The organism is Paenibacillus sp. FSL K6-1230 (genome assembly GCF_038002385.1).
Lineage (GTDB): Bacteria > Bacillota > Bacilli > Paenibacillales > Paenibacillaceae > Paenibacillus > Paenibacillus massiliensis.
In genome coordinates this window covers 1514460-1975832 of record NZ_JBBOCK010000001.1, presented here as the reverse complement: position 1 = coordinate 1975832, position 461373 = coordinate 1514460, and the positions used below count along the sequence as shown (strand labels likewise).

The following is a 461373-nucleotide window of genomic DNA, read 5'->3' as shown; positions in this document are numbered from 1 at the left end:
AATTGGCTTAGAAGCTTCTTCGCTTTAATCCGAGCATAGCTTGCAGGTTGGATACTGAGCACAACCTGCTTTGTACTTAAACCATATCAGTTAACGACAATTTCTACCAGCAGCGGTGTGGCTGGATCAAGGGCATCACCACCAGGTATAGTGATCGTTGTCGTAGTGATGGTGGAAGTATCAGCTAATTGAGGGACACCATTGATAAAGAGAACGTAGTAAGAAAAGGTGGCTGGGAAAGCCGTTGCTGCTGTCCCGGCATCATTTGTGAAGCTAGTAGCAGCAATAGCGAACGTTGCACCTGTTCCAGTTCCATCACCAAAAGTTGCTGCGAACTTTCTGGACGCCTGGAAGGGAGGAGTGATTGGCATTGTGGCTCACCTCCTTTCTCTCTACCAAATTATGCTTGGTAAATGAGAAAGGGACGGCGGAAGGATGAGATTAAAAGACTATTTTTATAGATTGATAGATGATTGACTTCTTTCTTTATGGAACAATAATGGCTGTGAAGCTAACGATCTCCAGAATAATCGGGGTGCCTGCAAAAAGAACCCCACCACCATTATTTAAAGATAATGTGGAGGAAATAACATTATAGAAGCTTCCCTCCTGTACAATGCCATTGATATATAGATTGTTGAAGCTGTTTGCTCCAAGTCCACTGAATGCTGCTGCAGGGGTCCCTGAATCATCCGTAAAGTCTGTTGCTGGAAAATCTACGATAGTCGATAAATCAACGTCACTCGTGAGAATAAGGAAGTATCTGAATGCTGTCGGAATAATGCTAACGCTAGTTACAGAGGGGCCTGTAGGTCCCGTAATGCCTGTATCGCCCGTCGGCCCGGTTGCTCCTGTGGGTCCCGTAGATCCCGAACTGCCTGTTTCGCCCGTCGATCCTGTTGCTCCAGTAGGGCCCGTAGTGCCTGTTACACCCGTTGGACCTGTTGCTCCTGTAGATCCCGTGTCACCTGTGGCACCAGTTTCTCCGGTTGCTCCAGTAGGGCCCGTGTTGCCTGGTTCGCCCGTCGGTCCGGTTGCTCCTGTTGCTCCCGTATTGCCTGTGGCGCCTGTTGGTCCGGTAGCCCCGCTGGGTCCCGTGTTACCTGTGACGCCCGTGGCTCCGGTGGCTCCCGTTGTCCCCGTACTACCTGTGGCACCCGTTACTCCGGTGGCTCCCGTAGATCCCGTGCTGCCTGTGGCACCTGTCGCTCCGCTTGCTCCAGTAGGTCCCGTGTTGCCCGTAGCTCCAGTTGTACCTGTTGGTCCCGTAGCGCCTGTTACACCCGTCGATCCTGTTGCTCCAGTAGATCCTGTTGCTCCAGTAGATCCTGTTGCTCCAGTAGATCCCGTGCTACCTGTAGCACCCGTCGCTCCGGTTGCACCTGTAGTTCCCGTACTACCTGTGGCTCCCGTCGCTCCGGTTGCACCTGTAGTTCCCGTACTACCTGTGGCACCTGTCGGTCCAGTGACTCCTGTAGGGCCCGTAGTGCCTGTTACACCCGTTGGACCTGTTGCTCCTGTAGATCCCGTGTCACCTGTGGCACCAGTTTCTCCGGTTGCTCCAGTAGGGCCCGTGTTGCCTGGTTCGCCCGTCGGTCCGGTTGCTCCTGTTGCTCCCGTATTGCCTGTGGCGCCTGTTGGTCCGGTAGCCCCGCTGGGTCCCGTGTTACCTATGACGCCCGTGGCTCCGGTGGCTCCCGTTGTCCCCGTACTACCTGTGGCTCCCGTTACTCCTGTGGCACCTGTCGCTCCGCTTGCTCCAGTAGGTCCCGTGTTGCCCGTAGCTCCAGTTGTACCTGTTGGTCCCGTAGCGCCTGTTACACCCGTCGATCCTGTTGCTCCAGTAGATCCTGTTGCTCCAGTAGATCCCGTGCTACCTGTAGCACCCGTCGCTCCGGTTGCACCTGTAGTTCCCGTACTACCTGTGGCTCCCGTCGCTCCGGTTGCACCTGTAGTTCCCGTACTACCTGTGGCACCTGTCGGTCCAGTGACTCCTGTGGGGCCCGTGATGCCTGTGACACCCGTTGGACCTGTAGCTCCTGTAGTTCCCGTACTGCCTGTTACACCCGTCGGTCCGGTAGCCCCGCTGGGTCCCGTGTTACCTGTGACGCCCGTGGCTCCCGTGGCTCCCGTGGTCCCCGTACTACCTGTGGCACCCGTTACTCCGGTGGCTCCTGTAGATCCCGTACTGCCTGTTTCGCCCGTGGATCCTGTAGCCCCAGAAGGTCCCGTGTTGCCTATTGCGCCCGTGGCTCCGGTGGCTCCTGTGGGTCCCGTACTACCTGTGACACCCGTTACTCCGGTGGCTCCTGTAGATCCCGTACTACCTGTTGCGCCTGTCAGCCCGGTGGCTCCGGTTGCTCCTGTTGCTCCCGTATTGCCTGTGGCGCCTGTCGGTCCGGTTGCTCCTGTGGATCCCGTACTACCTGCATCGCCCGTTGGACCTGTAGCTCCGATGGATCCCGTACTACCTGTGACGCCTGTCGGTCCGGTTGCTCCTGTGGATCCCGTACTACCTGCATCGCCCGTTGGACCTGTAGCTCCGGTGGATCCCGTACTACCTGTGACGCCTGTCGGTCCGGTTGCTCCTGTGGATCCCGTACTACCTGCATCGCCCGTTGGACCTGTAGCTCCGGTGGATCCCGTACTACCTGTGACGCCTGTCGGTCCGGTTGCTCCTGTGGATCCCGTACTACCTGTGACACCTGTCGGTCCGGTTGCTCCTGTGGATCCCGTTTCGCCCGTGGCACCCGTTACTCCGGTGGCTCCTGTAGATCCCGTACTGCCTGTTACACCCGTCGGTCCGGTAGCCCCGCTGGGTCCCGTGTTGCCTATTGCGCCCGTGGCTCCGGTGGCTCCTGTGGGTCCCGTACTACCTGTGACACCCGTTACTCCGGTGGCTCCTGTAGATCCCGTACTGCCTGTTGCACCCGTCGATCCTGTAGCCCCGCTGGGTCCTGTGTTGCCTGTTGCGCCCGTCGGACCGGTTGCTCCAGTTGAACCCGTGTTGCCCGCATCGCCCGTGGCTCCGGTTGTACCGGTTGGGCCCGTAGTACCTGCGGCGCCTGTCGGTCCGGTAGCCCCGCTGGGTCCCGTGCTACCTGTGACACCTGTTACTCCGGTAGCTCCTGTGGGTCCCGTACTACCTGTGACACCCGTTACTCCGGTGGCTCCCGTGCTACCTGTGACACCCGTTACTCCGGTGGCTCCCGTGCTACCTGTGACACCCGTTACCCCGGTGGCTCCTGTAGATCCCGTACTGCCTGTTTCGCCCGTTACTCCGGTGGCTCCCGTAGATCCCGTACTACCTGTTGCGCCCGTTACTCCGGTTGCCCCTGTAGATCCCGTGTTTCCCGTATCGCCCGTGGCTCCGGTTGTACCAGTTGGTCCCGTAGTACCTGCGGCGCCTGTCGGTCCGGTGGCTCCAGCGGGCCCTGTGCTACCTGTGACGCCTGTCGGTCCCATAGCCCCAGTAGATCCCGTTCTGCCTGTTTCGCCCGTTACTCCGGTGGCTCCCGTAGATCCCGTACTACCTGTTGCGCCCGTTACTCCGGTTGCCCCTGTAGATCCCGTGTTTCCCGTATCGCCCGTGGCTCCGGTTGTACCAGTTGGTCCCGTAGTACCTGCGGCGCCTGTCGGTCCGGTGGCTCCAGCGGGCCCTGTGCTACCTGTGACGCCTGTCGGTCCCATAGCCCCAGTAGATCCCGTTCTCCCAGTTACGCCCCTTGGACCTGTAGGTCCGGTAGGCCCCGTCGGCCCTCTTCTACCATGACATCCATGTCGCCCGCGATGGCCATGTGGTCCCGGGGGACAAGCAATAGCATTTCCGTGAGACTCTTCTATTGTGGCTTCTACCTTTATAGGGGCGGTAATGAGATTTTTTCGGGGAATAAGCTTGCGTGGTTTTCGAAGAGTAGATTTTCTAATCCTATGCTTGAGCTCTTTCCCTCGTCTGCGGCGGCATCCACATAATGTGCTGCTTTTTTTCCTTTTTCTGAGACTGCACTTTTTTTTGAGTCTTGGACTTTTCTTGCATGTATGTTTCTTTCGCATATGTCTAGCTTTCCCCCCTCCAGCTGTGGAATCAATACTGTATACTATGTCATTCACCCACCTCCCGCTCCTATGTGACTGGACAGGAAAAATGTATTTTCTACGGCAAGCTACGTGCTTAGGGGAACTCGCTGATCATAAAAAAACACTCCCCTTACGACAACAGGATTTAGTATTTCACCTGTTTGCCGAAAGGGGAGCATATTACGTATGGATGAAGCCATCTTCTTGCTATGTGCAATATGAACTGTTCAATATGAACTGTGGATGACGCACCATCCTCATTGAACGATTCCTCTGCTTATCTGCCTTATCCCTTCACAGCTCCATCCATCAGCCCATGGATCAATTGCTTCTGGAACAGCAGGATGATGAGCAGCAGTGGCAGTACACTGATGACCGACCCGGACATGATCAGCTCATAGGGCGTCCGCGCACCCGATTCCAGGGCCCGAACAGCGAGAGATACCGTCTGCTCGCCTGGTGAACGCAGGACAATCAACGGCCACAGGAAATTATTCCACTGATTGACGAAGGTAATAATACCGAGGCTCGCAAGCGCAGGCCGTAGATTCGGTAATACGACATGTGTAAAAATTTTGAACTCTGAGCAGCCGTCAATTCGTGATGCCTCCAGTAGCTCCGTATGAATACTGTCACAGTATTGGCGCATGAAAAAGATACCGAACGCATTAGCCACATTCGTAATAATGACGCCCCATGGATTATCGATCAGCCCCAGCGAACGGTAGATCTCGAACATTGGAATGATCGTCGTCTCGGACGGGACCATCATGGAGGCCAGTACAATCGCGAAGAGCAGGCTTTTGAAGCGGAACTGGTATTTGGCAAAAGCATACCCTGCCAGCGTACAGAAGAACAGTGCCAGTGCCGTATGAATTACGGTAATAAATAGACTATTGTAGATGACCGTGCCGAACATGCGCTCCTTGAACAGGATGACATAGTTGTCCCATTGCGGGTTGACAGGAATCCACATCGGCGGATTCAGGAAGATATCCCTTCGCTCCTTCAGTGAGGAGCTGACCATCCAGAATAGCGGGAACAACGAGGCGATCGTGATCAGCACGAGGATGGTATAGGCGCTTGCTTTTTTTAGCGTATTTCTGGCTCGATATGGAATTCGTGATTCCTTATTATGCATATTCGCTGTTGCTGCTGGCATGGTGTTCTCACCTCCGCTCACTTAGTCTTTGTCTCGGGATACACGCAGTTGGATGAAGGTCAAGGTCATCATCAGGAAAAAGAACATGACAGCTATTGCCGAGGCATATCCAAAATTCAGATTGCGGAAGCTCTCCTGATACACCAGCAGCACAGGTGTCATGGTCGAATTGACCGGACCACCCTTCGTCAGAATGAACGGCTCCACGAACAGGCCGTATGAACCCAAGGTCGAGAGCACGAGACAGAAGACCAGAATTTTCTTAAGCAAGGGCAACGTAATCCGTGTAAAGGACTGGAAGGGCGATGCCCCGTCCATATAGGCCGATTCATAGACCTCCTTGGGAATATTCTGAAGCCCGGCGAGGATCAGAATCATGTTGTAGCCCATCCAGCGGTACATGACCATAGCAGCGACTGAGACGCGGGCCCACCAAGCGGAATCCAGCCATTGAATCGGCTGCGCAATGATGCCAAGCTTGGTCAGGATGACATTCACCAGACCATTTTCACTGTTGAGCAAAATGGTAAAAACAAACGAGACCGCGACGACCGCCATAATATTCGGGGTGAAGAAGGCCATTCGAAAAAAGCCCTTCCCCTTCACCCACGCCTGATTCAGCAAGACTGCGACCAATGTTGCAATCAGCAGCATCAGCGGCACATAGAGCAGCATGATAATTCCACCATTAACAATCGAGAGCCAGAATACATTGTCTTGGAATAGACGGACATAATTGTCCAGACCGACGAAGGTCTTGGTCTTGCCTCCATTCCATTCCACCAGGCTCAGATAGAATGAATACAGAAACGGATACAGCAGAAACACCATGAACAGGATGAAGAACGGAGAAATAAACACATATGGAGCGGACCTCTGCTGCCATCTCCACCACTTGGAAGCCATCGACTCATCCCTCCATAAGATTAAAGTATCGGTAGATTATTTACGGCTTGTACGACTTCGCAGCTCGTCAGCAGTCTTCTTGAACGTATCGGCGACTGAGGCGTTGTTCAGGAAGACCTCAGCGAACGCATCCCGCATCAACTGATTGGCTACCGGGAAATCCACGGTATACGCCTGCGGATAGATCTGTCCCAGTGCCTCGGTGAATACTTCCCGTACAGGCTGATTACCAAAGTACTCGACAGGCTCTGCGTAGGCTTCATCCTCAAAGGTCGTCTGCAGCGATGGCAGGAATCCGCCCTCCTCCATCATTTTCAGCTGCGAATCCTCGCGTCCCAGCATGAATTCGATGAAGGTCCACGCCTCCTCCGGGTGCTCGGAATTCGCATTAATCGCCAGATTGGAGCCGCCGTCGTTGGCGCTGGCATAAGGGTCCGATTCAGACCATTTCGGCATCGGCACGACGCCCCATTTACCTGAGCTGTCCGGATCAATCAGATTGGAGAGCAGGTTATCGTACCAGGCTGCACCTACAATCGTCGCAATGTTCCCATCGGCAAAGGCATTCAGCCAATTCTCGGAGAAGGCTTCTGCATCCACGATCAATCCATCCTTCACCATGCTGGCGTAGAATTCCCCGGTCTCAATGACTTCCGGAGCATCCAGCGACACATTGCCATCCTTATTAAAATACCATTGCCCCCGCTGCCACATCATCGTCTCGAAGAAACGGTTGTTGGAGCGTGTGCGGGAATCCGCGAACATGGCCTTGCCTGTCTTTTCCTTAATTAAGTTGCCTGCTTCCTTATAATCCTCAAAGGTCTTGATCTGCTCCGCTACCTGGTCCGGCTCAGTCGGCAGCCCAGCAGCCTCGAAGATATCCTTCCGATAGAACATCACGACAGGACCGCTATCCCATGGCATGGCGTAGACCTTGTCGTCCTTCATGGCATCCTCCCATTTGAAGGGCACCATTTTATCGCGATACGGGGCTGTCTTCTCGGTCAGATCATACAGCGCGTCAATGCTGACCATCTGCGCCAGATTGCTGGATTCCACCGCCACGATATCCGGCATCTTATCGCCTGTATTCGCCGCAATCAGGAATTTCTGATAGAGGTCCGTCTGACCCATGAGCTGATACTCAATCTCGATATTCGGGTGGGCCTGCTTAAACGCTTCCATATTCGTGTCCAGACCAATCTGGGCTGAGTCCCATATCCATACGACAAGCTTGACCTGCTCGCCCGAACCATTCTCACTCGAGCTACTACTGGAGCAGCCTGTAAGCAGAATGATTAAGGATACGACGAGCAGCGCAGATTGCTTCAATTTCTTTACCATGCCTGCATCCCCCTTGTGATGTGTGATATGCAGTGTGCCCTACCATGCTTCGTAGTGCACGCTTCCGCTTTATCGTACCGAATGGACATCTGCCTTGAAATGGATATTCATCTGTAAAATATTGTTCATTTGTTCGACTGCGGCTCATAGTTGGGTCGCTTCCTGAACTTGTTGTCATTTTGTTTTTCAGGGCATGTATGCAAAAATCTTGAGCTTGAGCGACTATCGTGTGGAAAGTTCCTTCCGGGCAGAAGAGGACTTGCGATCACGGTTATGCCTGATTTTCCTTAGTTCTCTTGCTTCTCCCTATATTCAGACGGCGTCATGCCGGTGTAGCGCTTGAACCATTTGCTAAAATGGCGGTTATCCTCAATCCCTACCTTCTCGCAAATGACGTGGATCTTCCAATCCGTCGAAGTCAGCAATTCCTTGGCCTTGTTCATTCTCCGGCGGTGGAGAAAATCAAGAAAGCTAATACCCATTTCCTTTTTAAACAGGGTACTGAAATGACTGCGGCTTAGCCCCACATGGCCTGCCAGCTGCGAGGATACAATCGGCTCCTGCACATGGTGATCGATATACCGAACAGCCTGCATGATCGGCTCAGAGATAGATGGGCTATGCATCTCGTACTGCTGCTCCAGCTCTGCATTTCGCAGCATTCGCGCAGCCTCTTCCATATAATCGTAGGTATCGGCTGGCAGCTGACTTCGCTTCCAGGTAAGTCGAGGCTGGCTATGATGCAGCTCCACCAGTCTCAGCATGATCTCATCCGCATGTACCTCTGGCAGCATCAACAGCAATGGTCCCATTCCCTGTGTCGATCCCAGCGTAAGGATTGGCCCACGTCGGCCCATTCCTGCTAACTGCAAGGCTTGCAGCTCATGTACCCACGAGCGCTGTGCCTCCTCCAGTCCAAATGCGACAATTAATACGGTCTCGCCCGTTGGTTCCTCAGACGGCCTTGATATGGATTGGGTCTTGTCAGACTGTGCATATATATCCCGCTGTGCTTCGCCCGATGATAGTTCAGCATTTTGTTGCTCGCTACTATTCAGTAGCCTGTCACCGTGCCGATGCTCCTCACTGCGGAAATCTCTGTCATTGCATAGCTGCCGGTCATTGCATAGATATCCGTCACGGTCCAGATATGTCCGAATTAGCTGATTCAGCCTGTCAGCATCTCCTCTCTCCTGAAGCCATTTCTGGTACAGCTGCTCCAGCTCCGTATAGATGGATGCAGTTTCTGAACTCTCCCCACTCAGAGGAACCTTGACCTCTCCTTCCGCTTCGCTACGCCCCCACTCCTTGGTGATCTTGTCCAAATAGCGATCAACCTCCTGCACATCCATCGCTGTCTTCAATAGATAGCCGGATGCACCAAGAGCCATACCCTGCTGAGCATAGGCGAAATCGGAATGGCAGCTCAGGAACAAAATTTTGACCGCAGGATTATCCTCCTTAATGCGCTGTGCCAGCTCAAGCCCGTCCAAGCCTGGCATAACAATATCCGTGAAGACGAGATCCGGTCGATGCTCCTGATACATGTCCCATGCAGCCTGCCCATTGGGCGCGTTAGCCACCACCTTCATGCTCCAGCGCTCCCAGTCCACCATATGCATTAGCCCGATTCGTACCAGACGTTCATCATCCGCGATCAGGACCGTTCTCATTTTCGTCATCGGTTGTCTCCTTTTCCAGGAAAGGTAGGCGAATCTCGATCATAGCCCCGTCTGTTACATCAGGCATAATCCGGATGCCGTAGTCCTCTCCAAAATGTAATTTGATCTTGTGATCCACATTGTACAAGCCTAGACCACCTCTACCCTTGAGTGGAGGTGCGGCGCGAATCGTCTCAGCATCTGGCGCAACTCCCTTTCCGTTATCCGATAGCAGCAGCACAATATGATCGCGTCCGCGGAAGATTTCCAGCGTAATGATTCCGGCTCCGTCATCGAAGGCATGATAGAAAATATTCTCGAACAACGGCTGCAGGGTCATCCGTGGAATGAGGGCCTGCTCCAGCCCCGGCTCCACATCCTCAACGTACGTGAAGGCCTCGCCATAACGGTAGTATTGGATCTTGAGATAATGTCCGATCGTGGCAAGCTCCTCTTCCAGTGGAACCAGCTCCTGCCTTATATCCAGATTCTCGGACAGCAGCGCACCCAGATGGTAGATCATCCGATCAATGTCCGTGCGCCCTGCAATACGTGCCCGCCACTGGATCGCATTGAACGTGTTCAGGATAAGATGAGGGTTAATCTGATAATGGAGCGCTCTTAGCTCTGCTTCCTTTTTCAGCTGTTCTGTCCTCGTAATATTGGCCACCAGCTCCCGAATCTCACGAGTCATGGAGTTGAAGCGGTGACCCAGCCGTGACAGCTCATCATCACCGCGCACTTCCACTTGCGTATCCAGCTTGCCATTGCTGAACTCCAGCATGGACTGATTCAAGGTAACGATGCGTCTCGTCAGATTCGCCGACAGCCATCTTGCCAGCAGAAAAGCCGCGATTAACGACAGGATGCTGATCAGGATCGCATCATTGCGAATGACAAGCGTCGATTTATTGAACTCTTCATACGGTACACGCGCAGTGATCTGCCAGCCATTCAACTCCAGTGTTCGCTGGAACTCGATATCCCGCTCCGATTCGGGGTGCTCTCCCTCTGTCCGATATATGAGCGCTCCTTCCCCATCCCGGATTTCCAGGTACGAGTTGGTGTCCATTTCATAGGATCGGAACAGGGCCAGCATCTCGCGTGCATTCACATCGACGACAATTTTGCTGCCGATCGGCACGCCCGCCTTAAGCTGAATCGGTACAATCAGACTAATGAGCGGATTGCCGGGCCTTGGGGAGCTATAGTAAGAGCCGTCATGAAATCCGGTCCATTGCCAGCCGCTATCGCTTGAGTATTCCCTCCACCAGGGCATTTCGATGAGCTCACGGGTATTCATATTTCGACTGGTCAGCATCTGGCCATCCGGTGTATACACATAAAGCCCTTCAACGATTTGTGAGACGTGAAAGGAGAGGAAGTCCAGGAAATGATTCATTTCCTGATACTCTGCATAGGTTGCAGGCTCACTGGTGATTTTTCGGCCCGGGGCCAGTAGATAGCTCTGAATATCACGGGAGATCGCATCCATCTCCTTCAAATGCATGTTGGTAATGGTCTCAAGCTGGTGCATCGCATAACGGTTATAGTCCTGAAGCTGTTCCCTGACAGTCAACGTGGACTTATGGTACGACAACAGGCTCAGAGCCAAAAGAGGAATGAATGCGCATACAAAAATAAACAAGGTCATCTTGCGCTGGATATGATGTGCGAAGAACAAGACATGCTTCACCGCTTTCTATCTGTATAGTTAATGTGAATAGTTAATGTGCATGAGCTAATGCATCTGTGCATCGTTCATGCTGGAAGCAATCTCTGATGCGTTAATCCCATGCTTCTCCCATTATATCGAAAGTCCTTTCAGCGGATGGGTTCTTTTGTTCGGAAGCATGTGCATATTTGTTTGTTCCTCTTCCCGTGGACAGATTTTCTATTATAGTAAGAAATGGCTGGACAGTAAGGAGTGCCTGTAAGTACGGGGCGCCTGGTATCGTTTGTTGTAACTGCACTTAAAGGAGGATTAGGAGCTCTTCCAACAGCCTCTTTTTGCACGCACAGGTGTGGGATTTTAAGGAAAGCAGTTAAAGTTTTTTATGACCTGCCTGAACGGGCAGGAATTCGGACTCGGTAGCTAGAATGATATCCGATAACAGGCCGTCATAGCGTGGAATGCCCTTGCATACACATGACATGGGATCGGAGATCAGCTTTTGGATCAGCTCTGCTATGGAGGATACGATTTACGAATTACGAATCACGAATTAGGAATTACAATTCATGAATTACGAATTACAAATTTTGAAAAGCTTCACAAATATCCGAAAACGTTTTCCGAAATAAGGCCTGTCCATCTATTTCGCGAATCAGGAGAGGAGTTACGATCAAATGAAGTACGGTCATTTTGATGATGCGCACAAGGAATATGTTATTCACACTCCACAGACCCCCTATCCATGGATTAACTACCTGGGCAACGAGAAGTTCTTCGGCTTGATCTCGAATACAGGCGGCGGCTACGCCTTCTACCGGGACGCGCGGCTACGCAGACTGACCCGCTATCGGTACAACAATATTCCTGTCGATAACGGCGGGCGTTATTTCTACGTCTATGACGAAGGTGATTACTGGACGCCAGGCTGGATGCCTGTCAAGAAGGAGCTCGATCACTACGAGTGCAGACATGGGCTCGGCTATACCTCCATTACGGGTGAGCGTCATGGGGTAAAGGTGAATCAGTTGGCCTTTGTGCCACTCGGCTATAATGGCGAGGTGCATCAGGTGAATGTGACCAATACATCTGATCAGGTAAAACGCATCAAGCTCTTCTCCTTCGTGGAATTTTGCCTGTGGAATGCCTATGACGATATGACCAACTTCCAGCGCAATCTGAACACGGGCGAGGTTGAGATTCAGGATTCAGTCATCTATCACAAGACGGAGTACCGGGAGCGTCGCAACCATTATGCCTTCTTCTCGGTGAACCGTGCAATTGATGGCTTCGATACCGACCGCGAATCCTTCCTCGGCCTGTATAATGGATTGGATACGCCGCAGGTCGTTACCTCCGGTGAACCATCCAATTCCGTGGCCAGTGGATGGTCCCCCATTGCCTCCCACTGTCTAGAACTGACGCTGCAGCCAGGCGAGCAGACCAGCCTGAACTTTGTACTGGGATATGTAGAGAACGAAGAGGCTGACAAATGGGAGGCTCCAGGCATTATTAATAAGACACCTGCGCTGGCCATGATCGAGCAGTTCGCTACCGAAGAGGACGTCGAGCGCTCACTCGCGGAGCTTAAGGCGTATTGGGAGCGCTTGCTATCGACCTATGCCGTAGCCAGCCATGATGAGAAGCTGAACCGGATGGTGAACATCTGGAATCCATATCAATGCATGGTTACGTTTAACATGTCGCGCTCCGCCTCCTATTTCGAGTCGGGCATCGGGCGCGGGATGGGCTTCCGTGATTCCAATCAGGATTTGCTTGGGTTCGTGCACCAAGTACCTGAGCGGGCCAGAGAACGCATTCTCGATATTGCCTCCACACAGTTCGAGAGCGGCGGTGCCTATCATCAGTACCAGCCTCTGACCAAGAAAGGCAATCATGAGGTTGGCGGCGGCTTCAATGATGATCCGCTCTGGCTGATCGTTGGCACGGCAGCCTACATCAAGGAGACGGGTGACTTCGCCATTCTGGATGAGCAGGTGCCGTTCGACTGCAACCCGGACAACACAGCCACCCTGTTCGAGCATCTGAAGCGCTCCTTCTATCATGTCATCGAGAATCTGGGGCCACATGGGCTGCCACTGATCGGACGTGCCGACTGGAACGACTGCCTTAATCTGAACTGCTTCTCCAACATTCCAGATGAGCCGTACCAGACGACGCAGAATATCGAGGGCCGGACGGCCGAATCCGTCTTCATCGCAGGACTGTTTGTGTACACCGGACCAGACTTCATCGAGCTGTGCAGCCGCAAAGGCTTGGCCGAGGAAGCAGCCGAGGCACGGGCCCATGTGGACACAATGCGGGCTGTTACGCTAGAGCACGGCTTCGATGGGGAATGGTTCCTACGGGCGTATGATCATTACGGGCAGAAGATCGGCAGTCAGGAGAATGAGGAGGGCCAGATCTTCATCGAACCGCAGGGCTTCTGTGTCATGGCTGGCATCGGCGTGGAGGAAGGACTGGCGGAGAAGGCGCTGAATGCGGTGCAGGATCGGCTGGAGACACCATACGGGATTGTCCTGCAGAATCCGCCGTATTCCAAATACTATCTGAATCTCGGCGAGATCTCCTCCTATCCGCCAGGCTATAAGGAGAATGCGGGTATCTTCTGCCACAACAATCCGTGGATCATGATGGCTGAGACCGTACTTGGACGCGGAGATCGGGCCTTTGAGCTGTATAGCAAAATTGCACCAGCCTATCTGGAGGATATTAGCGACGTACACCGTACGGAACCGTACGTCTACGCCCAGATGATTGCCGGCAAGGATGCCGTGCGTCAAGGCGAAGCCAAGAATAGCTGGCTGACCGGGACCGCTGCTTGGAACTTCGTAGCGATTACGCAGTCCATCCTGGGAATTCAGCCGGACTACGACGGACTCAAGGTCGATCCATGTATTCCAGCCGACTGGACCGAATTCACCGTTACCCGCGTCTTCCGTGGCGATACCTACGTCATTCGCGTGTCCAATCCACAGCAGATCAGCAAAGGCATCGCGTCCATTCAGCTTGATGGCACAGCCATTGACGGTAATGTGCTGCCTGTGATCGGAGACGGCGGAACGCATCAGGTGGAGGTTGTACTTGGCGTGAAGGTTGTACAGGTGTAAGGTTAGATGTAGGGATTAAAAAATGTAGGGATTAAGGGATTAAGAGATGTAGAGGCTGCACAGGATTAAAGCGTGAACTAGAAAAGCTATAACTGTTGGGTGCGTAAAGATTGGTATGTAATGATTGCACAAGTATAGAGCTTTAAAGTTGTTGATGTGCAAATAAATTACTGTAGCCGTTAGTATGGACGACGGCCATTCATAGAAGAAGCTGCAGCACTCATTCGTTGGGATGCTGTAGCTTCTTTGTGTTATTTAATTTATTAGCGTTACTTGGTTTTGGCGTTGATTATTAGCATTGCTTGTTTTGTAGTGCTGCGTTGTTTTTCATATTCCCTTGTCTCTTTATAAGTTTCTTAGGAGTTATTGTTGATTGCACCTTCTGGTATTTGCTCTTCTTTCTTCTGCCCTCTTGTCTTCTTTTCTTCTCTTTGTCACTATATCTTTCTCTTCATTATCTTTTTTCTACTTCTGCATGTTCTTTTTTCAGGCTGAATCCTTTATCATGGATAGATAATAAAGATGCATGGCGGACATTCGACGGCAATTCCGACCATATTCCAACACACGCAGAATCCCAACACATGCAGATTCATCAGAAAGAAGGCCTAGTAGATATGATCATAGATGTACAGAACGTAAGCTGGACAAGAGGTGTGCTCACATTACTGAACAATGTTAGCTGGCGCGTGAACGAAGGAGAGCACTGGGCGTTGCTTGGTCTGAATGGCTCGGGCAAGACGACTCTACTAAATATGATTACTGGGTATCAATGGCCCACGAAAGGCTCCATTTCCGTATTAGGCGAGCAGTACGGCAATGTAGATCTGCGTGAGCTGCGCAAATCCATTGGCTGGGTGAGCTCCTCCCTGCAGGAGAAGCTGCATCGCACCGATCGGACACAATACGTCATCATTAGCGGCAAGCATGCCACCATTGGGCTATATGATGAGCTGGACGATCAGGATCTGGAGCGGGCCAAGGAGCTAATGGAGACGCTTGGTTGCGCACATTTATGGGATCGGGAGTATCAGACTTGTTCTCAGGGAGAGAAGCAGAAGCTGCTAATTGCTCGTGCCCTCATGGCGAACCCGCGTGTCCTGATTCTGGACGAGCCATGCAATGGCCTTGATCTATTTTCTCGTGAGCGGCTACTGGACAGCATTCGGGATTTGTCCGAGCGCAAGGATACGCCTACCCTGATCTATGTCACCCACCATACGGAGGAAATTCTCCCTGTCTTCAGTCACACACTGTTGCTACGACGCGGAGAGGTTGTGAATAGCGGCCTGACCTCGGACCTGATGACGACGGAGGTGCTGAGCAGCTTCTTCGAGGCTCCGGTGGATGTTGAAAGGCATGGAGAGCGGGTCTATGTCCGGGCAGCTTTGGGTTGAGGATGTATATGGTAGGGCTCCAGTTTATTTGAAAGAACCCTTTGACATGTATCCGTTCTATTTGTCAGAGCCTTGTAACAGTGCTGGCCAGCATAAAAGAGCTCATTCCTACTTATATTCAAGTTGGAATGAGCTTTTGCAATTTAACAAGTGCTTGATTAGTTTAGTGTTTGGTTCATTGGTTGTAATGTACCTTCTTGTTGTCGAGTTATAAACCCGACGTAGTTTGATAAATATCAATTTGAAATCTTCTTTATAAAATCCTCAAACATTTTTCGTGTAGCAATGCCGCACTTTGGAAGAATCTCATTGATTCTTTGCATGATTTCCTCAGTTGACACTAATCCAATATTAGTTGAATTCAGAATCACTCTTAATGAATCAACAGACGTTGTAAATAATTCCTCATCATCTACACTAGTGAGTAAAAGTAAACTTTTAACTACTGCATCATCATTAACATCACTATCAACACAGTAGGCATATCTGACTTGCCAATCAATAGATTTTGAAAGAATCTGACTCAATAATTCTTCCCAATCGTTATTATTGAACTCTTCTAGCATCTCTCTAGCAATGGAGAATCCTTCATCGTACCAATAATCCGTTGTAAACTCCCCTGATAAATACTCATCTAATTCTTCATACATTTTCAAGTCCTCCTACTCACGTGTAGTTCATTTTCAACTAATGATTTAGTGACCATTAAATCGGTTCTAATGTGTTTATTGAAAACCCGATAGCAAGGATGCAGCCCCTCCACCTGTCGGATAGCCACTTACTACATCGTCCCCAATTTTAATAACCTCGACCTGTACCCCATCAACAATACCTCTATGCAATGTTGCTCCATCTCTTGTACGCTCACCAATCTTTGGAGTATCTCCTATTCTGGCGATACTATCAAGTATTTTTCCATCTGACCAAGTTTCAGGAAAAATGGTGCTCGTCTTGATTTTTGCAAGATTACCATCTGGAAATTGAGTTGTAAATTTAACTTTCTTTGTTCCATCAGCATTAATTGACACATCTTCGACAGCATAATTAGGATGATAATTTGTAATTTCTGGTGAGTGTCCCCCAACTAATTCGTTTTTAGCAGGGTCTTTACGTTGACCCAAAAGTATTTTCTCTTTCATCGTATCGCTAATTACTGTTTTATAGGTTGTTCCCGATCCCACAGATCCAAGCCCCGACTGCATACTCTTCTCTGCCCTGGCAGCTTCCATATTCTTCTGAATCTTCTGTACCACAGGATGATTGGACGGTAAACGGTACGGCCCTTTACGACCTGGCAGACTACCGCGAATGGCCTGAATCCCCATGAAGACTTGGCTCAGCTTGAGAGTCGTGACCATCATCGCCGCATAGTTATCGGACACACGTTCACCTGTGAAGGGATGAATTCCTTCCTGAAATGCTTTGATCTGCAAGGCCATGATATCTTCACCGAGGGGTTCGGAATGTACATCTGCTTGCATCACATTCACATCCAGATGGCCTTTATCCCGCTCATAGGCCTGCAACACGGCCTGATCTGTTACCCCCTGTTCATTCACCGGAAGCCATTTTCCAAGAAACGAGTTATATGCCATTCGGTAACCTGGCTGAGCATCTGTGGACGCTGTTCCGTGTACACCCAATCCTACAGCTCCTCCAATTGCCGCTTGATACCCTCCCTGCTCGGCATCGGCTTCTGAGAAGCGAGTAGCAATTGTCCGTAGCTCCAGAGCCATTTTCACCATATGCTCTAACGCCCGCTCCAGTACGGGACGAGAATGCTCGTAATCCTGAAAGAATCTTTCCTGTGTCATCCCCATCCACAGTGACTGCATGGACACCAGATGCCCATACAGCTGGCGGTTCATTTGCTCCAATTGCTGCCTACCCTGATCTACTTGTTGGGCTATTTGATAGAGCTGCTCTGGATTAATTTTAATCATCGTCATAGGCTTTCTGCTCACTTATTATATGATAATAATAGGTTAGCAGAAGGCTCGACATTCAGGCACGCACCTACGTTCCTATTTTTACCACATTATTGAATATGAACAATATACCTATTATGGATATTAACTTCAGACTCAAGGACCATTGGACCCGGGACGCCTCAATCTTGTTCTTATGCACCTTTTGTACCATTCAATGGTAATTTAATCAAGAAGATGACCTGACAACTCATCTATAGTTTCTTTTGTCCTTTGAATTAACCTCTGCACAGATTCTCTTTGTCCCCCATTTATATTCACTTCAAAACGAACCCCTACCTCAGATAGATGTTGAACTGTTCCTATGAAAATTGCTATATCTAATCCCCTACTTGAATCGGAGTATACATGAACAAGACGAAGAATCTCTTCCATAGTGAAGAGATAAGGAACATCAAGACTTCGATTCTCTTGAACATATATAGCACCAAGAACCGAATGGAGCGCTCTGTGACAAAGAATAAGACTTGTATCTAGCTGATGATGATTGTTCATGATTACAGCAAGTCTTACGTGATAGTCCGCGAGCTTCAGATAGTCTAAAATGTGCTCCTGAAACAGATTAGGGTCCTGAGTAGCGGCAATATAACTATTATCGCTTTCTTCTCTTATTTGGAACAAATATTGTGTCTGACTAGGATCGTAAAAACAATGATCTTCAAATATAACAGCTTGTTCATTCATTGTTCCGCCTCCAGCTCTCACATGTATATTTTTCTAGCGTATAGAGAAAACTATATCATAAATATAACTATATAGTAGTTTTATTTCAAATAAACTTACTATCTATTAGTTAAAGACTTTGTCTCGATTCACTACACTTCTAAATAAGAGGGGTGTACATAATGTCTGAGCTTTTAGAGTTAGTCGGTTCTCGAATCAGAGATTTACGAAAAACCAAAGATCTCTCACAAGAAGCTTTGGCTGAGAAGGCTGGATTTAATCCGAGCTATATTGGATTCATTGAACGAGCCGAACGTAATATTTCATTGAAAAATTTAGAAAAAATCGCACACGCCTTAGATGTCGGCGTAAATGAGCTATTTACATATGTACAAGAAAATGCATCATTGTCTAGTGAGGACGCGAATATGAAGCATCTGGTCACACTACTAAGAACACGCGAGCCCGAGGAGATTGCCATGGCTCTTAGTGTTCTTAAGGAAATATTTAAAACCTATGATCTGAAATAAAGAAGACACAATGCTTGAATATAAAGTGAGCAATTAATTGGAACTGATCGGATAATATTAGACTAATTAAAACATGAGATATGCAACATATGCAGACAAAGCTCCTCCGCTATACATTGCTACGTAGATCGCACGTCGCTCCATGTCATTCTCTCCCCAATTTTCGTCCCTAGCCGAAGGCAATATTGCTTCATGCAGCGTAATGATCTGCATATGCTTGTATGGATCAATTTCTGCACCGTGAATAGTGACACGTACATGTTGAGCAGCCTCTGATACACGGGTAGTAGTTTGGCATACTTTGTCGGCTTCCGCAGCCACTGCAACAGTCCTTCAGCAACTTAACAGCCGCATCGAAAAGAACTGCCTCGGCGAATCATCACCACTATTAGGCAGTTCTTCCTAAACGTTATTCTCTAATCCCACGCTCAAAATGAACGTGAAGTCGATACAAGCAAATTTCTTTCGTCCAGCGGTGCAATAATGCGCCTTCGCTATCGCTATTAATCTGCACATTAAGTGAGAAGACATCGTTCTCGAATTGCGTCATACTTCCCTTGGCCCCGCTCCATTTAGACATGGGCATATCTGCAATCAGCTTACGAATGTCTGCCGCGGTCTTCTCATTCCATTCTTCCAGAGCAAGCTTGTCCTTGTCAGAGAAGTCTTTGCGCTTGCGGTACTCCTTTTCCGTCAGATACGTATGGAAGTATTCAGCTACCTCACTTGGTGTCACAGAGTCCAGCCAGCGTTCCACACCTCTCTCTAGCATGTATAGCAATACGACCATTTTGTAGCTCTTGTTCATGACCGTCTTCTCTACATCCTGCAGCCAGTCCTGCTGACGAACATAGATTGCGCCCTCGTCGGACGATAGTAGCTCCGCCCAGTAGAGAAAGCCGACATATGAGCCGAACTCACTCCGATAGCCAATACTCTTCGAACGTCCCAGTAAGTGCAGCTCCAGATACGTCGGAATGCGGCCAAGCTCCTGTTTAACCTCCATAAAATCACTAAGCAGCTTCTCACGACGTGGAAGTCGCTTACGACTGAGTTCTTGAAGCAGATTCACCACCTGAACGTCCAAATGAATCTCACAGCCTGCGGGAGCCTCCGGCAGCACAAATTCTTGCCTTTTCTCACTTGCACGCTCTTCTCCTCGCATATCCAGTAGGCTCAGCTTCACATCTGCATTCCGGTAATTCCCGATTAGATCGATAATGACACAATGAGACTTACCTTCAGCAAGGCGCAGACCACGCCCAACCTGTTGAGTGAAGATGGTAAGAGACTCTGTCGGGCGAACGAACAGCAGCGTATCCACACGGGGAATATCAGTCCCTTCATTGAACAGGTCTACGGTCATGACCACGTCCAGCTCCCCATCACTCAACTGCCGTATGGCTTCCTCACGCGACATTTCTGTTGTCCGAGAATGTAGGCTCAGCACATTTACTCCCCGAACTCGAAAATATCCAGCCAAGTAATCCGCTTGACGGATGGATGAGCAAAAGCCAATCGTACGTGTCTGTTTGTGCTGTAGCCAAGCCGCATAGATTTTCTCCGCATACTCCTCATCCAACTGTGCTGCCAGGAGCTGATCCTCATCATAACGAGTGCCCATCCAACGAATCTGCGAATAATCAATATCATCGAATATACCGTAATATTGAAATGGCGATAGCCAGCCTTTACGAATGGCCTCGATAAAATGGATCTGATAAGCCACATTCCCATCACACAGAGCGTACACATCCTTGCCATCGAGCCGATCCGGGGTCGCAGTAATTCCTAATAGAAATTGTGGGCTGAAATGTTGAATAACAGACGTGTAAGTCTTGGCAGCGGCATGATGGAATTCATCCACCACGACCAGATCGAACGCATTCGTTGCAAACGCATCACGATGCTTCTGCATACTTAGTGTGAAGATGGACGCATATACACAATCCGCATCGCCTTCCTTGTACTGCCCATTGTATATTCCGTGACTTCGCTCAGGCATGATCTGTAGAAAGGACCGCTTGGCTTGATATAAAATCTCTTCACGGTGCGCAATGAACAATACGCGTCTGAATCTCTGAGCAAAGAATCCCGCGAGATAGGTCTTGCCAAGCCCCGTAGCCATGATGACCATGGCTTTATCGTACTGCTCCTCCATCGTTCCTGTTAGTGCTTCGAGTGCGGGCACCTGTGCAAAGCGAGGTTCAATGGGTGTAAATGGTATGTTTACCGCTACCTCCGCCAGTTCTCCCGTAGCTCCTACACTAATTTCGGCTTCTTCCATTTCTGTGATGCGTCTAATCATTTCAGGGTTCTTCTGATGATATTTCCGATACTCTGCTTCATACATTGCAATCGAATCCAGATTCACGGGCAATGTCTGCTCATGGTAAAAGCTCTGCATGAACTTCTCCTGTGCCATCTGGAATGTATACGGCTCCGCTTCGGCATTCATGGCAAGATTCCATTCATAGCCTGTCTTGAGTGCTGAAAATGAGAAATTGGACGAGCCTACGATTAGTAGCCCTTCTCCATTCTGGTAATCGAAGAGATACGCCTTGGGATGAAATGAGGTGCCCATGCTTTGCCACAGCCTTACTTCGATTCGAGAGTCTACCTCACATAATGCCCTCATTCCCTCTGGTTGCGTTATATACAGATAATCTCCAGCCAGCATGCATACCTCGGCTCCGCGTTCCGCAGCCTTCTTCAGATGTGGGGCCAGCAGCTTCACACCCGATTGCATAATAAATGAGGTCATAATATAAATGCCGGACGCACTCTGCAACCTGGGAATCAATGCATCTGCCAGATTATCCGTGATCAGCGTGACATTAAGCTTCGTCGACATCGATTAGATACACCCGCTCCTGAAAGCCTCCGCGCGCCTCTGCCTTGTCTGCCCGCAGCTTGTCCAGTTCTGCCGCATTAGCACCATGAACCTCCGCCAGCGCTCGGATGACCTCCAGCATGTCTGCCAACTCTTCCAGTGCTTCCTTATCATTGGCCGCACTCATGTATTCATCTGCTTCCTCACGCAGCTTCGTGCGAAGCTCCTGCTTGTACTCGTCCAGATCAAGTATACGTGTACGGGACTCCTTTCCCGAGGATGCTATAATGTGCGGAATTTTATCACGCACCAATTTGTTGTATGTAGGCATAAGGCATATCATCCTTTCTAAAGATGGAGCGCCTGTCTTTGGGCAAATCTCCCTTTTGGACATTATATCATTGGAAGCGGGGATAGAGGGTCTGGTTTTGTTAAGATGTTCGGTAAGGGTGAGATTATGAGAAAAAGAAAAAGCCTATCTCCTCTCGCTTAAGGGGAAATAAGCCTTCAATTATTCATCTTGAGAGTGGTTGTGAATCTAAAGGCCAATCTAATATACTGCGAGTTTCGTTCAGCTTTTGCGCTAACTGATTTAGTATCTCTTTGCTTCTTGCAAGGAGCTGCTTGGTATGGATTCGATTCATTGAACTGAAATTCATGCTATCTTCCAATGATGAGAGATATTTCACGGTACCTATAAATATTGCGTTATCCAGCCCTAATATTGAATCTTTATGTACCAATGGTAAAATTTCATTCATCGTAATGTCCGAGGGTGTACGTAATGTATGGTTCTTCTGGATATACAAAGCCTTAATCATAGATGTTAATGCCCAGTCACAGAGGATAATGCAGCAATAGAATTGCCTGTGATCGAGCATCATGGAAGCAAGCTTGATGTGATATTGAGATAGTTGGTAATGATATGCGATTGCAGATTGTAGCTCCTTAATCGTACTTGGTCTATTCTCTGATTCTACATGACAATTTAACATGTCCACCCCTCCATTAAGAATATACCAGTATTATACAGTAAAATGATACATATAGATATTATAATTATAAATTGTATTCCTCGTTTGATGTTTACCTTGAAGAAACTTGTCTACACTTTTGAACATAGAGGGGTGAATTTTTTGAGCGAGGATAAAGAAGTGCTTAAGCTTGTAGGAGCTAGAATTCGTGCATTACGCAAAGAAAGAGGATATTCGCAGGAAGCCCTTGGAGAAAAAGGTGGATTTCATTTTTCATACATAGGTCAGATCGAGCGTGGAGAGAAGAATGTCTCACTGTTGAATTTGGCAAAGATTGCTGAAGCTCTAGATGTTAATTTAGTTCAGTTTTTTGCTTATGTGAGTGAGGAGTTTGAAGTAACAGATTCTGAAGCTGAAATACAAAAGATTGTTCATTTACTAAGAGAGTCCACCGCGGATAAATTGCAATTAGCTAAAAAAGTTATACGAGAAATTGTAACGTAAAACACCCCATCCACTTTACGGGGACTGACCCCTGTTTGTGAGACAGGGATCAAAACACCTTTCAAGTTCTAAGCAGCCGGTTGCCGGTAATCAATCGGTGACTGGTGATTATTTAGTTTTGTTTGAATGCGAATGGGTTAAAGATTCGAGATAGAACGCTAAACTTTAGTGTTGAGCGAAACGATACGATGGGGCACGATCAGTGGGTATACCCTTACCTTTACTGCCTCTCGATATGCGTGTGACGTATAGACTCTGCCTTGATTATTTCCTTCATCTCCTTATTATGGTGGCGACCAGCATAAAAGAGCTCATTCCTACTTATCAAGTTGGAATGAGCTTTATCATCTCTAGTACAATTTATTAAGAAACTCCCTAGATACTCTACCTGACATATTATCAAGCGACGCCATTTTTAGCAGTTTCTCCATAAGTTCATTGTTATTTATTATATAATTTTTATTTTCTTCATTAATCAAAAATCTTAAAGAATCAATACACATATCAAATAATTCTTTGTCTGGTGTTTCAATAAGTGATAACACTATACTAATTTCTCTTACATCATTTTCTTCTTCAAAACAATATACTACTCTTTTTTGCCACTCTAACGACTTATCCAATATATTTTCCCTAAGCAATTTCCAATCTATCTCAGAAAATTGCTCCAATAACGCCATGGCATCATTTACTCCAACATCATACCAATAATCATCTGAAGCATTCTCCCCAGACATTCCAGTTATTAACATATCGAATTTTTCATATATCACAAAATCCCCCCACTAATTTAGTGGTTCAAATCCTGACGTTGGTTACCTCCAACTGGATCTCCAACAGTAATATTATTACCTTTAAAAATAGAGAAGCGTAGCAACTATATAGCGTTGTTGCCTGCTCCTCTATTATTTTAGTCACATCGCCTTTGTTTTACGACAGTTCGGAAAATTACTGCATCCCCAGAAGGCTACTCCTGCTTTATTCTTCCTCTTCACCATTTGAGCGCCACAGCTACATTTAATACCATTCTGTGCTTTCGGAGTGGGCTGTTCTTTGACTACAGGAATCGCTTTAATCTTCTTATTGGAAGGCTTCCATTTTCCCCAGCTACGCAGCTTGCTATCTACTACCCCACCATGCCAGCAATCCACCTTGAATTGCTCTGCTTCTTTTCTGGCGTCAGTCGTAAAATCGGATGTTGTTATGAGAAGGGATAGGATGCAATCATGATTCCGTTTGGCACCGACAAGCTCACGCACCGTCATCACATTTACCTTATTATGGTCAGCATAGCATTTTGCCTGTACGGCTGTTTTTTCCCCACGCTTATCTGTAATGACTAGATCAACCCCGCCATCCCTGCCACCAACCCCAACTTCTTTGACCGTGTACCCTTGATCTCTGAAGTATAGCGCCAGAAGTCGTTCGAATTCAGCACCTGTTATTTTGTCTAAAGGCAATGTCAAAATCACTTCGTCAGGCCTACATGTAGGCGAGGAACGATTGAACCCGTTGTTCTTGTTTTTATTGCTATTGGACTTACGAGTATTAGAGCTTCTGCGCCGCCGCCTTTTTGAAGGACGAAGCAACGGAGCAAGAAATGACAGAGCAACAAGAATGATTAGGTACCACATTGTATCTTGCATACTATTCTCCTTGATATCTCATTTTTGCAAATCAAGCGATGGGGCCTCAACTCGTCGTCACAATCTTTACGATTGAATTTGTTCCAGGCCCTAATCTAGGTCTTACAGATTAACTCATTCCATATTAATAGTCTGATAGACTCATTATCCAACATGCAGTCACATTTTTCCACCACAAAATACAAAATAAAACAAAAAAACCTGCTTTCTGAGCAGGTTACAATCATTTCAAATCCGTATGTATCCCTTTATTACAATAATTCTTCTTCCGCCCCTTACGCAGTACAGCACCTCGTCGTTGTTAAATTATGCAATCCGTGTTTCAACAAATGCAACATATGGTAATACCAAGATGTTAACCCACGTATTTCACGTGTGAATACAGTCAGGGTTAGTTTCAAATAGGAGGCTATACATATGCGAAAATTATTCCTTGGATGCACCTCGATCCTATCGGCTGTCATGATTATGTGTACTGGATTCCTGATCTCCGCCTTGAAGTCCGTAGAGTGGTCTGCTGATATCAACAGTGGGGCTTTTCGTACCTCTAAGGCTTTTTGTGTTGTTCAGAAATTGACTCTGGCCCCTGAGGGTTAGCTACCTTTTGATTTTTCCATACGCTGCCCTATACTAACTTGTATACAAGAAAGAAAAATCAGCCTATTATTTGAACACTGGCTATTATTCAATCACAAAGTTACTCCAACTCCACTGTGTTAGGTTAGAACTGTTCTCCCCTACCCAACTCTCCCTCTCGAAGTGAGCCTTCGCACTGTAGCCCCCAAGCTTCATTTCATTCAAATACACATACACTTATACTTACACATACGCCGCACACCCAAGTTCTATTTCTTAATATAATCCGCGAACTGGCGCAGAAAATCTAACGAACGGATATCCTCGCGAAGATGATGGTGAACGAGATCATCTATGCGGGAGGTATCCTTATTCACCATGCACTCCAGCATAGTCTGGTGCTCATGCCAGATGTCCATCAGCTTGCCCGACTCCAGCATATGCAGCTTACGATATCGGATATAGTGAACGTTCGCCTGCTGAATCAGCTGCCACAGATATTCCCGGCCCGCGATCTGGAACATGGACTGATGGAACTCATCATCCAGCTGCAGGAATGCATCCGTCGCATCTGCCTCCTCAATCACTGCCCGCTGCCGATCCAAAATGCGACTCAACCTCTGAGTATCGCTTAATGAGAGCTGTGTGGACAGCTCCTTCATGATTTCTTTTTCCAATGCGCTTCTTAAATAAATCATGTGCTCCACGGACTCGAGATCAATATAGGAGACAATATTCCCCTTCTTCGGATAAATGTCAATATAGGACTCGAGCGCAAGCTGCTTCAGCACGTCGCGTAGTGGTGTTCTCGACAGCTGGAAGCGCTCTGACAAGGTCGTCTCGCTGATCAGCGTCCCCGGCTTCAGGGCCAGAGCTAGGATATCATTCTTGAGCATCTGCTTGATTTCTTCCTTCGTGAACATATCATTCCTGCCTTCACTGTATGAATTCTTTTTATTATAGAGTATTTTGCAGAGATGGCTCTCTCGAAATATCATTGACAAGAACAATTCCTATCATATATGATCGACTCGATCTTGTATACAAGATGAATGATGATATGTAATCCACTACAATCAGGGAGGGTATTGTTATGAATATGACCTGGAGATGGTACGGGGAAGGCAATGACAACATTACACTGGATCATGTCCGGCAGATTCCGGGCGTGATGGGCATTGTCTGGTCTTTGCATGATAAGGTAGCCGGTGAAGTATGGGAAATGGAGCGCATCCAAGAGGTAGCGGATCAGATCACGAGCAAGGGCTTCAGCACGGCGGTCGTTGAGAGTGTGAACGTCCATGATGATATCAAGATCGGCCTACCCTCCCGCGACCAGTACATTGATATTTATATAGATACCATCCGCAAGCTTGCCACAGTCGGCGTCAAAGTCATCTGCTATAACTTCATGCCTGTCTTCGACTGGACTAGAACAGAGCTGTATAAGGAGCTTCCTGACGGTTCGAACGCCCTCTTTTATGAAAAGGCTGCCATTACGGATAATCCTCGCCAAATGGTCGACCGCATCCTCAAGGGAGCCGGGAAGTTCACCATGCCAGGCTGGGAGCCAGAGCGGCTTGCCAAGCTCGATGAGCTGTTTGCAGCTTATGCAGATGTCGATGAAGACAAGCTGTTTGAGAATCTGAAGTATTTTCTGGAGCGAATCATCCCGGTATGCGAGGAAGTGGACATTAAGATGGCCATTCATCCTGACGACCCGGCATGGCCTATCTTCGGCTTGCCGCGAATCGTCCGTAGTCGGGAGACCATACAGCGGATTCTGGATGCCGTAGACAGTCCGTATAACGGTCTGACCTTCTGCACAGGCTCACTCGGTACCAATCCTGAGAATGACCTGCCAGCGATGATTCGGGAATTCCACGAGCGTATTCATTTTGCACATATCCGTAATGTAAAGGTATTCGAAAATGGCGACTTCATCGAAGTATCACATCGCGGTCAAGACGGCAGCGTCGATGTGCCGGAAGTGGTCAGAGCCTATCATGAGAGCGGATATCAGGGATATGTGCGCCCGGATCACGGCAGACATCTATGGGGAGAAGAGCAGAATTGCCGACCAGGCTACGGCTTGTACGATCGGGCACTTGGCATCATGTACCTGCTGGGCGTCTGGGATAGTCTCTCGCAAGGCAAAGGAGTGAGCTGAATGCTTCAGCTTAACCGTAAGGGCTTGTTAGACCCAACAGCATGGGAAGCAGCAGATATCGAACTACCAACCTTCGATCTGGAGCTTGTCGCCCACAATACGAGAGTCCAGCCGCAATGGGTGCATTTTGGTGCAGGTAATATTTTTCGGGGACTGGTCGCTAATGCACACCAACAGCTGCTGAATAACTTGCAAGCGGATACAGGGATTATTGCCGTGGAGACCTTTGACTTTGAAGTTATTGATAAGGGCTATAAGCCGTATGACCATCTTACGCTGCTCGTGCTGATGCGGGCGGATGGAAGATTTCAGAAGCGTGTGGTGGCAAGCATCGTTGAGGGTCTCACAACAGAAGAGAGTCGCCCTGACGACTACCATCGCCTGATTGAAGTATTCGAGAATCCGAGTCTGCAGATGGCCAGCTTCACCATTACAGAGAAAGGCTACGGCCTAACAGGACCTGACGGCCAGTATCTGCCTGTCGTGGAGCAGGATGTGGCGAAGGGGCCTCAGCAGCCGCTGCATGTGATGAGCATTGCCACCTCCCTGGCGTATCGGCGCTACCTGAAGGGCCAGTACCCTATGACCTTTGTCAGCATGGATAATTGCTCACATAACGGTGATCTGTTAAAGGCCAGCATGACCACTATTGCCAAGGAATGGGCTGCCCGAGGTCTGGTGGAGGAAGGCTTCATAGACTATCTGGAGGATGAGGGGAACATCACGTTCCCCCTCACCATGATTGATAAAATTACTCCAAGGCCCTCCTTGGAGGTGCAGACTGCTCTGCAGAAGGTGGGCATAGCCGACATGGAGCTGATCGTCACCTCCAAGCATACGTATACTGCCCCCTTCGTTAATGCGGAGGTTAGTGAGTATCTGGTCATTGAAGACAAGTTCACGAACGGACGACCCGCTCTGGAGAAGGCGGGCATCATCTTCACGGATCGGAATACGGTGGATCAGGTAGAGACGATGAAGGTCACAACCTGTCTCAATCCGCTGCATACCGCTCTCGCTCTCTCCGGGTGTCTGCTCGGATATCAGCTTATTGCCGATACTATGAAGGACCCCATCTTGCGTCGTCTGGTCGAGACCATTGGCTACAAGGAAGGGCTGCCTGTTGTCGTTGACCCTGGCATTATTCAGCCTACGACATTCATTGACGAGGTGTTGCAGGAACGCTTCGCTAATCCTTATATCCCGGATACACCGCAGCGGATTGCCACCGATACGTCACAGAAGATGAGCATTCGCTTTGGCAAAACGTTAAAATCCTATGTGGACACCGCAGGACTCGATCCCGCTGATCTGACTGCGATCCCCCTGACCATTGCGCTCTGGTGCCGCTATTTGCTTGGAGTGGATGATCAAGGAGTCCCCTTCACGCTCAGTCCTGACCCGCTAATGGATACGTTACAGGGATACTTGCAGCATACGAAGCTGGGCGATCAGACCTCCGAGGTTCGCCGCCTGCTTGCGGATGAAAGGCTATTCGGTGTCCAACTATATGAGATTGGGCTGGGTGACAAGATTGAGACGATGTTCCATGAAATGCTCGCCGGCCCTGGTGCAGTGCGCAGTACGATCGAGAAGTATGTGTGCGGCAATGTGTAGCTGTTTTATTGTGGTATTTGTTTATTATGGTAATTCAAGTGAAATAAATCACAAATTTTAATTATTCACCTTGTTATTAGCCCCTTCATGCCAAAAGAACCTTCATCCCACTACAAAGTGGTTCGAAGGTTCTTTTACTCATCCGCTATTCTCCACAGCTTCTATGCTTCTATTACATCTACTGTCTATGGCATTCTACTTGAACTTATTACACTTATTGCGTCCATTACGTATGCTGCGTGTATTGCAATTATTACGCCTATTGCGCCCATTCTATCTCTCTATATCTCCATATCTCCATATCTCCATATCTCCATATTTCTATATATCTATGGTATCTATTGCCTATACTCATCGCTTGCTTCTGTTGGCCTTCTTTTCTAATGCTTCCATGCTCCATGCCCGGTACTCTCTTAGTTCACCTGCTCCAGCACATTCCTGCGCGCGACGCCGCTATCTATAGCCGCCTTGGCTACAGCAAGCCGGATTCGCTCTACCACCCTTAGATCGAAGGCATCCGGGATAATGTAGTCCTCCCGCAGCTCAGAAGGCTCGATGACCGAAGAGATCGCCTCGGCTACAGCCAACTTCATCTCGTCGTTAATATCACTAGCCTCACAATCGAGCGCCCCACGGAAAATGCCAGGGAAGCACAGCACGTTATTAATCTGGTTCGGGTAATCCGAACGGCCAGTCGCCATGACTTTCACATAGGGAGCTGCCAACGCTGGATCAATCTCGGGCATCGGATTCGCCATTGCAAATACAATCGGATCAGCAGCCATGTTCTTGAGATCCTCGACAGTAAGTACATTCGGTGCGGATACGCCCACGAATACATCGGCTCCCTTGATGACCTCGGACAGCGCACCCTGCTCATTGTTCGGATTGGTCAGCTTAGCGAATTCACTCCAATGTGACTTATCGTAATTCGTCGCACGGTTAATCGCGCCTTCCCGGTCCACGCCAATCAGATTCACCGCCCCTGCTCGCAGGAGCATTTTGGAGACGGAGATGCCTGCTGCACCGATACCGTTCACGACGATCTTCGCTTCATTAATTGGCTTGTTGCACACCTTGAGTGCGTTCAGCAGACCTGCGAGCACGACGATTGCCGTACCATGCTGGTCATCATGGAAGACAGGAATGTCCAGCTCTGCTCTTAGACGAGCTTCAATCTCGAAGCAACGGGGCGAGGAGATATCCTCCAGGTTGATGCCACCGAACGTAGGGGCGATTGCCTTTACAATGGCAATAATCTCCTCTGTATTCTTCGTGTCGAGACAGATCGGCACAGCGTCCACACCAGCGAACTGCTTGAACAGGGCCGCTTTCCCTTCCATGACAGGCATGGCTGCGCGAGGCCCGATATCACCGAGTCCCAGCACCGCTGTACCATCCGTAACTACAGCTACCGTATTTCGCTTCGTCGTTAATTGATATGCCTTGCCCTGGTCCTTCGCAATCGCCTGACATACCTTCGCCACACCAGGCGTGTATACCTTGGACAGGTCCTCTTTGTTACGAATTGGATGCTTCAGTGTGGTCTCCAGCTTCCCGCCGTCATGCAGCTGCATAATCTCCAGCAATTGCTCAACTACATCCCCCCCACGCAGTTGGGAGACGGCTTTCTCAATCAGCACACGATCCTCGATATGCTCTACTTCAATTCGGACCTCCGCTTGCGCGAGATCTTCTTCCTTCGGGTCCTCCATGTGTGCGACGACTACGGTTCCATGATAACTCTCTACGATATGAATCAAGTCCGCCATATAGTTGCTTCCGCTTCCGTACTGTACTCGCAATGAGAACTGATGGGTATTATCCAATACCTGACTCATCTTAATCGCCTCCAAAATAATAACTACCTAATGAAAGGAATAACATTTGCAATGTCGATACTTTGGTCGGTCATTTTTAATATTAAAAGCATTCAATCTCATCTCATCCATCATTCTGTATTAATAATTCGTTGTTATACGAAATAATTAAACTCTTTCGCCAACCATTCCTCTCAGATGAGCCCCTAGGTCCTTAACAGAATACAGAATGCTCTCTGTCGTACAAGCCTTAGCCTCCCCAGACCGAAATCAGCAGGGTAGCTGCCACAATCGTGAGCGCTCCACCAATCCGTGTGGAGATCTGTGCGAACGGCATCAGCTCCATCCGACCCGAGGCCGAGAGAATCGCTACATCGCCCGTGCCGCCTAATCCGCCGCGACATCCTGTGACGATCGCTGCTTCCACCGGGTACATGCGGACCCATTTGCCGACAAAATAGCCTGTGATAATCATGGCCGCAATAACGGAAGCACAAGTAATGACGTAAGGTACGGAGAGGAGCGCTGCCACATCCTCCAGCGGAATGTACAGGATGCCCAGACCGACCATAAGCGGCCAGGTCAGCGTACCCGATACGAATTTATACAGCTGATAGGCACCTTGCTCGATTTTGTATGGCAGCAGCTTGCAGATTTTGAGCAGAGCCGCACCAAAGATCATCAAGATCGGACCTGGAATACCGACGAACGGGGACAACAGACTGCCCGTAATGAACAAGCTGCAAGCGAACAGCAGACCTGCTCCCATGAGCGGGAAATCAATTTTTTCCGAATCGTAGCTGCTACCGCCGAGCTTCTGACCGTTCTTCTCCTTCACCAGCACACCGTTGCCGGTAATGGCAGGATTTTTGTCCGCCATTTTCTTAAGCAGACCTGCACCGATAATAGCAAAGACATTGCCGATGACAGCCGCCGGAATCATCTGGGCCACGTAGCTGCCGGACTCCCCGCCAAGGATCTGTGAGAATGCGATGGATAACGGCAGGATACCTTCCCCTACACCGCCACCGATGATCGGTACGATGATATAGAAGAGCGTACGGTGCGCCGTATAGCCGAACATCATGCCCACACCAAGACCCACAAGGACCGCTGCGGCCGTACCTGCCATCATGGGGATGAAAATACGGATGAACCCGCTAATCAGCGTCTGACGATTCATCCCTGTAATGCTGCCCGCCACCAGGCAGGCGATGTAGAGGTATAGAAAGTTCGACGTCTTCATCAGAGTATGCACCGAATCCACGATGGGCGGATTCAAGATGTTCCAGAAGACAAGGAAGGACGGCACCATGAGGGACAGAATGGCGGGACCGCCGATATTTTTCAGCAGAGGCAGGTTGAAGCCCAGATAGCTCAGCAGTACGCCCATAATCATAATCACTGCCAGACCACCGATCATATCATTGGGAAGCTGACCGAGAGCGGCGGCCGCGAAAATAATAATACCAAGCAGAATATAAATAGGTAGTGGAATGACGCCAATCTTGAAGCCAAGCACTTTGGATAACGGACGGACATAAGACTCCGACGATACGCTTGCCTGCTTCGGTACTTCCGTGGAGCCTACCGAAGTCTCCATTGCTTTTTGCATGACGGGTGAACCTCCTTTAATGTTCTACAGCCCCATCATAGCGGTTTTGTAAGCGCTTTTGTTGTTATGTAAATAATCAATGAATTATTAAAGTTATTAAAGTAAACGTTATCAAAATGACTATTCCCTCTATTGTGTGACTATGGGATCATTGAATAACTTCTTTGTATAGCTGCTGTACCTTTAGTGTTCCGAGCAACTGCGAGATGTACAAGGGCTTTTACAAGTATTTGCTGATCCTCGTAGGCCCCTCTGCGGTCATGCGGTATTTCTGCACGGGCCTTCCTACCGTTCCATAACTGAAGTCCATCTCCAGTACCCCCATGTCCTGTAGCTCCGCAAGATACTTGCCGGACGATACACGCGAGATTCCAGCGCTACAGGCGATCTCCTCGCTAGTGAACCATTCGGAAGTCGTCGCCTCAATGGCTCTCCATACCGCCTGCAGAGTCTGCCGCGTGAAGCCCTTGGATAACGGGGCACTTCGGGTCGTGTCCTTGGCGACCTTCGTTAGAGAATCCAGTTCAGCTTGGGCGAGCGTATCTGAACCGGTGAACAGCATCGAACGCTCGCGATACTGCTCCAAAGCCGAACGCAGGCGGTTGAACTGGAACGGCTTGATCAGATAATCGACGGCACCGCCACGTAGCGCCTGGCGAATACTCTCCTTGTCACTGGCTGCCGAGATGACGATCACGTCGGCTGCCAGTGCCTGACCACGAATATCCGACAATAGCTCAAGCCCACTGCTTCCTTTCATGTAAATATCGAGTAGGATAAGATCATAAGACCTTGATTCCAGTAGCTCAAGTGCACGCTCGGCGGATTCCGCCCAATCCTCGGCCTGGAAGCCCTCAACCTGCTCCACATAGAATTTATTCATCTCGGCGACCATCGGGTCATCCTCTACAATTAGCACTTTGATCATGGTTCCCCCTGTACCCTCGCTTTGTATGGAATCCTTACGTGAAATTCCGTTCCTGTTAATCTTGAGCTCTGACAGCTCAATCGACCTCCGAGCTTCTTGACGCTGCGCATCACCAGATACAAGCCAATGCCTCTGTCCTGTCCCTTCGTCGAGAAGCCTTGCTCATACATCCGCTTGATGATATCCTCCGGAATGCCTGCCCCGTTATCACGGACGGTAACGACGAGTTCCTGATCTCGATGCACGAAGCCGACAGCAATCTCCTTGTCTTCTGGGCCACCTTCAGCCTCAAGCGCATTTTCCAATAGATTACCTACAATAGTCACCAGTTCACGTGAGGTCTCTTCATCAGCACATTCCGGCAGTATTCCATCGTCCATAATGGTCATCTGAGCTCCCGTCTCACGTGCTCGGCTTAGCTTCCCTAGCAGGAACCCTGCCATAACTGGGTCCTTGACCTGTCTGACCAGCATTCCCGCCTCAGACTGAAAATGCTTGACGGTACCGTTAAGGTACTCCTCCAGTCGATCATAACGGCGCATATGTGTGAGCCCGACCATGACATGAAGCTTGTTCATGAATTCATGAGTCTGTGCACGCAAGGCCTCCGCATATAAGGATACACCCGACAGTCGTTCCATGAGTATATCGATCTCGGTCTTGTCCCGGAAGGTTGCAAGAGCGCCCTCAATCCGGCCATGCACGGTGACAGGAACGACATTGACCAGCAAGGTCAGGCCTTCCTGTTCGATCTCCATATCATTCAAAGCCTGCCCGCTATCCAGTACCTGATCCATTCGTAAGAGTGGGCTGAGCTCACGAGAATTCTGTCCTTCTTCTATTCTGGCATCACCTACCAGTCGCTTGGCCTCCGCATTAATCAGCGTAACGGTCCCTGCAGAATCAACAGCAATGATCCCTTCCTTGGCGGACTGCAGCATTGCGCTTCGCTCCTCCAGCAGCTTCGCAATCTCATCAGGCTCCATTCCGAGCATCAGTCGCTTGAGTCTACGAGCCAGCAGTACAGCACCTGAGATCCCAAGAACAGCAGCAATCAGAAGTCCCAGATACATAATCCAGCGATTATGTGCAACCGCCGAATTGACAGCATCCATCGACAGCCCTACAGCCACAGCTCCAAGCAGCTCTCCATCTACAATGACGGGGGCAAAGGCCCTAACCGAAGGCCCCATGCTTCCTTTTGCGATAGATATATGCTCCCTACCCTTCAACGCTTCAACCTCGTCCCCACCCATAAAGTGCTTGCCGATTCGCTCAGGCTCTGGGTGAGACAGTCTGATTCCTTCCCTATTCATGACCACAACAAATTGCACGCCGTTCAGTACACGAATCTCCTCGGCGAAGGGCTGGATCGCTGCAGCATCCCCTTGCCCCGACATTACCTGCTGGACTGTTGGGGTCCTCGATACCGTACGAGCAATTGAAATGGCCTTCTCCTCCAGATCCTCCCGGGTTAGCTCGGTAATCTTCATGTTGAACATCACATAGACTGTCAGCAGCACCAGTGCCAATACAGAACAGACCATCAGCGTAATCGTTGTCTGCAGACGCAAACGTTGCCTACCATTTCTCACCAGCACTCATCCTTTGGTCATTACGATCTCTTTCATCTTCCATCCTTAGCTTATAATGTAAGCATTGACTGTGCAATATTTATCATATTGCTCACATGGTGAGGACACCTGTTCGCTCACATCCATCCAGAAAAAAACCTTGCAGGAGCAACCCATGCAAGGTTAGTACATTGCCTATGCTCTATCTAATCCAGCGTGTACAGCTCTTGTTCCAGTGGCAGCGGTGCTGGCCGTGTACAGCTGCTCTCCATCTCGTAAAAGGCCTGGCGATCCGAGGAATAATGGCATGCCCACATCGCCTCCAGCACATGGTATGCCAGCTCGCCGCTGGCCCGATGCGGACGTTTATTCAGCCAGGCAGCAGCCAGATCAGCCGGACCGATACCACGCGTATTCTCTGTGTACCCCTCTACCAGCGGTACTTCGCTCCATTCTCGTTCACCCCGTCTGCGATAACGGACAGGCCCGCCGAATGTATTCGGGTCCGGCACCTCCAGTGATCCTTCTGTACCATAGATCTCCATACGCGGCAGTGAGCTGCCTCCGAAGATGTCGAAGCTCGTTATCATGGTGCCGATGGCGCCGGACTCGAATTGCAGCAGCCCCGTTACATGTGTCGGGATCTCCACCGGAATCTTCTGCCCACGCTTCTTCTCGCTAGTAATGGTACGTTCCTCCAAGGCTGCGCCAGTCATCCCGGCAATACTCCGAATCGGGCCTAGCAGCTGTACCAGTGCTGTCAGGTAATACGGACCCATGTCGAACATCGGCCCGCCGCCTGCCGCATAATAGAATTCCGGGTCTGGATGCCAGCCCTCGTGGCCACCTGACATCATGAAGGCCGTGGCACCCACAGGACGCCCGATTGCACCGCTCTCAATCAGACGCAGCGCCGTCTGAATGCCTGCTCCCATGAACGTCTCTGGAGCACAGCCGACGAGAAGACCACGCGAACGGGCCAGGTCCAGTACTTGACGTCCTTCCTCCAACGACACGGCTAGCGGCTTCTCCACATAGACATGCTTCCCGGCCTCCAATGCCTTGAGATTAATCTCGGCATGCACGGCAGGAATGGTCAGATTAATGATCAGGTCGATCTCGGGGTCGGCCAGTAACTCGTCTGGGGAGTAGACCTTAGCAATGCCGTAACGCTCCGCTTGCTCCTTGGCTCGCTGCAGATCAAGGTCTGCACAAGCAGTCAGCTCCATAGAGCTGAACTTATTACCATTTTCCATGTATATGCCACTGATCTTGCCGCAGCCGATAATGCCTGCTCTCAGCTTGCTTCTGTTACTATCATTACTTCTGCTACTTGCTTCGCTTCCCATAGCCCAGCACTCCTCCGCCTCGTTATTGGCTATCTCCCATGCCTGTATATGCGCCTGAAGCAGAGGCTCCGGACGACTTACCTGCCTGTTGAGTCAGCTCCTTGCCCTCGGCTGCCCATAAGAAGCCGCGCCGCATCAGTTCCTTGACCTGTGCAATCTCCACGATATCCGCATGATGCCCCAGGGAATTGTAATAGACACGCCCGACGCCCCAGCGCTTCGTCCAGGCGACAGGCATATCAACAGCCTTGTTCAGCCGGTGTGGTCCGTCCACCACGGGGAATCGTGTCGTAGCCAGCACCTCGACCGCAGGGTCCACATGCAGGTAATAGTGCTCTGACTGTACAGTGAAATCCTGTAATCCCGTCACCAGAGGACTTGAGCTCTGCTTGATCTCCACCGTGTAGAGCACGCCGTCATTCCCCGGATGAGCAACCCATTGCCCACCTGTCATGAACTGCCAATCTACATTTTTGCGAAATGCATCGCACATCCCACCATGACAGCCTGCAAGTCCCGTACCGTGCTGTACGGCTGCAGACACGTTGTTCACCAGCTCCTGCTCAATCTCCCCCATCGTCCAGACCGGTACGATTAGATCCAATCCCAGCAGCTTCTCTGCATCTGCAAAAGCCTCAAGCGTATTAGACACCTCAACCTCGAATTGCTCCTTACGCAGCATGCGGGCAAATATATTGGCCACCTTCTCCGGTTCGTGTCCGTCCCAGCCTCCCCACACAATGAGCGCTTTCTTCATGAAGACCGCCTCCCTTGATCAATTCAGTTCCTCGCCTCATGGGTAGCAGCAGCTTCTGCCGCTTGCCATGGGCATCCAAGATTACAACGACAGTAGACTCCTTGCGCACCCCACCCTGCATTCAGCATCGGGGCTGCTTCATTATCTAATACGTGTGATGATATGGAATGATGAGTAGGTGTGAATGATCAAGCTTCAATTACATATCAGCAATGCGTACCCAGCGCTTCTCCGCAACCGACTTCTCGACCGCCTCCAGCACAGCCTGACACTTCACACCGTCCCGGAAGTTCGGCTCAGGCTGGCGCCCTTCGCGAATCGCTGAAGTCAGCTCCAGCATTTCATGAATGAAGGTATGCTCGAACCCGATCGTATGGCCTGGAGGCCACCAGCTACTGGCATACTCATGCGCAGGGTCCGTCGCCAGTACCCGCCGGAAGCCTTGTACATCCTCGTCATCCGAGGTAAAGTATACCTCCAGCTCATTCATCCGTTCAAAGTCAAATCGCACACTGCCGAGGCTCCCATTAATCTCGAACGCATTCGTTGATCGGTGTCCTGCGGCAAAGCGAGTCGCTTCGAAGCTACCGATGACACCGTTTTCAAATCGAGCCATGAACAATGTCGCATCATCGACTGTGACGGGCCCCCGAGGTGCGTCCTTGCTCTGTCCAGCCTTGGCACTCAAGCCTGTCATCTCGCTGGCAAGTGGTCTTTCCTTGACGAAGGTCTCACTCATGCCTACGACCTCCTCAATATCCCCGACAAGATCATGGGCCAGGTCAATCAGGTGTGCTCCGAGATCACCGAGCGAGCCTGAGCCAGCTACATCCTTCTGTAACCGCCACACCAGCGGGAACTCAGGGTCCAGGATCCAGTCCTGCAGAAACCAGGCCCGAAAATGATACAGCTTGCCGAGCCTTCCACTCTGTACCAGCTTCTTGGCCAGCTTGACGGCAGGTGAGAACCGATAGTTGAACCCCACCATGTGCTTGACGCCTGCTTGCTCAGCTGCCTCCAGCATTTCCCGCGAATCCGCCAGATTCAGCGCAAGTGGCTTCTCACAGAAGATATGCTTGCCAGCCTTTGCCGCAGCCAGTGCAATCTCCTTGTGTGCGTCACTGGGCGCGTTGATATCAATGACATCAATGTCATCCCGAGCAACCAATTCTCTCCAATCGGTCACACTCTCGTCCCAGCCTAACTGACCTGCTGCCTGCTGCACAGCCATTGCATCCCGTCCGCAAATAACGGACATCCGTGGATACACGGCCTCCGGGAAAAACATTGGCAGACTGCGATAAGCGTTGCTGTGCGCCTTTCCCATGAATTTGTACCCGATCATGCCGATTCTTAGTTGTTGCATAAGCAACCTCCTTGTCATCTGTGTATGATCTGCATAGCCTGAGATGTTAGTTCGAACTTGATGCCGTCTCTGCTCCCCTCGATGCATTCGGTCTTCGAGAACCTTATTACGCAGGAAGCATTATTATGGAAAATAAGACCTAATACAAACAATGTAAGTATATTCAAAAATCTCCTGATATACAAACGTTCTATAGCACGAAAAAACGGAGCGGGCCTCCTAGCCTACTCCTCATACGGGGAATGTCTCCCGAATGCTTCAGTTATCACCAACGCTGTATCCCACAGATAAATGATCTGATTGTCGAGAACGCCTTCAAAAAAAGAAAGGCCTAGCACTCATGATCCGTGCCCCTCGTTCCTTCCGTCCACTTACGCTTCAGTAACCATAGGCCATGAAGGATGGCATAGATAATCATGACATTCAGGAAATAACTGAGCAAATTAATACTCAAATTATGAATAAACCATTCGCTATCACTGGGGCGCAGGCGGTATTCCGTCAAAAAGGTGAAGGGAAATCCGAATTCCGCACGAGCGGCCCCCTCTCTAGGAATTTTACCTGGGAACACAAATACAGTCAGCAGCGCGATCCACACCGACAGGTGAAATATTCTGGTATTCAACACCCCTGCTGGCATTCGGCAGCCTCCTCTCTGCAATCTCTTGGCCTCATTCCAGTGTCAGGTCCAGCAATCTTTCCCATCGTAGCATGATTTGGTATAGTCTAGAACCTTCCTTTTTTGTCATAGCTCGCCCCAGATTGGCTTGTGTAAACAAGCTACTGCTGTATCATTTACTTCTATTAACAGCTACTCCGAGGCACGCTCTCCCCCGTGCTCCACCACCATGCTCGTTATGTTCGAGAGCAGCTCTCCCGGGAGCGCATAGCTTACAGCTACCTCACGCCCGTAGGCATAGTTGAATCTGACATAGCCCCCTATAGCGCGGTAGAAGAGCTTGCAGGTGTACTCATTTTCCACACACAGCTCTGGTGCAAAGGTAGCTCTCAGTGTCTCAGCAAAGCTCTTCAAGGCCCCCTTCTCTGCATCCATCAGATAGAATTCGTGCTGGCCCTGCTCCTGCCAAGGCTCATAGTACCGCTCCGGGTCAGCCTGTGGATAGAACGCTCCGAGCCAGTGATCCATGGATTGGGTGAAATCTCCCTTCATTACAGACAGCACACGGATCTCATCCGCATGACGAGGGAACCACAGCAGCCCTTCCACATGGCGACTCACAGCAATGAAGTCACCATCAATCGTACTGGCCAGCACACAGCAGTCCCGAATCTGCTCACGAGTGATCGGCCCCTCCTCAGGATGCTCCCACAGCTCATAATCCGCGAATTCTCGCAGTCTGTCCTCATCCGGTAGCTCCACCTGAAGCAGCCCGCGATAGGTGCCTGGACCGAAGGTCTGTATAAATTGGCTATACGAGTCAGGCAGTCTCAGTCCCTGCTCCGCTTCCCATGCTTGCAGCCACTCTTGGGACACGGCTTGTGTGATGTCTGATGCGATGTACATATGAATCTCTCCCTTTCGCTAACATTCAATTCTGGTCACTCTTACCCGATATTAAATAGAGATCTTTACTATATAAAAGGGGACTTTTGGAATGATGCAGCACTTTTTGAAGCAACGCAAGCGACTAGAACGACTAAAACACCTGGGAATATTCCAGCACTCGAAGCCTTCCCTATACCTGAACAAATCAGCGGAGCCTGCCCAAGTGGAGGGATCATGGCTACAGCGAAATGCCGCAACAACACAGAATGGGCCAATACGCAAAACAAGCCGCCTAGCCCTCTTACTACCCTTACGCATACTGACCGCTACCGTACTTGTACTAAGCTTGGCAGCCACTCCACTTTACGCAGCCGCCCCACCCAAAATGGTCGTCATTATGGATGATATGAACCGCTCCTACCTTCCGATTCGGCTCCTGAATGGGTTCGATGGAATGAGTATGAGCTATGATGCTTCCAGTAAGCAGATCCATATCACCAAGGGAGACAAAGAAATAATCCTTACGATAGGAAGTAAGACAGCCCTAGTAAATCAGGAGCGTGTTGCGCTGCCAAGTGCCCCATACACCGAGCAAGGGAATACATACGTACCTATACAGCTCATGAAGGAGCAGCTAGGACTTGCTATTACGTGGAATCAGGATACTTCCTCTGTCCGTATTCAATCCGGTGAGCACAAGACTACGCTGCCGTTCATCAAAGGTACGAGTGCGCTGTCTTCCTCCAAGCCTGTCGAGAGCTCCGCACGAACCTTCAAGGTTGGCTCACGCAGCTTCTCGACTCAGATCGTCACGGTATCACTGCTCCATCCGAAGGTTCAGCTCGATGTAGCTCTGGCAGGGAATACGGTCGGCAAGGTACAGGACCTCAAGCAGATTGCCAAAGCTAATCAAGCTGTGGTAGCAATTAACGGTACCTTTTTCGATGCCTACACCACTAGCTCCTTCAAGACCCCGTACGGCTATATTGTTAGCGGTGGCGAGGTGCTGAAGGCAAGCTCCGGAGACCGAAGAACGATCTTCATGTACGATAAAAATCACTTGGCTGAGCTGATTCCTGGTCTGGAATTCAACGAGCGCTTTAAGCAAGGAACCATGGAAGGCGCCCTGCAGGCGGGCCCCCGTCTTGTAACCAATGGTAAAGTATCCATCGACGTCACGAGAGAGGGCTTCAAGGACCCGAAAATACTGACAGGCGGTGGAGCCAGAAGCGCGCTGGGTATTACCAAGGATCACAAGCTTATTCTGTTGACAACCGGGGGAGCCACTATTCCGCAGCTCGCAGAGATTATGAAGCAAGCGGGTGCTTACCAAGCCATGAACCTGGATGGCGGAGCATCCAGCGGCCTGTATTACAACGGTAAGTACCTCACGACACCAGGTCGTCAGATTAGCAACGCGATCATTGTAACTACCAACTAGTTGTGACTATAAACTAATTGCCGGTAAGAGTATTAGCAGGACGGGTAACAGGAAAGAATGCACCAGGACAGTATACGCGACTAATTTAGCGTAGATCGTAACAGAGCCGCTCATGTTGACCACGAGCGGCTCTGTTACTTATGTTCAGATTTTACCCAAGGCTATAGCTTGTCTACGTCTGCTATGCTGACTTTCATCCTAGTTCCAGTCTACCTTCTTCATTTCCTGCCTTTTCAAATTCGAGCCGTCTAGCTCCAGCCTACACTCTCGAACCACAATTGCTCATGATTCTTGAGCAGAGCATTACGAATGTACGGAACCGTGTTCTCCGGCAGCTCGCTCAGTCGGAACCAGCGCAGCTCCCCGCACTTATGCGGCTCGCAGTTCACAATCTCTCCACTCCAGCTGTGGGCAATCAAGTAAAAGTCGATCCACTCACTGCGTGTGTTTTTACGATGGTAAACGCCCACAAGCTCTAGCTCCTCTGGTTCTATATGTACGCCTGCTTCTTCTCTCGCCTCCCGAATGGCAGCAGTCTTGACCTCTTCACCACCGTCAATCCGGCCTGCTACCACACTCCAGCTTCCATCTGCGAAGCCAGTATTTTGTCTTAACAATAACAATACTTCATCAGGCGCACGGTAGAACAAGATATGAACTGCGCCGTAAAATACAGGTTCTCTCATACTTCCTCCAATTCCAGCCACGCCGTCTCCGACATGACCTCTATTCCTTCCTTAATAAGCAAGGCTGCTGTTACGCCGCTGCCTGCAATCCGCTCGCTACTGAACAGTCCGTTATAGATCTGCTTCGTTCCACAAGAGGGACTATACTCCTTAAGCACCACCAGCTTAGCTTCAAGCTCCTTGGCTATCTCCAGCGTCCTCATCGCCCCTTGAATGTACAGCTCGCTTACATCCGCTCCGGTCTTGTCCATTACCTTCGCTGTGCCGTTCAGCACATCCAGACCGCTGCCCCCAACGATCTCAGCCGGAGGCCTTGGTGTCGTAAAGCCGCCCAGTAACTCAGGACAGACCGTAACGGCCTGTCCAGTCTGCACCAATCGTTCCAGCTGATCCTCCAGACAATCTGAACCGTTATACCGTACCTTGTGCCCCGCCAGACAAGCACTTACCAATATCACTTCCTCATCTCCCAACCAGGCAGGACAAATCCAAGTACACACTGCACCTGCACCTATACCTATACCTATACCTATACCTACTCCTTGTACTTGTACTTGTACTTGTACCTGTATCCAATTCCTGCTTCCATTCTTGCTCCATCCTTTACTATACTCTTGCTGTATTGTCATGCCAATACGTATCAGGCGGATATCGTTATACTTCACTCACAATATCGTAGCCTGCTCTTACAGGATGTCCTTCAAGGTCTGCTTCAGCGTGGGATATGTGAATGCAAACCCTGCTCGCTCCAATCGCTCAGGAATAACCCAACGGCTCTTGAGAATCAGCTCTGTCTCAGTACCAATCAGACCAGCCCCCATTTCCAGAAGCCAGGCAGGAGCCGGCAATCCGATGGGTGCCCCCAGTGCAGAGCGTAATTCTCTCATCAATTGTGTGTTGGAGACAGGCTGCGGAGAAGCACAATTGAATACTCCATCCAATTGCTCATGATCTTGCAGGAACCGGACAATCCGATACAGATCCTCCACATGAATCCAGCTGAACATCTGCTTACCCGAGCCTTGTGGACCTCCCAGGCCCCATTTCACCAAATTCCGATAAGGTCCCAGCACACCACCGTCTGGGCCCAGCACAATCGAGATTCGTAGTGCAATCTGTCGTGTATCAGGACAATCGCATGAGAAGAAGGCATGCTCCCATGCCTTGGCTACTTCCACAGAGAAGCCGCTGCCCAACTCCCCATGCTCCTCCGTCATGGGCCGATCCTCTGCATGTCGATAGATTGTAGCCGTGCTCGAATTGATCCATACAGGTGGCGGCTTCTCACAGCCTGCGATCGCAGCGCCAAGCTTCTCTGTCGTCGTTGTCCGAGAATTGAGGATTTCTGCCTTGTTACGCTCATTATAGCGGCAGTTCACCGATCTGCCCGCCAGATTCACCAGTAGCTCTGCTCCCTCTAGCGCAGCAACTATTCCATTTGTGTCATCCCAGGAAATATGTCCTTCCTGCCGGGAGATGATCTTCACGGTATATCCCTGCTCTTGCCATCGCTGTGCAAAATACTGTCCAATGAAGCCTGTACCGCCGGCCAAGACAACCTTTCCATTCATGAGTAGCAGCCCCTTTTTCAAAAAAAATATCAAGCCTACTATATCAAGCCTACTTATACTTCAGCTTCCAGTCCTTCGTCCATTCAGCAAATGTCATATCCGTCATCTCTTCCAACGTCTCGCCCTGAAGACTATATACAGAGCCGACATGTGGTTCATCATAATCTGGCTAGCTGTACCCGCCGATTACCTTACCCTCCGACAGCATAATAGAGACGAATGTCTGATGTCTGCTATTGCCCTTCATCTCATCCAGTGGATGATTGGTTACCGTGAAGGCGACTGTGCGAATCTTTTGACCGATATAATCTAGGGGCTCCACCTTCAGTATGCTCCAATACTGCACGTAGGGAAGCTCGGTAAGCATAGGGCGTTCCAGCGTATACTCATAACCCATGTCTTCATAATCAACAACTGTATAGCCTTGCTGCTGCACATAATGCTCTGCCTCCTGCAGCTCGGCCTTGGTCATCGTGGCGTTCCCACGATGTCGCTCAGCTTGCGGCTCATCAGCAGTGCAGCCCGCCAGCAGGCTCAAGACCAGCAAGCCCCATACGATGCACGCGGTATATTTGAACGACTTTATAGGTATCATGGGCTTCGTAGGTTGGGCCATCATGGTCATAATGGGCTTCATCGACTGTTTTATGGACTTGATGATCCTCATGGGCAGTATGGACCGCATGATGTACATTAAACGCGGAAAGCTTGTGATTCGATGCTTCATCAGCTCCACTCCTTTTCCTGTCATGCTCCAAGTGTACCATCTGCTGATTGCCTATAGACGATAAAATATGGGAATACGCCCAGAAAATCAAAACAGCGACCGTCAAGAACGAGATAGCTACGTCCTGGACTGCCGCTGTATTATTGAATTTACGTGCCTCGACAGCATGGACTCATTCGGATGCCCTATACTGCGGTCACAATCATTGGCTGATTCTTTGTAATGATAATCGTGTGCTCATGCTGTGCCACAAAGCTATTGTCGGGTACACATAATGTCCATCCGTCCGGTTGCTCATCCACATACCCTGCACCAGTGGATAAGAAGGGCTCAATGGTAATGACCATCCCCTCTTTCAAAGTCCTTTTATCGTGCTTGTTATATACAGGTAAAATCTCTGTTGGGGCTTCATGCAGAGATTTTCCTACACCGTGGCTACATAGATTCTTAATGACGTTATAGCCGCCTTTTTTAGCTTCACTTTCAATAATTCTGCCGATCTCGTTCAACTTGACTCCATGCTTGAGCGATGAGATGACCTTCATCATCGTATCGTGTGTGTATTGACACAAACGCATTAATGTCGGGTTGTATGGAGCGATCGGAAAAGAATGGCCCGCATCCGCATAATAGCCTCCCAGTTCCGCCGAGACATCAATATTGACCAAGTCCCCCGGTTGAATGATTCGATTTCCTGGTATTCCGTGGGCAACCTCACGGTTAACACTAATACAAGTGTTGCCAGGGAAATTATAGGTTGACTTGGGTGCTGGTACGGCCCCATGCTTCTCCAAGAACTGCCCCCCAATATCATCTAATTCCTTTGTCGTAATTCCGGGACGTGTGTGATTTTTCATTTCATGAATCGTCAGTGCAACGATTCTGCCTATTTCCTTCAGACCATCAATATCTTTTTGTGATCCTATTGTCATAATAGCTCCTCCGCTTTTCAGATGGATTTATTATAACATATCACAGAACGGTCCATTATTCGGTCTACGAAAAGAATCGCTCACCACCGACTTATCCAAGCAGCTAGCCCGTAGAACTTCCACATAGAATGTGCAAAAAAAGACCGCTCTACGTAAGAACGGTCTTGTCTTTGAACAGCCTGTATCAACTAAATAATGGTCATATCGTTATGCTTCCCACAAAAGCAGAGTTACTTAACTCAGCGTATCTATTTGCGCTCCAGCAGGCGATCCAGTATGAATTCAAGCTGGGCTTCTAGCGACACTGGATCGTTGAACAGATCTCCCTTGCGGTTCGTTGTGAACACCATACCCTTCTGCACGGCAGGGAGACCCTTCCACACACTGCTCTCATACACTGCTGATGGATCTGCATCATCACCGCTCCAAGCGTTGGTGAAAATATAATCACCTGCATAATCCGGCAGCTTCTCCATGGATAAATCCGCCCAGCCCTGACCACTATCAATGGCTTCCTTCTGAATCAGCGGGGGTGCTTTCAGGTGAAATTCACCATACAGTATATCTCCGCCGCGGGCAAAGTTATGGCCGAAGGCATAGATTCCCTTGGCATAAGGCTGGAGAATCGATACCGTCTTATCACCGACAGCTGCCTCCACTTCTGGCTTCACCTCAGCGATCTTCTTGTCCCAGGACGTGATCCAAGCTTCAGCCTCGGCTTCCTTGCCCGTGATTTTACCGAATTCACGTAGTTGCTCACGCAATGGCAGCTCGCCATACTTGATCGCCACAGTTGGGGCAATCTTCGAATAGTTCTCAATCACTGCTGCGTCAAGCCAGCCCGGCGCAATGATCAGATCCGGCTGTAGCTCCAGAATCTTCTCGAAGGACTGTCCGTCCCCCAGGTCGGCAACGCCGTCCAGCTTTCCTTCAAAATATGGATTCTCCAGCGCCTGCTGCTTCACGCCGATGGGCTTGATGCCCAGCACCAGTAGATGTCCAACATAGCTATCCGCTACCTCTACCACTCGCTGGGGATTGCGGGGAAGCTGAACCTCTCCGTTCGAGGTCTGATAAGTAATCGTCTCGGATTGGCCACCCTCGCTGCCGCTTGCTGTTTCGCTTGTATCGCTTGAGCCTGTTGATGAAGATGTAGCTGCATTGCTGCATGCGGCCAACACACCAACGAGCATAAATGTTAACATGAGCATGGCCCATTTTCGAATTGAATGCACGTGCACAGTCTTCTCTCCTGCCTTATTAAATTGGTAATGAGTATCATTATCAACAGGATTATAGCAAGGATATCACCGTCTGTCCACAAGCCTTTCCAATCATCAACCACTCTACTACAATATAAAAATGAGCTAATGAGCCGTATTCCAAGTTACGGATGCAGATACAGTTAAGGATGCTGAGCCTGAACATACGGCTTTAAACAGGCTCATTTTGTAAGGAGGAAAACCTATGGGCTGGGAATATGGAATCAAGCTTCCACAAGTCGATGCCGACACAACTATAGACAGCAATCAACATGAGCAGCTAATTGAACGGATCTATGAAGAGCTAAGAGCAGAATTTCATGCTGCCTATCGAATAACCTACGAGCATGGGGAGATTATCTTATGGAATGATGACTATCCTGAGTGGCCTCATGTCTTGAATATACAGATTGATCACCCTAGCACACCGCTGGACATCGTTCCTGCTGGAGAAGCATACATTCTGTTACTCTTCCATACTGGAGGCAAGCAAGCACGCGAGCTCAAGCTACAGCTGGAGCATATTGTGGCCCGCTACGCCCCAGCAGCCATCTGGTGGGAGCTGTAATGCACTGAATTGCTACCTCTTGTTCTGCAACTAGGGCTATGGAGTGGCATAGATGTGGTGCATATCCTCGTAAGCGAATCCCTCCGTGTCGCCAAGATCATACGACATAGTACGAGGATACCTTAACGTAACGCTCTGGCAATGATCAGCTCCAGCCACTTCCAGGGTAAAATAGCTTTTGCCCAGCGCATCAATCCGGCCCCTTGGCCCACCGCATAACGAAGACGAGGGGATCGTTTGGAGACAATCCGTGCAATCAGGTCCGCCACCTGCTGTGGATCAGGCGCTGTCTTCGCAGCTTGTCTGGAGTAGCTCAGCACGGCATTTAACCTGTCCCGGTAAGGTGAGTCTTGGGCCATGCGGATTCGTCCCAGCCCCTTGTTCCAGATCGCCGTGCGGAATGCCCCAGGCTCCACGATGACGACCTTCACCCCGTAAGGTGCCATCTCATGACGGAGACTTTCGCTATAGCCCTCGACGGCGAACTTGGAGGCTGCATAGGGCCCGTAACCTGGGAATCCCACCAGTCCGCTCACACTGCTGACATTGATGATGGAGCCGCTGCCACGCCGTCTCATATGAGGCAGTACCTCTCTTGTCATCGCTACAAGTCCGAAAAAATTCGTCTCCATCTGCTCCCGCCAATCGGTGAGCGTCAGTTCCTCCACATAGCCGCCCAAGGCGAAGCCTGCATTATTTATTAGCACATCAATCTGTCCAAAGCGTCCAAGCACCTCGGCTACTGCCTGCTGAATGGTCTCGCTATCGGTCACATCCAATGGAAGAAGATGTATTCGATCGGCAACTCCTTTTTCCCGTGCCAGAGTAATCAGTTCCCCCGCTCTAGCCGTATTTCGCATCGTCGCAGCTACCTGATAGCCAATACTGGCCAACCTGACGGCAGTCAGCAGCCCAAAGCCACTGGACGTACCTGTAATCAAGGCGACTGGCCTATGCTTAGGTGCACCCGAGCTCATTTGTGAATCCAATTACCTCATCCTCCTTGATGAACGCTGCCACTCTAGTGGCAGTAATACAGCACCACGATGATGCCTCCAGCGTCACGCTCCCACAGCTCGACAAAGTAACAGTAGCCGCTCGGGAACTCCGTCAGATCAGCCTCATCGGACAAGCAGATATGGTGCTTATAGGCTGTATCCCACTTCAAAGTAACCTCTTGAAAAGGCGTATGCTCCAGCTGTGCGACATCATTCGTCTGATAACTGCAGATGAATATGTCCTGAGCCTCTTCCTGTTGCAACATGCGCTCAAGCTCTTCCATGCTCGCAAGCGGCCTTCCGGTTCGTGAGATAATTGCGTCGCCATCATAGATCGCCTGCTGCTGCTTGTCTATGATATACCTTGTTCTCGCCAAACCCTCTTCACCCTCCAATAGTCTTAGTATTCAATCGCATTATGGTTTAGATGATGTGCAGGCACTCAGCGTACACTCGCTCAAGGTCATAGCTTCAGGCGCTGAATGATCGGCACTCCAATCCGATAAAGCAGCTTCTCCAGCATGGACCAGCACATCCGAGTACCAAGAGACAGATGCTTGTCATAGACGGCCATGACCTCCAGCTCAGCTACAGCTCCGCGATTACGCTTGAACTGTCCGACACCCGAGCTCTCATGTAGCAGCAATCCCCTCTCGTCCGCAATCCCGATCAGCACCGCAGACAGCATCCGATACAGTCCCGTCTGCTGCGATAGCTTCGTATCATAGCCAAAGAGCGGCGCAGTCATGATCCCATCTCTGACAAAAAAGCCAAGTATGGCGTCTAGACAGCCATCCTTGCGCAGCCCATGCAGCTCCAGTGTCCCTGATTGGATAGCCGTCTGGATGAACAGCTCCGTGAACTGCGGGTTACATGGCGAATATTTATGAATATACAGCATGTCGTATAATTCCTTAATACGGGGCGCATCCACAAGGCGCATGTCCTGCGGCCCTGCGACAGTGTAGCCATGCTTGTCGATAAGTCCACGATCCCGCTTCACAAGCCATCTGGCCTTCGCATTTATGGATGGACCTGCTGACTTCGAGGCTGCTTGCAGCAGATAAATCTGACGGCTGGGGATCAGCTTGCACCCATACTTGCGTACCGTCTCCAAATAAGTGCCACTAGTAACGTCATTCAACGATCGGCACACGATAGCATGTTCTGGATAACGTTTCTGCAGTTCAGTCATGAGTGCTTCCAGCCCTGCGGGGCTGATGGCGGGAAGCACGTTCGTAGATAGCAGCCAGTTATTCACCTGTACCACCTGATTAAAGTGAGCCTTCCGCAGCAGCAGACCGATGCCACTAAGCAAGCAGCCCAATATAGCCTCAGCAGGCCGATTATGGAGCAAAGCAAGCTCTTCTCGCGCATAGGTCACAAAATGAGTGTATGGCGAGCAGACATAGGAATTGTCATACTCCGTCTCGTTGATGGTCACCGGGATGGGAATACCGTCTACCGTAGCCATAAGCAGACGAGTGCGCACATTGTGAACATACAGCTGGATTGACGGGGCGAGCAGTAGCGGCAGGAGATAGGTTTTGGCATCGTGCCCATACGCTGTCTCTGGCCAGCTCAGGTCCTGAATATTCGATTCATCGTAGAAGACGATTGATGCGCTGTTGCTCATGGCCTCCATCTCCTCTCTACTCGTCTTAGCTTCAGCGCTCCAGAATTGTGCTCATAGGTTACGAAACGAAGCTCAGGCACCAGACAACCAATTTTCCCGCACAGGGCTGTAATTTGTTCAGTAATCTGATTCTGCACCATGGCTCGCTCTTGTGAAAGAATACTGCTCTGTAGTTCCACATTGCTCTTTAGCACTACATCATGCTGTAACTGAACACCACTCTGTAGTTCCACAGCGTCCTGTAACTGCCCATCTTTTTGTACCTGCCCATCCTTCTGAGGGTCCGTATCATCCTGAAGCTCCATACCCTTCTGTGACTTCACATCCTTCTGATGACCCACATTTTGTAGCTCCTCATTATTTTGTAGTTCCTCATTTTCTTGAAGCACTTGCCCCATAGTGGCAGAGGAATCTGCGTATAAAAAGGAAATCTCCAGCTGAAGCGGTCCCGTCTGCACAACCCGGTAGTGCTCAATGTTCGAGGATGACGTGATCATGGCACGACTCACAAAATCAGGGAACACGGCAACTGGCTCACGGTGCTCCACATGCGGCAGATAGATAATATCATCACAGCGGCCTTCAATCCGCTCAATGGCAGTGAATACCGAGCCGCAAGAACAGGGAGCTGTCGCCTCTGTCAGAATATCGTTCAGACGATAGCGAACAATGGGCTGGGATGTACGCGAGAAATCCGTAATAATCGGCACAAAGCGGCGCGTATCCGGGTCAAGGTATTCTTTTTCGATATGAACAATATCTTCATTCAAATGAATCGTGCCATGCTCACAGGTTGTCCCAAGGAATCCCTCCGTACATTGGTATGCTTGGTGCACCGTCTGTCCGAAGGCTTCCTCAATGTAGCGGCGATCCAGCGGGTCGAGCACTTCTGCTACAGAGATCAGCTTGCGAGGACGTGCTGTAAGACTGCCTGCCACGCAGGCCTCAGCCAGAAGGCGCAGCATGGATGCAGGAGCAATCCAGATCCCTGGTCGATAGTCCTCCATCCGCTGCACCAGCTTCTCCAGAGGCTCCAGCAGATCGAAATATTCGAACCGCAGCCGTCCCCGCTTCACCGACTCATATAGGTTGCTGTTGGCCCGGAGGAAGAAAGCAATCTTCTCTTCCTGCAGCAGGCTTCCCGGAAGTAGCTTTGCCAGCACCGTTCCACTCCAGGCTGCCTGCTCGCGATCGCTCACGATGAACAGACCACGGTTGCCTGAGGTACCAGACGACAGACCTACCGTTACGCCATTCAGCAGCGGCTTGAAATCACGTGTCTGCTCCGCCTGTGAGGCCATCTTGAAGGCTTGATCACGGCTGAGCCCAACGGTGTTCAGCTCGTCAAAGTGCTCCATCATCCTTTGCTTGTCGATTATGGGGAAGCTGCGCCAATCTTCAGAAGCTGTCCCTTCCCATAGCTTGCGATAAAAAGACGAGGCCTGCCGCACACGATGCACATGACGGATAATCTGTCTCTCCTGCCACGCTTCAAGCCTACGGCGAGCACTTTGTCTACGTATATCCACTGATTGTGATGCAGCATGGCGTTGCTGGGACGGAGACTGCCAGAAGCGCCATTGATAATACAAAGTACGAATATAATAATACAAGACCAGATGCAGCTTCACTCCAGCACCCCTCTCCCCCATGCTGCAAGTACTTCACGACAGTGACTTGGCACAATACGCAGTGTCGGAACCTCCTTATGCAGCTGCCGTAGCAGGTCATAGCTCTGCTTGTATTGTTGTCGATCAGACATGATGAGGCCAGCAGCCGGATGTGGGAGGCGATCCTCAAGATAAGCCCGGCTTGACCAGACAGCATCCGCGCACAGCAGATAATCGTCTGTTGCCGTGGATACGAGCAGGCCGATCATCCCAGCAGCGTGACCAGATAGCTCAATGGCCAGCAGACTGCCATCACCGAATAGATCATAGCCTTCCATACAAGGAAAGGCAGAATCCTTCCCTGCATTGAACGGCTGTACGATGTCCTTCTCCCTGATCGGCAGTGAGCGCTCTGCGAAATCCTCAGGCAGCAGCCCCGGCAGAAAGCCTGCCCGCACACTCGCTAGCGGCCCTAGATGCTTGACCGCATGATATGCTTTATCCAGATAAATGTAGCGTGCATTGGGAAAATCCAGAAGTCCCCCGATATGGTCCCCATGAAAATGAGACAGAACAATATATCTCACATCATCTGGCGCAATACCCGCTGCCCTTAGCTGGCTGGCGGCACTATCCTTATCCTGATAAATTACTGGCGTAATGTACCGATACAGTGCGCTCGGCAGGTGAGCCGTCTCCTCGAAAAAGCGCTGACTATAGCCCGTATCGAATAGTACAGGGCCGTGCTCAGGATGAAGAATGCAGGCGAAGCCAGCCGGAAAAGCCACCGAACGAAGTGACCCGCCGCGCAGCGTCAGCCACTCAGGATGTGTACAGTAGCCTGCCGCCCGGATCATAAGCTTGATCGGTTTTGATGTCATCATGATTGGTTCACCCACCAATCAGCAAATCGTCTCAGCCCTTCTTCGATCCCCACGCTAGGCACGTAGCCCAGCCGCTTCCGAGCGAGTGATATATCCAGCGTCTGCGTCATCCCTACCGAGCCGACCGTATACCGGGTTAGCGGAGGCTCCCCCTGTAGTGGCAGCACTCGATAGGCCAGCTCCAATGCTCCTGCCAGTCCGTGTGCTACCGGATAGGGAATCGAGCGGGTCCGCAAGGGAATCTCCAGCATGACGAACAGCTTGTGCAGCAGCTCACGGAAGCCGAACGGCTCTCCATTCGAGATGTTATAGGCCTGGCCCATAGCTTCCGGTGCAGCGCTGCATCCAAGCAGCATGGCATCCACTACATTGTCCACATAAGTAAGATCAATCATTGCTTGTCCACCATTCAGCATCGGTACGCCGCTCTTCCGATTCGCTTCCAGTAATCTCGGGAACAAAGTCTGATCCTCTGGTCCGAAGATGGCACGTGGACGCAGAATCAACGCAGGTAAGCCCTCCTGGCAGGCCCGGAGCACCTCTTGCTCTGCCAGCAGCTTCGTAGCTGCGTAGGTATTGGCAGGACGCAGGGGAAGGGGCTCGGATTCCCGAATCATACGCCGTGGCTTATAATCGAAATAAATGCTTGGGGTTGAAATATGTATGAGACGCTTAGTGCCGTGTCTCTGACAACCAGCAATGATATGACGAGTACCTTCTACATTGCTGCCATAGAACTCATCGTAAGCCCCCCATGGAGCTGATAATGCACCGCAATGAAATACATAATCCTGACCTGCACACGCCTCTGCAACGCCAACAGCATCACGCAGATCTGTCTGTACGAAGCGGACGCCTTCCTGCTCCAGTAGCTTGCCAGCAGTGCTCGACCGCCCCATGCCACTGACCTCCCAGCCTAGCTGAACCAGGCGACGGGCGGCATGGCGACCGAGAAATCCGGTGGCTCCTGTTACTAATGCTCTTGTCATCATGTCTCTCCGTTCCATTCGATATCCTGAGTCAACGACTCGGTCACCGTGATGCCCAGCCGTCTGCTCAGGCGCCAGGCTTGATATACCATATATAGCTGCTCGACAGCAGGCCCCCTGTCTTCTCGGTGCCAGATGACGTCGCGTGCTCCGCGCAGCGCTGTTATCCATGTGCGCCAATCCTGTCTGCTCCGATTCTCCTTGAGCCCACACCCCAGCATGGCCAGACTGATCATCGCTGCAGCCCCCGGAGTTGGTGTCACGGAGCGCCCGGCCTCCAGCAGCCAATCCGGGTCTGTCAATGCAACAGCTAATCCGTCCTTCGCTGTGAACAGATGAGTGCCGCTTGTGGCACGTGGATTGCACTCCAGCGGGTATAGTGTCCCATCCTCTGCTTGTATGAAATCAAAGCTGATCTGACCCGAATAACCAACAGCCGCGACGAACTGCTGTACCCATGCATACGCCTCTGGCTGCTCTGCCTGCTGGAAATGCACGCTGGCACCTGCATCGCCTGTGCGATAGCGGCATTCATAATTGGCGTGGGCCACGATGCTCCCCTCATAAGCTACACTGTATGTACACCAGGCTGTTCCCTGTATGTACTCCTGAGCAATCCATGGATTGGATGGACTTATCTGCGCCCAGGCGGCCTCGCGCAGCACTCGATCGGCAGATTGTCTCTTCCGCGGCGCTCCAGCAGAAGACGGCAAAATAACCCGTGACGCGAACCTGGAATAAGCCGGCTTGAACACAAGTCCTGATCCTATGCCGAGTGCTTCTGCACTTCGCCACGCTTCCACGCTTGCAATAATCTCCGTATCTGGCACCTGAAGCCCGAGCTGCTCTGCTAAGCGGATGAATTCTCCCTTATGATGTAGCTGATGCAGTAGGTCCAACTCTGGTGCCAGCACTCGGCAATGACGCTGCAGTCGCTCCCGTTCGCGAGCAATATGGAATATCTCCTCACAGGTCGGAATCAGCAGATCAATCTGCCACCTTACAAGCAGGCTTTCCAGCGCTTCCACAAAAGCCTGTGGCTGCTGTCGTGGTGGCGGCAGGACTGCAGCTTCCTTCACTGCACTGGAGGCCCGGCACAAATAACGTGATATGCTGTCCGCCGCATACACCTGATGACCTGCACAATGAAGCTGTCTAACAAGCTCCAGCGCGACAGGTGCTCTGCCACCAGTGATGAGTATGTTCAGCCGTCCCGCAAGCGGTGGTAGACCAGCAGCCTCCTTAATAATCAAGGACCATGCCTCCCAGCGACAGCCCTGCTGCCGTACCGATAAGCAGCATGCGCTCCCCGCGCTGAATACGTCCTTGTTGAATAGCTTCATGCAGTCCCATGGGAATGGAGGAAGCTATCGTATTCCCGTGATTCGGCGTAATGTTCATCAGTTGCTCCTGCGTGATCCCCAGCTTCCTGCACAGTAAACGCATCGCCATCGCACTACCCTGATGGGGAATGACCACCTTGAAGTCCTTCATCTTCGTTCCTGAACGGGTGAACAGCTCTTCCATGAATTCAGGCAGCAGTCTGGAAGCCATACGGAATATTCCTTGCCCGTCCATATGGAATCTGAACGGCTCTTCGACAGGTATATGCGGCAGATCAGGATGATACTTCGTTCCTCCACCTGGTATTTCCGAATAATGAGCCCCTTGACTATAGGTGCGCAGAGAAGTGTAGATAATCTGCGACGCATCATTCGTATGGGACGGTCCGATCACAACGGCTGCAGCTCCATCGCCAAACAAAGCAGCGCTCTCCTTGTCTTTCCAGTTCAATCCTACCGAGGCAACCTCTGTCGCTACGAGCAATACATGCCGATAACGTCCCGCATCGACCATGTAAGACAGCACATCCAATCCTGTCAGAAAACTCAGACAGGTGGCATCTATATCAAAAGCAGGAACCCCTGACATCTCCTGCCCCATCGCTTTCTGAATCCATACCGCAGTGGAGGGTAACGGCTGCTCCTTCGTACCGCTCGTACACACCAGACAGTCGATATCTGAGAACTGGAGCCCTGCATTCACAAGGGCAGCCTCCGCCGCTCTGGCTCCCATATAAGAAGCGGTCTCTCCTTCGCCCACATAATGCCGAACACCGACGCCTGTTATTTTATGCACCCAGCCAGCAGGCACGCCAAGGCGCTCATCAAGCTCTTCATCGGTTACCTTACGACTAGGGAGGTACTTCCCTGTACCTAATATTTTCACTCTACGTAATTGCATCTCTATCCTCTCCCGGTTATCTAGCTGACTTACCGCGTCTGTACTTGATACTCTATCTATTATAACAGCACTGTACACCACCTTGAATCAAGGGACGGATTGTAATATGAAGTGCGACACCTACTGGAAATAAATATACCAAAGAGCCCATGGCCGGATTCGTGTAGAATGAAGGTTCCTACACCACATTCACACAAGGAGAATCCACCATGAGCTACACACATCTTAGCATAATCGAGCGAAGCAAGCTAGAAATCCTCCACCAGCAGGGGAAAAGTACCAGAGCGATTGCCAAGGAACTTGGCAGACATCATGCCACCATTGGCCGTGAACTCCGCCGAAATGCAGCAGAACACCCGTACTGCGCGGAGAACTCGCAAGAGGGCTATGTCCAGCGCCGTAAGGCGTCAGTTTCCGGAGGTAAGTGGAATCTAGAACTGGCGAGTCGCATCGAAGAAAAGCTTCAGGCGACCTGGTCTCCGGAGCAAACCGTAGAGCGATTGCGTCAGGAGGGTCAAGCGATGGTATGTTTTAAAACGATCTATCGCTGGCTGTATACAGGCCGTTTGGTAAAAGGCGTGCTTACGGTTTTACGGCACAAAGGTAAACGGCAGAGACCTGCAGAGACACGCGGCAAGTTCGCTGTGGGTAAGGCCATCTCTCAGCGTCCGAAAGTGGTTCGTTCCCGGGAGACCTTCGGCCATTGGGAGCTCGATACAGTCGTCTCAGGCCGTGGGAAAAGCAAGGGCTGCTTGGCCACGTTTATCGAACGCAAAACCCGCTTGTACACCGCCATTCGGATGCCAGACCGTACCGCGTTGTCCATGGAGATTGCCTTTGGTGTAGCGGCCTCACAGTATCCTACCCATGCATTTCAAACCGCTACCGCAGACCGTGGCAAGGAGTTTGCCTGTTACGCCAGCTTGGAAGCTACTCATGGCGTACAGGTGTATTTCGCAGATCCGTATTCCTCCTGGCAACGCGGCTCGAATGAGAATGCCAACGGCCTCTTGCGAGAGTTTTTCCCCAAGGGGACCGATTTCGCGCAAATCACGGATGAAGCTCTGGAAAACGCTCTGCACTTGATCAACCAAAGACCACGTAAATGTCTGGACTGGAGGACCGCTCACGAATCCTTTTCAGAGGAACTGTCGCACTTGGCTTGACAATCCGTCAAGGCAAAAAACACCGCTCCTTCTCCACGGGGAGAAAGGCGGCGTTCGGTCATGCGCTCATGCTAACGTTATCTTGTATTACGACACTCTGGCTACAGTGTTATAGCTGAGGTGCTTAATCTATCATTTTATGCATTTTAATATTTGCTATTTCATTCTATTCTATATCGTCATATTTCTATAATGTTATCCTTCTGTGATTCTTGTATTCTTGTGATTCTTGTGATTCTTGTCATTCTTGTCATTCCAGTTATTCCTGTCGTTCTTTCGTCCTGTCGTTCCAGTCTAGGTAAAATCAAGCCACATCGCAGTCTTGTCATCACTCATCTTGAACCGCGGATAACGTACACATTCCGGATCACGCTGCTCCTCTGCCACCAGCCAGTGCGTATACGCCTCCAACCCCTTCTCGATCATCTGCCTCAGTAAGGTCTCTTCTCCTACATCCGGCTTCTCAGCTCCAGCCTCGACAGTGGTCTGTGAATCATCTCCTGAATTGAAGCTGGATGGCACATACAGCCCATCGGTGTGCAGCAGCAGACCCTTGAGGCGGATACGGTTGATGATGCCATATTCCATGAAGTGCTCAGCCTCAGGCCGCCCATTAAGTACCGCATATCCATCACGGGTATTCATGATCGCTCTGTTACCTGTCATGCGATGTCTGACGCGCTCCCACAGCTCCTCCCGTGTGCGAACTCCTTCACGTATAGCCTCCCTCCAGAGCTGCTTAGCTCCTTCATCCATATGGGCCACATGATCTCGGGTCAAGACTCGTACACGATCATCCTCATAGAGTGCGAGGATCATGCAATCACCAGACTGGACGTACTCCACCGTATGCTCAGTGACCCTTACAGCCGCTACACCAGTGGTCCATAGCTGCTCCTTGGTCTCCAATGGGACATCAGCAGCCTGCATCTCCGCTCCGAGCAGCCGATTCGCTTCACAGGTCATTTGAAGCAGATTGCGTTCATCCCCAGCAGTCAGTTGACCAAAATACCGCTTCAGCAGCTGTGAAGCCATTCGCCCTCCAGTCTCACCCTGCGGCCCGTGATAAGGAACCAAAGACGTTGCTCCGTCTGCTACACCATAGATATGAAGTGCTTCATTATGAATGAGGGCATCCTCATTCCATGTGCTGCTTCCCTGTACGGATACACTTTGCACCAACATGTCATCCCAGTCCTTTCTTGGCTGTGGCTCTCCACCTAATTCACTGTTCATAGCATCATAACTAGATTGACACTCGACCATGTAATAACACATTCCATTAGAGCTTATAGCTATCGAAATTGGTTAATCTCGTCCTGTTCTCATCATGCTCCTCCTCAGGGAAACGAGTGGCATCCAGCGCATGAAGTGTTCTGGCGATATTAATGCATTCCTGGTATGCCTTGTCCACTTCATATTTATGGCTCAGGACCCTGTACAATTGAGTTATGACCATCTCATCCGCTTCGCCAATATCAATGAGGATACTAAGACATGTCCAGCTATCCCCCTGCAAGATCGAGCCGTCTTCTGTCGGCGTGTACCCGCAAAGTTTCTGGTAGAGATTAACGATCTCACCAGCTGCTGGAGCGCCAAGCTGAATCAGTTCGCGCTCAACATCGAACTCATCCCGGTACATGGCTTGAAATATCGTCGCTTCCTCGCTTGATTGCTTCAGCAGGATATCCTTCAACAGACTGCACCAATGCTCCACTTGTTTTGCTTCAGGCCATTCACTGATGTTCACCTTATACAATTCAAATTCCCGGATTTCCGGAAATGCCTTATAGTAATCTTCCTCTGACACAGTTCGGCGCATATAGGCCATGTGATGCTCGTCATGCTCCACTATATAGGCGATAAAGTTATCTGTCTTGTTCAGTAATTCGAACGTCGGTCGCAGCTCCTGAATGACCTCCACAAGCATATTAATGAAGGTACCTGTCATTTCTTCACACGCAGCAAACGCAGCATCATCCGTTTCATCCTCATCATCATACAGATTTGACAACTTATCGGCATACCAGACAACAAAATCGTCAATTTCCTCAGGTGCATTGGAAGCATCGTAGCTGAAATCACCTACACTATACTTCACACCCTTGAAGCCATGAATTCGATCTAGTGAATAGGAGCTGTAGTGTTTCTGTACTGCCTGGTCTAAGGAATCCAACGTGTTCCACATCAGATTCACCCAGCCGTAGGCTGCACTTACATCCAATGCAACCGCATATACTTCCTTGTTATCCGCTGTTGCAGCGAATTGCTCCAGATTGACGCGACAATAATCTAATAATATTGGCTTGAATGTATCGAAGCTAATGCTACTCATAATTAGTCAGTCTCCCGCCATAAGATGTATTCATTTCCCTTGTAGCATATAGCAGAAGAAACGAGACTGACAAGTCTTGGGATTTTATATGAGGTGTATCTCCAATAACGAACAAAGTAACCTCTCATGAAGTAACCTCTCATGAAGTGACCTCTCATCCAAATGCAAAAAGGCAGGAGGCGCTTGCCCTCTACCTTTTTTATACGTTATAGCTGCTGCTCACTCCACTCGGCTACCCGGCGATAGCTTTCTTCCTCTGACAGATCCTCGACACGAGTCATGATCGACCAGCGGACACCATACGGGTCCAAAATGCTGCAAAAGCGATCCCCTGACACAAAGCTAGCCACGGGCTCTCGTACGGTTGCCCCATGGGCTACTGCCAACTCAGATGTATGATCAACGTCGGGGACGTAGATTCCCATTGAATAGCAAGCTTGTCCACCCCCTGGTGCCTCCACTAATCCATAGGCAGGTGAAGCTGCCCCGAGCTGCAGGAAGCCATTACCGAAATCCAGCTCTGCATGCACAATTATTTTATTCCCTTCCTCACCAAATTCCGTTACGCTCTTGGCTGTAGCTTCAAAGACGGCTTCATAGAAGGCAATCGCCTCAGCGGGTCTGTCTACTACAATAAAAGGTGTAAGAGTTGTATAGCTGTTAGGCTTACCGTTGGTGGTATACTGCCCCTTCACCCCAGCTTGCCCTCCTTGATGCTGTTGATTGTGCTGTTGGTCCAAATGCTGCTCTGGTTCTGGTTGGTTCTGTTTCGACATATACGTATCCTCCTCTTTCCCTGACACATCCATATTGCGCAGCCTTCAGCCATCTGCTAGGCTCCATTATAGATAGACCGAGACCTTCACGTATTGTAAAAAAGCGACGAGCCTATCACATCATCGGGAGGTGACATCACCTTGAAGGAAAAAGACAGCACATCAACACGCGGCATCGTGCATGCCGAGGCCGGACGGGACAAGTTCAGTTTATCCCGATTTGAGCCCAATCTTGCGCTCCAGCCATTTGTAGAGCATTACTGGATTATTCGTTACAATCTGCCCGCCGGGATCATTCACACGCAGACAGTCCTGTCCTATCCGAATGTCAATCTGGCCTTCGAGCAGGATGAAGAAGGTCGCCGCGGGCTACTATATGGTGTTCCCAGCCGTCCATTTATCCGTAAGCTATATGGGTTGGGTCTTGTGCTTGGTGTCAAATTTCGTGCGGGAGGATTCCATCCCTTCTGGCAACGCGATATCTCTCTGCTGACAGGAACGACCGTGCCCGTTACAGATATATTTGGTCAAGGAGCAGCTGCATGGACTGATCCTGTGCTGGATGCTGATGCTGAGGTGAAGATGGCCGAGACCGCTGAAGCCTATTTGCTAGAACATTTACCCGAGCAAGACCCTCAGGCACAGCTAGCCGCTCGCATCGTGCAAGAGATCATGGATAACAGAAGCTTGGTGAAGGTAGAGCAGCTTAGCATACAGTTTCAGCTTTCCCTGCGCCAGCTCCAGCGTCTTTTTCGCAAATATGTCGGTGTCTCACCCAAGTGGGTCATCAAGCGTTTCAGGCTGCAGGAGGCAGCAGAGCGTCTAGAGCGTGACGAGCAGATCGCGTGGGCCGACATCGCAGCACAGCTTGGTTATTTTGATCAGGCTCATCTGATTAAGGACTTCCAGTCCGTCCTCGGCCAATCCCCAGGCTCCTACCGGAGGCAAGCCTCAATTGGTGATTCATGAAATTCTGGAGGGATTAACGCGGACGTATCACCTTGGCCATCTCAAGCATCTGCTCTGTCATATACTGTGCCGAATACATGAAATTAGAGCGCACCCAGTACGAGATCAGGCCGAGCACGGAAAATACATTGTTATTGATAAAGAGGTCCCGATTAATATGTGAAGGGATATGCGGAAATAGAAAATGAAGTTCTCGGTCGAAAATCTCACGAATCGCCTCTCCCAGCCTCTCCTGAAAACCCGTGTTCCTTCCTTTGAACAATACGCTGAAGACCGCTTTATTTTCCTGTATGTATTCAAAAATAATGACCGTCGAGTGTGTCAATTGCTTGACATCAAACGCCTCCCTGCTGCTCTCATATGGCTCTACAAAGGCTTGGGTGAACCCGTCAATCGTCTCCTGAATCAGCTCGTCCAGCAGCTCCTCCTTATACTGATAGTGGGCATAGAAGGTACCTCGCGCGTAACTAGCTCGCGTTACAATCTCCTTGATGGTGATCTCTCTTAACTCCTTCTCGCTCAGTAAAGACACCAATGCATGCTTGAGTGCTCTTTTCGTGCGGATGACCCCGTTGTTCTCCTTCATAGACAAATCCTCTCCATATGTATAATCTTCTGACGAATCTGAACAGATTATAAACAAATGTCCGACTTTGAACAAATACACATCTTTTGTAAATTGAAGACGATGCCACCCTTCCTATACGATGAAAGTGTCTAAAAATTAAATCAATGCACAGTACGACACCACACACCTCACAAAAAGGAGCGTCTCTCATATGAAACTTCAAGGTAAAGTTGCCATTGTCACAGGTGCAGGCTCTGGTATGGGCAAAGCCATTGCAACGCTGTATGCACAAGAGGGAGCTAAAGTCATCCTGGCCGACATCAATCAGCCGCATGTAGATGCCGTTGTAAGCGAGATCAAGGCACAACGCTGTGAAGCTACTGGCATCGTGGTCAATGTCGCTCAGAAGGAGGATGTGGAACACATGATTCAGACCGCCGTATCGACTTACGGCTCTGTAGATATCCTTGTGAATAATGCAGGTGTCCTGGATAATTTCACTCCTGTTGGCGACATGTCGGACGAGCTGTGGGATCGTCTTCTTCAGATCAACCTCACGGGTCCATTCCAGGCGTGTCGTGCAGCCATCAATATTATGAAGGATCAGGAGCATGGCGGGGTCATTATCAACAATGCTTCAGTAGGAGGTCTATTCGGTGCACGGGGAGGGGCTGCTTATGTGGCTTCCAAGCATGGGCTTGTTGGTCTTACCAAAAATATAGCGACTACCTATGGTCGTGAAGGCGGCAACATTCGCGCCAATGCCATTGCCCCAGGCGGCGTTCAGACGAACATTCAATCCACGATTACCGCTCCGCACCCGTTGGGGGCTGCTGCCATTGGAGACACAGGACGTGCAAGAACGGCAGATCCCATGGAAATCGCTCGTGTCGCTCTCTTCCTCGCTTCTGACGATTCGAGCTTCATCAATGGTCAAGTCATTGTAGCGGATGGCGGATGGACTGCGCGTTAATGAGCTTGGGCTAGCTGTCTGGATCTGCGAGATCGTAACAGCCTGAGCAGCAGGAGATATAATCTCAATACAGGTAAATTATTTCAGTTCACGGAAATATTTCGGTCTGTGGGCATAATCGCAGTAAAGAAAGCAGCGGGCTTAAGCTCCGTTGCTTTTTCCTTTCTCTACAATTCCCATTATCCCCTCATCCTGTCTCTCACCCATCTGCCGTATCTTTCCTGACTTGTGTTCTCCTCGCCTTGTTGTTCTTCACGTTGTCCTATCCTTCCTCTCCGTCCTATGTTTCTGTTAATTCTCCTATGACTTCCGATCTGTCATCACAGTTCCATCCACCATTGCTGGATACATTTCTTTCGACGTAAAATTGTCCAGCCACAGCGGCAAAATATATGACCTTCATCACACTTATGTGGTAGTATGGTAACGTGAACATTGAATGCGCTATCATTCCGTCCAACGATTCGAATCTAGCTTCCACTCAACCCAGGAGGGATATACCATGACTAATCTCCCAATACATTCAGCTCTAGCCGGCAAGGTAGCTGTCGTCACAGGTGGCTCTGGTGTGCTATGCAGTGCCATGGCCAGCGAGCTTGCAAGGCAAGGTGTCAAGATAGCCATCCTCAATCGCACCGCCGATAAAGGAGAGATCACCGCTAGGGAAATCCGTGAGCGCGGTGGTGAGGCCATCGCAGTAGCCTGCGATGTGACGGATCCCGAGAGTATGAAGCAAGCAGAAGAGACTGTTCGTCGCTTGCTCGGTCCCTGTGATATTCTGATCAACGGAGCTGGAGGCAATCATCCAAGTGCCAATACGAGCAAGGAGACCTTTCAGCTTGAAGATCTCGACCAGACAGATCTGACGACCTTCTTCGATCTCAGTGTACCAGGCTTCCGCCAGGTATTTGATTTGAATTTCATCGGAACCTTGATTCCGACCCAGATCTTTGCCAAAAGCATGATCGGCCGCCCTGGCGCCGTAGTCCTCAACATTTCGTCTATGAGTGCACCGAGCCCTATGACCAAGGTGCCCGCCTACAGTGCTGCCAAGGCAGCCATCAATAATTTTACCCAATGGCTCGCTGTCCATCTGGCCGAATCTGGCATACGTGTCAATGCCATTGCACCTGGCTTCTTCCTGACCGAGCAGAATCGCAGGCTGCTGACCAACGAGGATGGCTCGCTTACCGAGCGCTCAGCCAAAATTATTGCCCATACCCCGATGCGTCGCTTCGGCGTGCCTGAGGATCTGCTGGGCACCCTGCTCTGGCTGGTGGATGAGACAGCGTCCGGCTTCGTGACTGGCACCGTTATTCCGGTAGATGGTGGCTTCATGGCCTATTCTGGCGTATAATTGCAGACTACGCTTCAATCTCCTTAATCACCTTCGCCGGATTGCCGCCGACAATGACGTTATCTGGCACATCCTTGGTGACTACAGCTCCTGATGCGATTACGACGTTATTGCCAATAGTCACACCAGGATTGATAACAGCACGTCCGCCTACCCATACATGATTACCAATCGTGACGGGTTTGCCGTACTCTGGCCCCTTGATTCGTTCATAAGGGTCCACTGGGTGGGTCGCGGTGTACACATGAACACCAGGGCCAAATAGACAGTGATTGCCAATGCGTACCTCGCACACATCCAGGATGGTGCAATCAAAATTGGCATAGAAATGGTCTCCAACATGAATATTGTAGCCATAGTCAAATCGAATATTGGGCTCCATGGACAGGTGTTCCCCTGTTGAGCCCAGTATTTGCTTCAGCATCTCCACGCGCAGCTCCTCGTCTTCCTCGGTGGTCTGGTTATACATACGCGTCAGCTTCCTGACATGGGCCCGATCCCTTGTCAGCTCAGTATCCCATGCTTCATACAGCTCGCCTGCTAGCATTTTTTGTTTCTCCGTCTTCATCTTGATCCTTGCTCCTCTCCTGCAAATGAACTCACGACAGCTAATTTGATTACAGTTATACAGCTACAACTCACCAATTTATATCTTTTTAATTATGACTCTTTTAATAAGTACTATATTTAATAACGTTTGTCTACTCCTTTAATGCTGTTTACCTACTTATTGGACTCCGAGCTTGCTTGATTTATCAATGATTTTTCTTCATAAAAGTCAGCTAAACCCCAATACAATATAAGGAAGAGGCTCCTAATAATAGAATAGGAGTCCCTGCCTTATATTTTTTACTGTTCTATTCCGTTGTTCTATGATGTGTTTCTAGTCAATCATTCGAATTCGCTGATATAATCGGTCGTTCTGTACAGAAGGCCTGATGAATTCGGGCGCCCTGGTGATTAGGGTTCAGCTGCAAGGCTTCTGCAAATCGCTCCTTCGCCTCACTCGTTCTCCCCAGCCCCAATAATCCCAAGCCGAGCATGAACAGGCAGTGAATCCGATTGCGTAAGTTCAGATCATCCTCGAATACAAGGAAATCAGGAAGCGACACGGCGAAGTAATCGAGCTTCACATCGTCAAACAGATGTCTTTCGGCGAAGTCGATCAACTTGTTAAAGCGGCGCTTGGCTTCCTTGACATTGTCCAATTGCAGCCAGGCCAGGCCCTGGTAGAAGATCATCTCTGGCGGCTGGTCATTATAGTACATGGCGCTAGCTGGCTCCTCCAGTCCTTGGGAGGCAATCGTCCAGTGGGAGGCCGCCTCATCGGCTCGGCCTAAGCCCTTCCATGCCATACCCAGCTCGTAATACACATTATTCTCCTGAGCACCATCCAGCTTGCCCTCGCCCAGATTCTCAGGATAATGGAGGGCACGCTGCAAGAGCGAAATGGCTTCCTGATGCGCACCTTGCTGATTGGCTTGCTTGCCTAGCTCCACCAGTGCCAGTACATACTGCCCCGTAGCTTTACCCTCTCCGCCTTCCCATGGATGGAACTGCCGCTTCAACAGGGCTGACAATGCCTCCTCATGCTGGTCCAGAGTATTCAGCAAGGTCACATATTCCAGATAGAGATCATCCCGCTGCTCGACGAGGGGCATATACTGAGCTAGATTCGTAATGCGCTCCTGAGCGGGCATGCCCAACTTCTTATGCAGCTGATCCAGCTCATACAGGACACGGGCATCCTTCTTATTGCATTCAAAGGCCTGTTCGAGTGAACGCTGCGCTGCGGCTGCATCGTGCTTTTTGTTATAATACGCCAAGGCGAGATTACGGTGGGCTGTCGGGAAGCGATCATCCAGCGCAACCGATTGCTCCCAGTGATGGATCGCATTCTCCGCTCTTTTTTTGTCATAATAGAGGTTACCGAGATAATAATGCGCTTTGCTGTCCGCTGGATTTACTGTAATGATGTACTCCAGTAACCGCATCTCAAACAGGCTGTTTGGGAAGCAATAATCAGCAGGTGCCTGCTGTCCCAGCTGAAGCTGCGCTGCTGCTTCCTCCCTCCGTCCCAGCTTCTCATAGGCATAAGCCAGTGCATAATGCACAATAGGGTATACATGTCCCTCGTGTACTGTCCGTATATGCTCCAACAGCTCTATAGCTTCGCCAAGCATACCGCTGTCCATATAGTCTGAGGCCAGATTGAGGTAGTTGTGTACATCATTACGCATGAATTGCCCAAGTCGCGCACGAGCCTCGTCTGCCTCCTCCTGTCTTCCCAGTGCTGCTAGAGCCATAGCTTGCTCATGGGCTGCTCCGAAATCCGCAACATCCAACTGCAGCGTCTCTTCCGCCCACGCAATAGCTTCCGCGTAGCGTCCAAGCTTGCGCAGCAATGCCGTCTTCACCAGTCGTGACTTATAGTTCCTCGTGTTGCGTACCAGTGCCCGTTCCACAAGCTCTAACGCTTCCGAATAGGCTCCGCGCTTGCACGCTATCTGACTTAACGCATAATAGCCACTGTCCTGACATGCGGCAGACCAGACCGCCTTGTACAACGCAGCATAGGCTTCCTCATCCCGATCCTGCATACGTAGCGCCACCCCAAGCTGGTAGTAGGCTTCGCTATCATATGGATTCGGATTCCTCCACGTCAGGGAGCTGATTGCTGTGCGGAAATGCTTCTCCGCCAGCTTGAACAAGCCACGACGGAGCAATAAGGTCCCGTAAGCTACATTGAGACGGATGTCTGAGGCATCTCTTCGTAAGCCCTCTTCATAATAATGCTCAGGCTCGAATGTGGCATGTCGATACTGCTCCAGATGCAATCCTGCCAGATATAGCTGCTCCGTACTTGTTAATTCCTCTGGTAAAGGAAGCGGCTGGGCCGCATCTGGAACCTGTTCAATGTCGGGCTGCGCTGGACGATAAGAGATGAGTACGTTCCCTTGTGCATCATACACCGTGATGAGCAAGTGATGAGCTTGGTCCTCTGGCTCTAAGTTAGCTGTGACCTTATAGGTTAATTCAGGAGATATCGTTACAGTATCTTGGACATACGTTCTTTGCTGACCTTTGAGTACAACGACAGCATCCTCGAATACTGAAGTGGCATAAGCCATGACGGTCGCTGTGCGAACTGTCTCGTCAACCTCCAGATTCACGGCGGCATCAATGGATGCATTTTTCACGACCCCGATATTCTTGTAAGGCATGAAGTATTGTGTGAACGTCTTCTCCTCATAAGGCTGTAGCCAGGTGAAATCCGGCTGGTTGTCCGTAAACACGCCTGTCATGAGCTCAATATAAGGTCCATCCTCATCCGTCAGATTACGATCCCACGCTTGGCCAAATTCGCCGTGCCCCCACGTCCACTGCTTCTTTCCTGGAGCTATATGATGATTGGCTACATGCAGCAGACCTGCCTGAACGCCGTGATCATAGCCGCCTACGAAATTATAATCCGATTTGTACGCCATATAGGACGTGGGCACAGGTATATTTTTATAACGGGAAATATCCACACCCTCGGAATAATCCATTTTGTAATAAGTTCCTGTAGCGATGGGGAAGCGGGATACATCTCGCTTGCCATGATCGAACACCGCAGTGACATCAGGCGGAAACACAGACTGGGTATGGTCATTGACGGCAACCGCCGGGTTGGCCCACCAGAGGAAGGTCTGCGGCTCTTCAGTTCGGTTGTACAGCTGTGCCTTGATTTCGAGATAAGCCTTCCCCGGGTACAATGTGAAGCCTGTGGTGACCTTGGTCCCATACATCCGGTCTATTTCGCTGACCCACACCGTAGCACTGCCGTCTTCATTCTGAGTGATAGCGTGCTCCACGGGGCCGAAGGTGTTCGGACGATGATGCTGAGGCCAATTGAATTCAATGCCCCCAGATATCCAGGGTCCTGCAAGCCCTACCAGTGCTGGCTTGATGACACGATTATAATAGACAAAATCATAGTTATTCGTCTTATCCAATGCACGGTAGACCCGTCCACCGATTTCGGGCATGATCTCGATTCGAACATATTCATTCTCAAGCATGACCATGTGATAGGACTTGAGTTCCTTCTCATCCATAATTTTATCTATGACAGGGAGAGGATACACGCGCCCTGAGCTCCCCTGATACACTCTCTTTTCCAGAAACATAGGATTCTTGTCTGGTATGCCAACTCCATACGTCGGAATCTCGACCTGCTCTGCCCATACGCGTACAGTGCCAGACCCATTCTCCGAAGATTCTCTCATACTCATGCTAACCTCTCCCCTTCCTGATCTTATCTCTACGATATCTCTGTAAGCGCTATAATACAATTGACGAAAATCGGCTGTTCATGGATTATATTCTTAGATTAATAATGAAATATTCGCATGAAGTGGATCATTATATGCTATAAATAAATTATATTCTCAAAAAGGAGATCATCATGCCAGAGCAGACATTAAAGCCAGATGGGTTCAATGCGCAAAAGCTGTTCGTACAGCCAGAGTTCATCATGAGTGAACTACATGGAAATCCATTAACGAATACCTTCTACGTCAGTGACATTGGATATTTTCCGCAGGCGCAGTTCCATTACCGTGAACGTCCTTCAGGCTGTGACGCCCATATTCTCATGTATTGTGTAGAGGGCAAGGGCTGGGTAGAGAGTAATCAAGGCAAGATGGTGAACATTAAGCCAAGACAGCTAGTCGTTATTCCTGCTGGAACTCCACATCGCTATGGAGCCTCCCATGAAGAGCCCTGGACGATCTACTGGATGCACCTGAAGGGATCAAATGTAGCAGAGCTTCTCCACATCTATAATTTGGACTCGGAGCCGCTCAGCTTCTCCATGAATCTGCACACCCAATGGATCAATGATTGTGAGCAATGCTATGCACTCTTAAATGACAGACCCTATGCCATGACCAATCAGATCCATGTATCCCAATGCATTCGCCATCTGATTAGCCATGTCGGCCTAAGCATCATGAACTCGCTTCAGGATCGCAAGAGCGAGCGTTATCTGGACCAGGCCATCCGCTATATGACAGATCGAGTCCATGCCGCGCTCACCCTGCCTGAGCTATCCAGGCATATGGGGTTATCGAAGCAGCACCTCATTTATCTATTCAACAAAGAGACCGGCGTCCCGCCCATTGAGTTCTACTTGCGACTCAAGATGCAACGGGCTAGTCAACTGCTGGCTTTGAGCGATTGGAATGTAAAAGAAGTAGCAAGCTCCGTAGGAATCAAGGACCCTTACTACTTCTCCAGGCTGTTCAAAAAAATAATGGGATGCTCTCCGACAGAATATCGGAGCATCCCTAAAGGTTAATCGCTGTACGCTTCATAACATTTGCTAGTACGATATAGGCTAGGTTATTGTACAATCACTTAAAGTACACTTTAAGAAAGAAAGGGGCATTAACCATGTATAGTATCGGCGAGATCGAAAAGATCACCGGCATCCGCGCTTCCACTCTTCGTTATTATGAGCAAGAGGGGATATTACCTGATATCCCACGCAATGCAATTGGAAGAAGAGAGTATACGGACGAAGTGTTGGAATGGCTTGAACTGGTCATTGCTCTAAAGGACACCGGAATGTCCATTGAAGATATCAAAGCTTATACAGAGCTGATTCGCCAAGGAGATGAGTCGCTGCTCGCACGAAAGGCTTTTCTGTTGGAGCATAAGGTTAAAGTGGAGAAATCCGTAGCACAGACGCAATTTCACTTGGAAAAGATCATTCGCAAGATTGCCATTTACGAGGTTCTCATGCATAAGAAGACACAATCACATCATCTATGAAAGCTAGTGTTGACATCAAGTTCACTTTAAGATTTAGAGTGTAGTTATCAACTTGAAGGAGTGATAACTGATGTCTCAACAAGCAAAAGTCTGGTTCATAACAGGATGCTCAACAGGATTTGGCCGTTACATCGCGAAGCAAGCCATTGCTTCTGGATATAAAGTAGTGGTAACTGCTCGGAATGTCGAACAGGTTAAGGATATTACCGCAGGGAATGAAGACAGCACACTCGCTCTGCCTTTGGACGTGACGAAGCAGGATCAGATCGAAAGTGCCGTAGCTGCAACGATCGAGAAATTTGGGCGCATCGACGTTCTTGTTAACAATGCAGGGATTGGATACTTCAGCTCTGTAGAGGAGAGCGTGGAAGAAGAGACGCGCAAAATGTTCGAGATTAACTTCTGGGGACTCATGCACATGACGAATGCTGTGCTACCTCAGATGCGAGCGCAAAAAAGTGGGCATATTATCAACTTTTCTTCCATTGGCGGCCTGACCTCATTCCCGACGCTCGGTTATTATCATGCTACCAAATATGCCGTTGAGGGCGTTTCGGAATCCCTCTCACAAGAGCTCGCCCCTTTCAATATTCATGTCACTCTAATTGAGCCGAGCGGCTTCCGTACCGATTGGGGCGGTCGTTCCTCCGTCAAGACGGATACAGCTATCCCGGAATTGAAAGAGTCCATTGTTGGACAAATGCTACAGAGCCAAGATCAAATGGCGGGCCAAGAAGCTGGTGATCCTGCCAAGGCGGCAGCTGCAGTGATCCAGATCGTGGAGACTTCCACCCCTCCGCTTCGTCTGCTACTCGGACAAATGGCTTACCAGGCAGCGACGCATAAGTTTACGAATCTGCTTGCCAGCATTGAGGAATGGAAGGAGACGACAATTAACGCTGATTTCAAGAAATAATGGATAGATTGCGTTCAAAATATCGTTAGAAAAGCTACGGTGGACGTCCTACTCGCATCCCGGGATACTGTTCCTAACACAAAAACACCTTCAAGGGTCCTTCACATCTTATGACATGAAGATACCCTTGAAGGTGTTCTGAATATTAGATATAGTTACAGACTGCTTATGACTGCAAATCTTCGATGGAATTCACATCTCCCATATACGCAGGTACAGCCAGACCGGATTTTACATCAACCATATTGGCTCCAAGATCATCAAGCTGGTCTCCGTATTTATCCCAATAATCTGCATGGGTCACCGGCAGCCAGGCTGCTACAATAGCATCCACATCACCATTGGCAACACCAAGCCACATCGGTCCGATCTCAACCTGCAAAGCTTCTGCCTTATATCCCAGCTTCTCATCGAGCACGTAGCGAACTACATTGGTACTCGCAAGCTCAGAATCCCAAGCTACATAACTGAGGGTAAAGGGGTCTCCATTCACGGGCTCCAGACCTTCAATCCACTCTTGGACCTTTGGTTCGTGTCCATCCACCCATTTTGCTGCAGCAGCTTCTGGGCTCATCCCATTCTGGATATCTATCATTACTTCACCCATATCATCGGACGTCCAATTAAAGCGGTCCAGAAATTCATAGGCCACTGGGTGATCCTTCTTCAGTCCAAGACGTGCAATGGTGTGAATCTCTTCAGGCTCTCCATAAGTCAGCTTCGGATCCTCCAGGTATTTCAGATCATAGGTGTTAAACATCCAGTGTGGAGACCAGGCAACAATGACAATCGGCTCTTCATTCTTATAAGCTTTGTCCAGCTGTGCTGTCATGCCTGCTGCTGAGCTTTCCATCAAGGTCCAATTGGACAAATTATAATCTTCCATGGCCTGGGCCGTCAGTCTCATTAGACCAGAACCTGGGTCCGTGCCTGTAATTCTATAATTAACCTGCTTTCCAACGGGCGAATTCCCCTCACCTGTGGCTGCATTGGAAGAACACGCTCCCAATGCGAGCACTGCAATCAGGCTTGTAAGCACCATCCACTTTTTTGTCATCTTCATCATATGTTTCCCCCTTTTTACAGTTGTTCGGGTGCCGGCGGGCGTTGCATTCTGCAGAAGTGTAGACAACATTTGACGAAATACGACAGTCGCTTTGTCAATACAACATCGTTATGATAACAAAAAACAATTTTTAGCTCAAATGAAAAAAGCGTTCGTTACGTATATACAGAAAAAACTGTATATTATGAACTTGTTTATAGTGCTAAATTCACTTGTATGCTCTCACTTCCTACGGATTCATCCCCCGAAACCAAGAATCTAAAAAATTTCAGTTTTTTTTTAACAATATATACAAAAGATATTGTTATAGCTCATAGATCATCGTATATAACATGAAGATCTTGCACTCAATCCCACAGCTTTATACATGCATTCGCTTGTTCGTCAAAGCTCTTGCATGGACGATAAGTAACCCCCTGGCATGCCAGGGGGTTACTTGAGAAACCGCTAATCTATTGTTCCTATTACCTACCCTTCAAGATTCCAGTAGAGGCTGGAGCGTTTGAGAGCAGCTAAAGTCTGAACTTCAAAGTGATGATCTTAGTATTTCTGGTTTTAGAAGTTCAAGTCTTAGTAGTTCGGATCTTGAGCTTCATAGCTCCTCCTCACTTTTCATAGATGTTGGCTTACAGGTACTAATTTCGAAGTGCGCCCCATGTATTAATTGCTTGACGCCGTGTGACTTCCCCATACGGCTTCACCTTCATTAGATAGCGCAGTGAAGGTCATAACGTTTGTCTTCGTTCCCTCATCCCATTGGCGAACAAATACACCATGGTAGTCCACACCGTTAATGACCAGTTCGATTCTATGCTTCTCCTTCAGTCGCCAAGTACCTGATACGCTGCCAGAGATTGTACCATTATCATTAAAGTTAATTAGACTGGATTTTTTGATCGTTGTGGAAATATCCTTGCCATGATTCAAATATTTATATTGGCCCGTTACATCATCTTTTTTGTAGTTCCCCGCTGTTTCTTGTGCATATCGATGAGGGGCGACTACTGGCCAGCCGTCCTTATTTAGGAACATTTGATGTACCCGTACTTCATGCTGTTCACCCCGGGATGGGAACCGAGAGTGAAAAATGAGAAAATACTCTTGAGTTTGTGGATCATAGTATGCTGAGTTGTGACCAGGAGAGACATAACCCGTTCCTGAATGTCGCGGTTCCCCTTGAACCTGTTCAAACTGATAGTTGCCTAATAATTTCACCCCATAAGGTGCAATAGCATCATCATCAAAAAATGAACCCTTTTTGCCTCCTACACGGGTCATATTATTGCCTTTTGCATCAACAAACGGACCGTCAGGGGATTTGGAACGAGAAACACGAATATTGTATCCCCCATCTGCTGTCAATCCTCCATATGTAACGAAGAGATAATAATAGTCAGTATCCGGACTGTATAACATGTAAGGTGCTTCTATGCGACTGTGGTTGCCTCCTAACAGTTTTTTACCATATCCTTGATTGGGATAAGGAAGGCCTGTCTGAGGATTCATTTTCATAATATAGATCCCCCCTGAATAAGAGCCATATACCATCCAAAGTTCCCCATTTTTATCAAAGAAGGTATGCGGATCGACTACATTAGGATGCTTGGTAGCATCATAGATGGTGCCGTCCTCACTCCGCTCTCCCCACATGCCAGACTTCAGAAAAATCCCTTTATCCGTGTAAGGTCCCTCTATGTTATCAGCTACTGCTACCCCCATGGCGGAACGAGGAGAGTCTTCCTTACAGGCATTGTAGTACATATAAAATTTACCATCCTCTAACTGTATTACGTCTGCTGCCCACAATGTATCCGTCCCAGCCCAAGCAAAAACATCCTTAAGCTCTGTGAACACATTAGGAATTAGAGGATTGCCATTACGTACTGATGATGAGATTTGAGTCCAATGCATTAGATCGTTGCTCTTGGCCGCTGCGAGATGTGAACCAAATACATAGTAAGTCCCGTTAGCTTTAATAACTGACGGATCATGAACAGATACATTAGAAAATGTAGGAGCAGGAGTATCACTAGCCATCGATATCGTTCCAGACGAAGAAGTAATCAATAACATAGAAATAACTAGTGGCACTAGCTTGTTAGACCTCAGTTTCATAAAATCAGAATCCTCCCTATTTATATAAAATTCATTTAATTACTATATTTACCGAATTCAATTATTCACCTCCTGGATCCAGTTTATTTTTAAGTAAATCATATAACTGTAAGCGATTACAATTATATACTGTAAAACCCTTATATTTGCAACGGATAGATCCTTACTTCCAATAAAATCCGCAATCTCTGTGATCTACTACAAGAGGTAGTAACAAGTGTCCTTCACATCTTATGACATGAAGATACCCTTGAAGGTGCTCCTACGGATGCATCCCCCGGAATCATAGATCATCGTATATAACATAAGGATCTTGCGCCCAATCCCACAGCTTTATACATGCATTCGCCTGTTCGTCAAAGCTCTTGCATGGACGATAAGTAACCCCCTGGCATGCCAGGGGGTTACATGAGAAGCCGCTAATCTATTGTTCCTATTACCTACCCTTCAAGATTCCAGTAGGGGCGTTTGAGAGTAGCTAAAGTCTGAGCTTCAAAGTGTTGATCTTAGTATTTCTGATCTTAGTATTTCTGATCTTAGTATTTCTGATCTTAGTATTTCTGATCTTAGTATTTCTGATCTTAGCATTTCTGATCTTAGAAGTTCTAGTCTTAGTAGTTCGGATCTTGAGCTTCATAGCTCCTTCTCACTTTTTCATAGATGTTGACTTACAGGTACTAATTTCGAAGTGCGCCCTCATGTAATTAATTGCCTGTCGCCGTGTGGCTTCCCCATACGGCTTCACCTTCATTAGATAGCGCAGTGAAGGTCATAACGTTTGTCTTCGTTCCCTCATCCCATTGGCGAACAAATACACCATGGTAGTCCACACCGTTAATGACCAGTTCGATTCTATGCTTCTCCTTCAATCGCCAAGTACCTGATACGCTGCCAGAGATTGTACCATTATCATTAAAGTTAATTAGACTGGATTTTTTGATCGTTGCGGAAATATCCTTGCCATGATTCAAATATTTATATTGGCCCGTTACATCTTCTTTTTTGTAGTTCCCCGCTGTTTCTTGTGCATATCGATGAGGGGCGACTACTGGCCAGCCGTTCTTGTTCATAAACATCTGATGTACCCGCACTTCATGCTCCTCGCCCCGAGAAGGGAACCGAGAATGGAAGATTAGGTAGTATTGCTTGGTCTGCTCATCATAATATGCCGAATTGTGACCCGGAGATACGTAACCAGAGCCAGTATGGGATGATTCACCTTGAACAGGTTCGAATTGGTAGTTCCCCATCAGCTTCACACCGTAAGGCGCAATCGCATTGTCATCAAAAAATGTACCTGCTTTCCCTCCAACTCGAGTCATATCATTTCCTTTCGCATCCACAAATGGTCCATCAGGAGACTTGGAGCGAGCTACACGTATGTTATATCCTCCATCAGCTGACAGTCCCCCGTATGAAAGAAAGAGATAGTAATAGTCCGTCTCTGGACTGTAAAGCATATAAGGTGCTTCAATTCGACTATGATTGGCCCCTAACAATTTTTTGCCGTACCCTTGATTGGGATAAGGAAATCCTGTTTGAGGGTTCATTTTCAAAATATAGATTCCACCAGAGTAAGATCCATAGACCATCCACAGATTGTTATTTTTATCAAAGAAGGTATGCGGATCGACCACATTAGGATGCTTGGTAGCATCATAGACGGTTCCGTCCTCACTCGGTTCCCCCCACATTCCTGACTTCAGAAAAATCCCTTTATCCTTGTAGGGTCCCTCGATGTTATCAGCCACGGCTACGCCCATCGCTGACCGAGGAGAATCTCCCTTGCAAGCATTGTAGTACATGTAGTACTTCCCATCATTTAATTGAACCACATCTGCTGCCCATAATGTATCCGTCTCCGCCCATTGGAACGCAGCAGCAAGCTCTGTAAGTACATTAGGGATTAAAGGATTCCCATTGTGCACGGATGATGAGATTTGTGTCCAGCGCATCAGATCGTTAGTCTTGGCCGAGGCGAGGTGTGAACCAAACACGTAGTAGGTTCCGTTCGCTCTGATCACAGACGGATCATGAACGGATACATTGCTGAATGTAGGAGCAGCGCTAGGAGTCATATCACTAGCCAGTGATACGGTTGCTGAGGAAGAGGTACTCATGACTATAGCGATAAGCAGTGGGAGCAGCTTCTTGGAACTTGGTTTCATTATATCTAATCCTCCTTAAGCTCGTGTATTGTTACCCTTACTTCACTTCCTTTTGTCCCTCACCTCCAAATTTCAAAATGAAGCGTATTATCAATATTTAGCATTTTTGTAATCGCTTACATTTAAAATACCATAATATCCCTATTATATCAATCAGGCATCTCTATTCTTCTTCCTTTTTTCCACATTTTCTTACATTATTCCACCACCGGCTTTGATCCATTGGCTCTTGTTTCCAACGTAGCAAAAAAACACCTTCAGCTATCCCTCACATTTAAAGACATGAAGGCATATTGCTGAAGGTGCTCTAATGGGTCTCATGCTATGCGCTATGCGATACGACTACTCTAATGAAGGCTCCATGTGAAGCTCTTGATCTGGCTCCGCCAAGCACCAACGAGTGAAGGTAACCTCGAACCCATCCCGGGTTGGAGAGCAAGCAAAAGGGCCGGCTTCATTTCCAGTGAGATAAGGAAAACGCGCCACACGAATGGTACGCCATGGATGATGCTTTGTCCGTGCACGAATGACCACAGCATCTTTAATGATCGAGCAGCGTATGGTAACCTCTTCCCCGATCCATTCGGGCACAGCAGCAAGCGACCAATCCGAGTAACCATCGGTGACGACTGCTGAGAGCTGAGGAATACCATCGTTAATCTCAATTCCAGTCTTGATCCATTGCGCAGGACCATGATACAGCAGCACGCCTGCCTGGTCATATAGCTCGGTGAAGGAGGACAGCAGAAAGGAGACCTCCACGGCTGATGTGTTATCCCATTCGGTCAACAAGGCAGCTCCATCTTCATGCTCAAATCCATATAAGGTTTTCTTCCAGAAATCCTTCCCTTGTTCAGGGGCAACCTTAAAGACTTCTCCTTCACGTATCGCAGACAGGGGAGGATTCAACCATCGACCTGATTCCCACTCGATTCTCTGGCTCATCTACTTCTCTCCTTTAGGCTTGATATCCTTTTCTTCTCTATCATACAAAAATCCCCTCCGACGGTGCTAATTCGTGAGGGGAATCTCGTCAAGCTTACTTCTTTTGTAGCTCTATAATCTTTTGTATCGTAAGCAGTACTGCATTCTCTTCGTTAGATTTTGTAATGAAGCTTGCAGCCCTTTTCGTATTATCACAAGCATTACTTACTGCAAAGCTGTATTTTGCAATCGCCATAAGCTCCACATCATTCTCTCCATCTCCAAATGACATCGTCTCTTCAAAAGTGACACCCAGCATCTCTTGCAGCTTCTTGACCGTCTCACCTTTGTGCGTATGCAGCGCCGTAATATCCAGCCATCTGGGCTCTGAATCCACAATGTATATTTGCCCATCCAGCTTCTTCTCAACATGCTTTCTCAGTGCTCCACACCGCTCCTTTACATCGAATACGGTGATTTTAATAAAGTCACTAGTAATCTGCTGGAAGGAATTCAGCTTGATCACTTGCTCATAAGAGCCCTTCACTACCTTGTACATATCCTCCGGAATGGATGACAGGACATAGGCAGCATCACTACCACACACAATGAGCGTCATCTCCGGATCAAAGGCTTGAATCTCCTCAATAGCCTGAAGAGCCAGCTCCCGAGCAATCGTGAATTCCTTGACGACTTCCCCGTCTCTTTTTATTCTCGCTGCGCTATCCCCCAGAATCCATATCCCTTTACCATGTTCCCCGAACAGCTTTTCAACCCGCTCGCATTGTTTACCAGTGCATGCAACGAATGTGATCCCCTGCTCTTGCATCTCCGCGTGAACCTCATTAAATAGCTCCACATCAAATGTACTCTTGTTATTCAGAAATGTCCCATCCAAATCAGTTACTACGAGTTTAATCATATTATGAACCTCCATGAAAAGTAATTAAGATGATTTCTTGGCACTTACTTCATTTTCAGCATGAACATCCTCTTCAATACCTTCCCAATCCCTTTGGAAGGACTCATACCTCTGCCGAGCTATGACATGAGTCCGACGCCAGTTGACCACTCATCTAGCTATTACATACACGCCTATCAGAGAACATGCCGCCAGAATCCACTGTAACATGGCTCTCAATACCTCCTTACACGAAGTCTAGTACCTAAAATGTATAAAGTCGCTGCAGACCATTCGAGCACGAAATCGTATTCGGACAGACATCAGCCCGCTTACTAATCAATCTTTATAATGATCATTTATAAAGTGGATGTTGAGCATCACCTTGCATGTATATCAAGCGTTGCCGGCTACACATCAAGCTTATTTCATGTAACTAGTTTCATGTCAAATGTTATTTTTTTAGTTACTATTTCCACCATTACAATTCAATACGGCATGTGCTTTTTATTGTGGAGTGTATTAGATCTCTTTAATATTTGATTGACCTTTTCGACACTGAACAGCATTAATACCAATAGAATAAGTACAACAACCGGGAACAAGTCCGTGCTGACTTGCGCAGCAAGAAGCCCGAACAATGGCGGTACAAGCGTAGTCCCACTATAGGCAACGGCCATCTGGTATCCCATTAATTTGGCTGAATGCTCTCTTCCGAACCGGGCAGGTGTCTCATGCAATAATCCAGGATAGATAGGAGCGAGGCCTAGCCCGATCAGGATAAATCCCACGATTGATAGTGATGCTGGTAGCGGCAGCAAGAGTACAAGCCCGCCTATGACCGTGATCAGCTGGCCGTAACGAATCAGATGACGATTTTGCACTTTTAATGTAATAAAGCCCGTAATCAATCTGCCAAAGGTGATGCCGCCATAATACAATGAAATCCATCCCGCAGCCATTTCTGCTGTCACCTGTCTTGACTGAACCAAGTAGCTGGCTCCCCACAGCCCTACTGTCGTCTCTACTCCGCAATACAGAAGAAATGCGAATAACGAAGGCTTGACCCCCCTCAATCGAAGGACCTTTACTGGAAGAATGACCTCTGCATCTGCTTGCAGGCTAGTGTCTTGTTCACTGCGTGCTGGTTGCTCCTGTTCTCGGGCGGCTGCTACACGCTTCCATAAAGGTAACGTCAGCAGAAGTACAACCACAAGGATAAATTGAATAATAGCTACTGCAGCATACCCTCCTCTCCAGGAATGCTCCCCGGCAAGGTAAGTGGCCATGATGATTGGCCCCATAGTTGCACCTACGCCCCAGAAGCAGTGCAGCCAGTTCATGTGGTGAGCCTTGTAATTATCAGCTACGTAGTGGTTCAATGCTGCATCGACTGCACCGGCCCCCATACCGAGTGGTACAGCCAGCACGATTAACCAGAGCATGGACGGAGCCATAGAAAAGCCTAGCAGAGACACGGCGGTAAGTAAGCAGCTACCCATGGTAATCTTGCCTGTACCCAGCAACTGAATCATTCTGCCACTGGCCAGACTTGAAATGATCGTGCCTACCGCAATAATCATGGATATGAGACCTGCAGAGCCCAGCGTTGAACCAATCTCAGGCCACATGACGGGCCAAGCCGAACCAAGCAGTGAATCCGGAAGTCCAAGGCTAATAAAAGCAAGATAAATCACTATTAAAAACCAGGTTGCCATAGAAATATTCTCTCCTTATTAGGAAATGATGATGATGTTGCTTATCCGCTTAATAAACCATCTTTATAAAATACACATAATAATATGGGGCAGGATGTTATCTTTGTCAAGACATCATCTCTACCCCATGCATAGTAAAAAAGTAGTCTGGAAGAAACTCCAGGTCGTTGCTTCGATTATGGGATGAGCATCCCGCTCAATTGTAATTCCTTCAAGGTCATTTTGCGCAGACCTGCCTCGTAATCCTGTTGAAAAGTCTCCTGTAATATGATCTCGGAACAGGACGCCATGGGGTGTGTATCCCGATAAGTATTCCAGGCCTCATTCAAATGCTGCTCCTCCACTCGATCCTGATAAATAATGATCTGATCTGGAGCAAGCACCGCATTGACCGTATGAAGAATCGTACAGACAGCCTCGACAAAAGTATGACTGGCCATCTTGTTCATCCAGTCAGGACTGTTAGGAAGAAACTTGATTTCACCCGACATGCCTTGTTTGCCTCTCATGACTTGCCCATTCCATAGAATACCCATCCCTGGCGGATATCTGTTGGGAAAATAGATACCTACTACGCATTGCTCCTGTCCCTCTTCTTGTTCTTGCTTCAGGCAATACCCGCTAACGGCAGCATTGACATCATTTTCAACCATAACTCGTAATCCATATTCGAGTTCAATCTCTTTAATCAGGTGGGAGCCCATTAGCTCTTGATGGCTACTGACTGTAATTTCACCATTAACTACCTGCCCTGGAATACCGATGCCCATGATCTTGATCGCTGGGTATGTAGAGATGAAATGAGTAATAATCCCGTATAGCTGCTGCTTATCAAAACTCGGCATTACATAATCCTGCTTGGATAGAAGGGTATTCTCCAGATTAATTACCATTGCCGAGACCAGCTCCTGCCCCTGCGTTTCCTTCAAATACAAGACAAGCGCAAGGCTGTGCTCATAGTTGTAGCGGTAGGTCTGTGCCGGTCGGCCACCATTGGATGGAACCACCATATCTTCAAATACTTCTCCTCGTTCGTGTAGTTCCCTGATCAACGAGTTAATCGTAACCACACTCAGCTTGGTCATGGAAGCCAGCTGAGGCTTGGTCGCCGTCTCGACCCGCTGCATGACTTCACGCACATGGTTCAGATTGATTTCTTTCATTAGCCTGGTGTTCGCTTTTCTCATAAGCCCCCCTGATGGTTACTGATGTAAGGATGTCTGGTATGGATCATAAGCCAGATCGTAACAGAAGTAAACCATAGTAACACAGGTATTCAAACTCTGGCTATTGTTTCTTTCACATGCAATCTCTTCTAGCTGCAAGCCTCAGCTCTTTCTAGGTTGTTCATAACCACCAGTGTTATTTCCTTGACATTAGCAATAGTATACTTTTTCTCACTATGTGTGATTAAAGTGCGTACTTACCAACATGAAATATAAATAATATACTAATTTGGCTCTCATAAGTCTCGGGTTGAGGCTGCTCTTGACTATGAGCCAAGGCGGAAATATTTTTCATCGCAGGAATGAGCGGTCAGAGAGCATCAACATTGATCGTGCAAAATAGGAGGAATGAGACATGGACTCTATGACCTTTGTCCTGTTTGGTGCTACAGGTGATTTAGCAAGTAGAAAAATCTACCCTGCACTATTTAATTTATATTTGGATCAGAAATTACCTGATACGATGTCATTGATTGGGGTTGGTTTAGAATCATTATCTCAGGTTGAATTTCAAGCACGTATAGAAGAAGCTTTGCTCACTTTTTCCAGGCATTCTGAAAAAGATTTGTCTCTGAAAAAAAGATTCAGTAATCAGTTTCAATACGTTCAACTTGATGTCAATGAATCAGAAGGATACAAAAAAATACTTCGAATTGCACAGAAAAAGGAACAGGAACTGGGTATTAAAGAAAATCGAATGTTCTATTTGTCGGTTGCCCCTAAATTCTTTAATGTCATTGCCTATAACATTATGGAAAGTGGCTTAGGAGAAACAACGGGATGGAAACGATTGATTATCGAGAAGCCCTTCGGACATGATTTAGAATCTGCTAAAGAATTAAATTCCGAGCTTAATAAGGCTTTTAATGAAGAAGAGATTTTTATTATTGATCATTATTTGGGAAAACCTATGGTTCAAAACCTGGAATCACTGGGATTTGCTAACCCCATGTTGCAGTCACTCTGGAACAATCAATTTGTTGCTAACGTTCAAATTACAGCGAGCGAAACCGTTGGAGTAGAACAGAGAGCTGCTTATTACGATAAAGTGGGCGCTATTCGTGATATGGTTCAAAATCACTTACTGCAGTTAGTAGTAATGACAGCAATGCATCTCCCAAAGCAAATCAGGGCTAAAGAAATCAGGCAAGTCAAAAAGAAAGTGATGCAATCGTTACGGCCTTTGCATAAAGACTCCGTAGGAATTCACGTTGTTCGTGGTCAATATGGTCCGGGAGAGATAAACGGTACACCTGTTCCTGGATACTTAGAGGAACCTAACATTGATATATCATCTAAAAATGACACTTTCGTGGCTGCTCGTCTGTGGATCGATGATTCCATTTGGGATGGAGTTCCCTTCTATATTCGGACAGGCAAAAGAATGTCAGAAAAGTCAACAAAAATTGTCATTGAATTCAAAAATACAGTAAATAGCTTGTCTAATGAAAAGCAGGACGTAACCCCCAATCTATTTATGATTAGTGTAAGCCCCTCCGAAGGAGTGTCGATGCAAATAAATAGAAAAAACTCTATAACTGGGAAATTAGAACCCATTAAAGTTAACTTTACCGACACCAATAATAATATTCCTGAATCATATGAGCTTCTGCTACTGGATGCTCTTCGTGGAGACTCCACCTTCTTCGCTCATTGGGATGAGGTTGAATTGTCTTGGAGATGGATTCAGCCCATATTAGAGACATTTGATCAAAATGGCCTTCCCCTTCACGAATATTCAGCAGGTACAATGGGGCCTGAAGCTGCCCATCAGTTGTTAGAATCAGATGGATTTAAATGGTGGTAAACAAAATTTATGTACTATAAGAGGAGGAATCAATTTGAAAGTAGGACTTATTGGATTGGGAAAAATGGGATTTAACCTGGCACAAAACTTAATTGACAACCAACATCATGTAGTAGCATTTGATGTAAATACTACAGCCGTTGAAGAAGTAAATAAACATGGAATCCAAGGGGCCACCGATTTGCAGCATCTCGTTCAGTCTTTGGAACAACCACGTGTAATTTGGATCATGGTTCCTCACAACGTCGTGGATTCGGTAATTCATGAACTCAAGCCTTATTTAAGTAATGGTGACATTATGATTGAAGCAGGAAATTCACATTACAGAGAATCCATTCGTCGATATCATGAGTTAAAAAAAGCAGGGGTCCACTTTATGGATGCTGGTACTTCTGGAGGAATGGCAGGCGCGCGAAACGGTGCTTGTTATATGATTGGTGGAGATCATGAGGCTTGGAATATTGTTGAACCTATTTTTAGAGATACCGCTGTTGAGAATGGCTTTTTATATGCTGGACAAGCAGGTAGCGGTCATTTTTTGAAAATGGTTCATAACGGTATTGAGTACGCAATGATGGCAGCGATCGGAGAAGGTTTCGAATTGTTGAAGAAGAGCGAGTTCGATTTTGATTTCGAAAAAGTGGCCAGAGTGTGGAATAACGGCTCGGTTATTCGTTCATGGCTCATGGAGTTAACGGAGCAAGCATTTTCTAAAGATGCAAAGCTAGATGAAATCAAAGGTATCATGCATTCTTCCGGGGAAGGAAAGTGGACAGTGGAGACTGCACTAGATCTGCAAACGGCCACCCCTGTTATTGCAATGTCATTATTGATGCGTTACCGTTCATTAGATGAAGACACCTTTACTGGAAAAGTAGTCGCTGCACTTCGGAATGAGTTTGGCGGCCATGCGGTGGAAAAAAAGAACTGAACTTCATGGATGAATAAGTGCGACACCCACTGGAAATGAAATGCATGTCGGGCCGCTAGGAGAACCGCTCACGTATCCTTTCCAGAGGAACCGTCGCACTTGGCTAATAATCTGTCATACCGTCTCGTACATTTAATCCCCCCTTACTCTCTACTTCTCGAAGTTGGACAGAAAAAACAAGAGATTGTAGAATAATCCTATCAAGTTAAGGTTTGGAACTCTCACGTGCCAAAACAGCAAGAAGCTCATTCTATGTGAAGCACCTCCATTGTTCGATAACGTTCAACAATAGGAGGTGCTTTCTTCAATTTTTTACCATTCTATGCTGGCCTCTTTAGATTTTCTTTAGAATTTCTTTATATTTTCTTTAGAATTACCCTTCTTATTTCCTTAGTTTTTATCATTATTATAGCTTTATCAACACGAGGAGCTGAAATAATGATCAGTAACACGCTGATGGAGCTAATCCATCAATATAGCTATCTTTTCTTTTTTCTCGCCTTCTCCTTAGGCCCGTTTGGCGTTCCCATTCCTAATGAAGTGACCATTCTTAGTGGCGCGATCCTCAGCCATACAGGTGCTATTAATCATTGGTTAACATACTTCTGCATTCTGGCAGGATTGCTAACAGCGATTACGATCTCATATTGTGCTGGAAGATTGTTCGGACAGAGGCTAAAAAGAAGGCTGAATGACAATAATCACTATCAAAAAGCGGAGTTACTTCTTCAAAAAAAAGGCGATTGGGCCATGTGTATCGGCATGTTTATTCCTATTGTACGTTATTTCATGCCGCTATTAGTTGGACTGGGTGGCACACAATATAAAAAGTTCATTTTCCTTTCGTATTCGAGTGCTATTTTCTGGACTACCACTTATTTCATGTTAGGGACTTTGTTTGGTACCGCCATCTTGGATATGTTTGCTTCACTTTTTGAACACTTCAGTTCATAGACAAAAGCGTGTTGATCCTAACATACTGACTATAATGGAGGAATAACCGATGAAATCCAATGAGTATCTTTTATTTTTGCGAAGCTTTGTTCATAGCCCCAAGCATGTAGGAAGCATTATTCCAAGCTCTCGCTTTCTGGCTAAAGCCATGGTTAGACAAGCAGCTTGGCAGGAAGTCAAGGCAGTCGCCGAGCTTGGTTCCGGAACCGGTGCAATCACCCAATACATTCATGAACGTGCAGGTGAGGACACAAAAGTTTTCCTGTTTGAAATGAATACAACCATGAGAAATAATCTGCAAAAGAATTATCCAGACCTGAGTATCCATCCTAACGCAGCGGCCTTGGTAGAAACAATAAAACAGCAGAATATTGATCAGTTGGATTGCATTTTTAGCTGTCTTCCGTTCTTCAACTTTGAAAGTGATTTAAGAGAAACTCTGGTTGAACAAATTTACCAGGCTCTCAAGCCAGGAGGTATATTCGTCGCTTTTCAATATTCACTTCAAATGAAGAAGCAGCTCGCGGAGAAGTTTGTCATTGAGAAAATGGAATGGGTACCCCTCAATATTCCTCCTGCCTTCGTGTATGTATGTCGTAAGAAAGAAGACAATTAGAATAACCCTTTGATTCTCGAAGCATTCAGAAAGGAAGTTCAAAGCATATGAATACAATCCTGGTCGTCGACGATGATCCAGACATTCGAGACGTTATCCATATTTATATTCGCAACGAAGGTTATGCTGTAATCGAGGCTGCTGATGGCGAAGAAGCTCTGAATGTAATTAAAGCAAAGCCCATCCAGCTAGTTATCCTTGATGTTATGATGCCTGGAATGGATGGAATCACAGCCTGCCTTAAAATACGGGAAATATCCAATATGCCGATTATCATGCTGTCAGCCAAGGAAGAGGATATTGATAAGATTACAGGGCTGACAACAGGAGCAGACGATTACATGGTCAAGCCGTTCAATCCCCTTGAATTGCTCGCTCGCGTAAAAGCACAATTACGACGGCAATCCTTGATCGGACAAGAGGAATCCAAAAACCTTATCCTCATCAGAGATCTGGTCATAGATAAGAGCAAACATTCCGTAAGGATAAAAGGAAATGAACTTGCAATCACGCCAATGGAATTTGCTATTCTGCTTTTGCTTGCCAGTCATCCTGGACAGGTATTCAGCTCCGAACACATCTACGAAACTATATGGAAAGAATCCTATGGATTCTCCAACAATACAGTAATGGTCCACATTCGTAATCTGCGCGAAAAATTGGAGGAATCCCCGAGACATCCGCAATATATCAAAACAGTGTGGGGGGTCGGGTATAAAATGGAATGAACCACAACCCAAAATCTCCGAAAAAGAAAATTCAGGTCACATCTTAATTCGTATGGTGCTCAGTCTAATGATTACGGTCGTTATTAACAATTTACTCATCACTCTCTTTGTAGAAACGACTCGCATATGGGAGCAAGATTGGTTCGTGACTTTTTTCCATATCTAATATCTCCCTTGTTTTTAGGTACTTTTATTTTGGACTGGGCCTGTCCATCGCTAGAAATATTGTTGAATCGCATCAAGGCACCTTAACACTGAATCATGGTCATGGTGTATTTACGCTCCAACTGCGGTTGCCTTGTATGGAGTCATATACAACGGGGGATTATGAATTGAATATTTACGAATACCTGCTGTTCCTGAAAGGCTTTCTTAGCAATCCAACACGCGTAGGAGGAATTCTCCCAAGTTCTCGGTATCTGGCAACGAGGGTCGTTCAGTCTGTTCCGTGGGATGAGGTCAGGACTGTGGCAGAACTTGGCGCAGGTACAGGTGCTATCACGCGCTTCATCAGGGAACAAGTATCACCTTCCACAAAAGTATTGTTATTCGAGCGTGACAGAAACATGCGGGACTATCTGAAATCCCAGTTTCCTGGCTTTAGCTTCCACTCCAATGCTAGCTATTTGATAAAAAAAATGAATGAAGAACAGATCCATCAACTAGACTGCATCATATGCGGATTGCCCTTGTTTATTTTTTCGAATGACATGCGGGGCAAATTACTTCAGCAAATGATTGCAGCACTTAAGCCAGGAGGTATGATCGTCTCCTATCAGTACACCCCCTACATGAAAAAACGGTGGGCAAAGCACCTGGAGATCGAGAAGATTGAGTTCGTGCCATGCAATCTCCCTCCAGCTTTTGTGTATGTATGTCGCAAATCGCTGGACAAGGGTTCTAACTAAAAAATTGCTTTTGGTCATCCTTCGGATTACGTACATAACCAGATTACGACGTACATAAACACAAGAAAGACGTGAGTTCTTTACCCACGTCCTTCTTGTGTTCAATCCTATAGAGCAATGCCTACTCCGAACTATAATGTAAATCGGCTAACTTGTTTCTGCATATTTTTATAATGCAACACAATCAGGTATAATATTAACTCCGTATCTTATTTTATGGACATGTGGTTCTTTTTATGGTTAATCAATTCGCTTTAACGATAAAATAAAAGGGCCTCTTAATTAGCGACTCTAATGGGATCATGTTCTTGTCCCGACAGGCTTGAATTCGTGCTATAAATTCATACATGTCAAGTATTACGAAATGGCGCAAGTTCTTTCTTTACCATAGGCACTACTTTAGTTCCGAATAATTCAATCGTTTGCATCAGGTCGCGATGAGGCAAGGTGCTAATATCGATATGAAGCAGGAAACGCGTTAATCCCAAGTTTTTCTTCAGTAATACGATTTTTTCGGCAACGTACTCTGGATCTCCCAAATACAACGCGCCTTCCAAACTTCTTGCTGCTTCAAAAGATTGGCGTGTGTATTCCGCAAAACCTCGTTCACGTCCAATCACATTTATAAGATCCACGACAGCTGGGAAATACAAATTAGCGGCTTCTTCCGCATCCTCTTTAATGAAACCGTGCGAATGTACAGCGATCTTCAATTTACGATGGTCATGTCCTGCTTGTTTGGCGGCTTCTTTATATAAATTTATCAATGAAGCGAATCGTGCTGGAGATCCCCCAATGATGGCAAAACACACCGGCAATCCCAAAAGACCTGCTCGAATGGCCGAATTCGCGTTTCCTCCAGTACCAATCCACACTGGCAACGGATCCTGAACGGCACGGGGATAGACTCCTAAATCATGAATAGCTGTACGATGATTCCCGCTCCAGGTTACTTTTTCCGAAGAAACAATGTTGAGAAGCAAGTCCAGCTTCTCCTCAAATAACTCGTTATAATCATCCAGTGTATACCCAAACAAAGGAAAGGACTCAATAAATGATCCCCTGCCAGCCATAATCTCTGCTCGTCCGTTAGAGAGCCCGTCCAATGTTGCGAAATTTTGGTATACTCTAACCGGATCGTCGGAAGATAAGACCGATACTGCACTTGAAAGACGAATTCGATTCGTTTTGGCAGCAATGGCAGCTAAAATCGTTGTAGGTGCCGAACTTGCATATTCAACACGGTGATGCTCGCCAATAGCATAAACGTCTAATCCGACTTGTTCTGCTAATACCGCTTCATCCACGGCTTGCCGGAGTCTTTCCGCATGCGTTACGCCGCCCTGTCTTGGCTTAGCTTCAAGGAACGTGCTCAGTCCAAACTCCATAACATCAAATTGTTCGCTCACAAGTTCCCCTTCTTTCCATTCAATTAACCACGTACTATATTGTTTGCTGAAATTTATTCTTCTTGCATATTCTGAATCCCGAATCCGATTCTTTTAAGCAGATCAATGAGTTGTTTTTTTTCCTCATCGGAAATAAAAGAAAAGCTTCGGGATATCATTTCAACGTGTTTGGGAAAAATCTCGTCAAACAACTCTTTTCCTTGTTCTGTGAGGATGACATGAAATACCCTTTTGTCCTCAGGGTGTTGTTTCCTCTCCACAAGTCCCTTCTTTTCCAACTTATTAATCACATAAGTTATGCTTCCACTCGGGATGGATAGCCGCTCGCTAATTTGTTGTACTGTCTGTGGACCCTTGCTGTATAGCAATTCGAGCGTAATGAAGTTCTCAATGCTAATGTTGTTACTTTGAATATCTTTCTCAATGTTTTTGGCTGCTGCTCTGGTCGACTTCATCCACACTCGGAATAATCGCAAATCAAGATTACTTTGGTCGTCCATCAACTGACTCCTTCCGAAAAATAGGGTATGGAATACGATTCATTCAGAATCACAAACGAAATGCATACTTAAACTAATGAATCAAAATGAATGAGGAATACAACGAGTCCGAGAATAAGTAAGATGATGGGCATCATCATTTTGTTGACTGGATCTTTGACTTTCATATGCGTACCCACACCACCCAGCATCGTTATGACAATAAGAAGACTTCCCCATGCAGCTAACGAATCAATCCATATTCCCACAATCATGAGTATTGCCGCAATCACTTCAATGAAACCTGTAAAGTAGCGAAATGATCCCGAATATCCATAACGCTGGAATTCATCAACCATTTGTTTTGAACCAAACTTCATAAATCCAAACATCAGAAACCCTAATCCTAGCAAACCTTGAAGAACAACCGATAAAATATTCATTTTAAAATCTCCTTTATCCTAATTTTATAATAAATATATCATAATATTAGGATAATTATCTGTCAATATCATTTTTCTAGGTTTGCATGCGGTCAATCAGATGTGCCGATAGAACCATCCAATAATATTGTTTTACAATTAAATTTTTCCTAGGTATCTCTTTATTACATAAAGAAACGCGGTAGCATATTTAAAAGATGCTACCGCGTTAGAAATAAATACATTGATAATTGTAAACAAGAGTACATACAATTGCTGATTATCATTTTAAATGAAACATTTATCATTTAAAGTGAAAACAACTAACATATTATCTATTCTGAAAAACCACCTCAAGAACAGCGGCTATACCCGCAATTACTACACGTTTTGCACCCCTCTACATTCATAAGCGAAGCCGATCCGCAGGATGGACATAGATCTCTGGCGGCCGTCGCTGTAAGGCTTGCTGGGTAGGCACCTCTTTCCGTTGTACCATGCTTGCCAGCAGCATCAGTGGCATGACTATCCGCAGAATGGACGTGCTGTCCCGCGGAATTCGCCTTCAACTGTGCATGCTCCCCATTCGGAGTCTCTACGTCGAGCGTAGCAGCAATCGGAGCCACTTCCAGTCCATGTGCATCTATAGCGTTAGCTTGCACATGCGTCTCCAGTGCCTTGGCCACCGCATCGGCAATAGACTCTACGCGGTTCACACCGAAGCCAATGGCGCCGGAACCGCCAATGCCCTTCAGATGCTTCACTAGCAGCTCTACCTTCTGACCATGATCTCCATAACGCAAGAACAAGGAGCATACTCGGCCAAGCGCCTCAGCCATGGCGAATACATCCGAGCCTGCCTTACCGACATTCAGGAAGATTTCGGCAGGAATGCCGTTCAGATCATTAATCGTAATATATGCCATCCCGAACGGGGTATTGATCTTGTAGGTCGCTCCGCGTAGCACCTGTGGACGGCTCTTGTACTGCTTGTCCACGACCTTTCCTTGCGCACCAATGTTGGCTGAGGTAGCCGAGCCCGATAACGCAGTTGAAGCAGCCGCGCTATTATGTTCACTCGCTTCCGATGCTCCAGAGATGACAGTAGCATCTGCTTCACCAATAGTATTAGCCTGTGCCTCCTGTACTGCCTCAGCTCCAGGTGTCTCCTTCGCAGGGGCATCCTTGGTGTCTTCGTCCTTCTTGCCAGTCGACAGCACCTGCACATCCCGGCTTCCATCCCGGTAGATGGTTACCCCTTTGCAGCCCAGATCGAACGCCAGCTCATACAATCTCTTGGTCTCTTCTACGGTGAAGTCAGCCGGGCAATTGGCTGTCTTGGAGATCGAGCTATCTACCCAGCGCTGGATGGCTGCCTGAGCGCGGATATGATCCTCCGCAGACAGATCCATCGCGGTGATGAAGTAGTCCGGTAATGACTCACCCGGATGCGCATCCAGCCATTCCTGTGCAATCGGGACGAATTGCTCATCGAAGCCTAGACGGCTCTGACGGAAGTACTTGAATGCAAAATAAGGCTCAATTCCGGTGGACGTACCTACCATAGTGCCCGTGCTGCCCGTCGGTGCTTGCGTAATGACCGTTACATTGCGTATGCCCTTTTCCGTCACAGCCGCACGGATCTCAGGATAGATCTCCGTCATATTCTTCATGAAGCCGCTTTGCAGATATTTCTCTGCATCAAAGGCCTGGAAGGAACCTTTCTCTTCAGCAATATCAGCAGAGGCCAGATACGCCTCCCGCGCAATGAAGCCATACAGCTTGTCCAGGAACTCCAATGATTCGGGGCTACCGTAGCGGATCTTGAGCTTGATCATCAGCTCAGCCAAGCCCATCGTGCCAAGTCCTACACGACGCTCAAGCTTTTGGTTCTGTTCATTTTCCGGAAAATGATAGGGTGTCTTGTCAATGACGTTATCCAGAAAGCGTACCGAGTAGCGAGTCGTGGTTGCTAGATCCTCCCAGGCCACATCCTGCTGCTCCTCATCATAGAACTTGGACAGATTGATGGCTGAGAGGTTGCAAACTCCCCAAGCTGGAAGCCCCTGTTCGGCGCATGGATTAGTACAGATAATCGGATTGAAATACCAGCTGTTGGACATCTGATTGTAGTATTCCATGAATACGACCCCTGGCTCGGCGGACTTCCAAGCGGATTCGATGATGGTATGCCAGATTTCACGCGCCTTGACGGTGCGATATGGAATGACCTTACGCCCACTGGCCTTCCACTGCTCCAGATCACCATCCCATACCTCGTTATAATCAGGCTCGTTCGTATCAGGGAACGCCAGCTCCCAGTCCAGATCCTCCTTCACGGCCTTCATGAAGCTATTGCTGACACAGACCGAGAGATTGGCATTAGTAACTTGTCCCATAGTCTGCTTCACGGTAATGAAATCCAGCACATCCGGATGCCAGTCATTGATCATTAGCATCAAGGCACCACGGCGACTTCCACCTTGCTCAATCAATCCAGTCGTATAACTAAACAGACCACCCCAGGACACAGCTCCACTAGACGAGCCGTTCACACCTTTAACTACTGCTCGGCGAGGTCGCAGAGAAGACAGGTTAATCCCTACGCCACCACCACGGGCCATGATCTCAGTCATCTCGGACAAGGTCTGCATAATACCGCCACGGCTATCCTTAGGTGAAGGGATAACATAACAGTTGAACAGCGTCAGCTCATCGCTGGCCCCGGCGCCTGCGGCAATTCGACCTCCAGGTACCAGCTTCCAGTCATCCAGGATGGTGCGGAACTTGGTCTTCCATTCCTGCTGTAGCTCTGGCGTACTCTCTACAGAAGCCATGGCTCCAGCGAGACGATCCCACATTTCCTCTGGCGTCTTCTCGATGTTCAAGGTCAGCTTCTCCACATCGGATTCGACCAGTTGTCCCGTGCGTGTCTTCACAATAACCTTGCGGCCTTCGCGGCTGACAATCTCACCGACCTCCTTGGTCGGGAACTTAGGATCATCCTTCGTCAAGACCAGCACGACATCTCCGACCTTAGCGTGATTGGTATCGGCATCCTTCCATGCATAACGATCAAGGAAGATCTTCTCGCTAAGTCCGGTCAGGCGCTGGGAATGGTGAGTGGTAGTCAATGATAACAACCTCCTGTATAGAATTCAGATGATCTGTAAAATAAAAACTGACAATATGACAGCTCAAGCGTGCTTCTTCCAGGATAATTGAAGTTATACATTTTCAGCGGAGGTGACCATTCGATTATCGCAAGAAAGCATCAGCTAAACGTAGCCTGTCTTCTGTGAACAGTGTCGTTAGACGTTCCTTTATGTAATATCACAATATATTGTGTGCGAATCATATTATACTATACTATATATGGATTAAATCATTTCGATTTTGTGAATTTTCGTCTTCTTCCTCTATCTTATGACTGCTACCAATCTTTTTCAGACTCATTCTCTTTTTTTCTTTTTTTCTCCCGCCTGCATATTCATACTCATTCCTCTTCACGCTCTTCCTCATTTCCTACTCACCTTCTAATTACCTTCTGCTCATCCATCATTCAACCACTACTTCTCTGCTACGAATAACCAATGCTTTTCTATTGCCGTTACATTCGTTTCGTCTGGCTCCCGATCCATCTTCCTTGGAGCACATCGCTTCCTTGCATTTGACTCCATACTTTTCTTTCATCTGTGTACATGCCTTTCTTTCCTCTGTATACATCCTCACCATTCAACTATGTACACCCTTCTTTCATCGTTTCATTCTGATGGAATGACATACTTTAGGTTATGAATCTCCTGCCTAACGCCCATACTACAAATATACTCATATATCCGACTAGCGGCTATGTCATCGGGATCGACGCCCAGAGCCCGAACTGCCCGCCTAGTTCGAAAAAGTGACAGCAGAGGGAGGGATGGTTCGTGAATCCGCATCATTCGTCGACAACACAGGATGTCCCCCAGCTGCCGGTACCGGTACAATTCGACCGTGACTGGGCAGAAGAGCTGGATCAGCGTGTTCGCAAAGGAGGACCTTGGGGAGACTGGGATTTGTTCAGGCTTACCATGCAGGCCGAGCAAGCAAATCTGATTCCGAGCTTCGATGAGCTGCAATGCTTGAAGCACCTTCAGGACCTGACCCCGCTCCCCCATCAGTTGGATACAGCCCGCAAAGTTCTGTTCAATATGTCCGGGCGCGCGATTCTGGCTGATGAGGTAGGACTCGGCAAAACGATAGAAGCTGGCATGATTCTAAAGGAATATATGCTTCGCGGCCTGGCTTCCAAAATATTGATTCTCGTCCCCGCCTCACTTGTCCTGCAGTGGGTACGGGAGCTGAACAGTAAGTTTGGTATTACTGCAGTTGCCCAGAAGAAAGCCCATACCTGGTATTCCGATGTGGTTGTGGCTTCCATCGACACAGCCAAGCGCGAGCCCCATCGCGATATACTGCTCGATACCGATTATGATCTGGTCATTATTGATGAAGCCCATAAGCTGAAGAACAAGAAGACCACCAACTACCAGTTCATCACCAAGCTGCGCAAAAAGTACTGCCTGCTATTGACGGCGACACCGGTCCAAAACGATCTGTCAGAGCTGTTTAACCTGATCACCCTACTGAAGCCAGGACAGTTGGGGCGTCAGGGGGATTTTGCAGCCAACTTTGTCGTCGACAAGCGTGTACCGAAGAATGAGGACCAGCTCAAGGAGGAGCTGTCCAAGGTCATGATCCGCAACAGACGTGGTGAGGGGCCCGTCCAATTCACCAAGCGTAATGTATCCAATATCAATCTTCAGCTCTCAGCGGATGAACGTGCGCTCTATGAAGGTGTGACCTCCTTTGTGAAGGATCAATACGAGGCATCTGGCGGCAGTCTCAGCAGCATGCTATCCATGGTGACCCTGCAGCGCGAGGTATGCAGTAGCCGGGACGCCGTGTTCGTAACACTGGTGAATCTGGCGAAGAAGCTGGCACCAGATTCGCCGGTTCGCGATCGGATCTGGGAGCTCGTCGCCGCCATCAAAGCGATTAAAGCCAATACCAAAGCCGAGAAAACAATGGAGCTTGTACGGAACATGAACGAGAAGGTCATTGTCTTTACGGAGTACAGGGCCACACAGGAATACCTTCTGAATTACTTCCGTGAACGTGGCCTGACAGCTGTCCCTTATCGTGGCGGGATGAACCGGGGACGCAAGGACTGGATGATGGATCTGTTCCGGGGCAAGGTGCAGGTGATGATTGCAACAGAAGCCGGCGGCGAGGGCATCAATCTGCAATTTTGTCATCACATGATTAACTTCGATCTTCCATGGAATCCCATGCGTGTAGAGCAGCGGATCGGGAGAGTGCACCGGCTGGGTCAGCAGAATGACGTCCAAATCTATAACCTGTCTACGCAAGGCACCATTGAGGAGCATATCTTGAACCTGCTGCACGAGAAGATCAACATGTTCGAGATGGTCATCGGCGGCCTGGACGTTATTCTGGAGCGTTATGAGCAGCAGGAGAACATAGAGAAAAGTCTATTCAAAATTATGCTGGAATCGAAATCGGATGAGGAGATTCGTAGTAAGGTGCATACACTTGGTCATTCCTTGGAATCCATCCGTCAGGAGTTGGGCACACAGGAAAGGACTCAGGGAGGAGCCCATTCATGAGTATGAGTACCGAGCAAGTACAGCAATTCGTTATGACCTATCTGGAGGCGACTGGAAGCACCATCATTGAGAAATCACCCTGCCATGTGACGGTCAAGCTGTCACCAGAAGCGGATAAAGCCCTAACGAACCGCCCTTACTATTGGGGCTATGTTGAACGGACGGGGGTTCCGGCTGAGACGATGTCATTCACCTTCGTATTTGACAAAGCTACCTACGATGAGGATCTGGCGGCTAAAGAAGCATTTAAACATTCGGGCAAGCTCGGCATCCCGGGCGGCACCAGCAACCCAACCCAAATGAACGGTAATTCTGGCGAGGACAACTCAAATAACTCACTCCTCTCCAGGTATATGGGGGCGCTTCCCCCTATGCCACAGCTGGGTCCTAATCGAATTCTGCGTGAGGATGTCATCTATGGCAGCCGCAGACTGCAGCAGATCTTCGCAGCTGCCAAGGACGGGGGGCGATATGTGAATCTCTTCGAGCTTCCGCTCCAGCGACAGCTCAATGCGCGTACTCCCGTTATGTATGAGAGCTGGCTTGGTGCATGCTTCAAGGTCGAATTCACCTGCGATCTCAAGCGGGAGGAGCTGCATTTTCTCGGCATCTCCCTACGTAGCGGACAGATCCAGCAGGATTTCGGTAAATTGCTGAACCGCAAGCAGTTAAGTCCACAGATGGCTGGCAACATGCATGTGCAGACAGCCAAGCTGAGTATACAGGAAGCGACTCGTGCCCTGGAGCAGCATGTGCTGCGCCAGATTCAGCATCGTGACTATTCCTGGGCTGATCAAGCCAGAGAACGGCTTGCCGAGGAGCTGAGCGTCGTGGATCTATATTACGAGGATCTGCTGAAAGGACAGGATGAAGAGCGTCAGAGCGCCATACGTGAACAGTTTCAGGCTCGCAGAGAGGAGATGCAATGGCAGTACGAGCCTAAGGTCGTGGTATCTGTCATGAATTGCGGTCTCTTTCATCTAAGATAACGACGATTACCTCCTCGCTGCACAAAAGCTGCACAAAATCTGGTCAAGGCTACTCACGATTCGCCTATATATGCTATAAGCTGGGGACTATCATCTTCCAAAAAGAGGAATATCGACAGCGGACTGCGGCATATCCTGCTAGAGAGACACCGACAGGTTGCGGCAGTCTTTTTGGCAGGATCATATTATGCTAGACGTGTAGGGACAAGCACTCTTGTTCGATACCTGTCCTGCAGAAGAGGTGAGGGAACGTATGAACCATTCAGCATTTCGTAAAAGCGTGGGCATTCTGACAGCCGCATTGATCGGCCTGTCCTTGCTCCATCCGATGTCTTCGATGATCAATAAGGCTGCAGCTGACTCCGCAGCAGAGCTTCAAGGCTCTGCTATACAAGATATACAGCCTGTTATCTCGGCTCCCCCTACTATAAAAGCTCCAGATACAGGGGTATATCAAGCTGCACCAAGCATCGTCATGCGCGCTGCTGAAGCCGCAGTACGTACGCTTGGGAAGCAGGCTGACTTCGAGGATTGGGCTGCGGGGCAGCTTCAATTCTACCCACTGGGGCCTGGTACACATAGCTGGCTCGTACACGTGAATCAGAAGAATAGAGTGATTGGTTACATGATTTTCACCCAGCAGCAGGATGGCACATACCTACTGAACGAATATGGCGCAGGGGACCAGATTCCCTACAGTATGAATACGCTGGAGCATGCTCTGGAGCGGATCGCCATTGCTGAGCCTGAGCGCGGCATTGCTCCCAGAGAGCAATCCGCCATTCAAGCCTACTATACGGCTCCCATGACAGCCTATTGGGCAGTCCGCTCCGGTAGCCATGACGAGCTTCTCTATATAGATGCCTTCACTGGGGAGGAGCTGCCCTTGAAGGCCAATGAGCTTTCTCCAGCTTCAAAGGTAGGGCCTGAGAGCAGGGCTGCTTCAATGGAATTGGCTAGTCCTCTGACCGATGCTGCCGATGCAGCGCTCTCTACCGCTACAGCAGATTTATCCCCTTATGAGCATCTGGGCTGGCTGACCTCCAAGCCTCTGCCAATCCGTAACCATCAGCAGCTGGAGCAAGCATTAGCCTCTTCTCCACTGGTCTATAGTGCTACAGGGGCAAACTACGCTTATGGCGGACCACTTACCTTGAGCGGCTTGCAGCGCTGGAAGACTGTACCTGCGCCAGACGCACACACAGCTACATATGTTCGGGTGACCGGTAGCAGTGAGGCTATACGCTATGTACCAGCTTCGCGACTACTGGAGGCAGGCAGCTTTTATACGTTTACAGGTCAGCTTACAGGACAAGCTACAGGGCTATCTGCAGGCCAATAAAAACCCAAAAGAGCAATAAATCAACAGATCAACAGATCCACAGATCCACAGATCCACAGATCCACAAGATAATTCTCAGACATTTTTTTCTGAGCTGCACTACAAAAAGCCTAGCACCTTCACCTATATAGCTCAACTCATCACGTCCGTCCTGATACTGCAATAATTCCAGTTTCAAGCTTAAGAACTGTACACAAAAAAGGCTGCTAGCGGATCGTCACCGATCATCTAGTAGCCTTTGGGTCGTTATTTAGAATATTCTACACTATTTGGCCTTACCTGCAACAAATTAAGGATGGAGACATCCTACATAACTTAGAGCAGGTTTGGCTAGAAAAAAGTTATGCACCTATGGAATAACTTATAATATCAGCACGTTATCAAGATATTTGTATGACTCAGGATGCTTATATGCGTCGTTAAATAAGCCTGTTATGTTTACACCTTGAAACGATTGATGGCCTGCTGCAGCTCCTCTGCCATGCTCGCCAGATCTGTGGACGCTGCGGAGATCTGCTCCATCGCCGACAGCTGCTCTTCCGCCGTAGCGCTCACCTCTTCGGTGCCAGCCGCCGCACTTTCAGTAACCTCAGTAATCGTCTTCATGTTCGCATTAATTTGTTCCAATCCAGAAGACATGGTATCAACAGCGCTGTAGACTTCCTGCGTCTTCAATGCAGAGCTGCTGACAGCCTCACGGATTTCTTCAAAGGCTTCGCCGGATTTATTCACAAGAAGAATACCTTCCTGAACCTCCGCTGTTACCTCACTCATGGATTTCGAGGCATGCTCCATACCTTTATCAATGGCCGCCACGAGCTTCACAATCTCTTCCGCCGAACGGGCGGATTGATCAGAGAGCTTGCGGACCTCTGATGCAACAACCTGGAAGCCCCTTCCATGCTCACCTGCTCTTGCCGCTTCGATCGCAGCATTGAGAGACAAGAGATTCGTCTGTGCTGAAATTTCCGAAATGCTCGTAACCATTTGACCAATCGCCTGGGAGTGAGTACTAAGTTCATCAATGACGGAAGCCAGACCATTGACTGTCTGATGGATGGATTGCATCTGCTCCACAGCCGATTGTACGGACGCTGCACCTGACACAGTCATCGTCGAAGCGCCTGCGGCCTGCTCTGTCATACTTTGGGTATTGTCTTTAATCTGCTGGAAGCCTACCGATAATTGATTCACAGACTGGAAGCTCTCATTAACCATATGTACCTGCGTATCCATACCAGAGGCGATACTATCCATGGTTGTTGCAACCTGCTCTGTAGCTGCTGACGTCTGCTGCGTGCTCGCTGTCAGCTCCTCAGAGGAGGCTGCCACCATTGAAGCGTTGCTAGCTACCTGATGAACCAGACTGCGCAGGTTATCTGTCATAGCATTGAAGGCCTTGGCCAGCTCACCTGTCTCATCCTGATTGCGAACGACAACAGCTTCACCTGTCAGATCCCCCTCGGCAATGCGGGTAGCTGCCTTGGATACTGCGATAATCGGTCTGGAAATGAGTCTGCCGATCAGCAATGCAATACCTGTACCAAGAAGAACAGCTACGATACCAATAATCAGAATGTTCCGAAGAACGGTACTAATTGTAGTATTCGAGTCTACGATTGCTTTATCCAGCGCCTTCTGCTGGAAGTCTTCCATAGCGGTGATTGTGTTCAAAAAATCAGTAATCAGCTCGGGACCTCTAGTCTGTAGCTGAGCCCTAATCTCATCGGTGTTGTCCTGCTTACTGAGTGCAATGATCTCCTGACCGAAGCTGTAATAATCCGCACCTACCTGATCAGCATGGCCAAGAAGGTCAATCATGTCTTGTTCTTTGATTGTTTTCCGAAGTTCTGCACTGATCGTCTGATACTCTTTGTAAAGCGTGTTGAACTGCTGTTCTCCTTCCTCGTTCGCTCCGATCACATAGGTTCGAATCGTAACCTGCTGAGTCTTGGAATTAATCATCATGTCCTTGATTTGTAGTAACTTGGTTGTACGGTTCTCTACAACCTCAGTAAATGTCTGCTTCAGAGAAAGAAATTGAGTATAAGAAATTGCTACAACAGCAGCCAACAGCACGAGCACACTTAGAAAACCTAATAATAATTTACGACTAATAGATAGGCCCTTCACGTGTCATAACCCCCCAAAAAAATGTATGTACATCTCTCTTCAGTCTATAAATCAGGTCTTTTTTCTTAAAATGATTGAATTTATAGACAAATGAATAGTCTTATAGACCTACCCCCTTTCCTTTATAAGCATATATCGACTAAATGTCATTTATTTTAAAGAGCAATCCTTAAATCACATGTAAAGGGATACAAACTATGCTCGAAGGCTAGACCACCAAGTAATCGTCAGCACAAAAAACCTCCCCCTTCCACGAATTACCGAGACGTGAAAAGAAGAGGCTTTATGAACCTGGCTTCATAAACCTGGCTTCATGAACCTTTTGGCTGTTATCAAAGGGAACTGTCATTCCCTTCTGCGTGCCGAACGTAGCCACATGTGTATGGAGAAGGGCAGCATGCCGAACCAGCGAGTCCGCCACTGCTCCCTGCCATGTCTGCGCTCGCGCCGCTCTGAACGTGGGGTGCTCATGTATTGCACAACCTGCTCCGTAATGTATTTGACCAGATCGCTACTGGAAGCCATGATTATTCCTCCTTCATGTGCTTAGATGCTTAGTATGAATCTCTGTCCTGTGTAAAAGGACCCTATCTATAGCATGTACAGGAAGGCACACATGTAAACGTAATTAAGACCCATCCAGACTTCAATCCATAATAACGGGGCCATTCCTACCCCTATATGGAAATGAAAATTGTGTTTTAGCTGCATGATCGTTGGCATGATGGGCTGCCACAAGACCACTGCGTATATTATCCTCTGTGCTACACATCCTAATGGCAAATACGTCCATCTTTCAGGAGGATCACCCAAGATGCCCACATTTCTGATGAAATCAGTTATCGGTGCACTGATGTTCACACTGCTCCCTTCACTGACAGGCAGCAGCTTCACAGGATCGACAGCTTTACGCGTTGATGCTTCTTCCACCCCTCTCCCGCAAGAAATAACACAAGAGGACGGGCCACACCACCCGATCTTCACAAGTCCAGTCATTATCATTGATGCCGGTCATGGAGGAATTGACGGGGGAACCAGCCATCATGGTGTGCTGGAGAAGGAGATTAATCTGAACATTGCACGTAAGCTGTATCTTTTATTACGCAGTAGCGGATATGCAGCCGTATTGAACCGGGACGGGGACTATGCCCTCAGTGAGCACAATCACTGGTTGAAATCCTCCAGACACCGCAAGGATCTCGCTCAGCGCAAGAGCTTGACGGAGGAGCTGCCCACCGTTCTGGTCGTCAGTCTACATGCCAACTGGAGCAAGCGTTCGGATCGTCAGGGCCCTATCGTTCTATATCAGCATGAAGGACACAGCTACCTATTGGCTGATTGTATCCAGCAGGCCTTGAATCAGCTGCATGGAACCTCACGGCTTTCTGTGAGCGGCAAAGCCTTCTATTTACTCAATCACATCAAACAGCCTGCCGTGATCGTAGAGACGGGATTCATAAGCAACGAACAGGATCGACGCCTACTTCAATCGACGGCAGGTCAGAAGGCTATTGCCGATTCCATCGCGGATGGCATTACTCATTATTTGTCGGCATGGTAGGATCCGGTCTCCAATGCCATACATCGCTGATCAAGGAGCTCAGTCCCACAATGTCGGCTTGCTGCTGAAGCTTGGGGAGCGAAGAACGGATAGCTGCTGACGTATGCAGACCCGATATCCCAACATGTCCAATCGTGACACAGGTGTCATGCTCCCGGAACCAGTCTGATACAACGTTCATCTGCGAGAAGATATGGTTACGATCATACTTGTGATCGAGGAAAATATCGTTACGAACAGGCGGCAGGCCCTTCGTAGCAGCAAGCTCGGGAACAACGGATCTGTAGTTAGTACGGCTATCCACAAAAAACATTCCACGCTCCTTGCATACATCCAGCACGATGGACATGATACGCTTGTCCGATGTGATTTTTGAGCCCATATGGTTATTCATCCCTACAGCGAAGGGGACGTCCGCGATGGCCTTCTGCACACGCTCACGTACCTCTGCATCAGTCAGTCCTGAGGTAATGGCCCCTGGTCCCAACCACTCGGGCCTTCCTTTGTTGGGCTCCATCGGAAGATGTACAATGACCTCATGGCCTCTACGATGGGCATCGGTAGCATCACGCTTGGTCGTAGGAAGAAAGGGCATGACCGCAACCGTGATTGGAACAGGTAGATCAAGCATCTCCTTTGTCCCTTTCATGTCGTTGCCGAAATCATCAATAATGATAGCCCATTTCTTGCGCTTAGAGGCTGGAGGAGAAGGCGATGTTGTATCTTCTGTTACAGTATTGGCTACATAAGACCACTGTCTCTGAGCCTTAAGCTCCTTCGCAGCATGAATATCGGCAATTCCTCCCTCTACCTGCCCTCCACTTGCATAAGTACTGGCTGTGTGCGGCATTAACGTACATACAAGCAGCATGGAGATGAACAAGAGCCCCCATCGAGCCTTGCTTTCTAGGGTTATTCTTAGTAGGCTCTTGCTCTTCAGATACTTATAACTCAGGGATTTACCTTCATGGAGCTTGCTACTCAGATACTTACCACTCAGGAGCTTGCTACTCAGAAAATGGCTAGTATGTCTTGACTGCCTCTGATCCTTTTTCATTGCATTTTCCTCCTAGTTACATAATCCCAAGTAATCCATCTACCGTACTTTTCAGCCAAATGTTCTAATACTGCGAACACCTTCTTAGACATGTGCCTTCATTGTGTGAGGAACGGGCAGGAAATATGTACGAATTGCTCACTCATTCCCATTGACTTTACTGGAAAAAAACCAACTTTCTCGCTATACTGAAATATATCCCGACCTAATAGCTTGGAAATGGAGGCTTTATATATGCTTACTCGCTCCAAACTTTCCATCCAGAAAGAAATCTACAATCGTATCTCCTACATGGGAACGGCCTCCAAGGCCGACCTGATGCAATATTTTCCGCTGACCAGCAGCAGCATGACCCGTACACTCGACGACATGACCACGTCAGGAAAAATTATCATCTCCGGGCTTGGCAACTCGACCGGCGGACGCAAACCGATTCTATTCCAGACCAATCCTACATACCGTTATCTGTTCGGCCTGGAAATCTCGCGAATCAAGTCCTCCCTGGGCCTGTATGATATGCATCTGAACCGCCTCGCTTCTGTGCGCTGGATCATGGATGCCGAGATGACACCCGAGCGTCTGGTTGATCTGGTGTCCGAGGAGGCTCAGCGCTTCATGTCGGAGTATCGAATTCAGCCTCAGGATGTGCTAGGCATCGGCATTGGAGCCGTTGGACCACTTGATGCACGCAAAGGAGTCATATTAAAGCCTGAATTATTCCCATCTGCAGCGTGGGTACAGGTTCCGATCTGCGACATGCTTCAAGAGCGGCTGAATATACCAGCCATTCTGGACAATGGCTCCAATACTGCATTGATGGGCGAGCACTGGGCTCTGCATAATGAGGATCTGAAGCATATGCTCTATGTTCATGCGGGGGCTAGCATCCGTTCAGCAATGATGTCAGGAGGTTCTATTGTCCGAGGAGCCGTCGATACGGAAAGTGCAATCGGTCAAATGGTGATTCAGGCGGATGGTCCAAGATTGCGTGAAGGAGGAAATTACGGAGCGCTCGAAGCCTATGTATCTGTTCCTGCATTAGAGCATCGCGTTCGCTCGCAGCTCAAGCTTGGTCGTCCCAGCCTCTTGAGCGGTCTACCCCTGGGGGATATTCATTTCTCCTCCTTGATCGAAGCCCTGGAGCAGGAGGATACGCTCGTCAAATCCCAATTCGCCGAAACGGCTGCCTATCTGGGAATTGGCCTTGCCAATCTCATCAACACCTTGCACCCGGAGTATGTCATTCTGGGCGGAGCACTCATTAATGCTCATTCTTTGGTCTATGAGACAGCTATCGAGGTAGCCAAATGCAACCTGTACCACTACCCTGAATATAGTCCGCATTTCTCCCAAGGCCAGCTGCTGGACGAGGCTGTGGCTACGGGTGCCGCTGCTATGCTATTACATGAATGGGAAGGCTAAGGCGATCGCTTTTCGCTGAAAACTTATAAATTCTATTATCTACAAGAAAAAGAGAGCAGTGCTTCTCCACCTACAAGAGAAGCACTGCTCTGTTAACTTTTAGAGTATTAAATTACCGGATTCGATTGCTTGGCCACTTCAGCTTTGCTAAGCAGCAAATAGCTGATCGTGAAGGACAATACGATGGCAATAATCATGCCTGAAATTGCATACACGAAGTAAGGTCCGATATAGGCAGGAATACTGAAAATACTCGATAATACGTAGCCATACAGCCTAACGCCGAAGAAGCTGATGAAGGCCGATGCCACAGAGCTCGCAATAATCGCCGCGAGGAAGGCCTTCTTGAAGCGGGCCAGGACGCCGAACAGCGCTGGCTCGGTAATACCCAGCAGCCCAGAGATTGACGCAGACACGATAATTGATTTCTCCTTGGCAGTGGTGCTCTTGAAATAGACTGCGAAGGTAGCACCTACAATCGAGAAGTTCGCCATACACATCATTGGCATCAGCATATCCCACCCTTGGGTGGCGAAGTTATGCAATGCGATCGGTGTCATGGCATGGTGCATCCCCGTAAATACAGCGAGCGGACGAATCGCCCCTACTACGACCCCTGCAAATACAGACGAAATATCAAACAATCCCTGGATCATCCAAGCTAGGCCATAGCCCAAATAAATCCCGATCGGACCGATCACAGCAAGAGCCAGCAGACCAGAAATGAACAGCGTAAGTGTAGGTGCGACTACAGTCCTCAGCACTTCTGGAACAACCTTGCTTACGTACTTCTGGATATGGCTCATCGCCCATACAGCAAAAATTATCGGAATAACGGTTCCGGTGTAATTAAATACAGGAATCGGTATAAAGCCTAGGAATGCAAAGGATGAAATTTCCCCAGCCTTAGCTGCATCAACCATGGTTGGGAACATAATGGTGGCTGCAATGGCAACCGCCAAATACTCATTAGTCTTGAAGATTTTGGCTGCCGATACTGCCAGGAAGAATGGCAGGAAGGTGAACACACCGCTCGCTATCATATTAATAATCTGCACCGTCGGACTCTGATCCGAAATATAACCAAGTGCAAGCAACCCGGACAGCAATCCCTTGATCATCCCCGCGCCAGCAATGGCAGGAACGATCGGTCCAAATACACCCGATACAATGTTCATGAATAACGTGACCAGGCCTGTCTTTTTCTCTGGCTGTGAGTCCTTAGACTCTTCCTGATCTGCGTCCCCGATCTTCAGCTCCTTAGCGAGTGCATTGTAATATTCTGTGACTTTGGGACCAAGGATGACCTGAAATTGATCCTGGTTGAATTGTGCACCAAGCACCGCTTCGAGACCCTTGATCTTCTCGACATCCACCTTGCTTTTATCCTTTAGATCAAATCGGAGTCTGGTCATGCAATGCCAAGCGTTGTCAATATTCTGCTCCCCACCGACGCCAGAAATGATCTCCTGTACCGTCTTCAATGTACTCATCGAAAATTCTCCTGTCTGTTGAAAATTGAGTTTTGGTTCCGTTTACACACTGAATGGTATCACAAAGATCACGCGATAAAAAGCAGTCCAAAATTCACACCACTTCCCAATAAAACGTTGATATAACAAGGTTTTTGTTGAATTAAATATAAAATTGGTCTGGTTTATTTTACAATCCGCCACTTTTACCCGACCAAATTGATTCTGCATTTCAGACGTGTTTCAATAAAGTTAGATTTCTGAGAAAAGAGGAGAATTATGAACCCTTCCCTGATTACAAATGTGGAATGTTTTGTGCTAAAGCCGGATCGCCATAACCTGGTGGTCGTCAAGGTGACAACAGATAATAATATGGTCGGGCTCGGCTGCGCTACGTTTCAACAGCGTCCGAAGGCTGTTCAGCTCTTGGTAGAGGAATACCTTAGACCCATACTCATTGGAAAAGATGCCAACAACATCGAGGATCTATGGCATATGATGATGGTAAATTCCTATTGGCGGAATGGGCCCATCACGAATAATGCGATAGCTGGCGTGGACATGGCTCTGTGGGATATTAAGGGCAAACTGGCCGGCATGCCGTTGTACCAGCTTTTTGGAGGAAAATCGCGGGACGCCGTCCCTGCCTATACGCATGCTGTAGCTGATAACATTGAGGAGCTGTACCATGAGGTGGACACTCTTCTCGCGCAGGGCTACAAGCACATTCGCTGTCAGCTCGGCTTCTATGGAGGGAACCCTTCGCAGCTGCATACACCAGAGCAGTCTACACCTGGCTCTTATTATGATCAGGACGAATATATGCAGACAACCGTCCGCATGTTCGCGCAGTTGAGAGAGAAGTATCAGCATCGCTTCCACATTCTGCATGATGTGCATGAGCGGCTGTTCCCGAACCAGGCTGTCCAATTTGCCAAGGATCTGGAGCCGTACAAGCCTTATTTTATCGAGGATATTCTACCGCCAGACCAGAACGAATGGCTGCAGCAGCTTCGCTCACAGACCTCTACTCCAATGGCCACAGGCGAACTGTTCAATAACCCGCTAGAGTGGAGGAGCCTGATTGCGAATCGACAGATTGATTATATCCGCTGTCACGTCTCCCAGATCGGTGGCATTACCCCAGCGCTCAAGCTGGGCGCCCTCTGTGAGGCCTTCGGGGTTCGTATTGCCTGGCATACACCGTCTGATATTACGCCGATCGGGATTGCCGTGAACACACACCTGAACATTCATCTGCACAGTGCAGCCATTCAGGAGAATATTCCGATCAAGGAGAATACTCGCAGTGTATTCTCTCCAGTGCTGGATGCCCGGAACGGATATATCTACCCGCTGGAGCATCCGGGAATCGGGGTAGAATTCAATGAGGCCGCGGCGCTTAACTTTCCGGTAGAATATCGCATGCACGAATGGACACAGGCCCGTCTACCGGACGGCACGCTGATGACACCTTAGGGCTACTCCCTCTCAGATATGCGTACTTATTGATTTCTACGCTTATGATGCGCATTGTTGAATGCGGTCAAGTAAGTGCATTTATAATCAATCGCCACAATCTCGCTCGTCTCGAATATGATGCCATTATTCAGAATGCCCCGGCTTGATATCTTCATAGCCGGGCTTTTTCTTTTTTGCTGCAGCAATGTGGCCTGCTCTTTATTCAGTGCAATAGCCTCATAGGTGTTGAGATAATGGGAGATGGTGTATCTATGCTTTTTGACAAAAGACTGAATGGAATGCTCGGCATCCTGAATGGTAAGCATGGGAAATAGCCTCACTGGCAGTCGGGATTGCTCAATCTGTACCGTCTGATAATTCACGATTCGTACACGCTGATAGGTCCAGACCTCCTCCTCGCTGGTGATCCCGAAGATCTGCTGATCATTGGACGTCGCTGGCTCCCGGAGAAGCTCAATGACCTTGGAGGTGATGCTAGAGTAGGGATTCTCCGTCAGAGAGTTATAGATGAGCGGGCTAGACTGTATATTTTTCTCAATGAAAATTCCCGAGCCCTGGACGACCTTAACCATCCCCATATAGCGCAGCTTCTGAATCGCCTCATGAATGGTATAGCGGGATACCTCATACTGCCTGGCAAGCTCTCTTTCGGTGGGGAGCTTCAAGCCGGGAAATTGATTCTGATAAATTTTGCTAAGCAAATCGTGAATGATAAATTCCTTCTTCTTCATGCTTTATCCCCCTGAGTCCATAATGCCGACACCCTTATCGCTCCTAAACACATCTGCTGACTTATCATCGAACCTCTGCTATGAATCCGGTCATCTATAATCTAAAAAAAGGTTCCCCAGCGGCACAGGAATGCCACTGAAAGAACCTGTATCTACATGGACGAGTTACATTATAGCACACGCTATAAGCAAGTCAACGAAGTATGGATTGTATGACTAACTAATCCACCTTGAAGCGTGCTGTCAACTGTTGTAGCTCTTGTGCCAGATGGGACAAGTCTGCCGAAGAAGAGGCTACCTGCTGCATGGATGCCAGCTGCTCCTCAGAGGCCGTCGCCACCGTCTGGGCATGACCCGAGGTGTCTTTCGCGATCAGCGCCAATTGATCTACGGTCGCATGGATCTGCTGAGAACCGGCCATGAGCTGTTGGGAGGAGGAGGAGATTTCATTGCTTTGATCATGGATGTCTGCCAGACCACGCACGATCTCTTCGAAGATGCGCTCGGCCCCTGTGGCAAGATGCGCTCCCATCCTACCTTGCTGCTGGTCACGGTCATCGCTTGCCAGGCGTCAGCATTCCCCTGCTGAATGGCCTTAATCAGCTCGCTGATGCTATGAGCCATCGGATTGTTTTCACAATTTCTGATTCTCTGGCACTAAATATTAAATGAATCATATGCACTTATGTACCTTGATACAGTAAATGAAATGTCCTGACTATTCCTTGCATACAGCACTGCCCTCTGCAGATCCAGATATAATCCTAGGCTTGTATTCGGCGAAAGCATGCTTGATGTGCAGAATGCTTAGCGGGGTATCTTCGATGATTGCCTTGCGCTTGGCCTTGAGGATGATCTGCTCCATATCGGCAAAGCTGCAGCCCTGCAGCACTTGAGATGCTTCCTCATGAACATGCTCCTCTTGAGCAAATTGATCCAGATGCAGACGAACGAACTCATTTCGACTCCTGTCATCCGGCATGCTGTAGGTCATCTTTGTATCGAAACGGCGCCAGATCGCGTGATCCAGTTGTTCCTCCAGATTGGTGGCGGCCATGAATACGCTGTTGCTCTCGAATTCATCCAGACATTGCAGGATTGTATTGACCACTCTAGACATCTCCTTGACCTCGTCGTTATTATCGCGTGTTCGTGCGATCGCATCGAATTCATCCAGGAACAAGACGCATGGCGTTGTACTGGCATAGTCAAAAATCTTGCGAACATTACTTGCCGTCTCCCCCAAATGGCTATGAATAATCGCATCCAGCCTTACCAGCATTAAAGGGATTTGAAGACGTGCCGCAATATAAAAAGCTGTAAGTGTCTTCCCCGTTCCCGGAGGCCCGAACATTACGATCTTATTTGGAATCGGCACGTCATAATGCTCGAACTTCTCCTTCATGCCGAGAATAGTAATAAATTCTTCAACAATATTCCGATTCTCCGCAGGAAGCACAACGCGCCTCACCTTGCGCTCACACTCCTTCGGGGTGTATACGGTAGCTACATCCGTGCCCTTGGATCGGGGCAGACGTGAGCTGGTACGCTGTTTACTCATTCAGGTCGAGCTCCTTCTATAGACTTAATCAGTCCTTGGCTGATGCTTATGTTGATTCAATCCTAAGGAAAGGCCAAGCCATGAGGCTTCGGTTCTCCTGCAAGGATTATTCGTGATCAAGCGAGCTGTAGTTCCTCACAGGCAAGCCAGTTAGCGCGTCTCGCGGTGCAGCGTATAACGACGCAGACGTGGGGAGTATTTGCGCAGCTCCATCCGTTCTGGATGTGTCCTCTTGTTCTTCGTGGTGGTATAGTTGCGGTCTCCTGTCTCGGTACATGCCAAAGTAACAACAACTCTCATGTTCACCTCTCCTTTATTAGTAATTATTACGATTTAATTATTGTACTCTTTACCTAATCCAATGTCAAACTACCACTTTACACATTTAAAATAAGCAAACGAAAGAAGACCCCGGCACCATTCCTCACGATGGCACAGGAGTCTTCTTGATAAGCTAATCACAATTGCTATACGCCCAGATTGGTAAGTCCATTTTCTCGAATTGATCCGCTGACGGTGGGACCCCACCCTCAAGCTTCACTCCACTCACATCACAATCAATGAAACGCGCTTGATGGAACGTACAGTTCTCGAAGCGCGAGGCTTGTAGAGAACCTCTGAATTCTACCTGATCAAACACACAATTTACGAAGCTACATACACGAAGCTCCACACCACGAAGCACCGCGCCAGAGAAATCACAATGATGGAACTGAGTCCGCCGTCCTCCGTATTCCAGCCCCAGTCTCCCTGTTCCTATACGTGCTTCCCGGAAGGAACAATGCTCAACGACCGTCCGTTCCATATTCACGATCAGCTTGGTGTTGGCCAAATTGCAATGTCTAATCTCGCAGTGAGACAGCATTGCACGATCCAACTGAGCATGGGTCAGATTCACGCCCTGTAGGCTTGAATAATTCATATTGCCGCCAAGGCAAGCATATGCCAGATCGACCTCCACCAGTCTGGAGCGAAACAGGCTCTTCAACTGCAAGGCCGGTATGACGGGATGGTCCAGATCAAGTCCAGACAGGTCTGCCCGTTCAATTACGGCATCCTGGCCTGCTGCAATGGCTTCAATATGCGGTTGTATAGACTCGATATACATCGGGTCCATCCATTTCTTCAACGCTTCACTTTTCGGTGTGGGCATATATAACTCCTTTCAGATAGTTACAGTGCACTACCTCCGAAGAGGAAGCGATACTCCCAGTGCTTGCCGGCAATATCGCTGATGGTCACGCCACCACCTGCATTTGAATACGTATGCAGAATTTTGCCGTTTCCGAGATAGATGCCTGTATGTGTAATCCGTGCTGTCGATTTATTCACGCCACTGTAGCTTGAAGACTTGGTTCCTTTATACGACATAAAATACATCAGATCACCGCGCTTCAGCTTCTTCCAATCCTTCTGTACGTTACCTTTGGCTTTCACATAATCTCCTTGCTGACGAGAATCAGAAGGGAGCTTAACGCTCAGAGCATCCAGGAACGCCTGACGTACAAAGCTTGAGCAATCGAACGTAGCTGTGCTGCTCCGGCTTGCGCCAAATTCATACGGTGTGCCCCAGTATTTCATGCCGGCAGCAATCACCTTCTCGACAGCCGCACTGCCTTTAGTTGCGGAAGCATTATTGGAGCCTGAGGAATTGTTGCTGTTGCTTGAGCTGTTATTCCCGCTGATCGCTTGCGTATATTTGGATGAGGAGGATATATATCCGGTCCGGTTGGACGAATCCTGCACCTTGTACCAGTCTGAACCAGATTGGCTGATAATCGTGATCGTCTCACCTTTTGGCAGCTGACGAACAATTTTCGCTGACGTGGACGGCGAGGTCCGCAAATTAACGCCCCAGATGACCTTCGCTTTGGAGCTATTCACTGCGGCAGCCGATACCGATTCCGTGAATGTACCTGCCGTAAGACTTCCGAATAGCATCGCTGCTGTTGCACTTGCTGTAATGATCTTGCTCTTCCAGTTCATGATGTCGTGTTCCTCCTGATGTAACAGAATTTTAACCTGGTCGCCGTGAACCGGGCTTGTCCCATTGTAAACGGGTGGTCCGAAGCGATCATCAGGCCAAAGTCCTGTATTGATTCAGGCACATTTGAGCACTAGGTATCAGGAAAAGAGCCTTCATTGGCCTGAAAAACCTCGGTTTCCCAAAGGTTAAAATGTTGTAACCATTTGATAACACTACGTTTTGTAATGTATGGTAATTGATCCTTCTCTCTTTAAAATAGATAGGTATTTAGACCTATTCGAATGCTAAATAACACATCCAATTGGTAGAATTTACATATCTATTTTGCGTTCCAAATCACTTATTCAAGTTATCTTTAGGCCACATAAGTCATCAGTTCTTCCTCAGTGACTACTTTTCATTCCACAAAATAGTAATTATTACAATCAGTTATGCGTATATACAAGTATACTTACCGCATCTAGCAAGTGCTCCCTATCTAATATCTTTGCTTTAAGGCACAGATCCAGCCCCCATACGAGAATCTATAACCGTTAGGAGACACGCGAATGAATAAAACACCAGTAATCATCATCAGCGGATTTTTGGGTAGCGGAAAAACTACTTTGCTTCTGAAGCTCCTCCGCACTCTGCGAGCAAGCAAGATCAAGCCCGCCATACTGATGAACGAGTTGGGCAAGGCAGATGTAGATGGAAGAATTATCACCGAAGCCGTACAGGACCTTCCGCTTGAAAGGCTATTTGACGGCTGCATTTGCTGCAGCAAGAAGAGTGAAATCGCTGGCTCCCTCCAAAGTTTGCTGGCTCTAGCTCCGGATGTCATCCTGGTCGAGCTCACTGGTGTAGCCAATCCTGAAGAGGTCATTGATACCATGTCCGAGCCCACGTTGCATCACAAGATCACTCTCCATAAGATCATCACGGTCTTAGATGCAGAGCATGTACTAGAATACAGCAGCATCTTCTCCTCGGATCGAGAACTCGTGCACACTCTACGCCGCCAACTGGAAATTGCAGACATCGTATTAGTGAATAAGCAGGATCTCGTCCCCCATGCACAGCTCTCCAAGGTTGAACGCTTGATACGCAAACACAACGGGCAAGCCAACATCTTCCATACCATACATGGGGAATTCAAGCAGGGGGTTGTCACCGAAGGACTCGTACCCAAAGATCTCCAAGCTAGTAGACCTAGTGGATCTAGTGGATCTAACAAATCCAGTTTATCTAGTACTTCTGGTACTTCTGGTACTTCTGGTACTTCTGGTACTTCTAATACACCCACTAAATCTATGGCATCCAGTACATCTACGGCAATCAGTAGCTCTTCTGCATTCAAGGTTGTATCTACTCACCGCCACAATAGTAGAGATTCTACGCGTTCTGGGAGGCAGGCCCAGACTTCCTTTTCCCGCATCCAGACCATCATGGTCCCGATCAGCAAACAGACCCCCATATCCTTGCAGAAGCTGGCTAAATGGCTAAAGTCCAAAGGACATCGGGTACTGCGGGCCAAGGGCTACGTTCCTTTGGAGCATTCCTCTCCCCCCTCACTGGTTCAATTTGCGGGGAGACATCTCCGGCAGGAGCAAACCTCCTACCAAGGCGACTATTATCTGGTCATTATCGGCTTCGAGCTGGATGAGAACTCCTTATTGTCAGAGTGGAAGACGAGCGTTCTCAGTTGATAACCTTAGCGTACACGCTCCAATCAGCGCTGTGCGCTATTTTGTTAATTTCATGAAATCGCTCATGTCTTCACAATCCCCGAATAAAAATGGTTATAGGATACTCTCTTACTCTACTCTATTTCAGGAGGCCCTGCATGAATGCTTCAACGGTGTATAAGACGCTCCCCTTCTTTTTCGTCATGATATTTCTGATTCCTGCTCTGACCGTCTGGTCTCACGACAGTAATCTTCTCGTACATCCGCAGCTACAGCATATCAAGACCATTTTTATCGGGATTTTTCTAGAGGCGCTGCCCTTCATATTATTAGGAGTGCTTCTGTCGTCACTGCTTCAGATCTTTGTGAAAGAGCAGTGGATTCGCCGCCTGCAGCCCAAAAATCCAGTGATTGGCGTGCTGCTCGCATCCTTGCTTGGAGTCATTCTCCCCATATGCGAGTGTGGCATGATTCCTGTCGTACGCAGATTGATGCTGAAAGGGATGCCTGCCTACATGGCGGTGACCTTCATACTGAGCGGTCCGATTCTGAATCCTGTCGTGTTTATGGCCACTCTCATGGCATTTCGCGCACATCCTGAAGTGGTATGGGGCCGAATGGGACTGGCACTGGCGGTCTCGGTCTCTATAGGCCTTATCATCTACTTACTGTATTCTGGCAACCCCCTGAAGCAATCCTTGCAACGATTTCATGCACAGACCGGATCAGAGAGCTCTCATGAGCACTCTAGAACATGGGACAGCTTCTTCGTGCATGCGGGCAATGAATTGATGGAGATGGGCAAATATTTGGTACTGGGCGCCTTCGTCACTGCGTGTATTCAAGCCTTCATTCCACGTGATGAGCTATTAGATCTGGGGAGTGGCTCGCTCTCCTCATATTTGTTCATGATGGGATTCGCCTTCATACTGTCACTTTGCTCTACCTCTGATGCATTTGTGGCATCCGCTTTTACGCACTCTTTTACTATTGGACCGCTCGTTTCTTTTCTCGTACTTGGACCCATGCTGGACTTCAAAAGCCTGCTGATGCTGCTGGCCACGTTCAAGCTCCGATTTGTGGCTGTTCTTAGTCTCCTGCTCCTGATCTTGATACTTCTGGGGTCGATGGCTATCGATATTCTCGTCTAACACTGCCTGTATAAGAACGATATGCACACTTAGGAAAGGAGAAGCTCGTATGGCCCTTCATGCCAAAGTCCGCATCCACTATTTCAGCCGGTCACTCCTGCTGATTGCTCTAGCCTGCTACATTACGCACCTGAATGAGACCCAAGCCTTACACTATTATCTGGCTCCAAATATGCAAAAGCTGTTACTGCTTTGTCCTGTGCCGCTATGGTTCATTGCTATCGGAATGCTGTGGCATACCCTCACGGGAGGCAGGGAGAAAATTTGTGACTGTGAGCACCCAATGCCAACAGGATTATTCAGGAACGTGAACGTCTATGGTCTATTTGTAGTCCCACTATTATTCGGATTGCTCTTGCCTGATCAAGCACTAGGCAGCGGCATGGTTGTGAAAAAAGGAATGCTGTACTCCGTCCCAGCTCCGGAACTTCTGGATACACTCCAACGAGAGAGTGGTTCATCAGATCCAATTGTTCCAACTGCTCCAGACGTCCCCGGGCAGCAACAGAGCCTGAACCCAGTAGCTAGACAACAGAATCTGGACAAATTGTTCGTAGCGAAGGATAAATACTCCATAGAATTCGCTGAATTAGCTAAGCGACTCTATACTTTACCAGTGATTGATGTTGAATCCTCCATTTTCTCGGAGACGATCGGTGCTATAGATATGTATAAGGAAGAATTTCAGGATAGACCCATCTCGCTGAAGGGCTTCGTCTATCGGGAAGAGGGCATGGGATCGAATACATTCGTGATCAGCCGCTTTCTCATGATGTGCTGTCCTGCTGATGCCATGCCGTTCGGCGTACTGGTCGAAGGGGACAATGCCGCCGTCTTCCCCGAGGATACGTGGGTAGAAATTGAGGGGGCTATTAAGACCACATCCATGAACGGCAAGGATACCCTCAGCATTCAGGCAGCACAGATCCGCATGATTGAGGAGCCTGCATCGCCATACATTTTCACAAACCCCGATTCAGTAGCGGAATTTGATAGTCGATATAGTCAATTGAAATGAACAACCCTCCACAATTCCTGTTAACACTGCTTGGATTGCAATGAAGCACAAAGAAGCACTTGAATGATCCTAAAGGATCAATTCAAGTGCTTCTTGATTGATGCGGTCGAGAGGACTCGAACCTCCACGGGGGGTTAGCCCACACGGACCTGAACCGTGCGCGTCTGCCAATTCCGCCACGACCGCGTATCAGACTGCTATTGCAGCGACAAGATAGATCATAACATGCAGTACAAATTGAGTCAATACATATTTTAAAAATTACGAATTCCCTGCGAATCTCTAACACATAACCCAGATCTCTAGCACATACCCAGAAATTTTCATGCCTTTTATGCATTGAGACTTGATTTTATGCATATGAACGAGTTAAAATAAGAACATAAGTTCCCTGACAGGAACACTCACACAATTATTCCCAAGGTGGTGACTTGCTATGACAGTCGTTACACAGGAAGAATTATCATTAGTTCGAAGCTATCTGTTTCTTCTCTTTATCCAAAAGGTATTTGAACGAGACAGTCATATATTGGAAGAAAGCGGACTACTTAAGACACCCGGCTTGTATGTAGAATTAGTACACGCTGGAGCTGACCGGACTGGCATTTTAATGTCCGAAGTGAAGCATGAATTCAGGAAGCGTTCCATTGCCGTGCTGGAGATTCACCAGGATGAGCGACTGATTAGGGCCGCCTATGAAGCACATGGAGAGCAGCACGAGCTTAGCATCCCCATGTCGGAATTCCGTATGGAGATGTATGAGCGAATGCGGGCTTATCTAGGTCTGAGCACTTCGCTTCCCACCACCTCATCCTTCACGGGAACGAGTCCTCTAAGTCCGGCACCCCCTGTCCAATCCGAATCCTTTACGGGACGCCGCAAGCGTCTCGTCAAGCAGCCTTCTTATTCAGCCAGCTCCTGGAAGCGACCTGCTGCTGCCCAGGCATGACAAGGCTGTCCTCAAGGACTGCAGTGCTCTTCTTTGTACAGTAAGAGTACTGCAGCTATTTTGTATTTGTCACAAGTAGGTGGATCGATATAGGGAATTATCACCAAGCACATACAAACGACAATAAGAGCTGGCAACACCAGCTCTTATTCATTATATAGACTACGATTGTCATTCACTGCTTAATTCTACAATTCACATTACTGCTTAATCGCTTGCTGCACTCTAAGCGCCCCTTGACTCATGGCATGTCCGCCGCCAACCGCACCTGCGACAGCAATCGTTTCCATAATTTCCTGTTCGCTAGCTCCCTTGGAGCGTGCCTCATTCACATGATAGAAGGTACATACCTCATTATTAGCGAACATACCGATGCCTAACGCGATCAGTTGCTTGGTCTTTGCATCCAATGCACCACTCGCGAAGCACTCACCAGTGAATTGGTGGTAAGCATTGACGACCTCTGGCAGACTGTGTGCCAGCTCACTGATCTGATCTTTATATGCGTGGACCTTCTCCTCCATCACCTTCACCGTGCTGCACATCCTCTCGTTATTCTTGTGGCTGTCTTAGGTTATCCCCATACAGTCACAAATATGCCGAGCCTATATACAGCGTATATGGGACTTTCCTGTACTCCATTGGTGAGATGCGGGTTCTTGAGATCTGACCAACTGTGTAGGATCTATGACTCCCCTTGATTTTGCTCGAACATCTCGGGGCGGGGCTCACTGAACAACTGCACAGTATATGTTCTCGGTACACGTGCCACATTCCGATTCGGCCTCCGAATCAGGATATCCTGATCGTCCCATGCCAGTACGGTACCAACTACATCGTTGGCTTTGACCCCATCACGGATGACTCGCACCTTACTACCTGCGACCCGCAGTGCATCCAGTTCTTCTTCACTAATCACATTCTTCCCTCCCTTTACTGCGTAATAGAGACCGCACCAGCCCTAACGGTGTTCTCTATGTTACGAATAACCTGCAAAGACCTGAAAGAGACCTAAATGGGATCATTTAGGTCTCGGTGGTTCATGTACATCGCTCGTAGAAACGATGCATGCTATATGGAATGCCGACTGAGCAACAAATTCATCCCGAATGATCAGCGTTAGCGTGTTCTTTGCTATCGTTCTTCTCGTACCAGAAGTCAAGTACCTTTGCAGACAACACACGTTGCTCTACATAATCAACCTGATGAGGTGTAAAGTGTTCCTTCCACTCAAATTCCAAATCCTCACACAAGCTAACGAGTGTCAACAGCTCAGACCATGCTACATAACGCTTATACCAGAAAAATTGAGGGTGTTCGATCATATAGGGATAAAGGTCATCAAACTCCGTGTGCTTGCAATCCAGAGCACGTTCAAAGTGAACTTTAGCCGCTGCCAATTTATCCAGGAAATATTGTTCTGTCATTTGCTCTTTCCCCATGTTGCTGCCTCCTCTCTCCCAAAACCTTACGTCTATTATAAGCGAAATCCATGCACATGCAAAGCCATTGTCAAAAATTAGGCCTGCTGGATACCATCTATTTCGTCTATTCTATGAACGTAACCTTACCGTCTGCCAAGGAGGATATCTGAACAAGCGGCTCCACACGAATGCCTTGCTCCCGAATAGACTGCGCACCGGATTGGAAGCATTTCTCCACGACAACACCAAATCCAATTAGACTAGCACCTGAGCGCTCGATGATCTTTACCATGCCTCGTGCTGCATCTCCATTGGCAATAATGTCATCAATGAACAGTATTCGATCATCTTCATGAATGTACTGTCTAGACAGCATAATATCCGTTACAATTCCCTTCGTGAAGGAAGGCACCCGCTCGCATAATGCATCGGGATCAGCCAGCAGCGTCTTCTTACGGCGGGCAAATACCAGCGGAACTCCCAGCTCTAGCGCAGTCGCGAAGGCCACAGCAATACCGGAGGATTCGACTGTGACCACACGTGTAATCCCCTCCTCACGGAAGCGTCTAGCAAATTCCCGGCCCATCTCCATGGTCAGCTCAGGGTCCACCTGATGATTCAGCAGGCCATCCAGCTTCAGCACCTGCTCTGATGCCACAACCCCTTCTTCCAATATACGCTTCTTCAATACTTCCATGTCAATGACCTCCCAAGCCCTATCCTATGCCGTAAAAGTACCATAGTTCGCTTCCCGCATCAAGCTTGGGAATCGCCTTGGCTTTTTAATTTATATTTTTTCCATGCCCAAGGAATGAATGCACCAATCATCATGAGTAGAATAACGGCTACTCCCATCTTACGGGTGACCTTATCCATGACCAATGCCACCTGTTCCCAATGCAGGCCGACAGCATGTCCCACCCATAGAAACGTGGTGCACCAGATCAGTGCGCCTAGGGTAGCATACAACAGATACGATGAGAATTTAAGACGGGTCGTCCCCGCCAGATAAGAGGATAGGTGCCGAAGGCCGGGTACAAAATAACCAAACAAAATTCCCCATGTACCATAACGTCCGAACCAGTTCTCGGACACCGCAATCTTCTTGGGTGTCAGACGAACCCATTTGCCATATTTGTGAAGCAACGGCTTTCCTAGGAACCTTCCCAAGGCATAACTGAACAGCATTCCGGTCATACTGCCGCAAAAAGTAACGATAAGTGCTGCCGAAAAATTATAATACCCTTGTGACACCAGCCCTCCGAAGGCAATCATGATGACCTCATCCGGAACAGGTACGCCAGCGACTCCCAAGGCAAGCAGCCCAAACATCGCAGCATATCCATAAGTTAAAATAAAAGAAACGATCGAACCCATTGTGCATAACTCCTGTCACTACTTGATCTGTACACTTGCTGCGTATGGCCATTCCATAACTTCGAGTCATGTCCCATTCTCCCTGGACATACCCTATAAAGAAGCGTAGGCTCATCCACAGCCTGTGCAGGGAGGAAAGGGAGGAAAGGAATGAGACGGGATATCCATGTTCTTCAAATTGCATTCACGTATATAGGCACTATTGTCGGTGCGGGGTTTGCCACCGGACAGGAAATCCTCCAGTTCTTTACACAGTACGGCCGCGTTGCAACCTTCACCATCCTGATCGCCACGATGGCCTTTATTTGGCTTGGGACCCGGATGATGCTCATTGCACATGATATATCGGCACATTCCTACGAAGATTTGAACAAGCACCTATTCGGACCAAAGGCCGGGAAATGGATCAGCCTATTTACGCTAATTATTATTCTGGGTGTGAACAGTGTCATGCTGGCCGGCTCTGGCTCTGTATTTGTAGAGCACTTGAATATGCATTACCAGATTGGACTGCTGATCACACTTCTGGGCACCTATCTGCTACTGGGAAAAGGGATGCGTTCCATATTACAGATCAATTCCATTGTCGTCCCCATTATGATGATTCTATCACTTCTATTGATCTTCAGTACAATCAAGGCACCTGGTGCTGATCGTTTCATTACCTTGACCTCGGATGAGCCCTTATTGAAAGGTCTGCTGTCGCCGCTACTCTACACCTCGTTCAATCTTGCGATGGCGCAAGCCGTGCTGGTGCCTCTTGGCGCACAGACAGCTTCGCGTTCCACCATCATTAAGGGCGGGCTAATCGGTGGGCTTGGCGTGGGACTGATGCTGATGTCCGCTCATTTCGCCATGTCAGCTCAAATGCCAGGTATTCAGCAATTCGAGATTCCCATGGGGAATGTAGCTGTTCAATTAGGGACCGCTATTCAGTTGCTATACATCACCATGATATTTATGGAGATCTTCAGCACGTTCGTTGCGGATATATATGGTCTTACCCTCCAGCTTCAGCATCATCTGTCAATGCACCCACGTCTGATCACTCTAAGCATTATGTGTACCTGCTATCTCATCAGCCAATTCGGTTTCAGCTCATTGCTATCGGTACTGTATCCTATTTTCGGTTCCCTTAGCCTTGTGTGGGCACTGACGCTAATCAAGAATGGCTATAAAAGACCTCCGCTACAGACAGTTACACCGAATAGCCAGCCGTCCGTCATCCGTACCCACGAGCCAGATACCAAGCCACCAATCAAGCCTACGGGAACCTAAGTTGGATTTTCATTTTTTCGCTCCATCAGCTATTCATTGAACTCTAGATACAGCTTCTTCAATTCATGGACGGCCCGACTGAGCGAATAATTGCTCTTGGCCTTCTCACAGGCTGAACGGGCCAGTTCATAACGATAGGACGGATCAACGATGACCTTCTCCATCGCCTCTGCCAGAGCTACCTCATCCTCTGGGGGTACGAGGAGGCCATTGATCCCATCCTCAATCTGCTCTGGAATACCGCCTACATTGGTTCCGACAAGCGCAAGACAGCTTAGTGCAGCCTCGGCAAATACAGATCCAAATGCCTCTGCACGTGACGGGAGCACGAAGATATCGAAGAAAGGCATGAATTCCTCCGGGTGCAGGGTATAGCCGTAGAAGATTGTCTCATTATATATACCAAGGTCCTGCGCCATTTGCTCAAGCTCCGGGCGAATAGGACCATCCCCGATAATGTGCAATACGTAGTCGACTCCCCGCTTTTTCAGCTCCGCACAGGCCTTTAGCAGCGTATCAATGCCCTTTGCGGGCACAAGTCGGCATACTGTAATTAGTTGGGCCACATCATTTTCGTGAGGAATCGGTTTGAAACGCCGTTCATCATAGCCGTTCGGTATAATCTGAATTCGCTCATGATGATCTACATAAGGACTCATATAATTACGAAAGGAGCCGGACACGGTCAGCATTCGATCCGTCTTGCGCTCCAGCTCACGATAGATCGAGATAAGGAATTGATGCTCAGGCCCCCCTTCCACAATCTTTCCGTTCAAGATCAGCTCCCGCTCATAGGAGGAGTGTATCGTCTGAATTAAAGGGGTATCCGGGAACACTGCTTTCATGGCCAAGCCCGCAATGGGATGATGGGCATGAACCAGATCATATGGAGTATGAATACGCAATTTCGTCCACCACAAATAATCACGGTAGGTCTGGATGTACTTCTGGACAATCGCACTGTCAGCGAATTCCGTCCAATCGAACGTATCGAATTGTACCTCTTCCTGACCTTTGTTGCGGATTCTTTTTGGCAATGAGAAGAGCTCCATCTCCCAGCGAGGAGCCGTGAATCGTTCCTGCAAATAAGGAATCATGGATGATACGCCCCCCGGCTGCTCGGGAGGGAAAAAGAGTGCTTGTAGCAATTTCATGACGTGCTTCCCCTTTCAAGCAATGCTGGAAACCGGAGCGTTATGCTCCAAAATATCCAGCTGTAGCCGTCTATATTGACTTTTCATAGCTTCTGAAAACATGATATATTGGAAATCCAGACAGCAGTTCTCCGGATCGGCATAAATACAATTAATTGTATCGGATTGGAACGAGCCAAGCAATAGAACCTGAGGAATTGCGTTCGCCAACACCCGGCGTCGATCCTCAGCAGGTTTTATGGAATATGCTGTACTTTTATTGCGTGTAACGCACGTGGGAGCCGTGAATTCGTGAAGCTGTTATCTACTCCGTGGGCCATGTCCGTGTGGCTTCCACCCGTCATTGCGGCTGTTGCCGGTCTATGTATTCTATTCATCATGTTGTGTATGTGTATAATGATGTACGGCAAGCAGCGAAAAAAAGCCTATTTGTACTTTATTGCAGCAGGGCTGTTTGTGATTGCTTATGAGAGCTGCCATCTCTACTCGGCAACAAGCCTATCCTCACGCTATGATTCCTCATGGATCGCTGTGCTGGAGTCGCTCGCCTTCCTGTTGATTAATGGGGCCGTCTATCAGTTGTACCGGAAGTCGAACGCAAAATTCTTCTGGACCTTTAGCACCTTTATTGTGCTGCTACTAGTACCACCTGTTCTATGTGTCCTGCTTCCATCAATACCTGCCAGCTGGAAGGACCCTGGGCTGCTGATCTTTAGTCAAATCCACCGTCTGCTGGTCATCGTATGGGGTCTACTATGGATTATGCCACGAATCGGACAACAAGGAAAATACCTGATCAGTCTGCTGATCTATGCACTGTGGGTCATCGCTGATACCTGGGCACAGCTTACCGTTCCTCCTGCCATCATTGAACATATGCAGCATCTGCGGGTGTTCTATTATCTGGTCCTATTCCTCATTTTGTTCCAACGAATCGTAGAGTTGCTCCAGCACATCTATCGCACCTCGATTACGGACGGCTTAACAGGTCTGTTCAACCGAAAATACTTTGGTATGCGCTTGAAGCGTTATGCTGAGGAAGGCGTGAGACTAGCGGTTATCTTCTGCGATATTGATAATTTCAAGAAGCTCAATGATACGGAAGGCCATGCCCGTGCTGACGAGGTGCTGAAGCAAGTCGCTGAGATTATTACTGAGGAGACCGAGGATATCGGTATTCCTGGCCGCTACGGCGGAGAAGAGCTTCTTGCCATGATTGTTGATAAGAAGGCGAAGCCTGGGGCTGTCGCTGAGCGTATTCGTGCCCGGGTAGAAGCAGAGAGCATCGTCACCATCAGTGTTGGTTATAGTGTTATCAAGAGTGGGGTGACGCCAGATGAACTGGTGCATCAGGCCGATACGGCCATGTATCACTCCAAGACGACAGGCAAAAATAAAGTAACAGACTATAAGACGATTCGATAGCTGATCGAACTACAGATGCATGAATTCGTATAGAATTGTATGGGTTGTATGAAATTGCATGGGTTGTATGGGATTAAATGTAGATCATAAAGGAGTAAATGGAAATGAATATAGACAAGCCGCCGCTTCCTGGCGCTTATATACAGCAAATCACAGAGCTGCTAGGTAGTGAGGCTCCTGCTTTTCTCGATAGCTACCATCAGCCAAGGGCACAGGGAATACGCCTGAACCCTGCAAAAATAACGCCCGAACTGCGTGAACAGCTCATTCAGGAATGGCAGTTAGTTCCGGTGTCTTGGTGCTCTGAAGGCTATTACTATCAGGAGCCTGTTCGTCCAGGCAAGCATCCGTATCATACAGGAGGACTTTACTATATTCAGGAGCCGTCCGCCATGTCTGCCGTAGAGCTGCTTGACCCTCAGCCCGGCGAGACTGTGCTCGATATGGCTGCTGCTCCTGGAGGAAAGACGACACATATTGCTGCCAAGCTTGGTGGTCATGGTCTGCTCGTCTCCAACGAGATCCACCCGGCGCGAGCCAAAGTATTGGCAGAGAACGTAGAGCGAATGGGACTGGCGAATGTCATCGTCACCAGCAGCACGCCTGAAGGCTTGTCAGCTCGCTTTGCCGGCAGCTTTGATCGGATTATGCTAGACGCCCCCTGCTCTGGAGAAGGGATGTTCCGTAAGGACCCTGATGCCGTTAGAGATTGGAATCCGGGGCTAGTAGAGATGTGCGCATCTCGCCAGCAGGATATTTTACACGAGGTACACCGACTGCTTAAGCCCGGGGGCACGCTTGCCTATTCTACCTGTACCTTTAACCGGACTGAAAATGAGGGAATGATGGATTGGCTCGTATCGGAATATCCAGATATGGAGCTGCTCCGTACAGAAAGAGTCTGGCCGCATCTGGAACGCGGGGAGGGTCACTTCGTTGCTGTACTCCACAAACGGTCTGACGAGCCCTCTCAGTCAGGAGAGGATCGTGAGCGGCATATCCGTCCGACAAAGGCGAAAAAGCATGACAGCCGCATGGGGAGCCGGGAGCTTGAGCATGCATGGCGGGCTTACCAGGACTGGGCAGCTGAAGCATTGAAGGATTTCACCTTGGGTCCTGGTCGTCCGCTACTGTTCGGTGAATCGCTCTACTACCTTCCCGACGGAGCTGGAATCCGATTGCACGACGCGGAGATGAAGGGGCTCAAGCTTCCACGACCTGGCTTACATCTCGGTGAGGCTAAGAAAGGGCGCTTCGAGCCTGCACACGCTTTGGCTCTGGCACTTCTTCCAGAGCAAGCTGCTCAGCATTGCCTGCTATCTGCTTCATCTGAGCAGGTCCAAGCCTATCTGAAGGGCGAGACGCTGAATACAGACCTGCCGCTTCAAGGCTGGGTACTCGTCAGCGCTGACGGTATCCCTTTGGGCTGGGCCAAAGCAAGCGGAGGACAGCTCAAGAACCGTCTGCCGAAAGGACTACGACACATGACAGGGCTATAACCCTGTTATGTGTTTTTTTCGATTGCATAGATAGTTCATCCATCTTGGAAGCTCTCCCTCTGGCCCATCCACCTAATCTGCCGTAGCTTCTTCTCGCTGCAGTAGACTTAATTCAGCATCCGTCAGCTCCCGATAAGAGCCGATAGGCAAAGTGGGGTCAAGGTGAAGCGAGCCCATATCTGTCCTTTTCAGATAGATTACCTTCTTGCCTACAGCCTCGAACATTCGCTTCACCTGATGGAATTTCCCTTCATGAATGATGAGCCCTATATATGATATGACAGAGTCAGAATCTTCACCCTGCTCTTGTCTAAGAATGGTCAATTCGGCAGGCATCGTTACATAGCCGTCGTCAAGAGTCACCCCTTCGCTGAATCGAGTAATGTCCTCTGCATTTACATCCCCTCGTACAGTGGCTTCATATCTCTTCGGGACATGACGCTTGGGTGATAGCAGCTCATGAGCAAGCTTGCCATCATTAGTGAGCAGAAGCAGACCCTCTGTATCCTTGTCGAGTCTCCCTACAGGAAAAGGCGAGAACTGTCGGTCCTCCTCCGCCAGAAGATCCACTACTGTCCGCTCCCGCAAGTCCTCTGTAGCCGAGACTACGCCTGGCGGCTTGTGCAGCATCAGATAGATGAATTCTTTGAATCGGACGATCTGCCCGGCAGCCTCGATCTGATCGTTCACAGGATGCACCTGCATCCCACTATCCTTGACCACCGCCCCATTCACAGTCACGGCACCCTGCTTAACCATTCTTTTGATCTCTGTGCGAGTACCGATCCCCATATGGCTCAATATTTTATCCAGACGTTGGGTCTGCTTGCCCTTCGGGTCCCGCGAGGTACTTCCTTGTATATCTCCCTTGTTATTGTCTAACCCACTCATACTGAGGTCCACCTCCAGCCGGAAGGATATTCATTCTTTAACATGCCGTTCTGCCATTTGCCCCAGCCTACTGAATAGCCATCTATGCAGATCAGAGTATAGCCCTTGCTACCTCGCTCATTCCCGTGAGGATAGGTTATCCGGTCAGCTGGTATCTCCAGTGTCTCTCCCTTAAGGTAGCGTACAGCCTCCGGCTGACGGGAATCCAGTGTAATAACCCGAATCGCCTCCTGCGAATGAAGAGCCGCTGCTAGCGGCTGTGAGGGCACGAAGCGACCATTCTTCAGCTTACCCATGTACCAGCCTGGTCGGACTACCTTGAGGCCCTCCAGTCGGGCAGAAGACAAGGGAGACTGATAGATGCGGTCACCATACATAATCGTCTCGCCTTGAAGGGTCACATGTAGCTGCTCTTGTACGAACTCATCATAGGAAGTGAGTGATGCCTGTTCCTTTTCTCGACCCGATCGTTGGCCCGATCTTTGGCCCGTTCCTGAGCCACTACGCTGCTTGGAACTTGCCGTGCCTCGGCTTCGCCCATGCCTGCTCTGCCCTCGCTCCAGCTCTGCTCGTGTTCCATGACGGGCAGGTCCACCTTTACCCTTGCGGACCGACATAGAATCCTCGGAGCCCCGTGCAGACTGTGCAGCAATGGACAGATGCCTTGTTGACCTTGATTTTGAGTCTATAGCTGAGCCTGGCATACCGGATATGTCAGACTCAGCTTCCAATCCAGCATGATCTGACAAATCGAGTACCGAGGATGCTTCCATCGTCCCTGGAGTCTCAGGTGAAGCTTCTGCATCTCCATTACGGCGCAACACAGCAGCATAGTGCCCTTCACCCTCCAGCCGATACGGCCATAGTCTGACCGTGCCAGCCAATGCACCTCCAGCACTCTGATCGCTTCCTGGTATCCAATCGGGTCTGCCGGGAGCAAATCCGTGCCGCAGCGGTACCGCAACGATGCTGTAGTCTGGATGCGTATTTAAAAACTCCGCAATCATCATTTCGTTCTCTTCAGGCGCAAAGGTGCAAGTCGAATAGACCATCGTCCCTCCAGGCGCCAGCATGTTCGCTGCCCAATGGAGAATATCACGCTGCATGATGACACAATCCGCAATTGTGACAGTGCTTTTCACCATATCCTCATCCTTACGATACATTCCTTCACCCGAGCAAGGAGCATCGATCAGGATTTTATCAAAAAAAGCCGGAAATGCCGCAGCGATCCGCTCTGGCTGTTCGTTCAGAACAACCGCATTGCGCACGCCGTATAGCTCAATATTTTTGGCAAGCGCCTTGGTGCGATCCGCATGGATGTCATTCGTCACCAGCACACCTGTCCCTCGAAGCTTCGCTGCAATCTGGGTAGATTTACCTCCAGGAGCAGCACATAGATCCAGCACCCGATCATGCTCCTTAACACCCAACAGTTCAACCGGGGCCATGGCGCTTGGCTCCTGAATGTAATACAGTCCTGTATGATAATAAGGGTGTAGCCCCGGCTTAATCCCATAAGGCACATAGAACCCCGTCTCACACCACGGGATGGGTCTAAGCTCGAACGGAGCCAGCTTCGTGAATTCATCCAGGGAAATTTTAAGTTCATTGACCCGCAGGCCTGCATGAGGGGTATGGTCATAGGTGGACATAAAGTCATCGAATTCCTTGCCCAGTAGCCGATGCATTCTCTCTATAAATGTTGATGGGAGCTGTACGCCCATAATGTAATCATCCTGTTCTTGGTGATATGAATATTGGTTGTTAGCAAAAGTTACACATGCTCTAATATATCATTCGGAATCTCAAATCTCCATCATGCACTGTTCATTTGTCTAGTTCCATCTATAATTTCGGATGCTTGTTTCACTACAGCCTGTAATGTTGTATAATGAGATCGTCATTGTTGACATATACAATATACAAGCCAGATAGGAGAGATTGTATTGAAATCTAAGAATAAGAAGCTTGTGCCTGTTATCAGCTTTTTTGCGGTACTAGCGATACTGATCGGCTTACTGATCGGGCTGAACTCCGGAACCAAGAATGAACTATACGGCAAGTCCGTATCTTCCATGAACCCAGCTACCCGCGAGATTTTGAACGATCCGAATTACCAGAATATTATCCTCCCTGCAGCAATGAAGAGCAAAATTGATAACAAAGAGAGCTTCTTTGTGTACTTCTTTGCCTCAGATTGCCCGCATTGTCGTGTGACCACTCCTGAGCTCATGCCATTGGCCAAGGATGCTGGCATAGATCTGCCCCAGTATAATCTTCGGGAATTCGAAGAAGGCTGGAATCAATACAAGATCGAGTACACCCCTACGCTTGTCTATTATGAAAATGGCGTTGAAAAAGAACGCATGGTAGGTGGTCTGCAAGAGACAGCCGGCGATAACGGCTACCAGCTAGAGGACTTCAAGGAATTCTTTGCGAAGCATAGGCCCGCAGGGTCCTGATTCATTCATCCAAGCATCCGTTAACTTTAGGGCAGAATTCCAAGATGGTATCCTCTCAAGCAAGACTCGTTAAAGACTTCAAAAAGACCGACAAGGCTCACAAGGATAGCCCCCGTAATGGGCTATCCAGCCTTGAATCGGTCTTTTTTTGTACTGAATACCTGACTAGGCTCGACCTGCGTCCAGCCCTATGCCTGGCTCTTCCTGTTCGTCTTAGCGCTCTTGGACTCCCTGCTAGCGAGTACTTGCAGTCGCTCCTCATGCTTGGGCCCACGCTGTGGAACACGCTGCTGCGGAATGTTGACTTGAAACGAGAAGGCTAAAGAATCAAGCTGGTGCTGCAGGTGCTCATCAGTAATATGAATCTTCATATCCTCATAGGCAGCCTGTGCCTCCAGTCGTGAGCCAAGACGTTCCAGCTGTGCTATATATCCCTGAACGTCAGATAAGAGCCGGATCAGATCAATGCCCAAGCCAGCTGTTATCTCTGGAGACGCCTTGCGAAGCTTCTCACGTGCGCTCTGCAGCATCATGAGACCGCCGCGAATGTTCCCATTCCGGTAATGAAATAAACCGACAGCGACTTGAAGCAGGCCCTTAAGGACGGGGTCACGATCTTGCTTTAGCCACAGCTCCTCCATCACTTCATGGCATTCGAAATAATCATGATCACGATTGAAGTAGGTCAGATATGCAAGATACAGCCGATCATATGTAACAGGCATGGCTATACCTCGTCCCGTTCCTCTTCATTTTTCCCCTGATCCAGCATCTCCCGAATGTCATCGAACAGCTTCTTCATTCCGTCCATATCACGGTGTACCCACAGCTCATTGAAGCGTTGCTGTGCTTCAATCGCTTCACTCACCTTGTGATGGAAATACAGCCTGTGCATAACGGCAAGCACTTTGGAAACGATATTCGCATCATCCTCGAACGCCTTCTGCGCATCTAGAATCTCCAGTCGAATAGCTGACATTTCATTATCGAGTATAAAGGCTGCCTCAGCCGCCTTCTTCAGACGCTGTCTCATCTCTTCAGGCAAGCTCTCTCTATATTTGTAGCTAAGTGAATGCTCGATGGTAGCCCAGAAGTTCATTGCGAGGGTACGGATCTGAATTTCAGCCAGCACGATCTTCTGTCCTAACGCAGTCTGTACCGGGTACTTGATAATCATATGGAAGCTGCGGTAGCCACTCTCTTTATAATTGGTGATATAATCCTTCTCGTAGAGGACAGTAAGGTCCTTACGCCGCCGGATATATTCAGCTACTCTGCGAATATCCTCCGCGAATTGGCACATAATCCGGATCCCCGCTATATCCTCAATGCCCTGCTCAATCTGATCAAGCGGCACCTGCAATCGTTCGGCCTTGTCCAGAATACTGGAGATTTTCTTCACGCGACCGGTTACAAATTCAATCGGTGCATACTCCTCACGCTTTTTCAATTCCGCACGCATCGTCTTGAACTTCACCTTCAGCTCTTCGACGGTCTGCTCGTACGGGAGCAAAAATGTTCCCCAATCTCTTCCGTCCATAAATCTCCTTGCCTCCTGTCTATCCTTCCAGCCTAGCTGTGATCAGCTCCCACCGCCTCGCGGATATGAGAATAACCGTCACGTCGCAGCAGCTCACGTAGCCCGCTGATGATTGCACCGTTCACTCCCGGACCCTCATAGATCAGAGCCGTGTAGATCTCGACTAGGCTTGCCCCTGCTCTTATTTTATCGTATGCATCCTGACTATCGAATACACCACCGACGCCAATAATGGGCATCTTGCCCCCCGTCTGGCGATACACCTTGCGAATGACCTCTGTTGAGCGCTCTTTCACTGGAATGCCACTCAGACCGCCAGTCTCCTTGGCATTGGGATGCGTGAGTCCATCTCTGGAGATCGTCGTATTCGTAGCGATGATTCCGTCTACACCACTGTCCATGATCGCCGCAGTCATATACTCAAGCTCCTCGTCAGTGACATCCGGCGCGATCTTGACCAATACCGCTTTCGACTTGCCGTGGCGCTCAGCTTCGACATTCATTTGCTTCTTCACGGCTTGCAGCAAAATGCTCAAATCATCACCATGCTGCAGCTTGCGCAGATCCGGTGTATTCGGAGAACTGATATTGACCACAAAAAAATCAGCATACGGGTATAATGAGGAAATACATTTCTCATAATCCTTATATGCCTCATCGTTGGGGGTCATCTTATTTTTGCCGATATTCGCGGCTACGGGGATTCTGTGTTCGTGCAACGCCGACAGTCTGCTGGCCATCTGCTGGGTCCCTTCGTTATTGAAGCCCATACGGTTAATCAGTGCACGATCCGGTGGCAAACGGAACAGGCGAGGTAGCTCATTGCCAGGCTGTGCAAGCGGAGTTACTGTACCTACCTCCATAAATCCGAAGCCAATCGAGGAGAAGCCCTCCACCGCTTCGGCATTCTTGTCCAAACCTGCCGCAAGGCCGATGGGATTGGGGAAATGCAGTCCCCACAGCTCCTGAGCCATATCGTTCGTTTCTTTGACACCGTACATCGCTCGCAGCAAAGATGTTCCGCCAGGCAGCCGTGCAGCTTGCCTCATACCATCCATCACTACATGATGGGCCCGTTCGGGGTCCATTTTAAAAAAGAAGGGTTTCGCAAAATTTTGATACAGCAACTCATCCACTCCGTTCTAATCCGTCTTACTCCCCACGGGAACAAGACTTCTAAGAAACAGTTTAGCTTTTTCTAATGGAAAAAGAAAGTCATTTCAATCACTGTAATTCACAGGTTCGTTGTTGAAAGCCTGTCCGCAAAGCGTTTACAATGATGTTATATTGACCTATCACAAGAAAGAAGGGTATCCGATGTCTGTGAAACGCAAGCCACCTACCATGCAGAAGAAAAAGGAGGAAGTGAACCGCAAGGCCATCATGTGGACTGCGGGCAGCTTCGTCGGGCTCGTGTTGTTAATCGTTATCGTTATACTATTGGCTAATCGCGCGGTTCAGTGAAGCCAGTGATAGACCTTGCGGGGGTTAGTCTGGTCACCCATCGGTTTGCTGGTGTACCGGATTTCGGGGGCACGCACCTCATCGGGCAGCCCCGCCCCTTGCAAAATCTCAACTGACGTACCGGCTGGTACAAGTGCAAATAGCTCCTCTACATCCGCCTTGGTCATGCGGATACATCCGAGTGATTCATCCTTCCCGATGCTATCCGGCTCATTCGTACCATGGATGGCATAATTCGTATCCGAGAGTTGCATGCCTCTGCTTCCGAACTCCCCGTTCGATTTTCCGTTTGGGTTGACAACCTTATCGGAGATGACGAATGTTCCCTCTGGTGTCTTGTCTCCTCCCAGACCAACCCTGTAATTCCTGATCAGTACATCCCCGCTAACGACAGCTAACCGATGCTTGGACTTATCCACGACGATACGTAGCGGTTCATCAAAGAAAGGTTGTGCGTCAAGCGTCGCAGCGAGCGTGGGATGCTGGAGCGCATCTCCATCAGGCTGGACTGCTCCCCCCGGCTTCTGCTCCCGTGCAGCCAACTGCTGATAGATCGGCTTGAAAGCCATCTCCATTGCAGGTGTAGTTCCGTATAACAGGTTATTTGGAAAATCACCCATCATCTCACCAACACTCTCGGGCAGCTTACCGTGCTTTGTTCGGTATGCCATCATCGCACTGCTTAGCACCGCAAGCTCCTCCTGTCCAACTGACCAGGCAGCTACCTTCGCAGTAGATATGGAAGGGGAAGGCGGTTCACAGCTGCATTGCTCCGGGTCATAGGACTGGACCTCAGTCCGTCCCTCACCTGCCTTGGTTAATGTGACTGCAGGCTTCAGCTGTCGATCCCAGAGGAGCCAGCCACTGTCTTCTCTCATACCAAGGACAATGGTCTGCTCCGGCAGCGAGCCTTGCCTCTTCAGCAGGCTGATGATGCGAGCTCCATCCTTGCCTTTGGCCGAATTGATAGCTGTGAACGCCTCAGCAGGCATATCCAATCCAGCGCCGGCTCCTCCCTTCCCCCCTGATGTTGTTCCCGCAGGCACTGCTTCTTCCGTATCATTCGGACGGGTTGATCCGCTCTCCGCCGTTAAGGCTGTCTCGCTCAGGAATCGAGCAAGACCAGGCGCATAAGATGACGGAATGAGCATGAGCAGCAGCAGGATACACGCCACCAGCATTTTACGATAACGGGTATGCTTTCGAGCCTTGTCCTTGGCCATCTCTTCCAGCTTGGTCTGATAATCCAGCAGGACGTCAGCCGGAACCTGCTTACGCTCGAAGGCCTCGAATACCTCCCCCGACCGATTGAAGCAATAATTGGCCTTCCCGGTCTGCCCACTGCGCTCATATTCCTTCCCCAGCAGATACCATCCCATTTTATTGTCAGGATGCTTTTTTACATACGCTTTCAACTCAGACGAATTGTTCATAATCGACCTCCACGACAACTTCAGGCTTAGATATGCTATGTATGCAGATAACTTTCCTATTCGTATTGATATCCTGTATATCATTATTGAAGGATGTATGGATTATAGTCCCGGTTCATAGGAAAAACGTCTATCGAGGTGCTTTCTCAGAAGACAGACCGCGTTTAATGGATGTTTTTCTTGCGATAATCGAATGGTTCAGCCCCCACTGAAGACCTATAAAGTTTATGTTCTAAAAATACCTCTATATCAGTATATCGGTCACAAGCGTCTGAATTTCCATAAGCAAAAAGACACCCCTCGCCGCCCGGCAAAAGATGTCTTTATCCTTACACACTGATCGTAATGAACAGTTAAGCTCTTATTTGTTGAAAGGCTCGTCAGCAATCTTGATGGAATCTGTAGGGCAACCATCGCATGCATCCTGCATATCATCATACATGTCTTCATCAATAGCGATTACGCCTCTATTCTCATCGCCATTAAAAATTACCTCTGCCAGACCTTCATCATCATAGTCATAAATGTCTGGTGCAGTAGCGCCACAAGCGCCGCAAGCAATACAGGTATCCTTCTCTACCCAAGTGTACTTAGCCATAGCTCTCTTCCTCCTATAAATAAAGCCAGATCCACATTGCTCCGTGCGATGCCGGTCCGGCAATCTAACTATTTTTGAACACTCTATCTACAACATTCTAATACAATAGACTTATAAATTCAATTGATTTCTGCACAAACCTTATCCTGGTGTCTCCAGATTGTCCTTCTGCAGCGAGGTTCCTCGCAGCTTCGGATTACGCAGCAGCACGGATGGATCATCTCCCAGCATACCAGCGGTAAGCACGGCGCTCTCTCCGAATTTGTCCCTTAACGTATCCATCACCTTGATGAGACTCTCCTTCTTAGGGGCCTTATCATAGCTAAATAGGTCAAGCTGTACGGCTGCCTCCTCCTTGGGAATCAGCTGCTGGAGAGTAATTCCGAGAAGACGAACGGGCTTGTCGCTATTCCAATGCTGCTGGTACAGCCTGCAGGCCTCCTTATAGATCTGCTCAGCATCCTCGGTGTGGGTCTCTAGCATATGCGATCGCGTATAGGTCTTCATCTCAGGTGTACGCATCGTGAGTTGGACTCCGCCTGCAAGCAGTCCCTGTCTTCGCAAGCGGCGAGCTACCTGATCACTAATGTTCAGCAGTATACGCCGAATATCCTCAGGTTTGTTGACATCCTGCGGAAGTGTCGTCGCATGCCCAATGGATTTATTCGGCTCGCGAACCGGGTTCACGGGAGAATGGCTTATCCCATTAGACGCAAGCTTCATCCACGATCCATTCACCCCGAACTGCTCGATGAGCAGCTTCTCCTCGGCTGCCGCCAGCTCTCCGATCGTACGGATATTCATGCGCAGTAGCTTGTCAGCCGTCTTGCGTCCAATCCCGAACAGCTGTGAGCATGGTAATGGCCACAGAACATGGGGCACATCCCGCAGCCTGAGAATGGTAATCCCATTAGGCTTCTTCATATCTGAGCCCATCTTGGCCAGCAGCTTGTTAGGTGCAATACCTATAGAGCAAGGAAGGCCCAGCTCATCCTGGATTCGCTGCTGCATCGCCTCAGCAATCTGAACTGGCGTGCCGAACTGGCTTGATCCGCTGATATCCAGATAGCATTCATCAATAGACGTAGCCTCCAGCAGCGGGGTGTAGGAGTAGGCTATATTCATAAATGCCTTGGAATACTGGCGGTAGAGCTGGAAGTTCGGCCTGATCAGCGTGAGCTGAGGACAGAGTCGCAGCGCCTCTCGCACGACCATACCTGTAGTAACACCGTATTTGCGGGCCTCATATGAGCAGGTAACAATAATCCCCCTGCGTAGCTCGCTGCTGCCAGCAACCGCCGTAGGCCGTCCTTTATAGACCTCAGGCTCCTCTGCGGCGTGCACAGAGCAATAAAAAGCGTTCATATCAACATGCAGGATGACCCGTCCGTCCTTGGGATAATAATCGCTGACGTTCCTCACATGCATCCCTTCTTTATTGTCAGTTTCTGAACTTGCACCTGTTCGCACTTTGTTCCCATAAGCACTATTGTACACAATCTTCTGAGCATTGTCCCCCTAAATTGCTGAATTTATGTTACACTTTCCGTAATTACTTGGTATAATCGAAAATTATAAAATTCTTTAACACACAAACGCTGTACAGCAGAATTTTCCACGCGATCTGCTGCATGCCAATCTCCAAGGAGGAACATGATGTCAAGGGTTATTTCTATTTTTGACACCACCCTACGTGACGGAACACAAGGGGAGGGCATCAGCCTCTCGGCTGACGACAAACTGAAGATTGCCAAGAAACTCAACGAACTCGGTGTTCATTATATTGAGGGCGGAATTCCGGGAAGCAACAGTAAAGACATTGAATTTTTCAAACGAGTTCAGGAACTCCGACTGGATGCCAAAATTGTCGCCTTTGGAAGCACACGTCGCAAGGACAGCATAGCAGCACAGGATGCCAATCTTCAACGGATTCTGGAGTCGGGGGCACAAGTCGCCACCTTGGTCGGCAAATCCTGGGATTTCCACGTGCACACCGCCCTTCAGACCACCCTGGAGGAGAATTTGGCCATGATTCATGATTCTATCGCCTTCCTGAAGCAAGGAGGCATGGAGGTCATTTTCGATGCTGAGCATTTTTTTGATGGCTTCAAGCACAATCCAGAGTATGCAGCAGCAGTTATGAAGAAGGCTGAGGAGGCTGGAGCTGACTGGGTCGTTATGTGTGATACCAACGGAGGCACCATGCCTCATGAGGTACATGACATCGTAACCAAGCTGACTGGACAGCTCACGACTGCTCATCTGGGCGTGCACACTCACAATGACTGTGAGCTTGCTGTAGCCAACACGCTAAGCGCCGTGCAAGCAGGGGCCAGACAGGTACAGGGGACCATCAATGGTTTGGGTGAACGTTGTGGAAATGCGAATCTGTGCTCTGTCATTCCGAATCTGCAGCTCAAGCTTGGCTATGACTGTATCCCGGAGGAGCGTTTGAAGCAGCTCACCAACACGGCTCGTTACATCAGCGAAGTCGCAAATGTGAACATGCCTGTGAACCAGCCTTACGTTGGTAATGCCTCTTTTGCTCACAAGGGAGGTATTCATGTATCCGCCATTATGCGCGACTCCCGTACCTATGAGCACATTGCACCTGAATTAGTCGGGAATAAGCAGCGAATCCTCGTATCCGAGCTAGCTGGTCAGAGCAATATTCTGTCCAAAGCGAAGGACATGGGCATTGAACTGGACCCGACCAGTCCCGATACTCGGGGCGTCATTGACCGGATCAAGGATCTGGAGCATCAGGGCTACCAGTTCGAAGGGGCAGATGCATCATTGGAGCTGCTAATTCGTGAAGCTAGTGGAGAGGTCAAGGAGCTGTTCGCCTTCGAATCCTTCAAGATGCTGGTGGAAAAGTCTGCTGGCCGGCCAACAGTCTCTGAAGCGTTCGTCAAGCTGAATGTTGGAGGAACCAGCGTTTACACTGCCGCAGAAGGTAACGGACCCGTAAATGCACTAGATAACGCACTGCGTAAAGCATTGGTTCAATATTTCCCTTCTCTTCGCGAGATGCACCTGTCTGACTATAAGGTGCGTGTTCTGGATGAGAATGATGCCACAGCAGCCAAGGTACGCGTATTAATTGAATCCAAAAATTATGAGCACGCCTGGAGTACAGTCGGCGTATCTGGGAATGTCATCGAAGCGAGCTGGGAGGCGCTGGTGGACAGCTTCCGTCATGCGTTGCTGGCTGAAGAGCTTACTGAAGTCGAAGATGGGAGCCTGTCCGTCCATAAGCGCGGTATAGTCAATCACTAGTAGCCCATCTCTACATTAAGTCAATGTCAGCGTTGTAATTATGGACTATCCGAGTAATTGTGACCGTAGCAGTTGTGTGACATACAAGCAACAAGCCGAGAGACAAGGAACGTACCTTGCTTTCTCGGCTTGTTTTTTCTCCATCCCATTTGATCATGGTCAAGGTACTAGCTGTTTCTCAGCATCTAGCACCTTTAGAATTCTAGCCTCCAGCTCCTCCTCATGGAACATACCCAGCATGACCTCTTTAACCCGGCCATCCGTACCGACAAGAATACTCATCGGGAAGGCCATCCCCTTGTACGTGCTGAAAACCTCACCCTTTTGATCCATTAATATCGGATATTTTAGGCCCAGAGACGCGACAAATTGCTTTGCATCCTTTTGGCGGTCATACTTTGTGGCATTCACCCCAAAGATCTCCAGCCTGGAATGATATTGATCGTACAGGCGATTCAGAATCGGAGCCTCAAGTCGACAAGGATCACACCAGGAAGCCCAGAAATTAATCAGCACAGGCTTAACAGGTTTATTGGTGAGAGAGTAGCTGTCCCCATTAATTCCTTCTAGCTGAAAGGAGGGAGCCTGTTGCCCAGGCTGCAGCATAAAGCCTTCCTTCCCTTGAGCCGCAAAAGCAGGAACATGTTGGCCTGCCCACACAAAAGCTGCAGTTGGTTCAGCACTCCCCAATGCTTGGCGCAACTCACCCTTTAGACCTGGGCGTCCCTCTTCTTTTGCACTAGCATGTCGTCTCTTACCGAGCTCAGTAGCTGGGATGGCATCCTCTGGATCACTTCGACCAAGCGAATGCTCATCACTAATTACTTCGCCGAATGACTGCCCAGCTATTGAGGCTATCGGGGCTAGATGAGCATCTACAGGTCTACTGAATATTAGAGCACTTATACCCATGAGTAACACACAGACGGACCATTTAGTAACTGGAACCTTATTGTGTATCGACAGGCACTTTGTTAGCATGGCAATTCTCCTCATACTTTTGATTGCCAGCTAGTATGCACAGCCTCTCCCGTTCCTATGAGCATACAAGAATATTCGGACATGCTATTATAAAAAGAATGTTTTCATCATCCTGCCCATTCCTTTAATAAAAAAAATGACTCCATACTATGAAAGTATGAAGCCTTCAAGAAAAAAAGAGAGGGGTACAACATGGCAAATCACTTACGGCGCCTAGCGCATGTGCAGATGAATCATGCTATGCTCACACAGCTGAAGCACCTGGCACAGCAGCACCAACCGACAGAAATTTGCGGTGTGTTGCTTGGAAAATATGCAGCGGGCGGCATGCAAATCGAGGAGGTCCTCCCCGTTCGCAACGTAGCGCCTGACCCGCTGCACCATTTTGAGCTAGAGCCACACACCTGGGTTAGACTTGCGATGCAGCATCAGAACCGAATGCTGGCTATATTCCATTCTCACCCTTCATCCGCACCTACACCATCTTCTCGTGATCTGAGGGATCTGCAGCTCTTCGGTCAGTTAATATACGCCTATCTCATTATTGGCCTCTCTGATGAAGCTGAACCCAACTTACATATCAATTGCTACAGCGTCATCCCCAAGTCCGATCTGCAGCTTGGCCTCGAACCAATCACGCTTAAGCATGACTAAGCTGATTATATAGATCTGCCAAATTCATAACATCACGCTCCATGAGCTCCTGCATGTAGAGCACCCATAGCTGTGCCGTCATAAGTGCATCCTCTAGTGCGTGATGTCTTCCTTGAATTGGAATGCCATTCGATAATAGCAGGTCGTCCAAATTATAATTGCCAGGCTGGGGCTCCAGCCAACGCGCCAGCATCATCGTATCAATAACTCTATGTGTCAGCTGTACCTTGGAGGTCTTCCATAACGCCGCATTTAGAAAAGCCTTATCATGTGAGCTGGCATGCGCAACCAGTACACTGCCTCCTACAAAGGACATAAAATCATGTAAGGCATCAATCAACGCTGGAGCATCTGTCGTCATTTCCTGGGTTATACCTGTAAGCTCTGAGATATGGGGAGGAATGTCCGTATTCGGATTAACAAGACTATAGAATTGCTCTTTCTCAACAATGGTATCCCCAACGACTCGCACTGCACCAAAGGATAGAATCTCATCCCCATGCTGTGCGGAGAACCCTGTTGTCTCCAGATCAAATACTACCGTCTCCAATTCCTTCAGAGGAACCCTGAGCGATTCTGAACGGCGCTGCTCTCTCGTCAGTTGACGAATGAACGCCATTTGCTGAGCAGTAGGGGCTCCAAGAACCGAAGCAATTGCAGAGGGCATCCCACCGCGTCTAAAAGCACTCCAAAAACCTCCGTTGCCCCTTACCTGCTCTTTCATGTGGCTCTCCTTTCCATAAATCGAAGCTGGCGTTGCAGCACTCTGTGCAGACGCTTGACGATGCCCAGACTTTCTCGAAGCTCATACCACAGCGTGCGCTGCTTTAGCTGTTTGACTGGAATATATCCACTGCTGAACAATAGCCCCTCTCTATTCTCGTAAGGTGTGCTTACCCTGAGCTGAAGAGCTATGACAAAGGCGCGTTCACAGGAATCCAGTAGCGGATTGGCCGGGTCCAGCAGGCGAAGCTTCTGCAATCGTCCCAATGTGGATGTCTCCTCCACACCATCCTGCAAGGCCATGTACCTGACTGCATTAACCAGAGGAATGTAACAACCATATTTAATATCGAAGTCTCCTGCATGCTCCCCGAATCGCTCCGTCACGATCTGGCCAAGGACGTTAAGTGTGGCCTTATGCTTGACAGTGTTGCGTAGAATAGCCTCTGGCAGTCGTGGTTGCTGCTTGAACAGTTCGCTGAACTGCTGCTTCCACTCCTGAGATAGACTTCCATCGCCAGATATGTGCCTCATATCCGAGGCAATAATGAGATAACGGATCGGTTCCCAGCTGAAATCACCCGCCCACTCAGACAACTGCCCTTTCCACTCCGTTATCGTCCTGCGCCACAGAGGCTCAGAGCACATGACCTTTCCCTCACATTTGGCATACCCCAGTCCCTCCAGCAGATTGGAGATTTTGCTACCAAAGAGCGCGAAATATTCTTCTTTATTCGGATTAGGCTCATCACTAATAATCATCCCGTTATCCTGATCGCTCCATAAAGTGGATTCACACCGTCCGGCACTTCCAAAGGCTATAAAGGCATAAGGGACGGGAGGAAGGCCTAGACCTTCCTCTACCATCCCTTGTTCACATAGTTCTACAGCTCTTATGGCTATCTTGTCATGCAAGGTGTTCACGATATGCATCCAATCTTTCATGGAGAACGACGGACGGATGTCATTCAGTCGGTTCTGCTCCGTAATTCGGACCTGCCTAAGTTCCGCAGCAGAACTCGCCTCAAGCACAGCTTGAAAAGTGATGTCGTAAGGTACCTGTGAATTCATCTGCCCGCCTCCTTCCCACTAACTACAGATTACATGCGTTTTTCCGAATCGTTAATCATTTTCATGTGCTCAGGATATCCATAAGTCCCATGCTCACTCAGATCCAGACCCATCGTCTCTTCTTCCTCAGTTACGCGGATTCCTACAGCTGCCTTGATGGCACCCAGGATAATTGCAGTGACAACCACTACGAAGATGAAGGTTCCAACGACACCAAGCACTTGTACGCCGAGTTGAGTGAAGCCACCGCCATAGAACAGACCAGGTCTGCCTACACCTGTAATGTCAACCAGAGCCGGAGTTGCGAACAATCCAGTGGACACTGCTCCCCACATCCCCGCAACACCGTGCACAGAGAACGCATAGATCGGATCATCAATACGCTTTTTCTCAACCCATTGTGCTGTGAAGAACGTAATAATACCTGCCACAGCACCAATTACAACCGCCGCCCATGGAGCTACGAAAGCACAGGAGCCCGTAATGGCTACGAGAGCAGCCAGCACACCATTCAGCATACTAGGAATATCAGCCTTGCCAAATACAGCCCAGGAAGTTAGTAGTGCCGCAATCGCACCAGACGCCGCCGCCAGGGTCGTCGTCAATGCCACATAACCGAAGAATCCATCACCCATAGCGGATACTGCAGATCCTGGGTTGAAGCCATACCAGCCGAACCAGAGAATAATTACACCAAGAATAGAATAGACCTGATTGTGACCAGGGATAATGTTAGGTTTACCATCTTTATTGTACTTGCCCAAGCGAGGCTTCAGCATAATGGTAGCTACCAGTGCTGCTGTAGCACCTGTCAAGTGAACTACCGTGGAGCCAGCATAGTCCTGCATTTCCATTTGTGTCAGCCAGCCGCCGCCCCATACCCAGTGCGCTACGATTGGATAAATAATGATGGAGAACAGTACGCCGAAGATAATGTATACGCTGAGTTTGGCTCTTTCAGCCATACCACCACATGCGATTGCCAGTGAGATTGCTGCAAAGGCAAAGTGGAACAAGAACATAATTGTAATCGGAATATCAAGTCCAGATAGGGAATCGAAGGATGGCGCTGCATCCGTACCGCTCAGGAAAAAGCCCGTCAGTCCCATGAACCCATTGCCGTTGTCATTTCCGAAGCCCAGCCCGAAGCCCAGTGCCCAGAATGAGATAGCCGATACTCCCAGTGTCAATACCGTACGACCAGCGACATGCCCTGCATTCTTCATTCGAGTCGAACCAGCTTCCAATAGAGCAAAGCCCGCTTGCATGAAGAATACAAGCATGAAGGCTATGAATACGAAAGTAGAGTTCAAGCCAGCTTGCAGTTCTGCAGTTGAAGGACCCTCTTCAGCTGCGAATGCAGCGACAGGAAATGCCATAACCATCAGTGCTGCGAGTAAAGTGATGAACCAATTTTTCTTCATCCAAAACACTCCCCTAAATGTTATCTTTCTTTACATCTCGTGAAACTCTTATTGTCATTATAAGCAGAAGATAAGAAAGTTGACAAGAGAATTTTTCAAAAGTTTTAAAATAACTTCAGGACCTTGGTCCCAAGCACTTGGAATCATCTATATCTGACATGAGCAAATACCATGACGTTTGACTGTACGGTTGTGGATCATGTATCATTAATAGCAGCAGAAGGCCTTCTATTCGGCCTTTAGATTCATCAGAACCGCGAGGTGAGACACATGGGGATAAGAAGCTATACCGAATTGGCGAACTAGCCAAAATTGCCTCTGTAAGTGAACGGACCATTGACTACTATACTAAGCTCGGTCTGATTACTCCCGAAGAGCGTTCATTGAAGAATTACAGACTGTACAATGATGAAACCCTCGTCAGACTGGAACGTATTAATCAGATGAAGCAAGACAAATATAGTCTTGAAGAGATTAAGCAGACGCTCCATAAATGGAACGAAGCTTGCGGGGAAGAAGAGGTCACTGATAAGCTGACGAGCCTGCAAATGCACATGCAGCGGCTGGAACGCGAGGTACACGAGCTACAGCCTTTGTTGAAGGAGCTGAAGCCTGTTCAGGCCCGCAAGGTGCTTACAGGACTCCTGCCTCAGAGCGCAGCCTGTATTGAGGCCCTGAAATATCTGCTGGAGCGAAGTACCATGATGTGAGCGCATTTACACTCATCATTTATCAAGGAGGACTGTATAGATGTATTTTGATGGGATGTTTATCCTGATTATTATTGCTTTTCTATTCTCTTTATGGGCCCAGTTTCGGGTTAAAGGCACCTTTAACAAATGGGCTACAACCGCTAATCAGGCAGGCTTGACCGGCTACGAGGTCGCACGTAATATGCTGGACAGCAACGGCCTTCATGATGTTCCGATCGAGCCCGTACGCGGCAAGCTGACGGATCACTACGATCCTATTAATCGAGTGGTTCGCCTATCCGAGCCGGTATATTACGAACGTTCCATCTCGGCCATTTCCGTTGCCTGCCACGAGGTAGGTCACGCTATCCAGCATAAAGTACACTATCCGATGCTGGTGCTCCGTCACCGCATTTTCCCGATCGTGAACTTTGCATCCGGCCTTGCACCATTCTTGCTAATGGGTGGATTGATCTTCCAGGCCTTCAATCTCATCGGTCTTGGAATCCTATTCTTTAGTGTTACAGTAGCGTTTCAACTGATCACGTTGCCTGTCGAGTTCAATGCATCCAATCGTGCGCGTGAGATTATGGTATCCGAAGGATATATCCGTAACGATGAAGAACGTGGCGTTGCCAAAGTCCTGAACGCAGCCGCTCTTACGTATGTTGCCGCTGCACTGATCTCCCTGCTGGAGCTGATCCGATACGTCATGATTTTCTTGAACAATCGGGAATAGTAACAAGTGCACAATTGAGTATTCTGAGTGTCTAGAACATGTAGAGCATCCAAGGCATTCAGAATTACTAAATTATTCAATGGTTCCTAGTGACACATCATGACAAAAAGCCCCGACCGGTTATGAAGTGCACCCCTTAGAATAGACATTGGAAAAACCCCTTGGTTTAACCGATGAATTTCTAGGGGGTGCATTTTTAATGGCTATTAAAGGTCAAAAGTTTAAGACGTATTCCGAGGAACTCAAGGTGGAGGCAATTCGCCTGCACGTAGAGGAAAAGTGGACGTATCGGCAGATCAACGATCATTTCGGAATCCAAGATCAGGGTCGGATGAAGCGTTGGATGCGAAAATACCGTGAGAAAGGTGAGTTTGGTCTATTGGATCAACGAGGAAGGCGGAAAGAATATTTAGATCAGGAGCGATATGTTCAGCAGTTGAAACGGGAGAATACGATGCTAAAAAAGTGTTTGGAAATCTGGATGCGGGAGGGAAAGAACAGCGCTTCAAGCTCATTGAGCAAGCAGCGGACATCGGCCAAGTAGCTGAATACTGCCAACTCCTTGGCGTCTCTAGAAGTGGTTACTACGCATATTTGAAGCGGAAGAACAACGACCCAGACGCCGGTGCTAAACGACTCATCCGCACGGTGTATAAACGCTACGAAGGAAGGTATGGCTACCGGCAGATCCAGCTGTTCTTGTGGCAGGATGAAGGTGTATGGATGAATCACAAGAAGGTGCTGCGCCTTATGCAAAAGCTCGGTCTTCAAGCCAGCATTCGCCGGAAACGTCGATTTAATATGACATACCAGGCTGCCGAGCGTGTAGCTGATAATCTGCTTAAGCGAAATTTCACAGCCGAAAAACCAAGCCAGAAATGGGTGACGGATGTGACTCAATACCGGGTAGGCGAACGCTGGTTGTATCTCTCAGCAGTCAAAGACCTATTCAATAACGAGATTGTGGCCTACCAACTTAGCGAACGTAACGACAATGAGCTGGTCCTCCAGACCTTTGCCAAGGCATTTGCAAAGCAAAAAGACGTGACCGGATTGGTCGTTCACAGCGACCAAGGGTTCCAGTACACGTCTCATGCTTACCACGACATGCTGCCAAAGGTTGGCGCCCAAATCAGCATGTCTCGCCGGGGCAATTGCCTAGACAACGCCTCCATGGAGAGTTTCTTCTCGCATCTCAAAACGGAAGGACTCTATCCCTATGATATACGAAATCTGGCAGAGGCACAAAGACGAATTGAGAAATACATACGTTTTTACAACCGAAGACGACCACAGCGTAAATTAAACAAACTGACGCCGGTAGAGTACCGACGCCAGTTTCTAGCTTAGGTGTTTTTTCAATGTCCACTAAATGGGGTCTTGACCAGTTAATCGGTCGGGGTTTTCGTTTTGTCGCAATGTAGGATTCCGAAATAGCTAAGCAAGAAAGTTCTGAAGGACTGGGCCACAAGCGGGAGCTTATCAGTCGTTCGATAAATAAGCCCTATGCTGCGAGTTACCTTGGGTTCCGTAATGCGCACCTTGGCAGGCTGCAACGGATTCGTCTGGAACAATGCCATCTCTGGCAGCAGGCTCACGCCCATTCCTGCCGCTACCAGACCACGGATGGTGTCCGTCTCCTCCCCTTCAAAAGCAATCTCCGGAGTAAAGCCTGCCTCCAGGCATGCCTCCCAGACAATGGGCCTTAGTGAGTAACCATTTCCGAACAGGATGAATTTCTCATGCTTCAACTCACTCAGCTGTATGCTTTCTTTGCTTGCCAGAGGATGATTCGGAGGCAGAATTGCGTGTAGCTCCTCTGTCAGCAATATATCACCAGCCAGTTGATCATGACTACCCGGGAACGGCGAGACGAAGGCCAGATCCACCTCCCCTGACAATACGTCACGAATAAGTGAAGGATACATCCCTTGCTTGAATCTGAATTTTACATTCGGATAACGATTGCGAAAGGAAGCCACGACCGAAGGAATCAGGTGAATTCCCAAGCTATGCGGAAAGCCGATCCGAATCTCCCCCTGCTCCGGGTCCAAAAATTCATGTGCCTCCAGTACCGCTCTCTCCAAATCCTTCAGGATTGTCTCTACACGTTTGCAGAATAGCTGTCCTACAGGGGTAAGCTGGAGATTACGCCCTTTTTGCATGAACAAATTCACGCCGAGCTCCTGCTCCAGCTGATGAATCTGACGGCTGACCGCTGACTGGGCGACATGAAGCTCCTCCGCAGCCTGGGTGACGTGCTCTTTTTGTGCTACCTTGACAAAGTATTGAAGTTGTCTTAATTCCACCGGATTATTCGCTCCAATCTGTAATTGCGCAATTCCTACGAATCATACTATGATAGCCTGTCATGACTTATTTTGCCGCGGCAGCTTCAATAGCCGAATGATAAGTCCATAGATAAAGAATCCGCCCAGCAAGCCACCCAGATGCCCCATCCAGCTCACTTCCGTGCGGGTGAAGGATAAGATAACCCCCATTATTAGCAGTACATACAGCGTCTTACGAGAGGCCTCGTCAATAATCTGCCGCTGCAGTAAGGAAATATACAAGAAGGCCCCGTAAATACCATAAATCGCCCCTGATGCCCCCACCGAAAGGGTAGGCTGAGAGATGGAATTATAGTAAGCCGTGGATAGCACATTGCCCACAATCCCACTCAGTAAATATAGCAAGAGATATCGAGAAGGACCCAGCCAGCGCTCAAGCGGCGGTGCAAAGATCAGGATGGCAAAGCAGTTGAAGAACAAATGATCGAACCCCGAATGTAGAAACATCGAGGTAACGTTACGCCACAGCTCCTCACTGTAAGGTGGCATATTAAGTAACGCACCGAACCTCAGCAGGACTCTATTGTCCTGGGAGCCACCGTTCCAAAATACAATCAGATGCATGACCACATTGGCCAGCAAGATCAGACAGGTGACTGGATAGTAGCGAAGATAACTTCTCCAATTTTCATTGCGTAGAAATATCAAGTGACCACTTCTTTCCATAGATTAAAATCTACATTCATGTATACGCAACATTTTACAATTCCAATTCAATTCCATTCCCACTTGCCCGATTTCAATCAATTAAAGATACATATTACATATTCATACATTCATTCCATTTCTATATTTCCATATATTGTGGGCAAAAAGCAACTACGTCAGCTTAAAGTCATATAGAAGCATAATACGCCCTTATAATAGGATTATAATAGATTTCAGTAGGAATCACCAATCATTCCATGGTGTTAGGCCATTGCGACGCCTACCCTGATTAGACATCCTTACTGTAATTCGATATAATAAGTTGTACACAATTTAATCAAACCAATATTAATAAGGAGGAGTTACACATGACACAAGAACGTAGCGGTGCAGCTCATTTTAAAGGCAATCCAATTACTTTGATCGGACCCGAGTTAAAGATTGGGGACGCTGCTCCTGATTTCAAGATACATAAGAGCCTTGGTGAAGAGGTGTCTCTCGCCGATTACAAAGGCAAAATCAAGCTGATCAGTGTAGTCCCTTCACTCGATACTGGTGTATGTGATGCACAGACCCGCAGATTCAACGTAGAAGCTGGAGGCCTTGGTGATGAGGTTATCGTGCTGACAGTCAGCGTCGATCTTCCTTTTGCCCAAGCTCGCTGGTGCGGTTCTGCCGGAGTTGACCGTGTAGTGACGTTGTCTGACTACAAGGAGCATTCCTTCGGTAAGGCGTATGGTGTCTTGATTAAGGAATTCCATCTGGATATGCGTTCTATCTTTGTTATCGACGCAGATGACAAGATCGCTTACGTAGAATATCTGACGGAAATGACAGATCATCCTGATTATGAGAAGGCTATTGAAGCCGTCAAAGCATTGCTATAGTTGAATGCTGTAGCAGCTTGCCGCCATTCAGGCACAGCATCCATCCAGTAAGTCTATCCTACTAACTATTAGGCTACTGTTCGTAGATTATCTTAACATTAAGCTGTCTCAAAATTAGGAAAAGGACCTCAATCACCCACCAGTGGCGGGCCATTGAGGTCCTTGTTATTGAACCTGATCCAAGCACGACATCCGGACGAATACTACTGATCGATCCGGTATGCAGCGAGCTTCTTCTCAAGAACGCCGAACAGATGCAGAATAATTCGATAGTTCCCCCCCAGATCGCCTAATGATCCGCGAGAGGCTGAGTAGATGTCCACTGCACTCTTGACAGGAGACACCGATACGATGGATACGGTGATATCAATTTGTCTTCCGAATGGCGTACGCTTCTCAAGGGTAATCTCACCTACCGAAGCTACCTCATGAAGCACCTTGTATCCCGGAATTTTCTTCAACGTCGAGGAGATTTCCTCCCAGGCCTTGTCCCTTGGCAGATTGTAATACCGTGTCTTCAGCAAAGGGTCCTTAACCCGATCACCAGTGCTTTCGTGACTGCGAATGATCCCCACAAGAGTCCTTTTTAACGACAACACACTTCCTCCTTCACAATCACCCCGTCACCCGTTAGCTGCGTCTTTTTGCAAACGCTTAAATGTTGTATAGTGACTGTTGTATGAATAGGTGACTGATATATTCCTAGTTCATAGTGTATCATTGTTGCATACAAAAAACACCCCTGTTTGTCAAACAAACAGAGGCGTTATGCATTACTTATGTAACCCGCCGATGCCGTCCGACCATAGTGTCTTCTGAACCTGCTTCAGCAGGTGGGTGATCGCAGATCACGCATTTGAAGTCCCCATGTCAGAATTGACAGGGCATGTCAGCCGCTGATCGTATAAATCTCCCTAGACAATGTCATTGGTTCAAAACAACGAATGACCGTGACGTACACAGCAGGATGTTAAACTTATTATAGGCTTTTATACTGCAAAAGTAAAGAATGTCGAGTAATGTTTATTCACTCTTACAATTCGACGGATGGGACGTATCAGAATCCCCTGAGATATTGTTTTGGAATTTCTGTTTCTTTCCCCAAAGCTACCGCAGCTTCAAGAGCCCAATGTGGATTTCTTAGCATACCTCTTCCTACAGCCACCAATTCTGCATCCTCGTTGCCAATCACGGCGTTCGCCAGAATCGGATCATCCAATCTTCCTACAGCAATTGTCGGAACATTCAGCGCACGGCTGATGGCGCGGGCCAATGGCACCTGGTATGCTGCGTGAGTACCTGGTCTTCCAGATGCAGAGATCGGCCCTTCGCCTCCAGCCGAAACATCGAATATGTCTACGCCTGCTTGCTGATACTCCTGGGCAAAAGCCGTGCTCTCTTCTAACCCGTATCCGCCATCAACGTATTCCTGGGCAGAAATCCGCATACTCAGAGGCATATCCTCTGGCATTTCAGCCTTAACGGCTTGAATGACCTCGCGGCCAAAACGGGTGAGGTCCTGGCCATACTCATCCTCTCGTCTATTCGTAAGTGGAGAATGAAATTGGTGAATCAGGTATCCATGTGCGCCATGAATCTGAATCGTATCGAATCCTGCCTGTACAGCACGCGCTGCCGCAGCCCTGAATTTCTCTACCATGCCTTTGACCTCTGAGGTAGTAAGCTCGCGAGGTTGAGTAGATTTCTCGTCGAACGCGATGGCAGAAGGAGCGACTGGCACCTTAGCATCCTCAGCCTTGCGTCCCGCATGAGCTATTTGAATACCGACCTTGGCGCCATAGCTGTGGCAGGCATCCACAATTCTTTTCAGAGCGGGAATCTGCTCATCAGACCACAATCCCAAATCATAGTCCGTAATACGACCGTCCGGCTCTACATCTGTCATCTCAATGATGATTAGGCCTGTTCCACCAATGGCTCGACTAACATAATGCAGGTAGTGCCAGTCTGTCGCAATGCCGTCCTTTTGCTCTACAGAATACTGACACATAGGCGGCATTACAATGCGATTCTTGAGCTTCAGTGCCTTAAAGCTATATGGGGTAAACAAATCTTTCACGGAAAAAGCTCCTCTCCATCTATAATAATTCTATTTATAAATCAATGCATGCGCATGCATATAATATTAGCACTTTGAGTACATTTGTCAATACTCATAGGATGCAATCTACCTTGGTTACGTATACAAGAAATGTAGGTAATGTTGTGTCCCATCCAAGAACGGCAAAGACAGGCCTTTCTGCCAACAGATGAAGCGCCCTACCTTGCCTCCAAGCTGTATCTCACCGATTACAGTCTTTGCATAAGTGATTGCAACTCGGACTTCACGTTGTTCTTGCCTAGTTCAGCTGACAACACCTCGTGAAATACCTTTGTTGCTCCCTCCAGCTTCTTCTCCCCAATCTCGGTGATCTGAGTATAGATCCCCCTCCGGTCATCCTCACAAACAGATCGCTGCAAAGCCCTGCAATTGTCAGCTTCCATTCTCGCTACGAGCCTCGACACAGCACTTTGGCTCAGATCCACCATCTCCTGAACGTGCTGCAATCTCATTTTTTTATCTTCAGAGCCAGAAATGAAATAAAGAACATAGAATTCCTTAAGCGATAACCCATAATGATGCTGAAGGGCATGTTCCAATTTATCATTAATATTGGAGTGGATATAGGACAAGGATGACCAAACATCCAGTAGCTTGTTGCTGTTTTCCATTTCAAGCTCACCCAATCTATAGTGAAGTAATAACATCTGTCAGGAATACCTTAATCTATTCTATCAAGCTTACCCTAAGTGGTCAAAAAAGCAAGCGCAACAGCAGCCCACACATGACCAGAGAAATGAACTCCATTGCACCTAGAATCGTACCAATCCACAGAAATTTAAAAAGACTCCACGAAGGGAGCCTGCTTAATAGTTATATTGTGATCCAGCATAAAGTATTAACTAAGTGTCACTTAATTATAAACAATTCATTACTTTTCCTCGGGTTCCGACTCGATCTTCTCTTGTCCTTCCTTATCCTGCTGCAGCTTCTCCGCTTGACTCTGCATCTTCATGAAGGTGCCATAGAAGTTGAAGAAGGCTAACCAGGCCATAAGACACGGAATGAAGAATACATAGAGTACTGGGTAATGAATACCGATATAAATAAGGACTGCACAGCCAATCAGTGTAGAGAACACACGAAATGGTCTAATTAACGTCAGCAAAATGCAATTCTTCAGAATCTGTCCAATCGTCATGTGATAGTGGGCAACCATCGAGAAGAAGTTGAACAAGGATACAAAGAGAATAATGAGCAGAATCAGCATGATAATGCCCAGCAGCTGCAGATTCTTGAGCTGAGTCATATATATAGTGTAGTCCACATACATGATGACGATCAGCATCGTATAGAAGAGACCACCAACCAGACTCTGCTTATAATTATCTTTGTAGCCTCTAAAAAATGTCTTGAAGACGGGAACATCGCTGTCTCCCATAACCCATTTTCTCACTACCGTGAACATTGCTGCAGTGGCTGGGAATAAAGTAAGCGGTGCCACAATTGCCATGGCATAATTCATGACGAGGGAGTTGTCCGCCCATTGATTGCTCATCGCAATCAGCTTTAGTATAACGAAGAAAATAAAAGGCGACGAACAAAGCGCCCACAATAAATTTGTAGCAGCAAAACGCGTTATCCACTCTGTCAGGCGGTAAATACCACCCATGGCTCCTCTGAATTCCAAATTGTCTCCCCCTTGTCTCGTGATGCTCTTGCGTTTATTTTATATCCGCTTCAAGCCTAAACCTTCTCCCTCATCATAACCTACTATGACCCTTTTACGCCAGTTCATCGTTATAATCTTCACAATCGAGGCACGAAAGAAAATTCACTGACAGGATAACAACAGCCGAAGTGATTGGCTCACTTCGGCTGTTGAATCCCTACATATGCAGGTGGCTATTATTCAAAAGAAGAATCTTCACGTCTTGGGGCACGGCGCGTGTCAGAGCTGCTGCTCGGACGCGGTCTGCGGTCCCCGCGGTTATCACGGTTGTAGCTTCCGCCACTACCGCCACTGCTGTTACGATTATCGCGATTGTAGCCACCACGGTTACCACCGTTGCCGCCGCTACCACCACTACGTCCATCACGGCTGTTATATCCGCCACGTCCGCTACCGAAGTTGGACGGCTTGCGACCGCCAGAACGAACATCGAACTTGCGACGCTTCGCACGAATTGGATCTTCTGGAGTCAGCTCAATATTTGCATCTCTCTTCTCGCCTGTAAGCAACTTGATCGCTGCGGAGAGCAATTGTACAGAATCATATTGCTCCAGCATTTGGATCGCCAGACCTTTGTATTCATTCAGTTCGCCTGCTTCTACTACTTCCAGCAGTCGCTCTGCTGTGATGCGCTGTTTGCCCTCGATAGCTTCAGCCAAAGTAGGCAGTGGCTTACGCGGAATACGATGTCTTGTTACACGCTCAATGAAGTGCAGATGGTCAATCTCACGTGGTGTTACGAAGGACCAAGCTGCTCCTTCTTTACCAGCACGGCCTGTACGACCAATACGGTGCACATAGCTCTCAGGATCTTGTGGCAGGTCAAAGTTCACAACGTGTGTCACGCCGGATACGTCGAGACCACGTGCCGCTACGTCTGTAGCTACCAGTACATCAATGCTACCGTCACGGAATTTACGCATTACGGTATCACGTTGATTTTGGGAAAGATCACCATGAAGTCCGTCCGCAGAATATCCACGCTTTTGGAGAGCTTCAGCCAATTCGTCAACACGACGCTTCGTACGTCCGAATACGATAGCCAGTTCAGGTGATTCCATGTCCAGCAGTCGGCTCAGCGCTTCGAATTTTTGACGCTCAGGAACTTCGATGTAAGCTTGATCAATCAATGGAGCACTTACTTGCTTAGGAATTACAGAGACATGCTCTGGATTTTTAAGGAACTGCTGTGCCAGCTTTTGAATGTTAGGAGGCATGGTAGCCGAGAAAAGCATCGTCTGACGGTCTTCTGGTACTTGCTTAAGAATGGATTGGATGTCTTCCATGAAGCCCATGTCCAGCATTTCATCCGCTTCATCCAATACAACGGTGTTCACGTCATCCAGCTTGATAGTCTTGCGGTTAATGTGATCGAGAAGACGGCCTGGGGTACCGATAATGATCTGAGGCTTTCTTTTCAAAGCGCGGATTTGGCGAACAATGTCCTGTCCACCGTAGATCGGCAATGTGCGCAATCCCTTGAAGCGGGACAATTTCTCAATTTCTTCTGCTACCTGAATAGCAAGCTCGCGTGTCGGAGCCATGATCAGAGCACGGATCTTCTCGTCCGTCTTGGAAATTTTGCTGATCAGCGGAATGCCGAAGGCAGCAGTCTTTCCTGTACCTGTCTGTGCTTGGCCAATCATGTCGCTTCCAGACAATGCGATTGGAATAGATTTGGACTGAATCGGGGTAGCCTCTTCAAATCCCAGCTCAGTAATCGCCTGGATTACCTTCGGTTCTAGATTAAACTCTGCAAATGTTGTCAAATGTATTCAAACTCCTTCGTTTATCGCGGATATGGTGGACAATCCACGGTCTTGTCTGTATTCTTAAGTAGCGTAATATTGTATAGTTTCCCCACAATCAGCGTCAGATATCAAGATGTTCATCCTCCGGATGGTTACCAACAGTTGCTAGCCAGGGATGGGATGACTTGATCGGATGAATCAAAAACTACGCTTGAAAAGCTCAAGTAACCATTTTAAATTTGAGATGTTAAAGTTAAACCCGCTTCTACTCAAGAATATCCACGCAGTATTATAGCACACAACAAATGAAAAACACCAGCAAGCAAGCTTTCGCAAATTTCATAATGAGGTGAAAATCAGTTGGTAAGGATGTTTTGGAATAGTTTAACTGTTATTTTAGGAGCTGCTGCCATTGCAAGTGGCTTTAATTTATTTTTAATCCCCCATCAATTATTAAGTGGCGGCGTATCCGGCGTATCCATGCTGATTGGATATTTCTCCAAATTCGATATCAGTATCATGTACTTTGTCCTGAACATTCCAATTCTCATAGCCGGGTGGTTCGTGCTCGGCAAGCGATTCATTGGACAAAGCATGCTGTCCGTTGTGGCTACAACCTGGCTGCTTACGCTTATTCCACAAAAATCACTGGTAACCGAAACACTCCTGGCCTCAGTTGTCGGTGGCGTGCTCGTAGGTATTGGTGTAGGGATCTCCTTCAGAGCGGGTGGCTCCTCTGGCGGGTTCGATATTCTCGGCTCCATTGTGACACGTTATCGTGATTTCCCAGTGGGAACTGTCCTCGTTGCAATGAATGGTCTCGTCATTCTCGCAGCAGGTTATCTCAATGCAGATTGGAACATAGCCCTAATGTCGATGATTTCCATCTACGTCACGGGAAAGGTCGTGGATGTTATCCACGTGAGCCATACCAAGATTACGCTGTTCATCATTACAGAGCGTACAGAGGAAGTCCTCGCACGCTTACTGCTGCTTCCACGAGGGGTTAGCAAGATCAAGATTGAAGGTGCCTTCTCCCATAAGGAAAAAGATATGCTGATGACGGTAACAACCCGCTATGAATTGGCAGAACTGAAGCGCATTATTAAGGAAAGTGATCCAGCCGCTTTCGTCAATATTGTGGAGACCGTTGGGGTAATGGGCGCATTTAACAGAAGATAATTCATATGTCCGCTGCACGGGTAATTTATTTTGTGGTACACTAAGGGTGCGCGCTCCTCCCGAAGACCAGCTTTACCTGCTTTTTCACAGTGTCTTGGCTTTTCCGATTCGCCTGAATGATTCATATGAATGATTCCGAGCCAGAACAGGAAAGGGTGATTTTTGTGGAAATGGAAACGGTAAAACTGTCCGACATCGTGTTGAAATGGTTTCCTGAAATGCTGCCGTTTTTGAAACAGAATGAGCTCAACTCCAGAATTGTGCTAAGAGACGGTATTGGAATTCTGGAAGCCGAAGATGCGCTTGAAATTATTCAGTACAGTATTTGTGAGCATCAGAACCCCAGCTTTCTGCATTAATGGCCTCTGATGCCCAATATGCCGCTACCAGCCAGGATCAGCTCTTGGACGGTAGCGGCATTATTTATGTCCATCATGTTTGCAGCTTCCGCTGCTCGGTTAATAGACCTTTTACGATCTGTTGATGTGATTCTCGCACTGGACTGGTTAGCTGCAGTGGTTACAAACATGTTGATTTTGAACCGGGCGGCTTTAGTATAATACAGTTCAGAGATCAGGCCTCAGGTCACAGACCGCACAAAGGGAGAGACAAGTATATGAATATCTTTTTGGCCATTTTAGCCCTTGCAATGAGCATGGGCAGTACGGACAGCAGTGGAAGCACGGATACTTCATTGAAATCCACCTTACAGACTACGATGAACAGGGCTGTCATTCAAAGTCAAGGCATGGATGCTCCTGTGGATGCTTCCAATCCACCAACCAAAGTAGATCCGCAGCCAGGAACCCCGCCGATTAAGGGCATCTACGTAACAGCATACAGCGCCGGAGGCGAACGTATGGCAAAGCTCCTGAACCTGCTGGATTCTACAGAACTGAATGCCATGGTTATTGATATTAAGGATGACGCTGGCTACATAACTTATCCGACTACCAATCCCAAGCTGACAACCATGGGTAAACCCCAGCCCTTCATTAAGGATATGCCCAAGCTGATGGAACGCTTGAAGAAGCATGATGTCTACCCGATTGCCCGGGTCGTGGTGTTCAAGGATACGATCCTCGCCAAGAAGAATCCCGAGCTGTCCTTCCTTAACCCGGACGGATCCATTTGGAAGAACGGCGGTGGGGACAGCTTCGTGAATCCTTATAATAAGGAAGTTTGGGATTACAATATCGAGATCGCCAAGGAAGCTGCCAAGCTTGGTTTCAAAGAAATTCAGTTTGACTACGTACGCTTCCCTGAAGGCTTCGAGAAGCGGGCAGACAAGCTCAAGTATACCAAGGTCGAGGATCAGTCCCGTGTAGATGCTGTAGCTGAATTCGTGCAGTATGCCCGGCAGCAACTTGCACCCATGGGTGTCAGAGTCTCCGTAGATATCTTTGGATATGCAGCAGCAGTTCCCGCGGCTGAGGGCATAGGACAGGATTTCACCAAAATATCCGAGAATGTTGATGTCATCTCCCCTATGGTATATCCAAGCCATTACTCCACAGGCTGGTACGGAGCTAAGGACCCAGACAAGAAGCCATATCAAGTAATTAAGGGTTCCATGGAGGACACGCACAAGAAGCTTGATCCTACTGGTGATCTAAAGCCGATCATACGTCCCTGGATTCAAGATTTTACAGCTAGCTGGCTTGGATCAGGACACTATACCAAGTACGGGAAACAGGAAGTCGAAGAACAGATTCGTGCTATGAAAGACATGAATGTTGATGAATATTTATTGTGGAACGCATCCAATCGTTATACAGAAGGCGTCAATTATTGATCTGCAATTATCCCGCAATATTTTGATTTCATACATGCTCTACACAAGAAAGCTCCCTTGCGGGGCTTTTTTGTCGGGCTTATGCTGACACTACATTCAAATCCAAGCAATCACAAACACTACATAAAGTAAATTATTGAAAAAGAGGTTCGCACATGGAACGTACATACACTACAATGCAAAAATGGAAGCAGTTCCTTTACATTTTAACCCCTATTTTAGTCACCCAAATCTCACTCTCGCTCATGACCTTCTTTGACACCAATATGTCTGGACGCTTCTCTCCTGCTGATCTGGCAGGTGTCGCTGTTGGTGTCAGTCTCTGGAATCCTGTTCAGACTGGACTAAGTGGAATTCTTCTTGCTGTAACTCCGGTCGTCGCCCAGTTAATCGGCAAGCAGCGAAAGGATCGAGTGTCCTTCTATGTCATTCAGGCATTGTGGCTTTCCATCATAATCGCCATCGCTGTATTACTGCTGGGTCTCCTTGGACTCGAGCCCATCATTCAAGCCATGAACCTGGAGGAACGCGTTGCTTATGTAGCTATCTATTACTTAGTCACGCTCGCCTTCGGGATCGTGCCTTTCTTCGGGTATACGGTTCTACGCAGCTTCATGGATGCTCTGGGACAGACACGCATAACGATGATGATCACGCTAGCTTCCCTTCCGATCAACATTGTACTGAACTACCTTCTGATCTACGGTAAGCTCGGGTTCCCGGAGCTAGGCGGGATCGGCGCGGGAGTAGCAACAGCCTTCACCTATTGGATCTGCTTCCTGCTGTCCTTCATTCTTGTACATCGTCATCGTAGCTTCGCGGAATACGGTATTTTTCGGAGCTGGCAGGGCTTCTCGTTCTCTGCATGGAAGGAGCTCCTGTCCATCGGAATGCCTATGGGCTTTGCCATATTCTTTGAGACCGCCGTATTCGCGGCTGTTACGCTCTTAATGAGTAACTTTAGCACGATTACCATTGCAGCCCATCAGGCAGCACTGAACTTCGCTTCCACCTTGTACATGGTTCCACTGAGCATATGTATGGCATTGACTATCCTTGTCGGCTTCGAGGCCGGGGCTGGACGAATTCAGGATGCGAAGAGCTATGGAAGGATTGGTATTGGCTCAGCTACCGCCTTCTCAATTGCTTCAGCTGTAATCCTTCTCTTGTGGAGTGAACAGGTTGCCGGACTGTATTCCAGAGATGCGGAGGTTATCGCACTAATACAGCATTTCCTGGTATACGCAATCTTCTTCCAGCTCTCGGATGCCATCGCTACCCCAACTCAGGGAGCTTTGCGTGGATTTAAGGATGTGAAGCCAGCTTTCTTCCTTACCTTCCTTTCCTTCTGGGTCATTGGTCTTCCATCTGGATATCTATTCGCCACCTTCACCAGCCTTGGTGCATTCGGTTACTGGCTGGGCTTGATTACCGGGCTTGCTGTTGGTGCAGTCACTTTGCTCCTTCGTCTTATGCTCGTTCAGCGCAGATTTGAACGTATGGACATGGTAGCCAATCAGACGGATTGAATATCAGGCAGGTTCAATATCAGTCGTCAACAAAAAAGCTCCCCTCGCAGCAGCAGATCCTAAGTTGATCTGTTGACTGCAAGGGGAGCTTTTCATTTATAGAGCGTTTATTACGGGCAAAGTATCGAAGGTGCTCCTAGGGTATCTTACTGAACAAGCCAAGCATTTTTTCTGAAATTACTGGGACAGACGCAATGCCAGCTCGTACATGTCCATGTTGAATTCCTTCTTCGTATTAACAACCTTATCAATATCTGTCGCAACCAGTTCGCCCTTGATAATTCCACAAGCCTTGTCCGATTGTCCTTCGATCAACTGGCGCACCGCGAAATCTCCAAGGCGGCTAGCAAGGTTGCGGTCAAAGGCAGTTGGCGTACCGCCACGTTGAATGTGACCCAGTACCGTAACACGTGGCTCGTAGGATGGACAGCGTTTCATAATCTCGGCAGCTACATCTTCACCCTTGCCTACGCCTTCAGCTACGACGATAATACTGTGACGCTTGCCGTGTGCAAAGTTCTGTCTCATACGCTCGGCTACATCATTCATGTCGAATTCCACCTCAGGAACGAGAATGGTCTCCGCACCGGAAGCAAGACCTGCATGAAGGGCAATATCCCCGCAATGACGACCCATAACCTCTACAATGGAGGAACGCTCGTGGGAGGACATCGTGTCACGGAGTTTGTTCACGGCATCCACAACGATGCTTACCGCTGTATCAAAGCCAATCGTGTAATCTGTGAAGGAAATATCGTTATCAATTGTGCCCGGAAGCCCCATCGTATTGATGCCTTGTTGGCTGAGCTTGTTCGCTCCTTGATAAGATCCGTCACCACCGATGACTACCAATCCGTCGATACCGTGATCACGCAGGATCTGAGCACCCTTTTGCTGGCCCTCAAGTGTTCTGAACTCCAAGCATCTTGCTGATTGCAGGATAGTTCCGCCGCGCTGGATAATGTCCCCTACACTACGCAAATCCATAGGAAAAATATCATTGTTTAACAGGCCGTGGTAGCCTCTCTGAATTCCGTACACCTCAAGGCCGAAATACAAACCGCTGCGAACGACTGCACGAACAGCTGCGTTCATCCCCTGTGAGTCTCCACCACTTGTCAATACTGCGATTTTCTTAACTGCTGTCATGATTATTTCCTCCTAATAATTCTCATAAGTCAATTTCATAACTTACTAAAAATGGATTCTCGAAACAATATATAGCCAAATAAAATCATTTTGATCTATATATTGTCCTGATTAAAGCAGCTCAAGGTATTATGAAATTGACTCCTCATAAATGCCTTTTTCTTATCCAACGACTATTCACCAGAAAAAAGATGCGCATCAGCGGGCTTTTTTTCATCAGCCTCTGTGACGCAAGGCGTACATCCTGCTGTTCGCTCACTTTCGGGTCAGATAAATATAATGCCAGCAATCCCTCGATGATCATCCGGTGAAAGGAGCTTGCAGGGACGGTTGCTACATCCGCCCGCGCGCGATTCACAATATATGTAATCCGGTCAAGCATCGTTTCTGTATCTTCATAATAGTTGCAGAAGTTCAGATCTCCGCCAATCCGGTCTTCATTCTGATCAATTAGATAATCCAGCAATATATGCAGACCGCAGACGTGGGGAAAGTATGAATCATGTATTGAGGCAGCGACCCGCCCAGTCAAGCTCATATCGCTTGCAGCCAGGAATAGCATAAATACTCCCAAGGTAGACCCTGTGGCAGCTGCAAATTCATTCCAAGCCAGCTCTGGTGTACGATGCTTATGCTCCTCCCACCATGTTAGGAGTGCCTCCTCCCTGAGTTCAGGGCGAATGTGCTTGTATACCTGCAAATCCGTGTATAGCTTGGCCAAATCCTGAACATACGGCTTCGCAGCATCATATGCGGGCAACGTCCGGATGCAGGCTTGGCAAGTCTGTACCAGACTGCGCAAATATCCACCGTCTTCCTGCTCTTCACGCAGGGCATAATAATTCACAGGAGTAGCTGCAGGATCTACAGCATCCAGCATGGATTGATGAAGCAGCCTGAAATCTGCCGGGTCCATAGAAGTGCTTCGGTCACACAAGTTATCCAGATAATCACTAATCGTCTGATACGCTACAATTAAGGATATCAGCGTCCTGTGCTCAGACAGATTTGCTGCCGCATAAGCAGCCCCTCCATAGCAATGGAACGCTTTACCGGAAATACTGTCCAGCGCCTGTCTTCTCAATTCAAGATCCGGTATTTGGCTAGCTGACTGACGCCAATGCTCCAGCGCGCGCTTCGTCTCCGGCAGAATATATCTGTACATCCGGTTCATGAGACCAAGCGGCCCGCGTGGTGCTTGAATTTGTCTTAGCTCAATATCACTCAAATCACGGCCTCCACATTGTTGTCTACGTAAATTATACCTATCCAAACCATTCTTATTATAATATGAGCGACCTATTTGCACAAATAAACTATCTCACTTTTTTCAAGACTTTTGTCCTGCTTTCATTTCTATTCAGCAGTTTTCTGCAGCATTCCACCCGTGTTCTTCCAGCTTCCAAAACGATAATAGATGATAATAGCCGCTAGTGAAATGATGAAAGCAACCGGAAAGCTCCACCAGACGGCATCCAATCCATAATCGTCAATGAACCAATAAGCCAGCGGTATACGGATGCCCCATAACGAGACGGCTGTAATCAATAACGGAATCATGACTGCTCCAGTGGCCCGCACAACGCCAGTATATACATTCATCATACCGAACAGAACAAAGCTCCACAGTGTAATGGCATTAATTCGTATGCCAAGGTCTACGGCCTCGCCGGTGGATGGAAGAAACATCAACAGTGCTTGTCTGTTGAAAATGTAGATTAACGCTACCAGACCACCTGTCATCAGCAGATTAAATAAAATACCAATCCACGCCATCCGGCGTACTCGATCCCACTTGCCTGCACCGATATTCTGGGCTGCAAACGAGGATACTGCCGCCCCTAGAGCCAGCGCTGGCATCTGCACATAGCTAGACAGGTTATTAGCAGCAGTATAGGCCGCTGCCGCCTCCACACCAAAACCATTGACCAGATTCATGAGAGCGATCGCGCTTGAAGTCACCACGATCATCTGCAGCCCCATAGGAACCCCTTTGCGTATAAGCACCCAAATAATGCTGAAGTCTGGCTTCAGCAGATAGAGCTCGGAGCCCGTAATACGCAGGAAGTACTTCTTTTTATACAAATAGATGACAATACATACCAGACTTACACATTGAGCAATGACCATCGCAAGTGCCGAACCGGCAATGTGCATGGTTGGGATGGGACCAAATCCAAAGATCAGTAACGGATTCAAGGCAATATCCAACGCTACGCTTAGCAGTAAAAAATAAAATGGCGTCTTGGAATCTCCCGAGCCGCGAAGTACAGTCATGATGTAGTTATAGCCGAACATGAATGGAATACCGATAAATACAATTCGTGTGTAGATGATTGCCATTTCTAGCGATTCAGCAGGAGTATTCAAAGCAACCAGTATAGTGGGAGAGAGAAGAAGACCAGCAAGCCCCACAATGAAAGACAAGCCGAAGAAGAAAACGGTGCTCGTACCTACGATTCGCTTCGCTCCTGCAGCATCCTGGGCTCCAACGCTTTGACCAATCAGAATCGTTGCAGCCATGGTGACACCAAAAATAGAGCTGAGGAGGAAAAACATAATCAGATTCCCGTTTGAGGCGGCTGTCAGAGCTGCTTCTCCGAGAAATTTACCCACCCAGATGGAATTAATTGTGCCGTTGAGAGATTGAAGCACATTTCCGAGGAGCATGGGAAGTGAAAAAAAGAAAAGTGTTTTGGCGATAGGCCCTTCTGTTAGTACGGGGCTACCTTTAGCTTCTAGGGACAAGGTGACCAGCTCCTTTGCAGGTAGGTTGTATTTTTCGCAAAAAAAGCACAGCTCCCAAATGGGAAACTGCGCTTTCATACACATATTCAGCCAAATCCTTTTATAAGAGATCCGTATACACGGAAGTATTCTTACAACTTGGTTACGTTAGCTGCTTGAGGACCACGGTTACCTTCAGTGATTTCGAACTCAACTTCTTGACCTTCTTCCAAAGTCTTGAAGCCATCTCCTTGGATTGCGGAGAAGTGTACGAATACGTCTTCGCCACCTTCAGTGGAAATGAAGCCGTAGCCTTTTTCTGCGTTGAACCATTTAACTGTACCTTTCAAGTGAACAACCTCCTAAAAATATCGCCATCTATGGCGAATATCCATATTATACTCCATGAATTTCAACAATGCAATTAGTCTTTTAGTGTTCAATTCATTTGTTTTTCGTTACAGTCTGCGGTATTATGAACCAAAACAGCATATGGAGAAATTGCCAATGATGAAAAAACATGAAATATACAAAAAAGACAAGTGGAATATGATGACAGTGGAAGTACAGGGTCGTTATATTGTGCTCCGGGAAATCTCAGACGATTGGGGCGAGGAAGCCCACACCTTCATGAGTCGGCCTGCGATGATGCAGTGGGCTAAGCAGCGATTTGACAAGGAAACTTATGAGGGTAATGAGGAAGAATGGGAGCGTATTATGAACGCTTTCAAGCAGGTATAAGGCTTCATGGATACTAGCAGCCCGGTTATTTTTATAATACTGGCATTCACTCTGGGGATTGTGTTGATTCTCAAGCGCGACAGCCTTCCTGCTCCTCTGAAGAAATGGATGGCACTTGCCTCTGTCATCATGATTGCCTTTGCCTTTTTCCTTATTGTATACGGTTTGATGTACGGGGGTTACAGCCTAGGCTGAAAAGTTTATATATTTGTTCAGGAGGCGGACCATACTAGGACTGATTAAGTCTTAGGTCAAGGAGGCCGTCCCTGAATGAATGCTCCCAAAGCTCTGATTGCACTACTGGCGGCAAGCCTGCTCACATCCTCCGTATCTGTTAATGCGGCGGATCTATCATCTTTTAATTTGGTAAGGAGGTCCACTATGAGTAAAACAATCAAGCGTTCAGAGGTATCACCGGAGAATGCCTGGAACCTGCAAGACCTCTTCGCGGATCAAGCTGCCTGGGATCAGGAATTCCAGGACATCAAGAAATTAGCGCAGAAAGCTTCGGAATTTCAGGGCAAACTGGACAACGCTGAAGTCATTCGGGATTGCTTCAAGCTGGAGGATGACATCTCCTTCAAGCTAGAACGTGTCTACGTCTATGCACATCTTCATCATGATGAAGATACTGCAGAAGCTACATATCAGGCTCTCTCTCAAAAGGCCAAAAAGCTCAATGTAGAGGTTAGTGAGGCTTTGTCCTTTGTTACACCAGAAATTCTGGCCCAGCCAGAGCAGAAGCTTGATCAGTACATTGCTGATCCTGCGCTGGCTCCATATCGGTTCACCCTTCAGGAAATGAAGCGCGAGAAGGCTCATATACTGAGCAAAAGTGAGGAAGCGTTGCTCGCTCAGGTCGGTACATTGTCTCAGGCTCCGCAAAATATCTTCAGCATGCTGAACAATGCCGATCTGAAGTTTCCGAACATCAAGGATGAGCATGGCAACGAGGTCGAATTGACCCATGGTAGCTATATTCAATATCTGGAGAACCCGAACCGTGAGGTTCGTGAACGGGCCTTTAAAGCGGTATATGATACGTACGCTCGGAACAAGAACACCATCGCCGCTTCGCTAAGCGCCAACGTGAACAAGAACATCTTCTATTCCCGTGTACGCAAGTACCCTTCCGTGCTGGAGATGTCGCTCTATGGTGACAACATTCCGAAGGAAGTCTACACCAATCTGGTAGATACGATCCACGAAAGTCTGCCCTTGCTACATCGTTACATGAAGCTGCGCAAGAAGCTTCTCGGAGTAGATGAGCTTCATATGTATGACCTGTTCGCTCCTCTTGTGAAGGAATACAAATGGGACATTACATTCGATGAAGCCAAAGCTATGACGGTAGAGGGATTGAAGCCGCTAGGCAAGGAATATCTGGATGTACTGAAGAAGGGCTACAGTGACCGCTGGATCGATGTTTACGAAAATGAGAACAAACGCACCGGCGCATACAGCTGGGGAGCCTATGGCACACACCCTTATGTGCTGTTGAACCACAAGGACAATCTGAACAGTATGTTCACCCTTGCTCATGAAATGGGCCATGCGCTGCATTCCTATTTCTCAGATGAGGCACTTCCTTATCGGGATGCACAATACACTATCTTCCTCGCGGAGGTAGCTTCTACTACGAACGAGGCGTTACTGATGGATTACCTACTGAAGCACGCGACAGATCCGAAGCAGAAGATGTACCTGCTAACCTACTATGCAGATCAGTTCCGTACAACGGTCTTCCGTCAGACGATGTTCGCCGAATTCGAGAAGATCATTCATGAGCGTGCTGAGCAGGGTGAATCCCTGACACCACAGGCGTTGTCGGACATCTATTATGAGCTGAACATGAAATATCACGGCGATGGCATGACTGTCGATAAGGACATTGCCATGGAATGGGCACGCATCCCCCATTTCTATAACAGCTTCTATGTGTATAAGTACGCTACAGGCTTCTCAGCAGCCACCAGCTTCTCCAAGCAAATTTTGGAGGAAGGCCAACCCGCTGTGGATCGTTATCTCGGCTTCCTGAAGAGTGGCGGAAGTGACTTCTCCATTAACATTCTCAAGAAGGCTGGCGTAGACATGTCTTCGCCAAAACCAATTCGGGAAGCCATGAGTGTATTCGAAAGCCTGATTGAAGAAATGGAAAAGCTCACCTAAGCAATAACCTACGTGTCATCAATTCATCCCTTGTCCTCCCGGGACAAGGGATTTTCATGAGGGCAAACACATCTGGAGGTGCATACATGAAATTACAATGGTCCTTGATCGCAGCACTGCTCATCGCACTCATTACAGCCGTCTTTGCTGTTATCAACGTGAATTCCGTGCAGGTTAATCTATTGTTCAGTGTTGTCAGCATTCCTCTGATCCTCCTCATTTTGGGCTGCACCCTGCTAGGCGGACTAATTGTCGGTTCCTTCGGGATCTTCCGTCAATATCGTCAGCAGCGGGAGATCAAGATACTGAGAAACGAAGTTCAAGCCCTCAAAGCACAACGGGATGAATTCGCAGAGAGCCTGGTAAGCTACGAGCCACTGCCCGCTGAACCCAATAACAAACAACTAGAGACAGAAACTTCGACCACAGAGTCGGAGCGTGCGAACAAGCTAGGAGGAAATTAAGTTGAATATCCAACCAAATGAAGAATATATCGTGGATCGACTGCAAAAGCTGCTGAGCATCCCTAGTCCCAGCGGCTATACGATGCAGGCCATGAAATGGATTGCCGAGGAGGCTGATAAGCTCGGGGTACCTGTGGAGTGGAATGCCAAGGGCGGTGCCATCCTCACCCTTCCAGGAGAGGATTCCAGTCGCACTATCGCTCTCAGTGCGCATGTGGACACACTTGGCGCTATGGTACGCTCCATATCGGCTTATGGTACGCTGCGCATTACCTCTGTGGGTGGCTTCTCAATGAACAGCATTGAGAATGAATACTGCCAGATTCATACACGGAGCGGGCAGGTATATACAGGCACAATTCTATCAACCCAGCCTTCTGTGCATGTCTACTCTGAAGCACGTACCTTTGAGCGGAAGGAAAGCAACATGGAGGTTCGTATCGACGAGTTGGTGGACACCAAAGAGGATGTACTTGCACTAGGGATCGGTGTTGGGGATTTCATTTCCTTCGACGCTCGCCCAGTTGTCACACCGTCTGGGTATGTCAAATCCCGTCATCTGGATGACAAAGCCAGTGTAGCCGCACTGCTCGGCTTGCTGGAATCCGCTCAGCGAGAGCAATGGAAGCCCCGTCATACCGTGAAACTGCTCATCTCCAACTATGAGGAAGTAGGTCACGGAGCCGCATCCATCCCTGGTGACATCGCAGAGATGATCGCTGTTGATATGGGTGCTATTGGAGATGATCTTAGCTGCAAGGAGACGGATGTATCCATCTGTGCCAAGGACTCCTCGGGGCCTTATGATTATGAGATGACAAGCCGACTGATCAGCCTAGCGCAACAGCTCGATATTCCATATGCTGTTGATATTTACCCACGTTACAGCTCTGATGCCTCGGCAGCTCTCAAAGCTGGACACAATATTAGGGCAGCATTAATTGGACCAGGCGTACATGCTTCTCACTCCATGGAGCGCACGCATAAGCAAGCTGTAATCAATACAACTCGCTTACTGGCCGCTTATATTCGGCAATAACCTAGTACCTCGACCAGGTCAAATATGCGTATTGAGCACTACAAGCATGGAGCCTGTCGAGATGATTAAACAGAATCAGAATGATCACCCGAATTCAATTGGGTGCTTGTCCTAATACCACAAGCTGACGCCTGCATTTCCCTGTCAGCTTGTTTTTTTATAAGTAGTCCCTCCTTAACAATAGAAGACTGTCTCAAAGCCACTCGGCCAGAAACAGTCTTCTCATTTTATAATCCAATTCATCTTATGACCCGATTTAAATATAAGCATGTGCGCCTTCAACACTCCATTAGGCAAAGGAAATACGCTTGGATGGGTGCTCCGGTAGAACCGAAGACACTAGCCGTTGGACCGCTGGGTGCTTGGACTGTAGAATAGCATCCTTGTCATCACCTTGATAGACGAGCCTCCCTTGATCCAGTACAGCAATCCGATCACAGATTCCCATAGCAGCCCGTATGTCATGAGTAATGAACAGATAGGACAGACCATAAGTCGCACGTAGCTCAGCCAATAATGATAATATTTGTGTCTGATGGACCATGTCCAGACTGCTGACCGATTCATCCAGCACGATCAGCTTGGGCTTAAGGGCAATCGCCCTCGCAATGTTAACCCGTTGCAGCTGTCCACCACTGAACTGATTCGGTCGCTTGCTTCCATCCTCTATGCGAAGTCCCACCTGCTCCAGCAGTTGACCAATTCGTCGATCTCGCTCCTGTGGTGACAAGCGCTCATAGTTGTCCAGAGGCTCTCCAATAATCTGAGCGGCAGTCATGAGCGGATTTACGGCAGAATAGCAATCCTGGAATACCACCTGCAGATCACGTCTTAAGGCCCTCAATACCTGCCTGTTGGACTGATAAATATCCTGGCCTTCGAACAGTACCTGCCCCGTGCTTGGCTTCTCCAGACCGAGGATGATTTTGCCCAATGTACTCTTGCCTGCCCCGCTCGTGCCCAGTAACCCCATGCAGCAGCCTTTTTCAATTGTAAACGATATATCCGATAGCACTGGAGGCCGTCGCCCAGCACGGTCCAACCAGCTGCGTCTGCCATAGCTATGGGTTAGTTCATGTACCTGAAGCACGGTTCATCATCCTCTCTTATGCTTGGAGTGATTAAGAGCTCACTTCCATGTGCTCCCCGCTCCCAAAGCCATCTGAGGCCGAGCATGAAGCAACATGCGTGTATACTCATGCTGTGGCTGGTCAAATAACTCATGAACACCAGCTTGCTCCACAATGCGCCCCCTTTGCATGACCGCTACCTCATCCGCCATCTGTGAAATGACGCCCAAGTCGTGGGAGATCAGCAGAATCGAAGTGCCATACTCTGTACGTAGTCGATTCAGCGCCTGGAGCACCCGAAGCTGATTCACCACATCCAGCGCCGTGGTCGGTTCATCGGCAATGACCAGAGCTGGCCGCAGACACATCGATACCGCAATCATGACACGCTGCAGCATGCCCCCACTTAGTTGAAACGGGTACATGCGCATCAGCTTGGCAGGCTCAGGCAGATTCATGTCTGCAAGGGCTGCAATGGCCTGCTCCTTGGCTTGTCCTTTGGAGATTCCAGCATGTGTGCGCAGCGTCTCCATGAATTGAGAGCCGATGGTGTATACAGGTGTAAAGGCATTCATCGGGTTTTGGATAATGCATCCGATCTCCTTGCCCCGGATACGCCGCATCTCTTCGCTTGGTAACGAGCTTAGCTCCCGCCCATTCAGCCGAATGCTCCCGGTTACCTTCATTCTCTGGGGATTGAGCAGCTGCAAAATAGCGTTACAGGTAATCGACTTGCCACTGCCGCTTTCCCCCACCAGGCCGAACACTCGACCTTTTCCGATATCCAGTTGTATAGATTGCAGCAGGGTCATAGGATTATCTACATTGTGGAGTTGCACCTCCAAGTCACGTACTTCAAGCACATTGGAAGCAGCGGTAGCCGTCTTGTCCTGCTCTGGGCGCCTCGTTTGATCCATTACCCTATCGATCTCCTTTGGACTAATCACGCTTGTCTCACCGTCCTTCCACTCCGTCTATCTCTGCTGATGAGATGGCATTACCGTTTGGCAATACCATATCGCTCGGATAGCGCTTCTCCCAGCACGTTGAATGTAATGACTACCACGAGGATCAGCAAGCCCGGATAGATCATCAACTCGGGATGGCTGCGAATATAGCTCGTCCCTTCATGGATCATCGCTCCCCACTCCGCATTCGGCGGCTGGATGCCTAGGCCAAGGAAAGACAATGCAGAAATATCCATGATCGCCCAGCCCATCTCAAGGGTCCCCATCACTACAATAGGGCGCTGCACGTTCGGAATAATATGCTTGCGGATAATACGCCAGGGAGACGAGCCGCTAATTCGCGCAGCCGCAATAAAGTTACGTTCCTTCAGGCTAACTACCATATTCCGACATATCCGTGCGTAATACACCCACTGCACCAGCATGAGCGCCAGCAGCACCTGCATCAGGCCTGGTCCGAATATACCTACAATCCCTAATACCAGCACCAGATTCGGAAAGGCCATGATTCCTTCACAAAGGCGCATAAGAAGGCTGTCCACCCAACCTCCCAGGTAGCCTGCAACAGAGCCTACTACCACACCAATGACTAAGGAAGACAGGAATATCACTGTCGCAAATCCAATGGATACCCTCGCTCCATAGATCAGTCTGGACAGGTTATCACGCCCTAGATGATCTGTTCCCAGCCAGTGCTCCGCCGATGGGGCTTGCAACTTTTGTAGCAGATTCACCTTGACCGGATCATGCGGAGCAATCCACGGAGCCAGCAAGGTAACCGCGAAGAAGAAGAGCACCACCACCGTACAGATTAGGATGGCTCTCTCACCCTTGAACCATTTACGCCATATATTTATCACTGCTCAGCCCGTCCTTTCGCTGAAATCCGCGGGTCCATATAGAGCTGAACCAGATCAACGAGTAGATTACACACGATGAACAGGCAAGCCGCCAAGAAGACATAGCATTGAATGACCGGAATATCCCGATTGAAGATCGCTTCCACAAAGTAACGTCCGAAGCCCGGCCATGAGAAGACCTGCTCCACGATGATTGTACCTGTGAGCAGCTTACCCATATTCATACCCATACCGGTAATAAGCGGCGATATAGCAATTCTCAGTACATGCTTCAGGACAATCGTCCGCTCGCGTAACCCACGTGTTCTGGCGTACTGCACATATGTCTCCTGAAGTTGCTCCAGCACGCTGGTACGCAGCAGGCGCGTATACACAGCGATTAGCACCAGTGAAAGAGTGACGGTAGGAAGAACCAGGTTCTCCCAGCTTCCCCGACCCTCAACAGGTAGCAGGTCCAGCTTGACCGAGAAGAAGAAGATTAGCAGATAGCCCAGCCAGAACTGTGGAATCGATGCTCCAAAATAAGAGATAAGCCTGCTCACCATGTCAATCCAGCTATTCTTGTATACAGCAGCTAGAATTCCCAGCGGAATGCTAACCAGGGCAGACAACAGCATGCTCCATAAAGCCAGCTCTACTGTTGCTGGAAGCCTAGCGCTCACTTCCTTCCATACTGGCTGGTTCGTGAGATAGGATGTACCAAAATCCAGTCTGACCATTTTCTGAATCGTATTCATGTACTGGGTCAGTAAGGGCTGATCGAGCCCGAATTCATGCCTTTTTTGCTCCAGTAGCTCAGGTGTTGGATAGATATGAGCTGCTGTTAAATAGGCTTCTGCCGGATCAACCGGGGAAATGTGAATAAGCGCGAAAGTAACAAGTGTAGCAATAAAAACAATTGGAACGATCGCCATTATTCGTTTACCGATATAGCTGACCACCATTTTTCCTCCCATGGGTTACACTACGCAGCTGTACCGATCATTCACGGAGTGCCCAATTCTATTCCTGCAAAAGGATTCTCATCGCGGTTAGCCGGGAATACAAACTGACTGATATGCTTCTGGTATACCGCTGTTTTCTTGATATAGGAAATCGGTACGATCGCCGATTGCTCCTGCAATGTGCTCAGGATTGATGTGTACAGCTCCTGACGCTGCTTCTCATCCGTTGACGACAGGACCGCGCGAATCTGTTCGTCAAGCTCCTTTTTCATCGGAATGGCACTAAGTGTCTCTGAAATACCAAATCCAGGGCTTGCCACGACGTTCACGAAGGAATGTGGATCATACGGTGCACCGTAGTTGTACCAGAAATACAGATCGAAATCATTCGCCTTCAGACGCTTGATTTGCACGGTCAGCTCAAGACCCGTCAGATTCACCTTGACACCCAGCTCACTCCATTCGGCCTGAATGGTCTCGGCCATCGCCTTCTGAATCGGGTCCGTCTTATCGAAGATCATCTCGAATTCCAGCTTCTGACCATCCTTCTCTCGAACGGTACCACCAGCAGGTAGCTTCCAGCCCGCTTCATCCAGCAGAGCTTTGGACTTCTGGGCATCATATGCGATCGGCTGAAGATCAACATTCGTATACGGGTAGTTCTTGGACAGGACGGAATCAGCTGGCTCCTCCAGACCAGAGGTAATGCCTTCTACCATAGCTTGCTTATTAAAGCCTTGATGAAGCGCCGTGCGTACCCTTACATCCGACAGCTTCGGATTGGAGGAATTCAGCAGCAGACTGCGGGTACCCACCGGATCTGACAGCTGTGTCGTGTATTCATTATTGTCACGCAGCTGCTTGAATGCATCCAGACTGATGACACCTTCACCATAGATCAGATCAAGCTCACCTTTCTCGAAGGCAGCTACGCGGGTCTCTGCATCAGGAATAATTTTGACAGTAACCTGGTCGAAGTTGGGTGCGGTTCCCCAATAATTCGGGTTGCGCTTGAAGACTGCATACTCATCCTGCTTGTACTCTGCCAGCATCCACGGTCCTGTTCCAACAGGCTCCTTGATGCCCTCAGATGTATCCCCATGATCAGGGAATCCAGCTTCGCCCAGAAAACGAAACGGACGAACTACGGATAGATCCTGCAGAACGGGATAATATGGCTCTGTCAGTGTCAGACGGAAGGTAAGATTGTCCACTACCTCCGTCTTGTCAAGCACGCCTACAATGCCCAGCCAGCTATGGGTCTGCTTGTGTGCCATCACCGCATCAAAATTCTTCTTGACGATCTCGGCATTAAAGTCAGTGCCGTCTGAGAATTTCACGCCAGAACGAAGCTTGAATGTATATACTTTGCCATCATCTGAAATTGTCCATGATTCAGCCAAGGCCGGCTCCAGCTTACCATCCTTCTGGTAGCTAACGAGCGGCTCATAGAGCATCGACTGGGCAAACAGCTGTGAAGGATTATATGTGTGTGGATTCATCGTACCGATATCACGAGGCCATGACATCGTAATTGATTTGGTGGTAGCGGTCTCATTTGAGGTAGTTGTTGAAGCAACATTACTGTTCCCTGTATTGCTGCATCCTACAATTACGAATAACAGTAATAGGGTTGTCGCCAGAGTAAAGGCAACGGATTTGCGATGATGTGCGAACATGGATGTAGATCCCCTCTTCTTATACGTGATAATGATTCTCATATTCATTCATTAAGAATAGGCAGGAGCGGGCCTTTTGTCAACAGAAAAGAAACCCTAATCTTATGGATAAGATTAGGGTTTCTTGGCGAAGCAACATTTACACCGACACCGTTCGAAATTTAGGGAATTCATAAAAGTACTCTGGAAGCAGGTTGGAGCTCTCCTTCTACCATAAACCTTATTACTTTCTGCAAAAACAGTCCATCGTATGATCATCCACCATCCCTGAAGCCTGCATAAATGCGTAGCAAATGGTCGAGCCGATGAATTTCATGCCTCGCTTGCGCAGCGTCTTGCTCATCTGATCAGATTGCGGGGTGACAGCTGGCACCTCGGTTACATCACGCCAATGATTCACCAAGGGAACACCCTCCGTAAAGCTCCATAGCAGCTCAGAGAAGCTGCCTTCCTCCATGATTTCCAGATAGATTCGTGCATTCGTAATTGTCGACTGGATCTTGAGCCGATTGCGAATGATGCCAGGGTTGCTCATCAGCTGTTCAATCTTCTCGTCATCGTAGGCCGCAATCCGCTCTGGATTGAATTGGTCAAAGGCTTCACGGAAGGCTTCACGCTTCTTCAGGACGGTATACCAGCTTAGTCCTGCTTGCATACCCTCCAGTATAAGTAGCTCAAACAGCTCTTGATCTCCGTACTTCGGTATCCCCCATTCCTCATCATGATAAGAAATATACAAAGGGTCTGCGTTGACCCATGCGCAGCGCTGTACCTCCGTGCTCAGATGCCATCATCCTTCCTGTGATCCCAACTATGCGTTACTTATGAACCTACCTATGAACATACTACGGACGAAGCTGGATGCTGAATTGCTCATCCGGGCGTTCAGTAGTGTAGTAGAACATGTAGATTTCTGCGCTGTCTGAACCATAATCCTTATATACATCAATAGACTTGTTATTTCCATCCCCTGAGAAATTGACCGTGAGCGGCTTGCCTATGATACGATCCTTCCCTTTGCCGATGTGGGTCTGATTTACGCCGCCGAACAAAGGATCAGCGCTTTCCGTCTCTACGAACAGATTACCATCTTCGCGATAATACGTCCATTTGACAGGATAGCCCCCAATGTCCTGCATGAAGGATTGGCGCTCGCTACCAATATTCTTAAGCATGATTGCAGGATACTCATCACCATCATGATATTCAATGAGATGCCGCCCAATCAGCTTGATGACGGATGTGTCTGTAATCTCCAAATCCAGCGGCCTCTCCACAGATAGCTCGTTTATATGAGGACCTTTCTCAGAAGACCAATATGCCTGGCGTAGTAAATGACCGTCCACCTCCAGTTGATACTTGACAAATGGGAGCTGGTAATAGCGCTTCTGATGCTCTTCCGTCACACGGATTTGCGTAGGGGTAATGACCAGTTCCTTCAACACAGCCTTGTCCTCCGTACCGGGAACAGGCATATCAATCTGGGTACGCAGGGTACCTGCTTCCATTTGTTGCTTGCTCAGGTGAAGTGAGAATGTCCATTGCTGATCAACGATCGCATCCCGCCGGGTGTAGTCGAGTTTATACACAGTACCATCCTTTGGTATATCAGCCAGCTTGTAATATTGCTGTGCCGTATACTCCCCATGATCTCCAGGCTTGCCGAAGGCACCGTTGCTGATGCGAACAGGCTCATCGCTATTGTAGTAGGCATTCACCTGTGGAGTGGCCCACTCTCTGATCTCTGGCTGGGCAAAAAATACACCTGTTGACAGCATCAAGCTATCCTCTCCCCGTGGAAAGGCTTGAACCATCAGCTTGGAAATGCCATCTTGCTCGATAGCAAACTGCTGCTCTCCTGATTTACTGATATCAAGCGGTATCTCCTTCTGCTGATTCGAGAAAAATTGCAGCTTGCCGGCCGTCAGTTCAATAGTCGCTTGCTCCGACTTAGGAGTCCAATTTGATTCAAAATAACCGATGTACCTCCCAGCCTGTTCATTCCACATCTGTCTACCGACCCTGCCCTCGATCCGATTACCTTGCTCATCTGTCAGCTCCATGTCCGCGAACTGCCACAGATTCTTCCCATATTTCCCCGTATCCAAACTATATAAGATGACTGTTCGATTCTCATCCACCACGGCTGTGTGAATCGTTAGGGTGATTCCATCCTTCGTCACCGATTGCTCAATCGTCTGCCCGAGATTCTGTGCTAAGGCGTTCTGGATGCCACTCCTGCCGTTCAGCAAATGGGTCCAATCGACCTGAAAGGCTGCATATACCGGCGCTGCAATGATGACAGCGCTGATAGAAGCCATCATCACAGCCCGGCGCCAGCCTCGTGCTTTGATTTTAGGGATTATAAGTCCATTTTTTTGTTGGGATCGTTGTATGCCTTTCCCAAAAGATACTGTGTCGGCTGCTCCCTCGTGAGCCTCAGGTTGCGTATCGATCGCTGTCTCTATTTGTGACCACATCTTGTTAAAATCAGGGTAGGTCAGACCGTCCTCATGGTTTAATTGCTGATTAAGTCTGTTCTCGATATGCTTCATGACATCCTCCTTTGTTCGAACGGTGGACAACATAATCCCGCTTTGACATGATTAGCTTCATAAGCTTTAGTCCCTTATGCACTCTTGATTTTGCCGTCCCCACTGGAATACTCAGAATCTCGGCGATGTCAGACATACTGAAATCATGCATGTACCTTAATGATATCGCGGCACGAATCTTTGGAGGTAACTGCATCATGTCTCTCGCCAGCTCTTCCGCAGCCTCCCGCTCCTCTATCAGCAGGTCCAATGCTTTTCCTCCCTGATCCGTAGAGCGGTATTGGCTCTGTACAAGCATGTCCTTGGCTTCTCGTCTGCGCCTTGTCTTCAGGTGAGTCAGACAACGATTCACGGCAATACGCATAATCCACGCCCGCAGATGCTCCACACGCTCCCAGTCGCTGCGAAAGATCGAGATGAATACTTCCTGACAAAGATCCTCAGCATCGGCCTCGTTATGTACCATGTAGTAGCATGTTCGGTAGACCTGCTTATTGTAGCTCTTAAAAAGCTCCTTTTGTGTCAATGCTTCCTTCCTCCTCTCCAACCTGTTACCTCTTAAACTAACTGAACTGGAAAAAGGTTCATTTCTAACGTCAACATAAAAAAACCGCAAGTCACTAAATAAGCGACTGCGGTCCAACTGATACTATTTGTTCTCTTCGATTCGTTCAGCCAGCTCATTCAGATAGGTCCAGCGCTCCATCAGACGCTCCAGCTCAGCTTCAGCCTGTGCCTGCTGCTCCATTAGCTCCTGTAGCCGCAACGAGTCGCTGAACGCCTTCTCCATCTCTGCTGCGATATGCACGAGGTGCTCCTCAGCCTTCGCTACCAGTTCATCAATCTGCTCGTATTCCCGCTGTTCCTTGTAGCTGAATTTCAGCTTCTCTTTTTTGGGAGCTTGCTCCTGCTTCTCTGTAGCCGTCTTCTTCTCGGCTGCAGCGATCACTGAGGCCGTCTCCGCAGCATGACGTGCCATCCACTCCGCATATTCCGTATAGTTGCCTACATGGGTCCGAACCTTTCCGTTCCCCTCGAAGGCCATGATTTTATCTACAGTACGATCCAAGAAATAACGATCATGGGATACAGTAATAACCACACCAGGGAAGTCATCCAGATAATCCTCTAACACGCCAAGTGTCTGAATATCCAGATCATTCGTCGGCTCATCCAGCAGCAGTACGTTAGGAGACTCCATCAGTACACGCAGTAGATATAGACGCCGCTTCTCTCCGCCGGACAGTCTTCCAATCATCGTCCACTGCATCCCAGGTGGGAAAAGGAAGCGTTCGAGCATTTGTGCAGCCGTGATTGTACTGCCATCTTCTGTTCGTATAATCTCGGCGCCCTCTTTGATGTATTCAATAACACGCTGATTCATGTCCATATCCTGGTGCTCCTGAGTGTAGTACCCCAGCTTCACCGTGCTGCCAAGCACAACTTGTCCCTGATCCGGCTCCAGCCTGCCAGCGATCATATTCAAGAGCGTCGACTTGCCGCTTCCATTCGGTCCGACAATCCCAATTCTGTCACCGGGAACCGCCGTGTAGTCCAGATTACTGATCAATACACGACCTTCCACGGATTTGTTCAGCTGCTCCAGCTCCATGATTTTCTTGCCGAGACGAGAAGATGCAACCGAGACATCCATAGCTCCGCCTCGTTGCTCTGGCTGTTGCTCCTTCAGCTTCTCAAACCGTTCAATGCGAGCTTTCTGCTTAGTCGTTCGAGCCTTGGCTCCGCGCCGTATCCAGGCCAGCTCATTGCGAAACAGATTCTGACGCTTCTGCTCCGAGGCTGCCTCTCGTTCCTCACGCTCAGCCTTTAGCTCCAGAAAACGAGTGTAATTCGCCTCATAACGATACAGATTACCACGATCCAGCTCCAGCATGACTGTAGCGACACGATCGAGAAAATAGCGATCGTGCGTGATCATCAGCAATGCGCCACGTCGCTTCTGCAAATATTGCTCCAGCCATTCGACAGAGTCGTTGTCGATGTGGTTCGTCGGTTCATCCAGAATCAGCAGCTCGCAGGGCTGAATCAAGGCAGCAGCCAGTGCTACCCGCTTACGCTGCCCCCCTGACAGACTGCCCATGAGTGCGTCGAATTGCGTGATGCCGAGCCTTGTCAGTACTGCCTTCGCTTCACTTTCTAACGTCCAGGCTTGCAGCGCATCCATCCGCTGGTTGACCTCAAGCAGCCTCTTCTGCAACGATTCGTTACCTGGCTGTAGCTCCAACTGCTCCATAACTTCTGTATATTCACGTACCACCTTCATCTCCGGCAGGCCTCCGCCGAAGATGTGCTGTAGTACTGTTGCTTGCTCATCAAATTCTGGATTCTGTGCGAGGTATTGAATCCGCACATCGTTATTGACCGCAATTTGTCCACTGTCCGGTGTCTCAATCCCTGCAATTGTGCGCAGAAATGTTGATTTACCCGTACCGTTGACACCGACTACCCCGATCTTATCCTTGTCATCCATGCCGAAGGATACTTCGTGAAAGAGTGTCTTGACCCCATAGCTTTTGGATAATTGTTCTACCGTTAATATGTTCATGGCTTTGCCCTACTCTTTCTATGAACTGACCTTCTTTTACTGTCATTTAATTGAAACAATATTCCCCACAGCCGCCACTTCATGGTTTGAATAAAGTATTGATTATAGTTGTCGTGCCCTAGATTGTGGTGTACGTATGCTTGATGCTACACTCACTACATTTGCTACATACGCCCACACCTGTGAAGGTACTATCTGATAGGCATTGCCCGGCAGCCCCCTAAAAACAGATTCGCGGCAAGCTCAACAGTAGTTAGCAGCTCTGCCTCCTCATATTCCTGGTTGAACATGAAATCCATCTTAAGCCGCTCCAGCATACCGATCAAGGCTTTAGCATGCAAGGATGCATTACTCACCTCGGCTTGCTCCAGCACCTTGGTCACAAAATCTGTATACCGTTGAATGAAGCCTCTCATATATTCCATCAATTCTGGATCATTGTTGGGTAGCATGAAGAACAGCTTCGAATGATGCCTCCGCTCATAATGATACCGCAAATGAAGGCTGGCCATTCTATGGATCTGCTCCTCGAAGGCACACCCTTGAACGGAATGACTGAGCCGCTCCAGGAACTGCTCACAATCACGACGTGTTACGGCCTTGAACAGCTGCTCCTTACTTTCGAAATACAGATAGACGGTACCTTTGGCAATTCCTGCTTGCTCTGCAATCTCCGAAATCTTCGTTTCGTAGAAGCCCTTGGTACCGAAAATATCATAAGCCGCGTCCAGGATCGCCTCCTGCTTATCTCCATGCAGGGCGCTCATATAGCCCCTTCCCCCTTTCTGTCTTGTTGCCCGATCGGGTGCTCTGTTCTACATTCATAGAGTCAGTGCCAGCAATGCCAGCGCACCACCGACAATAGAGCTGATCAGATTCACAGCATCATTGCTCATCCAGCCCCAGCCGCGAACGGCAAGAGTCTCTTGACCACAGTGCATCTCTACCTCAACCTCGCGGCCACATACCTTGCAGCGATGCATGAGCTGCACCGTAGCCCCGAGATACGAATCTGTGAATGCACCCCCTATACCAGCAACGCCTCCGATCAGCAGCCATTCCCACCAACCAAGCAGGGTAGCTCCCTCCACTAGCTGGAACAGCCAGGCTCCAACGCCAATGGTCATTCCGCCTGCTAGCGCTGCCCCGGTACCAAGCCATGAGACGCCTCCAGAAGTACCTGGCTGCATTACTTTGCCGTTCAGAATGAATCGCGGTGGCTTCCGGCTCAGGCTACCGATCTCGGTCGCCCAGGTATCTGACGTTACCGTGGCCATAACCCCAATGAAGAATAGGGCCCATACGGGATGCGGCCATACGAAGTTCAAGATGCATAGCAGCATTCCGATGCCACCGTTCGCCAGCACCTGCCCCGCATCACGGTTCCCGGTCTTGGCATAGGACTTCTCTAATTCAGCCTTCCGTCCCTGCTTATACTTGGATAGAGCAGTAGATGTGATGAAGAATAACAGCAATGTGCCGAACCAGAACAGATTGCCTGCTCCATAATATACAGTACCTATGATTACAGCTGCTGCACAGCCGGACAACGTCAGCGAGCGTCTCCGGTATGCAGCTCCGCTCACCAGCAGCGCAGCTGCTGCTCCAATGATCCAGTCCACATTAGCCTCCTGCACAATGACATGACTTCAAGCGCGCTTCAAGCATTGCGCCCCATTCTTTACAACTATTCGCTACAGCAGAAATTCACATCAACGCTAGCCGATCTTGCACGAGCCTTGTGATTTATTTCCCCACTGAAGCTCCAATATATCTCCGCGAACCGTTGGTCCCACTCCTTCGGGAGTGCCTGTAAAGATGATATCTCCCGCTCCCAGACCGTAATGCTCAGCAATATAATCCGCTACAACCTGCAAGGAGAAGATCAGATTCGATAGGTTACCGCGCTGTACCACCTGTCCATTCTTCAACAGCGTGAAATCATGCTGAAGCAGAGCCTCCATGCCTGGAAATGGAAGAAACGGTGTAATTGGCGCAGAATTTTTGAAGCCTTTGGCAGCCGTCCAAGGGTGGCCCTTCTGCTTGATGACCGACTGCACGTCACGCAGCGTAAAATCAATGCCAAAGGCAAAGCCGCTAATGCTCTCCGCAAGTGACATCCCTGGTTCGTATTGACTTCCCAGCTGCAATACAAGCTCTGCCTCATAGTGAAGCTCTCCGCGGTCCAATGGAAGACTCAGTTCATCTCCATTCATAGGTACAACCGCATGCGACGGCTTCATAAAAATCATTGGTTGTTCGGGTACAGCATTACCCAGTTCCTCAGCATGTAATTTATAATTACGTCCTACACAATACACATTGCGGATTTCCTTCATCATTCTCGTCAGCCACCTTTGTCTGTATAGATTGAAGTTACTACGACTAAAATTTGTAACAAATCAGCTCAGAAGCTATATAGTTAAATCAGGAGCTTATATGGGTAAATCAGGAGCTTAAATAGTACGGATTATGAACGTATGTAGGGCATGATTAAGTGTGATACAGCCAGAATATGGCCCATTACAATCCGCTACGATTGAGATGACTTTACTGTCAGTCAACAGTAACGCTTGACTATATGGTGCCTACGTATGCCTTCCTGGCAAGAGGGATTATAGGAACGGCAGCCAATTGCGCCTGGATATGGCCGTCGGCCACAGCTCAGGGCGATTCGTGCAGATCAGCAATTCCGAATCCATAGCAGCAAGCCGCCTCATAAGTCGCAACTGATCGACCGTCCAGGCCATGACGATAATTCCCCTCTCCGCCATCTTGCGGAGCAATTGCTTGTTCACATGGGGATAACCGAGCGATAGAAACGTGCACTCCAGCTTATCCAGCTGTTCTGCGAGATCGTTGGGGGCGGCGTCAATGATCAGTCCGGTTTGTATCTCAGAATCAAGTACCTTGACCTGACGAAGCGCCTGCCGGTCAAATGAGGTGAGCACCACATCCCTCTCCATCCCACGCGCCATTATCTCTCGCAGCACTGCCTTCTCCAGACCTGGGTACATATTGCCCGACGTCTTAAGCTCAATATTAAGCGACACGGAGCCCTGGCACAAATCCAGCACCTCACTAAGCTGTGGGACATGCTCTCCAGCGTACTTCGATGATTTCCAGGCTCCTGCATCCAATCGTACCAGCTCTGCGGACGTCATATCCCTCACAAGTCCTGTTCCGTTCGTCGTTCGATCCACCTTGAAATCATGAATGACCATCGGTACACCGTCACGGGATAATTGTACATCTAGCTCAATCCAGCTAACAGCAGAACAGTCCAAGGCCAATTGGAAAGCAGCCATCGTATTCTCTGGAGCAGCATCTGAGCAGCCGCGGTGAGCTACACAACCGTTCCTCATCACACAACCTCCTTGGGCAAAAGGATGATTGTTCTCCCTTGTTTTGCATCATGTACGCCTTTTATCGCGTCGTCACACGTCCATCTGCTTCGACTCGGGCCCCGCCGATGGATACCGCGGTCAATTCCCGATATAGCTGGCTTGCCTCCTCGGCTCCCATAGGTACAGGCTGACCCAATTCAGTACGATAAGGGATAAGCTGCAGCTGGCAATCCCCCTGCTTGGTGCACGAGGCTTGAAAGATGGCAGTCTGCAGCGTTAACGGGTCCAGAGCTTTGGAGAAAATAAAGTTACCCGTGCTATAAGCAATCCATTTCCCTTTATACTGCTCTAGTCCCTGTAATACATGTGGATGTCCGCCCATGACGAGATCGGCTCCAGCATCAATGAATTCATGTGCAAGCTTGCTTTGATGCGCCTCAAGCGTCCTCGTCTTCTCCTTACCCCAATGAGCAGTTACTATGACCAGATCTGCTTGCTTGCGCGCTTCTCGGATTGCTTTCAATGCCAGGGTGGAATCATAGGCCCCTGCAACACCAGGCCCATTACCAGCATACCAGCTGACTTTGGGAATAACACGGCTAAAGCCAAGCAGAGCGATTCTGATCCCGTTTCTCTCATAGTAGATTGGTGCGTAAGCCCGCTCCGCTTGCTTGCCTGCACCCATATATCCAATGCCATATTGCTGCAGGTAGCTCATCGTATCCAGCAGCCCTTCTACTCCTTGATCCAAAATATGATTGTTGGCTAAATTCACAGCGTCCATGCCAGCTGCTGCAAGAGCAGAAAGTGCCTTCGGCGAGGATTTATAGACATAGGTCTTGTCTTCGGCCTTCTGTCCGCGAGTCGTGACCGGGGTTTCCAGATTACCAACCGTTAGGTCGTCCGTCCGAAATAGATCCCCAAGATATTGATACGGAAAATCAAAGCCCTTGCTCTCCAGCCGCTCTTCGACCTTGCCGGCAAATTGAATATCGCCCACAAAGTGCATGAGCACCCGATCAACTGAACCGCTCCCTGTGGAAGTATCCCCACCTTCTACAGGAGCACTAGTCTCCTGCTGTGCCATGTCCTCTATTGTTGTGGAGCTGCCACCAGCGGCCTCATCCATCTGTCTCGTTTCGTCGGCTTCTGAACGTTCAGATGTGTCTGTTGCTACGCCGCTGTCATCTGTCGGTTTGTCATCAGTAGATTCATCCTCAGTACCTGCTTGCTGTGTCTTCTCTTCTCCCTCTGTTCCGAACTGTTCAGTGACAGAAGTATCACTGTCCACGGCACCATCGAATCGTTCCTGCTCACCGTTATGTTCATCTACAACACGGCTGTTGTCTGCCATTTCCGGATTCGATGCTGTAGCTTGATGATTGTTCATCCAGGCTCCCGTATGTTCAGTCCAGAGGTAGACACCCACCACTGCTCCAATCATGAGCAGCAAAGTCAGGTTCACCATCATCATGATTCTGGTTTTATGCTTGCGACGTTTCTTTTGCTTATTATACTTCTCGCTTCTTGAGAGGGGCATCATTCTCTCCTTTATCATGTCATAGAAGCCGCATAGTCGTCACAGACAATCCAGCTTAACTCTATTTCCGTTCGGGTACTCATTTTATTATATAACAGCGCTGTTTACAAAGAGAACCCCCCGCTGTCGCGGAGGGTTCAACTACAATAGGTCTTTGGGCCTTGAACTTCGAGACTGTGGTAGCAGTGATCATCCACTAGCAGTCTTTGGCATTACCTTGCAGCAACGGAGGACAAGCCTGCCCGCTCCACTGCTATGCCAGCATATTCCTTAGCTTGACGAATACAGTCCGGCAATCCAATTGCATCATAACCCGCTCCGGCGACGTATACTCCTGGCAGCACGTCACCAAGCTCCTTGCGTAGGGTTGCCACATTAGCTGTGTGACCTACCGGATACTGAGGCATGGAGTTGGGGAGCCGGGTAATCTCGGTGAATAGCGGCTCAGCGGTTACACCCATGAGATCGCGTATGTCCTTACGCACCCGTTCAATCAGCTCCTGATCTGGCAGACCAACGCTCTGCTCGGCACCTGCTCGGCCAACATAGCAGCGCAGCAGTACCTTGTCCTCTGGACTGGTGTGCAGCCATTTGGCTGAGGTCCAGGTACAAGCCGTGATGTCTCTGCCCTCTTTGCGCGGCACGAGGAAGCCAGAGCCGTCGAACACATTCTCGATGTCTGCTCGCTCGAAGGCCATAATCACATTGGCCACTGAAGCGTAGTTCATCGCTGCAAGCTCCTTGGTATCTACGTGGGGGCTCAGGAGGGGAGCCGCTGCGAATGTAGGAACCGTTACGAATATTTCATCTGCCTCCAGCAATGTCCCATTATCCAGTTGTACGGTGTATCGTGAAGCTATGCTTGCGCCCGCAGCGGTCTTGTGTATGGCAACAGCGCCCGTACCGGTGAGCAATTCGCATGATTGCAGCTCATGAATCAAGGCATGTACCAGGCTTTGTAAACCTTGTCTAAAGGTCATGAACATGCTCTTCCGTGTGCCTGTGTGCGTCTCCTGCGGCTTTCTTCCGGTCATCATACCGCGAATCAGGCTCCCATACTCGCGTTCGACATCACCGAACTGGGGAAAAGTGGCATGCAGACTAAGCTGATGCATCTCAGCCGCATATATGCCAGCAAGCAGCGGCTCCGTAATGTTCTCCAGCACCTCTCTGCCCAGCCGTCGCTCGATCAGCTCGCCCAGCGGCTCGTCCTCTGTGCTTCGCCGCGGCGGAATGACGAAATCCATCAGCGCCCTAAGCTTGCCCGCTCCCGATACAAGACCGCTCTGGAGAAACGGCTTCAGCTCCGTCGGAATCCCAAGCACCAAGCCAGGTGGCATAGGATGAAGTCGCCCATTCTGCACGATATACGTCTTCTTGGCCTCCGGGTTGGTCGTAACCAGCTCATGATCCAGCTCTAGCTCCTTCGCCAAATCTATCATGGCCGTCTTACGGGCCAGAAATGAATCAGGTCCCTTCTCAATGACAAAGCCATCCTTGTGTAAAGTCTCAATCTTTCCGCCAAGGACAGGGGCCTTCTCCAGCACGGTAATCTGCGGCTCGTAGCCTGCTTCCTTAAAGAGCTTGCGACTATAAAAGGCAGCGCTAAGGCCGGTGAGTCCGCCTCCGATAATGACGATTCTGCGCGGTGTTAATCCCATGTCCTCTTCATCCCTTTTTCCATCGGCTTATAACGACATCACTTAACGTCTCCATATACAGGGGATCACTATTGAGCGAGTCAGTCCGTTGTAATCTCATATCCAGCTCGCGTGCCACGGCCTGAGCTTCGATGTCCAGATCATACAATACCTCCAGATGGTCGGATACGAAGCCGATCGGGGCCGACAATACGTACTCCACCTGTTCCTCATGCAGCACATGCAAAGTATCCAGAATGTCTGGTCCGAGCCATGGCTCTGCCGTCCTGCCTGCACTCTGCCATGTGAACTGCCAGGACCCCACTCCAGCCTGCTCCGCTATAGCCTTGGAGGTCTCCATCAGTTGATCCACATAAGGATCACCCATCTCCAGAATTCGCTCAGGAAGACTATGGGCACTGAACAACACCCGCACAGAAGCTCGGTCTGCTCCTGCTTCCTCGAACAAATCCAGCTTGGCTGTCACACGGTTCGTCAGTGCCTTGATCAGCAATGGATGCAGATGGTAGCTCTCCACAAAATCCATCTGGATACCCAGCTCCTGTGCCTTCTCTTCTGCCCTCTTAATATAACTGCCAACGCTCATTACGGAATAGTGAGGTGCCAGGACCACGCCGATCCCCCGCTGAATACCATCGCGGGCCATCGCCTCAACACCATCCTCAATAAACGGTGCAGCATGCTTCAAGCCTTGATAGCATACGAACTCAACGTTCGGATCTGGATTGTTGCGTCCCAGTGCTTCCTGTAAATTTTTGACCTGACGATCTGTATTCTCACGCAACGGGAATACTCCGCCCACGATTGCCTTGTAACGATCTGTTAGCTCCTGCAGCTGCTCTGCTGATGGAGCACGCCCACGACGGATATGTGTGTAATAGGCCTCGACTTGCTCCAGACTCTCCGGCGTGCCATATGACATAACAAGTACACCTATCTTCGTTTTCATCAGTGTGGTACCTCCGGTTCATTTAATTGTGCGTATATAAATTAACGCGTTACTCCTACACCTTTGCTAATAGCCGCTGCTGAATATTCATGAATGTAAGTTGTCAGCTCACGTAGCTTATCGAGTGACGCTTCAGGAAATAACCCATGTCCCAGATTGAAGATGTAGCCAGGACTCTGCATCCCTTCGTCTATAATCACCTTAGCCCGCTCCTGAATTACCTTCATCGGAGCTGTGAGCACGAACGGGTCCAAATTGCCTTGTACACTAAATTTGTCCCCAAGTCGATGTCTTCCTTCGGTAATGGATACGCGCCAGTCAAGGCCAATAACATCAGCCTTAAGTCCTGAGAGCAACGGTAACAGCTCTCCCGAGCTTACGCCTGGAAAATAGATCTTGGGCACATGCAAGTCCGCTAATTCGTCAAAAATCCGCCGAATTGTTGGCAATACGTAATATTCGAAATCCTTGGGCGCGAGCGCACCAACCCAGCTGTCGAATAGCTGGAAAGCCTTACCACCATTAGCTATGTGCGCACGTAGATACGTAATAACCATATCGCCCAGCTTATCCATAAGGCGGAACCACATGTCTGGCTCTCCGTACATCATTTCCTTTGTACGAATATACCCCTTGGACGGTCTACCTTCGATCAGATAGCTTGCAATCGTGAATGGCGCTCCGGCAAAAGTGATCAGTGGTACCTTCAGCTCACGATCCAGAATTCGGATGGTCTCCATAATGTGACTCAGGTCCGCATCCACGTCAATGGGACGCAAGCGGTCGATATCTGCTGCGCAACGGATCGGATTCTCGATGACTGGTCCTATATTTTTTACGATATCAAAATCAATACCGAGCGAAGCAACCGGATTCATAATATCCGAATACAAAATAGCAGCGTCCACTCCTAGCTTGCGTACTGGCATTAGAGTGACTTCTGCGGCTAATTCAGGCTGTTTGCATATTTCAAGCAAGGAATATTTCTCTTTAATCTTACGGTATTCCGGGTCGTATCTCCCGGCCTGCCTCATGTACCAGACAGGAATATGATCCACCTGCTCCCTATAGCACGCGCGAATGAATGTATCGTTGTATGTCATTAATGTAAGCCCCCAATTCAAGTAAATACCCGACCGTCGAATTGCAGCTTTCGCAATCCTTTGCGCAAAACTCTTATATTATTATGCCCTTTTTAGCAAGCCGGAACAACCTCGATACAACAGTTAACGATGACAAACCCGTGACAGTTGGATAAAGTTTGCATGAAGTGTGTTATACTAGTGGGACGGCTTTTTTTGGTTATCACCTTTTATAAGACACCCGATCCGTTTCTATCTGCTGCTGTTGGATATATAGGAATCAGGGTTTCTTTTGGTGAAAGGATGTGTTCGTCTTGCCTAGATGGAAGATCAACCTGATTGTGCTCTGGTTTGGTCAATTTTTGGTTAATGCGGGTATGACTATGATTACCCCGTTTTTATCTTTATATCTTGCGAGGGATTTGAATGTTGTAGATGAGCATGCGATCGGCCTATGGGCCGGCTTTATTTTTGCCGCCAACTTTCTAACCTCGTTCATTTTCCAGCCCTTGTGGGGCAAGCTGGCTGACCGCTATGGACGGAAAATCATGCTGCTGCGCTCAGGCTTTGGCATGGCCATCGTTATCGGGTGTATGGGACTTGTCACGCATCCCTGGCAGCTCCTTGCACTGAGGCTCCTGAACGGTACAATTTCCGGATTCAACCCAGCCTCAATCTCTCTGATCTCCAGCACGACTCCCAAAGAACGGATGGGCTTTTCCATGGGGATCATGCAGTCGGGACAGATGGCAGGGACGATTCTGGGGCCGTTGCTCGGTGGATTCATGGCGGATCTGGTCGGGTTCAGACCCATCTTCTATATTACAGGTGGACTGATTTTCGCAGCGAGCTTGTTGGCGTTATTTCTGGTAAAAGAGAATTTCAGCCGCTCCGAGGCAGCCAAGATGCCACAGACCTCTGTCCTGGAAGGCCTGAAGGAATTGAGCCATACACCACAGCTCCCGGCTCTGTTCACTGTCACCTTCCTGCTACAGTTCGCCATGATCAGTACGGTGACGCTCCTTCCGCTATATGTACAGAATTTGTACGGAACCGCTGAGGGTATTGCGCTCGTGGCCGGGTTCGTCACTGCAGTAACTGGCTTATCCAATATGCTCTCTTCACCGATTCTCGGTCGGGTAAGCGACAGGGTCGGGGCGCATCGCGTGCTGCTGGTAGCACTGGCGGGTACGGCTATGATGCTCATTCCCCAAGCCTTCGTACAATCAGTCACCCAGCTCGCAGCAGTCCGATTCATGATGGGGGTATTTATGGGCGGGCTTCTGCCCAGTGTGAATGCGTTAATTCGCTCTTACACGCCAGAAGGAATGGAGAGCCGAGCCTTCGGCTTCAATACCAGTGCTCTAGCGCTGGGGAACATGCTGGGCGCTGTTATTGGCGGGGTGTTGTCGGGCTTCATTGGTATTGAGGGCTTGTTCATTATGTCAGGCTGCATGCTGCTCGTGAATATGGTCTGGGTGCGCCTGAAGCTCTACAAGCACACGGAGCATGAATTTAGATAAGCAGTTATTGAAATGCCATGAAATGGCTACTTGGGTCAGCTCTTGTTTATTTATGCAGAATATACGTTGGGAGCTTGGGTGAACGTTCCGCGAACAGATCGTTGTTCCAATCGCTGCGCTTCTCCACAACCATTCTGTCCTCTCCACTGTTCAAGCGGGGGAACCATAATATACCGTGAATCAATTCTTTCCATTACACTTGAGTGTGGGGCAAAGAAGGTAGGAAATGAACACAAATGTAGAGCAGCGATTCTCCACTAACAGAATCGCTGCTTGTTGGCGTTTTATGCTTTTACTTTCTTATTCTTGTTCTTTTGGTTTTGAGAAGACATGAGCCTACCTCCGCCTATCCTACAGAACAGACTTTTTTACTTGACCCGGGCAAGAGCCAGCCCGTCATAAGCAGGCAGTAACAATCCTGTCAGCCGCTCATCACTTGCGATCATCTCATTGAAGTGGCGCACTGCCTGTACGGAGGGTCCATTTTTGTCCGGATTAAGTGTCCTGCCGCGCAAAAAACAATTGTCCCCCGCAATGATAGCTCCAGGGTTAGCAAGGGAAATCGCATATTCCAAATACACAGGATAATTCTCTTTGTCCGCATCAATGAAAAAGAAATCAAATCTTCTGCCCTCAGCCTGCAACTGCTCCAAGGATTCCGCTGCTGGGCCAATCCGGTACTCTACCTGCCCTCCATAGCCATTCTCCGCCATGTGCTTGGCTGCCAGATCAGCATATTCCTGCTTCAGCTCCAATGACGTAATTCGCCCCTCCTCGCCAAGGCCTCTTGCCATGCATAATCCGCTATAGCCACCTAACGCTCCGATCTCCAGTACCTGCTTGGACTGAGCCAGCTGTACCAGGAAGGTCAGTAACCGACCATAGGCATAAGCCACTGACACCTCAGGCATTCCTTTCTCCTTGATGACCTCCTTAATCCGCAGCAGTGCCTCGTCTTCCTTATATAATTGGTCTACATATTCGTCCGGGGACCAGTTCATAATCATCTCTCCTTAGCTACAATACAGCCATAGCCCCACAAGCTCAGCTCGGACTAGGCCAGTTCCATACTTTATCATAAGATAATTGTGTCGGTCAGCACAATCGCCTATACTGTAAAGATCGAATATTACGCGATCCTTGGCGGACCGAATACCTTGACCGAATCTGATTTCAGGTAGAATAATTCGGAGAGCGTAGTGGTTAGCGGAAAACGAGGAAGTCCTAGAGAAACGAAGTGTCCATCTTTAAGCTTGCTGTTCATCAGTTTTTCCATTTCGTACGAGAACAGCAGCAAGCTTAACAATGGTCGACAGGGCTCCCCGCTTGCAGCGGCCCTAAACTCTGGTCAAAGGTGCCAGACTCCGCAGGATCGAGATGGAGTGAATACAAGCAATGTCCCAACTGCAATTAATCGCTACAGCGCCCATGGGCTTGGAGGCTATTGTAGCCAGAGAGCTCAAGGAATTGGGCTACCATGATCAGATTGTCGAGAATGGACGAGTTATCTTTAGTGGAGATTTCATTGATATTTGTCGCTGCAACCTGTGGCTCCGTACCTCGGACCGAATTTTGGTCAAAATGGGAGAGTTCCCGGCTACCACCTTCGATGAGCTCTTTGAAGGAACCAAAGCCTTGCCTTGGCAGGACTGGATTCCTCAGGATGGGGAATTCCCGGTAGAAGGCCGCTCACACAAATCACAGCTTAGCAGTGTACCTGCCTGTCAGGGTATTGTGAAGAAAGCGATCGTCGAGAAGCTCAAGGAAACTTACCATACAGAGTGGTTCCCAGAAGATGGCCCTCGCTACGTTATCGAAATCATTATGCTCAAGGATCAGGCCCTCTTGACGCTGGATACGACGGGTCCTGGTCTGCATAAGCGCGGCTACCGCAAGCTGGTCACGGAGGCTCCACTTAAGGAGACGCTCGCTTCGGCGCTCATTCAGCTCAGCCGCTGGACACCAGACAGACCGTTCTATGATCCATGCTGCGGCTCAGGCACACTCCTGATTGAAGCTGCCATGCAGGCGTGGAATCTTGCTCCGGGCATGCGTCGCACCTTCAACTCCGAGCGCTGGCCTGTCATTGGCAGCGAACGCTGGGAGCAGGCTCGCGAGGAGGCCATGGACCTTGTGCGCGACGATGTAGAATTCCACATTGCAGGTAGTGACAATGATCCAGCAGCGATCAAGGTAGCCGAGGCTGCTGTGAAGAGTGCTGGATTGGCTGGAGAGATCAGACTGGATATTCTCCCTGCCTCCAAGATCCGTCTTGAAGGAGAATACGGCTGTATGATTACCAACCCACCTTATGGTGAGCGTCTGAGTGACGCTCCTGAGGTCGAGAAGCTGATCCGTGGCCTTGGACTTACGGCTGCTGCCGTACCGACATGGTCATTCTTCACCATCAGCCCGACCAAGCAATTCGAGCACTACTGGGGACGCAAGGCAGACAAGCGTCGCAAGCTGTTCAATGGTCGCATCGAGTGCCAATATTATCAGTATCTCGGACCGCTACCCCCACGCCGCAAGTCTCCACAAGAGTAGCAGGGCAATAAAATACACAGACGACACCACAAGCGTTGTCTTCAAAAATTTCAGCTCATAAGCTTCCTTCGGGCCGACCTAACCGCATACGATTAGGTCGGCTCGCCTATTTGCATCGAAATATGAGCTTACGTATAATTTCTGTGAGGCCTGCACGGTGTGACACCTACCATGTGAGACCTATAAATTGAGACCTACAACAATTAGTTATGACTAACAATGTGGGAGGATACGAGCAGATGAGCACAGAACAGATGCCAGAACAACGAGTATATACATTAATGGATGAACTGGATAATTTGCTGCGGGACAAAGTGCAGGATGAGGAGAATAAAGAACTGTTCGACTCGTACCGCCAGCTTGGGGGAGTAACAGACGAGCAGTTGGATGCCTTTGAGCAAGAGCTTGGTGTTCGTTTGCCGAACGATTTCCGCACCTTTTATAAACGCAAGAATGGTAGCGGGTATGGCTTTCATATTGTATATCCAGATCACGAGAAGGGCAGAGAAGCAGCCCCCTTTTACTTATTGTCCCTGGAAAGGATTCTGAAGGAGCAAGCGATGGTTGTAGAGAGTACATTAGACCAATACTACACCGCTGAGGAAATTAGCAACCTGGATTCACGAATCAAGCCTTACTTATTTCAAAAGTCATGGATTACGTTTGGTATGCTTGGCGGAGGCTCCGTGTGTCTGATGCTCGACTTTGATCCGAGTGCACAGGGAACGTATGGCCAGATTATTATGTACGAGCATGATCCGGATTTTATATATTATGTGTCAGAGACGTTTACAGAGCTTTTAGAGCAATCCAATCGCAATTTAAGCTCAATCGAGGCGCTTGAGTACTAAGGTAAGAGAGAGCTATCATCCCCACAGCTGTTGCAGCTTGCCCTTTTATCCTTTAGTCGGGCCAGTCCTGTAACTAACATCATATGGATTCCAGAACCTCCATTGCTATGGAGGTTCTTTGAGTTGGTTACGACGAAGAAACGTTCCTTTTTCATCACATAATGAATATGCAGTAAACGGTTGAAAAGCTACAACTGGAGGCTATAATAAATAAAGGCCTTACCCGCATTAACATTACGTTAATATTCCATTTACATGAAGCTGCATATGGCAGGCGATAGACTGCACTCTGTAAGCTATGCAGAGCTATATAGAGAGTACAGTGCATTGATGTTACTTCGTGCCTTGACCAATCAGATGTGAGTATAGACACGCTCTATGAGCCAAGCGCCAGTACAGCCGATACTTAGAGCTTGCATGATAGAATTTCGTGATGGTATAGAGATATGTAAGGCTATAAAGGGGGAAATCCATTGTTAAGACGCAAGACTCGCGCAGCAAGCAACCTGGGCGAGAATAAATATGCGTGGCTTCGGGCTGGTTCCGGGTTATGGCTATTCATCGGACTCATGCTATATAAGCTGACACTGTTACATCATCAACTCGATGCCCAAAATATTGATATGAATCCGGTCGATTATCTGATCGCAATCGGTTCCCTGCTGCTCGCCTCCTTCTGGACCTTGTGGCTACCAGGTCGTGCGAGACAAGCCGCTTTGCTGTTACTTCATGTAATTATGACAGCAATCATCTATTCGGATATGGTGTATTACCGCTATTTTGGAGACTTCATTACGATTCCGGTACTATTGCAGGCGGGACAGGTCGATTCCTTGGGAGACAGCATTGCTTCGCTGCTGTACTGGAAGGATATTTTCTTCTTTATGGACTGGATTATCTTCCTGCTCTGGATGATGGTGAAGCTCGTTCGCAGACGCAGGGACGCGTACAGCATGTACCTCTCGACTCCGAGGAGCCCTCGTTCCCGTTGGGTATGGGTCCAACGCCTGGTCAGCGGAGTAGTTGCCTTTGCCCTTGGATGGACTCTGACCTTCGTGCCCATTAACATCTACACATCTACCTGGGCCAAAGGCATCTTTGTCGGCAACTGGTGGTCGCTGGCTTTGTACAATGTTACAGGGCTAGTAGGATTCCATGGTTATGATCTTTACCGTTTCGGGAAGGAGCATATCGGGCCGAAGCCGGTGCTGGGGAACGAACGGACCGAGGAGGCCAAAGCCTGGTTCGATCAGCATCAGCAGCTTCTCAATACGGACAATGAACTGCGTGGAAAATTCAAAGGCAGCAACGTGATGGTCATTCAGGGCGAAGCATTTATGAATTTCTTCATCGGTCAACAGGTTGGCGGCGAGGAGATCACACCCAACTTCAACAAGCTGATGGAAGAAAGTATGTATTTCAGTAATTTCTATCACCAGACGGGTCAGGGTCGCACCTCTGATGCTGATTTCAGTGCACATAGCTCTCTGCATCCGTTGCCTACCGGATCAGTGTTTATCCGATATCCAGCGAATACATTCGACATGCTGCCCTCAATTTTGAAAAATGAAGGCTATAGTCCTAATGTGTTTCATGCTTATGACAGCAGCTTCTGGAATCGTTATTCCATGTATAAAGCGATGCATTATGATCGTTTCTACAGTAAAAAGGATTTTGTCATTGACGAGCCGCTCGGTTGGTCACTCGGTGACAAGTCCATGTTCAGACAGTCTCTTGAAGCATTGACGACAGACGTAAAGAGCCCATTCTATGCGTTTATGATTACTTTGTCCAGTCACCACCCTTATACTCTGACTGCGAAAGAGAACGTATTAGATGTCGGTGAACTTCAGGGCACGATGCTTGGAGATTATCTGCAATCCGTGCATTATGTCGATGCTGCCCTAGGCGAGCTCGTTGAGCAAATGAAGCAGGACGGCTTGTGGGATCATACCATTCTGATGTTCTATGGTGATCATGACAACTCCATTACAGAGCAGAAGCTGTATGAACAGTTCACAGGCCGTTCACTGAATGCACTGGATATGCAGCAAATTATGAATCAGGTTCCCCTCCTTGTGCACGTTCCTGGAGGTTCATTGCAGGGAGTAGACTCCCAGCCAGCTGGACAGCTTGATCTGACGCCTTCTATTCTGCATTTGTTAGGCATCTCCCCAGTGCCTTATCATTTCATGGGGAATAATTTGTTCGGAGATGCTGAACGGATGGTCGTGCTCCGCTCTGGCGCCTTCACAGAAGGTAAAGTATATTACATCCCATCGGCTGATCAGGCTTTCGAGAATGGAACCTGTTATGATCTTGCGACGCGGACACCAACTGATGTACAGGCATGTGGACCCGGATTTCAGGAAGCTAAAAAGCGGCTTCAGATATCAGATGAAGTGATTACTTACAACCTGTTGCAGCTATGGGAGAATAAAGAGAACTTAGTCAACCCGAAGTCGACGAAGCCAACAGAAGCCGATACAGCAAACTAATCATTCACATACAGATATGGACGCTTGCCGTCCTAAAATAAAAAAACCGTTGCATCGCAGATGGGATACAATCTCCAAATGCGAAGTAACGGTTTCTTTATAAATAAAATGTCTGAAGCTACTGACGACGGTGCACCTGCTTAACCGCATCCAGACGCTTCTCTTCAATAGCCAGCATGTCTGCAGCCACCTCAACAGCTTCCTCCCCAAGACTTTCCTTCGCCTGCTGGATTGCATGCTCAGCATGGTCCTTGGAGCGCTCGGCCTGCTCGATCAATTGCTCCATCGGGTGCGACATCGCTTGGGATACCGCATTATGCAGCCTGTCAACAGAGTTTTGCGTCTGAGCCTCCACACTGTGGGACTGCAGTCCGGAATCGTACTGTGCCATGAACAGCCTCCTTCATCAGCTTAATGAATGCCATTCATTAATATGAGTCAGTGAAGCCCTTCTTATGCAGAGTCTCATGCCATTTCAGCGCACAAGGCTTAAGAATTGATTGAAGGCTGCTTGATGAACGCGGCAGCTTTGGCCAGCACCTCATCCTCTGTCGGCGCGCTGACATATCGACCATTCACATAGACGAAAGCCCGCTTGCCGCATGGTCCGCAATAGGATTTGCATCCAACCTTAATCTCGGCATCTGGCGCCATTTTTTGCAGCTTGGGCAGGATAGATTTCATCCGGACAAATTGGCACTTATCACATACGCGTATATCGTTAGCCATAATTGTTCCCTTCCATTAGCGATTAATGATCGCCGTGGTTGCCCTTCGAAGCATTCGTAATTACGAAGCCCTCTTCAGGAAAATACAAATAGTCAATCTTGACACCGTCCAGCAGGTCCTGTCCAGTCTCCAGAATCACATCGATCCCTTTATCCGTAGTTACTACAGTATCGTTCTCACCCGGCGTGTCCAAATCCAGACCGTAATGGGCGTGGTCCCCGTGTGCATGAGTAATGATAACTCGCAGCTTCTGACCGCTGTTCTCCGGTTTGTCCAGCTCGCGTTGGAGCACCTTCGCAGCATTGCGTGTAATCTTGCAATTCATGGCTCTCATCTCCTATATAAACAAAATTCATTGGCGTATAGTCAATAGTCCTATTGTAAAGAATATAGTGCCATTACGCAATACACAGCGCTGCTTCCTAGACCAATAAATCAGGATATTTTCGCTCCACACGCTTCACAAACCAGGTCAATAACAGCACACTAATTGCAATATCATCCAGTGGCATGAAAGGAATCGGAATCAGCACATCAGGCAATACCCAGTACAGGGCTATCGGGATAAGAAACAGCAGCTTTTCTCTCCATGGAACTCTCGAAGAGCGGAGAAGCTTGGGCAGACGATGCATGAGATGACTCCAGCGACGAAGAGGCGGTACTTTTTTTACCTTCATACATTCACCCATTTTCTATGAAATTAAGTCAAAAAAGGCAGCATAACGACATGTTCATGCGTGAAAGCAACGCATGCAGTATTATACGAATAGCCGCCTCTGTGGTTGCATCGTATCATTTCATCGTCGTACCAATTCTAATTTTGCCGCGGCGATTGGCTCATTTATGTCATTACATCAGTTGCAACTCGCCGCTCCTGCTGATCGAGAGTCTGCCCCGCCTGCATTCTCAAGAGCAAATGAGCAAATTCATGGCTTCACTTAGTATGTGGTGAGTATCTTGCTTTAATCCTGTCAGATCCTCTAGCGGAAGTGGGTTGACCCCTTTGCCAAGCTCGATCGTGAAGCCAGGCCGCCCATAAGCCGCGATGAACCAATCCTTGTAGCCAGCGTCGCTCCCGCTTAGCTTGATCGGCGGATAACCGATGGCTTCCCCCAGACTCCTTGCCCAAGATTCGCTATATGACGGCTCCATATCCCTGTAATTCCAATAAATTTCCTTGCCTTGTGTATGCAGTGCAATTGTCATATCAGGATTTAGACCTGCAGTCCAATCCACCAGAGCACGAGCTTCTGGCTCAGATAACGGTGCAGGCCCACCATAATCGCGCGGCCCTGGCCCCTCTACATCGCGCCTCATAGCCTCCTCCTCCCAATGAGCTGGAAATTGATCGTTCAGATCCACACCCCGAATATTGGCTTTCCAGCCGCTAAAGTCCGTCAGACCATTGTTCAGCATTACCACTTCGCTATAAAATGGCTGATTAGGGGCCAATCTCTCCAGTACCAGCTCCACTCCATCCGGATTTACCATAGGAACCGCACAAATACACGTCTTCGTCAGCCATTCTTCCACAGATTGCCCTTCGAAGGTCCTTCCTTCATGAAGCGCCTGCGCATAGCGATACATAAAGTCCATCAGGCAAGGAGCCGTAATCCACTCATTCGCATGCATCGCTGCCTGTACGAGTAACTTGCGTGGTCCCTGCCCAATCTGAAGGTAAGGAATCGGCTGGTCCAGCACGCTCGTTCCAATGCTGCCCGTGTCGATTCCAAGCTTGGCATAGAGCGTCTCCCAGCGCTGGATATCCTGTGTCATTTCCTGAAGACCATACCCGGTTAAAGACACCATATCGCCTCCCCATTACTGCCTGCGCAATAGCATTTTTACGCAAGCTCAAAGATAGATTAGTTAGTTACCCGAATAGACCAGCATCGCGTTCCAGGGATATTATAAGTGTACTAAAAGCTGTGTCAGTTATTCCCTTTTGTACACAGTCGATTGCACACACCGGAGGATTACAAGCCGAACAAAAAAAAGCTACCGTAGTAGCTGATCGCTGCCCCGGTAGCTTTTCGATGGTTAGAAAAGACTGAATTTGACTTCAGTATATCTCAAAGTGTGTTTAGCATGTGCACAAGATTTCATTTCAAGCATTGGCTCATCGCGCTGCATTTAAGTCGATTTGGTCATAAGAGTATCTGAGTCTTGTCGAGTAACCATTCTACGGACTATTTTAGCCAATTCCATCAAGATTACCGCGCCGAGTGCTAGACCAGCGGCAGTCAACCATTCTGTCATGCCGAATGTAGCTGGAATCGAGAATATATCTCTAACTCCTGGTAGAACTGTAACACCGTAAAAGACGAAGCAGACGAGTACCGCTCCAATGACATATTTGTTGCTGAATAATCCGACTTCAAACACTGTCAAGCTGTTAGAACGAGCAGCAAAAGTCTGAAGTGTTCGGGACAAGATCAATGTAGTGAAAGCCATGGCTACACCCAGATCTGAGGAATGCTGAAGCCCGATATATAGCGATACGATGACGGCTATCCCGATTAGCAGGCCACGGATAACGATCGACTGCATCATACCCCCAGCAAATATGCCTTCTTTGAGGTCTCTAGGTTGTCTCTTCATCACATCCGGTTCAGGCTTCTCCATGCCTAGTGCAATGGCAGGTAACGAATCATTAGCCAGGTTGATGAACAGGAGCTGAATGGCTGTAAAAGGATTCACCCAACCGAGCACCAGAGCAAAGAGAATGGCAATAATGGCTCCAAGGTTGCCTGAGAACAAGTAAGCAATAGCTTTCTTGATATTGTCAAATACGGTTCTACCTACCGATACCGCATTGACGATGGATACAAAATTATCATCGGTCAAAATCATCGCAGCTGCGTCCTTCGCCACAGCCGTTCCACTTCCCATAGCAACCCCGATATCCGCCTGCTTGAGGGCAGGCGCATCATTTACACCATCACCAGTCATAGCCGTTATCTTACCCTTCCGTTGCCATGCACGGACAATCCGGATTTTATTCTCTGGAGAGACTCGCGCGTATACACCGATCTGCTCCAGCTGCTGGTCAAGCTCCTGGTCTGACATCGCATCAAGTTCCTGGCCTGTTATGGCAATTTCATGCTCGGTCATCAGTCCGATATTGCGACCGATCGCCTGTGCAGTGGTCTTGTGGTCACCAGTGATCATGATCGTCCGTATGCCAGCCTTTTTAGATTCCTCTATTGCACCATACACAGCATCACGTGGAGGATCAATCATGGCCGACAAGCCTACCAACACCAAATTTTGTTCATCCTCCAGATCAATCCCCGTTACAGAATTCGGCACAGTTTTGTATGCATACGCTAATACACGCAGAGCTCTAGCTGAGAATTCCTCATTCGCCTGGATAAAACGCTCTTGCAGCTCCGAAGTTAAGGGGACTTCCTGATCCCCTAACAGCACGTGTGTACAGCGATCAAAGAGCACATCTGGACCGCCCTTGGTAAGCATTGCTTTTTGTCCGTCAAACGTGTGCAGGGTAGACATCATCTTGCGATCCGAATCAAATGGAAGCTCCGCCTCACGAGGGAAATTATCTCGTATTTCCTTATAGTCTCTATTCTTACTATTGCTAAAGGCAATCAGGGCTACTTCCGTCGGATCACCCAATTCTTTACCGTCCTCATTGATACTGGAGTCGTTGCAAAGTACAGCAATGTGCAGAAGCCGTCTTGCCTCAACAGGCCAGTCTTTGGAATGCTGCTTGAATGGGTCATCATCTACTTGCGGCAAGAAATAGTCAACAACCGTCATTTTATTCTGAGTGAGCGTACCTGTCTTGTCTGTACAAATAATACTGGCAGAGCCCAGCGATTCAACTGCTGGAAGCTTGCGGATAATCGCATTCTGCTTCGCCATTTTATTCGTACCTACAGACAGGACGATGGTGACGATGGAGGACAACGCTTCTGGAATCGCGGCAACAGCTACAGCTACAGCAAACATAACAGCACTCAGGATTGCTTCGGTAGTATCTACCGTATCCGCTGATAGCCAAATACGTCCAGCCTGGATACCAAAAATTAAAATGGATAGCGCCAGCACCGCTATTCCTAATTGCTTGCTGAACGCATCCAGCTTACGCTGTAGCGGTGTCTGCTTAGCTTCCGCATTTTCAAGAAGTTCGGCAATTTTACCGATTTCAGTAGTTAACCCTGTTCCGGTAACGACAATAGTTCCGCGTCCATAAACGACCAAGGAACCGCTAAAAGCCATATTGCGCCGGTCTCCGAGAGGGGCTTCAGAGCCAAGGGGGTCCGTGTGTTTATCAACAGCTTCCGATTCCCCAGTAAGCATGCCCTCGTTGACCTTTAGGCTTTCCGACTCCAGCACACGGCCATCGGCGGGTACGAAATCACCAGCCTCTAATATGACAATATCCCCGCGAACCAGCTCTCTTGCTGGCACAGTTTGTAATACGCCGTCACGCAGCACCTTGGCTTCCGGAGCAGACATCTGTTGCAAGGCAGCGAGTGAGCTTTCCGCCTTACGAGTCTGAATGACGCTAATTACAGCATTCAGGATCAGTACGAGGAAAATAATGAGCGATTCCATAACATGTCCTAACACAATTTGGACAATGGCCGCTATAAGCAGTACAACCACCATGGGGTCCTTGAAGTTCTCGAGGAAAAGTCTCCAGATCGGAACCTTGTTCTTCCCCTCTAATTCATTGTAGCCATCCCTTTCCAGACGCTTTTCGGCTTCTGTAGAACTAAGCCCCTTGGCTGTGCTCTGCAGTTCCTGTACACTTTCAGTTCCGCTAATACGGTAATGCTCCACGGATGATTACTCCTCTCTAGGGCTGACTTTTGAGCAGGTCATCATGAGTTCTTTGGAAGCTGCAATGCTCATGTATGTATCTTTTTAGATTTCCACCAATTTGGCAGAGTCTTCGACCTTTATTAACAAGCTACGGTACGAAACCGTAGAAAGTTTCAATTTCACTGACAACCGACGTACAATCAATAACGATTGACCATAGACAGATACTTATAAAATAAAAAGAGCTGGTACATTCTTAGCTTTCTCATTTTCTTGTAAACCAATTACGAATCTGCTTAACACTCTTCTCGAAATAAAATTCATTTTCCCGGCACTTACTGGTAAAAGAAAAAGCATTACCATAAGAGTCCCATAAAGGAACTCCCTATGATAATGCCCCATTGAATCGTTTCATTCTAGTGTAAGTCTGATTGTAACACTAATCGAACACCTTTATGCTCAGAAGGTCACCTGCCTAATCCAGGTGAGTCACCTGCCACACGACAGGTGTCTTACGCAAGTGATCACCAAGCCACTGCTTGGCTATACTCTGAAATAATTGTGGGTCGCCTGAGCAAAAAAACTGATGGACTGGCAGCTCTCCACTAGTTGCCAGCTTTCCTTTGTCATAGAGGATTGTACTGGTCTCCCGAGCAGTCTCGTCCGCAGAGCTAATAAGCTTCACGCGCGGCCCCATGACCTCCTGAATGGTCTCGGTGAGGAAAGGATAATGTGTACATCCCAGAATGAGACAATCAATGGGATGCTGCTTCATTCCTTGTAACGATTCTTCTACTACAGCCGTCGTATGCTGTGAACGGAATTCACCTTGCTCTACCAGTGGCACCAGATGTGGACATGCATGACTAACTACATCCACGTAGGGTGACAGCTGCTTCAGCGCCGCGGTGTAAGCCCCGCTGCCGACCGTCCCTACTGTACCAATGACACCGACATGCCCTGTCTTCGTTGCACTAATGGCGGCTCTGGCTCCGGGATGAATGACTCCAATTACAGGGATATCCACTCGTTCACTGATTTCATCCAGAGCAGCAGCAGTTGCTGTATTACAGGCGATAATAATGACTTTGGGATTGAACTGGGTCAGGAAATCGACAATTTGGCCTGTGAATTTCCGCACCTCTGCAGACGGACGAGGGCCATAGGGCGTGCGCGCGGTGTCTCCAAAATAAATGATTTTCTCCCGCGGTAGCTGACGCATCACTTCCTTCACGACGGTCAGACCTCCCACACCGGAGTCCAATATTGCGATTGCTTGCTGCACTTACACACCGCTTCCTTCTTCTCAAATATCGACCAGACTGACAAAAGGTCGTTGCTACATACCTTATGTATTGGAGCAGTAAAAGGTACCCACAAATATTACCCGAAATGTATCTGTCCAGCAATACTTGTCCTGGCTCCGCTACTTCATAGGCCACGGTCTATAGACCTTACCCGGATTAATAGTCTCAACAGACAAAGACCGCCCGCCTTACCCCGGCGCGTATCTCTTCGCGGGATAGGACAGTCGGTCCAGTAGTCTTCTTAGATTGTCGTGTCCTTCTGTTCTTCAAACGTATCCTGCTCTTCCTCAATGGATTGCAAGCGCTCCTCGTTCGCACGCTGCTGCAGCTCCTCAAACACTTCCACGAGCGAGGACAATACAACCTTTTCTTCCTCCGTCGGCTGACCGCTGCGCCATTCCTGAACTTCCTGGACGGCAAATGCAGCCGTGTCCTTCACAATATCCAGAATCTCTGAGCCGGAAGCACCGATCTTCTCTGCCCACACCTGTCCGGCCTCAGTGACCGTACGGGATGTCTCAGACAAGTCCTGGCGCAGCTCTTTGCCGGATTTCGGGGCAAGCAGCAGAGCGGCAGCTGATCCTGCAGCAGCTCCGACCAGAATTCCCCACAATATTCCTTGTTGCTTTCCGTTCATTCCAACCACTCCTTCGCGGGTGGGAGCAGACTAATTATGGCTACTGCGTAGCGTCTAGTCCGACTCCCTGTATGTTCCGGGCGAATGCCCAACTGGTGTACTGTATTATAAGCGGAGGAGGCTTGTCATGACACAGAGGCCAAGCTTATTTTCTGCTATCCTCGGTCCGCGGACGAATTCGATACAAGCAACAACGCCCACCATCCGCCAGACAATCGGTACGGACTACTTCTGCATCAAGTAGCTCCTCGAACATATCCTTCTCACATTCACAGGCTCTCCGATATTGCTTGGCCACCTGTGAGATTGGACAATTATATTCGTAGAAGGAGTAGCTCCCATCTTCCTCCTGCTCCCAGCTGGTCATATAGCCGGCAGCATGCTGAATATCCGCTAGCTCGCGGACACGCGAGCGAAGCGATTCCCCGCTGAGCTGTGGGGCATAGCGCTTAAGCAGCTTCCTTTTGCGCCCTTCAAACAACGCATGCACTGCAGATGAGCCCTGCTCATCTGCAAGCTCCTCCAGAAGCTCCAACATCAGATGATCATAATTACGAGGGAACTGCTCGTCTCCCAGCGGTGTGAGTCCGAACATATATAGCGGTCGGCCCATGGCCTGCCGCACAACACTCACCTCAATCAATCCGTCCTGCTCCAAGGACTTGAGATGACGGCGCACCCCCATCTCCGTGATGCCCAGCTCGGAGGCCAGTGGGCTAACGCCCATTGGACCTCTTGTTTTGAGAAGTGTCATAATCATCCGGCGAGTAGGCATTTCGGGTATATGATTCATTGGCTCGACCTCCAACGTTAGCGGTCTGTCGGCATCGGGCCTAGTTCGCGTTCCAGATATTGCCGTACGCTTGCTGCGAACTTGTCCAGGTTGTCTACCAACAGAGGCGTCAACGGATGCAGCTCTGCGCGCTTCCAATGATAGTATTCCTGTACAAGCGGCTTACGAAGCGAAACGAGCTCATGCAGGGAAGGAAAGATCTCAGAATCAATGACCTGCTCCTCATGTATGATTCCAATAATATCTTCATAGCTGCTAGCATCGCGCATGATGAAGCCATCAATAATGAAGCTTCCCACATCTGTAACGGATTCAATGGCCAGATGCAGACAACGTTCCTGCACTAGTCCCAGTGTCAGGCTCCCATCCCAATCACGAATAGCCGTCTTCAAGCCCTCGATGATCTCGGGAATCGCACTCAGGCGAAGCTCTATTTGTTCCCTATTTACGTAGTACAACGACAAGTACCTCCATCCCGATGTCCTCAGTTAGATTTCGTAATCAACCGCCAGCGAAATATCCTTCACTTCATTAATATGCTTGACCACTTCCTGATGGACCGGATGATCGTTATAGATTTTGAGATCCTCCAGCGATGCTACAACGGCGGTTAGCGCGATATCGAATGAACGCTCGGAGCGAATCACATCTGTTCCGACCTCCAGGGACAGAACCTCTTTGATCTTGCCGTTCATGCCCCGCAGTACGGATGCCGTATGCTCAATACTTTCCGGTGAACGGTCTTTCAGCTTGAAGAATACGATATGTTTAATCATGGACAGGCTCCTAACGATAATAGAATAGTATGCTTGTCCCAAAATTTTAACATACCCGTTACGATTGGGGAAGCCGATTCACGTATACGCCAGGTGATATGACTCAAGAATGATTTTTCTTTGACCTAATTGCGAATGATGATCCCACTACGAATTGTGTTCTCTATCTGTGATCATTCCAGAAATTGAGAGGAGTCATCTCCTCTGTAAGTGTCTCGAACTGATACCCCCGCTTCTGAAGCTCAGCAAGCAGCTGCGGTAAGATCGTTATCGTAGGCTCCTGGTCATGCATCAGAACTACTGGCGCACGCCCTGTTCGACTGATCTTCTCCACATCCTTGAGCACCGATGCTACAATATGCTCTGGATTCTTCTTGTACTTCCAGTCCAGTGAATCCACGTTCCAATCCCACATCCGGAATTCCCCCTGGTGCATGGCATTACGATAGGAATCCTTCATATATGGTTTGCTACCATAAGGTGTCCGAATCAGACGTGTCTGAACACCTGTTGTCTTGAGCAGGATTGCATTCGCATCCTTCATCTCCTTGAGCGCTGTGGCTGGCGAAGCATAGAACTTCTTCTCCACGTGTGTCATACCATGCAGGCCCAATCCATGCCCATTGTCCATCATCTTGCGAACAACATCGGGATGCTGCTGAATCTGTGGCCCCAGCATGAAGAAAGTCGCCTTGGCATCATATTTGCTTAATATGGACAGGAGCTCATAGGCATGCTTAGTTGGACCATCATCAAAGGTCAGGTACAGAACCTTCCCCTTCGTCGGTGTGGTGCCTTTACTTCCTTTATTAGAATTACTCTGCTGTACCAGCTTCTGACGCTCCTGAATCGCCGCAGCGTGAGCCGCAACGAATTGCTGGTCAGTCATAGTCGCTGTTCCATTTACGAGTCGATACACACCAGGAGCAGGGTTCGTAATGGTATAGCCCAAGCCCGAAGCCACATCTCGAATTGGAATCAACGTTCTATTATTCCGGATGATCGTCTCTCCCGTCTTCAAGGGCATAGTCATATGATACGCCCCCAAAGATATGGTTAAATCGTCATTCTGGACTACCGTACTGGCCCCCATGGCCTTCGCCAATGGCACAGCTGCTACATACATACGCCCTTGTAATGTAACCGCCTCGGCTTCCTTATCCTGCAATAATTCATCATTTATGCCCACTAACAGTGCCGACGCTGAGGCTGTAGCAGCATAGCTACTGCTGGACCATAGCAGACTCATCATACACAGTAGGAGAATCAGCCCTGCGCGCCATATTCCATTCAGCCCTTGGGTTCTAATACTTGTTGCTCTGTGGCCTTTATTCGTAAGGTACAAGTCATGGGGTATTGCCATTTGAATTTGTGACTGAAGCTCTGTCTGCATCTCGATCCACCATCCACTCTCTCTTTATCTCAAACGAAACTATCAATTCGTTCGAATCATATCTTATAGGATAGTTTAAGAGATTGTGTAAATATTGGGATACAAAAATAAAACATTCCCGCAATCTGAGGTTACAATTCAGCAATTCTTTGGCCCAGCAAGCCACTCAAAACCGTTGTCCGGCTTGCATTTTCAATCATTCATATTAGTCGTTAGGACCTCTTTTCATCACACGGATTATGTCTATAGCATTACATGAAAATAAGTTGGAGGACACTTGCACTCCCCTCGGTGTTATTGTAGTATTTGATTAAAAAAATCGGAGGGTATATGCCTAAACAACAAGAACGACACTCTATACAGGCGTGGTCTCTGATCAACCGCAAATATTTGGGAAAAGGCGTACGCGTCAAGCGCTTTCGCAAACCGACCCGCTGTCAGATCCGTAACAGGATCCTTCTTGCCGTATTAATGGCGAATGATATCAAGCTGTCGCAGCTGGCTGAGGAGCTATCCATCTCCTCTCGCAGTGTAAGCGCATGGGTATATGAAGGCCGTATTCCTGGAAATACCAATCTGGAGAAAGCCTGCCGTTTGCTCGGCTATCCCCGCCATATCCTCTTTAATGAATCGGTAGTGCGGAGCTCACCAATGATTTGTCAGCCCGCGCCTTCACGTTTTATGAAAAGAACGGTAACAAGATCACCTGTAAAAAACCGCATTCTTGCTGGCCTGTGTATGGTTCATGATCTATCAGTAACGGACGTTAGCCACTGGATTGGAGTGCATCCTGGCACATTCCGCAAATGGCTCCATCAGGGGACCGTTCCTTCACAGACCTTTCAGGATCAAGCAGAGCAGTTTTTTCGGATTCCAAAATCCATTCTGTTCGCAGATGCCATGCTGACCCAATAATTGCGGCATCAAGGGACGATGCATTTTTGCGCGAATCCACTACTACCAAGATGATGACACACATTCCAACAAGCACTGCAAACCGAATTGACGGTATGCAGTGCTTTCTTAATAGTAGGAATGAAGTACAGCTTTCTGCTAAAAAAGAGTAGGGGTGCTCAGCTCTGCGTGATTCAAGGTCTAAACTCCCTTTTTGTACAATGAAAAAGAGTATACGGCTGGAGCAACCACAATCAGCACTATGATTGCAACGATCGCAACCTCCACAAATACGTTCAAAAACGACGTCAAGATCATAAGAATCCCACCTAATATCCAGAGGTAGCCCGCTGCACGATGTGTTCTATTCCAATTCTCCTGGCTTGCCAGTGTCCATGGAAGCTTAATTCCCACCGTATAGCTCTGCTTGCTCTTCGGTAAATAGTTACCGATTACAATCAGTAACATGCCAACAAAGGATGGGGCAATCGTCTGGATCGGCAAGTCTGCACCCAGAGCCTTGAAGAGCGTGATCGGCATGAGGATGAGCGACAAGACAGGAATGATCCATAAGCCGAGTTTTCTTAAGACAGGGGCCACATTCATCTTTTTAGGATCATTGTTAATCACAATATGGACAATAATGTTAAGAGCAGCCAAGCAGAGTGGGAACACGAAAGCCACAACCGCCTTTGACATATAATTATCTGGCTTACCTGCTACATCCCAATGCACAGCTATCTGCGGAGGTAATTGTTGGTAGAGCGTCAGCGATAAAATAATCGGCAATACACATACCACTGTTGTAATAAGCTGCATCGAGCTACCTTTGATCCTCATCTTGTTTCCCCCCCTTAAATTGTGAAAACCACAGCATGACTTCTTCAAAGACCGACACATTAATCTCATAGTAGATATAATTTTTATATTTCGTTTCAAAAACAAGACCGGCCTTCTTCAACTGTGACAGATGGTACGAAATGGTCGCACCCGTCATCTCGAAATGCTGCCCAATCTCCCCAGCTGACATTTTGCCATGCTTGAGCATGACCAGGATATCCCGTCTCACTGGATCAGATAGGGCTTTGAATGTCTCTGGGAAACCCAAATGCATCGCCTCTTTTTTCTATTTAGAATTTCATCTAAATACATTATCACTTATGGTGAGAGTTATAGCAATACCTATTTCGAATAAAATCTAAATAGAAACAATACCCATAAAGTAATTTACCGTCGGATAATTAATTGGACTGGATTTTGTCAGACAGCCCTGCTATGATAGACCATATCCATATACGACTCTAAACGCTTGGATAAGGAGTAGTACTCGTAGGACTGATTCTCAGAAAGCCGCCGGATGATGCGAGGCGGTAGAGGAAATACGGGGAACTCGCCTTGGAGCGGCTATGCGAAATTCGGGTAGAACCCTTAATTAGGCTATACCGAAAAGTAGTTGTTGACGGGTGCCCACCGTTATCAAGGGACAGACATCACGCTCAATGATATGAGCACGTGTCTGATGAGGGTATGAACGTTTGTTCATAAACAGGAGTGGTACCGCGGAAGCTCAAGTCTTTCGTCTCCGGCTGCATGTGCAGTCGGGGCGAAAGGCTTTTTTGTTGTTACTTTATACCCAAGAATAACTAAGAATAACCGAGGAGGATAATTACGATGATGGATCACACCAAGTATGCAAAAGGCTATTTTATGCCACCCGTGCGTTCAATGAATTGGACGCAGAAGGATCATATCGAGAAGTCCCCGATCTGGTGCAGCGTCGATCTGCGCGACGGCAACCAAGCATTGATCGAGCCCATGAATCTGGAGGAGAAGGTGGAAATGTTCCAGATGCTCGTCGACATCGGCTTCAAGGAGATCGAGATTGCTTTCCCGGCAGCCTCTGATACGGAATTCCGCTTTTTGCGCACTTTGATTGAAGGTGGCCTCATTCCCGAGGATGTAACTGTGCAGGTACTGACACAAGCCCGGGAGCATATTATCCGCCGGACGTTCGAAGCGCTGCATGGCGTTCCAAACGCTATTGTTCATCTGTATAACTCGGTCTCCTTAGCTCAGCGTGAGCAGGTGTTCCGCAAATCCCAGGAGGAGATTAAGGCTATCGCCGTAGAAGGCGCGAAGCTGGTCAAGGAGCTGGCCGCAAGCACACCAGGACGTTTCACCTTCCAATACAGCCCAGAGAGCTTCCCGGGTAGTGAGGTCGAATTTTCCCTGGACATCTGTAACGCTGTACTGGATGTATGGCAGCCTACTGCAGATCATAAGGCGATTATCAACATTCCAACTACCGTCGAGACAGCTATGCCTCATATATTCGCTAGTCAGGTAGAGTATATACACAATCATCTGTCCTACCGTGAGCATGTCATTCTGTCCGTCCATCCTCACAACGACCGTGGAGGCGGCGTGTGCGATGCCGAATTCTCTGTTCTCGCTGGAGCAGAGCGGGTTGAAGGAACCTTGTTCGGCAATGGAGAACGCACAGGCAACGTGGATCTGATCACCTTGGCACTGAACCTCTATTCACACGGTGTCGATTCGGGGCTCGACTTCTCGGACATCGTTGGCATCAGTGAGACCTATGAACGCTTGACGAAAATGCGCGTGTATGAGCGTCAGCCATATTCCGGATCGCTCGTGTTCACGGCCTTCTCAGGCTCCCATCAGGATGCTATTGCCAAGGGCATGAAGTGGCGTGAAGAGCATGACTGTCCGACCTGGACGGTTCCTTATCTACCTATTGATCCAGCAGACCTTGGCCGCAAGTACGAGACGGATGTCATTCGTGTCAACAGCCAGTCTGGTAAAGGCGGTGTCAACCACCTGCTGGAACGCAGCTTTGGATTGAGACTCCCTGATAAAATGAAGGAAGAAATGGGGTATCTGGCTAAAGGCGTCTCGGACAAGGAACAAAAGGAGCTGCTCCCGGATGAAATACTGCGTATTTTCGAAGCAGAGTACATTCGAGACAATGGCCCACTGCAGCTGGAATCGTATCATTTTGAGCAAAAGAACAAGCTCACTACCACCTTCATGAAGGTCATACACGAAGGTAATGAAGTAACCATCGAGGGTAAAGGAAATGGACCGCTCGATGCTGTCAGTAATGCTCTGAAAAGCCGCTTCGAGCTGAACTACGAACTGAGTGTGTATGAGGAGCACTCGCTGGGTAGCGACTCCGCTGCCCATGCTATTGCCTATGTTGGGCTCAAGGCTCAGGGCAAGCTGATCTGGGGTGTAGGCAAGGACGAGGATATTATCAAGGCCTCGGTGCTCGCCCTGGTGTCTGCTGTCAATCGCTTGTAGCCATAGCAGCTGTTACTCCATCTGTAAGAGCTATGAAGCACAGCTGTAAGGCTCCATAGCGATGTCGCCCATCTGTCTTGTAAGCAACAAACGATTATGTAGTAAGTAAGCCAAGATGGCAGCTACCATCGTATCTCCTTCTTGGTGCAACAACGGCGTTATTCTTCATCCGAGCGTAATGGCTTGGGTGAGTAATAACGCCGTTTTTTTACATGTATTATTGAATAAATTCACGAGAAACTCACAAGAACACTTCTGTTATTCGCGCTAGCTAGCTGCGGCTAAGCTCTTGGAGCTTACTGGAATCAATCAGATTATGATCGTTCAGATATTTCAAACCAGTATACCGATCGCGGAGCGTATGGGCTGTGTGCACAGCTCGCTCCAGCATGTCCTCTGTTACATCCAGTTCATCGAAGCGCCCTGGCCCCCCCACTTGCTGCAGCCAGTCCCGCATTTGCTGCGAATCAGGAAGGGTCGTGTAGACCTGAAATGCACTCTCCGGCTCCTGAACGGCCAGCTCCTTATACAAGTCCGTAAGCAGCGCTGCAGCTACACCTACCTTGGCTCCATGCAGCACCTGCGGCCGCTCCTGTGCCAGCAGCTCCATTTCAATTCGATGTGAAATATGATGCTCCCCACCAGATGCAGGTCGAGAATGGTCTATGATTAACATAGAGATTCCCGAGGCGATCAGTGCTCGAATCAGCACGTCGATTCCATGCAGGCTTCCTGCAGCAATCTCATCTACATGCTCTATACAAGCCAGCAGCGCCTCTTCTGTCATCTGCGCAGCAAGGGGGCAGTATGGCTCCTGAGCCATGTCCCGTGACACCTTCCAATCCGCAAGTGACGTGTATTTGCCGAGCATATCGCCAAAGCCTGCAGCCGTCATCGTCTGTGGTGCCGATGCCAGCAAGGAGACATCTGCGAAGATAGCTTCTGGTGCCACAGTCTGAATCGTCCGCTTCACCCCGTCCAACAGTAGTGGGGCGCCAGCCGAAGTGAACCCATCCACCGAGGCTGCTGTCGGGATCGATATGAACGGAAGCTTACGCATAGAGCAGGCAAATCGCGTCAGATCATGGATAGTGCCTGATCCCACAGCCAGAACAGCCTCTGTCGTAGAGGAAATACCAAGTAGCACCTTCACCATATAGCGCTCATCAGCAACAACATCCCCTGCACTATTGAGAGGTAGACATACCTCTTCGGCCTGAATTCCGGCCTGCTGCAGCAGCTCCAGTACCCGATTTCCCGCTGCAGCAGCCGTATGCGGATCGTCAATCACCGTTACATGCTGATACCCTTTGTCCTGTAAATAAGATGCGATGTCCTCAAGCGCATGGTCACTAATCACGGTGTACATGTCTACATGATGATGGTTGCTGCCACATGGGCAAGCCTCTGCTTCGGCATTCCAAGCGGCAATCCGTTCATTCATATTCGTTTGAGCTGTCATTCGCAAGTGCCTCCTGTTAGGAATTTTGCTAATCCAAGGTTTACAATGCGCACGATCTTGTCAATCCTTATTCTATTAGACTCTTTAATTGTACGCACAACTTGGGGCAACGTCTACCTTATGGTAATAGCAATCCACCAGACCTACTATTTTGTGAATGCAGGAAAGGAGTGAAACTACTATGAAAGCTTCTATTGATGTAATAAGCGCGCTTGGACTACTAGGTGGGACTACATTTGGCAGTGGAGTGGCATTTATTATGCAATGGCAGGCCTATGCTGCGATGACATCCGTAGCTGTCTGCGGATTACTCGGGGTCGTGGTACCCCTGCTTGTTCTGGGTGTACGAGCAGCAAGGCACAGACATCAGTCCCGCGCAGATTCTTGAGGGTAGAAGCTCATATGCTGCTTCTCTCTCGTATAATAATCCAGCCGATCCTGTAGCGTGCCTGTATGAAATTCAAAGCGGTGACCGTCCGGGTCTACGAAATATATCGACTTACGGTCCTGCTTGTCTCGAGGACGGCCAGGCAGTATATGAACATTCATTTGGATTAATTTTGCATGTACCTCGTCGAAGTCCTCCTCCAGGATTGTAAAGGCAATATGCGTATAAGCCTCATTCACCGGGACTCGTGTGATGTGGGCTTCTTCATTTAAAGCAAGCCACATCCCGCACAGATCGAAATAAGCTGTCGTCCTCCCCTGCACGAGTAATGTGGCACCAAATACATTTCGGTAGAACTCAATGGAGCGCTCCAGACTGGATACTGAGAACAAAAAATGATTCAAACCTTGAATGCGCATATGAAATAGTCCCTTCGGTAGCGTATTAATAAATAGACGCACAACAAAAAAAGACCAAATTCGAAAAAAAGCGGATGCAGTAAGAGTAGCTCCTCCTTTTCCAAATCAGATCCTTTATAAATGCTGCTTATCTGAACGGCTTTCGCTCGTCTTGATTGTTCCAACATTTGCATGTAGCTTTGTTAATACCTTCCTAAAAGCATTACGCTCTTCTTCACTGATATCAGTGAGTAATTCCTGTACAAAACGCGCTTTCTCAATTTGGGCGTTCTCGATCAATTCCCTGCCATAATCCGTAAGACGGACCAGGACAAAGCGATTATCCTCATCCTTTTTTCGTCTGAAGATGATCCCCTGCTCCTCAAGCTGTTTGATGTGTCTAGTAACCGCCGATTTATCAATCGTAACTTTCTTTTGCAAGTCTCCTTGACTGATTTCAATCTCTTGATAGATCAAGGATAAGATTTCAAATCGAGATTGGCTAACGCTGATACATGCATCAAACGTAGTATTGATTACTTTGTTAACACCGTACATCTGGTATAACAGTTCAGCTTCCTGCGACCAATCTGTTTTCAAGAATCATCCCCTCTTTCTCTTATGGTACATCGTTTATATCGTTTTACAATGTATTAGACACTATACAGCCTTAGCTTTCATTTTACAAGCAAGCATGAGCATTTAGCGGCAGTAGAGCAGCTTTGAGCAATGCACCCGCGGCATTTCATCCGCTAGAGCCATGAAAAAAAGAGCTGCTGGCAAGAAGCAACTCTCTGTACCATGAATTAAATACTACACATCTGCACGATTTATCTCCATACTACGATATCATTCAGGCTTTGTCTTGTTTTTGGACGTTTTGGCTCCTCTAACCGATACCCAAAGGCCACCAGGCAGGCTACTCCAAATTCATTATCATCAATAATTCCTTCTTCTACAAATAATTCACACACTTTCTCTCGATCAATACCTTCAATGGGGCAGGAATCAATACCGATCTGAGCTGCAGCCGTCATCATATTTCCCATGGCGATGTAACTCTGCTTGCAGGCCCATTCATACATGAGCTGCCCGTCACCGCCGAGCTCGACTTCTGTGAATTTGTTGTACATACGTGAAACGAATTGTGCAATGTCATCTGGCATACGTTGGATGTCCTTCATCATTCTCGTAACGTGCGGAGAATCGGATCTGAGCCCGCTTTCTTTTCTAGCTAATACAAACAGAAGGTGGCTGGCCGTAGGCAATTGTCCCTGGGCACCAGGGGTCACAGGCTTTAATTTTTCGCGTAGCGTGGCATCCTGCACCACAACGAACTTCCAGGGTTCAAGTCCGAATGAACTTGGTGATAATCTTCCTGTCTCAAGAATGAACTCAAAATCGTCATCAGAAATCGTCTTATTGATATCAAAGGATTTACATGCGTGCCTAAATTGATAAGCTTTCAAAATTTCTTGTTTTCGTGCTGTATCTGCCATTTGCAATCATCCTCCATGAAATAAAACAAAATTAGTTGATGTATAAACTAATTATTCAGATATAGTTTATACATCAACAGTTTATATATAAACAATATATAGCATCAACTCCTTTTCTGCAAGTAACTTCTTAAGACATTTCAATTAATAAATACAAACGACGGATTGTCAAGCTAAGTGCGACAGTTCCTCTGAAAAGGATTCGTGAGCGGTTCTCCACCCCAAGCATTTTCGTGGTCTGTGATTGATTAAGCGGAGGACGGTCTCCAGAGCTTCATCCATGATTTGTGCGAAATCCGTCCCCTTGGGGAAAAACTCTCGGCAGAGACCATTGGCGTTCTCATTCAAGCCGCGTTGCCAGGAGGAGTACGGATCTGCAAAATACACCTGTACATTATGAGTGGCTTCCAGGCTGGCGTAACAGGCAGACTCCTTGCCCCGGTCTGCGGTAGCGGTTCGAAATACCTCGGCAGGATACTGCGAGGCCGCTACGCCAAAGGCAATCTCCATAGACAAAGCGGTACGGTCAGGCATCCGAATAGCGGTGTACAGGCGTGTCTTGCGTTCGATGAACGTAGCCACGCAGCCCTTGCTTTTCCCACGGCCCGAGACGACCGTATCGAGCTCCCAATGACCGAAGGTCTCCCGAGAACGAACCTCTTTCGGACGCTGAGAGATGGCCTTGCCCACGGCAAACTTGCCCCGTGTCTCTGCAGGTTTCTGTCGTTCGCCTTTGTGACGTAAAACGGTAAGCACGCCTTTCACCAAACCGCCTGTATACAGCCAGCGATAGATCGTTTTAAAGCAAGGGAGGGCTTCTCCTTCCTTACGAAGCCGCTGTACGATTTGTTCAGGGGATCAGGTGGCACAAAGCTTTTCTTCGATAACCCTCGCTAGTTCAGGTGTCCATTTGCCGAGTGGAACAGACACCTGACGACGCTTGGCATAGTTGTCCTGGGAGCGTTCCGCCTAATAGGGAACTGCTGCTGGATTTCGGTGTAATTCGCGGCTGATGGTTGCGTGATGCCGGCCTAATTCTTTAGCAATGGCTCTGGCACTTTTCCCCTGCTGGTGGAGGATTTCTAGCTTGCTGCGCTCGATTATGCTAAGATGTGTGTAGCTCATGGTGGATTCTCCTTGTGTGAATGCGTGGTGTAGGAACCTTCATTCTACACGAATCCGGCCATGGGCCCCTTTTTTTTTATTTCCAGCGGGTGTCGCACTTCATATTACAATCCGTCAAACGAAAAAAAGCCGCCTTAAGCGAACTCTTGCTTAAGACGACTACCTTATCCTTCTATTCTTGTGGAGGTCATAATACCCTCAATTTACTGAACTGTTCGCTACAGTAGCCATTACCGTATGCTCTGTTCATCCATGCTGCATTAGATGCTCTTCAGCACCTCTGTCACCTCAGCTGGATTCTTCGCCTGCAAGAGACTATTGCGGAAGTCTTCATGAATCAGCTTACGGGACAGAGCGACGAGAATCTGCAAATGCTCGTTTCCTACATTTTCTGCCGGAACTGCGATCAAGAACACGATGGATACAGGCTGATCATCCAAAGACTCCCACTCCGTTGGTTCTGCCATTCTTGCGAAGGCCAGGCCTGCACGGGCTACTCCAGAGGATTTACCGTGTGGAATAGCTACACCGAACCCGATACCTGTGGAGCTGGATTGCTCACGAGTCAGGACAGCCTGTACGTAGCTCTCAGCATCCGTTACTGCGCCAGTCTTTTGGAGCCCCTCCACCATCCGGCGGATTACGTCCTCCTTGCTACCAGATTCCAGTGGCAGAAAGATAGTCTCCTCAGTCAACAAATCATGTATATTCATGTATGTCATCTCCTTTAAATCATTTCCTGTGGATCATTATGAGCTGTTAGACCGTGATTTTATTCCGTTTCAGGATATTTACAAGCACGGCAGTTACTACAGTACCGATAACAATAGCCAGAGCATACAGCAATACATTGGTGATTGCATTCGGAATCGCCATGACGAAGATCCCGCCATGTGGCGCACGAAGTGCAGCGCCGAAGGCCATGGACAAGGCACCAGCAACTCCTGAACCCACCATGAATGCTGGAATCATACGGAGTGGATCAGCCGCACCGAATGGAATAGCGCCTTCCGTGATAAAGGACAATCCGAGGAAGCCCGCTACTTTACCAGCGCCACGCTCTTCTGTCGTAAATTTCTTAGGTGCCATAACCGTTGCCAGCCAGATGCCCAGCGGAGGAGTCATACCAGCTGCCATAACTGCTGCCATTGGGCCAAACACGCCACTCCCCAGCAGACCTACAGCGAACGTATAAGCTGTTTTGTTGAATGGACCACCCATATCAATAGCCATCATAGCACCAAGCACGGCACCCAGCAGAACAGCGTTGACAGAACCCATGGATTGCAGCCAGCTTGTCAATGCTCCCATGAGCGCAGCCAATGGTGTACCGATTACATAATGCATCAACAGACCTACAATCAGTACGGACAGCAGTGGTATCAAAAGAATTGGCTTCAAGCCCTCGAAGGACTTAGGAAGCTTGATTACCTTGATCAGGAATTTCACGACGTAGCCTGCCAGGAAGCCGGCAATAATACCGCCGAGGAAGCCAGCACCTAGCGAACTAGCCATCACACCACCAACTAATCCCGGTGCAAGACCTGATTTACCTGCGATCGAGAAGGCAATAAAACCAGCGAGGATTGGGATCATCAGACCCATGGCCGCGCCACCAATCGCCCCAAGGGATGCGCCCAGACTTCCTTCTGGAGGATTAATTCCCCACAGGAAGGACAGGGCAATGATAAGTCCACCTGCCACTACGAGCGGAAGCATGTTGGATACACCATTCATAAGGTTCTTATAAATGCTGTTGCCAGATGAAGTTTTGGTCTCTGCAGAGCTTTTCTCCTTACCAGCAGACGAGGACGCTACAGGTGCTGTGGCTTCCTTGGCAAGAGCTTGCTCAATCAATTCTCCCGGAATCTTGATCCCTTGTGCTACAGGTACTTTGACGACAGGCTTGCCTTCAAAGCGACTCTCATCAACATCGGTATCTGCGGCAATAATGATGGCATGTGCTTCAGCGATCTCTTCAGGAGTAAGTCCGTTCTCTACGCCGACCGCACCACGTGTCTCTACTTTAATTTGGACATTTTTCTCATTGGCAGCCTTCTGAATGGATTCAGCAGCCATATACGTATGGGCAATACCCGTTGGACAAGCCGTAACAGCTAACAGCTTTTTCATTATTCATTCACCCTTTTTTCGCATTATGAATTACTTGAATATCAACCGCTTCCAGATGAGACTCCACTTCTGTCAAGGTACACACCTCTGTGCCTGGCTTGGAAGCAGTAATACTTCCTGCTGCTGTCGCCCATCTGGCTGTCGTAAGCAACGAGCGATTATGCAGCAGACAAGCCGAGATGGCAGCTACCATTGAATCCCCTGCTCCGACCGTACTCTGAGGCACAATCGGGAAGGGACGGGCTCGGATCACTTCATCAGCACTTACCAGAATAGATCCATCACCACCCATCGACACCACGACCCACTCAATCCCCTGCTCCAGTAGGCTTTGGCAGGCTTGAATCACGGCATCATCGGAATCAAGCGGCTTGCCTACCAGCTGCTCCAGCTCGTGAATATTCGGCTTGACAGCGAACGGTATGGCTTGTAGCCCCTGCCTGAAGGCTTCGCCGTCAGCATCCAGAATCGTCTTGACTCCCTTGGACTTGGCCAGCTCACCAATCTGTCTATAGGTATCCTCTGGCATTCCTGGCTGTAGACTTCCTCCAAGGACAAGCACCCCAACCTCTCCTAGTAGACGCTCAAGCTGAGTATGGAAGGTACTTGCTTCGTCCGCCGTAATACCGTTTCCACGTTCATTCACTTCCGTGGTCACCTTGCTCTCGGAATCCACGATCTTCAGATTGGTGCGAGTCTCTCCCTCTACCTTCACAAAAGCCTGCTCTATCCTCATGATCTGAAGTCGATCTAGGAGCTGAGTACCTGCATATCCTCCTGCAAAGCCTGTAGCCACAACAGGTTCATTGAAGCTCTTCAGCACTTTGGCTACATTTATGCCTTTGCCCCCTGCGTCTACTCGCATCTCCTCAATACGATTCAATCCGCCGACCTGAAACCCCGGTAGCGTAACCGTCTTGTCAAGTGCAGGATTCAAGGTCACGGTTAGGACTTTGTTCTTCACCTGTGCTGACTCCTTTCCATAAAGCTCTATAATCTCCTACCTTGCACAAAGCATCATACGATGGTTACCACAATGCCTAGCTTTCGCATGGCCAGAATACTGTTCTCCGGCACCTCTTTGTCGAAAATACCGTGATGTACCTGACTTAGCTCAGCTACCTTGGCGAAGGCCACTTTGCCAAACTTACTATGATCTGCTAATAACACGACCTCATTCGCAATATCCATCATCTTGCGCTTGGCCGCCGCCTCGACCATATTCGGTGTCGTCAGCCCCGCCCGTGCATCAATACCATTCATGGCAATGAAGGCTTTGTCTACTCGGATCATGTCCAGCGCAGCCTCGGTGATGGGGCCAACAAAAGCCTGTGTCTCCGGGCGAAGCATCCCGCCGGTCAGTGATACCTCAATGTCTCGGCAATCCTTGAGCTCATTCAACACAAGCAAGGAATTGGTTACCACACGAATATCTGACATTCGGCGAATTTCGCGGGCCAAATGAAGCGTAGTCGTACCCGCATCGAGCAGTAAAGTATCACCGGGTCGAATGAGCTCTGCGGCTTCACGAGCAATTGCGGCCTTTTCCTCACGGAATAAATCTTCCTTATCAATGATGGCGGGCTCGATGTTCGCACTCTCCAAGGATACTGCTCCACCATGAGTTCGCTTAAGAAGCTGAGCTTCTTCAAGCTCCTTCAGATCCCGGCGGATTGTAGACTCAGATACTTGAAACACCTCGCTTAGCACCTGTACGGATGCCCGCTGGTTTTGTTGAATATATTGAAGCAGTCTCGGCTTCCTTTCTTCCTCATACAACATCTAGGACCACCCCGATTCGGTCGAAAAGCACTCCTATGCAAGCTGCTAAATCCCTTTAGAGTCTTAGAATGTGTCTTCCGCCCTGTTCTTCATACATTTACAACCCGAATAGCTTCTTCATTTTACGACCATTTCATAGCAATTCGTTCTATAAAGGAACCCATCAACATTGCAATAAGAGCTTTCAACAAAATGATCATTTATGATTCTTTGTGCTCATTTGTGATTATAATAGCGGTTACATCAAAAGTAAATAGCTATTTTCAGATTTAATTGAGCATATTATTCCACTAAACAGTCATAAACGAGCATTGAACATCATATCTACACCATATGTTCCCAGAAGCATAGGTGATCTGTAAAAAAGAAGCCTCAATTCTTAAATTTTGCGCATATATTATGGTAATAAGTTCTTAATTTGTTGTCATTCATCCAAATAGTTACTTGACAAGAATGCTCATAAGAAGGTACATTATAAGCGTTGTGGCGTGGTTGTTTTTTCCATTCATTGAAAACTTTAATTCATTTAATGTTTTCTCATGGAGAGGAGGGACTGAGCGTTTTATTTTTTAGTCACATTTGTAATCGCTTACATTTTAACTGATTAAACTCTTTGATTGAATTGAGTCATAAAAGTTAGATGAACTACTGAACCAGGAACCATTGTTCCATGGATGTCTGTTCGTTAGTATCATCCACGCTTGAGACTTCCAAAATACTTGTAGCAGGAGGTACTTTATGTCGAATCATTCGTTCAAAAAGTTCGTGCTGCCATGCCTTACGGCTGGATTAATCTTGGGAACACTCCCTGTTGGTGTCATCTCGGCTGATGCTTCCTTGGCTGGGCAGACATCCCCTAGCGAGACCACCATTGCGGCTACAGATCTCTCACTTGCTGCTGTAAACACCGACAGTTTGTTGAATAAGCACAGAGATATTAGTAATTTTATAAGTGGCAATCTGAGCACTGATACCACATTAGCCAACAATATCCTGACCTGGCAAATGCCTCATGGTGGGTTCTACAAGGATATGCTGGAACAATACAAAAAGCCGTGGAATGGCTCTGAAGCCAAGTCAGGTTGGGTGGCCTCTGGGGTCGAGCTTGGAACAATTGACAACAAGGCCACTGTAGCAGAAATCCGTTTCTTGGCCTACATGTACAATCAGACAGGCAATGAAGCGTATAGAACAAGCATGCGCAAAGCCGTGGATTTCATTATCAGTATGCAATATTCATCTGGTGGATTCCCACAGGTCTTTCCGAAGCGTGGCAACTATTCTGATGCTGTGACCTTCAATGATGATGCCATGGTTCGCGTAATGGTGCTCATTGATGACATAGTTAACCGCAGGGGAGACTTTAGCAATAACAACCTGCTCACCAGCACCCAGCGCAACAATCTGAATACGGCCTTGAATAAAGGCGTGGATTACATTCTAAAATCACAGATTGTCAACAATGGAGTACGGACGGTATGGTGCGCACAGCATGATCCGGTTACTTTTGCTCCGGTTGCAGGGCGTGCTTATGAATTGCCGTCCAAATCAGGGGGTGAATCTGTAGGTATCGTGGCTTTCCTCATGTCCAGACCGCAGACACCGGAAATTCGGCAAGCCGCTCAAGCCGCGCTTAAATGGTACGATAGTGTGCGTGTTGACGGCACCCAATATGTACGCAGAGGCCCAGATTATTTCGTAAATGATCCCTCCAGCGTCATATGGTATCGCTTTTATAATGTAGATGACAACAAACATTTCTTCGCAGATCGGGACGGTCAGAAATATTACGATATTTTGCAAATCAGTGAAGAGCGCCGTCATGGATATGCTTGGGCAGGCGCATATGCGCGCAACCTGCTGCAGCTCGCATCCGACAGCGGCTACTACACTCTCTCCAAGCCTCTGCCTTAACTCCAAAGTACAGACCAGCAATTCAAGGCACAGCATATAGATTTACAAATTAATATTGCGCAGTTACAACAAACAGTTAGAGCTTTGATTCAGAACTTTGAGTTAGTGCTTTGAGTTAGGACTACGGAGTCATACAGTCACAGCTATCCGGCAGAGCCAGAATGGTTGAGAACCTATGACCCCCAAAATGAAAACGTGTTCATTTTATCCAGATACGTGAATATAGGTGATTAACACCGTTCCTCCCTCCTCCTTGGTCAGCATGCTATAATGATTCCAGAAGAAGGGGGGACTACTACTGTGTTAGCTAGAGAACAGCTTGAAAAGCATCAGATTTCCATATATGCGGGAGCCTTGGTGCTGGGAGTAGGCCTGGGCCTTGCCAACCCCGCTGTAAATAGCGTATTGGAATCTCTGATCTCACCGATCATTGCCCTCCTGCTCTACTCCATGTTTACCCAGATCCCATTCCTGCAACGCAAAGAAGCATTCGCAAGTCCCCGTTTCCTGATTGCGCTACTGTTATCCAATTTTGTATTGGTACCCATCGTGGTCTGGGCCATATTACAATGCTTTCCCGCTCTATCCGTTCCCCTGCTAACTGGAATATGCCTGGTGTTACTCGCTCCGTGCATCGACTATGTTATTATGTTTACGCAAATGGGGCGAGGCAATGTAGTATACATCTTGACCGCAACTCCTGTACTTTTCATCATTCAAATTGTACTACTTCCTGTATATCTGTACCTCTTCCTGGGAGAACAGATGTCAGGTCTGGTGCAACTGGGGCCTTTTATTGAGGCCTTTGTGTACCTGATTGTCATTCCCTGCCTGTTGGCTGTGCTCCTTCAAGCTTGGGCTAGAAGGTCGCAGAATGGAGTGCGAGGCATCGTTATCAGTGCCTGGCTCCCCGTTCCTTTTATGGCCTTAACACTGTTTGTGGTAGCTGCTTCACAGCTTCCCAAGCTGAAGGGTGATCTGCATCTCATTCTTCAGATTCTACCAATCTATATGCTATTTCATGTCCTGATGCCTATCTGTTCAAGTCTCATCGCTCGTTGCTTCCGACTCGAATCGGGTGCAGGAAGAGCGCTGCTCTTCAGCTCCAGCACGCGTAATTCGTTGGTCGTACTCCCCTTGGCTCTGGCATTGCCAGGAGAATGGGGTACGATCGCTGCAGCTGTAATTGTGACCCAGACCATGGTAGAACTTGTGGCCGAGCTTATCTACATAAGAGCTATTCCCTGGATGATTAAGGATTAGCAAAAAGCACTCCGGTAGTCGTAAGATCAAGGAAAACCTTGAATTTACGTACTACACAGAGTGCTTTTTGCTGTTTCTATCATTTATTAACTATCAAGCTTTGCTTGCCCCATTCACAATCCATCATCACAGTTGCTCTGTGACGTGGTCGTGTTGAACAATTACATCCATTGATGGTGGAACGTACCTTCCTTATCCACACGCTGGAACGTATGCGCTCCGAAGTAGTCGCGTTGCGCCTGCAGCAGGTTGGCCGGCAGACGCTCTGTGCGATAGCTATCATAGTATGCCAGTGCCGAAGCAAAGGCAGGAACCGGAATACCACGGGTAACCGCAATCGCAATTACTTTTCTCCAAGCATCCTGATAATCATCTACGATCTTGCCAAAGTATTGATCAAGGAACAGGTTCTTCAGCCCAGGCTCACGGTCATACGCATCCTTGATGTTTTGCAGGAAGCCAGCACGAATGATGCATCCACCACGGAAGATCATAGCGATAGATCCGTAGTCCAGATTCCAATCATACGTGTCGGAAGCTGCTCTCATCTGAGCAAAACCTTGTGCATAGGAAGCAATCTTGCTGGCATACAGTGCCTTGCGAACGGCTTCGATGAATTCTTCACGATCACCATCAAAGCTGCTCGCTGCCGGGCCACTCAGCTTCTTGCTGGCTGCCACACGCTCTTCCTTCAACGCCGAAATGAAGCGGGAGAAGACTGACTCTGTAATGATGGACAGTGGGACGCCCAGATCCAGAGAGCTTTGGCTAGTCCATTTACCCGTACCTTTCTGACCAGCAGAATCGAGGATCACATCAACCATTGGCTTGCCCGTGTCAGGATCCGTCTTGGAGAAGATATCCGCTGTAATCTCGATCAGATAGCTGTCCAGCTCTCCCTTGTTCCATTCGCTGAAGATTTCATGCAGCTCGGAGGAGCTAACACCTAGTACATCCTTGAGCAAATGATAGGCTTCTCCGATCAATTGCATATCTCCATACTCAATACCGTTATGCACCATCTTCACATAATGGCCTGCGCCATCTGGTCCAATGTAAGTGGAGCACGCATCTTCACCCACCTTGGCGGAGATGGCTGTCAGTATAGGCTCTACCAGTTCATAGGCACTCTTCTGTCCGCCTGGCATAATTGCTGGTCCTTTAAGCGCTCCTTCTTCCCCACCGGACACACCTGCGCCGATGAAGCGGAAGCCCTTCGCTTCCAGATCCTTACTACGACGTTGTGTATCTGGGAAGTGAGCGTTACCTCCGTCAATGATGATGTCGCCTGGCTCCAGATGAGGAACCAGTGAATCAATCGTAGCATCTGTCCCTTGTCCCGCTTGCACCATGATCAGAATCTTGCGTGGAACCTCCAGCGAGGCTACGAACTCCTCAATGCTGTAGGTCGGAAGCAGCTGTTTGCCTGCGGCTTCCTGCACGAGGGCATCCGTCTTCTCACGGGAACGGTTATATACGGAGACTGTGAAGCCTCTGCTCTCAATATTCAGGGCAAGGTTCTTACCCATTACGGCGAGTCCAATTACACCAATTTGCTGTTTGCTCATGTCTTGTTTGCCTCCAATGAATTGCTGCGATTATTGAGTTGTCTTGGCCCAATCTGCTGCGAATTTTTCCAAGCCTTGATCGGTCAGCGGATGCTTGGCGATCTGCTCGATGACTGTGAATGGTACAGTTGCAATATGCGCTCCTGCCAGGGCTACGCGGGTAACGTGGTCCGGATGGCGAACGGAAGCTGCAATGATCTGCGTATCCAACTGATGCACGCGGAACAGCTCAGCAACCTTCGCTACCAGCTGTACCCCATCCTCAGAGATATCGTCGAGACGCCCCAGGAACGGAGATACGTAAGTCGCACCTGCACGCGCCGCCAGCAGTGCCTGGTTCACAGTGAAGATCAAGGTTACGTTGGTCTTCACACCCTTTTGAGTGAGGTAACGGCAGGCTTCCAATCCAGCCAATGTCATCGGCAGCTTAATAGTAATATTTTTATCATTATTATTGATCTTGATCAGTTCGTTCGCCTCGGCAATCATCTCTTCTGCCGTAATCGCGTTCGGCGTTACTTCGGCAGAGACAGATTCCACATCGGGAACGGCCTGCAGAATTTCAGCAATGCGGTCCTCGAATTTCACACCCTCCTTCGCCACGAGCGAAGGATTTGTTGTTACACCAGACAAAACACCGATTTTATGAGCAGTCTTGATAGCTTCCACATTAGCTGTGTCAATGAAAAACTTCATACGTAAACGACCTCCATTTGGTGTATTTTATTAGTGTTCAAGAACAACTTCCTTAGGTGCTTCAGCCGAAGCCGGAGTGTCCGTCTCCTTCTCGTCGAACCACCAGTGGTACCCATCCTGTGCCAATAGAGCATCGGCTTCAGCCGGTCCGTAGGAACCAGCAGGATACATGTAAAGTGGAACCTGGTTGTCAGCAAAGGCTTCAAGTACAGGCTGTACCCAAGCCCAGGACATCTCAACCTCATCCCAGTGTGCGAAGAAGGTTGGATTCCCTTGCATTGCATCACAGATCAGACTTTCATATGCCTCTGGCAGCACGCCATCCTTCGGATGCAGATCAATGTGTATCGGCTTCAGCTTGCCATTTCCTTGTGGATCTGGTGTGTTCAGCTGTAGCGTAATTCGCTCATCTGGACTCATCTCGACAATCAGCAGATTAGGTGCAATATCGCCCTGCTCTGTACCCGTCTGCTTAAGTGGCTCCTTGAATTCGATAACAATGCGCGTAGATTTCTCCTTCAGGCGCTTGCCTGTACGAATATAGAAGGGAACACCACGCCAGAAATAATCATCAATCTGTAGACGAGCTGCGATAAAGGTATCATTCATGGATTCTGGTGCAATACCAGGTTCAGAGCGATAGTCTGGAACTGGCTTGCCCTGAATGGCACCCTCCGTGTACTGACCACGGATAATACTTAACCCTACCTCATGCTTTTGCACCGGAACGAGAGCCTCTATCACCTTCTTCTTCTTGGCACGCACACGATCAGCACCACTATTATGTGGAAGCTGAATAGCCGTCATCATGAGCAGTTGCAGCATATGGTTCTGGAACATGTCCCGGATCGCACCCACATGATCGTAGTAACCCGCTCGGGTCTCCACACCTACCGTTTCATTGGCCGTTATTTGCACATTTGCTATGTGATGGTTGTTCCATAGCGCCTGCAGTACCGGATTCGTCTGATGTAGAGACTCCAGTCTTTGCACCATAGGCTTGCCGAGATAATGGTCAATGCGATAAATCTCATCCTCGCGGAAAGCACTGCTCAACTTCTCATTTAATTGGCGAGCAGATGGCAGATCATGTCCGAACGGCTTCTCAATCACGAGACGCTTCCATCCGTTAGCTGAGCCAAGACCACTTGCTTGAATGTTCTCCGCAATCGGTTCAAAGAACTCAGGGCCCACGGACAGATAGAACAGGCGGTTCGGTGTTAGCCCCAGCTCTTCCTCTCTCTTCTCCACACGCTTAAGCAACTGCACGTAGTCTTCTACGTTTCCTATATTCAATACATTGTAGCGAAAGACCTGCAAGAATCGCTTCAATGCAGCATCGTCTGCTTGGCTTCTTGCAAAACTATGAATCGACTGCTCTACGTTATGTTGAAATACTTCATCTGTGAGCTCGGTTCTTCCTAATCCAATTAAGGAAAATGAATGGGGAAGCTTCTCTTGTAGGAACAACTCGTACAAGGCTGGGTATATTTTACGCTTGGCAAGATCCCCTGTCGCGCCAAACAGTATAAATGTCGTTGGATCCATTTTCCTTACTCCTTTCAACAGAGTTGCCATGCAAGCTCTGGCTTCTTTTGGATAACTACACTATAATACGATCAGAAGCCATACATGTAATTGATAAATTTAAGAGGAGCTATAGATCAGGTCTATGAACAATAATTATGAGCTATACAAAGTATTCTACTGGGCAGCCAAGACTGGCAGCTTGACTCAAGCTGCCAAAGCGTTGTATCTGACGCAGCCAAGCGTAAGTCATGCGATCAAGCAACTGGAAAATAGCTTCGGAATGACCCTCTTCAACCGAAATGCCAAGGGTGTAGAACTGACTCAGGAAGGTAATGTCTTGTATTCCTATATCGAGCAATCCCAGATCTTCATCTCACTGGCAGAGGAGAAGATGGCTGCACTCAAAAAGCTCGAAAGCGGTGAGCTACGCATCGGTGGTAGTGATTCGTTGTTCAAGCATTACATTCTTCCCTACCTTGAGAACTTTCATCACAAGTTTCCGGGCATTAAGCTCCATCTGAACCACGGTACGACACCTGAAGTAATATCCTTCCTTAAGGAAGGAAAGATTGATCTTGGTGTTGTGCGTATGCCGATCGTTGACCCTCAGCTGGAGGTCAAAGAAACGCTACAGCTAAAGGATTGCTTTGTCGCTGGAGAGAAATATGCAGCTCTGAAAGGCGAGGTCCTAACTCTGGACAAGCTGTTGGAGTATCCCATTATTCTGTTCTCACGCAACAGTCGTGTCCGGGTAGCCATTACAGAATTATTCGAAAGCTTCGGCCAACGAATTCGGCCCGAGATTGAGGTCGGCAGCGTGGATCTGTTAATTGAAATTGCCAAACGGGGCTTGGGCATCTCCTATGTTACCCGGGAATTCGTCACCAAGGAGCTGGAGGAAGGCTCACTGTTCGAGGTGCAATTGGACGTACAGCTTCCACCTTCTCACGTCGGTCTCATGATTATGAAGAACATGCCTTTATCCAGCGCAGCTACACGATTTATAGAGCTATTCAATTGTGAATGATACTGAGTAATGTAATGATTAGTGACATATTCTAACACTCTAAGATTAGGATAGATTTCGCCGTTGTGCTCCCAAAGCTTACATGTCCTAGTACCTTAATCAGATCAAATATGTATCGGTCAAGGGTACCAGCACTAGGTTAGTAAAAAAGAAGCCTCGAACAGTACCGCAATGTAGCGGACATTCGAGGCTTGGTTTTTATTATCAGGTTGGCTGTTTGTCTCTATGCCAGCCTTTGAATAACGATAGATGCACTTACTGTTGGTGTACCTCCACCAATTTGGTTAAGCAGTATGACCGTTCCTGTGTCGTCAATACGGTTCAGGGTCAATACCCCTCCTGCTGTAAGTGCTGTAACAACCTGCCCCTGATACGGATTATTACCGGCATCTGAGCCATAGTTGCTGCACAGTACCAGAGCAGCTGGTGGTGCGCCTGCTGGATCGAAGAACAACCCGAAGGCTGTGTTGCCCTCTTGTGGGAACACTTCCCAGCTAATGCTATAAATGCCCGTCGTATTGATATTGATGCTGGATGGCGCTGTAAATGTAATGGCAGCCGAGCCTAACAACGAGTCTGTAAAGGTCACCGCGCCACCTTGCCCACCGGCCACTGGGGCGGCTGCTACGTTTTGCTCTGCTGTACTGCACAAGAAAGCAAAATCAGAAATACCTCCTGTTGCTCCCGTAGCTCCTGTTGCTCCTGTAGCACCCGTAGCTCCCGTTGCTCCTGTTGCTCCCGTTGCTCCTGTTGCTCCCGTTGCTCCTGTCGCTCCCGTTGCTCCTGTCGCTCCCGTTGCTCCTGTTGCACCTGTCGCTCCCGTTGCACCTGTCGCTCCCGTTGCTCCTGTGGCTCCCGTTGCTCCTGTCGCTCCCGTGGCTCCTGTGGCTCCCGTTGCACCTGTCGCTCCCGTTGCTCCTGTCGCTCCCGTTGCTCCTGTCGCTCCCGTTGCTCCTGTCGCTCCTGTTGCTCCTGTCGCTCCCGTTGCTCCTGTCGCTCCCGTTGCTCCTGTCGCTCCCGTAGCTCCTGTGGCTCCTGTCGCTCCCGTAGCTCCTGTGGCTCCTGTCGCTCCCGTAGCTCCCGTTGCTCCTGTCGCCCCTGTTACCCCCTGTGGACCTTGCGGACCTATTGGACCCTGCGGACCTGTTACGCCCTGCGGGCCTTGGGGACCTGTCGGGCCGGTGGCCCCACGAGCTCCTGTAGCACCTGTTGGACCGGGTACTCCCGGTACCCCTGGCACGCCTGGTACCCCTGGTACTCCAGGTACACCTTGTGCTCCGGTAGCCCCTTTTGGCCCAATCGGGCCCTGTGGCCCTGGTGGGCCTGGAACCGGAGTTACCTCAACAATCGGCGGAGGGCATATTGGTTTGATTACTTTTTTCTTCAGTACTACTACCTTTCCGCGGTGTTTCTTAACTCTGCATACTTTCTTGATTTTTTTTCTGCATTTCAATTTGGAATTGTGGTTATGACATTTCATGTGGACTAAGCACCTCCCTAATGGATAATCCATCCTACGTCAACCGTCTAAGGCTGGTATAGATTCATGCCCATTCCTTTAGAAAAGGGGCTTGTTCTTAGGAGAGAATATCCATATACACACAAGCAAGTCCGCTTCGTCCGGGAGCTGTACCAACAGGATTTGTCAGTTCATTGCCAATCATCATTAGCACTAGCCGTTAGTTCTGAATCGCGGTCCAGTGGCACCAGAAAAATCTGTCTATATTCTCACATACCAGTCATCTTCAGCTCTCGCAAAAAAACTCCTTGCATATAGTGACGGATATACCGACCAGCCATATACAAGGAGCAGCTCAATTTCTAATTAGTTACTTTGGTGTTTTTTCCTAAATGACTTGAATTTTCAGTAAAATCTAAGCCACCAAGTTCTTCTCTCTTAATTCAAATTATAAATTCTGTACAGGAATACCGCAGCCTCTGCACGGGTTGTTGGCGATTTAGGCTGAATCTTGCCATCAGCCCCCGTGATCAAACCCTCATGTACAAGTGTTGCTACACCCTCGGCGGCATAACCAGCAACCTCTGCACGATCATTGAAGGCCTGAATGGCTTCTACCGAGGCTACATTGGCGGTTAGAGCCTCTGCCTTACGCAGTGCCTTATACGTCATAACCATCATATCCTGTCTGGATATCGGCGTATTCGGGCCGAATTCATTGTTGCCCGTACCACCTACAATACCCAGTTGCTTGGCAATTCCAGCAGCCTCGTAGTAGTAGCTACCCTGTTGCACATCAGTAAAGTTACTGTCGATGTTTGCTGTCAAGCCCAGCGTCTTCACTAGCAAAGTCAGGTATTCTGCACGGGTAATCTGCTTCGCTGGCGAGAATTGATTTGCTGCTGTGCCTTGGATAATTCCTTTGGATGCAAGCACCTCGATCGGTTGTTTTGCCCAAACATGACGGTTCAGATCCTGGAAGGATTGCACGACATAAGCAACAGCATACTTGCTGAAATGATTCGTAGTAAAGCGTACTTCTCCAGTTGCTGCATTATATCGACCAGAGCTAACAGGAGTAGCCTGCCCTGCCTCATCAATATACTGAATGGTAATGAATTCTGGATTGTCGAGCTCAGTTGCTGTAGGTGAATATGGAATAGCAATCGTCACGGTAGCTTGGTTGTTCTGCCATGCGAGTTCTCTATCTCCTAACCTGAGACGAATGTCGACTACCGGACGATCGCCAACCCATGCCTGTGCAGCTGCATCCAGTTGGTTATGATCTGCTGGGCTCAGCAATAATGTAACCTGCTCGGCATCTCCTGCCTGTGTCTCTTGAAGCATATTGCTTGGCAATGTAACTGTAGCCAGATTGGTTTTGATGTGTATCGCTCGTGATGCATTCGATGCTGTCAGGAAGCTAGTTGGCATGACTACCTCATACGACTTCGCTCCTTCAGCTTCAATCGTGATGCTCACGGTTGTAACCCCTTTGGCATCTGCTTGTGTTGCAGCGAAGGCGCTGGTAAGGAAGTCTTCATCCACCGTAATTGTTGCTTGACCTGTGCTCGCATTCAATCGGGTCTGGAACGATGTGATCGCATTTCCACTTGCATCAAGCACACGCACTGTTGCTGGGACTGTGGCCGTAGCTCCACCTCCACTTGTGCTTGTACCGCTATGGTTCCCCCCGGCTTCGCTGCCGATATCTTCTCCTGAGCTACCTCCGCCATTATTGCCTCCACCGTTATTACCACCACCATTGTTACCTCCTCCGTTGTTGCTAGAGTCGATAATCGAGATTACGATAGCAACTGCTTGGCCTCGGTCAAACTGTACCTGCAAGACTAGCTCTCCTACAGGCTGCGTAGCAAGATATGCTTGGCTGATAACCAGACTTTGTCCATCCACCCGATAGGAGCCTTCTCCGATAGACTCACCATTTACGGTGACATCTGTAATCGAGGAAGCGTCGTTCCAGGTCACGTTCATCGTAACATCCTGCTGCTTGTCCTCCTTCTTGTCGAAGGTCGCCGTTCTAGGGCTGATGTCTGCCGAGATGAGAGGCGCCTCTGTATCACGGATCGCCTCAATGGTCAGCACAGCCTTGTCACCGAAGTCAAAGAACAACTCGACAGTCACCTGGTCCCCTTCATTCAGATGCAAGGCGGACAATAAGCCTTCTTTGATGGTAAGTGTATTTCCGTCAATCGTGTAGTCAAGACCTTGTTTCATTGCATTTCTGCTGTACACGGCGTCCGTGACACTCATGCTAGGCCCCTCATTCACGCCATAGACAGCTAAGGTTACACTCTGTGCGTCATTCCAGTTGATCGTAGTGCTCACATCATCAGGCTTGCTGATATTAAAACTGCGTACCGCTGGTGTAAGTGTCGCTGACACAGCCGAAATGATCACGTGGCCGGATGACAGGACCTCCAGTTCACGTGCACCGGATCGAACGACACCTGTCTCATCCTTAGCATCGGCATAGACCGTATACTTGCCTGGCTCAGGAAGGGTCCATTCATAGGTAGTGGCTCCTGCATAGGTATCCAATGTCACTGTCTGCTCTGTCTGTGCATCCCATGCACGGAAGGAGAAGGATTTGGCTCCAATACCTCCCTCAGCCTGAGCGCTTAGACTGATCGTTCCAGCTCCAGCTTCATGTCTCGCCTTCACCTGCACCGTGATCGGATCATACACCTTGAATGGAATTCCTTCATTAAACGCATGCTCCTCAGCCATCGAACCCTTCCATCCGTAAATGGTAGCCGCATTCGCATCAAATACTGCAAACCCAGGAATCGATACGCCCTCACCCAATACAACCGTCGTCAATTGTGGTGAGTCTGTGAAGGCAAAGGAACCAATAGTCGTATTGCTATCCAGGATAGCAACGGATTTCAACTGGCTGGAGAAGGCAAACGCCCAATCCTGCACTTGCTCGATCTGATTACCCAGTACGACAGATTCGATACCAGTATCCGAGAAAGCAAACACGCCGATATCTTTTAGACTATTCGGGAACGCAACCTCTTTTAGTTGATTAACTCCGTTAAAGGCTGAGGTTCCGACGGATTCCAAACCTTCCGGGAACTGCACCTTTGACAGGAATTTCGCATTCTGGAACGCGTAATTGCTTATCCGGGTAACCGTTGTCGGAATGCTGTATACAGCATCCGGCTTGGCAATCGGATATTGAATCAGCAGCGTCCGTGCTTGGTCCAGCAGTACGCCATCCTCACTGGCATAAGCCTTGTTCTCCGGGTCCACATTTACGCTGGTAATCATGCGTGAGCTGGCAAAAGGATTCGAGCCAATCTTCGTTACACCCTTGCCAATGTTAATTACCGATAGTCGCTCATTGTTCGATAATACGAAATTACCCAATGACTCTACTTGTTCTGGGAACGTAATCTCCACCAGACTGCTATTGTATTGGAATACATATTCTCCAATACTCTTAACACCTGTGCCCAGATCTATATTACGTGTGTTTGCATTGTAAGCAAAAGTATACGGGTTCAAGTGCGTGACACCGCTGCCTACGGTAACGGATTCAAGTCCATCATTATGATAGAATGCTGATCGTCCAATATCAGTCACACTATCAGGAATCGTAAGCGTACGGATACTGGTGCTATTAGCAAATCCAAACTCACCAATTGTTGCAAGCGTCGTCCCAAGATCAATGGAATTCAGCTTCGTGCTATAGTTGAACGCATAATCATCCACTTTGCTTACCGATTCAGGGATGGCATAGCTGTCTCGGCCATGTCCTACGGTATAACGCACCAGCGTGTGCTGTTGCTTGTCAAACAGTACTCCATCCATACTTGAGTATGCTGGATTCTCGGCATCGACTTCAATACTGCTCAGACTGGAGCTTCCATTGCTGTCAAATACCTGCTTGCCTAGTGAGGTAACACCTTTACTAATCTCAACATGACGCAGGCGAGGAATATAAGCAAATGCCATATCTCCAACCGCTGTTACGTTATCCGGGATATTCAGGCTTTGGAGCTGCGTCTCGATAAAGGCCGATTTCCCAATCGTCTGTAAGCCGCTTCCCAAGTCCAGTGTAGCGATTTTGGTACCTGCAAAAGAAGCCTCTCCTATAGACACCATCGTGTCCGGCAGCTCCAGCGAGTCCATGTTTACAGAAAGGAAGGCTTCATTGCCAATCGTCTGCAGCACTGATGGAAGCTGTATCTCTTTCAGACTTTGGGCTGCATAGAAGGCTCTGTCACCAATCGCTGTTACCCCATCAGGAATATTGACCGTGGTCATATTTACGTTTTCTGCGAATAGACCGTTACTGATCCGGGTAATGCCATTTCCTAAATGAGCAGAGACCAGGTAACCGAGTTTTGCAAACGCGTAATCGCCAATCTCCTTGACTGAATCAGGAACCTCGATGCTCTTGATTTTTAGCGAATTATAGAAGCTTCGTTCACCAATGCTCTCGATACCATCCTCAAGCGTAACCAGAGCTAGGTGTGAGTTCTCTGCGAACGCATAAGCACCAATCTTCTTGACGGTTCCGGGAACACGGACGGACAGAATGTCATCGCGGTAATAAAATACATAATCGCCGATCTCCCTTACCTGCGAAGGGATAGCAATGTGACCGCCGTCGCCCTGATAGCTTACCAGCACGCCATCTACAATTGTGTAGTCAGCCAGTGACGGGTCCTCTACAGTAATGACGATGCTCGCCGATTTGCCAGAAGCTGTAGCTGTAATGGTAGCCGTACCTGCTGTCAGCGCTTTGACTACACCACTAGCATCTACGCTGACTACCGTGTTATCCGAGCTTGTCCAGGTAATCGGCTCGGTTACAATCTCCAGATTCGTCGATGCGACCACAGTCTGACTGGCTCCGATGGTCAAGGTCATGCTCTTCCTGTTCAATACAATACCTTCGTTGCCAATTGGTGTGACGGTCACCTGACTCACCGCCGTCTTCCCTCCAGCTTCAGCTGTGATCTGTGCTGTACCAGGTCCAATAGCAGTCACGGCTCCATGTGTGTCCACCGTAGCCACTGCAGGATCAGAGGTTGTCCAAATAACAGGCTGCTCTGCTTCAGCTGGTGTGAAGAATGCTCGTAGATCCTCTGTTGTACCTACAACAAGCGCAAGCTCTGTCTTGTCCAATGTGAGCTCCGTGAGCTCAATAGGGTCCAGTATGATATTTGCACTAGTGTAATTCAATGCATAGTCGAACAAGTCCACTTTAATTCTATGCGTAGAAAGACCGTTCTGCGTCAGTGTATCACGAACGTTGCTAATATCCATGGTGACCTTATTTACAGCGGTACCATCCGCCAGCTTCTCATTCGCATCTCGAATTGGATACAGATCGCTCAGGGCACCGCCGTCTAGGGTAGCCAATTGCAGACCACTAATATAGTGATTGTCTGTAATATTCATTTGTAGGAAGGTCTTTCCACCCTCTTCATAAATGCTGTAATCCGTCAGCACAGGTCCGGTCTTGTCATAGGCAAAATCAAAGCTCCATGTGTCCTTACCTTGCCCATTCGTTCCTGCCGCAGTAGCTTCTACCTTGTAGGTATACATACCCTCTGGCACTTCACTGTTATTTGCATCCAATCCATCAAAGGTCGGGGCAGTACCAAGCAGCGCTTCCGCCCAGCTTACCAGATCAAGGGATGGGAAATACAAGGACTTGCGTACATGTGAATAATTGGTTTCTTTATAGACATGACCGTCTTTACCCATGACTGTGAAGCTCATGTCCTCCGCATTGCGAAGCAGTCCCGTGTTCGTACCCAGGATTTTAGAGCTGTTGCCCAGACTCTGTGGAGAGATTGCAAATTTCTCTGGCATCACTCCCCAGTTCAATCCTTTGGCGATAGCAATATGATTTTGTCCTAGCACATTGCCCTGCTCTGGAAATGCATTGTATACCGTGCTCCCAAACATGGAGTAGCCTTCATCACCATATTCAGTTCCATCCAGCATCGGTAGCTGTCCCCAGTCTCCGTAGAAGGCCAGGAAAGGCAACGAAAGATCCACACCCGAATCAGCGTCCAGCATGACAAATCCGTCTACAAAAGTTCCGTTAGGTGTCTGACGATTGAATTGTGCTTTCATGGCGTCTGACAGTGTAATCGTAACTGTAACTGCTGCGCTTCCACGAGCAGGTACGGTAACCTTGCCATTAGTTGCTCCACCATATTGAATGTTGATGCCATTACCTGCATAATCCGTAGATTTCTGTTCCAGCAGAGACTTGCCGTTGCTAGTTATTACATTCTCAGATAAGGCTGCTGTATTCAGCTCATAGGTCAATTCCTCATCTGAGATGTTATGGATGCGGAAGGTGAACGAGTAGCTTCCACTCTTGCCGTCTCCCAGCTCGGCCTTCGGTCGATCATTGCCCTCTACGCTCAAGTACGCTCCAGTCGTAATGGCTCCGGTCACATCTGCCAGACCAGCGCCCTGTTTGCGTGGAGAATAGAATTGACCACTGCTTGCGTCCTTGGCCGGATGAGCTGTACTCATCAGTAAGGAATGCACCAATTTCTCTTGGGCCACCGGATCAGTGATGCTCAGTGTGTTCGTGACATATTGCTTCACCAGAGCTTCTGCACCTGCAATATGAGGCGAAGCCATGGAAGTCCCGCTCATGCTCTTATAGGCATTGCCGAGAACCGTGGAATAGATCCCCTCGCCTGGAGCTGTAATCTCAGGCTTCAGCTTCAAGTCTGGCGCTACGCCCCACGAGGAGAACGCAGACATATTACCACCTTCTGGATTCGTTATGCTTGTCTTCAAGGAATCACTCAGTGTTAATTTTTTCGTCTGCAATCCAGCCAGATATTCTCCGTCGTTCTGTGAGATGGCTACAGCAGGGATATAATAAGAGCCAATGTCCATTTTAAGCTGACCCGCTACATTGTTATAGACGACCACTGCTACCGCACCAGCTGCGTAGGCATTGTTCAGCTTTTGCTGGAAGCTGATTTCACCACCGCGTGAGATCAGGGCAATTTTCCCCTTCAGATTACCAGCGTTTTGAATGTCCGTAGTACTCCCCAACCCTACGTGAACATAGTCATATGTATCATTCAATCCCTGGATTTTGGGATCACTATCATAAGATTGATCATTGAATACAATTTTGCGGTCTCCGCCAGCAATGTATGGAACATCCGACAATGTCATATTCGCCATGCTAGCTACAGACAGTGCAGAAGCGTACGTGGACGGTGATGCCACGATGGAACTGTCCGGGTCCGTCGCGAACGGCAGGTTCTGACCTGACTGATTGCCATAGGCAGAGCTGTAACTGTTACCTGCTGCCACAACCAGATTGACGCCAGCCTTTCCGATTCGATCGTACATCTCATCCTTGCTGGCCTCACCTTCCGTGCTGAAACCTGCATTGGCACCGAGACTCATATTAATGACGTCAGCACCCAGTTTTACCGAATCCTCTAGTGCAGCAATGATGCTCGCATCATTCGTGGAACCGTTCATGTCATCAAATACTTTCATAATCATGAGCTGTGCATCTGGCGCTACTCCCTTCAAGCGGTCGCCGTTAGCTGCCACGATCCCTGCAACATGTGTACCATGCTCATTATCAGGATCTCCGGATGGGATAACATTCGTGTCCTTGTCCGCATAATCATACGCATAGGGCACCTTGTCATTCACATACACTGCATCCACATCGGAAATGCCAGAGGACATGCTTGTACTGCCTAGCACGTTACTTACCTTCTGGCGTGTGTGCTTGAGTGTAAGTGCTGGTGGCATGTTCTTGGAGAAGGCCTCATGCTTCCAATCCAGCCCCGTGTCCACGACGGCTACTGTCGTACCTTTCCCTGTATAACCTGAACTGTTCGCCGTATTGGCACCAATCATTGCAGAACTGCTCTCCATTAGTGTGCCGATGGACTCTACAGGCTCAATGGGTCCATAGGTAGTAGCAACCCAGGCATTCTTTACACCCGGAAGCTGCTGAATTCCTTCCAGGTTACTGTAGTCTGCTTTGATGGAGAATGCATTCATAACCATGTAATAGTCATACAGGACTTCTATTTCAGGCGCTTCTGCAAGCTCAGTGCTCGATGTAGAAGGAACAGCCAGCTTGGACTCACGAAGCGCTTGCCCCATCAACCCCTGCTGATTCAAGGTCTGCTCCGTCTGTGCCTCTTCAGCCGCCGCCTGCTCTGCGAACTCCTCCTCAGCAAGCTTTTGGATGCGGTTTTTTACGGTTCTATGCTGAGCTTCAAGATTATTCTCGCTGGTGCTGAATGAACTGATTCGGCTGCGAAGCGCCTGTGCAGATGTACGCGATAGCAGTGGAGCACCATCCAATTCCACCATGATGATGACTTCCCCACCAGGCTCATAAGTCGTATTGATTACACTTGCTGGGCCATCCGTGCCATAAGTGACCTCTCCCACAGCTTTAAGAGCTGTGCCATTATTCGGCAGAGTGCCTGTCTCCAGTTGTGTTCTAAAGGACGGCCCCCCCGAGCCATACCTTCCTGTCTGATTGGTAGATGACGTCCCGAACTCGGATAAAGCTGACGCCGATATTCCGGTCCATTCTTGCCCTGCCTCTTGTGCAAAGCCAATTCCTGTAGCACCCAAGCTGTTACCTACGAGCAAGGCGGTAACGATACTTGCTGCCCACTGTTTCTTCCAACGGTTGACCAATCTTGTCCCCTCCCGAACTTGATATACACTTTGATATACACTCATGAATAAGACCCGGCCGGATCCATATCAGCATCATTTCTGTATCTGTCTCTAGCGCGATGCCCATAAATGATAATGATAATTATTATCAATATAAAGAATAGTAGTAGATATCGTCAATAAAAAAATGTCTACCGCTAGTTGTCGGCAGACATTCTTTCTGTAAATAAATGCTTCAAATACTTCATAGGGATAAGGAAATAACCCATTGAACAGAAGGTGGTCCCTTTGGTGTACTGGCATTGTATATGTCACAAGAAGCAGCTGTCGGGAGCAGCAATGAATATTTTAGTCTCTTTGAGGGACTTGGCGGATTGATCTCCAGTGCCATTGCGCGAATCAAGCTGGCGGAAGAAGCCAGGCTTGCTCACAGCTGAGTCAGAGCGCCTGCGCACACCCATTCTGAATTCAGTATCGCATGAGCTACGAACCCCACTTGCGGCCATTATCGGCTCGGCTACAGGACTAATTGAGAATGAGCGACTCTTCTCTCAGAAGGATCGTGTAGAACTGTTAATGACAATTCGTGACGGAGCCCTGCGCATGAATCGTCTAGTGCTGAATTTGCTAGGGATGGCACGACTTGAAGGTGGTATGCTGCGTCTACGAGAGAACTGGTGCGACATTGAGGATATCATCGGTGTGACGCTGTCCCAGGTCAAAGACGATCAGGAGCATCGTGAGCTCGTAATCAAGCTACCCGAGGGCGACCCTATCCTGGTCTTAGGTGATGAGGTGCTGCTGGAGCAAATGCTGGTCAATGTCATCAGCAATGCTATAAAGTACAGCCCGGATTACAGCAAATTATCGTTTCGGTATGATTAGAGGCTGAACAAGTTATTATCATGGTCTCGGATCACGGTATCGGAATCCAACAGGAGGAATATGAACGAATCTTCGATAAATTCTACCGTTCGGAGCGAGCCATGCCAATTACAGGCACAGGCTTGGGGCTGGCAATCAGCAAAGCTAGCGCTGAATTGCATGAGGGAACGATTGTAGCTGGACCCCATGAGCCACAAGGGACAACCATTACGATTACTCTGCCTGAGCGGCCAACAATGCAGCTACGTACAGACTCGCGAAAGGAGCCAGAAGAAGAATGACCACGCAAGAGCAAGGAGCACGAATTCTAATCATTAACGATGAATCACAGATCCGTAAGCTGCTGAAGGTCACACTACAGTCCCATCAATATGCAGTCAGTGAAGCGGCTACAGGAGAGGATGGCTTGCGATAGGCGACATTGACCTCGCCAGATATTATTCTGCTGGAGCTCGGTCTGCCGGACAGATCCGGTATGGATGTCCTTGCAGGGATTCGGGAATGGTCGGCACGATGGGTATGATCGCAGCCTATGCCAAGACTAGAACGGTCGATCCGGAGAGCGGTCAAGCAAGCTATATGTATCTCCATCGTAAGCCTGACGGTGCGCCCGATGATTATGTCGATATGAATTACTTGATGAAGAAATATGAGCCAGAATCTGCTCGTAAAATAACCGAGACCCTCAAGGATGGATTAAATGGCGGTAGCGGCGCAGGTTTTACGGGAATTATGATGGATTTTAATCAAAAACTGGCGCAGAACCCGCAATGGTTAAATGAGTATCGCGCTGAAATCGACAATATGAATAAGGTTTTGAAAAACACGGATATCGACAACCGGTTTGAAAGCGCAGACACCTCAAATATGGCCGCGTTCTTACAAGATATGGACAGCCAAATCCAAAATACAGCCCATGAAAATAAAAACTTTTTAATAAGAAATATAGAATATTTCTCGCTCATCCTCGGAAAACAGATATAATCACTCTTGAAACCAGGGACGTCCCATAAGTCAAAAACAGAAAAGAAGCTTCCAAACCTACATGCAAAATGGTTGTGGATGCTTCTTTGTGTCTGGTTATAAAAGCTGCAACAACCGGCTACCCGGCAATATACTGCATACTCAGGATGAACCTCGGACATCTGCGTAAGGCAGGGTGACTCGAAACAGCGCCGGGTAACGCTTATCCGTCACAAGCTCGATCGTGCCCTGGTGACGGGTGATAATTTTGCGGCATATGGCCAGCCCCAATCCTGTGCCATCCTTGGTCGAAGCGGAGCCGCGCACAAATTCCTCAAACAGCCCTTCCTTCTCCTGCTCTCGAAAACCGATACCGTCATCCCCTATCCAGAGCACGGCATGTCCGTCCTTTCCCTCGCATGATGCATAAAGCGTCGTTCCGGACGAATTATACTTTAGCGCATTGCCGATCAAATTCGCAACCACGCGGTCCATCTGCATAGGGTCCATCCTGACAAACAGCGGCGTCTCCGGAATATCGGCTTGCAGCCGAAAACCTTTGTGCTCGATTTCCGGATAAAATTCCACGATCCTTTGCCGAAGCCATTTGGTCAAATTCACTTTTGTCAGATTCAACTTCAACTGGTCGTCGTCCAGCTTCGCCAATTCAAACAAGTCTTGTATCAGCTTGCTCATATAGGCGGATTTATCGTGGATGTACTGGATATATTGGCGTTTCCGGCTTTCATCCGATTGCGGATTATCCAACAAAAGCTGGGAATAGCCCAGAACCGTCGTCATCGGCGTCTTCAGATCGTGAGATAAATGCAGCAACAGGTTTCTCTTATTTTGCTCGACCGCTTCTTTGTCCGCAGCAGCGAGTTCCAGCCGCGCGGCCATATCGTTAAACGCGTCGCGAATTTCCGCAAATTCCTTCTCTGCCAAAAAATCCAACCGTTTCTCGTAGCGAAACTTCTCCATCTCCTTGATACCCTCGACGATCTGCCGTAGTGGTTTGTTCATTTGCCGTACGGAATATCGCGTGTAGAAATAAAGGACAACGAAGAGCAGCATGATAAAAAAAATCATGGCGATGATCACCGCGAGCAACAATTTGTTGTACGGCAGTGGAATTTTCCACAACAGGATATACCGCTCCCCGTTCCTCTCAACCGAATACGCATGGTAGCTAATCGAATCGTCATTGCGGAATGTGTCCATTTGAGCAAAGAGGCGGTTGTCGCGATATGCGGCGATCTCATCCTGCTTCTCCCCATTGACGGCGACGATGGTCCCCTCCCCATCTACCAGCTCTAGCCATCCGCCATATTTGGCGGGCCAATCTCCGTTAAGGCTTCCGTCCGGTCCGTAAAGTTCGGATGTATCAATCTGCTTAAAGTCCGGGCTTCGGTCGATAACCTGGTTCATCAGAACATCCATAAAGATCAGCGACAATACGATGACCACCAGCACCAGTCCGACAATCGACAAATAATTCGCCAGAAACAGGCGTTTTAACTGCCGCTTGCGTGAGGAATCAGGCTTCATTTTTCAAATCGGTACCCGAGTCCCCGGATCGTAATCAGGTGAACGGGCTTCCTTGCGTTATCTTCAATCTTGTCTCTAATCTTGCTGATATAGACCATCACCAAATTCTCATCCCCCATATATTCTTCCCCCCACACCTGTTCGTAGATCTGCGCTTTGGTAAACACTCGGCCGGCGTTCTTCATCAGCAAAGCCAGAATTTTAAACTCGTAGGATGTTGTTTCCTTATGCACGCCGCCTTTGTAAAGCTTGAAGCTCTTCAAATCCAGTCTGATGTCGCCGATTTCGATTAACTCCCGTTCCCGATTTTCCAGCAATGCGTATGCTTCCGTACGTCGGAATAAGGCCTGAACCCGGCTGACCACTTCGAGCGGGTTGAAGGGCTTGCCGACATAATCGTCTGCGCCGAGCTGCAGTCCGTTGATTTTGTCCATATCGTCGGATTTGGCGGAAATAAACAGAAAGGGGACGCGGGAGTCTTGCCGCATTTTTCTGAGCAGCTCAAATCCGTCCATTTCAGGCATCATAATATCCGCGAGGACAAGATCGATTCGCTCCCGCCGGAAGAGCGCCAGCGCTTCGTTCCCGTTCCCGGCTTCGAAAGTTGCATAGCCGTAATTCTCAAGATAAATCACGAGCAGTTCCCGAATCTCCTTCTCGTCGTCGATGATCAAAATAGATTTGATAACCCTCACCTCTACCTATAACAAATTCCCGCTTGTCCTACATAAATCACGAACAGGGGCCCGCAATATATTTTAGTATAGATTATCCGCAAACGTCGATAGTAGCGCGGCAGCTTCCTTCCGCAGCATAGGTTCTTTCGACCGGTAATCGACCGTACCGTCGCTAGCCTTGGCTATTTCCGGCCCGTATAAACCTTTCGCCACAACGAACTGAACTCCTTCAGTCGCCCACAGATCGGTCGTTCCGCCAAGATTTGCTTTTAGTGGAGACGCATAGAGATAGGCGGACGCCATGTTCCACACGATCATTGCCGCCGCTTCCCTGGAAATCGGCTCCAGCGGCTTGAACTTGCCGCCTCCCGATCCTTTGATAATCCCGAATTCGTAGGCAGCTTGAATTTCCTTCTTGTAGGGGCTGTCGGCAATGTCGGTGAACACCGGCGTTTGCTCGGATGAAGGAAGTCCAGTCCAGCGGATGAACCAACCGACTAATTCGCCTCTGGAGATCGTCTGGTCGGGTTGAAACGGCGTCTCTCCGCCCTCTTGGCCGATCACTTCCAGCTGACGCAGGTGATAGATGTAAGAGGCATATGGATCATCCGAATCGACATCCGAATATTGCCGAGGCTCAGGTAATCTCAGCGACCAGCTGTCTGACTTCTGATCGTAGTAGAAGGCCTGCACCGTACCATCGTCGTTTAACGTAAAAGCTGCCTTTACGCCGTTCTCATCACGGAACAGCATTGGCTCGATCTCGCGAAGTGTGTGCTTGCCCAGCGGATCAGTCGCGATCAGCAGTCCATCTTCGGCATGAATACGGGTCGTCCACATCCGGTTCCGCAAATCGCCGTAGACGCCCTCAAATTTCGCCAGCGATTGTTGCGAAGGCGCAAGCGGTGTCTCAGGGACCCCTTTTTCCGGATAATAATGATCCATAAAGGCTTCGAACAGAGGGCCACGGAAGTCGAAATCCTTGTTCACGTTGACGTACACGCCGACCTTCTCGTCGGGCAATAGCCACATATCACTGTGATAGCCGTCTATATCTCCGCCTTTCTCCACGACGTTGCGTCCGTTATAAATTTGCTGATTGGCGTACTCGAAGCCATACGCCATATTCGACAGCTTCGCATGGATGGCGAGTTGGGGCTTATGCAGTTCCGCAGCGGTAGCTTCTTGCATAATCCGCGCATCTCCCAGCTTACCGCCGTTCAGATGGGCCATCATGAAGCGGGCCATATCCGAGCCGGTAGACAGCATACCTCCGGATGGAAGCACGGTCGGAACGGTTGTGTAGGCTGCAATGGGCTCGCCTTCCACGTTGTAGGGAACGGCCAAGCGCTCCGTCAGCTGCGGGGTTAGCCGGAAATCACTGCTCGTCATACCAAGAGGCTTAAAAATATGATCACGCACGTATGTGTCGAACGGCTCGCCCGACACTTGCTCGACCGCATATCCCTGAATCGTGAAGCCCAAGTTGTCGTAGCGATAGTACCGCCCTGGCTCTCGGATTACCGTAGGCACATGCTCCTGAACAAAGGTCTTCAAGGGAAGTTCCCGCTGCAAATCCTGAGTCATTAACTCGGATGTGTCCCCGTGCTCGAATCCAGTGCTGTTCATCAGCAAATGTCTCATCGTCAGCGGAGCATCCGTCTTGTTCGGGATTCGAACTCCTCCCAAGTAGGCGGACAGCTCCGCGTTCAGATCAATCTTCCCCTGCTCCGCCAGTTGCATCACCGCTGTAGCGGTCACGACCTTCGAGATCGAAGCGATCCGAAATACCGTCCGGTCAGGATCTATCGGCAGCTTCCGCTCGATATCTGCATAACCATACCCTTTCTTCGCCAGCAATTCATCGCCTTTGGCTACAATAACCACGGCCCCGGCCATATTATCTTTTATTTCCGGTCGGGCAAAAAACTCATCCAGAAACCTGCCTACTTCTTCCGGGTCTTGCGGCCCCGGCTCCAAGGAGGCGACAGACGCGCCTTGCAGCGCATTCCCCCCTCCCATTGTGCTGGCCAGCAATATGATTCCCAAAGCAGCAGCCGTCTTGACACGCAACGCTCGCCACATGCTCATCTAACATCTCTCCTCTTTCTCTCATTATGTTCACGTTGCAGTGTAACAAGACATTCTTAATCCCGATTTGATATAACCTTAATGTAATGTGAAATGAGTGCCGCATTGCATGTTCTAAGCCACATTGCATGCTCCCAATGCGCAAAAAGCTCCTGAATTCACATGGGAGAATTCAAGAGCTTCTTCATTGTTAAGATCAATGCGGCCGAGAGGACTCGAACCTCCTAAAAACCTCCAAGAGAAGATTCAGGCAAGCTCTGTCCTCCGTCGATAATAATTGTTTGTCCTGTAATGAAGCCAGCCTCCTTGGAGGCAAGAAATGCAGCTGCATGTCCCATTTCCTCAACAGTTCCAAACCGCTTTCTTTAAAACCGCCAAATGGTGCCTGGACTGCGGACGGAGAACCATCATTTAAACTAATGATCCCATATTCTAATGCTTCAGAAATGTAAACTGCTTCATTTATATTCTCTGTAAACACATAAGCGGCTAGGCCAAACGGTCTACGCAAGATAAACGACATAACGGTTGTCGGCACTTCTGTTCCTCCGGTCAAGCCACTAACAGCAACGAAACCTCAATACATGATTTTGCTCAGAATGGCTGAGAGCATATGACCGCCTACAGAATCAACAGCGGCTTGCTGCTATTTACCGGTGACCAAAACCCTGTTGTCCCACTTGAAATCTAGAGTCAGTAGAGGCGACTACGCAACCTGACAAATCAATGCCTGGTATGAAAGAGTACGAGCGAACAATTTTTCCTTCCAGAATGCTTGCCAAACCATCCTTTCTGAAAAAGTACAATTTACGGCGGATTCGGTTTCACGATCTTCGGCACAGTTGTGCTAGTTTACTGCTTGCTAACGGTGTAAGTTTAAAGGAAATTCAGGCGTGGTTGGGGTATAGCCATTATTCCACGACCGCCAACATTTTGTTCATCTTGAGTACAGCTCAAAGCTTTCTTCAGCTCAAGTGATGAGCAATACATTGCAAATTCCGAATATGAAAAAAGCTCCTGAATCTCCACGAAAGGAAACTCAAGAGCTCGTTCATTGTTAAGTTGATGCGGTCGAGAGGACTCGAACCTCCACGGGGGGTTAGCCCACACGGACCTGAACCGTGCGCGTCTGCCAATTCCGCCACGACCGCATATAATCAAGTTTTCTCAAACCCGATAAATTAGATTATACGCTGTCTTCAGCAAGAAAGCAAGCATTATTTCCCTAGTTATTTTACAGTACGGTGCCTCTCCTCCCCATTCGCATCATTACCCAAGGCAGGCTGTTTTTAGCAAGAAGTGACTGGAATCACTTTGTTTATTTTTGGTTGCGCTACTCTATTACATAATAGGGGGTGCTACTGTGACTGGAGCAGAACTGCTCATTGAGCTACTAATCGAACAAGGAATAACAACTATCTTCGGATACCCTGGGGGCGCGGTGCTCCCAGTATACGATGCTTTGTATGAGAGTCCATCCATTCAGCATGTGCTGGTCCGACATGAGCAAGCTGCGGTACATGCCGCCGATGGTTATGCACGAGTTACGGGACAGCCAGGTGTCGCACTTGTCACCAGCGGACCCGGAGCGACCAATGCAATCACTGGCATAGCAACAGCTTATATGGATTCCGTGCCCATGGTGATTCTGACAGGCCAGGTTGCTTCCCAGCTAATTGGTCTGGACAGCTTTCAGGAGGTCGACATCTACGGCATGACTATGTCCATCACCAAGCATAATTTCATGGTTATGGATATACAGGACCTGCCAAGAATTATACAGAGCGCTTTTCATATTGCCACTACAGGACGCCCGGGTCCGGTATTAATTGATTTGCCCAAGAATATCATGCAAGCCCAAGCACCAGGCAACTATGAATTAGAAGACCTTTCATCCATTGCCTTGTTAAGAGGCTACAAGTCCGATCCCATCATTACTGCTAAGGACGTCCGTACCATCGTCAACAAGCTGACCCATGCCTCCCGTCCTGCCCTGCTCATCGGAGGAGGATGTATGTCTGAAGCAGCCTCCGAACTACTGATCTCCCTTATTGAGCAAGCACACATTCCTGTTACCTCCACCATGATGGGTCTGGGCGCATTCCCAACGAACCATCCTTTACATTTGGGCATGGTCGGCATGCACGGCACCGTCGCTGCAAACAAGGCAATTCAACAGGCGGATGTTTTGCTATGTCTGGGTGTACGCTTCAGCGACAGGGTATCTGGCAATCCCAAAGCCTTCTCACCTCATTCCTACAAAATTCAGGTCGATATTGACATGACCGAGCTGAATAAGAACGTTCAGGTGGATCTGGCTGTTCATAGCTCTGTTGATGCAGTACTTAGAGAGCTACTGAAGAGCAAGCTTGCGGGCTCCTGGAAGGAATGGAACGAGCATACTCACACCTTTTCCAAGAGAATTCCCTCTCTCCCCAAGCCAAGCGAAGGAGTGCTACAGCCGCAAGAGGTCATTCAGCTCATTCATGCCAAGACCGAAGGACGAGCCATTGTAGCCACGGATGTAGGCCAGCACCAGATCTGGACGGCACACCATTATCCATTTTTCCGTCCGCGCTCCTTCTTAACCTCTGGTGGTCTTGGTACTATGGGTTATGGACTACCTGCAGCTATTGGGGCAGCTATGGCATGTCCGGAGCAGCAGGTTGTCTGTATCAGCGGTGACGGAAGTATCCAGATGAATGTACAGGAGCTTATAACTGCAGTAGATTACGACCTCAATCTGACCATCGTCATTTTGAAGAATGGATATCTCGGGATGGTTAGACAATGGCAGCAGCTATTTCACGACAAGCGTTATTCGTCCGTTAAGATCTCGTCACCGAATTTTATTGAATTGGCTCAATCATACGGTGCATCCGGCTATCGAGCCAGCTCTTATGCAGATGCAGAGCGAATTATTGATCAGGCCCTGTCGAGGCGTGGAGTTGCAGTATTAGAGTTCGATATTACTGAAGAAATGAATGTCTATCCTATGATCCCACCTGGTGGGGACGCCAGTCAGACCATTGAATCTGAATAAATAATGTAATGGAGGAATAACGATGAGCAAGGTGCGTGTTAATTTTGAAAAGATGTATTACGGATTTCCTGCAGTACTCATAAGCTTCTATGACCAAAATGGTGTACCGAACGTAACCCCCATCTCCTCCTCCTATACACTGAAGGATATGATGGTGCTTGGCTTCAATAGTAAGGGATATGCCGTGCAGCAGATAAAAGAAGTTCGTGATTTTGTTGTAAATGTGCCTGACCAATCCTTACAGAATGAGGTGGATTACTGCGGTGCCCATTCTGGACATGACTTCCACAAGTTCGACTTTGTACAATTGACACCTGCTGCATCGACCGTAGTTCATGCCCCACTTATTCAGGAATGTCCCATCTCGATTGAGTGCAGTCTGACAGAGGTTATTGAAAGAGACGAATTCGGAGGAATTACGAATCTGATCGCCAGAATTAAGGGACGTTGCCTGGAAGAGGACTATGTGACAGCAGATGGCGGATTACTCATCTCAAGAGTCCATAACATTAATTACTTCGGTGACGGAAGAAGTCGTGGCTTCAAATATACAAAATAAGCTTGCAAAACTAATCCTAGGAGTGAATGACTATGCAACCGAATGGCCAATTTTGTCCAAGCAGTCTATTGAACGGAGAGCCTGTGGAGCTCTGTCCTCCGTTGGCCCAGCTGAAGCTGGAGCATCAGCCGCTAAGTGCACAAATGGATGAATTCTCAGCAGCAGCGGCACTTGTCGGCGAAGATGATCAAATACAGAATTGGCATGAGCCCATGAAGCGCCTTCGTGTGCAAATTAAAGATTTCTCAGAGCGTTTGCACCGTCATTCGGAAGTGGAGGAAGGGTTCCTCTTTCCTATGATGGCTACATATATCGGCCGCGACAATGGTCCCATTGCCGTCATGGAGTATGAGCATAACCAAGCTAAGGAACAGCTCGCCCTGTTCTTGGCCGCCACGGATACACTCGATGAGCTGGGTGCTCCTCTCGCTGCTGAGGCTGCAATGAAAATTGCTTCCCATGCCATAGCCGCACGACAGATTTTGGTGTCGCATTTCATGAAGGAAGAGACGATATTATTCCCTATGGCGGAGAAGTTACTGTCGGACGCGGAAAAAAATCAGCTAGCGGAGATCATTCTTCAAAGCTAGCCTCCTATGATCGCCAGAGTTAGCCTTCATTAACGAATAATCGTCTGATATACCTCATTGATATGTCATGAAAGTCCGCATTCCTTGCGGGCTTTTCTTTTGTTATATCTGTTCACGTATCAAGTGTATAATCATCTTCGCGGTGCTCCATACTATCAGCAGAAAAGGAGGCTGATTATGAGCAGTTCCAAGAGTCGACGGGAGAACCGTTGGAAGCAGCAAAAAGAGGCTATTCATCCCCATGGTAAAATCAAGTCCCTGCACGAGCTATCGGAGGAATTCGGCCATACCAAACCTGATCATACTCCATCATCCTTAAATCCTCGTGATCGGGATGAATATTAGCGACTGAATGCATCAACAAACCAGTAATGGAGATACAAAGAAACCTCTCCTTTGGAGTGGTAGCTAACACTACCATTGCCCCAAAGAGAGGTCTCTTTTCGCGCTTTTAAAAGGATAAGAGTTTCATTCTATATCAACTACTCAACGACTACTCAACTATGATCCAACATAGCTAAAATGCGAGAAGTCTGCGTAGCTACCGTTGAATTGCTGCATATCATGCACTGCAATCCCGACGAAATTTCCTGTGAAGCCTCCTGACAAGAAACTGATATTCTCCTCTCCGAACAGTGGCTTCCAGCCTTCCTCTTCACTCAGCTTAAAATAGAATTGTCCAACCGTGTCGTGGACCTCTACAGCCAGTTCAACTGTACTATCCGCATCCAGCGGAATCATCTCCGGTACAAGGGAGAACGTATCTGCTTCACACTTCAGCTTGCGCAACACACGTCCATGCTGCTCGTCATGTGTAATGTAGGCATAAAGATAATTATCATCATTGAGGTATAACAGTAACCCAGCCATCTGTAGGTAACTATCCGGCTTATAATCTACTGCTGTCTCAGCCCGGAATTCCATGTCCGTCTGACGGATTGCCAGCAGATGGTGACGGAACAAACTTTGCAGAGATTCGCCAGATACGACACGAAGGTAGCCAGGACGTGCCTTGAGGGAGCACCAGCTCTCATCAGGTAGAATTCTGGCAGTGTTCCAGTTCTTATGAAGCTGCGGACCGTCGAAGTGGTCCTCGAAGCGATGTCCATCCTCTCTTAGCTTCACCTCCACCCCTTGTGGTGCAGGAACTCCAAGCTGTGGAGTATGTCCACCTGCAGTCAGGCGCAGCCAGCCGTCAGCATCCCAATATACCTGCTGAAGCGCGGTCTCACGCCCCAAAATAGCATACTTACCTTCTACTGGGCGAGTACACAAGTGTGCCATATACCACTCACCACCAGGTGTCTGTACAAGACTGCCATGACCAGCGCATTGCAACGGCCAATCCAGTCGGTCACTGGAGGTCAGCATCGGATTGAGCGGATCTACCTCATACGGACCTGTCAATTCCTTGGAGCGCGCAACCGTAACGGAATGCCCAATTCCAGTTCCACCTTCAGCAGTAATCAGATAATAATAGCCATTCAGCTTGTAAATATGTGGGGCTTCTGTCTTCTTGAGCGGCGTGCAATCGAACAGCTTTATCGGCTTGCCAATCAATCGTTTGGCGGCTGCATCATATTCCTGCATGACAATACCACTCGACTTGTTCCCCTCCGTAATCCGGTAATCCCACAAGGCATTCAGCAGCCACTTGCGGCCATCCTCATCATGGTACAAGGACGGGTCAAAGCCGCTGCTATTCAGGTAGATAGGCTCAGACCATGGTCCGGTAATCGACGGAGCTGTAATCAGGAAATTATGATCATCCTTGAACGGTCGTTTGGTGCTCTTCACATCGGTATAGAGGAGATAGAACAATCCGTCACTATAGCTGAGCTGTGGAGCCCAGATGCTACAGTTCTTCGCGTTGCCGCGCAGGTCTACCTGATCGGTCAAAATATCGGTGCAGTGCTCCCAATCAGCCAGATTCTGCGAGGAGTACACGCGTATGCCAGGCAACCACTCGAAGCTGGATACAGCGATATAGTAGGTATCCTCTACACGCAGAATGCTGGGATCTGGGTTAAAGCCTCTTAGAATCGGGTTTTGGATCAGATGTGTCATCGTGTATACAATCTCCTTTTCATAGGTTCTGAGCCTGTTGTCTGCCACGCCAGATGCACAGGATGGCGGATACGAAGAAGAGGAAGGCTACCGGAAAGCCCAACATTTGCGTGCCGAGCAGTATCAACAAGCCAGCCAGACCATACAATACGGCTGCAATTACATACCGTCCCTTGCGTCCAAGGCTATAGCTTGCGAAGACAACCAGAATCAGGACAAAGGTGACGGTCGTGCCGAACCACGCACCTAGTGTCCGCAAGGCCTCATAGCTGTCCTCCAAAGTAACTGCTGTATTATTTTCACGCAGCATGGGGTACAGTGACGTCTCGAAGGTCTCAAGCGACATCTGTCCTATGACCACCGAGAACCCCCCCATGAATACCAATGCTACGATGGCGCCGAACCATCCTATTCCCAGTTCCCATCTCCGTGCCATCATGCCGCTATTCCCCTCTCTGCTTCCAGAAATGTTCGTCGAAAATATCTTCCTTGCGGAAGGTGCTTGCCTGGTTCTCACTTAGCTCTTCACAAGCCGCCCAGCCGACACGGGCGTCACTATTGCTACCCGGGCCTTTGCTGCCGTATTCACCATAGACAGTAGTCTCTTCGTTCGCCGGATTATCCCAGTTGTCCCAGCCTCTCGGGTCAATATGGCTATCCAGCAAGCAATCCACGAATATCGTCTTGGCGTACTCACGCCAAGGCCTGCCTAGAAATACTGGAGTCATATCAGCCTCACCCGTCAGATAGCACTGATTAAAGACATAGCCATGCTCCTGTCCCTGCGGTGTCGATGCGGCGGTTACAAAACCTGCATGATTACGATCATGCCTCAGGCTACGGATTTCACAATGCTCAAAATAGGCTGTCGCTCCACCGAAAATAAAATCAACAGTACCCTCAATGTAGCAGTTCTGATAGAGCTGTCTATATTGCTGATGGAACTCCTTCAGTTCAATTCCACCAAAGACGGTGCGTTCCTTGGGACGCGGTGGGAGCGGCCCAGTGAACAGCGTATCCTGATGGGCTTTCAACGAGCAGTTACGGAAGATGGTGCGATCCGAGTGAGCCGTTACTGCAACGGCTTGCCCAACCGCTTCGCCTTGTCCTGCTGTATTGGATATGATCAGATTCTCAATTATCAGATCACTTCCTCCGAGAAATAGGGTAGCTGTAGCAAATGTGCCGATCTCGGCTCCAGTCTCATCCAGCTCACGAGCGTATCGATTCATGCGAATTTCTACTTCTCCCAGCCCAATGATATGTAGGCGAGAACGATAAATGCGCACTTCCTCTTCATATAGGCCTGCCATAATGTACAGCTTCTCCCATTGATCGGAGGGACGCTGCTCCAATGCATCAATCGCTTCCTGAATAGATGAATAATCACAAAATGTATGCTTACCAACGATCATAATGAGGTCGTTCCTTCCCTGGCAGATATCTGTTCAAGCCTAGTAATATAAGCAACTTCGATGATTAAATATGCGCTTATGCTGCACCCACATTCTGTCGAGTGCCATTTCTTAGATGCATTTCTAAAATACAGTCAGGTGAACAAGTTAACCTTGTTCACCTGGAGATTCAATGAGTCTGAACCGTACTGTGTTCACTAGAAAACATCCATGCTTGCCTAATTAGCTGACTTGTGCGGCAGCTAGCTGGGCGAACAGACTTTTCTGTAGTTTATAGATGTCTGGCAAGAAACTCCTGCCAGGCTACTCGCATTTCCAATGTCTCCATATGCCCTCCGCCGGTGTGGATGGGCTGCCAGTGCTCTGGGTAGCCTGCATCCTGATAAGCTACATGCAATCCTTCCGCCAACAACTGTACTCCCTCCGGGGGACAGAGTCGGTCATGGATACCGACGAGACTCATCCGAACTCTAGGGACAATCCTTTTCTGGATATCAAGCGTTGTGAAATGCTTCAAGAGACCTGGAACATAGGAATAAAAGCCATGATGGTCCAGTCCACGCTTGGCAAGCAATGTCTCGGCATCCACTTGAGCACACAGATCTACGGTGACCTTGATCCGCTCATCAAGCGCTGCAAGCCACCAAGCCATCAAGCCACCCATGGACATACCGATGGTTCCAATCCGGGAGGCATCAATATCCTCTCGACTGGACATATAATCCACCAGGCGTTGATTGTCATACAGCATCATGCCCCACATGACCTGTCCCTTCCAGAGCATCTCCTTCACAATTTCACTCTCAGCCTTACCACTACGCTCATTGAAGCCCCACATATCGATGCAGCATGCCGCATAGCCCATACTCGTTAGGGTCTGGGCAAAGGATGGCTCCTGCAAATAAGCGCTACTCTTGATAAATTCTTTACGACCGTTTGTGTAATTGCCACCGTGGGAGTGGTTGAACACCACGAGCGGAAATGGCCCTTTACCCTGCAGCGGTACAGCCACATAAGCAGGCACAGGCTCCAGCCCATTAAGGTCGAGCAAGAGGGATTCCAGACGAAATCCCTCATGTTCTTCAACCTTCAGGGTGGTCGCATGGATCGGACGCTCCGCGGGCAGATCGCCCAACAACAGCCTCAGCTGATCCTCCATCATTGCGCTCCCCCCTTTTATGTTCCTGCTGTAACCTCTACCTGCTCGACCAATTGCTCCGGCTTCGCAGTATTTCTGGATTCACAATTCAATAGCTCTACCTTCTCACCGTTCTCAATGTAGAAGGCAGGTCCTTCATGATTTTCAATCGTTACCTGCTGGAAGCGAATATCTTTTACATTCCCAAGATAGAAGCCCCGGTTGTTCATATCCTCAATGCCAGTCATCATTGCAGGCTTGCCCGGGATTGCATTCTTCGCCATCGAGATATCGATATTGGAGAAGGTGATCTCCGAGATATAACGCTCTGCCAAGCCATACAAGAAGCCAGCAGCAGCATGGACGTTGCGAGCTGTAATATCGGCAAAATGAATGCGACGGAAGCAAGGTGTCTCATCGGTAATCGGATAAGGATTCTTATCCCATACGTATTTGTCCTTACCACGTGGTCCGCAGAAATAATACAGATTCAGGATGAACGGACAAATGACGTCCTCCATGACGATATTGCTAATACGGATATCCTCAATGGTACCACCGCGTCCACGTCTGGACTTCAGACGAACGCCTCGATCCGTCTGCTTGAAGACACAATTGCTAATCGTTACATTGCGGATATCGCCGCTCATCTCACTGCCGAGCACAACGGCTCCATGACCATGCACCATAGTGCAGTTCGTAATCGTGATGTTCTCACACGGTACCCGTTCGGCCGTATCCTCTGTACCTGCTTTGATCGCAATACAGTCATCGCCAACATCGATATTGCAATTACTGATTCGAACATTAGTACAGGATTCCGGATTAATACCATCTGTGTTTGGTGAATCCGCCGGATTGAGGATGGATACGTTATCCACCGTCACGTTGTAGCTCAAGATCGGATTAATCGTCCAGCTCGGGGAGTTCTGCAGGGAAATGTCCCGAAGCGTAACTTTCTTGCAATTGTAAAAACCGATCATGGTCGGTCTTGGCGCCTTCAGTTCCTCTCTCCGGTTACGGAAGGTATCCCACCAAGGCTGTCCATTGCCTTCAATCGTTCCGCTACCTGTAATAGAGACGTTCTCCAGATCCTTACCGAAAATGCAGGGAGAATGCACCTCGCGGCGCACTCCTTCCCACCGGGATTCTACCATTGGAAAATCCTCAGGGTCTGTACTGAAGGACAACACAGCTCCCGGGCTTAGATGCAGCTCAATATTGCTCTTGAGCCAGATTGCTCCTGTCTTGAACGTACCAGCAGGCACGACTACTGTACCGCCACCAGCCTTACTGGCCGCATCAATCGCAGCTGCAATGGCAGCTGTTGCGACTCCGTCTTGGGTAACTCCATAATCCGAAATATTATACACTGGCATTTTGTTCCTCTCCTGTTCTCAAGCCTTGGCGCTGCAGCCATTCATATTCTCCACAAGCCTGGAGGAATGCTCCAAAGCCCTTCTGGTCATTCGTTACAATCGGTTCACTAATATAGTAAGCAAAGGTACCATCACGTTGATCCGCACCACCAAGTCCAGCCACCGCACAATTCTTGTTCAGGTTCACCCAGCCTTCTTTGGTCTCCAGCACGAATTCAGTGATAATGCCGTTGAATGCTTTCGTAAGTGTCGCTTCCCATGAGGAATCAAGCACGCCCAGACGGATTCCTTTAGCCAGTGCATAAGCAATCATGCTGGAAGCAGAAGCCTCAAGATAATTCCCTTTCCGCTCCGGCATGTTCACCACCTGATACCAGACACCTGTTGCAGGGTCCTGATGAGCCTTGAGCGCAGTCAATGTATCATTAAGAATACGAACGAGCTCTTTGTAATCCTTGTGTTCCTCCGGCAACAGTGCAAGCACATCTACAAGCGCCATCACGAACCAGCCCATGGAACGTCCCCAGAAGTTCAGAGATAGCCCCGTCTCAGGATTACACCAAGGCTGCACACGTTTCTCATCCCATGCGTGGTACAGGAGGCCTGTCTCGGCATCCTTCGTATGCTTCTCACACAGAATGAACTGGGTGGTGACATCGTCCATGCCCTCACCATTCTCGAAGGTCAGCAAATATTCCAGGTAGAACGGTGATGCCATATATAAGCCATCCAGCCAGATTTGATAAGGATAGATTTTCTTGTGCCAGAATGCCCCCTCCGAAGTACGGGGATGAGTCTTCAATTGCTCGCGCAGAAGCGCAGCAGCTTTCTTGTACTTCTCATGTCCAGTCTCCTTATACAGGAGAAACAGAAGCTTGCCGTTATTGATATGATCAATGTTGTATTCATCCATACCATAACCGCGGATGCTTCCATCCTCTTGTACAAAATAGTCCAGTTGATCCTGAATGTAACGCAGGTATTCTTCATTTCCCGTCTGCTTCCACAGCAGCTCGAAGCCCTTTAGTACAACACCATAATCGTAGGACCACTTGCGATTGTGGCCTCGATCATCATAAATATTCGGCATTCGTTCCATGAATGATTTAGCTGTCTTCTCAGCCCAGTATTGCTTCTGCTCCACTCCTGATCCCTCCTGTCACAGTCGGTTATATCCGCTGTGTTTTATTTAGTCTTTGCATAGGCTTCTTCGTATTCCGTTTTAATCTGGTTACCACCAGCATTCTTCCAATTCTCTACCGCTGCCTTGAAGCCAGCTTCATCCAGCTCGCCCATAATAAATTTGAAGGAAGCATCCGTAATAATTTTTTCGAGCTCTGTACCTCTATCGTTGGCGGTCGGAGAATCCAGTGGAACCGTAGGGTCCAGAACAGCGTAATTAGAGTTCTCCTCAATAAGTTCATTGGAAAGCGCCTTCTCAGGGTTGGCATCCTTCAGCGTATACGTTACTTCACTTGGTCTGGAGCTGGAGAATGGCTGTACATCCGCCTGCCACTTATCCTTGTCGATAATTTTGTAAGTGCCATTTTCATCAATCTCGTAGTGCTCTCCCTTAATACCGCCAGTCATATACATAAATGCTTCTTCATCAATCAAATCGTTTACAAATTTCAGCAGGCGTTTCAGCTCTTCCTCGGATTTCACCTCGGATTTAGGGAACGCCAGCAAGCCGCCTACGCCACTGCCTTCAGACCAGATATGATACTGTCCATCGCCATTGGAGATCTTGTTCACTGGCACCAGCTCCATACCTTCCTGCAAGCCTTGGGACAGGTTACGAAGGTTCGCAATGTCTACCATACCTGTGTAAATACCTGCACGACCTTGAGCAAATTGCTGTTGTTGATCCGTCTTCGCTGTAACAGCAAAGTCCTTGTTCATGTATCCGTTAGTGTACAGATCTCTTTGATACTTGAGTGTCTCCAGATATTCTGGTGTTTCGAACTCAGGCGTGAATTTGCCTTGATCATCTACCATCCAGCCGTTCGGAGTACCGAAGTAAGAACTCAACGTCTTGAAGCTGCTATAACGAAGGTCGGAACGATCCACGAACCCGGTAGTGTCATTTTTGCCGTTGCCATCAGGGTCCTGCTCGGTGAAGGCCTTGGCTACGTTATACAGCTCATCCAGTGTTGTAGGTACTTCCAGACCTAGCTTATCCAGCCAATCTTTACGGATGACCAGACCACCGCGGGCCAGATTCTTCTGGAATGGTACACCATACAGCACGCCATCAATCGAAGCGGCTTCACGTACATTTTGTGGAATCTTCGTCAGGTTCTCATATTCATCCAGGTACGGACCTACGTCCCAAAACAGGCCGGATTTAAGAGAGTTACGTACAGATGAGTTCGTCATCATGGTCAGCGTTACGATATCAGCCAATTGGCCTGAGGCCAGAGCTGTTGTAATCCGCTCTTCCTTGGAGGCATCAGGTACCCAGTTAAATGTAATTTTGGATTTGGTGTATTCCTCAAGCTTGGACTTCACGACATCCGTCGGTGGGGAAGCCGTATGAAGTACGTTCAACCAAGTGAATTCCACCGTAGAATTAGGATCGTAAGCCGCATTTGAATCTCCACCAGGGGCTGCACTTTGGCTGCCACCTCCACAAGCTGTCAACAGTGTGCTGGTAAGCAGGACTGCTGCTGTAATACCACTAAGCTTCTTTTTCATGTTCCATTCTCCAATTCATGTGTATTGTGATGATTCATTCAGCATTTTTGCATCATTCGGAGCATAGCGCTATCGGTCACAATGAATAGATCAAAAACACTACCTTGACCTATTCATTGTGGATTGAGCATGAGCTTGAAAGTCGCTAGTCGTATTTATGCAAAAATACTAGTTCTGAATTGCTTTGTAGGCAGCCTCATACTCTTGGATAATGGCATTACCACCGGATTTTTTCCAGTTTTCTACAGATGCCTTGAACTCCTCCAGACTAGACTTGCCAAGAATATATTTGTAAGTTGCATCCGTGATGATTTTTTGCAACTCAGAGCCCTGTGTTGTAAATGTATCGGAATCCAGCGAATAGGCCGGGTTCAGCACAGCGTAGTTCTCATTGTCGAGAATCAGTTCATCCGCTTTTTTCTTCAACGGATCTGCATCGTGAATCTCATAACCAAATTCCTTCGGACGGCTGGCAGACAGCGGCTGCACCTCTTGCTGCCACAGCTCATTGTTCGTGATCGTAGTAGCTTTCTCAGCATCCACAGTATAGTGAACGCCTTCAATGCCGTACGTCATTAACGCGTAGACTTCTTCATCCAGCAGGTCGTTGACGAACTTCAGCAAGCGCTTCAGCTCAGCTTCATCCTTCACCTGGGATTTCGGGAATGCCAGCAAGCCGCCAATACCATTGTTAGCTGCCCAGATCGCACGGTCTGCATCATTACCAGTTTTTGTAATGTTGTTAACAACCACGAGCTCCATATCATCCTGAATGCCTTTAGCCATGTTCAGCAGGTTCTTACTGTCGAACAAGGCACCTACATAGATACCGGCCTTCCCTTGAGCGAAGCTTTGCTGCTGATCCGTCTTGGCTGTAACTGCAAAGTCTTGGTTAATGTAACCGCTCTCATATAATTGTCTCATATAATCCATGGTAGCCACATACTCGTCTGTATCGAACTCCGGTATCATTTTACCGTCTTCAGTAACTTTCCAGTTATTAGGAGTTCCGAAGTAAGAGCCGAGTGTCTTAAAGGCACCATAGATTAGGTCATTCCGGTCTACGAATCCCGTTGTATCCTTTTTACCGTTACCATCTGGATCTTGCTCTGCAAACGCTTTGGCCACAGCCATCAGCTCATCGGTAGTCTTCGGTACTTCAAGCCCCAGCTTGTCGAGCCAATCCTTTCGGATCGTTACCCCGTTACGAGCAAGCGACTTCTGGAATGGAACACCGTACAGCTTGCCAGCGATGGATGCAGAATCACGCGTATCCTCCGAGATTTTTGCTAGGTTCGGGAATTCATCGAGATACGGTCTAACCTCCCAGAACATCCCTGACTTGAGTGCATTACGAACTGAGGAATTATCCAGCATCGTTAGCGTTACAATGTCAGCTAGCGAGTCGGATGCAAGCGCTGTATTAATTCGTTCCTCCTTGGAGGCATCCGGAATCCAGGAGAACTGAATTTCCGTATTCGTCTTCTCTTCAATCTTGTCGACAATCGTGTCTGTAGGTGGAGATGCTGTGTGCAGAATATTAAGCCATGTAATCGTGGTTTTGCCGTTTTCCCCTTCACTCGTGCTCGAAGCGCCTTCCTGCGCGCCACCGGCACAAGCCGTCAATAGTAAGCCGCTGCAGAGCATTAATGCCATACACTTCTTTACCATTGTCTTCATGTTTGTTTACAGCCCCTTTATTATTTTTGCAAAGCTATATCTTCCTCTTTCGCCACAGCTTTTCGTTCCATTCTGCTGAACACCTGATGCGTCATCCACATGACCAGATATCCGATCAGGCTCGCTCCGGCAAAAGTAAGAATTCCAGGGAATAGATTAAGAATCAGGAAGTAAATCAGGGCAATTCCCACCATAAGCACCAGGGTATACTGTAAATTAGAGAATCCGATGATCAATGACATTCTGACCTTCAGCCAGATTCCCTTCCAGTCATAATGACTTACCAGCGGGAAAATATACAGCAGTGAAATCAGATACAGGAAAATCCCCACAAAAATGACGACACGCAGATACCATGAACTAATATTCGCCAAGTCGATATAGAGCACATAGCCGACAACCGTATAGATCAGACCGAGTATAGAGCCTTCCTTGAAGCTTTCCTTGTAATACTTCACGAAGGAAGTGAATACAGGAACCTCTTCATTCCCGCGAATCCACTGCCGTAGCACACTCATCATAGCGATGGTTGCCGGCCCGATCCCGAACAGGACCAGACCCAGCAGTGTACCGCCAGTCCACAGCAGGTTCAGATAGACCAAGCGAAGTATCCTCATACACCACGCATTGACCGTTTCCACAAATTGTATCATTTTACATCCTCCCCTGCTGTAGTAAATATCTTAGTAGACTCCGTCTTCGCCCATCTTCTTCGCGAGCTTATTGGACAGCACAACCAGAACCAGACCTACCACGCCTTTGAACAAACCGACGGTGGTACTGAAGCTCAATTGTCCGTTACGCAAACCCGCTGTATAGATATAGGTGTCAAAAATTTCGGCAACCTCACGGTTCAGTGAATTCAGGAGCAGGTACATATGCTCGAAGCCCAGATCCAGTGTATGCCCAATCTTGAGAATCAACAGTGTGATAATAACCGGACGGATGGCTGGCAGTGTCACGTGCCATGTCTTTCTCAGACGACTTGCTCCGTCCATCTCTGCTGCTTCATACAGCTGAGGGTCAACTACTGTAATAGCTGCTAGATAGATGATCGTTGACCAGCCAAGCTCTTTCCAGATGATCTGCCCGATATATACGGTACGCAGCCATTCCGGAGAGGTAAGGAAGCTTATTTTCTCCCCGCCCAGAGCAGCGATCATTTCATTGATAACCCCACCATCCACTGTCAGGAATACATAGGAGATGGATACGATGATAACCCAGGACATAAAGTGAGGAATGTAAATCACCGTCTGGATTACGTTCTTGAAGAGCTTGTGTCTCACCTCATTCAGCATCAGAGACAATATAATAGGTAGCGGGAAAAAGATTACGATGTTCAAGGCGAACAAAATCAGTGTATTACTTAGTAGCATAAAAAAGGTTGGTTCCGTAAAAAGGCGAATAAAGTGCTTCAATCCTACCCACGGACTACCCATGATTCCGAGGTATGGCTGATAATCCTGAAATGCGATAATCAGACCACCCATCGGCAGGTACTTAAAGATGATAAAATAAATCAATCCGGGAAGTACCATGAGATACAATAGTGCGTTTCGTTTCATACCCATGAACTGGCTGGTGCGTCGTTTCTTTTTAATGTTCACATCCACAGCTGTGACATTTGCTTTCACTGGGCAACCTCCTTCATCAACGTTCCGTTTACATGCCTCAGCTTACTGGAACATTGGCATTCCGTACATAATCATCTCGTGATAGCGCTTGCAGATCCCTTGTGGTTGCAGCGTTTTTCCCGTATACACATCATTTGAGGATTATCCCACAACATAATGATTATCCTGTAATGCCCCTGCTCGGTACCGGTCATAGCATGGACAATCTCGCCTGCGGATTATATACGGAATCCCCCATGCTTGGTAAAGTTAACTTATAAATGATTTCTACTCTAGGAGGTTAACGCATGGCATCAGCATCCTTCAAAAAGCAGACCGCAAGCAACCTTATATTTACGGTTGTGAACAATTCCTTGCTGGTCATTATCGCTCTCGCTTGTCTACTACCCTTTGTAAACGTTATCGCCAGCTCATTCGCAACGACTCAGGAGGTAGTAGCCAAGAAATTCATACTATTCCCTACTACGTTCTCGTTGGATGCCTATCAGTACATTCTTTCCACGCCAACGATCTTCAAGGGCCTAAGTGTCTCTGTTGGCGTAACATTAGTAGGTACATTAGTAAGTATGGTCTTAACTGCATTTATGGCTTACGCACTGTCCAGACAGTACCTAGTCGGACGTGGGGCTATCAACTTCATCATCGTATTCTCCATGCTCTTCAGCGGTGGTATGATCCCTACATTTCTCGTAGTAAAAAGCATGGGTCTAATCGATTCCTACTGGTCGCTGATCATCCCGGTTGCCATTAATGCCTTCAACTTGATCATTATGCGTAACTTCTTTCAGGCGCTCCCTGAGAGTCTTGAGGAATCTGCCAAGATGGACGGTGCCAATGACTTCGTCGTCTTCTTCCGAATCATGCTGCCGCTAGCCCTGCCATCCATTGCAACGATCTCACTGTTCTACGGTGTAACTTACTGGAACACTTACATGAATGCGATTCTCTACATTAATGACTCAACTAAATGGCCAATACAAATCCTGCTGCGCCAGATAGTCATCGTATCCAGTGGTATGCAGGCAGATTCAGGCTCGGTCGATGTCATACCACCTGCACAGACGATCAAAATGGCCGTTATCGTGATTGCAACAGTGCCAATGCTCATTGCCTATCCATTCGTACAAAAACACTTCACTAAAGGTGCCCTGCTGGGTGCAGTAAAAGGTTAAGACACCAAGCAGCAAGTTTCCGACATTATCAGAAACTTGCTGCTTTTCTTTTGGAGGACTTACTGATCTAGCACGAGTCCCGATCCACTGGACATTTCACTACACTTCACTTCATTACACTACACTACACTACACTACACTACACTACACTTCACTTCATTACACTACACTTCACTTCATTACACTACACTACATGCACTACACTACATACACTGCTCTACGAGTTCTACTACGAATGAAAGCAGGATGTGCAGGAGCTTAGGCACAAGAAGCTCCCAACGGAATCATGTGATTCCAGGAAGCCTCTGCTCCTTCAATATTCTATTGATATTAACTAATTAGCTTGCTTGATCTTGCGATAGGCACCAGGCGTCACGAGCTCCTTCTTGCGGAATGAACGGATGAAGTTCTGAGGATTATGGTATTGAAGCCGTTCTGCAATTTCCTTAATAGTCATCTCAGTCTCTGTCAGCCATTTCTTGGCCATTTCCAGTCGATAGCTCATCAGGTAATCACTAAAGGTCGTCCCGAACTCCTTCTTGAAGATACTACTCAAGTAGTTAGGGTTGTAATGAAGGCGATCGCCAATAATCTCAAGAGAAAGCTCCTGATCATACTCCGTGCGAATAATATCAGCAATCTGCTCTGAGAGCCCACGGAACTGCTTGTTGGTCTTCTCCTTCATACATCGAACCATCGGGAAGATCGCCTCGTCCACTAGCAAACGCTCAATCTCCTCGGGATTGCGAATGCTCAGTAATTTATGGTACAGAGCATGATTGTCATGAGTCAAGAGCACCTCAATGCCAAGCGTCTGCTCCAGTTGGATCAGGTTGTTCACCAGTCGAACCAGCATAACTTCAAAATTCATGGAATTCTTGCTCTTCTTCATCAGTTCAGCCAGCAAAGGATACAGATATCGGCTAACCATATCTTCATCCCCAAGACGGATTGCATCGAATAGCTGTGACTCCAGCTCTGCAGGATACTGCACCAGTACAGGTCCAGATACGACCTGAGAGATATCTTCATAGAAAATGATGGATTCCTTACCGAGATTGAGACGCTGATGGAGCGCTTGCTTACTCATCTCACAGGCTTCCTTGCTTTCAAGCAGTTGATCATAGACCTTACTAATGCCAATGCTGACAGACAAATTAAGATATTCCTTAACACTCTTGATCAGGGATTTAGCATAAGCCAGCACCTGCTTATTCATCTCCTGCTCGCTTAGATCCTTGAACATCAGGATTGTAGCCTGCGTGTTCGAATTCAGGATAATCGGGAGCATGCGCTGTTCGGAAGGAACCACTTCCTCCGTGAGCTTATTAATGGCTATTAGCAGCACGTCCATATCCGTAGGCTCACGCTTTCCGAGATTATCCAGCTGAACTAGCACCGTCATGAATCTGTAATGCTCCATATCTCTATATCCCAGGCGTGGCAGCTTGAGCCCAAGCTCCTCCGCAGTAACTCTATTGCGGAATAGATTAAGGATGAGCTGAGTCTCTAACTGCGGCATCTCAGACTCCATAAGAGTCTCAAGGCTTTCCTTCTCGGTAATGATGTTGTCTATTGAGTTCAGAATCCAGTCAATTTCATTTTTGGCTGCATCCTGTGTGTTCTTGGGAAGACTGCGCTTGATCTGTTGGATGGGCTTCGTAAAATAGACTGCAATAATGTAAGCTACCACCACCATAAGCAACACCAGTAGAACGCCCATAGCAATCAGACCAAATTTGGTCACTTTTAGGGCACTGGCGATCTCCTCCTGATTCAATACTGTCAAATAAGTCCAATTATTATAAGAGGATTTGGAATACATAATCATCAAAGGTCCGCCACGTTGTTGTTCAAGCGTGAGCTTCCCTCCGGCAGTTTCTGTTCCAACCGACTCCATAATCTGCTTAAGCTGGATATCCGACAATAGCCCCGGCGTCGGCGCCGTCTCATACATAAGAACACCTTGGCGATTCAGAATGTACACGTTGGTGTTCTCGTCACCAGAACGAATGGAGTTGTTTAACGTTTGCAAAGAAATATCTGAAAGTGCGATAGCCTGCTTTTTCTTAGAGAATACAGGTAATGTATTTACGAATTGTATTCCTTCATCTGTCTTTACCCAGAATTGAGAGCTGTTCTGATTCTCTATATAGGAAGCGAACATCTCTTTACGATCTTCGTCGGACAGATAACTTAGCGTGCCATTGGCTACTTTCCAGTTCTTCTCCAGACTGATTAGGGAATACTCCGTTCCCTCCATACCCATCGTAGCAATATAATTCAATTGTGTGTTGACGTCCCTGTATGCAATAAAATCTTTCTCTGTAATTGGACTCAGGACGACATCCCGAAACGAGCTGGTGGTGCTATATGTGTTGAAGGCATATTCAATGGTCTGAATTTTCTGCTCCAAATTGTTCTTGATCTGTGTAATATAATTCTGTTTGCCATTCGCAACACTCTCTATGACTGAGTTAGTGGTATAAATATAGATATAGCTGCCGAAGCTAATAACAAGCGTTACACCGAGCACGAGAATCGGTAAAAAGATTTTGTAGAACATGATTCCTTTTTTCATGTAAATCCCCCTCAGGTCGTACCTATTACCAATTATAGCGTTTTCACAGAAAGGTGCCAATTAAAATTTACCTTTCCTCCGTTTTTGCAACCCCAGTCATGATCAGCCCCATTCTATTCAATTAGATAATTATAATAGAAGCACATGGATTATATTGTGAAGAAAATTACAAAGTTTTGATAATTTAATGTCCACTCCATTACTAGTCTATTGTGTGTTAACTGCACTATTGCATTTCGGATTTAGACATGATATATTGATTGAGGCATCAAATATTGATGAGTCAAGTATTGATGGGTCAAACAGTTCAGCAGAGCATGAACGATGTGAGCTGAATTTATATGTCCACACCTAATCTTGACATCGTACACTGACTTCTATTCTTCAAGCATGGACAACATGCGCAGGAATGAGCTAGCAGCTAACATGAACAGGCCTGTCATATATAGCTCGGCAATCCATGATTACTTTGACATCAGGCAAAGTTAAAGTCCGGATATGTATATTAATGATACAACGAATATATTTTGTAATATTATCAGAAAAATCCTATTCAGAGAATCCTTGACTTTTACATCACGATCCTCCCGCAGCTTATTAGATTCGCAGTTGATCGTAGGATTCGTCTCGTATCAGATCTTGGATGGCTATTAGCTGACAGTCACAAGACACTCTGCACTAATAGAAGCTACTAAGGAGGTGGAACATGACACGTCCAGTTAACGACCAGGAACAGGTCCTATACCTACTGAACACACTCGGTAACCAGATGAGTCCAAAGTTCGAGCGTTGTACCGGAATCAGTTCGTCCAGATTAGACATCCTGCATGAGCTCTGCCAAGTGGAGGAGATTAACCAGTCGATGCTGCAAAAGCTAATTAATATCGACAGTGCAGCTATCACTCGGCACCTTAAGCAGCTGGAGGCTGAGGGGATGATTGTCCGCAGCAAAAAGCCAGATGATCAGCGTGTTACCTTCGTGCAGCTATCAGAGCATGGTCGAGAGCGGATAGCAGCCTTTCGCAAGGAAAAAGAGGTCTTTCTGGGGCAGCTACTACACAATTTTACTGAAGAGGAAGTATCTCAGCTGGCCGATTATCTGCAGCGCATGCAGAATAATATTTAAATGTATGCATGCTCCGTGTAATCGCACACGAAGTCACAATGGTGACTAGGAAAACGTCTATCTTTGTTCTTTCACAGCAGACAGACCAAATAGACATATAACTAATAAGGAGTGTTGAACCATGGGAAATTTCCAAGCAACTAACGATTTTAATGAAGTGACTTACGGCCGCCGTTCAGTGAAGGCTTACGATCCAGAGGTCAAAATCAGCCGCGAAGAGCTGACAGAAATGCTGGAGGAAGCAATGCGCGCACCATCCTCCGTCAACATGCAGCCTTGGCGCTTCCTGGTCATTGGCAGCCCAGAAGGTAAGGAGAAAATGCTGCCACTGGCTAGCTTTAATCAGACGCAGGTAGAGACATCCGCTGCAGTCGTTGCTGTCTTCGTGGATATGAACAATGTAGAGTATTTGGAGAACATTTATGCTGAAGCTGTAAAACGCGGGTATATGCCTGCAGAGGTGATGGATACGCTGGTTCCTAGAGTTAAAGGGTATTATGAGAACCAGTCCCCAGCTGATCTGCGTGATGTGAACCTGATTGACGCTGGACTCGTCTCCATGCAATTCATGCTGGTCGCACGGGCACACGGGTATGACACCAATCCGATTGGCGGCTATGACAAGGCACGCATTGCAGAAACCTTCGGAATGGACAAGGACCGCTACCAGCCGGTTATGCTGATTACCGTTGGCAAAGCAGCCAAAGAAGGCTACCCATCCTATCGTCTGCCTGTTGAGACTGTTACAACCTGGGCATAATGTGGTTACTGGCTGAATGCATCAATCCCCTTGATGAATTCACCCTTGTATATAATAACCAGCTATATCAAGTATTCTTTCACATTCATTCTAGCGAAAAGAGGAGATATTATGCTTATTATTCATGCGCACATGCAAATCAAACCTGAACAGGAACAACAATTCCTTGCTGCCGCAAAGCCCCTCGTGGCTGCTACCCGACTGGAAGAAGGAAACATTAGCTACGAGCTGACTAAGAGCACGGAGCAGGAGTATCGTTACACCATGGTTGAGCTATGGAAGGATGAGGCTGCTACAGCAGTGCATAATAGCAGCGAGCACTTTCAAGCTTTCGTGAAGATTGCTCCAGAATTCATGGCAGCGCCAATGGATCTTCAGATCTTCAGTGGTGAGCAAATTAAGAAATAATATACTTATATCCCACTATTCATTCTCCATATCCGATGGAACTGGGCCACAGAGCAGGACGCGATAATTCTTATCCGTCCTGTTTTTTTGTATTACTGCAGAAAAGATCGCTCACTACTCCTTTTAACATAACGGACTAGCGCTAATTCATACCTATATATACAGTAGCTTATGTTGGCGGCATCCGACCTCAAAGGAGCGTTGTAGCATGAACGATGACATACCTAAGAGCAAGAACTCTGAGAGCAAGAAACAATGGATTGTTCCACAACCCATTCGTAAGGACGGAGCAGGTGGTCTAGACCTTGGTCCCCGGGATGTATTAAGGGACCTCCAGAACCCCGATATGCTCGTCCCTCCCGCAACCGATGCGGGGCTGATGCCCAATTTGCGCATGTCCTTCTCTGATACTCATATGCAATTGAATCATGGCGGCTGGTCCCGTGAGATTACCGTCAGAGATTTACCGATTGCCACCACGCTCGCCGGAGTGAACATGAGCCTGACACCGGGGGGTGTACGGGAGCTACATTGGCATCAGCAATCGGAGTGGGCCTATATGATCTGGGGAACTGCACGAGTCACATCAGTCGATCAGAATGGGCGTAATTTTATCGCGGATGTCGGGCCAGGAGATTTATGGTTCTTCCCCAAGGGACTCCCTCACTCGATCCAGGGACTGGAGGAGGGCTGCGAGTTCCTGCTCGTATTTGACGACGGATCGTTCTCAGACCTCAATACGCTGTCGATCTCGGATTGGTTCGCTCATACCCCTGCAGAGATCCTGTCTGCCAATTTTGGCGTACCGGAAACGGCCTTTGCTGCCAGACCCGACGAGCAGGTATATATTTTTCAGGATACAGTCCCCGGGCCCATTAGTAGTGAAGCTATTTCTTCACCGTACGGGACCGTTCCGCTCTCCTTCACATATCGACTCTTGGAGCAGACACCGATCATCACACCCGGAGGCAGTGTACGGATTGTGGACTCAACGAACTTTCCAGCTTCCACGACAGTAGCTGCTGCATTAGTCGAAATTCTTCCTGGAGCCATGCGGGAGCTACATTGGCACCCCAATGCGGATGAATGGCAATATTACCTGACAGGGCAAGGACGCATGACTGTCTTCGGGGGCAACGGCACTGCTCGAACCTTCGACGTCCGGGCAGGCGACGTTGGCTATGTACCGGTAGCAATGGGGCATTATGTACAGAACACCGGAACAGACACCCTGTGGTTCCTTGAAATTTTTCGCAGCGATCGCTTTGAAGACATCTCATTGAATCAATGGATGGCCTTAACTCCCAAGCAGCTTGTACAAGACAATGTCCATGCATCGCCCGAGCTGATGGATGCACTGCGCAAGGAAAAATGGCCTGTTGTGAAATATCCCCCATTGGGGAAAAAGTAGAAAAATAACAAAATGGCTGTCTCCCAACATTCTGGGAAACAGCCATTTCTGGAGGTTGTGATGTTCACTCATCGTGAGTCATCAACTTACTCGGTACATGATACGATGGATTGTCAGGGACTCGAACCCTGGACCGCCTGATTAAGAGTCAGATGCTCTACCAACTGAGCTAACAATCCTCAATTCCGCTCTCTATCGGAGCTGACTTTTATATCTTACTCCTGGAGTTCATAAAAGTCAAGCATTTATTTAACAAAACTCGACAAAAGTTGAGGGACAGCTTACTCGTCCCTCTCGATTGCACTACACGGCTATATAAATAGCCGCCCCCTCACAGTACACACACTGGAGGAGTCGGCTATTCAGACGGTCCAAGCCCGTTATAACATTTTTAGCGAATGGTGCGACGTTCAAGTTCACAGAACTGGATACGGCTTCTTGTATACTCCACAAAGTTAAGGGTTATGGAATACACGTTCACTGCCCAGCTACAGTATGTTCAATCATTCTCTCAAGCATCGCAGCCAGCTCAGCTCGGGTCGCGTTCCCCTGCGGGTCCAGACGATAATCCGCCTTACCGCTCAAGACTCCCATCGAAATGAGACGTTTCACACTCTCCGTGGCCCAGCTGCTGACAAGGTCTTGGTCCGTGTAAGCGGCTATCGTTGGTGGATTAGCCTCATTATTGCCCGTTGTCAGCTCCATGTGCTTCAATGTGTTCACCATGATCACAGCAAGCTGTTCGCGAGTCACGGGTGCATCAGGTTCAAAACGCTGAGACCCCGTGCCACTAACAATTCCGTTATCCGCTGCCCAGCCAATATAGCCGGCATAGTAAGCATCTGGCTGAACATCGCTGAAGCGAGCTGCATATCCCTCCGTCTCAGCCTCCGCCAGGCGGCCCAGCACCGTAACGATCATGCCGCGTGTCATAGTAGCATTCGGGCTGAAGGTCTGCTCCGTCGTTCCGCCGAACAACTCGCGTGCAGTTACGAAATCTATCGACTCGCGTGCCCAGTGTCCCGCTGTATCCGTGAAGCTCTTCGCATTATCCTTGAAGCTGTAATGAACTGAGCTGTCTCCAATGAAATGCATCTGTCCACCAGACATGGCGCTCAGCTTCATAATGCGTTGTATCCCATTCACCATAACATATGGTACAAGCGTCTTATCCGACAGCGACGCAATGCCAGGTGTTAATGTAAGCTTGCCAATGTGACTGTCAGGTGTCAGTAGCTCCGTCGTGAACACATAATCGGATAAATGCGATTGCTGCACTGTGGCGTAGCCTTCGCTGTCCACTGGCGCATTTTGCAGGAATTCCAATTCACCTGTTGTCTCATTTAGATAATAGTAGTACAACGTCTGACCTGCATATTGTGAGCCCACGAGAAGCCTGATGTTTACCTGCCCAGGCAGCTCCCCGGTACCATTGTAGCTAACAATCAAGGCTCCATGCTCGCCAGCTAATTCGTTCATTGTGCTGAGATTTGCTCCTGCGTTGAAGCGCAGTCCAAAGTCAAAGTCTGTGGTGCCCTGAACAACCGCCATGCTACCAACTGGGAACGTAAAGGAATAGCTCGGTCCGCTAAGCACAACTTCACGGCTCTTGTTCAGTTCCACCAGCCCTGTAATCTGCGATTGGGACAATAACGTTGATCCCCGGGACAGATCTACGCGTACCCCTGCGCTACCTTCTTCAATAAACTCAGGCTTCACATACGGACTGGCAGGTGTCGTAGTTGTACTGCTTCCACCACCACCTGATCCGGAAGAATCATCATGATCGGCTGAGCTCGATACTACTCGCCACTGTGCATATACGGTCAGCTCGCTATCCACAACAGATTCTGTCGTAAAAGTCGTGCCATTTCCATCCGGCTGTGTATTCCAGCCAATGAACCGATATCCCATGCGCGTCGGTGGGCTCGGCAATGCTGGCACATGCTCACCGGAGAGTACAGCTATGGCTCCTGGTATTGCTTCAGTAGTCCCACCATTTTTGTCAAAGACAACGTTATAGTAGCTTGGCGCAGTAACGATCGGCGTCAGAATGATATTAGTGTTGCTGGTAGTTTGGTTCGCAGCTACACTCACACCACTAATCTGATTGGTGATGTAGCCATTTTTTTGCGCTGTGACTACATATTCAGTACCTGCTGGAATGTTCACCAGGGTATAGCTGCCATTCACATTCGTAGTTGTAGAGTATACGCTATCCGTTACGCCGTATACGCTGCTGCCGACAGATACACTGACGCTGGCTCCCTCAACAGGTTGTGTGCCATCCGTGATGATTCCTGTAATTGTACCTGTAGTTACTTCCGGTTGATCCGCTTGCCACTGTGCATACACAACCAGATTCGTATTCACAGGTATACCACTGGTCCATTCGCTTCCTGTTCCATCGGCCTGCGTGTTCCAGCCCTGGAAGCTGTACCCCTGACGTGTAGGCGGCGTAGGTAGCTCTGTCATAGCTTCCCCGGCAGTCACGGTCACTGTAGCAGGAGAAGCCTCTGTATCCCCACCGTTGCTGTCAAACAATACTGTATGCAAAACTGGTACAGCACTTAGCTTCACATTCATATCCGTAGTTGTCTGCCCGTTATTCACTTGCACCTTCCCTGTAGTGGCTGTGATGAATCCGTCCTTGGATACAGACAGCACGTAGCCCGAGCCAGCCGGGATCTCCTCCAGTACGTAGCTGCCATCAGCTGCTGTCATCGTGGAATAGACCTGTCCACGAATAGTTACAGCGACGCTCGCCCCTTCCACAGCCCCAGTCCCGTCAGTAACAAATCCACTGATGGAGCCCTTGTATTCCAGCTCCTCCGCCGCTAAAGCTGCAACTTCTTTGGAGCTGAGGGCCCGACTATAGATACGGAAGTCTGAGACCTTGCCCTTGAAATAACGGTCACCTGAATAAGGCGGTCTGCCTATATAGTTAGCTACGGTCGCTTCAATGTCCTTTGGCGACAGCGTTATCGCAGTGTTTTGTCCAACCTGAACACCGTCCTCATACAATGTTGCTGTATTGTTAGAGATGGTGTATACGAGGTTTTTCAGCACCCCTTTATTGACGGAAGCTCCCTTGGATACGGTCTGTTCTCCCACATACCAGTTCGGCGTAATGGATGTGCGGTATATCCCACTCGAATCCTCCAGCATCCCGAGATAGCGGGTACCCTGCACAACTGTTGGATTGCTGGCAAAGGAGTATAACCATGATGGACGGGCATTGGCTGGATCAATCTCCACACTAATGGATATGGTAGCAGCCTCAACATTGCTCAATATACCATTCGGAAGTTGTATGGCGTCATTCGTACCATCCAGGGTTATGGCTCCATCGTAATCAGTAGTCACTTCGGCTCCGCCGATCAGTACGCCGGCATGACCATTTCCAGAAATATCACTTACTTCGGTTCCAGCAACCGTATCCTGGCTAAAGGTATACCGCAGCATCGCATCATCTATCGTAATTGCTCGAATGACAAGCTTGAACGTTCTCGTGTCACTCACAGCTCCCTTGGTAGCCGTGGCTGTCAGTGTAACCTCTGCATCCGGTTGTCCCATAGCAGGAGGTGAGATTCGTAGCGTGCCACCAGTTACCTCGGCAATCGCAGCATCTGAGCTGTCCCAAGTAATGCTGGCTCCATGGTCTCCCATGAGCGGTAGCTGAATATCTGTGCTTACAGGCTGCGCTGGAAGCTGGATATCCTGTAATGCATCCTGTACGGCCTGCTCATCGCTGTACGTCACATTAACAAAGATCGGATTCGAATAGAACCACAGGTCCGAATAATTGCGATCATTGATCTGGGTAAAACGTGTCTCGTTGTCCACCGTCGTATTCTTCTGGTCAAGCAGCGGCTCCCCATTGCTCGTCTCTCCAGGAACGTCCGTGCCCAGATTCGTTCCCCTGAGTCGGAAATATTGATTCTCGCTTGCGGGACCAACCGGATAGGTAATCGTGTTATACCCCTCTGCATCCGTCACCCAGTCTGCGCTTGTGAAGCGCTTCAGGACCTTGGTTGTGTCGTTGGTAGCCTTGTTGTAGGCCGCAGTTCCGGGCTCAACTGGTCCTGTTACATTGCCGACAATCAGGTCAACATGGTCTACCTGCACAGGATCACCGTTGTTGTTCTGGTTCGGACTCTTGAAGCGAATCTTCAGCTCCATCTCGTCACCAGCAGCTACTTCAAGCTCGCCACCCATTTCCTTCATGCTTTCAGTACTCTGGATGCTGAAATCAAGAGCGTTAATGAGATCACCCGTCGCTGAGAAGGATTTGCCTGAACGCATGCCCTCGACAATGGACTTCATGTCACTGCCCTCTACCCATGTATAATTCTTCGAATACTCTCCTGGCCAATAGCCGCTGGAATACCTGCGGTCATTGCTGATCTTGAAATGAAAATCAGAGTTCCCGAAGTTCCAGAACTTCCGTCCCTCACCCAGCAGGGCATCCCACATGCCTCCGACCTTAGCAATGCGAACATCGGCCCCCCCGTAGATATCCACAGTCTCACCACGATCCGGAGCCATCTGGTTACCCGGAATGCCTTCGAAGCCAAAAGCAACACGAGGCGCAATATTATTCATGTCGCGAATGTCCTGCACCTTCAGCTCAGCGCTCGTTCCATTCTTCCGAGAAGGATGGTTGAACAAGGCGTAGCTGTCAGGATAATTCGCTGCCAGCCAGCGAAATGCTTGTCTGGCATCACTGGCTGTTGAGTAGGCCCGTTGATCAGCTGCATTCCAGGCTAGCACGTCTGCTGGATCGAACAGACTTGCATCCCGGTTCGAGAACAGATATTCGAATTGGTTGATCGCCTTTAGCGCAGCAGGAGAGCCAGGATCATCCGTAATGATCCCTACGCTCACATGATCATAAGTCGGCATATCCCACTCGAAGCCACTGAATATCGTCTTGCCCGCATATTTCCCGGCATCCTGCAATTCTTTGATCTTTGGTGCCTGATAGAGCGCAATCCCCTTTGATACAGGAATAGGAGAGCTGAGGGTATTCCCTTCCTCATCGCGTCCAGACATGCGAAGATGCTCTGATAAGGCTGCCCAGTCGAGTCCATTTTGCTCAAATGCAGCATCCAGTACATCTTGCAACTTACCTTGTGCGTCATCCGATTGTGTTGTATGTATATGATATTCTCCAGTTACCCATCTTCCCTGCGCATCGTGCCCATCTTGGCTACCACCCTCTGCCGCATAGGATACACCCGTAAATCCTGACAAAGGACTCAAAGCCCCCGCAATAAAGCTAAGCACAACACAACATGACAGCAATCGTTTTCCCAACACAATAATCCTCCCTGACCTTCAATCTCTGTCTGTTATGCAAAACTCCTCCTTATGCACTCACGTGACACACAAGTGGAGTTCTGACTATACAGAACGCATTCTCTTACTCATTGTCACATCAAATTGTTATCGAGGTATCACAAGAGTATTAAAGGTCAGGCGAATATTGTCGAAATATGTTGATAATTGTATAGAAAAATCCCCTCATCATAAACAGGGCGATATCTCGCATGAGTCTGTCTACTATGAGGGGCTATCGTTGATCTAGTGCAGTTGTCTCTAGTGCAGTTGTCTCTAGTGCAGTTGTCTCTAGTGCAGTGGCTCTATTACAGTTTCTTCTATTGCAAACTTACTCTATTGCAGCCTACTCAACCTTGAACTGGCTCAGTTCCTTCTGTAGCTGCTTGGAGATCTGGTTCAGCTGATCGGATAGCTCCGCTACCTTCTCGATGCTCTCTAGCTGCTCCTGAGTACTCGCACTGACCTCCTGCGTAGACGCCGAGTTCTCCTCCGTCGTGGCAGATATCGTCTCCAGCGCATGCAGAATCTCATCCTTGTGCTGATGGATATTCAGGGTACCACGGCTGATCTGATTCATCCGTAGCTTAAGCTCCTCCAGATCCTTACTAATATGTGAAAATAGCTGCTTCGTGGCGTCCACCGATTTGGCATTCTCCTCGGCAATTCTCAGACCATCGACCGTATGCTGTACAGATAGCTTCGTCTTCTCTTCTATGAATCCGACCTTCTTATAGATTTCCTGCGTAGCCGCCGCAGTCTGCTCAGCGAGCTTGCGCACCTCTCCAGCAACAACTGCGAAGCCTTTACCCTGCTCTCCAGCACGAGCCGCTTCGATCGAGGCATTCAAGGCCAACAGGTTGGTCTGAGTCGCAATCTGTTGTACGGTGCCCACAAAGCTGGCAATCTCGCTGCGACTCGCATCAATATCATGAATCAGTGCCGAGATAGCCTGGGTAGACTTATTATTCTCCTCTGCCCATTGGGACAGCTGAGTTACGACGTCGAGTCCGTATTCACTCTGCTCCGAGGACGTCTGTACCATTTGCTCCATTGCTGTCGCATCATTAGCAATACCATCAATCTGATGGGACAGCTCCATCGTCTTCGTCAAAATATTGTCCGACTCCACAGACTGATAATTGGTCGCACTGGCAATCTCGTTAATAGCCACCGCTGTATCATTCATTGTGGATGCTGTCTTGGTAGAAATGACCTGCAGATCGTTGGAGGATTGATTCAGCACCTGAGAGGTATTGCCAACCATCTGGATCATGCCATAGATTTTCTCTACCATTTTCTGAATTCCCTGTGCAATCTGGCCTAACTCATTATTGGAATTCACTTCGAATTGAACGGTCAGATCACCATCCTCAATCTGCTTCATCTTGGCAAGCAGCTTCGGAATGCTTCTCAGAATGGAACGCAGTACAACATAGCAGATCAACACCAGTAGAATCGTCGCTCCAGCAAACCCACCAATCGTAATCCAGGTAAAGGAGCCTAGCTCCTCCAGCACTTCTTTCTCAGCTATCGTCAAGGCTACAGACCACCCTGTATCCCCACTAGTAGCATAACCAACATATCGGCGCTCACCCTGATCATTAATCAGCCGTACCCCAGATTCTCCGGCCATCATCTGCTGACCGATCTCACCGAGTTCTCCCTCACTCTCGTTGAACTTCTGCTTCAGAACTTTATCCTGATCAGGGTGGTACAGAATATCTCCATCTTTGGTGGTCAATACGGAATACCCTGTGCTACCGAGAGAGTAGCTCTGCATGATGTCCGGAATATCCTTGAAGGCAATGTCTGCAACGACAAATCCGATAATCTGATCATTATCATCCTTCACCGGATAAAAAATCCCCATCAGCATGGTGCCATTGTTGACGTCAGCATAAGGCTCCGAGAAATATAACCCGTTCGCTTCCATGGCAGGCTTATAATAAGGACGATCCTGCACATTGAATTCAGCATTGGCCGCCGCTCCATCATTTTGCAGCCAGAAGCCCTTGCCGTGAATGCCAAGGACCCATGCATCCGCAAAGGAAGGCTCTTCTTTCACAATAGCTGCCAGGGTTGCCTGTGTCTGTGCCGCATGCGTTGAAGTAAGTACATCTTCCGAGGAAGAGGTTGTCTCAATGTATTTCCGGAAAATGTCATTGGTGGACATCTGCTTCACCAATGCTCCTTTTTCTTTAAATAACGCATCGAACTGTGAAATGACAGATTGTGTCTTGGTCTGTAGCATCGCTTCCTGTTGCTGCACCAGCATGGCTCGGGTATTCGTATACATGAATGTGCCTAGAATGCTGAACACTACAAGAATGTTTAAGAATAAAATGATTGCAAGTGTGTTCGCGATACTTTTTGAGCCAGAAAATTTGTTCATGATTCGTTTTACCATTCTTTCATCTCCCTGTACCTTGTTTGGTTATCATGAACCCTTCCGCTCACAACCCATCCAAAGACCTATATAATATTACTTTTGAACTGTTATCTAATATTCATTTTCGGTATTTGCGCAAGCGATTTTTAGGAGATTCTTACCGAAATCATAAAATATTTTCTATCAGCCGAGCCGTGCAGGAAGATACCAACGAATAAATCAAATTCTACCTCATAATCACCCATTCATATCCATGAACTCAAAATGATTACTATCCTCCCTGCTTGACAAGGGAGTTATGATCCATTAGATTTTATAATAGTTAAGGACTTAACTATATGGAATGGTGCGTGTGTATGTATGAAAGATTTACAGGATTTTGTAACCGACTTACCGCTGCAGCAGCAAGTCTTCTTCACCCTGGTCGAGACGACAGCCCAGCTTGTCGATGTCTCGGAGAAATACTGGCAATCCCAGGGACTGACAGGAGCTAGAATACGTATTTTGGTAGAAATAATGAAGGAGGGCGGCACCGTCCTTCCTACGACACTCGCCCACAAGATTGGAGTAACAAAGGCCAATATTAGTCTGTTGCTCAGTCCGATGGAGCAGGATGGCCTGATTCACCGTGCCCCGCACCCTACGGATGGAAGAAAATGGGTAGTATCCATTACCGGGGAGGGACAGCGCTTGCTTCTGCTGCATTTACCGGAGAATCGACAACGGATCGCAGAGGGCCTTCAGGGGCTTGACGAGGGCGAGCTGGAACAGTTATTGCTGTTGCTTGCTAAGTTGAAGAGAGCTTAATGCAGGCAATAGATCACGGATGGCCAAATCACTTGACGGGAGCTACTAGCGCCGTAGTTAAATTCCGTACGTATTGTGCATTTGCAGCCAAATAGTTAAGCGTTAAACTACATGTAAAGGAAAGGACGATGCGCTCATGTCCATTGTGATTACAGGGGCTAGTGGCAAGCTGGGACATCTGATTATCGAGCAATTGCTTCATCAGATCTCTCCAGAGCGTATTATTGCAGGGGTTCGGCGTCTTGAAGCTGGAGATTCATATCGTGCCGCAGGCATCCAGGTGCGCTTATGCGATTATGATCAGCCCCAGTCGATTGAGCAAGCTATGGCCGGAGCCTCCCAGCTATTACTCATCTCAAGTTCTCATACGGATGATACCATCCGATTTCGCCAGCATGCACATGTCATTGAGGCTGCCAAGAGGACGAAGGTGGAGCATCTGGTCTACACTAGCTTTGCTTTCCCCGAGCATGGCTCAGGCCCTCCTGTTCATTTACACTTGGCCACGGAGTATGCCATTCGCGCCTCTGGTATAGCCTACACTTTTATGAGAAACGCACTCTACACCGACATTATAGAGGCCCTTGATCTGCAGACGATTATAGCAGAGCAGCAGATTGTCTGCCCTCCTGAAGCTTGGACATTTAATACGGTCATTCGAGCCGATCTGGCAGCCGCCACAGCGAACGTACTCGCCCAGCCCAGCAAACATCGCAACAGAATTTATGAGCTAACTGCGTCTACCTCATGGAGCTTCTCTGATCTAGCAGCAGCTCTCTCGGAGCTCGTCGGCACGCCAATGGCTGTGCAGCAGGACCCACAGCTACAGCATTGGATATTTAACTTTTTGCGTACAATTGATACCTCATCAACAACAACTGATCTGGAACAGCTGCTTGGCCACCCTCCCACCTCCTTGCAGGACAGCTTGCAGCTATTTATAACTGGCTTTAACTCCACAGATTATTAGCTCTATCAACCAGAATAGTAGCATCGACCAGTTCCGTAGTAACATCGAGCAAAAAAAATTGCTTTGCCCTAGCTACACCAGGGCAAAGCGATATCGGATAAGCAGGGAGTCTCACTGCTCTATTACAACAGGCAAGCCTCTTCCGCGCTTCACGCGCCCTGCAATCAGGGCAATCCAATAACCAGCGGCAAGAGCGATTACACAGATCAGGCTATTCAGAGCCCCCACTGGATACCCCGGATACAGCACCACAATCGAGCCAGCCACCAGTCCCAGCATGGAAGCATACATGAGCAGGGCATAACGCTGCAATAAAAATCGAATAAGTCTGCTTGTAATGAGAATCCCCGCCACAATCCCCGCTCCAATCGTAAAGATGACTGGCAGATTCATTGAGGATATGGCCGAGATCGCGGTATAGTACACGCCGAGCAGGGTAAGAATCAGCGCCCCACTAATGCCAGGCAGTATTAACGCTGTGCTCGCCAGCCAGCCCGAGACGAACAGGAACAGATAATCCGAAGCAGTCAGATCCGTCATGATAATATCTCGTTCAACATCCAGAAATCTTGTCGCAGCTACCGCCAACAGAGACAGCAGTATGAGTACATAGTGCCGCAACCGCATGGGTTCCTTACTTTCTGTCCGGGCAGTTCTCCATAATGAAGGCAAGATGCCAATGACCAGGCCCATAAATAGAAAATGGGTAGGCTGAAAATAATGCTCCAGCAGGTACTTGATTACCATGACAGATATGATGAATCCACCGAACATTCCGATCCCTAGCGGGATTAAATAGGCTATGCCTTCTTTCCAGCGCTTCGAGGTCAATTGGCCAATGGCCTCAATCAACCTCTCGTAAATTCCCATGAGTACCGCAATGGTACTACTGCTTACGCCAGGAACCGTCTCCACCGTCCCCATCGCCATACCCTTGAAGATTGCTTTCCAATTCAGCATGCTTCCCTCCATACGCTATATCTATTGGTCTGATATGATAATTTCTGAATTATTGTACTTGATTGGGTACGGTTTTTCCAATGCTGGCAGGGAAGTGAGGCAAGCATTGGAATAACTCATTCAACCTTCATGGATTGTAGCCAGTTTACTCGTTACCTGCATCAATCTTGGTGAGCTTGCGTGGTTCCTGTTCTTTCTCCCCATACCAGACCAATACATTCGCAAACAAATCCAAAATACGAGTAAAGCTTTCCTTGTCAGCCTCCGAAATGGTATCGGCATATCGAAAAATATCATCAAAGCAAAGCTCCCGAACAAATTCAGTGTACTGGGCGTACACCTCGCGTCCTTTCGCAGAAGGCTTCACATAGATGTCTTTACGATTGCCGCTCAAATGATATTTCTCCAGCAGGCCTTTTTCCTTCAAAATCTTCACGTTCTTGGAGAATGTGCTGCGACTAACACCTAGACGTTCTGCCATTTCTGACATTTTCTCTTCCTTATCCTCTGCTTCCAGAATATATTCCAGAGTCTGGATCTGCGAGGCGGAGAACATGACGTCTGTACCGTAGCTTCGCTGCAGCTTGTAGGTGTTAGAATATGCATTTCCGTACTTTATAATTTTCTCGATCAATGTCCGATGGTTGCCCATCCAATCTAACTTCATGGGTAATCCCTTTCATCTTCAGAATTCTTTCTCTTCCAATGTACTGAAATCAGATATGTTTTTCAATCCATGTGATCGTTTCTTCAATGACTTCATCCCGAGTCGGTTCGTTAAATATTTCATGCATAAGGTGAGCATAGATTTTCAATGTTTTATCGGTCGAGGCGATGTCTCCGTAGAAGTCGCGCGAATCCTGTTCACTCACCAGCCCATCGTTTGCACCATGCAGAACAAGCACCGGGTCCACAAACTGCTTCGCATGTTCCTTTAACCAGACCACTCCATAACCCAGACTATTGAATAGATCTACGGAAATTTCTTTTTCGACTAACGGATCATTCGCATATGCGGATACAACCTCCGGATCACTACATACGCCGCTGCCAAGCTCATTTGGGAAATACGTGCCTGGAGGAAGATCAAGTGGCAGCTCACCAGCAACCTTTGTATTGTAGCGGGTAAGTGCCCCAGAAAGAACGATGCCTTTCACTTTACCTGGATATTTCGTTCCAAAGGATGAGGTCGCAAATCCGCCCATACTATGACCGATGACAAACAGAGGGGTATCGCCGCTCTCCTGCAAGGCCGCTTCAACAATGACATTCACATCCTCTATAAGCTGATGAAAATCACTGTAGAACGTACGCTGCCCTTCCGATCTCGCATGACCACGATGGTCAAATCGGTAAACGTTAATATCGCGGTTGTTCAGCTGATCCGTCAAATAATCATAGCGCCCGGCATGCTCGCATAGCCCATGTACAATAACCGCAGCTGCCTTCGCATCAGTAACTACATTCTTGCTGAAATAGAGCTGAGTTCCATCAAAGGTCTTAATAGTTGTCTCGATGCTGCTCATATCTTCTCCATCCCTTTCGTAGCGCTCAAGCACCAAACACCTGAAATACTCTAGCCTTGAGCACGCTTAGTATGTGTGCCATGACGGTAATCTAGCTTATTTTTTGTGTTTCATAGAAATAATATTGTTTCTTACAGAAACAATATAGCATTGGGTATACGCATTGTCTATAGAAAAATTAAAGCGGTTACATATAAACCAACAAATCTTAACTATTATTCATCTTATCGATAAGCTTTTGCCTGATTTAGTTCTTTTTTCATACAAAAAACCCCATCAGCTTAGCTGACGAAGTTTTATATCGCTTTTATTTTAGTACTCGCTTACCTCAAATGTTAATACGCGATCATACAGAATGTATTCCTTGCGACTATTGAACGGTCCTCTGTTGTTATCATGCTTATTAATTGCATACGAAGCTTTTCCAGTTCCCGCCTGCTTTGCTTCGTACCAAGCAATGAAATCATTAACTTCCTTCATGCTTAGATCAAATTCTTTCTCCAGCCCCGTTGTCATGGTAACCACTAAAATCGCCCTGCTACCGGATGGTTGTTCTGGTGTTGGTTGCTCCGGTGTTGGTTGCTCCGGTGCTGGTTGCTCCGGTGTTGGTTGCTCTGGTGTTGGTTGCTCCGGTGTTGGTTGCTCTGGTGTTGGTTGCTCTGGTGTTGGTTGCTCCGGTGTTGGTTGCTCTGGTGTTGGTTGCTCCGGTGTTGGTTGCTCTGGTGTTGGTTGCTCCGGTGTTGGTTGCTCATTCATCATAGAGATTTTCTGAGCAGTGGACAAGATTGTATTCCCACTTGTTCCACCAAAAATAAAGATGTCACCACCGACCGTAGCTGCAACACTTTGATTTCTTGGAGAGGTTAAGCTCGTAAACGGTCTTATTTCATTGGTGTCAGGATTAAATATTTCAACCCGAGATTGAATCGTAGTATCTTTCTGCCCACCCATTACATATATTTCACCGTTGTATACTGTTGAGGCAGCCCCGGAAGTAGCGATCTTAAACGTGTTCCTCTTGATCCAACTATCGTTCGAGACATTGTATTCATAAATATTTGCAGACATCCCCTTAGAGAACCCCGTGCCTCCTCCAAAGGCATACATTTTGCCATTGACGGTTTCGAGACTCATACCATTTAATTTTGCGGGGAAATCTTTGAGCTTTGTCCACTTGTTGTTGGCGATATCATATCGTTCTACTGTCGCGACTATTTTAGAATCACTACTTGCTGTTGCTCCACCAACAACATAGATCATATTATCCAAGATGCCTGCTCCTGCCCATGATCTGGCCTGAAGCATATCAGCAACTGTAGTCCAACTATCCGTAGAAGGTTCGTATACCTCTATCTTATTTGTCCTAGCTAAGTTCCCACCTTTATCATAGTAGCCACCTATTAGATAAACCTTATCCTCATATACCGCAGCTGACACGGCAGCACGTTCAGTAGGCATGTTCGTTTTTTGAACCCAGGTATTTGTTGCTGGATTATAAGCATATGTCGTATTTTGTTTTTGACCACCTGTATTGTTAGACTTTGCTGTGGAACCACCAAAGATATAAATAATTCCATTTACTTCAGCAATTGCCGATGCTGTTCTATTCTCAGGTATGTCTTCCACACTTGTCCACTCCAGATCGCTCGTTGCAAAGGTTCTCTGTGGAAAGACCTGTAATAACAAAAGAATTCCAATGATTATGATTGCTAATTTCTTCAAAGTAGTTCCTCCTTGTGATGTACATACATTGAAGATACATTCCCCCAAAAATCTGTCTAAACATTAACTTGCTCTTATATAAATAATTACTAAAATATTTCTTTTTTATTTTATTTTGGATATAAATTAAAGATATCTCTCTACATACTACCCATTCGAAATGACACGACCGCCACTCTTCCCGCTAGTAATCGCCACCTGCACCCCGATCATGACCACAATCACCATCAGCATCACAATAAGCGCAGTCGTAAAGCTTCCACTTCGATCATAAATCGCCCCAATCGCTAGTGGTCCCATAGCCCCTATAATATAACCCGCGCACTGGGACATCGCAGACCATGCTCCAGCTTCCTCCGCCGTTTCTGTCTCGACAATGGGTAGCATGAGTGCCAGTGGAAATAACCCGCCTGCTCCCATGCCCAACAATACCGCCGCTGGCAGCATCGGCAGTTGAAAGAGCAGCATGACGATTCCGATTAGCTCGGATACACTGCAAAGAATGAGATACAAACGACGTCTCCCGGATCTGGCTACTAGGAAGGGAATCGTTAAGGATACGGGAACTTGAATCAGCGTAAAGACCGTAAGGAGCATAGCTGCACTAGCCGCGCTATAGCCGAGATTCAGAGCAATCGGTGCAATCCACGCTGTTACCGAATAAAAAATATTGGCCATTAAGCCAAAAAACAAGGTCAACAGAATTGCTTTTTTATTACGGATCGGAAGCCTGGAGCTTGATCCTATCGAGCTTGCGCTAGTCTGATTCGCCCGATTTCCAAGAAAAGCCGCCCACACGATTAGTGCCACCATACCAAGAATGGCCCAGCAGGACAAGGTCAGCGTTAAGCTGTGATTACTACGATTGTATAACGGAATAGCAAAAGCCGAAGCAACAGCAGCTCCTACAGTCATGGAAGCAGAATACACACTGACAATGCCGGGCTTGGTAGGAAAATACTTCTTAATGAAGCCGGACAATAGTGGCCCCGCCAAGCTGATCCCAATACCGCCAATTAGCGCGCTAGCAACCAGTATGACGACTGAGCTAACAATTCCTCGCAAAGCTGTTGCTCCTGTGATGAGGAGTAAGGCCACAAAAATCGTACGTTCAAGGCCCATTCGATCACGCAATACGGTCGCCGCTGGAGCAAATATCCCCATACATAGGACAGGCAATGTGGTGAGTAGACTTGCGGTTAGACCGCTCATATCTAGATCACTCTGTATCGTACCAAGCAAAGGGGCCACCGATGTAATCAGAGGCCTTAGATTCAAGGCTGCAATAAATATAGCTAGCAATAAAAAATACTTCTTCATAAAATAGGCCCTCTCTTCTTAGCTGTATAAGACATTCTCAGTATATGGGCTCGTAAATCATTGATAAATTCTATAATTCATATTATTATGATAGTTAAATACTATTAAAGAAAGGAGCCTTCGGATGGACAATCGAAATGTACAGTATTTTATGGCGGTATATGAGCTACTGCATTTTACAAAGGCTGCCGAAAGACTCGGAATCTCACAGCCTACACTAAGCCAGCAAATCCGCATACTTGAGGCAGAGCTGGGCACTCCTCTTTTCGATCGGATCGGTAAAAAGGTGGTGGCTACAGAAGCAGGCAAGCTCCTGTACCACTACGGGCTGAAGATGCTGCAAGCAGAACGGGACGCCAAGCATGCCATACAAGATCTGTTGTCAGGAGATAGCGGTACGGTTAGGCTGGCTGTGCTGCCCTCGGATTTGGACTTCATGCTCGTCCCGCTGTTCGTTGAATTTAAGAAGAGATATCCCCACATCCAGCTACAGGTGTTCTCAACTATATATGTACAAGATGAAGTACTTAACCATAAAGTCGATATCGGGATTGGCTTGCAGGGTCAGTCTGATAAAAGATTAATCCAGGTCCCGCTTGGATCGGAGCCCTATCATCTCTTCGTTCATGCAGCAAGCGAGCTCGCTGACAGGAAGGAGATTACACTGCAAGAGCTGAGACAGCGTTCACTGGTCATGTATCCGAAAGGCTTTCTCGGTCGCGAGTTGGTGGATGCCGTCTGTATTCAGGAGGAGATTGAATTAACCCCCGTCATGGAGACGAGCTCAGCCAATTCACTGCTCCAATTAGTGTCTGCCGGGGTAGGCGCTACTATACAGCCGCAAGGCTTGCTAGCTCAATTCCCGGAACGTCAGGACATTGTAGCTATACCATTCAAGGGGCCTACGCCTATACGACATCTGGAGCTCATGTACTGTACGGATCGGTATATTAGCAGCTCGCATCGACAATTAACAGATGGCTTGATTGAATTTTTTCATAAGAAAATGGGATGAAGGGTACGTTCTGAGTCGCTTTAGCCTCATGCGATCATGTAGAACAATTGTGTAGAAATGACCACGACAGTGAATATTTCAGCTTAGAAAAAGCCCACCAAACACGTAATAAATTCTTGTGTTTAGCGAGCTTTATTAGTAATCATATTTCAGCCAGGTTAATTATTTTTAGCCCTTTTGTAGGTGTATATTCCCCATATCACCAATGCCGCACATAGCAAAAGTGCGCAGTAGGCCCAAGCAAAAAGCATGGCAAGCCCCAACCCGATGTTGGCATCCAGACGTTCATCAAAGATCACTGTGTATAGAGAAAACCCGAGTGGCACAGCTCCCACAATAAAAAGTCCAGTCAACCATCCACCAAAGCGTCTAGAGCTTAAGCTCGATCCTGTACCGGCAAGCTTGCGAAGCCCTTTACTAATAAGAAATAGTAATAGAATAAATAACAGCCAAGTGGTGAGAATTTTTAGCATTAGCTTTACCTCCTCTAAATTTTTACCTTTTTTGTGCAATTTTTTTGTGAAAAAAAGGTCCTTCTGAATCATTACTCATTTTACAGGAAAGACATGCAAGATCGTTCATTAAGAGCACATTTCTATCAATAAGCTTGATTGACTATAATTACCCTGGTTGACGCTTTATGATCCAAGATTACGATCGTATTGAACCTGAAAACCTTGTTCTGTACATAGATAAAAAAAGCACCCCGCAGGATGCTCTATGAACTAAAGACTTACCATTATGGCTTAGTTTTACGCCCCATCTTGCTCCCGGCTTCCAAAATCATCGAGTAATGCGCGAACTTCAATGGTTGATTTGGCGCTCATTAAGCTATTTCTAAGCTCACTTGCCCCTCGGAAGCCACGTACATATATTTTGAAAAAGCGGGCAAGCGCACTGTATGAACGTGGCTCCTCTGCTGAATATTGATCATAGAGATCCAAATGCATCCGCAGCAGACCAAGCAATTCCTCACTACTATGCTCCTTCGGTTCCTTCTCAAAGGCAAACGGATTCTGGAAAATCCCACGCCCAATCATAATACCATCCACACCATATTGCTCCGCGAGCTTCAAGCCAGTCTGTCGGTCTGGGATATCCCCATTAATGGTCAGCAGTGTATGTGGTGCTACCTCATCACGAAGCTTCTTAATCTCCGGAATGAGCTCCCAATGAGCGTCTACTTTGCTCATTTCCTCTCTTGTCCGCAAATGAATGGAAAGATTCACAATGTCTTGCTTCAAAATATGCGTTAACCAGTCACGCCATTCATCTACAGCCGTGAAGCCAAGCCTTGTTTTTACACTCACGGGCAGGCCTCCCGCTTTCGCAGCCTGGATAATCTCCGCTGCAATAGCTGGGCGACAGATCAGACCGCTTCCCTTCCCATTCTCAGCTACATTAGCAACAGGACAGCCCATATTAATATCGATGCCTTTAAAGCCTTCTTTCGCCATACCGATGCTCATCTCACGAAAGTATTCCGGCTTGTCTCCCCAGATATGAGCCACGATGGGCTGTTCATCTGCTGCATAAGTCAAACGCCCGCGCACACTTTTGTTTCCCTCCGGGTGACAGTAGCTCTCCGTGTTCGCAAATTCCGTGAAAAATACATCTGGCCTGCCCGCCTCACTTACGACATGACGAAACACAACATCCGTCACATCTTCCATGGGCGCCAATATAAAAAATGGTCGTGATAATTCAAGCCAAAAATTGTCTTTCGTCATATCCAAAACCTCTCTATGAAAACTAAGAAAAAATCTTAAACTTATCCCAACGAGTATATCATAAACCTTGAGAAGAGCGCACTCACGAATGAATTCAAGTGAAAAAGTGGGGCATTAATTCGCAATTTCGCCATTAGTTACAGGAAGTAAGTTGTTGAAAATTACTTCTAACTTGATATAATACAAGTTATTGAGATTGATAATCACTATCGTGTAATTGACATGTCACTCTGCATTACTATGAAAAATAGTACATATTCATTCGTTAAAATGCGCTCTGAGAATATAACGTGATCTTGATTTATCAATTACAATGCTCTGCTTGTGCGTCAATCTTATTTAAACTAGGGGGATATATATGAGAAAATTCAATGCTTCAAAATCAATGTTTATTTTACTTGCAGCTTTTGCTTTGCTGTTGTCAGCATGCTCAAGTAATGGACCTGCTACTTCTGGTGCTGCTAATACGAATGCTACTGACGCTGGTAGTGCTACTCCTGCTGCTGCTACAACGGTTGAAATTACGGACGCTCATGGAACGGTTACTGTTCCGGTCAATCCTGCGAAGGTCGTTGCTTTGGATAACAGAACTTTTGAGACTTTGTCCAATTGGGGCATTAAATTAGCAGCTGTGCCGAAGGATGTAATGCCTGCGAATTCACCCTATGTAGCCGATGAATCGGTACAAAATATTGGAAATCACCGCGAGCCAAATCTTGAGCTCCTCGCCTCTATACAGCCTGACCTTGTCATTGTTGGTCAAAGATTTGCTAGCTATTATGAAGATATCAAAAAATTAGTGCCAAATGCAGCAGTTATTGACCTCGATTTTGATGTTTCTGCAGAGGCAGGTACACCTGGACAAAATCTGGTAAATGGATTTAAAGATGCAACAACCGATTTAGGTAAAATTTTCGATAAGCAAGAAGAAGCTAGCCAATTAAATGCTGATTTTGATAAAGCTATTGAAGCAGCTAAAGCCGCTTATAATGGTGAAGATAAGATTATGAGTGTGGTTGTTTCTGGTGGAGATATCGGTTTCTCGGCTCCTCACTCTGGGCGAGTATGGGGACCATTGTATGAAATTTTTGACTGGACTCCTGCATTAGAAGTTGAGAAGTCTTCTTCCGATCATCAAGGAGATGATATCTCTGTTGAAGCTATTGCCCAAAGCAATCCTGATTGGATTTTTGTGCTGGATCGTGACGCAGCTATTTCTTCTGATGAAGCATCTGTTCCTGCTCAGGACGTTATTGATAACTCACCTGCTCTTAAAAACACAACGGCTATTACTAAAGGGCAGATTCTCTATGCTCCAAACGATACTTACACCAATGAATCCATTGAAACCTTTATCAAGATTTTTAACGACCTTTCAGAAGCTTTAGCTAAGCAGTGAAAAGGAGTCTAACGTAGTGCTGAAAAACTTGATACCAAATTTAGCTGGGGTTGAGAATTCTCAACCCCAGCGTCATAATCACAAAAGACTATGGACCTTACCTTTTATAATTGCCATTACAGCGACTATTATTTTGGGCATTATATCACTGCTTACTGGGGTGTATGACATAAGAGGACAAGCGGATGGAATGGAGATGTTCTTCATCACTCGTGTCCCAAGAACCCTGGCATTGATGCTTACGGGAGCCGCAATGGCCATGGCAGGACTGGTCATGCAGCTGATTACACAGAATCGCTTGGTGGAGCCGACAACAACAGGGACCATGGAATGGTCTGGTCTGGGGCTTATGTTTGTTTATTTGGTCTTTCCAGCCCCAACTTTAGTGCTAAGAATGACAGGTGCAATCATTTTTTCCTTTGTAGGAACGATGATTTTTTTCATGTTTCTAAAAAAAGTTAAACTTCGTTCGTCTTTAGTAGTTCCTATTATTGGCATGATGCTTGGAGCAGTCATTTCTGCCTTTTCAACTTTCGTTGGGCTTGTTTTTCAAATGACGCAAAATATCGAAAGCTGGTTTGTAGGCTCTTTTTCGCCTGTTCAAATTGGAAGATATGAATACTTATGGATCATTATATTGATTACAATACTTATTTTTATTTTTGCTGATCGATTGACTTTAGCTGGACTAGGGGAAGATGTCGCTACCAGTCTTGGAGTAAACTATAACAGGATCATTCTTTTTGGCACTGCTCTGATTTCTCTAGCTGTTGGCATTGTTGCAGCTGTGATTGGAAACCTGCCTTTTTTAGGGTTAATTGTACCGAATATCGTTTCCTTATTTAGAGGTGATGATCTCCGAAGCAATTTGCCGTGGGTCTGCGTATTAGGGATGGGTACCATCATGATCTGTGACATTCTATCTAGAATCATTATTATGCCTTTTGAAGTACCCGTATCTATGATTCTTGGAACAGTGGGAGCCGTCGTATTTATTGTTATTTTGTTACGACAAAGGAGGTCAAGAAGGAGTCTGAGATGAGCCAATTCGTAAGTAGCAATCCATTACATGTTGAAGTCGATTCTAGCCGTCCTCATAAAAAAAGGTCAGCTAGAGCCTTTCGTACCAAGAAAGAAGAAAAGCGTTATTGGATCTTGCTGATAACATTGATAGTTTTGGGCGTTATTTCTTCGTTTGGACTACTGGTGTATAACAATCCAGTTCCGGTAACCTCTCCTTCTTTCATACCTGTTGTTACAAGAAGGGTTGTAGCCCTTGTTGCCATGCTTGTGGCTGTAATTTGCCAAAGCTTATCAACGGTTGCTTTTCAATCGATTACCAATAACCGAATTATCACTCCGTCACTGTTAGGCTTTGAAGCCATTTATTCAACCATTCATACAAGTACTATATTTTTCTTCGGCGCTGCTGTATTTGTAGGCTTTAGCGGTGTTGATTCCTTTTTATATCAAGTTGCTGCGATGGTCTTGATGTGTTTGATACTGTATGGTTGGTTGCTTTCCGGAAAATACGGCAATTTACAGCTTCTACTGTTAGTCGGTATTATTATTGGAACCGGGTTAAGGTCTGTATCCTCATTTATGAGAAGACTTCTTGCACCGTCCGAGTTTGATATTTTACAGGCAAGAATGTTTGCTTCAGTGAACAATGCAGACTCAGCCTATTTCCCGATTGCCATCCCCATCGTCATCATTGTTGCCATCCTTTTGCTTGCTAATGCCAAGAGGTTAAATGTATTATCGCTGGGTAAGGATGTATCGACTTCCTTGGGAACTAGGCATCAAATCAGCGTGATTTATACGCTTGTTCTGATATCCATTTTGATGGCTGTTTCAACGGCTTTGGTTGGGCCACTTACCTTCTTCGGATTTTTAGTTGCCACTTTGAGTTATCAGGCAGCACAAACCTACGACCACAGATATGTGTTCCCCATGGCTCTTGCTATCGGGTTTGTAATCTTAACCGGTGCATACTTCATTATGAATCATATTTTTAATGCGCAAGGTGTTGTTTCCATTATTATCGAATTGGTTGGCGGATTAACATTTTTAATAGTGATTTTAAGGAAGGGTTCTTTATGATAGAGATTACTAATGTCAAAAAATCATATGCGGATGAGGTAGCGATCGGCCCTTTGAATATTAAAATACCAAAAGCCGGCCTTACTTCTTTAATTGGGCCCAACGGTGCAGGTAAGTCCACTACACTTTTGATGATCGGAAGACTTTTGGATCTGGACGAAGGCCAAATCAAGGTGGCCAATATGGATGTTTCTACATCCAAATCGAGCGAGCTGGCTAAAATCGTAACTCTTTTACGTCAAGAAAATCATTTTGTAACGAGACTTACCGTTAGACAGCTTGCTGGATTTGGACGTTTTCCTTATTCTAAGGGGAGATTAACGAACGAGGATGAGGCTATTATCTCCAAGTATATTGATTTTTTAGACTTGACTGATCTCGAAAATCGATACCTGGATGAGCTTTCTGGTGGTCAAAGGCAAAGAGCCTATGTAGCCATGGTGTTGTGTCAAGAGACGGAATACGTGCTTTTGGATGAGCCTTTGAACAATCTGGATGTGGCTCGTTCTGTCCAGATGATGGAGCATTTGAGGCATGCCGCTAATGAGTTTGGACGAACCATTCTGACTGTTATGCATGATATCAATTTTGCCGCCAAATATTCGGACCGAATTTGTGCCATGAAACATGGCCAAATTGCCGCTTTTGGAACAGTAAAGGAAGTTATGGACCCAGAGCTTTTAACCGATATTTTTGAAACGAAAATTGAAATTATAGACGGTCCCTATGGGCCGATTGCGATTTATTAGGGCGGCCTGTATGAAGAGGCTGCGCACACACCCTAGAAGGTAGAGTGAACACTTTGCTCTACTTTTTTTAGTACGTGTGCAAAATTATAACTTCTTAAATAACGAAAAAAACGGCATTTCTTTACTCATAGACCACAGCCATAAAATCAAATCATAGATACATAGCAAAAGCCCGCTAAACACTCAGAAATCCTTGTGTCTAGCGGGCTTTTAAGTATGGAGCCTAGGGGGATCGAACCCCTGACCTCATCGCTGCCAGCGATGCGCTCTCCCAGCTGAGCTAAGGCCCCGTATGTATTTTTTAACTTCTCACCATTATCGGCGACTCCTATATCATATAATTTTCACACAGCAATGTCAATACTTTTAAAGCGCAAAATTTATGGGCCGACGCTTATTCGTCGGCCTCTTCCTTGGACAGCAAGGATTTCAGTTCCTTCATGAACATATTGATGTCCTTGAACTGCCGATATACCGACGCAAAGCGAACATAGGCCACCTCATCCACCGGATATAGATGCTCCATGACAAGCTCACCGATCTCTTGGCTGACGACCTCTGTAGCAGCTGTATTCCGTAATGCATTCTCCACCTTGGATACGATCTGCTCAAGCTGCTCCACTGATACTGGGCGCTTCTCGCAGGCACGAACTAGTCCACGCAGCATTTTGTCACGGCTGAATTCCTCACGGCTGCCGTCCTTCTTCACGACCATTAATGGAGCTTCCTCCACCATCTCGAATGTCGTGAATCTACGGGCGCACTGCTCACATTCTCTGCGTCTGCGAATGGATTTATTATCGTTGGCTGGCCTGGAATCCAGCACCTTCGTTCCTGCGTAAGCGCAGTAAGGGCATTTCATGACAATCACTCACTTCCTTTTACCAATAAATTCTTCATTAATTAGACTAATAAAATTCGAATATCGACACATAATACAATTACCAACCGCGAGGAGGTGAACAACAATGGCACAAGGGAACTCTAACAATCTGGTTGTTAAACAAGCGTCCGGAGCACTGGAACAACTGAAATACGAGGTTGCTCAAGAGCTTGGGATTAGCATTCCTCAAGATGGTTACCAAGGTAACATGACATCTTATGAGAACGGTTCGATCGGGGGTTACATCACCAAGCGTCTGGTGACAATCGCCGAGCAACAACTGGCCGGTCAATTTCAATAAGTCATAACAAGCAAGGTGCAGGACAGGCGATAAGCCTGCCTGCACTTTTTAACTTATCCATGGCATTATCTTGAACCATACTGCCCTCATAAAGCCCGTTAAACCTTATCACCATTCCAGAAATCCATTCCCTAGAACTGATCATAGATCTTCGTATATTGACGGTAATAATGCGTTACCCTCTGCACATAATGCCTTGTCTCTCCGTAAGGAATTTGCCGTATCGTCTCCTCACGACCATCCCATATCCCTTCGCTAAGCCAGCTCTCGACTTTGCCTGGACCTGCATTATAAGCGGCGATCATGGCAACGGGCTGATCGGGAAATTGCTCCATCAAGTTATGAAGGTACCACGAACCTAATTGAATATTCAATCCAGCCTCATGCTTCACACTATCCAATGGCTGCTTGGGTAGCTTGGCCCGCTCCATAATCCATTGCGCGGTATCAGGCATGATCTGCATCAGTCCTAAAGCCCCCTTATGCGATTCCATGCTGGTGTTATAATTCGTTTCAACCCGAATGATCGAAGCCACCAGAAATGGGTCTACCTCATAAGTCTGCGCATACTGCCGAATTTCATCCTTATAGCGGATCGGATAGAAAATCGCCATCCAGTTAGAGCTCAGGAACACGAAGACGACAAAAGACACGAGCAAGATGAGCAGGACTCTTTTTTTAGCAAAAAGCTTCATGAAAGCCTCTTGTGGCGAAGCCACTGCTCCAGCTGCTGCTCAGTATACTGTAGATCCTTGCTATTATCTATTACGATATCAGCCTTGCGCTTCTTCTCTTCTATATCCATCTGTGCAGCCAGTCGCTGCTCCGCCTCCAGTGCCGCAAGCCCATCACGCTCCATCAGGCGCTGGAGCTGTAGCGTACGCGGAACATATACCACCATAATCTCCTGGAACAGGTTGTCCAGCTTGGATTCATACAAAAGCGGAATATCCACCACGACCAGCTTGTCCGGCTGCTGCAGCTCAAATGTCGTCATCCGCTGCTTGATCTCCTGCCGAATGGCAGGATGTGTGATGTTATTCAGCGCCTGCAGCTCGGCCTGATCTCCAAATACAATTCGTCCAAGCTCCTTGCGATTCAAGGTTCCGTCGTCATTCATAACTTCTGTCCCGAACCGCTCCTGGACCGCCGCAAGGACCGGATGCCCCGGAAGCATGACTTCCCGGGCAATGACATCAGCATCTACGAGCAAGGCTCCTCTGGACACCAGCATAGCGGACACCGTGCTTTTTCCGGTTGCAATACCTCCGGTTAATCCGATGATCATGCTTACACCCGCCTTCAACCTCATTCTAATCTTCAAACTGTACTTTTATTCGGATCACGGTACGAATTCATACCTTCGCTTATAATCATGCAACCTACTCAACGCTCGAATCTCCATAGTACTACATTAGACGCAATATGCCCATGATAATTAAGAGCAGCGCTGGCAGCGAGGCTACCGTCCGCATGAAGCGAAAGGCCGTTAATCGAAAGCCTGCCTTCATTCCTCCGATGAGAAAGATCCCGCTGAAGAGTGCGATAGCCAGTGCTGTAGAAAAAGGGTCAAAACCAAGCATAGCTGCCCCAAGCCCTGCACCAAAAGCATCCAGGGAGAGTGCGATCCCCAGCCATACCGCTTCATGTGGCGAGATGCTGCCAGAGTCATCCATATCCGCTGCAGAGGGACTACGCAAAATACGTATGACCAGCCCCAATTTGCGGAGCTCAAGCGAAAAAACGGTCTGCTCCACCGCGGTCCCTAACGTATCCTTCGCATTCGTTTTTACCGTTGCACGCTCGTTCACATCATGCGCCTCTGACTGCTCCACCAACGAGATAGACGAGGTATCATCATGCTTTTGAATCAGAGATTGCACCAGGGACCAACAGCCAATCCCAATCAGAATCAGTGCTCCGAGCAAGGTCGTGAATGTTGGAGATAGCATCTTCTGCATGATGACACCAACCTGCATGGATACCCAAATAACCATACCCGAGCAGACAGAGATAATCACAATCGACAGTAGTGGAATCTTCATCTTCCGCAAGCCGTATGTAACTCCGACACCAAAACTATCCAGACTTAATGCAAATGCAAGCAACAGCAGGGACATCCAATGACTACCCATCCTGAGCCCTCCCCATAGCCATGCGCCCGGACATACCCGATAGCGCACTCGGTTATATATCTCAGGCATTATATGAGAAAAATGGGCTCAGTGTGCACTTCCATCATTTCTACACTTCCACACTCCTATACTTCCACTAAACTGTCGGCTGACATTTAGGGCAATAATGCGTGCCCCTACCAGCTACTACGGATTTCTCTACTGGTGTATGGCAGACAACACACGGCTGCTGCTTGCGGCCATAGATCTGGAGCTGATGCTGATACGATCCGCTATCTCCCTGACCGTTCACATAGGATTTGACGGAAGAGCCGCCAGCAGCTACCGATTCTGACAGTACGCCAACAATGGCCTTATGCAGCAACGTTAATTGTTCTGTAGTTAAAGAATTAGCTGGTTTGGACGGGTGAATCCCAGCCCTGAACAAGGCCTCGTCTACATAAATATTCCCAATACCAACGACATATGCTTGATTGAGCAGCGCTGCCTTGATGGAGGTTGAGCGTCTTCCGACTGCCCCTTGTAACGCCTCCACGGTGAACGCTTCATCCAGTGGCTCCAGACCGAGCTTATGCAGCGGTGCGGATATCAGATCCTCACCGGTATTGAACAGATGCATCGTACCGAACTGTCGCACATCCTTATACCGAAGCTCTGTACCATCGTTAAAATGAAAAATGACATGCGTATGCTTTTCAACTGCCTCATCCGCAGCATATAGGCCGTATCGCCCCTCCATACGCAGATGGGATACCACTACAAGTCCATCCAGCAGAATCCGCAAAAATTTGCCTCGACGCTCCACGCCAGTAATCGTATGCCCGGCAAGCTCGAAGGCAAATGCCTGTATGTCCGAAGGCCGCTGAATAATGCGCGGCAAATGTACAGAGACTCGTTCAATTTGTTTCCCTACTACCAGTTCATTCAATGTTCGTTTTACAGTTTCGACTTCCGGTAATTCCGGCATAATTCCTTCACCTCAAGCTCTATTATACTGGAACCCGGACAGGTTCGAAAACAGCCTGGTTGCTATTTCGCCTCATACCAGTTATCTCCATAGCTCACATCAGCCTTGAGAGGCACGGACAAGCTCAAAGCCTTCTCCATCGTCTCAGGTACTAGCTCCTTCATAATCTCCAGCTCATCCTGTGGAACCTCAAATACAAGCTCATCATGTACCTGCAGCAGCATACGACTACGCAGCTTGCGCTCGTTCAGCACCTGATCCATCCGCACCATGGCTAACTTGATTATATCTGCCGCGGTCCCTTGAATTGGCGTGTTCATCGCCGTCCGTTCTGCGAACGAGCGCAGATTGAAGTTGCTGGCATTGATCTCTGGGAGATAACGTCTGCGTTCTAGCAGCGTCTTAACATATCCGTCCCGTCTGGCATCCTGCACAATGTCATCCATGTATTTGCGAACACCCTGGAACACGTCAAAATATTGATCAATGAACTGCGCGGCCTCTTTACGGGTAATATTCAAATTCTGGGATAATCCGTAATCGCTGATGCCATAGACGATTCCGAAATTGACAGCTTTGGCCGATCTTCGCATGTTCGCATCCACATCCTCAGGCTTGACCCCGAATACATCCGAGGCAGTCTTCGTATGAATGTCCATATTGTTCACGAAGGCTTCCTTCAGGCGCTCATCATCAGAAATATCAGCCAGCACACGCAGCTCAATCTGTGAATAGTCCGCGGCTAGAATCGACCATCCAGGCTCTGAAGGTACGAATACCTTGCGCAGCTTACGGCCCTCCTCCATACGAATCGGAATATTTTGCAAATTCGGGAATTGACTGCTTAATCGTCCTGTAGCCGCAATCGTCTGCCGATAGAAGGTATGCACCTTGCCCGTCTTCTCGGAAATTTCCTTCAGCAGTCCCTCTACATAGGTCGATTGAAGCTTAGCCAATTGACGGTATTTCAGAATATTCTGTACGACATCATTGTATGGGGCCAGCTTCTCCAGTACTTCGGCATCCGTGGAATAGCCCGTCTTCGTCTTCTTGACGACCGGAAGGCCGAGCTTGTCGAATAGGACCTCACCTAGCTGCCTCGGTGAATTCAGATTAAACTCTACGCCAGCATTCCGGTAAATATCCTGCACCAATGCTTCAATCTGGGTCTCGAATTCATGACCTAGCTGCTTCAGCTCATCCATGTTGACCGCGATTCCCTGCTTCTCCATATCTGCCAGAATACGAGACAGCGGCATCTCCATATCGTGGAAGAGCTGCTTCATACCATTCTGCTCAAGCTGCTTCTCCTGAGCAGGGACAAGTTCTCCCACAACGGCAGCCTTGCGAGCCAAATGATCAGCGAGAATGTCCTCTGATGGAATCTTGTATTTTGCACCCTTACCCCATACATCTTCATCCGGTCGAATCGACGGCAGGTTATGCTTAGCTGCCAGTCCACTCAAGGTCTGATTCGCATCCGTCGGGTCCAGCAGATAGCCTGCCAGCTGCACGTCAAATTTAGCACCCGCGAACGGAATACCGTACCAATGCAGCACCAGATCAGCCCGATGCAGATCATAGCCCTGCTTCGGCTTGGCGGCATCCGCCAGCCACTCACGCACTCCTATTCCCGCATCTGATTGCAGTAGCTCATCCGACAGATAATACTGTCGTCCGTGTACTCCGATTACTACGCCGATCAGCTTGGCCTGGTGTGGGTTATCCCCGTAGGACTCCACATGCAGAACGCCACCATCACCTTGCGCGAGCGCCGTCTCCAATTCCTTTACCGTGTCAGCTTGTAAAATAACCACATCTACATCAGCTTCTGCCTGTGTAGTCCCACCGCCACTACCAACGATCTCTCCAGAAAGCTGGAGGCGCTCCAGGAGAGATTTGAATTCCAGCTTGGCTAATGCAGGACCTGCAGTGTCTTGCTTAAGTCCGCTGTATACGATGCCATCCCAGCCCTTATCCAAGGGCACCTCGCGATAGATCGTAGCCAGTTGCTTGCTAAGTCTCGCATCCTCCGCATGAGTCTCGATGCGTTCCTTCATTTTCCCTTTTAACTCACTGGTATGTGACAGCACCTCTTCGACACTACCATACTCGTGCAGCAGCTTCAGAGCGGTCTTCTCGCCTACACCAGGAATGCCTGGAATATTGTCGGATGCATCGCCCATAAGACCCTTCAGATCAATGATCTGCGCAGGGGTCAGACCATAGCGCTCCTGAATCTCGGCTGGACCATAGGTCTCAATCTCGGTAACGCCTTTACGTGTCAGGCCAATCTTCACCTGATCCGAGGCCAGCTGAAGCATATCCTTGTCGCCAGACACGACAATTACCGCATGACCTGCTTCATCAGCCTGCTTGCTGAGCGTTCCGATAATATCATCTGCCTCATAGCCTTCCAGCTCGAATTGAGCAATACCGAGACCATCCAGTAACTCTTTCAATAGTGGAAATTGCTGTGATAACTCTGGCGGCGTCTTCTCACGCCCTCCTTTATAGTCCTGATATCCCTCGTGGCGGAATGTTATCTTGCCTGCATCAAAGGCTACAAGGACATGAGTAGGTTTATGCTCCTCAAGCACCCGCAGCAGCATTGTCGTAAATCCGTACACCGCATTGGTCTGCTGTCCACTGGAATTCGATAACGCAGGGATTGCAAAAAAAGCTCTGTATATAATACTGTTGCCGTCAATAAGCATGAGTTTGTCCATTGGCTATGCACCTCATCGAATTCATTCGTTATACGCTTATCCTATTTTAACATATCCAGCGAGTATCCTGAAAAAAAGGGTTGCACGCCGCCCTGCAAATAGCATCTGAATTATCTTTACCATCTATCCGTTGCTGATTTCTTTTTCAGGTTTCAAAACACTCACATAAAGTACATAAAGAAAAAGACCCCTTGGGACAAGGAGTCTTTCCATGTGCACTATTGATTCAGATCTGGACGTTGGCTTGTAACGAGATATACCGCACTCTCACCAATGTTCGTCGCATGGTCACCAATTCGCTCAATGTATCTGCCGACCAGCAGCATCAGCATAGCTTCCGATACCTGGGAAGGGTTCTCGCCGATGAACGTATACAGCTCACTGATCATACGGCTGTACAAGGCATCCACCTTGTCATCGAGCTGTGCCATCTTGTAGGCTTGGTCCGTATTCTCGTTCAGGTAGGAGCTGATAGCTTCATTCGTCATTGTCTTCACAAGCTCAGCCATCTCCTGGATCTCCGCGAGCGGCTTGAGCATTTGCTTACCATCTAATCGAAGTGTGACCTTCGCCACATCAAGGGCCAGATCGCCCATGCGCTCCAGGTCACTGGATATTTTGAAGGAGACAATAATTCTGCGAAGATCCTTTGCCACAGGTTGCTGTGTGACGATAAGGCGTGAGCCCATATCGAGAATCTGCTCCTCCATCTGATTAATCTGCGCATCACTACTCACGACCTGATGTGCAAGCTCAGTATCATTCTTTTCCAAGGCTGTAATTGCACGATCCAATGCCTCGGATACTTTTCCACCCATTTCAAGCAAGAGCGTACGTAGCTCCTCCAAGCCTTCGTCAAAATCCTTTCTGCGTATCATCCTATGCGTGCCTCCCTCTCTGCCATTACTCAGCCAAAGCGGCCGGACACGTAATCCTCCGTGCGTGAATCCTGCGGGTTCGAGAATAGTGACTCGGTCTCGGAAGCCTCAATAATCTCGCCATTCAAGAAAAATACGGTCTGACCCGATACCCGGGCTGCCTGATGCATATTATGTGTAACCATAATAATTGTGTATTGGTCCTTCAACTGCTGTACCAGCTCTTCAATCTTCAGTGTGGAGATCGGGTCCAGTGCGGAGGTCGCCTCATCCATCAGCAGAATATCCGGTTGAACCGCCAGTGCACGTGCAATACACAGCCGCTGTTGCTGTCCACCAGAGAGGCTTAGCGCCGAACGCTTCACGAAATCTTTGACCTCATCCCACAAGGCTGCTTGCTTGAGACTCTGCTCCACCAGACCGTCTAGCACTTCCTTGCTGCGAATTCCGTGCAGTCTCGGTCCATAGGCTACATTGTCGTAGATCGACTTTGGAAAAGGATTCGGCTGCTGGAAGACCATTCCTACCCGTTTGCGCAGCTCCTCCACCTCAAATTCCTCGGCATAGATGTCCTTGCCAGAGAGCTTGACCGACCCTTCAATGCGTGTACCTGGAATCATATCATTCATACGGTTCAGTGTACGCAATAGTGTTGATTTCCCGCAGCCTGATGGTCCGATGAATGCCGTCACAGTCTTATCCGGGACGTCCAGAGACATGTCCTTCAAGGCATGAAATTTCTCATAATACAAATTCAACTTCTCTATCGTAATCACAGGATCATTCATATGTGAGCTTCTCCTTCAGTATGCAGTTCGTTCTCATTCAGCTCGAATACCGATAACATCAAGATTATAATGGCCTTGTGTAAACGAAATACAGTGGATTTGTTAACTTAATGTAAAATAAGAACAAGCTCTCGTTCTTCACTTTGCTTTTTGTCAGCATTTTCGTTCGTATCTTCACTTGTTGTACAATCCTTTTTTTCTTCCACCTGTAAATCAGCTAGCCCTTTCACTTCTTTACTAGCTTCTTTACTAGCTTTTTCACCTAATTGTTCAACTGTTTGTTTATTAGCATCTTTATTAGCATCTTTATTAGCATCTTTACTAGCTTGTCCACTAGTCAGCTTACTAGTCCGTTCATCAACTCGCCCAATGGGCTGCGCAGACACTGCTGTTCTCTTTTCCTTAGTATCATCAGTCCAGACGTTTCTTTGTTCCTCTACTGGCTGAGCTTGCTGTATACCCTTATCCTCAGCAGAGCTGCTCGCGTCCGCAGTACTTCTGTTCATCTGCATAAGCTCATCAGCTACCTGGCCCGCAGTAAGACGAGCTTGCTCCGCTGCCTGTGTCATATCCTGATTCAACTGCTCCATCCGCTGAACAGCCTGAATAATACTCCCCAAGGCTTCATTTCCTTCATCTACGAATTTCGATCCATTAGCTACCTGACGAAGACCCTCGCTTGTCAGATCTGTCTGTCCTCGTACCAGTTCTCCGATCTCGTCCAGCAGCTTAGTGATGCGAGATGAGCAATCCTGTGTCTGTGCAGCAAGTCCCCTGACCTCCTGCGACACAACCTGAAACCCGCGTCCATATACTCCAGCATGGGCAGCTTCAATGGAAGCATTAATGGCAAGCAGTGTACTTTGTCCTGCCAGATCCTTTACTGCCTTAGCAATCCCGGAAATAACCTCCAGATGGTTGCTCATGCTCAGGGCCTGCGTATGCTGCTTCTCCAGCTGCTCCATAACCTCCCTATAGCATTCCTGAACCTCAGCCAGCTTCTTCATCCCACGCTGTGCTGCCTGCTCCATCGCCTGACTGTGCTCCATGCTTTGCCTAGCCTCGCAGGATACCTGCTCTACATTACCTTGAATATGCTGCACCTGATGGTAGCTACGCTGTACCGTCTGCTTCCGACTCCCGTCCGCTTCCTGCTGCAGTAACTGCGCTACCTGCATGACATCTCTGAGCGTCAAGACGCTAGGTGGCTGAGCCCCCAGCAGTATGATGCAATCATAGAAATTCGCATCTGGACGCTGTAAGACTTGATCCAATATATCCTCCGCAGCTGCTGTGGTCTCTACCTTAAGAGCAGTCCGATCCACGAATTCAGCAGCAGGCTTGTCATAGAACAATGCCGCTGCGAACCTTCCTGCCAGATGACGATTATAAGATTCTCTCATTATGATGCCCAGGATATCCCCTACTTGATTCTCCACCAGTACGCAGGGCATTTCAGGCTGTTGTCTGAATATATCCAGTAATTCCTTACAGGTTACTTGAAGATTAATAATGGTGACTTGCCGTCCTCTCACATAGTCTCCAATCATCTTTCGCTTTAGATCCGTTTGCGTATCCAGTATTATTGGCATTCCCTAGCAACCTCCCATGTAATTCCATTCACATATAGGTCTATGGGACTATTGTAAACACGCATTGTTAGATGGATTTCGATTTCCTGTTATCACCATGTAAAAGCATAGTGGATATCCTTGGAAAAGAAAAAAAGAACATCCCTTATACCAAAGATTGGGATGCTCTCTTCTTATTCACTACCAGCTTGTATCCAACTCCACGGATGGAATCAATATGAACGGACTCAGGGTCCAGCTCCAGCTTCTTGCGCAAAGAGCTTACGTGAACGTCTACCGTCCGTTGACCCCCGATATAGTCGAAGCCCCATACGGCATTCATCAGATCATCTCTCGTTAGCACAACTCCGGGCTTCTTGGACAAATACAGTAAGACCTCGAATTCCTTCGGTCTCAAATGAATCTGCTGTCCACCGAGAATGACCTCATACTTCTCAGGATAGATCTCCAGCTCACCAAGCGCGATGCGGGACTCCTCGGTCTGCTCACTTGTTAAGACCTCGTCACCTGAGGTACGGCGCAGCACTGCGTCCACTCTGGCCAGCAGCTCGGATACCCCAAACGGCTTCGTAATGTAATCATCTGCTCCCGACTTCAGTCCCTGAACGACCTCAGCTTCACCATTTTTGGCCGTCAAAATAATGATCGGGGTCGTAATGCCTCTGCTTCTCAGCTTACTCAGAATATCCAAGCCATTCATTCCAGGAAGCATCAGATCCAGCAATATAAGATCGAAGGACTCCGTAGAAGCCTGTTCATAGCCAGCTGTACCATGATCTACTGCCTCTACCTCATAGCCCTCCTGTGTCAAATTATACGTAAGCAATCTCGCGAGCGTAGGCTCGTCCTCGATAACCAATAGGCGTTGTGCCATTATGAAATCCTCCATTCCACAGTATGAACTTCATTTAGATGAAACTCATCTGCAACCTCGTCTGCAAGCCATATCCCATGCTCACGATTCGCACATCCATCATTCTATCACGGCATTGTTAACGGAGTGTAAAAGTTATTATGCAACTGTCTACCTATTCCTGATGCTGAATCACGGGAAGCTCTACACTAAAGGTACTACCTATTCCCAGCTCACTTTCGACCGTGACTGTACCGCGATGCAGCTCCACCAAATGCTTGACGATGGATAATCCCAGACCTGTACCCCCGGAATTACGTGAGCGGCCTTTATCCACACGGTAGAAGCGCTCGAAGATCCGCGGCACATCCTTCTTCGGTATTCCAATTCCCGTATCGCTTACTGCCACAATCACTTTCTCTGGCTCATCATCTGTCGGTATGGAAGTCACCTTCAGACGAACACTTCCACCCTCCAGCGTGTAGTTAATGCTGTTGGAGAGCAGATTCAGGAAAATTTGCTTCAGCTTGTCCTCATCAGCCTCAATGAATAGCTCCTCTGGCACCTCCAAATGAAGGGAAATACGCTTTTTCTCTGCTACTTTATCTAGCGTGTCTGATAGCATCTCAAAAAATGTAGTCAAATGTACAGGTGAACATTCCAATGGCGAGCGCTTCGATTCGATTTTAGACAGCTCAAGAATATCACCAATCAGTCGATTCAGTCGCTCACTCTCGTCATAGATAATTTGTAAGAAGGAGCGTGCCGTCTCCTCATCCTTCACACCACCGCTAAGCAGCGTCTCAGCGAAGCCCTTGACCGCCGCAATAGGCGTCTTCAGCTCATGCGATACATTCGCCACGAATTCGCTTCGCATGTTCTCAAGTCGGCGAATAGCAGTGACATCCTGCAGCAGAAACAGCATCCCTCGCTCGACACCATCGTTGCCAGCCATAGGTACACCATCCATAAGCAGTAGCCTTTCTTTCGGATGATAGACACTAACCTCACTGCGGAGCATCTCCATGCTGTTGATACCTTCCTCTACCAGCTTGGTTAGCTCATAATGCTTGCGTAGCTCCTGAAACGGCTTTCCCGTCAATCGCTGGCTGCTGATGCCCAGCATCCGCTCTGTCTCCCGATTCACCAGCGCGATGTTGTCGTGTTCATCAATCAACAAGATCCCGCCGGTCATATTCGTCATGACCCCCTGCAGCAGGCCTTCATTATCGCGAATAGTCTCCATTTGCTTTTGTAGACTGTCTGCCATGCCGTTAATGGCATCCGCAAGCTGCCCAACCTCATCCTTACGTGACAGCTCCACCCGTGCATCATAATCAAGATGAGAGATTCGATTCGCGACGCGGGTAATATGCTCAAGCGGCGAAGTCAATCCCTTGGCCACACGATAGCTGATTAGAGATACGACTAGGAACAGTACAACGAGGGCAATAATGACAAAGGTCCATGCGCGCCGCATACCGTCCTCCACCGAGGCTAGGCTCATGGATAGACGAATGTAACCATCAAAACCATCTGCCGTAATGACAGGCTCAGCAACATACAGCATATTTTCACCCAGCGTCTCACTATATCGAATGGAGCTGCCAACCCCCGTCTCCTTGGCCTGGCGGATCTCATCTCGGAGAGCGTGGTTATCCATTTGCCTCACATTAGTCTCTGAATCCCCAATGACGGTTCCATCCTTGGCGATGAAAGTAATCCGGGAATGAATGAGCCCTGATAACTCCTCGGCCTTGCTTGTATAGTACTTGCTGGTATCTTCACTGGTATCTGAGGATGCATATTCAAAAGGAAACGTGCTACGAAGCAAATTTATTTCCCGGGCCATATTTTCCTCAAGTGAATGAATATGTGAATCTTTGAAGATATGTCCCATCACAATACCTGCAGCCAGTACAGATATACCCGTCAAGGCCAGCATTATTGCGGTAAGTTGAAAACGAAATGGTCTCATAATCTTCATAGTCTCTCCCTCGTATTAGACGTTGCTTTTCGTATTCTAAATGATTTTGTCCACAAGAGCTACAGAAGTTTTGTTAAGTTTATGTAAATATCACTCACTTATCAGAAATCATACATGCTCAACCCCTCTAGCCCCATTGACAGTTCAGCGAAAATGCAAGCGAGCATACAAAAGAAGGACTCCATCACTTAATAAAAAAAGTGAGAGTCCTTCGTGTCTGGTGCTATATTTCAATGCTTAAGATAAAATCCTTTAACCGTTAATAACCTCGCCGCCATTAACATGCATAACCTGACCACTTACATAAGAGGAATCATCACAAGCCAAATATACATAAGCTGGAGCCAGCTCTTCTGGCTGCCCTGGCCGCTTCATCGGCTGGGTGCCTCCGAATTCGCCGACCGTCTTGGCATCAAAGGTAGATGGAATGAGCGGCGTCCAGATCGGTCCAGGTGCCACGGCATTCACCCGAATTCCCTTATCTGCAAGATTCATGGACAAGGAACGAGTGAAGGAGGTAATGGCTCCCTTAGTTGCAGAATAGTCGATAAGTGAAGGATTGCCCCGGTATGCTGTTACAGAGGTCGTGTTGATGATGGTGCTGCCTTTTTTCAGTAATGGCATCACTGCCTTCGTCAAATAGAACATACTGAATATGTTAGTGCGGAAGGTCTTCTCCAGTTGTGCAGCCGTAATATCCTCTATTCGCTGCTGAGGATGCTGCTCGGCTGCATTGTTCACGAGAATATCAACCTTGCCCAGCTGCTCGATCGTCTCCTTCACGATCTGCTGACAGAAGCTCTCATCTCCAATATCACCAGCAATCAAGACACATCGACGTCCTTCCTGCTCCACTTGCCTCTTCGTCTCCTCTGCGTCTCCATGCTCACTGAGATAGACTATAGCAACGTCAGCCCCTTCCTTGGCATAGGTGACGGCCACGGCACGTCCAATCCCGCTGTCCCCCCCAGTAATAATAGCTACTTTGCCTGTAAGCTTGCCGGCTGCCTTGTAGGAAGCTCTCTCGAATTCCGGCTGGGGGTTCATTTTAGATTCAATACCTGGCTGTTCATTTTGATGCTGTGGGGGCATGGTCTGCTTCTGATTTTGCGTCTGAGTTGACATATCATCTCACTCCTTCGATTCATTCTTTTGGGGTCCTGATTCATTAGGATGTCTTTAAAGGATGCTGTCTACTCTCGTTTTCATTATGTTTTTACCCTCTTGGTACAAGATTAAACGACCTAAACATACGAAAAAGGCCTCCACAGAATTATGAATCCTGTGAAGACCTCTCCAGCTCAGACTATCTGCAATTCCTTAAATAATTGAAGAATTCACCATGAAGAATATCATGACCAAGAGCGCCGCGGCCATTCCGATACTGAATGTACTAATCTTACGTAGGGACGCGGAGATATCCGCTCCACTGCGTACACCCTCCATCGCGAGACGCAAGGGCTTGCCCATCATACCGCTGAATCCTCCCATAATCAGGAGCAGCAGAATGACAACTACCATCCAGGCTACAGAGTAACGATCACCGCCACCCGTTAGCATGTAGCCACCTGTCAGCAATTGAACGATTAGCGCGAACTGGGCAAGTCGGTTCAGGATGCTGATGACAGACATACTTCCTTCCTGTGCAGGTGCAGACAATTTCTTCATCGACTTCACCACTAGCGGCAGAAGGAGATAGAACCCTACGGCCAGTGTGCCGATCATGTGCAGTAAATACACAACCATTTGTGTAGGCCTCCATTTCATGTAATAAAATTCATTGACATTCTATAATTCTCTCAAAAGTTGCAATCAAAATAATTATACCAACGCCTATTTCAAAAGAAAAGAGTATACCCGACACATTCTCATGTGCAGGCATACTCTCATAATACCTTTTTCTACACTGTAACGATCTCAATGACACCACGAACCGATTCCGCTGATCGGTCAAGCGCAGCCTTCTCGTCAGCCGTCAGCTCAAGCTCAAAGATGTTCTCGATGCCGTCACCGCCAAGAATGACGGGCACACCCATGAATAGATCCTGATACCCGTATTCGCCTTCGAGGTATGCAATGACCGGTAGGATCCGTTTCTTATCCTTGAGAATGGCCTCAGCCATCTGCACCAACGAAGCCGCTGGTGCGTAGTAGGCACTACCATTGCCAAGGAGATTCACAATCTCACCGCCGCCAACTCGAGCACGCTGCACGATCGCATCAATGCGCTCAGCAGGGATCAACGTGTCGATCGGAATACCACCCACGCTGGAGTAACGGACCAGCGGTACCATATCATCTCCGTGCCCACCAAGCACGAAGCCTCGGACATCTTCAACAGATACGTTCAGCTCCTGTGCAATGAAGGTGCAGTACCTTGCGGTATCCAGCACGCCAGATTGACCGATGACTCGATTTTTAGGAAATCCAAGCGTCTTGAACGCTGCATAAGTCATGGCATCCACCGGATTGCTCAACAGGATGACAATGGAATTCGGGCAATATTTCTTCACATTCTCGCAGACAGCTTTAACAATTCCGGCATTGGTATTTACCAGATCATCTCTACTCATGCCGGGCTTGCGAGCTACGCCTGCTGTGATAATTACGATATCCGAATCAGCAGCATCTTCATAATTAGAGGTGCCAATAATGTTGCTATCAAAGCCTTGTACCGGACTGGCCTCGAGCATATCCAACGCCTTGCCCTTGGTGGGGTTCTCCAACTGCGGAATATCCAGCAGCACCACATCACCAAGCTCTTTTTGCGCAAGCATCAGGGCAGTCGTCGCTCCGGTGAAGCCGGCTCCAACCACGGTGATCTTTTTACGTTGAATAGTCACGATAGAAGTCCTCCTACATGTTGCTAATGATTTGGTCAGCAAACTCAGAGCATTTCACTTGGGTAGCGCCTTCCATCAGACGAGCAAAGTCGTAGGTAACTGTTTTATTGTTAATGGATGTCTCCATGCCCTTGTAGATCAGGTTAGCAGCTTCCTGCCAGCCCAGATGCTCAAGCAGCATGACGCCAGACAGAATGACGGAGCCTGGATTCACGACATCTTTGTCAGCATATTTCGGCGCTGTACCATGCGTTGCTTCGAAGATCGCATGTCCTGTTACATAGTTAATATTAGCACCTGGAGCGATTCCGATACCTCCTACTTGTGCAGCCAGAGCATCAGACAGGTAGTCCCCGTTCAGATTCAATGTCGCGATCACATCGAACTCACCAGGACGAGTCAGAACTTGTTGCAACGCGATATCCGCGATTGCATCCTTCACGATGATTTTGCCAGCTTCTTCAGCGGCTTTTTGAGCTGCATTAGCTGCTTCCTCACCGTCTTTTTCTTTGATGATATCGTATTGTGCCCAAGTGAATACACGATCTCCGAATTCCTGCTCAGCGACCTCGTAGCCCCAGTTTTTAAAGGCACCCTCAGTGAATTTCATGATGTTGCCTTTATGCACCAGTGTCACAGACTTACGGTTATGCTCGATCGCATACTCAACTGCAGCACGAACCAGACGCTTGGAGCCCTCAGCAGATACCGGCTTGATGCCGATTCCAGAAGTCTCAGGGAAGCGAATCTTGTTCACGTTCATTTCCTTTTGCAGGAATTCGATGACCTTCTTCACTTCCTCGGAGCCTTCCTTATACTCGATACCTGCATAGATATCTTCAGTATTCTCACGGAAGATGACCATGTCTACCAGCTCAGGACGCTTCACCGGAGAAGGTACCCCGTCAAAGTAACGTACAGGACGCAGGCACACATACAGGTCCAGCTCCTGACGCAACGCCACGTTCAATGAACGGATTCCGCCGCCAATTGGAGTTGTCAGAGGTCCTTTAATGGCTACGATATATTCACGAATCGCTTCCAGCGTATCGTTCGGAAGCCACTCCCCGTATGTATTAAATGCTTTCTCACCTGCGAATACTTCGTACCACGCAATCTTCTTGGAGCCGCTATAAGCCTTCTCCACAGCAGCATCCAGCACCCGCTTGGAAGCCTTCCAGATATCGCGGCCTGTGCCGTCACCTTCAATGAAAGGAATGACCGGGTTATTTGGTACCTGCAGCTTGCCATTATCAATCGTGATTTTATCGCCTTCGGTAGGGAGATCAAACTTTTCCAATTTCAACATAAGTTCTAGTTCCTCCTTGAATGGTTAGTGTTAGTCAGATTTGTAGCAATGCTGCTCTTGCATGGAATGGTCAGCGATGTGTGATTCTATTCATAGACAGCACATCGCTGCCATCTCCACTATTCTATCACAATTCGAGCCATCAAAGCCCAGCCAAGCATAGTCCATCGTTTTTGGAGCTTTAGCGTTGATCTGGTGTTACATATTTTTGATTCGTTGGTCCTGTATATTCAGCACGTGGGCGAATCAGACGATTATCCTCGAATTGCTCCAGAATATGTGCAGTCCAGCCAGATACACGGCTCACAGCAAAGATCGGGGTGAACAGCTCACGCTCAATACCAAGCTGGGTATACACAGAAGCTGAATAGAAGTCTACATTCGGCTTCAGACCTTTACGGGACGTAATCATATCCTCAATCTGCACGGACATATCATATTGCATTGTATTTCCGTTCAATTCGCCCAGCTCACGAGACATCTTCTGAAGATGCTTGGCACGAGGATCACCATTCTTGTATACACGGTGCCCGAAGCCCATAATCTTGTCACGATTATTCAGCTTCTCGGTAATATAGGACTCTACCCGCTCCAATGAGCCAATCTCATCAAGCATTTTCGCCACGGCCTCGTTCGCACCACCATGCAGTGGCCCCTTGAGCGCACCAATAGCAGACGTGATGCCAGAGTAAATATCCGACAGTGTAGCCACTGTGACTCGGGCAGCAAAGGTAGAGGCATTCAGCTCATGGTCAGCGTGGAGCACCAGCGCTTGGTTAAAGGCTTTGATGGCGATCGCATCGGGCTCTTTGCCTGACAGCATATAAAGGAAGTTCTCAGCGATGGAAACGCCTTCTTTTGGCTGTACAGGGTCAAGTCCTTGGCGCAGACGGGCAATTGTCGCTACGATGGTCGGTAGCTGAGCCTGCAGCTTGATAGCCTTCCGTTCATTGGCTTCCCGTGACATGTCATCCGCTTCATTGTCATACAAAGCAAGAGCAGATACGGCAGAGCGCAATGCCGCCATAGTACCCGCTTCTTTGGGATACAGCTTCATTTGGGCAATCAGCTCATCCGGAATGGCTGCATAAGAGCTAAGCTCAGCACGTAGCTGCTCTAGCTCGCCTGCATCTGGCAGCTTACCGAACCACAGCAGAAAAGCAACTTCTTCGAAAGCAGCATTCACGGCCAAGTCATCGATATCATATCCGCGGTACGTCAGAACACCGTCTACGATTGAGCTTATGGAAGAGGTCGTTGCAACGATACCTTCCAGACCTTTGGTCGCAGTCATAGGTACATCTCTCCTTTGTTCACAACAGATTGAAGGGACTTGCAATGAAAACATTTTCAAAATTCAACAAATCACAAAGGTAATGGAAAATTATTAACGCATCGTGTCAATATTCGAATCACTTATTACTATACTGGATTTTGTCGGTTATGTGAACAATAATAGTCCCTTCATGCGTATTCAAATGTTTTATTGCTCTGATAAAATAAAATGAACAGGTGTTTTTTCATCATTTATATTGTATTCCGATACTCTTTTTTATTTGCACTATTCTACATACACATTTTTATTCTTATCTGTTTCATTCTCCACACTATCAAGAAATATCCCTTAAATTCCAAGGATTATGGCTATCCTGTCATAGAATTATGCTGGTAATAAGTTATATTCATTTTGTGTAAATGTATTTTTTTAACATTACCACCATTTCCCTTGCTTTTTCACTTGGCCTTTTTATTATTTACAAACCACGCATACTTCCATCTTTATTTACTCGAATTTTATGGATGCAATCCAATGAACACATAGATTGGCAGGCCGAATGAAGACTGTAATCAGACTAAGCTTGCTACAGATCAGACACGAATCTACACCATATGACCTTTTTAAGATTATGTGCTCTAAAATTTAATAGTTTGATATTTTATATAACATTAAATGTAATTAAATATAACAATTATATTGACCTTTCATTTCAAATGCTCTTATAATCGCAATTAAAGCTTTCAAAGCGTCATTTAATATAACAAAAGGGAGGAGAAGTATTACATATTCATCTCAATCACTCATTTCATACGAGCTAAAGAAGCTTTCATTAACATCATTGACTAGGGGGAAATCGTGATGAAGTTGAAAAATGTATTATATGCTCCATTATTGACTGCGGCTCTGTTGGGAAGCTCACTACTACCTGTAAATGGATCATGGATTAGCGAAGCCGCCGCCAATGAGACCGTGACTCAGGTTAAGGAGGCCGAGGTACGTTCATCTCTGCCTAATGTAGTCATCCTAGCCACGGGAGGGACCATCGCTGGCTCTGCAGCCTCCAATACCGATACTACAGGCTATCAGGCGGGGGCAATCGGAATCCAGACGCTTATACAAGCTGTACCAGAGATGAAGAAGCTTGCGAATGTCAGCGGAGAACAGATAGCTAACGTGGGTAGTCCGAACATTAACAATGACATCTTGCTGCACATGGGTAAACGTATTAATGAACTGCTGCAATCAGATGATGTGGACGGTATCGTCATTACACATGGTACAGACACGCTAGAGGAGACTGCCTATTTTCTGAATCTGGTCGTCAAAAGTGACAAGCCTGTCGTTGTCGTAGGCGCGATGCGTCCTGCAACCGCAATTAGTGCAGATGGTCCATTCAACCTATATAATGCAGTCAGACTGGCAAGCTCCCCTGAGGCCAAAGACAAAGGCGTAATGATCATGTTAAATGATCGGATTGGCGCTGCACGCTACATCAGCAAGACAAATACAACAGCTGTGGATACCTTCCGTTCCAACGAGCAGGGCTATCTGGGTGCGATTGTGGGAGAGAAGATCCACTTCTACAATGAATCCACTCGCAAGCATACAAGCCAGACTGAATTCGATATTTCGAACCTGACGGAGCTTCCACAGGTAGATATTTTGTATGAATATCAAAACAACGGCCGATATTTGTATGATGCCGCTGTGGCAGCAGGTGCCAAAGGAATTGTTGTAGCTGGCAGTGGGAATGGCTCGATGTCCAGCGCCTCCTCTGAAGGTGCAACAGATGCGGGCAAGAAGGGTGTCATCATCGCACGCTCCAGTCGGGTAGGAAGCGGTACCGTATCTGGACGCAGCGCAGATCTGGCTAAAAATTTTGTGACAGCAGATTCTCTGAATCCACAGAAGGCTCGTATTCTATTGATGCTTGCCTTGACCAAGACGAATGACCCTGCGCAAATTCAGTCCTACTTCAATGAATACTAATCTCCAATAAACAAAAGGGGCATCCACCGTATTTAGACTTGAATAACGGGGATGCCTCTCTAGTTACAACTTTCATATTATTACAATGGAATTAATTATTGAATCGTTCAATTGTAGACGAATCATCCTCATCATAAATGTAGCCACTGATGTATGCATTCGGATAAGCATCCTCGATATCGCCGATCAGATTATCCACGAAGGAGCTACGACGTGAGCTGGACAGACTTGTCCAATCATCCTCATATACGTATACCTCTACAGTAACATCATCCTCATCACCCGAAAGATAGATGTTGAAATTCACATCATTATAAGTCCCATAATCATCATTCAGATCATCCCTAAGTTCGGACAGGCTTACTATCGTGCTACCCAAGCTTACCGTCCCACTGCTGCTTACATTAATGGTTGCCAATTGGGTTGAATCATACACCTCACCTGAAATATCCGCATCCTCATATTCATCTAGAATATCGTCCACTATATCCTGCACATAGCTACGCTGCTGACTGGAAGACAAATCGCTCCAGCCATCTCTGTCCACTGTTATCTCCAGATACAGATCATCCTCATCACCACTAAGATCAATAACGGAGTCCGTAGATTGATAATCCTCGTAATCGTCATTCAACTGATCCTCCAGCTTCGCAACAGTCATGCTGCTACTGCTGCTACTGCTATTCAGCTGAGATTGTAACGAGGCAATCTGGCTGTTCAGCGTGGCAATGGATGCATCCTTCTCCTGCACAAGCGCCTGTGATGCTGTCAGCTCCTGCTGAAGTGTATTGATCTGACTGTTCAGGGCCGTAATTGTCGTCTCATCTACGGCTATCGAGGTATCCTCAATGACTACTCGCTTATTGGTACCATCCCAAGTAACCTTCTTGTCCAGGGCAGAACCCACGGCACGCAGTGGCAGATATGTAGTGCCATTGATGAGGAACGGCTCCAGCTCCCCCTCGGTCGCTACTTGAGTTCCGTTGTAGACGATCTGGATATTGTTGTAGACGGCCTGTAAGCTTTTTGTTGCCTGTGCCGCATAAGCCGGTTGTGTTAGCACTACTCCCGACACAGCCAATGTCAGAGCCAGAGAAGCGGTAGCTACTTTTGTCCATATTTTCATGTCTTGATCCGCACCTTCCATCCGAATAAGTATACTAACGTAATACATTAGCTCATCACCTAGATTATCATCGGAAGGCACAAATACCTATATTCATACAGAGGATTTAAGCAAACTTTCAGCTATATGAGTCTTCCCCGACACGTAACGGACTTGGCTGCAAAATAGCTGCTTACAAACAAAGCAGGAGAGCTGCCTTCCGGCCTCCCTCCTGCTAACCATCGTATTAATTAGGCGATTGGAATGAATTGATATTTACATACTGATTCACAGGCTTGCGATATCCGCGCGGACGCTCCTTGTCCTTCACACTTTTGCCGAGAGTAATCAGCATGACGGGTACATAACGCTCAGGAATTTCAAAGAGTTCCTGCACCTTTGCCGGATCAAAGCCGATCATCGGACATGTATCCCAACCATGATCCTTAGCAATCAGCATTAGCTGCATGGCGGACAGGCTGGCATTTCGAATAGCTTCATCACGCTGAAAGGCTTCCCCACCAGACTCATAGGCACGAGTTATATCTTCATTCTCCTGGTCATAATCCAGCTTACTGATCATGCCGAGATTCAGCATACCCACATTAATTTCACCCGCATGAAGATAAGCCTTCGTATCTCCAAGCACCACTATCGTAGCCGAAGCATTCTTCACTTTGTACTGCTTGGACGCTTGGTAGAGCTTCTCCTTGCTCTCCTCCGAAGTAGCAACAATATAATGAGAGTGCTGCAAATTAAAAGCGGATGGTGCATAGCGATTCAGCGAAAAGATCTGCTGCAGCTCTTCCTCCGATATCGGTGTATCTGGTACAAAGTTAACGGCTGACCGTCTAGTCTCAATTATCGTTTTCAAATCGCTCATATTCCTATCTCCTTTGAGATTCGTATGTAAGTCCCATTTGCCATATTCACAAATGTACGAAATATCACATTAGTACATTATGTATATTTGTTATTATAATACACAAACTTATTTTTTGTAAGTAGTTTTTAAAATTTTTTTTTTCATTTTGTCAAAAAAAAAAATTCGGCAGCTTCTTAAAAGCGCCGAAAAAAAGTGATGTTGCCGTTTTTCATTTTCTTCTCCACCCATTTGTAGAGCAGCATTCGATAGATGGGTCGGGTCAACGGGAACACCACCGTAAATCCAATGATATCCGTAATGAAGCCAGGGATTAGCAGCATCGTACCACCGATAAATACACATAAGCCATCCAGCATCTTATTGCCAGGCATTTGTTGACGATTAATAGCGCGCTGGGCATCTGCAATGACTTTGCGTCCCTCGAACTGCATCATAGCTACACCAATGATACTCGTGAACAGCATCAGTAGAATGGTCTTGCCTGCACCGATCTGATTACTGAGCCAGATGAATCCATACAGCTCAGCGGCGGGGATCAATAACATTAGCAGCCAAATTGGTCTTAACATGCTCTTATTCCTCCCCTTCCTTATATAATGCGAGTAATTGCTCATACACCTCGGGCAACCGTTTATCCAATCGTACCGGCTTCCAGTCCTGGCTTAGCCAAGCATGAGATGTCTCTCCCGTGACAAGCAGCTCGCCTTGTTCTCTAGGTAAGGAAGGCTCATTCTGATCCATTATACGCTTTACTTCATATTGATAGGTTAGTCGTAATTTCGACATATCCTTAATTCGTGTATAGACAACGATACGGTCATCATAACGTGCCGGCTGGCGATAGTGAACAGCCAAATCAAGCACTGGAAGCAACACACCCTGTTCCTCCAGCATACGGTAGGTCAAGCCGGCTTCTCTTAGCATTTCAGTTCGTCCCGTTTCGAACCATTTTACATAATTGGCATGATATACGACAGCCATCTGATCAGTCTCAGCGTAATGCACACGCAGTTCAACCGAAGACCACCGTCCCCCCTGTTCTCTTTCTTCTGTCATGTCGTCCCTCTCCTGTTCTTGGTCAAGCTGCGCTTGTTCTCTCATTACATAGCTATGTATCCATTAAACCATATTTGCATGCCAGGAACAAAATAGCTAATAAGAATGACGCCATAAATTCTATGAACTTAAAGACGGAATAGGCCAGCCAGAGAGAAGCATCTGACTGACCTTATATAACAAACAGGCCACACCAAAGGCGGCCTGTCTCATTTAACCAAATCGACCCATAATATATTCCTGGGTCAGCTCATTTTCGGGATTCGTGAACATGTTCTTGGTATTGTTCCGTTCGACGAGTGTACCGATGTAAAAATACGCCGTAAAGTCAGAAATCCGCGCCGCCTGCTGCATGTTATGAGTCACGATTACAATTCGCAGATCCTTCTTCAGCTCTGTAATCAGCTCCTCAATCTTACCTGTCGAGACAGGATCGAGTGCAGATGCAGGTTCATCAAGCAGCAGAATGCTCGGGTTGACCGACAGTGCCCGCGCGATGCACAGACGCTGCTGCTGTCCGCCAGACAGAGCAAGCGCCGAATCATGAAGTCGATCCTTAACCTCATCCCACAAGGCGGCCCGACGAAGACTGCTCTCCACAATCTCATCCAGCTGGCTCTTCTTCTTGACGCCACGGTAGCGGGGTCCGAAGGCAATATTGTTATAGATGGATTTGTAGAACGGATTCGGCTTCTGCCATACCATTCCGATCTGCTGACGCAGCTTGATGACGTCGGTAGACGGATCGTTCAGATCCTTCCCGTCCATCCAGATATGCCCTTTGGTATGAGAAGAGGCAATTTCGTCGTTCATCCGGTTAAGTGAGCGCAGGAAAGTGGACTTTCCGCAGCCAGAAGGGCCGATTAGCGCCGTCACGGTCTGCGCAGGGAACTCCAGGCTGACCTTTTTGACCGCTTCAAATTGTCCATAATATATACTTAAATCTTCAGTACTAAAGGGTTGTGCCATCGTATTGTCATCCTTTCTTTAATCCATGCGCTTGGCTGCTGTAAGCTTTCTGTAGACTACTTTACCGATAAATCGAGCGGAGAGGTTGAACACCAGCACGAGAATAACGAGAACTGCAGATGCTCCTGCAGCGATCTGTGCTGAATCGGGTGCTACACCCTCACTGTTAACCTTCCAGATATGAACGGCAAGTGTCTCCGCAGGACGCAGCGGATTAATGGGCGACCGTGGGCTCAGTGGATTCCAATCCGTGAAATCTAATGGAGGTGTCGTCATACCTGCTGTAAAGAGCAAGGCAGCCGCTTCCCCGAAGATTCTGCCTGCAGACAGGATTGTACCTGTCATAAGACTTGGCAGTGCTGCTGGCATCAGAATGGAGGTGATGATCTTCCACTTGGACAAACCCAATGCGAGACCCGCTTCCTTCTGCTCCTTCGGTACAGCCCGCAGCGCCTGTTCTGTCGTACGCACCATCAATGGTAGATTGAAGATCGCTAACGCCAGTGCACCGGACAAGAGAGAGAAGCCCAGGTTAAAGGTATTTACAATCAGAAGCAAGCCGAACAGACCAATTACAATAGAAGGGAAAGACGACAGCACCTCTACCGTAAGGCGGATAAAATCCGTTACCCGACCTGGTCTTGCATATTGTGCCATATAAATCCCTGCGCCCCATCCCAGTGGAATGGTGATCAACAAAGTCAGAATGAGCAAGAATACCGAGTTAAATAGCTGTGGTCCGATCCCGCCACCAGCTCGTAGTGTCTGAGGAGCGCTTGTCAGGAAGTCCCATGAAATATGACTGATTCCTCGATACAAAATATAACCGATGAGTCCTACCAGAATCGCTACAATGAGTAGAGCAAAAAAACAAATGACTACTGTGGCGACCTTATTTATCGTTTTTGCCTTCATCATGAAATTCGGTTTCTCCTTTCAAGCATTCTTACCAGCAGTACGAAGACAAAGGTCATGAGCAGGAGAACCAAAGCCATACTCCACAGAGCATTGTTATGCACCGTGTTCATAGCCGTATTGCCCATACTGAGGGTAATGACACTCGTCAGGGTAGAAGCTGATTCCAGCAGGGATGTAGGCACATGCGGTGCATTACCAATAACCATCTGCACAGCGAGTGCTTCTCCAAAAGCACGTGCCATACCAAGAACTATACCTGTCAGCAATGCAGGCAGCATCGTCGGCACAACAACTCGTGCAATCGTCTGCCAGCGGGTTGCACCCAAGGCATAGGAGGATTCGCGCAATCCTTTAGGCAGTGATGCCAACGCATCAGCCATAATACTAGTAATAGTAGGCAAAATCATGATCGACAGAACCAGACAGCCCGCCAAGATGCCGTTCCCTTGACCACCAAAAATATTACGCAGCAACGGAACAAGTACAGACAGACCGATAAATCCGTAGACAACGGATGGAATTCCGGAGAGCAGTTCAATAGCTGGCTGCAAGATGCGCTTGCCAAATTTCGGCATAATCTCTGTCATGAATAGCGCGGCGCACAGACTAAGCGGGCTTGCGATCAAAGCCGCCAGTATGGTAACCAGAAATGAGCCTGTAATGAACGGCAGTGCACCAAATAGCTTCGGCTCTCCATCCGGTGCCCATTTGGAACCGAAGAAGAAATCTTTAATACTAACACCATTCACATAGAAGGTGGCCACTCCCTTAGAAGCGACAAAGTAAACTATAGAGATGATAACAGCAATCAGAAAAACGACACAAACCGACGTCAATAACCGGCCGGTCCATTCTTCCCAAAAGTGTTTTTCTTTCCATCTTACGTCTTGGGCTTGTTTATTTTGTTCCATGGATGCCTTCCCTTCATATCACATCGTATACCGTCTTATAACCGAAGAATAGAGGCGGAACTATTCCGCCTCTTCTTCGTTATACGATCCAGATCAAAGCCGGATTATTTGTTGGTGACATTTCCGTCTACATCACGTGATACTTTCATACCGCTCATCGGGATGTAGCCAAGATCAACAACATCGGATTTTTGAATTTCATCGGACAGGATGTAATCCAGGAAAGCTTTTACGTGTGGAGCAGGCTCACCTTTAGTGTACATGTGCTCATAAGCCCATACTGGATATTCACCGGATTCTACTTTTTCTACAGTAGCTTCAACACCATCATATTTCAGAGCAGTTACTGTGTTGTCCAGGTAAGACAGTGCAAGGTAACCAATAGCGCCTGGAGTTTCAGCAACCAGCTTTTTTACTGTACCGGAAGAATCTTGTTGAATGGAGCCTGGAAGATCTTCAGTTTTTGTGCCCAGAGCGTACTTCTCGAAAGTAGCACGTGTACCGGAGCTGCTAGGACGGTTGATGATTACGATCTCTTGATTCGCTCCACCAACTTCGCTCCAGTTCTTGATTTTACCAGTGAAGATACCAACCAGTTGGTCCTTAGTCAAGCCGTCCACGCCAACTTGTGGGTTAGCTACTGCGGACATTGCTACTACTGCTACCAGGTGGTCAACCAGCTCATCTGCGCCAGTTTCCAGCTTTTCTTCAGCAAATACGTCAGAGTTACCAATATCCGCTTGTCCGCCGGATACTTGTGTCAGACCCGTACCACTACCGCCGCCTTGAACTTGTACAGAAATATTTTTATACTCTTCTACAGCCATGAACTTCTCTGCAGCCTGCTCTACTAGCGGCTGAAGTGCACTGGATCCTACAGCCAGAACGTTACCGCTAAGCGCTGGTGTCTCCGAGCTGCTGCTTGCGTTGTTTGCTGGTGTTTCTCCCGCACCTTGACTCGCGTTGTTCGTGCCTGATCCGCATGCAGCCAGCAGGAACACCATAGTTAGAGTCATCAGAATGAACGGCCATTTTTTCAACATTGTACTTGTCCTCCCCTTAATAAGTGACGGTTTTTGTTTATTCCCATCAGCACTTCTACATTGTAGAAATCGAATGTTAGGTTAAAAACATCGTTTTGTAAAAATAATATTAAATAATCATAGATAAATTATTCTTTTGTATATAGAATATCTATGTAACTTCGTTTTTCACTATCATCCATTGAAAACTTTGGGGTTATCAGGAAATGAATATTTCACACATGAGGTGTACACGGATAGATGAATATACTCAAATTACAGATTCTTGTCCTCATCGACAAATATCATAAAGTAACGGAGGTCGCACAGTCACTGAAGCTGAAGCAACCAACCGTGTCCTTTCACATGAAAAAAATGGAGCAGGAGCTTGGAGTCCGCTTATTCGAGATCGGCCGCGGAAGGACAAGTCTCACAGGTGCTGGCAAGGTGCTGCTCAGCTATGCGAAGCAGATTACCACGCTGGAATCATCCGCCAGACAGGCGTTAAAGGACTACACTACTCAACATGCAACTCTAATACGAGTAGCTGCTGAGGATATTCCCGGTAATTTTATATTACCGACACTTATTGCGAATTATTCAGGCAGGTACCCCGCAGCAACTGTGAAGCTGATGGTCCAGACAAGAGAGAACATTCTGTCGATGCTGGCTGCCGGAGAGGTTGACATTGGATTCACACACGAGCAACCCGATGCTTCCCTTGGTCTTAGTTCAAGCATCATTCTGGAGGACGAGATTGGTATTATACAAACTGTGAATGATCACACTGGGAAGGCTGCAGTGGATTCTTACAATAGGGAACATAGAGCTACTGAGGATCAAGGTAGAGAGCATCAGACCACAGAGCACAGCAGCACTGAACGCGGGATTATGAAGTCTCCGATTACAGAACAATGGATTGAGGAGCAAATGAAGGCGGACCGATTAATCGTTCAGGATGCTAGCAGCCAGCTAGGTCAGTTCACGCAGCGCTGGTGCGAGTATCGGGAGCTGAGCTACAACGCTGGACTAGAAATGAACTCCACTCAGGCACTGGCCGGCATGGTGCAGAGCGCTAACCTGATCTCCTTCTATCCACGCATCGCTTCATCCCAACTGCCACAAGCAATCAACTGGCAAGCGATATCAACGGGACAGGGAACCAATCGCTCGCCATTGTATCGCTATCAGGTATGGATGCATAACCGTGCAGAGTCGTTAACACCAGCAGGTGAGCAGCTTACAGCCCTGATCAACGAGTGGAGCAAGCAGAGGCTTGAGCAGGAGACCGTAGCCCATCCTGGATGAATCCGATTTTGATGCCGTCTTGCATTACAGATGACTAGGAGCAGGGCCTCTACTGCCAGATCGTCCGAGGGTGCAAACTACCGTACGCAAAAAAACGCCCCGGCGTAGATTTCTCTACTGCCGGGGCGTTCCCTGAAGTATTCAGTAATTATGCAATTTACGGACCAGATTCATTCGTCTAATGTGCCCAGTCTTATACGTCAGCTGCAACTTGGCTGATCTTGATCAGGTTCGTAGATCCGGAGCGTCCGAGTGGAACACCTGCTGTAATGACTACCAGGTCGCCATCCTTCACAAGTCCGGATTTCAGGCCGCCCTCCATCGCATTGTTGAACAGCGCATCCGTTGTATCACAAGCGTGTCCTTCTACTGCTACTACACCCCATGTCAGAGCTAGACGACGCATCGTCTTCTCATCGGTAGTAACAGCCACGATTGGAGCTTCTGGACGATATTTGGAGATCATGCGTGCTGTTGTACCTGATTCTGTGGAAGTCAGGATTGCTTTGGCGTGCAGATCCAGTGCAGAGATCGCTACGGATTGGCTGATCGCTTCAGTGATGCTGATCTCTTGAGCTGTTCTTTGCTTCTTGAACAGTTGACGGTAATCCAGTGCAGACTCTGCTTTCTCAGCAATACGAGCCATAGTCAGTACAGATTCAATCGGATACTTACCAGCAGCTGTCTCACCGGAGAGCATGATAGCATCAGTGCCGTCGAAGATTGCGTTCGCTACGTCACTTGCCTCGGCTCTTGTCGGGCGAGGATTGCGTTGCATGGAATCCAGCATTTGTGTAGCCGTAATAACCGGCTTGCCAGCAACGTTACATTTTTCGATCATGCGTTTTTGTACGAGTGGTACTTCTTCCGCAGGAATCTCTACACCAAGGTCACCACGAGCTACCATCAGGCCATCGGAAGCTTCCAGAATTTCATCCAGGTTATCCACGCCTTGTTGGTTCTCAATCTTGGAAATAATCTGAATGTGTCCTGCGTTGTGCTTCTGAAGCAGTTCACGGATTTCGAGCACGTCACTAGCTTTGCGCACGAAGGAAGCAGCGATGAAATCAACTCCCTGCTCAATTCCGAACAGAATATCATTGGCGTCTTTCTCGGTGATTCCTGGCAGAGAGATGTTTACTCCAGGTACGTTAACACCTTTCTTGCTCTTGATCGTACCGCCATTAACAACGAGACATTTAATCTCAGTAGATGCAACCTCTACAACAGTGAGTCCAATCAGACCATCGTCGATCAGAATCGTGGAACCAGGCTCAACATCGGAAGGAAGATCGGCATATGTGATCGAGATGCGGTCTTTGTTGCCCAGAATTTCTTCCGTGGTCAGTGTCACATATTCGTCCTGAACCAATTCAATTGGTTCAACTTCAAGCTTTCCAGTCCGAATTTCTGGTCCCTTTGTATCGAGCAGAATAGCAACATTCTTACCAAGCTCTTTGCAAGCCTGACGGATGTTTTTGATCCGGTTGCCATGCTCCTCGAAATCACCGTGGGAGAAGTTCAGACGGGCTACGTTCATTCCTGCCATGATGAGCTTCTTCAGATTCTCCAAAGACTCACTGGAAGGTCCGATCGTACATACAATCTTTGTTTTGCGCATTGTGGGTTTCCTCCGTTTTCTTCAAAAAGGTCTGTCTTTATATCTTTTTCCAACAATTAAATCTACTATACTTTTACCCATTTGTATAGGCATACGGTCACTTTTTTATCAAATCAGGTTACAGTTTTCCAATACATTCCTGAATAACCTGTGCTTCACTCTTTCGAATGCCATCAAGGTTATGTCTTATTAGTCTTATATACTCTTCTTTACGCTCGATTTGATATTTTAAGACCAGTTGCTCGTTCACCAGACATTTGATACGCATTTGCTCCAGTATGTCCAGCCAAGCTGGCTCACAGTGTAACCCATACTTTGCGGCAAGATGCTTCATTAGCATGATCAGGACTGCCTTATGATTGCTCAGCTGATGGAAGGGCCGAATGTCAAGCTTAATGCCCGCTGAAGCCCCTTGATTCAGATATCCTACTAGCCAATCGTAGATACCAATCCCGTATACAGTGCGCGATACATCATAATTCTGGTGCTGGAAATGAAAGCCGAACACGTTGTCATCGACAAAGCTGTCGTTCATCTGAAGAACATGCTTACAGCTGGAGTCCAGATAGTCCATAAGTAATTGCTTTATTCTCCGCGTATCAATATAGTATTCTCTCATTTTACTCATATTAAACAGTAATATATTAAAGACTTTCTCCTGTAACATCTTCTCTCCACTCAAGCATCGAGCCTGCTCCACTTCACTATAGGACAGCTCCAGACAGCCATATTTCCCATTTGTAAAATTATCTGCAGCAGCAAACACCCCGCGCTCTTCATCATATCCATAGACTAAGGCGACATCATGGAGAAAATGCTGACGCTGAAATCTACCGCTATCCCGGAGAAAGTAATGATCCAAGAACATGAATATGTACTTCTCTTCACAAATCCAGGCAGACATCTGCTCAATAAGCTTCGTCTCCAAGGCCTGCTGACTGATAATCTCCAGCTGCTCTCCCAGCTTTGCTCTCTCCACTACAGCATATTTCAGGACATTATTGCTTTTTACATATAAAAAAATGCTGTTCATAAGCATCATCTCTTGACCAGAAGCGTGGGTCTGCAGCACGGCTGTAAGTCCAGCTGAAGAGCTATAGCAGTTGTTAACGGGCGGGAACTGTATCGGGAGTATCTTCCTGCTCATAGATTGCACCAAGAATCTTCCGACGCGGACTGGTAGGCTGCCTTCACAATCCGCAAAGAGCATAGTCCCTCTTCCCCTGGCGCAATCAAGGGCTTGCCTTCCTGAATGGCATCAATGAAATTCTGTGTAATCAGTTGATGTCTCTCGAACTTCTGATAGGACACCGGGGTGGACTGTTCAACATACTGCGGCTTGGCGAACATATCCTGCTCGTGCTTATTGAACACATCGTCTGCTTGCGCTAATTGGGTAAATTGGAGAATGTCCTTCTCGATTACAATTTTGCCCTCAGAGCCAATAATCTCCAATCTATTGGTTCCTGGATATTCCGATACAGAGCTGATGAAGAGTCCCGACGCCCCATTGGCGTATTCCGCATAGATAGTTGCCTCATCCTCCACCTCAATCATCCGATGCTTGCCACAGTAGATGAAGGCACGAACACGGCTAGGCATCCCGCACATCCATTGCCACAGATCCAGCTGGTGTGTCGCCTGATTGATCAGGATCCCTCCCCCTTCACCGCGCCAGGTCGCTCTCCAGCTATTCGAGTCATAATAGCGCTGAGTGCGGAACCAATCCGTCACAACCCAGTTCGTTCTTCGCAGCTCGCCTAGCTTCCCTTGCCTAATCAACTCTCTGGCCTGCTGATAGATCGGGATGGTCCGCTGGTTGAACATCATGGAGAATACAATCCCTCTGGCCTGCGCCTCTGCATTCATGGCAGCTACCTCTGCCACGTCAATGCCTGCTGGCTTCTCTAGCAGCACATGTAGATTACACTTCATCGCATACGTCGCAATCTCAGGATGGCTCACATGGGGGGTAGCCACCAGTACAGCGTCTAACTCCCCGGATTCGAGCATTTCCTTATAGTTGGTGTACAGCTTGATCTCTGTCCCGTATTGCCCACTCAGCTCTTGCATCACCTGAAGATTATGATCACAGACTGCTGTAAGCCTACAGCCCGTGATTTTGTTCTCAAATAAATACTTCATGTGCTTGATGCCCATGCTGCCAATACCCACGACACCCATTCGTACGAGGCCGTTCATCGCTTCTCACTTCCTTGTGCAGGATAGAACTCTCCATGTATTTCCTTGTTCTGTAGCTGCTCAATACGATTGCCGTGGCCCATAAAAGCAATGATGGGTTCGTGGGATTTTGCTGCTTGCCGCCCCATATAAGCATAAGAGATGATGATAACTTCATCTCCGGGCTGCACCAGTCTTGCTGCCGCTCCATTCAAGCAGATGACTCCACTGCCTCGCTCACCAGCAATAACATAGGTCTCCAAGCGGGCACCATTGGTGTTATTTACTACCTGTACCTTTTCATTAGAGAGAATCTCCGTTGCATCCAGGATGGCCTGATCAATAGTAATGCTACCAACATAATGAAGATTTGCCTCCGTCACCGTCGCCTTATGTATTTTCGACTTCATGACTGCAATATACACGGTAACCCGCTCCTTTCAATTGTTTTCGATCAACTTTGCCATTATGGTTCAACGGTAAGGCATCTGCTCTATGAAACGACCGAGGGATCATATAATGCGGGAGCTTATCCTTCAGGAATGCTCTCCATTGCTCGCCTGACACAAGCTCCTGGCTGATATAGAGAGCGAATAAGAAAGGCGTGTGTGCTTGATCATCCACACCTGACACAGCATGTGTAACCAAAGGATGCAGCAGCATTGCCCTTTCAATCTCCTCAGGCTCTATTCTCCGTCCTTTGAGCTTAATTTGATGGTCTACCCGTCCAACAAAACAAAGGTTACCGTCTGCTTGCCTGCGTACCAAATCTCCCGTCTTGTACACCCGTAGCTGCTTCTGCTGATACTCATATACTAGGAAGCGGGCTGCTGTCTCCTCAGCATTTTGAATATATCCCCGAGCAAGGCATTCTCCGGTAATGTACAGCTCGCCTGTATGGCCATCTTCAATCGACTTACCGTGCTCGTCTAGAATCAAGGGCTCCGTATGACGAAGGAACGCTCCGATATGAATCTCCTCCGCATTCGTGAGATTGCCGGCAGCTACCCACACGGTCCCCTCTGTAGGCCCATATACATTGTAAATTGTAGCCTCTGTCAGCTCCTGTAGCTGGCGCAGCAAGGGGAGCGGGAATGGCTCTCCACCGACCAGGATCATTTTCACTTGGCGGATATGCTCCCGAACACGCTCAAAGCCCAGCAGCATCGACATAGCCGAGGGAGTCATCTGAATGAAATCAATTTGCTCTTCTGCAATGAGCCTTCCCAGTAACAACGGATTCTGGCGATGCCGATCTTCAGCGATGATCACGCGTTTACCCATTGTCAGCGGTAGTATAGTTTCAACCATGAAGATATCGAAGGACATCGGTGCAAGACACAGGAACGTATCAAGATGTTCGAAATCTATGGCTGCACGGAAATCCAATATGAAATTGAGCAGCCCCTGTCGCGTAATCATGACCCCTTTGGGCAGACCCGTCGAGCCCGAGGTATACATGACATAGGCAAGCTCCTCCGGAGCCTGAGCTGTGCCCGGACAATTTGGACAATTCGATGCCGATCTCGCCTCTAGCTGCTCCATTTCCCGATAATGAAGAATGATCGCGTCGGCCCGAAGCTCGTCCACATTCGGAAAGCCCTCATCCATCAGTAAAAATGGAGCTTGCGCATTATCCAGCATATACGCAACCCTGGCAGGCGGCAATTGAGCATCAATCGGAAGGAAGGCTGCACCCGACTTCATTACACCCAGCATCGCAATGAGCATTTCCGGGCCCCGGCGGGTCCATATGCCAACAAGGTCAGCAGGGTTTACCCCTGATTGCAGCAAAGCATGGGCCATATGCTCCGAGGCCTCATCCAGTTCACGATAGGTCATCATGCTCCCCTGGAATTGGACAGCAATACGCTCCGGGTGAGACTCCACTTGTAAGGCTAGTAGCTCTAATAAAGAGACCTCCAGTTCAGCACACAGCTTGCTTGCATTATCTACGAATGGATTGTTGGATGTAGCGGGAATCTGAGCCATCGTTATATCCCTGCCTTCTGACCAGGAACGATCGCCTTCCTGCCCGATTCATCCAAATATCGATCGCCCGTAAAATTACTGCCTCCCCCGAACTCTGGCTTCAGAAGAGCAGCTTTGCAGCGCGTGCAGATAAAATCCGATGGCAGTCCTTCTGTCTCCCCACGTACATACTGCCTGATCTCGTTGGCTCTCTCGCTGTGCCACACAGCCTCAATACTACTCTCCAGTACGTTACCCAGCACGACCTCCCGTCTCCAATCCTGCGAGCAAATGATCGCGTCTCCGTTAGCCAAGATGTTCATTCGTTCGAACGGTCTTAGCAGCTGGCAGCCTGCCAGTGGATTCTGCTCCATACCTATAATCGAAGCCAGCTTCTTGGCGTTCCCATGTCCTTCCACACTGCCTGCTCGATCGAGGAATCCGAACAAATGGAGCTTGGCCTCGGGGAACAGTTCCTCAATGCTTCTCACATTCTCCTCCATATCCACCCATGGACACAGGATGGCTACCAATTGTATGTCAATCGGAAGACCGCTCGCCTTATTTTGCTCTAGCAGATGCTTGATTCTGTCTACTGTCTTGTGAAAATTCAATCCGGGCATTAGCTCCTTGTATAGCTCCTCCGTTCCCCCGAAGAAGCTGATTCTGAAATCATCAATGAGCCGTTCCAGAAGGATCGCTTCGATCAATTCCTCGTTGAGACCAGACGTATTGGAGGAGACCTCTACGAAAATTCCGCTCTCCTTAAGCCTGCGCAATACGGACAAGAACCTTCTGTCCAATGTGGGCTCATTATTCATGTATGGAATGGCACGGACAACCTCATGGCTATGTGCGGCAAGCTCCGTCAGAATCTGGTCTATTCCCTCATCACTCATCCGTGCTGGTGTGAAGCATTTTTCGGTGGAGCTATAAGGACATGGAGCACACTGTCCATTACAGAACGATTGCGTCTGAAATTCGATATATTTAGGAAATGCCGAAAGCTCATTAATACCCAATGCTATTCCCCCCGTCAACAATTATGGTCTGTCCCGTTACCCAGTTCATGCTGTCTGTCACAAAGGCATAGATGGCTGCTTCGATCTGTTCTCCCGTAGCGATGCTACCAAGAGGGGTGTTACTCTGGATGCGCTCCTCCTGCTCTGACCCTATATCCGGGTTCAGCTCACTCTGAAAATAACCCGGCGCTATGCAATTGCACCGAATCTGATAAGGTCCGAGATCATAAGCCCATTGTCTGATCAGAGCCTCTAGCGCACCCTTTGTTGCAATATAAGGTGCACTGTGCCGATTGACACGATGGACAAGATTGCTGGACACCGCCACGATGCTTCCTTGTCTGCAAGCCACAAAGTAGGGAAAGAGAGCACTTACAATAGCCGCCAGTGACATGCAGTGAACCTGAAACATCTGCTCCCAGGTAAGAAGCTCGTCCGCGGTATAGGGCAGCGAGCATTTTCGATAGACACCTGCCGTATGAATAATATTCAGGCGCTCCACCCTACTGAAATTCGCAATCGTCTCTAGACCTCTGGACAGTTCCGATAGAGTACAGCTCTGTTCCAAATCCACCTCCAACAGCTTCATCCGCTCGTGTCCCGAGGGGATTGTCCCACCTGGTCGGATGATCCCGATGACCTCATGCTGCTGCTCGCACAAATGCTTACAGACCGCACTTCCCAACGTTCCTCCAGCACCTGTAACCACCGAAATGACCCGTTCCATCTCAGATCAGCTCCCGTTCCTGTATAGTTCTTCCACCGTCAGACAACTGCGTGTCAGCATGCTGAATTTCATTGCGCTGCGTCTTATATTTCTCAGTCTTGTTATTGCGGCCTCGAAGCTGCTGAGCCATATTCAGGCAAGGTCCCCAGCAATGAATGAGATAAGCTGATACGCAGTACAGTGATGATCGTGGCAGCACAACTTGATCTGAAGTGAGTTGCCGGGTGTGCTGTCGGATAAGACGCGCAATGAGATAATGAACTCCTGGAAGATAAGCTAAAATGAACAGAATGGAGGCCGCGAAGCCCCACCACCCAAAGAGAAGTGTAGTCCAGATTGGAAGCACCAGAAGCAGCACAGACGGAGAGAACAACCAGTAGATCGCCAACAGAAACAGTTTAGTAGCCAGTACAGCCGCTCTTAGTGTCTCCCAGGCAGTCCGTTCGCCTTGATGGAGAAGCTGTGTGAAATACTTAAAAGCGTGAAACGGCCCGTTGAACCATACACTTTGCTGCCGGATATAGACCGAAATGCGATTCGTGAATTCGGCTTGCTCCAGGATCGGGACCGGGTAAATAGGGATGCGATGTACATTCAACCGATATCCCAGACAAGCATCCTCGTTGATGTTCTCCTCCGGGAATCCACCCATTCGCCCGAGCACCTCATTGTGTGCATAGAAGCCATGGCCAATGACATAATTCATCTTTTCGGCTATAATCTCCAGCATGCTTTTTATCGGACCCAAACTGCGGGGAAGCCTACTCCACAAGCGGACAAAAGCCACTTGGTAACGAACACGAGTCAGCTCGAACAGGACGCTCCAGCGATTTTGCCACTGTGCGGCACTGCTGATATTGGAGCGGGATGCTGCCCCGATCGGGAGCGGGAAGTAGCTGTATTGCTGGAAGCAGCACTCACGTCCCTTCTGCGCAGCCTGATGCTCCACATAATCCAGGACGCGCTCATCAATTCTGGAATCCGCATTATAGATACCAATCCAGAAATCCCCATCCTTATGCTTGGCCCGAAGCTGCTCCACGGCAAAATTCAATTGATGGGCCATGACACCGCTCGCATCCTCATAATGCAGAATGTGTATTCCAGGCGAGGGAAAGGCGGTCTGAGCCTGTTTCAGCACCTCATTCGTATGCGGAATATCTTCTCTCTGTCGCTCTCTCGCCGTTGTAATGAACAACACCTCACAGCCTGACCGATGGGTCACAAGACTGCGAAAGTGCAAATAAGTATCCCGGGCAATCACCTGCTCGTCCATCATCGGAATCAGCAGATACATCGGGACATCCAGACGTTGTACGCTTACTGGTCTTTCGTAAGACAGCCATTTAGCTGCTAACAGACTACAAATCACATTTCGGACCAGCATATAGACATATACAGCTACCAGCACAGAATACGTCATGCGTGTTCTCCCCACTTGTCATAGGGCATCCAGAATATTGATCTTGCTGCTGTCCAGCCACCAGGTCTGGGACGAGCTCTTGATGCCAGTATCCGTATGCTCCTTGTGATGAAAATCAGATCCGCCCGAGCGATACAGCCCCTTCCCACTAGCCAACGCGACATAGCGCTGCTGCTGCTCGGAGCTGTGAGACGGATGATAGCATTCCAGCCCTTCTAATCCATAGAAGATTAGTTCTTCTACCACCTCTACAATGTTGATCTCATGCCGTTCCAGCCGTCCCGGGTGAGCAAGCACTGCAATACCTCCTGCATCGCGAATAATCTGAATGCTCTCCTGCGCTGTAGGCTTGTAAGGCGGAGTGATGTGATGCTGTCGGTAATCGAGATAGAGCACATTGGCCTCCTCCCGAGACGAACAGAGACCCTGCTCCATGAGTGCATAGGCCAGATTCCGACGGAAAGCCGCCTGCCCCTTATAGCCTGATACGTCGAGCGAAATGCCCTGCTGCCGTAGACACTCCTGTAGCTTCATATTCGCTCGAAGACTGGAGTGACTGAGCTTGCTTAGAAAACGGTGCAAGACACTTGACCTTATATCCAAATCGTACCCTAAAATATGTAATTCACGATGATTGCTCGTATTGATCTCGATTCCGGGTATGATCTGAAGCTGTTCAGGATATGAATCCTTCAAGCTTAGTAGGCCTTCCACGCTATGATGATCTGTGATTGCTATTAGCCTTAATTCTTGCTCGACAGCGTATTGGACCAGGTCATCTGGTGTAAGACTGCCGTCCGAGCAAGTTGTATGCATATGCATATCTACCTTCACCTATCATCACCTCAGCTTCGAACTGTTCCTCCACAGAACTCCATAATCTCATCTGCATATCGTTCCCACTCCATATCCTGGGTCTCGATCGTCAGCACCTCCATATGAGTGCGCTTACACTCCTGCTTCAAGGCCTCCTGCAGACGTTGAAAATAAGTGGCAATCTCTCGATCGCTCCTCCCAAGGCCCGCCAGATATCGATCCCATTTTACCGAATTCCGATAGTAGCGAGTGGAGTGAATACTCCTCTCCTCAATCGCCGAGTCGGGCAGCAGCAGCATGACAACCTTGTAGCCTGCACGATATAGACGCTGATCCAGTTCCATGAGTAGCGCTTCATCTTGGTAATACGACTTGATATAATTCTCCAAATGAAAGGTCTCCAGGATAGATTGATAGGACCGATAAGGATCAGTCGCGCCATATTCTGCATACTGCCGATCCAGCGTCTCTACACTACGTACAATATTGTCCATAATGGAGTAAATCCGATCCTGAACCTCTGCACCCTGCTCCCTCCAGACGAGTGAGGAGGTATAGAGCTGGGAGGCCGTATATATATTGGAATATCCTGCTGCAACCATCCTTCTCAGCATATGGTGCAGGAGCGTAGTCTTCCCGCTGCCTGTGATCCCTTCCAGTATCACTCTCAGCATCGCTTATCCCTCTTCGCTTCTCCAGATTGATTGCTATCTATTCCTCAAGTAGCTTGTGCCTCGGCTCAAAGCCATCCAGCTCGTCTTTGTTGCTGCTGGAGAATATCCGCTCTCGGATGCTCTTTCGCCACACAGAGCTCTCCCCATAATCCTGACGACCAAATTCCTGAAGGAACTGCATGTCCTGCACATCAAGCAGCTTCATCCAGCGCTCCTCATAGCCATCGTTATAGATCGTTTTCAAGTAATATAGTGTGTAGTACACTGCTTCACGATAGCCAAGCTTATTCGCTTGTGTCATCGTCTCCCGTAAGCTTGCTTCGTCCATTCGCGCCAAAATATACTCGCGGATATCACATAACTTAATCAGCGTGAGATCGTTCACATTATAAATCCAGGCCAGATTTGTCGCTTCCTTATAGAAGTGACAGCATAGGTGCAGGAAGAAATCGGCTGGCTGCAGTACGCCGCCCTCTGCCCGCTCCAGCATGTCTCGAACATCCTGCTTCTTCAAATCCAGATCAAGGCTGAAGCAGAAATCGAGCTTGAAGCAATTAATATATTCGGAATCTGCTATTTTCAAGAAGGGATACATATTATTCATCTTATTCTTCCATAGAATCTGCTTCGTGCGACTGACCTCCCTGATCGTTCGGGTCGGCTTGTCATAGTCGCCCTGACAGTAGCCCAGCTCCTTCATAGCCAGCGTTATCCTTGGTACATCTGCATGGTCTACTAGAATATCCATGTCATTCATATTACGTAGTCCATAATCCGGATAGATATGCTTGGCCAGATAAGCTCCCTTAAGCAGAGCATAGCGAATCGAGCTGGCCTCCAGCACCTCAGCGATTTTCCTAGATTCCAGAATGTAGCTCTCCGTACGCTTCCTTAGACCAAGATGATAAAATTTCATAACGGATAACAAAGGCTTGGCCACCAGATGCTCTAGCCTGAGCCGAAGCAGGTTGCCCCAAGCAAGTCCCAGTACTTTGTTCTTGGCGCACGCATTCAGTATGAAGTACCAATCGAGTCGACCTGTCTCTACCAGATCGCGAACCCGTGTCTCCTCCTCTTTCGTGAAGGTCAATCTGGCCAGCAGCAGCACAATCTCCTGCTCAGTGGATAATACCTCGACATCCGTGTTCATTCATTCAGCACGTCCTTTCAGCCTCTCCATAAATGGGTTGCTCATTACGAACTCATAGCAGCAATGAAGTGTAAAGCTCAGGTTGTAGGATTGGAGCGTGAACCTTCATACACCTCCATCTCTCATGGAGATGGCTGAACCATAGTCACCTTCGCCACATGCTCGACGATTTTATTCACGGTCTCGAAGTTCTCCATCATCAAAGCCTCATCCGCAAATTCAATTCCAAATGCCTGCTCGATCGCCAAGATCAGGCGAATGAAGCTCATGGAGTCCAATCCCAGAGTATCAAGCGGGACATCATCCCCGATGACAAGTGGTGTATCCGCCCCCTCCTCTCCTTTCACCTCTATTACATTACTAATCAATTGCTTGATATTCTCTTTACTGAGCTCCATATGGCTCTCCTCACTTTCGTATTTATCTATGACCCTGTGGACTTATAGTGTCGGATGCCCAGCCTCCATAGCCAGAAGACAGGCACAATCAGCAGGGTAGCATACAAAGGTGACAACGCATGATGTACACTGGTACTTTTGTCAGTCAGGTATAGTAGGGGGAAATACTGTATACACGCCAAAGGAATAATGTACGTAAAGAAGGTCAGGATTCTCTTCCCGTAGATCGACAACGGATAACGGCCAAATTCCCTGCTCCCATCCGTGAGAATATTGAAGACCTCCAGTCCCTGGGTTGTAAAAAAACAGATGGCTGCATACAGCAAAAATAACGTGGCAAAAAATAATGTGCCACAGACAATCATCAGCAGTTGAACGGCAATCTTATCCAACCCCCATACGACCCCGCTATTAGGTATGGCGTACAAATAGATGATGACCGCTTGGGCGAATCTCCCTATCCTGCTTAATTCAAAGGTCGAGGATAAGATCTGGAATATCTCATTGCGCGGCCTCACCATAATTCGGTCGAATTGACCGTTAGCCAGCATGTTATCGAACGTATCGAAGCCTCTGGCGAAGAACTCTGCCAACGAGTATGCCATAAGCACCGTAGCAAAGCAGAGCAACACCTCACCATATGTAAAATCAAGCACCTGATTAAAGCGGCCGAACAAAAAGGTCAGGCCGAGAAAGGCAAAAAACGATGTTAAAAATTGTCCTATAATCGTAAGTGTGAGTGACATCTTGTGCTGCATGACAGAATAGAAGTACACCCGCATGTATGCCATGTATAATTTCATGGTCTATCCCCCCTGTACCACTACATTTTTCAACGCTCTCCGCAAGGCCAGCTTACCGATCAACACCAGACTAATCAGCCAGAATAGCTGAATAAGAATGCTGTACAAGGCATCTGTCCCTTGGATGTTCCCGCTGAAGATACGGAACGGTACATTCTGCATGGATGCGAATGGTATTAGGTTAATCACCGTCTGCAGTGCATCGGGAAAGAACGGAAGTGGGATAACCGCTCCCGCCAGAAATTCCACCAGAGACGACATGACCATCCGAACCCCTGTGGAGGAGATGGTATAGAAGGTCGTAACATAGATCAGCATGCAAAAAGCAACCACCAAGAATAAAGCCAGCAACATAGATATCAAAAACAATAGAAATTGCCCACCATGCTGTGGAAGGCTTAATCTGTAAGGCTGCGGCATCAGGAATGCCAGCAGGATGATCGGAATAAAGCGGAACAAGGCTTTGGCCACACGACTCGCTATGTTTTTCACAAACCACATATCGTATAAGTCACTGGGGCGACATAGCTCATACGCAATCTGTCCGCTAGAGATGGAGGATAGAATCTCTCGATCCAGATACCAGGTAATGAACAGCGTAAAGAAAGCTTGCTGCAGCCACATATAAGTGACTACCTCAGAGAAGCTCATGGGGAGCTGTACATTATTGCTGTCATAAAAGGATTTGTACAAGAAAATATTCATTAACGCCCAGCACACTTGGGCTATGATTCCTGCATACGCACTAAGCTTATATTGCAGCAGATTCACGGTATGGACCTTGAAAAAGGCAAAATACACCTTCATAGATCGAACCCCCTGTACAGGTCCACCACAATCTCTTCAATGGAAGTGCCCAGCACAGTCATATCCTCAATCAGTACCTGGGTGGATAAGTAAGCAATGGCCGACGAAGCGGAGATCGTACTGGTATCGACCGCAATATCCATGTGCCCCGGCAAGGATTTGATGAGCCGCAGACCATCGCACATCGTAGGCACCTGCCCCGTATATTCAATCGTTAGCACCTTCTGCTTGTTGTATCTTTCCTTCAGCTGATTGATGGAGCCGTCGAGCAGAATTTCACCCTTGCCGATCACGATGATGCGCTTCGTCAGTGCCTCGATATCCTGCATGTCATGCGTGGTAAGAATGACGGTCGTCTTCTTCTCCTGGTTAATGTCCCAAATGAACTTGCGTACCTCTCTCTTGGAGACGGCATCCAGACCAATCGTCGGCTCATCCAGAAACAGCAGTCTTGGACTATGTAGCAGCGAAGCGGAGATCTCGCAGCGCATACGCTGCCCCAGCGACAGCTGCCTTGCAGGCGTTCTGATGATATGCTCGATATCCAAGAGGTCTGTCAGCATGTTCAGATTGTCCTTGAATTGTCTCTCAGGGACCTTGTAGATATCCCTAAGCAATTGGAACGAGTCAATGACCGGAATGTCCCACCACAGCTGAGATCGCTGTCCAAATACAACTCCAATATCCTGTACATGACGAACCCGCTCCTTCCAGGGAGTGCGTCCATTCACCACACAGGTGCCGCTGTCAGGCGTCAACACACCGCTCAAGATTTTGATCGTACTGCTCTTGCCCGCTCCGTTAGGCCCGATATAGCCTACCATTTCGCCCTCGGCAATATTGAAGCTGATATTGTTCAATGCTGACACGGTCGTATAGCGATTGCTGAAGAAGGATTTCAGGGCTGACATCGTCCCTCCGTCCCTGCGAGCAATCTTAAATGTTTTGTTCAAGTCTTTGACCTCGATCATGGATCCTGCCTCCATCATTATGCAAGTAAGATTGAATGTCCTGTGTACCCTTCAGCACAATGACCTTATCCTGTGCGTGCTGAATGAACTCCTCGTATCGTCGGTGCTTGATAATTCCGCGTGTCCATCTGATCATCTGCAGGACACTTCTCAGATTCTCACTGGTCCGAGGCTCTTGACCCAAGCGCCGGGCTGCAAATCTTCGCAGCACTCTCCAGCTAATCAGGCACAGGTTCTGCTCCTGTATGAAAATGATCTGGTCTGCCTTGGACAGCACAGGCTCCAGCCAGGGCTCAAAATAAGCTCCTTCAATAATCCACGACTCTCCTCCCAGCAGATTGGACAGGTAGGCGTCACGCTGCTGTGCAGCACGCTCTACAGTATATTTTTCCTCCCAGAAAATATCATCAAGATCTGCATGCGGAATTTGGTGCTGCTTGCTGAGTCGGGCTGCCATATAGCTCTTCCCGCTGCCTGAGCAGCCAATGATATAGAGCTTCACAATGCACTGCTCTTTCCGAACAGCTCATTGTGCTCAGCTGAGCGAAGCGTATTGTGACCGAACTCTACCTGAATAAGCTCACACTTTTCGACAAGCTGTGTGATGAATTGAATAGCATTTGCCTCCAGCTCCGCATCTTGCTTCACGCGCTTGACCAGCCAAGGCGTTAGCCAGTTCGGATCGCGAGGGGTCATGCATGCTTTTAGAAGCTCCTCTTGGGCTGCCTGTTGCTCCATTCTGAAGGCTCGAGCATAAGGAAGTGCATAATCGAACTTGGGGAATATGATCTTCTTAAGCTGAAAATCCGAGCAAGTCGGTACCCCAAATAGGCTAGATAGCTCCTGTGGGGTAAGCTCTGCTTTTTTGGACGAACCTATCTTCCGCAAAATATCCTCATCCTTGTTCAGCCATTCAGCCGGCTGCTTGCGGGAGAAATCATAGTCCTGCAGGCATACCTCCAGCTCTGGAAAGCTCTCTGCACTCCCCAGTCCGACCCGTATGGCCAGTGGCACATATTCAAGGCTGAAGGCTCCGGGCTGCTGATGCAGGATTACCCGATCATTTGCCACAAATTCATAGCCTTGCCCAAGCAGATATAGCAAGAAGGAGGTCTTGCCACTGGCCTTATCCCCGCAAATTAGTACCCCTTCACTGCCAATCCCTCCTGCAGCCGCACCATGAATAATAATTCCCTGCCGATTTTCTGCATGTCTGAGAATTAACTCACGAATGACCCGAAGCAGATAAGATCCTCCGACCAGCGGCTCCTCTCGGGTACAGACGTATAGCAAGTCTCCCTCCTCTGGCTGGATTACCACATAGTGGCCGTCGGTACATACGCACACCCGTATGCCCTGACCATGATACACATTCACTTTGCTGCCACTCTTGTGTACGTGAAGTGTGTGTCCTGGCTCCAATTGACCTGCCAGCTCCAGCGCTTGCTCCAGCAATGCCTGACTACTCCTGTGATGGATGACATACTGCTCCTGCTGACTGACATAGGCTGAAGGATGCTTGGGCATAGCATTTAGATAAGCTTGGATGTAAACGTTAACATTTGCCTGGTTAGTCATACACCTCACAGATACGCCGGGAAATGCATACTGATACTCATGCTCCCAACTTTTCAATGCTGCCATGAAATCCTTCCACTGCTCCATGCTCTCTCTCCTCGTCATTATATTGAGCACCCTTCAGGTTAAATGTCTGAAGTATGAAGGCTGCCAGGGAAATCCGGGCTATTACGTCTGTCTTGCGAATCTTGTCAGCCGTTCCTTCCAGCGATCCGTACCTTGCCGGATACAGACGAGATCCGACATGCTGCTCCGCTGGGTCACTACCCCAGGCTCCACTTGGACAATAGAGCCTTGCACCATTTCAAAAAACACATAATCCCAGTCGCTGAGCTTCTCCAGCAAGGCATGTGCACTAGCTCCAAATTGCAGCAGATGGGCCTCACATACCTCCAGCAAAAGTACAGGGCTGTGCTGTCTGATCGTCTGCTGTGCTCCCTCAATGCACAATAATTCTGCACCCTCCACATCAATCTTCATGCAGGTCAAGCGCTTGAGATCAGCCTCCTTGAAGAAGGAATCCAGTGCGACGCACCGGGTCGACTGTACATGATCTGCATGCTCATTCTGCATTCTTAGAGAGGCACGAGCACGCGACTCATCCAGAAAAAATAAAGTCTCCTCCTTGGCCTGATTTGAGACGGCCACATTATAAGCGCTTACATTCTCTGACTTATTCAAGGATAAATGCTCGCTTAGCTCTGTGAAGGTGCGCTGATTAGGCTCAAAGGCATGCACTTGTCCTTTCTCTCCTACCACGTTGGAGAACAGTATCGTGTAATATCCATAGTTGGCACCCAGATCCAGCACTGTATCCCCAGGCTGAACCAGCTCTCGAATCGCCGTCTCATAGAGTTCGTGATCTCTCCCCTCCCGGAGCAGATTGTACGTAATCGCATAGTAATCCGCGTCATCTACGTAGTACCTTCTCTGGTCGTGCAGCGTCAGGATCAGATGCTGCTCATTCACCTCAATACTCTTAACTCGTTGTTTGATGAATGATCTCAACGTCTCCACGGGTTGCCTGACCTTCTTTTCCCATAGCTGCTGCTTGATATGTAGCTCGCGTTCAACGAACTGACGAGTGGGGACCTCATCCCTGTATTTACGTCTATGATGCTCAATAGCCCTTACTATTCGTTCCTCAGCCATATTCACTCTCCATCCTTCGAAATAAAAACCTAAAATTAAGAATTAATAATAAATAATTTTAAATATATAATTATTTTACATGGAATTATTTTCATATTGTATTCTAGTATTATCATATATTCAAAATCACGTCAATGAGAGAAAACACACTGCAGATCAGTGCGATGGATGAAAGGTAGACTTGTAAAAAAAACTCCCTTCACAGCAACCGGTCCTATTGAACCTGTTACTGCAAAGGGAGTCTGCTTATTACTGTAATTCACTGTTGATCTCGTTTTGCTGTTGCTGGTACCAGCCGAATTCCCCAATCTTACGGAACTTCTGGTAACGGTCTTCCTTGAGCTCATGAGCATCCATAACGGATAGCTCCTTCAGGTGACGGTCCAGTGCGGACTTCACCGCTTCAGCGGCAAGCTCGTAGTCCTTGTGGGCACCGCCCTTCGGCTCTGGAATGATATCTTCGATGACTTCCATTTCCAGCAAATCCTGAGCCGTAATTCTCATCGCCTCAGCCGCCTGATCCGCCTTAGAGGCATCTTTCCACAGAATAGATGCTGCTCCGTTCGGAGAGATCGCAGAGTAAATGGCATGCTCCAGCATCAGCACACGGTTGCCGACAGCCATCGCCAAGGCGCCACCGCTACCGCCCTCTCCGATGACCACACAAATAACAGGTACCGAAAGCTTGGCCATCTCTCGCAGATTGCGGGCAATCGCTTCCGATTGACCTCTCTCTTCTGCTGTATTCCCCGGATAAGCCCCCTTCGTATCCACAAAGGTAATGATTGGCCTCCGGAATTTGTCTGCCTGCTGCATGAGACGCAGCGCCTTACGGAAGCCCTCAGGGTGCGGACTTCCGAAGAAGCGAGCTATGTTATCCTTGGTGTCCTTCCCCCGCTGCTGCCCGATCACGGTCACAGGAGTGCCATTCAAGCGCGCAATCCCCCCTACAACCGCCAGATCATCACCGAAGAGTCTGTCTCCGTGCAGTTCAATGAAATCGGTAAAAATAAGCTCTATAAAGTCCAAAGAAGTCGGGCGCTGATGAAGACGGGCTAGATGCATTTTTTGTGGAGCTGAAATGTTACTGTATATCTCATCTGCCATCTGGTCGTACCGTTCCTCCAGACGCTTGATTTCCTCCGTGAAATCAATGCCCTTCTCTTGACCAAATTGCTTCAATTCTTCTATCTTCTGGCGCATCTCCGCAAGAGGCTTCTCATAAGGCAATTCTCCCGCCAATCTAGTACACCCCTTTCGTGCTGTGAAGTTCAAGTAGCTGTGTTAATGTACCGCGCAGGTCCTTGCGGTGAACGACCATATCAAGCTGCCCATGCTGCAGATTGAACTCTGACGTCTGGAAGTCATCTGGTAGCTTCTGCCGAATGGTCTGCTCAATTACAATTCTACCGGCAAAGCCAAATACGGCGCCTGGCTCAGCAATATTAATATCTCCCAGCGTAGCAAAGCTTGCGGACACTCCACCTGTCGTAGGATCAGTAACCACAGAAATATAGAGTCCACCCTGCTCGTCCAATCTGGAGAGAGCCGCACTCGTCTTCGCCATCTGCATCAAGCTAAGAATACTTTCCTGCATCCGTGCACCACCAGAGGTTGAGAAGATGATCACCGGCAGTTTCTTGGATATGGCCTGCTCAATAGCACGAGTAATCTTCTCACCCACGACAGAGCCCATACTTCCAGTAAAAAAGTCAAAGCTCATTACAGCTACAACCACAGGTTGTCCACCAATCAAGCCTTCTCCAGTCACAACAGCATCACGCAAGCCCGATTTCATCGTCTGCTGCTCCAGCTTGGAGCTGTATCCAGGGAAGTCGAGTGGATCGACCGAGATCATATCAGCATCATATTCTATGAAGCTTTCATCATCAAACGTCATTTTAATCCGTTCAAGAGCATTCAGTCTCATATGGTACCCGCAAGATGGGCATACCTTCAGATTCTTCTCCAGCTCCTTGCTATACTGAATCGTTCCGCATTTTCCACACTTGGTCATGAGCCCTTCAGGAATCTCACGCTTGGGACGATCACCTGTATCAGGTTGTTCGCCGCCACGCGACCGCTCTGCGGGAATCGTTGCGTATTTTCTTTTTTTCTGGAATAAATCTTTGAACACAACTACACCTCTTCAGCCGTTAATTTGTCAGCCCAGGATCTATAGAAGCTGCCAATGAAGGAAGTCTTCATCATAAAAAATCTATATTAGGAACATGTCTATCGAAGAACTTGCGTGGAAGTAGTCCCCACTCCGTGGAACGTATGTCTTGCGATTATAGACTTTGTTGGAGCGTTTGAACACGTATAATTTCTATAATTCCAAAATAAATGCCAGCACAGGCGTCAGCCTGATCTCCCTCATGCCAGTTGTTCGTGCGTGGGTGCATAGGTCTAAGGATGCAGGATGGCATTCAGCACTTCCTGAACTTCTTCCACTTCTCCAGAAGGGACGAGGATCTCAAATTGCTGCTTGGAGGCACTTATGGCCCGTGTCTTCACCATAAAACCTTCATCAGACAGCTTGAGCTTGATCATATCAGCCATTTTGGCAGTTGGTGCAATGTAGATCACCGTCCACACCCTTGTAACCCCCTAGGCAAATGTCTCTCGAGTCCGTATTAATGAACTCATGATAACATACCTTACTTTTTTCCCGCAAGAAAGGCCCTCTTCCTTCAAGAGGGCAATTAGCATTCTAAATGCCCGCCGTACAAGCTTCGACAGCTGGTCGGGAGCTATTTCAAATTTAAGATGTAGGGGGTGGATAATTGCGAGCCAGTGCATTTCCATGGGCAATACGGGCGGATGCTGCGGCCGCCAGACTCGCTACCAGATCATCTAGAAAAACGTGAATACCTTCTGTCTTTCGGTTCAGACGCTCCAGAATTCCTGTTTTGTCCTTGTCAACATAGCCAAAGCTCGTTAGCCCAATCATACCATATACACTGGTAATCCCTAGTGCCATCGTCTCATCCACGCCATACAGCGGCTCATCTGCCTCCATAATGGTCTGCAGAGGTTCTGGCAGTAGCTTGCGCTCCGCCAGCTCATCCAACGCTATTCCTGTATACAAAGTATATTGAACCTCACGCTTGCCAAGCACAGACCTGACGCTATCCATACATTCCTGAAACGTCAGGTCAGGATAATATTTGCTCTGTAGATGATAGACGATGTCTGCAATGTCCTCGATTTTGACCCCTCTGCGCTTCAGAAGCGCCTCAGCATACTGTTGTGACATGAGCTTCCCTCCTGCTCCGCACCATGAACACCCATGGACAAGTTGCTGCGGAGATACTTTTAGCCGGTGTTCTCATGTGTATGCAGCAGCTTACTGAATTGTTCTTGCCATAAGCTTACTTCACACGGACTGTGCCTTGGCCCAATAGCTTTTCCAGCTGTTGGAACAGCTCTGGGGAAGGCTTGGTCCGGTAGGCATCACTCAGTGCAAGCAAGCGCTGGCTCCCTTCGTAGAAAAGAACAGTCTGCAGATCCCCCTCATGGTTCTCCAGTACAGACTTCACCATGCTCAGCAGTCCAGCATCCGCTTCAGCTTCCCTGGTGATTTTGATAAAGATTCGCTGATCAGAGCCACTCTTTCTGTCTTGCTCCACTCCTGCTCTATCAGATAGATTTGCCTGGTCGTTAGTCTCCCTGCCTGTCCCAGCTCCAATAGCCCCCTCGATAGCACGGCTGGCTGCGGCGTGGGCGTTGGTAACCCTTTGGCCGGACTCTCCTGAGGACTTCACCAATGCAGATTCATGACGACTGTCGACATTTTGTGCACTTCGTCCATCTGTTCGGGAAGCATGATCCAGTGCGGCAGAGGACACCTTCTGTGCGGGTACTGCAACGGATGCTGCAGTGACAGCAGCAGGCGGACTGCCCTGCGCACGTCCAGAGGCAGGACGTCTGGAGCTGCTGCTCCGGCGGGACAGCAGGCGCTGTAGATGCTCTCCACTCAGCGGAGCTACCTCATCGGCAAGCAGCTTGAAGCCCTCGTCCTGCTGCTGCACTCTCGCGCGAATGGCAAGCAGGGCTCCTTTTTCCACATGGGGGCGACTCCTTCTCCAGACTTCAGGAAACAATACGACCTCGCAGCGCTCAATCTGGTCCTCCAGCTCCATGAAGGCCATTTCTTTCCCCTGCTTCGTCGTAATCGTCTTCATGGATACGACCATGCCTGCGGTAACGATCACAGACTCATCCGCAGCCTCCGACAGCTGCATGAGCTTGTCTATACCAGCGGCCACCAGCTCCTCGTCCCAGTCATCCAGTGGATGACCGGACAGATAGAGACCCAGTAGCTCACGCTCCATCTCCAGTTGTTGGCCTGCACTGTAAGGCTGAACGTCAGGATAGTTAATCTCCCAGTTCGGCGTCTCTAGGACATCGAAATCGAACAGCTGAATTTGCAGATCCTCACGCTCCTTGCGCCACTTCAACGCAGCCTCAAGGGTCTCATCAAGCATCGTCAGTAGTTGGGCTCTGTGCCCTGGCAGAGAATCGAAGGCCCCTGCCTGGATCAGTGACTCAATCACTCTCTTGTTGCACACCCGCAGATCTACGCGACGACAGAAATCTAGCAAGCTGTCGAAAGGACGCTCCTTCCGCTCACTTAGAATACTTTCCATAGCCTGCGTTCCGACATTCTTAATGGCTGCAAGTCCGAATCGAATATTCTGCGTTACCGGCGTGAACAGTACACCGCTCTCATTCACGTCTGGCGGCAGCACCTTCATATTCATGCGTCGACATTCCACGACATACTCTGCCACCTTGCGATGGCTCCCCATCACCGCCGTCAGCATGGAAGCCATGAACTGAACCGGATAATGAGCCTTCAGATAGGCAGTTTGGAAGGCCAAAACGCCGTACGCAGCCGCATGCGCACGCGGAAAGCCGTAATCGGCAAAGCGAACGATCATGTCATAGACCACATCCGCCTCGGCCTCCGTATAGCCCTTGTTGATGCTTCCGGCCACGAAATGACCTCGTTCTCGGTCTAGCACCTCACGCTTCTTCTTGGATACGGCCCTGCGCAGCAGATCCGCCTCTCCCAGCGAAAAGCCCGCCATTCGGGAAGCAATCTGCATAATCTGCTCCTGATACACGATAATGCCATAAGTATCCTTCAAGACAGGCTCCAGATCAGGGTGGGGATATCGAACCTCTATTGCTCCATGTTTGGCTTGAATGTAGTTCGGAATGAACTCCATTGGGCCCGGGCGATACAATGCGAGCACCGAGATAATATCCTCGAAGCTGCTTGGCTTCATATCCTTGAGCACTCTGCGCATCCCTGCAGACTCTAATTGGAACACACCTGTCGTCTCGCCTCGTCCAAGCAGCTCATAGGTTAACGGATCATCATCATTAATTTGATTAAAATCAGGCGTCGTACCATATTCCTCTCCAATCCATCGGAGGCTGCGCTCAATAATGGATAGCGTACGCAAGCCGAGAAAGTCCATCTTGAGAAGGCCAATCGACTCCAGACTCTCCATGGCGTATTGGGTCAGGGGTACGCCTTCTCCTCCCTCCTGCAGTGGCACAGCATCCGTCAGGGGCGAACGCGAAATCACGACACCGGCGGCGTGCGTAGACGCATGTCTTGGCATTCCTTCTACCTTCATCGCCATATCGAGCATCGCACGGGTAGCCGGCTTCGTCTCATATAACTCCCGCAGCCCTTCGCTGATCTCCATAGCCTTACGGATATGAATGCCGAGCTGGCCCGGAATGAGCTTCGCTGCCTTGTCTACCTCGCCGTAGGGAACATTCTGCACGCGCCCTACGTCACGCACTGCCGCTCTGGCCGCGAGCGTCCCGAACGTGATAATCTGGGCGACATGCTCCTTGCCGTATTTGGCAACGACATAGTCGATAACCTCATCCCGCCGCTCGTCACTGAAGTCAATATCAATATCCGGCATGCTGATCCGCTCCGGGTTCAGGAAGCGTTCGAACAACAGCTGGTATTTCATTGGATCTACATTCGTAATCTTGAGTACATACGCTACGAGGCTACCAGCAGACGAGCCACGTCCTGGCCCGGTTGCAATTCCCTGCTGATGGGCATAAGCGATGAAATCCCAGACGATCAGGAAATAGTCGCTGAAGCCCATGCTCTCGATCGTATTCAACTCATAATCAAGCCGCTCCTCCAGTTGTCTGCGTTGCTCCTCATCATGCCAGCGGATATCCTGTGCATAACGATCCTCCAGCCCCTGAAGACACAGAGACCGTAGATACTCGCCAGGAGACATGCTTTCTGGCAGAGGACGATAAGCTGGTAATATATAATGACCGAATTCCAGCTCCAGCTGGCACTCGTCAGCAATACGCACCGTATTGGCCATGGCTTCTGGCAAATGTGGGAATAAGCGTGCCATCTCCTCAGCACTCTTCATATAGAGCTGATCTGTCGGAATACGGAATCTCTCTTCATCCTCCAGCGTCTTCCCCGTGCCAATGCAGATAAGCACATCCTGAACCTCAGCATCCGGACCCGTCAGATAGTGCACATCATTCGTTAATACGAGTGGAATGTCCAGCTCGCGAGACAGCTCGACCAGCAGTCCATTCACACGCTTCTGGTCGGGCAGCCCATGATCCTGCAGCTCCAGGTAGAAGTGCTCTCCGAAGATGTCCTTGTAGCGTTTCGCTGCAGCCCGCGCCTCGCGCTCCCGGCCATGTAGCAAATGCTGCGGTACCTCGCCTCCCAAGCAGGCGCTCAAGCAGGTGATGCCCTCACCGTAGGTCGCCAGACTTTCCATATCAATACGTGGTTTATAATGAAAGCCCTCCAGATGACCGATGGAGCACAGCTTCATCAGATTCTGGTAGCCCTTCATATTACGTGCGAGCAATATCAAATGATAAATTGGCTGATCCTTGCGGCTGCCACGCTCCTTGCGCGAGCCTGCAGTCAAATAGACCTCGCAGCCAATGATGGGCTTAATGCCTCGTGCCTGACATGCTTTATAGAAAGGTATAGCCCCGTACATAACCCCATGGTCTGTCAGCGCTAAAGCCTTCATTCCGTATGCAGCAGCCTGCTCGACCAGCTCCATGATCCGGGCTGCACCGTCTAGCAGACTATATTCACTATGCGTATGCAGGTGAACAAATGAACTCATGCGCTTCGCATCCTTTCGGCGCTTGTTGAACAGATCGGTAGGAATGTCTGTTCCCTTTGGAACTATTTTATCATAACCTGGCACCTCGCGCCCATACAATAAAAGTACAGGCTCTATCGTGCCTGATCAAGGCTTGGCACAAGGCCATATCGTCAGGACATAAGCAACCATAGAAGCTGGCACAGAGGATCACCACAAGCCAAAAGTGAGAAAGTGAGGGACATGATGAGTACATTTCTAACCAAAGCTATTCTGGATTTCTTCATTGCATTTGGCATTGTGCTAGGCGGGGCTATGCTGGGAGGAGTCGGAGCCGTGATCGCCTTGCAGCCACCTACGCAAACGATGCTGGATATCGCAGGCAAAATTAAAATTTGGGCGCTTGCCGCGGCCGTGGGCGGAACCATTGACCCCATGAGGGTCATTGAGAGCAATGTGCTGGATGGCAATCTTTCACCAGCCATCAAGCAGATTCTATATCTGATCTTTGCTTTCCTGGGGGCACACATGGGGACGGAGCTGGTCAAATGGGTATGTAACGGGGGACGTAGCTAGCATATGAGGAGCTTCTTGAGACAATCAGGTATTTTCGTGCTTGGCATGGTCGCGGGAAGCATTATATACAATGCGATCTGGCATACCAGCTATAACGCGCTCTGGATGCATAATCAGGATTTGCGCATTCAGCTGGACCAGGCAGAGGAGGATAATGAGACTCTGCGCAAGCACAGCAACCGACATAGTGTGATTAAAGAGATTAAGGTCCGGGCTGAGCAGTCAAGCGCAGATAAAATCTCGGCGATCGAGGTCAAGGATATACTGCGGCAGATGCATGAGGATCTGGAGGTGCTGCGCGGACGGGATATATTCGAGATTGATACAGACAGCAAGATGGTCCGTGTTCTGCTCAACCGCAAAATATATACCGTACGCGAGAAAGAATACTCCATTCAGGTCAAGACGATGCTAGCGGTAGAAGGCGTGCTGCAAATCTGGGTGGAGATGCGCCCATATATACGAAGCTAGGACATGAACGCATCACATGAGCATAGAGCCACTCCAAGCGGTAAGCCCTGTCATTCCTGAAATGAGCTGGCCTGATCGTGCTTCACCCATGGTCAATGGAATGCAGGGTCAGCACCGATTTGCAGACGATAAGCTCCTCTCGAAAAATAGAAATCTCCAGTCTGCAGGTTCGCCTGCTGACCTCCATCACTGATGAGCGAATGACGACAGCATCCTCAATCTGTACCGGACGGATAAAATAGCTGCTGATCTGATCCAGCACATGGTCATTGCCTGTCAGGTCCTTGGCGACGCGGCAGCCCGCCTGGGTCATAATATTGATCAGCACTCCCTCCGAGATCGTACCGAGATTCGTAGCCATCTGCGGAATAATGAAGCCGTTGAACATCAGCTCCCCTTCCGGTCCGCGCTCCTCTGCAAGGCCGCTCCAGATCAGATGATCGAACGTCTCTCCTAGCTGTGGCTGCTTCTGGGCGTCTCGGAGGGCTGTCAGCACCTCCTTGCGAGACACAGACCCAAGCAGCTTGCGATTCCGGTCAATGATCGGCAGGAAATGGATGCCCTCCCAGGTCATAATCTGCGCAGCCGAGGCCAAAGAGGTCTGCAGCAAGGCTGTAATCGGGCTACGAAGAATACACTTCTCAATAGACTGATTGCCCTGTAGATGCTGAATATCCTTTCGCCCCACAATGCCGATGAGACGGTTCCATTCATCCACTACTGTGAAACGCTGTTCTCCAGTTGCTTCAGCCAGTGCCTCCAGATCGGCAACGGTGCTGTTGATCTTCAGTGTGTGGGGCTTGCCCTTGCGCGAGACAATATCCTCGACCAGCATAATTTTCTTCTTGATCAGGCGGTCAAATATGGCCCGGTTAATCATGGAGGCTACCGTAAAGGTATCATGACGTGAGGAGATAATCGGCAAATTAAGCTTGTCGGCCAGTTGCTTCACTTCACGGCTTGTACCAAAGCCCCCTGTAATGAGCACACCAGCTCCCTGTTCTAATGCCAAGGAGTGTGCATTCTCGCGGTTACCGACGATGAGCAGGCTACCTGGATCAATATAACGTGCCATGGCATCCACTTTCATCGCACCGATGACATACTTGTGAAGCGGCTGGGCCAGACCCTCGCTACCGCCAAGTACATGCCCCTCAACGATATTCACCACATCCGCAAAGGTCAGCTGCTCGGAAACTCCACGTGGCCTCTTTTCTACCCGAACCGTTCCGATCCGTTCCTTCGTAATGACAATGCCGAGATTCTCGGCTTCCTTTACAGCACGGTAGGCGGTCCCTTCACTAACAGCCATCTCCTTGGCCAATCTGCGGACCGATATTTTGGTGCCCACCTTCAGCTGTTCAATATGTCGTAATAGCTGTTCATGCTTCGTGACCGTTTCGTCGAACCCCTGCACAACTGTTACACCCCCTGCGAGCAATCTGTATTAATCTGTACTCATTATATCATATCCACCTCCATTTCAAAGATAGGTATGTCACCTTCTCAGCTCAGCGTAGGTTCATCAAATAGCCTATCCCCGTATCCTCCGGTCAATAGCAAACAAGCCAGCAGAACAAGATACATATCTTGTCCTACCAGCTTGGTACATAAGATTAAGCGTCAGTCCTTCAAGAGGACTTGCCTCTAAGGGCATCCTGCTGCTGCTCCTGCTCATCCCATTTCAGCTGCCATTGCTGCAGCTTGGCCTTGCGCACTCGCTCTAACGCTGCCCGTTTCTCCTCATCCACACCCAGCAGAAAATGCAGGTTGGCACCGATCACCATCAGCGAGAATAACACCCATACCGCTCCGAATAGCTCTACCAGTCCCATTTCTCCACCAAAAGGAATTCGCGGCAGTGCGATAATGAGCATCACTAGAGCAACCAGTAAATATAAGCCATGCTTCCACTTCTTAAAAGACTTCATATCCTAACCTTCCTCCCACCTGAGACTTAGGAAAGCTGTACTCGCTTCCTACTCTATGTTTCTAGTCTATGAGGAAGTCGGACAAGATATGAGTCAATCTTATTGAGAAGTGCCGTACAAATGCTGCAGGCTTTCCGTAATGATCTTGTTGACATCCTCAATAATGACGCTCAGACGGCGCTCCGCATCAAATAGACGACGGACGTTAAGATTGCTGCTCAGCACCTCGAAAAGCTTCTCCATGCTCTCAATCTCTTCTTGCTGCGGCATATCTCCACTCATCATCCGCTGCTGCACATCCATCTGGCGTTGTCTGAACTCGTCCAGCATGCGCTTAGCTTCGGGATCGGCATCGACCAGCTTCATCGCTGCCGTAATCTCTTCTACCTCACCGCTCTGCTTGAGAGCCTTTGCCAAATCATGCGCCTTGTCATAAATACTCATTCTTCTTCATCCTCCCTAACATTGTTGAAGCACCATTCAATTTAACGGATTAGGTCAATCACCAAGGTATATATGTCCTCATATGATGAACTACATGCAATGTGCTGACGCAGCCCATACAGCCTTAACCTCTAGTTGCTGCCTGGAAGGAGATCCACGATGTCCAGTAAAAAAGTATCGGTTCAAGTCATCGGATCGGGCCTGCTGCAGGATGACGTTCTTATGATCAGTGATCAACTGCTGAAGCTATGGAAGATTCAGACCGGGCATCCTCTGCAGCTCGTATTCGGCTCATTCCGCCAAGAGATCACAGCTATATCTGCACCTGGAATACATGGCATCCGCATGGGGAATGCCCTTGCACATAAGCTGGGTCTGACTTCCAGCAGTGTCCTGCGCGTCTCCTGCCATACTCCCAGTCGAACCCTGCGCATGGGGCCGCTGATTGGCGTCCTGATCAGCCGGGATTTTCCGGATCAGACGGACAGACCATTCGGTACAATCACCCATTTTTGTCGTGAGCTGGCTGGTGCTTGCACTAAACAGGGCGCTTATGTCTACTTCTTCACACCCGATCATATTCGTTCCCATCCCGGTCACGTTGACGGCTGGGTCTACGATGGGTCCTGGAAAAAAGCGGTTCTGCCTACGGCAGATGTAGTCAACAATCGGCTTACCTCACGCAAGCTCGAGAACAAACCTAGCGTACAGTATTTCATGAAAGAAGTAAAATTACGGTATGGCTCGACGGTCTTCAACGAGAAATTTCTGGATAAGAATGAGGTCTTTGACGCCCTGAAGCACAACAAAGAGCTAAGACGCTATCTGCCAGAATCTCACCTGCTGGATAATTACCTTACCTTTAAGAAAATGTGCTCTACTTACAGCAGCGTGTTTCTGAAGCCCGTACGAGGTAGTCTTGGCAAAGGAATCATTCGGATCACCAAAAATGTAGACGGCACCTTCACTACACTCACGACATCCACCAGTGCGCCGAAGAAGCAGGTCTATCCCAGTATCGTAAAAATGTTCTCAGGCATCTCGGGAAAAATGAAAACGACCCGCTATCAGATCCAGCAAGGTCTTCCGCTCATTGACCACAGCAAACGCCCCGTTGATTTTCGCGCTCTAGTGCAGAAGAACAGGAAGGGTGTCTGGAGTGTCACCTCGATTGTGGCTCGGATCGCGGGAGGAAGTCATTTCGTCTCGAATCTGGCACGGGGTGGCTCACTCAGTACCGTTAAGGAGGCCGTCGCCAAGACTTCCTTGTCTTCTTCAGTCAAGAGCAACGCCTATCAAGCATTGAAGACAGCCGCACTTGCGATTGCATCCGGTGTGGAGCAGTCAATCCCTGCCCATTTTGGTGAATTGGGAATAGACCTTGCATTGGATACTTCAGGCCATGTCTGGCTAATTGAGGTGAACTCCAAACCATCCAAGAATGACAACACACCGCTGGGTGACCAGAAAATTCGCCCTTCGGTCAAAAAAATGATTGATTACTGCTGTTATTTGGCTGAATTGCATTGACAGCGGTGCAAGGAGGCTGATATCCATGTCCGTACACGCTGAAGCTGCTGCTCCTCATCGCATACTGGGAGTCATCGTGAACCGAAGAACAGGATCGCCACCCATCGCCGAAGCTGTATTCTGCCGCCGACTTTGCCAATCTGGAAGGCGCTATGGACTAACTGTACTCATCTTCACAGCGGATGGCATCGAGCCACAGCACGGCTTGATATCCGGTTACATCTACCGGGACAAAAGGTGGATCAGGAGTCGCATAACTCTGCCCGATCTGATCTACGATCGGCAATCCGGGAGCGAACGGCGTGCTTCCAGCTGCCTAGGTCTCCAGCGGTTAGCAGAGCAGGCAGCCCGGCCACTGCGCTACTGGTCTAGAGGATTACCTGGAAAATGGCATGTGTATAAGAAGCTTGCCACCGATTACCAACTTCGTCCCGTGTTACCCCCTACGCTTCCTTACTATGGGGGGAGGCTGCTGCGCGACAAGCTCCAGCAACAGCCCAGACTGTTCCTGAAGCCTCAAGCTGGTACTCACGGTAAAGGTGTGCTAGCCGTGGTGTCCTCCCCGGACGGGAAGTACCTGTCGGTAGCTGGCCGCAACCACCGTAACCAGTCATTCAGCCTTCGTTTCCAGAGCCTGGATACAGCAATCGACTGGGTAGACGAATATATTGCCGGGCAGCGCTATATTGTGCAGCCCTTCCTTGACCTGAGGGGCCGGGGGGGCAGGCCGTTTGACGTGCGTGCCTTGGTCCAGAAGAACCTTGCGGGCATCTGGACCCTGACTGGACTTGTGGTCCGGGAAGGTAACAACCCGAAGGGGCTAACCTCCAATCTCCATGGTGGAGGAAGCGCTCATCAAGCTCTTGCTTATCTGGAGGAACTGTTCGGGCAAGAGATGGCAGCGATTCTTGTGCAGAGATTAGAGATGCTTGCACTCAAGCTTCCCAGTCTGATTGAGGCGCACTACGGCAGTCTCGGGGAGCTTGGAATTGACTTTGGCGTGGACACCTCTCGCCGCATCTGGCTATTGGAGGTCAATTCAAGGCCTGGCAGATCAGCCTTTTTCGGACTAGAGGACCTGACAAGTGCCCGCCAATCCATATATCGCCCCCTGCAATACGCCCGCTATTTAATAGGGATGCACGATCGACAAGACAGGATGACAGCAAGCCATTCACCAGAAGCTCATTTCCAAGTCAACAGCCCAGCTGACCCGGCTGCCGCATTGCCACGCGGGCCCTATAGGCTGTCGGGATAGGAGGATAAATAGATGAGTTTGACCCATTGTAATGTTCACTTTACGGGACAGCCCGAGAAGGTTGTGTATATTTCGACCAACCTGATGAAGAGCCTCAACCTTGCAGGTGGCAAACAGATCCATCTGCGGCTTGGCAGAGGCCGAATTCCGGCTGCTGTTCGTACCATTCGGAAGCCCGGCAAGCATCTATACCTGGCTAATGGCATCCGCAATGCCATTAATATCCCCAAGGCAGGTACTGTCTACCTGCGAAACACACAGAACGGCGTCGTACAGCTCGGGCCACTAATCGGTGTACTGTCCGATGGCTCCGGGTCGACAAGCCAGCCCTTCGGCTCGCGAACCGGCTTTATCAGACAGCTGCTGCGAGAGGGGAACAAGCGAGCCTATATATTTGCCTTTGCACCAAGGGACATTGATTGGAACAAGGAGACCGTGAATGGCTACTTTCTGAGCGATAAAGGAGAGTTCACGCGCAAGAGGGTGCCTCTTCCGGATGTCGTCTATAATCGGCTGCCCAGTCGAAAATTCGACTTCTCGCCCTCCACGAACATGCTGCGGGAGCGATTCATTCGCAAGAAAATTCCGTTCTTCAACTGGAGCTTCTTCAACAAATCGGATATTTACAGGTTGCTTGAGAATATGCCGTCAGTCAGCAAATATATACCAGAATCTTATATGAATCCGACCAGAGATCAGATTGCCCAGATTCTGGAGCGTCATCAAATGGCTTACTACAAGCCTAGTGCAGGCAGCCTTGGGAAAGGTATCTATAAATTAACCTACACGCCTCAGAAGGGATATTTCCTTCGCTACAGGCGCGGGGGCAGTAATGCACTGCTGCGCTTCTCTTCCTTTGACAAATTGATGCGAATGCTTCAGGCCAGACTGGGGCAATCCATGCGAGGCTATGTTGTTCAGCAGGGAATCCATTTGATCGAGCTGGATGAGTGTCCGATTGACTTCCGATTCCACATGCACAAAAACGGCTCCAATCAATGGGTGGTCGTCGGCATTGGCGCCAAGAAGGCTGGAAAAGGTAGTGTAACGACACATATCAAAAATGGCGGCTCACTTCTAACCCCTGAACGGGCGCTCAGTCGCAGCTTCGGGTCTCGTTCAGGCGAAGTACTTCAGAATATGAAGCGGATTGCGGTTATCCTTGCACAGGCAATTGAGTCCCAGCATAAGCATCTTCTTGGAGAAATCGGATTTGACCTGGGCATTGATCACAACGAGCAGGTCTGGATGTTCGAGGCCAATGCCAAGCCAGGCCGCTCGATCTTCCACCATCCCTCGCTGCGCTCTGAAGGAAAAGCATCCATTGACCACATTCTGGATCATTGCCTTTACCTGAGTAAGTTCCAGGGGAGGGAGGACGCGTGAACATTCGCATGGAGGAGAGGCTAGTCTTCGCTATTCTGACCGTTCGAGGCACCGGCAAAAAATTGAAGGGAAATCTGGATAACTTTCAGGATATATGGGAGACAGGAACATCCTTGGGGAATCTGGTGTATATCGTAACAGCCAAGGATCTTGTACTGTCCGGTGGTACTGTCCGCGGATATACCTTCAACGAGAGTAAGGGGACGTGGGAGCCTGGTCGCTTCCCTCTCCCCCATGTCGTCTATAATCGCATTCCTAATCGTAGCCAAGAGAGCAGACCTTCTGTACGGCGCAAGCTAAGAGAATTGGGTAAACGAAGAGATATTGCCATGTATAACCCCAGCTTCTTCAACAAGTGGAACCTATTTCAGTGGCTTAAATCCTCCAAAAATACTCGCAAATTCATACCAGCTACCCGGAAGCTGAATAATGCGAGCGGTCTGGAGGAAATGCTGCAGGAATTTCCCTTTCTGTATCTCAAGCCGGAGAGCGGCAAAGCCGGCAAAGGTATCATGCTGTTGAAGTATAACAAGGAGCAATCGCTGCCCTATCGGCTGAAGATCCAATCTACTCGGAAGAGCACAACGTACAAGACAGGAAATCTCCAGAAGCTCTGGGCAAGGATTCGCAAGGAGACAGGTAGCACACCATATATTTTCCAGCAAGGAATTGAGCTTACACTCTATCGCAAGCGTCCGTTCGATCTACGTGTGCTGGTCCAGAAGAATGAGCGTGGTCACTGGAGCGTCACCGGGATCGGTGCTCGACTGGCAGGGGCACGAAGCATTACCACTCATGTCCCGCGCGGAGGAAGCGTGGAGAATCCAGAGACACTGTTGTCCAGACTCTTTGGCTCCGACATGAGCAACACGCTGCTGCAGCGCGTCTACAGTTCCGCCACACAGATTGCACGTCAGGTTGAGATTGGAGCAGGCGCAAGCCTTGGGGAGATGTCCATGGACCTTGGCGTCGATGGGTCAGGGAACTTGTGGTTCTTCGAGGCCAATGCGAAGCCCATGAAATTCGATGAGTCGGACATCCGCCGTAAATCGTTGGAGCGCATCTTCGAATACAGCTCATATCTGGCCAATCAGATCAAAACAGGCGGTTAGGAGGTGACAACTTGACGCACATTGCGACCATGGAGGAATACTCGACAGACAATTGGATTATACAACGACGAAGTCTTTTACAATTCGCCCGAAGATGCGGGGGCCTGCGGATCAGCAGAGAGCTGCTGCGACCGCTGGCTACCTTGTCGACAGAACAACTGAACGAGGAAGGAGCCTCCCTCTTGTATGCCTATGTGCGTACAGAGCAGGGACCTCAAATAGCCGGCTTTTGTCTGGCTGTAGGGTTCGGTCATGAGCTATGCATGGTTGTCATCAGACCGCTATACCGTGGCCGTGGACTAGGAAGACGCTTGTTGCAGGAGCAGCTGTCACGGCTTGAATATCTGGTCTGTACCGTGGATCATGATCACACCGCTGCTAAAAAAATGTGCTATCATGCTGGACTTACTGCTACAGGCATTACTAGTCGTCCAGGAGGTAAGACCGTAATCGTGTATGAAGGGAAGCTGGATCAAGCTGAACGCCCTCCCTTCAAGGAAGGGGCATTACCATGGCTGAAGCTGTCCTAGGCATCATGACGCTCTACATTAATAAAAACAAACAGATTGAGGACCGTCAGGTCTATCAGCGCATGATTACGGAAGGCCGACGGATGGGATTGGAGGTATTCGTATTCACCCCATCCGACTTACACCCTACCAAGAAAATGCTGCTTGCTCAGGATTACGATCCCGTTCGTGGAGCATGGACTCGCTCTTGGCGGGCTTTCCCACAAATGATCTATGATCGGTGTCGGATACAGCGAGGCAGCCGCTTCGAGCAGTTGAAGCGATTCCGTAGACAATATGGGCATCTGACCTTTCTGAATCGTCCACTCCGCAACAAATGGACCGTTCATCAGGCCCTGGCGGCTGTACCTGAGTTCTATCCTCATCTACCCGCGACACGTCTGTTCCATCAATTCAGTGACGTACGCGAGATGCTGAAGCACAATTCACTCCTCTACCTCAAGCCCATCAATGGTACTGGCGGGAGAGGGGTACTGCGCATTGAACCCGTTCCAGGCAAAACAAATCTGTATCTGGTTCAGGGAAGGGACCTGCAACGCAGGATCATCCCACCGAAGAGAATACCCATTGAAAAGCTCAAATCTGCACTTTCCAGCTGGAATATGCACAACTACCTCATTCAAGAGGGTATACCGATCATGCTGGGCAACGGACGGGTGCATGATTACCGGATGCTCGTACAGAAGAATGGGCAGGGACAATGGGAATTTACCGGGGGTGCTGGCAGGGTCGGTCCCCCTCGCAGTGTAACCTCCAATTTGCACGGAGGTGGAAATGCCGTTCCGATGCAAGAATTACTGAAGCAATGGATTCCGGACGAGAATATTCGGCGTGAAGTCAGACACAATGCGGAGAAGCTCAGTGTGGCTATCGCTATCTACCTAGAGAATTTGTACGGTGCATTGTGCGAGCTCGCTCTGGATCTGGCTATCAACAAGCATGGTCACATTTATGTACTGGAGGTCAATCCTAAGCCTGCTCGTGAGGTATTCTCAAAGATCGGTGAGAAAGATATCTATCGACTTGCGATCGTGCGGCCACTGGAATATGCACTGTGGATCCACCGCAACAAACTGGCTTCCACCACGGTTGCTGGAAGAAGACGAAGAGTCCCCCGCTAGACAAGGGACTCTTCCATACATATTATTCATATCGCTACTTATTATTCATATCGTCACATGCTATTCATAGCATGTGTTCTGATTGTTGTCAGCTACAACTACTTCGCCGATGAGTATAGCGCCAGCAGCTCTGTAAAATCCTTAATGATTACATCTGAGCCGCGCAGCTCCTCACCACCTCCGAAGCCAGCATAGGCACAACCAACGACAGTCTGACCATTCTCCTTGCCTGCCTCCACATCCGAGGAGCGGTCACCCACCATCCATGCGTTGGATAGGCCATGGTGATCCAGCAGCAGCTTCACCAGATCGACCTTTGTGGCCGTATTGTATTGTCCCGCACTGTAGACCCCTTCGAACAATGGCATAATTTCATGGGCAGCCGCTACACCTTTCACATAATCCTCCAGGCCGTTACTTGCCACGAACAACCGTACTCCTTGATCATGAAGAGCTTGCAGCGTCTCCTTCACCTGCGGGTACAACTGATGTGTTCCTTGCTCCTTCAAGCCCTCCATCTCCAGCTCCAGCAACAGAATATCGGCTCGTGCCCGCGCCGCGTCACTGGCGTCCGGCATTACCTTCATCCAAATGTCGCTAAGCAGCATACCGAGACTGTTCATCATTCGCTCCTCTGGCGGCGTATCTCCCTCGAACAGTCCCTCTGCCCGTAGTTGGGCAAATAGCTTGTGGTAGACGGGGCTTAGAAGCGTCTCGGTCTGAAATAACGTACCATCCATATCAAAAATCATCGCTTCTGGCTTGGTCAATATCTTAGTCATTGGGTTCTTATCGTCCTTCCTCCAACATGGCTATATGTGATTAGCTTATCATAAGCCATCTGGCCATGGAACTTTCGTTGTTAAACATTAGTCAACTACATGGGCAGCAGCCCTGAATTCATACTGATCGCGTTCATACACTTTGCCAGCGATGGTCACCGAATCCGGTGCAATGCGCTCTACTGTGCCACCGAAATCCTCAAAGGTTGTCCGGCACGTCTCATCCACAGACACGATATATACGCGCAGCTGTGTCATGGCAGCAGCAAACAGCTCCATATCCGTTCTCAGCGTCTTATACATACGATTCACCCTGCTCACCTCGGTTCGTTACATGCTTTGAACGATTGCCCATCAGTTAATCCAACCTTAACTGTTACTAATTTCTTGCTGCTGTTGTTCACTTCCTGCTACTCTTCTTCACTTCCTGCTACTCTTGTTGAATTCTTGTTACGTATGATAAAGCAATTCAGTCCATGATTTCAACAGAATAATTATTCTTGTTCATGAAAAACCAGCCGTCATGAACTGACGACTGGCTTCTTGGTTGTTCAGGTATTTCTGATGGCATTTCTAACAGCATTCTAATTTAGATCAGAGTTGTTTAGATCAGAGTTGTTTAGATCAGACTTGCAAACTTAAGAATTCTTTCGATCAATGCTGCCGTCTCTGCACGGCTCACTGGGGATTGACTATTCAGCATTCCTGCTTGATCTCCCTGCACAATATCTTGTTGTACAGCGAACCCTACGGCGGCACTAGCCCATGAAGATACGAGATCCCCATCCTTATACGACTCAAGCTCAGACAGGCTATTGGCAGCTGTGTCCACATGTGCCAGCTTTACAGCACGAATGAGGATTGCGACCGCTTCCTCGCGGCTAATGTTCCGATTAGGCTTGAAGGAGCCATCATCATATCCGGTGAGAAGTCCATATGCAGAAGCCGTATTGACATAATCCTGATACCAGACATTCTGCTCCACATCGCTAAATGTCTTGCCTACCCGCGATTGGTCTTGAAGCCCGAATGCACGTACAGCAATTGTCGCAAATTCAGCACGGGTTATCTCACGATTAGGTTCGAAGCTTGAAGCACTGGTGCCTTCAATGACAAGTCTGGATGCCATGTTCACAATGGCGCCATTCGCCCAATGATTCACCGTATCAGCAAAGCCCTCTTCATTCCAAATCAGCGCATATGTCCCGCTGCTGAGCAAGCTGTTAATTTGTGCATAATATCGACCATTCAGTTGTATAACCTTAGTGGGCACGTGCATGAAGGATACCTGGGATTCATCGTACACAATACCTGTGGTAATACGATTAGGATCGTATCCTGCTGGCAATAAAATAAGCGATTTTGCATATTCCCCAAAATCTGGCACAGTGATTTGTACCCCTTGATACTCTGCTGTCACAGCAAAATGGATTGCCGTTCCTACCAAGGTGAGATTTCGAGCAGTTGCAGCCCGCTCAATGGCCTGCATTTGTGCTGTGTTATCACCGGAAACGGTGATGCTGTAATGAAGGCTTTGCAACTCCGTTGCTGCGCCATATTGATCAGCGATTCTGTCCGTATGAAGCTGTCTGGCTTGCAGAATCGTGCTACCTTGACCTGCATTGATTTCGATAGAACCATCTTGTTGCTCAAGCCACTGAGTAAGCTTGGCATCCAGTTGTGTCCTAACCGTATTCTCCCTTGCAGAATTGATGACCAATTTGTTTCGTCCTGTCTTTTCGAGCACAGAGATTGCTTTGTCGCTGTCCACTTGAACAACAGTCACCTGTTCTCCGTTTTCATTTTGCACCGTAGTCGAAGCGATCGTGTCACCAGTTACTTCGTCTTTAACTTCAGAGGCATCATGATCTGATGATGAAGACTGATCATCTGTCGTATCAGGAGAAGAGTTATTGGCTCCGCCTCCGGCTCCTCCACCGTTATCTCCACTGCCAGAATTATTGTCGTCGTTGCTGCTTCTAGTCCTTACGTTCACGACAATATCAATAGATCTACCTGCATATTCAATAGTAATTACCGTACTGCCCTTAGACACTGCAGTAATTAGTCCATGCTCATTGACTGTGGCAACGTTCGGATTGGATGAAGTATACGTTACTCCTTCGCTTACGACCTTGTGGCTTCCATCTTCATACACCGCTTGTGTTACCGTTTGCTGCGTCTCACCCTTTAATAGGTTGTATGACGCATTATCTACAGACAGATTGGTAACGGCAGGTGGACTATACAGTACATTGACTATGGCCGCAGCAGACATTCCGTTGTAGACCGCTGTAATGACGGAAGTCCCCTCAGCAAGTCCAGTCACCAGACCATCAGTGTTCACAGTAGCAATTTGGGGCTCCGATGAGCTGAACGTTACCCCGCTTGTGATGACATATGAGGAGTTGTCTTCCTCGTATACACCTGTAACAACAGTTTGGTGTGTCTCCTTCAACTGCAGGTTGTAGCTAGAGCTGTCCAATGTGATAGGAGGCTTGGTAGGCGTACGAAAACCCTTCATCTCGCTTGCGTATGTGATACCATAGCGATCTATCGCATATGCGCGATAACTATAGTTGGCATCAGGTGCAAGGTTGGCCGCTTTAATTGTGTAATTCCCCGCACCACCTGCTGTGCTTGCATACCTGATAGCATGAGAGTTGGAATCATACACCTCAATACCACGTTCTGTCACAGGGTTCTTGCCTTGTATGACTACTTCACCTGAGAGCTCCGCATAGCTTGAGGTGATGGTGTTCACATCCCCTGTTGCTACGATTGGAGCTGATTGTAACGTCCAGGTCTCATTAATGATGAAACCCATCGCTTCTGAATAACCACCAAATGAAAAGAGCTGGTCACGCTTCAGGTCATACACCATAGCAACATGACCACGCTTGTTGGTGACAAGAGGCTGTTGGCTCCAGTCTGTCCCGCTCCAGAACCAGGTATCATCGTTCATTCGTCCGCCGGATCCCAGTATTTCGCCGCCGAACAGGATGATATGCGCACCATCATAGGCTAGACCATAGGCCATCCGTATGTTTGGGGCACTTGTGGTTATATGTTGAGTCCAGTCCACGCCGTCCCAAGTCCACGTATCGTTTAGAAAACCTCCGCTAGAGTTTCCACCGAACATCACAAGGTTCTGATTGGCCGGATCGTAGGCCATTTGTCCGAAAGCACGGGGAGTTGGGCTCGTTGAAGGTGCTTGTTGAACCCAGTTACCTCCATCCCACACCCATGTTTCATTGGTAAGGCCTGTCTGAGACTGACCACCGAAAAAGACAATGTTACCATTTTTTTCATCTGTGGCCATATACGGAACTCCCCGAAGTCCAGGGCTAGTAGAAGGCGTCAGCTCCTGCCAATCAGTGCCTGTCCAGGTCCAGGTATCCCCGAGTAAATTCGTTCGACCATCTCCGCCATACATAATAATCCGATTTGAAATGGGGTCATAGGCCATACCACCACCACTTCTTGCAGGCGGCGTGACCGTGGGGTGGAGCTGCTCCCAGTTCTCCCCATCCCATGTCCATGTGTCATTAACACGAATGGTAGAGCCTCCTACGTAACCTCCGAACATGAGAATCTTCTCACTTCTTGGGTCATAGGCCATCAAGGGAGCTGTTCTCGCTTGAGGTAAAGTCGTCGGAAATCTCTCTGTCCAGACATAATTCTCAGACGTAGCTAAGGAAGCTGAAGTAGCTCCTGCTTGCGACATCAAAATACCGACCGGTAGGTTGATGATCAGATTTAACGATAGAACCAACAATATTATTTTTTGTGATAGTCTTGCTGCAAACAATGTGGTACCCCCCGTTATAATGTAAAATTAATTGAGCCTAATCATATATCGGTAGAGTGACATCGTTCATAAATATCTCTTTTGTACTAGATCCTTTTACAAGATTTATAAATTTAGTGCATGTTATCAATATTTGCTAATGATTAGGGTTCTATTGGGCGTGGAGAACCCTGAAGCCTTAAACCGAACATGGGCTATTGTCAAAATCATGACCACCCGTCCAACGGGTGGTTTGCTCTTGGGGTATAACCCCCTGTTGCCAAACTGCGCCTAAAGACGCTAGCCTGACAGCAAATCTGTTCAGGCTCAGTGTTATTTGTCACTTTCACTTACCAGTTAAACTGGTTTTATTTCTTTTTGCTCCTATTACTGCCAAATGGATCTTCGTATTCTTTTACACTCAGCTTATCTACCGCTTGATCATGTGCTTCTTGCTCACGAATATACTTTCTTACGGTTGCTTCATTTAGGCCCACTGTACTCACATAGTACCCCTCGGCCCAAAATTTTCGATTTCCGTACTTATACTTCAACTGGGCATGTTTTTCAAATATCATGAGCGAACTTTTTCCCTTTAGATATCCCATGAACGTTGAGACTGCAATTTTCGGCGGAATCGCTACCAACATGTGGACATGATCGGGCATCATGTGACCCTCTATAATCTCTACTCCTTTGTACTTACACAAACGTTTGAAGATTTCGATTAAATCTCTTCTCACTTGATTATAGATTTCTTTCCGTCTATACTTCGGGGTGAACACAATATGGTATTTGCACATCCACTTTGTGTGAGCTAGGCTGTAGCTCTTGGTTGCCATTGATGACCATTCCTCTCTTTTGAGCCTGAACATCTCAATTTTATTGGAATGGTCATGGTGGTCAAACCCTCAATCCCTCCACCCGCATAGCGGGTGGTTTTTTGTTTCGCGCGCTTCACGCACTCAACTGGCTAAAGCCATAATAAAAAGCGGCCGCACTTGGCGAGCCGCTCTTCGTCATTCAAAAGATCTTCTTATGCTCCCGATCCTCCTTGAGGATCTCGACAGCTTCCCGGAATCGAAGAGAATGCACCACCTCGCGCTCTCTCAGGAACTTCAGGCTATCCTGCAGATCCACGTCATCCGTCATATCGATCAGCCATTGATAGGTGGCCCTGGCCTTCTCCTCCGCTGCGATATCCTCGTACAAATCGGCTATGGGATCACCCTTCGCTTGAATATAGCTCGCCGTAAACGGAACACCTGCTGCGTTCTCATAGAAAAGCGCCCGGTCATGGCTCACATAGTGTGCGTCCAGGCCTGCTGCCTTCAGCTGCTCTGTCGTGGCATCCTTCGTCAGCTTATAGATCATGGTGGCGATCATTTCGAGATGAGCGAATTCTTCTGTGCCGATATCATTTAGCAGACCGATGACTTTATCTGGTATAGTGTACCGCTGGTTAAGATATCGAAGGGCTGCGGCCAGCTCGCCGTCTGCTCCACCATATTGCTCCTGCAGTAATTTGGCCATATGCGGGTCACATTTACTTACACGTACTGGGTACTGCAGTTTCTTCTCATAAATCCACATGTAACGGACCTCCTATCCTCTCCGAATCGCGCTTCATACCTGCCATGGCCATGGAGATTTGCTCCACTCCCACGGATACTTCGAGAACGCGTGACCAAAGTGCATTAAAGGCCCATATAGCAGCTGGAATTGATGGGCGAGCTGTGTCCGCTCCTTGGTCAGCTTGTTATATTGCTCAATCGCCTGATAGTCATCAGGATGAGTATCGAGGTACAGATTCAGCTCCACGAGCACAAAATCTACGGCCTGCAGCTGCTCCAGTAGTTCATAATATTTGTCATCACACATCTTCTCCGCTTCGGCCCCATAGAGCGGCTGATTCGGAGAATTCGGCTGTGGCAGCTTCGCATTCGGCTCCTGATTGCTCATCCTACTCCGCCCCCCTTCGTGGTCTGATTAGGCACGTAAGGACTATAGAGTGCAGGCCATAATGTTCCTTTTCTCAAAGCCTCTGCTGGACTGAATTGCGGCAGCCCAGGCGGCTGAAATGTAATGAACAGATTCGGGGGCAGGCTATAGAACTTGACTCGAATCGGCGGACAGGGATCGCACGGACCTATAAAGGGATAGTATCTACCCTCTTGCGGAAATTTCACGGCTTTACCTCCTTCGCTCAGCTTTCCTTCCAGAACGATCAACTCATGCGCTACACATACAATTTATAAGCATCACACTCCATATCGGCATGCGACTTCTAAGAAATGATCTACAATCCAATACGATACGATATACAATCCATAGGCTCTGTTATTCAATCTATGCACTTCACAGCCTATTCTGAACTGGAAAATACGCATAGCAGTCTCGTATTACATCGATCATCCATGCTTTTAAGAAAAACGTCTATCGACGAACTTCCACAGAAAACAGACTGTGTTGGGTTGAAGATTTTCTGGCCATGATCGAATTGTTCAGCTCTACTGAGAACTTATAAATATCTTTAACTAAAAAAAACCGCTCCTGTCCAAAGACAGAAGCAGCTGTGACCAGCCTGATGTCCAATATGTATTGCAGCTACATTTGGGGCACCGTGTTGGCAGTGATATTCAGTTCATTCCTACGACGCTTATACTACAATTGATTCGTGTCCGAGTCTCATTACGGTCGCTTGGACGATTCTGAAGCTGCGTAGGAATCCCCCAAAATGATACGAACTCGCAAAATACGCAGCGCAGTAGCCTCTTCCACTTCTAGAACGGCACCATCCCACTGGACCTGCTGTCCTTGCTGAGGACTACCTGCCAGCTCCTTGAACAGCCATCCCCCGATAGAGTCCACCTCACGATCCTCCAGTTCCAGACCCGTGAGCTTGTTCACATCCTCTATCAGCAATCGTCCGTCTACAGACATCTCATGTCCATTCCGTTCCACCTCAGGCCGCTCGTCCTCGAATTCATCATATAAATCACCTACGATTTCCTCCAGAATGGCTTCGGCAGTTAACATTCCAGCAGTTCCCCCATACTCATCTACAACGAGCGTAAGCTGGGAATGCTTGTTCTGCAGGAGACGCAGCACCTCGCTGATCTCCATGGATTCTGGCACACTCAGAATGGGTCTGACTACCGTCTTCAGATCGACAGGAGCTTCTCCCTCGGACAGAAGCACATCCGTAATATGGACGAAGCCGATCACCTGATCCTTGTCCTCCAAGGCTACAGGGTATCTGGAATGACGTGTCTCCTTGATAATCTGCAGGTTCTCTTCCAGCGTCAGATTAGCATAGAGGCAGTGCATGTCCGTCCGTGGTAGCATCACTTCTCTTGCTAGCAAATCCGAGAAATCGAAGAGATTATCCATCAGCTTGATCTCATCCTTGTCGATGACACCACTTTTGGCACTCTGGTTCATGAGAATACGAATCTCTTCCTCAGAATGTGCTCCCTCAGCTTCACTGGCGGGCTGAAATCCGAACATCCTAAGTAACGCATTGGCGGAAGCATTCAGCACCCAAATGACAGGCAGGAATATTTTATAGAAGATCAGTAATGGAGCAGAGAGTAAAAGTGCCACACCCTCTGTACGCTGAATGGCCAAGGATTTGGGAGCCAGCTCCCCAAGCACAATGTGCAGAAATGTAATCACGCAAAAACCAATCATAACCGAGATGGTCGTTACCAGCCGCTCATCTGTTGCACCGAATTGATAGAGCAGCGGCTCGACCAGCAGCTCTGATATAGCAGGCTCTCCAAGCCAGCCTAATCCCAGGGAAGTGAGCGTAATGCCCAGTTGCGTCGCGGACAGATAAGCATCCAATCTCTGGTTCACACGAATGGCATAGCCTGCCAGACGATTTCCCTCGGCCTGAAGCTGTGTCAGACGGGATTGTCGCATTTTAACAAGCGAGAACTCGGCAGCGACGAATACCCCGTTCAAAAATACGAGCAGCAGCACCAGAAACAGATTGACGAACAATTGTCCAAGATGAAACTCGGCATGTCCCACTACAAACTCCTTCTTTCTATAGGTTAATGGCTTTCCTGGACTTGAAATCCACTCCCCGGTAATACATATCCGCTACCAGCAGATTTGGCCCACAGCAACTGGCAGCTGGACAATAGCAATTCACAGTTTTGTTCAACGGATGCTCATTCAGCCATTGCTCAAAGATATCATCCAGCTTTTGCTCCTGTATATTCCCGAAGGCCGGTATATCCGCAAAATCCGTTACATATACACTACCCGTGAACATATTAACATTAACACGGTTACGACCATCCGGATCATTCCGAACGGTGACTTTGGGCTCCGTACGAAGGCGACGAACCAGCTTCTGATCCTCCTCACGGTCTGAGCAGGCAAATACAGGCAGTGTCCCGAACAGCATCCACAGCTCTGGATCACGCGCATCCAGCAAACGATGAATGGCCTCTCGCATCTCCTGTAATGAGATCACGGGAAGGGATGCTGCAAAATTCGATGCATACATTGGGTGCACCTCATGACGTCGGCAGCCGATCTCCCGAATCAACTGATGAATTTCAGGCAATCTCGTATGTGTACGGTAATTAATCATGGATTCCGCAGAAATGAACATCCCCATCTTACTAAGCTGCAAGGAATTCTCCATCATCTTCTCATACAGGCGCGCAGCCGCTGCTGAAGGTACGGGTCTACCACTGTTAGCAAAGCCCACTGCATGGAAATTATCAGCATCCACATAATTGTGGGAGATGTGCATGACATCGAGATATGGCAGCATCTTCTCGTATCTGCCGATATCGAGCGTCAGATTGGAATTGATCTGTGAGCGTATGCCACGCTCCCTGGCGTATTTCAGCAAAGGCACGATTACCTCATCCACCGTCTTCTCCAGCAGGGCAGGCTCCCCGCCAGTAATACTGATGGTCTGCAGATGCTCAACCTCATCCAGTCTTTTCAGCATAAGCGGTAGCGGCAGGAAAGGCTCTTCCTTCATGACCAGTGTATCCCCTACAGCGCAATGCTCACACCGCATATTACACAAGTGCGTAACGGTCATCTCTACGCTTGTCAGCACATGACGGCCATGCTGCCGCAGCGAGACAATCGGATCCCACGGATCGTTAGTCGGTGTAATCTCCGGTAATACGGGTTCATGATTGTGTAACAATGTCATTAGTATTCACCTTATCTTTCAGCATATTGCATTTTATATCCGATTTCATACATTTTGTTCGATTCCATACTATTCGTTCTTGGCATCTATTACTGATAATCGAGCTTCATTTCTGAGCCAATTAGAGCTGTGGAGGTGAATGAGGCCTGTTAAGTCCCTCTGCATCCGTAATCATGACAGACAAGACTACAGACAAATCCAGTTCATAGGGGGTACTCAGCTCTTGCCCGTCAGCACTTTTCAGGACACGAATGATGGGTCTTTGAGGGATGCGCTTATGAATGCGAACTACTACTCCCTCTTCCCCTGTGCTCAGACGCACCGTCAATCCAGGCGGGTAAATAGCGACACAATCCCTGAACATTTCGAGGATTCGCTGCTCATATAGCGTCCCTGCTCCTGTATACAGAACGTCCACGGCCTGATGTGGCAGCAGCGGCTCTCGGTAACTACGGTTGGCGGTCATGGCATCATACGAATCCACCAAGGCCAGTAATTTGGAATAATCATGGATTTCATGACGGGCTAGCCCATGCGGATAACCGCTACCGTCGATTCGTTCATGGTGCTGTAACGCACAAAGAGCAGATATACTTGAGACGTTGGGTTCGTCCTTTAAGATCTGATAGCCCAGCGTCGTATGCTGCTTCACCTGCTCGTATTCATCATTTGTGAGCCTGTCAGGCTTCAGCAATATATACTGGGGAATGCGAGTCTTGCCAATATCATGCAGCAGAGCTCCCATGCCTAGATCCAGCAATTCGCTCTTGGTGTAACCATTCGCAATGCCCAGGACCAGTGTATATACGCAGACAGTCAACGAATGCTGATACAAGTCCTGATCCGTTGTCCCCATATTCATCAGCATGATCATAGCATCCTCCCGACCTCCAATATCATCGAGAATGGAGTTCATGATGCTGCCGAAGGACTTACCCAGATATGACACCGAGGACCCTGAAGAGCTGGAAGAGGCGAGTCTGAACTGCTTCTTGATTTCCTTAAGCGCGTGCTGTCTTGTCTTGTCCTGGAGCATTTCTGGAATATGGATATCATCCGTATGCGGGTCCTGAATATAGACATAGGCCACGCCAATCTCGTGGAGTCGACGGATCAATCGTTCGCTCAGCTCCACATTTTCAGACAGCAATACCATGCCATCCTCGTTAAAAATTCTCTTGCCCAGCTTCATGCCAGGCTGCAGTTGACTTACAGATAGCAGCCGCAATGCGCAATCCTCTCCCGATGTTTAATCAAACTCTTGTCGTGCTGCCTCGTTCTGGCTCCTGATAGAGCCATCTAGCTCCAGCGCTTCCGACTGCACTCCTCCAGTGCCTCCGGGCGCTGAAGCTCCACAGCGAGTAAATCCCTTATGAAATCGGGTAAGCGGTATTGAAGATTCCTCGCCTGTGCCAGGCTTTCATAGCCGATCTTGAAGGTAAACATATCTAGTGTAGCTATGGTATACAACTCACGATCATGTACAGGCTCTCCCTGAATAGAGAGCTGTTGAATTTTATGAAAATCTGGTGCTGCAGGGTCATATATGGCCTCTAGACCATCCAGACACAGGTTCCCAAGCACCTCACCCCTGAAGCCATAGCCCATGATACGCCTTAGGTAGAATTCGGGCAACAGTGATTCCTCCAGCGCCTGCCGAATCTCTGCTCCTGTCAGTGACAAGGTACAGACATTAATTGGCGATGGACAGAGTCTGTGCAGCATGGACTTACTGATCGTCCCGGAGGGAAGTGCACCCAGCAGCTGTCCGGAATTAACCAACGAAGCAGGCGCACCTGTGAAGTTACGTACTGCCTGTGCCAGCACATTTCCGAATTCGGACTCCTGCTCGTAATGAATCGATAGCTCTCTTTCCATGATGACTACCGTCTCTTGCATATTGTGTTCTGCCTGAACACGATGAAGATGTATGGCTGCCGCCACATTCTCGTCGAGTAGCTCATCCTTTAATGGAATACACCCTCCATAGTCCACCTGAAACCTCTCATCCTTCTTTACCCTGGATACTACGAGCTTGCCAAGCTGCAGTCCGTGCTTGCCTGCTGCACAGAGCGCTGTATCCTTGATGAACAGGGGTTCCTCTAAAAGATGATGGGAGTGTCCTCCAAGGATGAAATCTATTCCCTTCAGTTCTTCAGCAAGAGCCTGATCTGTCGCCAGTCCCAGGTGCGACATCAGAATGATGATATCCACCTCGGATTGTATGCTTGCTACCTGCTCCTTAAGACATTCTAGCGGCTCCAGTACATCCCATCCCAACAGTTCATAGAAGGTTGTATAAGGAGCCGTAGCAGCAAGGATACCAATACGAATTCCGTTCTTATTCAGAATGAGGTGTTCTTTCATCCATTTCGGTATAGCTCCTGTCGCACGCTCTCTCACATTGCCACATACAACAGGGCATTGCAGTCCGCTATATACCTGCTGGAGCATATCCGGCGTAAAGGTAAGCCCCTCGTTATTTCCTATGGTGATAGCATCATATCCTGTCAGATTGATGACGTCCACATTGGCGCCACCCATCGTTCCTTCTGTCTCTGGAGCCATACGGTCCATATGATCCCCGATGTCTAGCAACAGCAGCTCATTCTTGCAGGCGCCTCTCTCTGTGTCAATCATGGCGGCCAATGACGGCATGCTGCCGAACCGGCTGTGAATATCATTTGTGTGCAGAATCGTAAGCGTCTGTCTGCCGATCTCATCCATAGCCGCCCCTCCTAGCTGGTGATATGATGGTCATTTTCATACAATGATAGATGACGTATCTCTAATAGCTAAGCATAACATTTTCCGGTTCAATATGGTATATTGGAGGGGCTAATTTCAACCTAAGGAGCGTTTTATCATATGGACATTCAGATTAAGCTTTTTGCAGGGCTGGCGGAGCGTCTCGGCTCTTCCATCATCACCTTGCAGTTGGAAGATTCCATTCTTACCGTTGGACAGCTCAAGCAATGGCTTGAGACTCGATATCCCGAGGCTGCTTCGCAGATCCAAGCCTCCTTCGTAGCTGTGAATCAGGAATTCGCTTCTTCTGATCTAACCTTTACAGCTGATGACGAGATCGCCCTGATTCCACCTGTTTCCGGTGGGGACGGTCTTGGAGAAAGTGATGACGGAGCTACGTATATTAGCAGCTGCGGAAATTATGTAATCACCTCTGCTCCTCTGTCGCAGGAGGCTGTAAGCCATAAAGTAATCACGCCCAATGATGGGGCTACCCTAGTCTTCGTTGGCACTACGCGCGAAATGACTGGGACTCAGAAAACAGTACATCTAGAGTACGAAGCCTATGCACCCATGGCAGTCAAAGTGCTCGCACAGATCGGTCAAGAGATATCCGAGCATTGGCCTGGAGCGAAATGTGCCATATCCCATCGTACAGGCAAGGTGGATGTCGCAGAGGCTAGTGTCGTGATAGCAGTGTCCACCCCTCATCGGGACAGCTGCTACGAAGCAAGCCGTTATGCCATAGAAAGGCTGAAGCAGAAGGTACCCATCTGGAAGAAGGAGATCTGGGAAGATGGATCTGAGTGGAAAGGTCATCAAACCGGACCTTGGGACCCTACCAAAAATATAACATAGTAAAATAGTAATTGTGCCACTAATTCTTTCTTGATATATTGGACATAATCCCACTATAAGAAAGGGTTGTGTCCGTTTGAGAGTCCATGTAACCGATGCCAAGCCTGGAGATTGCCTAAAGACCGATACTTACAACGCAAACGGTGTACCTGTGATGGTCAAAGGGACCGTTCTTGCGCATGACGATATATCAAAGCTGATTCAGCATCACATTGATTACATAGACATTGAACCAGGGCAGCAGGTAGTTGCGGGTGAATTTGGAGCAGATCATCCTGCCTCTCCCGAGCTGCTTCGTCCGCTTATTCCGTTATTTGACAATGCTCTGGAAGGCATAGAGAATCTGTTTCTGGAAGCAGCGGCCTCTAGCAGAATTAATGACCAGCAGGTGGATGAGATGCTTACCCCGCTTATATCGGAGCTAGGCAATCAGAAGGATGTAGTCTCATTGCTGCTCATGCTGGATGGCGGCGATGAGTATACATACAACCACTCCCTGCAAGTAGGTGTACTCTCCTACTATCTGGCGAAGTGGCTGGGACACTCCGATCAAGAGGCCTATCTGACTGGTAAAGCTGGGTACTTGCATGATATCGGAAAATGCATGATCAGCAAGGCGATCCTGAACAAGCCTGGTAAGCTGACAGAAGACGAGTTCCACGAGATGAAGAAGCATACTCAATATGGCTATGAGCTGATCAAAAATTCTACCGGTGATGAGCTATCCGCTACCATTGCTCTGCAGCACCATGAGCGAGAATCAGGCAGTGGCTATCCATATGGATTGACGAAGGACGAGATTCATCCCTATTCCAAAATTGTTGCCGTTGCTGACGTGTACAGTGCCATGACCTCTCACAGAGTCTACCAGAACAAGCAAGAGCTGCTTAGTGTGCTGCGCGAGCTATACGAGATGAGCTTCGGTGAATTGAATGGTGAGGCCACACAAGCCTTCATACGGCATATGCTACCTAATTTCATTAACAAGCGAGTGCTGCTAAATTCCGGCCAGACGGGTATCATTGTACTCAACAATCCCATTGATTATTTCCGACCGCTCGTCAAGCTGGATACGAATGAATTTGTGGATTTGTCTGTGAAAAGACAGCTGGCTATTGAAGAAGTATATTTGTAGATCATATGAGCAGCAGCTGGCTGACTCAACAATCAATGATCGCATAACGACGAAGCCTAATCCTAGAGTTAGGCTTCTTTATTTTGTTTGCTAACGATGTGAATCATAAGTCTCGGCAAGTTCAAACTGATAAGTCGTTTCAAGCTGAACTTTAATCAGTCTCTCCAAGCTGACTATGTATCTATATCCCATGTATCATTTTCATAAATCAGCTCATTTGAAACAAGGATATGACCGTTATGTACGGTACCATGCCCTCCGGTATCATGTCTCTTGCTTATGTTGTTCTCACCGCTCAAACTCTCTAAAATGCTTAACCGAAAAACCTTGCAACTCAAACTTGATTATATAAATTAGAAAGTAACTAGATTCAAGCCACAAACTAGCAATAGGCCCCTAAGGGAGTAATCTGCTGAAAAAACAACAATTCGCCTATTAGCGACATAAAACATGGGATTTACTAGAATGACTGTGGTCACAGTTATAATTTGAGCAACTCTTAATTCATTTATCATCCTAGGAGCTAGTTTGTGAGTAACGAAACAATATGTATCGTGTGCTTGATTAAAGCAGTCACATTAATTTGTACTGAAGGAAGAATCCAAGGAATAAGCAGGGTCCTATGTACAGAAATTATACTTCCTGAAACAAAACCATACGTGATTGTGGAAATTATTAAAATCTGTGTCTATTTTCTTTTCCGTGTGCGGTGTGGACGTGAGGCGGCCACGTTTTTTTATCCACCCAGTGAATAAAAACTCGCGTTCTCGAATACTAAATTTCGAGGTGAGTAATATGGACAGTGAGGCAACCCGTGCCGACATTATTAAAGAATATAAAGAGTTCTGAGATAACTCCATCTGTATTGCAGCCCCATCCTTTCATCCCCGAACCTCGGAGAGCGCCTTGTTAGCAAATGACTCTACTTTGCAATGACCGCTATCCCCTTTGTCTTCGGTCCATTTTACATGTCCGTTTTCGATGTCATTAACCGTTTTTATCCGACCCGCCCTGAATACATACTGCTTCCCGATCTTAATTGCTGAAACCTTCAAACAAGATCACCCCGCCAATCACTAGGATAGTCACTACTCTAGTCAATATAAGAGATCGAGTGACAATACCTAACGATATGCTGGAAACCAGCTTGTCTGCACTTTCACTTTCAGGCTCTTTTTGCCCTTTCTTGCTATCCTCCACCCGCTCAGATCCGTTAGCAACGATGTTTTGAGCAAAGTATTTTGTTTGGTTCAACGATTTGATTATTCTCCCTTGATCTCATCCCAGCCACCGTAAATATTTTCGTTAAATTCTAAAAAAACATCTAACTAATAGTTCTTTCATCATTTGCATTGAGACATATGCATACAGTTCATTTACTCCAGTCTGAAGGGAATCATGACCACCCGTCCAACGGGTGGTTTGCTCTTGGGGTATAACCCCCTGTTGCCAAACTGCGCCTAAAGACGCTAGCCTGACAGCAAATCTGTTCAGGCTCAGTGTTATTTGTCACTTTCACTTACCAGTTAAACTGGTTTTATTTCTTTTTGCTCCTATTACTGCCAAATGGATCTTCGTATTCTTTTACACTCAGCTTATCTACCGCTTGATCATGTGCTTCTTGCTCACGAATATACTTTCTTACGGTTGCTTCATTTAGGCCCACTGTACTCACATAGTACCCCTCGGCCCAAAATTTTCGATTTCCGTACTTATACTTCAACTGGGCATGTTTTTCAAATATCATGAGCGAACTTTTTCCCTTTAGATATCCCATGAACGTTGAGACTGCAATTTTCGGCGGAATCGCTACCAACATGTGGACATGATCGGGCATCATGTGACCCTCTATAATCTCTACTCCTTTGTACTTACACAAACGTTTGAAGATTTCGATTAAATCTCTTCTCACTTGATTATAGATTTCTTTCCGTCTATACTTCGGGGTGAACACAATATGGTATTTGCACATCCACTTTGTGTGAGCTAGGCTGTAGCTCTTGGTTGCCATTGATGACCATTCCTCTCTTTTGAGCCTGAACATCTCAATTTTATTGGAATGGTCATGGTGGTCAAACCCTCAATCCCTCCACCCGCATAGCGGGTGGTTTTTTGTTTCGCGCGCTTCACGCACTCAACTGGCTAAAGCCATAATAAAAAATACGTGTCCGAAAAACTCGGACACGTAAGTGTGAAAATTACTGCAAACACATATCTCCACGTTACTGGGACAATCGAGATGATGCTCTGCTGCTTTATGAGAAATATGTTCAATCTTAACCGGACAAATAACGGACAAATTAGCTATTTGATTCGGTTAAGCCTTGTGGGGCAAGGCTTAACCGATGCTGCCTTCCATCTCGAACTTGATGAGGCGATTCATCTCTACCGCATATTCCATAGGAAGCTCCTTGGTGAACGGTTCGATGAAGCCCATAACGATCATCTGTGTCGCTTCCGCTTCACTCAGACCACGGCTCATCAGGTAGAAGAGCTGGTCCTCAGATACCTTCGATACCGTCGCTTCGTGCTCCAGTGTAATGTTATCATTGAAGATCTCATTGTATGGAATGGTATCGGAAGTGGACTCGTTATCCAGAATCAGCGTGTCACACTTGATGTTCGATTTCGCGCCCTCAGCCTGACGTCCGAAGGAAGCGAGACCACGGTAAGTTACTTTACCACCATGCTTACTAATGGACTTGGATACGATCGTAGAGGTGGTGTCTGGAGCAAGGTGAATCATTTTCGCTCCTGCATCCTGATGCTGGCCTTTACCGGCTACAGCAATGGACAACACCATTCCTTTAGCTCCGCGTCCCTTCAATACTACTGCTGGGTACTTCATCGTCAGCTTGGAGCCAATGTTGCCATCAACCCACTCCATAGTTGCATTTTCTTCTGCAACAGCACGCTTGGTTACCAGATTGTAGATGTTAGGTGCCCAGTTCTGAATCGTGGTGTAGCGTACACGTGCATTTTTCTTGGCGATGATCTCAACTACCGCACTATGCAGCGAGTTCGTACTGTAGATCGGAGCTGTACAGCCTTCTACATAATGAACGAAGCTGTCCTCATCGGCAATAATGAGCGTACGCTCGAATTGCCCCATGTTCTCGGAGTTGATCCGGAAGTAAGCCTGCAGAGGCACCTCGCATTTCACACCCTTAGGAACATAGATGAAGCTTCCGCCTGACCATACTGCACTGTTCAGCGCAGCGAACTTGTTGTCGGCTGTTGGAACTACAGTAGAGAAGTACTCCTTGAAGATCTCCGGGTGCTCACGCAATGCCGTATCGGTATCGGTGAAAATGACGCCTTGATCCTCAAGCTCCTTCTGCATGTTGTGGTAGACTACCTCAGATTCATATTGTGCGGATACACCAGCCAAGAACTTTTGCTCCGCTTCAGGAATTCCGAGCTTGTCGAAGGTCTCCTTGATCTCAGCAGGAACCTCTTCCCACGTCTTTCCTTGCTTCTCGGATGGTCTGACATAATACTGGATATCATTGAAATCCAGCTCATCCAGATTCCCGCCCCATTGGGGAGTGTCCATCTTCTCGAATTGTTTCAATGCCTTGAGTCTGAATTCGAGCATCCATTCCGGTTCATTTTTAATCTTGGAGATTTCTTTTACGATTTCCGGGGTCAGACCTTTACCAGTTTGAAAGATGGCCTTATGCTCGTCGCGAAACCCATACTTGTACTCTTCTAACTCGGGTGCCTTTTTCGACATGGTCTTTGTACCCTCCTCATTCTATGATTAATTCGTGATCCTACTGATCAATTCCCTTACGTAGCGCATTCCAAGCCAGTGTAGCGCACTTGATGCGAGCCGGGAATTTGTTCACGCCGGACAGTGCTTCAATATCTTCGTAATCCTCGAACTCGACCTCATCGCCTTTCATCAAGGACGAAAAGCGTTCTGCCAGTTCAAGGGCTTCATTCAGCGTCTTGCCCTTTACAGCCTCAGTCATCATGGAAGCGGAAGACATACTAATCGAGCAGCCTTCACCCGTATAGCGGGCATCCTCGACCAATCCATCCTGTAGCTTGAGCTGTAAAGAAATGCGGTCTCCACATGTCGGGTTGTTCAGGTCGACTGTAACTGAATCTTCCTCAAAACGTCCACGATTGCGGGGATTTTTATAATGATCCATAATGACACGGCGGTAGAGATCGTCAAGTTGCATCGCCAAAATACTCCTTTGTCTGGATTAAGGCGCTGACCAGAGCATCAACTTCCTCTTCTGTATTATACAGATAAAAGCTCGCGCGTGCTGTAGATCCAACATTCAGCCAGCGCATAAGCGGCTGACAGCAGTGATGGCCTGCCCGGATGGCGATTCCTTGGCTGTCCAGTACAGTAGCTACATCATGGGGATGAACATCCCCCAGATTGAAGGTAACGAGACCAACATCTCTGACCGAAGGTCCGTAGATCTGGAGTCCATCAATCTCCTTCAAGCGGCTCATCGCATAGTTGGCGAGCTTGCTCTCATGAGCTTCAATGGCATCCATACCAATCTCCTGCAGGAAATCAATAGCAGCTCCGAGACCAACCGCTCCAGCGATGATTGGTGTGCCTGCTTCGAACTTCCAGGGAAGCTCCTTCCAGCTTGAATCATACAGTCCGACATCGTCGATCATCTCGCCACCGAACTCGACAGGCTCCATTGCCTCCAGCAACTCCTTCTTGCCATATAGCGCACCGATCCCGGTAGGACCACACATTTTATGACCAGAGAGCGTGTAGAAGTCACAATCAAGGTCTTGCACATCGATCTTCATATGCGGAGTGCTCTGTGCACCATCAACGACCATGATTGCGCCACGACGGTGGGCGATCTCAGCTACTTGCTTCACTGGATTGACAACGCCCATGACATTGGAGACATAGGCCATGGAGACAATCTTCGTGCGGTCTGTAATCGTCTTCTCGACGTCTGCAAGCTCAATGCTGCCATCCGGCTGAAGAGGAATATATTTGAGCGTAGCTCCCGTGGATTTGGCCAATTGCTGCCAAGGGATCAGATTGCTGTGATGCTCCATCGGAGTAATCACAATCTCATCGCCTTCACCGCAGTTAGCCTTACCATAAGAGGAAGCGACCATATTCAAGCCCGTGCTCGTGCCACGAGTGAATATAATCTCCTGGCTGCGCCGCGCATGAATGAACCGTGCCACCTTCTCGCGTGCTCCCTCATAAGCATCAGTCGCCCTGCTACCGAGAGTATGCACACCGCGGTGCACATTGGAGTTCTCATGCTCATAGTATTGCTTGAGTGTATCCAGGACGATACGAGGCTTCTGCGAGGTAGCCGCATTGTCCAGATACACCAGCTTGTGACCGTTAATGGTCTCATTCAATATAGGAAAATGCTCACGAATCTGTGCAGTTATCATTGTCCCAGCTTCCTTTCCACTAGACGCTGCAATTGCTGCTGCAAGCCCTCCAGCGGAATCTCCGATACAACCGGAGCCAGGAAGCCATAGATAATCAGGCGCTCAGCGTCCTCTCGGCTCACACCACGGGACATCAGGTAATAGATCTGCTCCTGATTCACCTGACCTACAGACGCTGCGTGACCTGCCGTTACATCATCCTCATCAATGAGCAGGATCGGGTTGGCATCGCCACGAGCTTTGCCGCTTAGCATCAGCACACGCTCGGTTTGTTGACCGTCCGCTTTCGTAGCACCTTTTTCGATTTTGGTAATACCGTTAATGATTGATGAAGCCTCCTCACGCATAACAGCGCGAGTGATCATCTGGCTGGCAGAGCTTTTGCCAAAATGCTGTGCCTGTGTCGTGTAATTCAGCTTCTGATTGCCAGAGCCTACTGCGATAATCTTGGCATCGGATGTAGAGCCGTTGCCACGTAGAATAGTCATTGTATTGCTTGCTGTATTTCCATCATTCAGCTCGCCGACGATCCATTCGATGGACGCATCATTGCCGAGCACCGCACGGCGATTAGAGATATCTGTCGCCAGCTTATCGAACTGATGAACAGACGCATAGCGTATCTTCGCACCAGCCTCTGCGAACACCTCAACGACACCATTATGGAAAATTGGTGCAGACAGCTCACTGGACACATAGTTGTCAACATAGTTAACGGAGCTGTTGCTCTCAGCGATAACAAGTACGTGCGGTACGAAAGCTGCTGAAGCGTCGTCCGTCAGGAATACCGCTTGCAGCGGCTCCTCGATTTCAACATTTTTCGGCACGTACAAGAATACGCCCCCGTTCCACAATGCAGCGTGTAGCGCAGCTACAGAGCTCTCGTCGGCCTTCACTGCGGTATGCAGATATTTCTGAACCAGATCGCTATGCTCCCTTGCTGCTGTCTCTAGATCCGTGAAGATAACGCCCTTGGCTGCAAGCTCAGGAGACAACTTGGAGAAGACTGCTCCCGAATTACGTTGAATTACAAGACCGCCCTCTTGCTGCTCTCCGAGCAGCTCTGCAATGGCTGCAGGTGCCTCTTCCAACGTACTCAACTGCTGCACTGGCTGATGCTGTCCGTAAGCACTCAGCTCCCAACGTTCAATCTTGGTCTTCTCATATACCGGAAGCCCCAGGCGACCCGCCAGCTCCAGTGCCTGAACTCTGCTGTCCGTCAACCAGGTAGGCTCGTTCTTCTGCCCGGACAAGGTACGCAGCTGTTCGGAGTCCACCGGAAGTATGGTTTGTGTAGTCATTCAGTAATCCTCCCTTTAGCTCTGTATCTTAAGCCTCTTGTCCCACAGTTTCATCCACAATGCCGAGTTCTTCCTTCACCCACTCGTAGCCTTCTGCTTCCAGACGCTCAGCCAGCTCAGGACCACCGGATTTCACAATGCGTCCCTGCATCATGACATGGACGAAATCAGGCTTGATATAGTTCAGGAGACGTTGATAGTGCGTAATAATCAAGAAGCCACGATCTTCACTACGCATTGCATTGACACCATTCGCCACAATTCTCAGAGCATCGATGTCAAGTCCGGAATCGATCTCATCGAGAACGACAATTTTCGGGTCCAGCAGCATCATTTGCAAAATCTCGTTACGCTTCTTCTCACCACCGGAGAAGCCCTCGTTCAGATAACGGTGAGCGAACTCTGGATTCATTTCCAGCTCTTTCATTTTACCTTCCATTTGACGGATGAACTTGATGAGGGAGATTTCCTTGCCTTCCTCCATACGTGCGTTGATGGCACTGCGCAGGAAGTCGGAGTTGGTTACCCCGGAGATTTCACTCGGATATTGCATGGCCAGGAAGAGACCTGCACGGGCGCGCTCATCCACTTCCATGTCCAGTACGTCTTCTCCGTTCAAAGTAACGGACCCGCCAGTTACTTCATATTTCGGATGTCCCATCAGTGCGGAAGCCAAAGTACTTTTACCAGTACCGTTTGGTCCCATGACTGCATGGATTTCTCCACCCTTCATTTCCAGGTTGATCCCTTTCAGAATTTCCTTGCCTTCGATTGTCGCTGTAAGTCCCTCAATCACGAAATTTGTAGCCATATAAGTGATGTCCCTCCATGTACGTAGTGTAAGCATGGTGCTCATTCTGCAAGACCTTTATAATCTGCGAAATGATCTTCATGCATTTTCCCAAAATTACAGCCCCGTGACTTCATTTATTTAGAGCTGCCGATCAAACGAAAATCATGTATAATGAAAACAGGCTGTGACTTTCGTCACTGCATGTGACCTGAATTCATGGTTACTAACTTATTTATAATCATTCTAAACTGATTCTCATTGATTCTCAAGTCATTTTATAATTTTGTATTTGCAAATGCAACCAGGCCTCCTCTTGGATGCCTTAGCTACTTCAGGATTTCTCCATAAAAAAATACTCAAAATGAGAAAATAGACTTGACCGCAATTGCCAGTCAAGCCTATTTTTGTTAAGTGATATTCTCATTCAGTCTAAGCTAAGTAACGCATCGTCATCACCAAGATGATGTCTGGCTCCTCTTGTTAACTGCATCACACCGCTAATCACGCCTTGAGCGCTTGCTTGATCTCCTTGACTCTTCGCTCGAATTCCCGGGCGTCCAGCACCGGCGTCATTTCGCTCGTCACCAGACGTGTATCCATGGACAGCCAAGAACGACAGCCTGTATACTCAGGCAAAATAGGCAATTCCACCGGTTGTTCCAGCTTGAAGACTTGGAGCAGAAGCACATGCAAAGGCTGCTGTCTCTTCCACTTTAGCCGCGCTTCAGCAAAATCATCAGTCCACATATGGTAGTCCCTCAGCTTGTCCAGCATCTGCTGATCCACAATCTCAATATCCTCTACCAGCTTGGCATAGGTTCGGATCGTTACATAGCTATCAGCTGCATCCCAGCCTTGCAGAGACTCCTCCACAAAATGGCGATCATTCTCTTTCACCAACTCGCTCCGCTGATGTTCGTAAGTCGGATATAAGAAGAAATCATGACTTTTTAGTTCAAAATGTCTTGTCTCTTCTACAATCCCACCCTTGCGCATAACCAAGATTTGGCGTCCGCTCTCTAATGCTGCAATGGCAGAAGCCCATTCCTTCAATCCGGCAATGATTGGCGTCTCTGGCATAGTCGTATCCTCTCCTTCAGAAGCCTTTGTCGTATACACGCATTATAGCTTCTTTTGGAGCAAGGGAACAACCATCCTTCATACGGGGCAACGGAGTGAATTCAGTTCGGCTTTATCACGGACTCGACAAGATACACTTGTACTAGCTAGTTGATTAGCCGAGATATGAGCGAAGCATCCACATATGCTTCTCAAGGTCAGCTCTGAAGCCTGTGAACATATCGGCTGTAGGCTGATCGTCCGATTTCTCCGCAAGCTCAATTCCTTCCTGGAATTCTTCGCACAGCGTCGCAAAGTCTTCGATGATATTTTGCACCATCGTGTTGGCATCCTCTTTACCATTGGCCTCATGGATGGAGCTCAACTCCAAATATTCCTTCATAGTAGCAGCCGGTGAACCCTTCAGTGTCAGCAGGCGCTCTGCTACCTCGTCCATTTTGAGAGTTACTTCGTTATACAGCTCTTCAAATTTTTCATGCAGTGTGAAGAAATTAGCGCCCTTCACATACCAGTGATAATTATGCAATTTGACATACAGCACATTCAGATTGGCAACCTGACGGTTCAGAAGTTGTTCAACGGATTGTGCCTTTGCACCAGTTTGATTTCCAGTAGTTTTAGCCATGTTGTATCCCTTCCTTTTTAAATATAGTTATATTGCTATATCCTTTGCCACCTTCGATGTGTGGATAAGTGATGACACAGGGAAACGCCAGCTGGCACCTGCTCATCACCGGCCTGACGTCTAATAGTCATTTACCCAACTTCTCATGAATTGAAACGTCGCTGAAGTGGTAATCTTCAAAAAACGTGCACGATTCAAAAAAAGATACAAATCTAAGATGTTTTTGAGTATACTGTTCTAAACCAAGTGAAGCAGTTGGCTTTAGATCCATTGGAGGTGCACATCCTTGTCCCAATATCATCCGTTAACTCCAGCTGAGGTCATCGAGCTGGTCCGTGACATTCCCGATTTTTTTTCTAGCTCCGCAGAGCTAAATTGCCAGGAGATCGGCGACGGAAACCTAAATCTGGTGTTCCATATACAAGATGCTTCCTCAGGCAAAAGTATTATTGTCAAGCAGGCCCTTCCTTATGCGAAGGTCGTTGGTGAATCATGGCCACTATCGCTCGACCGGGCACGCATCGAGCGGCAGGCACTGCAGGAGCAGCATCGTCTCTGTCCGGGACTCGTTCCCGAGGTATATGACTATAACGATGAGCTTGCCTTGACAATCATGGAGGACCTGAGCGGATATACCATTATGCGCAAGGCCTTGATTGAAGGCCAGAGATTCCCGGAGTTTGCTGAACACATCGGTCAGTTCATGGCTAGAACATTATTCCTGAATTCAGATCTGGCACTAGGACCAATTGAGAAGAAGAACAAGGTGGGTTCCTTTATTAATCCCGATCAGTGCAAGATTACTGAGGATCTGATTTTTGACGACCCCTATAGAATTTCGGATAATAACAGCTACTCTCCTTCTATTGAAGATGAGGCGGAAGCGCTGCGTATGGATGGTCAGCTCCACCTGGAGGTTGCCCTCCTTAGAGAGAAGTTCCTTACCCATGCAGAATCACTACTCCATGGTGATCTGCATACAGGCAGTATCTTCGTGACGGCCAAGTCCACCAAGGTCATTGACCCGGAATTTGCCTATTATGGACCGATGGGCTTTGATGTCGGAGCTGTAATATCCAATCTTCTGTTGAATCTGGCAGGACAGATTGGCTGGATTGCGGATACTTCCGCACGTCTGGAGCAGCAGCGCTGGTTACTGGAGACCGCCACGAACGTATGGGGACAATTTGAACAAGAATTCCGTAAACTATGGAGCAGCGAAGCTCTGAAGGACCCACTAGCCGCAAGTCCAGGTTATCAAGATTTTTATATCACCCGACTGCTGCAGGATTCGTTCGGCTTTGCAGGCTGCAAAATGATTCGTCGTATCGTGGGCCTGTCCCATGTAGCTGATATTGATACTATCGCTGATCCTGTGCTCAAAGAACGCGCCGAGCGCTTGGCCCTCGCCATCGGAAAAGCCTTGGTCAAACGAAGCCGTAGCGTACAATCCATTGAGGAGCTCAAGGATATTGTATTGACTGCTGCTGCCGATAAAGGAGAATCCTTATGACATCGTATGAATCTACTGAACAACCTAGCAAGCAACAGACCGAACCGATAACTGCTCCATCTTCTACTGAGGCACCTGTATCTTTGATCTGGAAAAGAAATCGCCTCTCCATGCTGGATCAGCGTCTACTACCAGAATCCATTGTCATGCTGGACCTCTACACACCTGAGGAGGTGTGGGAGGGAATCCATGCCATGAAGGTCAGAGGCGCTCCAGCCATCGGAATGGCTGCTGCGTACGGAGTAGTGCTTGGCGCTCGCAAGACTGACGCTGCGGATGCAGCTGGATGGCTCCAGCAGGTCGAGACGGTCAGTAGCTATCTGGCGACGTCCAGACCTACTGCAGTCAATTTATTCTGGGCACTCGACCGCATGAAGCAACGTGCACGCGAACTGATCGTGAGTGGTGATGTTCATAGCTGGAATAATGGGCTAGAGCAAGAAGCCATCCTCATTCAACAAGAGGACGAGCAGGTATGTCGCAGCATTGGTGAGCATGCATTGCCACTATTCGAGGACGGCATGGGGGTACTTACGCATTGTAATGCGGGTGGACTAGCAACGGCCAAATATGGTACCGCCCTCGCTCCCATGTATTTGGCACATGAGCAAGGGATTCACCTTAAGGTATTCGCTGATGAGACACGCCCAGTACTTCAGGGGGCTCGTCTGACTGCCTTCGAGCTGCAGCAGGCTGGTATTGATGTTACGCTTCTATGCGACAATATGGCAGGCATGGTTATGTCTAAAGGTTGGATTCAGGCGGTAATCGTGGGTACAGACCGTGTAGCAGCTAACGGAGATGTGGCCAACAAAATTGGCACCTATAGCGTTGCGGTACTCGCCAAAGCTCACGGAATTCCTTTCTATGTCGCCTCTCCGCTCTCCACCATTGATCTTAACACAGCTACTGGAGCGGATATTCCAATTGAAGAGAGATCGGCTGAGGAGGTCACAGCAGGTTTCGGCAAAAATACAGCCCCTGCGGGGGTCAAAGTCTATAATCCGGCCTTCGACATCACCCCTCACGAGTATGTAACAGCGATTATTACCGAGAAGGGAATTGTCAGAGCTCCTTTCAAGGAGAATCTTGCCAAGCTATTTCAAGATTAGGGATTACAATCCTGCTGTAAAATTATATGTCAAGCAAGAAGCGCGAGCCAGCCTGAAGTGTAGCTCGCGCTTTTATGATCGTCCTAGTCCATGAGCTTGCATGACAATTGCGCCGAGAAGTTGAGACGAGTATAGACTCATACCATTTTTACAATAGCCTCGTAACCTCTCATTCCTACTTGTACGCCTATTTTTTCAGCTTCCAAGGTAACGGATTCGAGCGGAGCATCAAGTAGTTCCTGGAGTGTGCGCACTCCAACGGCTCTGCCCGCAATAATCTGTCGGTTAGCCAATCGCTCATTTAGCAGTCCAACATCAAGAGCACCGCACATAATATATCCGCGGGAAGTAGAGATCGTTAGCAGTGTAGTTTTTGGGAGCTTGACCTCGACGCCGATGAGCGTGTGTTCACCTATCTGTATTGGTTCCATACGAATCATACTGCTCTGAACACCTCCTTCGATCTGCCATCTGAATCAGTGTATGCATCACGATAAGCGAGGTGTGGACATTGGGCAAGCGATCTCCCGAATTTGATACAAATTTTAATATTAATGGTCTGTTCTGATTGAACGATTAGTGTTATATTGGGATTCAGTAGATTTTAAATGGAATCAGGGGCTGGAGGAATTATGAGTAACGTACCACCTAATGATCAAGCTGGTAATGATCAATCAAGTTTTTTGTTTAATGTAGATGTGTTAATTCAGGGTAAGTCGAATGCTGTCGCTTTTCAGTCCCTTCTGGAAATATTCAACACCAATAATCAAGTCGCTGATTTCCGCGTTCACTCCGGGATCGAGCTTGGTAATCTGATTGAAGCAGCTTTGTACCTTAAGAAAAAGTCCCTTTCAGAGAAAAAGTCAACTTCACCAACCTTGGTTCGTGGTCAAAAGAAACCGCAAAAGTCCGATGCCACCATCAAAAACAATACCGATGACAAACCTGCCCAATCGGCTCAAAGTCATCAGTCCTTCATGCATGAAATGATCCACTCGTACATTCAGAAGAACTCGTTGGTTCGACTCGTTGTGAACCGATACGGTGGCCAGCGTAGTATCCCATGTCGAATTCTTAATCTGGACAAGGAACAGAGCTTGGTCAGCGTATACCATGTTGACGAGAAGCAGGTCTATTCCTTCAAGCTTAACGAAATTGATGAAATCATCGGCACTTAAGCTGATCTGAACCTTGTCGCGTTTGCCTTGCTACGTATCAACAAAAAAGCCTTCTGACACACGGGCGATTTCCGCAATCCCCATATGTCAGTAAGGCTTTTTATTACTCCGCAATTATTTCTCTGTAACTTAATTCTCTACAGCTAAATGCTCTGCATCCTCTATCCGAACTTCCTATTCCAGCTTTGTTTCCATTTGTTTTCCTTGTGTTCAACTAAGACTAGATTGATGCTGTCCTTCTAGCCCTGTTGTTTTTTCAGAGCCGCCCAGAACAACAGGAACCAGCCCGTTACAAAGCATACCCCACCGAATGGGGTAATGGGACCAAACACACGAGCACCAGTAATGCTTAAGAGATACAAGCTCCCTGAGAACAGGACGATACCTGTAAATAGCAATCGAGCCGACCATTTCAACAGCCCGGACTCACCCCACTGTCCCATTATCACAGCTACAACAAGCAAGCCAACTGCATGAATCAGATGATATTTGACACCTGTCTCATAGGTAGACAATGCATCTACTCCTATAAGGGGCTTAAGCGCATGCGCGCCAAAGGCACCTAACCCGACACCCAGCATCATCAATAAAGCACCAATCATAAGCCATCTACGCTGCATCTCGTATAATCTCCTCATATCACATTGTAATGTTATTGCATATTCACCTGTTGCTGTAGCTCCTATTGTACTATAAATAATGTCTTGCTGCTGATTCGTCCAGGCATTTTAGCGTGTAAGGATAGGTGTATCTCTTGCATTTTCGTTCATAATTGGAGACAATAAAATGTGGCTGTATCAGCTTAGAAGGAGAGGATCAATCTATGGATCAGCATTCCATTGAGCCATCACAACAATACCATTCTAGCTCGGACTCCCCTGCCTATGATAATTATAGCAAGCAGGGACGAATCAAGCATTCCGGACCTGGCATAGCTTCATTTATTATTGCGATCCTAACGATTGCAGGGTTTGTCGCTTCCTTTATCGGAATCTCAATGTATATCGTCAATCTGTTCCAGCATGGTACAATCACAGAAGAAAGTCTTGTACAGACAGGGATTCTTGGCTTTGTGCTACTCTTTTTTGCCTGCATTATTCTGAATGTGGTCGGAGTCATCCTTGGTATTGTTGGACTTGTCCTGAAAAAGCGTAAGAAGATATTTGCCATTCTCGGTACGATTCTGAATGTATTGATCTTAATTGTGCTGGTTGGACTGATTACGTTTGGTCTTAGTCAGGTACCTGGCAGCACGGAGATGTATTCAGCTATGTCCAGTCGTTCCTGGTAAGGACCGACATCGTTAAGGAGGAATTTGTAATTCATGTCGACTATAAAACTTTTCGTGGATAGCACCAGTGACCTGCCACTTGAATGGGTCGAGCGGTATGATATCAGTATTGTACCGCTATATACGGTGTTCGGGGACGAATCACTAAAGGATGGGGTGGAGATTACCCCAGACGAACTCTTTGCGAGAGTATCTGCCGAGGGGAAGCTTCCCAAGACTGCAGCCCCCTCACCAGCAGATTTCATTGAGGCCTTCACCCCATACATAGAGCAGGGCCAGTCCATCTTATATATCAGCCTGTCTTCAGAGCTCTCATCTACATACCAAAATGCTGTCATTGCCTCAGGCGAATTTGCAGAGGGACGTATCGCTGTTTTTGACTCCCTGAATCTATGCTGCGGTATTGGGCTTCTAGTGATGAAAGCAGCGCGGGCCCGCGAAGAAGGACGTACCATGGAGGAAATTGTTCAGCTTCTGACACTGGTGCGTCCACAAGTCGATGCTGAATTCGTTATCGATACGCTTGAGTATTTGTACAAGGGTGGGCGTTGCTCCGGGATGCAGAACCTGATCGGTAGCCTGCTCAAGATCAGACCTGTCATCAAGGTCATTGATGGTAAAATGACACCGGCCTACAAGGTACGTGGCAAGCGTGAGAAGGCCATTGACCAGATGCTTAACAATGCGCTATCGCAAAAAGATCGCATGGATAATGACTTAATCATTGTCGTACATGCCCTGGCAGAAGAAGACGCTCTCCGGCTTCAGCAGATTCTCAAGGAACAGACGGGAGCTCGTGAGGTGGCTATGTCCAGAGCAGGCTGTATTATATCTAGTCACTGTGGTCCTCAGACCATCGGTATCTTCTATGCCAAGCAAATCTGAACCAGCTGATATTATTTTGTAAAAATCTTTTGTAAACAGAACATTGGATTTACCAATACCCCGTCACTACGGGGTATTTTTTTGTCTACGGTCGTTCTTGGGGAACTCTCTCGGGCCTCGCTGCCTTACTAACTACTAACTACTAATTACTAATTAGTAATTGCTTATCTAAAGCTACCTTCCTATTAAAGGTTTCCAGCAATTGAGCAATGCCTGCTTCATTCTTTTTTGTTACGATGGTCCGAAGAATATATTAAGAAGGGAATATCATGAAATCATATATTACTAGAAACGGCTTGGTCCGCAAGCTTCTGTTAAGTACACTGCTGCTTATGCCTCTGGCTCCTGGGGAATCAAGCCCGGTCATGGCACAATATATCAGCTCTAATAACTCAAACAAGGCAGCAATCATTACCATGCCCTTTGAGGATATCTCCACCAGCTATGCCAAAGAATCTATTATTAATATGTACAGAAAAGGTTATCTGGCTGGTACCGACACCAAGCACTTCTCACCATACGCCCCAGTTACACGAGCGGAGTGGACGACAATCATCAATCGGATCCTCCAGCTACAAGGAGTCCATGCTTCAGTTCCCATCTATCGTGACGTTAAGCAAGGTGCCTGGTACTATCCACAAATACAGGCGGCGGCACAATTGGGGATTGTTCAAGGTGCCAGTGCATCCTTCTTTTACCCGCAACAGGCTATACATCGGCAAGAGGCCGCTGTCATCTTAAACAGGCTGCTTCCAGCCTCCACGGTTGGGCCTACCATCGTTAACATTTGTCCTCATTACCATGATGGTACGAACATAAGTAAATGGGCTCAGGACGCCGTCTGCAGCGTCAGCAGTCGTCAATGGATGACAGGTCACAATGGTTATTTTTATCCACAAGCTGTCCTTACACGTCAAGAAGCAGCAGTGCTGTTGGAGAGAGTCCTGTCCACTGTCTCAAGCAATTCGACTTCCGTGAGTAATAGTGCGAGTCCTATTCAGCTAGGGTGGCAGTATAACCAAAGTACGGAGGCTTATGAGCACTCGGTTATGAACTCTAATATTAATACATTATCCCCACGCTGGTTCTACACAGAGAAGAACGGGCAATTAGCGAATCACGCTGATCTTAACTTGGTTGCTTGGGCCAGCCAACACAATAAGCAGCTCTGGCCTATGCTCGGTAATCATTCAGATGCTTCACTCACACATGATCTATTAAATAGTCCTTCCCAGGTAGGAGCACTGATTCAGCAGATTACTGACGCTGCCGATGCTTACGGATTAGACGGGATCGTTATGGATTTTGAAAATGTGAATGCCGAGGATCGCCAGCAGCTAACAGCATTTGTTCGCAACCTATCTGCTCAACTCCACGAGCGAGGAGCAATCCTCGCCATATGTGTATCCCCTGACCTGGGAAGTGAATGGACCGCTGCATTTGATTATAGAGCGCTGGGAAGTAGTACGGACTACATCATTTTAATGGGATATGATGAGCATTGGGCTGGACGAGCCGATCCAGGCTCCGTCTCATCACTACCTTGGCTTCGTCAAGGGCTAGAGAGATTGCTTGCATCAGTTCCTACAGACCAAATCATTCTGGGCCTGCCTTTGTACACAAGGGACTGGGCGGTAACCCCTGCACAAGCTACTGCCTTCGTTACAGACATTACCCTTAATGAGCAGACACTTCGCCTGCCACTAATGACAGGACGTCTCTACTGGAATGAAGCTCTGGGTCAGTATCAGGGCGATTATATGGTAAAGACACAGAAGCATAAGCTGTGGCTGGAAGAAAGCCGATCATTGAGCTTGAAGTATATGCTAGGCACAGAAGCAGGCATTCGGGGATTTGCTTACTGGTATACTGGAGCTGCCGGAGATGAAATATGGACTAGTCTTCGTAATGCCCAGACGTTCGCGGATCGTCGATTTATTGCACCTTAGTGCCTAGACTGTTAATAGCAGCAGGAGTATTGGAACATAAGTAAGCCTTAATGAAATCCTGAGTCCATTGTAAAAGCAGCGACTGCTCAATTCGAGTCATGAGGACCGTGAGCGTCGCTGCAGTGTATATTCTATCATGCAAAAAATACAATAAAAGCAAAACATAAAATCATGACCACCCGTCCAACGGGTGGTTTGCTCTTGGGGTATAACCCCCTGTTGCCAAACTGCGCCTAAAGACGCTAGCCTGACAGCAAATCTGTTCAGGCTCAGTGTTATTTGTCACTTTCACTTACCAGTTAAACTGGTTTTATTTCTTTTTGCTCCTATTACTGCCAAATGGATCTTCGTATTCTTTTACACTCAGCTTATCTACCGCTTGATCATGTGCTTCTTGCTCACGAATATACTTTCTTACGGTTGCTTCATTTAGGCCCACTGTACTCACATAGTACCCCTCGGCCCAAAATTTTCGATTTCCGTACTTATACTTCAACTGGGCATGTTTTTCAAATATCATGAGCGAACTTTTTCCCTTTAGATATCCCATGAACGTTGAGACTGCAATTTTCGGCGGAATCGCTACCAACATGTGGACATGATCGGGCATCATGTGACCCTCTATAATCTCTACTCCTTTGTACTTACACAAACGTTTGAAGATTTCGATTAAATCTCTTCTCACTTGATTATAGATTTCTTTCCGTCTATACTTCGGGGTGAACACAATATGGTATTTGCACATCCACTTTGTGTGAGCTAGGCTGTAGCTCTTGGTTGCCATTGATGACCATTCCTCTCTTTTGAGCCTGAACATCTCAATTTTATTGGAATGGTCATGGTGGTCAAACCCTCAATCCCTCCACCCGCATAGCGGGTGGTTTTTTGTTTCGCGCGCTTCACGCACTCAACTGGCTAAAGCCATAATAAAAAACCACCACCGAAAATCGGTAGTGGTTTTTGTGCTTGGCGGCGTCCTACTCTCCCAGGACCCTTCGGTCCAAGTACCATCGGCGCTGGAGGGCTTAACGGTCGTGTTCGGGATGGGTACGTGTGGAACCCCTCCGCTATCGCCACCAAACGGGCATTTGATTCACAAATGCTTATGCCTGCTTTGGAGTACTGCACTTTTATGCGTATTCCTTCACAGTATTCTTTCAGGTTACTGCATCGCCAAATGTAGCCTGTACTTCACGTAAGATCACGTCTACTTGAAACGTTATCCACATGAATTACACCCTGAAAACTGGAACCGAAACGAATCATTGCATTCTACTTTAGGATAAGCCCTCGACCGATTAGTACTGGTCAGCTCCATGCATTACTGCACTTCCACCCCCAGCCTATCTACCTCGTCGTCTTCAAGGGGTCTTACATACTGGGAAATCTCATCTTGAGGGGGCTTCACGCTTAGATGCTTTCAGCGCTTATCCCGTCCGTACATAGCTACCCAGCGGTGCTCCTGGCGGAACAACTGGTACACCAGCGGTACGTCCATCCCGGTCCTCTCGTACTAAGGACAGCTCCTCTCAAATTTCCTACGCCCACGACAGATAGGGACCGAACTGTCTCACGACGTTCTGAACCCAGCTCGCGTACCGCTTTAATGGGCGAACAGCCCAACCCTTGGGACCTACTTCAGCCCCAGGATGCGATGAGCCGACATCGAGGTGCCAAACCTCCCCGTCGATGTGGACTCTTGGGGGAGATAAGCCTGTTATCCCCAGGGTAGCTTTTATCCGTTGAGCGATGGCCCTTCCATGCGGTACCACCGGATCACTAAGCCCGACTTTCGTCCCTGCTCGACTTGTAGGTCTCGCAGTCAAGCTCCCTTCTGCCTTTGCACTCTTCGAATGATTTCCAACCATTCTGAGGGAACCTTGGGGCGCCTCCGTTACTCTTTAGGAGGCGACCGCCCCAGTCAAACTGCCCACCTGACACTGTCCCCGCACCGGATTACGGTACCAGGTTAGAACCTAGATACGATCAGGGTGGTATCCCAAGGACGCCTCCACAGAAGCTTGCGCTCCTGCTTCAACGGCTCCCACCTATCCTGTACAGATCGTACCCAAATTCAATATCAAGCTGCAGTAAAGCTCCATGGGGTCTTTCCGTCTTGTCGCGGGTAACCTGCATCTTCACAGGTATTAAAATTTCACCGGATCTCTCGTTGAGACAGCGCCCAAGTCGTTACGCCATTCGTGCGGGTCAGAATTTACCTGACAAGGAATTTCGCTACCTTAGGACCGTTATAGTTACGGCCGCCGTTTACTGGGGCTTCGGTTCATAGCTTCGCCTTGCGGCTAACCACTCCCCTTAACCTTCCAGCACCGGGCAGGCGTCAGCCCGTATACTTCGCCTTGCGGCTTCGCACAGACCTGTGTTTTTGCTAAACAGTCGCTTGGGCCTTTTCACTGCGGCCCCCTCGGGCTATTCACCCTACCGAGGCACCCCTTCTCCCGAAGTTACGGGGTCATTTTGCCGAGTTCCTTAACGAGTTCTTCCGCGCGCCTTAGAATTCTCTTCTCGCCTACCTGTGTCGGTTTGCGGTACGGGCACCTTCACCTGACTAGAGGCTTTTCTTGGCAGTGTGAGATCATGACCTTCGCTACTGTAATTTTCACTCCCCATCACAGCCCAGCCTTACGATATGCGGATTTGCCTACACATCAGCCTCACTGCTTGGACGGACATCCATCAGTCCGCGTCACTACCCTCCTGCGTCCCCCCATCGTTCATAACGGTTTACGGTGGTACAGGAATTTCGACCTGTTGTCCTTCGACTACGCCTTTCGGCCTCGCCTTAGGTCCCGACTTACCCTGAGCGGACGAGCCTTCCTCAGGAACCCTTAGGCTTTCGGCGGATCAGATTCTCACTGATCTTTTCGTTACTCATACCGGCATTCTCACTTGTATGCTGTCCAGCGCTCCTTACGGTACACCTTCAACCTGCATACAACGCTCCCCTACCCCTGATGCAAGCATCAAGCCATAGCTTCGGTGGTGTGTTTAGCCCCGTTACATTTTCGGCGCAGAGTCACTCGACCAGTGAGCTATTACGCACTCTTTCAATGGTGGCTGCTTCTAAGCCAACATCCTGGTTGTCTGTGCAACTCCACATCCTTTCCCACTTAACACACACTTGGGGACCTTAGCTGATGGTCTGGGCTGTTTCCCTTTTGACAATGGATCTTAGCACTCACTGTCTGACTCCCGGAACTAAGTCTATGGCATTCGGAGTTTGACTGAGCTTGGTAACCCTTGCGGGCCCCGCACCCAATCAGTGCTCTACCTCCACGACTCTCTTTTCCGAGGCTAGCCCTAAAGCTATTTCGGGGAGAACCAGCTATCTCCGGGTTCGATTGGAATTTCTCCGCTACCCCCACCTCATCCCCGCACTTTTCAACGTGCGTGGGTTCGGGCCTCCAGTGCGTGTTACCGCACCTTCACCCTGGACAGGGGTAGATCACCCGGTTTCGGGTCTACGTCCACGTACTATAGTCGCCCTATTCAGACTCGCTTTCGCTGCGGCTCCGGCTCTTCACCTTAACCTTGCACGGGAACGTAACTCGCCGGTTCATTCTACAAAAGGCACGCCATCACCCATAGATCGGGCTCTGACTTCTTGTAAGCACACGGTTTCAGGTTCTATTTCACTCCCCTTCCGGGGTGCTTTTCACCTTTCCCTCACGGTACTGCTTCACTATCGGTCGCCAGGGAGTATTTAGCCTTGGCAGATGGTCCTGCCGGATTCATACGGGGTTTCACGTGCCCCGCACTACTCGGGATCCGTCTCGGAGGGTGCACCATTTCGATTACAGGGCTTTTACCTCTATCGCGGGCCTTTCCAGACCTCTTCATCTAGGGTACACCTTTGTAACTCCGTGTGAGACGTCCCACAACCCCAGGAAGCAAGCTTCCTGGTTTGGGCTAATCCGCGTTCGCTCGCCGCTACTGACGGAATCACTATTGTTTTCTCTTCCTCAGGGTACTTAGATGTTTCAGTTCCCCTGGTCTGCCTCTCCTTTGGCTATGTATTCACCAAAGAGTGACTACCTGTTACAGTAGCCGGGTTTCCCCATTCGGACATCCCCGGATCGAAGCTTGCTTACAGCTCCCCGAGGCATTTCGTCGTTCGCCACGTCCTTCGTCGGCTCCTGGCGCCTAGGCATCCTCCGTGTGCTCTTATTAGCTTAACCATGATTTTTGCCACAGGCAAAAGATCAAACCGCTAATAACTTTCACTTGCTTACACAAGTTCAGCTAAAAGATGTTCTAAAACGCAATGTTTCGTTTCGGTATCCAGTTTTCAAGGTGCAATGCTGTTGTGAAACAACAGCCCCTGTGTGAAATTCGGTCCATTTCGCTTGAGCGGATGAATTTCATACAGATGAGTTTGAGAGTTGAACTCTCAAAACTGAGCAACGAGTGAGCAACAGGCCGAAACCTGCCTATTTGAATGCTTCCATCGCAGGAAGCGATTCTCCATAGAAAGGAGGTGATCCAGCCGCACCTTCCGATACGGCTACCTTGTTACGACTTCACCCCAATCATCTACCCCACCTTCGGCGGCTGGCTCCTTGCGGTTACCCCACCGACTTCGGGTGTTGTAAACTCTCGTGGTGTGACGGGCGGTGTGTACAAGACCCGGGAACGTATTCACCGCGGCATGCTGATCCGCGATTACTAGCAATTCCGACTTCATGCAGGCGAGTTGCAGCCTGCAATCCGAACTGAGACTGGCTTTTTAGGATTGGCTCCACCTCGCGGCTTCGCTTCCCGTTGTACCAGCCATTGTAGTACGTGTGTAGCCCAGGTCATAAGGGGCATGATGATTTGACGTCATCCCCACCTTCCTCCGGTTTGTCACCGGCAGTCACCCTAGAGTGCCCACCCGAGGTGCTGGCAACTAAGGTCAAGGGTTGCGCTCGTTGCGGGACTTAACCCAACATCTCACGACACGAGCTGACGACAACCATGCACCACCTGTCTTGAGTGTCCCGAAGGAAAGGACCATCTCTGATCCGGTCATTCAGATGTCAAGACCTGGTAAGGTTCTTCGCGTTGCTTCGAATTAAACCACATACTCCACTGCTTGTGCGGGTCCCCGTCAATTCCTTTGAGTTTCAGTCTTGCGACCGTACTCCCCAGGCGGAGTGCTTAATGTGTTAACTTCGGCACCAAGGGTATCGAAACCCCTAACACCTAGCACTCATCGTTTACGGCGTGGACTACCAGGGTATCTAATCCTGTTTGCTCCCCACGCTTTCGCGCCTCAGCGTCAGTTACAGCCCAGAGAGTCGCCTTCGCCACTGGTGTTCCTCCACATCTCTACGCATTTCACCGCTACACGTGGAATTCCACTCTCCTCTTCTGCACTCAAGTCATCCAGTTTCCCGTGCGATCCGGGGTTGAGCCCCGGGCTTAAACACCAGACTTAAATGACCGCCTGCGCGCGCTTTACGCCCAATAATTCCGGACAACGCTTGCCCCCTACGTATTACCGCGGCTGCTGGCACGTAGTTAGCCGGGGCTTTCTTCTCAAGTACCGTCACTCCTTAAGCAGTTACTCTTAAGGACGTTCTTCCTTGGCAACAGAGCTTTACGATCCGAAAACCTTCATCACTCACGCGGCGTTGCTCCGTCAGGCTTTCGCCCATTGCGGAAGATTCCCTACTGCTGCCTCCCGTAGGAGTCTGGGCCGTGTCTCAGTCCCAGTGTGGCCGATCACCCTCTCAGGTCGGCTACGCATCGTCGCCTTGGGGAGCCGTTACCTCTCCAACTAGCTAATGCGCCGCAGGCCCATCCTCCGGTGACAGATTGCTCCGTCTTTCCTCACTCCTCCATGCGAAGAAGTGAATTATCTGGTATTAGCTACCGTTTCCGGTAGTTATCCCAGTCCAAAGGGCAGGTTGCCTACGTGTTACTCACCCGTCCGCCGCTAACCATCAGGAGAGCAAGCTCTCCATCAAGTCCGCTCGACTTGCATGTATTAGGCACGCCGCCAGCGTTCGTCCTGAGCCAGGATCAAACTCTCCAATAAAGTTATTGAAAAGAGCGATAGCTCATTTTGAATCTGACGAGATTCATATCTCATTGTTTGAATCTCACTTGCGTGAAATTCGCTCACTCGTTGTTCAGTTTTCAAAGATCAACTTCGTTTCCTTTACCAAGCAACTCTCGCTCAGCAACTTTTATATCTTATCATATCCCTACCAAGTTTGCAAGCAATAATTTAGTTTATTTTAAATGTCCTCATTCAAACTAAACTCTACTTTACCGCCCTGATTTCTCAGTGATTTCTTGGCCGGAAATAGAATATACCATGTCCATCAGTATAGTGCAACCTTTTTTTAAAAAATACATTTTTCTAACAACCACCTTAATTGAAGAGATGCATGAAGCCCCCCCATAGCAGCGGTCTTTATAATCGCTTCCCCCCCCCCCCCAGTTCTTTAGATTATTTTATAGTGACGGATTGTAATATGAAGTGCGACACCTACTGGAAATAAATATACCAAAGAGCCCATGGCCGGATTCGTGTAGAATGAAGGTTCCTACACCACATTCACACAAGGAGAATCCACCATGAGCTACACACATCTTAGCATAATCGAGCGAAGCAAGCTAGAAATCCTCCACCAGCAGGGGAAAAGTACCAGAGCGATTGCCAAGGAACTTGGCAGACATCATGCCACCATTGGCCGTGAACTCCGCCGAAATGCAGCAGAACACCCGTACTGCGCGGAGAACTTGCAAGAGGGCTATGTCCAGCGCCGTAAGGCGTCAGTTTCCGGAGGTAAGTGGAATCTAGAACTGGCGAGTCGCATCGAAGAAAAGCTTCAGGCGACCTGGTCTCCGGAGCAAACCGTAGAGCGATTGCGTCAGGAGGGTTAAGCGATGGTATGTTTTAAAACGATCTATCGCTGGCTGTATACAGGCCGTTTGGTAAAAGGCGTGCTTACGGTTTTACGGCACAAAGGTAAACGGCAGAGACCTGCAGAGACACGCGGCAAGTTCGCTGTGGGTAAGGCCATCTCTCAGCGTCCGAAAGTGGTTCGTTCCCGGGAGACCTTCGGCCATTGGGAGCTCGATACAGTCGTCTCAGGCCGTGGGAAAAGCAAGGGCTGCTTGGCCACGTTTATCGAACGCAAAACCCGCTTGTACACCGCCATTCGGATGCCAGACCGTACCGCGTTGTCCATGGAGATTGCCTTTGGTGTAGCGGCCTCACAGTATCCTACCCATGCATTTCAAACCGCTACCGCAGACCGTGGCAAGGAGTTTGCCTGTTACGCCAGCTTGGAAGCTACTCATGGCGTACAGGTGTATTTCGCAGATCCGTATTCCTCCTGGCAACGCGGCTCGAATGAGAATGCCAACGGCCTCTTGCGAGAGTTTTTCCCCAAGGGGACCGATTTCGCGCAAATCACGGATGAAGCTCTGGAAAACGCTCTGCACTTGATCAACCAAAGACCACGTAAATGTCTGGACTGGAGGACCGCTCACGAATCCTTTTCAGAGGAACTGTCGCACTTGGCTTGACAATCCGTCTAGTATAAAAGAATCCTGTAATATTAGCTTTCTTACAGAAGGTGTGGAAGCAGTACTTCCTTGGACCCGTCCCGTACTCTCCGTTTATGTGCATATCGACTGCGGCATATATAAAGCTACTATTCAGCATCTACAGCAGGTAGTAGCTCTTAAGGTAGCATCGCAGATAAGCGATACCCCTGATAGGAAATCATCCACACCTCCTATCAGAGCATCTTCAAAGTTCTTTTCGACCCCAGAGCCCCTCAAGCTTGATAGGCCATTACCCCATTCACAATTGTCATCTGCACTCGGGCCTTCAATAGATCATCTGGAGCATCCTGCATAAGCTCTCTGTCCAGTACTGTAAAGTCCGCCCGATAGCCTTGCTGGATGATCCCTCGCTCTTCTGCCTCTCCAGCAGCTACTGCCCCTCCCTTGCTGAACAGTAATAGCGCCTCTGATCGAGATAGCTTTTCTTCAGTGATGTAGCCCTCGTGTGACTCTTCAGGCTTACGCCGAGTGACTGCAGCATGTAATCCAAGCAAGGGATCCAAGGGCTCTATAGGTGCATCACTGCCACCTGCACAAGGAATCCCGGCCTGCATAAGCTTTCGCCATGCGTACAAGAATTCCGTTCTGTGCGGCCCCACTCGCTCCAGCACCCACGGGAAATCACTAACAACAAAACGCGGCTGTATATCCACAATGAGATGTAACTGCGACATCCGCTCCACCAGCCCACGATCGAGCACCTGTGCATGAATAAATCGATCAGGCAGCATCGAAGTTGCTGGTAGGCGGTGCTTCTCCAGAGCCGTAAGCAATAGATCCGCCGCACCATCGCCAATGGCATGCGCCGCAATCGGAAAGCCTGCCTGCCTTGCCGCAGCCACAAGCTTTTCTAAGCCATCCAGCGAATGAATTGCCATCCCCATCGTCTGATCGTCATCATAATATGGCTCACGCAACAGGGCCGTCCTGCCTCCAATGGCACCATCCACGAAGAGCTTCACACTGCCCATCTTCAGCCATTCATCTCCTGAACCCCCATGCAACCCCAATCCAACAGCCTCTTCAAGGAATGGATGGTACAGCAAATGATGAGTACGAAGGGCAATCCCCTCCTCAAGCATCTCTCTATGGATGCGCAGCATCGTTTCTACACTGCCATGCAGCCGCAAATCCTCTGTATGTACACCTGTTAGTCCCAATCTCAGCGCATCCTGGGATGCTTGACGTATCATCTGCTTTTTACTCTCATAATCGGGCTCTGGCTGGACTTTCTGGAATAGAAAGCTCGCTTCCTCATACACCCAACCATTCAGCTCTCCATACTCATCCCTGCCAAATGAACCCGACGCAGGATCAGGTGTATCCTTGTGAATCCCTGCCCGACGAAATGCCTCCGTATTCGCGAGAAAAGCATGAAAGCAGGTTCTAGTCAAAAAGACCGGATGTGTGCTAGTAATCTCGTCCAACTCTGAGATATGTGGGGCCATACGATCCGGGAAGGCATTCTCATTCCAGTTCAGGCCCAGAATCCATTCTCCAGAACTCGTCGTCTCCGCCTTACGGCGGAGCATGTCGAGCATCTCCCGTCTGGAGGATGCGGCGCTGAAATCGAGCATGGACAGCTTCATCCCGTGCATGGACAAGTGCATATGCGAATCAACAAGTCCTGGGAACACATGCCCTCCCTGCCAATCAACGATCTCATAGTGTTGGCCACTAAGCTGAAGCTTCAGCTCCTTTTGCCCACCAATGGCCTCAATTTTCCCGTCCTGTACAACTATGGCCTCCAACTCATCTGTAGCACGTCCATACAAGTGACCATTTATATAGAGAGTTTTTGTCATCATATCATCCTTCTACCTTTTGAATTGGCCTGCTCCTATTGCAGCTGAATCTCCTCTACTGTCACCACATCCAGCTTGTCCGGGAATCCAGGGTGTAGCGCACTTGCTGCCAGCTTATAGCCTGCGTCTAGATCATACTGCTTGAAATGCTGATATCTTGTGGACCAGTCCTTCGTACGTAGAGCAATGCCTTGTATACCGATGTTGATATCGAAGCTAATTGAATCCAGAGGAATGCTTAAGCCCTTCCCCTCCGCCTTGACGAGACTCTCCTTCAACGTCCATATATCATAGAAATAGTCTAGCTGAGGCTTTCCTTCGAGCTCACTCCATCGCATGTACTCGTCATCTGACATAATCATGCGCGCTACTCCATCCTCCACAGGTTTTACAGCCTCCACATCAATACCGATCTCCGCAAAATCCACAGCGCATACCACCCAACGCCCTGCATGGGACACATTGTAGTACAGCCCTTCGTGACTCGATAGACTCGGTTTACCATATGCGTTGGCACCAAATTGCAAGCGATGATTAGGCACACCCAAATGGCGGCAGAGCACCCAACGTGCCAACACATCTCCCCCTAGGCTTCGCAAGGCATCTACTCGGCGATGATATCGTGCGAGTCTGTCCCTCTTGTCCCTCGACACCCACGAAGTCAGCTCATCATAACGCTGCTCCATAGCTTCATCTGTAATATCTAACGCATAGATTTCCATGAAGAGACCTCCTGCAGACTACCTAATTCCTTCGACTCCTACTATCTTCTTGTATATGAACACTACTACTGCAAATTAAACACCAGTTCAACTATTTCTTTTGCAGCAGATTCCAACACGTACATCAGTCGAATCGGGCTCGTTATACCGAATTCGCTAGCTTATTAGCTAGCGAATCAGTTAGACATTGAATCAAATCTTTATAAAAACAATTAGACGAATTAGTTAGCGGATAAATCTACCAAATATAGTATTCACAAGTATAACAGATGGGACACATTTCCCGCCATCTTCGGCATCCTGGATCATACTCCTACTGCGAATCTTCCTCTTCCTGGTGCATGTCAGCAGCTGTAGATGACTTGTGACGGAATACATTCGTCTTGTCTGCTTGTCTATTCGTCTGCGGCCAGACTGCCCGATCTCAAAATATAGCCACTAATTATTCTAAGGAGCCATCACATATCGCACTGCCGTCTGAATATACATAAGAACCAAGCATTACAATTGCATGAAGGAACGAAGTCGCTGACTTAACCCAAGCATACTACAAGGAGGTGCCTATCGTGTCGGAATCACATATGCCGTATTCATTTGTTGTATCCCGTGAAGACTGGTCACTGCATCGCAAAGGGTATCAGGATCAGCAGCGTCATCAGGAGAAGGTCAAGGATATCATCAAGCAGAATCTGCCAGATTTGATCACGGAAGAGAACATTATTATGTCCGACGGCAAGCAGATCATCAAAATCCCCGTACGCAGCCTTGATGAGTATCGCTTCGTCTATAATTTTAACAAACAAAAGCATGTAGGTCAGGGAGACGGAAAGAGTAAGGTCGGTGATACGATCGGCCGTGATCAGGCACCGAGCAAGCAGCCAGGCAAAGGAGAAAAAGCAGGGGACCAGCCAGGCCACGACATTATCGAAGCCGAGGTAAGTCTTGAGGATCTGGAGGATATGCTGTTCGATGAGATGGAGCTGCCGAATCTTCAGCAGAAGGACAAAGAACAGATCGAGGTACATTCCATAGTCTTCAATGATATACGCAAAAAAGGAATGCAGTCCAACATTGACAAAAAACGAACGATCATGGAGAACCTGCGCCGCAACGCAAGACAAGGGCAGCCAGGAATTCATCATATCAGTCCGGATGATCTGCGTTACAAGACCTGGGAGGACAAATACATCCCGCAATCCAATGCTGTGATCATTGCCATGATGGATACGTCCGGCTCCATGGGCTCCTTCGAAAAATATTGTGCAAGAAGCTTCTTCTTCTGGATGACCCGCTTCCTTCGTAGGCAATATGAGAAGGTTGAGATCGTCTTCCTCGCGCACCATACCGAGGCCAAGGAGGTCACCGAGGAAGAATTCTTCACACGCGGAGAGAGTGGTGGAACCATCTGCTCCTCTGCCTACATCAAGGCTCTTGAAATCATCGACAAGCGTTATCCCCCTGCCAGCTATAACATCTATCCCTTTCACTTCTCGGATGGAGATAATCTGACCTCTGACAACGAACGCTGCGTGAAGCTGATCGGTGAGCTCATGCAACGCAGCAACATGTTCGGCTATGGAGAGGTGAACCAATACAACCGCAGCAGTACGTTGATGTCCGCCTATCGGCACATCAAGGGAGAGCAATTCATGTACTATGTGATTAAGGAGAAGGGCGAGGTCTATCAGGCCCTGAAGTCCTTTTTCCGCCGACCGACATAAACGGATTGTCCGCACATACTCATAAAATATGAAGCAGAATACAGACCTGCGGAGGGATGGTTATGACGCAAGCGGAAATGAAGCAGCTGGAACGATCCATTGCAGAAATTACGGAGATCGCGTCTGGCTTTGGCCTTGATTTTTACCCGATGCGCTACGAAATTTGCCCTGCAGATATCATCTATACCTTTGGCGCCTACGGTATGCCTACAAGATTTAACCACTGGAGCTTCGGCAAAAATTTCCAAAAAATGAAAATGCAATACGACCTCGGTCTCAGTAAAATCTATGAGCTAGTCATCAATTCCAATCCTTGCTATGCATTTCTCCTGGAGGGCAATTCCCTAATCCAGAACAAGCTGATTGTCGCTCATGTGCTGGCCCACTGTGATTTCTTCAAAAATAACGCTCGCTTCTCGGCCTCTAACCGCAATATGGTAGAGAGCATGTCCGCCACCGCAGAACGGATTAGCAGCTATGAGCTGGAGTATGGAAAGGAGACTGTTGAAGCCTTCATTGACGCAGCTCTTGCGATCCAGGAGCATGTAGACCCTCAGCTCATTAAGCCCCGCCATCTGGATAAGCAACGTTATCTGGAGCTGAAGATGAAGGAGCAGAAGAAGCCCTTACAGGAGGCTACCTCTACGGGCCGCTATGATGATCTGTGGAATCTGGACGCCCCCGCTCAATCGCAGCACACTACGGATGACATTCAGGTACATCATTTCCCACCAGAGCCCGAGAAGGATGTCGTGTGGTTCATTCAACAATTCTCCGAAGTGCTGGACGACTGGCAACGGGATATTCTGAGTATGCTGCGTGATGAAATGTTATATTTCTGGCCACAGATGGAGACGAAGATCATGAATGAGGGCTGGGCATCGTACTGGCATCAGCGGATCATTCGCGAATTGGATCTGTCCAGTGACGAGACGGTTGAGTTCGCTATGCTGAATGCATCCGTCGTCCAACCATCCAAGCAAAGTCTGAACCCTTACTATTTAGGATTGAAGATCTTCGAGGATATCGAGCGTCGTTGGGATCAACCCACCCAGGAGGAGCAGAAGCGGCTGGGACGGCTCCCAGGCGAGGGACGTGCCAAAATCTTCGAGGTACGAGAGGTAGACTCGGATACCTCGTTCATACGCAATTACATGACCAAACAACTGACAGAGGACCTGGACCTGTATGTATTCGAAAAGCGTGGACCCGAGTGGAAGATTACCGACAAATCCTGGGAGCACATCCGTGATCAACTCGTGTACGCCCGTTTGAACGGGGGGTCTCCTTATCTGGTCGTCCATGATGCGGATTATCTGCGTACTGGAGAACTGGTGCTGAAGCATCAATATGAAGGCGTGGAGCTCGATCTGAAATATATGGAGCGTACACTCCCCTATGTCTATAAACTCTGGGGACGAACGGTCCATCTGGAGACAGTCGTTGAGGATAAGCGGGCCATGTTCTCCTTTGACGGAAAGAAGCATCATCGCAAGTTCCTGCAATAGTAGGCCCATATATACGATGTGCCATTCAACATACGATTTTCAATTACATTTACATTTCAATTATATAGCTACACAACGAGACGGTCTCCCCGGCATCATGCGGAGGACCGTCTTTTGGATATATCTATTCAGCGTCCTGTCTTCTTCTTATATGCTGTTGCATACTGATCCGCAGCAAGGATCGCATCCAGCATCCGATCGGCGTCGATCGGGAAGGGAAGATTGTGCGAGGTTTCCCCTTCCTTGGTCGCCGCTTGTGCCACTCGGTACAAGTCCTCATGTGAGGCCTTCTTCAGCTTGATATCCTCCAGAGTGACAGGCAGATCAAGCTGCAGATACAGTTCCATATATCGCTCAAGCTCCAGCAAAGGACGTTGCTCCAGTGTCAGCTGTACCAAAGTCCCGAATGCGACCTTTTGTCCATGAGTCATATGATGAATATCACCTTCAAGTACCGTAAAGCCATTATGCACCGCATGCGCGCCTGCTAGGCCACCGCTCTCGAAGCCAATTCCGCTTAGGAGCGTATTTGCTTCGACGACGGCCTCCAGAGCCGGAGTAACTACCTTCCGCTTGGCTGATTCATAGGCGAGCACACCATAATCGAAGAGCACCTCCTCACAGCGGCGGGCAATCGCTTCGGCAGCAATAGTCGGAAATCCACCTGCCATTGTTGTCTTGCGTGCTTCAATCACCGCTCTGGCCTCCACCCAGGTAGCGAGCGCATCGGCAATGCCCGAGGTAAGGAACAATGGCGGTGCTTCGGCAATCACCTTCGTATCCACCAGAATCAGGTCCGGGTTTTTCCGGTAAAATGCATAAGATTCGAACTCCCCATTATCCGAGTAAATGACAGATAAGGCACTGGTAGGTGCATCCGTCGAAGCTGCTGTAGGAACGATCACACAGAGAGCCGCCAGCTCGTCATTGACGGCTTTAGCGGTATCCAGGGTCTTCCCTCCGCCTACGCCAATAACGATATCTACTCCGCTCCCTTTTCCTTGTTCGGTAATACGTTCGATTTCATTACGGGAGGCCTCCCCCTTGAATTCCGCCCTGACCGCTGCAATTCCCTCCTGCTCCAGACTATTGACGACCCGATGACCTGCAATCTCCCATACGACCTCATCTGCAATGACGAGCGCAATGCTGCCAAGGCCCTTGACGTAATGTCCCGTCTTGTCCACGACATTTCTGCCTTGTACATATTTGCCCGGACTGATAAAAATTCGATCCGTCATCATTCACCCTCCAATTTTAGATCTCCTTCATGTATTACCCAATTCCTGACTGTTTTGTACGTAATATTTCTCACAAGGATTGATGTGCTTAGGCTATGGCTCAAGCTATGATTAGGAGTTGCTCAATCCAACTGCAAGTGTGCTATACGTTCACCAGTATACGAAAAAGCACAGTCATTCATGCAAATGAACTGTGCTTCTTGAGGATATAATCATTCATAGCGCAAGGCATCAATCGGTTTGAGCTGAGCCGCCTTCCTGGCCGGGTAGACACCGAAGACAATTCCCACCGCCATGGACGACAGGAAGGAATACAGCATCGGTTCCATAGTCAACTCAATAGATAGACCTGCGAATTTCTCCAGCAGTAGCGCCGCTCCCACTCCGATCGCTACCCCAGACAGTCCTCCAATAATACTGAGAATGACCGACTCCACGAGGAATTGGCGTAAAATATCACCACGCTTGGCCCCGATGGCCTTGCGAATACCAATTTCCCGTGTGCGCTCCGTGACCGACACGAGCATAATATTCATAATGCCGATTCCTCCGACCACCAGCGAGATAGCAGCAATACCGGACAACAGCGTCGTCATCACGCTAGTCACGCTTTCAGCCGTCTCCAGAATCTGGGACTGATTCGTAATCGAGAAGTCATTATCGTCACTGGACTTCAGCTCATGCGAGGTGCGCAAGGCCTGCGTAATCTCATTCTGTGCCTGCGTCATGACCTCAGCAGAGGTGGCTGAAGCATAGATTGTCCTGACATTCGTCATGCCAAGTCGTGCTTTGGCGGTGGAGATGGGAACGATGATTTTGTCATCATTGTTTGTCATCCCCGAACTTCCCTGGCTGGCGAGCACACCTACAATGGTGAACGGCACCCGGTTAATTTTGATGGTCTCACCAATGGGATTGGCACCCTCGGAGAAGAGATTCGTAACGATCTCACTACCGACTACAGCCACATTCTCATGGTTATTGTATTCATAATTATTGAAGAATCGTCCCGATTGCACCGATACACTCCGCACCTCAGGAAAAGCGACGCTTGTTCCCTCTACACTGGTATTATAGTTGCTTGACCCATAGATAACCTGAAAATTGGATGACGCACTGGGCACCGCATCGGATACGGTAGATAGCTCACGTATCGCTGATATATCATCTAGCGACAATGTATTGGATGAGCCAAAGCCCATATTAATTCCACCAGAGGATTGCTGACCAGGCGAGATAATCAGCAAATTGCTCCCCAGGCCGTTAATCTGCGAGGTGACACTTGAACTAGAGCCCTTACCAATGGCAACCATCGCGATGACCGCGCTGACTCCAATGATAATGCCAAGCATGGTCAGGAAGGAACGCAGCTTGTTCGACAGGATGCTGCGAACCGAGACACGCATGATCTCCATAATGTTCATAAGCATCCAGTCTCCGATCCAGCGAGAGTACGATTGTTCACGCGGTCGTCGGATACGATCTGCCCGTCGCGAAAATGAATGTTCCTCTTCGCATAGGCTGCAATTTCCGGCTCATGCGTAACGATAATCACCGTCTTGCCCTTGTCGTTCATTCGTTGGAATATCCCCATAATATCCGCAGTTGTCTTGGTGTCCAAGGCCCCTGTAGGCTCATCAGCTAGAATAATCACTGGATCATTGACGATAGCGCGAGCAATGGATACCCGCTGCTGCTGCCCCCCGGATAGCTCGTTAGGCTTGTTATGAAGCCGTTCTCCAAGACCTACGCTCTGTAGCGCTTCAACCGCCCGTGTACGACGTTCTCTAGCCGATATTCCTGCATACATCATTGGCAGCTCTACATTAGCTACTGCTGTCGTACGTGGCAGCAGGTTAAAGCTCTGAAAGACAAAACCGATCTTCTGATTGCGAATGATCGCCAGCTCATCATCATGAGCATCCAGAATGGAGTAGCCGTCCAGCAGAAAGCTACCGGAAGTCGGTTTATCGAGACAGCCAATCATGTTCATCATCGTTGATTTGCCTGAGCCAGACGGACCCATAATGGTGACGAAGTCTCCCTCCTCGATCGTCAGATTCACACCGCGCAGGGCATAGATTGCCTGCTCCGCAACCTGATAGTTCTTGATCAGATGATCAATTTGAATAACGGGCTTCATACTCATCGACCTCCCGGAGGGCCACCAGGGCCGCCACCAAAGCTGCCGCCACCCATGATGCTCTGCTGTGAGCGGGACGATGACGATGTGGATGAGGAGGAGGAAATCTCCGTCTGGGTCGGGATAGTAATTGTATCGTTCTCCTCCAGGCCAGAGGTAATCTCAACACGATCAGCTGTGTAGAGACCGATCTCTACTGGCTGGAATTGCACCCCACCTGCAGCATTTTGCCGATTAGTCTGAACACCACCGTTTGACTTATTTACATTGTTACCAGCAGTATTGTTGTTTTCAGATGGTGTCGTAGCAGCCGGAGACTCTGTGCTGGACTGATTATCCGCACTGCCACCAGACGAGTTACTGGAAGGGTTATTATTCGATGTGCTTGAGCCAGTGCCCGCAAGCTTCATCACACCGTCTTGATCGCCTCTTGTGATAAGAGCTGTCGAAGGAATGTACAGCACATTGCTATGTGTGCCCAAATCCAGCGTGACATCCATCGACATGCCTGTCTTCAGTAGCCCATTCGTATTCGAGATGGACATCTTCACCTCATAGGTTGTAACACCCGAATCCGTCGTCGCTTCCGGCGCGATTGAGGTCACCTTGCCTTCAAAGCTCTCGTTCGGATAAGTATCAGACTTGAAGGTAGCCGATTGCCCGACCTCTACACTCCCGATATCACTTTCACTAACAGCGGCGCTGACACTCAACTCCTCGCTGTTCGAGTCATTCATTACGATAAATGGCGTAGTTGGGCTAGTACCTACATCCCCATTCACCTGCAAAATAATCCCGTCCCACGGAGCGGTCAACACCAGCTTCTCAAGGTCTGCCTGCTTTTGCTCTACCTGAGTCTGAGCTTGCTGCACAGATGCCCTAGCTGACACTAGACTCGCTGCCTTAGGAGGCTCCAGGGTAGCATTAAGCTGTGCCACAGAGGACTGGTAGGAGATTTCAGCCTCCTTGATTGCCTTGTCTACCGATTTCTGCTTATTACTTAGCTCTAACTGGGCATTGTCATACTCCTCCTGAGCACTGTCCAGCGAATCCTTTGCTTGATTAAGCTCAGACTCGGCAATGGCATTCGCTTCATATAGGTACGCCTGATCCTCGTACTCCTGCTTAGCGGAATCCAGCTTCTTTTTGGCAGAATCTACGGTTCGCTGGGCCGTCTCTACATCGGTTGCGGTACGAGCAGACTCCAGCGTCAGCTCCGCTTTACTAACATTCGCACGCTGCACGGCAATCTCGCTCTCCGAGGCAGTCTCCCGCGCTTGCTCCAGTTGAGCCTGGGCCACCTCCAGACTGGCCTGTGACTCCTTCAGTTGTACCAGCCCATCTGATTGGTCCAGCGTCGCCAGTACCTGACCTTTCTTGACCACGTCGCCAACCTTGACATTCACAGCCGTCAGCTTGGTATCGTCAGAGGATGTAAAGTTCAGATTGACCTCCTTGGTAGCCTCCACGGTCCCCGACAGCTCCAGTGTCTTCGTCACATCACCACGCGCTACTTGCACAGTCTGAGCTGTTGGCACGAATGAGGGCGTGCTTTGCATATTGAAATACAGATAGCCACCTGCTCCCAACGCCACGGCCAGTATTCCAACCGTCCACATTAATCTTTTGCGACGCTTCTTTCTTAATGCGCCTAACGGATTTGTTATTGATGCTTCACCCATATATGTAACCTCCAATTGTCTTGATGGAACCCAATTAACTAATCAATCCAAGCTAATCAATCCAAGGCGCTTCCAGCACACGCTGCACCTCATCCATCTGCAGTAACAAATCCTGAAGCTGTACTTCGAGATTGCTCACGCTTTGCTCTGCCTTCATTACATCAATCTGTGTAACGAGTCCTCGCTCCCACTTCTTCTTAACAATCGTCAGTGCATTGTGTGCAGCGGTTAGCTTCCCCTGAAGCTGCTCATACTGCTGCTGTAGATTTTGCTGATTGTAATAGGTGCTTCTGAGCGATTCACCCAGCTCCTTTTTGCTGTTCGTCAGTTCGCTATTCGCATCGGCAACAGACATTTTGACTAGCTCATACTCACCGTCACTGGAGTTGAACGAGAAGTAGGTGACATTCAGCTCAGCCAGCTCCACACTTCTCTCCTTCTGCCAGATTGTAGGATCATAAGAGATCACCTTTTGAATATAAGTCTCAATATCAAGCTTCTCTGGCTCCTGATATGCTGGCGTGTCCGATAGCACAAGCGTCTCATTCAGGCCCATACCCAGCATCGTTAGCAAGCTCTCCCTCTTCTGCTTCAACGTATCCCGAGCCTGAGTCAAGCTCTGCTCCGCCTCGATTCTCGACTGGACAGCCTCATCCCGGGCTGCTCCAGAGAGCTTCCCTTTGCTGGCCTTCGCCAGCGCAGCTTGCTCCTCGGCACGGGCAATCTCCAGCGAGGTCTCCGTTGTCTGCAGCGCTCTCTCGGAGGACAGCACACCATAATAGGCGACCACCGTCTTGTATGCGATCTGATCCTTCACCGTATCGATATTCCTCAGTGCCATCAGATAATTCACATTAGATGAGTTATATTGCTTCCAGGCTGAGCGAGAAGACGCGCCATCTTCACCAGTCCCTGTCCCTGTCGGGATGTAATCCAGATTATCGGCAGCTGTCTCCAGATTAATTCCGCTGCGCTGATAGCTGCTCAAAGCACTCTTCAGGCTGTAGCTATTCGTTATAGCTAGCCCTATCGCATCATCCAGGGACAAGCCTGATACCTGCCCAGCCTCCGTTGCACTGGAGGTGGAGCTTGCAGCACTGGGCACACTTGAAGTGTGTACATTTGTACCCGTGTCTCCGATTGCTGCGCCCTTGGCAGCATCGTTAGCCGCTTCAGTCGTCAGATTGGCCGCTTCACTCACCTTTGCCGGGTCAGCGGCTCCTCCCACCAGCTCTGTCTCTGCGTACGCAGCCGGAAGCAGGCTGGCTGAACACACGGTCAACATCAGTACGGCAACAGCTGTGTGTCTTTTCATTTCCTTCACTCCTTCATAACTCTCATCTCTGCTAAATCTAGCGTAGCAATGCAATGTGTCAGGCATGTGTCAAGCAACCCAAAAAAAAGGGACAACCCGAAGCCACGTAGCGGCCCCGAATGTCCCTGGTTCCAAGCATATATAATTCAACATGAAGCCATGCTGCATGTGAGACTTCCTCACCAAGTGTACTAGTTAAGCTATCTCGTTCCTTCAAGCCGATGATCCGTCACAGGCAACACCAATCTGAATACTGTCTCTCCTTGTCCACTTCTCAGAAGCAACAGCTCTCCCCCAAGCGAACGTGCCATCATGCGGCTGAAGGGTAACCCAATACCTAGTCCTCGTACCTTGTGCTTCTTCCCTTCTCCCCGATAGAAACGCTCAAATATAAGAGCCTGCTCCGCTGCAGGAATACCGTTACCCCAATCCTTGACATCCAGGATGATCTCCTGAGCGTTCATCATGATGTCCACCTCTATACGAGGAGTGGCTTCCGCCTCCCCGATGGAAGCATCACTGGCTTGGCGGGCGTTATTCAGCAGGTTATACAGAATTTGCTGCAGCCGCAATGGATCGGTGCACACCTCCAGCTCCTCTTTATTCGAGCTCAGCGACACCTTGACGCATCTGGCCTCCTGTGTTAGCTCCCATTGACGCAATATATCCTTCACAAGCTCCTGTAGCTGAACCATCTCCTTATGCACCTTGAAATCCCCTACGGCAAAGGAATTGAATTCCAGCAAATCCTCAATCATGTGCTGCAAGCGATTCGTCTCATGGCGGCAAATATCCAGGAACTCCTTCGCCTCCTCACCACTGACGACATCCTCCTGCACAGCCTGAATCAACCCGCTAATGGACGTGACCGGAGTCTTCAGCTCATGAGTAACGCCAGCCAGCAGCTGTGTTCTCATCAGCTCCATCTGCTTCAAGCGCTTCGCCATCTCCTCAAATGCATTCATTAGCTCATAGATTTCCTGTTCCTTCACACCTTTATAGAGACTCAGATCATAATTCCCGGCAACGATCTGCTCTGCCGCATTCACTACAACTCCGATCGGACGATACAATCTGCGTGTGAGCAGATAGATGACTGCCCAGCCGAGTAATCCGAGACTGAGTACCAGAATGATCAGCAGATGCACCTGCCATGGAGCCGTGACCAGCAGCTTTTCAGGCTGTAAAATGATTACCCAGCCCAGCGTGCGGTCATTATGCTCAACTTCCTTTTGCACAGCATAGAAGCTTAACCCCGGTCCTGGCCCGATCTGGAAGCTATCCGTCCGATCCGCTCCTCCAGCAAAGCGCTGGAGATGGCTCATAATTTCTCCGTTTACATCGTAATACATACTGCTGGAGATGACCCTCTTATTATCGTCAAGCAGGATGAAGCAGGGCTTGTCCTTGAATGGAATCATCTTCTGCTTGCGTTCCACGATACTGAAGAGATCGTAATCCGGCGCCAGCTTCCCATCTACAACGACCAGTTCAGCCGTATCTGCTGCCAGCAGATCCATGTAATCCAGCTGCTTCTGCTTCTCGTAATACTGCAGCCAGAAGAAAGACAATATACCAATGGTTATGAGCCCGATGCACAGCGTTAGCAGATATCTGGTTGTCCAGTATCGAAGCATCGTTGTTCTCTGATTAGACTTCCTCAACACTGAACTGATACCCCAATCCGCGTAAAGTTTTGATTTCTCCCTCTGCATTTGGCCAACGCTCCAATGTTTTGCGTATTCGCTTCACAGCCAGGTCCACCGCCCGATCACTTCCCTCATAATCAATGCTCCATACCTGCTCTATTAATTGATTTCTGGTGAAGGTCTGATTCGGATGCTTCGCGAGGAACAGCAGCAGGGACAGATCTCTTGGTGTAAAGTAAAGCTCCTCACCACATAAATGCACAGAATGCGCATTAAAATTAAACATTAGACTCCCGTATGTAATAATCTCTTTGGTCGCCACCTGACTATGGGATCGCCTCAGCACCGTGCGGACGCGAGCAGTCACCTCTTCTCCTATGAACGGCTTCGTAATGTAATCATCCGCTCCAAGGTCGAGCCCCTTCAGCTTGTGATCAATGCTCCCCAAGGCTGTTAGCATAATGACCGGGCAGTTATGCCGCTCACGGATCTTCCCGAGCAGATACCACCCGTCATAATCGGGAAGCATGACATCCAGCAGCACCAATGACGGATGTGTCGTGGATGTGCACTTCATTAATGCCTCCATCCCGGAAAAGGCTTGCTCTACCTGATATCCCGATTTCTCTAGATAAGCCTTCAGCACTCGCGAGATGGCTACCTCATCCTCTACGACCAAAATAACTTCTGACATGCGGTTATATTTCCCCCTTGATTCTTAGCGACCCTAATTCGTAATTTCCCCTTTGTCAGCCTATCTTGTTGCTAACTGCCAATGCCCGTGCTCTCATCCTCTCTCTATCCCAGAAGATGTGCCGGAGCGGCAGTCGTCTCGCGTACCACCAGGTCTGGTGGCTCCAGAGCTGCAGGGGGACGTGCATCAGGCTGTTCAATCATTCTGATCAGATGCTCAATACAGCGAATACCGATGTTGTGAATATTTTGATTCACCGTCGTCAGCCCTGGTCTGAACACTTGCGCATAATAGGTATTATCGAACCCTACTACTGAAATATCGGTAGGCACGGACAGACCACGACTCATCAGCTCATGAATGGCACCGAAGGCAGCCATGTCCGACACGCATACCAATGCCGTCGGCGGATGAGCGATGGTTATTAGCTTGGATGCCGACTGTCTTCCACCATCAAAGGTATAGTCACATTCCTCAATATATTCATCCAGACAAGCAAGTCCACATGCTTGCAAACCCTCCACATATCCCTGCTTTCGCAAATGGGCAACCGCCGTCCCCTGGGACCCGGCAATGTAAGCAATTCTACGATGACCAAGCTCATATAGATGCCGTACCACCATTTGAAGGGCCATTCGACTGTCCGTCATGATCGAGCCTGTGCGCGGCCCAGCGACATCCTCATCCACAAACATCACTGGAATATCTGAATCAATAAGATCGGATACACCCTTGTTGTCAGGCTCCGCCCCAAAAATCACCACACCGTCCAGACTTCGGCTACGGCAATGCTCATAAAAGGAATAGGACGGATCATCAAGCCGGGTGGACAGCTTCATCAGATCATAGCCGCTATGCTCCAGCGCCGTCTTGATACCCTCCAGCAATTCAGAGACGAATGGATTTGTGAACGGTACATTGATCAGCACTCCTACATTCCACGATCGCTTCTTCACGAGTCCACGGGCCATGACATTGGGATGGTAGCGAAGCTCTTCAATGATCTTGTTCACTTTTTTACGAGTCTTGTCACTGACATCCGGGTAGCCGTTAACCACCTTCGACACGGTCGCGACAGATACGCCTGCCGCCTTGGCGACATCATGAATAGAGGCCATATCATCACTCCATTGCTATGGATACTATGGCTCTCATTATACAGACCAAATAGCATCCCTGCCATACTGCCCTGAAGAGGGAAGTCACCGGGATGCTCAAGGCTAATCTATTCATCTGTCCTCTATCTATTCAGCAGACTACCCACATATCGCAGTAGCTCGTTCGCGCAGATCGGGCAGTAGCCATGCTCGTCGATCAATCGCTTACTCACTTCATTGATACGCTTGAGCTGATTGGCATCAGGGGTCTTGGTAGAGGTCGTAATCTTGACAATGTCCTTCAGATCTGCGAATAGCTTCTTCTCAATCGCTTCCCGCAGTCGGTCGTGATTATGATACTCGAACTTGCGTCCCTTTCGAGAGTAGGCAGAGATGCGGATCAATATTTCCTCGCGGAAGGCTTTTTTGGCATTTTCCGATACCCCGATCTGCTCCTCAATGGATCTCATCAGTCTTTCGTCCGGGTCCAGCTCCTCATCCGTCAGTGGGTCACGGATTTTGGACCAGTTGCAAAAGGCTTCAATGTTATCGAGATAGTTATCGAACAAGGTACGGGCAGACTCCTCGAAGGAGTACACGAAGGCTTTTTGCACTTCCTTCTTCGCCAGCTCGTCATATTCTCGCCGCGCAATAGCGATATAGTTCAGATATCGTTCGCGCTCCTCCTTATTAATAGAGGCATGCTGATCGAGGCCATCCTTGATCGCCCGGAGAATATCGAGAGCATTGATGCATTCCAGATCCTGCTTGATCAGTGCACTGGATATCCGGTTAATGACATAACGTGGATCGACGCCTGACATTCCCTCATCCAGATATTCCGTTTGCATCTCTTTAAGGTCAGCTTCCTTGTAGCCCTCGACCTCTTCACCATCATACATCCGCATTTTCTTGACCAGATCCATCCCCTGCTTCTTACTCTCCTTGAGTCTAGTCAGGATGGAGAATATCGCTGCTGCCCGCAGTGCATGCGGTGCAATATGGATATGTCGCATATCGCTCTGTTGAATCAGCTTGCTATATATCTTCTCTTCCTCAGATACCTTGAGATTATAGGGAATTGGCATGACGATCATGCGAGATTGCAGTGCTTCGTTCTTCTTATTCGCAATGAAGGATTTATACTCTGCTTCATTCGTGTGGGCAATGATCAGCTCATCTGCACTGATTAACGCAAATCTGCCTGCCTTGAAATTGCCCTCCTGGGTCAAGGAGAGAAGGTTCCACAGGAATTTCTCATCACATTTGAGCATCTCCTGAAATTCCATCAGACCACGGTTCGCCTTGTTAAGCTCGCCATCGAAGCGATATGCACGTGGATCGGATTCCGAGCCATATTCCGTTATCGTAGAGAAGTCGATGCTTCCCGTCAGATCAGCAATATCTTGGGATTTGGGGTCAGATGGACTGAAGGTACCAATACCCACCCTTTGATCCTCCGAGATGAGTACGCGCTTCACACGCACCTTCTCAATATCACCGTCATATTCGGTACGTAGACGCATTTGGCAGGAAGGGCACAGATTGCCCTCAATTCGAACACCAAGCTCTTTCTCTACTTCCGGGCGCAGCTCATGAGGTATCAAATGCAAAGGCTCCTCATACATCGGGCACCCATCAATAGCATATACAGCTCCTTGGTCGGTGCGTGAGAACTGCTCCAGCCCCCGCTTCAGCAAAGTGACCAAGGTCGATTTGCCCCCGCTCACAGGTCCCATAAGCAGCAGGATTCTTTTTCGCACATCCAGTCTGCGCGCTGCCGAATGGAAATACTCCTCCACCAGCTTCTCTACAGCCCGGTCTAGACCGAATAGCTCCTGCTCAAAGAATTTGTAACGCTTCTGGCCCCCGGAGGTCTCGACTCCAAAGGATTTGATCATCTCATAAACCCTTGCATGAGCAGTCATCGCCGGCGAGGGGTTCTTGCTGAGAATCTCCAGATAATCACGGAAGTTCCCACTCCACGCCAAACGCTCGCTTTCCGCCTGGTACTTCGCAACGCGCTCAAAAATCTTCATAACCTGTACCTCCTATGGCTCCTTAGTAGTAACCTCCGCTCCGAATGGTTAAGGATCGCTTAGTTATGCGTTACAAAAGCGTATTACATAACTATGCAGAATCTAATGGATTATTGACCGCTTTTTTTCGTGGCCGTGTACGAAATCCGGGCTTGAAGACCGTGATATACTATTAGCAGATGGAATCAAAAAGGAGCGGAGTTACCATGGCAGTCCAACGAGAGACAGAGCTATATGCACCGATCAAAGCCTTTTTCGAGGGACGGGGCTATATCATTCGTGGAGAGGTGAACAACTGTGATCTGGTGGGTCTCAGGGAGAATTCGCAGCAGCCGCTGATCGTAGAAATTAAGAAAACCTTCAGCCTGGCGCTTCTCCTTCAGGGGCTACAGCGATTGAAGCTGGGAGGCGAGGTCTATCTGGCTGTGGAGAAAAATCGCAGCAAAAAAGGCGCTGTCAATCAGCGCTGGCAAGAGCTGGCGGAGCTGTGCCGCAAGCTGGGCTTGGGCCTGATTACAGTAACGCTATACAAGACGAAGCCTGCGCTTGTTGAGATCATCTGTACCCCGGCAATCATACAGGGACAAGGACACACCGCAGCAGCTCCGCGAAAAGGCTCACGTAAGGAGCGGCTCATCCGGGAATTTCAAGCACGTAGTGGAGATTATAATGAAGGTGGGAGTACACGGCGCAAGCTGGTAACTGCCTACAGAGAGAAGGCCTTGCGAGTAGCGTCCATACTTGCTTCCCTGAAGGAGGCTTCGCCCGCCCAGATCGCACGCGCAGGGGCTGCAGCTGACGCTGCCTCTGTACTGCAAAAAAACTATTATGGATGGTTCGAACGCGTAGCACGAGGCAAATATGTATTAACAGCAGCGGGGCAGGGTGCATTGGAGGAATATGCGGCTGTATTGGAGGCTCAAATAGCTCTGTCGGCCTCATGTGCGGCTGAAGCCCCGACCCCATACGTGACAGCTCCAGATGAACGCTCACTCAAGAACGCCGAGCAGTGAACTCCGTAATGGTCTCGCCGATGAGATTCATCCCCATAAGCAATTCCTCTCGTCCTGGATGACTGAAGTTCAGCCGGATAAAGCTATTGCCACTGTTCCCCGCAGTACACAGCGCCCCTGGCATGAAGGCTACACCCTTAGGCATTACAGCCTTCAGCAGGGCAGCACTCTCCAGTCCTTCTGGCAGACGTACCCACATATACATGCCCCCCTCAGGAACATGATAGGTGACCTCTTTCCAAAATGGCCGCTTGAGCAGCTCCAGCATCAGCTTGAGTCGCACACGATATTCGCGGTTCAGCAGCTCCAGATGATCATGCCAGCGGAAGCGATGATCTGTAAGTAAGTGATGCAGCAGTCTTTGATTCATGGAGCTGGATTGCATATCGGCAAGCTGCTTAAGAGCTGACATACCCTCAATTAAAGACGGGTGCCCCGTCACCCAACCTGTACGCAGTCCTGGAGCAATGGTCTTGCTGAATGAGCCAATGTACAGCACGTGTCCCCCTCTGCCTTCATCATCAAGAGCCGCCACAGAAGGGGGAATCTGTTCATTCTGATGCAGATGCAGCTCACCATAGGAGTCATCCTCTACCAGCAACACATTGTATTTCTGGCACAGGGACAGAATCTCCTGCCTCTGCTCAAGCGTCCACAGAAAGCCTGTCGGATTCGAAAAAGACGGTGCCGCAATGAACAGCTTGGGGCGATCTGCAGCCATTCGCCTTTCCAGCGCCGCAAGGTCAGTCCCCTGTGCATCAGCCTGGACGGGAATTAATCTCGCTCCCTGCATGGACAGCACCTGCAATGAACCCGGGGAACCTGGCTGCTCGATCAGCACGGGGTCTTCTGCATTTACCATAAGCCTCACGACGAGATCGATGGCCTGCTGGGTTCCGGTCGTAAGGAGCACCTGACGAGGATCAACATTCATTCCCTTTCTGGACTTCCACTCCGCAGTAAGCCATTCCCGCAGCGGCAGATAGCCTTCCGGATCACCGTATTGCAATACAGCAGGCCCGGAGGTCAGGACCTCATGGGCCGCTTCATCCAGGAGCTTAACGGGAAAAAGCTCCTGCGCAGGGAGCTCCTCCGCAAGAGAAATAAAAGAATGCCGTCTGGCATGGTCCCGAATGTGACGCAATGGTGATGCCAGCAAGGCAGCCGTACGTGTAGCATAGGAATATTGCATGAAGAACCCCCTCATTTACACCCTAACGGGTATTCTGGTATACCTCATGATGCTCCGGTCCTAGCAGCTGTGAAATGTACAAAAGCTCCTACAACGTATTCGGTTCGTTATCCAATTATGCGCCTTACCTGCCAGGTTCTATGCAAGGAGTACACTTGTACTAGGCATATAGCGGCTTGGACTGTCTTACATACAAGGCGTACCGCTCAATCGCCTGTGCTCTGCTCGACACACCCAGCTTCGCGTAAATTTTTCTCAAATAATTGTCTATAGAGCGGCGACTGACCTCGATCTCTACAGCAATCTTATCATATGTAATGCCCTGAACTATACGTTCCATTATAAAAATTTCGGTATCTGTCAATTCATCGAACGGTTCTGGTGACAGAAGTTGGGTCATGGGCCAGCTCCCTTGCTGAATCCATTCCAAAGGCACGGATACGACCCCCTCACGCAAACCGTTAATCAAATGAATGAGTTGATTGGTGGAAGCTTGCTTGGAGATCACGCCACTTGCCCCGACTTTCGTCGCTTGCTGAAATAAGTTCAGATCGTAAGCATCTGTCATAATGATAATGTGGCTCTCAGGCGAGACCAACTTGATTTCAGTAATGAAAGGAATGGCGGTTCCCTCCGGCAGCTTATAGTCCATCAAAATGAGCTCGGGCTTGATGCTGCCCGCCAGCTGCTGTGCCTCTGTGCCGCTTGATGTCATCCCCCGCACAAGCAAATCCTGCTGATCCTCCAGAATCAGCTTGGTTCCGAGCATGCTTGTCGGATGAATATCAACGATAACCACCTGCCACACTTTTTTCATACTGTTGTACCTCCCGATTATGCGACCAATGTTATGTCCCCCGATCCTTGCTGTATGGATATGTACTGTAGGTTTCTTATTAGAATTCAGGGGCAATCATTTATAATTCAAGCTTGGATACTATTACATTTTTGCGATTTAGTATAGGCCCGTGATAGAATGAGACTGGAAAATTGAACTATAAAGAATCAATTCATACTAGCTGTGGCTAAATGGATTATGAATTGGATTCACCACGGGAGTGATTTCATGCAGAACTCTACAGAACCATCCACAGTTCCGGCATCACGCCGTAGCGAACGGGTGAAGAGTCCTTCCGTCAAGGCTTTTCTCATACTCTGGGTTGTGCTGATCCTAGCCGGTATAGCCGCAACCTATCTGTACAGCAATCATCTGAAGCAAGAAATGCTGTTCCAGGTGCAGGGCCATGTGGATCAACAAATGGCAGGCCTGCAGGCGGAATATGAACAAAAGTTTGACGTGATGTCCAAAGAAATGGACGAGTTGCAGGGCAAGGTTGATTCGTTGAATGAACTGCTCACGTTCACCAAGGACAATGCGAGCGATAAGACGGACAATAGCAACAAGCTCTATACGCAACTAGCCGAGGTTAAGAAGCAGCTGGACACCCTGCAGAAGAAGATGGACTTATTAAAATGAGAATGGAAGCCAAACAACTTAACCGTCTGATGATGATGACGTTAGCACCGTTTATTGGACTTCTGCTCTTCTTGGTCTTCCTGAATCGCCCGCTTGCCTTCCCAGAGACTAACATTAAGTATGGTCCTGTAAGTGATTGGAGTGCCCAGAGCCAGCATATTATGGGCCAGCTGGACGAAGCTGAGAATACAGCATCCTATACGGTAACATCCATTCAGAAGACCGCCGAATTGTACAAGCAGACGACACAGACCATGAACAGCATTGCCAAGTCAGCTGCCGCGCAGTCAAGCCGACCTGAGACCATATACAATCGACGAATAACTGCTAAGCTAGGCACGCCCTATGAGCGAGTGAACAGTGATCGAATTACTATCGAGCTGTTCAAGGTTAATCCCGGTGCCTACAAGGGCTACGCCATGAAGGTGAAGCTGAAGGATCCTACGGCCATGCAGATGTCCCTAGGTACGGGGACGCCTGGCAGTACAGAGACGACAATGCGAGCCGTCTCCCGTAGTGGGGCCGTGGCTGGCATCAATGCTGGCGGCTTTGCTGATGGCGGGGGCAAGCGTTACCCGCTTAGCACCACTATAATGAACGGTAAATATGTGAATGGCTTTCAGGCCAGCTTCAAGGACCTGACTTTTATCGGTCTGAGTCAGTCAGGTCGGTTGATTGGCGGTAAATTTGCAAATCAAGCTGCACTTGACGGCCTTCAGCCCTCATTTGGAGCTACCTTCGTACCGGTACTCATTCAGAACGGACAGAAGCTTGCCATTCCAGCGAAATGGAAGACGACACCCAAGCGTGCACCACGTACTGTCATTGGCAATTATAAGGATGACCAATTGCTGATTATTGTCGTTGATGGCTACAATGAGCAGGGCAGCTCAGGGGCCACCTTGGAGGAGCTACAAGCCAAAATGTTCAATCTGGGCGTCCAGAATGCTTACAATCTGGACGGTGGCGGCTCCTCCTCCATGATTCTGAACGGACGGGTTGTGAATAAGCCCTCCGACGGAAGGCTTCGTCCAGTGCCCACACACTTCTTGTTCTTTAAATAACATTACAGTTAAGGGTACATCAGCACTCCTCGAAAGTATGAATAGCGCTTGGAGGAAAGCTAATGTACTATACAAAGAGCATCACGAAATACTCGTGATGCTCTTTGTCATGAGCTCTTAAGCATGCTTAGGGAGCTGTGTCATATCGCTCATGCATTGACCGCAAATATAACGATCCTTGAATTCACTAACTTCTTCCATGGAGCCACAGAACACACATTTAGGGCGATAACGCTCCAGAATAATATGATCCCCTTGAACCAGAATTTCTACGGGATCTCCTTCATTCATTTGATATCGTTTTCTTAGGGATTTGGGCAAGACGATTCTTCCCAGCTGATCCACTTTCCGAACTACACCAGCAGGCTTCATTTATTTAGACACCTCTCCTGTTAAGATGATTATACTGATGAATGCTAGGTATAAAGACTCTGTTTATACCTCCATTCAACAATTCGCCGAATTCTTGTCGAATCCTACCCGAATTTGTGATTTCGTGCTTAAATATGCACGTCTATAGCACCATTCAGGTGTGTCATTAACAAAAAACAGCAATACCACATACATATGTTATCGTCCGATAGCCCTAATCTGTTTAGGTTTTATGAAAAATAACTGTTGTTCCATACAAGTTTTTTCATATTAAACCGGGAAAATCAAGCTGTCTTAAGGCTTCATACACCATTATTGCAGCCGAATTCGACAAATTCAAAGACCTGACATCGTTCGACATCGGCATTCGAACACACCATTCTTTATTGGAAGAAATTAACTCTTGGGGTAGGCCTTTTGTCTCCTTGCCAAATACGAAAAAGTCATGATCGCGATAGCTGAAGTCAGAATACCGCTTCTCCGCCTTCGTCGTTGCATAAAAAAACCTGCCATCAGCATATTTTTGCTGAACCTCAGCAAAGGAATCGTGATATTCCACGTGTACAGCATGCCAGTAGTCCAGCCCTGCTCTCTTCAGTGTCGCATCATCTGTACGAAACCCCAGGGGCCTCACCAGATGCAGGTGTGCTCCCGTGGCCGCACAGGTGCGTGCAATGTTCCCAGTATTCGCGGGAATCTCCGGTTCTACTAATACAATGTGTAATGCCATGTTTCATTTCTCCTTTTCGATTTCAAGAAAAAACCTTCCTATTGCTACCAGCATAGGAAGGTTATCTTGTGCTGCTATATACTTGTCACATTATACTTAACCGTGACGCTTCTGGAAATCACCCATGAAATCAGCCAGAGCACTACAGCTCTCGTAAGGAACAGCGTTATAGATCGACGCTCTAAGTCCTCCTACGCTGCGATGACCCTTGAGGCCGATGAAGCCTGCCTGCTCGGATTCCTTCGCAAACAGCTTCTCTAGCTCCTCTGTAGCCAATCTGAACGTTACGTTCATCAGAGAGCGGCTCTCTGTATCGGCACAGCCCTTATAGAAGCCACCACTGTTGTCAATCGTCTGATACAGCAAGCCGGCCTTATCACGGTTCTTCGCCTCAATACCAGACAAGCCACCTTCTTCCTCAATCCACTTCACGACCTCATTAACCATATAGACGGAGAAGGATGGCGGTGTATTATAGAGAGAATTATTACTCAGGAACGTACTGTAGCGCAGCATGGTAGGAATATGTCCTGGAGAATCCGCAAGCAGCTCCTCACGAGCAATGACTACCGTTACACCGGAAGGACCGAGATTCTTCTGTGCTCCAGCATATACCATACCGAATTGGGTAATATCCAACGGCCGGCAGAAAATGTCACTGGACATGTCCCCAATCAAAGGCACATTGCCTGTACTCGGGTATGATTGGAACTGTACGCCTTCAATGGTCTCATTAGAGGTTACATGCAAGTATGCAGACGACTCAGGCAACTCCAGATTGCTTAGGTTCGGAAGGCTCATATAGCTTGATTCCTTCGAGGATGCTGCAACATGTGTCTCTCCTACGAGCTTGGCCTCTTTCAACGCCTTGTCCGCCCAGCTTCCAGTCATCACATAGCTACCAGTCTTGCCTTCGCCCAAGAAGTTCATAGGGATCATGGCGAACTGTGTACTGGCACCACCCTGGAGGAACAGTACCTTGTAGCCTTCCGGATTACCCAAGAGGCGAAGAATACGTTCCTGTGCTTCGTTATGAACAGACTCATACACGGCACCACGATGAGACATCTCCATAATAGACATCCCCGTATTACGAAAATCAACGAACTCGGCTTGGGCGCGTTCCAATACCTGGAGCGGCAATGCCGCAGGTCCCGCATTAAAATTATAGGCTCTCTTGCTCAACAGTACTCCCATCCTCTCTACTGGTTAACATGGATTCTTTAACAGGTCACCCATATCTACACAAGATGCAAATATTATCGCTTATAATAGCAGTATTCCAGGGCGTGTTCAAGGGCTTCAGGACCGTTTTGCAAAGTTTTTGTGAAATGCTTCACCACTATATCTTGATCCCTCGGTTCCGATCATTTAGTATTCTCAGGGATGCTGACACGTAGCTTGTCAGCTTTGCTCTCCTACTCCGTTTACATGACAATGTCAGATCCGATATATAACATTGAGTGTAATATATATTCTGTATAAAGTGGTTCCTTCTTACGTTTCTATAACAACTGCTCCCCATACGTTCATTCCTAGCTTCGCGGGTGCTTCAAGCTCCTTGCCTCAGGATCGCTCAAGCAAAAGACCTCCAGAGCTCTGGAGGTCCCGAATTGCTGCAAATATCGTATTAGCAGTCGAAGTAGAGGCTGTACTCGTGTGGATGAACACGGATGGATACAGCTTTTGCTTCAGAACGCTTGAATTGTACGTAGTTATCAATGAATTCCTTGGTAAATACGCCACCCTCAGTCAAGAACTCAAAGTCAGCTTCCAGAGCATCCAGCGCTTCGTCCAGTGTACCTGGAACGCTGCGGATTTTGCCCTTCTCTTCATCAGACAGCTCGTAAATGTTAGTATCCAGTGGACCATAGCCCAGCTCAACAGGGTTCAGCTTGCGCTTGATACCATCCAGACCAGCCATCAGCATAGCTGCAAATGCCAGGTAAGGGTTCGCTGTGGAATCCGGTGTACGGAACTCGATACGACAGCCCTTAGGTGTAACAGCTGCTACCGGGATACGAACTGCTGCGGAACGGTTACCTTTGGAGAATACCAGGTTAACTGGTGCTTCGTAACCAGGAACCAGACGCTTGAAGGAGTTCGTGCTCGGGTTCGTCAGAGCGATCAATGCAGGAGCATGATACAGGATTCCGCCGATGTAGTGCATTGCTGTCTCACTCAGGTTAGCATATGCGCCTTTTTCGTAGAACAAAGGTGTGTCGCCATCGAAGATGGATTGGTGAACGTGCATGCCGCTTCCGTTATCACCGAACAGTGGTTTTGGCATGAAAGTTGCTACTTTACCATATTGACGAGCAGTGTTATGAACAATGTATTTGTATACCAACAGGTTATCTGCTGTTTTCTTCAGCGTATCGAAACGGAAGTTGATCTCTGCTTGACCTGCTGTAGCTACTTCATGGTGATGACGCTCAACGCTCAGACCAGCTTCTTCAAGCAGGCGGCACATTTCACTACGGATATCTTGTTGAGTATCTACTGGAGCTACTGGTACATATCCACCCTTCACGCCAACCTTGAAGCCAAGGTTACCGCCCTCTTCCTTACGGTTCGTGTTCCAAGCTGCTTCTTCGGAATCCACGAAGTAGGAGGAACTGTTCATCGTGCTCTCATAGCGAACATCATCAAAGATGAAGAATTCGGACTCAGGAGCGAAGAACGCTGCCGTACCAACACCTGCAGTCTTCAGGAACGCTTCAGCCTTATCTGCGATTCCGCGTGGGTCACGATCATATTGTTCACCGTCAGGAGTGACGATGTTACACATTACATTCAATGTAGGATGCTGTGTGAACGGGTCAATATAAATGGCTTCTGGATCTGGCAACATAACCATGTCAGATTCCTCGATACCACGATAGCCCGGGATGGAAGAACCGTCGAATGCAACACCATTAACAAATGTTTCCTCATCTACTGCAGTAGCCGGAAGCGAGATGTGATGCACGCGTCCAGACAGATCGACAAAACGGAAGTCTACCCACTCAATATTGTTTTCTTGGATCGTTTTCAATACTTTTTCAACGGACATGTCTTCTTCCTCCCAATTTTCCCGAACATTAAGATTACTTGATGAAAGCAATGTTCATGTGCGATTTTTTTCTTTCCGTCATTATAAATCTCATATGTGACATGGGTCAATACTCATGTCAGGTATTTTTTATCCACATGTCAGATATTCTCACGCTTTATAGCGGGTTCAAAATGCTAAAAAAGCCCGTCATGACGGGCTTTTCGCTTGATTCACGTGAAATACTTTTCCACATTATAACGTTTATGCATTAACGCTTGAAGGAAATGCATTCAGAGGTTGTTTCTGGGTTGAAAAGGTTTTACCAACAATCGGTGCCAGCTGTTCGAGCTGCTGCAGCAGCTCAGCGAATTGATCTGGGAACAAAGATTGGACTCCGTCACCTGTCATAGAATTGTCAGGATCTGTATGCATCTCAATGATCAGACCGTCTGCACCCGCAGCCACGGAAGCCTTTGTCATCGGTGCCACCAGCTCTCTTCTGCCTGTACCATGACTCGGATCGGAAATAACCGGGAGATGGCTCAGCTGTTGCAGGACTGGGATGGCAGACAAATCCAGCGTATTTCGAGTGTAAGATTCGAAAGTACGAATACCACGCTCACAGAGCATAACGTTCGGATTTCCCCCAGCAAGGATGTATTCAGCTGCATTCAGGAATTCGTCGTAAGTAGAACTGAAGCCACGCTTCAATAGAACAGGTTTACCACAGGTTCCAAGTTTGCGGAGTAGATCAAAATTCTGCATATTACGGGTTCCGACCTGCAGAATATCTGCATACTCAGCACAAATATCAACATACTCCGGTGTCATGACTTCCGTAATGGTCAATAGTCCATGCTTCTGGCCTGCTTCAGCCATCATGATGAGTCCCTCTACGCCTGTCCCCTGGAAGCTGTAAGGGCCTGTACGAGGCTTAAAGGCACCTCCGCGCAGAATCTGCCCACCAGCAGCCTTCACCAGTCTGGCGATCTCATCAATCTGCTCTGCCGTCTCTACCGCACAAGGACCACCCATGACAGCTAGCTCGCCACCACCAATTTCTACATCCTTAATGCGAATAACTGTATTTTCCGGGTGGAAATCCCGACTTGCCAGCTTGTAAGACTTTGAAATCTTAACAACCTTCTCTACACCCTTCATCTGGCGCAAATGCTCAGACAGCTTAGGCTCTACCGCCCCAATCAGACCAATGACTGTACGGTCCGTACCTCTGGAGACGTGGGCTTGCAGCCCTTCTTTTTCTACCACGCGGACAATATCCTGAATTTGTTCTTCGGCAATAAGCTGATTTGTAATAACGATCATCGTAACATCGCTCCCTTAGTGAATGAAATTTATCATGGCTCCATGGCGCTACGCCAACTGTGTAGTTCGAATAATAATCATTGAATTCTCTCTTACACTGAACATTCTGTGAACACTCAAAAGACATCTTGTCAGCTAAATACTTAAGTACTTGTGAACCAAACACTTATTGCTTACGCACCCATGCACTTAGTTGCTTATACACCCACGCACTTACGCACTTACGCACTTACGCACTTACACGCTTAGACGCTTGTTCGCTTTTAAGCTTTTAATCACTAAAGTAATTATATGCATTTCTTCCGCCCTCGTCAACCCTATGATGCACGTGAGACATGTAATTGCTTGTATTGCTTGTATTGCTTGTTATCCAAGTGAGACGTGTGAGAGGTGTAAGAAGTGTAAGAAGTGTAGCTGTGTGATTGGGTCTGAACCGGACAGCAGAAAAAAGAGACTGCGCTCGGCGCAGCCCCTTCTCTTGCCCTATTCATGTAAGCTTCAGCTACCTTTAAGCTCGTTGTCATGATTTCCATCAGGCACAACAGCGTCGTAGACATCCTCTCCAGGATAATTTCGGGTCATGCCTTCATGCTGCTCATGATCCTCATAGTCAAATCGCCCCGGTGAGCGTTGGTCCTCACGCCATGGCGTGTTTTTCCCCAGCTTAGCGGAGGGAATGGATGAGCCATATGGTCCTTCTGGAAATTCCTCAAAGGCCAGGTCGTTCCGTTGTGACTCCACGGTAGCCATATCCGGGTAATTTGTCTTGTCTTCTTTCTCGAACCCTTTGCTCATGACGGCACCTTCCTTTCCAGCAACAGTTCCTTCCTCATTCACATCAGGTGAAGCTTCTCATGGAGTAGCTGTCCTTTGGGATGAAGATGAATCTGCTGTCCATGTATAGTGTCCGCCAGGAGAGGTTGTATTTATGCGCTGCTTCCAGAGAGTTACGCTCGGGGAGCTTTACTTAGAATACCTTCGTTGTCCAAGATTCGCAGTTCCAAGTGTCTGTAACAACATCCTGGTAGAATTCAGGCTCGTGAGAGATCAGCAGAATGCTTCCTTTATAGGCTTTGAGTGCACGCTTCAGCTCATCCTTGGCATCTACATCCAAATGGTTCGTAGGCTCATCGAGCACCAACAGGTTAGTCTCGTTATTAATGAGCTTGCACAGGCGCACTTTCGCCTTCTCGCCACCACTAAGGACAGCAACCTTGCTCTCGATATGCTTGGTGGTTAGACCACACTTGGCCAGAGCCGCACGCACTTCAAACTGGGTAAAGGAAGGGAACTCCTGCCAGATTTCTTCAATACAGGTGTTATAGTTAGCTTCCTTGATCTCCTGCTGGAAATATCCGATCTCCAGATGCTCTCCACGTTGGACAGTACCTTCCAGTGCCGGAATTTCGCCCAAAATGCTCCGCATCAATGTCGTCTTACCAATCCCGTTCGCCCCGACCAGCGCAATCTTCTGTCCGCGCTCCATGCGTAGATCCAGCGGTCTGGACAGCGGCTCGTTGTATCCGATCACCAGTCCATTCGTCTCAAAGATCAGCTTGCCTGACGTTCTCGCATCCTTGAAATTGAACTGCGGCTTCGGCTTCTCTGCTGCCAGCTCGATAATCTCCATCTTGTCCAGCTTCTTCTGCCTCGACATCGCCATGTTCCGGGTAGCGACACTAGCCTTGTTGCGTGCGACAAAATCCTTCAGGTCTGCAATCTCCTGCTGCTGACGCTTGTAGGCAGACTCCAGCTGCTGCTTCTTCATCTCATATACTTCCTGGAAATGATCGTAATCACCGACGTAACGTGTGAGACTCTGATTTTCCATATGATAAATAAGATTGATGACGCTGTTCAGGAACGGAATATCGTGCGAGATCAGAATGAAGGCATTCTCATATTCCTGCAGGTAACGCTTCAGCCACTCAATGTGCTGCTCGTCCAGATAGTTCGTCGGCTCATCCAGCAGCAAAATATCCGGCTTTTCCAGCAGCAGCTTTGCCAGCAGCACCTTGGTGCGCTGTCCACCACTTAGGTCATGAACGTCCTTGTCGAGTCCAATATCCGTCAGGCCAAGTCCACGTGCCGTCTCATCTACCTTGGCGTCAATCAGATAGAAATCCTGATTCGTCAAAGTGTCCTGGATCGTGCCCACCTCTTCGAGCAGCTTTTCCAGCTCCTCTGGCGTAACGTCACCCATCTTTCCGTACATGTCGTTCATTTCCTGCTCCATATCGAACAAGTACTGGAACGCACCGCGCAGCACGTCACGAATGGATTGTCCCTTGCTCAGCACCGCATGCTGATCCAGATAACCTACCCGCATACGCTTGGACCACTCTATCTTGCCTTCATCTGGCTGGAGCTTGCCCGTGATAATGTTCATGAAGGTCGATTTACCTTCACCGTTCGCCCCAATGAGGCCGATGTGCTCACCCTTCAGTAGGCGGAAGGATACGTCATTGAAAATAGCACGGTCACCAAAGCCGTGGCTCAATTTTTCTACATTTAATATGCTCATGCATGACACCTTTTCTGTAAAATTTAAATTTTCGGTATTGCCAATCCTGTATATTATAAGCTTCAAAGCAGGTCTGACTCAATGGGGGATTTGAGGATGGAGGCTGCAATTGCAGAATTCTCCGCTGTTCGTGGAGACATGGCATGTTAATAGGTGAAAATGGAGCTGTTGTGAGGGGAAACGACATGGAAATGCTATGTGCTTGGAAAAGCTGATTGGGAAGGCTACGGGGAGAAAGGCTACGGGCTCGGAGGTTTCTTTCGATCGCTGTTAAAGCCTGATTTATTCATAATATATAAAAGAATTAGCGGATTAAATCATGCTTTAAATGCGACCACTTCGTTTCTACAGAAATCCTCCGACCCTCCGCTACTTCCGTCACTAAAGTTACTTTAAAAAGTAGATACCCAAAACTGAGCTGTTTCCAGCTATCTTTGGTGCGAATGCCAAGCTCCCATGATTTCCCTGGGACATTCGTACCTCAGATTTTGTCGAAAGCATATGAATGTGAACAAAACGTGAACACACCTGCATTTCAGGCTGCATGAAGTCTTCCATTTTAACGGATGTACGGTAAATTAGATGCTAGATGAGCGTTTATACGCTGTTTTCCGCTGTCGCACTCTACATGGGTGCGTGGATTGAAATGCGGAAGTTTGCGAAGTCGTTAATTTCGTATGAAGGTCGCACTCTACATGGGTGCGTGGATTGAAATCGGAAGAAATAGGAGCCGTTGATCCTGATTGACTCGTCGCACTCTACATGAGTGTGTGCTGTAAAATGAATTACACAATAATATTAGTCGGTGTCTTTGTGTCTTAGAACCTAACTACAAATGCCAAAAGCCCGCGATCCTGACGGATCACGGGCTTGTTTTTTATGCCACTCTTTATTCGAAAGCACGAGACATGCACCCACTATAGCGGAGGGTCGAAGGAATTCCGAAGAAACGTAGTGCTCGCCTTTAAAGTACAATTTCATCCGCTAATGCTCTTAGTTAATAAAAGAAATAGGACTTTAACAGCGATCGGAAGAAGCCTTCGAGCCCGCAGCGGTCTCCACCATCGAACATGTTACCAGCTAGCTACGCATGTCTGCGCCCCCATCACAATTATGTCGTGCTAGAGGCCTTGCTCTTATTTCTCACAGGCGGCAGAATCTTACTCTTATCAATGGTACGCTTGATCTCCCACGTCTCAGGCTTCTCGTGATCATACTGCTCCAAATACTGTACTACTTCCTTCGTAATCAGAGTCGGCGTGGACGCTCCAGAGGTCACAGCGACACGCTGGATCCCCTGCAGCCATTCCTGCTTCAGCTCAGTCACATCCGCGACTCGATATGCCTTCACTCCTGCAATCTCTTCCGATACTTGAGCTAGACGATTGGAGTTGTTGCTGCGCGGATCACCGACCACGATGACCAGTTCAGCCTGACCGGCTTGACCAGCGACGGCTTCCTGCCGAACCTGTGTAGCAAGGCAGATCTCGTTATGCACCTCGGCTATCGGGAATTTCTCCTGTAACTTGTTCATGATGGCCTTGATATCCCACTGACTCATGGTCGTCTGATTCGTGATGATAATTTTGTCAGCAGACAGCTCCAGCCCGGCGATCTCATCCTCTTTCTCGATCAGATGAACTCGATCTGGCGCAATGCCGATGGCGCCTTCCGGTTCGGGATGCCCTTTTTTGCCGACATAGATAATCTCATAGCCTTCTGCAACCTTCTCGCGAATCAGATCATGCGTCTTGGTCACATCAGGACAAGTGGCATCGACCGTAGTCAGGCCCTTCTCCTTGGCCAATCTTCGTACCTCCGGTGACACACCATGTGCCGTGAAGATGACCGTTCCCTGATCTACTTGCTCCAGAATTTCTAGTCGGTTAGGGCCATCCAGCGTAATGACTCCCTCCTCCTCGAACGAAGAGGTGACATGACTGTTATGAACAATCATACCAAGTATATAAATCGGACGCGGAAGATCAGGATTCTTCGCGGCCTGGCGAGCCATAACCATGGCATCAACCACACCGTAGCAATATCCGCGCGGCGAAATTTTGACGATCTCCAAGATAGCACCTGCTTTCTGACGGCCTCGTGTATACAGTCTAAGACTGTATAGCGCTATTTCCATAATGGCCGCTCTATGATAATTGCTGCAAGATGAGTCGTAAACATCCCTTGATCATCATCCACTAGCATACTTCCCTGCATCACATAATTGTGATAGAGCTCACGTCACATTATACCCTATTCGAGCGGGGCCGAAAAGCTGACTGGCAGCCAGATCATAAATGTCGTCCCTTCACCGCGTCGTGTCACGACCTCAACTGAGCCGCTATGCTCATCGATAATCCACTTGGCGATCGACAGTCCCAGTCCTATACCTTCCGTCACTCCTCTAGACTCATCGGCCCGATAAAAGCGATCAAAAATATAAGGAACCTCATTCTTATCCATCCCGATCCCGGTATCGCTAATCCGTAGACCGACCTGCCCCTGATACAATGCGACATCAAGGCTGACTCTGCCCTCCGGCGTATACTTGAATGCATTATCTATGAAGATGAATAGCATTTGCTGCAAATAATCCTTGCTCCCATCCGTATATACACCATTCAGCACAGACAGATCTCCTACACTCCACTCAGCGGTCCGGTCCATATACTGAGCGCGACGTGCCACCTCCTTTACTAGTGGCTCCAGCGCAGTAGGCTGCTTATCAATGACCTGGCCTGTATCAGCTCTGGCAAGCGACAGCATATCACTGACTAGGCGACTCATGCGCTTGCCTTCGTCCGCAATATCATTAATTGCCTCCATCGACAACTCCATTCGCATATGCTCATCCATGTCCGGTCGGTCGCTTTGCTCGGTGGTCCACATTTTCTGCAAAAATTCAATATTACCGCGGATCGTTGTCAATGGTGTCCGCAGCTCATGAGATGCATCTGCCACGAATCGGCGCTGGGCGGCATAAGAATCCTCCAGCTCTTTATAGAAGCCCTCTGTACGAGCTAACATACTGTTCACCGTTCCGATCAGCTGTCCGATCTCATCGGGTGGACCATCATACTCAATGCGTACACTAAGATCATCGCCAGATTGAATCTGGTTGGCCCCCTTGGTTACATTCACCAGAGGCTTCATGGACTTGGTCGCCAGGAACCAGCCCATGGTCGCTGCTGCAAATAACGCAACCAGTGATCCGTATACAAGCACATTTTCCAGTCTGGTCATCAGTCGATCCTGAGACCCCGTGAATTGAGCGATCTGCAGTAGACCTATCACTTGCTGATCTAGCACAATGGGCCTTTGATAGACCATGAAGGGATTGCTGCCTACGCTCACCTTCGTGAAGCCCTGCTCCTGAATCGCCTGCTCTGGTGTAGCTGGAACTGGCAGCTCCATCTGTAGCTCTACCAGATTGTTCGATTTCTTCAGTACATCAGAGGTATAATTATATATTTGCACATAAAGCTGGCTTCTTTCCACACTGGTACCGGTCAGTCTCAGATCCAGATTCGGCTCGGTTCCATGCAAAATACTGCCAGAGTTAATCGTCAGCTTCAGCTGTTCCCGGATGCGCGGTGTCTGCTCCAGGATCAGATTCTTCACTTCGTTGTAGGTATAGAAATTAACCAGAGCATATATAGCTATACCAAATACAAGTAATACAAAAGCAAGAATACTGGAATACCAGGCGGTTAACCGCCAGCGAATCGACATGCTATGAGTCACCTCTCAAGATGTAGCCAGCCCCACGAATGGTCTGAATAATACGCTTCCCACCATACTCCTCTGTCTTCTGACGCAGCATCGCAATGTACACTTCCAAAACATTGGATTCACCACTGTAATCGTACCCCCAGATTTTATCCATGATAAGATCACGAGACAGCACACGCTTCGGATTTTGCATGAATAAATGCAGCAATTCGAACTCCTTGGCCGTCAACTCCAGGCGATGTCCGCCCCGGACCACCTCACGGGAATCCATATCCAGCATCAAATCCTCGAACGTCAGCGCCTGCCCTGCACCCGACTGCTGTTCTGATTTGCGGCGTAGTAGTGCTCTTACACGGGCAAGTAACTCCTCCAGTGCGAAAGGCTTGACCAAATAATCGTCGGCCCCTGTGTCCAGTCCTTTCACCCGATTCTCTACCTCATCCTTGGCAGTCAGCATCAGGATTGGAACCGTACTCCCTGCTGCCCGAAGTCTTCGGCATACCTCAAAGCCATCAACCTGCGGCATCATGACATCCAGTACGAGTAGATCTGGCTCCTGCGATAGCATCTGGGTCAAGCCTTCTGCACCATTCGAGGCTGTCGTAACCTCATATCCATCAAAGGCAAGGCCCCGACGAAGCATGGACACAATTTTATCATCATCATCAATAATCAGTATTCTTGAACGCATCAACGATCGGACTCCTTCTTATCATAAGCTACATCTATTGTAGCAGGTTCATTATAAAAAAACGAAGCAAAGGAGATCCGTTGCCAAAAGCCCCTTTACTTCGCTTAACTCATGTTTTATGGCTGCTGTGTGCTGCCAGGTGTAGTCGTCTGATTCGTATTAAAATCATTCTTGTTGCCGATCTTCACCGGCAAGTCGATCTTCTTACCGAAGCGTTCGATATTCAATGTAATGGTCGATCCTACGGATTGCTTCTGAATAAAGTCGATCAGCTCTTGCGTCGTTGCATACTTCGTTCCATTAGCCCCGATGATGATATCATACGAACGCAGGTCCGCTTGATAGGCGGGTGATCTGTAAATGACCTCTCCCACGACAGAGCCTTCTGTCAGGGAAGTATCCATTTCCTTAGCCACCTCAGGTGTCAGATTCATCAATGTAGCGCCAATGAACGGCACAGGCTCTTTCGGAATCTCCTGATTGTTCTTCAGCTTCTCCACGACGGACTTGATCGTATTGGATGGGATGGCGAAGCCAATACCCTGTGCATCCGCACTAACGGCTACGTTCATGCCAATGACTTGCCCCTGCAAGTTCAAGAGCGGACCACCAGAGTTACCTGGGTTGATGGAGGCATCTGTCTGTATCAGATTCTTATACTGCGTTGGGCGTCCAGTAGATTGGTCGTTGATCGTAATGGTACGTCCTGTCGCACTAAGAACTCCTGCAGTAACGGAATGCTCGAAGCCCTCGGGATTACCGATCGCAACCATCCATTCCCCTACCTGTGCCTGATCCGAATCACCAAGCTGGACGGTCGGGAAGTTGTCCCCTTCAATCTTCAATACAGCAAGATCCAGGTCAGCACTGCTGCCGAGTACCTTCGCCTCGAAAGGCTTGTTGTTGTTCTCCAGTGTTACTTGTACTACATCTGCTCCATCAATTACGTGATTGTTGGTCAGAATATAGCCTGTTTTATCGAAAATAAAACCTGAGCCAATTCCCAGCGGGGTCAGTTGGCCATTGCCAGAGTTGGAGTTATTCTGGCTGTTGCTCCCTCCCTGATCTCCAAAGAAATATTGATAGAGCGGATCATTAAAGTAGGGGCTGCTCTGGCGGCTGCGACCACTGGACTGCTTAACAAGTGTCTCAATCTTCACGACCGCTGGACTGGCTGTCTTCACGACGGATTGTACATCCGCTGCCCCGGCTGGCAATGACGCTGTCACTGCATTGGAGCTGTTGCCATTGTTGCTTGAGCCCGATGACTGCTCCTGCTGAACAGCCGGTGCGAGAGCACTCTTGCCTGTGAACAGATTCGTTACATCTGATGTATACATCAGCGCGGTAATGACAAGCGCTCCAGCCATGAACGAGAGAAACATCGACTTGAAGGATGAGCCTGATTTAGGTTGCTTGCTCTGCTTGAAATTCCAATTCCCTTCTCCACGACCATTACCTTCAGGGCGGCCTTGGCTGGATGAATGGGATGAATCACGATAGCCTAATGGAATCGGCTTGATCGGATCTGGTGGGGTCATCTGAACCTCCTCCCGACGGGGCGCATCTGCCTCGGATGAACCAGAACGCTGATCATTGGAATTCATGGATGAGAACGGACCATATGAATAATAGTAGGAAGAGTCATTTTTTCGCTCATTCGATCCATTCCTCTGATCATCCTGCTCTCCGTACCGGGAATTCGAGTTTTTGTTTTTGTAATCGTCCATCATGTATCTCCTCCTCAACCCTTAGAATCAAGGTGTTTGTTAACTGTTTTTATTTTGTACCTTAAACCTTAATTGCACATTAAAAACATTATAAAAGTTGATAAAAGCTAAAAACCCCCGGTCTATATTGAAGTGCACCCCTTAGAATAGACATTGGAAAAACCCCTTGGTTTAACCGATGAATTTCTAGGGGGTGCATTTTTAATGGCTATTAAAGGTCAAAAGTTTAAGACGTATTCCGAGGAACTCAAGGTGGAGGCAATTCGCCTGCACGTAGAGGAAAAGTGGACGTATCGGCAGATCAACGATCATTTCGGAATCCAAGATCAGGGTCGGATGAAGCGTTGGATGCGAAAATACCGTGAGAAAGGTGAGTTTGGTCTATTGGATCAACGAGGAAGGCGGAAAGAATATTTAGATCAGGAGCGATATGTTCAGCAGTTGAAACGGGAGAATACGATGCTAAAAAAGTGTTTGGAAATCTGGATGCGGGAGGGAAAGAACAGCGCTTCAAGCTCATTGAGCAAGCAGCGGACATCGGCCAAGTAGCTGAATACTGCCAACTCCTTGGCGTCTCTAGAAGTGGTTACTACGCATATTTGAAGCGGAAGAACAACGACCCAGACGCCGGTGCTAAACGACTCATCCGCACGGTGTATAAACGCTACGAAGGAAGGTATGGCTACCGGCAGATCCAGCTGTTCTTGTGGCAGGATGAAGGTGTATGGATGAATCACAAAAAGGTGCTGCGCCTTATGCAAAAGCTCGGTCTTCAAGCCAGCATTCGCCGGAAACGTCGATTTAATATGACATACCAGGCTGCCGAGCGTGTAGCTGATAATCTGCTTAAGCGAAATTTCACAGCCGAAAAACCAAGCCAGAAATGGGTGACGGATGTGACTCAATACCGGGTAGGCGAACGCTGGTTGTATCTCTCAGCAGTCAAAGACCTATTCAATAACGAGATTGTGGCCTACCAACTTAGCGAACGTAACGACAATGAGCTGGTCCTCCAGACCTTTGCCAAGGCATTTGCAAAGCAAAAAGACGTGACCGGATTGGTCGTTCACAGCGACCAAGGGTTCCAGTACACGTCTCATGCTTACCACGACATGCTGCCAAAGGTTGGCGCCCAAATCAGCATGTCTCGCCGGGGCAATTGCCTAGACAACGCCTCCATGGAGAGTTTCTTCTCGCATCTCAAAACGGAAGGACTCTATCCCTATGATATACGAAATCTGGCAGAGGCACAAAGACGAATTGAGAAATACATACGTTTTTACAACCGAAGACGACCACAGCGTAAATTAAACAAACTGACGCCGGTAGAGTACCGACGCCAGTTTCTAGCTTAGGTGTTTTTTCAATGTCCACTAAATGGGGTCTTGACCATATAGACCGAGGGCTTGCTATTCTTCATATGCACATTGCAAAAGTCAGCTTCGCAATACTAAGCTGTCCTTGCTATCGCGTCCTTGCAATTATTGTTGATTTGTGGAGCCAGATCCGAATTTTTCGTTCGGTGTCTTATAGTTGTCCTGTACTTTTTGGCGCTGGGAACCTTGTACTTTTTTGTTGACGCCAGCAGCTGTATCAGCACCAAATTCTGCATCATACTTTTCATTTGGTGTCTGATAATTGTCTTGCACTTTGTTTTGTTGAGCTTGTTTTACTTTTTGAGCAACCTGTTGCGTGTCCTGACCAAATTCCGTACCTTGTGCACCAAGACCCGCTTTAGACGGCTGTTTGTTGTTCACGATAATTCCTCCTGTATAATGAGTTTGGGAACTTGTCTGTCCCGCACATATTATGTGAAGGCGACTCCTACATTATTCAGGTGATCCCAGCCAGCGTTGCCTGTGTGCTTCATTAAAGAGACTCGTCAAGCATGGATTCAGGTATCATCTTGTGCACCTGGATGGCCTTCTTGAATTCCGCCATCATTTGCTCAGTGCAGCGGCCACCTCCCCGCTTGATGATCTGGACCTCGACGTCTTTTTTACCCCATTCCTCATAGACCTGCTTGGTCGTGGCAAAATACAAATCAATCTTGCGCCCTTTGATTGCCGAGCCCGTATCTGCAACAATTCCATAGCCGTATCCCGGAATATACAAAATGCTCCCAAGCGGGAATGTACGTGGATCGGCTGCTATCGTAGACAACGTATTCTTGTCCCTTGTAACCTTTACTCCTGAATAAGTAATGCCATATTGCGGATGATTAGGACGTTTGCCTGTAGATTCGAAGCCAGCCGTATAACCAGTGGCCGTCACCTTCATAGTCGTTATGACCTGCTCTGCAGTTGGTGCCAGAACGGGTACGGAATTAAGCTCCAGGTTATCAGGCTTTCGTATGGTCCTTGCCTCAGGTCGGCGGATTGGCTTACCATGCAGTTCTGTCATCCAACCTACACCACCGCCTTCGTTTGGATGAAGCATACTCATCATTCCCTGAGTCAGGCCTCCCCATAGTCCTGCATATGCAGGAGTTGGTGCCTGAAAGTCTTCCCACGACAGGCTTGCTTCCTCCTGCCAATATGCGTGATACGAAGTACTATATGGATCATACTCTACTAAGGCTCCTGTAGACTGAACTTGTAGCGCAGATGGCTGCTCAAAAGCATGGGCCTCCGTTATCGGTAACATAAGCAAAGCCCACAACATAACGACAAAAATCCTTTGCCGCAAAATCACTGATTTCATTCAAAAACCTCCCCTTGTTCCAAAGGTTTTCCAGAAATCAGCCAAAATATACGGCAAAGGATATATTAGCCATCACATATTGTGCAAGTTTAATAGTCTTTTAAGGGCTTGAGACTAGATCGTCTTGGAGTCAATTTGCTCCTTCAGAATAGCAATCAGCTCATCCAGTGGCTTCACGCCAAGGTCACCCTCGCCACGCTTACGTACGGATACGGACTTATCGTTCTTCTCATTCTCACCAACTACGAGCATATAAGGAATCTTCTCAAGCTGGGCTTCACGAATCTTGTAGCCGAGCTTCTCATTGCGCAGATCCTCATCCACTGCCACTCCAGCCAGACGCAGCTTGTCAGCCACTTCCTTGGCATAGTCATCATAGTTCGTGGAGACTGGAATAATTTTGGCTTGTACCGGTGACAGCCACAGCGGCAGGTTGCCCGCGAAATTCTCCAGCAGGAAGGCAGTAAAGCGCTCCATTGTACCCAGAATACCGCGATGCAGCACGACTGGACGGTGTTTTTGCCCATCCTCGCCTACATACTCCAGCTCGAAGCGCTCTGGCAGCAGGAAGTCGATCTGAACCGTCGAGAGCGTCTCTTCTTTACCAAGAGCCGTCTTGACCTGTACATCTAGCTTAGGACCATAGAAGGCTGCTTCTCCCTCAGCTTCGAAGAACGGCAGTCCTGTCTCTTCAACAACCTCACGCAGCATGCTTTGTGCCGTGTTCCACATTTCATCATTATCGAAGTACTTCTCGGTATCCTGCGGGTCACGATAGGACAGGCGGAAGCGATAATCGTGAATGCCGAAATCCTTGTAAGCAATCATGATCAGATCAATTACCCGTTTGAATTCGTCCTTGATCTGATCCAGACGTACGAAGAGGTGAGCATCATTCAGAGTCATGGCGCGCACCCGATGCAGACCTGTCAGTGCACCGGACATCTCGTAGCGATGCATTGTACCAAGCTCCGCAATACGAATCGGTAGATCACGATAACTGTGCATCTCACTCTTGTATACCATCATGTGGTGAGGACAGTTCATCGGGCGTAATACCAGCGACTCGTTATCCATTTCCATGACTGGGAACATATCCTCCTGATAATGCTCCCAGTGTCCCGAGGTCTTGTACAGCTCCACATTTCCCAGTACAGGAGTGTATACGTGCTGATAGCCAAGCTTCTCCTCCAGATCTACGATATAACGCTCCAGCGTCCGGCGCAGCTTGGCACCGTTCGGCAGCCAGATTGGAAGACCTTGTCCAACAAGCTGTGAGAAATTGAACATCCCGAGCTCTTTCCCCAGCTTACGGTGATCCCGCTTTTTGGCTTCCTCCAGAAAATGCAGATGCTCATCCAGCTGAGCCTTCTTCACGAACGCAGTTCCATATACCCGTTGTAGCATCTTGTTCTTGCTGTCTCCACGCCAGTAAGCTCCAGCGACATTCATCAGCTTGAATACCTTCAGCTTGCTGGTAGAAGGCACATGGGGGCCGCGGCACAAGTCAACGAACTCACCTTGTTCATACAGGCTAATAATGCTGTCCTCAGGCAGGTCACGAATCAACTCCAGCTTATACGGATCGCCCATTTCGCCGAACAAGGCCAGAGCTTCCTCACGGCTAACTTCCTTACGCACGATTGGCAGATTCTCATTTACGATGCGTTCCATTTCCTTCTCGATCTTCTGCAGATCCTCCGGATTCAGGGAATGCTCAAGGTCCATATCGTAATAGAAGCCATCCTCAATGACAGGCCCTACCCCTAGATGAACCTCATTTTTTCCGAATAATCTCTTCACGGCTTGTGCCAGCAAATGAGCGGTACTGTGGCGAATAACCTCCAGTCCCTCTGGAGCATCCTGAGTCACAATCTCAATCTGTGCTCCCTCTGTCAGCTTGGTGGACAGATCCACCACGATTCCGTTCAGCTTGCCCGCTACAGCGTTCTTACGCAGACCGCTGCTAATGGAAGCCGCCACATCCTCAATACTGCTACCTTCTGCATATTCCCGAACAGAGCCGTCCGGCAAATGAATACTTACTGCCATGTTGTGCTTCCTCCTCATTGTTAATAACAGGTTCGCCCGGGACGCCCGGTTCTTATTTGTATACACAAAAAACACCCGTCCCGGTATCAAGGGACGAGTGTGTGCTCGTGGTTCCACCCTAATTTGGCTGATTTATGCGTCCAATCCAGTAAGTCACTACTAGACCAGCATGCTGCATTCAGCCCTCAATTGGCATCCTGTAACGGGGACGACTCGTCTGCTCCTAGACATCGGATTAGTTACAGCCGATTTTCAGAACAGCAGCTATGAAGGGGTCAATCAAAGGTGGGCTCGTAAGGAAATTTCAGCCTGAGTTTCCTCTCTCTGGGACGTCCAGTCCATGATTGCTGTCTTCATCATCGCTTTTTCAACAGTTATTATAATTGCCCCATTCTTTTCCGTCAAGATGAAGTTCGTAATCCACGGCATAGTCAAGCCCATCCTTGTGCATATCGGCTTTTTCGTATATCTCCACCTTATTCTCAAAGATGTTCAGCACCGTCTGAATGATAGCTGCACCCGGCTCGTCTGTATACAGCAGAATTCGGGCAGGCGAGATCGATATCAGGCTGCTGACGATCATCTCTTCCATTCCGATCCCAAGCTCCATCTCCGGAAGCTCTACGATGATATCATGGGCAGGCTCCATGCTCACAGGCTCCATCTTGGCATCAAGTATGGTGAATTGGCTGGCTCCCTGATGAATCACATGCACCAGCGGAATCATGCTTTCCTGGAAAAAGACGAAATACTTGAGTAAGCCCATAAATTCCTCATACTGACGATCCGCCCAAAATTCTTCCAGTGAAAAGTCCACAAGGTCTTGAAGAGCTAGCTTGTATGCCTGTAGTCGAAAGCGAAGTAATCCCTTAAGATGCAATTCAGCATTCTCTCTCAGAGCAGATTCTACACCTAACATCAAAAAATGATGACGCTTTTGGCTCATTTCGTTCGTATGATGAAGAAGAGACATACAGTGCTGCTCAATCCTTACGTACTCTTCCTCTTCAAGTCCAGCTTGCTGATTGCGAATCAAGCTTGACACCACAGGTCGCTCCAGCGAGTACTCCATATAATCAGCAAGCAGGCTCGACAAAGCACGAATGAGGCGGGGCAAGCAGGTTAACGAAGATATGGCCGGGTTCGCACTGCTGCATCTCCATACGGCACTATCCTGATTTCGGTTGTAGGAGAACAGCAACTCCTGACCAGGAATATGTAATTCCTTCAGTCGGCCGCGAATCATTTGGTAAAATTGCTCTGCATCCTCAGGGCCTTGGATATCCGTCCAGATCGAGAAAAGCTCCATATGCTCACCCCTTTCATTTTCTGGTTACAGTATATGGTGAGGAAGTGGCGGTTATACGAGGTAGACTGCTGGAAGAGCGGTTATGAATTGAATAAACCTAAATATTTATGGTAAAGTTAAAGTAAGCGTTCCTAGCTATTTGTCTTTATTTGAATTTTTCACAAAAGGAGGGGGAGTATGATGATTCGTTGGCGTATATCGTTATTTGTTCTTTTGAGTGTAGTCCTGACTCTGTCATTTCCCGCTCCTTTCACAGCTCAGCACAATGAAACCCAGGAACTTGTGGAGGCTACAGATATTTCACGAAATGAGCAGCGTGAGACGCATCAGCGTCCTGTCGTTCGTACACCCTCTCATACAGTGTCCATCATCAAGAATATATCGCAAGCCAGCCCATTATTTATCATCATGACTTGGTTATGTCTGTTTACGATTCCCAGACCTTATTTACCTTTTATTCCGATTATTTCGATTAGGAAAAAGCTTGATTTTCTTCAGCCTATAAAATACACGTCTAAGTTCGTGGCGGCTATGGCATAGCCGTACTTAATTTGTCGGTTCAGGAGCTTGACAGTCGTGTAATACATTACTGAATTCAATGTACCACTTCATTTATTTACTACTGATATGACGTCAAGTATGGCTTATTATTCATTGTTCCAACAACTAACATCACTCTCTAGGAGGCACATTTTATAATGGATATTCGTGAAACTATTTTGCCCGGAATCGGAATGAAGTATCAGTTGGATGGGGCTAGTGGCGACCGGATTGTCGTGATCATTCACGATGACGGAAGACGAGAGCTGTATCACTTCGAATACGAGGATTTGGAGAAAAGCATCTCCATGATTACACTTGAGGACCAAGAGGCCCGTCACCTTGCAGCCATCATAGGTGGCATGACTTATAAGCCAAAGCAACTTGAAAGTGTCGAGATGGCCTTTAACGATCTGATTATTGAATGGTATAAAATTGAACCACAATACGCTTCTGCTGGTAAATCGATCGGGGAGCTGAACGTTCGTCAGAACTCTGGTGTATCTGTCATTGTCGTGATGGAGGATCAGAAGACCAAGCACATCAATCCGGGACCGGATACGGTACTGAAAGCCAATTCTACAGTACTTGCGGTGGGCGAACGGGATCAGCAGAAGCGCTTCAAACAAATTCTAATAAGTGGAGCGGGTGATTGAATGGACCATCTGATATTTGAAGTTGGTCTAGCGCTGGCGTTGATAGCGGCATCCGGTCTGCTCGCTGCCAAGCTGCGCTTCTCTGTAATTCCGTTTTATATCCTCATTGGAATGGCTGTCGGTCCCCATGCCATGCAAATCTGGCATCTTGACTTCAGATTCATTGAAAGCGAGCCCTTCATTGCGTTCATGGGCCGTATAGGTATATTGTTCCTGTTGTTCTATCTTGGATTGGAATTCTCGGTGGGACGTCTGATCAAGTCCGGACGTTCCATCGCCGTTGGCGGTACGATCTACATTGCCATTAACTTTACTCTAGGGCTGGCACTGGGCTTTGTAACAGGGTTCCCTGTTGCTGAAACCCTCGTTATTGCTGGTATTACCACGATTTCCTCCAGTGCGATTGCTGCCAAGGTATTGGTTGACCTTAAGCGAACCGCGAATCCTGAGACTGAGATGATTCTAGGTATTATCATGTTCGAGGATGTATTCCTCGCCGTGTATATCTCCATTCTTTCCGGGCTCGTTCTGAGTAACTCCTCATCACTTGGGGGTGTGCTCCTATCCGCATCGATTGCCCTCGGCTTCATGCTTACACTGATTATCATCGGACGTAAGGCTGTTCCTCTGCTGAATAAAGTCCTGAATATTCGGTCCAATGAATTGTTCTTGCTCGTTATTTTCGGTGTACTCTTCCTCGTGGCAGGCTTCTCTGAGACTATTCATGTCGCAGAAGCTATAGGTGCATTGCTCGTAGGACTGGTACTTGCCGAGACAGAGCATGCCAAGCGAATCGAGCATCTCATTATTCCATTTCGCGATTTCTTCGGTGCTGTGTTCTTCTTCAGCTTCGGACTATCCATTGATCCTCTCTCACTCGGAGGAACCGCCGTTTGGCTTGCACTTGCAGCTGTAGTCGTTACACTGTTCGGAAACTTTACAGCCGGCATGCTGGCTGGACGAACGGCTGCTCTGTCGCCACTAGCCTCGGCAAACATAGGGTTGACCGTTGTAGCTCGCGGTGAATTCTCGATTATTATGGCTAATCTGGGACGTGAAGGTGGGCTTCTGGCCATTTTGCAGCCATTTGCTGCCATATATGTACTAATCCTTGCCATTATGGCACCAATATTGACCAAACAGTCAAAATCAATATTCAATGTCCTTAATAAAGTATTCCGATTCAAGGATCATCGGCCCAAGCGACAGGAAAGGGCCTGATCAGAACCCATCATATTTAACGGGGAGGTAAGGCTATGAAGCATCCTCCTGGGAAAGACGTCGAAGCTTCGTCGAAGTTTACCTCGTCATCCCTGAATCCGTATCCGTTACTGTATGCTATTGTTGGTGGAATTCTCGCTTCTGTCGGTCTGGAGCTATTCCTGCATCCGAATCAGATTGTAGTAGGCGGGATGACAGGTGTCTCCGCATTAATGTCACATGCTGCAGAAGTGAAGCTTGGATTATTTTTATTACTGTTGAATGTACCTCTTGTTAGTCTGTATCTGTACTTTGTTCGCAAATCCGGACCTTGGTATGCCTTTCCGGGATTGCTTGCCTTTGCAGGAACAGCGCTCCTGCTGGAGCCTGTCCCTGCCTTGAGTGAGCATACGATTATCGCTGCAGTCGTGGGCGGGATCACCCTTGGCTTTGGCGCTGGTCTTGTAGCACGTTCAGGAGGACTGCTGGATGCCTTGGAGTTGCGAGATGCTGAATTCCGTAGCAGCAGCCGGCTGATTATACTACATAAGAGTCTATCTATGGAGCAAATCGCGGCCCTGTTTCAAATTCTCGTACTTTCGGCAGCTGGCCTCATGCTGGGCTGGGAGCAGGCCTTATACTCAGCCGTTGCTTGTCTGGCTGCCTTTGAGACGGCCCGATTCATGTTAACTGGTCTATACCGTCACATGTATGTCAGAACTGCAGCTGCGACTGATACGAAGGCAGTGCTGCAAAGGATGCTGCATCTGGTTCCCGTTCCTTCCCTCCCAGCAAGTGACAAGACGGCTCTGATCCAGGATCAGGAGCAGCATAACAGCGAATATGCTTCTTCTGGAGGCGAAAGCAACAGTATTGTCTATAGGGTGCATGTTCTGGATTTGCCACGCTTCAGGGCAATGATTCGTGACCTGGACCCAGGTGCGGATATCGTTTTTGTGAGAAAGGCAGAACGATCATAGCAATTTTTCACCGGGTGAATCAATTTCATATACCTTTAGCTGCTTCAATCAGAACTAGATATAGATCAAAAAAAGGTTTAATTTTGTCTATATCTAGTTACAAAAATCAATGTTGAATGAGTTAAGAAATTGATTTGGGTACAGAATAATAGCTGTTCTTGAGTAATTGTAATGAAAGCTTAAGTGTACGGAAGCTTAATATTAGAACACAAAAAGGCTTGTGCAGTAAGATGAATGATGATCGTCATTCTCTTACCTGCACAAGCTTTTTGTTATTATTCAGTCCGAAAGTGGTTTGTATTAATTTTGCATGATAAAGTCGCGTTCTGCCTGCTTCGATCCATCAAACATACGCAGGATGTCATAGCGTGTATTCCGTTGAGCCGGAGTATTACCTGTCTCACGAATGAGCTGCAGTATCGAGTCGATATTCACCTTATAGGTAGCGCCCGCGGCCGATACGACATTCTCCTCAATCATGGTGCTGCCAAAGTCATCACAGCCATAGCGCAACGAGAGCTTGCCGATCTCAGGTCCCATCGTGACCCAAGAGGATTGCAGATGCTTGATATTATCGAGAACAATCCGACTGATTGCTACAGTCTTCAAGTATTCCTCGGGTGTCTGTCTCTCCAGCTTCAGGTTCGTATTATCCGGCTGGAACGTCCACGGGATGAATGCGAGGAAGCCCTCGGAATCATATTTGTTGGCAATGCACTCATCTTGGGCATCACGTACCCGCATCAGATGCAGCGCTCGCTCCTCCATGGATTCGCCCAAGCCAATAACCATCGTAGCGGTCGTGTTCATGCCAATGCGATGAGCTGTCTTCATTACGTCCATCCAATCTGTCCAGGAGCCCTTCAGTCGGCTGATCTTACGCCGCGTCCGGTCATCGAGAATTTCCGCCCCACCACCTGGCAACGAATCCAGACCCGCTTCATGAATTTGCCGGATCACCTCTTCCAGTGTCAGGCCATCCGAGACCTCCTTCATTTTCTGAATCTCTGCCGGGGAGAAGGAGTGCATCGTAATATCCGGGAAACGTTCCTTAATTCGTCTCAGTAGATCCGTGTAGTAGCTGAACGGCAAATTGGGGTTCGTTCCCCCTTGCATCAGAATTTCAGTTCCATTCACATCCTGTGTCTCTTGAATCTTCTGGAAGATCAATTCATCTGGCAATACATATCCCTCGTCCGAGCCTGGACGGCGGTAAAAGGCGCAGAACCGGCAATATACATCACAGACATTGGTATAGTTAATGTTGCGCCCAATTACGAAGGTCTTGATCGGGTCTGGATGCATCCGATTCATGATGACATTGGCTGCTTCCCCAATCTTCTCTACCTCATTGGATTCAAATAATGCAATGGTGTCCTCTAGATTCATACGCTCGCCCCGCAGGGCTTTATCTAAGATACGATCAATCGTACTCATTCTTAGGTGCCTCCTATCCTGTATTCCATAACTTAAAATTAAATTAGAACTGTGACGCTATCTACAATGCAACCTATGATATATGAAAACTTTCTTACTATTCTCCATCGTAACACAGGTCGAATGTGAAAAACAGCACCTAATCTAGGTGCTGTCCGAAAATTCATAAAATTAATACTATAAATAAATAAGATTCAAAACCGCTCAGCACTACTCGCTGAGAGCCTGATCCAGATCCTTGATCAAATCTTCAATACCCTCCAGCCCCACAGAGAAACGAAGCAATCCATCTGTGATGCCGCGTTCCTTGCGAACCTCTGGAGGCATTGCTGCATGGGACATCATTGTCGGATAGGACAGGATACTCTCTACAGCACCCAGGCTGACGGCTACAATCGGTAGCTGTACCTTGTTCAGGACCTGCTTGGCTCGCTCGCCGCTACCCACATCAAATGATACTACTGCACCATAACCGCTCGATTGCCGCTCATGAATGTCCCGACCCGGATGGTTGGCCAGCCCAGGATAGTACACAGCGGAGATATCTGAGCGCTGACTGAGCCACTCAGCCAGCCTTGCCGTACTCTTCTCACTGTGCACCATCCGTGCCTCCAGCGTCTTCATTCCCCGCATCAGTAGCCAGGATTCCTGTGCCCCTAGCACCGTACCGAGTCCATTCTGCAGGCGTTTCAGCTCCCTAGCAAGCTCTTCTGTACGAGCTACAGCGAGTCCTGCCAGCACGTCACTGTGACCTCCCAGGAATTTGGTAGCACTGTGCAGTACAATATCTACACCCAATTCCAGCGGCCGCTGATAGTAAGGTGTCATAAACGTATTGTCCAGGAACGTAATGAGTCCATGCTCCTTCGCCCAGCCAGTTACTGCTGCAATATCTGTAATCTTCAGCGTCGGGTTGGATGGAGTCTCCATATAGACCGCCTTAGTATTCGTTCGATAGGCGGACTTGACCTGATCCAGATCAGTCATGTCCACGAACGTCGTCTCAATATTCATGCGACTCAGAATCGTGGTCAGCAGTCGGTAAGTCCCTCCATAGACGTCCTCTGTCACGATGATATGATCTCCCGCCGAGAGCATCATGAAGGAGCTGGAGATTGCAGCCATGCCTGAGGCGTACGCGAAGCCCTGAACACCGCCTTCCAGGAGTGCAATATAGTCCTCCAGTGCCTGACGGGTCGGATTACCCGAACGGCTGTAATCATGTACTGGCGGATTAAAAATATCATGATGATGGAACGTAGACGCTTGATAGATGGGCACACTTGATGCCCCGGTCGTCTTGTCTATCTCGGAGCCGAAATGAAGCAGCTTCGTACCGAAATCCAGTGCTGCGCGATCCTTGCCTGTATTTCTGTTATCCTCTGCAGTCATTCCGCATTTCCCTCCTCAACCTCGCGACGCGCGGCTTCCAGTGCCTGCCCCAGATCCTGAATCAGATCATCAGCATGCTCAATACCAACGGAGAAGCGCAGCAAGCGATCATCGACCCCAACAGCCTCACGGATCTCCAATGGAATGTCTGCATGCGTCTGAACTGCTGGATAAGTCATCAAGGATTCCACTCCTCCAAGACTCTCTGCGAAGGCAATCAGGCGAATATGTCTCAGGAGTGGTTCTACATAGCGAGCATCGGTTACTTTAAAGGAGAAGATGCCTGTATTGCCACTGGACTGCTTGGACTGGATATCATGTCCTGGATGATCAGCAAGTCCTGGATGGAATACCTCGGCCACAGCCGGGTGTGTAAGCAGATAATTGGCAATCTTCAGAGAGTTGTACTCATGGCGCTCCATACGCAGAGCGAGGGTCTTCATCCCTTTCATGAGCTGATAAGAATCGCTAGGTGACAGCACCGCGCCAATGGAGTTATGAAGGAAGGCCATTTCCTCGGATAGCTCCTTGCCCTTCGTGACGATCAGGCCTGCCAGTACGTCGTTATGTCCACCTAAATATTTGGTTGCACTGTGAATTACAATGTCTGCTCCTAGCTCTAACGGACGTTGGAAATACGGTGTGAGCAGGGTGTTATCCACGATGGTTAATAGCTCATGCCGCTTCGCCCAGGAGGTGACTCTTTCAATATCTGTAATCATCATCAGCGGATTTGTTGGCGTCTCAATGAATACTGCCTTGGTGTTCTCCCGTCTGGATTGCTCCAGAGCATCGATATCATTCGTATCCACATAGGTTGCTGTTACGCCGAACTTGGACAAGATCCGCTCCAACAAACGATAAGTTCCTCCATACAGATCGAGCGATACAATCAGGTGATCACCTTGTCCAAATAACGAGAATATCGTCTGCAGCGCAGCCATGCCTGAAGCACAGGCAAAGCCAGCATCCCCGGACTCCAGCTGTGCAGCCGCCTCCTCCAGTACTTTGCGCGTAGGATTGGTCGTACGAATGTAGTCAAAGCCTGTGCTCTGTCCAAGACGTGGGTGGCGAAATGCGGTAGCTTGGTAGATCGGGAAATTCACCGCTCCTGTCTTCGGGTCGTTAATGGAACCAATTTGTGCCAGCCTGCTCTCGATCTTCAACTCTCTGTCATCCATATGAAATCCTCCTGTCACCTGTATGAATTTTTAATGATTATACTATTTCTTCTGTTTAAATCTGAGGTCCGATATCGTATGGAGTCTCTTGGTACACATAATAATTCAACCAGTTGGAGAACAGCAAGTTCGCATGGGCACGCCATACAGACGGTGGTGTGCGGGTCGGATCGTCTTTCGGAAAATAGTTATAAGGCAGCTTGACCTCAAGCCCTTTAGCCACATCACGGTCATACTCCCACTTCAAGGACAACGGATCATATTCTGAATGACCAGTTACGAAAATCTGCTTGCCGTCCTTGGTGGCAACGATATATACGCCCGCATCCTCCGAGTAGGACAGTAGCTCCAGCTCTTCAATGGATACAATGTCTTCACGTCGAACCTCGGTGTGCCGGGAATGAGGAGCATAGAACAGCTCGTCGAACCCGCGAAGCAGCTTCACATGGGGCTTCTCAACACTATGCGAGAATACGCCGAAGCATTTGTCCTCCAACGGATACTTAGGAACACCAAAATGATGGTATAGACCCGCCTGTGAAGCCCAACATATGTGCATGGTTGAAGTCACATTCGTCTTCGTCCAGTCGAAGATTCGCTGGATTTCATCCCAATAGTTCACATCCTCAAAATCGAGCTGTTCCACCGGAGCCCCTGTAATAATCATGCCGTCAAACCGGGTATTGCGAATCTCATCGAAGGTCTTATAGAACATATCCAGATATTCCTGGGACGTATTCTTCGATACGTGTGATTGAGGGTGAACCAACGTTACATCTACCTGCAACGGGGTATTACCGATCAAGCGCAGCAATTGGGTCTCGGTTGTTTCTTTGGTTGGCATCAAATTGAGTATCGCAATGCGGAGCGGACGAATATCCTGATGGTAAGCTAAGATTTCGTCCATGACGAAAATGTTCTCTCCAGCCAAAATCTCTTTGGCTGGTAACGTGTCGGGAATCTTGATAGGCATGTGCCCTCTCCTCCTTCGTATAATGAAATTAATCTGAGTTGTGAGCTGCGAGGATTAAAAAAAATGACCCTTCCCAAAGTTTCGAGAAAGGTCATGTTTATACTCCATATACGCCTCTCTCATCTCTCAGACATGTCATCATAATGACATGCTGCAAGAATTAGCACCGTGCGACGTATCGCCGGTTGCCGGGCTTCATCGGGCTAGTCCCTCCACCTGCTCTTGATAAGAAATTGACTTGATTCATGCTTATTCAATTAGTAATGCAATCAGTAATTCAATTACATTCATCATACTTGTTCATAATTATACACATATTGTTCTGTTGTGCAAGAAGAACGTGTGATTTGACCCTTGAAAGCCGCAGGTGTCGAGGGTTATACTATACAAGTGCTATGGACTAGAGTCCTTGTACACATACTAATTCCAGATGAGAGGTGACATCATAATGGAAGGCGACCCGAGCTCGAACAGGCGGACGAACCTAGATAACTATATAGGAATGAGCCTTGCTTGCCGGAGACGGGATACCTATGCCTGCCCAGGCTTCTTAATTGATGTCGGTGCCCGTATGTAATCTGGTCCATGCATCGCTCATTTCTTATGTGATTGACAACCGCTTGTGGCGGGAACATAAGGAGTGATTACGATGAAAATTCGTTTGGTACAGAACGGGGTCTTTACCCCTATTGATGATATTGCTATGACCGTTACACCACCTGAGGAAGGCTTCTTTTGGATCGATGCTGATGTCGATGATCTAATTGTGCTGCAACCCCTCTTCTCCATGCATGATCTGGCTGTGGAGGACTGTCTCAGCGAAGAGGAACAGCGCCCCAAAATTGAGATTTACGAGAGCCATTATTTCATTGTTGTAAATAGCATTCGCTTTGATGATGAGGAAATCTTCCTACGTGCACTCAATATTTTTCTCGGAAGACATTTCATAATTACCGTGACCAAGCAGAAGATCAATGAGCTTCGGATGCTAAAGCCGATTCTATGGGAGCAGGAGGTTCATCAGCCTGACCGTTTCATGTACCTGCTCATTGACTTGATCGTTGATAATTACTTCACGGTCGGTGATCGTATCGAGGTGCGCATCGAGAAGCTGGAGGAAGATATCCTCATGCATACGAAGAAGACGCATCTGAATGAAATCATTGGACTCCGAAGTGAGATTTTGTGGTTGAAAAAGGTACTTGGTCCACAGAAGGAAGTTATCAATACCCTGAATAAACGTGATTTGCGTCTCATTGATGATCAATTACAGAAGTATTTCAGCGACATTTATGAAAATGCGGTAAAAATTTCCGAAACCTTTGAAACCTATCGCGATCTGATGGGCAACCTTCGAGAAGCTTATCAGTCAAGTATTGCGAATCGTGCGAATGAAATCATGCGCGTATTTACAGCCATTACGACGATCTTCATCCCATTAACACTGATTACAGGTATATACGGAATGAACTTCGACAACATGCCTGAGCTGCATACACAGCATGGTTATTATGTAGTGATCGGACTTATGGTGCTATTAGGAACCATCATGTATCTCATCTTCCGCAAGAAGGACTGGATTTGAAAGAAACGATACAGGACGGACAGCTGCTCTAGCTGAATCCGTCCTTTTTATTTAGTTGATCACGCTTGATTCATTCATTGGCAAGCTACGATCGGTCGGTCAGTTCTCCTGTACCGAATCCGAATCAGACGCAATCGCTCATAACGATCACTATTACGCACCTCAGCATGCTGCTCGGTCCCATATACTTTATGCAATACGGGCTTGAGGTATTGATCCCCCAGCTCTTCGTAGGCTGACCAGACGGCATGCTGCTCATCCTCAGACATCGGTGTCAGCTCCTGCATGATCAATGGCTCCAGATTACAGCCGTCACGTGCCAGCTCCTCTAGCAAATCCAACAGTTCACGCCTTGGCAAGCCCGTGCTCTGCCCGAGCTTCTCCAGTCCCTGACCATCAGCTATGCCTTGTAGCACGCATCTTCGTTGGTTGAATTGATCCAGCTCCAATTTATATTTAAGCTCCTTCTGCTTGTAGCTCCAATTCACGAATAGCTGCGGATCCAGTTCCTCCTGAACCCAGTCCAGTGGAAATGATCGCGGCTGCTCCGCACGAGCCGTCAGCTCCAGAATTTCTTTGCCATAGGTCACCAGCTTGCTATCTCCCATCCCTGGTAGCTCTAATAGCTCAGAATCCGTTCTCGGGACAAATGCGCTGATCAATCGTAACAGACGGTTGCCAGCAATCATATAGGGGGCACGTTGATCACGTGCAGATCGGCTACGCCGCCAAGCAACTAGCTCTGCGTATAGCTGTTCATTACTATGCAGCTCACTATAGCAATACAGCTGCTGAATCCCTTTGACACGTCCGCTACTATCATCATGCTCATGAAAAACCCCCTCTAGCAAAGGTCGATATCCAGCTGACAGCTTCTGCGCAAGCTGATACCGGTAGATGCATAGCAGCTCTGACCAATTTCCACCCTCATACCAGATTTCGTTTCGCTCCTCTCCCGTATCCTCACTCCAGCCCGTACTCCATAGTCCGTCCTGCTCCCCGATCCAGATCTGGGCGAATGCTTCCGCCTCTTGGCCATCGTCCTTGTGCAGCCTGTTCAAGAATACAATCTCCATGTCGTTCGTTCCTCCTGTTCCACATCAAAATATATACAGATAAGCACAAAAAAAGCACCTCCCCTGCCATTGGCAAGAAAGGTGCTTCCCTTATCATTCCGTGCTGTTCTGTTACTGTAATAATACTCTGTTCATGTCCAATCGTCAAACGTTAGCGTGCAAGATTTGCCAGAGCCAATGCTCCGGCCAGTCCAGCGTTGTCGCCAAGGCCTGGAGGTACGATATATTGATCAATATCCGTAGTCAGTGCTGCATGCTGTACATATCCGTTCAACAGCTCCTGCAGCTTGGTGCGGATGAGCGGGAACAGCTGCTCCTGCTTCATCACGCCACCACCCATAATAATCTTTTGTGGTGACAAAATAAGTACATAATTCATCAATGCCTGTGCCAGGTAATAGGCTTCCATCTCCCAGGCAGGGTGATCTGCAGACAGTTCCGCTCCCTGCACATTCCAACGTCTGCCAAGCGACGGGCCAGCCGCCAGTCCCTCCAGACAATCCTTATGGTACGGGCAAGTTCCTTCATAGGAGTCATCCGGATGACGGCGCACGACAATATGTCCCATCTCCGGATGTGACAGGCCATGCAGTATCTTGCCACCGACTACAGCGCCTACACCGATTCCTGTACCCACCGTAATGTAGATACAGTTGTCCGTGCCCTTGGCTGCTCCCCAGGTCGACTCACCTAGAGCCGCACCGTTAACATCGGTATCGAAATTCATCGGCACGTCAAAGTGCTCCTTCAGCTTGCCGATCAGATTGTAATTTCCCCAATGCGGCTTCGGAGTCGTAGTAATGTAACCATATGTATGACTGCCCACAATCGGGTCGATCGGACCAAAGGAGCCGACACCGATGGCTTCGACCTGTTTTCCCGTAAAATAATCAACGACCAGCTTCATCGTCTCTTCGGGTGTAGTCGTCGGAAAGCTAACCCGTTCCAGCACCTCGCCCTGTTCATTTCCAATTCCACATACAAATTTGGTACCGCCTGCTTCAATGGCTCCCAATACCTTCATTCTATCGTTCCCCTTCCCCTGCTACTCGCTTGTACAATGAATCCTTCCAGCTGCCTGACAAGGCATCCAGCTCCATCAGCGCTCTGGCCTGCTCAAGATCATTCTTCTCCAGATACTTGACCCGATTCGCCCTCATTACGGTAAATGGATGCTGAGGCCGCTCCAGTAGCTGTAGTGAATCTCCCTCTGCGACCTCGCCTTCCTCCAGCACTCTGAAATAATAGCCGGTATACCCGGTCGATTGAAAGCGAAGCGGGAGCTCCTTCCAATCATACCGAGCCGCCAGCTTGAAGCAAGGCTGCCTTGGCTGACTTACCTGAACTACGGCTTGCCCAATGCGGAAAATATCTCCGATATAGACGTCGTCCTCTAAGGCCCCCTGAAGAGACAAATTCTCTCCGAAGGCACCAAAGGTGAGCTGTCGCCCCATCTCTTGCTCGAATAAGGGGTAACGGTCGATATCGTAGATGCATACAGCCTTATCAGGACCTCCATGGTTAATGAGATCCGCCTGACCATCTCCCGCAACACCAGTACGAGTAAGCATTACTGAATGCTGTACCGGCTTCTTATGAATGCCGCTTAGTATCTGCTTGCCACCATACTGCAGCGGTGATGGCATGCTCACATTCACCGACATGACTTTAGCATCAAGCTCAGTCACATGCATCCCTCCCTATGAACCTACAGCCACGCCCATCAAGCTGCACAGGCTCTTCATTTCCAGCTGTTCGAACTTCTCAAGCACCAGTGCCGGATCAAGCTGAAGCACACTGCTATCTAGTGAGCAAGCAACAGGAACCTCACAGTGAATCCGTGCCAGTGTCCGTGAGAGATGTAGCATCTCCAGATCGCTCTCGATCTTCTTTCGGACTGAGGGAGTCAGCTCATTAAGGCGGCTTAACAGGACATCAATCGTGCCAAATTCCTGTACGAGCTTCAGCGCGGTCTTCTCACCAATCCCGCGGACACCAGGATAATTATCACTGGTATCGCCCATGAGTCCTTTCAGATCAATAATTTGCTGTGGCTGAAGCCCCTTCTCCTCTAATAGGGAATCCGGGGTATAGAGCTTGTAATTGCCGTGTCCCTTTTTCATAATAATGACAGAGACACGATCATCCACCAGCTGTAGCAAATCATGATCCCCTGAGAGAATCAGTACATTTATTCCTTCTTCTCCACTGTAGTGCTTCGCCAAGGTGCCAATACAGTCATCGGCTTCATAGCCCGCCGCGCTGATATTGGGAATACCCAGACTGTCCACTACCTCGCGAATCAGGCTGAATTGGGGGATCAGATCCTCTGGGGCCGAAGGTCGATTGCCTTTGTATGCTGTGAACTGCTCTCCACGAAAGGTCTGTCCTTCCATGTCCCAGCAGCAGACCACATGTGAAGGTTCATAGGTCTGAACCGCATCCCAAAAATAACGTATAAAGCCGTAAACGGCATTCGTAGGCACCCCATCACGGGTTCTGCGGATATAACCGCTAGAGGCTGTCGCGTAGTAGGCACGAAACAGTAGTGCCATACCATCTACGAGCATTACGGATTGCTGTTGCTTCACTTCTCGTTCCGCTCCTATTCGTGTAATATTTCATCCAAGTATAGCATACCTCGTATAAGAACGGCGTGACTTCCAGTAAATGCACCCGGTAAATGCACTCGGCTTGCAGCATATAGCATAATCAGGCTAGTCAATCTGGTCAGCAGGCGACTACAGCCTTATAGCTCGAACTATGCCTTGCTCCATACCTCGGTGAAGGCTTCCTCCTTGAAGCCCACCGTAACCTGGTCTCCATCTGTGACGATCGGCCTCTTGATCAGCCTTCCATTAGAGGCAAGCAAGGCCAGCTGCTCTTCCCGGCTCATGCCAGGTAGCTTGTCCTTCAGCTGAAGCTCCTTGTAGACCTCTCCACTCGTGTTGAAGAACTTCTTAAGCTCCAGACCGCTATTGGCAACGAGCAGAGCTAACTCCTCGACATTTGGCGGTTGGTCAAAAATAGGGCGAAGCTCCAGCTCGTGATCCTGCTCCTTCAACCATTTGACTGCCTTTCGACAGGTCCCGCATTTATCATATTGATAGACGATCAAGTTACTCATGATATCCCTCCAGTTACATTCCATCGCTGATCGGGGCCTTCAACAGACCCATTTAATCTTTACTATTACTATTCAAATACCGTTCCAGGCTTGCCATGTCCTCGGGTAACGGTGCCTGGAATACGAGTCGCTCTCGGGTAATCGGATGGTCCAGTACCAGCTTGGAGGCATGCAGTGCATGTCTCTTGATGCGCATGTCCAGAACCTCGAACGCCAAGCTCTCCGGTGAATCGGCAGCCATTGGCCTGTGCTTGTACATCTTGTCTCCAATCAGCGAGCACCCCAGATGCGTCATATGCACTCGAATCTGATGTGTACGGCCACTCTCCAGCTTCAGAGATACCTTGCACGCTGCCGCCCACTGCTGCTCCACCTGATATTTGGTCAGCGCCGGATAGCCTGTTGGCGTAACGATGCGTCGATGCGGCTCCTCCGGATCACGATCAATAGGCCCGTCCAGCATTCCGGTGGGATGCGGCGGGCTGCCATGCACGAACGCTGTATACAGCTTATCTACTGTGCCTGCAATCATCTGCTCCGAGATATGCTGGTGCACATAAGGATTCTTCGCAATCGCAAGCGCCCCGCTCGTCTCCTGATCAAGCCGATGAACCGGTCTGAAGCGGTAAGCAAGCCCCTGTTCACGCCAGTAGTGAACAATTCCATTAGCCAGTGTCCCCGTGTAGTGACCATGCGTCGGATGCACGATCAGACCCGCAGCCTTGTTCACAACCAGCAAATGCTCATCCTCGTACAAAATGTCGAACGGTATGGGCTCAGGCAAAATGTCCTCTGATACCTCCTGCTCCATCCGAAGCTGAATGAGATCCCCCGTAGATACACGCACACTGATGTATACCCGCTCTCCATTCAGCATAATCCCCTGCTCCGTCAGCTTGAGACGGGAGAGGAGCTTGCGGGATACGCCCATACGCTTCTGTAAAATCGTCTTGAGCAGTAGTCCATCCTCCTCCGGGGATATTATATATTCAATTGGCTTGTAATACAGTGTCATTTTTTTCTCCCGAACACCTTTTTGCTCCGCAAGTACTCCACATCGGGAACACCAAGCCGTACATTGGCAGTACGCGCTAGTACGAAGAAATAATCGGATAGCCGATTTAGATACATTCTTACAGCCGGATTAATATCGGTATGCGCTCCTAGTGTAACTGCGCGACGTTCCGCACGGCGACACACTGTTCTGCACACATGCAGCGTCGATGAGAGCTGACTCCCACCAGGAATGATAAAACGCTCGACCTTCGGATTCTCCTCCTCACAGCGGTCAATCCATTGCTCCAGCCGTGCCGACATTTCGTCCTTCACCTTGTACTTGCTCTCATTCAGCTTGACGAACGCCAGATCAGACCCGCAATCGAACAGCTCCTGCTGGATTTCCTGCAGCTGCTCACGCACATCCTGGAACAGCTCGCCTTCAGCAAAGCTAATAGCCTGTCCCACAAAGCTGTTCAATTCGTCTATCGTGCCATAAGCCTCGACGCGATCATCATCCTTGCGGACTCGTCCTCCGATCACCGAGGTCTGTCCTTCATCACCTGTACGTGTATATACTCCCACTGTCTATCCTCTCCTTCAGCACTTATCTCTTCATTGCCCTTATTCCACGATAGCCTTTATTACTTTGATTGCTTCATCAATATTGGAGGTTCTAGGCGGAACCGTCACGAACAAATTAGGAGAAGTATACTTTAAATCCTGAAATAACGCCGTCTCTGCTGCCGGAATTCCATACAGATGCGTCTCCTGCACGATATCCTCCACTTCCTTGCCATCCCGGTTCACCGGCTTGAAGACACCGCCTTCAAAAACACCGTTCTTGTACGTATCTGCATCAAAATATTCATCAAGAGGTAGATTGCCACCTTGATTTCCATTTATCTTCATATCCTCTTCCGGTAGAATGAACAGGTCATGCTCACCCGCAACGTATTCAATTAACAGCTTCTGCCTATCATAAATTGGACTCGCAGCCACCTCGATCTTGGTTCCCTCTTCCCCCAGCTTCTCCTGTAGCAACTGCTGCATCTGATCCTGGATCTGGCCAGGGTCTCCTTGGTTATCAATAATAAATATGGAGAATGTATCCTCCTTTGCTCCACAGCCTGCCAGCAAAATAATAGCAAATACCCCAAGCACCAACCGCATCATTCTCATCTAATTCCAGCCCTCCCATTCATTCTTTCAATATAGCACAAGTGAAGGGTACAACAAAAGAAGACCCCGAAGGGTCCCCCAATTCAAGCTTAAATCACCCAGAGTGCAATGACTTAAAGCTCTTCTTCACATAATATGATTTCATATATTCATTGATCTTCAGATCCAGCTGACAACTGATCTCGACTACCAAATCAGAAGTAAGTGACTCCTCCTGTTGGAACATCCTCACCATTTCATCGCGCAGGTACAGTATTTCGTCTTCCAGAGAAATGCTGCTTGCGACTGACTTAGGCTGTTGTTGTTCGACGCAAATCAAAAACATTCCTCCTTGAAATGATCTTCCCTTAACGATTACAAATTATAACACATATTCCAAAAATGAAAAGCATATTTTGTAAATTTTTCAAACTTCTTATCCTTCTTTTTTAACTTTATACACAAATTGTCCGATTCGATCGAGTGCCTCGGTCAATTGTGCTACTGAAGTCGCATAAGAGCAGCGAAGGTAGCCTTCTCCGCCCAATCCAAATACATTCCCTGGCACGGCAGCCACATTGCCTTCTGCGAGAAGTCTCTGGGCGAATTCATCGGAGCTCAGGCCGGTAGACTGAATGCTCGGAAAGACATAAAACGCTCCTTGTGGTTCATGGCAATCGAGACCGATATCCTTTAGCCCTTGCACCATTAATCGACGGCGCTGATTATAGGAATCGACCATGCGCTCCTTCTCCTCTTTACCGTTGCGCAATGCTTCAAGGGCGGCTACCTGTCCCATGGACGAAGCACACATGACGGTATACTGATGAATTTTCAGCATCGCCGAAATCAGCTCCGGATGTCCGCAGGTGTAGCCCACTCTCCAGCCTGTCATAGCGAAGGCTTTGGAGAAGCCACTCACCAGAATGGTACGGTCCTTCATGCCAGGAACAGAGGCAAAGCTCGAATGATTCTGACCATAGGTAAGCTCGGCATAGATTTCATCCGAGATCACAATCAAATCATGCTTCTTCACAACCTCGGCGATCGGCAGCCAATCCTCATAGGTCATCGTTCCTCCAGTCGGATTGCTCGGATAGCACAGAATGAGCACCTTCGAGCGAGGTGTGATCTTGGCCTCCAGTGCTTCAGCCGTCAGCTTGAAGTTATTATCAGCGAACATCTCGATGCCGACAGGCACGCCTCCGCCAATATAAGCAATAGGAGAATAGGAAATATAGCTAGGCTCAGGAATGAGAATCTCATCCCCTGGGGTAATAAGGGCACGAAGGGCCAGATCAATGGCTTCGCTTCCCCCTACCGTTACTATTATCTCATTCTTCGCATCATAGCGTACAGAAAACCGCTCATCCAGATAATCGCTGATCGCCTCGCGGAGCTCTGGTGTCCCTGCATTGGAGGTGTAGCTCGTGAAGCCCCGCTCCAGTGAATATACACACGCTTCCCTTACATGCCATGGCGTAACGAAATCCGGTTCACCGACACCCAGTGTGATAATATTTTTATTGGTGCCTACGAGATCAAAAAATTTGCGAATGCCTGAAGGCGGGATATCACGGACCTGTGGCGCCAGATAAGAGCTCATTGGTTTGCTATGTGTGACAGATTCCTGCTGCTGTTTGAGAGTCATAGGATATCCTTCTTTCTTATGGTGAAATCTTCAGGCGCTTATCTTCTTCCTTGTCTTCGAAGATAATGCCGTCCTGCTTGTATTTTTTCAATGTGAAATTCGTCTTGGTAGATAGTACTGAATCAATTGGGGAGAGCTTCTCGGACACAAAATTTGCAACCTCACGCAAATTGCGACCCTCCACTTCCACAAGCAGATCATAGGCTCCTGACATTAAATAGACAGATTTCACTTGTGGATACAAATAGATTCGCTCGGCAATTCCTTCGAACCCTCTGCCACGCTCTGGTGTAATTTGAACCTCGATCAAGGCTGTTACCTTCTCGTCGTCCACCTTGTCCCAGTTGACCACTGCTGCGTATTTAACAATGACATGCTCATCTTCAAGCTCTTGAATGGCGGATTTGACCTCCTCCTCCGTTGCACCCAGCATGGTTGCAAGCAGTGAAGGGGTCCTTCTCGCATCTTCCTTCAAGAGATCCATAATTCTCAGCTTTAATTCATTCACCTGTGTCATGTATAAGCCTCCACGAAAAGAGATTAATATTCATATTACAATAATTCATTAGCTATGCAAAGCAAGCATTTGTGAGAAATCCTTTAGAGTAATCATAGATAACAATAATTACAAAGCAAAAAAAACCGCCTGCTCCATAATAAGGATACAGGCGGTCACAAGTATCACTGCTTCAAAGGCAACTACACTCGTTTACATATAATAAGAATTGCTTGTATGGCCGTAGTGCCCCTGTTGCTGAGCTTGACCGTACATGCCACTAGTGGAAGCCTGCTTTTGTTGCATGAATTGCTGGCATTTTTGCTGAGTCTTGTGCGCCTCCTGGATCTGCTTGTCCATTTCCTGACGAAGCGCTTTTCCGCCCAATGTATACATCTGATTTTGCTGCATGAGACGGAAGAGATCTCCTTGCTGCCGAAGTGTGGCACCAGTCAGATCGTTGAATAGCTGACGAACGGTAGGACATGCAGATTCTGTCGTGGCCGTCGTATACTCTCGGGATGTGCGCTTCAGATCGGCCAGGATGGTATACAGCAAATCCTCTTCGGGCATAAATGAACTAGTGTTTTGATTGGAATACATGAACGTGTTCCCTCCTTGATCAATTGTTCGAGCTTAGGGACGAATGACCCTAGGCTGCATGCTGAGTGGATGTCGTAAAGCCTAATGAGCCAGGCTGCTGACAGATAGACTCTCGAATCGTTATTGGGGCTGGGTAGGAGCCAGCTGCTGATGCTGATGCAGAGCCTGGATCAGCATGTTCAGGTGCTGCTCATGAGTTCGTGCGAACTGCATGCAGGCTTGCTGAATGGCTGGCTGCTGGCTGGAGGCCGCTGTAGCTGTGCACTGCTTCAACAGTAGCTCCTCATTGGAAATGGAATCCATAATGTACTCCAGTTCTTTCGTGGTTAAAGGCTGCATTTGCATGGATTGCATGGTATGTCCTCCTTCATCATGTAGATGCTTGCTGGACCAAGCCGCCTGTATATCTATACGAGCAAGTGCCCACCGCACAATCGCTCAGGCAGGCCCAAATCTGATATGTAGTCAGGCAGATCAGTCCAGTAACTTCATCGCTAGTTAGATTGTCCTATACTACGAATTTTATGACACAACAGAAATAATGACCTTTTTTGAACAATACAAAAAAGCAATTAACAAGCTGTTCTTATATATTTTTTTGAAGGGACGATGGAGATGATCTTAACGAATGGACGTTTATATTGGCCAACAACTGTAGGTAAAACCTCGCAGCATTCTCCGTTAACCGAAGATATTAGCTGTGATGTATTAATCATAGGTGGCGGTATGGGCGGCTCGTTGATCTCCCGACTGCTCACAGATCGGCAAGTGGACACCGTGCTGATCGACAAGAGAAAGGTGGCTCACGGAAGCTCCTCTGCTAACACAGGGCTATTACAATACAGCAATGACAAGTCGTTGACTTCATTCATGAACACTTTCGGAGAAGAGAACGGGGTACTATTCTATAAAATGTGTCAGCAGTCGCTGGAGCAGCTGGAGATGCTAAGCAAAAATATCCCGACAGACCCGAAGTTCATCCGACGCAGCAGCTTATATTACGCTAGTACACCGGAGGATGTGTCCAAGCTGCAGACGGAATATGAGCATCTCAGAGCACATGATTTCCCTGTGGATTATTGGAACGCCCAAGATATAAGCCATCGTCTACCTTTCACGAAGCCTGCAGCTTTGTACACGAGCGGGGATGCCGAGGTGAACCCGTTCCGCTTCGCGCTGGGTCTACTTCAATCGGCTGTAGAGAAAGGTCTACGTATATATGAGAATACCGAGGCCAAGCGATTGGAATTTCTGGAGGATGGCGTTCTCTGCCACACTCCTGACGGTCGAATCCGTGCACAGCGGGTTGTCTTCTCCACAGGGTATGAGACACAAGAAATCAAACGTGATGCAGGGGCAGTGCTGGAGAGCTCTTACGCCATCGTGACGAAGCCTGTCAACAATCTGGATGACTGGTATGAACGCTGCCTGATCTGGGAGACAGCTAGGCCCTATCTGTACATGCGCACCACGGTAGATAATCGAATCATTTGTGGAGGCCTCGATGAAGATGTGCTCATACCCGAGGAACGCGAACGGCGTATCGTTCATCAACAAAAGGTCCTGCTGGAGCGTCTGCAAGAACACTTTCCGAGGCAAGATTTGCAGATTGATTATGCATGGGGGGCCGTCTTTGGCACTACGCATGATGGCTTGCCTTATATAGGGGGTCATCCTCGTTTCCCACATTGCTATTTCCTGGAGGGATATGGTGGGAATGGTGCTGTGACGAGTATGATGGCTGCACAGCTGCTTACTGATGAGATCACCGGGACATCACGTCCTGAACTGGAGCTCTTCTCGCTGACCCGTACAACCAAGCCATCACCGCACCATAGCCCCCCATGAGATCTACATAAGAGAATGTGTTGCAACGAGCCTGATGCATCAAGCATCAGGCTTCGACTGCCAGCCTGCAGACTGCAGCACCGGACGTATGCACAGCCACCCTAAGACTGGAGCTGTTCCAAGGCCAATCAGCAGCCAGATGATCACTTGTGGAGCTTGACTGAGTGACAACACACCGATAAATATCAGTGTACCGACCAAGCGCCCCGTCATCAGGCTCAGCTCACGCAGGACGACCAATTCTACCCGCAGCTTGACATCCTCCCCCGATGCCGCCATGAGATCGAAGCCTAAGGAGATCATGGGGATGATATACAGCGGAATGAACAATGCCGTTCCAGCTCCAGCGAGCAGTAGTATTGTGTAGTTCATTTTCCACAGTAATGGGCACATAACAGCCACCAGCAATACAGCGCCGAGCAGCATTCCCGACGTTCGAAATGGCGGCTTCAGCCATTTGCCGACTGCCCAGAAGCTGAACAAGGATACCGCCGAGGTAATTAACGAGAATTGCCCCAGCTTCCATTCCTGATTCGTGACGACATAGACCATCAGGATGAACAAAAACGAATATACACCTTCACGCACACCCTGTGCGACGAGCCCCAAGGAAAGCCATCTCCAGCTCTTCTCTCCTCGCAAGCGATGAACGGGCTCCAGCCAATGATACGTCCCTTCGACTTTGCGTTTTTTCAAGAAAAAGCTCAGTACGACACCACCAACATAGATACCCAGGGAGATTGTGAAAATCACCCGGTAACCAGCATCATCGGACATTTTGGCTATAATCCATGCTGACAGTAAAGGACCGACAATCCCGGCAAAGGAACCAAGCAGCCCTACCCATCCATTGAATTTATCACGACTATCGCGATCCGTTACCTCGAAATACACCACGTTGAATGCCAACCAGAACAACCCGAGCGCAGCACCAAGAAGGATCCCCAAAGGCCAGATATAATCGATGGACTTGGGCCCTAGCCACAGGATCACCAGATAGAACAACCCTGACAGCGCCGTACCTAGTCGCAAGGCGTTCATCTTATTGTGCTCTTTGACCCATTTTCCTGCCAGCCAAAAAGTTAATCCAAGGGCCAACTGCTGACTGACGGTGAACCAGCCAATCATGATATAATCCTGCTTCGCCTTCCATAGATACACGTTCAAAAAAGTACCCGATAAAGCTCCGGCAAATACAAACAGCCCATTCATGCCAAGCAGCAGAATAGACTGTAAGTTGAGGTTAGTCCTCATATGGTTCCCCCTATCCAATAGCTGCTGCCGTTAGATGCCGCTCAGCTTTAAGATACCCCTAATTCAGCAAAACATGTCCTTCCATATTGTCAGATTTTTTTGAAACACTGCAAAAAACGACAGCTCTCATCATTTTCTGATTGAGCTGCCGCTACATGCTTTTGTGCTTGCAATTGAAGTATTCTTAACCAATCATAGTCCTGTGTCCATCCAATATTACTGGTTGTCTCCTGCCGCGAGATGTTTAATCATGCGTACACGATCATTCTCTGCCAAAGCGTGTTGAATGTGGAAGCAGCTAGTGCACACATAGACATTCATGTGAAAAGGAGGCTGCATAACAGACTTCCCAAGTGAAGCTGGTATTGCAGGCTTGAAGGTATCCGCAGTTACCTCCTGTGTGCCTGTAAGCAGCATATACTCCCTGCATTGTGGACATTCTGGTACTTCCTCCTGTCCATCCAATGCCTGCTGTACACGATCCTGATAAGCTCCAAGGTCTGTCCCCTCTTCCTGCAGTCTCTGCAGGGTATGTGGAACAGGGACGTTGTACATCCCTTCCTCATCCCACCCCAGATCGTCATCAGCCGCTTCTGTAACGGCTTCCTGCTCTTCCGCGCCCTCATCCTCATCCAAATGCACACTAATCGTGCGATAACCGTCCAATTCATTGTGGCAATAAGGACATTCTTTCTCTGGACCAATCTCCTCATCCCATACGATCTCAGTATGGCACCACGGGCATACAGTTGCTTCCATCTTATTGCTCCTCCGTTCTTGCGTTCAGCTCAAAGTCATTATTATTTACTCGTGAATCCATTTCACAACTCAAGGGCGATTATACAATACTGGCACCGATTACGAAGGATAGAGACACCGAAATGAGCATAGCGAATAATCCTACAGCTCGATTATCTTCCTTAATCTCCTTGTCGATCGAGAATACAGGAGTCAGAAATTCAAAAAGGAAATAGGCGGCCAGCAACAAAAAGAAACCAACCGTTGACCAGATCATGGCATCGTAGACACTTGCTTTGGCAAGGATGCTGAATCTGAGCACATTGCATATGCCGAATATTTTCCCTCCAGTTGCCATAGCGACCGCTACATTCCCTTTTCGAATCTCATCCCAGCATTTATACCGCGTCACCAATTCAAAACAATACAAAAACACAATCAGCTGCAGTACCGCTACTGAAAAGTAGCCCAGCATCATCCCCAGCGGGTAAGATAACAATTGATCTATCATCAAATATCGCCGCCCCCGTTCAGCCCAGACTATTTGAGCTCAGCTACGGTAACTCCTGTACCGCCTTCGCCATAATTTCCGATACGGAAAGACTTCACATGCTTATGTCTGCGCAAATAATCCTGAATGCCTGTTCGCAGCACGCCCGTCCCTTTCCCGTGAATAATAAAGACCATTCCAAGGTTCGCTAGAAATGCCTCATCAATGAAGCGATCGACCTCAATTAAGGCTTCCTCTACGTTTGAACCACGCAGATCCAGCTCACTGCGAACATTCTCATCCCGGGTACGCTTCACACCAGCCGAAGCCCGCTGTGTCTTCTGAGGCTGTTTAGGTGTGTCCAGCAGCTCCAGATCATCCAGACTGACCTTCATTTTCATGATGCCCAGTTGAACGATGGCCTCCTTCGCACCAGACAACTCTACAACATGGCCTTTCTGGTTAAGGCTATGCACTGCAACCTCATCCCCTGGCTGGATACTTCTGCGCCCTCCGCCCTGGCGTACAGCAGATTTCTTCTGGCGTTGTTTGGGAGCTGCCTCCTCAAGCTGCTTGCGGGCCGCGATCAATCGGTGCTCCTTCACTGAAGCCCCTTCCTCTTGAGCCATTCTGCGCAGGTCGCCTATGATCTGCTCCGCTTCCTTACGCGCCTTCTCAATGACATCTCTGGCTTCGCTCTCAGCTTTGTCCAGCATGCGATCACGCTGTCCCTCAAGCTTCTCCATCTCCTGTTGATAACGGGCCTTGAGCTCTTCATGCTCCCGACGCAAGCGTCTCGCTTCCTCGCGCTCCTGCTCTGCACCAAGGCGATTCTCCTCCAAGGAAGCAATCATATGCTCAACGCGCTGATCCTCTTCTGTCACCTCACCGCGAGCATAATCCAGGATACGGGAAGGAAGTCCCAGACGCTCAGCAATGGCAAAGGCGTTGCTTCGACCAGGTACACCTACTAACAGACGGTATGTCGGGCTCAAGGTAGCAACATCGAACTCCATGCTTGCATTAATTACACCTTCACGATCATAGGCGTAAGCCTTAAGCTCACTGTAGTGCGTGGTCGCGACCATTCGGCAGCCTGTTGCATGAATATGCTCCAGAATAGCTACCGCAAGCGCAGAGCCTTCTGCCGGATCGGTTCCAGCACCAACCTCATCAAGCAGCACCAGGCTGCGAGAAGACATTTGCTTAAGAATACTAATGATATTCGTCATGTGACTGGAGAAGGTACTCAGATTCTGTTCAATGCTCTGCTCATCCCCAATGTCCGCATAGATCGCATCGAAGACAGACAGCTGGCTCTCATCCTCTGCCGGGACGAATAGTCCAGACATGGCCATAAGGCTCAGCAGACCAATTGTCTTCAAAGTAACCGTCTTACCACCGGTATTCGGACCTGTCACAATAATTGAAGTAAAGCTATCCCCAAGCTCCACATCGATCGGTACAACCTTCTCGAGCGGAATCAACGGGTGACGTCCCCTGCGAATACGCATACGACCCTGGTCATTCATGAACGGCAGGGTGGCCTTCATATGACGAGCAAGGCGGGCCTTCGCGAACATAAAATCAAGACTTGCCAGCATATCCGCATCATACAACAGCAGATCAGCCTGTTCTCCTACAAGAGCAGTTAGCTTTTGGAGAATGATCTCAATCTCCCGCTCCTCCTGCAGTCGCGTCTCACGAAGCTTGTTATTCATCGCCACAATAGACTCGGGCTCAATGAACAGGGTCGCCCCAGAGCCCGATTGGTCGTGAACGATCCCGCCGAAGTAAGCTCGGTGCTCGGCTTTGACTGGGATGACAAAACGATCACCACGAATCGTAATAAGCTGATCCTGCAGCATCTTGGACACCGTGGAGGAACGAATCATCGCATCCAGCTTCTCCCTAATCCGGACTTCACCGGATCGAAGCTCACGACGGATTTGTCCCAAGGCGGGGCTTGCTGTATCTAATACATCTGCATGCTCATCGATGCAATTCTTGATGGCATTTTCCAGCGCCTTCTGGTCGGAGAGCTGTTCGCTCACTGCCAGCAATGCGCCAATCGGATGCTCTTCATGAATTGCACTGATATATGAACTGATTCTGCGGCCTGCCTGGACCGTTGTACGAATCCCCAAGAGTTCATGAGGGTTCAAGGTGCCCCCGATCCGTGCTCTCTTAATGGCTGGTGACATGTCCACTACTCCGGTAAATGAAGGGGTTCCCTTCAGACGGTCCACCGCAAAGGCTTCATCCGTCTCCCTTAATAGTGCTTCTATATATTGAACTTCTGTAAATGGGCGAAGCTCCTCAGCACGCTGCCGTCCCATCGGTGTCTGTGTGTAGCCCGCGAGTGCGGATAGAATTTTACTGTATTCCATTGTCTGCAATATTTTCGGATTCACATTCATACTCCTTCAACGTTATATCCATATTATAACGAAACCAGCTCTCTTTCGCTATTTGTGTTACTGGACACATAAGATTCGAACATGTGAAACACACTAGATGCTGTATCACAAGAAGACCATAGGAGGTTACACATGAGAATTCTGGGACATATCGTTCGATTTATTGTCGCCGCTCTGGTGCTGATGGTCGTGGGCTGGATCGTACCAGGCTTTAGCGTAGGCGGATTCATGAGCGCCCTAATCCTCGCGATCGTCATAGCGCTTATTGGCTGGATCGTCGAGGCCATGTTCGGCAGACGAGTTAATCCATTCGGTAGAGGCATCGTTGGATTCATCGTCAGCGCTCTGGTGATCTATGTTGCGCAGTTTATCGTCGGAGGCGTGGAAGTCTCCATATTGGGAGCCATTCTTGCTGCCTTGGTCATTGGGATTATCGATCTGTTCATTCCTGTTGCGACTCCCTTTGACGCAGGACGAACCGGTAAGAGCTAGTTCCGGAACATAGCAAGGATAGGATAAACGACTAGAACATCAAGATCATCAAAATCAATAAGATCAACAAGAGAACGACAAGAAAAGCTGCCGACCAAGCATGAAGCTTGACGGCAGCCTTTTTGCTATGCTCTAGCTTGAAGCACTTAAGGAACATACTGCACAGAGAATAATGCAGCCTTCCTTTGCAATCCTGTATATAGCTTCATACCCAATAACAGTACTTCTACAAATGGATTCGTACCTAGGAGCTACTGGTCCTGTTCTATAAGTTCAATCCATTCGTTGTACTCCGTTTGAAGCTTGGCATACTCTTCCCGAAGCTGGCGATGCTCCTCTGCAAGCTTCTCGTTCTGCTCCTGCTCCAGCTCTCGCTGCACCTGAAGTAATCTCAACTGGTGGGCTGTAAGCTCATAACGATCGCCTAGCTCCGACAACTGTAGCTGCAGGGCATCTCTGGAATGGATAGCTTCTTCACGTGTGTTGATCAATTCCATGCGAGCTTTCTCTGCCTTCTCAGCCTCATGCTCCAGTTGCCTCTTATCCTCAGATACCGCAGCTACCTCATGCTGCCAAGCGCTAATCTCCTGCTCCCGCTGCTCCTGTTCCGCCTTCAGGTCGTGGATCGTGGACAGATGCTCCTCGCATCTCACCTGCCATTCAATGGCCTCTTCCTCCAGCTGCCCCACTTGTACCTTGTACACGCTGACTTGCTCTTCCAACTGGGCCATCTGTGTATGCAGTTCGTCCATTTCCCGCTGCTGCACAGTGATGGCTGTCTGAAGCTCATCTTGTGAACGTTGCGAGTCCTCCAGCAGACTAGCCGATCGTTCCATCGCTGAGCGCGCCTTGTCCAGTTCGGCTGCACGTACATCCAGCTCTGCTACTAGCTGCTCATAGCGCTCCTGCTCTTCCTCAAGAAGCTGCTCGCTGGTCTTCAGCTCTTCATTCAGTTGGGCGATTGTCTGTTCAAGCGGTTGCTGCCGTTCTTGCTCCCTCTGGAGCTTCTGTTGCTGGCTCTGCAGCTGCTCTTCCCGCTTCGACACTTCCTCCTGAAGGACTGCCACCCGCGCTCCGTGCTGCTCAGCCAGCTCCTCCGTGGCCCTCAGCTGCTGCAATAGCTCCTGCTGGTCTTGCAGCTGCTCTTCTCGCTTCGACACTTCCTTCTGAAGGACTGTCACCCGCGCTCCGTGCTGCTCAGCCAGCTCCTCCGCGGCCCTCAGCTGCCGCAATAGCTCCTGCTGGTCTTGCAGCTGCTCTTCTCGCTTCGACACTTCCTTCTGAAGGACTGTCACCCGCGCTCCGTGCTGCTCAGCCAGCTCCTCCGCGGCCCTCAGCTGCCGCAATAGCTCCTGCTGGTCTTGTAGCTGCTCTTCTCGCTTCGACACTTCCTCCTGAAGGGCTGTCACTCGCGCTCCGTGCTGCTCAGCCAGCTCCTCCGTGGCCCTCAGCTGCTGCAATAGCTCCTGCTGGTCTTGCAGCTGCTCTTCTCGCTCAGACAGCTCTCCCTGAAGAGCTGCAATCTCTGTTTGATACTGCTCGACCTGTTCCTCAGCAGATTTTTTCTGCTGCAGGAGGTCTGCCAGCTCGCTTTGCAGCTTGCGACTGGAGGCATGAGCCTGCTCCAGAATCTTTTGAATTCGCCGCTGCTCCTCCTCCATCTTCTCCTGTTGCTGATGCAATGCTGACATTTCCTGCTCCAAACTGCTGTAGCGTACCTGAAGCTCTTCTCGTTCCTGTACGGATTGTTGCTCTCTTGCCTGTACTTCCTTCAGACTCGACACAAGCTGACTACGTGTCTGCTCGGCTTCTTTAAGCTTCTCCAGAACTCCCTTAAGCTCTTTGGAGAGTTGCTCCTTGTCACCTTTGACATCCAGTAGCTGATCTCGCAGGTCTTGAAGCTGAGCCTCATAATCACGCGACATCTCCTCCTGAAATGCCTCGGACTCTTCCAAGCGGGCCTGCTCCTGCAGAAGCTGGGCCTGAGCCTGCCTGCTGTCATCCTCCAGCTGCTTGGTCAGTTCCGCGAATTTGGCCTCCCAATCCGCTTGTTGCTGAGCATGCTTGGCTTCGAGCTCGGTACGCAGCTGCTCCTTCTCCTTCTGAAGCTGCTTGGCATATGCCTGCTCTGCCTCGTTCAGGCGAGATTTCGTCACTTGCTCTGTCTCCGAACGAATCTTATCTGCTCTGCTCTCCGCATTCGCGACGGCTTTGGTCAGCTCTGCTGTCCGCTGCTCCTGCTGCTTCAAGAGACGCTGTAGCTCCTGCAGCTCCTTGGCGGAACGCTGCTGGGCGTCAGCAAGCTCCTTCTGAAGCTTCTGCTTCTCCTCATTCGTCTGATTGTAGCTACCTTGTAGCGAAGTGTTCTTTTCCTGCTGCTCTCCAAGCTGGGTCTGCAGCTGAGCAAGCTCATTTCTTAACTCTGTCCGCTCTTGAGATACACGGTTCAGGTTTTTTTGCACATCATTCAATTGAATAGCCTCTTCGGCCATATGGACAGCAGCCAGCACAGCCAGTCGAGGCGTATCGAGATGTGAATGGGCCTGGGCAACAGTGTGCATGCGATCATTGACATAGCTCGCTACTTGCTTCATATATTCGGTGCTGCTACCGACAAGCTTGTAGGAATTACCATATATTTCAACAGCGACGCGTACGCGCTCCGGTGTATTCACAATAACGCCCTCCTCTGATCTGAATGTAGATTCTATGTTGTATGGTGGTAGTCTATTCGTATTTTTTCATAGTGTCTTCTGTGGAAGCACAGTGATGACGTTTTTCTAATTGTACTCGTATCACTACAGGATGCAAATCTCGGCTCGATTGTACAAAAACACGATTCAAGACTATTTTGTAGATGCAAAAAAAGCCACATCGAACCTATGCTTCCTTAAGATTCGATGTGGCCTGGCTTATTTCCTGCTATTTTCTTAACTCTGCTCCAAAACTTTGCTCCAATGCTTCTACGACACGGGCATGGGCTACAGAGATTTCCTCATCGGTCAACGTCCGCTCCTGATGGCGATAACGCAGAGCGATAGCTACGCTCTTCTTATGCTCACCGAGCTTGCTGCCCGTGAAGATATCGAACACCTCCGCATGCTGCAGCAGTTCGCCACCGGATTCCCGGATCGTCTTCAGCAGATCCCCTGATTCTACCGCTTGATCTATAACAACGGCAACATCACGTTCAACGGATGGATAACGCGGCAGCTCGTGATAACGAATATTGCGATTCATATGTCTTACGATGGCATCAAGTGCGATCTCGGCCACATAAGTATCCTGAAGATCATGCTTGTGCTGAATCTCCGGATGAAGCTGTCCAAGTGTGCCAATCCATACCTGCTGTCCATCGAGCTCAAGGTATACCGACGCTGCACGTCCCGGGTGATAGCCTTGCGGCTGGTTAGCCACATAACGTGCCTGCTCAGCCAGACCTGCATAGGACAGGACAGCCTCAAGCGCACCCTTGAGGTCGAAGAAGTCAACCGGTTCAGCTGCTGCGTTCCATTGCTTCGTACGGCGACTGCCTGTCAGCAGCAAGCTAAGGACAGGAATTTCCTGAGGCTGCTTGGTCAAAGTCTCCTCACCGCTCAGGAAGACACTTCCGATCTCGAAGAAGGACAGATTCTCCTGTTTGCGGTTGCGGTTATAGACAGCTGCATCAATCATATGCGGAAGCATGCTGGTACGCAGTACACTGCGCTCTTCGCTCATTGGCATCGCCAAGGCTACAGGGTGAGCACCTTCCAGCCAGGAAGGAAATTGTCCGTTCTGTCCTGGATGGGTAAAGGAATAACTGATCATCTCCTGCCATCCACTGTGCACGAGCAGTTGACGAAGCGCTCTCCGCAACGACTGGGCTGGTGTCAATGTTCCTTGTGTTGTAGGTCCTTCAATGGGTGTCGTCGGGATATTATCATATCCGTACAAGCGAGCAACCTCTTCAATCAGATCAACATCCAGTGTAATGTCACCGCGTCTCGTTGGCACTGCAACCTCCAATACACCGTGCTCAGCATCACCGTAATCAAAATGCAGGCGCCCAAAGATTGTCTTGACCTCCAGCAGTGACAGCTCCGTACCGAGATAACGGTTCAGCTTATCCAGGCTCAGGCGGACAACTCGATTCGCAGTCTGAGCTTCTCCCGCTTCGACAATACCTTGCAGCACAGACCCTTGGGCGTATCGCTCAATCAAGGCTGCTGCCCGGTTCAGCGCAGGAATGACTGCTCCTGAGTCTACCTCTTTCTCGAAGCGCAGGCTTGCTTCTGAACGGAGGCCCAATTGCCGAGAAGTCTTACGAACACTACTGCCACTGAATCTTGCAGATTCCAGCACAATGTTCACTGTAGTCTCGCTGACCTCTGAATTGGCGCCGCCCATCACACCAGCAATTGCAATTGGCTTCGCACCATCGGTTACGAGCAGCATATGTGGCTCAAGCTTGCGCTCTTGATCGTCCAGCGTCACCATGGTCTCGCCAGCATTGGCCAGACGTACCGAAATCTGCTTCCCTTCCAGCTTATCTGCATCAAATGCATGCAATGGCTGTCCATACTCCAGCATAACATAGTTGGTAATATCGACAATGTTGTTAATTGGACGAATACCAGCAGCCATCAGGCGGTTGCGTAACCATAGCGGAGAGGGTCCAATCTTCACTCCCTTGATGACACGAGCTGCATAGTGGGAGCATTGCTCGGATGCCGCAATCGACACCTTCAGCTCCTCGGCAGCAGCTTCAGCTACCTCGACAAGATCGGCTTGTGGGTTAGGCAAAGTAACATCTCGGCCAAAAATGGCACTGACCTCATAGGCTGCCCCCAGCATGCTCAAGCAATCCGAACGATTCGGTGTCAGATCGAATTCCAGCACCTGATCCTCCAGACCGAGCAGCTTGGTGATTGGTGTTCCAATCTCCGTCTCCTCAGGCAAGACCAGAATGCCTTCCTGTTGGTCCTTCGGCAGCAATTTGTCGTTCAGACCCAGTTCCTTCGCTGAGCAGATCATACCTTGTGAAAGCACACCACGCAGCTTTGCTTTTTTGATGTCAAGTCCGCCAGGCAGCTTCGCGCCGACCAGAGCTACAGGAACCTTTTGTCCGGCATCTACATTTTTCGCCCCGCAGACGATCTGCAGCTCCTCTTCCAGTCCTGCATCCACAATACATACATTCAGCTTATCTGCATCCGGGTGCTTTTCCTTACTCTTCACATAGCCAACAACGACACCCGTTACGCCCTTATTACGATTCTCAATCTGGTCAATCTCGATGCCAGAGCGCGTAATACGCTCAGCCAGCTCCTCAGCGGACAGCTGATCGAGCGATATATAGTCAGACAACCATTCTGTTGATACTTTCATTTAGGTACACTTCCTTTTTTCCTGAATTCGAACGTATTGCAATCCGTGCAAGGTACTAGATTCGTGAGAACTGCTTGAGGAATGCCATATCGCTGTTATAGAAATGACGGATGTCATCGACACCGTACTTCAGCATGGCAATTCGCTCTACGCCCATACCGAACGCAAATCCGCTATATTTCTCTGGATCATAGCCGCCCATCTCCAGTACCTTCGGATGAACCATGCCGCAGCCCAGAATCTCCAGCCAGCCCGTCTGCTTGCAGATCCGACAGCCATTTCCGCCACATTTCACACAGGTCACATCTACCTCAGCACTTGGCTCCGTGAACGGGAAGAAGCTTGGGCGCAGACGAATCTGGGTGTCAGCACCGAACATCTCTTGCACGAACTGCAGCAACGTCCCCTTCAGATCGCTCATACGAATATTTTCACCGACCACAATGCCTTCAATCTGGTGGAATTGGAAGGAGTGCGTCGCATCATCATCATCACGGCGATATACTTTACCTGGACAGATCACCTTAACAGGGACTTCTCCACGCATAGACTGCATCGTACGAACCTGCACTGGTGAGGTATGTGTGCGCATCAACAGATCCTCGGTAATATAGAAGGAATCCTGCATATCACGCGCAGGGTGATCCTTTGGCAAATTCAACGCCTCGAAGTTAAAGTAATCCATCTCTACCTCTGGACCTTCAGCAACCTGATAGCCCATACCGAGGAAAATATCTTCAATCTCTGTGATAACTTTGTTCAACGGATGCACCGCGCCTTGTGGCATAATACGACCCGGGAGCGTGACATCGACCTTCTCGGCTTGAAGGCGTTGCTCTGTCTCTGCACGCTGGAATGCCTCCTGCTTGGTGTCGATGATACTCTCGATCGCAGCGCGCACATCATTGGCTACCTGTCCGATGACGGGACGCTCCTCTGCGCTCAGCGAGCCCATCCCACGTAGGATTTCAGTGAGCGCACCCTTTTTCCCAAGATACTTCACACGTAATTCATTCAGCAACTGTGGCTCATTAACTTGCTCTAGCTGGGCCAGTGCCTCCAATTTCAAAGCCTCGAGTTTTTCCTTCATTCTGGCTGATGCCTCCTTCTTGAATGCATCGGGCTGTCCCCGATATGATGCACAATGCAAAAAAGGCCTTCTCTCCCATAAGGGACGAGAAGACCGTGGTACCACCCTTGTTAGATGTCTGAAACACTTGAACACTGCGAGTGCCATACAGTAG

Annotated in this window: 409 protein-coding genes, 4 tRNA genes, 3 rRNA genes, 1 other RNA gene, 6 pseudogenes, 1 riboswitch and 1 other annotated feature; of the genes and pseudogenes, 119 read left to right on the top strand and 304 right to left on the bottom strand. The window is 48.6% G+C overall.

Annotation, left to right across the window (positions count from 1 at the left end; all coding sequences use genetic code 11):
• Positions 1-86 precede the first annotated feature (86 nt).
• The 8 genes from MKX74_RS08730 to MKX74_RS08695 all read right to left on the bottom strand — a co-directional run bounded on the left by MKX74_RS08730 (position 87) and on the right by MKX74_RS08695 (position 10846).
• On the bottom strand, positions 87-371 hold the full coding sequence (locus MKX74_RS08730; RefSeq protein ID WP_028592270.1) for a DUF4183 domain-containing protein: 285 nt from the start codon (positions 369-371) through the stop codon (positions 87-89).
• A 115-nt stretch (positions 372-486) separates the two neighbouring features.
• Positions 487-3465: a DUF4183 domain-containing protein gene (locus MKX74_RS08725; RefSeq protein ID WP_445667311.1), complete on the bottom strand. Its 2979-nt coding sequence runs from the start codon at positions 3463-3465 to the stop codon at positions 487-489.
• A 392-nt stretch (positions 3466-3857) separates the two neighbouring features.
• Positions 3858-4088 (bottom strand): hypothetical protein, encoded by a 231-nt coding sequence (locus MKX74_RS08720; RefSeq protein ID WP_341178104.1) that lies wholly within the window; start codon positions 4086-4088, stop codon positions 3858-3860.
• Positions 4089-4363: 275 nt separating this feature from the next.
• Positions 4364-5239: a carbohydrate ABC transporter permease gene (locus MKX74_RS08715; protein ID WP_341178103.1), complete on the bottom strand. Its 876-nt coding sequence runs from the start codon at positions 5237-5239 to the stop codon at positions 4364-4366.
• 21 nt (positions 5240-5260) lie between these two features.
• Positions 5261-6145 carry a carbohydrate ABC transporter permease gene (locus MKX74_RS08710; protein WP_018883643.1) on the bottom strand — a complete coding sequence of 295 codons (885 nt, stop codon included), beginning with the start codon at positions 6143-6145 and terminating at the stop codon, positions 5261-5263.
• 36 nt (positions 6146-6181) lie between these two features.
• Complete coding sequence (locus tag MKX74_RS08705; RefSeq protein WP_341178102.1) at positions 6182-7489, bottom strand: ABC transporter substrate-binding protein; 1308 nt, start codon at positions 7487-7489, stop codon at positions 6182-6184.
• Between the two features lie 287 nt (positions 7490-7776).
• Positions 7777-9171: a response regulator gene (locus MKX74_RS08700; RefSeq protein ID WP_341178101.1), complete on the bottom strand. Its 1395-nt coding sequence runs from the start codon at positions 9169-9171 to the stop codon at positions 7777-7779.
• The gene (locus tag MKX74_RS08695; protein WP_341178100.1) at positions 9137-10846 is read right to left on the bottom strand and encodes a sensor histidine kinase; all 1710 of its coding nucleotides are present in this window, start codon (positions 10844-10846) and stop codon (positions 9137-9139) included. Before MKX74_RS08695 ends, MKX74_RS08700 begins: the two co-directional genes overlap by 35 nt.
• A 653-nt stretch (positions 10847-11499) precedes the next feature.
• Here MKX74_RS08695 and MKX74_RS08690 point away from each other — a divergent pair.
• Both MKX74_RS08690 and MKX74_RS08685 read left to right on the top strand, forming a co-directional pair.
• On the top strand, positions 11500-13953 hold the full coding sequence (locus MKX74_RS08690) for a GH36-type glycosyl hydrolase domain-containing protein (RefSeq protein WP_341178099.1): 2454 nt from the start codon (positions 11500-11502) through the stop codon (positions 13951-13953).
• A 617-nt stretch (positions 13954-14570) separates the two neighbouring features.
• Positions 14571-15350: an ABC transporter ATP-binding protein gene (locus MKX74_RS08685; protein ID WP_018883648.1), complete on the top strand. Its 780-nt coding sequence runs from the start codon at positions 14571-14573 to the stop codon at positions 15348-15350.
• A gap of 236 nt (positions 15351-15586) precedes the next feature.
• Here MKX74_RS08685 and MKX74_RS08680 read toward each other — a convergent pair whose 3' ends face one another.
• The 3 genes from MKX74_RS08680 to MKX74_RS08670 all read right to left on the bottom strand — a co-directional run bounded on the left by MKX74_RS08680 (position 15587) and on the right by MKX74_RS08670 (position 18022).
• Positions 15587-16000, bottom strand: a complete 414-nt coding sequence (locus MKX74_RS08680; RefSeq protein WP_018883649.1) for a hypothetical protein — start codon at positions 15998-16000, stop codon at positions 15587-15589.
• Between the two features lie 75 nt (positions 16001-16075).
• Entirely contained in the window at positions 16076-17299 is a 1224-nt protein-coding gene (locus MKX74_RS08675) for a WXG100 family type VII secretion target (RefSeq protein ID WP_081625209.1), read from the bottom strand.
• A gap of 204 nt (positions 17300-17503) precedes the next feature.
• On the bottom strand, positions 17504-18022 hold the full coding sequence (locus tag MKX74_RS08670; protein WP_341178098.1) for a hypothetical protein: 519 nt from the start codon (positions 18020-18022) through the stop codon (positions 17504-17506).
• Between the two features lie 161 nt (positions 18023-18183).
• Here MKX74_RS08670 and MKX74_RS08665 point away from each other — a divergent pair, with 161 nt between their 5' ends.
• Positions 18184-18531, top strand: coding sequence for a helix-turn-helix domain-containing protein (locus tag MKX74_RS08665; RefSeq protein ID WP_018883652.1), 348 nt, complete (start codon positions 18184-18186; stop codon positions 18529-18531).
• 66 nt (positions 18532-18597) lie between these two features.
• Here MKX74_RS08665 and MKX74_RS08660 read toward each other — a convergent pair whose 3' ends face one another.
• The 4 genes from MKX74_RS08660 to MKX74_RS08645 all read right to left on the bottom strand — a co-directional run bounded on the left by MKX74_RS08660 (position 18598) and on the right by MKX74_RS08645 (position 22125).
• Positions 18598-18852 carry a hypothetical protein gene (locus tag MKX74_RS08660; RefSeq protein ID WP_341178097.1) on the bottom strand — a complete coding sequence of 85 codons (255 nt, stop codon included), beginning with the start codon at positions 18850-18852 and terminating at the stop codon, positions 18598-18600.
• A gap of 88 nt (positions 18853-18940) precedes the next feature.
• Positions 18941-21385 carry a DEAD/DEAH box helicase family protein gene (locus MKX74_RS08655; RefSeq protein ID WP_341178096.1) on the bottom strand — a complete coding sequence of 815 codons (2445 nt, stop codon included), beginning with the start codon at positions 21383-21385 and terminating at the stop codon, positions 18941-18943.
• Positions 21369-21695: a nucleoside triphosphate pyrophosphohydrolase gene (locus tag MKX74_RS08650; protein ID WP_018883655.1), complete on the bottom strand. Its 327-nt coding sequence runs from the start codon at positions 21693-21695 to the stop codon at positions 21369-21371. The genes MKX74_RS08655 and MKX74_RS08650 overlap by 17 nt, the downstream gene beginning before the upstream one ends.
• 184 nt (positions 21696-21879) lie before the next feature.
• A complete protein-coding gene (locus MKX74_RS08645; protein WP_341178095.1) occupies positions 21880-22125 on the bottom strand; it encodes a hypothetical protein in 246 nt (81 codons plus the stop codon).
• Between the two features lie 375 nt (positions 22126-22500).
• Between MKX74_RS08645 and MKX74_RS08640 the strand changes: the two genes are divergently transcribed.
• A complete protein-coding gene (locus MKX74_RS08640; RefSeq protein ID WP_341178094.1) occupies positions 22501-22842 on the top strand; it encodes a helix-turn-helix domain-containing protein in 342 nt (113 codons plus the stop codon).
• 350 nt (positions 22843-23192) lie between these two features.
• On the opposite strand, the gene MKX74_RS08635 is transcribed toward MKX74_RS08640, so the two are convergent.
• Both MKX74_RS08635 and MKX74_RS08630 read right to left on the bottom strand, forming a co-directional pair.
• Complete coding sequence (locus tag MKX74_RS08635) at positions 23193-23615, bottom strand: hypothetical protein (RefSeq protein ID WP_341178093.1); 423 nt, start codon at positions 23613-23615, stop codon at positions 23193-23195.
• A 141-nt stretch (positions 23616-23756) separates the two neighbouring features.
• On the bottom strand, positions 23757-24488 hold the full coding sequence (locus MKX74_RS08630) for a restriction endonuclease (protein WP_018883658.1): 732 nt from the start codon (positions 24486-24488) through the stop codon (positions 23757-23759).
• 417 nt (positions 24489-24905) lie between these two features.
• Here MKX74_RS08630 and MKX74_RS08625 point away from each other — a divergent pair, with 417 nt between their 5' ends.
• A complete protein-coding gene (locus tag MKX74_RS08625) occupies positions 24906-25085 on the top strand; it encodes a hypothetical protein (protein ID WP_341178092.1) in 180 nt (59 codons plus the stop codon).
• A 248-nt stretch (positions 25086-25333) separates the two neighbouring features.
• On the opposite strand, the gene MKX74_RS08620 is transcribed toward MKX74_RS08625, so the two are convergent.
• Positions 25334-25987, bottom strand: coding sequence for a GntR family transcriptional regulator (locus MKX74_RS08620; RefSeq protein WP_341178091.1), 654 nt, complete (start codon positions 25985-25987; stop codon positions 25334-25336).
• 170 nt (positions 25988-26157) lie between these two features.
• Here MKX74_RS08620 and uxuA point away from each other — a divergent pair, with 170 nt between their 5' ends.
• Together uxuA and MKX74_RS08610 are read left to right on the top strand one after the other, a co-directional pair.
• Positions 26158-27234: a mannonate dehydratase gene (gene uxuA, locus MKX74_RS08615; protein WP_133568105.1), complete on the top strand. Its 1077-nt coding sequence runs from the start codon at positions 26158-26160 to the stop codon at positions 27232-27234.
• The gene (locus MKX74_RS08610; protein WP_341178090.1) at positions 27235-28851 is read left to right on the top strand and encodes a mannitol dehydrogenase family protein; all 1617 of its coding nucleotides are present in this window, start codon (positions 27235-27237) and stop codon (positions 28849-28851) included.
• A 413-nt stretch (positions 28852-29264) separates the two neighbouring features.
• Here the strand turns inward: MKX74_RS08610 and MKX74_RS08605 are convergent, their stop codons facing one another.
• From MKX74_RS08605 to MKX74_RS08565, 9 genes and pseudogenes are all read right to left on the bottom strand, one after another.
• Entirely contained in the window at positions 29265-30692 is a 1428-nt protein-coding gene (locus MKX74_RS08605; protein ID WP_341178089.1) for an NAD(P)-dependent malic enzyme, read from the bottom strand.
• A 229-nt stretch (positions 30693-30921) separates the two neighbouring features.
• A pseudogene (locus MKX74_RS08600) lies at positions 30922-32202 on the bottom strand (2-hydroxycarboxylate transporter family protein); the annotation flags it as partial.
• Between the two features lie 304 nt (positions 32203-32506).
• Complete coding sequence (locus tag MKX74_RS08595; protein WP_341178088.1) at positions 32507-33214, bottom strand: response regulator; 708 nt, start codon at positions 33212-33214, stop codon at positions 32507-32509.
• Positions 33211-34809: a DcuS/MalK family sensor histidine kinase gene (dcuS, locus tag MKX74_RS08590; RefSeq protein ID WP_341178087.1), complete on the bottom strand. Its 1599-nt coding sequence runs from the start codon at positions 34807-34809 to the stop codon at positions 33211-33213. The genes MKX74_RS08595 and dcuS overlap by 4 nt, the downstream gene beginning before the upstream one ends.
• 185 nt (positions 34810-34994) lie before the next feature.
• Complete coding sequence (locus MKX74_RS08585) at positions 34995-36137, bottom strand: Gfo/Idh/MocA family protein (RefSeq protein WP_341178086.1); 1143 nt, start codon at positions 36135-36137, stop codon at positions 34995-34997.
• A gap of 22 nt (positions 36138-36159) precedes the next feature.
• A complete protein-coding gene (locus MKX74_RS08580) occupies positions 36160-36894 on the bottom strand; it encodes a ThuA domain-containing protein (RefSeq protein WP_025681623.1) in 735 nt (244 codons plus the stop codon).
• A gap of 199 nt (positions 36895-37093) precedes the next feature.
• Complete coding sequence (locus MKX74_RS08575) at positions 37094-38260, bottom strand: Gfo/Idh/MocA family protein (protein ID WP_341178085.1); 1167 nt, start codon at positions 38258-38260, stop codon at positions 37094-37096.
• Positions 38261-38591: 331 nt separating this feature from the next.
• Positions 38592-38900 carry a hypothetical protein gene (locus MKX74_RS08570; protein ID WP_018885777.1) on the bottom strand — a complete coding sequence of 103 codons (309 nt, stop codon included), beginning with the start codon at positions 38898-38900 and terminating at the stop codon, positions 38592-38594.
• 171 nt (positions 38901-39071) lie between these two features.
• The gene (locus MKX74_RS08565; RefSeq protein ID WP_341178084.1) at positions 39072-39785 is read right to left on the bottom strand and encodes an SMI1/KNR4 family protein; all 714 of its coding nucleotides are present in this window, start codon (positions 39783-39785) and stop codon (positions 39072-39074) included.
• A 91-nt stretch (positions 39786-39876) separates the two neighbouring features.
• Here MKX74_RS08565 and MKX74_RS08560 point away from each other — a divergent pair, with 91 nt between their 5' ends.
• Complete coding sequence (locus tag MKX74_RS08560) at positions 39877-41208, top strand: phosphodiester glycosidase family protein (RefSeq protein WP_341178083.1); 1332 nt, start codon at positions 39877-39879, stop codon at positions 41206-41208.
• Between the two features lie 248 nt (positions 41209-41456).
• On the opposite strand, the gene MKX74_RS08555 is transcribed toward MKX74_RS08560, so the two are convergent.
• The 6 genes from MKX74_RS08555 to MKX74_RS08530 form a co-directional block, all read right to left on the bottom strand.
• Complete coding sequence (locus MKX74_RS08555) at positions 41457-41894, bottom strand: NUDIX hydrolase (RefSeq protein ID WP_018885780.1); 438 nt, start codon at positions 41892-41894, stop codon at positions 41457-41459.
• Positions 41891-42352, bottom strand: a complete 462-nt coding sequence (locus MKX74_RS08550) for a DUF523 domain-containing protein (protein ID WP_341178082.1) — start codon at positions 42350-42352, stop codon at positions 41891-41893. The genes MKX74_RS08555 and MKX74_RS08550 overlap by 4 nt, the downstream gene beginning before the upstream one ends.
• A 228-nt stretch (positions 42353-42580) precedes the next feature.
• Positions 42581-43465: a TIGR01777 family oxidoreductase gene (locus tag MKX74_RS08545; protein WP_341178081.1), complete on the bottom strand. Its 885-nt coding sequence runs from the start codon at positions 43463-43465 to the stop codon at positions 42581-42583.
• Between the two features lie 169 nt (positions 43466-43634).
• Positions 43635-44216 carry a hypothetical protein gene (locus tag MKX74_RS08540; protein WP_341178080.1) on the bottom strand — a complete coding sequence of 194 codons (582 nt, stop codon included), beginning with the start codon at positions 44214-44216 and terminating at the stop codon, positions 43635-43637.
• A gap of 161 nt (positions 44217-44377) precedes the next feature.
• Positions 44378-45124, bottom strand: a complete 747-nt coding sequence (map, locus tag MKX74_RS08535; RefSeq protein WP_341178079.1) for a type I methionyl aminopeptidase — start codon at positions 45122-45124, stop codon at positions 44378-44380.
• Between the two features lie 248 nt (positions 45125-45372).
• Complete coding sequence (locus tag MKX74_RS08530) at positions 45373-46365, bottom strand: ABC transporter substrate-binding protein (RefSeq protein WP_341178078.1); 993 nt, start codon at positions 46363-46365, stop codon at positions 45373-45375.
• Between the two features lie 226 nt (positions 46366-46591).
• Here MKX74_RS08530 and MKX74_RS08525 point away from each other — a divergent pair, with 226 nt between their 5' ends.
• Positions 46592-46954 carry a hypothetical protein gene (locus MKX74_RS08525; RefSeq protein WP_341178077.1) on the top strand — a complete coding sequence of 121 codons (363 nt, stop codon included), beginning with the start codon at positions 46592-46594 and terminating at the stop codon, positions 46952-46954.
• Between the two features lie 122 nt (positions 46955-47076).
• Here the strand turns inward: MKX74_RS08525 and MKX74_RS08520 are convergent, their stop codons facing one another.
• From MKX74_RS08520 to MKX74_RS08485, 8 genes are all read right to left on the bottom strand, one after another.
• Positions 47077-47943 (bottom strand): SDR family oxidoreductase, encoded by an 867-nt coding sequence (locus MKX74_RS08520; RefSeq protein WP_341178076.1) that lies wholly within the window; start codon positions 47941-47943, stop codon positions 47077-47079.
• A gap of 32 nt (positions 47944-47975) precedes the next feature.
• Positions 47976-48329 (bottom strand): hypothetical protein, encoded by a 354-nt coding sequence (locus MKX74_RS08515; RefSeq protein WP_341178075.1) that lies wholly within the window; start codon positions 48327-48329, stop codon positions 47976-47978.
• Positions 48330-48415: 86 nt separating this feature from the next.
• The gene (locus MKX74_RS08510; RefSeq protein ID WP_341178074.1) at positions 48416-49588 is read right to left on the bottom strand and encodes a GNAT family N-acetyltransferase; all 1173 of its coding nucleotides are present in this window, start codon (positions 49586-49588) and stop codon (positions 48416-48418) included.
• A complete protein-coding gene (locus MKX74_RS08505; protein WP_341178073.1) occupies positions 49585-51219 on the bottom strand; it encodes a F390 synthetase-related protein in 1635 nt (544 codons plus the stop codon). The genes MKX74_RS08510 and MKX74_RS08505 overlap by 4 nt, the downstream gene beginning before the upstream one ends.
• Positions 51216-52082 (bottom strand): MBL fold metallo-hydrolase, encoded by an 867-nt coding sequence (locus MKX74_RS08500; protein ID WP_341178072.1) that lies wholly within the window; start codon positions 52080-52082, stop codon positions 51216-51218. Before MKX74_RS08500 ends, MKX74_RS08505 begins: the two co-directional genes overlap by 4 nt.
• Positions 52079-53071, bottom strand: coding sequence for an NAD-dependent epimerase/dehydratase family protein (locus MKX74_RS08495; RefSeq protein ID WP_341178071.1), 993 nt, complete (start codon positions 53069-53071; stop codon positions 52079-52081). Before MKX74_RS08495 ends, MKX74_RS08500 begins: the two co-directional genes overlap by 4 nt.
• Positions 53071-54324, bottom strand: coding sequence for an ATP-grasp domain-containing protein (locus MKX74_RS08490; protein WP_341178070.1), 1254 nt, complete (start codon positions 54322-54324; stop codon positions 53071-53073). Before MKX74_RS08490 ends, MKX74_RS08495 begins: the two co-directional genes overlap by 1 nt.
• Positions 54314-55315 carry a beta-ketoacyl-ACP synthase III gene (locus MKX74_RS08485; protein WP_341178069.1) on the bottom strand — a complete coding sequence of 334 codons (1002 nt, stop codon included), beginning with the start codon at positions 55313-55315 and terminating at the stop codon, positions 54314-54316. Before MKX74_RS08485 ends, MKX74_RS08490 begins: the two co-directional genes overlap by 11 nt.
• 209 nt (positions 55316-55524) lie before the next feature.
• Between MKX74_RS08485 and MKX74_RS08480 the strand changes: the two genes are divergently transcribed.
• A complete protein-coding gene (locus MKX74_RS08480) occupies positions 55525-56481 on the top strand; it encodes an IS30 family transposase (RefSeq protein ID WP_028591466.1) in 957 nt (318 codons plus the stop codon).
• Between the two features lie 294 nt (positions 56482-56775).
• Here MKX74_RS08480 and MKX74_RS08475 read toward each other — a convergent pair whose 3' ends face one another.
• The 3 genes from MKX74_RS08475 to MKX74_RS08465 all read right to left on the bottom strand — a co-directional run bounded on the left by MKX74_RS08475 (position 56776) and on the right by MKX74_RS08465 (position 59592).
• Positions 56776-57717, bottom strand: a complete 942-nt coding sequence (locus MKX74_RS08475) for a protein phosphatase 2C domain-containing protein (RefSeq protein ID WP_341178068.1) — start codon at positions 57715-57717, stop codon at positions 56776-56778.
• 46 nt (positions 57718-57763) lie between these two features.
• Entirely contained in the window at positions 57764-58816 is a 1053-nt protein-coding gene (locus MKX74_RS08470; RefSeq protein ID WP_341178067.1) for a DUF4303 domain-containing protein, read from the bottom strand.
• A 206-nt stretch (positions 58817-59022) separates the two neighbouring features.
• Positions 59023-59592, bottom strand: coding sequence for a VOC family protein (locus tag MKX74_RS08465; protein ID WP_341178066.1), 570 nt, complete (start codon positions 59590-59592; stop codon positions 59023-59025).
• A 141-nt stretch (positions 59593-59733) separates the two neighbouring features.
• Between MKX74_RS08465 and MKX74_RS08460 the strand changes: the two genes are divergently transcribed.
• Positions 59734-60561: a helix-turn-helix domain-containing protein gene (locus MKX74_RS08460; RefSeq protein WP_341178065.1), complete on the top strand. Its 828-nt coding sequence runs from the start codon at positions 59734-59736 to the stop codon at positions 60559-60561.
• 13 nt (positions 60562-60574) lie between these two features.
• Here MKX74_RS08460 and MKX74_RS08455 read toward each other — a convergent pair whose 3' ends face one another.
• On the bottom strand, positions 60575-61147 hold the full coding sequence (locus tag MKX74_RS08455; protein WP_133568127.1) for a TetR/AcrR family transcriptional regulator C-terminal domain-containing protein: 573 nt from the start codon (positions 61145-61147) through the stop codon (positions 60575-60577).
• Between the two features lie 193 nt (positions 61148-61340).
• Between MKX74_RS08455 and MKX74_RS08450 the strand changes: the two genes are divergently transcribed.
• Complete coding sequence (locus tag MKX74_RS08450; protein ID WP_341178064.1) at positions 61341-62102, top strand: glucose 1-dehydrogenase; 762 nt, start codon at positions 61341-61343, stop codon at positions 62100-62102.
• Positions 62103-62604: 502 nt separating this feature from the next.
• Positions 62605-63459, top strand: a complete 855-nt coding sequence (locus MKX74_RS08445; protein WP_028592222.1) for an SDR family oxidoreductase — start codon at positions 62605-62607, stop codon at positions 63457-63459.
• Between the two features lie 7 nt (positions 63460-63466).
• On the opposite strand, the gene MKX74_RS08440 is transcribed toward MKX74_RS08445, so the two are convergent.
• Both MKX74_RS08440 and MKX74_RS08435 read right to left on the bottom strand, forming a co-directional pair.
• Entirely contained in the window at positions 63467-64027 is a 561-nt protein-coding gene (locus MKX74_RS08440; RefSeq protein ID WP_341178063.1) for a sugar O-acetyltransferase, read from the bottom strand.
• Between the two features lie 319 nt (positions 64028-64346).
• Positions 64347-67736, bottom strand: a complete 3390-nt coding sequence (locus tag MKX74_RS08435; protein WP_341178062.1) for a DUF5107 domain-containing protein — start codon at positions 67734-67736, stop codon at positions 64347-64349.
• A 173-nt stretch (positions 67737-67909) separates the two neighbouring features.
• On the opposite strand from MKX74_RS08435, the gene MKX74_RS08430 reads away from it, so the two are divergent.
• From MKX74_RS08430 to MKX74_RS08420, 3 genes are all read left to right on the top strand, one after another.
• Positions 67910-68803, top strand: coding sequence for an AraC family transcriptional regulator (locus MKX74_RS08430; protein WP_341178061.1), 894 nt, complete (start codon positions 67910-67912; stop codon positions 68801-68803).
• 95 nt (positions 68804-68898) lie between these two features.
• The gene (locus tag MKX74_RS08425; protein ID WP_018885813.1) at positions 68899-69279 is read left to right on the top strand and encodes a MerR family transcriptional regulator; all 381 of its coding nucleotides are present in this window, start codon (positions 68899-68901) and stop codon (positions 69277-69279) included.
• Positions 69280-69349: 70 nt separating this feature from the next.
• A complete protein-coding gene (locus MKX74_RS08420; RefSeq protein ID WP_341178060.1) occupies positions 69350-70195 on the top strand; it encodes an oxidoreductase in 846 nt (281 codons plus the stop codon).
• Between the two features lie 166 nt (positions 70196-70361).
• On the opposite strand, the gene MKX74_RS08415 is transcribed toward MKX74_RS08420, so the two are convergent.
• From MKX74_RS08415 to MKX74_RS08385, 7 genes are all read right to left on the bottom strand, one after another.
• The gene (locus tag MKX74_RS08415) at positions 70362-71258 is read right to left on the bottom strand and encodes a glycine betaine ABC transporter substrate-binding protein (protein WP_341180541.1); all 897 of its coding nucleotides are present in this window, start codon (positions 71256-71258) and stop codon (positions 70362-70364) included.
• Between the two features lie 663 nt (positions 71259-71921).
• The gene (locus MKX74_RS08410) at positions 71922-73334 is read right to left on the bottom strand and encodes a glycoside hydrolase family 43 protein (protein ID WP_445667257.1); all 1413 of its coding nucleotides are present in this window, start codon (positions 73332-73334) and stop codon (positions 71922-71924) included.
• Between the two features lie 746 nt (positions 73335-74080).
• Positions 74081-75496: a glycoside hydrolase family 43 protein gene (locus MKX74_RS08405; protein WP_445667310.1), complete on the bottom strand. Its 1416-nt coding sequence runs from the start codon at positions 75494-75496 to the stop codon at positions 74081-74083.
• A 390-nt stretch (positions 75497-75886) separates the two neighbouring features.
• Positions 75887-76489, bottom strand: a complete 603-nt coding sequence (locus MKX74_RS08400; protein ID WP_133568147.1) for a DUF1349 domain-containing protein — start codon at positions 76487-76489, stop codon at positions 75887-75889.
• A gap of 94 nt (positions 76490-76583) precedes the next feature.
• On the bottom strand, positions 76584-77390 hold the full coding sequence (locus MKX74_RS08395; protein ID WP_341178059.1) for a Cof-type HAD-IIB family hydrolase: 807 nt from the start codon (positions 77388-77390) through the stop codon (positions 76584-76586).
• A 467-nt stretch (positions 77391-77857) separates the two neighbouring features.
• A complete protein-coding gene (locus MKX74_RS08390; protein ID WP_341178058.1) occupies positions 77858-79087 on the bottom strand; it encodes an MFS transporter in 1230 nt (409 codons plus the stop codon).
• 176 nt (positions 79088-79263) lie between these two features.
• Positions 79264-80274 carry an ROK family protein gene (locus MKX74_RS08385; RefSeq protein WP_341178057.1) on the bottom strand — a complete coding sequence of 337 codons (1011 nt, stop codon included), beginning with the start codon at positions 80272-80274 and terminating at the stop codon, positions 79264-79266.
• Between the two features lie 394 nt (positions 80275-80668).
• Here MKX74_RS08385 and zwf (MKX74_RS08380) point away from each other — a divergent pair, with 394 nt between their 5' ends.
• The 6 genes from zwf (MKX74_RS08380) to MKX74_RS08355 all read left to right on the top strand — a co-directional run bounded on the left by zwf (MKX74_RS08380) (position 80669) and on the right by MKX74_RS08355 (position 86257).
• Positions 80669-82120 (top strand): glucose-6-phosphate dehydrogenase, encoded by a 1452-nt coding sequence (gene zwf / locus MKX74_RS08380; RefSeq protein WP_341178056.1) that lies wholly within the window; start codon positions 80669-80671, stop codon positions 82118-82120.
• Between the two features lie 34 nt (positions 82121-82154).
• Positions 82155-83051, top strand: a complete 897-nt coding sequence (gnd, locus tag MKX74_RS08375; protein WP_028592203.1) for a phosphogluconate dehydrogenase (NAD(+)-dependent, decarboxylating) — start codon at positions 82155-82157, stop codon at positions 83049-83051.
• A gap of 438 nt (positions 83052-83489) precedes the next feature.
• Positions 83490-84005 (top strand): DedA family protein, encoded by a 516-nt coding sequence (locus MKX74_RS08370; protein ID WP_341178055.1) that lies wholly within the window; start codon positions 83490-83492, stop codon positions 84003-84005.
• A gap of 49 nt (positions 84006-84054) precedes the next feature.
• The gene (locus MKX74_RS08365; RefSeq protein WP_341178054.1) at positions 84055-84621 is read left to right on the top strand and encodes a class I SAM-dependent methyltransferase; all 567 of its coding nucleotides are present in this window, start codon (positions 84055-84057) and stop codon (positions 84619-84621) included.
• A gap of 47 nt (positions 84622-84668) precedes the next feature.
• On the top strand, positions 84669-85349 hold the full coding sequence (locus tag MKX74_RS08360) for a response regulator transcription factor (RefSeq protein WP_341178053.1): 681 nt from the start codon (positions 84669-84671) through the stop codon (positions 85347-85349).
• A 467-nt stretch (positions 85350-85816) separates the two neighbouring features.
• Positions 85817-86257, top strand: a complete 441-nt coding sequence (locus MKX74_RS08355) for a class I SAM-dependent methyltransferase (RefSeq protein ID WP_341178052.1) — start codon at positions 85817-85819, stop codon at positions 86255-86257.
• Positions 86258-86607: 350 nt separating this feature from the next.
• Here the strand turns inward: MKX74_RS08355 and MKX74_RS08350 are convergent, their stop codons facing one another.
• The 6 genes from MKX74_RS08350 to MKX74_RS08325 form a co-directional block, all read right to left on the bottom strand.
• Positions 86608-87645, bottom strand: a complete 1038-nt coding sequence (locus tag MKX74_RS08350; protein WP_341180538.1) for an LLM class flavin-dependent oxidoreductase — start codon at positions 87643-87645, stop codon at positions 86608-86610.
• 74 nt (positions 87646-87719) lie between these two features.
• Positions 87720-88169, bottom strand: a complete 450-nt coding sequence (locus tag MKX74_RS08345) for a MarR family winged helix-turn-helix transcriptional regulator (RefSeq protein ID WP_445667256.1) — start codon at positions 88167-88169, stop codon at positions 87720-87722.
• A gap of 65 nt (positions 88170-88234) precedes the next feature.
• Complete coding sequence (locus MKX74_RS08340; RefSeq protein WP_341178050.1) at positions 88235-88588, bottom strand: DoxX family protein; 354 nt, start codon at positions 88586-88588, stop codon at positions 88235-88237.
• A gap of 332 nt (positions 88589-88920) precedes the next feature.
• Positions 88921-91701 (bottom strand): adenosylcobalamin-dependent ribonucleoside-diphosphate reductase, encoded by a 2781-nt coding sequence (locus MKX74_RS08335; RefSeq protein ID WP_341178049.1) that lies wholly within the window; start codon positions 91699-91701, stop codon positions 88921-88923.
• A 235-nt stretch (positions 91702-91936) separates the two neighbouring features.
• Positions 91937-92077 (bottom strand): hypothetical protein, encoded by a 141-nt coding sequence (locus MKX74_RS08330; RefSeq protein ID WP_341178048.1) that lies wholly within the window; start codon positions 92075-92077, stop codon positions 91937-91939.
• A 48-nt stretch (positions 92078-92125) separates the two neighbouring features.
• The gene (locus MKX74_RS08325) at positions 92126-92260 is read right to left on the bottom strand and encodes a hypothetical protein (protein WP_341178047.1); all 135 of its coding nucleotides are present in this window, start codon (positions 92258-92260) and stop codon (positions 92126-92128) included.
• Positions 92261-92496: 236 nt separating this feature from the next.
• Here MKX74_RS08325 and MKX74_RS08320 point away from each other — a divergent pair, with 236 nt between their 5' ends.
• The 3 genes from MKX74_RS08320 to MKX74_RS08310 all read left to right on the top strand — a co-directional run bounded on the left by MKX74_RS08320 (position 92497) and on the right by MKX74_RS08310 (position 96570).
• Entirely contained in the window at positions 92497-94239 is a 1743-nt protein-coding gene (locus MKX74_RS08320; RefSeq protein ID WP_018885860.1) for a DEAD/DEAH box helicase, read from the top strand.
• Positions 94236-95228, top strand: coding sequence for a YqhG family protein (locus MKX74_RS08315; RefSeq protein ID WP_341178046.1), 993 nt, complete (start codon positions 94236-94238; stop codon positions 95226-95228). Before MKX74_RS08320 ends, MKX74_RS08315 begins: the two co-directional genes overlap by 4 nt.
• Before the next feature lie 253 nt (positions 95229-95481).
• Positions 95482-96570 (top strand): hypothetical protein, encoded by a 1089-nt coding sequence (locus MKX74_RS08310; RefSeq protein WP_341178045.1) that lies wholly within the window; start codon positions 95482-95484, stop codon positions 96568-96570.
• A 438-nt stretch (positions 96571-97008) separates the two neighbouring features.
• Here MKX74_RS08310 and MKX74_RS08305 read toward each other — a convergent pair whose 3' ends face one another.
• The gene (locus MKX74_RS08305; protein ID WP_341178044.1) at positions 97009-98703 is read right to left on the bottom strand and encodes a methyl-accepting chemotaxis protein; all 1695 of its coding nucleotides are present in this window, start codon (positions 98701-98703) and stop codon (positions 97009-97011) included.
• A gap of 345 nt (positions 98704-99048) precedes the next feature.
• Positions 99049-99228, bottom strand: coding sequence for a YqzE family protein (locus MKX74_RS08300; protein ID WP_018885864.1), 180 nt, complete (start codon positions 99226-99228; stop codon positions 99049-99051).
• 289 nt (positions 99229-99517) lie between these two features.
• Between MKX74_RS08300 and MKX74_RS08295 the strand changes: the two genes are divergently transcribed.
• Entirely contained in the window at positions 99518-100264 is a 747-nt protein-coding gene (locus tag MKX74_RS08295; RefSeq protein ID WP_341178043.1) for an N-acetylmuramoyl-L-alanine amidase family protein, read from the top strand.
• Here the strand turns inward: MKX74_RS08295 and MKX74_RS08290 are convergent.
• Positions 100239-101321, bottom strand: a complete 1083-nt coding sequence (locus MKX74_RS08290) for a divergent polysaccharide deacetylase family protein (RefSeq protein ID WP_341178042.1) — start codon at positions 101319-101321, stop codon at positions 100239-100241. The two genes, MKX74_RS08295 and MKX74_RS08290, sit on opposite strands and share 26 nt — an antisense overlap.
• A 234-nt stretch (positions 101322-101555) precedes the next feature.
• On the opposite strand from MKX74_RS08290, the gene MKX74_RS08285 reads away from it, so the two are divergent.
• Positions 101556-102743 (top strand): ROK family protein, encoded by a 1188-nt coding sequence (locus tag MKX74_RS08285; protein ID WP_341178041.1) that lies wholly within the window; start codon positions 101556-101558, stop codon positions 102741-102743.
• 107 nt (positions 102744-102850) lie between these two features.
• Here the strand turns inward: MKX74_RS08285 and MKX74_RS08280 are convergent, their stop codons facing one another.
• Positions 102851-104236, bottom strand: coding sequence for a PTS transporter subunit EIIC (locus tag MKX74_RS08280; protein ID WP_018885868.1), 1386 nt, complete (start codon positions 104234-104236; stop codon positions 102851-102853).
• 258 nt (positions 104237-104494) lie between these two features.
• Between MKX74_RS08280 and MKX74_RS08275 the strand changes: the two genes are divergently transcribed.
• The gene (locus MKX74_RS08275; RefSeq protein WP_018885869.1) at positions 104495-105694 is read left to right on the top strand and encodes an enolase C-terminal domain-like protein; all 1200 of its coding nucleotides are present in this window, start codon (positions 104495-104497) and stop codon (positions 105692-105694) included.
• Between the two features lie 26 nt (positions 105695-105720).
• Here MKX74_RS08275 and MKX74_RS08270 read toward each other — a convergent pair whose 3' ends face one another.
• The 6 genes from MKX74_RS08270 to MKX74_RS08245 form a co-directional block, all read right to left on the bottom strand.
• Positions 105721-106428, bottom strand: coding sequence for a GntR family transcriptional regulator (locus MKX74_RS08270; protein WP_341178040.1), 708 nt, complete (start codon positions 106426-106428; stop codon positions 105721-105723).
• 220 nt (positions 106429-106648) lie between these two features.
• Positions 106649-106960: a hypothetical protein gene (locus MKX74_RS08265; RefSeq protein WP_341178039.1), complete on the bottom strand. Its 312-nt coding sequence runs from the start codon at positions 106958-106960 to the stop codon at positions 106649-106651.
• Positions 106961-107146: 186 nt separating this feature from the next.
• Positions 107147-107989 (bottom strand): AAA family ATPase, encoded by an 843-nt coding sequence (locus MKX74_RS08260; RefSeq protein ID WP_341178038.1) that lies wholly within the window; start codon positions 107987-107989, stop codon positions 107147-107149.
• A 150-nt stretch (positions 107990-108139) separates the two neighbouring features.
• A complete protein-coding gene (gene rpmG, locus MKX74_RS08255) occupies positions 108140-108289 on the bottom strand; it encodes a 50S ribosomal protein L33 (RefSeq protein ID WP_341178037.1) in 150 nt (49 codons plus the stop codon).
• A gap of 154 nt (positions 108290-108443) precedes the next feature.
• Entirely contained in the window at positions 108444-109142 is a 699-nt protein-coding gene (locus tag MKX74_RS08250) for a pentapeptide repeat-containing protein (protein WP_341178036.1), read from the bottom strand.
• 20 nt (positions 109143-109162) lie between these two features.
• The gene (locus MKX74_RS08245; RefSeq protein WP_341178035.1) at positions 109163-109975 is read right to left on the bottom strand and encodes a C40 family peptidase; all 813 of its coding nucleotides are present in this window, start codon (positions 109973-109975) and stop codon (positions 109163-109165) included.
• Positions 109976-110524: 549 nt separating this feature from the next.
• On the opposite strand from MKX74_RS08245, the gene MKX74_RS08240 reads away from it, so the two are divergent.
• The 3 genes from MKX74_RS08240 to MKX74_RS08230 all read left to right on the top strand — a co-directional run bounded on the left by MKX74_RS08240 (position 110525) and on the right by MKX74_RS08230 (position 113812).
• Complete coding sequence (locus tag MKX74_RS08240; RefSeq protein ID WP_341178034.1) at positions 110525-111664, top strand: CobW family GTP-binding protein; 1140 nt, start codon at positions 110525-110527, stop codon at positions 111662-111664.
• A gap of 137 nt (positions 111665-111801) precedes the next feature.
• A complete protein-coding gene (locus tag MKX74_RS08235; RefSeq protein ID WP_341178033.1) occupies positions 111802-112794 on the top strand; it encodes a permease in 993 nt (330 codons plus the stop codon).
• Positions 112795-112843: 49 nt separating this feature from the next.
• On the top strand, positions 112844-113812 hold the full coding sequence (locus MKX74_RS08230) for a TIGR03943 family putative permease subunit (RefSeq protein WP_341178032.1): 969 nt from the start codon (positions 112844-112846) through the stop codon (positions 113810-113812).
• A gap of 101 nt (positions 113813-113913) precedes the next feature.
• On the opposite strand, the gene MKX74_RS08225 is transcribed toward MKX74_RS08230, so the two are convergent.
• Positions 113914-113998: transfer RNA gene (locus MKX74_RS08225), tRNA-Leu, on the bottom strand.
• Positions 113999-114248: 250 nt separating this feature from the next.
• Between MKX74_RS08225 and MKX74_RS08220 the strand changes: the two genes are divergently transcribed.
• Positions 114249-114761 (top strand): hypothetical protein, encoded by a 513-nt coding sequence (locus MKX74_RS08220; RefSeq protein WP_018885879.1) that lies wholly within the window; start codon positions 114249-114251, stop codon positions 114759-114761.
• Between the two features lie 200 nt (positions 114762-114961).
• On the opposite strand, the gene MKX74_RS08215 is transcribed toward MKX74_RS08220, so the two are convergent.
• The 5 genes from MKX74_RS08215 to MKX74_RS08195 all read right to left on the bottom strand — a co-directional run bounded on the left by MKX74_RS08215 (position 114962) and on the right by MKX74_RS08195 (position 117562).
• A complete protein-coding gene (locus MKX74_RS08215) occupies positions 114962-115294 on the bottom strand; it encodes a carboxymuconolactone decarboxylase family protein (protein WP_018885880.1) in 333 nt (110 codons plus the stop codon).
• Positions 115295-115446: 152 nt separating this feature from the next.
• A complete protein-coding gene (locus tag MKX74_RS08210) occupies positions 115447-115680 on the bottom strand; it encodes a hypothetical protein (RefSeq protein ID WP_018885881.1) in 234 nt (77 codons plus the stop codon).
• A gap of 181 nt (positions 115681-115861) precedes the next feature.
• Positions 115862-116203 carry a hypothetical protein gene (locus MKX74_RS08205; RefSeq protein WP_018885882.1) on the bottom strand — a complete coding sequence of 114 codons (342 nt, stop codon included), beginning with the start codon at positions 116201-116203 and terminating at the stop codon, positions 115862-115864.
• A 106-nt stretch (positions 116204-116309) separates the two neighbouring features.
• The gene (locus MKX74_RS08200; protein WP_018885883.1) at positions 116310-116882 is read right to left on the bottom strand and encodes a xanthine phosphoribosyltransferase; all 573 of its coding nucleotides are present in this window, start codon (positions 116880-116882) and stop codon (positions 116310-116312) included.
• A 59-nt stretch (positions 116883-116941) separates the two neighbouring features.
• On the bottom strand, positions 116942-117562 hold the full coding sequence (locus tag MKX74_RS08195) for a DedA family protein (RefSeq protein ID WP_018885884.1): 621 nt from the start codon (positions 117560-117562) through the stop codon (positions 116942-116944).
• A 150-nt stretch (positions 117563-117712) separates the two neighbouring features.
• Between MKX74_RS08195 and MKX74_RS08190 the strand changes: the two genes are divergently transcribed.
• The gene (locus MKX74_RS08190) at positions 117713-118840 is read left to right on the top strand and encodes a YkvI family membrane protein (protein ID WP_018885885.1); all 1128 of its coding nucleotides are present in this window, start codon (positions 117713-117715) and stop codon (positions 118838-118840) included.
• A gap of 29 nt (positions 118841-118869) precedes the next feature.
• Here the strand turns inward: MKX74_RS08190 and MKX74_RS08185 are convergent, their stop codons facing one another.
• Positions 118870-119994 (bottom strand): glycosyltransferase family 4 protein, encoded by a 1125-nt coding sequence (locus tag MKX74_RS08185; RefSeq protein WP_018885886.1) that lies wholly within the window; start codon positions 119992-119994, stop codon positions 118870-118872.
• Positions 119995-120285: 291 nt separating this feature from the next.
• Between MKX74_RS08185 and MKX74_RS08180 the strand changes: the two genes are divergently transcribed.
• Complete coding sequence (locus MKX74_RS08180; RefSeq protein WP_341178031.1) at positions 120286-121419, top strand: GGDEF domain-containing protein; 1134 nt, start codon at positions 120286-120288, stop codon at positions 121417-121419.
• 104 nt (positions 121420-121523) lie between these two features.
• Positions 121524-122918: an RsmF rRNA methyltransferase first C-terminal domain-containing protein gene (locus MKX74_RS08175; protein ID WP_341178030.1), complete on the top strand. Its 1395-nt coding sequence runs from the start codon at positions 121524-121526 to the stop codon at positions 122916-122918.
• A 72-nt stretch (positions 122919-122990) separates the two neighbouring features.
• On the opposite strand, the gene MKX74_RS08170 is transcribed toward MKX74_RS08175, so the two are convergent.
• Together MKX74_RS08170 and MKX74_RS08165 are read right to left on the bottom strand one after the other, a co-directional pair.
• Positions 122991-123809, bottom strand: a complete 819-nt coding sequence (locus tag MKX74_RS08170) for a pseudouridine synthase (RefSeq protein ID WP_341178029.1) — start codon at positions 123807-123809, stop codon at positions 122991-122993.
• Positions 123806-125536: an RsmB/NOP family class I SAM-dependent RNA methyltransferase gene (locus MKX74_RS08165; protein WP_341178028.1), complete on the bottom strand. Its 1731-nt coding sequence runs from the start codon at positions 125534-125536 to the stop codon at positions 123806-123808. Before MKX74_RS08165 ends, MKX74_RS08170 begins: the two co-directional genes overlap by 4 nt.
• Before the next feature lie 222 nt (positions 125537-125758).
• Between MKX74_RS08165 and MKX74_RS08160 the strand changes: the two genes are divergently transcribed.
• Complete coding sequence (locus MKX74_RS08160) at positions 125759-126274, top strand: thioredoxin family protein (protein WP_341178027.1); 516 nt, start codon at positions 125759-125761, stop codon at positions 126272-126274.
• Between the two features lie 188 nt (positions 126275-126462).
• On the opposite strand, the gene MKX74_RS08155 is transcribed toward MKX74_RS08160, so the two are convergent.
• Genes MKX74_RS08155 through MKX74_RS08145 form a run of 3 tightly spaced genes read right to left on the bottom strand, consistent with a single transcriptional unit; the run spans position 126463 to position 128941 of the window.
• Entirely contained in the window at positions 126463-126999 is a 537-nt protein-coding gene (locus tag MKX74_RS08155; RefSeq protein ID WP_341178026.1) for a DUF309 domain-containing protein, read from the bottom strand.
• Between the two features lie 2 nt (positions 127000-127001).
• Positions 127002-127814, bottom strand: a complete 813-nt coding sequence (locus MKX74_RS08150) for a GTP pyrophosphokinase (protein WP_341178025.1) — start codon at positions 127812-127814, stop codon at positions 127002-127004.
• 32 nt (positions 127815-127846) lie between these two features.
• Positions 127847-128941, bottom strand: coding sequence for a quinone-dependent dihydroorotate dehydrogenase (locus MKX74_RS08145; protein WP_341178024.1), 1095 nt, complete (start codon positions 128939-128941; stop codon positions 127847-127849).
• Positions 128942-129131: 190 nt separating this feature from the next.
• On the opposite strand from MKX74_RS08145, the gene MKX74_RS08140 reads away from it, so the two are divergent.
• Positions 129132-129278, top strand: coding sequence for a hypothetical protein (locus MKX74_RS08140; protein WP_341178023.1), 147 nt, complete (start codon positions 129132-129134; stop codon positions 129276-129278).
• Here the strand turns inward: MKX74_RS08140 and MKX74_RS08135 are convergent.
• The 3 genes from MKX74_RS08135 to MKX74_RS08125 form a co-directional block, all read right to left on the bottom strand.
• Positions 129272-130711: a L,D-transpeptidase gene (locus MKX74_RS08135; RefSeq protein ID WP_341178022.1), complete on the bottom strand. Its 1440-nt coding sequence runs from the start codon at positions 130709-130711 to the stop codon at positions 129272-129274. The genes MKX74_RS08140 and MKX74_RS08135 overlap by 7 nt on opposite strands.
• A gap of 361 nt (positions 130712-131072) precedes the next feature.
• Positions 131073-131309: a ferredoxin gene (locus MKX74_RS08130; RefSeq protein WP_018885898.1), complete on the bottom strand. Its 237-nt coding sequence runs from the start codon at positions 131307-131309 to the stop codon at positions 131073-131075.
• Positions 131310-131450: 141 nt separating this feature from the next.
• Positions 131451-132731 carry a DNA polymerase IV gene (locus MKX74_RS08125; RefSeq protein WP_341178021.1) on the bottom strand — a complete coding sequence of 427 codons (1281 nt, stop codon included), beginning with the start codon at positions 132729-132731 and terminating at the stop codon, positions 131451-131453.
• 234 nt (positions 132732-132965) lie between these two features.
• On the opposite strand from MKX74_RS08125, the gene cimA reads away from it, so the two are divergent.
• Positions 132966-134588 (top strand): citramalate synthase, encoded by a 1623-nt coding sequence (gene cimA, locus MKX74_RS08120; protein WP_341180537.1) that lies wholly within the window; start codon positions 132966-132968, stop codon positions 134586-134588.
• Between the two features lie 159 nt (positions 134589-134747).
• Here cimA and MKX74_RS08115 read toward each other — a convergent pair whose 3' ends face one another.
• Complete coding sequence (locus MKX74_RS08115; RefSeq protein ID WP_341178020.1) at positions 134748-135569, bottom strand: TlpA family protein disulfide reductase; 822 nt, start codon at positions 135567-135569, stop codon at positions 134748-134750.
• A 192-nt stretch (positions 135570-135761) separates the two neighbouring features.
• On the opposite strand from MKX74_RS08115, the gene MKX74_RS08110 reads away from it, so the two are divergent.
• Positions 135762-136223 carry a M67 family metallopeptidase gene (locus MKX74_RS08110; RefSeq protein ID WP_341178019.1) on the top strand — a complete coding sequence of 154 codons (462 nt, stop codon included), beginning with the start codon at positions 135762-135764 and terminating at the stop codon, positions 136221-136223.
• Here MKX74_RS08110 and MKX74_RS08105 read toward each other — a convergent pair.
• The 3 genes from MKX74_RS08105 to MKX74_RS08095 are packed head-to-tail and all read right to left on the bottom strand — an operon-like array spanning position 136210 to position 139441.
• A complete protein-coding gene (locus MKX74_RS08105) occupies positions 136210-136947 on the bottom strand; it encodes an exonuclease domain-containing protein (protein WP_018885903.1) in 738 nt (245 codons plus the stop codon). The two genes, MKX74_RS08110 and MKX74_RS08105, sit on opposite strands and share 14 nt — an antisense overlap.
• The gene (locus tag MKX74_RS08100; RefSeq protein ID WP_018885904.1) at positions 136944-138017 is read right to left on the bottom strand and encodes a DUF294 nucleotidyltransferase-like domain-containing protein; all 1074 of its coding nucleotides are present in this window, start codon (positions 138015-138017) and stop codon (positions 136944-136946) included. Before MKX74_RS08100 ends, MKX74_RS08105 begins: the two co-directional genes overlap by 4 nt.
• A gap of 29 nt (positions 138018-138046) precedes the next feature.
• Entirely contained in the window at positions 138047-139441 is a 1395-nt protein-coding gene (locus MKX74_RS08095; protein WP_018885905.1) for an ammonium transporter, read from the bottom strand.
• 230 nt (positions 139442-139671) lie between these two features.
• On the opposite strand from MKX74_RS08095, the gene MKX74_RS08090 reads away from it, so the two are divergent.
• The 4 genes from MKX74_RS08090 to MKX74_RS08075 all read left to right on the top strand — a co-directional run bounded on the left by MKX74_RS08090 (position 139672) and on the right by MKX74_RS08075 (position 142222).
• On the top strand, positions 139672-140151 hold the full coding sequence (locus tag MKX74_RS08090; protein WP_033413083.1) for a MerR family transcriptional regulator: 480 nt from the start codon (positions 139672-139674) through the stop codon (positions 140149-140151).
• 40 nt (positions 140152-140191) lie between these two features.
• Entirely contained in the window at positions 140192-140872 is a 681-nt protein-coding gene (locus tag MKX74_RS08085) for a zinc metallopeptidase (protein ID WP_018885907.1), read from the top strand.
• 199 nt (positions 140873-141071) lie between these two features.
• Entirely contained in the window at positions 141072-141416 is a 345-nt protein-coding gene (locus MKX74_RS08080) for a helix-turn-helix domain-containing protein (RefSeq protein ID WP_028592002.1), read from the top strand.
• Positions 141338-142222, top strand: a complete 885-nt coding sequence (locus MKX74_RS08075) for an IS3 family transposase (protein WP_169445793.1) — start codon at positions 141338-141340, stop codon at positions 142220-142222. Before MKX74_RS08080 ends, MKX74_RS08075 begins: the two co-directional genes overlap by 79 nt.
• Before the next feature lie 38 nt (positions 142223-142260).
• Here MKX74_RS08075 and MKX74_RS08070 read toward each other — a convergent pair whose 3' ends face one another.
• The gene (locus MKX74_RS08070) at positions 142261-143181 is read right to left on the bottom strand and encodes a LysR family transcriptional regulator (protein WP_018885908.1); all 921 of its coding nucleotides are present in this window, start codon (positions 143179-143181) and stop codon (positions 142261-142263) included.
• A 60-nt stretch (positions 143182-143241) separates the two neighbouring features.
• Positions 143242-143871, bottom strand: coding sequence for a rhomboid family intramembrane serine protease (locus tag MKX74_RS08065; protein ID WP_341180536.1), 630 nt, complete (start codon positions 143869-143871; stop codon positions 143242-143244).
• A gap of 368 nt (positions 143872-144239) precedes the next feature.
• Here MKX74_RS08065 and tpx point away from each other — a divergent pair, with 368 nt between their 5' ends.
• Positions 144240-144758: a thiol peroxidase gene (gene tpx / locus MKX74_RS08060; protein ID WP_341178018.1), complete on the top strand. Its 519-nt coding sequence runs from the start codon at positions 144240-144242 to the stop codon at positions 144756-144758.
• 203 nt (positions 144759-144961) lie between these two features.
• Here the strand turns inward: tpx and MKX74_RS08055 are convergent, their stop codons facing one another.
• The 6 genes from MKX74_RS08055 to MKX74_RS08030 all read right to left on the bottom strand — a co-directional run bounded on the left by MKX74_RS08055 (position 144962) and on the right by MKX74_RS08030 (position 150321).
• A complete protein-coding gene (locus MKX74_RS08055; RefSeq protein WP_025681441.1) occupies positions 144962-145354 on the bottom strand; it encodes a DUF1499 domain-containing protein in 393 nt (130 codons plus the stop codon).
• A 183-nt stretch (positions 145355-145537) separates the two neighbouring features.
• A non-coding RNA gene (gene ssrS, locus MKX74_RS08050) (6S RNA) lies at positions 145538-145730 on the bottom strand.
• A gap of 85 nt (positions 145731-145815) precedes the next feature.
• Complete coding sequence (locus tag MKX74_RS08045) at positions 145816-146838, bottom strand: NADH:flavin oxidoreductase/NADH oxidase (RefSeq protein WP_018885912.1); 1023 nt, start codon at positions 146836-146838, stop codon at positions 145816-145818.
• 230 nt (positions 146839-147068) lie between these two features.
• The gene (locus MKX74_RS08040) at positions 147069-147491 is read right to left on the bottom strand and encodes a MarR family winged helix-turn-helix transcriptional regulator (RefSeq protein WP_341178017.1); all 423 of its coding nucleotides are present in this window, start codon (positions 147489-147491) and stop codon (positions 147069-147071) included.
• A 260-nt stretch (positions 147492-147751) separates the two neighbouring features.
• Positions 147752-148510, bottom strand: a complete 759-nt coding sequence (locus tag MKX74_RS08035) for a YesL family protein (protein WP_018885914.1) — start codon at positions 148508-148510, stop codon at positions 147752-147754.
• A gap of 218 nt (positions 148511-148728) precedes the next feature.
• Complete coding sequence (locus MKX74_RS08030) at positions 148729-150321, bottom strand: DEAD/DEAH box helicase (RefSeq protein WP_018885915.1); 1593 nt, start codon at positions 150319-150321, stop codon at positions 148729-148731.
• 351 nt (positions 150322-150672) lie between these two features.
• Here MKX74_RS08030 and MKX74_RS08025 point away from each other — a divergent pair, with 351 nt between their 5' ends.
• The 4 genes from MKX74_RS08025 to MKX74_RS08010 all read left to right on the top strand — a co-directional run bounded on the left by MKX74_RS08025 (position 150673) and on the right by MKX74_RS08010 (position 154809).
• Entirely contained in the window at positions 150673-151485 is an 813-nt protein-coding gene (locus tag MKX74_RS08025; RefSeq protein ID WP_133568316.1) for a YitT family protein, read from the top strand.
• Positions 151486-151610: 125 nt separating this feature from the next.
• The gene (locus MKX74_RS08020; protein ID WP_018885917.1) at positions 151611-151844 is read left to right on the top strand and encodes a hypothetical protein; all 234 of its coding nucleotides are present in this window, start codon (positions 151611-151613) and stop codon (positions 151842-151844) included.
• A gap of 296 nt (positions 151845-152140) precedes the next feature.
• Positions 152141-153280, top strand: coding sequence for a putative glycoside hydrolase (locus MKX74_RS08015; protein ID WP_445667309.1), 1140 nt, complete (start codon positions 152141-152143; stop codon positions 153278-153280).
• Positions 153281-153435: 155 nt separating this feature from the next.
• Positions 153436-154809: an MATE family efflux transporter gene (locus MKX74_RS08010; protein ID WP_341178016.1), complete on the top strand. Its 1374-nt coding sequence runs from the start codon at positions 153436-153438 to the stop codon at positions 154807-154809.
• A gap of 177 nt (positions 154810-154986) precedes the next feature.
• Here the strand turns inward: MKX74_RS08010 and pfkA are convergent, their stop codons facing one another.
• The 4 genes from pfkA to MKX74_RS07990 form a co-directional block, all read right to left on the bottom strand.
• Positions 154987-155958, bottom strand: coding sequence for a 6-phosphofructokinase (gene pfkA, locus MKX74_RS08005; protein ID WP_018885920.1), 972 nt, complete (start codon positions 155956-155958; stop codon positions 154987-154989).
• Between the two features lie 145 nt (positions 155959-156103).
• Positions 156104-157132, bottom strand: coding sequence for a tetraprenyl-beta-curcumene synthase family protein (locus tag MKX74_RS08000; protein WP_445667308.1), 1029 nt, complete (start codon positions 157130-157132; stop codon positions 156104-156106).
• Between the two features lie 182 nt (positions 157133-157314).
• Positions 157315-158706: an MATE family efflux transporter gene (locus tag MKX74_RS07995; RefSeq protein ID WP_341178014.1), complete on the bottom strand. Its 1392-nt coding sequence runs from the start codon at positions 158704-158706 to the stop codon at positions 157315-157317.
• 131 nt (positions 158707-158837) lie between these two features.
• Positions 158838-159035: a cold shock domain-containing protein gene (locus tag MKX74_RS07990; protein WP_018885923.1), complete on the bottom strand. Its 198-nt coding sequence runs from the start codon at positions 159033-159035 to the stop codon at positions 158838-158840.
• Positions 159036-159192: 157 nt separating this feature from the next.
• On the opposite strand from MKX74_RS07990, the gene MKX74_RS07985 reads away from it, so the two are divergent.
• From MKX74_RS07985 to MKX74_RS07965, 5 genes are all read left to right on the top strand, one after another.
• Positions 159193-159426 carry a hypothetical protein gene (locus MKX74_RS07985; RefSeq protein WP_018885924.1) on the top strand — a complete coding sequence of 78 codons (234 nt, stop codon included), beginning with the start codon at positions 159193-159195 and terminating at the stop codon, positions 159424-159426.
• 6 nt (positions 159427-159432) lie between these two features.
• On the top strand, positions 159433-159621 hold the full coding sequence (locus MKX74_RS07980; RefSeq protein WP_341178013.1) for a hypothetical protein: 189 nt from the start codon (positions 159433-159435) through the stop codon (positions 159619-159621).
• 186 nt (positions 159622-159807) lie between these two features.
• On the top strand, positions 159808-161595 hold the full coding sequence (gene pepF, locus MKX74_RS07975) for an oligoendopeptidase F (protein ID WP_341180534.1): 1788 nt from the start codon (positions 159808-159810) through the stop codon (positions 161593-161595).
• 86 nt (positions 161596-161681) lie between these two features.
• Entirely contained in the window at positions 161682-162059 is a 378-nt protein-coding gene (locus MKX74_RS07970; RefSeq protein WP_341178012.1) for a LapA family protein, read from the top strand.
• 1 nt (position 162060) lies between these two features.
• On the top strand, positions 162061-163098 hold the full coding sequence (locus MKX74_RS07965) for a M42 family metallopeptidase (RefSeq protein ID WP_025681445.1): 1038 nt from the start codon (positions 162061-162063) through the stop codon (positions 163096-163098).
• Positions 163099-163387: 289 nt separating this feature from the next.
• Here the strand turns inward: MKX74_RS07965 and nikE are convergent, their stop codons facing one another.
• The 17 genes from nikE to hemE form a co-directional block, all read right to left on the bottom strand.
• Entirely contained in the window at positions 163388-164188 is an 801-nt protein-coding gene (nikE, locus tag MKX74_RS07960; RefSeq protein WP_341178011.1) for a nickel import ATP-binding protein NikE, read from the bottom strand.
• 39 nt (positions 164189-164227) lie between these two features.
• Positions 164228-165085, bottom strand: a complete 858-nt coding sequence (gene nikD, locus MKX74_RS07955) for a nickel import ATP-binding protein NikD (protein ID WP_018885930.1) — start codon at positions 165083-165085, stop codon at positions 164228-164230.
• An 80-nt stretch (positions 165086-165165) separates the two neighbouring features.
• Positions 165166-165996, bottom strand: a complete 831-nt coding sequence (gene nikC, locus MKX74_RS07950; protein WP_018885931.1) for a nickel ABC transporter permease subunit NikC — start codon at positions 165994-165996, stop codon at positions 165166-165168.
• Positions 165993-166937, bottom strand: a complete 945-nt coding sequence (nikB, locus tag MKX74_RS07945) for a nickel ABC transporter permease subunit NikB (protein WP_025681448.1) — start codon at positions 166935-166937, stop codon at positions 165993-165995. Before nikB ends, nikC begins: the two co-directional genes overlap by 4 nt.
• 44 nt (positions 166938-166981) lie before the next feature.
• On the bottom strand, positions 166982-168619 hold the full coding sequence (nikA, locus tag MKX74_RS07940; protein WP_341178010.1) for a nickel ABC transporter substrate-binding protein: 1638 nt from the start codon (positions 168617-168619) through the stop codon (positions 166982-166984).
• Between the two features lie 223 nt (positions 168620-168842).
• Entirely contained in the window at positions 168843-169403 is a 561-nt protein-coding gene (locus MKX74_RS07935; protein ID WP_341180533.1) for a DNA-3-methyladenine glycosylase I, read from the bottom strand.
• 61 nt (positions 169404-169464) lie between these two features.
• Positions 169465-171174: a DUF4179 domain-containing protein gene (locus tag MKX74_RS07930; RefSeq protein WP_341178009.1), complete on the bottom strand. Its 1710-nt coding sequence runs from the start codon at positions 171172-171174 to the stop codon at positions 169465-169467.
• On the bottom strand, positions 171149-171700 hold the full coding sequence (locus MKX74_RS07925) for an RNA polymerase sigma factor (RefSeq protein WP_341178008.1): 552 nt from the start codon (positions 171698-171700) through the stop codon (positions 171149-171151). The genes MKX74_RS07930 and MKX74_RS07925 overlap by 26 nt, the downstream gene beginning before the upstream one ends.
• A 123-nt stretch (positions 171701-171823) precedes the next feature.
• A complete protein-coding gene (locus tag MKX74_RS07920) occupies positions 171824-173740 on the bottom strand; it encodes an ABC-F family ATP-binding cassette domain-containing protein (RefSeq protein ID WP_341178007.1) in 1917 nt (638 codons plus the stop codon).
• Positions 173741-173931: 191 nt separating this feature from the next.
• On the bottom strand, positions 173932-174507 hold the full coding sequence (locus MKX74_RS07915; protein ID WP_341178006.1) for a TetR/AcrR family transcriptional regulator: 576 nt from the start codon (positions 174505-174507) through the stop codon (positions 173932-173934).
• Between the two features lie 54 nt (positions 174508-174561).
• Complete coding sequence (locus MKX74_RS07910; RefSeq protein ID WP_341178005.1) at positions 174562-175362, bottom strand: DUF92 domain-containing protein; 801 nt, start codon at positions 175360-175362, stop codon at positions 174562-174564.
• Between the two features lie 96 nt (positions 175363-175458).
• Entirely contained in the window at positions 175459-176082 is a 624-nt protein-coding gene (locus MKX74_RS07905; protein ID WP_341178004.1) for a fumarylacetoacetate hydrolase family protein, read from the bottom strand.
• A 273-nt stretch (positions 176083-176355) separates the two neighbouring features.
• The gene (locus tag MKX74_RS07900) at positions 176356-177105 is read right to left on the bottom strand and encodes a glycerophosphodiester phosphodiesterase (protein ID WP_341178003.1); all 750 of its coding nucleotides are present in this window, start codon (positions 177103-177105) and stop codon (positions 176356-176358) included.
• A 61-nt stretch (positions 177106-177166) separates the two neighbouring features.
• Positions 177167-178627, bottom strand: a complete 1461-nt coding sequence (locus tag MKX74_RS07895; protein WP_341178002.1) for a CapA family protein — start codon at positions 178625-178627, stop codon at positions 177167-177169.
• Positions 178628-178839: 212 nt separating this feature from the next.
• The gene (hemG, locus tag MKX74_RS07890) at positions 178840-180288 is read right to left on the bottom strand and encodes a protoporphyrinogen oxidase (RefSeq protein WP_341178001.1); all 1449 of its coding nucleotides are present in this window, start codon (positions 180286-180288) and stop codon (positions 178840-178842) included.
• 7 nt (positions 180289-180295) lie between these two features.
• Positions 180296-181237, bottom strand: coding sequence for a ferrochelatase (gene hemH / locus MKX74_RS07885; RefSeq protein ID WP_025681458.1), 942 nt, complete (start codon positions 181235-181237; stop codon positions 180296-180298).
• Positions 181238-181278: 41 nt separating this feature from the next.
• Positions 181279-182340, bottom strand: coding sequence for a uroporphyrinogen decarboxylase (gene hemE / locus MKX74_RS07880; RefSeq protein WP_341178000.1), 1062 nt, complete (start codon positions 182338-182340; stop codon positions 181279-181281).
• Between the two features lie 293 nt (positions 182341-182633).
• Here hemE and MKX74_RS07875 point away from each other — a divergent pair, with 293 nt between their 5' ends.
• Positions 182634-183842, top strand: a complete 1209-nt coding sequence (locus tag MKX74_RS07875; protein ID WP_018885946.1) for an MFS transporter — start codon at positions 182634-182636, stop codon at positions 183840-183842.
• 368 nt (positions 183843-184210) lie between these two features.
• Here MKX74_RS07875 and MKX74_RS07870 read toward each other — a convergent pair whose 3' ends face one another.
• A complete protein-coding gene (locus MKX74_RS07870; protein WP_341177999.1) occupies positions 184211-184843 on the bottom strand; it encodes an O-methyltransferase in 633 nt (210 codons plus the stop codon).
• 394 nt (positions 184844-185237) lie between these two features.
• Here MKX74_RS07870 and MKX74_RS07865 point away from each other — a divergent pair, with 394 nt between their 5' ends.
• The 3 genes from MKX74_RS07865 to MKX74_RS07855 all read left to right on the top strand — a co-directional run bounded on the left by MKX74_RS07865 (position 185238) and on the right by MKX74_RS07855 (position 189738).
• On the top strand, positions 185238-186389 hold the full coding sequence (locus MKX74_RS07865; protein ID WP_018885948.1) for a THUMP domain-containing class I SAM-dependent RNA methyltransferase: 1152 nt from the start codon (positions 185238-185240) through the stop codon (positions 186387-186389).
• 239 nt (positions 186390-186628) lie between these two features.
• Positions 186629-187240: an SMI1/KNR4 family protein gene (locus MKX74_RS07860; protein ID WP_341177998.1), complete on the top strand. Its 612-nt coding sequence runs from the start codon at positions 186629-186631 to the stop codon at positions 187238-187240.
• Between the two features lie 473 nt (positions 187241-187713).
• Positions 187714-189738: an LTA synthase family protein gene (locus MKX74_RS07855; RefSeq protein WP_445667255.1), complete on the top strand. Its 2025-nt coding sequence runs from the start codon at positions 187714-187716 to the stop codon at positions 189736-189738.
• A gap of 118 nt (positions 189739-189856) precedes the next feature.
• Here the strand turns inward: MKX74_RS07855 and MKX74_RS07850 are convergent, their stop codons facing one another.
• The 12 genes from MKX74_RS07850 to MKX74_RS07795 all read right to left on the bottom strand — a co-directional run bounded on the left by MKX74_RS07850 (position 189857) and on the right by MKX74_RS07795 (position 200134).
• Complete coding sequence (locus tag MKX74_RS07850; protein WP_028592128.1) at positions 189857-190129, bottom strand: hypothetical protein; 273 nt, start codon at positions 190127-190129, stop codon at positions 189857-189859.
• A gap of 98 nt (positions 190130-190227) precedes the next feature.
• Positions 190228-190467 (bottom strand): DUF1450 domain-containing protein, encoded by a 240-nt coding sequence (locus MKX74_RS07845; RefSeq protein ID WP_025679326.1) that lies wholly within the window; start codon positions 190465-190467, stop codon positions 190228-190230.
• 22 nt (positions 190468-190489) lie between these two features.
• Entirely contained in the window at positions 190490-190792 is a 303-nt protein-coding gene (locus MKX74_RS07840) for a heme biosynthesis protein HemY (protein ID WP_018885953.1), read from the bottom strand.
• Positions 190793-190889: 97 nt separating this feature from the next.
• Positions 190890-191144: a hypothetical protein gene (locus tag MKX74_RS07835; RefSeq protein WP_025679328.1), complete on the bottom strand. Its 255-nt coding sequence runs from the start codon at positions 191142-191144 to the stop codon at positions 190890-190892.
• A 229-nt stretch (positions 191145-191373) separates the two neighbouring features.
• Positions 191374-192276 carry a M14 family metallopeptidase gene (locus MKX74_RS07830; RefSeq protein WP_341177997.1) on the bottom strand — a complete coding sequence of 301 codons (903 nt, stop codon included), beginning with the start codon at positions 192274-192276 and terminating at the stop codon, positions 191374-191376.
• A 324-nt stretch (positions 192277-192600) separates the two neighbouring features.
• Positions 192601-195276 carry a cation-translocating P-type ATPase gene (locus MKX74_RS07825; RefSeq protein WP_341177996.1) on the bottom strand — a complete coding sequence of 892 codons (2676 nt, stop codon included), beginning with the start codon at positions 195274-195276 and terminating at the stop codon, positions 192601-192603.
• Positions 195277-195733: 457 nt separating this feature from the next.
• Positions 195734-196543 (bottom strand): glutamate racemase, encoded by an 810-nt coding sequence (gene racE / locus MKX74_RS07820; protein ID WP_341177995.1) that lies wholly within the window; start codon positions 196541-196543, stop codon positions 195734-195736.
• Between the two features lie 263 nt (positions 196544-196806).
• Positions 196807-197202, bottom strand: coding sequence for a YtxH domain-containing protein (locus MKX74_RS07815; protein WP_341177994.1), 396 nt, complete (start codon positions 197200-197202; stop codon positions 196807-196809).
• A 145-nt stretch (positions 197203-197347) separates the two neighbouring features.
• Positions 197348-197995 carry a helix-turn-helix domain-containing protein gene (locus MKX74_RS07810; RefSeq protein ID WP_133568206.1) on the bottom strand — a complete coding sequence of 216 codons (648 nt, stop codon included), beginning with the start codon at positions 197993-197995 and terminating at the stop codon, positions 197348-197350.
• Between the two features lie 17 nt (positions 197996-198012).
• Entirely contained in the window at positions 198013-198453 is a 441-nt protein-coding gene (locus MKX74_RS07805; protein ID WP_018885960.1) for a DUF86 domain-containing protein, read from the bottom strand.
• A gap of 30 nt (positions 198454-198483) precedes the next feature.
• A complete protein-coding gene (locus MKX74_RS07800) occupies positions 198484-198771 on the bottom strand; it encodes a Dabb family protein (protein WP_018885961.1) in 288 nt (95 codons plus the stop codon).
• Between the two features lie 163 nt (positions 198772-198934).
• Positions 198935-200134 (bottom strand): polysaccharide deacetylase, encoded by a 1200-nt coding sequence (locus tag MKX74_RS07795; RefSeq protein WP_341177993.1) that lies wholly within the window; start codon positions 200132-200134, stop codon positions 198935-198937.
• A 360-nt stretch (positions 200135-200494) separates the two neighbouring features.
• On the opposite strand from MKX74_RS07795, the gene MKX74_RS07790 reads away from it, so the two are divergent.
• Positions 200495-201079, top strand: a complete 585-nt coding sequence (locus MKX74_RS07790) for a helix-turn-helix domain-containing protein (protein ID WP_028592121.1) — start codon at positions 200495-200497, stop codon at positions 201077-201079.
• A gap of 180 nt (positions 201080-201259) precedes the next feature.
• Here the strand turns inward: MKX74_RS07790 and MKX74_RS07785 are convergent, their stop codons facing one another.
• A complete protein-coding gene (locus tag MKX74_RS07785) occupies positions 201260-201898 on the bottom strand; it encodes an SdpI family protein (protein WP_341177992.1) in 639 nt (212 codons plus the stop codon).
• Positions 201882-202166 carry an autorepressor SdpR family transcription factor gene (locus MKX74_RS07780; RefSeq protein ID WP_025679336.1) on the bottom strand — a complete coding sequence of 95 codons (285 nt, stop codon included), beginning with the start codon at positions 202164-202166 and terminating at the stop codon, positions 201882-201884. Before MKX74_RS07780 ends, MKX74_RS07785 begins: the two co-directional genes overlap by 17 nt.
• A gap of 193 nt (positions 202167-202359) precedes the next feature.
• Positions 202360-202645, top strand: a binding site (T-box leader).
• Between the two features lie 84 nt (positions 202646-202729).
• Between MKX74_RS07780 and MKX74_RS07775 the strand changes: the two genes are divergently transcribed.
• Positions 202730-204382 (top strand): 2-isopropylmalate synthase, encoded by a 1653-nt coding sequence (locus MKX74_RS07775; RefSeq protein ID WP_341177991.1) that lies wholly within the window; start codon positions 202730-202732, stop codon positions 204380-204382.
• 271 nt (positions 204383-204653) lie between these two features.
• Here the strand turns inward: MKX74_RS07775 and MKX74_RS07770 are convergent, their stop codons facing one another.
• Positions 204654-205844, bottom strand: a complete 1191-nt coding sequence (locus MKX74_RS07770) for a sn-glycerol-1-phosphate dehydrogenase (protein ID WP_445667254.1) — start codon at positions 205842-205844, stop codon at positions 204654-204656.
• A gap of 181 nt (positions 205845-206025) precedes the next feature.
• Here MKX74_RS07770 and MKX74_RS07765 point away from each other — a divergent pair, with 181 nt between their 5' ends.
• Entirely contained in the window at positions 206026-206232 is a 207-nt protein-coding gene (locus MKX74_RS07765) for a hypothetical protein (protein WP_133568211.1), read from the top strand.
• On the opposite strand, the gene fosB is transcribed toward MKX74_RS07765, so the two are convergent.
• The 8 genes and pseudogenes from fosB to MKX74_RS07725 all read right to left on the bottom strand — a co-directional run bounded on the left by fosB (position 206211) and on the right by MKX74_RS07725 (position 213169).
• Positions 206211-206651 (bottom strand): metallothiol transferase FosB, encoded by a 441-nt coding sequence (fosB, locus tag MKX74_RS07760; RefSeq protein ID WP_341177990.1) that lies wholly within the window; start codon positions 206649-206651, stop codon positions 206211-206213. The genes MKX74_RS07765 and fosB overlap by 22 nt on opposite strands.
• Positions 206652-206765: 114 nt before the next feature.
• The gene (locus MKX74_RS07755) at positions 206766-207188 is read right to left on the bottom strand and encodes a MarR family winged helix-turn-helix transcriptional regulator (protein ID WP_445667307.1); all 423 of its coding nucleotides are present in this window, start codon (positions 207186-207188) and stop codon (positions 206766-206768) included.
• Between the two features lie 272 nt (positions 207189-207460).
• Positions 207461-208129, bottom strand: a complete 669-nt coding sequence (locus MKX74_RS07750) for an NAD(P)H-dependent oxidoreductase (protein ID WP_341177989.1) — start codon at positions 208127-208129, stop codon at positions 207461-207463.
• A gap of 168 nt (positions 208130-208297) precedes the next feature.
• Positions 208298-209254 (bottom strand): annotated as a pseudogene (locus tag MKX74_RS07745) (IS30 family transposase).
• A 260-nt stretch (positions 209255-209514) separates the two neighbouring features.
• Entirely contained in the window at positions 209515-209967 is a 453-nt protein-coding gene (locus MKX74_RS07740) for a PTS sugar transporter subunit IIA (protein ID WP_341177988.1), read from the bottom strand.
• 46 nt (positions 209968-210013) lie between these two features.
• Positions 210014-211387 (bottom strand): PTS fructose transporter subunit IIC, encoded by a 1374-nt coding sequence (locus tag MKX74_RS07735; protein WP_341177987.1) that lies wholly within the window; start codon positions 211385-211387, stop codon positions 210014-210016.
• A gap of 7 nt (positions 211388-211394) precedes the next feature.
• Positions 211395-212351 (bottom strand): 1-phosphofructokinase, encoded by a 957-nt coding sequence (pfkB, locus tag MKX74_RS07730; RefSeq protein WP_341177986.1) that lies wholly within the window; start codon positions 212349-212351, stop codon positions 211395-211397.
• Positions 212352-212404: 53 nt separating this feature from the next.
• Positions 212405-213169, bottom strand: a complete 765-nt coding sequence (locus MKX74_RS07725) for a DeoR/GlpR family DNA-binding transcription regulator (RefSeq protein WP_036635658.1) — start codon at positions 213167-213169, stop codon at positions 212405-212407.
• A 738-nt stretch (positions 213170-213907) separates the two neighbouring features.
• On the opposite strand from MKX74_RS07725, the gene pelA reads away from it, so the two are divergent.
• A complete protein-coding gene (pelA, locus tag MKX74_RS07720) occupies positions 213908-215083 on the top strand; it encodes a pectate lyase (protein WP_341177985.1) in 1176 nt (391 codons plus the stop codon).
• 300 nt (positions 215084-215383) lie between these two features.
• Entirely contained in the window at positions 215384-216346 is a 963-nt protein-coding gene (locus MKX74_RS07715) for an arsenic resistance protein (protein WP_341177984.1), read from the top strand.
• A gap of 161 nt (positions 216347-216507) precedes the next feature.
• Here the strand turns inward: MKX74_RS07715 and gndA are convergent, their stop codons facing one another.
• The 3 genes from gndA to zwf (MKX74_RS07700) are packed head-to-tail and all read right to left on the bottom strand — an operon-like array spanning position 216508 to position 220158.
• Complete coding sequence (gndA, locus tag MKX74_RS07710; RefSeq protein WP_018885979.1) at positions 216508-217914, bottom strand: NADP-dependent phosphogluconate dehydrogenase; 1407 nt, start codon at positions 217912-217914, stop codon at positions 216508-216510.
• A gap of 30 nt (positions 217915-217944) precedes the next feature.
• Positions 217945-218610 (bottom strand): fructose-6-phosphate aldolase, encoded by a 666-nt coding sequence (gene fsa / locus MKX74_RS07705; protein WP_018885980.1) that lies wholly within the window; start codon positions 218608-218610, stop codon positions 217945-217947.
• A gap of 30 nt (positions 218611-218640) precedes the next feature.
• On the bottom strand, positions 218641-220158 hold the full coding sequence (gene zwf / locus MKX74_RS07700; RefSeq protein WP_341177983.1) for a glucose-6-phosphate dehydrogenase: 1518 nt from the start codon (positions 220156-220158) through the stop codon (positions 218641-218643).
• A 124-nt stretch (positions 220159-220282) separates the two neighbouring features.
• On the opposite strand from zwf (MKX74_RS07700), the gene MKX74_RS07695 reads away from it, so the two are divergent.
• Positions 220283-221167 (top strand): LysR family transcriptional regulator, encoded by an 885-nt coding sequence (locus MKX74_RS07695; RefSeq protein WP_341177982.1) that lies wholly within the window; start codon positions 220283-220285, stop codon positions 221165-221167.
• A gap of 223 nt (positions 221168-221390) precedes the next feature.
• On the opposite strand, the gene MKX74_RS07690 is transcribed toward MKX74_RS07695, so the two are convergent.
• Both MKX74_RS07690 and MKX74_RS07685 read right to left on the bottom strand, forming a co-directional pair.
• The gene (locus tag MKX74_RS07690; RefSeq protein ID WP_341177981.1) at positions 221391-222647 is read right to left on the bottom strand and encodes a collagen-like triple helix repeat-containing protein; all 1257 of its coding nucleotides are present in this window, start codon (positions 222645-222647) and stop codon (positions 221391-221393) included.
• A 417-nt stretch (positions 222648-223064) separates the two neighbouring features.
• Positions 223065-231329 carry a leucine-rich repeat protein gene (locus tag MKX74_RS07685; RefSeq protein ID WP_341177980.1) on the bottom strand — a complete coding sequence of 2755 codons (8265 nt, stop codon included), beginning with the start codon at positions 231327-231329 and terminating at the stop codon, positions 223065-223067.
• A gap of 290 nt (positions 231330-231619) precedes the next feature.
• Between MKX74_RS07685 and MKX74_RS07680 the strand changes: the two genes are divergently transcribed.
• From MKX74_RS07680 to MKX74_RS07660, 5 genes are all read left to right on the top strand, one after another.
• Positions 231620-231748: a hypothetical protein gene (locus tag MKX74_RS07680; RefSeq protein ID WP_341177979.1), complete on the top strand. Its 129-nt coding sequence runs from the start codon at positions 231620-231622 to the stop codon at positions 231746-231748.
• Positions 231696-232196 (top strand): sensor histidine kinase, encoded by a 501-nt coding sequence (locus MKX74_RS07675; RefSeq protein ID WP_341177978.1) that lies wholly within the window; start codon positions 231696-231698, stop codon positions 232194-232196. The genes MKX74_RS07680 and MKX74_RS07675 overlap by 53 nt, the downstream gene beginning before the upstream one ends.
• A 20-nt stretch (positions 232197-232216) precedes the next feature.
• Positions 232217-232477, top strand: a complete 261-nt coding sequence (locus MKX74_RS07670; RefSeq protein WP_341177977.1) for a sensor histidine kinase — start codon at positions 232217-232219, stop codon at positions 232475-232477.
• The gene (locus MKX74_RS07665; protein WP_341177976.1) at positions 232474-232611 is read left to right on the top strand and encodes a hypothetical protein; all 138 of its coding nucleotides are present in this window, start codon (positions 232474-232476) and stop codon (positions 232609-232611) included. The genes MKX74_RS07670 and MKX74_RS07665 overlap by 4 nt, the downstream gene beginning before the upstream one ends.
• An 86-nt stretch (positions 232612-232697) precedes the next feature.
• Positions 232698-233180 carry a hypothetical protein gene (locus MKX74_RS07660; RefSeq protein ID WP_341177975.1) on the top strand — a complete coding sequence of 161 codons (483 nt, stop codon included), beginning with the start codon at positions 232698-232700 and terminating at the stop codon, positions 233178-233180.
• A 141-nt stretch (positions 233181-233321) separates the two neighbouring features.
• On the opposite strand, the gene MKX74_RS07655 is transcribed toward MKX74_RS07660, so the two are convergent.
• The 6 genes and pseudogenes from MKX74_RS07655 to MKX74_RS28200 all read right to left on the bottom strand — a co-directional run.
• Positions 233322-234650 (bottom strand): HAMP domain-containing sensor histidine kinase, encoded by a 1329-nt coding sequence (locus MKX74_RS07655; protein ID WP_341177974.1) that lies wholly within the window; start codon positions 234648-234650, stop codon positions 233322-233324.
• Between the two features lie 53 nt (positions 234651-234703).
• A complete protein-coding gene (locus tag MKX74_RS07650) occupies positions 234704-235393 on the bottom strand; it encodes a response regulator transcription factor (protein ID WP_028592101.1) in 690 nt (229 codons plus the stop codon).
• Between the two features lie 72 nt (positions 235394-235465).
• Positions 235466-237475: a serine hydrolase gene (locus tag MKX74_RS07645; RefSeq protein WP_341177973.1), complete on the bottom strand. Its 2010-nt coding sequence runs from the start codon at positions 237473-237475 to the stop codon at positions 235466-235468.
• Positions 237476-237699: 224 nt separating this feature from the next.
• A pseudogene (locus MKX74_RS07640) lies at positions 237700-237837 on the bottom strand (SDR family oxidoreductase); the annotation flags it as partial.
• Positions 237828-237977 (bottom strand): annotated as a pseudogene (locus MKX74_RS07635) (aldehyde dehydrogenase family protein); the annotation flags it as partial. The pseudogenes MKX74_RS07640 and MKX74_RS07635, both read right to left, overlap by 10 nt.
• 166 nt (positions 237978-238143) lie before the next feature.
• Positions 238144-238266, bottom strand: a pseudogene (locus MKX74_RS28200) (oxidoreductase); the annotation flags it as partial.
• Here MKX74_RS28200 and MKX74_RS07630 point away from each other — a divergent pair.
• Positions 238211-238453, top strand: coding sequence for a tyrosine-type recombinase/integrase (locus tag MKX74_RS07630; protein ID WP_445667253.1), 243 nt, complete (start codon positions 238211-238213; stop codon positions 238451-238453). The pseudogene MKX74_RS28200 and the gene MKX74_RS07630 sit on opposite strands and share 56 nt — an antisense overlap.
• Positions 238454-238541: 88 nt before the next feature.
• Here the strand turns inward: MKX74_RS07630 and MKX74_RS07625 are convergent.
• A tRNA-Leu gene (locus MKX74_RS07625) sits at positions 238542-238626 on the bottom strand.
• A gap of 212 nt (positions 238627-238838) precedes the next feature.
• Between MKX74_RS07625 and ilvB the strand changes: the two genes are divergently transcribed.
• The 4 genes from ilvB to MKX74_RS28195 all read left to right on the top strand — a co-directional run bounded on the left by ilvB (position 238839) and on the right by MKX74_RS28195 (position 242012).
• On the top strand, positions 238839-240518 hold the full coding sequence (ilvB, locus tag MKX74_RS07620) for a biosynthetic-type acetolactate synthase large subunit (RefSeq protein ID WP_341177971.1): 1680 nt from the start codon (positions 238839-238841) through the stop codon (positions 240516-240518).
• Between the two features lie 22 nt (positions 240519-240540).
• Positions 240541-241077 (top strand): flavin reductase family protein, encoded by a 537-nt coding sequence (locus MKX74_RS07615; RefSeq protein WP_341177970.1) that lies wholly within the window; start codon positions 240541-240543, stop codon positions 241075-241077.
• Between the two features lie 32 nt (positions 241078-241109).
• Complete coding sequence (locus MKX74_RS07610) at positions 241110-241667, top strand: hemerythrin domain-containing protein (RefSeq protein ID WP_341177969.1); 558 nt, start codon at positions 241110-241112, stop codon at positions 241665-241667.
• Positions 241668-241844: 177 nt separating this feature from the next.
• A complete protein-coding gene (locus MKX74_RS28195) occupies positions 241845-242012 on the top strand; it encodes a DUF6254 family protein (protein WP_018885992.1) in 168 nt (55 codons plus the stop codon).
• 156 nt (positions 242013-242168) lie between these two features.
• On the opposite strand, the gene MKX74_RS07600 is transcribed toward MKX74_RS28195, so the two are convergent.
• The 10 genes from MKX74_RS07600 to MKX74_RS07555 all read right to left on the bottom strand — a co-directional run bounded on the left by MKX74_RS07600 (position 242169) and on the right by MKX74_RS07555 (position 253617).
• Positions 242169-243734, bottom strand: coding sequence for a glycoside hydrolase family 43 protein (locus MKX74_RS07600; RefSeq protein ID WP_341177968.1), 1566 nt, complete (start codon positions 243732-243734; stop codon positions 242169-242171).
• Positions 243735-243753: 19 nt separating this feature from the next.
• The gene (locus MKX74_RS07595; RefSeq protein WP_018885994.1) at positions 243754-244173 is read right to left on the bottom strand and encodes a hypothetical protein; all 420 of its coding nucleotides are present in this window, start codon (positions 244171-244173) and stop codon (positions 243754-243756) included.
• A 4-nt stretch (positions 244174-244177) separates the two neighbouring features.
• On the bottom strand, positions 244178-245149 hold the full coding sequence (locus tag MKX74_RS07590; RefSeq protein WP_341177967.1) for a pectinesterase family protein: 972 nt from the start codon (positions 245147-245149) through the stop codon (positions 244178-244180).
• A gap of 271 nt (positions 245150-245420) precedes the next feature.
• A complete protein-coding gene (locus tag MKX74_RS07585) occupies positions 245421-246311 on the bottom strand; it encodes a dienelactone hydrolase family protein (RefSeq protein ID WP_341177966.1) in 891 nt (296 codons plus the stop codon).
• A 14-nt stretch (positions 246312-246325) separates the two neighbouring features.
• Entirely contained in the window at positions 246326-247666 is a 1341-nt protein-coding gene (locus tag MKX74_RS07580; protein ID WP_341177965.1) for a glycoside hydrolase family 28 protein, read from the bottom strand.
• A complete protein-coding gene (locus MKX74_RS07575) occupies positions 247653-248810 on the bottom strand; it encodes a glycoside hydrolase family 88/105 protein (RefSeq protein WP_341177964.1) in 1158 nt (385 codons plus the stop codon). Before MKX74_RS07575 ends, MKX74_RS07580 begins: the two co-directional genes overlap by 14 nt.
• Before the next feature lie 41 nt (positions 248811-248851).
• Positions 248852-250363 (bottom strand): extracellular solute-binding protein, encoded by a 1512-nt coding sequence (locus tag MKX74_RS07570; RefSeq protein WP_341177963.1) that lies wholly within the window; start codon positions 250361-250363, stop codon positions 248852-248854.
• A 168-nt stretch (positions 250364-250531) separates the two neighbouring features.
• A complete protein-coding gene (locus MKX74_RS07565; protein WP_341177962.1) occupies positions 250532-252043 on the bottom strand; it encodes an extracellular solute-binding protein in 1512 nt (503 codons plus the stop codon).
• A gap of 20 nt (positions 252044-252063) precedes the next feature.
• Positions 252064-252696, bottom strand: coding sequence for a YesL family protein (locus tag MKX74_RS07560; protein ID WP_018886001.1), 633 nt, complete (start codon positions 252694-252696; stop codon positions 252064-252066).
• A gap of 30 nt (positions 252697-252726) precedes the next feature.
• Positions 252727-253617 (bottom strand): ABC transporter permease, encoded by an 891-nt coding sequence (locus tag MKX74_RS07555; RefSeq protein WP_081625292.1) that lies wholly within the window; start codon positions 253615-253617, stop codon positions 252727-252729.
• 350 nt (positions 253618-253967) lie between these two features.
• Here MKX74_RS07555 and MKX74_RS07550 point away from each other — a divergent pair, with 350 nt between their 5' ends.
• A complete protein-coding gene (locus MKX74_RS07550; protein WP_025680618.1) occupies positions 253968-254852 on the top strand; it encodes a carbohydrate ABC transporter permease in 885 nt (294 codons plus the stop codon).
• Positions 254853-255186: 334 nt separating this feature from the next.
• On the opposite strand, the gene MKX74_RS07545 is transcribed toward MKX74_RS07550, so the two are convergent.
• Positions 255187-257433, bottom strand: a complete 2247-nt coding sequence (locus MKX74_RS07545) for an AraC family transcriptional regulator (RefSeq protein WP_341177961.1) — start codon at positions 257431-257433, stop codon at positions 255187-255189.
• Positions 257434-258139: 706 nt separating this feature from the next.
• Between MKX74_RS07545 and MKX74_RS07540 the strand changes: the two genes are divergently transcribed.
• The 4 genes from MKX74_RS07540 (at position 258140) to MKX74_RS07525 (ending at position 261138) form a co-directional block, all read left to right on the top strand.
• Positions 258140-258559 carry a MarR family winged helix-turn-helix transcriptional regulator gene (locus tag MKX74_RS07540; RefSeq protein WP_028592088.1) on the top strand — a complete coding sequence of 140 codons (420 nt, stop codon included), beginning with the start codon at positions 258140-258142 and terminating at the stop codon, positions 258557-258559.
• 121 nt (positions 258560-258680) lie between these two features.
• Entirely contained in the window at positions 258681-259319 is a 639-nt protein-coding gene (locus MKX74_RS07535) for a nitroreductase family protein (protein WP_341177960.1), read from the top strand.
• 111 nt (positions 259320-259430) lie between these two features.
• On the top strand, positions 259431-259727 hold the full coding sequence (locus MKX74_RS07530) for a putative quinol monooxygenase (protein ID WP_341177959.1): 297 nt from the start codon (positions 259431-259433) through the stop codon (positions 259725-259727).
• Between the two features lie 208 nt (positions 259728-259935).
• Complete coding sequence (locus MKX74_RS07525; protein WP_341177958.1) at positions 259936-261138, top strand: oxalate decarboxylase family bicupin; 1203 nt, start codon at positions 259936-259938, stop codon at positions 261136-261138.
• 106 nt (positions 261139-261244) lie between these two features.
• Here the strand turns inward: MKX74_RS07525 and MKX74_RS07520 are convergent.
• The 3 genes from MKX74_RS07520 to MKX74_RS07510 form a co-directional block, all read right to left on the bottom strand.
• Positions 261245-261317 (bottom strand) — tRNA-Lys (locus MKX74_RS07520).
• 298 nt (positions 261318-261615) lie between these two features.
• Positions 261616-266394 carry an S-layer homology domain-containing protein gene (locus tag MKX74_RS07515; protein WP_341177957.1) on the bottom strand — a complete coding sequence of 1593 codons (4779 nt, stop codon included), beginning with the start codon at positions 266392-266394 and terminating at the stop codon, positions 261616-261618.
• Positions 266395-266824: 430 nt separating this feature from the next.
• On the bottom strand, positions 266825-268888 hold the full coding sequence (locus tag MKX74_RS07510) for a methyl-accepting chemotaxis protein (protein ID WP_341177956.1): 2064 nt from the start codon (positions 268886-268888) through the stop codon (positions 266825-266827).
• Between the two features lie 342 nt (positions 268889-269230).
• Here MKX74_RS07510 and MKX74_RS07505 point away from each other — a divergent pair, with 342 nt between their 5' ends.
• Entirely contained in the window at positions 269231-269677 is a 447-nt protein-coding gene (locus MKX74_RS07505; RefSeq protein ID WP_341177955.1) for a MarR family winged helix-turn-helix transcriptional regulator, read from the top strand.
• A 136-nt stretch (positions 269678-269813) separates the two neighbouring features.
• On the top strand, positions 269814-270647 hold the full coding sequence (locus MKX74_RS07500) for an NAD(P)H-binding protein (protein WP_341177954.1): 834 nt from the start codon (positions 269814-269816) through the stop codon (positions 270645-270647).
• A 111-nt stretch (positions 270648-270758) separates the two neighbouring features.
• On the opposite strand, the gene MKX74_RS07495 is transcribed toward MKX74_RS07500, so the two are convergent.
• The 5 genes from MKX74_RS07495 to MKX74_RS07475 all read right to left on the bottom strand — a co-directional run bounded on the left by MKX74_RS07495 (position 270759) and on the right by MKX74_RS07475 (position 276175).
• A complete protein-coding gene (locus MKX74_RS07495) occupies positions 270759-271607 on the bottom strand; it encodes a DUF368 domain-containing protein (protein WP_341177953.1) in 849 nt (282 codons plus the stop codon).
• A 145-nt stretch (positions 271608-271752) separates the two neighbouring features.
• On the bottom strand, positions 271753-272274 hold the full coding sequence (locus MKX74_RS07490; protein ID WP_341177952.1) for a MarR family winged helix-turn-helix transcriptional regulator: 522 nt from the start codon (positions 272272-272274) through the stop codon (positions 271753-271755).
• A gap of 49 nt (positions 272275-272323) precedes the next feature.
• A complete protein-coding gene (locus tag MKX74_RS07485) occupies positions 272324-273133 on the bottom strand; it encodes an alpha/beta hydrolase (protein WP_341177951.1) in 810 nt (269 codons plus the stop codon).
• A 312-nt stretch (positions 273134-273445) separates the two neighbouring features.
• Positions 273446-274855 (bottom strand): Kelch repeat-containing protein, encoded by a 1410-nt coding sequence (locus MKX74_RS07480; protein ID WP_341177950.1) that lies wholly within the window; start codon positions 274853-274855, stop codon positions 273446-273448.
• 147 nt (positions 274856-275002) lie between these two features.
• Positions 275003-276175, bottom strand: coding sequence for an MFS transporter (locus tag MKX74_RS07475; protein WP_341177949.1), 1173 nt, complete (start codon positions 276173-276175; stop codon positions 275003-275005).
• Between the two features lie 124 nt (positions 276176-276299).
• On the opposite strand from MKX74_RS07475, the gene MKX74_RS07470 reads away from it, so the two are divergent.
• Positions 276300-277190: a LysR family transcriptional regulator gene (locus MKX74_RS07470; RefSeq protein WP_341177948.1), complete on the top strand. Its 891-nt coding sequence runs from the start codon at positions 276300-276302 to the stop codon at positions 277188-277190.
• Between the two features lie 158 nt (positions 277191-277348).
• Here the strand turns inward: MKX74_RS07470 and MKX74_RS07465 are convergent, their stop codons facing one another.
• Positions 277349-277735: a hypothetical protein gene (locus tag MKX74_RS07465; RefSeq protein WP_341177947.1), complete on the bottom strand. Its 387-nt coding sequence runs from the start codon at positions 277733-277735 to the stop codon at positions 277349-277351.
• Between the two features lie 207 nt (positions 277736-277942).
• Positions 277943-278920, bottom strand: coding sequence for a tRNA dihydrouridine synthase (locus MKX74_RS07460; protein WP_341177946.1), 978 nt, complete (start codon positions 278918-278920; stop codon positions 277943-277945).
• A gap of 358 nt (positions 278921-279278) precedes the next feature.
• On the opposite strand from MKX74_RS07460, the gene MKX74_RS07455 reads away from it, so the two are divergent.
• Genes MKX74_RS07455 through MKX74_RS07440 form a run of 4 tightly spaced genes read left to right on the top strand, consistent with a single transcriptional unit; the run spans position 279279 to position 283171 of the window.
• Positions 279279-280319, top strand: a complete 1041-nt coding sequence (locus MKX74_RS07455; RefSeq protein WP_341177945.1) for a siderophore ABC transporter substrate-binding protein — start codon at positions 279279-279281, stop codon at positions 280317-280319.
• Positions 280320-280347: 28 nt separating this feature from the next.
• Positions 280348-281361 (top strand): ABC transporter permease, encoded by a 1014-nt coding sequence (locus MKX74_RS07450; RefSeq protein ID WP_445667306.1) that lies wholly within the window; start codon positions 280348-280350, stop codon positions 281359-281361.
• A complete protein-coding gene (locus MKX74_RS07445) occupies positions 281358-282422 on the top strand; it encodes an iron chelate uptake ABC transporter family permease subunit (RefSeq protein ID WP_341177943.1) in 1065 nt (354 codons plus the stop codon). The genes MKX74_RS07450 and MKX74_RS07445 overlap by 4 nt, the downstream gene beginning before the upstream one ends.
• A complete protein-coding gene (locus MKX74_RS07440) occupies positions 282419-283171 on the top strand; it encodes an iron ABC transporter ATP-binding protein (protein ID WP_018886023.1) in 753 nt (250 codons plus the stop codon). Before MKX74_RS07445 ends, MKX74_RS07440 begins: the two co-directional genes overlap by 4 nt.
• Positions 283172-283388: 217 nt before the next feature.
• On the opposite strand, the gene MKX74_RS07435 is transcribed toward MKX74_RS07440, so the two are convergent.
• Positions 283389-283461 (bottom strand) — tRNA-Ala (locus tag MKX74_RS07435).
• Positions 283462-283565: 104 nt separating this feature from the next.
• A complete protein-coding gene (gene nrdR / locus MKX74_RS07430) occupies positions 283566-284033 on the bottom strand; it encodes a transcriptional regulator NrdR (RefSeq protein WP_018886024.1) in 468 nt (155 codons plus the stop codon).
• Positions 284034-284139: 106 nt separating this feature from the next.
• Between nrdR and MKX74_RS07425 the strand changes: the two genes are divergently transcribed.
• On the top strand, positions 284140-284355 hold the full coding sequence (locus MKX74_RS07425; protein ID WP_018886025.1) for an alpha/beta-type small acid-soluble spore protein: 216 nt from the start codon (positions 284140-284142) through the stop codon (positions 284353-284355).
• Between the two features lie 131 nt (positions 284356-284486).
• On the opposite strand, the gene MKX74_RS07420 is transcribed toward MKX74_RS07425, so the two are convergent.
• The 15 genes from MKX74_RS07420 to citZ form a co-directional block, all read right to left on the bottom strand.
• Entirely contained in the window at positions 284487-285050 is a 564-nt protein-coding gene (locus MKX74_RS07420) for a lytic transglycosylase domain-containing protein (protein WP_028592070.1), read from the bottom strand.
• On the bottom strand, positions 285047-285643 hold the full coding sequence (gene coaE / locus MKX74_RS07415) for a dephospho-CoA kinase (RefSeq protein ID WP_341177942.1): 597 nt from the start codon (positions 285641-285643) through the stop codon (positions 285047-285049). The genes MKX74_RS07420 and coaE overlap by 4 nt, the downstream gene beginning before the upstream one ends.
• 121 nt (positions 285644-285764) lie before the next feature.
• On the bottom strand, positions 285765-286490 hold the full coding sequence (locus tag MKX74_RS07410; protein ID WP_341177941.1) for an MntP/YtaF family protein: 726 nt from the start codon (positions 286488-286490) through the stop codon (positions 285765-285767).
• A gap of 136 nt (positions 286491-286626) precedes the next feature.
• Positions 286627-287457 (bottom strand): DNA-formamidopyrimidine glycosylase, encoded by an 831-nt coding sequence (gene mutM / locus MKX74_RS07405; protein WP_018886029.1) that lies wholly within the window; start codon positions 287455-287457, stop codon positions 286627-286629.
• Between the two features lie 62 nt (positions 287458-287519).
• On the bottom strand, positions 287520-290186 hold the full coding sequence (polA, locus tag MKX74_RS07400; protein WP_341177940.1) for a DNA polymerase I: 2667 nt from the start codon (positions 290184-290186) through the stop codon (positions 287520-287522).
• A gap of 218 nt (positions 290187-290404) precedes the next feature.
• Entirely contained in the window at positions 290405-291064 is a 660-nt protein-coding gene (gene phoU, locus MKX74_RS07395; protein ID WP_341177939.1) for a phosphate signaling complex protein PhoU, read from the bottom strand.
• 29 nt (positions 291065-291093) lie between these two features.
• The gene (pstB, locus tag MKX74_RS07390) at positions 291094-291852 is read right to left on the bottom strand and encodes a phosphate ABC transporter ATP-binding protein PstB (protein WP_133568247.1); all 759 of its coding nucleotides are present in this window, start codon (positions 291850-291852) and stop codon (positions 291094-291096) included.
• Positions 291853-291959: 107 nt separating this feature from the next.
• A complete protein-coding gene (locus tag MKX74_RS07385; RefSeq protein ID WP_341177938.1) occupies positions 291960-293444 on the bottom strand; it encodes a methyl-accepting chemotaxis protein in 1485 nt (494 codons plus the stop codon).
• A gap of 145 nt (positions 293445-293589) precedes the next feature.
• Positions 293590-294318 (bottom strand): response regulator transcription factor, encoded by a 729-nt coding sequence (locus tag MKX74_RS07380; protein WP_341177937.1) that lies wholly within the window; start codon positions 294316-294318, stop codon positions 293590-293592.
• A 154-nt stretch (positions 294319-294472) separates the two neighbouring features.
• On the bottom strand, positions 294473-296275 hold the full coding sequence (pnpS, locus tag MKX74_RS07375; RefSeq protein ID WP_341180530.1) for a two-component system histidine kinase PnpS: 1803 nt from the start codon (positions 296273-296275) through the stop codon (positions 294473-294475).
• Positions 296276-296536: 261 nt separating this feature from the next.
• Positions 296537-297409, bottom strand: coding sequence for an SDR family oxidoreductase (locus MKX74_RS07370; protein ID WP_341177936.1), 873 nt, complete (start codon positions 297407-297409; stop codon positions 296537-296539).
• A gap of 195 nt (positions 297410-297604) precedes the next feature.
• Entirely contained in the window at positions 297605-298030 is a 426-nt protein-coding gene (locus MKX74_RS07365) for a hypothetical protein (RefSeq protein WP_341177935.1), read from the bottom strand.
• Positions 298031-298185: 155 nt separating this feature from the next.
• Positions 298186-299127: a malate dehydrogenase gene (gene mdh / locus MKX74_RS07360; RefSeq protein WP_018886039.1), complete on the bottom strand. Its 942-nt coding sequence runs from the start codon at positions 299125-299127 to the stop codon at positions 298186-298188.
• Positions 299128-299140: 13 nt separating this feature from the next.
• Positions 299141-300436 (bottom strand): NADP-dependent isocitrate dehydrogenase, encoded by a 1296-nt coding sequence (gene icd, locus MKX74_RS07355; RefSeq protein WP_018886040.1) that lies wholly within the window; start codon positions 300434-300436, stop codon positions 299141-299143.
• 181 nt (positions 300437-300617) lie between these two features.
• Positions 300618-301730, bottom strand: coding sequence for a citrate synthase (citZ, locus tag MKX74_RS07350; RefSeq protein WP_341177934.1), 1113 nt, complete (start codon positions 301728-301730; stop codon positions 300618-300620).
• An 843-nt stretch (positions 301731-302573) separates the two neighbouring features.
• Here citZ and MKX74_RS07345 point away from each other — a divergent pair.
• Positions 302574-303704 carry a type II asparaginase gene (locus tag MKX74_RS07345; protein WP_341177933.1) on the top strand — a complete coding sequence of 377 codons (1131 nt, stop codon included), beginning with the start codon at positions 302574-302576 and terminating at the stop codon, positions 303702-303704.
• Positions 303705-303795: 91 nt separating this feature from the next.
• Here the strand turns inward: MKX74_RS07345 and MKX74_RS07340 are convergent, their stop codons facing one another.
• The 8 genes from MKX74_RS07340 to MKX74_RS07305 form a co-directional block, all read right to left on the bottom strand.
• Positions 303796-304830 carry a stalk domain-containing protein gene (locus tag MKX74_RS07340; protein WP_341177932.1) on the bottom strand — a complete coding sequence of 345 codons (1035 nt, stop codon included), beginning with the start codon at positions 304828-304830 and terminating at the stop codon, positions 303796-303798.
• Positions 304831-305056: 226 nt separating this feature from the next.
• Entirely contained in the window at positions 305057-305692 is a 636-nt protein-coding gene (locus MKX74_RS07335) for a nitroreductase family protein (RefSeq protein WP_341177931.1), read from the bottom strand.
• Between the two features lie 176 nt (positions 305693-305868).
• Entirely contained in the window at positions 305869-306264 is a 396-nt protein-coding gene (locus MKX74_RS07330; RefSeq protein ID WP_018886045.1) for an FxsA family protein, read from the bottom strand.
• A gap of 4 nt (positions 306265-306268) precedes the next feature.
• Positions 306269-306751 (bottom strand): acyl-CoA thioesterase, encoded by a 483-nt coding sequence (locus MKX74_RS07325; RefSeq protein WP_018886046.1) that lies wholly within the window; start codon positions 306749-306751, stop codon positions 306269-306271.
• 213 nt (positions 306752-306964) lie between these two features.
• Positions 306965-307720, bottom strand: coding sequence for a phosphate ABC transporter ATP-binding protein PstB (pstB, locus tag MKX74_RS07320; RefSeq protein WP_028592057.1), 756 nt, complete (start codon positions 307718-307720; stop codon positions 306965-306967).
• A gap of 18 nt (positions 307721-307738) precedes the next feature.
• A complete protein-coding gene (gene pstA, locus MKX74_RS07315) occupies positions 307739-308635 on the bottom strand; it encodes a phosphate ABC transporter permease PstA (RefSeq protein WP_028592056.1) in 897 nt (298 codons plus the stop codon).
• Positions 308635-309549, bottom strand: coding sequence for a phosphate ABC transporter permease subunit PstC (gene pstC / locus MKX74_RS07310; RefSeq protein WP_025681349.1), 915 nt, complete (start codon positions 309547-309549; stop codon positions 308635-308637). The genes pstA and pstC overlap by 1 nt, the downstream gene beginning before the upstream one ends.
• Positions 309550-309653: 104 nt before the next feature.
• On the bottom strand, positions 309654-310592 hold the full coding sequence (locus tag MKX74_RS07305; RefSeq protein ID WP_018886054.1) for a phosphate ABC transporter substrate-binding protein PstS family protein: 939 nt from the start codon (positions 310590-310592) through the stop codon (positions 309654-309656).
• A 240-nt stretch (positions 310593-310832) separates the two neighbouring features.
• Between MKX74_RS07305 and MKX74_RS07300 the strand changes: the two genes are divergently transcribed.
• Positions 310833-311879, top strand: coding sequence for a LysR family transcriptional regulator (locus tag MKX74_RS07300; RefSeq protein WP_341177930.1), 1047 nt, complete (start codon positions 310833-310835; stop codon positions 311877-311879).
• Between the two features lie 193 nt (positions 311880-312072).
• Here MKX74_RS07300 and pyk read toward each other — a convergent pair whose 3' ends face one another.
• The 23 genes from pyk to MKX74_RS07185 form a co-directional block, all read right to left on the bottom strand.
• Positions 312073-313500, bottom strand: coding sequence for a pyruvate kinase (gene pyk / locus MKX74_RS07295; RefSeq protein ID WP_018886056.1), 1428 nt, complete (start codon positions 313498-313500; stop codon positions 312073-312075).
• A gap of 118 nt (positions 313501-313618) precedes the next feature.
• A complete protein-coding gene (locus MKX74_RS07290; RefSeq protein WP_341177929.1) occupies positions 313619-314647 on the bottom strand; it encodes a hypothetical protein in 1029 nt (342 codons plus the stop codon).
• A complete protein-coding gene (locus tag MKX74_RS07285) occupies positions 314644-315702 on the bottom strand; it encodes a Gfo/Idh/MocA family protein (protein WP_341177928.1) in 1059 nt (352 codons plus the stop codon). Before MKX74_RS07285 ends, MKX74_RS07290 begins: the two co-directional genes overlap by 4 nt.
• Complete coding sequence (panD, locus tag MKX74_RS07280; protein WP_341177927.1) at positions 315699-316106, bottom strand: aspartate 1-decarboxylase; 408 nt, start codon at positions 316104-316106, stop codon at positions 315699-315701. The genes MKX74_RS07285 and panD overlap by 4 nt, the downstream gene beginning before the upstream one ends.
• Positions 316072-317673 carry an amino acid adenylation domain-containing protein gene (locus tag MKX74_RS07275; RefSeq protein WP_341177926.1) on the bottom strand — a complete coding sequence of 534 codons (1602 nt, stop codon included), beginning with the start codon at positions 317671-317673 and terminating at the stop codon, positions 316072-316074. Before MKX74_RS07275 ends, panD begins: the two co-directional genes overlap by 35 nt.
• Before the next feature lie 2 nt (positions 317674-317675).
• Complete coding sequence (locus tag MKX74_RS07270; protein ID WP_025681354.1) at positions 317676-318674, bottom strand: SPASM domain-containing protein; 999 nt, start codon at positions 318672-318674, stop codon at positions 317676-317678.
• On the bottom strand, positions 318664-319401 hold the full coding sequence (locus MKX74_RS07265) for an SDR family NAD(P)-dependent oxidoreductase (RefSeq protein WP_341177925.1): 738 nt from the start codon (positions 319399-319401) through the stop codon (positions 318664-318666). The genes MKX74_RS07270 and MKX74_RS07265 overlap by 11 nt, the downstream gene beginning before the upstream one ends.
• Position 319402: 1 nt before the next feature.
• On the bottom strand, positions 319403-320824 hold the full coding sequence (locus MKX74_RS07260) for a glycosyltransferase (RefSeq protein ID WP_341177924.1): 1422 nt from the start codon (positions 320822-320824) through the stop codon (positions 319403-319405).
• A gap of 18 nt (positions 320825-320842) precedes the next feature.
• Positions 320843-321646 (bottom strand): PHP domain-containing protein, encoded by an 804-nt coding sequence (locus MKX74_RS07255; protein ID WP_341177923.1) that lies wholly within the window; start codon positions 321644-321646, stop codon positions 320843-320845.
• A gap of 23 nt (positions 321647-321669) precedes the next feature.
• The gene (locus tag MKX74_RS07250) at positions 321670-322314 is read right to left on the bottom strand and encodes a hypothetical protein (protein WP_341177922.1); all 645 of its coding nucleotides are present in this window, start codon (positions 322312-322314) and stop codon (positions 321670-321672) included.
• Between the two features lie 37 nt (positions 322315-322351).
• The gene (locus tag MKX74_RS07245) at positions 322352-323464 is read right to left on the bottom strand and encodes a nucleotidyltransferase domain-containing protein (protein WP_341177921.1); all 1113 of its coding nucleotides are present in this window, start codon (positions 323462-323464) and stop codon (positions 322352-322354) included.
• 122 nt (positions 323465-323586) lie between these two features.
• Positions 323587-323862, bottom strand: coding sequence for an acyl carrier protein (locus tag MKX74_RS07240; RefSeq protein ID WP_341177920.1), 276 nt, complete (start codon positions 323860-323862; stop codon positions 323587-323589).
• Positions 323863-323888: 26 nt separating this feature from the next.
• On the bottom strand, positions 323889-324665 hold the full coding sequence (locus MKX74_RS07235; RefSeq protein WP_025681361.1) for an ABC transporter permease: 777 nt from the start codon (positions 324663-324665) through the stop codon (positions 323889-323891).
• A 3-nt stretch (positions 324666-324668) separates the two neighbouring features.
• Positions 324669-325472 (bottom strand): ABC transporter permease, encoded by an 804-nt coding sequence (locus MKX74_RS07230; RefSeq protein ID WP_341177919.1) that lies wholly within the window; start codon positions 325470-325472, stop codon positions 324669-324671.
• Positions 325469-326443, bottom strand: coding sequence for an ABC transporter ATP-binding protein (locus tag MKX74_RS07225; protein WP_018886070.1), 975 nt, complete (start codon positions 326441-326443; stop codon positions 325469-325471). Before MKX74_RS07225 ends, MKX74_RS07230 begins: the two co-directional genes overlap by 4 nt.
• Positions 326409-326945, bottom strand: coding sequence for a hypothetical protein (locus tag MKX74_RS07220; RefSeq protein ID WP_025681364.1), 537 nt, complete (start codon positions 326943-326945; stop codon positions 326409-326411). Before MKX74_RS07220 ends, MKX74_RS07225 begins: the two co-directional genes overlap by 35 nt.
• Positions 326942-328108 carry a hypothetical protein gene (locus MKX74_RS07215; protein ID WP_341177918.1) on the bottom strand — a complete coding sequence of 389 codons (1167 nt, stop codon included), beginning with the start codon at positions 328106-328108 and terminating at the stop codon, positions 326942-326944. Before MKX74_RS07215 ends, MKX74_RS07220 begins: the two co-directional genes overlap by 4 nt.
• Positions 328109-328189: 81 nt before the next feature.
• Complete coding sequence (locus tag MKX74_RS07210; RefSeq protein WP_341177917.1) at positions 328190-329173, bottom strand: FkbM family methyltransferase; 984 nt, start codon at positions 329171-329173, stop codon at positions 328190-328192.
• Positions 329174-329422: 249 nt separating this feature from the next.
• A complete protein-coding gene (locus tag MKX74_RS07205; protein WP_341177916.1) occupies positions 329423-330415 on the bottom strand; it encodes an acetyl-CoA carboxylase carboxyltransferase subunit alpha in 993 nt (330 codons plus the stop codon).
• A gap of 1 nt (position 330416) precedes the next feature.
• The gene (accD, locus tag MKX74_RS07200) at positions 330417-331310 is read right to left on the bottom strand and encodes an acetyl-CoA carboxylase, carboxyltransferase subunit beta (protein WP_018886075.1); all 894 of its coding nucleotides are present in this window, start codon (positions 331308-331310) and stop codon (positions 330417-330419) included.
• A gap of 272 nt (positions 331311-331582) precedes the next feature.
• On the bottom strand, positions 331583-331771 hold the full coding sequence (locus MKX74_RS07195; protein WP_018886076.1) for a hypothetical protein: 189 nt from the start codon (positions 331769-331771) through the stop codon (positions 331583-331585).
• A 166-nt stretch (positions 331772-331937) separates the two neighbouring features.
• A complete protein-coding gene (locus MKX74_RS07190; protein WP_341177915.1) occupies positions 331938-332432 on the bottom strand; it encodes a phosphatidylglycerophosphatase A family protein in 495 nt (164 codons plus the stop codon).
• A 115-nt stretch (positions 332433-332547) separates the two neighbouring features.
• Positions 332548-336333, bottom strand: coding sequence for a DNA polymerase III subunit alpha (locus tag MKX74_RS07185; protein WP_341177914.1), 3786 nt, complete (start codon positions 336331-336333; stop codon positions 332548-332550).
• Positions 336334-336558: 225 nt separating this feature from the next.
• On the opposite strand from MKX74_RS07185, the gene MKX74_RS07180 reads away from it, so the two are divergent.
• Positions 336559-336888, top strand: a complete 330-nt coding sequence (locus MKX74_RS07180; RefSeq protein WP_018886079.1) for a YtrH family sporulation protein — start codon at positions 336559-336561, stop codon at positions 336886-336888.
• 3 nt (positions 336889-336891) lie between these two features.
• Positions 336892-337359, top strand: a complete 468-nt coding sequence (locus MKX74_RS07175; RefSeq protein ID WP_341177913.1) for a hypothetical protein — start codon at positions 336892-336894, stop codon at positions 337357-337359.
• A gap of 82 nt (positions 337360-337441) precedes the next feature.
• Here the strand turns inward: MKX74_RS07175 and MKX74_RS07170 are convergent, their stop codons facing one another.
• The 3 genes from MKX74_RS07170 to MKX74_RS07160 form a co-directional block, all read right to left on the bottom strand.
• Positions 337442-338776, bottom strand: a complete 1335-nt coding sequence (locus tag MKX74_RS07170) for a DRTGG domain-containing protein (protein WP_018886081.1) — start codon at positions 338774-338776, stop codon at positions 337442-337444.
• A 214-nt stretch (positions 338777-338990) separates the two neighbouring features.
• Entirely contained in the window at positions 338991-339290 is a 300-nt protein-coding gene (locus MKX74_RS07165; RefSeq protein WP_341177912.1) for a hypothetical protein, read from the bottom strand.
• A gap of 99 nt (positions 339291-339389) precedes the next feature.
• Complete coding sequence (locus tag MKX74_RS07160) at positions 339390-339734, bottom strand: YlbF family regulator (RefSeq protein WP_341177911.1); 345 nt, start codon at positions 339732-339734, stop codon at positions 339390-339392.
• Positions 339735-339893: 159 nt separating this feature from the next.
• On the opposite strand from MKX74_RS07160, the gene MKX74_RS07155 reads away from it, so the two are divergent.
• Genes MKX74_RS07155 through MKX74_RS07130 form a run of 6 tightly spaced genes read left to right on the top strand, consistent with a single transcriptional unit; the run spans position 339894 to position 346671 of the window.
• Positions 339894-341264 (top strand): YheC/YheD family endospore coat-associated protein, encoded by a 1371-nt coding sequence (locus tag MKX74_RS07155; RefSeq protein ID WP_341177910.1) that lies wholly within the window; start codon positions 339894-339896, stop codon positions 341262-341264.
• 25 nt (positions 341265-341289) lie between these two features.
• Complete coding sequence (locus MKX74_RS07150; RefSeq protein WP_341177909.1) at positions 341290-342522, top strand: YheC/YheD family endospore coat-associated protein; 1233 nt, start codon at positions 341290-341292, stop codon at positions 342520-342522.
• Between the two features lie 12 nt (positions 342523-342534).
• Positions 342535-343908, top strand: a complete 1374-nt coding sequence (locus tag MKX74_RS07145) for a YheC/YheD family endospore coat-associated protein (protein WP_341177908.1) — start codon at positions 342535-342537, stop codon at positions 343906-343908.
• A complete protein-coding gene (locus MKX74_RS07140; RefSeq protein ID WP_341177907.1) occupies positions 343905-345020 on the top strand; it encodes a YheC/YheD family endospore coat-associated protein in 1116 nt (371 codons plus the stop codon). The genes MKX74_RS07145 and MKX74_RS07140 overlap by 4 nt, the downstream gene beginning before the upstream one ends.
• Before the next feature lie 11 nt (positions 345021-345031).
• Positions 345032-345550: a GNAT family N-acetyltransferase gene (locus MKX74_RS07135; protein WP_018886088.1), complete on the top strand. Its 519-nt coding sequence runs from the start codon at positions 345032-345034 to the stop codon at positions 345548-345550.
• Positions 345532-346671, top strand: a complete 1140-nt coding sequence (locus MKX74_RS07130) for a YheC/YheD family endospore coat-associated protein (RefSeq protein WP_028592024.1) — start codon at positions 345532-345534, stop codon at positions 346669-346671. The genes MKX74_RS07135 and MKX74_RS07130 overlap by 19 nt, the downstream gene beginning before the upstream one ends.
• A gap of 98 nt (positions 346672-346769) precedes the next feature.
• On the opposite strand, the gene MKX74_RS07125 is transcribed toward MKX74_RS07130, so the two are convergent.
• The 11 genes from MKX74_RS07125 to MKX74_RS07075 form a co-directional block, all read right to left on the bottom strand.
• Entirely contained in the window at positions 346770-347453 is a 684-nt protein-coding gene (locus MKX74_RS07125) for an HAD family hydrolase (protein ID WP_341177906.1), read from the bottom strand.
• Positions 347454-347540: 87 nt separating this feature from the next.
• Positions 347541-347756: a hypothetical protein gene (locus MKX74_RS07120; protein WP_018886091.1), complete on the bottom strand. Its 216-nt coding sequence runs from the start codon at positions 347754-347756 to the stop codon at positions 347541-347543.
• 316 nt (positions 347757-348072) lie between these two features.
• A complete protein-coding gene (locus MKX74_RS07115) occupies positions 348073-351042 on the bottom strand; it encodes an S-layer homology domain-containing protein (RefSeq protein ID WP_341177905.1) in 2970 nt (989 codons plus the stop codon).
• A gap of 569 nt (positions 351043-351611) precedes the next feature.
• Positions 351612-352085, bottom strand: a complete 474-nt coding sequence (tnpA, locus tag MKX74_RS07110; protein WP_341180529.1) for an IS200/IS605 family transposase — start codon at positions 352083-352085, stop codon at positions 351612-351614.
• A gap of 181 nt (positions 352086-352266) precedes the next feature.
• Positions 352267-352836: a manganese catalase family protein gene (locus MKX74_RS07105; RefSeq protein WP_018886093.1), complete on the bottom strand. Its 570-nt coding sequence runs from the start codon at positions 352834-352836 to the stop codon at positions 352267-352269.
• 33 nt (positions 352837-352869) lie between these two features.
• Positions 352870-353205, bottom strand: coding sequence for a spore coat protein CotJB (locus MKX74_RS07100; RefSeq protein ID WP_025678202.1), 336 nt, complete (start codon positions 353203-353205; stop codon positions 352870-352872).
• Positions 353202-353432, bottom strand: a complete 231-nt coding sequence (locus tag MKX74_RS07095; protein ID WP_341177904.1) for a spore coat associated protein CotJA — start codon at positions 353430-353432, stop codon at positions 353202-353204. The genes MKX74_RS07100 and MKX74_RS07095 overlap by 4 nt, the downstream gene beginning before the upstream one ends.
• Before the next feature lie 502 nt (positions 353433-353934).
• Complete coding sequence (locus MKX74_RS07090; RefSeq protein ID WP_341177903.1) at positions 353935-355281, bottom strand: hemolysin family protein; 1347 nt, start codon at positions 355279-355281, stop codon at positions 353935-353937.
• Between the two features lie 16 nt (positions 355282-355297).
• Positions 355298-356434, bottom strand: coding sequence for a radical SAM/CxCxxxxC motif protein YfkAB (gene yfkAB, locus MKX74_RS07085; RefSeq protein WP_341177902.1), 1137 nt, complete (start codon positions 356432-356434; stop codon positions 355298-355300).
• 121 nt (positions 356435-356555) lie between these two features.
• On the bottom strand, positions 356556-357662 hold the full coding sequence (locus MKX74_RS07080; protein ID WP_341177901.1) for an HD-GYP domain-containing protein: 1107 nt from the start codon (positions 357660-357662) through the stop codon (positions 356556-356558).
• A 71-nt stretch (positions 357663-357733) separates the two neighbouring features.
• The gene (locus MKX74_RS07075) at positions 357734-359161 is read right to left on the bottom strand and encodes a bifunctional metallophosphatase/5'-nucleotidase (protein ID WP_341177900.1); all 1428 of its coding nucleotides are present in this window, start codon (positions 359159-359161) and stop codon (positions 357734-357736) included.
• Between the two features lie 141 nt (positions 359162-359302).
• On the opposite strand from MKX74_RS07075, the gene moaD reads away from it, so the two are divergent.
• Positions 359303-360040, top strand: coding sequence for a molybdopterin converting factor subunit 1 (moaD, locus tag MKX74_RS07070; protein WP_341177899.1), 738 nt, complete (start codon positions 359303-359305; stop codon positions 360038-360040).
• Between the two features lie 76 nt (positions 360041-360116).
• Positions 360117-361175: an HD-GYP domain-containing protein gene (locus MKX74_RS07065; RefSeq protein ID WP_341177898.1), complete on the top strand. Its 1059-nt coding sequence runs from the start codon at positions 360117-360119 to the stop codon at positions 361173-361175.
• Between the two features lie 1035 nt (positions 361176-362210).
• Here the strand turns inward: MKX74_RS07065 and MKX74_RS07060 are convergent.
• From MKX74_RS07060 to MKX74_RS07020, 9 genes are all read right to left on the bottom strand, one after another.
• Complete coding sequence (locus MKX74_RS07060) at positions 362211-362429, bottom strand: hypothetical protein (protein ID WP_341177897.1); 219 nt, start codon at positions 362427-362429, stop codon at positions 362211-362213.
• A 283-nt stretch (positions 362430-362712) separates the two neighbouring features.
• Positions 362713-363186, bottom strand: a complete 474-nt coding sequence (gene tnpA / locus MKX74_RS07055; protein ID WP_341180529.1) for an IS200/IS605 family transposase — start codon at positions 363184-363186, stop codon at positions 362713-362715.
• A gap of 327 nt (positions 363187-363513) precedes the next feature.
• The gene (sufB, locus tag MKX74_RS07050) at positions 363514-364911 is read right to left on the bottom strand and encodes a Fe-S cluster assembly protein SufB (RefSeq protein WP_028592014.1); all 1398 of its coding nucleotides are present in this window, start codon (positions 364909-364911) and stop codon (positions 363514-363516) included.
• A gap of 40 nt (positions 364912-364951) precedes the next feature.
• Complete coding sequence (gene sufU, locus MKX74_RS07045) at positions 364952-365368, bottom strand: Fe-S cluster assembly sulfur transfer protein SufU (RefSeq protein WP_018886105.1); 417 nt, start codon at positions 365366-365368, stop codon at positions 364952-364954.
• Positions 365358-366581 carry a cysteine desulfurase gene (locus tag MKX74_RS07040; RefSeq protein WP_025678211.1) on the bottom strand — a complete coding sequence of 408 codons (1224 nt, stop codon included), beginning with the start codon at positions 366579-366581 and terminating at the stop codon, positions 365358-365360. The genes sufU and MKX74_RS07040 overlap by 11 nt, the downstream gene beginning before the upstream one ends.
• Positions 366578-367882: a Fe-S cluster assembly protein SufD gene (gene sufD, locus MKX74_RS07035; protein ID WP_025678212.1), complete on the bottom strand. Its 1305-nt coding sequence runs from the start codon at positions 367880-367882 to the stop codon at positions 366578-366580. The genes MKX74_RS07040 and sufD overlap by 4 nt, the downstream gene beginning before the upstream one ends.
• Before the next feature lie 28 nt (positions 367883-367910).
• Positions 367911-368693: a Fe-S cluster assembly ATPase SufC gene (gene sufC, locus MKX74_RS07030; RefSeq protein ID WP_018886108.1), complete on the bottom strand. Its 783-nt coding sequence runs from the start codon at positions 368691-368693 to the stop codon at positions 367911-367913.
• 483 nt (positions 368694-369176) lie between these two features.
• A complete protein-coding gene (locus MKX74_RS07025) occupies positions 369177-369794 on the bottom strand; it encodes a DUF1802 family protein (RefSeq protein WP_341177896.1) in 618 nt (205 codons plus the stop codon).
• Positions 369795-369909: 115 nt separating this feature from the next.
• Positions 369910-370380 (bottom strand): Dps family protein, encoded by a 471-nt coding sequence (locus MKX74_RS07020; protein ID WP_028592010.1) that lies wholly within the window; start codon positions 370378-370380, stop codon positions 369910-369912.
• Positions 370381-370666: 286 nt separating this feature from the next.
• Here MKX74_RS07020 and mtnK point away from each other — a divergent pair, with 286 nt between their 5' ends.
• Together mtnK and mtnA are read left to right on the top strand one after the other, a co-directional pair.
• Complete coding sequence (mtnK, locus tag MKX74_RS07015) at positions 370667-371893, top strand: S-methyl-5-thioribose kinase (protein WP_341177895.1); 1227 nt, start codon at positions 370667-370669, stop codon at positions 371891-371893.
• Positions 371890-373005, top strand: coding sequence for an S-methyl-5-thioribose-1-phosphate isomerase (gene mtnA, locus MKX74_RS07010; protein ID WP_341177894.1), 1116 nt, complete (start codon positions 371890-371892; stop codon positions 373003-373005). The genes mtnK and mtnA overlap by 4 nt, the downstream gene beginning before the upstream one ends.
• A gap of 137 nt (positions 373006-373142) precedes the next feature.
• On the opposite strand, the gene MKX74_RS07005 is transcribed toward mtnA, so the two are convergent.
• The gene (locus tag MKX74_RS07005) at positions 373143-373445 is read right to left on the bottom strand and encodes a YunC family protein (protein WP_028592007.1); all 303 of its coding nucleotides are present in this window, start codon (positions 373443-373445) and stop codon (positions 373143-373145) included.
• Positions 373446-373637: 192 nt separating this feature from the next.
• Between MKX74_RS07005 and MKX74_RS07000 the strand changes: the two genes are divergently transcribed.
• Positions 373638-374183 carry a hypothetical protein gene (locus tag MKX74_RS07000; RefSeq protein ID WP_018886114.1) on the top strand — a complete coding sequence of 182 codons (546 nt, stop codon included), beginning with the start codon at positions 373638-373640 and terminating at the stop codon, positions 374181-374183.
• Between the two features lie 239 nt (positions 374184-374422).
• On the opposite strand, the gene MKX74_RS06995 is transcribed toward MKX74_RS07000, so the two are convergent.
• Entirely contained in the window at positions 374423-374803 is a 381-nt protein-coding gene (locus MKX74_RS06995) for a DUF423 domain-containing protein (RefSeq protein ID WP_341177893.1), read from the bottom strand.
• Between the two features lie 203 nt (positions 374804-375006).
• Here MKX74_RS06995 and MKX74_RS06990 point away from each other — a divergent pair, with 203 nt between their 5' ends.
• The 3 genes from MKX74_RS06990 to MKX74_RS06980 all read left to right on the top strand — a co-directional run bounded on the left by MKX74_RS06990 (position 375007) and on the right by MKX74_RS06980 (position 378308).
• Entirely contained in the window at positions 375007-375474 is a 468-nt protein-coding gene (locus tag MKX74_RS06990; protein ID WP_133570146.1) for a hypothetical protein, read from the top strand.
• Positions 375475-375507: 33 nt separating this feature from the next.
• Positions 375508-376359, top strand: coding sequence for a DegV family protein (locus tag MKX74_RS06985; protein ID WP_028592004.1), 852 nt, complete (start codon positions 375508-375510; stop codon positions 376357-376359).
• Between the two features lie 269 nt (positions 376360-376628).
• The gene (locus MKX74_RS06980; RefSeq protein WP_341177892.1) at positions 376629-378308 is read left to right on the top strand and encodes an S-layer homology domain-containing protein; all 1680 of its coding nucleotides are present in this window, start codon (positions 376629-376631) and stop codon (positions 378306-378308) included.
• A gap of 310 nt (positions 378309-378618) precedes the next feature.
• Here the strand turns inward: MKX74_RS06980 and tnpA (MKX74_RS06975) are convergent, their stop codons facing one another.
• The 4 genes from tnpA (MKX74_RS06975) to MKX74_RS06960 all read right to left on the bottom strand — a co-directional run bounded on the left by tnpA (MKX74_RS06975) (position 378619) and on the right by MKX74_RS06960 (position 384351).
• Complete coding sequence (gene tnpA / locus MKX74_RS06975) at positions 378619-379092, bottom strand: IS200/IS605 family transposase (RefSeq protein WP_341180529.1); 474 nt, start codon at positions 379090-379092, stop codon at positions 378619-378621.
• Between the two features lie 180 nt (positions 379093-379272).
• A 5S ribosomal RNA gene (rrf, locus tag MKX74_RS06970) occupies positions 379273-379389 on the bottom strand.
• Positions 379390-379586: 197 nt separating this feature from the next.
• Positions 379587-382507: ribosomal RNA gene (locus MKX74_RS06965) — 23S ribosomal RNA — on the bottom strand.
• Between the two features lie 292 nt (positions 382508-382799).
• A 16S ribosomal RNA gene (locus tag MKX74_RS06960) occupies positions 382800-384351 on the bottom strand.
• Together the 16S, 23S and 5S rRNA genes form the textbook arrangement of a ribosomal RNA operon.
• A 545-nt stretch (positions 384352-384896) precedes the next feature.
• On the opposite strand from MKX74_RS06960, the pseudogene MKX74_RS06955 reads away from it, so the two are divergent.
• A pseudogene (locus MKX74_RS06955) lies at positions 384897-385853 on the top strand (IS30 family transposase).
• Between the two features lie 254 nt (positions 385854-386107).
• On the opposite strand, the gene MKX74_RS06950 reads toward MKX74_RS06955, so the two are convergent.
• A complete protein-coding gene (locus MKX74_RS06950) occupies positions 386108-387700 on the bottom strand; it encodes an amidohydrolase (RefSeq protein WP_341180528.1) in 1593 nt (530 codons plus the stop codon).
• A 35-nt stretch (positions 387701-387735) separates the two neighbouring features.
• Complete coding sequence (locus MKX74_RS06945; protein WP_341177891.1) at positions 387736-388422, bottom strand: 4'-phosphopantetheinyl transferase family protein; 687 nt, start codon at positions 388420-388422, stop codon at positions 387736-387738.
• A gap of 581 nt (positions 388423-389003) precedes the next feature.
• Between MKX74_RS06945 and yhbH the strand changes: the two genes are divergently transcribed.
• Both yhbH and MKX74_RS06935 read left to right on the top strand, forming a co-directional pair.
• On the top strand, positions 389004-390143 hold the full coding sequence (gene yhbH / locus MKX74_RS06940) for a sporulation protein YhbH (RefSeq protein ID WP_036634260.1): 1140 nt from the start codon (positions 389004-389006) through the stop codon (positions 390141-390143).
• 62 nt (positions 390144-390205) lie between these two features.
• Positions 390206-391651, top strand: coding sequence for a SpoVR family protein (locus MKX74_RS06935; RefSeq protein ID WP_341177890.1), 1446 nt, complete (start codon positions 390206-390208; stop codon positions 391649-391651).
• Between the two features lie 128 nt (positions 391652-391779).
• Here MKX74_RS06935 and MKX74_RS06930 read toward each other — a convergent pair whose 3' ends face one another.
• From MKX74_RS06930 to MKX74_RS06890, 9 genes are all read right to left on the bottom strand, one after another.
• The gene (locus tag MKX74_RS06930; protein WP_341177889.1) at positions 391780-392892 is read right to left on the bottom strand and encodes a glycerol dehydrogenase; all 1113 of its coding nucleotides are present in this window, start codon (positions 392890-392892) and stop codon (positions 391780-391782) included.
• A 212-nt stretch (positions 392893-393104) separates the two neighbouring features.
• Entirely contained in the window at positions 393105-394316 is a 1212-nt protein-coding gene (locus MKX74_RS06925; protein ID WP_341177888.1) for an ABC transporter permease, read from the bottom strand.
• The gene (locus MKX74_RS06920) at positions 394313-395035 is read right to left on the bottom strand and encodes an ABC transporter ATP-binding protein (protein ID WP_341177887.1); all 723 of its coding nucleotides are present in this window, start codon (positions 395033-395035) and stop codon (positions 394313-394315) included. The genes MKX74_RS06925 and MKX74_RS06920 overlap by 4 nt, the downstream gene beginning before the upstream one ends.
• Before the next feature lie 2 nt (positions 395036-395037).
• The gene (locus MKX74_RS06915) at positions 395038-396717 is read right to left on the bottom strand and encodes an efflux RND transporter periplasmic adaptor subunit (protein ID WP_341177886.1); all 1680 of its coding nucleotides are present in this window, start codon (positions 396715-396717) and stop codon (positions 395038-395040) included.
• A gap of 52 nt (positions 396718-396769) precedes the next feature.
• Complete coding sequence (locus MKX74_RS06910) at positions 396770-398032, bottom strand: TolC family protein (protein ID WP_341177885.1); 1263 nt, start codon at positions 398030-398032, stop codon at positions 396770-396772.
• A 200-nt stretch (positions 398033-398232) separates the two neighbouring features.
• Positions 398233-399669 carry a HAMP domain-containing sensor histidine kinase gene (locus tag MKX74_RS06905; protein WP_341177884.1) on the bottom strand — a complete coding sequence of 479 codons (1437 nt, stop codon included), beginning with the start codon at positions 399667-399669 and terminating at the stop codon, positions 398233-398235.
• Positions 399670-399682: 13 nt separating this feature from the next.
• Positions 399683-400375 carry a response regulator transcription factor gene (locus tag MKX74_RS06900; protein WP_018887864.1) on the bottom strand — a complete coding sequence of 231 codons (693 nt, stop codon included), beginning with the start codon at positions 400373-400375 and terminating at the stop codon, positions 399683-399685.
• Positions 400376-400479: 104 nt separating this feature from the next.
• On the bottom strand, positions 400480-401493 hold the full coding sequence (locus MKX74_RS06895; protein ID WP_341177883.1) for a LacI family DNA-binding transcriptional regulator: 1014 nt from the start codon (positions 401491-401493) through the stop codon (positions 400480-400482).
• A 122-nt stretch (positions 401494-401615) separates the two neighbouring features.
• Positions 401616-403511, bottom strand: coding sequence for a PrkA family serine protein kinase (locus MKX74_RS06890; RefSeq protein ID WP_018887862.1), 1896 nt, complete (start codon positions 403509-403511; stop codon positions 401616-401618).
• 206 nt (positions 403512-403717) lie between these two features.
• Between MKX74_RS06890 and MKX74_RS06885 the strand changes: the two genes are divergently transcribed.
• Positions 403718-404524 (top strand): DUF2161 family putative PD-(D/E)XK-type phosphodiesterase, encoded by an 807-nt coding sequence (locus tag MKX74_RS06885; protein WP_018887861.1) that lies wholly within the window; start codon positions 403718-403720, stop codon positions 404522-404524.
• Here MKX74_RS06885 and MKX74_RS06880 read toward each other — a convergent pair.
• Both MKX74_RS06880 and MKX74_RS06875 read right to left on the bottom strand, forming a co-directional pair.
• Entirely contained in the window at positions 404505-405716 is a 1212-nt protein-coding gene (locus MKX74_RS06880; protein ID WP_018887860.1) for an aminotransferase-like domain-containing protein, read from the bottom strand. The genes MKX74_RS06885 and MKX74_RS06880 overlap by 20 nt on opposite strands.
• Before the next feature lie 160 nt (positions 405717-405876).
• Positions 405877-406533, bottom strand: a complete 657-nt coding sequence (locus tag MKX74_RS06875) for a response regulator transcription factor (RefSeq protein WP_018887859.1) — start codon at positions 406531-406533, stop codon at positions 405877-405879.
• A 249-nt stretch (positions 406534-406782) separates the two neighbouring features.
• Between MKX74_RS06875 and MKX74_RS06870 the strand changes: the two genes are divergently transcribed.
• Both MKX74_RS06870 and MKX74_RS06865 read left to right on the top strand, forming a co-directional pair.
• Complete coding sequence (locus tag MKX74_RS06870) at positions 406783-407193, top strand: hypothetical protein (protein WP_018887858.1); 411 nt, start codon at positions 406783-406785, stop codon at positions 407191-407193.
• Positions 407190-408257: a phosphodiester glycosidase family protein gene (locus MKX74_RS06865; protein ID WP_341177882.1), complete on the top strand. Its 1068-nt coding sequence runs from the start codon at positions 407190-407192 to the stop codon at positions 408255-408257. The genes MKX74_RS06870 and MKX74_RS06865 overlap by 4 nt, the downstream gene beginning before the upstream one ends.
• Positions 408258-408374: 117 nt before the next feature.
• On the opposite strand, the gene MKX74_RS06860 is transcribed toward MKX74_RS06865, so the two are convergent.
• From MKX74_RS06860 to MKX74_RS06810, 11 genes are all read right to left on the bottom strand, one after another.
• A complete protein-coding gene (locus MKX74_RS06860; protein WP_018887856.1) occupies positions 408375-408629 on the bottom strand; it encodes an AbrB/MazE/SpoVT family DNA-binding domain-containing protein in 255 nt (84 codons plus the stop codon).
• Positions 408630-408894: 265 nt separating this feature from the next.
• Positions 408895-409359, bottom strand: coding sequence for a tRNA (uridine(34)/cytosine(34)/5-carboxymethylaminomethyluridine(34)-2'-O)-methyltransferase TrmL (trmL, locus tag MKX74_RS06855; RefSeq protein ID WP_018887855.1), 465 nt, complete (start codon positions 409357-409359; stop codon positions 408895-408897).
• Positions 409360-409455: 96 nt separating this feature from the next.
• On the bottom strand, positions 409456-410547 hold the full coding sequence (gene serC / locus MKX74_RS06850; protein WP_341180527.1) for a 3-phosphoserine/phosphohydroxythreonine transaminase: 1092 nt from the start codon (positions 410545-410547) through the stop codon (positions 409456-409458).
• Between the two features lie 442 nt (positions 410548-410989).
• The gene (glnA, locus tag MKX74_RS06845; protein ID WP_018887853.1) at positions 410990-412414 is read right to left on the bottom strand and encodes a type I glutamate--ammonia ligase; all 1425 of its coding nucleotides are present in this window, start codon (positions 412412-412414) and stop codon (positions 410990-410992) included.
• Positions 412415-412657: 243 nt separating this feature from the next.
• Complete coding sequence (gene aroF, locus MKX74_RS06840) at positions 412658-413722, bottom strand: 3-deoxy-7-phosphoheptulonate synthase (RefSeq protein ID WP_018887852.1); 1065 nt, start codon at positions 413720-413722, stop codon at positions 412658-412660.
• Positions 413723-414220: 498 nt separating this feature from the next.
• Positions 414221-414517 carry a hypothetical protein gene (locus tag MKX74_RS06835; protein WP_018887851.1) on the bottom strand — a complete coding sequence of 99 codons (297 nt, stop codon included), beginning with the start codon at positions 414515-414517 and terminating at the stop codon, positions 414221-414223.
• Positions 414518-414689: 172 nt separating this feature from the next.
• Positions 414690-416246 carry an ABC-F family ATP-binding cassette domain-containing protein gene (locus tag MKX74_RS06830; RefSeq protein WP_341177881.1) on the bottom strand — a complete coding sequence of 519 codons (1557 nt, stop codon included), beginning with the start codon at positions 416244-416246 and terminating at the stop codon, positions 414690-414692.
• 1111 nt (positions 416247-417357) lie between these two features.
• Complete coding sequence (locus MKX74_RS06825) at positions 417358-418320, bottom strand: 4-hydroxy-3-methylbut-2-enyl diphosphate reductase (protein ID WP_025680912.1); 963 nt, start codon at positions 418318-418320, stop codon at positions 417358-417360.
• 179 nt (positions 418321-418499) lie between these two features.
• The gene (locus tag MKX74_RS06820) at positions 418500-419978 is read right to left on the bottom strand and encodes a sensor histidine kinase (RefSeq protein ID WP_018887848.1); all 1479 of its coding nucleotides are present in this window, start codon (positions 419976-419978) and stop codon (positions 418500-418502) included.
• A 1-nt stretch (position 419979) separates the two neighbouring features.
• Positions 419980-420669 (bottom strand): response regulator transcription factor, encoded by a 690-nt coding sequence (locus MKX74_RS06815; RefSeq protein WP_025680910.1) that lies wholly within the window; start codon positions 420667-420669, stop codon positions 419980-419982.
• 116 nt (positions 420670-420785) lie between these two features.
• Positions 420786-422399: a S1C family serine protease gene (locus tag MKX74_RS06810; protein WP_033413718.1), complete on the bottom strand. Its 1614-nt coding sequence runs from the start codon at positions 422397-422399 to the stop codon at positions 420786-420788.
• 204 nt (positions 422400-422603) lie between these two features.
• On the opposite strand from MKX74_RS06810, the gene MKX74_RS06805 reads away from it, so the two are divergent.
• Both MKX74_RS06805 and MKX74_RS06800 read left to right on the top strand, forming a co-directional pair.
• On the top strand, positions 422604-422948 hold the full coding sequence (locus tag MKX74_RS06805; protein ID WP_028592002.1) for a helix-turn-helix domain-containing protein: 345 nt from the start codon (positions 422604-422606) through the stop codon (positions 422946-422948).
• Entirely contained in the window at positions 422870-423754 is an 885-nt protein-coding gene (locus tag MKX74_RS06800) for an IS3 family transposase (protein ID WP_169445793.1), read from the top strand. Before MKX74_RS06805 ends, MKX74_RS06800 begins: the two co-directional genes overlap by 79 nt.
• 126 nt (positions 423755-423880) lie before the next feature.
• Here the strand turns inward: MKX74_RS06800 and MKX74_RS06795 are convergent, their stop codons facing one another.
• The 4 genes from MKX74_RS06795 to MKX74_RS06780 all read right to left on the bottom strand — a co-directional run bounded on the left by MKX74_RS06795 (position 423881) and on the right by MKX74_RS06780 (position 428463).
• Positions 423881-424156 carry a hypothetical protein gene (locus MKX74_RS06795; RefSeq protein WP_018887845.1) on the bottom strand — a complete coding sequence of 92 codons (276 nt, stop codon included), beginning with the start codon at positions 424154-424156 and terminating at the stop codon, positions 423881-423883.
• A 112-nt stretch (positions 424157-424268) separates the two neighbouring features.
• Positions 424269-425102 carry a 3D domain-containing protein gene (locus tag MKX74_RS06790; protein ID WP_018887844.1) on the bottom strand — a complete coding sequence of 278 codons (834 nt, stop codon included), beginning with the start codon at positions 425100-425102 and terminating at the stop codon, positions 424269-424271.
• 114 nt (positions 425103-425216) lie between these two features.
• Entirely contained in the window at positions 425217-427154 is a 1938-nt protein-coding gene (gene thrS, locus MKX74_RS06785) for a threonine--tRNA ligase (protein WP_018887843.1), read from the bottom strand.
• Between the two features lie 367 nt (positions 427155-427521).
• Positions 427522-428463 (bottom strand): putative sporulation protein YtxC, encoded by a 942-nt coding sequence (locus tag MKX74_RS06780; RefSeq protein WP_018887842.1) that lies wholly within the window; start codon positions 428461-428463, stop codon positions 427522-427524.
• Between the two features lie 177 nt (positions 428464-428640).
• Between MKX74_RS06780 and MKX74_RS06775 the strand changes: the two genes are divergently transcribed.
• The 4 genes from MKX74_RS06775 (at position 428641) to MKX74_RS06760 (ending at position 431839) form a co-directional block, all read left to right on the top strand.
• Complete coding sequence (locus MKX74_RS06775; RefSeq protein WP_018887841.1) at positions 428641-429003, top strand: hypothetical protein; 363 nt, start codon at positions 428641-428643, stop codon at positions 429001-429003.
• A gap of 158 nt (positions 429004-429161) precedes the next feature.
• Positions 429162-429659: a cation:proton antiporter regulatory subunit gene (locus MKX74_RS06770; RefSeq protein ID WP_025680904.1), complete on the top strand. Its 498-nt coding sequence runs from the start codon at positions 429162-429164 to the stop codon at positions 429657-429659.
• Entirely contained in the window at positions 429660-430880 is a 1221-nt protein-coding gene (locus MKX74_RS06765) for a cation:proton antiporter (RefSeq protein ID WP_341177880.1), read from the top strand.
• Positions 430881-430915: 35 nt separating this feature from the next.
• Positions 430916-431839, top strand: a complete 924-nt coding sequence (locus MKX74_RS06760) for a YitT family protein (protein WP_341177879.1) — start codon at positions 430916-430918, stop codon at positions 431837-431839.
• Between the two features lie 300 nt (positions 431840-432139).
• Here the strand turns inward: MKX74_RS06760 and mqnC are convergent, their stop codons facing one another.
• The 4 genes from mqnC to metA all read right to left on the bottom strand — a co-directional run bounded on the left by mqnC (position 432140) and on the right by metA (position 436822).
• Positions 432140-433276, bottom strand: a complete 1137-nt coding sequence (gene mqnC, locus MKX74_RS06755; protein ID WP_018887837.1) for a cyclic dehypoxanthinyl futalosine synthase — start codon at positions 433274-433276, stop codon at positions 432140-432142.
• 210 nt (positions 433277-433486) lie between these two features.
• The gene (locus tag MKX74_RS06750) at positions 433487-434668 is read right to left on the bottom strand and encodes an aminotransferase class I/II-fold pyridoxal phosphate-dependent enzyme (protein WP_341177878.1); all 1182 of its coding nucleotides are present in this window, start codon (positions 434666-434668) and stop codon (positions 433487-433489) included.
• Positions 434665-435849, bottom strand: a complete 1185-nt coding sequence (locus MKX74_RS06745) for an aminotransferase class I/II-fold pyridoxal phosphate-dependent enzyme (RefSeq protein ID WP_018887835.1) — start codon at positions 435847-435849, stop codon at positions 434665-434667. The genes MKX74_RS06750 and MKX74_RS06745 overlap by 4 nt, the downstream gene beginning before the upstream one ends.
• A 55-nt stretch (positions 435850-435904) precedes the next feature.
• Positions 435905-436822, bottom strand: coding sequence for a homoserine O-acetyltransferase MetA (gene metA / locus MKX74_RS06740; RefSeq protein WP_341177877.1), 918 nt, complete (start codon positions 436820-436822; stop codon positions 435905-435907).
• A 116-nt stretch (positions 436823-436938) separates the two neighbouring features.
• Positions 436939-437054: riboswitch (SAM riboswitch) on the bottom strand.
• Between the two features lie 417 nt (positions 437055-437471).
• Here metA and corA point away from each other — a divergent pair.
• Positions 437472-438407 carry a magnesium/cobalt transporter CorA gene (gene corA, locus MKX74_RS06735; RefSeq protein WP_018887833.1) on the top strand — a complete coding sequence of 312 codons (936 nt, stop codon included), beginning with the start codon at positions 437472-437474 and terminating at the stop codon, positions 438405-438407.
• 74 nt (positions 438408-438481) lie between these two features.
• Here the strand turns inward: corA and MKX74_RS06730 are convergent, their stop codons facing one another.
• The 13 genes from MKX74_RS06730 to MKX74_RS06670 form a co-directional block, all read right to left on the bottom strand.
• Positions 438482-439483 carry an HRDC domain-containing protein gene (locus tag MKX74_RS06730; RefSeq protein WP_018887832.1) on the bottom strand — a complete coding sequence of 334 codons (1002 nt, stop codon included), beginning with the start codon at positions 439481-439483 and terminating at the stop codon, positions 438482-438484.
• Between the two features lie 151 nt (positions 439484-439634).
• Positions 439635-440507: an ROK family protein gene (locus tag MKX74_RS06725; RefSeq protein WP_018887831.1), complete on the bottom strand. Its 873-nt coding sequence runs from the start codon at positions 440505-440507 to the stop codon at positions 439635-439637.
• 1 nt (position 440508) lies between these two features.
• Positions 440509-441177 (bottom strand): MOSC domain-containing protein, encoded by a 669-nt coding sequence (locus tag MKX74_RS06720; RefSeq protein ID WP_341177876.1) that lies wholly within the window; start codon positions 441175-441177, stop codon positions 440509-440511.
• 6 nt (positions 441178-441183) lie between these two features.
• Positions 441184-442053 carry a 5'-3' exonuclease gene (locus MKX74_RS06715; protein ID WP_033413713.1) on the bottom strand — a complete coding sequence of 290 codons (870 nt, stop codon included), beginning with the start codon at positions 442051-442053 and terminating at the stop codon, positions 441184-441186.
• A gap of 191 nt (positions 442054-442244) precedes the next feature.
• On the bottom strand, positions 442245-442610 hold the full coding sequence (locus MKX74_RS06710; protein ID WP_018887828.1) for an arsenate reductase family protein: 366 nt from the start codon (positions 442608-442610) through the stop codon (positions 442245-442247).
• A 52-nt stretch (positions 442611-442662) separates the two neighbouring features.
• Positions 442663-443625: an RluA family pseudouridine synthase gene (locus MKX74_RS06705; RefSeq protein ID WP_018887827.1), complete on the bottom strand. Its 963-nt coding sequence runs from the start codon at positions 443623-443625 to the stop codon at positions 442663-442665.
• Positions 443622-444191, bottom strand: a complete 570-nt coding sequence (locus MKX74_RS06700; RefSeq protein WP_018887826.1) for a cob(I)yrinic acid a,c-diamide adenosyltransferase — start codon at positions 444189-444191, stop codon at positions 443622-443624. Before MKX74_RS06700 ends, MKX74_RS06705 begins: the two co-directional genes overlap by 4 nt.
• Positions 444192-444230: 39 nt before the next feature.
• Complete coding sequence (locus MKX74_RS06695) at positions 444231-444788, bottom strand: hypothetical protein (RefSeq protein WP_018887825.1); 558 nt, start codon at positions 444786-444788, stop codon at positions 444231-444233.
• 94 nt (positions 444789-444882) lie between these two features.
• On the bottom strand, positions 444883-445113 hold the full coding sequence (locus tag MKX74_RS06690) for an aspartyl-phosphate phosphatase Spo0E family protein (RefSeq protein WP_033413710.1): 231 nt from the start codon (positions 445111-445113) through the stop codon (positions 444883-444885).
• Between the two features lie 90 nt (positions 445114-445203).
• Entirely contained in the window at positions 445204-446418 is a 1215-nt protein-coding gene (locus MKX74_RS06685; RefSeq protein ID WP_018887823.1) for an aminotransferase class I/II-fold pyridoxal phosphate-dependent enzyme, read from the bottom strand.
• 16 nt (positions 446419-446434) lie between these two features.
• A complete protein-coding gene (locus MKX74_RS06680) occupies positions 446435-446935 on the bottom strand; it encodes an Lrp/AsnC family transcriptional regulator (RefSeq protein ID WP_018887822.1) in 501 nt (166 codons plus the stop codon).
• Positions 446936-447127: 192 nt separating this feature from the next.
• Positions 447128-447517 (bottom strand): spore coat protein, encoded by a 390-nt coding sequence (locus tag MKX74_RS06675; protein WP_018887821.1) that lies wholly within the window; start codon positions 447515-447517, stop codon positions 447128-447130.
• A gap of 120 nt (positions 447518-447637) precedes the next feature.
• Positions 447638-447871: a hypothetical protein gene (locus tag MKX74_RS06670; protein ID WP_018887820.1), complete on the bottom strand. Its 234-nt coding sequence runs from the start codon at positions 447869-447871 to the stop codon at positions 447638-447640.
• Positions 447872-448132: 261 nt separating this feature from the next.
• Between MKX74_RS06670 and MKX74_RS06665 the strand changes: the two genes are divergently transcribed.
• Entirely contained in the window at positions 448133-449365 is a 1233-nt protein-coding gene (locus MKX74_RS06665; RefSeq protein ID WP_445667305.1) for an NAD(P)/FAD-dependent oxidoreductase, read from the top strand.
• Positions 449366-449404: 39 nt separating this feature from the next.
• On the opposite strand, the gene MKX74_RS06660 is transcribed toward MKX74_RS06665, so the two are convergent.
• From MKX74_RS06660 to MKX74_RS06645, 4 genes are all read right to left on the bottom strand, one after another.
• Positions 449405-450619 carry an MFS transporter gene (locus tag MKX74_RS06660; RefSeq protein ID WP_341177874.1) on the bottom strand — a complete coding sequence of 405 codons (1215 nt, stop codon included), beginning with the start codon at positions 450617-450619 and terminating at the stop codon, positions 449405-449407.
• Between the two features lie 216 nt (positions 450620-450835).
• Positions 450836-451378 carry a hypothetical protein gene (locus MKX74_RS06655; protein WP_018887817.1) on the bottom strand — a complete coding sequence of 181 codons (543 nt, stop codon included), beginning with the start codon at positions 451376-451378 and terminating at the stop codon, positions 450836-450838.
• Between the two features lie 79 nt (positions 451379-451457).
• The gene (locus tag MKX74_RS06650) at positions 451458-451871 is read right to left on the bottom strand and encodes a DUF350 domain-containing protein (protein WP_025680887.1); all 414 of its coding nucleotides are present in this window, start codon (positions 451869-451871) and stop codon (positions 451458-451460) included.
• Between the two features lie 26 nt (positions 451872-451897).
• A complete protein-coding gene (locus tag MKX74_RS06645; protein WP_341177873.1) occupies positions 451898-454261 on the bottom strand; it encodes an endonuclease MutS2 in 2364 nt (787 codons plus the stop codon).
• A 138-nt stretch (positions 454262-454399) separates the two neighbouring features.
• Between MKX74_RS06645 and MKX74_RS06640 the strand changes: the two genes are divergently transcribed.
• Positions 454400-454759, top strand: coding sequence for a phage holin family protein (locus MKX74_RS06640; protein WP_018887814.1), 360 nt, complete (start codon positions 454400-454402; stop codon positions 454757-454759).
• Between the two features lie 251 nt (positions 454760-455010).
• On the opposite strand, the gene zapA is transcribed toward MKX74_RS06640, so the two are convergent.
• The 3 genes from zapA to pheS form a co-directional block, all read right to left on the bottom strand.
• Positions 455011-457434 (bottom strand): cell division protein ZapA, encoded by a 2424-nt coding sequence (gene zapA / locus MKX74_RS06635; protein ID WP_341177872.1) that lies wholly within the window; start codon positions 457432-457434, stop codon positions 455011-455013.
• 247 nt (positions 457435-457681) lie between these two features.
• Positions 457682-460129 (bottom strand): phenylalanine--tRNA ligase subunit beta, encoded by a 2448-nt coding sequence (gene pheT / locus MKX74_RS06630; protein ID WP_341177871.1) that lies wholly within the window; start codon positions 460127-460129, stop codon positions 457682-457684.
• A gap of 55 nt (positions 460130-460184) precedes the next feature.
• Positions 460185-461219, bottom strand: coding sequence for a phenylalanine--tRNA ligase subunit alpha (gene pheS / locus MKX74_RS06625; protein WP_018887810.1), 1035 nt, complete (start codon positions 461217-461219; stop codon positions 460185-460187).
• Between the last annotated feature and the right edge of the window lie 154 nt (positions 461220-461373).

Coding starts and splice junctions, on each gene's coding strand:
- MKX74_RS08730 (WP_028592270.1), bottom strand. CDS start 371: ATGCCAATCACTCCTCCCTTCCAGGCGTCCAGAAAGTTCGCAGCAACT.
- MKX74_RS08725 (WP_445667311.1), bottom strand. CDS start 3,465: ATGGGACCGACAGGCGTCACAGGTAGCACAGGGCCCGCTGGAGCCACC.
- MKX74_RS08715 (WP_341178103.1), bottom strand. CDS start 5,239: ATGCCAGCAGCAACAGCGAATATGCATAATAAGGAATCACGAATTCCA.
- MKX74_RS08710 (WP_018883643.1), bottom strand. CDS start 6,145: ATGGCTTCCAAGTGGTGGAGATGGCAGCAGAGGTCCGCTCCATATGTG.
- MKX74_RS08705 (WP_341178102.1), bottom strand. CDS start 7,489: ATGGTAAAGAAATTGAAGCAATCTGCGCTGCTCGTCGTATCCTTAATC.
- MKX74_RS08700 (WP_341178101.1), bottom strand. CDS start 9,171: ATGACGAAAATGAGAACGGTCCTGATCGCGGATGATGAACGTCTGGTA.
- MKX74_RS08690 (WP_341178099.1), top strand. CDS start 11,500: ATGAAGTACGGTCATTTTGATGATGCGCACAAGGAATATGTTATTCAC.
- MKX74_RS08685 (WP_018883648.1), top strand. CDS start 14,571: ATGATCATAGATGTACAGAACGTAAGCTGGACAAGAGGTGTGCTCACA.
- MKX74_RS08680 (WP_018883649.1), bottom strand. CDS start 16,000: ATGTATGAAGAATTAGATGAGTATTTATCAGGGGAGTTTACAACGGAT.
- MKX74_RS08675 (WP_081625209.1), bottom strand. CDS start 17,299: ATGACGATGATTAAAATTAATCCAGAGCAGCTCTATCAAATAGCCCAA.
- MKX74_RS08670 (WP_341178098.1), bottom strand. CDS start 18,022: ATGAATGAACAAGCTGTTATATTTGAAGATCATTGTTTTTACGATCCT.
- MKX74_RS08665 (WP_018883652.1), top strand. CDS start 18,184: ATGTCTGAGCTTTTAGAGTTAGTCGGTTCTCGAATCAGAGATTTACGA.
- MKX74_RS08655 (WP_341178096.1), bottom strand. CDS start 21,385: ATGTCGACGAAGCTTAATGTCACGCTGATCACGGATAATCTGGCAGAT.
- MKX74_RS08650 (WP_018883655.1), bottom strand. CDS start 21,695: ATGCCTACATACAACAAATTGGTGCGTGATAAAATTCCGCACATTATA.
- MKX74_RS08645 (WP_341178095.1), bottom strand. CDS start 22,125: ATGAATGAAATTTTACCATTGGTACATAAAGATTCAATATTAGGGCTG.
- MKX74_RS08630 (WP_018883658.1), bottom strand. CDS start 24,488: ATGCAAGATACAATGTGGTACCTAATCATTCTTGTTGCTCTGTCATTT.
- MKX74_RS08625 (WP_341178092.1), top strand. CDS start 24,906: ATGCGAAAATTATTCCTTGGATGCACCTCGATCCTATCGGCTGTCATG.
- MKX74_RS08620 (WP_341178091.1), bottom strand. CDS start 25,987: ATGTTCACGAAGGAAGAAATCAAGCAGATGCTCAAGAATGATATCCTA.
- uxuA (WP_133568105.1), top strand. CDS start 26,158: ATGAATATGACCTGGAGATGGTACGGGGAAGGCAATGACAACATTACA.
- MKX74_RS08610 (WP_341178090.1), top strand. CDS start 27,235: ATGCTTCAGCTTAACCGTAAGGGCTTGTTAGACCCAACAGCATGGGAA.
- MKX74_RS08605 (WP_341178089.1), bottom strand. CDS start 30,692: ATGAGTCAGGTATTGGATAATACCCATCAGTTCTCATTGCGAGTACAG.
- MKX74_RS08595 (WP_341178088.1), bottom strand. CDS start 33,214: ATGATCAAAGTGCTAATTGTAGAGGATGACCCGATGGTCGCCGAGATG.
- MKX74_RS08585 (WP_341178086.1), bottom strand. CDS start 36,137: ATGGGAAGCGAAGCAAGTAGCAGAAGTAATGATAGTAACAGAAGCAAG.
- MKX74_RS08580 (WP_025681623.1), bottom strand. CDS start 36,894: ATGAAGAAAGCGCTCATTGTGTGGGGAGGCTGGGACGGACACGAACCG.
- MKX74_RS08575 (WP_341178085.1), bottom strand. CDS start 38,260: ATGCAACAACTAAGAATCGGCATGATCGGGTACAAATTCATGGGAAAG.
- MKX74_RS08570 (WP_018885777.1), bottom strand. CDS start 38,900: ATGCCAGCAGGGGTGTTGAATACCAGAATATTTCACCTGTCGGTGTGG.
- MKX74_RS08565 (WP_341178084.1), bottom strand. CDS start 39,785: ATGTACATCGCATCAGACATCACACAAGCCGTGTCCCAAGAGTGGCTG.
- MKX74_RS08560 (WP_341178083.1), top strand. CDS start 39,877: ATGATGCAGCACTTTTTGAAGCAACGCAAGCGACTAGAACGACTAAAA.
- MKX74_RS08555 (WP_018885780.1), bottom strand. CDS start 41,894: ATGAGAGAACCTGTATTTTACGGCGCAGTTCATATCTTGTTCTACCGT.
- MKX74_RS08545 (WP_341178081.1), bottom strand. CDS start 43,465: ATGAATGGAAAGGTTGTCTTGGCCGGCGGTACAGGCTTCATTGGACAG.
- MKX74_RS08540 (WP_341178080.1), bottom strand. CDS start 44,216: ATGACAGGAAAAGGAGTGGAGCTGATGAAGCATCGAATCACAAGCTTT.
- map (WP_341178079.1), bottom strand. CDS start 45,124: ATGACAATAGGATCACAAAAAGATATTGATGGTCTGAAGGAAATAGGC.
- MKX74_RS08525 (WP_341178077.1), top strand. CDS start 46,592: ATGGGCTGGGAATATGGAATCAAGCTTCCACAAGTCGATGCCGACACA.
- MKX74_RS08510 (WP_341178074.1), bottom strand. CDS start 49,588: ATGAGCAACAGCGCATCAATCGTCTTCTACGATGAATCGAATATTCAG.
- MKX74_RS08500 (WP_341178072.1), bottom strand. CDS start 52,082: ATGATGACATCAAAACCGATCAAGCTTATGATCCGGGCGGCAGGCTAC.
- MKX74_RS08495 (WP_341178071.1), bottom strand. CDS start 53,071: ATGACAAGAGCATTAGTAACAGGAGCCACCGGATTTCTCGGTCGCCAT.
- MKX74_RS08485 (WP_341178069.1), bottom strand. CDS start 55,315: ATGCAATTACGTAGAGTGAAAATATTAGGTACAGGGAAGTACCTCCCT.
- MKX74_RS08480 (WP_028591466.1), top strand. CDS start 55,525: ATGAGCTACACACATCTTAGCATAATCGAGCGAAGCAAGCTAGAAATC.
- MKX74_RS08475 (WP_341178068.1), bottom strand. CDS start 57,717: ATGAACAGTGAATTAGGTGGAGAGCCACAGCCAAGAAAGGACTGGGAT.
- MKX74_RS08470 (WP_341178067.1), bottom strand. CDS start 58,816: ATGAGTAGCATTAGCTTCGATACATTCAAGCCAATATTATTAGATTAT.
- MKX74_RS08465 (WP_341178066.1), bottom strand. CDS start 59,592: ATGTCGAAACAGAACCAACCAGAACCAGAGCAGCATTTGGACCAACAG.
- MKX74_RS08455 (WP_133568127.1), bottom strand. CDS start 61,147: ATGAAGGAGAACAACGGGGTCATCCGCACGAAAAGAGCACTCAAGCAT.
- MKX74_RS08450 (WP_341178064.1), top strand. CDS start 61,341: ATGAAACTTCAAGGTAAAGTTGCCATTGTCACAGGTGCAGGCTCTGGT.
- MKX74_RS08445 (WP_028592222.1), top strand. CDS start 62,605: ATGACTAATCTCCCAATACATTCAGCTCTAGCCGGCAAGGTAGCTGTC.
- MKX74_RS08440 (WP_341178063.1), bottom strand. CDS start 64,027: ATGAAGACGGAGAAACAAAAAATGCTAGCAGGCGAGCTGTATGAAGCA.
- MKX74_RS08435 (WP_341178062.1), bottom strand. CDS start 67,736: ATGAGTATGAGAGAATCTTCGGAGAATGGGTCTGGCACTGTACGCGTA.
- MKX74_RS08430 (WP_341178061.1), top strand. CDS start 67,910: ATGCCAGAGCAGACATTAAAGCCAGATGGGTTCAATGCGCAAAAGCTG.
- MKX74_RS08425 (WP_018885813.1), top strand. CDS start 68,899: ATGTATAGTATCGGCGAGATCGAAAAGATCACCGGCATCCGCGCTTCC.
- MKX74_RS08420 (WP_341178060.1), top strand. CDS start 69,350: ATGTCTCAACAAGCAAAAGTCTGGTTCATAACAGGATGCTCAACAGGA.
- MKX74_RS08415 (WP_341180541.1), bottom strand. CDS start 71,258: ATGAAGATGACAAAAAAGTGGATGGTGCTTACAAGCCTGATTGCAGTG.
- MKX74_RS08410 (WP_445667257.1), bottom strand. CDS start 73,334: ATGTTATTGATTACTTCTTCGTCTGGAACGATATCGATGGCTAGTGAT.
- MKX74_RS08405 (WP_445667310.1), bottom strand. CDS start 75,496: ATGAGTACCTCTTCCTCAGCAACCGTATCACTGGCTAGTGATATGACT.
- MKX74_RS08400 (WP_133568147.1), bottom strand. CDS start 76,489: ATGAGCCAGAGAATCGAGTGGGAATCAGGTCGATGGTTGAATCCTCCC.
- MKX74_RS08395 (WP_341178059.1), bottom strand. CDS start 77,390: ATGATTAAACTCGTAGTAACTGATTTGGATGGGACATTTCTGAATAAC.
- MKX74_RS08390 (WP_341178058.1), bottom strand. CDS start 79,087: ATGGCAACCTGGTTTTTAATAGTGATTTATCTTGCTTTTATTAGCCTT.
- MKX74_RS08385 (WP_341178057.1), bottom strand. CDS start 80,274: ATGAGAAAAGCGAACACCAGGCTAATGAAAGAAATCAATCTGAACCAT.
- zwf (WP_341178056.1), top strand. CDS start 80,669: ATGGACTCTATGACCTTTGTCCTGTTTGGTGCTACAGGTGATTTAGCA.
- MKX74_RS08370 (WP_341178055.1), top strand. CDS start 83,490: ATGATCAGTAACACGCTGATGGAGCTAATCCATCAATATAGCTATCTT.
- MKX74_RS08365 (WP_341178054.1), top strand. CDS start 84,055: ATGAAATCCAATGAGTATCTTTTATTTTTGCGAAGCTTTGTTCATAGC.
- MKX74_RS08360 (WP_341178053.1), top strand. CDS start 84,669: ATGAATACAATCCTGGTCGTCGACGATGATCCAGACATTCGAGACGTT.
- MKX74_RS08350 (WP_341180538.1), bottom strand. CDS start 87,645: ATGGAGTTTGGACTGAGCACGTTCCTTGAAGCTAAGCCAAGACAGGGC.
- MKX74_RS08340 (WP_341178050.1), bottom strand. CDS start 88,588: ATGAATATTTTATCGGTTGTTCTTCAAGGTTTGCTAGGATTAGGGTTT.
- MKX74_RS08325 (WP_341178047.1), bottom strand. CDS start 92,260: ATGAAAGAAAAGTATGGAGTCAAATGCAAGGAAGCGATGTGCTCCAAG.
- MKX74_RS08315 (WP_341178046.1), top strand. CDS start 94,236: ATGAGTATGAGTACCGAGCAAGTACAGCAATTCGTTATGACCTATCTG.
- MKX74_RS08310 (WP_341178045.1), top strand. CDS start 95,482: ATGAACCATTCAGCATTTCGTAAAAGCGTGGGCATTCTGACAGCCGCA.
- MKX74_RS08300 (WP_018885864.1), bottom strand. CDS start 99,228: ATGGCTTCCAGTAGCGATCTGGTCAAATACATTACGGAGCAGGTTGTG.
- MKX74_RS08295 (WP_341178043.1), top strand. CDS start 99,518: ATGCCCACATTTCTGATGAAATCAGTTATCGGTGCACTGATGTTCACA.
- MKX74_RS08290 (WP_341178042.1), bottom strand. CDS start 101,321: ATGAAAAAGGATCAGAGGCAGTCAAGACATACTAGCCATTTTCTGAGT.
- MKX74_RS08285 (WP_341178041.1), top strand. CDS start 101,556: ATGCTTACTCGCTCCAAACTTTCCATCCAGAAAGAAATCTACAATCGT.
- MKX74_RS08280 (WP_018885868.1), bottom strand. CDS start 104,236: ATGAGTACATTGAAGACGGTACAGGAGATCATTTCTGGCGTCGGTGGG.
- MKX74_RS08275 (WP_018885869.1), top strand. CDS start 104,495: ATGAACCCTTCCCTGATTACAAATGTGGAATGTTTTGTGCTAAAGCCG.
- MKX74_RS08270 (WP_341178040.1), bottom strand. CDS start 106,428: ATGAAGAAGAAGGAATTTATCATTCACGATTTGCTTAGCAAAATTTAT.
- MKX74_RS08265 (WP_341178039.1), bottom strand. CDS start 106,960: ATGGGAGCGCATCTTGCCACAGGGGCCGAGCGCATCTTCGAAGAGATC.
- MKX74_RS08260 (WP_341178038.1), bottom strand. CDS start 107,989: ATGAGTAAACAGCGTACCAGCTCACGTCTGCCCCGATCCAAGGGCACG.
- rpmG (WP_341178037.1), bottom strand. CDS start 108,289: ATGAGAGTTGTTGTTACTTTGGCATGTACCGAGACAGGAGACCGCAAC.
- MKX74_RS08250 (WP_341178036.1), bottom strand. CDS start 109,142: ATGCCCACACCGAAAAGTGAAGCGTTGAAGAAATGGATGGACCCGATG.
- MKX74_RS08245 (WP_341178035.1), bottom strand. CDS start 109,975: ATGAACTGGAAGAGCAAGATCATTACAGCAAGTGCAACAGCAGCGATG.
- MKX74_RS08240 (WP_341178034.1), top strand. CDS start 110,525: ATGAATAAAACACCAGTAATCATCATCAGCGGATTTTTGGGTAGCGGA.
- MKX74_RS08235 (WP_341178033.1), top strand. CDS start 111,802: ATGAATGCTTCAACGGTGTATAAGACGCTCCCCTTCTTTTTCGTCATG.
- MKX74_RS08230 (WP_341178032.1), top strand. CDS start 112,844: ATGGCCCTTCATGCCAAAGTCCGCATCCACTATTTCAGCCGGTCACTC.
- MKX74_RS08220 (WP_018885879.1), top strand. CDS start 114,249: ATGACAGTCGTTACACAGGAAGAATTATCATTAGTTCGAAGCTATCTG.
- MKX74_RS08205 (WP_018885882.1), bottom strand. CDS start 116,203: ATGGGGAAAGAGCAAATGACAGAACAATATTTCCTGGATAAATTGGCA.
- MKX74_RS08200 (WP_018885883.1), bottom strand. CDS start 116,882: ATGGAAGTATTGAAGAAGCGTATATTGGAAGAAGGGGTTGTGGCATCA.
- MKX74_RS08195 (WP_018885884.1), bottom strand. CDS start 117,562: ATGGGTTCGATCGTTTCTTTTATTTTAACTTATGGATATGCTGCGATG.
- MKX74_RS08190 (WP_018885885.1), top strand. CDS start 117,713: ATGAGACGGGATATCCATGTTCTTCAAATTGCATTCACGTATATAGGC.
- MKX74_RS08185 (WP_018885886.1), bottom strand. CDS start 119,994: ATGAAATTGCTACAAGCACTCTTTTTCCCTCCCGAGCAGCCGGGGGGC.
- MKX74_RS08175 (WP_341178030.1), top strand. CDS start 121,524: ATGAATATAGACAAGCCGCCGCTTCCTGGCGCTTATATACAGCAAATC.
- MKX74_RS08170 (WP_341178029.1), bottom strand. CDS start 123,809: ATGAGTGGGTTAGACAATAACAAGGGAGATATACAAGGAAGTACCTCG.
- MKX74_RS08165 (WP_341178028.1), bottom strand. CDS start 125,536: ATGGGCGTACAGCTCCCATCAACATTTATAGAGAGAATGCATCGGCTA.
- MKX74_RS08155 (WP_341178026.1), bottom strand. CDS start 126,999: ATGCCTGTTACATATGATCGGCTGTATCTTGCATATCTGACCTACTTC.
- MKX74_RS08150 (WP_341178025.1), bottom strand. CDS start 127,814: ATGGACGGAAGAGATTGGGGAACATTTTTGCTCCCGTACGAGCAGACC.
- MKX74_RS08140 (WP_341178023.1), top strand. CDS start 129,132: ATGTCTGTGAAACGCAAGCCACCTACCATGCAGAAGAAAAAGGAGGAA.
- MKX74_RS08135 (WP_341178022.1), bottom strand. CDS start 130,711: ATGAACAATTCGTCTGAGTTGAAAGCGTATGTAAAAAAGCATCCTGAC.
- MKX74_RS08130 (WP_018885898.1), bottom strand. CDS start 131,309: ATGGCTAAGTACACTTGGGTAGAGAAGGATACCTGTATTGCTTGCGGC.
- cimA (WP_341180537.1), top strand. CDS start 132,966: ATGTCAAGGGTTATTTCTATTTTTGACACCACCCTACGTGACGGAACA.
- MKX74_RS08115 (WP_341178020.1), bottom strand. CDS start 135,569: ATGCTAACAAAGTGCCTGTCGATACACAATAAGGTTCCAGTTACTAAA.
- MKX74_RS08110 (WP_341178019.1), top strand. CDS start 135,762: ATGGCAAATCACTTACGGCGCCTAGCGCATGTGCAGATGAATCATGCT.
- MKX74_RS08105 (WP_018885903.1), bottom strand. CDS start 136,947: ATGAAAGAGCAGGTAAGGGGCAACGGAGGTTTTTGGAGTGCTTTTAGA.
- MKX74_RS08100 (WP_018885904.1), bottom strand. CDS start 138,017: ATGAATTCACAGGTACCTTACGACATCACTTTTCAAGCTGTGCTTGAG.
- MKX74_RS08095 (WP_018885905.1), bottom strand. CDS start 139,441: ATGAAGAAAAATTGGTTCATCACTTTACTCGCAGCACTGATGGTTATG.
- MKX74_RS08085 (WP_018885907.1), top strand. CDS start 140,192: ATGTATTTTGATGGGATGTTTATCCTGATTATTATTGCTTTTCTATTC.
- MKX74_RS08080 (WP_028592002.1), top strand. CDS start 141,072: ATGGCTATTAAAGGTCAAAAGTTTAAGACGTATTCCGAGGAACTCAAG.
- tpx (WP_341178018.1), top strand. CDS start 144,240: ATGACACAAGAACGTAGCGGTGCAGCTCATTTTAAAGGCAATCCAATT.
- MKX74_RS08040 (WP_341178017.1), bottom strand. CDS start 147,491: ATGGAAAACAGCAACAAGCTACTGGATGTTTGGTCATCCTTGTCCTAT.
- MKX74_RS08025 (WP_133568316.1), top strand. CDS start 150,673: ATGTTTTGGAATAGTTTAACTGTTATTTTAGGAGCTGCTGCCATTGCA.
- MKX74_RS08020 (WP_018885917.1), top strand. CDS start 151,611: ATGAATGATTCCGAGCCAGAACAGGAAAGGGTGATTTTTGTGGAAATG.
- MKX74_RS08015 (WP_445667309.1), top strand. CDS start 152,141: ATGGGCAGTACGGACAGCAGTGGAAGCACGGATACTTCATTGAAATCC.
- MKX74_RS08010 (WP_341178016.1), top strand. CDS start 153,436: ATGGAACGTACATACACTACAATGCAAAAATGGAAGCAGTTCCTTTAC.
- pfkA (WP_018885920.1), bottom strand. CDS start 155,958: ATGACAGCAGTTAAGAAAATCGCAGTATTGACAAGTGGTGGAGACTCA.
- MKX74_RS08000 (WP_445667308.1), bottom strand. CDS start 157,132: ATGAACCGGATGTACAGATATATTCTGCCGGAGACGAAGCGCGCGCTG.
- MKX74_RS07985 (WP_018885924.1), top strand. CDS start 159,193: ATGATGAAAAAACATGAAATATACAAAAAAGACAAGTGGAATATGATG.
- MKX74_RS07980 (WP_341178013.1), top strand. CDS start 159,433: ATGGATACTAGCAGCCCGGTTATTTTTATAATACTGGCATTCACTCTG.
- pepF (WP_341180534.1), top strand. CDS start 159,808: ATGAGTAAAACAATCAAGCGTTCAGAGGTATCACCGGAGAATGCCTGG.
- MKX74_RS07970 (WP_341178012.1), top strand. CDS start 161,682: ATGAAATTACAATGGTCCTTGATCGCAGCACTGCTCATCGCACTCATT.
- nikD (WP_018885930.1), bottom strand. CDS start 165,085: ATGGATCAAACGAGGCGCCCAGAGCAGGACAAGACGGCTACCGCTGCT.
- nikA (WP_341178010.1), bottom strand. CDS start 168,619: ATGTTCGCACATCATCGCAAATCCGTTGCCTTTACTCTGGCGACAACC.
- MKX74_RS07930 (WP_341178009.1), bottom strand. CDS start 171,174: ATGAAGCATATCGAGAACAGACTTAATCAGCAATTAAACCATGAGGAC.
- MKX74_RS07920 (WP_341178007.1), bottom strand. CDS start 173,740: ATGAACATATTAACGGTAGAACAATTATCCAAAAGCTATGGGGTCAAG.
- MKX74_RS07915 (WP_341178006.1), bottom strand. CDS start 174,507: ATGAGCGCCCTGCATGGAGATAAGCAGGAGGCGATCCTGGACGCGGCT.
- MKX74_RS07905 (WP_341178004.1), bottom strand. CDS start 176,082: ATGATGAAGGAAATCCGCAATGTGTATTGTGTAGGACGTAATTATAAA.
- MKX74_RS07900 (WP_341178003.1), bottom strand. CDS start 177,105: ATGAGGAACGGTTGTGTAGCTCACCGCGGCTGCTCAGATGCTGCTCCA.
- MKX74_RS07895 (WP_341178002.1), bottom strand. CDS start 178,627: ATGCCCCTCTCAAGAAGCGAGAAGTATAATAAGCAAAAGAAACGTCGC.
- hemG (WP_341178001.1), bottom strand. CDS start 180,288: ATGGGATTAACACCGCGCAGAATCGTCATTATCGGAGGCGGACTCACC.
- hemH (WP_025681458.1), bottom strand. CDS start 181,237: ATGAAAACGAAGATAGGTGTACTTGTTATGTCATATGGCACGCCGGAG.
- hemE (WP_341178000.1), bottom strand. CDS start 182,340: ATGACATACAACGATACATTCATTCGCGCGTGCTATAGGGAGCAGGTG.
- MKX74_RS07870 (WP_341177999.1), bottom strand. CDS start 184,843: ATGAACTGGTCCCCGGACGAATATGTAGACCAATTATATAAGGAAGAC.
- MKX74_RS07865 (WP_018885948.1), top strand. CDS start 185,238: ATGTCCCAACTGCAATTAATCGCTACAGCGCCCATGGGCTTGGAGGCT.
- MKX74_RS07860 (WP_341177998.1), top strand. CDS start 186,629: ATGAGCACAGAACAGATGCCAGAACAACGAGTATATACATTAATGGAT.
- MKX74_RS07850 (WP_028592128.1), bottom strand. CDS start 190,129: ATGGCACAGTACGATTCCGGACTGCAGTCCCACAGTGTGGAGGCTCAG.
- MKX74_RS07845 (WP_025679326.1), bottom strand. CDS start 190,467: ATGGCTAACGATATACGCGTATGTGATAAGTGCCAATTTGTCCGGATG.
- MKX74_RS07840 (WP_018885953.1), bottom strand. CDS start 190,792: ATGAATTGCAAGATTACACGCAATGCTGCGAAGGTGCTCCAACGCGAG.
- MKX74_RS07835 (WP_025679328.1), bottom strand. CDS start 191,144: ATGAAGGTAAAAAAAGTACCGCCTCTTCGTCGCTGGAGTCATCTCATG.
- MKX74_RS07830 (WP_341177997.1), bottom strand. CDS start 192,276: ATGGTGTCTTTAACCGGGTATGGTCTTCAGGAAATGACACAGGATATC.
- MKX74_RS07815 (WP_341177994.1), bottom strand. CDS start 197,202: ATGAACGGAAAGCAACAAGGAATATTGTGGGGAATTCTGGTCGGAGCT.
- MKX74_RS07810 (WP_133568206.1), bottom strand. CDS start 197,995: ATGAATCATATACCCGAAATGCCTACTCGCCGGATGATTATGACACTT.
- MKX74_RS07800 (WP_018885961.1), bottom strand. CDS start 198,771: ATGATTAAACATATCGTATTCTTCAAGCTGAAAGACCGTTCACCGGAA.
- MKX74_RS07795 (WP_341177993.1), bottom strand. CDS start 200,134: ATGGCAATACCCCATGACTTGTACCTTACGAATAAAGGCCACAGAGCA.
- MKX74_RS07790 (WP_028592121.1), top strand. CDS start 200,495: ATGCCTAAACAACAAGAACGACACTCTATACAGGCGTGGTCTCTGATC.
- MKX74_RS07785 (WP_341177992.1), bottom strand. CDS start 201,898: ATGAGGATCAAAGGTAGCTCGATGCAGCTTATTACAACAGTGGTATGT.
- MKX74_RS07775 (WP_341177991.1), top strand. CDS start 202,730: ATGATGGATCACACCAAGTATGCAAAAGGCTATTTTATGCCACCCGTG.
- MKX74_RS07770 (WP_445667254.1), bottom strand. CDS start 205,844: ATGACAGCTCAAACGAATATGAATGAACGGATTGCCGCTTGGAATGCC.
- MKX74_RS07765 (WP_133568211.1), top strand. CDS start 206,026: ATGAAAGCTTCTATTGATGTAATAAGCGCGCTTGGACTACTAGGTGGG.
- fosB (WP_341177990.1), bottom strand. CDS start 206,651: ATGCGCATTCAAGGTTTGAATCATTTTTTGTTCTCAGTATCCAGTCTG.
- MKX74_RS07755 (WP_445667307.1), bottom strand. CDS start 207,188: ATGTACGGTGTTAACAAAGTAATCAATACTACGTTTGATGCATGTATC.
- MKX74_RS07750 (WP_341177989.1), bottom strand. CDS start 208,129: ATGGCAGATACAGCACGAAAACAAGAAATTTTGAAAGCTTATCAATTT.
- MKX74_RS07740 (WP_341177988.1), bottom strand. CDS start 209,967: ATGAATATACATGATTTGTTGACTGAGGAGACTATCTTTCTGCCACTG.
- MKX74_RS07735 (WP_341177987.1), bottom strand. CDS start 211,387: ATGAAAAAGCTGTTAGCTGTTACGGCTTGTCCAACGGGTATTGCCCAT.
- MKX74_RS07725 (WP_036635658.1), bottom strand. CDS start 213,169: ATGTTGTATGAGGAAGAAAGGAAGCCGAGACTGCTTCAATATATTCAA.
- pelA (WP_341177985.1), top strand. CDS start 213,908: ATGTCGAATCATTCGTTCAAAAAGTTCGTGCTGCCATGCCTTACGGCT.
- gndA (WP_018885979.1), bottom strand. CDS start 217,914: ATGAGCAAACAGCAAATTGGTGTAATTGGACTCGCCGTAATGGGTAAG.
- fsa (WP_018885980.1), bottom strand. CDS start 218,610: ATGAAGTTTTTCATTGACACAGCTAATGTGGAAGCTATCAAGACTGCT.
- zwf (WP_341177983.1), bottom strand. CDS start 220,158: ATGGATCCAACGACATTTATACTGTTTGGCGCGACAGGGGATCTTGCC.
- MKX74_RS07695 (WP_341177982.1), top strand. CDS start 220,283: ATGAACAATAATTATGAGCTATACAAAGTATTCTACTGGGCAGCCAAG.
- MKX74_RS07690 (WP_341177981.1), bottom strand. CDS start 222,647: ATGAAATGTCATAACCACAATTCCAAATTGAAATGCAGAAAAAAAATC.
- MKX74_RS07680 (WP_341177979.1), top strand. CDS start 231,620: ATGTCACAAGAAGCAGCTGTCGGGAGCAGCAATGAATATTTTAGTCTC.
- MKX74_RS07670 (WP_341177977.1), top strand. CDS start 232,217: ATGGTCTCGGATCACGGTATCGGAATCCAACAGGAGGAATATGAACGA.
- MKX74_RS07665 (WP_341177976.1), top strand. CDS start 232,474: ATGACCACGCAAGAGCAAGGAGCACGAATTCTAATCATTAACGATGAA.
- MKX74_RS07660 (WP_341177975.1), top strand. CDS start 232,698: ATGGTCGGCACGATGGGTATGATCGCAGCCTATGCCAAGACTAGAACG.
- MKX74_RS07645 (WP_341177973.1), bottom strand. CDS start 237,475: ATGAGCATGTGGCGAGCGTTGCGTGTCAAGACGGCTGCTGCTTTGGGA.
- MKX74_RS07630 (WP_445667253.1), top strand. CDS start 238,211: ATGAAAGAGTACGAGCGAACAATTTTTCCTTCCAGAATGCTTGCCAAA.
- MKX74_RS07615 (WP_341177970.1), top strand. CDS start 240,541: ATGAGCAAGGTGCGTGTTAATTTTGAAAAGATGTATTACGGATTTCCT.
- MKX74_RS07610 (WP_341177969.1), top strand. CDS start 241,110: ATGCAACCGAATGGCCAATTTTGTCCAAGCAGTCTATTGAACGGAGAG.
- MKX74_RS28195 (WP_018885992.1), top strand. CDS start 241,845: ATGAGCAGTTCCAAGAGTCGACGGGAGAACCGTTGGAAGCAGCAAAAA.
- MKX74_RS07600 (WP_341177968.1), bottom strand. CDS start 243,734: ATGACACATCTGATCCAAAACCCGATTCTAAGAGGCTTTAACCCAGAT.
- MKX74_RS07595 (WP_018885994.1), bottom strand. CDS start 244,173: ATGATGGCACGGAGATGGGAACTGGGAATAGGATGGTTCGGCGCCATC.
- MKX74_RS07590 (WP_341177967.1), bottom strand. CDS start 245,149: ATGATCGTTGGTAAGCATACATTTTGTGATTATTCATCTATTCAGGAA.
- MKX74_RS07585 (WP_341177966.1), bottom strand. CDS start 246,311: ATGATGGAGGATCAGCTGAGGCTGTTGTTGGGCGATCTGCCCGCGGAG.
- MKX74_RS07580 (WP_341177965.1), bottom strand. CDS start 247,666: ATGCCAGTGTATAATATTTCGGATTATGGAGTTACCCAAGACGGAGTC.
- MKX74_RS07570 (WP_341177963.1), bottom strand. CDS start 250,363: ATGAAAAAGAAGCTTAGTGGTATTACAGCAGCAGTCCTGCTTACCAGC.
- MKX74_RS07565 (WP_341177962.1), bottom strand. CDS start 252,043: ATGAAGACAATGGTAAAGAAGTGTATGGCATTAATGCTCTGCAGCGGC.
- MKX74_RS07560 (WP_018886001.1), bottom strand. CDS start 252,696: ATGATACAATTTGTGGAAACGGTCAATGCGTGGTGTATGAGGATACTT.
- MKX74_RS07555 (WP_081625292.1), bottom strand. CDS start 253,617: ATGGGTATGAAACGAAACGCACTATTGTATCTCATGGTACTTCCCGGA.
- MKX74_RS07550 (WP_025680618.1), top strand. CDS start 253,968: ATGGCATCAGCATCCTTCAAAAAGCAGACCGCAAGCAACCTTATATTT.
- MKX74_RS07545 (WP_341177961.1), bottom strand. CDS start 257,433: ATGAAAAAAGGAATCATGTTCTACAAAATCTTTTTACCGATTCTCGTG.
- MKX74_RS07540 (WP_028592088.1), top strand. CDS start 258,140: ATGACACGTCCAGTTAACGACCAGGAACAGGTCCTATACCTACTGAAC.
- MKX74_RS07535 (WP_341177960.1), top strand. CDS start 258,681: ATGGGAAATTTCCAAGCAACTAACGATTTTAATGAAGTGACTTACGGC.
- MKX74_RS07530 (WP_341177959.1), top strand. CDS start 259,431: ATGCTTATTATTCATGCGCACATGCAAATCAAACCTGAACAGGAACAA.
- MKX74_RS07525 (WP_341177958.1), top strand. CDS start 259,936: ATGAACGATGACATACCTAAGAGCAAGAACTCTGAGAGCAAGAAACAA.
- MKX74_RS07510 (WP_341177956.1), bottom strand. CDS start 268,888: ATGGTAAAACGAATCATGAACAAATTTTCTGGCTCAAAAAGTATCGCG.
- MKX74_RS07505 (WP_341177955.1), top strand. CDS start 269,231: ATGAAAGATTTACAGGATTTTGTAACCGACTTACCGCTGCAGCAGCAA.
- MKX74_RS07500 (WP_341177954.1), top strand. CDS start 269,814: ATGTCCATTGTGATTACAGGGGCTAGTGGCAAGCTGGGACATCTGATT.
- MKX74_RS07495 (WP_341177953.1), bottom strand. CDS start 271,607: ATGCTGAATTGGAAAGCAATCTTCAAGGGTATGGCGATGGGGACGGTG.
- MKX74_RS07490 (WP_341177952.1), bottom strand. CDS start 272,274: ATGAAGTTAGATTGGATGGGCAACCATCGGACATTGATCGAGAAAATT.
- MKX74_RS07485 (WP_341177951.1), bottom strand. CDS start 273,133: ATGAGCAGCATCGAGACAACTATTAAGACCTTTGATGGAACTCAGCTC.
- MKX74_RS07475 (WP_341177949.1), bottom strand. CDS start 276,175: ATGAAGAAGTATTTTTTATTGCTAGCTATATTTATTGCAGCCTTGAAT.
- MKX74_RS07470 (WP_341177948.1), top strand. CDS start 276,300: ATGGACAATCGAAATGTACAGTATTTTATGGCGGTATATGAGCTACTG.
- MKX74_RS07465 (WP_341177947.1), bottom strand. CDS start 277,735: ATGATTCAGAAGGACCTTTTTTTCACAAAAAAATTGCACAAAAAAGGT.
- MKX74_RS07460 (WP_341177946.1), bottom strand. CDS start 278,920: ATGACGAAAGACAATTTTTGGCTTGAATTATCACGACCATTTTTTATA.
- MKX74_RS07455 (WP_341177945.1), top strand. CDS start 279,279: ATGAGAAAATTCAATGCTTCAAAATCAATGTTTATTTTACTTGCAGCT.
- MKX74_RS07445 (WP_341177943.1), top strand. CDS start 281,358: ATGAGCCAATTCGTAAGTAGCAATCCATTACATGTTGAAGTCGATTCT.
- MKX74_RS07440 (WP_018886023.1), top strand. CDS start 282,419: ATGATAGAGATTACTAATGTCAAAAAATCATATGCGGATGAGGTAGCG.
- nrdR (WP_018886024.1), bottom strand. CDS start 284,033: ATGAAATGCCCTTACTGCGCTTACGCAGGAACGAAGGTGCTGGATTCC.
- MKX74_RS07425 (WP_018886025.1), top strand. CDS start 284,140: ATGGCACAAGGGAACTCTAACAATCTGGTTGTTAAACAAGCGTCCGGA.
- MKX74_RS07420 (WP_028592070.1), bottom strand. CDS start 285,050: ATGAAGCTTTTTGCTAAAAAAAGAGTCCTGCTCATCTTGCTCGTGTCT.
- coaE (WP_341177942.1), bottom strand. CDS start 285,643: ATGATCATCGGATTAACCGGAGGTATTGCAACCGGAAAAAGCACGGTG.
- MKX74_RS07410 (WP_341177941.1), bottom strand. CDS start 286,490: ATGGGTAGTCATTGGATGTCCCTGCTGTTGCTTGCATTTGCATTAAGT.
- mutM (WP_018886029.1), bottom strand. CDS start 287,457: ATGCCGGAATTACCGGAAGTCGAAACTGTAAAACGAACATTGAATGAA.
- polA (WP_341177940.1), bottom strand. CDS start 290,186: ATGGACAAACTCATGCTTATTGACGGCAACAGTATTATATACAGAGCT.
- phoU (WP_341177939.1), bottom strand. CDS start 291,064: ATGATACGCAGAAAGGATTTTGACGAAGGCTTGGAGGAGCTACGTACG.
- pstB (WP_133568247.1), bottom strand. CDS start 291,852: ATGAATGATCCTGTGATTACGATAGAGAAGTTGAATTTGTATTATGAG.
- MKX74_RS07385 (WP_341177938.1), bottom strand. CDS start 293,444: ATGCCAATAATACTGGATACGCAAACGGATCTAAAGCGAAAGATGATT.
- MKX74_RS07380 (WP_341177937.1), bottom strand. CDS start 294,318: ATGGCACAACGCCTATTGGTTATCGAGGACGAGCCTACGCTCGCGAGA.
- pnpS (WP_341180530.1), bottom strand. CDS start 296,275: ATGAGACCATTTCGTTTTCAACTTACCGCAATAATGCTGGCCTTGACG.
- MKX74_RS07370 (WP_341177936.1), bottom strand. CDS start 297,409: ATGTCAACTCAGACGCAAAATCAGAAGCAGACCATGCCCCCACAGCAT.
- MKX74_RS07365 (WP_341177935.1), bottom strand. CDS start 298,030: ATGGTTGTGTATTTACTGCACATGATCGGCACACTGGCCGTAGGGTTC.
- icd (WP_018886040.1), bottom strand. CDS start 300,436: ATGTTGAAATTGGAAAAGTTTGATCTCCCTACCGAAGGCGATAAAATC.
- citZ (WP_341177934.1), bottom strand. CDS start 301,730: ATGACTGCGACCAAAGGTCTGGAAGGTATCGTTGCAACGACCTCTTCC.
- MKX74_RS07345 (WP_341177933.1), top strand. CDS start 302,574: ATGAAGTTGAAAAATGTATTATATGCTCCATTATTGACTGCGGCTCTG.
- MKX74_RS07340 (WP_341177932.1), bottom strand. CDS start 304,830: ATGAAAATATGGACAAAAGTAGCTACCGCTTCTCTGGCTCTGACATTG.
- MKX74_RS07335 (WP_341177931.1), bottom strand. CDS start 305,692: ATGAGCGATTTGAAAACGATAATTGAGACTAGACGGTCAGCCGTTAAC.
- MKX74_RS07330 (WP_018886045.1), bottom strand. CDS start 306,264: ATGTTAAGACCAATTTGGCTGCTAATGTTATTGATCCCCGCCGCTGAG.
- MKX74_RS07325 (WP_018886046.1), bottom strand. CDS start 306,751: ATGACAGAAGAAAGAGAACAGGGGGGACGGTGGTCTTCGGTTGAACTG.
- pstB (WP_028592057.1), bottom strand. CDS start 307,720: ATGGCACAACCCTTTAGTACTGAAGATTTAAGTATATATTATGGACAA.
- pstA (WP_028592056.1), bottom strand. CDS start 308,635: ATGAAGGCAAAAACGATAAATAAGGTCGCCACAGTAGTCATTTGTTTT.
- pstC (WP_025681349.1), bottom strand. CDS start 309,549: ATGGAACAAAATAAACAAGCCCAAGACGTAAGATGGAAAGAAAAACAC.
- MKX74_RS07305 (WP_018886054.1), bottom strand. CDS start 310,592: ATGTTGAAAAAATGGCCGTTCATTCTGATGACTCTAACTATGGTGTTC.
- MKX74_RS07300 (WP_341177930.1), top strand. CDS start 310,833: ATGAATATACTCAAATTACAGATTCTTGTCCTCATCGACAAATATCAT.
- pyk (WP_018886056.1), bottom strand. CDS start 313,500: ATGCGCAAAACAAAGATTGTATGTACGATCGGACCTTCCAGTGAGTCT.
- MKX74_RS07290 (WP_341177929.1), bottom strand. CDS start 314,647: ATGAGCAGGAAGATACTCCCGATACAGTTCCCGCCCGTTAACAACTGC.
- MKX74_RS07285 (WP_341177928.1), bottom strand. CDS start 315,702: ATGAACGGCCTCGTACGAATGGGTGTCGTGGGTATTGGCAGCATGGGC.
- MKX74_RS07275 (WP_341177926.1), bottom strand. CDS start 317,673: ATGGCTCAGATTCCCGCTACATCCAACAATCCATTCGTAGATAATGCA.
- MKX74_RS07265 (WP_341177925.1), bottom strand. CDS start 319,401: ATGGAACGGGTCATTTCGGTGGTTACAGGTGCTGGAGGAACGTTGGGA.
- MKX74_RS07260 (WP_341177924.1), bottom strand. CDS start 320,824: ATGACGTATTCTGTGCTGGTAGCTGTATATGTCTATATGCTGGTCCGA.
- MKX74_RS07255 (WP_341177923.1), bottom strand. CDS start 321,646: ATGCATATGCATACAACTTGCTCGGACGGCAGTCTTACACCAGATGAC.
- MKX74_RS07250 (WP_341177922.1), bottom strand. CDS start 322,314: ATGCTGAGAGTGATACTGGAAGGGATCACAGGCAGCGGGAAGACTACG.
- MKX74_RS07245 (WP_341177921.1), bottom strand. CDS start 323,464: ATGAACACGGATGTCGAGGTATTATCCACTGAGCAGGAGATTGTGCTG.
- MKX74_RS07240 (WP_341177920.1), bottom strand. CDS start 323,862: ATGGAGCTCAGTAAAGAGAATATCAAGCAATTGATTAGTAATGTAATA.
- MKX74_RS07235 (WP_025681361.1), bottom strand. CDS start 324,665: ATGAAATTATACATGGCATACATGCGGGTGTACTTCTATTCTGTCATG.
- MKX74_RS07230 (WP_341177919.1), bottom strand. CDS start 325,472: ATGAAGGTGTATTTTGCCTTTTTCAAGGTCCATACCGTGAATCTGCTG.
- MKX74_RS07225 (WP_018886070.1), bottom strand. CDS start 326,443: ATGATCGAGGTCAAAGACTTGAACAAAACATTTAAGATTGCTCGCAGG.
- MKX74_RS07215 (WP_341177918.1), bottom strand. CDS start 328,108: ATGGAGCAGTGGAAGGATTTCATGGCAGCATTGAAAAGTTGGGAGCAT.
- MKX74_RS07210 (WP_341177917.1), bottom strand. CDS start 329,173: ATGGCTGAGGAACGAATAGTAAGGGCTATTGAGCATCATAGACGTAAA.
- MKX74_RS07190 (WP_341177915.1), bottom strand. CDS start 332,432: ATGTCACAACAGTATGCTGAGGCGCTTCTGAAGCGCAGAGGGGTCAAA.
- MKX74_RS07185 (WP_341177914.1), bottom strand. CDS start 336,333: ATGAGTTCATTTGTTCACCTGCATACGCATAGTGAATATAGTCTGCTA.
- MKX74_RS07180 (WP_018886079.1), top strand. CDS start 336,559: ATGAGTACATTTCTAACCAAAGCTATTCTGGATTTCTTCATTGCATTT.
- MKX74_RS07175 (WP_341177913.1), top strand. CDS start 336,892: ATGAGGAGCTTCTTGAGACAATCAGGTATTTTCGTGCTTGGCATGGTC.
- MKX74_RS07165 (WP_341177912.1), bottom strand. CDS start 339,290: ATGAAGTCTTTTAAGAAGTGGAAGCATGGCTTATATTTACTGGTTGCT.
- MKX74_RS07160 (WP_341177911.1), bottom strand. CDS start 339,734: ATGAGTATTTATGACAAGGCGCATGATTTGGCAAAGGCTCTCAAGCAG.
- MKX74_RS07155 (WP_341177910.1), top strand. CDS start 339,894: ATGTCCAGTAAAAAAGTATCGGTTCAAGTCATCGGATCGGGCCTGCTG.
- MKX74_RS07150 (WP_341177909.1), top strand. CDS start 341,290: ATGTCCGTACACGCTGAAGCTGCTGCTCCTCATCGCATACTGGGAGTC.
- MKX74_RS07145 (WP_341177908.1), top strand. CDS start 342,535: ATGAGTTTGACCCATTGTAATGTTCACTTTACGGGACAGCCCGAGAAG.
- MKX74_RS07130 (WP_028592024.1), top strand. CDS start 345,532: ATGGCTGAAGCTGTCCTAGGCATCATGACGCTCTACATTAATAAAAAC.
- MKX74_RS07125 (WP_341177906.1), bottom strand. CDS start 347,453: ATGACTAAGATATTGACCAAGCCAGAAGCGATGATTTTTGATATGGAT.
- MKX74_RS07120 (WP_018886091.1), bottom strand. CDS start 347,756: ATGTATAAGACGCTGAGAACGGATATGGAGCTGTTTGCTGCTGCCATG.
- MKX74_RS07115 (WP_341177905.1), bottom strand. CDS start 351,042: ATGTTCGGAGGTTACGTAGGAGGCTCTACCATTCGTGTTAATGACACA.
- tnpA (WP_341180529.1), bottom strand. CDS start 352,085: ATGGCAACCAAGAGCTACAGCCTAGCTCACACAAAGTGGATGTGCAAA.
- MKX74_RS07105 (WP_018886093.1), bottom strand. CDS start 352,836: ATGTGGATTTATGAGAAGAAACTGCAGTACCCAGTACGTGTAAGTAAA.
- MKX74_RS07100 (WP_025678202.1), bottom strand. CDS start 353,205: ATGAGCAATCAGGAGCCGAATGCGAAGCTGCCACAGCCGAATTCTCCG.
- yfkAB (WP_341177902.1), bottom strand. CDS start 356,434: ATGACATTGTTACACAATCATGAACCCGTATTACCGGAGATTACACCG.
- MKX74_RS07075 (WP_341177900.1), bottom strand. CDS start 359,161: ATGGATGAGATCGGCAGACAGACGCTTACGATTCTGCACACAAATGAT.
- moaD (WP_341177899.1), top strand. CDS start 359,303: ATGGACATTCAGATTAAGCTTTTTGCAGGGCTGGCGGAGCGTCTCGGC.
- tnpA (WP_341180529.1), bottom strand. CDS start 363,186: ATGGCAACCAAGAGCTACAGCCTAGCTCACACAAAGTGGATGTGCAAA.
- sufB (WP_028592014.1), bottom strand. CDS start 364,911: ATGTCGAAAAAGGCACCCGAGTTAGAAGAGTACAAGTATGGGTTTCGC.
- sufU (WP_018886105.1), bottom strand. CDS start 365,368: ATGCAACTTGACGATCTCTACCGCCGTGTCATTATGGATCATTATAAA.
- MKX74_RS07040 (WP_025678211.1), bottom strand. CDS start 366,581: ATGATAACTGCACAGATTCGTGAGCATTTTCCTATATTGAATGAGACC.
- sufD (WP_025678212.1), bottom strand. CDS start 367,882: ATGACTACACAAACCATACTTCCGGTGGACTCCGAACAGCTGCGTACC.
- sufC (WP_018886108.1), bottom strand. CDS start 368,693: ATGGCTACAAATTTCGTGATTGAGGGACTTACAGCGACAATCGAAGGC.
- MKX74_RS07020 (WP_028592010.1), bottom strand. CDS start 370,380: ATGGCTAAAACTACTGGAAATCAAACTGGTGCAAAGGCACAATCCGTT.
- mtnA (WP_341177894.1), top strand. CDS start 371,890: ATGACATCGTATGAATCTACTGAACAACCTAGCAAGCAACAGACCGAA.
- MKX74_RS07005 (WP_028592007.1), bottom strand. CDS start 373,445: ATGATTCGTATGGAACCAATACAGATAGGTGAACACACGCTCATCGGC.
- MKX74_RS07000 (WP_018886114.1), top strand. CDS start 373,638: ATGAGTAACGTACCACCTAATGATCAAGCTGGTAATGATCAATCAAGT.
- MKX74_RS06995 (WP_341177893.1), bottom strand. CDS start 374,803: ATGCAGCGTAGATGGCTTATGATTGGTGCTTTATTGATGATGCTGGGT.
- MKX74_RS06990 (WP_133570146.1), top strand. CDS start 375,007: ATGGATCAGCATTCCATTGAGCCATCACAACAATACCATTCTAGCTCG.
- MKX74_RS06985 (WP_028592004.1), top strand. CDS start 375,508: ATGTCGACTATAAAACTTTTCGTGGATAGCACCAGTGACCTGCCACTT.
- MKX74_RS06980 (WP_341177892.1), top strand. CDS start 376,629: ATGAAATCATATATTACTAGAAACGGCTTGGTCCGCAAGCTTCTGTTA.
- tnpA (WP_341180529.1), bottom strand. CDS start 379,092: ATGGCAACCAAGAGCTACAGCCTAGCTCACACAAAGTGGATGTGCAAA.
- MKX74_RS06950 (WP_341180528.1), bottom strand. CDS start 387,700: ATGACAAAAACTCTCTATATAAATGGTCACTTGTATGGACGTGCTACA.
- MKX74_RS06945 (WP_341177891.1), bottom strand. CDS start 388,422: ATGGAAATCTATGCGTTAGATATTACAGATGAAGCTATGGAGCAGCGT.
- yhbH (WP_036634260.1), top strand. CDS start 389,004: ATGCCGTATTCATTTGTTGTATCCCGTGAAGACTGGTCACTGCATCGC.
- MKX74_RS06935 (WP_341177890.1), top strand. CDS start 390,206: ATGACGCAAGCGGAAATGAAGCAGCTGGAACGATCCATTGCAGAAATT.
- MKX74_RS06930 (WP_341177889.1), bottom strand. CDS start 392,892: ATGACGGATCGAATTTTTATCAGTCCGGGCAAATATGTACAAGGCAGA.
- MKX74_RS06925 (WP_341177888.1), bottom strand. CDS start 394,316: ATGAACATTATGGAGATCATGCGTGTCTCGGTTCGCAGCATCCTGTCG.
- MKX74_RS06920 (WP_341177887.1), bottom strand. CDS start 395,035: ATGAAGCCCGTTATTCAAATTGATCATCTGATCAAGAACTATCAGGTT.
- MKX74_RS06915 (WP_341177886.1), bottom strand. CDS start 396,717: ATGGGTGAAGCATCAATAACAAATCCGTTAGGCGCATTAAGAAAGAAG.
- MKX74_RS06910 (WP_341177885.1), bottom strand. CDS start 398,032: ATGAAAAGACACACAGCTGTTGCCGTACTGATGTTGACCGTGTGTTCA.
- MKX74_RS06905 (WP_341177884.1), bottom strand. CDS start 399,669: ATGCTTCGATACTGGACAACCAGATATCTGCTAACGCTGTGCATCGGG.
- MKX74_RS06900 (WP_018887864.1), bottom strand. CDS start 400,375: ATGTCAGAAGTTATTTTGGTCGTAGAGGATGAGGTAGCCATCTCGCGA.
- MKX74_RS06895 (WP_341177883.1), bottom strand. CDS start 401,493: ATGGCCTCTATTCATGATGTCGCCAAGGCGGCAGGCGTATCTGTCGCG.
- MKX74_RS06890 (WP_018887862.1), bottom strand. CDS start 403,511: ATGAAGATTTTTGAGCGCGTTGCGAAGTACCAGGCGGAAAGCGAGCGT.
- MKX74_RS06885 (WP_018887861.1), top strand. CDS start 403,718: ATGGCAGTCCAACGAGAGACAGAGCTATATGCACCGATCAAAGCCTTT.
- MKX74_RS06880 (WP_018887860.1), bottom strand. CDS start 405,716: ATGCAATATTCCTATGCTACACGTACGGCTGCCTTGCTGGCATCACCA.
- MKX74_RS06875 (WP_018887859.1), bottom strand. CDS start 406,533: ATGAAAAAAGTGTGGCAGGTGGTTATCGTTGATATTCATCCGACAAGC.
- MKX74_RS06870 (WP_018887858.1), top strand. CDS start 406,783: ATGCAGAACTCTACAGAACCATCCACAGTTCCGGCATCACGCCGTAGC.
- MKX74_RS06865 (WP_341177882.1), top strand. CDS start 407,190: ATGAGAATGGAAGCCAAACAACTTAACCGTCTGATGATGATGACGTTA.
- MKX74_RS06860 (WP_018887856.1), bottom strand. CDS start 408,629: ATGAAGCCTGCTGGTGTAGTTCGGAAAGTGGATCAGCTGGGAAGAATC.
- trmL (WP_018887855.1), bottom strand. CDS start 409,359: ATGGCATTACACATTGTATTAGTAGAACCGGAGATTCCCGCGAATACT.
- glnA (WP_018887853.1), bottom strand. CDS start 412,414: ATGTCCGTTGAAAAAGTATTGAAAACGATCCAAGAAAACAATATTGAG.
- aroF (WP_018887852.1), bottom strand. CDS start 413,722: ATGATCGTTATTACAAATCAGCTTATTGCCGAAGAACAAATTCAGGAT.
- MKX74_RS06835 (WP_018887851.1), bottom strand. CDS start 414,517: ATGAGCAAAGGGTTCGAGAAAGAAGACAAGACAAATTACCCGGATATG.
- MKX74_RS06830 (WP_341177881.1), bottom strand. CDS start 416,246: ATGAGCATATTAAATGTAGAAAAATTGAGCCACGGCTTTGGTGACCGT.
- MKX74_RS06820 (WP_018887848.1), bottom strand. CDS start 419,978: ATGTCGATTCGCTGGCGGTTAACCGCCTGGTATTCCAGTATTCTTGCT.
- MKX74_RS06815 (WP_025680910.1), bottom strand. CDS start 420,669: ATGCGTTCAAGAATACTGATTATTGATGATGATGATAAAATTGTGTCC.
- MKX74_RS06810 (WP_033413718.1), bottom strand. CDS start 422,399: ATGGACGATTACAAAAACAAAAACTCGAATTCCCGGTACGGAGAGCAG.
- MKX74_RS06805 (WP_028592002.1), top strand. CDS start 422,604: ATGGCTATTAAAGGTCAAAAGTTTAAGACGTATTCCGAGGAACTCAAG.
- MKX74_RS06790 (WP_018887844.1), bottom strand. CDS start 425,102: ATGAAATCAGTGATTTTGCGGCAAAGGATTTTTGTCGTTATGTTGTGG.
- thrS (WP_018887843.1), bottom strand. CDS start 427,154: ATGGCAGTAAGTATTCATTTGCCGGACGGCTCTGTTCGGGAATATGCA.
- MKX74_RS06780 (WP_018887842.1), bottom strand. CDS start 428,463: ATGGAGCTTTTCTCGATCTGGACGGATATCCAAGGCCCTGAGGATGCA.
- MKX74_RS06775 (WP_018887841.1), top strand. CDS start 428,641: ATGATGATTCGTTGGCGTATATCGTTATTTGTTCTTTTGAGTGTAGTC.
- MKX74_RS06770 (WP_025680904.1), top strand. CDS start 429,162: ATGGATATTCGTGAAACTATTTTGCCCGGAATCGGAATGAAGTATCAG.
- MKX74_RS06765 (WP_341177880.1), top strand. CDS start 429,660: ATGGACCATCTGATATTTGAAGTTGGTCTAGCGCTGGCGTTGATAGCG.
- MKX74_RS06760 (WP_341177879.1), top strand. CDS start 430,916: ATGAAGCATCCTCCTGGGAAAGACGTCGAAGCTTCGTCGAAGTTTACC.
- mqnC (WP_018887837.1), bottom strand. CDS start 433,276: ATGAGTACGATTGATCGTATCTTAGATAAAGCCCTGCGGGGCGAGCGT.
- MKX74_RS06750 (WP_341177878.1), bottom strand. CDS start 434,668: ATGACTGCAGAGGATAACAGAAATACAGGCAAGGATCGCGCAGCACTG.
- MKX74_RS06745 (WP_018887835.1), bottom strand. CDS start 435,849: ATGGATGACAGAGAGTTGAAGATCGAGAGCAGGCTGGCACAAATTGGT.
- metA (WP_341177877.1), bottom strand. CDS start 436,822: ATGCCTATCAAGATTCCCGACACGTTACCAGCCAAAGAGATTTTGGCT.
- corA (WP_018887833.1), top strand. CDS start 437,472: ATGAAAATTCGTTTGGTACAGAACGGGGTCTTTACCCCTATTGATGAT.
- MKX74_RS06730 (WP_018887832.1), bottom strand. CDS start 439,483: ATGGAGATTGTATTCTTGAACAGGCTGCACAAGGACGATGGCCAAGAG.
- MKX74_RS06725 (WP_018887831.1), bottom strand. CDS start 440,507: ATGAAGGTATTGGGAGCCATTGAAGCAGGCGGTACCAAATTTGTATGT.
- MKX74_RS06720 (WP_341177876.1), bottom strand. CDS start 441,177: ATGCATGTGACTGAGCTTGATGCTAAAGTCATGTCGGTGAATGTGAGC.
- MKX74_RS06715 (WP_033413713.1), bottom strand. CDS start 442,053: ATGCTCGTAGATGGTATGGCACTACTGTTTCGTGCCTACTACGCGACA.
- MKX74_RS06710 (WP_018887828.1), bottom strand. CDS start 442,610: ATGAGTAACTTGATCGTCTATCAATATGATAAATGCGGGACCTGTCGA.
- MKX74_RS06705 (WP_018887827.1), bottom strand. CDS start 443,625: ATGACACTGTATTACAAGCCAATTGAATATATAATATCCCCGGAGGAG.
- MKX74_RS06695 (WP_018887825.1), bottom strand. CDS start 444,788: ATGAGAATGATGCGGTTGGTGCTTGGGGTATTTGCTATTATTTTGCTG.
- MKX74_RS06690 (WP_033413710.1), bottom strand. CDS start 445,113: ATGTTTTTGATTTGCGTCGAACAACAACAGCCTAAGTCAGTCGCAAGC.
- MKX74_RS06685 (WP_018887823.1), bottom strand. CDS start 446,418: ATGACTCTCAAACAGCAGCAGGAATCTGTCACACATAGCAAACCAATG.
- MKX74_RS06680 (WP_018887822.1), bottom strand. CDS start 446,935: ATGACACAGGTGAATGAATTAAAGCTGAGAATTATGGATCTCTTGAAG.
- MKX74_RS06675 (WP_018887821.1), bottom strand. CDS start 447,517: ATGTATTCCAATCAAAACACTAGTTCATTTATGCCCGAAGAGGATTTG.
- MKX74_RS06670 (WP_018887820.1), bottom strand. CDS start 447,871: ATGCAATCCATGCAAATGCAGCCTTTAACCACGAAAGAACTGGAGTAC.
- MKX74_RS06665 (WP_445667305.1), top strand. CDS start 448,133: ATGATCTTAACGAATGGACGTTTATATTGGCCAACAACTGTAGGTAAA.
- MKX74_RS06660 (WP_341177874.1), bottom strand. CDS start 450,619: ATGAGGACTAACCTCAACTTACAGTCTATTCTGCTGCTTGGCATGAAT.
- MKX74_RS06655 (WP_018887817.1), bottom strand. CDS start 451,378: ATGGAAGCAACTGTATGCCCGTGGTGCCATACTGAGATCGTATGGGAT.
- MKX74_RS06640 (WP_018887814.1), top strand. CDS start 454,400: ATGAGAATTCTGGGACATATCGTTCGATTTATTGTCGCCGCTCTGGTG.
- pheT (WP_341177871.1), bottom strand. CDS start 460,129: ATGAAAGTATCAACAGAATGGTTGTCTGACTATATATCGCTCGATCAG.
- pheS (WP_018887810.1), bottom strand. CDS start 461,219: ATGAAGGAAAAACTCGAGGCTTTGAAATTGGAGGCACTGGCCCAGCTA.